This is a genomic window from Brevibacillus sp. NRRL NRS-603 (genome assembly GCF_003013445.1).
Taxonomy (GTDB): domain Bacteria; phylum Bacillota; class Bacilli; order Brevibacillales; family Brevibacillaceae; genus Brevibacillus; species Brevibacillus formosus.
On sequence record NZ_PXZN01000016.1, the window covers coordinates 1 to 439023 of the forward strand.

The following is a 439023-nucleotide window of genomic DNA, read 5'->3' on the forward strand; positions in this document are numbered from 1 at the left end:
CACACTCTTAGCAATCATGCGTATTCAGTTTTGAAGGAATAAATCCTTCAACGTTCCTCGGTAGCTCAGTTGGTAGAGCAATCGGCTGTTAACCGATCGGTCGGCGGTTCGAGTCCGTCCCGAGGAGCCATAATATGCTCCTGTAGCTCAGTCGGTAGAGCGTTTCCATGGTAAGGAAGAGGTCGCAGGTTCGATTCCTGTCGGGAGCACCAGAAGTAACCTATTGAAAATGGCCCGTTGGTGAAGCGGTTTAACACAGCAGCCTTTCACGCTGTCATACAGGGGTTCGAATCCCCTACGGGTCACCTAGAAAAATCCCTACATCTAGTAGGTGATTTGGAGGCTTAGCTCAGCTGGGAGAGCATCTGCCTTACAAGCAGAGGGTCGGCGGTTCGATCCCGTCAGCCTCCACCACTAATATCAAAGGGCAAGGAAGGTCAGCTAAAAGCGCCACGTCCTGTGGCAACACTGACACTCAGTCGTCCTGACTATCGCGGGATGGAGCAGCTCGGTAGCTCGTCGGGCTCATAACCCGAAGGTCGCAGGTTCAAATCCTGCTCCCGCAACCAAATTTTCTACTTGCTCTACATCGAGTAATCTTCTTGATCAAGTAGGATCGAGTACCCAGTGGGTGCAACCAAATATGGAGCTGTGGTGAAGTTGGAGTTCACGCCGGTCTGTCACACCGGAGGTCGCGGGTTCGAGTCCCGTCAGCTCCGCCATCTTTCTTAACGAGATGGCATAGTTCATAAAAATGAAAAAGGTTTAACGGAATAAAAAAACGTTGATTTTTCATTAAAGATATGCCATAATTAAAGATATGCCGGTATAGCTCAATTGGTAGAGCACCTGACTTGTAATCAGGGGGTTGTGGGTTCAAGTCCTATTGCCGGCACCATGAAATTGGGGAGATAGTGAAGTGGCTAAACACGGCAGACTGTAAATCTGCTCCCTCCGGGTTCGGCGGTTCGAATCCGTCTCTCCCCACCATTTTTCATGAGCCATTAGCTCAGTTGGTAGAGCATCTGACTTTTAATCAGAGGGTCGAAGGTTCGAGTCCTTCATGGCTCACCAGTTTATATAACCCCAAAAAGTGAAAGTCAGCTTGTTAACAGCTCTGGCTACTTGGATGGGAAAATGCGGTCGTGGCGGAATTGGCAGACGCGCTAGATTCAGGTTCTAGTGGTGGCAACACCGTGGAGGTTCAAGTCCTCTCGACCGCACCAATCAACTTCTTCTTACAATGCGGACGTAGCTCAATTGGTAGAGCGTCGCCTTGCCAAGGCGAAGGTCGAGGGTTCGAGACCCTTCGTCCGCTCCATAACATGTGCCCTTAGCTCAGCTGGATAGAGCGTTTGACTACGAATCAAAAGGTCGGGAGTTCGAATCTCTCAGGGCACGCATCTTCATCTTAAAAAATGAAGATGATAATTAATCGGGAAGTAGCTCAGCTTGGTAGAGTACTTGGCTTGGGACCAAGGGGTCGCAGGTTCGAATCCTGTCTTCCCGACCATGATTTGCCCACGTTTTACAGGTTTGCCGGGGTGGCGGAATGGGCAGACGCAACAGACTTAAAATCTGTCGGGAGTTTCTCCCGTACCGGTTCAAGTCCGGTCCTCGGCACCAGCATCTATTTTGATGCGGGTGTAGTTCAATGGTAGAACTCCAGCCTTCCAAGCTGGTCGCGTGGGTTCGATTCCCATCACCCGCTCCATACATAAAGCAGAGAGCCAATAGGTTCTCTGTTTTTTTTGTGTCTAGGAAAGCTGGCCTATTTTTACTTGAGGCAAAAGTATGAAGGCTTATCCAACAGTTGAATAGATAAGCCTTTGTTCAATACAGGTATAAAAGTTTGTCGAAAGCTGTCTGACGTTTTCTATGGTAGCAACATATGTTTTCGTGTACAGTAAAACTAAGATCGCTTACCGATGAAATTGGTAACGGATCTCTTGCCTTGCCTCCTGCATTGTCAGGGGGCTTTTTTACGTGATTCAAAAAAGAGAGACCTAGAGAGCCTCCATTCTCGGTCCGACTTCCTGGGCATTTGCAATCGGCAGAGAAACGATAAAGCGTGTGCGTTTTTCATTGGAATCACAATGGATCGTGCCTTGATGCTTTTCGATAATATTTTTGCAGATGGACAAGCCAATACCCGTCCCATTTTGTTTAGTCGTAAAGAATGGTTGAAAAAGATTTTCCACGATCTCGGGTGAAATCCTTTCGCCGTTGTTTTCCACACTCAAATAGAGCCATCCATCTGAAGAAGTGGAAATGACATGAATATACTTGTCTGTACGATTTTGCACGGCGTCGATGGCATTGTTTAATAGATTGACGACAACTTGCTTCAAGCCTTCTTCATAACATGCGAGTGAGCAGGGGTGGATTTGTTTTTCAAAACGTATGTTTTCTCCCACTAGGCGAGGCGTAATCAGCATCTCTACTTCTTCAAGCAGTTCTTCTACTTGAACGGTTTTAAAAATTTCATCGAGAATTGGTTTTTTTGAAAAGCTGAGGAATCCGGTCAGTTGCCGATGTAAATTCTCAAACTCATGCATGACGACTTGGATATACGTCTGAAGCTGGGCCTGTTCCTGCGTAGACTCGCCGATCAGCTTCAGGAAACCTTCAATGGCGCACAAAGGATTGCGTAGCTCATGAGCCATATTGGCGGCAATTTTTCCGAGCATGGTCAGTTTGTCGTTATGCAAATAGGAGATCGTTTCTTCCTTTTGGACCAGCTCTTTATTCATCATTTGTTCAAAGTGATAAACAGCCCAGAAGACACTTTCATCCATGGCCTTGCCCAGTTGGCTTTCCAAATAGTGCATTTCTTGCGAGGAGAGGGACCATCTCTGTAATTCTGGTTGGAGAACCCGCCAGAATACATTCCGGTACAATTGATATGTGCGCAAAATGGAGGAGAAAGGGAATTCCTGCGAACGAAGCCATTCTCCCATATCTAATGCCCAAGTCTGCATGTCATGATCTACATCCTCAACTAGATAGCGAGCCAAGAGCACTGTTCGTTTTTCCGCAAAATCGCGAGGAATGGTTACGGGAATTTCCATGCTGCGAACAATTTCTTGCAGCCATATTGTGGTGATACTTGGTGTTAAGTCTAAAATCTTTCTAGAAACGTCATAAAGGTTTAGCGTCACGGTCTCCACCATCTCTTATCCACCCCATTAAAATCGTAAGGGAAAATGCCTAATTTAGACAAGGTATAATTAGCCTGATTTCGCAATAAAATGTATTTTTTTCGGAAGTTTTTATCTACAAAATCCGCTGAAAACCGCCTTTTTTCGGAAGAATATTCAATCATGAGTCCGATTCCAGTCGCATAAAGTAGAATGGACGAACTTTATTGGACCAGGGAGGCAGGGATGGGCGAGTATTTTTGGCTAGGTCTTGTACACATCTTCATGATCGATCTGGTATTAAGCAGTGACAATGCTGTGGTCATAGGTATGGCCTGCCGCGGACTCCCTCAACAGGAGAGAAAACGGGCGATTTTATATGGGACGTTGGGTGCAATCGTCTTGCGAATTGTTTTAACGGGAATGACTACCTGGATGTTGGATATTCCTCTCGTGAAGGCGATCGGGGGATTATTATTGCTATGGATCGCGTGTAAGCTGATGCTGGGCGAGAATGAAGAGCTCGCAGACGTATCGCATAATCAGACAATTGGTCAGGCAGTCAGGACTATCATAGTAGCAGATTTTGTCATGAGTTTGGACAATGTTTTGGCAGTTGGTGGAGCAGCACATGGCGATTTATGGTTAGTTTTGCTGGGGTTAGCGATGAGCATTCCATTATTAATGTGGGGAAGTGTGTGGATTGCCCACATGATGAATCGTTTTCCCAGTATGGTGATCATTGGTGGCGGAATTCTTACTTTTACAGCAGTTGATATGTGTCTTCAGGATCCGTATGTCTGGAAGTGGGTGAATCCTTTGCTTCTCAACCATATGTGGTTGCCTGTATTTGCTGCTGTAGTAGTCATGTTTTGGGGGCGGATGAAAAGGACGTGAAAAGGTGATGAGGATTGTACATTCTTGGGCATACTATGCTCAATGAAAACATAGCGGGAAAGGAACTTTTTCGAAATGAATACAAGCCTCTTGATGCTATGGGGATACTGGGATGAAATCTACCAACGCTGCACCAGACTTACCTATATTGAAAAAGGAAAAAATATATTTCGGGTTGTTGTTTTACGCTATCGGGGAGAGCCACTCGTTACTACTGATAATTGTATTATTCATGAAGGGGATTTGATCTTAAAGCTACATATACACAATTATTACTTTGCTACCCTGTGCAAAGAAGTAAAGGATGAACTGCGCGTGGCACTTCTCTTGCGTAGACATATCCTCGAGTCACTGCCGCAGCTAGCCACGTTCCTGAATTCCATGGAAAATAAAGATCAAATAAAAGGGATAGTGGGAACTACTATGCTACATAAAGGGGTAAAACCTTTGGGCTTCTCGATTTCTGATGTACCCATGTCCTGGTTTTTTCGATACAAGCGATGGTACTTGCGTCTCATGCTCAGATTCGTGCATCCCAATGGAAAGCAACGATTGCAATCATGGAATCATGAAATGCCCTTAAAGCGCGTCTATATGTCCAAGGAATTATTACTCAATCGATATGCTGAGGGCAAGCAGCCTCTAGGAGAGTCCTACTAATGGCAAAGCGGTTTCTGTTAGTAACAGAGGAATGGGCAGGGAGTGGCCATCGGATGGCTGCCGAAGCTTTGCAAGAAGCTTTAATGGAAAAGGAGGGGGCACGATCGGCGCGAGTGGTGGGAGGGCTGAAAACCGCCAGTCCAAGCTTACGTGTGCTCTCTCATTTTTTTTATCGCAATATGCTGCGCTACGGTCAACCAGTATGGCAACGCATCTATGAACAGGAAGAATTGCTGGGCAGAGTATTGACCAAAGCACTGGGATGGTGGCTATCCCCAAGATTAACCAACCAACTGTTGCAAGAAGAGAAACCAGATGTCGTCATCGCTACGCATGCATACTGCTTGTCCGCATTGGCAGAAGCGAAAAGAAAGGTATCCAAGCCTTTCCAGCTCGTTTGTGTGCCCACAGACTTCCATATTAATCGGTTTTGGGTTCATCCAGCAATTGATGCGTACATGGTAGCACATGAGCAAATTGCGCAAACTCTAATCAAGCGCTATGGGATTGCACCGGAAAAAATCCATGTTTATGGCATTCCAGTTCGTCCTGCTTTTACTACAGCGCTGCATACCGACAAAGCGGCTTTGAAAAAACAGCTTGGACTCGTGCCAGATCAATTCACCGTGCTGATTGGTGGGGGAGAAGGCGGTTATGGTGGAGTGGAGCAGGTCGTACGAGAGTTGCTGTTGGAAGAGCAACCATTGCAGATCGTAGTCGTAACAGGGAAGAATGCAAGCCTGTACAGACGACTGGCGGACTTGCTAGGTACGGAGGCCACCTGTCATCGTTTTATATTGAAAGGGTTTGAACCGCAAATGTGGCAGTGGATTGGAGCAGCAGACGCCTATATAACAAAGCCAGGTGGTATTTCGTGCGCGGAGTCACTTGCCCTTAAGACACCGCTCATTTTATTCCACCCATTGCCCGGACAAGAAAAGCATAATTGTTCCTTTTTACTCGAGCAACAAGCGGCGATTTTGGCTGAAACGCCGGTAGAAATCAAAGAGATCATCAGGTCATGGCGTCAGCCTGAGAAAAGGGATGCTTTTGCAGGAGGTTTGGACAAGCTGGGGCGACCGGAAGCAGCTCATCGAATTGCTCAGACTCTTCTCCAATTAACAGACTAAAATTGGAAGGAAAAAAGGACGCATGAACAAGCAAAACTTCACACATATTAAACTTACCAACGACGAGGAGGTGATATAGATGGCTAACAACAACAGCGGATCTCGTAACAACTTGCTGGTTCCTCAAGCAAACCAAGCTCTGGATCAACTGAAATACGAAATCGCATCCGAATTCGGCGTTCAGCTCGGAGCAGACACCACTTCCCGTCAAAACGGTTCAGTTGGAGGAGAGATTACAAAACGTCTTGTCTCCTTTGCTGAGCAACAATTGGCTGGACGTGGCTAATCTAATAAGCTGGATGAAGGGGAGGCACCTATGGTGTCTCTCTTTTTACTTTTCCAGGAAAGGGAAATTATTGGCAGATGAAAATGGGGTAGATTACCGCATTAAATAATGGGTGGAGGCGGATTCTATATGTGTTAGGAGGTGAGTGGATATGACAGTAGGAGCACAAGTAAAACAAACGCTTGCCAGCTTGAAAGGCGCACAAGCAGATTTTGAAACGTTTGCTCTTAGCACGCAAAACAAGAAAGCAAAGCAATTGTATTCGCAAGCAGCAGAGCAAACGCAATCCATTGTAGATAACCTCCAGCAGCGTGTAACGGAGCTGGAAAAGGAAGAACCACAGTTTAAGGGATTCTAGGAAGTGTTGGGAAAGGGAGAGGGACTCCCTTTCTCTTGGTTTTACTATCTATAAAAATCACCTCAGGTGATGGAGGTGGCTTATGCCTGATTGGTTAAATATCACGTTGCGTGCTGTTGGTGCAGTTGCGTACTTATTTTTACTGACGAAGATCATTGGGAAAAGGCAAATCAAGCAACTTACATACATCGAATATATCGTCGGCATCAGCATCGGCTCGATTGCGGCCTTCATGGCAACCGAAATGGATGGACCGATCTATCATAGTTTGATCGCCATGGGTGTTTTTGCGCTCTTCCCTGTAGTAATGGAGTGGCTTTCACTCAAAAGCAAGTTTCTCCGTGACTTTTTTGAAAGCAAATCAACGGTTCTCATCAAGGAAGGCAAAATTTTGGAAGACAATCTGAAAAAGGAACGATTGACCGCGGAAGACTTAATGGAACAATTACGAGTCAAAAATGTGTTCCGAGTAGCCGATGTAGAGTTTGCGTTAATGGAAACAAGCGGGGAAATCAGTGTCCTATTAAAATCAGAGAGTCAGCCGGTAACACCCAAACACCTTGAATTGACAGTGGCTCCTTCGGAAGAAAATCAAGTGGTCATTATGGATGGGGTGATCATGGACGAGCCCCTGGCAACAGCAGGTCTGAATCGCAGATGGGTTCGCACGGAGCTGCAAAAAGCGGGAGTGGCTCTGGAAAATGTTTTCCTCGGGCAAGTAGACAAAGGTGGAGAGCTCTATCTCGACCTCTATGACGATAAACTGATGGTTCCTGGGGCCCAAGCCATGAAGCTGGCTTTTGCTACATTGAAAAAATGTCAGGCGGATCTGGAGCTGTACGCACTTAGTACAAAAAATGAACAAATGAAACATACCTACCAAACCGATTCGGAACAGCTACAACAGATTATTGATCAAGTGAAACCGTTCATGATGCGGTAAAAAGGAGTGGGTGACATGGCAAATCAAAAAAAGAAAAAGCTGACTCCCGTCCAGCAAGAGTATCAGCAATTGGCAAAGACGCACGAGCCTCCGCGACCGCTTTTGCGTAATTTTACCCGGGCATTTTTAGTGGGTGGCGGCATTTGTATGATCGGACAAGGGATACAAGAAATGTTCATTAACTACTTCGATTTTACGGAGAAAACCGCTGGGAATCCTACAGCAGCTGTCTTGATCATTCTTTCTGCTCTCTTGACCGGTCTAGGACTATATGACCGGATTGCCCAGTGGGCTGGAGCAGGTACGAGTGTACCGGTTACGGGTTTTGCCAACTCGATTGCATCTGCGGCCATCGAGCATCGCAGCGAAGGATTTGTGTTGGGGGTCGGCGGTAACATGTTCAAGCTCGCGGGGTCAGTGATTGTGTTTGGAGTAGCGGCGGCATTCGTCGTTGGCTTGATCAAAACATTGTTTACGATGGGAGGCTGACGGATGCGCCAAGGTCATCAGTCTTGGGTCTTTCCTTTAAAACCTGTCATTCTCGGGCATGCTGCCATTGGTGGGCCTTTTGAGGCTAAGGGACCGTTAGCCGAAGACTTTGATATCTTGCACGGAGACTTGAATCTCGGACAAGACAGTTGGGAAAAGGCGGAGAAAGTCCTGCTGGAAGAAGCGTGCTCGAAAGCGGTGGAGAAAGCGGGGCTCACGAAAGAGCAAATCAACTTTATGCTTGCCGGGGATTTAATGAATCAGATCATATCTGCCAGCTTTTCGGCCCGGACGCTTTCGATTCCATTTCTAGGGATTTTTGGAGCGTGCTCAACAGCGATGGAAGGCCTGGCCTTGGCTGCTCTCATGGTGAATAGTCAAGCTGCTGAATACGTTTTGGCTGGTACCTCCAGTCACAATGGGGCTGCGGAAAAGCAATATCGGTATCCAACCGAGTACGGCTCACAGAAGCCCCCAACGGCACAATGGACCGTAACAGGAGCAGGGGCTGCTGTTGTAGCTAGTCAGGGTAACGGATTGCGGATTACGGGTGCCACCATCGGGCATGTCGTCGATATGGGATTGACAGACCCATTCAATATGGGAGCAGCGATGGCGCCAGCCGCATTATCCACGATTGAGTCGCATTTCCGTGACTTTCAGCTCCCTCACGACCATTACGATTTGATCGTGACAGGCGATTTAGGACGAACGGGCCATGCCATTTTATCTGATCTGCTGCCCAAGCATCACATGCACATCCCATTGGAGCGTTACATCGATTGCGGGAAGCTCATTTATGGAGAAAATCCGAATGTGTGGTCGGGTGGTAGCGGATGTGGCTGTATCGCTACAGTGACATACGGGCATCTGCTTCGGCGGATGAAGCAAGGAGAATGGAAGCGAATCTTGCTGGTTGCCACGGGAGCCCTTTTATCTCCGTTGACCTTCCAGCAGGGAGAAAGCATTCCTTGCATCGCCCATGCCGTGGCTGTTGAGTCGGAGTAATTTGGAGAGTGATAAAATGATGTTTTTGTGGGCGTTTCTCGTAGGAGGAACGATTTGTTTAATTGGTCAATTTCTCATGGATGTAGTCAAGCTCACACCTGCCCATACGATGTCCTCTCTTGTTGTCACTGGAGCAGTGCTAGATGGACTCGGTCTATACGAGCCACTGGTTAATTTTGCCGGAGCAGGAGCGACAGTACCGATAACGAGCTTTGGAAATGCACTGGTGCACGGGGCAATGGCGGAGGCCGAGCAGCATGGAGTCATTGGCATAATAACCGGCATTTTTGAAGTGACAAGTGCAGGGATTTCGGCTGCCATCGTCTTCGGATTTATCACGGCAGTCTTGTTCCGGCCAAAAGGATAATGGCAGGTACATGTTGCCACTTGTGCCAAAATACTTGAATTGAACCTACTTTCGCCAACTTGTAGAATGGGTTGGGTAAAGGAGGGTACAATATATGTGGTGGAGCAAGAAAGCAGTAACAACCTTGCTTGCTGCCTTTATGGCTGTAGCGTTTATTTTCCCAGCCGACTCCCTGGCAGCTACACAGATTCAGCGTGGTAGTGTGAACGGGGATGTATGGGATTTGCAGTATCGTTTGCAGATGCTGGGTTACTACAACGGCAACATGGATGGCATTTACGGAGCAAATACAACAAAGGCCGTCAGACAGTTTCAAAAAGCATACGGACTTCGCATTGACGGTATCACTGGTCCAAATACATGGCGCGTTCTAAAGAAAGTGTCGGTAAATAAAGCGGAAATGCAGATGCTGGCGCAGCTAGTCTATTCTGAAGCGCGCGGAGAGCCTTATGAGGGCCAAGTAGCTGTGGCTGCGGTCGCGTTGAACCGTATCCAGTCCAAAAAATTTCCCAATACACTTGCGGGTGTCATCTTTGAGCCATTAGCGTTTACCGCTGTAGATGATGGACAATTCTGGATGACTCCTAACAAGACTGCTTATCAGGCAGCTTGGGATGCCGTACGAGGATGGGACCCGACAAACAATTCTCTATACTACTTTAACCCTGTTACGGCAACCTCCAAGTGGATTTGGTCTCGACCACAAGTGAAAAAGATCGGCAAACACATTTTTGCCAAGTAATCATTGTAGTACATGCAGCCCTTAAAACAGCCTTCGTTATGATGCTGTTCGAGGGCTTTCCTTTTGACTGGAAACTATTGTTCATTGTTTTTGCAAAATAGTTCGATAAAATGATACGAAAGGATTCGCGCATATTTCCCCATGGAGGTTGATGATGAAGAAACGGATGATCCTTGCCTCGCTGGCAGCCTTTTTACTCATAGGTACACCAGTTGTCGAGGCAGAAACAACTCATATGAACGAAACACCTTATGTAGATATTAGCGGCCATTGGGCAGAACAAGAAATCAATCAACTATACATAGCCGACGTAATTGGTCAAAACAAATATTTTCGACCTGATGACAACGTGACATTGGGTGAACTGGTCACGATGTTTGTGAATGCCAAAGGAATTGAACCCCTTCGCAACAAGCAATCATCCTTTGCGGACGTACCGGCAAACAGCTGGCTGTCGTCCTATGCCGAGACAGCCTATCGACTGGGAATTGTCCATGGGCAAAAGCAGGGGAATCACCTGTACTTACATCCGAATGCCCCAGTAAAAAGAGCAGAGCTCGCCTCTATTCTGGTAAGAACGATGGGGGACAGCGGAGCAGTCAATAATTTGAAGTGGTCTACGACGATCCAGACATTAAACCAATACTCGGATGGGAACAGCGTGAAAGAGAAAGAGCAACGCCCACTCGTTTACGCTGTGCAACACGGGTTAATGGGTGCCTATGAGGATGGTACATTAAAGCCGAACAAGTATATGACGAGAGCCGAAGCAGCTACATACGCGGCCCTTCACTTGCTTCAGAGCAAGCCTAGAACATCAAAAGCCCTCGCAAACGGTACACCTTTTCGCCAGGAAATAACGGTACAGACGACTGCTTACAGCTACACGAACGACAAGATTCTGTCGTATCTGGAGTATCCACTGCGCGAAGGGGTTGTAGCGGTTGATCCAAATGTCATTCCGCTTGGTACACACTTGTACATCGATGGCTACGGCTACGCAGTGGCAGCTGATATCGGTGGTGCGGTAAAGCAACGCCATGTGGATTTGTATCTTCCGACCGTGAATGAAGCTGAAAATCACGGTTTGCAAAAAGACGTCAAAGTATACGTACTTGATTAATAAAAATGATGAACATATTTCCTGCTCTTTCCACTCATACTAACGTGGAAGGGGTGGGATTTTTTTTATGGTTTGGGTGTTCGTTGGATTGCTTGTTCTATTTATTTTGGTAATCATAACACCAATACAGGTGACGTGCTTTTACAGTCGCGAGGGCAATAATGATCATTTGGAGATAACGATTACAGCTTGGGGCGTTATTCGAAGGAAATACGATATTCCCGTTCTCCTCTTGAAATTGTCAGAAGCAGGACCCGAGCTGGTAGCGAAAGAGGAAACGATACAGCAAGGAAGAAAGGTTCGGGAGAGGGTCAAAGATTTTACGCGGAGGCAAGTAAAGAAATGGTATCAAAATTATCGTGAGTTACTGGAAAAAGTGCGCGATTTGATGCCGTTGTTAAAGGAGCTGTTTAGACGAATTCGCTGTACGCATTTCGAATGGCATACATTGCTTGGCACAGGGCAGGCAGCAGAAACAGGTGCTTTGACAGGCTTAATTTGGGGAGTAAAAAGCATGATTGTCGGCGTAATATCAAACGCCATTTCATTGCGTGCTATGCCAGCGATGAGTGTACAGCCTGTTTGGAATCAGCCACTTTTACATACCAAAGTACATTTTGTGCTGCATTTTTATTTGGGTCATTTTCTTTTCTCTGGGCTAAAAGTATTTCTGCGGGTTCGAAAAAGCAAGCAGCGAAAATGGCAAGCAGCACCTACGCGTGCCTAAATACTTAAGTGACAGCATGAATATTTATTCCCTTATGCAAGGTACATGCTCCGGATTTGTTGGGGGAATGATAAAACATGACACAGACAGGAAGGAGGAGCGACAAATATGGCAGACCACCCGATTCAAGGCCTCATGAGAACAGCGATGGAAAATCTCAAACAAATGGTGGACGTGAATACAATCATTGGTGATCCTGTTGAGACACCTGACGGTAGTGTCATTCTTCCAATCTCCAAGGTAGGATTTGGTTTCGCGGCCGGGGGTAGTGAGTTCCAATACGATCACCATCATAATGGGCACCAACACCATCAGCAGCATGAACATACTGGTTACCCGTTTGGCGGGGGTAGTGGTGGCGGTGTCTCCATCACACCTGTAGCTTTTTTGGTCGTTGGCAAACAAGGAATTCGTTCGATTCCGCTTGAAAATACGACCCATCTCTATGACCGGATTTTGGATTCTGTTCCGCAAATCGTGGATAAAGTTCAGGGGATGTTTACCAAATCGGATGAACCTCCTGTTTATACCAATACGATTATTGCCAGAGCAGAAGAACAAGATTTGGAAGACCTTATGGATCAAAAATAAGGAAAGCACAAAACAGGTATGCCCCTTGTATGGAGGCATACCTGTTTTTTTGTAGAAGGTATATCGCATTACCAGAGTTCGTTTACATACAAACCTGTTTTCGCAACATGCTGATAATGAAGACTCGAGCTGGAGGAGGCGATATAAGGATGGAGAGCCATCGCTTCCTCATAGTAACGAGAAAAGGAGCCAAGGGGCTTGCTTTGCAATCCCAATGTGCCAGCTCTGAATGCTTGGGCTACACTCTCCATTGCATTTGTAAAGTCCACATAGTTGGTCTGCACGGCCTCCAACCATTTCTCATCGTCCATTTCCAGTTGTCCATCTGGTAACAGCTTGAGTCCAAACGTTTGGAGTTTTTCCTCTGCGTCTTTAGCTACCTGAGCGAATGCATCCAGCTTTTGCGTCGTCAAGGTATCTGCTTTTTTTGCAAGAAATACCTGTAGGCGATTGTATTTACTTACTAACGAGTATGTGCGTTCATATAATCGTTCCATGTCAGGTCCAGTCTCGTCATCTTTCCCTGCATCAATAAATTCCCGAGCACTCTTCTCCAAATCTGAGGAAAAGCGGTAGAGACGCGATAAGGAATCGGAAAGCTCCGTTGTCCATTGCTGCTGACGAGTGTAGAACGGCTGCAAATTATAACGAAAGATCGGATTGACTGGTGTGCTTAATTTTGCCTGAAGCATATGGGAATGATAGCGGCCTACCCGCTGCGTAAATGGAACGTGGCTGACTCGATTCGTTTTCATGTCGGTCACCTCCTCACAAGCAAATGGAATGAATCCCCAGGAACAATTTACTATCTCCTATTATAGACGATGCCTACTCCATTTCAATGAGCAGATCGCCAGTTTGAATGGCTTCGCCTGCTTTCACATAGACGGCTTTAATTTTTCCGTCGAGCGGGGCCTGAATCGTCGTCTCCATTTTCATCGCTTCACTCACCAAAAGATGCTCGCCTTTACGCACCTTGTCACCTTCTGCTACAAGCACCTTGAGCACTTTTCCTGGCATGGAGGCACCGAGGTGGGCAGGGTTTTGCGCCTCTGCTTTTCGGCGGATCAGTTCAGATACTTTCGCAGACTGGTCACGGATGAAAATTTCTCGTGGCTGTCCGTTCAGTTCAAAATAGATGATGCGACGGCCATCTGGATGAAGCTCACCAACTGCAACCAGCTTGATAATCAGCGTTTTACCGCGCTCGATCGTAATGGCAGTTTCCTCACCCGGACGCAATCCGTAGAAAAACGTTCCCGTATTCAATACCGACAGGTCTCCGTATTCCTTCAGGCGTTGTTCAAATTGCAAATAGACTTGCGGATACATGATATAGGACAGGACGTCTAAATGACTGGGCTCACGTCCGATTTTGGCTTCCAGCTCAGCAGCAACTTGCGTAAAGTCAATGGGTGCGAGCAATTCGCCAGGACGTGCGGTAAAGGCATCGCGACCTTTGAGTACGAGCTCCTGCAACTTCTTCGGGAATCCTCCCGGCGGTTGGCCAAGATACCCTTGGAAAAATTGAATAACGGAATCTGGAAAATCGAGGCGTGTGCCTTTCTCCCAAATGTTTTCCTCATTCAAATTGTTTTGGACCATGAACAGTGCCATATCACCGACGACCTTGGAAGACGGCGTCACTTTTACGATGTCGCCACACATTTGATTCACGACAGCATACATGTGCTTTACTTCGTCCCAACGACCTTCCAGACCAACCGCTTTGGCTTGCTGTTCCAGATTGGTGTATTGTCCGCCTGGCATTTCGTGAACGTACACCTCCGTGTTGCTCGCTTTCATGCCGCTTTCAAAGCCTTGGTAGTACGGACGTACATCCTCCCAGTAATCAGACAGCTTGTTGAACGATTCAAGCGATAAACCAGTCTCACGCTCCGTATGGGCAAGGCTCGCGATTAACCCGTTCAAGCTTGGCTGGGAAGTGAGTCCAGACATGGAGCTGACGCAAGCATCGACGATATCCACGCCGGCTTCGATCGCTTTCAGAAGCATGGCGCCAGCGTTTCCTGACGTATCGTGAGTGTGAAGATGGATCGGAATGCTGATTTCTTGTTTTAAAGCAGAGACGAGCGAATAAGCAGCATAAGGCTTCAGAAGACCTGCCATATCCTTGATCGCGAGAATATGGGCACCTGCTTTTTCCAATTCCTTAGCCAGATTGACATAGTAGTCCAAGCTGTATTTGGTCTTGGTTGGGTCCAGAATATCTCCGGTGTAGCAAATCGCTGCTTCAGCTACCTTGCCAGATTCACGTACAGCTTCAATGGCTGTTTGCATCCCAGGAAGCCAGTTCAAGCTGTCAAAGATCCGGAAGATATCAATACCATTTTCAGCAGATGCTTTGACGAAGGCGTGAATCACATTATCCGGGTAATTGGTGTAGCCTACGCCATTTGCTCCGCGCAAGAGCATTTGGAACAGGACATTCGGTATGCGCTGGCGGAGAATTTGCAGTCGCTCCCAAGGAGATTCCTGCAAAAAGCGCATCGTCGTGTCAAAAGTAGCGCCGCCCCACATCTCCAGCGAGAAGAGACCAGAACCGAGCTTGCCTGTCGCTTCTGCAATGGAGGCAAGATCGTAGGTGCGAACACGCGTAGCAAACAAAGACTGGTGTGCATCGCGGAATGTCGTGTCTGTGACAAGCACCTGCTTCTGCGCTTGAATCCAGCGTACCAGACCTTCGGCACCTTCTTTGTCCAGAATTTGCTTCGTACCGTCCGGATATGGCTGGGTAAATGGTGTCCGCGGGATACGAGGCGAGTCGAAGTGCGGCTTTTTCTCGGATTTAGGGAGACCGGGATATCCGTTGACAATCGTGTCTCCGATATAAGATAGTAATTTGGTACCCCGGTCTTGACGACCAGGGAAGATGAACAGCTCTGGTTTGGTGTCAATAAACGACGTATCGTAGTTGCCACTTAAAAAATCAGGATGTGTCACGACATTTTCCAAAAACGGCAGGTTCGTTTTCACGCCACGAATACGGAACTCACGCAAAGTTCGCAGCATTTTGCGAGCCGTTTGATCGAAGCTCGTGCCATACGTGGAGATTTTGACCAGTAGCGAGTCATAAAACGGTGTAATGATCGCACCTGGATAACCATTGCCTCCATCCAGCCTTACGCCGAAACCTCCACCGGAACGCCAGGCGGACAAGCGTCCGGCATCTGGCAGGAAGTTGTTTTCAGCGTCTTCTGTTGTGACACGGCACTGGATGGCAAAACCACTCATCTGGATATCGTTCTGCGCTCGGATGCCAATTTCCTCATCGGAGAGTGCATGACCTTCGGCAACGCGAATCTGCGACTGAACAATGTCGATTCCAGTGATGAGCTCCGTGATGGTATGCTCTACCTGAATGCGTGGGTTGACTTCTATAAAATAAAAACGCTTGTCCGGCGTTAACAAAAATTCGACAGTACCAGCGTTCGAATAACCGGCTTTTTTCATGAGTGTGAGAGCAGCCTGGCAAATATCTTCACGCAGTTTGTCATCCAGCGATAGGCTCGGTGCTACTTCGACCACTTTTTGATGGCGGCGTTGAACAGAGCAATCGCGCTCATACAGATGAACGATGTTTCCGTGGTTGTCACCGAGAATTTGGACCTCGATATGTTTGGGTTGTTCCAAGTATCGCTCCAAATACACCTTGGCATTGCCGAAGGAAGAGCGGGCTTCGGAACGGGCACGATCTAACGAATCCTGCAATTCCTCCTGACTGCGGACGATACGCATGCCACGGCCTCCACCGCCAGATACGCCTTTAATAATGATGGGGTAGCCGTATTCTTTGGCAAAGAGAAGCGCTTCTTGGAGTGTTTCGATTGGCTCGGGAGTGCCTGGAATCACCGGGATTCCCGCTTCAATCGCAAGACGGCGGGCTTCTACCTTGTCCCCGAATTTGTCGATCAGCTCAGGGGATGGTCCAATGAAAATGATGCCTTCCTCTTGGCAACGCTTTGCAAAATCTGCATTCTCAGCAAGAAATCCGTAGCCTGGGTGAATGGCATCGATATCGTTGCGCTTGGCAATTTCGATAATGCTTTCAATATCGAGGTAAGCCTCAATAGGCCCTTTTCCCGCTCCGACCAAGTATGACTCGTCAGCCTTGAAGCGATGGATAGAAACGTTGTCCTGCTCGGAGTATACAGCTACCGTACGTATGCCGAGTTCCGTTGCGGCACGGAAGATCCGAATGGCGATCTCACCGCGGTTTGCTACCAGTAGGCGATTGATTTTTCTCTTTTTCATGATTCTCTCCCCCTTACGTCTCGGAAAAAAGACGTATTAAAATTATATATAGAACAAATATACAAAATTTTCGCGACACAAGACACCACTTTTTTGGAGCACAGGAGGATAGATGAGCATGAATAATCAGAACGACAAGCTGCCTGTATTTGTGTACGGCACACTTTTGGCGGGCTTTGGAAATCATAGGAATTACGTGAAACCGTATAAGCATGTGTCAACACCTGCGACGATTCAAGGTGAGATCTATCATTTGCCGGCAGGCTATCCGGGATTGCTGAAGGGAGTGCAGGAGGTCGTGGGGGAGATCGTCACGTTTGCCCCTGATGTGTACGAGCAAGCACTAGCTGGACTGGACGAGCTGGAGACGTACTATGGTGAGGGTGATCCGCGCAATGAATATGAACGGATCATCGTGCCAGCGACCATGGAAGGAACGGGTCAGGTCGTGAACGTCTACGTTTATCGTTATTTGGATCGAGACCTGGTCAAGCAAACAGGGGTGCACATTCCACATGGGAATTGGCGAGGCTACATGCAGGAGCTGTCTGAATAGCGAGTGCTAGTTTTGCCAAAACTGGTAGGGAAGAGGAGGGAGCCCTGCCATGGAATTACTCCATTGTGAACCTGCACAAATCTGGCGTTACCTGATTCCGCAAAATCACTGGATGTTTCCCGACGAAGTTCCAGAAGATGAACTGATCTTTCATTATCGCGACCATATTTATTTTGTAAACAATGACGGCTCAGTTTTGTCCATGCCACAGCCTGCTTGCTTCGAAATGCTGGATATGGGGACCTTGCTGGAGTACTTGGCAACATCGGATGACACCATTGATTTTGACGATGAAGGAGAATTCGATTACGGCCATGTCTTAAAGCGCATGGGGTATATCGTGCCAGTCAGGGACAAGCGGGAAAAAGCCACGTATCAAATTGAGATTATCAACACGGCATTGCCGAAATCACATGGAACGCGGTACGAAATGAAGCAGGTTACCTTCGCTTTTGCCCTCTATCATGCGCTGATGCGCTGTCATGAGCTGAATGCGAAAACAGATTGGGAGTATGAGCATGAAGTGAAGCGAATCGCCGAGGTACAAGCCAAGCGGAGCGGAAAAGTGCAAGTGAATCTGTAATTTCTACTATTGGCATAGTGAAAAAAAGTGAATGATAGGGTATGATAATTGAGTACATATGAAAGATTTGGTGAGGAGGAAGAAATCATGACAACTGCTGTTGAGCGTCAAGGCGCATTTGTATTCAAAGGTGGTCCTGTAACACTGCTCGGTCCTGAAATCAAAGTAGGAGATACTGCTCCTAACTTTACTGTAGTAGGTGGCGATCTGTCCCCTGTAACTTTGGAAGATTCCAAAGGCACTGTTCGCATCATCTCCGTAATCCCTTCTATTGACACAGGCGTGTGCGATGCACAAACTCGCCGTTTCAACGAAGAGGCTGCGAAATTGGAAGGCGTTACTGTGCTGACAGTTTCCGTTGACCTGCCATTCGCGCAAAACCGCTGGTGCGGTGCTGCTGGCATCGACAAGGTGAAAACTGTATCTGACCACAAAGACCTGAGCTTCGGTACAGCTTACGGCGTAGCGATCAAAGAATTCCGTCTCTTGTCTCGCGCTGTATTCGTAATCGATGCAAACGACAAGGTTGTACACGCTGAGTATGTGGCTGCTGCTGGTGAGCATCCAAACTACGAGGCTGCGATTGCTGCTGCACAAGCTGCGAAGTAAGCATTTTTTCATAAGTAAGCTCCCTTTTTGTCCAAGTGACGAGAAGGGAGTTTTTTTATTTGCAGCAAGTGGAAAAATAGTCTTGACGGAGTTCATAACCAGTGGTTATATTATAACCAACGGTTATTAACCACTGGTTATAAAGTTTTTTCAATGAGTAAGGAGCTGAATATCACGCAATGGCAAGCAAACAAGAAATACGCTCAGAAGAAACGAAACGAGCCATTTTGACGGCGGCAGCAGACCTTTTCGCTACCCGAGGCTTTGAAACGGTATCCATCAGGGAAATCGCCAAAGCAGCTGGCTGTTCCCATACAACCCTCTATATTTATTTCAAGGACAAAGAAGCACTGCTTCATCATCTTTCCAAGGAACCTTTGCAAAGCTTGGCTCTACAAATGGAAGAAACACTGTCCAAACAAGGAAGAACGCCAGAAGAGCACCTGCGTGAAATCAGCAGTAAGTTCATCCACTTTTGCTTGCGCAATCGAACGATGTATACCTTATTCTTCATGATCAAAGCCTCTCGGATCGATGTAGAGGAACCGGAAAAAGAATTGCAAACGCTGCGCAATCAATTGTTTGGTTTGTTGAGGCAAGCGGTAAGACGTTGCTTGCCAAGTGACATGGAGGAAGAAAAAGCGCTGGCCCATGCACGGATTTACTTTTACACGCTGCATGGCATCGTCGGTACGTACACACATTCCGAAGAACCATTGGACAGCTTGATGGAAAGGCTAGCCCCTACATTTGCTTTAGCCGTAGACGTTTTTCTTGCAGGAAGTCAAAAAATAATGAACGGGGAGTGACGAGAGAGTGATAAGAGTGGAACAAATCTCGGCGAACATTTGGTGTATCAAAGCGTGGCTGTTGATACCTTTGCGGGTCTGGATTGTCAGGGAGGAGGATGGCGTCACGCTTGTCGATGCGGGGATGCCATTTATGACGAAACGGATTATGGCCTTTATCAAGCAACTGAATGCAGGGCCACTCAAGCGAATATTGCTGACGCATGGTCATTCGGATCACGTGGGAGCCGTTAAAAAAATAGCGGCGGCAGAATCCGTATCAGTCTTTGCCCATCGAATCGAGATTCCGTATATGGAAGGAAAAGAGCTGTATCCTCGTCGTAAAAAGCTGGAAGTAAACGTTCAGCCTGGCTTGGCTCAGCCTTTGCCAGAGGATGCCGAAGGGAATGTAGCTCCCATTGGTGGACTACAACCTTATCTGACACCCGGTCATTCTCCGGGGCATGTGGTGTATTATCACGAAAAGGATGGAGTGCTTTTGGCAGGAGACTTGTTTACTTCCAAACGCGGCAGATTGCATCGTCCCATGCCGATGTTTACGGCGGATATGGCTCAAGCACTCAAAAGCAGTTTGATCGTCCGCCAATTGCGACCACGCCATTTGGAAGTATGCCATGGTAAATCGATCCAAAATCCGGCAGAACAGCTCGATGATTATTTGAATGAGGTCTCTACTACTTTTTCGATTCCAACGAGTGTTTGGCAATCATAGGGCAATTCTTAACTGAGCCAAATTGTATGAAACGAATCTCCTTTTTCTCGCGTCATAGGTTTGAGGTGATTGGATGAAAAAGGTAGGATGGCTTGGTCAACTATTTCTGATAGCGACTCTGTTACTGACGGGGTGTGGGAACGGATCGTCCGCGCAAGGGACTGCGCAGCTTACGGAACCACCGCAGCCAGTCATTGAATGGAGTGGAAAAACAGCTGCGACAGTGCCTGCATCTTCCTGCTGGAGCTATAATAGCGAGTCCATCTGCAAGGATACGGCGGCACCACCGGAACTCGTTGCAGAGCATAAGCCTGCACCCCTGCAAGTAAAGCCAGGGGCAACGCTGACGGTTACTTTTGCCCAGCAGCCAACCGCAAATACGCTCAAGGTAACCCAATGGAACGGTACGAAAGAAGTTGAGCAAGCAGTGGAAAACGGCAATCAGTGGAAGGCACCCGAACAGCCGGGCTGGTATTTGTTCGATGTTCGCGGTCAGTGGACGCAAGGCGATGCAGGTCATGCATTTGTCATCGAAGTGAAAGACAACATCTGATAGACAGCCCAGACGGTTATGGCCAAATAGCCATGATCGTTTTTTGCTATACTGAGGAGGAGGGAAGACTTAAAGGAGAGACAATATGCTAGAAGAATTAATTAGCTTCACGGTTGATGAGGCAGACGCAGGGCAAACCGTGCGAGAAGTGCTGCAAAAGCGGTATGGTGTATCGCGTCGCTTGCTCATTCGTGCCAAGTTTAAAGGCTCCATTACACGGAATGGTGTCCTCGTATTTGTAAACGAAAAATTGCAAGCCGGCGATAAAATAGCAGTCATGGTTGAAGAAGAAGCGGAAGAGACCGTTGCCCCAGAGGACATGCCGCTCTCCATCCGTTACGAGGATGAAGATCTGATGGTCATCGCAAAGCCAGCGGGATTGGTCGTTCATCCGACAGGAAATCATCCCAGTGGAACGTTGGCAAACGGGATGATCGCTTATTGGAAAAAGCGTGGCGAGCACAGAAAGTTCCGAGCAGTGAACCGTTTGGATAAAGATACATCAGGCTTGATGATCGTGGCGAAAAATCAATGGGCGCATGAACAATTCAGCCGCATGCAGCAGATCAGGACGTTGCAGCGGACTTATCGAGCTATCGTTCAAGGAATCGTGGAGTCAGAAGAAGGTACGATTGATGCGCCGATAGGCCTTGCGGAAAATTCGTTTATTACCAGACAGGTAAGGCCGGATGGGCAGACAGCGGTTACCCATTATCGTGTGCTTGCCCGAGGGGAAGGCATGAGTTTTGTCGAGGTGAAGCTGGAGACGGGGCGCACGCATCAGATTCGCGTACATATGAGCAGTGAAGGACACCCGCTTGCCGGAGATGATCTGTACGGGGGAGAACGGGAGCATATCGGCAGACAAGCTTTGCATGCATGGGGGCTATCCTTTGTCCATCCGCGCAGTGGTCTTGCGATGAGCTGGGAGGAGCCGCTGCCAAATGATATGGAGCAGCTAGTCCAACAATTTTTTCCTGATTATCCGGGTAAGGAAATGACATAGGCGAAAAATTTCGTCATTTCCCTCTGGAAAGCTGTAAGCGTTTTCGATATGATAGAAGAAATACGTTACAAACATGAGAATCACAACAGAGAATAGCTGGCTGTCTGCGGGGGAAAATCCCGCAAAGATTTTTTTCAGTAGCAGACTAGACCCAGCTTGCGCCTGATGCCTGTTTCGGATCGTTTTGACAAAGAGGGCTTCCCTTTTTATTTGTCATGCACCGGAATTGCTTTGGGGGTGAGCTGGGTTTTCTTATCATATCGGAAAGCATACACCTCTTCGGGTTTCTTCCCGATATTACGGAAAAACATTCCGCTAATACGCGGTCGCTCATCCTTGAGCAAGCCTCGATATAGGTTTTCTTATTTGTCCAAGAGAAGGAGAGGGTTTCATGAAGCTGGTTTCCTATCGAGAAAGGGAAAGGGATACTTGGCGAGCAGGGCTCGTGCGCGAAGGAAAAGTCAAAGCTATTGCGCATGCTTGCCCGGGGGCGCCGAGTACAGTGCTAGGTTTGCTTGAGGAGTGGGCGAACTGGCTACCCGTTCTCCAAACCGCATATGAGGCAGAGGAAGGCTGGGATTTGGAGCAAGTTGAGCTAGGCTCGCCACTTCCGCGTCCCGCCAGCTTTCGTGACTTTTACGCCTTTGAGGCTCATGTGAAGACAGCGCGAGCCAAACGAGGGCTTCCTATGGTGCCCGAATGGTATCACTTCCCCGTCTTTTATTTTTCGAATGCAGCAGCTTTTACAGGGACGCAAGCGAATATTCGCAGACCAAAAGCAACCGAGTGGCTGGACTATGAGCTGGAAATTGCCTGCGTGATTGGAAAAGCCGGAGTAAACATTCCAGTGGAACGAGCGGAAGAACATATCGCTGGATTTTGTATTTTAAACGACTGGAGCGCCCGGGATATACAACGGGAGGAGGTCAAGGTCGGCTTAGGGCCAGCCAAGGGCAAAGACTTCGCAACATCCATGGGGCCCTGGATGGTTACGCCGGAGGAGCTGGCGGATGTACGCATCACAGGCGAGAAGGGCAGCCGCTACGATCTGAAGATGGTGGCACGCATTAATGGTACAGAGTATTCCAAAGGAAACTTCAAAGACATTCACTATACATTCGCTGAAATGATTGCCCGTGCCTCGGAGGATTGCTCCTTGTATCCCGGAGATGTTATCGGATCGGGAACAGTAGGGACTGGCTGCATTTTGGAGCTGGGGACAGAGCAATATGCTTGGCTTGCGCCAGGTGATGTAGTGGAGCTAGAGGTGGAACGCCTCGGTGTGCTTCGCAATACGATTTGTGAATAGGGATGAAAAAAGGAGGAAGGAACATATGGCTTTTTATCAACGAATGGGGGAAGTTCCAAAAAAGCGGCATACGACGTTTTACAAGCCGGATGGGGGACTGTACCGCGAGCAAGTGATGGGAACCAAAGGGTTTTCCGGGATTCAATCAATTTTGTATCACCACAATCCGCCTACACAAGTGAGGGAGACGCGTAAATACGCAGACGTCCGCTTGGAATATGTGGAGCAGGTTGATTTAAAGCATCAGCATTTTAAAACATTTGATGTTCAGCCGGGCGGAGACCCGATTTTCGGACGTCGCTACATGCTGGGGAATAACGATGTCGTCATGGCCGTATGCGCACCAACAGAGCCGATGGATTACTTTTATCGTAATGCAGACGGGGATGAAGTCGTCTTTGTCCATCAAGGTGAGGGAGAGCTGCAAACGATATTCGGTACACTCACTTACAAGCCGGGAGACTACCTCGTCATTCCGATCGGCACGACCTACCGGATTGTACCTTCTGTGCAGAGTCGTTTCCTCGTCATTGAGTCCCAGAATGAGATCGTGCCTCCAAAGCGTTATCGTAACGAGTACGGTCAATTATTGGAACATTCGCCGTTTTGCGAACGCGATATTCGTGTGCCGGAAAAATTGGTGACGCATGTGGAAAGCGGAGACTTCGAGGTGCGGGTAAAACGTCAGTCCGTGGTCTATAGCTACTTTTTTGATTTCCATCCGTTCGATGTCGTTGGCTGGGACGGTTATCTGTATCCGTATGCATTGAGTGTTCATGATTTTGAACCGATTACTGGACGCATTCATCAACCGCCACCTGTCCATCAAACCTTTGCCGGTCAAAACTTTGTCATCTGCTCATTCGTTCCGCGGATGTACGACTATCATCCGCAAGCGATCCCTGCCCCTTACTACCACAGTAATGTTGAAAGTGACGAGGTGTTATACTACGTAGATGGCAATTTTATGAGCAGAAAAGGCATTTACGAGGGGTCTATCACCCTGCATCCAATGGGGATTCCTCACGGGCCGCATCCAGGTAAGGTAGAGGCGAGTATTGGGAAAAAAGAAACGCAAGAGCTTGCTGTCATGCTGGACACATTCCACCCGCTTCACGTCACAAAGCAAGCGTTGGAAATTGAGGATGAGGCCTACATGTCAAGCTGGTTGCCACCGCAGGAATAGGAAGAGGTGTAAAAACACAATGGAAATCGCCATTCACGAGATTGAACGGCAGGAAAAATACAAGCTCTTGATCGGATGTATCGTCCCACGGCCGATCGCTTGGGTCACCTCGTTAGGGGAGGGAGGAATCGTCAATGCCGCTCCTTTCAGCTATTTTAATGTCGCCAGCATTGAACCGATGATGGTTTCGGTTGCCGTCATGCGCAAGCCGGGTAGTGTCCCAAAGGATACGGCACGAAACATCATGCAAACGGGAGAATTCGTGGTCAATATGGTCGACGTACACAATGTGGATGCGGTCAATCAGACTTCTGCTGATTATCCGCCACAGATCAGTGAAGTAGAGGCATTAGGGCTGGAAGTCGCCCCATCTGTTCGCGTCAAGGTGCCGAGACTGCGTGCATCTCGCATCCATTTTGAGTGCAAGCTGCATCAGATTGTGGAATTAGGTAGTCCGACGACTTCGGATTTAATTATCGGGGAAGTAGTGCATGTACATGTAGCGGATGAGCTATATCATGCAGGACGCATTGATGCTACAGCGTTTGCACCCGTTAGCAGATTAGCGGGTCATACGTATGCGACGCTGGGCGAACAGTTTGATCGTCCCCGCCCCGTTTATGAGCCGCCTGCCAAATGATTGATCTCCGTCCAGCGACGGAGGACAAATCCCTCTACGGACCATTTTACCGGAATCGCCTATCGGGTATCCTGTAGATACAAGGCAAGCGGATACTGTAGAGAGGGTGGAAAGCAATGATGGAAAGACGACTATACCGTTCTCATGATAAACGGCTATTTGGGGTTTGTGGTGGGATAGCGCAATTTTTGCGCATTGACTCTACGCTGGTACGAGTAGGAGTTGTCGTTCTTACTGTTTTTACAGGCGTACCGATTTTGCTTTATTTGCTGATGGCGATGATCATGCCAAAAGAACCGCATTGGTCATACGCTTCTGACGGTTTCCCGATGCATGATGTTCCATATAGTGGACATGCACGCATGAACGATTTGGATCAGGAAATTGACCGTCTGGAGAAGCGTGCTTTGGTACAGGAAGTGTATCGTCTGCGCGAAGAATTGGGCAAATACAAAGGACTCTAAAGTAAAGAAGAGACTTCCAGGGCTATACGCTCACGGAAGTCTCTTTTCACTTTTACCTATTTTGATCCCATAAAAAAATGGTCGGCAACTTCTGGAAATCGCTGCATAACATATAAGGTGGAAAACCTACATAGGGAGGGAAAAGCAGTGTATCTCGGCGTGTTCGATTTGAATCAGCGTTTGGAGCAAACCCGCAAAATCCTGCGGGAAAAGCAACATCTGAAAAAACTGATTGAAGAAGACATCCATGACTTGGAACAAGACGTCAAAGAATTAGAAGCGATGACGGCGAAACAAGAAAAATATGCGACCAGTGCCCAGCGCTAAAACAGCTCTATGAGCGACGAAAAGAGGAAGTGGCAACTGCCGGAAGAAGGCAGGGAGCCACTTTTTTAATTGTGAAGCGCTTGGTCCAAAACCTTTTCCACGATGGCAGGAACCATGCGGATCGCTGCACTATCGGTTCCGTACGTCTGGCTATCCGCATAAGTACCTTCCATCAACAAAATCAACGTATAGGCCAACTCGCATGGATGCGCAGCGCCAAGGGCAGTCGTACGGTCCAAAAAAGCGTCGCGGATTCGTTTCTGGTGGGAGCAAACCAACTCGCGAACAGGATGAACCGGATCAGGAAACTCGGCAGCTACATTGATAAAACAGCAGCCGCGAAATTGCTCGTTGGTCGCTCGCTCAGCCAGATCAGCAAAAAACTGAATGAGCTGCTCTCGTGGCCGATTGGGATGTTTGGCGATGCTCTCTTCCCACTCTTGCCAAAAAACGTCTTGCTTTCGGGTCATGTAGGCTAGAATCAGGTCCGTTTTCGAGGAAAACTGTCGATAGACGCTCATTTTATTCATTCCAGCACGCTCAACGATGGCGTCTACACTGACGGCATGAATCCCTTCTTGATAAAACAATTCTTCAGCAGCTTTCAATATGATCTCTTGTGCTTTTTCACGAGGCACGCGAGGCCGTTTTGCTTCCGTCATATACCATCCCCCATTTAGGACTTCCAAACGTCGGCGACAATTTCAAAAGAGCGCACACGATCGGCATGGTGGTACATTTGCGTCGTAATCATGAGCTCATCTGCTCCTGTAGCATCGAGCAGCTCTTGTAGTTTGCTTTTCACGGTAACAGGGCTGCCGATGATGGAAGAACGCAGCTGTGCTTGGACAGACAGTTTTTCGAATTCGCTCCATAGCTCATCCATATTGTCCACAGGTGGTTGGATTGGCTTGAGATCGCCGCGGACGAGATTTAAGAATGCCTGGTAATGGGAGGTGGCCAGTCGATTCGCGAGCTCATCCGTATCGGCTGCCATCACGTTGACGCCAACCATGGCATATGGCTGATCCAGAACTTCCGATGGACGGAAACAATGGCGATACGTCTGCAAGGCAGGCAAGGTGAAATTCGGTGAAAAATGTCCAGCAAAAGCAAACGGCAATCCGAGCATCCCCGCCAGGCGCGCTGAGAAATCGCTGGAACCGAGCAGCCAGATCGGGATGTTCAGACCTTCGCCAGGGATAGCGCGGATGGCTGATGCCGACTCGCTTGTTCGTGGACGAAGATATTCACGCAACTCCTCCAATAACTCCGGGAAATCCTCTCCACCAACCCGCAAATCGAGGCGTAGCGCACGTGCTGTTCGTTGGTCTGCTCCAGGTGCCCGTCCTAGCCCTAAGTCGATCCGGCCTGGATAGAGGGACTCCAATGTCCCGAATTGCTCGGCGATCACGAGTGGAGCATGGTTGGGCAGCATAATACCGCCTGAACCTACACGGATCTTGCTGGTGCCACCGGCAATGTAACCAATGAGAACAGAGGTGGCAGAGCTGGCTACGCTGGGCATTGCGTGGTGTTCGGCGAGCCAATAACGTGTAAAGCCCCATTTTTCCACCTGTTGCGCGAGGTTGAGACTGTTTTTATACGATTCAGCAGCGTTGCTACCCTCCGTAATGGGGGCTAAATCAAGAACGGACAGTGGAATGTCTCGCAATTGCTTGGATGAGATTGTATCGGACATGGGATGAAACCCTCCTTGTGCTTAGCGGTTGCTGGTCGGATCAGTTTGTTACTGAGTAGTAACAAAACGTACTTGCATCATACGGAGCGGCAGATGGGATGTCAACGCTTGGATGTGCGACCGAGCACATTGGGAGAAAAAGAAAAAGCCCTGACAATGCAAGGGCTCTTCGTTCATCCTTATTGTTTTGTTAAAATAACAGGTCCATTCGCGGTAATAGCGAGGGTGTGCTCGTATTGAGCGGACAGCTTCCCATCGCGTGTACGTGCTGTCCAACCATCTTCATCGACAGTCGCGTGATACGTTCCGATGTTCAGCATGGGCTCAATGGTAATGACCATGCCTTCTTTGAGGCGTTGTCCTCTGCCAGGAGGGCCAAAGTGAGGAACGAACGGCTCCTCATGCATTTCCTGACCGATACCATGTCCGGTAAAATCGCGCACGACGGAGTAGCCCTGTTCTTGCGCATACGTTTGGATGGCGTGGGAAATGTCGCCAATTCGATTGCCTACGACAGCTTGCTCAATACCGAGGTACAGCGATTTTTCAGTGACTTCCAGCAGTCTTTTCGCTTCCGGGGACACTGTTCCCACTTCATAAGACCAAGCGGAGTCAGCCAGCCAACCGTTTTTGCGAACAACCATGTCGATGGTAACGATATCGCCATCGCGCAGTGGCTCTTTTTTCGGGAAGCCGTGGCAGATGACATCATTTACTGAACCGCATGTGGCATAGGGATATCCATGAAACCCTTTTTGCTCAGGGGTCGCGCCATTTTCAGCCAAAAATTCTTCTACGAATTGATCAATCTCCCAGGTAGAAATGCCTGGACGAATCATCTTGGCAATCTCACGATGACAAGCAGCCAAAATCTTGCCTGCTGCATGCATGAGTTCAATTTCTTCAGGTGTCTTGAGGATAATCATCGACTCTCTCCTTCTCCTCGTTAGTCAAGAACTCTTTATAGTATATAGTGTAGTCCCGTTCTGCGCCAATTGCCACACCGAAAACGGCATGGTAGGATGAGGAAGAAATAATCAACCCTGGGGGTAGGTAGCGTGGACAAGTTTCAAGAACATCTGGCGAACTACCAGATTCATGTAAAAAAAGACGTGGAAAAACGTATTGCCTTTATTCGTGAGCAAATTGACGGAAATGGCCTCGGCGGTGCGGTCGTCGGTATTTCTGGCGGGATTGACAGTGCCGTTACGGCAGCGCTGTGTGTTCGTGCATTAGGCTCTGAACGCGTCATTGGCGTATGGTTGCCTGCTTACTCGCAAACTGTTCATGAAACAGATTCCAAGCGACTTGCTGAAGCCATTGGATTTCAATTGCACTCGGTAGATGTAGGGCCAGCCTACGATGCTTTGGTACCTGCTATCGAGGGTGTACTTGGGCTTGATGACAAAACAAAGGGAAATACAAAGGCTCGCTTGCGCATGACAGTGCTGTACGCCATCGCTAACCAAAAGGGATACTTGGTGGCGGATACGTGCAACCGCAGCGAGATTCATGTTGGCTATATGACAAAAGGCGGAGACGGTCTTGCCGATTTTAATCCAGTAGCTAGCTTGACGAAGCATGAGATGCGAATTCTTGCTGCTGAGCTCGGGGTGCCTAAAGAAATCATCACGAAGCCGCCTTCTGCCGATTTATGGGAAGGGCAGACAGACGAACAGGAGATGGGCTTCACCTATGAGGACTTGGATCGTTTGCTGATTACAGGGGAGACTCGACCGGAGGCAAAAGAACGCATTGATTATCTGCATCGAATCTCTGAGCATAAGCGCAACATCATGCCAGGCATATAGGCATGGCACAATCCTACAAGCTGTTTACCAGTTGTCTGTGGCAAACGACCAGTGCAGTCGTATCAACAGAAAAACGGCTCTACTTGTTTGATCCGGCCTATTTTCCCCATGAGGTAGAGTCGATAGCTGACTATGTGCAGAGTGAGAGGAATGGAAGAGAGCTCGTTCTCGTCCTGACTCACGGAGATTGGGATCATGTTGTCGGTGTCGGCAAATTTCCAAATGCCACAGTCATTGCACAAAAGGAAATCCTGACCGATGGACGGATCGAGGGTATGCTGAACAAGGCGAAAAAGTTTGATGGGTCGTATTATGTGGTCAGATCGTATGAAGTAGGAATGCCGAAGTTCACGAAGCTTGTGGAGGATGCACAAGATTGGCAGGAAGTCTTTTTCCTGCCTGTACCAGGACATACACCCGATCAGATGGCGACCTTGTTCCGGGAGCAGAAGCTGCTTGTTGTCGGTGATATGCTATCCAATTTGGAGTTCCCGTTTATCGATGACAGCGGTGCCTATTTGGAGAGTCTGGGAAAGATCGAACGGTTAGTTCTTCAAGGGGAAGTGGAAGAAGTCATCCCTGGACACGGGGTGCCTGCAAAAGGACGCGAGGAAATCCTGCATCGAATTGAACGGGATCGCCAGTACTTGTTGGATGCACGTGCAGTTGTTTTCGAGGGTATCGCCAATAACGTAGAGGAAGCTGTACTGGAAGAGAAGTTTTCCCAACTGACGTACGATGGTGTATCGATCGATGAACATCTTCGTTCTTCCCATGACCAAAACCGGGATCAACTATGCAAGGAAGCTATTTCGCAGAAAGGTTGATTATTCCACGGTTTTATAAGATAATAAGGGTTACGCAAATCTTTCTAGGAAAGAGGTGGAACAGATGTCTACGACTGAATTGATGCTGAGAACAAGTCTGGAAGGACGTGTGAAGCGTACGTTGCAAACGTACTTCCGTCGCCCTAACGACGTGTTGATCAAGGAAAGCCTCGGAGCGAACGGTTTGTCCCCAGAGCAAGTGGAAGTAACTGTGGAGCTCTTGAAAGAAGACAAAACTGTTGCCGAAATCATGGAGCACCTGCGCGATAAAGGCTACTTTGCATAACTTTGCGAGCAAAAAAGACCGGACTGACATTGATTGTCGGACCGGTCTTTTTCGTTCGAGATTAAGGGGTAGGGCTTTCCTCGGGTAATGAGCGCCGTAATTTCTTGCGGCGATACAATAGCAGGCCAGTTAAAACGAGAAAGTAGCTCGCGAGCGCGACAATCAGCCCCATGATGGCACTCCCGGTAAAATAGACAAGTCCTTTTTCTTTCATCCAGTGAAGCCATGGCATTCCAGGCTCCTGATGGATCAAATGCTCTTGTAACGGTTTGCCGATCAACACGTATCCAATATTGTAATTGATGAGAATGAAAAGCGGTAAGATGAGCTTTCCGATGACAAACGCAACCAAACCAGCAGGCAAACTGGCGCGAAACAGCTTGCAGAGTGGGAAAAGCAACAGAAACGCGATACCAAAAGTAGGCAGGGTAATGAACTCGATGAAGATTCCGAGCGAAAATCCGCGGGCGACAAAAGCTGGAGCCCCTTTCATTCTCAATACCTTGTAGTATTCGTATTTTAGCTTTCGATATGTTTTTTTCCACATCCGTGCTATCCCTCGTTTGTCCCAAGTCATTTGTCCGTAAAATCCCTTAAGGATATAGCGAATGGTGAAGCTGGATTCGTTTTTCGGTTGATGTTGTAGAGTATCTCCAAATTGGCAAAAATTAATAGTTGCCATACGAGCTCTGATTTGTGAATGCGCCTTTCTTTTGGCATAATGGAAGAGGGCAGCTTGCTGGAAAAGTGGTGACATTCGTGGAAGGTGTTATGGGAACCGTTGGTGACTATATTTCGCAATATGGGTATGGCGCCTTGTTTGGATTGTTCTTTCTAGGAATTTTGGGAATGCCCTTGCCTGAAGAAACGCTGCTCGTTTTTTCTGGATTTCTTGTCTCCACGGGAAAATTGGAGTTTTGGCCTACTTTTTTCGTCTGCTTTCTCGGTTCCGTTACAGCGATGACGGCAGCATACTGGATCGGCAGAACGCTAGGCTACGCTTTTCTCGAACGATATGGGAAACGATTAGGGATGGGCTACACTGTTTACAAAAAAACGGAAGAGTGGTTTAATCGTGTCGGAAAATGGGCGCTCCCCCTAGGCTATTTCATCCCTGGTGTCCGTCAGTTTACGGCCTATTTTGCCGGGATCACACGATTGCCATTTCCGACTTTCATGCTCTTTACCTATTTGGGTGGGCTGTTTTGGAGCTTGCTTTTCGTGACGCTTGGCTGGCAATTAGGAGAGCGCTGGGATGAGCTGTTTGACTTGATTGCCCGTAACCTTGCGATCTTCTTTATCGCTTTGCTGGCATTGATCGCAGCCTGGTCGTATTTCAGGCACAAGGCGAATGTAAAAAAGCAATTACGGAGGGATCAGAATGAGTGAAGAAAACCGCAACGAAAATCTACTGCCTGTCGTTCACAAGCCAACCGAACTGGTTCCTGTCGTATTACCGGAAAAACATCAGCGATTTTATGATAAATTGCGTGACAAAATCGAAACGTTCATTAAAGACAAGGGAATCAATGATTCTGTAGCCAGCTTTATATTGCTTGCGCCAGATTTATTTGTTCTCTTGGCCCGTCTTATGCTGGACAAACGCGTAGGTGTTCAATCAAAAGCGTTAGCGGGTGTAGCCGTTGCCTACTTCATTACCCCGGTTGATTTTATTCCTGAGGTATTAGTCGGCGGATTCGGGCTTGTGGACGACGTCATTTTGGCTGTTTATGCTTTGCGCAAGATTTTGGTGGATATCGACGAATCGATTGTACGTGAGCATTGGAATGGCGAAGAAGATCTCTTGGCTGTCATTACGAAGGTGATTCGATCAGCGGATGATTTAGTTGGCAAGAAAATAGTGAAAAAGCTGGAAGAAACCCTGTTCCGAAAAAAATAAGCTAGGATGGGACAAATAGATGAAATATTTATTGGATTATCAAGAGGGAGAGCGTGTTGTCGCTTTTTGCCTGATTAAAAACAAGGAAGCGGGCGTAGCGAGTAATCAGAGTGAATACTTGAATCTGGAGCTGGGAGACCGCTCCGGTACGATCATGGCAAAGCTGTGGGATGTCAATGCAGAAATGAAGGAATGGATTAACGTCAAGTCTGTCGTGAAGATCGACGCTGCCGTCCAGATGTACCGTGGGAAAAAGCAACTGGTGATTCAACGAATCAGACCCGCTGCCGCTTCAGACGAAGTTCAGATGGAGTCCCTCATTCCGATCTCGCCAGTTCCAGTAGATGAACTGTGGACAAAGCTTACCCATGCTGTCGACAGTCTGAAGAGTGCTACGCTCAAGGCCATTATTCAAGAGGCGCTGGCAACGGAGGAGATTCAGGATCGCCTTCGCCATTATCCAGCTGGCGTTCGCATGCACCACAACTATTATCACGGTTTGCTCGAGCATATTGTCTCTTTGTTGACGGCGGCACAGAGCCTCTTGCCACTGTATCCACAAGTAGACAGAGATGTACTGATTGCGACTTGTATCTTGCACGATATCGGAAAACTGTACGAGCTATCTGATCCCATCGCCCCGGATTACACCACGCCAGGTCAGTTAATTGGTCACCTGGTCATGGGAGTCGAGATGGTGAGCGGCATTTGCCGCAAGCTGGATATTGCTTTAGGGGACGCGGAGGTTCTGCACTTGAAGCATTGCATTTTGAGTCATCATGGAGAGGTAGAGAACGGCTGGGGCAGTGCTGTATCTGGAAAAACGCCTACGGCTGTCATGTTCCATTACCTGGACCAGATCGACAGCAAAATGAACGCTTTGAGCCAAACACTAGCGGACATGACGGAAGAAGAGGAATGGGCGTACGCTGGCGTGCTTAGACGAAAAGTCTGGCGCGGGTATTAATTTATGGAACAAAAGGCCAACTGCTAAGGAAAACGAAGCAGTTGGCCTTTTTTAGATAAATCAGAAACGTTTTTGCAGGATGCTCGTCTTAACAGTAATGTCTTAATGAGGAGGTATTCATGTGAAAAAGCGAAACAGAGCTGCCATGTTTGTGTTGGCAGTCAGCATGGTCACGACACCAGTGGCACTTCTGCATCCGTTGTCTTCCTATGCGTATGATGGCAAATCGAGTCTGGAACCTATCCAGTTGCCAGAAGACATCGTCCACCTGTTAACAGAATTGAAAGAGGACTATGTGCCTCTCATGAAAGACCTTCATGTGGACTCATACGGGGGGACAAGCAAGTCGGGGTATGTCATTAATCTTTCGGACCGAAAGAGTGTGATTACCACGAATACGACGCTCATGATCTCCACAAATGCAAAGGGAGATATGACCAGTTTTGTCCTGCATGATGTGAATCGGGACAAAAAAACCAAAATCAATCAAAAGGAAGCCTATCAAAAGGCTGTTGACTTTATTCGGAATTACATAGCAGTTGACCATGTTATTTCCCCGCAAGCGATGCTTTCTTTCGATCGCGCATCTGAGCTGGATCATCTGGCGGTTGTCAGTGTCTACCCACAGTTGAACAATACATGGGTGGATAAAGAGACAGCGCGGGTCATGGTTGACGCAAAGGGTCAGGTTGTCCATTTTCAGCAAGAAAAGCTCAAGCTTCCTGCCGCAGAAGAAGTAGCGGACCCAAGCAAGGCTGTACCGCTTGAAAAGGCAATGAAGGAGTGGCAAGACAAGGTATCCTTGGAATTGGTCTACGATGAGTCAGCGAGCAAGCTCGTTTACGTGCCGGACCAATGGCCAACGATAGATGCTCTGTCTGGTGAAATGGTTCCATCTGTGAATAAAACAGCGAATAAGACGATGAAAATCAAAGGAACAGCAGACTTGGGTGTCTGGCGAGATACGAAAAAAATGGAGCAGGTGCTCGAGAAGGATTTTGGCCTGAAGCTAAATCAACGCACGTACAAAAATGTAAAAGAAGACAAAAAGTATAGAAACAGTGATATCGATCGCCATGAATGGAATGCGAGCTCGTATCAAAGTGCGTGGATTACGCTCGACCGTAAAACAAAATCACCCATTGAATTCAAGCTGGACGGTCCTGTAGAAAAGGAGCTTGAGAAACCGCTCACGCATGATGAGGCAAAAGACATCGCCGTACAATTTGTGGAGAAATACTTATTGTCCAAAGAACAAGCTTTCTCCGTGAAGGAGACGAGTCTTGTGGAAAATCTGCCTGGTTGGGCGGATCAAAATCTGGTGCGGCCGATCAGTAGCTTTGCTTTTCATCCTGAGATCAATGGTATCCCTACTAAGAGGCCACTGTTCTACCTCGAAGTGGACGCAAAGAAAGGCAATGTAGTCCTTGCTCAAGTAAATGAACTGCCCTCCATGCCTGCTACCATCAATAAAGATGGTATTGTCAAGGATGAGAAAGCAAAGGATGCGTATGTCAAAGAAGCAAATCTGCGCTTGGCATACTGGTATCCAAAGGTAGGGACGCATTCTGCGAAACTGCCGCAGCTGGTCTATTTACCGACAGCAGGTGCCAAGTCTCTACAGATCGATGCTGCAACGGGGGCAGTGGAGGAAACCTGGCTGGAATGGAAAGCTACCCAATAACCCATACCCGATATGGTGAAGAAGCCATGTCGGGTTTTCCTTTTCATCATTATCGGAATTCATAAACACTTCAAGGCAGGTAGGATTTTTTTTCTTTTTGTAGAATAACTTCTTGATTCCCATTTGATTTGGCAAACAATGCTGATCACGAGAAGGAGAAAGTGCAATGAAACGGCCAACTTATACCCTACCAAGTATTGTAAAAAAGGTATTCCGGCCCGGTGAGCGCTCCCTTCCACGTACGGAGATCTGCTCCCGGATGGAAGCGAATGAGCTGAATGCTTTTTTGGATCTGGACTGTAAGACAATACTGGATAAAGTGTTGAACATGGAGCAGTCTCCAGTGCGAGTTGGAAGCTCAGAGGCGATCGTAGAGGTCACTCACCAGCCGCATCAAGTGTACGACTTGGCTCATCGCTATTTGCGCGATAGCCAAACACCAAAAAAGCTTGAGCAAATTGTCGCAGAGCTGCGTCGTCAAACGCAGTTTGGCTGGAATCAGATTCTTCGTATGCTGCAATTGGAACGCGATCCTCGCTTTGTGCAATATCAAGGCGACAGCAGATGGTTTTTGGCAGAGTGGACTTTGGGCAATGACCAAGTGTATGCGTTTTGCCGCGACAATGGCATTACACAGGTAGCTGCTCGCACATTAGTCCATTTTCTGGAGCAGGAAGTAGGAATTGCTGCAGATGCTGCTTTTCTCCCTGCGCAAGATGACCGCTTCCGCATTGACGGTGATACCATGTACATCATTGCTCGTAGCGAAGATTCCAAGGAAGAGCAGGCGGCCCTCGAGGTTGCTGTTGCTGCCCCTTCTGTATCAATAGGAAACAGCGAGTCCGTCTCAGAAGAAATTGCATCGGAAGAACCAGCGAATCCCTTACACCAGGTGGAAGAACAACAAGAGCCATTATTTAACAAGGAGGAAGCCACTATGTCTACCATTACCAACCAGCAAGTTCTCGAGGAAGTACAAAAACTGATGCAAGAAGCGATCAACCGCTTGGAGACAAGAAACCAAGAAATGTCCCAAGAAGTTGTTGCTCATTTTCAACAAAGCAATATGCAAGCTATAGAAGTGCTGATGAAAGAGAAACATAAGCATGAGCAGATCGTACTTGGCATTCAGCAGGTGCTTGCGACCAGTGAACAACAATGAGTAAACTTGAGGCTACGATCCGGTTAGAGCAGAGATTTGCCATCCTGCGCGAGGTTATCGCGGGCTATCGGATTCGCCTTCAAGAAATGGAGAAGGAAGTGGTGGAGCTTTTTGCCACGAACCAACTCTCTGCTATTTCAGCATGCATGGGCGAGAAGCAGCGCATCGTCAGGTTGATGAATCGACTGGAACAATTTATTGTTCAATGGGAAAGCAACAACACGGATGTGGGTATCGCACATGAACCAAAGCGAGAACACTTGAACACATGACGAATAATGCGGTAAAATAGGGGGATTGTGCATGATTCCCCGCGCATGCCGCGTGGGATGGAAAGGAGATCCAAACCCTCTATGTCGGTAGGAAGAAACGAACTGTGCCCTTGTGGGAGCGGAAAAAAATACAAAAAATGCTGTGGGGTTGTCACTCCTATTACGGAGCTGCGTAGCCGCCACGAGCAAAAGCTGCAAAAGGAATACGCTGGCTGGGTCGAAAGACTAAACCATTTTGTCGGCGCAAATGCAACCAGCGAGACGATTCAAGAAGCGCGGAATCGTTTTGCCGAAGAAGTAGGCTTGACCCAAGAGAGTGTTGCACGACCTGAATGGGCAGCCCATTTCTTCAACTGGTGTGTATTGGACGTCAAAACAGGCGGAAGCACGCTGCTTGAGAACTATATCAAACAGCATGGACGTCGGATGGAGCCTGATCTTCGTCGTGCGTTTGCTGGATTGCACCTGAATGTTTATGAAATCATGGAAGTGGATCGTGATGTCATCACGGTTCAACAACCGATTTCGGAGGAAAAACACTATCTTCTTCGTGCCAATACGTTGAATGTTTTCCCTGGACAATTGATCGTAGGGCGCCTGCTGAATCTAGGTCTCCGTGATATGCTCTTCTCTGGCAGCATCATCTTGCAGCCGCATGTTAAGGAAAGCATGCTCGAGTGGTTACGCCAGCATCCAGAAGTAGAAGCTGCGAAGGCAGATACGAGCAAGAGAAGCTATACGACAGAGCTGTATCACTTCATCGTTCAATTTGGTGAAGCGGCAAGCGAGTCGGAAGCGCCGAAGCCAGAATCGCTTCTGCGTCGTACCTATGCTATGCAAGATCGTAAACAGCTGCTGAAAGTAATTGAGTCGAATCCTGCATTTGAGCTGAAAAAACGGGATGGTGCTCGTGAGACATGGGTATATGCGTCACGCAAGGAAGAGCATTTGTTCCCGAATTTAAAGGATGCCTTGCTGGAGCTATACGAAGTACAGGCAGAAGTGATTTTGCAGGATGACAGCCTGGTTCTGGAAGGGTATGCACCGCAGTTGGACGAAGTCGCAGAGCTTTTGCTGCTGCTTGCATTTGAGAACGAAGAGGAGATTCGCGTTCTTACTTCAACTGGCTCTCGTTTGTCCAAAGGTACCCTGTTTATTACAAGTCAGCCTACTTTGCCACCAAAAGTGCTGCAGTGGGCAGTCCAAACCTATTTTGCTGAAAAATGGCTGGTTACCTCCCATGAACAGCTCGATGATTTGGCTCCGCTCCTGGTCGCGGCTACAGAAAACGAGGCGCTGCATGAAAAACTCCACAAGCTGATGGAGCAAATGGAACAGGATCATAAAGTGGGACAAGGTTTGGCTCGCTTTATCCGTATGGACATGCTTCGTCCGCGCCTCTCGTTGTCAAATGACAGCCTGGACGTGCATAACCTGCTGCGCCGTCCGTTGATCGAAGGGTTGCCGGAAAGTGTGTACACCGTACATCCTGACAGACTTGCGGACATCAATCGCTTTGTGCAAGAGATGACCGATGGCAAGTCGGAAGCCACCGTCAAAAAATACGATGAGGTCATGAATAACTTCCGTTCATTCGTCAGAGGAGCGTTTGGCCCATCTTTTACATGGGAGCAGTTGCGCAGAGAGGACCTGGTATACTTCCTCGTCCACGACATTTTCACGCGCACGGACGCAACGACCAAAACGTTGGCAACCAATCTGATGTCTGTATTGACGGCGTTCTTCAAGTGGCTGGATAAGCAAGGACCATACGCGCTTTATCCTGTCATGCAGCCATTGTTCGCCGAGTTTAAGGAAACATTGCCGGAATCTTATCGCTTGCGTGGTGTACTGGAAAAAGAAGCGACTCAAAATCTTTACAGCAGCCCGATGGCGATCAAGGATATCACGGAAGAATCCATGCTCGTGCAAGAGATCACTTCCTCTGGTTGTACGGCAAAACGGGCAAATGGTGAGACAATCAAGCTGACTATTGGTACTGAATTGGGTGCTATGCTGGCAGCAGATTGGATGATCCATGGCTTGTTCGGTCAAGGTGAGGACGGTACGTGGAGACTGTATGGTACGCCTGAGGTGTATCCGCCAGTCATTGCTCAGGTGCTGGGCGCACCAACAGGTGTATTGGTCTAGAACCCCTAACATGAAGAAAACCCGAGGATGCGTGTCCTCGGGTTTTTTGTTTTGACTTATCATTGGTATAGATTAGTGAGCCCATTCGCGGAGTGTTTTGTCTTTCGGGAGCAAAAAGCCCATAAATCCAATCAACGGGAGGAACGAACATAACAGAATGACAAAGCTCAGACTGTAGAGATCGGCGAGATAGCCGAATACGAGAGCGCCCATGCCTCCCATTCCGAAGGCAAGCCCGATAATCAGTCCGGATACGGTCCCGATTTTGCCAGGCAATAGCTCCTGCGCGTATACGACCGTGACGGAGAAGCTGGAGAGCATGATAAAGCCGCTGATCACCAGCAATGGAAAGGCCCAATAGCCTGAGACGTAAGGCGTCAGCAATGTAAGGGGAAGTGAACCGAGTGTGGAGATGATGAGCAAGTTCCTTTTTCCGAATCGGTCCGACAGCGGTCCGCCAAAAAACGTCCCAATCGCTCCTGCGAAAAGAAAGCCAAAAATGACCAGCTGTGCATTAGCGTAATCCATATCTTTCACATACATCAAATAAAACTGGTAAAAGCTTTGGTAGCCAGCATTCATCCACGAACGCACACTGACGATGACAATCAGGAGGCCGAGGGCAATCAGCCGTTTGTTCCGATTCGTATACGTGACAGCTGCGGCAGTAGTCTTTTTCAAGCGCTGTTGTCCACGATACCAGAGAGCAACATAGAGCAAGATGCCGCTAGCTAATAGTGCGGGCAGCAGAAACCAGGCAGCCCCTGTCTGTCCCAGATTCGCAAAGACCAGGATGGTCATTAAGGGAGCGAGTGCTTGCCCAGCATTTCCACCTACTTGAAAAATGGATTGCCCCAGCCCTCTGCGAGGACCAGATGCCAAGTGGGCGAAGCGTGAGGCTTCTGGGTGGAAGATGGCTGAGCCAATTCCAACACAGGCAACTGCTATAAGAACGAAATAGTAATTGCCAGAGAAAGCGAGTGCCAGCATTCCCAATCCCGAAACGATCAAAGCCAGTGGTGGCAATAAGGGGATTGATTTGCGATCGGAGAAGTAACCGACAAATGGTTGCAAAACAGATGAAGTAAGATTCATGACGAGCAAAATCATTCCGACTTGTGTAAACGTTAATGCCAGATTCTTCTCTACAATTGGAAGCAATGCAGGGATGACCGCTTGCAAGCTGTCGTTTAACAGATGCGCAATGCTAATGGCAAATAGCATGCGATAGACAGTTGGTGCCGAAGTCCCTGCGGTTGTAGAGTGAATGGGTGTCGATGAGGCACTCATGTCAGTTCATCCCCAACCTTTCTTTCGTAACTTACTTTTTCATTTTTTCAATGTAGCACGGATTCTACAGGACGTCATCCATGAATAATGGGAATATAATGGTCGAAGATAAAGGATTTGATCCGTCAGGAAGTTTTTAAAAAGGTAGGTAAATAGGGAGACGCTGTCGAAAAAAGAGAGAAGCACAATGGACTAGACCATGAGCAGAAGGCTAGGAGGAATGCTGGAATGCTGGAAGGTATAACAGAATACTGGCTATGCGTGGGAGGAGCCAATGTTGACGTACAGGGAGTCACTTCTGCTAGACTGTTGCCTGGAACAAGTAATCCAGGTGAAGTGCATCAAGCGGCAGGCGGTGTAGCTCGAAACGTGGCGGAAAATCTGGGATGGCTAGGAGAAGAAGTGCAGCTGTTTGCTCAGGTAGGAGAAGATGCAGATGGCGAGTGGCTAAGACAGGTTACAGCAAATAGTGGAGTAGCTACCCATGGCATGTTGCGAATCCCAGGGAAATCGACTGGTCGCTACTTGGCTATTCGTGATCGTGACGGTGAATTGTACACGGCTGTTGCAGATATGGAACTAAATGAAGAGTGGCCAGCGGAGATTGTCCAGCAAGGCCTCAAGCGTTTGCCGCAGGCCGCAGGCTTGTTTCTGGATGCCAATCTTCCTGTCGAGGTTATGCGGGCATTTTTGGCAGAAGCCAGAAGACTCGACAAAAAAATCATCATCGACCCTGTTTCTGTGAAAAAAGCAGAAAAATGGAAAGGGTTGCTTGAAGGTGTTCATATACTTGTCGCGAGCATTGATGAGCTGGAAGTGTTAGTTGGCCAAACCCTTCATTCCTATAATGATGTGGAAATATGCGCGAAAAAATTGGTGGCAGAAGGTATTCATCAGGTCATGGTCATTTGTGGGGAAGCAGGGCTGTGGCTGTGCACAGCACAGGAGGAAAAATGGCTTGCTGCCCCGATTATGCCGATTCGAGAGTCCGCGGGAGATGCGTTTGCTGCGGGAATCATTTATGCGCAAAACAAAGCGTTGTCCCTTGTTGAACAAGCAGCTTTCGGAGTTGCTCTGGCCGAGATGAGAACAAAGGGAAACGGAAAATACGATATCGATGTCCTTTTGGCACGAAAAGATTACTACGCCGCAAAAGAAAGACAGTTCCTCGACAGAGAATGAAAATACATAGCTTGACGTACACTACCCGTTAGTTACAGAGGAGGAGTGTATGTCATGGAAAAGAAATCAAATGATGTGAACGGTAAACAAGAGAGCCATGTTCGGCAGGGCGGAGATTCACACCGCTCCAAAAACAAGCGTCCTGAAGGTCCTGTACAAGGATTTAGTCAGGCGCCACGCGGCTTGCAATAAGCGCAAAATTATATGTGCAACTAAAGTCCCCTTATCGACAAAATGATGGGGGACTTTTCGTTTAAAGGAACATTTTTCTACAAATGCAGACAACGATATGGTACAATACCTGAATCAGAGTATTGCCAACTGAAGAAAATAGTGGTGTATATTGTCGAGTGGCACAATTCAAAATCGTGCCTCCCTTTACTTTGTCAAAAAGCGTGCGCGAACAAGGAGACTGATTCATATGCCAGATACTGTTGTGAAAACACGCGCTTCAGCTTCTCGAAAGAAACAGCCGAGCCGTAATCGAAAAATACGTAAATTCGTGGTATCCTTCACATTGATTACCTTGCTGCTGGTAGGCGGTGTGGCTGGAGCAATTTATTGGAAAATTGAAGACACTCTGACGGAAGTAACGAACCCTACAAACAGTGGATTTACTTCGCCAGTATCCCAAAATGTCGATCCGGTTTACTACTCGGATAAGCCAATGTCGTTCGTGTTGCTTGGTTCTGATACTCGTCCTGAAACAGGTTCCATGAATACAGACGTTATGATCGTGGCAGTTGCTAACCCGAAGACGAAGAAAGTTACCCTGGTATCGATTCCGCGGGACACACGCGTCAAGATCCCAGGCTATCGCGACTACCATAAAATCAATTCTGTCTATGCCAATGGCGAAGCAGAACGCAGACAAGCAGAGCGCAATAAGCAGACGGTTACCGAAGATGGTATTTCTTTAACCAAGAAAACGTTGAATGAAATACTGGGTATTCCGATTGAGCATTTTGTAGCCATTGATTTCGATGGTTTCAAAGCCGTCATTGACGAATTGGGTGGTGTAGAAGTCAATGTGGATCGCAGACTGGTATACGATGATCCAACTGACGATACACACATCAATCTCCAGCCAGGACTTCAAAAATTGAATGGCGAGCAAGCACTTGGTTATGTGCGACATCGTCATGACAACCGTGGAACGAAGTACTATTCCAGTGACTTCGACCGTAACCGTCGCCAACAAGAAGTCATTAAGGCAGTTGTGGACAAAGCGGCTTCTCTTGAAGGCTTAACGAAGATATTTAACGTCATGGATGTAGGCGCCAAGAACATACATACCGATCTTTCCAAGGATCAGATCAAAGGCTTGGCCTACGATTTCAAAGGATTTAATTCCTCTACGGTCACCGCATTGGATAATGGGGCATATTGGCAGGGAGGATATACGTATCTCGAAAAAGAAAAGCTCGAGTCAGTTCGCAATTCCTTGCAATCAGAGATGGGATTGACTGGGAGCGTCGTAGCGTCGCTCAACAATTCCCCGATACTCGGCACTGGTGAAGCGGTTGCGACTAGCAGCAAGAAGAGCGTCAAGAAGAAAACGACAGAATCAGCGGCTGCAACGTCAACGAAGCCAAAAACAGAGGCTCCGAAAGAACAAGAGCCGACGAATCCAACAGACAACCAAGACGGTACAGCAAATGAAGGCGCAATGCCGCCACCTGATGTCGTAAACACAGAAGGGCAAGGTCAGTCGACAGATCAAGGCCATGGAGCAGAGAAGCCTGCGACTGATGCAACACAAACTGTACCAGGTAATAGCGGCAACAACTCTACTCCACCGCCGGATATCATCCCGCCGACCAGTCAGGATGCTGGTCCTTCAACTACAGATGGTCAGAGCACGAACTCTTAACGAGTACGAAAAACACCCGTTCATCACGAGCGGGTGTTTTTTATTTGTCGATTCATCATAAATTTTTAAAAATTCGTTTATGGAAAAGGTTTAGAAAACACCAATTTCGTGGTACAATAATAATATGCTGATAAGACAGATTAATCAGATAATTATTACTGACTGGAGGGATTTCTATGACGATTTTCTTGGTGAACCTGTTCTTGGTGATTGCTTTTGTGTACCTGATCAGCCGCCAACAAAATGAAGAGTTTGTGTACGATGAAGATTTTTTCCTCCAGAACCCTTCAGCTTTGGAAGAATATCAGCAGATGCCGATTGATTTCCAGCACGCCTTTTTCCGCAAGCATAAAGAGTGGATTAAGGAAAAATATATGCGCGGAGAAAGCTACGTATTAGGCTATTGCCCAAACAAAGAAGTACGTCGTGCGTGGCTGTCAGAATTCATGAATCAAAAAAATATGAACAATACACCGACCCCTTCCTCGTGAAGGGGTTTTTCGCTTCTATAGAACTCGTGCTATACTGCTACGAGAGGATATCGTGAAACAGGAGGAAAGAAGTACGTGCTACAATTTATGGTGGAAAAACTAAATCAACAGTTACATGCGCATGGAATGATTTCGGATATCGTCTTGCGCTCCGATCATTCGTTGCTGGAAGAATCGGAAGGGCAAGAGGTTCTGATCACGTTTTCCGAGGCGGAGGACGAGAAGCAACCAACGGCAACCATCCATCTTTTTTCGATTGCGGAAGAGGACAGCTGTGAAATTGAGGTGGAAATTGACTATCCTTATAGCTTGCAGGATGAGGAGATTCAAGGATTGTGGACGCAAGCAAAAAGCTTGGTAGCTGAGTGCTCGTTGACAGAAAAGCGCCGCTTTGTGGAGCCTGGCAAGCAGGCAGAAGCGAAGGTTGTGCTGGATTATCACTTTGTCGTGCAGATGCCGCGAACAGAAGCGGAGGAAATGGCATTTACAGAAACCATTGCAAGATTTTCCGCGGATTTAGGGATGCTCGTCAAAATCGGCATATAAAACCATAGGCTATACATAAGGAAAGCTCTGGAGTCATGTCCAGAGCTTTTTTTGCATGAAAGGTGAGGAAGGAGGAATATGAAGAGGAGAGAGAGAATCGTATAGATAATAAAAATGAATGAGCATTCACTCGTTAGGGGGCATTTAACGTGGAACTTTCAAAAGTGTGGGAACCGATTCAAATTGGTTCGATGACGTTGCCAAATCGGATAATGATGGGGTCCATGCACGTTGGATTTGAGAAGCTTCAGAATGGTGTAGCGCGGCTTGCTACCTTTTACGCAGAGCGTGCTATTGGAGAGGCGGGTCTGATCGTGACAGGAGGGGCGGCCGTACATCCAGAAGGAGGCATGGGCGAAGAGTATTGCAATGTATACCAAGACGAGGATATCGAGAAATTACGCCTGATCACGAAGGAGGTTCATCAAGCCAACGGGAGAATTGCTTTGCAGCTGTTTCATGCCGGACGTTATGCGTACAAGGAAGCAACAGGATTAGACCCGGTAGCACCATCGCCATTGCAGGCGCCGATTAACCGTTGGAAGCCGAGGGAGTTAAGCGCAGAGGAGATCGAAGCGACGATCCAATGCTTTGCTGAGGGAGCCGTCCGCGCCAAAAAAGCTGGCTTTGATGCCGTAGAAATTATGGGTTCGGAAGGATACTTGATCAATCAATTTTTATCCCCTGTAACCAACAAGCGAGCAGACGAGTGGGGTGGAGACTTTTTACGCAGAGCCCGCTTTGGCATTGAGGTGGCTAAGCGTGTCCGCCAAGCAGTGGGACCGGATTATCCGATCATCTACCGTATGTCGGGATTGGACTTGATGCCAGATAGTACGACGATGGAAGAGACATTGCAATTTGCCAAAATGCTGGAGGAGGCAGGTGCTGATGCTCTCAATGTCGGAATTGGCTGGCATGAATCACAAGTACCGACGATTGGCATGATGGTGCCGCGTGGAGCATATGTATGGGTGGCGCAGCAGGTCAAGCAGGTCGTGAACATCCCAGTTATCGCCAGCAATCGAATCAACGACGTGCGCCAGGCTGAAAAGATTTTGTATGAGGAATGCAGTGATATGGTTTCGATGGCCCGACCATTTTTAGCAGACCCGTATATCGTTCAAAAAAGTAAAGAAGGGCGCTTTGATGAAGTAAACACATGTATTGCTTGCAACCAAGCCTGTCTCGACCATATTTTTGATGGGAAGGTAGCCTCCTGTCTGGTCAATCCCCTCGTAGGCAGAGAAGCAGAGTGGCAGTTGGTTCCGGCGGAAAACCGCAAGAAGGTAGCTGTAATTGGTGCGGGGCCAGCCGGATTGGAGGCAGCCCGTGTGCTAGCTGAACGAGGGCATCAGGTGGTTATCATGGAGGCCAAAAAACAGATCGGTGGACAATTAAACTACGCGAGACAGGTGCCAGGTAAAGAAGAATTTAATGAAACGCTTCGCTATTATCAGACAGAACTTGCGCGTCTTGGTGTCGAAATCAGGCTGGGAACACTGGCAGAGGCAGATGCCTTGATCGAAGAAGGCTTTGCAGAAGTTGTGGTAGCAACGGGAGTCATTCCTCGACGTCCAGAGATTCCAGGTGTGGAGCTTGGACATGTGAAGGGATATGATGCGGTATTTGAAAAACGCGCCAAGGTCGGTAGACAAGTGGTCATCGTCGGAGCGGGGGGAATCGCATGTGATTTGTCCCATTTGCTGATGCACGACGAAACGATCTCACCGAAGGCAGCGGAATACTTGTTGGAGTATCGGATTTTGGATGGAAGAGCAGTACAGCAACTGCAACAAAGAAAACGAAAAATCTTCATGCTGCGGCGTGGGAAGCATGTCGGAGCGGGCTTGGGCAAAACAACGCGCTGGGCAGTTCTCGCCAACCTGAAGCGACGTGGCGTAGAGATGCTGACGCAAATTGAATACAGCCGGATTGCAGAAGAAGGGGTGTATTTCATTCAGAACGGGGAGGAGCGCATGATACCTGCTGATACGGTCATTGTAGCGGCTGGAGCGACCTCCAACAATTCGCTATACCACGCATTGCGTGATCGGCTGCCTGTGCACCTTATAGGCGGGGCGAAAGAAGCGGGAGAGCTCGATGCCAAGCGAGCCATTTTGGAGGGAGCGACCGTCGGAAGAACGATTTAAGGTGCTGAAAAGATTTTCTATTTCGAAAACAAGGGGAATCGGATATGATTAAGAAAAGAATGTCGTCTTTTTAGAAGTTTTGTCGAATCGCTTTTCAACCTCCGCTAATTTTTGCAAAATGAAGTTATACTGTTCAAATTCATTTGATTGGGGGCTCTCGCCTTGATGAACCATAATGGCATTCTCTTAGGGAAACGTTACTTCCTGTACTCGTTAGCACCGCTCGTAGAGGTGGAGGGATGGACGTTTACGATAGCCCCGGGGTTTAAGATGATCGCAGGCGGGAGTGCCAATCCATTACAGACATTAATCAGCGTTTACCGAGAGAATGAAAAGGTAGCGCAACTCGTGCTTCATCATAGACGAAGTGATTCAGATGTCACTGTGCAGGCTGTATCGAGTGATCTCCTGTTAGAAATCGCCCCGGCGACTAGAACTGTAAGTGTAGCAGAAAAGCTGTAGGGCACCCTGAACGGGGTGCTTTTCGCTTTCGAACTTCAATCAATCATCATTCCAAGCAATCGAGGAGGCGGCAGGATCATGGTAGGGAACGAATGGCAGGTAGGTCAGTTTCAATTGTCTTGGCTGAGAGGTGGACTCACGAAGCTGGACGGGGGCGCAATGTTTGGAGTGGTGCCCAAGCCACTTTGGAGCAAAAGATACCCATCGAATGATCTAAATCAAATCCCTTTGCGTGCTGACCCAATCCTGGTACAGGCCCATGGCAAGCATATTTTGATTGAGTCGGGTATGGGAAATGATCGGCTAACGGAAAAACAGAAGCGCAATTTTGGCTTGGAGGAAGAGTCTCAAGTGGTGGAATCCCTCGCTGCGAAAGGATTGACTCCTGCCGATATTGATATCGTCATCATGACACATATGCACTACGATCATGCCAACGGACTTGTTTCTATACGCGATGGACAACTTGTCTCTACCTTTCCACAAGCTGTCATCTACGTGCAGGAGCAGGAATGGGCGGAGATGAGAGAGCCGAATGTTCGCTCGAAAAATACATATTGGGAAGAAAACTGGCGTCCAATTGAGAATCAGGTAAAGACGTACGGAGCTTCGCACGAAGTTGTGCCGGGAATCACGCTTCATCATACAGGCGGTCACAGCCAGGGACATGCCATCGTCCGGATGGAGACAGAGGGGCAGCTGCTTCTGCATCTGGCAGACATCATGCCTACACACGCTCATCAAAATCCATTGTGGGTGATGGCTTACGACGACTACCCGATGACATCCATCTATGCAAAAGAAGAATGGATCAACAACGGGATCAAGCAAGGCGCTTGGTTCACCTTTTACCACGATAGCGTTTACCGTGCGGTGAAATGGAACGAACAGGGAGAAATGATTGATCGTATAGAAGTTGTTTTGTAAAAAGGATAGGCAAAGACCGTCAGCGTTTTCTGGCGGTCTTTTGTGTTATCTAGGGTTACCGTGTCCAACCTTATCGAATTTTTGATTACTCTCATAGAAATGTTTCATAATCAAAAAATTTTGAATGCTCATTGACGAACGACCATTGCCTCTCTACAATGGGAACATCACAGAGCATCTGTTCTGGCAGAGTTGGGAAAGCATAACAGTAGTGGGGAGAGAGAGAAAATGAGCTGGATCAAGATGCGTTTACAGGAATTTCACCCGATTGTCTGGTCGTTGGTCGTCGGGACCGTGTTCGTCCGGGCCGCCAGCTCGATGAGCATGCCGTTTTTGTTCTTATACTTGTCCAATCAAACAGATATGAGCTTGGCAATGATCGGGTTGACGATTGGAGCAGGACCGCTCGCGGGTACAATTGGAGGCTTTATTGCGGGAGCATGGTCGGACAGAATCGGGCGCAGGCGAGTCATGCTAGGCGCGTTGTACGTGTGGACGCTCGTGTTCGTCGGGTTTGCGCTTAGTAAAGACCCGTGGATTCTGCTTTTCCTCAATATAGCAGGGGGACTCTGTCGATCCTTCTACGAACCGGTCTCACAGGCGTTGATGGCAGATGTAACGCCACAAGAGAAGCGGCTTCGTGTATTCGGTATTCGCTACATGGCGATTAATGTTGGGGTAGCGGTAGGGCCTATCGCAGGGGTAGTACTGGCGAAAAGCTCTGTAGCCCTGCCTTTCCTGGTCACTGCATTGATTTATCTCATTTATGTGATTAGCTTGCAAGGATTATTGAACAAGTTCGGCATTAAGCAAATCGAAGGTCAAAAGAAAGAAGTTGTTACTTTTAGCCGCGCATTTAGCGTAGTCGTGAACGACAAAGCGTTTCGCTTGTACATGCTCGCCGGAGTTTTAGGAGCAATTGGCTACTCGCAGATGTCTTCTACGCTAGCCAAATTCGCAGAAATGACGGTCGTGAATGGAACAGAGCTGTTTGCCATCCTGATGACAGTCAACGCGATTGTTGTCGTTGTGATGCAGCTTCCGTTGACGACTTGGGCAGAAAAAAAGACGCCTCTCACCGCCATTTTGGTGGGAAACGCCATGTATGCGGTTGGTGACGTGGGTTATGCCTTTGCCAATTCGTGGCTGATATTCATTGTGGCGATGGTATTTTTCACGATTGGTGAAATCCTTACGTTTACCGCAGGGGACGTCCTGATCGACCGAATGGCCCCAGAGAGCATGCGGGGCAGCTATTACGGTGCGAAAAGCTCCAGCAACCTCGGCCAGTTCATCGGTCCGTGGATGGGCGGATTGCTGTTGGCACATTACGGAGGTACGACCTTGTTCCTGGTGGTAGCAGCGACTTCGATGATGAGCAGTGCCTTCCAATGGGCGGGTGCTCGCGCCTTTGAGGCAACCCGAGGCAAATCCTTGAATAAAGCGAGGGTTGAATCACTCTAACGCTTGCAAGATACGATCCGCCATCCGTTTATAGCCTTCGGCATTCGGGTGGAAGTGATCTGTATATAGGTAGTTTTGTTCCTTGCCCAAGAATAAGTCGTAGGTCGGCACCACGAATACTTGCGGGTACCGTGAGGCGATTTGGGACGCCTGATTGTTCCAATCGAGCACGGGCCCGATGGTGTCGATGGATGCTTCGGTATTGCCAAAAGGATTGTACAGGGAAGTGTAAACGATCGTAGCCGTCTTGTTGACGCTGCGAATCTGTTTGAGAATCTCTTCATAGTTGACCGCAAGCTGCTTAACAGCTGTGGTCACTTTTTCTTTTTCAATGGTATACAGCCCGCCTGTCTGCCTGAACAAGTCATTGCCGCCTATAGTAAAAAGAATCAGATCGGCTTCGGCGAGCAGCTTCTTCACTTGCTCCTGGGACATTTGCTTGCGCAGATCAGATGATTCCTGTCCATTTATCGCGAGGTTTGTGAACGTAATCGATTGCCCCGATTTTTTCTCCAATGCTTGGCGAACGAGTCCGACATAGCCTTGGCCGTTTGCGTCTCCGGCACCGCGCGTGAGGGAATCCCCTAGCGCGACGACTTTGTGGACACCCTTTTCTGGTAAAGGTGAGGGTGGCTGCTCTTTTTGCGCAGGTGGGCTTGCTGTGGATGGTGCCAGCTGCTGCGGATTCATCGCGAGTACAAACCCTGTCGCAAATAAAAGAAAAGAGAGTAAAGACAAGAGACCTGCCGTGCGCCAAAGAAATTGGCCGGATGTGCGCATCGGGTATCCTCCTATTCGTTATAAAGTCTATGGTCATGGTATAATGTGGATGGACATCTTATGACAGTGTACCATAAACAGAACCCATCGTCAGTTGACGAGGGGAGACTCAGATAGGAGGGCGCACATTGGCCGAAACGGTCCTCTCAGTAAAGGGATTGCAAAAAGCGATTGGCAAAAAGCCGATCATTCATGATATTACGTTTGACGTTTTCGCCGGAGAGGTATTTGGATTTCTCGGGCCGAATGGCGCAGGCAAAACCACCACGATCCGCATGCTCGTTGGATTGGCAAAGGCGGATGGGGGAGACATTCGTATCGGAGGCATTTCCCTTCAGGAAAAGTTTCCGCAAGCGATTGCGCAGGTTGGTTGTATCGTCGAAAACCCGGAGCTGTACAAGTTTTTGACGGGCAGGGAAAATCTGGAGCAGTTTGCGAGAATGAGCGGCGGTATTACGCCTGAGCGTATTGAGGAAATCGTCCGCTTTGTTGATTTGGAGCGGGCGATTGATGATAAGGTAAAAACGTATTCGCTCGGAATGAGACAGCGTCTGGGGATTGCGCAGGCACTTTTGCACCGTCCAAAAATATTGATCCTGGATGAACCGACGAACGGGTTGGACCCGGCGGGGATTCGCGAGTTGCGTCAGTTTATTCGCAAGCTTGCCGAGGAGGAAGGGCTCGCTGTCTTCATTTCGAGTCATCTTCTCAGTGAAATTGAGATGATGTGTGACCGGGTGGCGATTATCAGCCAAGGGAAGGTCATTTCCGTTGGTTTAGTCAAAGAACTGATGGAGCAGTTTGCTGATCAGGTCGATTGGACAATCCCGTCTTCCCATATACAAAAGGCCGAGGAAATTCTGCGAACTTTACCAGCAGTTACAGATGTGTGGGTGGTCAGTGAAGAGCGCCTGAAATCACGCATGGATATAGAAAAAGTGAGCGAGGCTAATCAAGCGTTGGTCAATGGCGGCATACCGGTGATGGGAATTGCAACGAAGACGGTTACACTGGAAGACCTGTTCCTTACATTGACGGGAGGAGGGGGAAGTCATGGAGCAGAGCATAGTGGGGCTCGTACAAAATGAAACCATAAAATTGCTACGTCGGCGCCGGTTTCTCGTCGTTGTGCTGATCTTGGCGATTCTGATTCCGATTTTTACATACGCGCAGTACCGCTCGGTTGTCACTGCACAAGAACGAATGGGGACGACCGACTGGCGCCCGCTATTAACCCAACAAATCGTCGATATGCAAAACAGGCTGGCATCAAGCCGTCTTCCTGAAGAGTGGCGGGATTTTATCAAAGTCAGGATCGCACAGCAGCAATATTATTTGGATCACGACATAAACCCGATGGCGCCCGGTGGACCGACATTTGCCCGTGGCTTTATGGATCAGGCCATTTCGATGTTTTTGCCGATGATAATCGTCGTACTCGCGGTTGACCTCGTATCTTCCGAGTTTAGCGAGGGGACCGTCAAGCTGCTATTGACGCGTCCCGTGCGGCGCTGGAAGGTGCTGACCAGCAAATACATCACGCTGTTGCTGTTTACCTCTCTTACGGTTCTTACGACACTGATTCTTGCCTATTTGCTCTCTGGGGTTGTGTTTGGTTATTCGGGTTGGGACCTTCCTATTTTGACTGGATTTGAAGTATCGGGAGGAGAACTGGAGACTTCTGGGGCTTTCATGCTGCCGCAATGGCAATTTTTGCTGATGCAGTACGGACTCGGCTGGTTCGTCTGCGTCGTGGTTGCAACGGTAACACTGATGGTCTCTGTTTTGGTTCGGAGTGCGGCTGCGGGGATGGGAATAATGATGGCAGCGTTAATTAGCGGAACGATCCTGACGCAGATGGCATCCTCCTGGGAATCGTCTAAATACTTGTTCGTGGTCAATTTGCAGCTTACGGATTATCTCAATGGAACACTGCCTCCGATTAAAGGGATGACGTTGCCGTTCTCGTTGACCGTGTTGAGTGTATGGGCGATAGCAGCGCTGATCATTGCGTACGCGACCTTTATCCGTAGGGATGTCACATCCTAATTTGCCAAATTCCGTTACTTTATTGCAAGTCTGCTCGTCTTTACCATGACGAATGAAAAAGACAGCGAGAGGAGAAAGGCGAAACGGAATGGATGTATTATGGAAAGCAGGCTCGGTTACACTATCTGGCATGTTTGAGCTGTGGGCAGCGATCCCTGTAGGTTTTATGTTGCAGCTACCACCGGTTCTGATCGGTATCTTTAGTGCGGTGGGTGCGATCATCAGCGCAGGTGCTGTTATTTTTGTGGGAGGTTCCTTGCGCAATTGGCTTTTAAAGCGTGTAGAGAAACGGAGCAAGCGGCAGGGGCGTATGTGGCAGATATGGGATAAATACGGAGTGGTCGGCCTTGGTCTCGCTTCGCCGCTGTTAACGGGAGCGCCGCTGGGAGCTGCTATTGGTATCTCACTGGGAGCCCCTACGAAAAAGCTTATGTTGTGGATGTCTGTGGGCATTATTATCTGGAGTGCGCTATTGACGGCAGGAGTGGCTTTTGGCCTTTTGCAATTCATGGTACCAGAAACAAAATAGCTATATGCATGAAAACCGCCCATTTCTGGCGGTTTTTGTTCATGCTCTTCATAATGTGAGTTTGTAGACAATCTCTCCATCATATACGTCTCCCGTTTCTTCAAAACCGGTTTGACTGTATAAATGTCTTGCACCTGCATTATCCGGGCATACGGTCAGGTTGACAAAACGGCTTTGCGGAAAACGGTTCCGTACCATATCCACGATCGCTGCGAGAGCCGCTCTGCCATATCCTTTACCTTGGTACTGGTGATCGATCAAAAAACCGTTGAACCAGTAACACCAATCTGTTGAGGAGTCATAGGTAATCATGACAAACCCAACCATTTCATCAGCGTCATACAAACAGAATGGTTCGTATGCGCAGTTGTCACCATCAGGGCGGATATGAACCTTTGCCAATGAAACGGCGACAGATGGGACAAAGCGCTGCTGCTCATCTTGCACCTGCAAGCTTAATGCATCTTGCCAGTTATCTCTGGTTGTTGGAACCAATCGAATACGAATGTCTTTGATAAGTCTTCACCTCAACCAAGTTGATAGCTTAAGCGTAACCGATCCCGTCTGAAAAATCTTCCTTTTCCGCGTGGGTGTTTTTTCGTAAAATAAACAAGGATTCAAATAGAAAAGTTCCCGAAAGTGAGGTAACTGACATGGACGAGAAAAAAGAAGCGTTGGTCCCTGAACTGGAGGATCTAGTTCATAAATTTACAGAGCTGTTGACAGGAGAAGCGACTCCTGAGCGCGTAGAAATGGTGAAAATATGGTGCTTGTACACGACAATGGCAAAAGCGATGCCGCCGCTGATTCAGCATTGGGGAAGTGAGCCTGAGCATATGGAAGCACGGAATCAAATTCGGGAAATCATTGAGCAAATCAAGCAGTGGAATCAGGAGAAAAATCAAAAGCATTAAAGTAAAAAAAAGACACGATCCTGAAAAGCAGGTCGTGTCTTTTCCAATTGTAGGGAGTTTTTTACGGATTCCACGTGATATGTTTGGTAGCTTCCATTAATTCATTGAGGGTGATTCCGGTTGCTGTCACTACCACATACAACGATTGGTTGTCGGATTGAGCGTTAAAATGAACCGCGTGCTGGGCTGTTGATCCTTTTGAATCCGTTTGATCAAAAGAAACGGCGATAGCTTGCTCTCCGTTGACCGCGAACAACTGAGTAGCGGAGAACGTACCTGGGATCGAGAGACTGCGCTTGCCTTCTGTATTTCGCACAACATCAAGACGAATCCAGTCGTTGTTCCGCTTGTAATCTGCAGTTAAGCGAGTTACCTTTTGACTGGTTTCTGATTCGTATTGAACCGATACCGTACTCATCGCGAACCCATTCGGTGCTTGCGAGAGGGCAGGTACGGGCATATCTGATGCTTGTACAGCGGTGTTGAGATCCGAGAAGGAGGATAGTGTAATGGGTTGCTTCGCTGCCGCTGGCAACGCTGGACCCACTAATGCGTTCTCGGTCATACCGCCATCAGCAGTCTCTGGTTCCGCGTGGGAAGCGATCCCAAAGGTCGTAGGATTCTCAGCAGCAGTACCATTGGCTTCCTTAGCGGCTATATGGTTACCAGTATTTGCTGTCTCCGCTGGAACTTCTGATTTCGCTTTTGCCGCTTGATCAGCCGAGTTCCCCTGTAATCCCCGAGATGCCACGCTGTTCTGCCCGTCTTTATTTCCCGTACGTAGCTCTGGTGAGGCTGTTTTTTCCTCTGGTTTCACCATCGCAATCGCATTGTTCGATTGGGTAGGTGATGCAGGAGGTGCATCTTTTGCAGGTGCAGTCGGAGCGACCTGCGATTGTGAAGCAGCGGACTCTGGACTGCTCTCTGCTTTTTTCATCGTCGGACTATCGGCGGCTGCTGGTAGGGAAGCGATAGCAGGTGCTGGAGCTTGCGGTGCCGATTTTGATTCCGCTTCGTCGAATGCAAGAGTATTCCTGGTGTCTTTCATCCCGCTTTCTTGTATGGCAGCCATTTGAATATTACTCGGTGTCAGCTGTTGGTAGCCGACGAAACCAACTGCAAGCAAGACTGCCGCTGCGCTAACCCAGGCGTATGAAGGGAAGCCTTTGGTCCAACGCTTGTTTGGCTCTGAAATCACTGTGCTTGTTTGTTGCTCTGAAGATGCAGTAGCGGCGTGAGGGGGTACACCTTTTCCGGCGGTCTGGTAGATTGCTTGCATGATTCTGTCTTCCAGGTTCGCTTGAGGCAGTGGAACCTCCTTCAAGAACTGCACCTCCTCTTCTGTTGTCATTTGCGTTTCTATCCAAGCGATGCATTCGTCACAGGTTTCAATATGTGAGTGTGAATCGCTATCTGTTTCATCTAGCCATGCTTTTCTAAATGCCTGGCAGTTCATGTACGAGCCCCCCTTCCTTGCGGGATAACAATTTTGCGAGTTCCTGACGAGCACGCAAGTAACGGACACGAGCTGTAGATTCGGCGATGCCGAGGAGTGTAGCTATTTTTTCAAACGGATATTCGTGCGTACAGCGAAGGACGATCACTTCTCGATAAGAATCGGACAGTAAGGCAAAGGCCTCCTGAATTTCTCGACGTTGCTCTTTTGTCATGAGCGATTCCTGAGGGGATTCGTCCCGTGTATTGGATGGCACATAGGCCAATTGTTCATCCGAGTCATGATACTTTCGGCGACGCAAGAAGTCGATGCTCTTATTTCTGGCAAGCGTATGTAACCAAGAAGAAAATTGGCTGTCCCCGCGGAATGTGGACAATTTTTCATACGCTTTAACAAATACTTCCTGAGTGAGATCCTCTGCATCAGAGCGATTGTTTACCATTTTGTAAATGAAAACGTAGATCATATGCTGATATCGCTGGATGAGGTCGCGATACGCTTCGATGTCGCCTTGAAGAATCCGCTGAATGATTTCGGCGTCGGATTGCATTGAATCTTTGGCCTCCCTTCCCTCTATGAGACGCTGGTTATTCGTAAACGTTTCAGACCAGCGTTTCGCTTTCTATAATATCGTATGGATAGCCTTGTTCGACCAGAAAAAGCTGGCGATGGAGCGAAAACTCCTGCTCTCTCGTATCTCGTGTTACCAATGTATAGAAATGGGCGGTGTTGTCGTCTGTTTTGGGCCTTAAGATACGTCCCAGGCGCTGTGCCTCTTCTTGTCTGGAACCATACGTCCCGGAGATTTGGATCGCGACGTTGGCATCCGGCAAATCAACCGCAAAGTTGGCTACCTTGGATACGATCAGGCGTGTAATTTCCCCTTTTTTAAACTGCGTGTACAAAAGCTCACGTTCTTTGTCCGGTACTTTTCCTGTAATGAGTGGCAGTTGGAGGGCCGTTGCCATCTGCTCAAGCTGATCGATATATTGCCCGATGATCAAAACGCGATCGTGGGCGTGCCTCTCCAATAGCTCGCGGACGACCTCCAGTTTTTTTGGATTTTCCGCTGCAATGCGAAACTTTTGACGGGCGGTTGCATGTGCATAAGCCTCCCGCCACTTCGGCTCAAAGGGGAGTCGAATTTCTCGGCAATGCGCCTCTGCGATCCAGCCTTGCTCTTCCATGACTTTCCACGGAACCTCATACTTTTTGGGGCCAATCAGTGTGAAAACATCTTCCTCTCGCCCGTCTTCCCGAACAAGAGTAGCAGTCAGCCCAAGTCTGCGAGTGGCTTGAATCCCAGAAGTTACACGAAAGATGGGTGCGGGCAACAAATGCACCTCATCGTAAATAATAAGCCCCCAGTCGCGCTCTGAAAAGAGTTTCAGATGAGGAAAATCATCTTCGGCGGTGGGGCGGTATGTAAGAATTTGATAAGTCGCCACAGTTATTGGCTTGACTTCTTTGTTGTCACCAGTGTATTCCCCGACCATATTTGGATCAAGTCCTGTTTTATCCAAGAGCTCTGCGATCCACTGGCGAACCGATGTCGTATTCGTGGTCAAAATAAGCGTAGCTGTTTGCAATTGGCAAATGGCACCAAGCCCAATGACTGTCTTTCCAGCACCACAGGGTAGGACGAGAACGCCGCTTCCCCCGGTCACAGCGCCTCCGGAATAGAAGGCATCGACAGCTTCTTTTTGATAAGGACGCAAAGAAAAAGCTCTGCCACGGGATGTCGTTTCCCGCAAGCTGACTGCACAGGATTCGCCTTCTGTATAGCCCGCCAAATCTTGAACAGGAAATCCGAGCTTGATCAGCTCTTGCTTGATCAGTCCGCGCGCATAGCTCTTGATGACGAACTCATTCTCAAAAAGAGCAGCGATTGATTTATAACTGGTCACCTCTGCTAAAAGAAGCGGGTCTTCACTCATTAATACGAGTTGATCGCCAATGCGTTCCAAACGAAACAAGCCGTATTTTCGCATCGTATCTTCAATTTCTTTGACGATGGTGGGAGGGACACCGTATTTGCTGTAGCTGCCAAGCACGTCTGTTACCTCTTGTGATGTGAGACCGGATGCAGCCGCATTCCAAAGCGATAGAGGGGTAATCCGATACGTATGGATGTATTCTGGGTTCTTGATTAGCTCAGTAAAACCACTGATAGCTTGTCTGGCCTCGGGAAATAAAGGATGCTGTGTTTCCAACAATATCGTCCGATCGCTTTGAACGATCAAGGGCAGGTCTGGACGGTAGGACAATAGACTCACCTCGTAACAAAAGGCATAGGAATCAGCACTATGGTATCACAATCTCAAAAAGAAAGAAAAACGAACAGGTAACATTTTGGCTACGATGGGAAACAATATCCCAAAGCATGGACGGAAAGGATGGCGGGGAGCATGGCAATTTGGGGAAGCGTGTTTAATTTGATCTTGGTCATGATCCTCGTTCTCCTGAACGGGTTCTTTGTTGCGACCGAATTCGCGATCGTAAAAGTAAGAGAATCGCGCATTGCGCAGCTCGCAGCGGAAGGAAACAAGCGCGCTGTTGACGTCGAGAGGGTCCTGCGCAATTTGGATGCCTACCTCTCTGCATGCCAACTTGGGATTACGCTGGCTTCATTAGGGCTCGGTTGGCTGGGAGAGCCTGCCGTCGCGCATCTTCTGCATCCAGTTTTTCGTTACTTCCATTTAAATGAAACGGTTGTTACCAGTATTTCCTTTATTATCGCTTTTTCGGTGATTACGTTTTTGCATATCGTGCTGGGGGAGCTGGCTCCAAAGACATTGGCTATTCAATACTCCGAAAAGGTGGTACTGGCGGTAGCGAAGCCGATCCAACTGTTTTACAAAACCATGTATCCCTTCATTCAAATGTTGAACTGGGCCGCGAGTCGTTTTCTCGCGCTCTTTCATATATCGTTGGAGCCACATCAGGAAGCACATACAGAAGAAGAGATTCGCATTCTTGTCAATGAAAGTCATAAAAGCGGCTTGATTGATCAAACCGAACTGATGCTGGTCGATAATATTTTTGATTTCTCGGAGACGATGGCAAGAGAAATCATGGTTCCCCGTACGGATATGGTTGTCTTGAACCTGCGTGATCCCTTCGACGAAAACGTCAAGCATGTCCAAAACGGACGGTTTACCCGTTATCCAGTAGTGGATGGTGACAAGGACCATGTTGTCGGTAGTTTGCACATCAAGGATATGCTGACAGGGCTGTTAGAAGGAGAGAGCCATGACCTTCAGACCTTCATGCGCCCGATTTTGACGGTACCGGAGACGATCTCGATCAGCCGGTTGTTGACCATGCTGCAAAAACAACGAGGTCAGATGGCGATTATCATTGATGAGTATGGAGGGACTGCCGGGCTCGTGACCCTCGAAGATATAATGGAAGAAATTGTTGGTGACATTCAGGACGAGTTTGACGATGAACGCCCAGAGGTAGAACGCAGTGACGGCATGCTGTCATTGGACGGGCGTATGTTATTGGAAGAAGTGGGCGATTATCTGGACATCGAATTGGAGTCGAGCGATGTAGATACGCTAGCGGGCTGGATCTACATGCAGATCGACCATCCGCCGCGCGTGGGGGATCGGGTAAAAGAAGGAAAGTACGAATTTGTCGTGGGAGAGGTCGACCATTACAGAATCACCAGGGTATATGTGAAGAAAGTCGGCAAAGCAGAGGAAGAAATCAATTCCACGTAAGGGAGGAAAGGGGGCTTCTCAATGCGTAATATAATTGCTATAATGGGACACAAGTTGCATAGATGGCAATGAGCCTAATTGCTTAGGGTGATTAGAGCAGCTGAGAGTAGAGACTAGAGGAGGAAGTACAGATGAGACGAGCAGTCAGTATGGTACTGACCGCATTGCTGGCGTTTTCTTTGGCAGCATGTGGCAACGAAACAGGTGGAAAAACAGAGACAGCAGCAACGACAGGCCAAGGGCAAACAGTGAAGCTGGGGCTGACGCAATTCGTGGAGCACCCTGCGCTGGATGCTATTCATAAGGGAATTTTGGATGGTCTGAAGGATGCTGGCTATGAAGAGGGCAAGAACTTGGAGGTAGACTCCCAGAACGCCCATGGTGATATGAACAATACAGTCTCGATCGCACAGAAGTATGCCGGAGATAAAAAGGATATTGTCGTAGCGATTGCGACGCCATCCGCTCAGGCTGCAGCCAAGGCGATTGCTGACAAACCTGTTATTTTCAGTTCTGTAACAGACCCGATCTCGGCTCAACTGGTTGGCAGTCTGGAGAAGCCAGACAAAAATGTGACCGGGACGTCCGATAAAGTATCGATGGAACAACAATTGAAGCTGGTAAAAACCTTCCTGCCTGAGCTGAAAAAGCTGGGTGTGATCTATACGACCTCCGAAATCAACTCAGAGGTACAGGTCAAGGAATTGGAAGACGCAGCGCAAAAAGAAGGCGTAGAAATCATCAAGGCAGGCATTTCGCAGCTATCTGAAGTGCAGCTGGCAGCTCAAGGGCTTGCTAGTAAAGCAGATGCCATTATTATCCCAATTGACAACACCGTTGTATCTTCGTTTGAAGCGGTACTCGGAGCAGCAGAGGAAAACAAAATCCCTGTATTTGCTTCTGATACCGATACAGTGAAACGTGGAGCGGTTGCTACGTATGGGATTGATTACTACCAAATCGGTAAACAAACTGGCGATATGGCTGCCCGTATCTTAAAAGGGCAAAGTGTTGCTGATACTCCTGTAGAGATTTCGAAACAAGCTGATTTGTATATCAATGAAACAGCTGCTGCAAAGTTTGGGCTCACTATTACTGAGGCACTCAAACAACAGGCGAAAGAAATCATCAAGTAAAAAGAGAGCGTCATGCTCTCTTTTTATTCTTTTAAAACCGTTTTATCCATGTTAAACTGTAGAAAAAAATTCACGAGGGGGAATTCACTAAATGTTCAAACAAAAGAAGAGTATTAAAATTTTTCAGAGTTTTTTATTTCCTTTATTGCTTTTGTCTGTTACCGCTTGTGGACAGCAAAGTGCTACCCCTGCAAACAATTCTACACCAGCTCCTTCGACCATGACGGCACCTGCTCCGTCTGAGACTAAGCAGCTGACAATTGGAATCTCCCAATTCGTTGAACACCCTGCTTTGGATGCGGCTAGAGAGGGCTTTATCAGCCAACTGGCTAAAAACGGTTACGAAAAGGACAAGCAAGTAAAAATCGACGTGCAATCCGCGCAGGCTAGCATGGATACAGCCATTCAGATTGCCCAAAAATTCGAGGCTGACAAAGTAGATTTGGTATTGGCCATTGCGACTCCAACGGCACAGGCTGCCGCACAAACCAGTAAAGAAATTCCGATCCTGTTTACTGCGGTAACAGACCCGGTAGAAGCTGGTCTGGTAGCTGCGATGGACAAGCCGGGAGCGAACGTAACCGGTACATCGGATATGAACCCTGTCGAAGAGCAATTGAAGCTGATCAAAGAAATGAAAGCTGATGCGAAATCTGTTGGAATCATTTATAGTTCTGGTGAAGTCAACTCGAAAGTACAGGTGGATGCGGCAAAAGCTGTAGCCGGCAAGCTTGGTTTAGAAATTAAAGAAGCGGCGATTACGAGTGCGACAGAAGTGAAGCAAGCAGCTGAGTCCATGGTGGGCAAAGTCGATGCTTTCTACGTACCGACTGACAACATGGTCGTATCTTCGATTGCAGCTGTGATCGGTGTGGCTGAAGCACAAAAAATTCCGGTCATCGCTGGTGAAGAAAACTCTGTGAAGAGCGGAGCGATTGCCACTTACGGGATCGACTACACGAAGCTTGGCGAGCAAACAGCTGATATGGCAACGAAAATCCTGAAGGGTGAAGCGAAGCCAGCTGATATGGCTGTTGAAGTGCAAGCAGACATGAAGCTCGTATTGAATAAAAAAGCAGCGGAAAAAATGGGTGTGACGATTCCGCAGGCCATGCTCGACCGTGCTGGGCAAGTGATCGAGTAATAAATGCAGTAATTGGAGGATTTCTTCTATGAATCAACTGGCAATAATGGGAGCCATTGAGCAAGGTTTACTATTTGGTATCTTGGCTCTCGGTGTATATCTGACCTTCCGAGTCCTAAACGTTCCTGACTTGACCGTAGATGGTAGTTTTGCCTTGGGAGGCGCAATCGCAGCCAAATTCATTATCGATGGCACCAATCCGTTTCTGGCAACTCTGCTGGCTTTCATCGTAGGTGGTTTGGCAGGAGCTTTTACGGGCGTCTTGCATACCAAAGGAAAGATTAACGCACTCTTGGCGGGGATCTTGACCATGATCGCCTTGTACTCGATCAATTTGCGTGTCATGGGAAAAGCGAATTTGCCTCTTTTGCGGGAAGATACTTTGTTCACTTATGTGAAGGATATGGGCATTCCGAACCTGGCCGTAGGTGGAGTTACCTTGCTGTCTGGTGTAGCAATCATCTTTATCGTAGGTGTTCTGGTGTTGAAGCTCATCATCGACTGGTTCCTGCATACGGATATGGGTCTGGATTTGCGTGCGACAGGTGACAACTCGAAGATGATCCGCAGCTTTGGGGTAAATACGGATTCGACAACGATTATCGGGTTGGCTCTCTCCAATGGCTTGGTAGCTTTAGCGGGTGCGTGGGTAGCCCAATACCAAGGCTTTGCGGATGTAGGAATGGGGATCGGGATGATCGTCATCGGTCTCGCTTCCGTTATTGTCGGGGAAGTTTTGTTTGGCAGCTCTTCGATTTTCCGAGTGACGCTTGCTGTCATTCTCGGCTCGATCGTATACCGCTTGGTCATTGCACTCGCTCTGGATGCAGGACTCAATCCTTCTGACATGAAGCTGATTACTGCGCTGATTGTTATCATTGCCCTGACCGTCCCAACTGTGGCAAAAGGCATCTGGAAAAAGCAAGCGGTACGTTCGGCAAGGGGAGGAAGCAGCGATGCTTAAAATTACAAACGTCAATAAAGTATTCAACGCAGGAACAGTGAATGAAAAGATCGCGCTTCGAAACGTAAATCTGCATGTTAAGAAAGGGGAGTTCATCACCGTTATTGGTAGCAATGGTGCCGGTAAATCGACGATGATGAACATGATCTCCGGCGGACTTACGCCAGATAACGGGAGCATTACGATTGATGGCAAAGATGTCACGCGCTTGGCGGAGCACCAACGTGCAGGTCTGATCGGCCGAGTGTTTCAGGACCCAATGGCAGGTACAGCGCCGAACATGACGATTGAGGAAAATCTGGCAATCGCATTGGGGCGGGGAAGACGTCGTACACTTGGATTTGGGGTGAATAACCAGAAGCGAGAGCTGTTCCGTGAGCAGCTCAAGCAGCTGGATCAAGGGCTGGAGAACCGTTTGAAGACCAAAGTTGGTTTTCTCTCAGGGGGACAGCGTCAAGCGCTGAGCCTGTTGATGGCTACCTTCACGGAGCCCAAGATTTTGCTTCTCGATGAGCATACAGCAGCGCTTGACCCAAAACGGGCGCAGCTCATTGTAGAATTAACGGAAAAAATCGTGGAGCGCTATAAACTGACGACAATCATGGTCACGCATAATATGGAACAAGCGTTGAACATGGGGAATCGTCTGTTGATGCTCCACGACGGGGGAATCATCCTCGACATTCCGGATGAGAAAAAACGGACGATGAAACCGCAGGATCTGCTTCGAGCATTCGAAACAGCTCGCGGTGGAGAAAGCTTCAGTGAAGATCGCTTCTTGTTAACCTAATCGGATCGAATCAGCCTTCCTGTTCAAGCGGGGAGGCTTTTTCGTTGGTAGAAAGATACACGTACATGAACCCGGCACCGATTAGTAGGATGCCTGCGACAATGGTGAAAAGCATCATGCCGCCATAATTTAGCAAGACAAGGCTGCCCAAGTAAGGTCCGCACATGCGGGAAATATCCCAGTGGGTTCCTGTAATCGCGAAGTACCGCCCGCGCATTGTGACAGGCGATATCCGGGTGACGAAGGCCATCAATTGAGTCAGTCCAATACTTTCTCCGATGACGAGCAACACTTGCAAGGCGAGAAGGACAGGTACGTTGTCGATGAAGGCGTAGCCCAAGGATACGATGAGAAAACAGATGTACGAGCCGCTAATCAACAGGCGAGCCGACAAGTGCTGGGTCCATTTGACAAGCAAATACTCGAACAGAAGCAGCAGGCCCCCTTTTACTGCAATGAGCAAGGCGAGTGTTTGCAAATAGTCCGGCAGCGTATACTTCAGATGAAGCTGAAGATTCGTCTCGGTTTGCGAGTAAAACAAACTGATCGGCAAAGATAGCAGCATAATGGCAAAGGCTGGTCGATAAGCATGCCAGAAACCGCGTGAACGTACGCCTTCTGCTTCTTCGACAGGAGCTTCTGGCAGCGGAGTTTGCGGGATTTTCCACCAGACGGCAAGAGCGTAGATCAAAAGCGAGATCGCAGTAAACAAAAATGCCATAGCAGGATCGTACTTATAAATAATGACTCCGACTAAAGGTCCCAATGCGGCACCAATACTGCTAGAAGTACTGAGAAGGGCAAAGGCACCGGCCATTTGTGCAGAGGAAATCGTATCAGCGAGATGTGCGCGGCTGACAGGGATAAACAGGGAGCGGCCAGCTCCGTTGATGATGTACAGGATCGCAAAGCCCAGCATGGAGTCTGCCCAAGCCATTCCCAACATGGCGAAGCCTTGCAAGAAAAGGGCGAGTAGCATGATTGTTTTTCGGCGATAGCGGTCCGTGATTCCACCAGCAAATAGTGTCAGCAAAATCTCGGAGAAGGGCTGCAAACCAATGACGAGCATGGTCATGGTGACAGAGCCGCCAATATTCTCGCTCAGGTACAATACGAGAAACGGGGCGATCATGGCGCTGGATAGCGAGGTGAGCGTTTCGCCGAACAAACGGACCCAGAGCAGTGTCGGATACGCAGCAAAGAAACGACGGAGTGCATGAGGAATGTGTGACATAAGAAAATCCTTTCTTTCGGCTTTTTCCGGTTAGTTGGTGTTTTTAAAATTGTAAGGTGGCAAAGACCGGAGAAAAAGCGTACGATTAGGCGAATAGCTTTTTCATGTTTTATGGGCGAATTGGTGGTGGCAGGATGCAACTCGTTGAACAATACATGCGTTTATGTGCGGGACGGCCTAATGAAACGATAGGGCATCCGCTTGACATATCATTAGCTGAGGTTGCTTCGATTTTGTTTTGTACTTTGCGGAATGCGACCTTGACTTTGAAAAAAATGCAAAATCAGGGATGGGTAGTCTGGCAGCCGGGGAGAGGGCGAGGAAATCGATCTGTATTAACATGCTTGCTAGTGCCCGAAGATCTGATCATGAGCGTAGCCAAAGAACTCGTGCAAAAAGGGGAGATTCGTGCTGCACGGGATATGATCGACGAATATAGGGTGAATTTCCCGGTTTTGGGTGAAAAATTTTCACGATGGATGAATAGTCAGTTTGGACATCGTGTAAAGCGGGAAAAGGGAGGTAAGGGCAGAGTCGATACCTTGCGTTTGTTTTACAGTCGACCATTCGCAGGGCTTGATCCGATTCATATTCTCCTGCGCTCCGAGTCCCATATGGTCAAGCAGCTATTTGATTCTCTGGTCCATTTTGATCCACTCACGAGACGGATTGAACCCGCTATCGCTTTTTATTGGGAGGCTAGTGAGGAAGGAAAGCAGTGGACTTTTTTCTTGCGGAAAGGTGTTTTATTCCATCATGGCCGTCCACTTGTTGCCGATGATGTGCGCTTTTCCTTGCTTCGTTTGATGGAGCATTCCTATAAACATCGCTGGCTAGCCGCTTCAATCGAATCGATCACCGTCAAAGATGACTACGAATTGACGATCTCTTTGCATATGCCCGATGAATTGTTTTTACAGGCACTGAGCAAGGAATACATGGCGATAGTCCCTTGTGATTACGTGCTGGAGATGGGGGAGCAATTTGCGCAAATGCCAGTAGGAACGGGGCCGTTTCGAGTTGTCCGCAACGACGATTCCATGCTCGTGCTGGAAGCGTTCACGCCTTATTTTGGTGGAAGGCCCTTCTTGGACCGAATCGAAATCTGGTGCGTACCTGGAATGGCAGCAGAAGCACAGGCAGATGAGAGCTTGTTATCCGTAACGGCTCTGGAGGATCATCGGGATACGAGCTTTCTGACATGGAGTGACATTGGACGATTGGAAGATTGTTTTCAATACGTCAGCTTGAATGGAGCAAAAAATGGCCCGCTGTCACATCGCGAATTTCGGAGTCTCATGGTGGCTATCATTTGTGGACAAGCCTTGAGACAAGAGCTACAGGGAACGAGGGAGCATGCAGTCATCTGGGGTAAAACTGATTCGTTCCAAGAACAAAGAGAGGTGCCGGATTCACAGGAGTTCGTTCGTATTTTCAAAGAGAGCGGCTATCAGGGAGAGGCGCTGTCGCTCTATACGTATCCAGACTCCGATCATATAGAAGATGCCCAGTGGATTCAGAAAACGTGCAAGGAATACGGAATTGCCATAGAGATCAGGTATGCATCCCCGGAGGAGCTTGCCTCGCCTTTGTTATTACAAGAGGCCGATTTAGTTGTGGATAGTGCGAATGTAGATGAAAGGGAGGAGCTCTCTTTACGAGAATTTCTACACGCTGGTGCGTTGAGTATTTCTCATCATTTAGATCCGCATGGAAAGGAAGAGATTGCGTATTGGATGAACCGCATGTCGTGCGTCCAAACAGCACAAGACCGACAAGCTTGCGTGGACAGCATCATGCATACGCTTGTGGCTTGCAGTACGTTTATCCCACTGTATTCGAATCGGGTAGAAATGCTTGCACATCCACGGTTATCTGGTGTGAGCCTGGATGCCTATGGCTGGATTGATTTCAGGCGCATTTTTGTTAGGGAATAGCATAAATTTGTCACATAATCATGTGAAACCGCTTTCGTTTTTCATCGTATTATCGTATGTAGATATTTATTATGCTCATAAAGTTTTTTGAGGAGGAACTATGCCGGTGTATACCAAAATCGAAAAGGACAAACACATTTTGTTTGCGTCCATTCGCTTGATGATCTGCGTCGGGCACGCTGACGGTTATATAGGAAATAAAGAAATGGACCGTATTCATGAAATCGTGAATTCGGAGCATTTTACATTGAAAGAACGACAAATTTTAATGGATGATATGGACTATCCAAAGCGTCCGGAAGTGATCGTGGAAGACCTGGTAGCCATGACCCAGGCTGAAAAGCTCGTTATGATGCGCAAGCTCTACCACATGGCATTGATCGATCGGAAGCTATCCGCGTCGGAGACAAAAGAGATTGCCCGCATCGCTTGCCTGATCGGAATCTCGGAGGAAAAGCAGCGTCAAGTAGAAGAGTGGATTCGCGAAGGGATTGTTTGGCGCGAACGATGGAAAGATATTGTAGAAGAATAGCCGGGGCCCCAATATGATTGGGGTCCTTTCGTTTGAGGAGGAAGCTTGGCGCAGCCTCGTTTTCTACAGTACAATAAGAAAAATAACGTCTCAGCAAGTGGCAACGCTATGGATGAAGGAGGAGACCCTATTTTGCGGATCTTGGTTACGAATGATGATGGCATCGATGCTCTTGGTATCAAGCGGTTGGTAGAAGCTTTGCTCACTTTGGAGGGAGCGGAAGTCTATATCGTAGCACCGGTCGAAGAGAAAAGCGGGGTCGGACACGGAATCACTTATCGGAGTGCCCTCTCGCCCGAACAGCGTGATTTTTACGGAATGCCGGTGAAAGCGTGGGCGGTCAATGGCAACCCTGCAGACTGTGTAAAAGCTGCTTACCATCTCCTGTTTGAACATGGGAAAAAGCCGGATATTGTATTCTCGGGGATTAACGTCGGGACGAATCTCGGTCGTGATATTTATTACTCCGGTACGTGCAGTGGTGCCAGAGAAGCAGTAATCTTGGGGGTTCCTGGTGTTGCCCTTTCCTATGATAACTGGTTCGACCAAGACAACTATGGCGATGTAGTGGAGATGATTCGTCCGCTTGTAAAAGAGTTCAGCGATCGCGCGGTCAAAGGAGAACTGGCGTCAGAGGTATTCTGGAATATCAATATCCCGCATGTACCGCTGGCTGAGGTAAAAGGAATGGTTCCGGCCACCCTGTCCATGAACCACTATGAAGACAAATATAGCGAAGAAGCGGAAGGCTATTATTTGGCCCGTGAGTATCCTCAAGTCATGCCACTTGCGGAGCCGCTGGACTATGATTTGCTCAAGCATGGCTATATTGCGATTACCCCTGTCCACATTGACGCGACAGATCGGACTCTCTTGCAACAAATGGACAATTGGGCATTGCTAAAAGCTTGGGGAAAACAGGAGGAATAACGTATGAACGACGATTTTTTTCCTCCGCTAACCCCCGATGACACCCTGTGTTCTCCAGATGAGTCAACACAGGGAGAGGTGCTCGATCCAGTGGTTTATCACGATTTGTACAAGCTGGCAGAGGAAGAGGGGCTTCCTTACTTTGTCCGTCTTAGTGGCACTGGGGAAGTGGAGCTGTATTTGGTGTTCGAATCGGTGGATGCTTTCAGCGAGCAGACGAGAGATGCCGTTTCGCTCGAATTCAAGACGTATCAAAATAAACTGCTCGCGGTCATTTGGACACTGTCGGACCCGTTGAATCCACTTGGGTTTCCCTTGACGTTCGACATAGCGCGTGCGGATGAGCGAAGCATGGCATTGAGATTGATCGAGCAGCCGTATACTTCTTTACACTACTTGGCTTACGCGGATTGTGAGCTTACCCACATCTATTCCGAGTCGATTTCTTTTTCGCCAGCGGAAGTGGCCCGTACGCATGAGATGATTCAGGCGCTTTATGAGGGAACACCCGATACACTCCCAGAAGAGGTGCAGGTGCGTGAGGAAGAGATCGAAAGCATCTCAGCGATGAGCTTGCCTGCATCTGTTTTTACAGAATCCGGGATGGCCTTCGTATTGCGTTACAAGCACATGAGAGATGTCCATGGGGAAGAAGGAGCGCAGCATTTATTGATGAGCACTGTGCAGCAAGCAGTATGGGTCATGCGCAGGCACGCCCGCAGCGAGGTCCGGAATACGTCGTTTACTGTATGGGCTGCGGAAGCGGGCGATTACGCGATGCTCGTGCTGACACCAAGTCTCTCGCATTTATTCGAGGTCGTTCATATGTCAGAGGATGAAGCGAATCCGTTCTCGCGCTTTTTGATGACCTTGCCGGAGTACGTGCAGACGCAGGACGCTTCTCCCTTGCAGTTGGGAGCCTATCCACTATTGCGTTATGAGAACGGTCGCCTCTATCATTTGGAGCTGGATGAAGAGGTACAGAACCGACTCGCGCAGGTGTTTGCGAAAGCGTTTCCGGGAATGCCTGTCCCTTACCTGTAATTGTTGAGAGATTGTGAAAAAAGACTCTCCCCGGAATTTTTTCGTCTTCGATGAAATATGGGTAAATAAGTCATTTTTCAACAAAGGATATGACAAGCGGGAATTCGAATTAGGTAAGACAGACATTCCATTGGGGAGAGGTGACGACGATGTACGCTGTTGAACCCAATTTGTTCCAGGCTGTTTCTGAATGCGCCCACCGTTTTCAAGGGGAGGTTGAGCAACTGGCACAACGTCATGCACTTACAATCGAAGGAGGGCTTCCTGCCTTGGAGTTGCAAGTACATCCGCAGTTTCAGGCTTTGCTCGAGTACAATCTGTGGGGAGAAGCCGGTTTAGTTGTTATCCATGGGAAATTACATAAGCGCGATCACGTTTGGACAGATTCGTTTTCTGTTATGATGAAGTTTTCTTTGACGCATGATCCGAGTATCGATATCGAAGGAAAGAAGCAACGCATTGAAGAGTTTTTATACGGGGAAGGAGAGTACTTCTGGAATATCCCTCCCGCTGGCCATGTGGGTCACAGTGAGCTGACCCTGCGCTTTACCTATCAGCCTGGAACGAATCGTCTTGCGGAATATGTCAGGAGTGTTTTGGGAATCGTAACCGGAAAGATGATGGCTGCCTAACGCGGCATGAAAGAGAATGGCTCTCCGTCACAGGAGGGCTATTTTTTTCGAAGGAGGACAGAAATGCGCTTATTCATAGCACTGGATATTCCAGCTGAAGCTGCCGCTTATATTGCCGATGTTCAAAAACGGTTGAAGCAAGATGTGACGGTGGACAGGTGGCAGTCTCTCGCTAATTTGCATTTGACTCTGCATTTCCTTGGAGAAGTGGATGAATCGCTCGTACCCGCTATCTGTGAGGACATGGATATTGTCAGCGCGATCATCCAGCCAATTACCCTGTGTGTTGGCGGCTTTGGGGTTTTTCCGAATGCCCTGCATCCACGTGTGCTCTGGCTGGGATTGCGCGGTCAGCTTTCTTCTCTCAAGCAGCTGCATTTATTGTTGGGCAGAAGGTTCGAATTGCACGAAGGCTTGTCCTACGATCGGAAGCGGTATCGGCCGCATATTACGCTTGCACGTGGTCCGCATCGCAGTGAGGATGAGCTAGCCCTCTTGGATTGGAATGAACGTTATTTAGCTCAGGAGCCGCCACAATGGAAGGCACGGCATGTCCATTTGTATCGTTCCGAGCTCTTGCCGAAGGGCGCGGTACATACGATTATCCACACGAGCACGTTTGATAAAGATCACAGCAAAAAACAAGCGTTGCCTGAATAGACTAAGAAGAAAGGATCAGGGAAGCCTTCCAGAAAGCGGTGGAAAACGGATGGGTGAGTTCACGACCGGCATTCTTTATCCACGCAAATACGAACCGAAAGTACTGATTGCCTTATCCAAGACAGAGCAGCCATACTTCCACAGAAACGTCAACAGCGACTGGAATGCATTTTTCCTGCAGGATGAGTGGCTGGAAACCTCCATGACGATTGATTTTTTGCTGAGACTGTCCAAGCAATTCGTTCCCCTCCTCTGGTTTCATGACGCTGAGGACAACGGCTGGGGCTTTCGCTTGTTCGATGCAGGCTTCGAGGTTGCGTCAGCGACAATCAGCTACTCGCTCGATGTGGAAATGGCGGAAGCCGAGTTTGGCAGGCTTTACCCAGAGATTGACCTGCAGGAAGGAATTGTAGACAGCGAGGACGTTCGGCAAAAGTATGAAGACATACTGGAGAGGGTAGTGCGTTCGGAGTTGTATCGGCGCGAGGTAGGTAAGGGGATCACACGTATCAAGCCGCAGTCGTTTAGTCGGATCGTGGGTCCGAAGCAGATTCAGCAGTTACGTTCCCTTTTTGATTTGCAGTTGTTGACGAACGTCGATGACGACACAGGGGCTTCACTGCTGTACGACTCGGTTGACCTGTTCAAAGAAATTTTGGGAATCGAAGAGATGGTGTGGGTCAACTTTGCGTATTTAGCAAGCGGAGGAAGAGAGTAGCCCAGTGCATCTTCGCACTGGGCTTTACACTGCCGCTTACTTCTTTTTCCACTGTCCAAAAATTTCATCCACATCAAGCAGCATGATCAGCTTGTCGTTCAAACGGGCAATACCGTGCAAATACTTGCCCTCTACACCAGCGATAATGGGTGGTGCAGGCTCGATCAAGCTCTCCGGAATATTCATGACCTCAGAGACCGCATCCACGATAATCCCGATGTTCAACCCATCCATCTGCAAGTCGACAAAGCGAGTGTCATCCGTTTCTTCCATAGGTTCCAAATCAAACATTTTCCGCAAGTTGATTATCGGTAAAATCCGCCCACGCAGATCAATGACTCCTTCGACATAAGGTGGAGATTTAGGAAATCGTGTAATGGGCAGCGGCTTGATAATCTCACGTACGAGCGAAATCGACAGTCCGTAATATTCATTCCCCATTTTAAACAAAATCTGTTGGTCAACAGCTGCTTCTGCTTCCCAATCCGAACCGTTGCTTCTTTTTGTCATTTCCATATGCATGATTCCTCCCCGAACCGCTTTCCATGTCTTTACCCATATTGTACCATGGACAAACCTACTCAGGACGTTTTTTTGTCTTAGGCAAAGACTTATGAACGATTCAAGAGGATTGATTGAAAGACAAGCACTATTATGGTTCACGAAGGTCGTTCAATGAAATTCCTTGCTCGAGCGCGAAATCAAAATCATCCACATCGTAAAATTGAACAGGCACGATATATTCCAATATCCGATCCTGATAATCAGGCTGGTCTGTGAGAAGTGGGGCCTCAAATTTCATGGCCGTCAACAATAGCTGTGTCTCTACGGGATCAAATATCTCCCCCCACATGGCGTTGTCCTCTACTTTTACCACCGTCAGGGTAACGCCGTTCGGAAAAGAAAAGGGAACCTTGGACCATGGGGCTATCAGTCCTTTTTCCATTCGCTTGCGATTGAATGGATCGGCAAAAAACTGGCTCATTTCTTTCATAATCCGTCGGACATACTGATCATCAGCAGAGTAGGGCATGATAGGTTCAGGACTCTGGATAAATTCGTCCAATTCATAGATTGTCGACGCGGGTATCAGATATTCTACTGGTTGCGATGGGACCATCAACTCCCCGTAGATAGCCAACATGATCGCTTCTATAACGAATTGTTTCGACATTTCGACAACCCTCCTCGTTACCATCATACAAAAAATCAGGGGCACCGTACAAGGGTGGCGAGTAGGGCTCAAAAAGTTCAGGGAGGGTGCATCCTTTGTTTGAATCTGCTTTTTTTTCGTCGCTGCTACTCATCATAACCATCAACCTCGTATTAAGTGGAGATAATGCGGTGGTCATTGCCATCGCTTGTCGGAAGCTCCCTGTCGAACAACGAAAACAAGCCATTTTGTGGGGGACGTTTCTTGCTATCATCGTACGCGTGATCGCTACAATTCTTGCTGTTTATTTGCTGAAAATCCCGTATTTGTACCTGATTGGCGGAATCATTCTGCTATGGATCAGTTACAACCTGTTGCGCGAGGACGAGCGAGAGGAAGCAATCAACTCGAGTGAAGACTTGGTTCAAGCGGTCAAGACGATTGTCGTGGCAGATGTAATGATGGGACTGGATAATGTGCTCGCTATTGCGGGGGCAGCGCAAGGAGATATCGTCCTTATCGTGCTGGGCCTCTTAATCAGTGTGCCTCTCATGGTTTTTGGTAGCCAGCTTATTTTAAAGGCCATGGAGCGCTTTGTATGGCTTGTTTATGTTGGTTCAGGTGTGCTGGCAGTGACAGCGGCGAATATGATTCTCATGGAAAATACGGTGCGTGAGTGGATCGCAGGGAGGAGTTGGCTCGAATATGCGATCAAAATCGGGTTGGTCGCTCTCGTGTTAGTTGCGGGGTATTTGCAACGTACGAAAACAACACGTACCCACGCATGAAAAAACTGAGATGTATAATGAATCTCAGCTTTGTCTTTGGGCTATAAGGTTTTGACGATCGTCACGCTCATCCATTCTTTATCGTACAGATCGATTTCATAGGGGCTGGCTACGTCAGATCCATCTTCATTGGTTAAAATACGGATCGTGGGCCGATTCACTGCCAATGGATTCACTTTGGAAACGACCCCAGTATGTCCTGTACTCAGCAATACAGTAGAAGCAATTGGATAAATGGCGACGTGCTGCAAGAATAGCTTGAGCAGGTCGAGGTCGAAATAGGTGTTTCCTGTAGCGAACAGATACTCGGTAGCATCACTCGGCGAGTAGCTTTTCCGAAATGGACGCGGGGAAACTAAGGCATCGTAAACATCCGCGATTGCCACGATGCGTGCATACTCGTGAATGTTTTTCTCACAGAGCTGACGGGGGTATCCTGTTCCGTTGTATCTCTCGTGGTGCTGCAGCGCACAGTGTGCGGAGACGACCGAGATATTATGTTGATTCCGCAAAATATTGAAGCCTTCTTCGGTATGGTATTGGACACGTTGCCGTTCTTCTGCGCTTAATTCAGTACGCATGGTCCAGAGCTCCTTAGGAACCTGTGTCATACCGATGTCGAACAAAAGCGCACCAATGCCCAATTCCATCATCTGCTGCTGGTTGTAGCCTTTGGCCATCCCTACCACACCAGATAGAACGGCGACATTGACAGCGTGATGAAAAAGGTAACCGTCCAATACATGAAGACTGGACAGGTTGACCAAGATGTCTTTGCGACTACTCAAGTCTTGAAAGATTTCCCGAAAAACCTTTTGAAAACTGCTCCCGAAATCAGGTACGGACGTACGGCGCTTGATCTGCGGCTGATCCATGAGGGTGGTCATTGTTTTGTACACGGCATCCACGGCTTCTTTACGTGTCTCATCGCGGATTACATCTTCCGGCATGATATCTTCTGTGTGCTTGTCTTGGATGTAAAGGGTATCAATCCCCAATTGAACAAGTCGTTCAATGTAACGGGGAGTTAGTTGTACCCCGATCCCCAACAGAACGTTCCCATTTTCCTGAAATATGCTCTTTGCGATGATATCGCCTGGCTTTACCGAAGTAACATGCAATTTTCTCACAACGAAAGCCCCAGTCCTTTTTTGATAGAATGTAAATAGTCCTGATTTTCAGTCAGTTCATATAGTTCCATTTTATCACAATTGAACAGAGGGAGACTACCGCTGTTGAAGGACTTCTTTTAATTGTCATTTTCTTCCTTGCCCATATTCTTTACTGTTCTGCTGCGCGATCTGAACGGGTAAACCAGCGGAATGGATTGAGTGACCAGCGAGGCTCGTAGCGGGCATAGCGCTCCTTGCGACGAGTCAAGCGTTGTTGCATAAGATCCAGTTCAAAAGTAACACGGCGCATTTCTAAGCGGAGGGACTCTTGCATTTCTTCAATGTCCGCAATCTTTTCCAGAATGGTTGATTGCATATGATTCATAGAGGAGAGCTGAGTGAGCTCCTGCTGAAATTGGACGAGTGTCTCGTGGACTGTCATTTCCACTTCTCGCATGCCCGTTCCCAGCTTGTTTGTGGCGCTGAGTGTAACGGCGGTTTCTTCCGCACCTGCGAGTTCTTCTTCCATGAGCATTTCTTCGAACAGGCGACCTTCTTCTATCAGTTGGCGCTGAATATCTTTTAACGAGCTGTTGCCGTTGTCTTTTCTTTCCTTCACTTCCTTGAGTAGTTCAAAGCCTGCTTCGCTGATCAAATAGTGACCCTGCGGATTTTTTAGACGTTCCTGAGCAGGTACGAACAAGTCCAGCCAGTTACGCAGTGTACGAACATGCACATCAAGGCGATCAGCTACCTCTTTTGAAGCCATCCAAACCTGTACATCCATCCCGAATCACTCCTTTTTTTCCTCTCGGTATTCCCGGTGGACTCATTATAGCACCAAAATTTTCCGGGTAAGAGAGAATCGACAAAGGTTCTAAAAACTAGTGATCTTTCGTCCGATTCGGACAGCTCGTCGTATTTTGTCTAAATTGGCTGTCTGCTCATAATGACCGGGACAGGCGCGTACATATGGAAGGAGTAAGCATGTTTTTGCTCGTTGGGTGAGGAGAGGACCGGATGATGCAATCTGTTTTCTGGATTGTCCTTTTGACTGCTGCCTTGGCGAGCAGTATCGGGGGACTGCTGTTATGTTTGCGTGCCTGGTCATCCGAGGCATTGTTTGCGATGATCAGTGCAGGGGCTGGGCTGCTGCTGGCGATTACGCTGCTGGATTTGATGCCGCATGTGTTTTCTGACAAGAGCTTGTGGTTGATGCCTTTTGTGCTCGTTGGCTTTGTTACGCTTTTTGCTCTGGAGTTAATCAGCAAGTCGAGCGGAGAGTTTGGCTCCACGGGAATGATTGGGGTCATGACTGGTTTTTTATTGCATGCATTTGTCGAAGGCGTCTCATTAGTGGCGAGCTTGCGGATGGATTCAGAAGTTGGGGTTTCCGTGTTGGTGGCGATGCTGCTGCACAAAATTCCCGATGGTGTAACCATAGCCTCTCTTTTGCTGGCAGCGACCAACTCGAGAAAGAAAGCATTTTTGGGGGCGACATCCCTTGGGATCGCGACGATTGCAGGAGCTCTCAGCTTTGGTTTTGCAGAGCGAATGTTTCCGCCGAATTGGTCTGGCATTATGCTGGCCATGACGACTGGTATTTTTTTGTATGTATCCGCCAGCCATCTCGTCCCTTATATCGGACAAACGAAAAAGGCACAGTACGGGGTTTATTTTGTTGGCGCGATGGCCGTGTATCTGATTTTGTCTGCTTTTTTACACGCGAGCCACTTGCATGCATAAAAGGTCCCATTCCTAGCCAGTCTAGTCTGGAGGAAGGAGTGTGGACTGACAGTATGAACCATCAAGAGCAAATGAAAACAGACGATCTCTTGCAGTCATTGACTGAATTCCCGGTCATGGGGACATCGTTGAATCCATTGCAGGAATCGTGGGCTTCCTCTGAAGCTCTATCTACGCTAACTGATCAGCCTGGAAGTACCGATTAAAGGTTTTTACACTGCCCCTCCCGTTTACCCACTCGTATCCTTGGACAAGATCGGTTATAATGCAGGGGAATAAGTTGGGAAAGGGGCAGATACATAATGAATACATTGTTGCAAGGAAAGAACATTGTCATCATGGGCGTAGCAAACCACCGCAGCATTGCCTGGGGAATTGCGCAATCCTTACATAATGCTGGAGCGAATTTGATTTTTACGTACCAAGGGGAGCGTCTGCGTGAAAACGTGGCGGCACTCACGGAAAAATTGGGAGTAGAGTCGCTGTTGGTAAATTGTGATGTCACGAAGGATGAAGATGTCGAAGCGGCATTTGCTGTAATCAAAGAAAAAGTGGGCGTTATTCATGGTCTAGCGCACTGCATCGCGTTTGCGAAAACGGAAGAGCTCGAAGGCGAGTATGTTAACACTTCCCGCGAAGGATATGCATTGGCACAAGACATTAGCGCATTCTCTCTGGTCGCAGTTGCTCGTGCTGCTCGTCCGTTGATGACGGAGGGCGGAAGCATCGTGACTTTGACTTACCTTGGCGGTGAGCGCGTAATTCAAAACTACAACGTGATGGGTGTAGCCAAAGCTGCGCTTGATGCATCTGTTCGTTATTTGGCAAACGATCTGGGCAAAGAGAACATTCGTATCAATGCCATCTCCGCTGGTCCAATCCGTACGCTTGCTGCAAAAGGAATCCGCAATTTCAACGCCGTACTGAAAGAAATTGAGGAAAAAGCGCCATTGCGCCGCACGATTGATCAATCGGAAGTAGGCGACACCGCTCTCTTCTTGTTCAGTAATCTCTCCCGAGGAATCACGGGTGAAATTCTGCACGTCGATGCTGGCTACAGCATTATGGGCGGCTAACCAGAAGTCAATTTCCCGAAAAAGAATAACAGGCCCCGCTTTCTCGCATACTATACCCAAAAAATGATGCGTGAAAGGGGGCCTGTTTTTTATGTTTCCATTAATTACAAACATGGAAGAGTTTTTGATCTATATGGGCGGCGGCTTTCAGTACTTACCTGCCCATCTCGGCGATGAAGCGGGAGGTGCGGGTCTTTCGTCCGAATCGCTCCCGGGGGATACCGATACACAAGCTGTGACGGGCCCGGGTAATCGCGACGTATAAGAGACGACGTTCTTCTTCAAGCGCACCGGAGCCGCCTTTTCGCAGCTCATCCAATGTGTACTCATGAGGAAGGGCACCTTCTACCAGATCAGGCAAGAAGACGTGGTCGTATTCGAGACCTTTTGCCCGATGGATGCTTAAAACATGAACAGCTTCGTCAGGGAGTGGCCGCATCGTGCGCCACTCTTTTTCTTGGCGAGCCATTTGATCGATATAAGCCAAAAAATCGCTAATCGTCGCATGGCGCTTGGAAGCTGCCAGGATTTGCTGCAACTCATCGCTCCAACGTTCCCGGCCATCTTCCCGGTCTTTCGCGCGTTTTTTTAGATAGTCGCGCAGTTTGCCATCCTCATAGATGAGCTCCAGCGCCTGAGCAGGTGGAACATCCTTGCACGCGGTGAGAATCTCATTGATTTGCTGCATGTGCTTGCGCTGATACGGTTTTAGCTGTGTCAGATGCGGAAGAACATGCAGAATCGGCTTGTCCTCGATGATGGCTTGGCTGCGCAAGACATTCCACATTTCGGCTGAGATGTAGAGGGTCGACAGTATTTCTTTAAGCGCATCGGTGTCATCCGGGTTTAACGCAAGCCGCAAATAATTCAGCGTCCAGCGAACCGTCTGGCGTTGGTAAAAGGAATCTTCCTCTTGCGTGTAATGAAAAGGAATCCCTGCTTCGCTCAGGCGCTCCAAAATGGGGCGTGCAGATTCATTGGTGCGGTACAAGATCGCGCATTCACCCAAAATGGCGCCCTGCTCACGACGATGGATAATTTCATCGACGATCCGGGAAGCTTGTTCTTCTTCATCTTCCGGCTCGAATAAATACGTGTCGCCTTCCTCGCGATGAAAGGACTGACATTCCTTTGCCCAACGCTCCCGGTTGTGACCGATCAGCGAATAGCCAAGACTGACGATCGAGGAATGGGAACGGTAGTTGACCTCGAGTGTAAATGTCGACGCCTGCGGAAAGTCTTTGGTGAAGCCCAAGATGTACTGCGGATCACTGCCGCGAAAGCCGTAAATGGACTGGTCGTCATCCCCGATGACACACAAATTGTTTTGTGGAGCGGCTAATAGCTTGACCGTCTCATACTGAATGCGATTGATATCCTGAAACTCATCGACCATCACATAGGTGATGCGTTCCTGATAACGGCGCAGAAGCCCTGGGTCATCGCGCAGCATTTCGTAGCAGCCAATGAGCATGTCGTCAAAGTCAAACCATTGATGCTTTTTCTTTGTGGCCTCGTATAGAGGATAAAGCTGGATCGCCCGTTTTTCTGCATCGCTCGTTGCTTCCCGATACGCGACCTCATGGGGGAGGATGTATTCGTTTTTCCAACGGCTAACGATGCCGAGTGCTTCGGTGATCTCTGTTTCTTTTAGCGTGGCAAGGTCGTCATGACCGAGCAGTGCACCGGTCTCCCGCATCAATCGCCATTTTTGCCAATCCTTTTTCAAAAGGCGCTGTTGATCCCAGCGTTCTGGCTGGTGATGCAAGAGCATTCGGTAAAAGATGCTGTGGAACGTACCGGCAATCAGCTCCCGGGCTTGTCCAGCGGGTAGCTGCCGGGCAATACGCTGACGGATTTCATCGGCGGCTTTGGTCGTAAAGGTCACAACCATGATTTGATTCGGCTTTACACCCAACTCTGAGATCAAGTGAGTCGTGCGTGCAGTCATGACGCGCGTCTTGCCACTTCCCGCTCCCGCGAGGATGAGAAAAGGTCCCTCGGTAGCGTGCACCGCTTGCTGTTGTCCCGGGTGCAGGGATTGATCGCGCATTTGCTCAGCCATGTGAGAGATGGTCTTTTTTGGCATCAAGCGTTTGCGGAAAACCGGTGGCTTTGGAGCTGGCGGGGAAGGCGTCGTGCTTGTACCGATCGTTCGCTTTTTTGGAAGGCGAAAGGAGCCGATGGTCGCTGTATTTGTTTCGTCTGCGTCTATGGATGCCTCGCTCTGCTCCTTAGTTGAGAAAGCAAGTGGTTCTTTCGCGTTATCGTCGCTGTGCTCCTTTTCAGCCATAGCCAAGACAGCCTGAAAAGCAGTGGCAGCCGTCTCATTTATCGCTTGCAGCGAATCGAGCGGAGCAGGACCATTTTCCGTCAGAAGCGGGCATTCTGCTCCTTCCGGATGGAAGAAATGAGGCTCAAAGCTGATGCCAGCATGAAGACGAAGCGCCGATGCACAGGCTGGACAGCGTACCTTGTCCTGCCGGGCAGCCATGCGCCAAAACGATATGCGGTTGTAGTTCTGTGGTAGCAACAGGATGGGTTTGTTGTCTAGTAAAGCGTAGTTCATCATGACACCTCGGAAACAAGAAGTGCCCCCTGTCGGCAGGGGACACTTGCCATTATGGTCGTTCTTTTCGATTAGGAGTGCAGCGACACGATGTCCTCAGGAAGAGCAGACGAATCTTCTGCTCCCAAATACGTGATGCTCACCCGTGTAATGCGATGGTTTTCCAGTTCGCTGATCGCAAAAAGATAGCCTTGGAATGTGACGGTTTTGCCTTTCGCGACCTCTTCATTTAACTGGCTGTAGAGCCATCCGGCAATGGTGTCGACTTCGTCGGAAACGACTTCAATCGATATGTAATCATTCAGTTCTGTCAAGAGAGTTTTGCCGGAAACCGAGAGCGTATTGCTAGAGCTTTCTTCAATTTCAGGGCGCTCATTTTCATCGAACTCATCCTGAATATCACCGACGATTTCCTCCAAAATGTCTTCCATCGTTAACAACCCTGCTGTACCTCCGTATTCGTCAATCACGATGGCGAGCTGGGAACGGCGTTTTTGCATTAAGCGCAAGACGTGGCTAATTTCCATGGACTCCGGCACCGTTAATAATGGGCGGAGAAAATCAGTTAACTCTGCCTTCCCTGTCGTCAGCGCAGAAAGGTAAAAATCTGAGATGTGCACAAAGCCAATCAGCCTGTCCTTATCCTCATGGGCGACGGGAAAGCGCGAATGGCGAGATTCTCTCATGATTTCGAGGTTTTCGTCAAACGTGTTGTCGTCGTATAGGCAAATCATTTCAATCCGTGGGATCATAATTTCCCGGGCAAGACGTTCGGAAAACACGAAGACATTGTCGACGAGAGCCATCTCTGTCTGGTCAATGTGACCACTTTTATGACTCTGATTCATGAGAAGGCGGATTTCTTCTTCAGTATGAGCAGATTCGTTTTCGGTGGCAGGCTCGACTCCAAGGCGTCTGATCAGTAAATTGGCTGCTCCATTTAAAAACCAGATGAGCGGGTAGCTCAGCTTGTAGAAGAACATGAGCGGTGCGGCAGTCCATAGGGAAGTGGCCTCCGCTTTTTGAATCGCCAAAGACTTAGGCGCAAGCTCTCCGAATACGATATGTAAAAATGTGATGATTGCAAAAGCGATCGCAAGTGAGGTCGGACCGACCAAATAAGATGGGAAATGAAAAAATGCCATGACGGGCGCGACGTAATGGGCGACGGCAGGCTCACCGACCCAGCCTAACCCCAGCGAAGCTAGCGTAATTCCGAGCTGGCACGCGGACAGATAGGCATCGAGCTCTCGTGTGACTTTTTGCGCGTAGCGGGCACTTTTGTTATTGCCTTCGCTGACGAGCTGGGTCAGACGAGTTTGGCGAACTTTTACCAACGAGAATTCTGCTGCGACGAAGAAGCCGTTTAGAAGAACCAAAAATACCACAAGCAGCAGATTCAGCGTAATCTCCCCGATCGGACTCTCCAAGCACACCTCCGCCTCCCGCAGTGCGAAAGGTGGAGCATTCACCTCCGATACGATAATGGTATTTTACGTGTACGACCAAAAACAGATAAATATTCGATCTAAAACCTGCAATGGAAATGCTTTTCATGAGCCACGCTACAGGTTTTCTTGTTACTCGTAAGTATACCAATAGGTCAACCGAACAGTCAAAACGTTCCGATTTGAACGAGCGCATTCTGAGGCTGCTTGGACATACCTGCTTCTTTCCGATCATAAACATAAACGAGCACGATCCAAGGAGGGGAGCGACATGTACTGGCTGCAAAAAAGTGTAGCGATTCTCACAGGAAGCGTGCTTTTAGGCATTGGGGTTAATCTGTTTTTGGTTCCGCATCGCCTAATGGAAGGTGGCATGATCGGGATCGGTTTGTTGGCGACGTATTACATGCAGATGCCGACGGGGTTGGTAATGATTTTGATAAGCATCCCTGTGTATATCATCGTCTTTTTTTATGATCGCAGATTGTTTTTTCACAGCTTTCACGGCATGCTGATTTCTGCTTTCTTTATAGACATTCTCTCGGATATGCGTGGTTGGAATCTATGGTCAACTTCTTTTTCCGCAGTTACTGGCGGTGTATTAATCGGAATGGGTGTCGGCTTGATGCTTGCCTACGAGACGAATACGGGCGGGACAGACCTGCTCGCGCAATTTCTTGCCAGACGATACAAGCTGCGCGTTGCTTTGCTGATTTTTTTAATCGATGGGCTGATCGTACTTTGCTCTACGCAAACGATCGGGATGGAGAGAATGATTTTCTCGTTGCTGACAATCGTCGCAGTTGCGGCAACCACGCATATGTTCAGTGGACTCGGGAGACCTTTGCCACCGTATACGATAATAGGCCCGCTTATTTCGCGAAAAGTGGATGATAACTCCCCACGTTCTATGTAATCACGAGTACGACATTTAGGAACAGGGAAGGGGAAGGCGATATTTTGGAGAAAATAAATAGGAAAAGGATGAAATGAGGGACTGTTTTGTCTGGACAAGCATTTCAAATGATAACGGAGCGTGTCGGCTATTTTCCCGGTCATGTTAACATAGGACTTGTCATTGGTGAGCATGGAGCGATCCTGATTGATTCTGGTCTGGATACCCAAAACGCCAAAAAAATCAAGAAAGGACTGGACGCTATCGCCCAGCCCTTGTGTGCAATTATTCAGACACATTCTCATGCCGACCACTTCGGCGGCAATGCTTACTTGCTCGGATGCTGGCCCGAAGCAAGGGTCTATGCGCCACCGCTGGAAGAGGCGATCATTCGGAATCCCATACTTGAGCCCATTTACTTGAACATGGGTGCAGCTCCGCTTGAGGATCTCAAAAACAAGTTTTTGCTGGCGCAGCCTTCTCGGGTAGACCACCTCCTTCCACTGGATGAAGGGATCGAAATTGCTGGCGTACCTTTCTTTATCCTTTCTCTGCCGGGGCATAGCTGGCAACAGGTTGGCGTCGTCTGTGACGAGATTTGCTTCGCTGCCGACAGTTATTTAGGCGAAGAGGTTTTGGAAAAGCACAAGCTGCCGTTTCTTGTGGATGCCAATGAGACCCTGCTCAGTCTTCATAAACTGCTTGCAACCAACTACAGGGGATACTTGCCTGGGCACGGAGCATATACCACCACCTCTCAAGATGCCGTGAACAAAAATATTGCTTGGCATGAGCGGATTTTCTCGGTGATCTGCGACATTTTAGTAGAGGAGAGAACACCAGACGAAGCGTTAACTCTCCTGTGTGAGCGGTTACACATTTCCATAGAGAATGCTTCGAGTTATGTCCTGTTTCGGACAGCGTTTATGGGGTACTTGGTCGGGTTGCAGAAAACAAAGAGAGTGGCATATCGGTTTGAACAAAATCGGTGGCTGTGGAGAACTGTTCAGGATGGAGCCGAGGGAGCAGAAAGGTAATCGGCGATTTCTGCTAGCTTATGCTCTGCAGCTTCGCGGACTGCCTTGGGAATGAAAAAAACTTCTTCGGATGAGGTGTTCATATAGAACTTTGCTTCCAAATACGGATGACCCAGTTTGACATTCAGTTCCCCTTTTCCGGTTGTTGTGCTGGTGTAGTTCGTAGGAATGCGCAAAAAATACGCGCTGCTGCTGGCAGAATCGTACATGACGACATCGTACGTGGGCATACTGTCCCCGCCTGATCGATGAAAGCCTTGTTGCCGCAGCATTTTGTCAACATAAGAGAGTGGCTGAACGACACCGGTAAGGGTCTTGTTTTTTAACCGCATGGACATCCTCCTCGGTTCAACCATTGAGAAATCGAGCTTAGTCTCATACTATGTACGGCAATACCGATTCAGACTTGAAGAATAAAGAAAAGAAGGAGTGGACGAGGATGGAACTTATGGCAGATTTGCATACCCATACAAAAGCGTCGGACGGTACCTGCGAGCCTGCGGAAAACGTACGGTTGGCGAAGGAGGCAGGACTTGCTGCACTGGCGATCACGGATCACGACACGGTAGCAGGGATTCCAGAAGCAATCGAGGCTGCCAGCGCACTCGGCGTGGAAATCATTCCGGGAGTCGAGGTGAGCTCCGTAGGGAAGGGGCAGGATATTCACGTTCTCGGTTATTTTGTCCCTTATGAAGATCCGGCTTTTGAAGAGCGACTCTTCCGTTTGCGAGAGACAAGGCATGAGCGTAACCAACTGCTGATCGCACGGCTACAAGAGCTCGGTATCGACATCTCATTGGAAAAGGTATACCGCCGTAAGCAGGGCACGGACAAAAACATCGGGCGACCTCATATTGCAGAAGAACTGATGGAGCTGGGCGTCGTTTCAACGATCGCAGAGGCGTTCGATAAGTACTTGGGCAAAGGAGGAGCGGCTTATGTCAATCCTCCACGCATTACCCCGCAGGAAGCGATCACGCTGATCAAAGAGGCTGGCGGAGTGGCGGTGCTGGCTCATCCAGGTCTGTATGACGATGATGAGCTGGTCGAAGAGTTGATTGTATTCGGATTGGACGGGATTGAAGTCAACCACCCAGACAACGATGAGGTACAAAAAATGCGCTACAGCAAGTGGGCAGCGCAATACGGACTTGTTGTAACGGGCGGTTCTGATTTCCATGGCTGGCGTGGAGAGGAGCCGTTTCATGCGATGCTCGGCTCATATACCGCAGAGATGGATGCTGTAGAACAGCTACGTGCGATTGCAGCGAAGCGGAAGGTGTAAAAATAAAAAGCCGTAGACTATGACTTGAAAAATAAAGTTTTAGTCTGCGGCTTTATGGCGTTTTTTATTGAGCTCTCATCCCCTGAGTTGCGATGCAATAATATTGAAAACTAATTTTCGGGCAGTCGGATGCCACGCCAGCCGCTTACATTGCATTGGCCATATTCATTATTACCCACAGCAACCACCGTGCCGTCCGATTTGAGGCCTACGGTATGGGCAGAACCCACCGCTTTGGTATCTGTAGACCACCGTTTCACCTTTAACATCGCTTCTTTCGGTGAAATGTAATCCATGTTTTACCTCCTTGAAAACAAGACCTATTTTCAGTGGTCAACTACACTCGAGAGTTGTACGTTCTATCAAGAATTAATACCACGAACTATCGTTCTTGGGTTTTGTTAACCCGCCTGTTAGTTGAGCAAAGACTGCCGGTTTAACATCAGCAGCCCTATTTGTGTTTGTTCCACTATCGAACCCGTTAGCTTAACGGCCTAGTTGAACTGAATAACTGATTCTGTTGGTCTAAACCTCTTAAGGCATCATCTACTACTTCATTTGAGAAATTTCTTACTATTATTTCATTCTCAATCAAAAAAACATTACCAAACATGTTTCGCTCGATGTAGTCCCGCAGTCCATTTTTCGTACATATTGAACACCATCTCTTTTCGCCATTGCTAAATGTTACTGTAACCTCAATATGTTCTAATGATTCTTCACTGGGGTCGATTATTTCGTCATCAAATTTCCATGAAAGCATTATGGTTACATTACTTCCAGCAGGTAAGAAATGACTTTTTCTAAACCACCTTGCTCGATGATTATCGCCTACGATTTTTATCTGTTTTTTTTCTTCATCTTCAACTAATACTTCATAATTCTTGCCTCGTGTCAAAGCATTTACATATGTCCCTACAAAATCACAAATTACAATTTTGTTGTTTACATTTTGATTGTTCATTTCATTCCATCCTCATATATTGCTTTTGAAATAAGCATATCAAAAACCAACAAATTACACTAAACTGCCCGTTAGCTTAACAGCGTCGCCTGTCTAACACTTTATTTTTCAGTCCACAACTTTAATTACTCAGAACAATGGGAAGAGAGTTTTTGGTAAATTAAAACAATGCGAGCAGAAAGGATATCCCTAACCACAAGCATAGAGGGGTATACAATGCCGTATCTTGACGGGCAAACTTTGTATTTTTTACTTTTTTAAAAGCGCCAATGTAGTTGAAGTCTCCCACAGCGCGCAGGAGAAATACAGCGGCACAGGCAATGCATCCCCATTGAATCAAAGAAGGGGCTATTACGAGCGGGAGATAACCGCTCTGGGCAAGCAAAAGGTAAGCGGCGCAAGTCAGCAAGCAGGCCACTATGATCGTTCCGCCTTTCCCAGGGGAAAAAGTCCGGCGTGAATGATCGGCGGTTGTGGGAATGACGGAATCGGTCCCCCATTTTCCTCCGAAGGCCCAATAAAAATGTAGCAAGGACACGATGACTAAGAAGAAAGCAGATGAGATTGAGAAAACATGCGTCATAGGAATACCTCCTATCGATTCGTAAGGATTTTGTGAAAAATACGCATCCGTATGTTTTGGGTAAAAAGGTCCCTGCGCAATAGACAGTCTTTCAGGCAGGAAAAGGGTAATCAAATCCAAGTCATAAAATGATCCAAGGATGCGGATATATCAAAAGGCGCTTCCAGCTCTCTGCGCACGAGCCAACCAACATAGAGGAGGTACGCGAGCTGAGCGCGTGCCTTTGCATCAGCGGGAGGCAGCCCTTTTTTCTCATACAAGGAGGCAACGAAGCCGATCCTGCGCTGCTCGATTTCCACGAGACGTTTGGAAAGGGCAGGATGCTGTTTCGCCCAGTTGTAGATAGCGGCTTCGATTTTTCGCTCGCTGCTAAAAACGCTCGACAACAGCTGTTCCAACGACATGTTGTCCGAGTGTGGCGCTCGAATGATCCGCTCGGTCGCATGCTCCTCCCAATAGTCGATCATGGAGTCCAGTAGCGCTTGACGATCTGGAAAGTGATGATAAAAGCTCCCCTTGCTGATCTTTAGTTTTCTGGCGAGAGGCTCCACACGGACAGCGTCAATACCTGCTTCAGCTAACATATCGAGCCCCGCCCGAATCCAATCTTCACGTACGTATTGCATGGTTCACCCCAAAAGATACGGCATCGTATGTTTTTGTCTCCATGTTATTCCACCAAGTGTGAAGTGTCAAGAAGCATTGATTTTTGTATTGACATTCACACTAGTGTCAAGCTTTAGAATCGCAATCAAGAGCGATAGACATGGCATGAAGCGCCGGATCATTTCGCTCGCAAAAAAATAAAGCGAATGGAGTGTCGACTTGTGAAATCAACATCTGTTCCTGCGTCTGTAACTGTTATTGGCCTTGGCCATATGGGAGTAGCACTCGCAGATGCTTTTCTAAAAGGCGGTCATCCAACGACTGTCTGGAACCGCTCAGCAGATAAAGCGAAAGGGCTAGTCGAGAAGGGGGCAGTGCTGGCGGGCAGTGTGAGAGAGGCGATCGCGGCAAGCAGCTTGGTGGTTGTCTGCTTATCGACCTACAAAGTCATGCAAGAGCTGCTGGAGCCCTTGGGAAGTGAACTGTCAGGGCGTGTCGTCGTCAACCTCACTACCGGAACACCGGAGGATGCACGCAAGACTGCCAAATGGATGAGTGAGCGCGATGGGCAGTATCTGGATGGAGCGATCATGGCTATCCCTCAAATGATTGGACTGCCCGAAACACTCATTTTCTACGGTGGGTCGAAGGCTCTATTTGAAGCATATGAACCGACATTGAAACTGTTGGGAGGGAACGCTGCCTATCTCGGTGAAGACTATAGTGTTCCGTTGATCTATGATTTGTCGCTGCTCACCATGATGTATGGGGCTTGGTATGGGTCCATGCATGCTCACGCCTTGTTAAGTACGGCAAACATAACAGGAACAGAGTTTCTCCCATACGCAACCAACTGGGTAAATCACGTGATTGCTCCGCTCTTATCAGATCCGGTCGCCGCACGTGCCCGTGATGAAGGAAACTTCACAACGGATGTGTCCAATTTGAATACGAACAAGCTCGGACTTGAACACATCATCCAAGCAAGCGAGGAACAGGGAATCCCCGTTGATTGGTTGAAGCCACTGTTAGCATTGGCCACACAGAAAGTAGCAGAGGGCTACGGTGCTGACTCTTTGGATCGCGTGATTGAGGCAATCCGGAAACCGCTGGTGAAATAATTCTTTTTCTGGTGCCAATGAAAAACAACCTCGCTTCGCATGATGATTATAGCGAAAACGAGGTTGTTTTTCCGAATGAGGGTATGAAGCTGCGCGCAGCCTCTGTTATTCGCGAATGGATTTGACCATCGCAATATGCTCGATACCCGCATCGTCAAATAAGTCGCCAAAAGGTTCATAGCCGAGTTTTTCGTAAAACCGTTGGGCTTGTGTCTGTGCGTTTAGCTTCAGGCTGTCATACCCGTGTTTTTTGGCCAGCTCTTCCATCGCGAGCATGATTTGGCGGCCCAGCCCGGTACCGCGTTCTGTTTTGGCAACCGCCACCCGTTCAATTTTTCCCACGCCAGGTGCGTAGGTACGGATACGGCTTGCGCCCACAGGTTTTCCATCGCGGTAGGTCACAAAATGAATCGTCCCGCCATCCAGTGTGTCATGCTCATCGATTTCCAACTCTTCCGGTACTTCCTGTTCCTCGATGAAAACAACTCGGCGTACGGACAAGGCATCCGCCAATTCTTGTTCAGTGGTGACTCTTTGGATCTGGTAGGTTTGCAGGTTCATCGGTATTCGTCCTTTTTTAGAAAATATCCCTCCCTACGATTATTCGCGGGGAGGGTTGGTGTTTGAGGAAAGGGTGTTTATTTTTTGAGAAGGAAAGTCTGGTAAACGCTCCAGATGCCATCCTCAAGCTGATAAATCAAGTGGAAGCGATCAATCTCGCTGGTCAGGTCAATTTTTGCCATGCTCAGTTGGCCGGTTACATCACGCAGCTCATCGTCGGATAGGTCGCGCCCGATGGTCAGATGCGGTACGTATGCGTAGGTTTCTTTTTCATTCACACACTGATTGGCAATTTTTTGATGCAGCTCGTTAAATGGTTCTTTGTTTTGCACAGCCAAATAGATCACGTTGTTGGTAGGGTGGAAAGAAGATACCCGATGGAATTGAGCTGAAAAGCTGTCGGTAGAGGAGGCAACTTGCTCCAGATGGCTCACCAGCTCAGGCAGCTTGGCTTCGTCCAGCTCAAAGGCTTCCTTCAAACGGATATATGGAGGAACCAAAGCATAGCCTGGGTCATAACGTTTCCGGTAAGAGTTGGCTACTTCTTGCACCTTGCTAGATGGGAATATTACGATACTGTACATCATCAGAACCACTCCTCCTTACTATCTATCATGCTCTACAAGAACTTATTTTAACAGAAAATTCTTCATTTGTGTAATGTTAAGCGTGGGTCCGTATATTCCTTGCGCCAAAGGAAAGACTGTGTAGTGCAAGGAGGTGCCGCACTGCATGCATACGGCTATGATGATCACATTCATTTTTCTCGTTCTGCTTCTACTGTCTGTGCTGACCTTCACGATCTTGACCGCGATACGAAAAGGAGAATTCGAAGAGGCACTCGTATCGACTATCAAGGATGAAGGTCCACAAGAAGAACAGCCACGGTAAGTTTACCCGTAAAGCGTCTTTAGCATACGCGGTAAATTGCGCTGCCAATGGCCCCACGTATGGTCACCCTCAAACGTCTCATAAACGAGGGTGGCTTTTTTCGTGCCCAAAATCTCGCGCAGTTCCTCATTGGCTGCTAGAAGATTCAATGTGCCTCGGCCTGTGCTTACCGCAGTCTCCTCTGTCCCGATTTCTAAATAAATGGTTTGCGGTACGGAAAAGTCAGTGTCAGCTACCAGACGATTTAACTTTGCGTCCATGGCAATCGACTGGCAGGCAACTTGTCCAAACGTATGCGGATAGTTAAGAGCAGTGAACAGAGAGACAACCCCGCCCAAAGATTCGCCAAGCAGTGTTCGTGCGTTTCCCAAAGGATGTGTAGAGTAATGCGTATCGACATAGCTCACGACTTCTTCGGCGAGGAAGCGTCGGTAGGCCATGTGCTCCTTGCCATCCGGATGATAACGGTCGTTTCGTCTGCTTTTCTCGACAGGGAGAAAGACAGCGATGATATCAGGCAATTCTTTGTCCCGATTTAATTGATCCAGCAAAGAAGCCATCCTGCCCATTGCCAAGTAGTCTTCTCCATCCTGCACGTAGAGGACTGGATACGAATAGAGTGGCGAGTAGCGTTGGGGTGTGTAGACAATCAGCTTTTCCGGCGTCCCCAAATGCCGGCTTTCCAAGATGATTTCCTCAAGGGCCACTGCGTTGTCCTCCTTAATGGGATATTCTGTTCATTATTATACAGGAGCGAGCGGGCATGCCCAAGAGTTTGGGTGCAGAGTCAGGCTTTGGGCGAAAGATTGTCGCAATTTGGTCAGCGTGTGATACTATGGTAGGAAACGACTTCACTCGATTTGTGGAAGGGGTTGTCTCTTATATGAAGAAGCAAGTACACAGCATCGAAGTCAGAAATGCTGCTCTCGCACGTTTGGCAGAACGCGGAGTGACGGTGGAGGATATCGCAGAGATCGTCTATCTCATGCAGTCGCCTTACCATCCAGATCTCACGATGGCGCAGTGCATCGAGAGCGTAAAAGCAGTCTTGGAAAAAAGGGAAATGCAGCACGCCATCCTGGTTGGCGTTGAGTTGGATACGTTAGCAGAGAAGGGCCTCTTGTCTGAGCCGCTTCAATCCATTATCGCGTCAGATGAAGGACTGTTCGGATGCGACGAAACATTGGCGCTAGGCTCCGTATTTGGATATGGAAGTATCGCGGTTACCACCTTTGGACATTTGGATAAACACAAGGTTGGCGTGATTAAAAGGCTGGATACTAAATCGGCAGAGGGACGTGTTCACACGTTTTTGGACGACCTCGTGGCGAGTGTGGCAGCCAATGCCTCTAGCCGCATGGCGCATCGGATGAGAGATGAGCAGGAGGCGGAGTTGGCACGAAGTGAGGCGTTGAAGCTACAGGAAGCGGAGCTGCGTGTCGAGGAGAAAGGGAAAGGGACGGAGCAGGCGGGGTAGGTTCGGTTTGCGATGAGGGAGTTTGCTTCGATCGTTACCTAATTATCTTGTTTGTTGTTGTAACCTTTATTGGATCACCTTACGTCTGGCAGGAGCCAATTCTTCACCGGTGCAGCTCATATGCTTGATGCAGTCATGTATGAAGTGATGCCATCATGCAGGTAATCTCTTGCTTTGTAGGGCGATGTGGGCAGCAGCGGTGGGGAATGGCTTTTTACAAGGTGAAAACAAGCCCGATTTCACTGGGTTTCTTAGTGTTCTTTTGGTACGAGTGAAAATTTTTACAAGAAATTATTCATTTCCTCTTGAAATCCATTTTACGATGCTGTATAGTAATAAATGTGATCGACGTCCGATACGATTCGGGCCCTTAGCTCAGTTGGTCAGAGCGGTCGGCTCATAACCGATTGGTCGTAGGTTCGAGTCCTACAGGGCCCACCATTTAAACGATCACACACATATCCCATGATCCGGTAGCTCAGTTGGGAGAGCACCATCTTGACAGGGTGGGGGTCGCTGGTTCGAACCCAGTCCGGATCACCATACATAACAAGCTAGAAACCTTGGTATATCAAGGTTTTTTCTTTTTGTTGATGGATAGATGGATTGGGTAAAACAGCGAAAAAGCCCTCCTGGTCAAGATTTGGTCAAGAATCATTTTGTGGTCAATGGTGGTCAATCAACGTTGCTGAAGCTGTTTTTGAGCGTAAAAATAGACCGTTCTTCTATTGAAGAAGATACGGTCTATTTTGCGTTGTCCATCTTGTTTAAATTACTATCTGCTTCGCCGAATAGCATCTTCCCAAATTGCTTTGCTGTTTCCTCCTGCATGCTTGGGAGCAGGTGACTGTATGTGTCCAGCGTAATGCGAGTATCCGCATGCCCCAACCTCTCTGCAACGATTTTCGGGTTTGCTCCTTGTTTCAACAAAAGTGTTGCGTGGGTGTGACGGAGATCATGGAATCGGATTTTGGGCACATTTGCTTTCGAGATAGCTGAATTATATGCGCGGCGTATGTTACCTGCATTAGTAGGCGTACCTTGTTCACTACATACGACTAAATCCAGATCAGTATATATTACAGGGCCCATCGCCAGCTTTTCTTTAGATATCTTGACCTTGTGCTTTTTTAGTTCAGCAATTGTTTCGTAAGGCAGGTTAATGGTTCTTGTTCCGGCTTTTGTTTTGGTGTAGGGTAACATTTCTTTTCCATCGTGACTGAGTATTTGTGTTACCCGTAACAAGCCATTTTCAAAATCGACATCCTTCCATCGCAGTGCAAGAATTTCGCCTTGCCTCATTCCTGTTGTAATAGCGAGAAGAAAAGCAATGTAGTACCTGCTTCCTTTCGCATGTTCAAGGAAGGTTAGTACCTCTGGGACATCCCAAACCATTATTTCTTTCTTAGTTGCTTTTGGCCTGTCAACTAAAGATGCAGGATTTTTAGCGATTAACCCCCAGCGTTCCGCTTGCTTCAATGATGCTTTAATTAGCGTATAGACTTTTTGAATATTTTCATCAGATAAGCTTTTTTCTTTAGTTAACTGAGTCAACAGCTTTTGTATTACCATGGCATCTAGCTTTGACAATTCAATGCTACCTAAATATGGGGTAATGTGCTTGCTAACGATCCAAGTGTAAGTTTCAAGAGTTTGTCTTTTTACTCTGGTTTGGCTATCATCCAGCCAGCGTTCCATGTATTCTTTGAAGAGAATCTTTGATGGCTCAACATATGTCCCTTGATTGATAGAATGTTCTAATTCATTCATAGCTTTTTGTGCCTCTTGTTTCGTTTTAAATCCGCGCTTTTTGATCTGCTTAGGTTTTCCGTTGTCTTTTTTTCCGACGGTCAATACAAAGTACCAGCTAGATCCATCCTTTTTTACTGTTCTTCCTGCCATTTCCGGAAACCTCCTTAAAAATTCGATGTCATTCATGAAAAAATGGTGGGCTTCAAGAGCTCACCATTGGTCAATCACTCAAAAACGACCACCCCCTTTCAATGCCAAAACATTCATAAAGGCTAGCTTGTTGACCCTTTCAGCCAAGCCATGAATATACTCTTTGATACCATAATTCTTCGCCCTGCCCTGGCGACATGAAATTGGCCGGAATTAACAAGTTCATATGCTTGACGGCGTCCAATTCCCAATATCTCCTGAATGTCTGCTACGCTTAGTACTGAGGGAAAGTCTTTTATTTTCTTCTTCTGTGAAATCATTGTTTATTCTCCCTTCTGTTTTGTATTTGGCATTTTGGCGGGCTTTCTACGCTTTTTTGTTATAGGAATAGACTCTTGTATAGTCGATTCTTGTTGAGAGAATAAAGACTTAGTATTTTCCTCGTTCAAGCTCTCACTTGATAACAAACGGTCGGTGTATCTCTCAGCAAATTGATAAATCTTGCTCATCTGGCTATCGTAAACGGCTTTTGGAACCCAACCAATATAAAGAGGGTTGTTATGGCGAAGCTCAATTTGCGTCTTTACCTTTTCAAACGGAGACATAATTGTTGATGAAGGGATGAGCTCCGGCGACAAAAGCATTTCCAAGTTAGTAATACTGTTTTCGATATCGGTAGTTAATACCGTGTACTGCTCTGTTGTTAACTTAACACGGGTACGTCGTTCGTACATTGATCGCCTATCAGCGTTACTTGCTTGAATATCAACGCTGACGATACATGTAAAATCCGTTTCACGAAATGGGTTTGACCCTTCCGCATTAAAAGTGAAATCCTCCAACGGTTCAGGCTCCAAGTTAATTGTCGTTCCAACTAATATCGTTCTATAGCCATCCAAATAAAAGTCATCGAAAAAAATGTCCATACTCACAGAAAAGTCTAATGATAAAGCACGAAGTACTTTTGATGGACAATCTTTGGTTTCGCCTCGTTCTATTGCTGATAATGCTGGTGGAGAAATTATACCAATTCTAAGAGCGACATTTTTTGATGTAAAACGTTCTCCGAAATGTGAATACAGTAATTCTCTTATTATACGTATTCGTGGGCCTAGATCATTGCTAGCCAGTAATTGAAACTGTTGCTCGGTTAAGACAAAAGGCGTAAGCATTATTGTTTCCTCCTGTATGTTTTTGTACGCTTATTGTACCCTTTGATAAACTTGAATTCAATAATAAAAATAAAATTTTAAACTTGATATTAAGTTTTAAACAATGGTATTCTTTCACCAAAGAGAAATGAAAGGGGTGGGTGTATGTTAGTGCTTTAGTACTTCAAATGAGTTAATCGTTGATTTCACACTAATAGGTGTAAAAGTGTACGTTTAACAGGACAGGAGGATGTGAAAACCTTGATAGATACTGTAAAGTTCGATGTTCCGTTAAATTTTAAAAAGCTCAAAATCCAAAGTGTTTCTTGGACATCCAGAGAAATTCGAGCACAGAACAGCATCACTTACTACAAACTGTTCAACAAGAACGACGCTTCTATCCCACGTATTACATACGTTGAGAAAGGAGACACAGGTGAAGGATGGCTAAAGGTTGAGGTTTCAGTTCCGCGCTTTCTCTATGGCAGTAATGTATATGAGGTAACGCCCGCTGACATCAAGCTGTTTTTCAAGAAACTCCGCCGTTTCTTGGTCAACACATTAGGGCTGCCGTTATCTCAAATCCCTCTGATGGATCAATGTGAGGTGGAGAAACTACATCTTTGCAAGAACTTCAAGGTAGGCAGTAAGCTACATGACTATCTACGAGTACTGTCTAGCATTCAACTTACTGGATATAAACTGTCGCCTTATCACGCCGCCGGTTGTCGCCACAACGAAAGTGTTGTCTGGAAGAGAGGTAAAAGCGTGATCAAGTACTACGATAAGAAAGCCGAGATCATGCAAAATAAAAGCTATCATCATAAAGAACAGCTTCTCAAACAAGCAGATGGAGTTCTCAGATTTGAGGTTGAGCTGGCCCCACATGAAATGAAAAAGCAGAGTCCACAACGCATGGCAGGAGAACTGTTAAATTCAAAATTCATCACTAATGTCATAAAACAGAAACTATCCCTCATTGGTGTTGACAAGCCGGTTAAAGCGTCTGCATTTGATAGTATGATAAATCACATCAATCAACATGTCGGGGATACTCGTACGAAAAGCTCCTTAATTGCATTTCTTACACAGCTTCAATATGAAGGAGAAGGGTATTGCAAGGAAATGTATTCCCGAAGTGCTTACAATAGCAATTACAACAAACTAAAGTCGTTATTTAGTATCGACAAGGTCGTATTCAGCGACATTGATTTGCCTGCGTTGAAGCTCGTAATTAGGGAAAGAAAGAAAAAAGACTGTCACCAGCCTCGATTGAGAAGGATGGGACAGTCGACAAAATAATCTCCTGATTTAAGTATACCACTCGAAAAAGTATTGAAACAACGGAATATAATAGTGGTAAAGAATAAGGGAGCTAGAAACGGCTCCCTTATTACTCAATATACTTATAGCCAATCTCTTTCTTTAAAGCTTAGGTAGTCTGTACCTGTCATTACGATTACATCTAAAATAGAAATGCCCATAATATCACCCGCATCCGAAATCTGCCTCGCCAAGTTAATCTGCTCTTGAGATGGATTGTTATCACCCGGACTGTGGATGTGAACCAAAATACCTGATGCACACGTATGGATGATTAGATGACGGAAAACAGTACGCCGATAGGCGGTGAAACACTGCATCGTTTCTTTGGTTATTAGCTCGGTTGTCGTGATTATATTCTTTGTGTTAAGTCCGAACAAATAGGTTCCTTGGTCTTTGTTTAAGTCAATGTTGTCCATGCAATATTGAACGATATCTCTCGGGAGACGAACAGTATATTGCTGTCGTCTCTGCGGTACGGCAAGTAGGTCAGCTAGATTTAAGGTCGCCCGTAATTGTTTCATTGTAGAAGAGGAAATGCATGTGATACGCATAATGTCATCATCGGAAAGGGTAGTAAGCTGTTGAGGATGCGTAACCTGCATCATCAGTGCTTCCAAGGTATCAACAAGCTGGGCTTCTTTCAGGATGTGTTGATGTGGCGGTTTGATCGTTAAATTTTGCTTTCTCATGGTAAGTACCTCCAGTACCTTATAGATAGCCTTGTTCGTCCAAGGAGAAATATCTCTCAAAGCCAATCACTATGTGGTCAACGACCCGAATACCCAAAATCTCTCCAGACTGTTGTAGTCTTCTAGTTATTTCGATATCCTCTCTGGAAGGAGTGCAGTCTCCAGATGGATGGTTGTGAACAAAGATTACTGAATCTGCATTCTTCTTTAATACCGGACGAAATACCTCGCGTGGATGGATGATTGCCGCATCCAGAGATCCAATTGCAACCACTTCCGAGAAGAGAATATGCATCTTGTTACTCAAGCCGATTACGACAAAATGTTCCTTGGGAAGATACTGTAGCTCTATCTTGAGATGATGAAAAACATCAACTGCAGATCGGACAACAGATGGACGAGACATTCTTGTGAAGATGGTACGAGCCAACTCTAGGGCTAATATGATTTGTTGTGCTTTAACTGTGCCTATGCCTGATATAGACTTCAGTTCTTCTTCAGTGGCATCCAGGAGATCATGCAGTGTGGGGAAGCGGGAGATTAATTCACTGATGACTTTGCTCTTTGGCTTCGTGCGAATGATCTGGGCTAGAACTTCCGATAGAGTTGATTGGGCCAAGTATTTATCCGTCATACATTACCTCCAGAAAAATGAATAAGGAGGGCAGTAGACCCTCCTTGTGTTAGTGAAAAGAACGCGATAAACTACAATCAAAGGTTTGTATCTTGGGTGTGATCCTCTAGGGTCACGCCTCTTTTTTGTTGTTCCACCTGGTTAAGCTCCATTTCAACGAGAACGAGTCGGGCCAGAGTATGTGCGTATAGCCGTCCCCAATCAGGGCTCATCCGCTTGATTCCTCTCAAATGGCGTAAGGCCGCCAACAGCCAGGTTCGTTGCTGGTGCAATTCCACTTTCCTACACATTGATCTTCACCTCCTTTCATAGCTGAAAATAAAAATGACTCCTCTGCATGTAGTTGCAGAAGAGTCATTATCTGTGTTTTCGCCTTTTCATTTGCCGCTTAAACTGCTTGGGGTAGTACTTCTCGAAATACCTGATCACGTATTGGCGTGCGATATCACCATCTATCTTCCAGAAGCGGATGATATAGGAATGCAGGACATGTCCAGCCATACGAATATCATCGTTGCGTACCAAGCGATTCAACAACACCACGAGATCGTCTGTCAGCATCAATTTATTCTGTTGCATGTGGATCAACCCTTTCCTTGTTGAATGCTGTCTCCACTGATCGCAGAACATCGATCATATCGATCTGGATTTGCAGAGACTTGATTTGACTACGAACCTGTTCTAGATTGCGTGAGTTGATTGGGTGGCCGGTGTGGCTATTTCGAAGCATTTTTTCGCGAATGAGTAAATCGGCAAGCTTCAGGTTCAAAGTTATTACCAACTCTCTCATGGGTACATCACCTCCTTTCGTCGTCATGTACTCCCATAGCTGGCGTTGTTCAGTGACAATGGCCACACAAATAAACCCGCTTTAAAGAAAGCAGGCGACGATCATAACGATATTTTTGATTCATGGATGAGTAGGGAAGCACTTCCTCTTCCGAGATTCACGATTGAGGACGAACGGCAGCCCGTAGCTCATAATGCATGTACCATCCATCTTCAAATCTCTGGCAATCTTTTACTAATCGATATAACAACTGAGTGATGAGGGAATCGGGCCAAAGTAACCTTCAGTTACCATTTCCTCCGCGACTTCGGACAAATTATCCACGTCGAAATACACACTGTACTCACAACGCTCCAACAGCCGCACAACCTCCTCCGCGTTGTCCACGTATTCAGAGAGGGCAATAACACCCCTGCTATCAGAGCGGGCGAGGACAGTGGTTGCTTCGTTGATCGCATGTATATCGTCATACTCGCCAGTATGAAATGGTGCTTCGTATCGTGAATCGTGTATTTTTCATCCTACCCCATTATCACCTGTAACCGTTCCTCCAGTTCCTCACGACTCTTCGACAGTGTCAGCCACTCACCAACCAGTTTCCCTTCGTTGTACTTTGCCAAATTGGCTACATAGCGCTTTACATCCATGTTCCCTCCACCGTGCAAGATTTTTTAATGTGATAAGACATGACAATCAGGACTGTGTAATCAGGGCAATCTTTCTAAATAAAAATATCTCCATTATCTGAATCACCTCCTTTGAGTGATGGAATCCTCTCACCTCCATTTTCACTAGCGTAACGCGACAACCAAAAAAGGACTGCAACCTACTGAAGAGCAGTAGATCACAGTCCATATGAAACCGGGTAGGGCATGAAACGGCAGGCCCCCCTTTAGTAATTGAAAGGGGGATCTGAGAGAAAAAATATACACTTTTTTGGGCTGAATAAGGAATTTACGTTTAATTTTTTGCGGTATCGACAGTCCTGATAAACTCTTTGGTAACTTGGTGAATAAACTTTACTTCTTGAGTTTGTCTCTCCATCAGCAATGATCTAATGACTTCAATAATCATACGTTTGTCATCTATCCCTGGATTGATATCAAGATTCTGAAAGTTGAACAACTCACCTGGCATCACATCTAGTGCGATAATGATCTTCTCTAAGGAGGCCAAGGAAATATTTCTTTCCCCACGTTCTACATCACTGATATAACTAAAACTCAGATCCGAGCGTTCTGCTAAAGACTCTTGGGTTAAACCTCTTGCCTTTCGAATATACCTGATTTGTTCCCCAACCAACTTTAAGAAATCGGACATTCCCCTCACCTCTACCTACAAGAGTAGAGAAGGCAAGTAAGTATTCTTATACCATCATAGTAGATGTAATTGTTACATTTAACCTTATAAGGGTAGTATAATTGCTTTGAAGTACCAATCTAATCCATGTTAAACATTGGGAGGCTTATTTTATGGGCTTTGAAGCAATTAATGGTGTGAAATTACTCATTGCTACTAGTTTTCTGGTATGCATAGTGTTGTTTGTATTTATTACGATATTTGGAGTGATATCAAAGAAGCGTGCTCTTGAAAGAAAATTGTCAAAGGCTGTTTCGATAATAGGACTAGCGTTATTCGCTTTGTTCTTTCTTATAAAATACGTAGGTTTTTAGGTTGTAAACATTGAGAGGAGGGATTCGATGCAAAACATTATTAGAACAATAGATACGGCAGAAGCTTTCAAAATAAAAATAAAACTTCTGCAGGACGAACTGGCGAAAAGAAATCAGAATTACGAAAGCTAGAAGATGTTGGTGTCTTTACATCCGCTGGAGGCGGGCTGATAAAGTTTTTTGGTGTTATTGCAAGATCACATGCTGAATCAGCACGAATTACTGGACTTGGAGATAAAGGCAATAAGCTAGCTTTCTCTTCATCAAGGGACACAATTAGACTTTGACACTAAGGAATGTCCAATGTGCGCAGAGGCTGTGAAAGTGAAAGCAAAGATTTGTCGTTTTTGCAATTACTAGCTTGCGGACTAAGGATATGAAAATTATGAAATGAGGGAGTGGCATAATTGATTTCGAATCAGCAGCCAATATATTTAACGCTGCTAAAGTAGTTGGTGGAATAGCCGGGATTATTTTTATCGTATCAATCATCATGTTATTCAAGAAAACCCTAAGAAAGCGAGCACTCCTTATGCTGATAATTAGTTTCCTGGTCAGCGTGTTAGCTACATGGATTCAAGATGAGCTTAAACGATTGTGATTAGATTCGAAATCTTAATACAAATGGGGAAACGATATGGCCATAAAGAGAACTATTCTAATGCTTGTTATTATATTGATTATTCTTGGCATGGGAGTCTGGATTTTACCGAAGAATACGATACTTGCATCGGCGGCACAGGAAGGTAACCTAGGGACTGTAAATCTCATGCTCACTCTAGGTGCAAAACCAAACACCAATAGTGGGAATCTTACCCCTTTGAATTATGCAGTCAGACAGGGGCATGTTGATGTTGTAAAACGATTATTGCAAGCAGGAGCAAATCCCAATCTCAAGGGGAGCATTGGTGATGTTACGAGCCGAGCATTTTTTACTCCACTTGAGGATGTTATTAACTATCAACCCCAAAACATGGAAATGCTTGAGCTTCTCTTACAGGCGGGGGCAAATCCTAATGATTATTTTACCCTTGATCATGCGGTTGAAAATGAAAATGTAGAAGCGATTAAGCTTCTTTTGAATGCAGGTGCAGATAAAGCTCAAATCATTCAGTTTGCCGAATTCTATAGAAAACCGCAAATCGTAGCTTTATGTAATGGACACGTAAATCCCGTAGCTCCATCAAATCAAACACAAGTAGTAAACCAGTCTCAACCAGCAGAGAAGGAACTAAAATACTCGGCACAGTTGATCACGGCGGCAGAAACAGGGGATCTGAAAAAGGTAATGCAACTGATTAAAGAAGGATATGATCCCAACTCACAGGACAAAAATAGTGGGATTACACCTCTTACCCAAGCCGCGCTCTTTGGCCATGTTGATGTAGTGAAGTATCTATTACAGCATGGAGCAAATCCAAACCAGAAAGACGAGTATAATGGCACCGCTCTGGATGCGGCAATTCATAATGAACCAACTTTGAAAAAGAACGAAAAGCAAATTACAGAACTGGTAAATGACTTGATAAAAGCAGGTGCAGATGTAAATAACGTTTCAGGAGGCCCAGAAGCAACTTTGACCACTCCTTTATTGGATGCCACTGTCAACAGTAATTCAGGAGTTGTTGCAACGCTTTTAAATGCCGGGGCTAAGCCAGATGTACTAAACGAAAACAAACAGACACCACTCTGGTACGGAGCATACATAGGCAATGTGGAAATTGTTCAACTGTTGCTAGACGCTGGAGCAAATGGAAATCTTGCGGATGTAAACGGTAGAAAGCCGATTGATATTGCGCGGGAAAAACAGAACATTGAAGTGTTTAAATTGTTAAGTACAGGCGGGAAAGCATTGAATCCTGGAACAAACCAGGAGATTAAAAGTAAAGACGAACTGAATTCTGATCTACTTAGCGCAACTAAAAAGGGGGACGCAGAAGGGGTGAGGAGGGCCCTTGATATGGGTGCAGACCCAAATTATGTTTATGATAATAGCACCATTTTGTTTATTGCAGTAGAGAGTAATCAGCCAGACATCGTAAAGCTGTTACTTGATGCAGGTGCAGATTATACCTACGGAACACAGCAGGCAACACCACTTTTCGTTGCAGAACTGAATAACAACCAGCAGATTGTGAAGCTATTACGTGATGCGGGAGCAACTGATTGAGTTACGAGGTATGGTTCTAATAGGGCCATGCCTTTTAGTTTGAGAAGCCCAGTGTTACAAAATAAGTAAATTCTCGGTATATACAGAGTCATTAATGCGAAACAAAATAATTAACGTAAAATCAGTCTATAAAATGCATACCGAAGTGAATAAGACGCGGAGCCAGTTGAAAAAATTTAAATGCCATTCTAAATTAGCCCATAACAGTTGTTTAACATAAAAGGATCGATTTGACTTTGCAATACAGTTGGAATATTTCTGTTTTTGTATATTGCTTAGTTCTACGATATTTTGTGTTAATAACAATTAAATAATGTAGTGGTTTCAAGTATCACTTGCTACATATAGATGAGGTGTGTATTAAAAGGCCTTAGTGAGGTGAGATATATAATTTTACAAAAGTTATGCTTGTACATAGCGACATCAAACTTAGCAGGCTGATTGACTACATATTATGCCACTATAATGAAAAACGTTGATTACTATAGGATGTATTTTCATTGCTTTAATAAGAATATTTTTCGGCTCTCATTAAAGCTTTCAAAACTATTTTCACTAGTTGATATTAATTAATGAAATATTTGAATCTCAAGCATCTTCATTATTTTTGTAGTAATTAATACTTTTTAGCATTGTGACTTCATAACATATTTTAATCAGTGAGCTGCTCGGCTTTATGTAGTAAAATAAAACAACAGAACGAAGTGCTTAATGATTATATGAAAGCGGGATATTATGATTAACAATGTACTAGTGCAAAGCGAAAAAAAAGCATCTAAGAGAGATTCAGGGCTAGACTCTGAATTCATACCTTTCAATCCTTTTCTGGATATTTATTCTAAAAGTATTTTTATTTGTATAGCAAAAGAAACGATAGAAAAATTCGGAGATCAAAGGGTTAGTTTTATTGATGAAAAGATTAATCAATATAAATCTGTAACAAATTCAAATGATATTGAGGGCATTAAGCTATTGTCAGCATTGAGTATACTAAGAGACCTGATTTCTCAAGGGTGGAGAATGTCATATAAAAATGAAGAACTTCTACTTGCCCCGCCAAAGTCATTAAGGGGAGAAAGTAAAGAATATCTAAGACAGCAACTACGCCATGAAAGAAATTCTCAGTTCTCTGTAGCAAGTGTTAAACAATTTATATTGAGAATGGAGAAAGTTAAAAAATATCAGGGAAATGAGTTGAGTATTTTAAATCTAGTTGGAGATACCCAATTATTGGTAAGGAAGACTGAGGAAATTCAAGGTGCCACAAATGAAAGCCAGCGATTTGAGTTAGCTCGTGAAGCAGTCAAGCCTTATATTCAGCTTGTTGATAGCTCGGCTTGTCCCTATACAGGATATAAGTTGATGGATATATGGAGATATTTTCGATACACATGGTCTATACCTTATAAATCAACTCCGGGAAGAAACTTATTTTACTTAATAAGAGATGCAGCTCAACCATCCCATCCAGTTATGGGTATTGCAGCATTAGGTAACTGCGTATTGCAGTTGACCCATCGTGACAACTACATTGGTTGGACAACAGAATCAATAAAATTTTCCTTAAAAAAGAAGGTTAAAACTGAAAAATACGAAGAACAGCTAAAGGGGCATAAAGGATTAAAAAGGGCAGTTGAAAAAAGCACTGAATTGGAATCTGAAGAAGAATATATTGCTAGAATTCAAAATGACAGTAGTAAGATACTTCGCTTGTTAAGATTTTTTTTAGAAGAGGCAATAAATGATATTCGTCATGACGATCTTTTAACGACTGATGAAATTAATGCTCCAAGTATAGAAGTTATCCAAAGATTAATAAATATAGCTGAGGCTCTTAAGGATCAACAATTAAATAATAAAAGATCTTCTGGTAAAATAGATTGGAAGGAAGAATCTTCCTCGCCGCTGTTTAAAAAGAAGAGAGCAACTGAATTAGCAAAATTAATAGAAGCCAAGCTTACCTTTAACAAAGTTATTGAAGAAGAAATTGACGATTTAAGTTCACTAAAAAAGCTTCTAACTACTGATAAAGCGAAAGCAATTAACGTTGCGCTACAAGCAAATAGAAAAAGGAAAATCGGTTCGAATCTTATGGAGGTTATTGTTTGTGGAGCAGTACCCCCATACAATGAAATACTATCTGGTAAATTGGTTAGTTTACTAATTTGTAGTCCAACTGTTATCAAGGATTACAATGAGAGGTATACATCTCAGATCAGTGAAATTGCCTCTAGAATGAAAGGAGAAAAAGTAATTCGAGATTCAAGACTTGCATTTTTAGGTACAACTAGTTTGTACCATATGGGAAGTAGCCAATATAACCGAATTAAGGTTCCTGTCAAAGACGATTGCTTCTTGGAATATAAAAAGTTGGGAGAGACTGAAGGATTTGGTTCGGTTTTTTTCTCACAAGAATCAACCAGATATATTAGTCAAATGGTGCAGATTATTGATGGTGGTAGAAAAATTAATAATGTATTTGGAGAAGGTACAAGCCCGAGGTTACGACTAATTAGATCAGGACTATCTGCTTTAGGGATTTCCTCTGATACCTTCTTGAAGCATCACACTAAAAGAATTGTTTATGGCATAGAACTTGCCTCGAATGCACGTCAATTTCTCAATGGCGAAACTGATAAATTAAACTACTATTTTCCTATAGAAAATGATGTAGAAAAAAATACGGATGACCTTATTGATTATTGGAGAAGACGTTGGTTCTTGAATAGAATTGATAATGTAGATTTAATACAAAGATTTCAACATTTCGACAGAAACTCTATCTTATTAAGTAATTACCTTTAGGGCTGGTGCTAAACATGAAATTTGATTTGGACTTTATTGCGAAGCTATATAATAACAGAAATAGCTACGCTGATGTGTTTTCAAATGATGAGCTAGAAGCACTTCATGTTGAATCGGGTATTGAGCCTCTACTTAGGAAGTATATAGAACAAAAGAAGCAAATCTTCTTGACGGGTAATCCTGGTGATGGGAAGACACATTTAATTAAATCCTTAAGAGATATACTTGAACATCATGAGGCGTTTATTGAACCGGATGCAAACAGTATAAAGGATGAAGAAGAATTTTTAGGTAAACTAGAATCAGCTATCAAAGCTGGTAAGCCCTGCATCATTGCTATTAATGAGTTTCCATTGCTGTCCATACTAGAGTCCTTAGGTGAAAGATTGCCGGGCTTCCACCAAATATCCGCTCAGCGCGAAAAGGGTATCATTTATAACAAAAGTGCTGAGTATCCAATCAGAGAAGTTGTGGTTATTGATTTAAATAATCGAAACTTGTTATCAATAAATATGGCTCAAAGAACATTGGAGAAGTTATTAGAAATAAGCAGAGCGTGTGGAAACTGTTCTTGTCCTTCTAAACAGAACTTAGTTAAATTGAAACATCCTATCGTTCAGGAAAGGCTACTAGCCTTAATAGAAAAGATAGGGAGCATCGGTATGCACGTCGTTATGCGAGATCTCCTCGGATTTTTTGCTTATGTTATTACCGGGGGGAAAAAATGTATAGTTAAAGAGAAGGAGGAGTACAATGACAACCAATATTTTAATTTAGTATTTAGTGGTTTTAATCAATTATTTTCATCATTATCGGTATTCGATCCGTATCATTATACACATCCTGAGATCGATGAGAGCCTCTGGAATGGCACACTAAGAGAAGGATGGTTATTTGAAAATCAATATGAAGCCCCAGAAAATACAGATGATCCGATAGAGGCATTTAAGGCATTAAAAAGAAAGTTTTACTTTGAGAACGAAAGAGGGGGCGAACTTCTAGACTTATTACCTGTTGAATATAAAGCCTATTATGAGGTTCTAAAGGATGGATATGATAGGGATTATGAAATGATCAGACGAATAATATCAGGTATAAACAAATTTTTTAATCCTGATGACCATGAAGATGATAAACTTAAAATTTGGACTACACATAAATACGAACTGCGTACTTACCCTAAGGTTGCTGTGTCAAGCAAATATGCTTACTCTAATCAAATCGAGCTGCTTGTTCCAAAGCTACCTTCTTATTTAAAAGATATGGAATATGTCCCTGATCATTTTTTGCTCCGCATTTTTAAAAATAAGGATAATTCTAGATATGTTGAATTAAGAATTGACTTAAGCTTGTATCGTGTTCTTACTCTTGTTCAAAGTGGATACCCCTCTCAGCTTGTTCCTGAGCAACATCAATTCAAATTACTTCGCTTTATGAAAGAACTGTCATCCTTAGATGCTAACGTAAGATCCAATGATTTTATTATCAGAGACATGGATAATCGATCCTCTTATAAAGTAAAGGTTAATGATGCACAATTCATATCAAAACGGGGTTAGAATTCATGAAAAATAGACTTAAAGAGTATGGAAACCAGGTTTGTAATGAATATATAAAATACAAGCCAACCTCTTCATCAGTTAAACCAGTTCATGTTGCAAACGGCTTATTCAGATTAATTTCTGGAGAAAGCTATACTGTTGAAGCTTTAAATGATTGGGTTATAAGATGGAAGGAAGGGAAAGAAGTTTGCTCTGCAAGCGAGATTAGAGAGAAATACAGTGAAGCGTTCGATGAAAGCAGTTTCGATGATGATGAAATAAATAAGCTAAGACATTTTTTGAATATCATTTTTAATGCAGATAACGCGGCGTATCCAAGTGCAAATAATACTGTTCTTACTATTAGCTCTAAAACACAGGTGCGTGGTTCAGTTCCAGGGGAAGCTAGCATAAATAATTTTTTATTTACGATTCTTTTAGCGGAAGTAGATGGACAGTCTTCTCCGTGTATCAAGCTAATCAAAGATGCTTTGGATAATGAGAACGATGACTTAAGTAGAATTGCTTCACCGCTAACCAGCTTTGCAAAAAAGAAAAGCGTTGAGATACAGAAAACATTGAATGTCTATAAACTGGTAGGAGTAGAAGCTAGAATTAGAAGATCTTTTGATAAATTGGCTGAAAACTCTAAGATATCGGGTAACAAGTTATTGACACTAGAAAGATTTATTCTATTTGGTTGCTTTGCGATAATAAATCACCTCTCCTCAAGGATACTTGATTTATCAAACGAGTACACCTCAAATGACCGTGTCCCAATGGTTTTTGATGCAGATGGTTCTTTGGATGCTGTGAGGTTCGCGAGTGAAGAGACCTTGTTGATTGCCAAACTTATGATAGAAGAGTTTTTTGAGAAGGGGCTTGAAGAGGTTCTTAAGAAAGAGCACTATGATAGGTTCTCTCATGAGCAAATGATAACCAGAATTGATCAACTTCGTATGGAAGATAGTTCAAATAAAACTACCAGCAGGCTAGAAGAGGATGAAAAGCGAAAGAGCTATAAAGCATTGTATCTTGGTTATTACGAGCAATATAAGAACCCCTTTAAAGCGATTATAAAAGCAACTAGGTTTAAATTGTTTGCTGAAGAATATGCAACTGACCCAAGTGGTTTTATAACAAGTCTTGGTGGGAGGATAGCATTATTAGCCCCTAGAGCACAAGGACGTGGTAGAAAAAGATATTCTCCAGATCCATTAATGCTCGAGATTATTCTTCATACAATCCTAGATTCGGATAAAAAGCTAACTTTAAGTCAATTTGGCAATGAGCTTTGGGATAGATATGGGATAATAATTGGGGCAAACCCAGAGACGGATTTTGATATTCTTACGCAGTGGAAGGTAAGTCCTATTACGCCTGGAGATCTTGCGGGGGAACTCGCTAAAAATGCAGAAAAAATTGCAGATATTTTAATTTCAATGGGTTATGGAAAACGGTTTGCAGACGGTGTTACTGTAATTTCCTTACGGAGGTAATTCTATGTCTTCTCAAATTGTACTTTCAGATATACTCGCTTCAATAATTTCAAAAAAAGTATTAAATGATAGTTATGGTATCCTTCTCAAGGATTTACCCAGATATTCGTACACTCATTTCTTACATTTTCTTGAATTGAGGGTTCGTGAGTATGGTTTAACGCAGCCAAATGTTTTTTTTGTTGGCTTTTCGAATGAAGAGCTTAATAAACTTCGCCAAGAAATAGCTAATCAATTTTGCACAATTCCACTTCATTACTCTGTTGAGGAAGCTGAGGACTTTAGAAATAATGGTGACATTGCTGGAACGCGTATCGTTATTGTCAAAAGATCGGTACCGAAATTATCCTCCCTTCATTGGTACGAAATAATTACAGCAGAAGCAATTTATAAAGAACTATGTGTAACTGCTGAGAAGCATCTTGGTGGTATAAATGAATCATTAAAAAGCATGTGGAAGGCACTTAATTCTAAAAAGATAATGGAAATAATCTCATTAGAAAGGCTTATTGATTACTATCAGCAACTCACTTTAAATGATGAAAATATTCCAAAGGATTCTGTAGAACAACTGTATAGATTAGGAATACTAGTTGATGATAGTTTGTTTGTAAAAAGTCAAGTTGAAAATATAAGGAAGAGATTGATTGATAATTCGAGATTAGTTTCACGAATAAGTAATCTTAATAATAATAAAGAAGATATGAAGGCACTACAATCTAATCCCGATTCCGATAAATATCATTTAACTCGAGCTAGCATCTTGAGATTTTATAGCACAAGGGATATTTCTGTTCTTGGTCAAATGAAGTATCACGAGGTACTTGAGTTATTGTCAAAGGTGAAAAAGGATCAAGCAAAGAAAAAAATTCCCAAAGATAAGTCGATTATTGATGATATCGATTTTGATCCCAATACTAATAAGAGTAATGTCGGTTCTCCCGAAGCAAAAGCAGTTGATCTAATTCTTGAGCACGAGACTGAAAAAATTAAGGGGTTATTAAAGGAAATAGAACAGAAATATAGTGAGTGGGAAAAAGGAAAGCGGAGTAAGGTAAATGTAGAAAATGAAGAAGAGAGCACGAAGATTGAATTCATACCTGAAATATATAGTTTAGTTGAAACCTTTGTTGGTGAAAATGCTTATGGTGGGATTATAAAGGCCAATGTGAAAAATCCTACTGACGCCTTACGTTCCCTTGAGCAATTCAAGGTTCAAGTTTTTACTAATGACTATATAGATGAGATCAAAGAAATTTTACAGCACTTTGAATTAGAATTCAATGAGGCTAAAGGCTTATTAGATTACTTTAATACTTTTTTGAATATAAGAGCCTCGCTTTTATCAGCCGCTCATCGACTTGCCGATTGCCCAATGCTTAAGATAGTTGAAACTGAAGCTACATTAATTGACTGTATTTCATATATGGACAATTATGCAAGGATTCTTAAAAAAGTTAAAGAGCATTATGGGATATTTGCATCTTTTAGTCCAAGAGGCTCCAAGCAGTTAGTTGCCAGATTAAACTCCATTGATATGATCTACATTATTGGAGAAGATACTGTACACGCTACAATGACTCCCTTGTATCCACTCTATCTATGGAAGTATGTTGAGTTAACTGCTAGATTAAGAGAATCCTCTTCAAGCTTAAATGAGATTGATAAAGATTTTCTTGTACGTAAATCAGAGGAAATACCTAATCCGTTACCAACAATTTTTGTCAGTAATTTCATTTCAAATAAAGGAGACACTGTTATTCCGGAAGTCAGTTTGCTAGGGAAATTGCCTCTTTATTCTAGTGAGCAACAGGTTAATCAGGCAACGGATGGACTTCAAGTAATAGAAAACTCACTAACAAAGTTCATGAAGGTATATCCGCATAGTTCTTTTGGAGTTAGGGTTGCATTTGTAAATCCGCCAAGTGTAAAGCATGTATTAGATATGTACAAAAAAATGCTTCAAAATAAGGATATTAATCTTCAGGGTGCTCACATCCATATTTACAAAACTAAAGAGACGCCAGAAAATTGGGCTAGCTTTGATGAAGTCGATGATATAATACATAAAAAATTTGCCCTATCTAATGATCCCAATTTCTCTGTAAAAATTGATATCTCTGTCGTAAGCTTTAAGAACTTGGTGGATTCCATTAAAAGTACTCATTTTCATGCGGTGGTTATTTTTGATCCTTGCGGCAAATCAGTATCAAATATGAGAAGGAATCCTTTATTAAAAATTCATCCGTTATGCATTCCAAAAGTATTTGAGTATGATCCTATTGCTGATCGAGTTGAAATATTACCAGCTTCTGACGGCAATATTTTTTCAGATCACCATGACTTAATTGCAAGGTTAAATGATAAGCCTCAAGGATGGCACCATACAGTAGTTTTAGAATTAGAAACTAATAAACAGGAGTTTGATAAACTTCTGAATGCAACTCATTGGCTGATAATTGCAGATGAAAGTCTTAAGAACCTCGAGTTAAGTGTAATAGGCTCTGAAAAGTGCATATATTATCAATCGAAAGCCTTCCGTGATGTTGGGATATACTCAAATGATTGGACGAAACTAACAAAAGGAATGGAAAATTCAATTCGCTCGATAGGTAACTATGATCCTAAGGAAAAATGTGTTGCTAATGTATTGAGAACTATACAGGGCTTGAATGAAAAAGGTGTCTTACAACTTGCTTCTTCATCAATTGAGAAAACATTCAACTTAAATCATACAAAAGGAGCACTTGGAACAGCAATCTCGGCAATATGGGCAAAGCAAACCATAAAAAATCATATTCTTGTGAGTTTGGATACTGATTTATCCCAAAACTGGCTCGATGAACGTGAAAATGGAGCTTTCTCAGATTTGGTAGGTATCAGCTTTGACGAGCATCAAGTCACGATTGATATAATTGAAGTGAAAACCTATGATGGAGCATATCATATTAATCAAAATGAGATTAGTGGTAAGGCTGTCGAGCAATTAATTTCTGTAAGGCAAGTAATTCAGGAGATATTTTCTGAGAGGGATAAAATAACAAGTACATCACGCAGAGAATTGTTAAGATACCAGGTCTTTAGAGCCTTTTATCAGCTTCCACTCTCTAAAGCCGATAAAAAAGAATGGACATATCAGCTCAACCGACTGTTCGCCGGAGAAGTTCCAGTAGTATTAAACTCATATATTCATCATGTTAGATTTAGTGAGCAAGGCATGACTACAAATAGTCAATTTGACTCCGATTATAAGGTGAATCTCGTAGAAATTCGTGATGATTTTATTGATCGAGTTCTTGTAAATTGCTCGGAAATACAATTTGAAAGTACCTTTGAATCTATAAGCTTTAAGAGTACTGGTTCAGAGCAGCAAAGTGATTGTAAATCGTGCGGATTGAATGAAGATAATGAAGAAGAAAAAAGCCGATCAGTCGATGTAACGTTAACTGATGCTGTTGAAGAAATTGGAAATAATAATTTTAATAGAATTAAGGAACAAGCAAAGTCAACCAAAGGTATAAATATTGATGACAATTTATCCACTAGTAGCGATTTTGATCAAAATGTGACTGAGAAAAATGCAACAGCAAAAATAACGGAAGTTGTAGAAATGACAGCAGGGGCACTCTTTCGAGCTCTGAGAGACTATTCCATTGATGTTTCAGCAGTAGATCCCGAGTTAGCCCTTGTCGCATCAAGGTTTATAAGATTTAGGGTGAGATTGCGTCCAGGAGAGACTCTGCAGAAGCTCTTGAGATATCGTTCTGATATAAGTAGAGAAATTGAAGCTGATTCCGACATTTTGGTAGGGAATGAACGTGGTACACAGTTTGTCTTTGTAGATGTTCCTCGGAAGAGTAGTGATTCAATTAAGCTTCTAGAGTATATAGGTAAGATTTCAGATAATCACCCAGTAGGAAATCTAAACGTCGTTATTGGACAGGATCCAAGTGGGGAATTTAAGATGTTGAATATTGCCCAAGCTCCTCATCTTTTAACTGCTGGATCAACAGGTTCTGGGAAGACTATTTTCTTGTATAGCCTGATTGTTAGCTTAGTATCCCAATATTCTCATGAGCAATTAGAGTTTGTTATAATTGATCCTAAGCAGACCGATTTCATTTATTTCGAGGGTCTCCCTCACCTTCGTAATGGAGAAGTTATATTAGAGGCCGAAAAAGCTGTTGAGGTACTTACTGATTTAACCGAAAATGAATTGGAAAAAAGAACAGAATTGCTAAGACAATCAAGAAGTAGGGATCTATTTAGCTATAATCAAAAGAATCCTCATGCTCCACTAAAGCCAATTGTAGTTATAATTGATGAATATGCTGATCTTGTTCAGGTTGCGGATTTGGAGGGGAGAAAAAAGGATTTCGAGAGACAAATGATCCGATTGGCACAACGCTCACGAAATGTTGGAATACATCTAGTGGTTGCGACCCAAAGACCAAGTGCTGATATTGTTACCTCGAATTTAAAAACTAATATCCCATGTCGAATTTCATTTAGATTACCTGCTCATCAAGATTCCATGACAATTTTAGATTCGCCGGGAGCGGAAGATTTGTTAGGAAGAGGCGATATGCTCTTCTCATTAAACGGTGAAATGACAAGGCTGCAAGGGCTTTTTATCAGTGAAGAGGATCTTGAAGGCTTCCTGAAAAAATACATGTAGCTTGTAATGCCGTCAGGATGTAATTTATCCTTGACGGCGTTTTTAATAAAAATCAAGGAGAAACGCTTTGAATTACGATGAAGAATTAGTTGAAGGTATTTTTATTGAAGAAAGTAAAAACCGATTCTTATGTACGGTCAAAATAAATGGTGTGCCATGTGAATGCTACGTACCTAGCTCTTCGCGAATTGAAAACTACTTAAAATTAAAGAATAAAGTGGTACTCTTAACTATTAACAAGGCAGGAAAACGAACCAAGTATTCTCTTTTTGCAGTTCAATATTATAATGGCTACATTCTATTAAATCTAAACTTAGTGAATAGGATAGTAGAGTCTTTGATTAGTCATAATATGCTCAAACAATTGAATGGGTTCTCTATTCAAAGAGAGCAGGTTGTTGATAGTTATAAAACTGATTTACTCCTTACTAATCGGTACAATGAAAAAATCATTGTTGAGGTTAAAGGGATAATTTCTTCAAAAAAAGAAGCGAATTTTCCGAGCGTTTTTTCAGAAAGAGCAATATCTCAACTTATCCTGATCAAAGATATGCTTCTAAAAGGCTATAAAATATTTTATTTAATTGTGTCACTTAGTCCTGTCGTAAACAAAATTAAATTGGATGATAAATATTCGGAGTACACTTCTCTACTGAAAGAATGTATTAGCTTAGGCATGAACTTACTTGCCTTTTCTTTGAAATTTGAAGATAACACTATTAAATACAATGGAAGGATTAAAATTAATCAATAGTTTTAATATTATTCGGGAAAATTGGCTGTAAACTATTATTCTTATTTCTTGATTGATTCAACATCAACTTTTGTCACTAAAAGAACAATAGAACATAGGCTACAGATAAGAAGAGCATTGACTATAATCGAGCTAACTGAGAGGACATTGATAGTAAAAATAGAGGTTTAAATACACCGTAATCGTGACATGTGTATGATTGGTCTTACAATTATTAATTTATTTTGGAAAACGGATATCGAACTACCTAATGCCTGTTACTGGTCAATAATTTGGTCAAGAACTCAAAATAAGCACCGGAAATTACAGTTCACAAGGATAGAGAAAAATAGCCGATAACCCTTGATATGAGTGGGTTTTCGGCTATTCAAGGAAATTGACGGAAATTGCCCATTTGATCTTGACAGGGTGGGGGTCGCTGGTTCGAACCTAGTCCGGATCATATATGACGTTCAAAACCCTTGATACTGGTAATATCCCCTCATGGTTGACTGTGTTTAAAACCCCACTTTTACAATTTGGGTAAGACACAATTGACCAGAGGGGATTTTTTTATGGCTAAAAAAGGACAAACATTTAGAGTTTATACGAAAGAGGAAAAAATGGAAGCCGTACGTCTTTATGAGTCCGGAGTATCTTCTAGAGAAGTCGCCAGAAGATTAGGCATTCCAGAAAAAAGACAGGTGTTGGACTGGGTTAATAAGGCTCGTAGTGGGGAGGCACTAACAGCTTCTCGATCAAATCAGGCATGGCGAAAAGGGCGTCCAAAAACCAAATTCACAAGCGTTGAGGAAGAGTTAGCATACATAAAAGCGGAGAATGAATATCTAAAAAAGCGATATCCAAATCTAAACGGGGAGTGACTTCGAAGAAATCAAGGTTCTCAATTATTGAACAAATGCAACCAAATATCGATTATCATGGCTGCTCAGTTTTGCAAAAGTATCCCGTGCGGGATATTACAAATTGGGAAAGTCCAGAGAGGCATCTGTTCGACGTAGCGAAAAGGAAGTCAACCTAAAAGAACATATCCAAAGTATCCATCGCTTGCATCCTTATTATGGTTACTTACGAATGACAGTTGCTCTTCGCAAAGAAGGATTACAAATCAATCACAAATGTGTCTATCGATTGATGAAGGAATTAGGCATCCGCTCAGTAATTCGTAAAAAAAGGCGATTCTTCGGCAGACAGGCATCAGTTGTAAACCCGGATCGTCTGGAAAGACAGTTTAAAGCAGGAGCACCTCTAAAGAAGCTGGTAACCGACATCACCTATCTACGAGTCGGAGAACGATTTTTTTATCTATCTGCTGTGCAGGATCTGTTAAATAACGAAATCGTTGCTTGGCATGTCTCTTCCCAAAACGATTTGTCACTCGTGATGAGTACCGTAGATAGTCTTTGTAAGGGAAGAGAGGTGAACGGTTCCGTCCTACATTCGGACCAAGGTTTTCAATACACTTCCAGACACTATAATAAACGTTTGGATGAGTACGGAGTACTAGGAAGTCATTCGAGACGGGGAAATTGCCTGGATAATGCCTGTATCGAGTCATTCTTTTCTCATCTGAAGACAGAAATGATGTATCGATGCTCGGCAAAATCATTTGAGGAATTAAATCAATCTGTTGAAACATACATTGCATTTTATAATCAGAGTCGTTTTCAGAAAAAACTAGGCGACCGTTCCCCGATTGAGTATCGGAAAGCGATCGCCGCGTAACTATGGGTTTTTAGGCAGTCTACTTGACAGGGTTATGACCATACGCAAGGGTTTTTTGTTTTTCTAGTCTTTTGATTCTAATAATAACGGGAGTGAAAACTCGTGGTTACAAGGGTTTCACCCCGCCCTTTTATGTGGGGCCGAATAACATTTTTCCGAGGGTTTTTGCTGTTTCCTTTTGCATGCTGGGGATAGGTATCCAGCGTCATTCGTGTATCGGCATGGCCAAGGTGCTCCGTGAAAATCTTCGGATGAACGTTTGTTTCAAGTGCAGAGTTGCATGAGTATACCGCAAATCGTGGAAGCGGATATCATGATCAATGAAATTCCCAAGTGACGTGCAGTAAATTAGATCCAAATCATGATACACATCTTCTGCCAGTCGTTTTTGTTCCGCGATGAATGAGGGCATCAATGACTTCATCGGGAAGGTCGATGGAACGGAAGTCAGCTTTGGTTTTGGGGCATAGAACCAGCTTGGCCTTTTTATTAAGTGCTTGGGTAACGCTTAGATATCCTTCCTTGATGTTGAGGTAGCGCCAGGCAACTCCTAATAACTCATCTATCGCATGTCGTTCGTAAGCAAAGAAATCATGCAATATGGGCTGTTCTTGGTCACAACCAAAAATGTTCGCATCTGGGCTGCATCACAAGCCTTTACTTCCTTTTTGTAGACCTTTGGGGCATCCACGAGGCACGAGGTTTGCAACATTTTTGGAGATAAGCCCCCATCTCTCAATAGAATACTGATAAGGAAAGTGGCCCGAAATTAGTAATTCTTTTGAACGCCATGTTCTATGGTAGTCCAAACTATTAAATTGTTTTATTAAAATTGGTTTTCAATTATAGCGTAACAGGCATTTCAGAATGAATAGAGTAGCCAAATGGTTTCTTTTTGATAACGTTTTTCCCATACGGTTACAACGAAGTACAAATAAATCTAGTCTTATTTTGGTGAATTATGGAGGTAATCATTTTATTATGTAGAACTTTTAAACATCTATTATAAAATGGGACTGATTACCTATGCCGATGATTAAATGTGAGTTTTATTTAGCTAGTGCAATAAACAACAAGTGTTCCGAGAATACAGTAAATATTTCAACTGCTCAAATTGGATTATACGGAAATTTATTCTCGGAAAGCCTAATTTTACATACAGACGAACATTATAATATTTACACAAAGCCACAAAAGGGAAGGCTATGGAAACTTAAGAGCACAATGAATGTAACAATTGGAGATTATGGTTTTCTATTAAACAAAGTAAAATCACCTGCTGTTTCTGGAACAATAGGAGAAGCTGTTGTTATCCCGGCGCTTACAGCAAGCATGGGTATAAATTCAAATACGTTTGGATTTCAACGATTAAAATCTCGTTTTAAATGCCCAGATTTTCTTGTAGAAACAATGCCTGAATTTGATAAATTATGGAATATGACACCGGGTTCTAGTTCAAAATTCCCACCTGATATGCCGCTGGAGGTCAAGTCAAGATTAACACGGGATAACGGTTATCCGCATACAGCAGTTGATCAATTGAAAAGGTATTGGTCTGAGTGCAAAAGTATTGACCCCCAGAGGGACGGTTATGGAATAATTGCCCGTGTAAACATTGCTTCTTCAAATATTACAATAAGGTATTATTTATTTACTAAATAGAAAGTTAGGGAGAAAGCGATATGAAAGGAAATTTGGAAAATAACAATATTAAAGAGATAAATCGTGGTTGGATATTATTATGGGCTGGAAATCCATCGAAAAGTATGAGTAATTTGGTAAGTAGAAAAGTATATAATGATATAAATGTGGAACATAGTGGAAAAAACGATATTGAATATAAAGAAAATATACAAGCTGGAGCGAAAATCAATCAAGATGATTTACCCGATAAAAAGAGCATTGGGAAGAAAGATAAAAATAAAAGGAATCTTGTCGAATTACACGAAAAACAAGCAGACTATTTACTTAAACAAGCAGAGAATCTAGAGAAAAGATTAAAAAAAGAAGCTATTGATATCTATGACAATGGTCTTCTTGGAGATGCAGACTTTCATAATGCAGCAATTTTCCTTGGTCACTCCTCACAAATATCTTTTATGATAATCAGAAAAAACCCAGTCACATTGGAGCTAAGATTAGCAGTTTCCTCAACGTATTACGAATGGTCAATACCAAATAACGATGTCTTAACATTTGAGAACGTTAAAGTTAATATTTTTGAAAGCGACAATGAAGAGATTGAATGTTCGCAAGAGGTTGTCGTAAATTTTACATCTGATGCTTGGTTTGGAAAAATTTCATTCTTCAGCTTAGGTATTGCACATGGAGAGGTTTATTTAAGAGATGCCATTGAGGATATTTTCTTAATAAGAGAGATAGAAAACGTCATGAAAAATGTTGCTCAGAATATTTTTAAAAATATATCGCTTATATAATTAGTTTATTTTCTTGCCTGTGAAAGGCGGAGTCTATCTTTTTGAAAAAGAGTTTTTATATGGATTAGCTACCTTTGTTTTTCGGTCAAATAGCCAATGGTAATCGGAAAAACAACCAATTTGGAATAGTGAAAAATAAACGGAAAGCCACTTAATGCTCGTTTAGCTCGCGTTTTGTTTGAAAAGTGGTTACCTATTATATACGCATGGAAAAATCCTAGATACTCTCCAGTTCAGTTATCATTCAAAATAAATAATCGTAACGTTTGGTGTTGCTTGTGGTGAGTATAATCAATTCAATTAATTTTTAATAGATTATTACTCACAGATATTAGTTTTAACAGTGGAGGAGTAAGCAACTATACATCGATTGATACTATAAACTAGAAATTATAAAGTCGAATCAGGTATGTCTTTATACTAACTGGTGATAAAGCCTTCAGAATGACGATGGTTGGTACACAAAAATTCGTACTCGGGATATATTATTGGGAAGAAACGAGAGCTTAGTTAACTCCATCAAAATGTTGATGGAAGATAAATTTCGATTTGATGAGGTTAAAACAGAGATAACCAAATATCTATAAGCAATTTCATGCTGATAACAATCTGAGTGATAGTGTGTAGATTGTAAAAGTACAGAATTCAACACTTTCGACACTCTATAATATTCTCATAATAACATGATAGGAGAGACAAAATATATGAGGTTGCCTCATTTCCCTCCATATTCTCAGCTCCGAGCTTTTTTAAAGATTATCCATAAGATAAAAGTCGCTGACTTAAAAGGTTGGTTTAAAACTTATGAACAGTTGATTGGGACACCTCAAAATCCAGTAAAATGGGACAATCCTGATGAGTGGATAAAAGAACGACTTAATGGCATCGATGCAGAAATTACTGGTTTAATTTGGAATGGGACCGACAAATTAGTTAACCCTCGTTACGTTCGTAGCGTCTATTGGCCACTCAATAGTTACACTTTAGCTATCGAAAACTCACAAGGTTACTATGAACTAACGGAAAACGGTAAAGATTTTCTTAATAACGACGAAGGGGAGTCAGTCCAATTAATTGATCGAGAAGAAGGGCTCATTACAATACTCCGTCTTATCCAAGCCAGTAAAAAGGCTAGATCCAAAGATTTGGAAGAAGGATGGAGTTCTTTTTGCATGGAAAATTCGAATATTCGTGGTAACAATGTGATTAAGATATATCTGGCCCGCCGACTTAACAACCTTACTGATCGAAAATATCTTAACCGTGATAATGGTCGATACTATCTGAGCGAGAAGGGCTTGGAATACTTAGAAAAGATTCAAGAAGATAGTTCCACAAAAACAAGCGGTGAATATGAGAAGTTAAATTTCTTGCTTAAAGAGTTAGAAATTAAGAAAAGGGAAGAATTGCGGGCACATCTTGAAACTATGAATCCTTACAAATTTGAAGAATTAATCCGGGATCTACTTGAAGCAATGGGTTACGAAGATGTAGTAGTTACCTCGCCTTCAAATGACAAAGGTGTAGATGTTATTGGTAATGTACAGGTGGGAATAACTTCGATATCTGAGGTTGTCCAGGTTAAAAGGCATAAAGGAAATATAGGGAGGCCTGTAGTAGACCTATTAAGAGGATCTCTTCACAGATTTCAGGCTATACGAGGAACTATCATTACCACTGGAGATTTTGCAAAGGGTGCTAAGGATGCGTCTTTAGAATATGGAGCTGCCCCAATTACATTAATTAATGGAGAACGACTTATTGAACTGCTATTCGACAATGAGATTGGGGTAAAAAAACAAGAAATCACGTACTTTGCCATTGACTACGATAAATTCAAAGAACAATCAGATGCAGACGAACAATAAGGTGAAGAGACAGAATTGACATTATGTAAAACTTATTTATTTTAGCTTTTCTATTAGGATATTAAATTATTAGTAGCGTCTACTACCTTGTTACAATTTAAAAATTTTAGATACAGAGTGGTGATCTGTATCACAAGTGATAATTAAGCGAAGGTTTAATGGAACTAAATCTCCCAACTGATAAAATAATTGCAATCCTTTGGAAGAGATACACTGCCTGGGATATTTTACTTCAAAAAAGTGTAAAACAGGAGCTTCAGGAATTAAGAGATAGAAGAGATATTATCTTTAGAAGTAACTGGATTACATTTGTAGCCCTAAATATAGATTAAGCGAAGGAGAACGTTAATGTAATAAAATCAAGAACAATCTTTACCAGAGCCAATGAAATAAAGACCAGTTTTGATGGATTTTATTAATGCATTACTTTTAAAGCGGCACGGTAGCAGTAACATAATTAATGAGTCACATAATCATTGTTATCGGAATAAAGCCCCTTTCTTTCGGATCTTTGAGACCGGGCACTCACTCCAGGAAACAGATGGAAACGAATTCTATTCAAATTGACAAGGTTGGGGTCGCAGTTTGAACTAGTCCGGAACACCATAATACAAACGTTAGAACCCTTGAAAAATTAAGGGTTCTTCTTATGTTCTCGTCGATTCATCCTTATTACATAACCCCAGGAGGTTGTCGCTTGATACCATTTGGATAGCCCTGATTCAACCACAGCTATCCTGAGAGACTTTGTTTCATCTTACTCTCGAAGTTGTCAGCAGCTTCTTTATGCATTTTTGACACCGCATTACAATATTCGTCTATTGTAATCGATGTTGCAGGAATGTCGAGCGGGGCAGATCACGCACCGAATAAGGCGGACTTTCGAACTCAAAGTTGTATTTGCAACTTTATACCTATTGCTCGTGACCATTCTACATCCGATACGTCAAAAAATGGGCATTATTTCCTTTTTATATAGATTGGATATCTAGCATATCGATCACCATGAGTCTTCCATCTGTATTGAATCCTTTACAGAGAGGAGGAGACTGAATGCCCAATATTGAAGGTATCAACATCCAACAATCAAGTGCTGAACGCAAGAGCTACGTGGTTGTGGGAGCCATTTTATCATGCAGCAGCGGAAGTAAACAGAGTCGGCTGAAAATGCCGTTCAGCCATGGTGTTTTTGTAAAAGGAAAGCCGCAAATGAACATCATGGATTTTGTTCCTAACGTAAATATCATGCCCTTTGGAAAGTGCAGCAGCTTACAAAATCCCACAGTCGCTTCTGCCACAGCAGCCAACAATGGTGTACTTAAACCAATGCCGTGCACACCTCTGACAACAATGCCATGGGTAGATGGAAAAGCGGACAAAATGGTCGGTGGTCATCCGGCATTGCTTAATAAATCAACAAATATGTGTTTCTATTGTGGGCAGATAAAGATTGAAGATGACGGGCAGGATTTGGGTGGTGTGACGGTAGGAAATCAGTCGTCAATAAATAGCGGGCCGTCTGCTGCTGGTTTTGGACAAGGACCAGCTTGCGAAAAGCCGCAGGAAAAGCCTAGCATGTGGGATAGTTTCGTCAAAGGAATCTCGATGCTGGGAGATGTTCCTGCTGCGATGCAAAAAGCGGCAAGTGAGTTGCCAAGCGCTTTGGAGAAAGCTGCTAATGATTTGCCAAAAGGTTTGAAAAAGGCAGCGGAGGATTTACCAAAGGGTATTGAAGTGTTTGTAAAGGAAGGCTTTATCGAGCCAATGCAAGAAGACTTGGATACGTTGCGGGATGAGGATATCAATCTCGAAGATGCACTTGCTATCAGCGGGCTTGCCGTACATGCACTGACGTTGGGGAGAAGTAAAAATGTTAAGGATATAGTGAATGCGTTAAAGAAGGGAAAGAAGGGGACGGACAAAGCCCCTATTCCTACAAAACCCGGTGGGGGAAGCAATCCCAAAGATTTTGTCAATCCACATTCTGAAAAGCACCTGTATGACCCAAGTAGACCCTCTACCCCTAATAGGTCACAATATGGGAAAGATGTTGATGTAGAGAAATTAAGGCTAGAAACAATGACTAATTCGGATAAGGCATTTTCAAACTGGCCAAATCCCAATAATCCGAATCCAAACCGGATCACCAAGTATTATAAAGAATTTGACGGAAACATCAGTACACCTGATACTCCAACGGGAAGTCACAGAGTTTTTGAACATCTAGATGACCCTACCAGAAGTTCACATTTCCCTTATGTGCCAAGAAATAAAGAATGAGTGGGTGAGAGAAAGTGAGATTATTGTTGTATCATGCTTATTTACCTGAAAATCACGCACATTTTGTTTCGGAAGAACAAGTCATGCAAGAAGGAATACAATACTTTACAAAGTCTAATAATCGTTATAGTAACGGTGGTAGAGTACAAAATGAAAAGACTGAAAGTTTGAGACCTTTTAGTATCCCAGATTGGGTTAATTTTAAAGAAGCTATAGGTGTTGATATATCTAATCGCTTTTTTAAGTCGTTTTGTTTTCCTGTGTTTACGGATAAAATTCTCGTATTTGATAGTGAGATATCTATTTCTATCTATGACCAAGCGTTCTACGATGATTTCAAGGATTTTGATGAAGAAGCCTTGAACTTTGACACGGGAGAAAGCATTGAGCATTGGATTAAGTTGTATTGGGATAGCATGATGACACTTCAAGAATACTTGCTAAAAAGACCTTATCCAAAACCAGAGATATTAGTGTTTGAGTCAGTACCTAAAGAGATTATTCGAGTGTGTGAAGAAAAATCGTAAACTGTGCGTATTTGGCTTGGTAGGGCTACCCAGTGCCGAATGAGTCCTTCATCTTACAATCCCTAACATAACCTTTGTTCTTCATGAAGAGCACTTAATTATGATGATTTGAAGGTTGACGCTCTATAAGAAGGCTACACACGATGAATAAGCCGCTCGGGTAAATAACCGGGCGGTTTTTGTTTTGGGTTCATTAATGTTTGAAGGAGTTAGAGCTTTAGGAGCAGGTTTATACGTTCTGTTCAGATTTCGAGGAGACAATGCTGTCCCTAAGGTCGTAAAAACGCCAATGTTATCATCTTGATAATTTTTACCTCAAGCACTTCTTTACTTCAAAACTCATACTTCTAAGCTCAATGACACTCGGACGCTCCAAAATGTCAAATTTGGTAAAAACAAGAAGGAATCTGTCGTTTCTAGTAGAATATAACCCTCAATAAGTAATTGAGGTGAAAAAGTTCCATGCTGTTTGTCCTATTTTCAACATTGGAATACCTTGCAATATTTGCTCTTATGACTACGCTATTTAGGTTTGGTTTTATTGTTCATATCAACCGGATTCTCTTTGTGAGTCTGGTATTAATGCTTTTCTCGTTTGGGCTGCGGCAATTTACGCCATATGGAGACTATGCGACTATAGCTCAAGTCGTCATAATCTTTGGGGCATTAGTCCTGGTATGGAACGTGAATTGGGGGCATGCTGCCTTAATGACCATGATAACAGCAGGAATCTACTTGGGTATTCAGATGATGGAGGTGTTTTTCCTGACCGTCATAGGAACGCTAGAAACAATTGAATCGTTAGAGGATCGAAGCATCAGCACAGGGTTCATATTCCAAACAATCTCCGCAATACTTACCTTTGCATTATGCTATGGACTTAGGAAATTTGGACTGCAATTTACCTTTGTCAGAGACGGAGCGCCTTTCTCTCTTTATCATAGAATCAACATGGTGATTCTGTCACTGATCATTGTAACAGGTGTATTGATAACGGTCTTGTTTAAATTAGCAAGTACATATGGAATTGGTTCCTTGGTGTGGATTTTCTTCGGAATGGCAATCGGAATCACGATACTGGCATGGCTGGCTATAAAAAGGGATGGGGACTATGATTGAAACTCTTGCTGAAAGAATAGCCATACAACTAAAGTCGATCAATCCACATGAAACGAAGTCAGTCCCTACCATGAAGTTTGGGTTAATCCTTATCATCAACATGCTGCTCATTATTACGATTAGCCTCATCATTTCACTCATGATAGGGACTTTTCAAGGAACATTACTCACATTGGCCGGATTTTTAGTCCTACGCCAATTTTCAGGAGGATTTCACTATTCATCGTCTGTCTACTGCACCATGACAAGTATAGTGGGAGCTGTATTCATCCCTCTTATCACCCTTCCTAATGATTTTGTCACCCCGATTATTATCATCACATTAGTCTTGGTAGCACTTTTTGCACCGCAAGATATGGAAATGCAATCACGACTATTCAAACAGAATCAGACTTTACTCCTCAAGCTCATTTCGATTACCATCGTCAGTTCATTATTTTTCATAGAAAGCGAGACACTGGTTAAGACCTTCTTTGTGCAAGCACTGACGCTAATTCCACTGAAAGGAGGTGGAAAAGATGAAAAATAAAGCGATGATGTTCGTAGCGAAGCATGTTTCAGCAATTGCTTCATTCGTTGCAGTAATGGCAGTATCTACAGCATCCTTTGGTTTCGTGGGGAAACCTGAAATTCCAGAAGAATTAAAGAAGTAAGGAGCAATGAACGACACAGACCATCTCTCACTCGACTTCAGTTCGAACGGGGAAAACTGGTTGCCTCATTGCGCTTTTGTAAATCTTAACTTTATAACAGATCATTCGCGTATGATTGTATGGTACTTATAGACTGCTTCTTTCAGAGCATTGCAAATTATCTCACCCCCTTGTTAGACAAGGGGGTTTCTTATTTTACTGCGGCTGGTTCATTGGCGTCTTTGAATCGTTAATGAATCCAAGCAGGCTGTCTCTTAGTCGGAAAATCGATTTTTGAGACAGTCCCTTACTGTTTTTACATACCCTAACGCTTAGAAATAGAGAATTTGGCTGTGAAATTCATTTTTTTCATATAGGAGGAATTCGCTCCGGCTTGAAATTGGACAGAAATATTGCCGTCTTTTTCTGCTTGGAAGACGCGTCCGTATGGTGAATTAGCAGGGTATGTACCAATCACTTGATTATCCGCACCAAAGACTGTATAAGAAATCGGGAATCCTGAATTGTTTACAAAAATCGTAAGTTCTTCTCCCTTTTTAAGTGAAAAAGATTCTTTTTGCGTCACTTCGTATGAACCCAAAGAATAGTATTTCGTAACCTCTTGCGTGTCTAAAGTCGTTGTTGCTGCGCTAGCTTTTGAGACTTCTAATCCAGGCAAATATCCACCAGAAAGTACTGCAATTCCTAATGCCCCTGCTAAAATAGCTTTTTTCATAATCGTAATGCCTCCTTTTTGGCTCATTATGAGCGAAAGTAAATATTTGGAAATTATAACCATTATAGTATCGTTGAAAATGATTATCAATAAATATTTTTTTGCATCTCACCGCGTGATAAACAGGACATAAAAAAAGAGAGTGATTCAACGGAATCAACATCCCCCTAAAAACGGCACACACATCCCCGTATCAGGACAAAACCCCTCATTCTCCACACACAACCTTTCCGTAAACCCAGGCTCCTCCCGCGCGAGAAACTTAAAATAACAAACAATTTCATGATTCCGTACAGCTAAACTATTCAACTGAAAATCCAACAAATACTTCCGATCCACATGCTGGTAGTACAATCCTTTCTTCGTAAACGGAGGCGGATACACCTTGGACGGCAAAGTCGGAATAATATCATGAACATTCACGATCCGAACACTGTTTTTTACAGTCTCATTAAACCGCGAAGCAAAGACAGGATCTCCGACACGAGGGCTCCCATACGTATACACAAAAGGTCGCGTAAACTTCGTATTCACCGCAATATCCAAACCAGCAAGTGCGGCCAAGCCTCCCCCTAAACTGTGTCCAGCAACCAATAGTCTTTTCGATCTAGAGAGCTTGCTCAACTCCCGAATCAATTCATCTCTCGCGGATTGATAAATGCAAGTAAACCCGCGGTGGGTCTTTCCTGCCTTTTTGACAAAACGATAGGGGACTTGATACAAATCTTGATCAGACTCATTGTCGTTAAAGGTGCGTGTTCCCCGAAAAGCAACAACGATACTGTCTGATGACTCGGCTACAAAACCAAATACCTCCGGCTCCGGCGTCTCTACACCAGCCAATGCTCGAATCGTCGAGCGCTGACGATACCCTTTTGGCAAGATGAGTGAATCTGTTTCAAAAAGCTGATAGGCCTGATGGATCATGGCTGCAAGCAAAACCGCATCTTCGCTGTTATAACTACGATCGACCATTCATGTGTCTCCCTTTCTAAGTTTCAAGGCTGTAAAAGCTAGCAGTTACCTTGAAACGGAATACACGTATCCGTATCGGGACAAAGCCCCGGATTTTCTACACAGAGCGTTTGGGCGTAATCAGGGTCATACTGAGTGAGGTTGTGAAAATAGCAGGCGATATTATCGTTACGAGGCGTATTATTCAGTTGAAACGAGAGAGGAAACTTGTTTTTTACATGTTGATAATAGATACCTTCCTGGGTAAAAGGAGGCGGATATTTTTGATCGGGGAAGGTAGGAAAAGAGTCGTGAACATTGACAATGCGCAGACTATTTACAACGACTTTATTGAAGCGTGAAGCGAAGGTGGGGTCACCAATACGCGGACTGCCATAGGTGTAAACGATTGGGTGCCTAAACTGCGTGTTTACCGCAATATCTAAAGCTGCCAGCACAGCCAGAGCACCGCCGTAGTTGTGTCCAGTTATAAAGAGCTTTTTTGATCCGGAAAACTGATTGATTTTTCTGATGAAGCGATCCCGCGTTGACTGATACAGGCATGTAAATCCACGTGAGGTCTTTCCAGCCTCTTTCACAAAAGGATAGGGAACTTGCAGAATGTCGTAGGCTGCCAAAAGGTCTGCTGGATATGCCGCGTACCCTCTGAAGGCAATGATAACTTGATCTTTAGATTCTGCTACAAAACCATAAACATGTTCTGTTGGATTCTCTGCATCTGCAAAAGCCTGAATCGTGTATCGAAGCTGAAAACCTTTGGGTAAGATAAGCTTCCCTTGAAAAAATAGTAGATAAGTCTGATAGCTCATGGCTGCAAGGAAAATGGCAGCCTGACTAGTAAACATGTTGTCTTCGTCCGAGAAAACCATGCAGACAAATTCCTTTCCAAACAAGAATACGAATCTAACGCCTTTATTTGTCTTTCCCAAATGAAAGCAGGGCAAGGCTATTCGAATGACACTTACCATGAGCCTATGTTTTTACGATGAAATGCGTGCTTGTATGAAGAAAATATATGACTGCTTATCGGACAGGAGAGGGGATTGCGATGACGAATTATAAAGGATGTGGTAGAAAAAGGAAAAGGGGCGCGTCGCAACGCTCCCCATTTACAAAGGTTCTGAGAGGATTTCAATTCCCACATCAATTGTTTTCTCTACTCCCATAAAGGTTAGAAATATTTTTGCCCTGTTTTTGTGTTTATCCACTTTTTTAATAATGCCTTCCAGTCCTTTGAGGGGACCAGATTCTACGATCACCTTTGAATTTTCTAGGTAAACTTTTGAATAATCGACAACTTCACCGTTCCCCATGAGTTGGAGTATCGGGGTGATTTCTTTTTCGTCAATGCTCGAATAATAAGCGCCCTCATCTTGCGAATAGTAACTACCGCTATTGACCAAACGCAAACTTCTAGGAATTTTTTTGATTTTATGGAACATTTCGTTAGTCATTTCGGTCTTAATAAGTACATATCCAGGAAAAATATTCTTTAGGACATTATACACAATGCCTGACTTTTTCTCAGGAACCAATCTCTTCGGTACAACGGACTTTAAAGACTGCTCATTAAAATAGAGTCTGAGGTACTTTTGAACGACTTCTTCTTTACCGGATTCTACAAAGATGGCATACCATTTCAAGATGAGCAATCCTTTCATTATGAAGTAGATTCGTGAGTAACTGGAGTGCTTACTGCTTTCCAAAAAATAGGAATGATTGAGTAGATGAATTCTCAAAATTTGTGGTATTATACTAAATATATCCAATTCTTTCGTGTTATGCAATAAATGCGATTGTTGCAACATTCTGTATAAATAGAAAGATTCAGTTGCATAAGCTTCTTATCGAAAGTAAAATCTCTAAGGGAATTTAATCGCTGTTTCGGCACGTTAAAGGAACTGGGGAGGTCATACCGAGAAACGGTAGTGTGTATAACTATTTACCCACGAACCGGGGAAGCTCTGCCCTTTGGCATAGTCGTAAAACGAGAGAAGGCGGAGATTGGATGCATGTGTTCCCACAGATCTTTACGAAAGAATTCGTTATAAAAGCTACGAATAGAGAGTTTCGTGCCAGCTTGAGCATTGGCTACTTTTCTGTTCCCGCTGATTTTTTTAAAATGGTAAGATTCTTGCACCCAAAAGAATTTGAGTACTATTTTCATTTAGAGTTTGAGCGGAGAGTAAAAAGCTACCTGACTGGGAGATATGTCGCCAAAAAAGCCGTTTCGTTTCTGACTGGAGAAGACAGCTTAGACCGAATATGTATTGCACAGGGCATTCTTCATCACCCTGTCGTGAACTTGCCGAATACAACCAATGTCCAAGTCAGTATCACCCACTGTGACGATCTTGCAGCCGCCATTGCTTTTTCGGAAGAACTACCGATGGGGATTGATATAGAGAGAATTAGTGTTGATAGAAATAAAGTTCTGGAGACGCAAATGACCGCGAAAGAGAGTAGCTTGTTGTCAGGCTTGCCTTATTCCTATGAAGCGACTCTCACTCTTTTCTGGACAGTCAAGGAAGCGTTATCCAAAATCTTGAAGACAGGCTTAACAACGTCTTTTCATATCTATGAAATAAGCCAAGTGGAGCTAAGGGATGGGGTTGTGTTTAGTCTTTTTGAAAACTTTCCCCAATACCGTACTGCTTCCTATATTCTTGGTGATTATGTATGTTCGATCACCTACCCGAAAAAGACAGAGTGGAGTGTTGGTGTAGTAAAGGATGTGCTCCATGAGATAGAACAATGCATGACAAAGCGCTTATGAATTCCCCATTAGCGGTCAATTGACCAGGCTGTGGGGAGTTTTCTTTATAAAAACCTTTTATAAAAACAAGGGGTGCATCATACATGGAAAAGCCTGTTGTGTTTATGTTTTCTGGACAGGGGTCTCAGTACTATCAGATGGGGAAAGATCTTTTTGACCAGAATCCGGTATTTCGCAAATGGATGCTTAGGCTAGATGAAAAGGTACATTCCCTGATCGGGGAGTCTGTTCTTGCCCAGTTATATGATGACACGAAGCGTCGCGACGACCTATTTGATCGCACCCTTTATACGCATCCCGCCATTTTTATGGTGGAATACGCTCTGGCTCAGGATCTTATGGAAAGCGGAATAAAGCCAGACTATTGTCTGGGGAGCAGCTTGGGGGAGTTTGTGGCGGCGGCTGTGTCTGGGATCATGCCTGTGGAAGAATTGCTGCAACTCGTGGTGGAACAAGCCACCCTTTACGAAACGTATTGTCAGAAAGGGAGTATGCTTGCGATTCTCCACAATCCCGATTTGTATGACCAAGAGCCGCTCTTGCATCGAAATAGCGAGTTGGTAGCGGTGAATTTTCATTCGCATTTTGTCATTGCTGGGAGCAGTCATCAGTTACAACGCATGGAGGATTATGTCAAAAGCAAGGGGATTATTTGTCAACGCCTACCCGTGTCGTATGCTTTTCACTCCTCTTACATCGATCCGGCTGAACCACATTATCGGGAGGTATTGAAACAGAAATCGTTTGGAATTCCCCAGATTCCCTTTGTATCGTGTGTTCATGGTGAAATCTTGAGGGAACTGCCAGTTGACTACTTTTGGCAAGTCGTGCGAAAGCCAATGCAGCTTCCAAAAGCTGTCCAAGAGCTGGAGAAACAGCAGAGCTACATCTATTTGGATTTGGGACCAGCAGGGAATTTGAGTAATTTTACAAAGCGAAATCTGCGGCAAGATTCCCAGTCAGAATGTTACTCAATGATCACACCTTTTAAAAAGGACAGCGAAAATGTTGAGCGCATCAAGCAGCTATTCTCTAAGAAACAATTGAATACAAATAGAAAGGAAGGCAGAAAAATGACCACATATGTTTTCCCAGGGCAGGGCTCCCAAATAAAAGGAATGGGGGGCTCTCTTTTTGATGAGTTTCCAGAAATAACGGCCAAAGCTGATCAGATATTAGGTTATTCCATTAAAGAATTATGTCTGCATGATCCAGACAAGCAGTTAAGTAAAACGCAATTTACCCAGCCAGCTCTGTACGTGGTAAATGCGCTAAGCTACCTGAAAAAAGTAAAGGAAACCGGGAAAAAACCTGACTATGTGGCGGGACACAGCCTGGGTGAGTACAATGCGCTTTTTGCATCAGGGGTGTTTGATTTTGAGACAGGGCTGCATTTGGTGAAAAAACGGGGTGAGCTGATGAGTCAGGCCGTGGGTGGAGGCATGGCGGCTGTGATCGGGTTTACTTTGGAGCAAGTGGAACGGGTATTACATGAAAATCATTTGACCAGCATCGATATTGCCAATCACAATTCTCCCTCCCAATTTGTGATTGCAGGTCGGAAAGAAGATATCGAGCGTGCCAACCCTGTTTTTCAGGAAGCGGGCGTAAAAGTATACATACCGCTAAAGGTGAGCGGAGCATTCCATTCCCGTTACATGAATGATGCGAAGCAGAGCTTTGAGAACTATTTGAATCAGTTTGCGTTTTCCAGTATGACCATTCCTGTAATTTCAAATGTCCATGCAAGACCCTATAAACAGAGCGAAGTGAAACGGAATTTGGTTGAACAAATTACACACCCAGTGAAATGGAATGACAGTATTCGATATCTCCTGGCCGTGGGGGAAAACGAAATAGAAGAAGTCGGCCCTGGTACTGTGTTGACCAAATTAGTAACTACAATCCGAAATGAAGCAGAGCCGCTGATCATAGATGTGGAAGAAGAGAAAGAAAACATGGAGCAAGAGGCAAAGTCGGTTTCTATCAACGTACAGGCCGAAGAGATATCGAGCGCCGCGGAGCAGCCAAAAGGAGTTACCGCTTTTTCGCTGGGGAATCAGCAATTTAAACAGGACTACGGACTAAAATATCCCTATCTGGCAGGAGCGATGTACAAGGGAATTTCATCAGAAAAGCTGGTCATTAAAATGGGAAAAGCCGGGATGATGGGCTTTTTCGGAAGCGGTGGCTTACAGCTGGATAGAATCGAGCGAGCCATCCAACAGATTCAACGTGAACTACAGCATGGCGAGCCGTATGGGATGAATTTGTTGCATCATCCAAGTGATCCATCCATGGAAGAAAGAATCGTTGATCTGTATCTTGCCTATCAGGTGAGGGTGATTGAAGCATCTGCGTTTATGGCGATTACCCCTGCGTTGATCATCTATCGGGCCAAGGGATTAAAGCGGGGGACGAACGGGCAAGTGGAGGCGGCAAATAAAATTTTTGCCAAGGTATCACAGCCTGAGGTAGCGGAAGCCTTTTTAAGTCCCGCGCCTGAGTATCTGATAGAAAAATTGGTGCAAGAACAAAAGCTTACAAGGGAAGAAGCGAGTCTGTTACGAGAAGTTCCGATGGCGGATGAGTTAACGGTAGAGGCTGATTCTGGAGGAAATACCGATCACGGTGTAGCTTCTACTTTGATGCCTGCAATGATCCGGCTTCGAGATAACATGATGCACAAGTATGGTTACCGTAAGCCGATCAGAATTGGGGCTGCGGGCGGCATTGGAACTCCTGAGGCTGCTGCGGTCGCTTTCATGCTTGGGGCGGATTATATTGTCACAGGTTCGATCAACCAGTGCACAGTGGAGGCGGCGACCAGCGAGTCGGTGAAGGATTCGTTGCAGTTGGCCAATGTTCAAGACACAGAATATGCCCCAGCGGGTGAGATGTTTGAAATGGGAGCCAAAATTCAGGTGTTGAAAAAAGGTTTATTTTTTCCAGCGAGAGCGAACAAATTGCACGACCTTTATCGTCAATACAACTCGCTTGATGAAATCGATGAGAAAACCAAGCAGCAGCTCCAGGAAAAGTACTTTAAACGCAGCTTTGAAGAAGTGTATGAGCAGATGAAGACGACTTGCCCGCCTCAGGAACTGAAAAGAGCAGAACGTACGCCTAAATACAAGATGGCGTTACTTTTCAAATGGTATTTTAACCGCTGTTTTGACTGGGCTTTGGATGGAGCCGAAAGCTATAAAGTGGATTATCAGATTTACTGCGGTCCTGCGTTAGGTTCTTTTAATCAATGGGTGAAGGGAACGGCCGTTGAAAACTGGAGAGACCGTCATGTTGATCAAATTGGTGAAATGCTGCTCAAGGAGACAGCCGACCTTTTGAATCAGCGTATCCACGCTTTCATAGGTTCAAGCAAGTAAAGAAGGAATGACTCTCAAATAAGAAAGGAACGGCGAAAATGAATTTGGAACTAATAGAATACCATCCGCAAGGCGTTTCTAGCGAAGCGCCTCTTCTTTTTGTACATGGAGCATGTCATGGAGCATGGTGTTGGGAAAAAAACTTCCTTCCTTATTTTGCGGACAAAGGCTTTTCGTCTTACGCGCTGAGCCTTCGTGGACACGGTGAAAGTGACGGCTTTGAAAATCTTCATTCCTACACTCTTCAGGACTACATGGATGATGTTCTGGAAGTAATCGCGCGTCTAAGAAACAAACCAGTGCTGATCGGACACTCCATGGGCGGAGGAATTGTGCAAAAGATATTGCACCAGCATCCAGATTTAATCTCGGGTACCGTTCTCGTTGCCTCGATTCCTCCACATGGCGGGATGCGTGACTTATTCCGATTGATGTTCAGGAATTTTAAGGAAGCTATGCAACTGTTTACATATAACGAAAAACGAGATGCCTCACTGCTTGCCAATGTCTTTTTTTCCAAGGAGCTGCCGATGGAAAAAAAGGACGAGTGGGTGAAGCTCTTGCAGCCTGAATCACTGAAAGCAAGAACCGAGATGAATGGAAAAATTGTTCCCAAAACCATCAGTCCGAAAGCTCCGATGCTGGTTCTCGGCTCCCAAAAGGATCGGATGATTTCTGAGAAAACAACGCGCCGAATTGGCAAAACATACGGAATCGAGCCTGTTCTGTTCCCAAATGTCAGTCATGATATGATGCTTGACCCTGAATGGGAAGCTGTTGCTGGGCACATTTTGGCTTTTTTGAACGAATCTATATCTGAATGGCGGAGGTAGGGAATAACATGGAAGGTTCTTATCAAATCGCAAACATTGCAACGAATGTTGAGGTAGAAATAGAACGTTTGAAATCGCAGGTGGAGTTGTTTTGGGAGAAAGAGCTGAAGCATTATATCGAGTTTGGTCTGACAGATGGGATGTCGGTCATAGAGCTGGGCTCGGGGCCTGGATTCGTGATGGAAAAGGTCATGCAGGCGTTTCCAAATGGCAGAGTGACGGGATTAGAGATTGATCCTCTACTCGTTGATTATTCCAAAAACTATTTGACACAAAAGCAATCGGATCGATTTGAGATCGTCGAGGGATCGATTATGGAAACTGGCTTACCTAGCGATTCCTATGATTTTGCCATTACTCGACTCGTATTGGAGCATTTACCCGACCCAGTCGGTGCGGTTCGTGAAGTAGCGAGGTTGTTAAAACCAGGTGGCAAAGCGGTATTTATCGACAATGATTTCGAGATGCACATCATGACCACCCCGCATGTACCCGAATTGCGAGAGCTGTATGATGCCTACTGTGCGGCCCGCTATGCGGAAGGCGGCAACCCGAAAATCGGTCGTGAACTGCCAACGGTGCTAAAGCAAGGCGGACTTGGAAAAATAGATTTTGAAGTCATTTGCGCTCACAGTGAGCTTCTCGGGTATGAAATGTTTCTAAAGTCGGAGGGTGTAGGCATTCCTGTGCAGTTGGTACGTGACGGCTATTTATCCAGTAAGGCGCTGGGCAAGCTATCTGTGGCATGGCGAAACATGCTGAAGACGGAAGGTCATTCCATTCTCAGACAGCTGTACATGGCTGTTGGTGAGAAATCGGTGTAGATGAAAGGGGGGAGTCGAGTATGAAGGTACTTTTTCATTCAGTTCATGATATAGAAACCGTAGTGAAAGAAGTAATAACCGACTTATTACAAGATACGACGAATCCCTTGGATTTCGATAAAAGCTTTGTGGAATTAGGTATCAGCTCGGTATTGTCAGTCGAAATGGTAGAGATGTTGAATGGAAAGCTAGGCATTGACTTGGGGATTGAGGTCATTTTTGATCATGAGAATACCAAGCAACTAGCCACACACATTTTCGAGAAATATCAGCAAATCGCTCCAACAACAGATCATACTCAGGCCGATAACGGTTCAGCAACGATTGCAAGCAAGATGGGTACAATCATTGCTCAACTACTAGATACACCTGTGGATACTTTGAATTTCGATAAAAGTTTCATCGAGCTTGGCATCCATTCTGTATTAGCGGTCGAATTAGTAGAAGCAATCAATGCTGACTTGGGGATTAATCTGGGCGTAGAAGCTATTTTTGATTATTCAGATGTCGGTGAGCTGGCTGAATACATCTCTCTGCAATTTGCGGCAGAGATAGCAGCAGACAACAGCCAAATCCTGTCTACTGGTTTAGAAAATGAACGGAATCATTCGAATCATACAAGAAATGAAATTCGCCACTCCGATATCGCGATTATCGGCATAGCAGGCAGATTTGCTGGCTCGGATACAGTGGAAGAGTTTTGGGAGCATCTTGCGTCTGGCGACAGTTGTATCGGGGGAATAACGCGCAGTGGCTGGGAAGCGGATCAATATTACGGAGGTCTTCTCAAGGACATTGATCACTTTGATGCATCCTTTTTTAATATTACCCCTGATGAAGCAAAAAGTATGGACCCTCAACAACGGTTGTTCCTGCAAGAATCCTATAAAGCTTTTGAAGATAGCGGATACTCGGTTGAACAGTTATCAGGGAGAAAAGTTGGTGTGTTTGTCGGGGGACGCCATTCAGACTACAAGGAGAAATCCGTGTTGGCCGAAGGTGTCTCTTCACAAACCATGCTAGGCAATGAAATGTCGATGTTAGGGGCAAGACTCTCCTATTTTTTAAATCTCAAGGGACCCAGTCTTGCTGTAGATACAGCTTGTTCTTCTGCTTTGGTAGCTATTCATTTAGCTTGCGACAGTCTTCGCAGGGGAGAAACCGAAATGGCTCTTGCAGGCGGCGTGGCGATTCACAGCTCCCCTGAATTTTTTGTGATGTCCGCAAAAATGGGGGTAGTCTCACCCGATGGAACATGCAACACCTTTGACAATGATGCAAATGGCATGGTGTTTGGAGAAGGCGTTGGAGCGGTCGTACTGAAGCCAGTTGCGAAAGCGATGGAAGATGGCGACCATATTTATGCCGTCATCAAGGGCTCGACTGTGAATCAGACAGGAAAGTCAAACGGGATTACAGCACCGAGCATGCTTGCGCAAAAAGAATTGATTGTGGATGCCTATGAAAATGCAGGGGTCGATCCGGAGACGATCAGTTATATCGAAACGCATGGGACAGGAACGCAGCTGGGTGACCCTATTGAAGTGAAGGCATTAATTGAAGCATTTCGTTCGTTTACGGATAAAGCACAATTTTGCGCGATTGGATCACATAAGCCCAACATTGGTCATGTCACGATGACATCCGGCCTGGCGAGTCTGTTTAAAGTGGTCATGGCGATGAAATATAAGAAGATCGCTCCGACGATCAGCGTCAAGGAAGTCAATAAGCATATTAAATTGACAGGAAGTCCCTTTTTCATCAATACCGAGCTCATGGAATGGAATACGAGTGACACGACTCCGCGAAGAGCAGGTGTGAGCGCTTTGGGCTCGAACGGAACCAATTGTCATCTGATTCTGGAAGAAGCGCCGACGGTACAACCGCAAACAAGCAATCAGCAAGCAGGAGCTTATTACTTGTTCCCGTTTTCAGCCAAGAGCGAGTCAGCTCTCACGCAAAAAATGGATGAGATGTCCCAATGGTTAGCAAAAGAAGCGGGACGTTTTCACGAACAAGATATTTCTTATACCTTGTTCACCGGGAGAAGTCATTTTTCGCACCGTTGCATGTTTATTGCCAAGGACGCGGATGAATTACGGCAAAAAATCGCGGAAGTAAAAGAAACGGGTACAGCTGCAGATTATTTTACCCATGATGAGACAGAATCCGTGCGGCTGGAAAAGAGCTTGAAAGAGCTCGGAGAAAAATTAATGGCAGAAGTAGCAGAGAATCGTTCGCTATCCAACCACGCAAGGAAAGAAAAGCTGGCCACGCTTGCCGATTTATTTGTAAAAGGATACAAGCTGGATTGGCGTTCCTTATATATAAACGGCAGATACATCCGGGTACCTTTGCCAGCCTATCCATTTAGAGGGGAACGCTATTGGCTGCCCAAAACAGAGAGACAGGATCGCTTGCCCAAGACCCACCCCGAATTGTGGAAGGAGATGGACGAGCTTCTCTGCAAGCTGTTATGGGGACAAATGCAGTCCATCGGTTGGTTTACTGACAAGAGTGTGAATGTCGCCGACCTCAAGGCAAAAACAGGCTTCCCTCAGCGTTATGAAAAATGGATGGAAGAAAGTATGGCGATGTTAACTCGTCACGGCTACCTCGATGGCTATGATGGAGAGCAATGCCTCGTGGTCGATCCGACCTTAATCGAAGTAGAAGCGGTATGGGAAGAATGGGATCGACGTAAGGTGGCATGGCGAGAAGATGCCAATCTGGAAGTGCGGATAAGGTTGTTGGAAGCTACGATGAAATCCTTGCCGCAGATTGTTACAGGCAAGCGACTTGCTACGGATGTCATGTTTCCAGGTTCTTCTATGGAATTGGTGCAACATATTTACAAAAATAATCCGGTGGCAGATCACTACAATGAAGTGCTCGCGGAAACAGTCGCAGCCTATGTGGAAGAACGGGTGAAAAAAGACCCTTCTGCAAAAATTCGCATCATAGAGATTGGTGCGGGGACGGGCGGAACGAGCACTTTTGTTTTTGAAAAGCTGAAGCCCTATCATAAGTTTATGGAAGAATATTGCTATACCGACATCTCCAAAGCGTTTTTGATGTTCGCGCAAAAGGAATATGGACCGCATGTCCCGTATCTGACCTATCAAATTTTTAATGTGGAAGCGCCTTTTGCTGAGCAAGGAGTACGAGAGGGTTATTATGATCTGGTGATTGCGGCTAATGTGCTGCATGCCACAAAAGATATTCGCAGAACCTTGCGCCATACCAAAGCGGTTTTACGAGAAAACGGTTTGGTTCTTTTAAATGAGATTAGCAGTAATTCCTTGTTTCTTCATCTGACCTTTGGTCTTTTGGAGGGCTGGTGGCTGTCTGAAGATACGGATGTGCGTATTCCTGGTTCTCCTGCCTTAACTCCGGCATGTTGGCAAAAGGTATTGGAAAAGGAAGGATTTCACTCGATCTCTTTTCCAGCTCGGGAAGCTCATGATCTGGGACAACAGATTGTCATTGGAAAAAGCGATGGCGTTCTTCATCCTGATGTTCGTGTCGGTACGACTGTTTCGCCTATCGCGCGCGAGAATGTACAGCAGGCAAAAGCAGAAGGGAATGTCTCATCGCAGCCAGCACCGCAAAACCTTCCGAGCCAGTCTGTGGTGACCGAGCAGACGGTGACGGATTATGTGAAGGATATGATTATTGAAAAGCTGGTTACCGCTTTGGAAGTCCATGTAGATACGATCGATGTGGACGAGCCTTTCAGAGATTATGGATTGGATTCCATTCTTGGCGTTAGATTGGTGCAAGAGATCAATCAAGCGTTGATGATTGAAATTGAGACGACGATTCTTTTTGATTACAGTACAGTAAATCAACTTACAAGCTATATTTTGTCTGAGTACAAAGAGGTTATTGCTCAAGCGTTAGGGCAGAAGATCAGTCTATCCGAGCAGAGGGAAGATTCCGTCTCTGCTATTGTGGCCGAGCCATTTATTCAAGCAGCTCCAATGCTTTTAGAGGATAAAGGGAGCGTGTCAGAAAAAGCTTCGTTCCTCACTGAACCCATTGCGATTATTGGAATGAGTGGTACGTTTGCCTCCTCCGGCAACACGGAAGACTTATGGGATCACTTGATGAACGGTACGGATTTGCTCGCGAAAGTGACTCGTTGGGATTTATCAGCATACGGCTTGGACGAGGCAGAGGGATATCAATACGGCGGGCTTGTAGAAAATATTGACTTGTTTGATCCGCTTTTTTTCAACATCTCGGGTCTGGAAGCTGACTATATGGACCCGCAGCAACGCTTCTTTTTGGAGGAATCCTGGAAGGCGTTGGAGGATGCTGGCTATGCGGGTCAAGGCGTGCAAGGAATCCAATGCGGCGTCTACGCAGGATGCGCCAAAGGTGATTACGATCGTCTCGTGGGAGAGAATCCTCCCGCCCAAGCCTTCTGGGGAAATATGGAGTCCATTGTGCCTGCTCGGGTTGCTTATCATTTGGACTTGCAGGGACCTGCCGTCACGGTTGATACTGCTTGCTCCAGTTCCTTGGTGGCGATTCATATGGCGTGTCAAGCCTTGCGGACAGGTGAGGTCGACATGGCATTGGCAGGCGGTGTCTTCATTCAATCAACGCCGGGATTCTATTTGTCTGCCAAGCGAGCAGGCATGCTGTCACCTACAGGACGCTGCCATACATTTGATGAGCGGGCTGATGGCTTTGCGACGGGGGAAGGCGCTGGTGTCGTTGTACTGAAACGTCTCTCGGAAGCGATCGCTTGCGGTGATCATATTTACGGTGTCATTCGAGGCTCGGGAATCAATCAGGATGGGACGACGAATGGGATTACTGCGCCGAGTGCGAAATCTCAGGAGCGCTTGGAACGCAATGTCTACGATACATTCGACATCAATCCTGAGCAAATTACGATGGTCGAGGCTCATGGAACAGGGACAAAGCTGGGAGACCCGATTGAGTATCAAGCACTCACTCGCGCTTTTCGGGCTTATACGGATAAAAAAGAATTTTGTGCAATTGGATCGATCAAGACGAATATTGGTCATACTCAGATCGCAGCAGGCGTTGCAGGGGTCATCAAAATTCTTTTGTCATTAAAACACAAACAAATAGCGCCATCCCTGCATTTTGAAGTAGGGAACGCAAACATTAAGTTTGAAGGCAGCCCGTTTTATGTCAATACAAGCCTGAGGGAATGGTCAGTGGAGCCGCAAGCCAAACGTTGTGCGGCGATCAGTTCCTTTGGAGCCAGCGGTACAAATGCGCATATGGTAATCGAAGAGGCGCCCCAAGTAGAGCGGATTCATGCGAAAAGGCCAGGCTATTTGCTTGTACTGTCGGCGCGCACTTTTGAGCAGCTACGCCAGCAGGTTGCCCAATTACTTTCGTTTTGTGAAAAAGCACCGGAGACGGATTGTGGAAATATCAGCTATACGCTGTTAGTAGGCAGAAAGCATTTCCATCACCGCTTCTCCTGCATTGTTCAAAATACAGCCGAGCTTGTCCAGCTTTTGAAAAAGTGGCTGGAAACAGGAAAAGCATCCCAGGCTTTTGTAGCCGAGTTACATGAAAAAGATCATCGTGAACAAATCGCATTAAAACGTTACGGAAATCAAAGCATTGAGAATCTGCATGTGACGAGTCAGGCAAGCGAATATTTGGAGCAGCTGTCTGTGATCGCGGAATTGTTTGTGCAGGGATATGGATTAGACTATGACAAGCTGTTTGCGAACGATCAATATTCTCGTATTCCGCTTCCCACGTATCCTTTTGCCAAGGAACGCCATTGGGTACTGGAGGGTGAAACAAAAGCAAATACAAGGGGACCGGCAAATACCATCACAGCGTCCGTGATACATCCCATGCTGCATCAGAACACTTCTACTTTCTCTGAGCAACGGTTTAGCTCGATCTTCACGGGAGAAGAGTTTTTCTTGGCGGATCACGTAGTCAAAGGGCAGCGGGTGTTGCCGGGAGTTGCCTATCTTGAGATGGCAAGAACCGCGATGGAGCACGCAGTAGGAGAGGACGTTCACGAGGAAAGGTCGATTACATTACACAATGTCGTATGGGCACGTCCGATCGTTGTAGGCGATCAGCCTGTTCGGGTACATACGGGACTCATACTCGAAGAAGATGGTGAGGTATCCTACCAAATCTATAGCGAGGCAGAGGGCAGTGATGCCGAGATCGTGGTGCACAGTCAAGGAAACGCTATGCTTACTCCGCGCTCGGAGCTGCACATGCTTGATTTGCCCGTTTTGCGAGAGCAGTGCAGCGAGCAGGTGATCTCATCCGAGGAATTCTATGAGTTTTTCAGAGCGATTCAAATTGATTATGGACTCGGACATAAAGGAATTGACAAGGTATATGTCGGGCCTGGACAAGTCTTGGCAAAGCTGGTTTTACCGTTATCGGTCACTGGGTCAGAGGATCAGTTTGTTTTGCATCCAAGCTTGATGGATTCAGCTTTGCAGGCATCTGTGGAGTTGACACTCTCTTCCCGCCACGTGATGTCGTCGGACAGTATGGCAAATCGCAAGCCAGTGATGCCTTTTGCCCTGGAGGAAATCGAAATCATCCGCCCGTGCACCTCTGAGATGTGGGCATACGTGCGCTACAGCGACGGCAGCCAAGCAGGGGATAAGGTAGAAAAATACGATATCGACCTATGTGACGACACTGGAACGATTTGTGTACGGATGAAGGGATTCACATCTCGGGTACTGGAGAGAGAGATCCAAACTGATCTTACAGCAGTAAAAGCGCCAGTTGAAACCGCAAGCGAATCGCTGATTGGAACTATGCTGCTTAGCCCTGTATGGGAAGAGGTTATGATAGGCCGTGGTTCGGAAACACCGCTTGCAAGCGATCGTACTCTGATTGTTTGTGCAGATGACGAGAACCGAAGCCTTGTTCAAAAACGCTATCCTCGGGCAGCTGTTATGGAGATTACGCCCGCAGAAAGTATAGATGAAATAGCGGTGAAGCTGGAGCGGATTGGTTCGATTGATCATATCATCTGGATTGCGCCATGGATTGATTTGGAATACCTGGCAGAAGAGGCCCTGATCATCGAGCAGGAACGCGGTGTGTTTCATGTGTTTCGCTTGCTAAAAGCGCTGCTCAAGCTGGGCTACGATACCAAGGAGCTAGGATGGAGTCTCGTAACCTTCCAGACTCAACCGATTCATCCAAACGATGTGGTCAACCCAATTCATGCCAGTCTTTACGGATTAGTCGGTTCGATGGCAAAAGAATACACGAACTGGCGTATCCGACTTGTTGATCTGGAAGCGGGTCGTGCTTGGCCAATGGATGAGATTTTCACACTTCCGCCAGATGCTGAGGGGAATGCAACGGTTTATCGCGGAGGGAAATGGTATCGTCAGGAATTGATTCCATTACGTCAGCCGCAATGGGAGAAGGCTTCCTACAGGCAGGGCGGAGTCTATGTGGTGATTGGGGGCGCTGGCGGTATTGGCGAAGTCTGGAGCGAATACATGATCAGCACGTATCAAGCGCAAATCATCTGGATTGGACGTCGAGAAAAGAATGCAGAGATCCAAGCCAAAGTGGATCGACTTGCTAAGCTCGGACCTGCTCCTGTCTATATTGCGGCGGATGCCACGAATCGCAAGTCCTTGTATTTTGCCTATGAAGAGATCAAAAAGCGATACAAACAAGTAAACGGAGTCATTCATTCCGCGATTGTTCTGCTAGATAAAAGCCTCGCCAATATGGACGAAGAGCGCTTCCGTGCCGGACTTTCGGCAAAGGTAGATGTTAGCGTGCGGATTGCGCAAGTATTTGACCGGGAGCCGTTGGATTTTGTCATGTTCTTCTCATCGATCAATTCATTTACCAAGTCGCCTGGACAAAGCAATTATGCGTCAGGTTGTACGTTTAAAGATATATTCGCGCACCAGCTTTCGTTGCATAGCCTCAGTGCAGTGAAGGTGATGAATTGGGGATACTGGGCGAACGTAGGCATTGTTGCCACCAAAGATTATCAGGAGAGGATGGCACAGGCAGGACTAGGCTCCATTGAACCTCGTGAAGCGATGGCGGCCTTGGAAAACCTGCTAGCTGGACCGATGAATCAAGTCGCGTTGGTGAAAACAACGAAATCACAGGCCATGCTTACGATAAATCCGGATAAATCGATTCACATCTATCCAGAAAAATTGGTATCACACATCGAACGTGTAAAGAATGATATGCCCAAACTAGAGTTTTCGTCCCAACGCAGACAATCTGAAATGGAGGCTTATAAATGAATACAATGGATAAGCTTCTCAGTGAACTGCTCTATGGTCAATTACAGTCAATCGGGCTGTTCACAGCAAAAAACCAGACAATAGGAGAGCTCAAAGCCAAATTGCATGACAGATACGGCAAATGGCTGGAAGAAAGTATAGCCGTTCTCGTGCAAAACCAATATCTTGCGTACGATGGAGAGGCACTCATTGCAAACGATACCACCCCTATCGATCTCGATGCAGCATGGAAAAAATGGGAGGAAGAAAAAACAGCATGGCTCAACGATCCGAATAGTAAAGCCCAGGTGATTCTGGTAGACGCAACCATGCGGGTACTTCCAGCGATTTTACTAGGAAAGATTCCGGCTACAGAGATCATGTTCCCTAATTCCTCGATGGAATTGGTGGAAGGGATTTATAAACACAATGAGGTTGCGGACTACTTTAACGAAGTGCTCGCCAATACGATTGTTACCTATCTGAAGCAGCGTACGGAGCAAGATCCTTCTGCTCGGATTCGCATTTTGGAAATCGGGGCAGGTACAGGTGGAACAAGTGCGATCGTACTGCCAAGGCTAAAACCCTTTCAGAAGCATATCGAAGAATATTGTTATACCGATCTTTCGCAAGCCTTTTTACTTCACGCCGAAAAGGAATACGGAGCCGAAAATCCATTTCTCACGTATCGGATTTTCAACGTGGAAAAGCCTGTTGAGGATCAGGGGATCGCTGCGGACACCTATGATCTGGTGATTGCCACAAACGTTTTGCATGCGACAAAAAATATTAGCGAAACCTTGCTCCATGCCAAAACCACTTTACAGAAAAATGGCTTGCTGATTCTAAATGAATTAACGAGCAATACCTTGTTCGCTCACTTGACGTTTGGCTTGCTGGATGGCTGGTGGCGCTATGATGATCCAGAATGGCGTATTCCAGGCAGCCCCCTGTTAACGGTTGAAGCCTGGCAAACGGTGTTGAAAAAGGCAGGATATCGATCTGTTTTCTTGCCAGCGGAAGAGCATGTGGATTTATGCCAACAGATTATTGTGGCAGAAAGCGATGGGGTTATTCGTCGCAACAGCCAACCGAGGCAATCGGCGGTAACAGTTGCGTATTCACCTGCAAAAAAGCAGGCCTCAACGTTGAAGGCGAAGCCACTCAAAAAACAGGTGCCTGTACGCACAACACCAGCGAAAAAGTCGGGCAGAGTCACGGAGGAATTGCTTCGCGAAAAAAGTACGGCTTATATCAAAACGCTAATTGGTGAAACGCTCAGAATTCCGACCCATCAGATTAAATCATCTGCGCCATTAGAGCAATATGGGATTGATTCGATTCTGGTTGTGCAATTAACCAATTCGCTTCGCAAAGATTTTACGAATATGAGCAGTACGATATTTTTCGAGTATCAAACGATTGATGCCTTGGTCGAGTATCTCATAGAAACGCAAAAGGAAGCGTTGCTAAAGGCAACAGGAGTAGAAGCACAAGAAGCAATGGACGAAGCACACCCGAACGAGCTAGAGAATGAGATCATGACTGACGCTGCTTCAACGGCGTACACCGATCTTCCTGTGAGAAAAATGAGACGCTTTTTATCGGTTCGGGAACAAGAGAGCAAGGAATCCATTCCGCCTTCATCTGTGGTGCGGGATGTGGCGATCATCGGTCTTTCCGGGCGTTATCCGCAGGCGAAAAATGTGGATGAATTCTGGAATTGTTTAAAAGAGGGGAAAAACTGCATTTCTGAAATCCCTAAGGATCGCTGGGATTGGAAGAGCTATTTTGACGAAGAAAAAGGCAAAAAGAATTCAATGTATACAAAATGGGGCGGATTTATCGATGATATGGATAAATTCGATCCCTTATTTTTTCAAATCTCTCCCAAAGAAGCCGAGGAGATGGACCCGCAAGAACGGTTATTTTTACAGGAAGCCTATGCGAGTATAGAGGACGCTGGATATACGCCTGCAACTCTGTGCGAAAGCAGAAAAGTAGGCGTTTTTATCGGTGTGATGAATGGCAATTACCCGACGGGAGCCACTTATTGGTCGATCGCGAATCGTCTCTCCTATCTATTAAACTTCCAAGGTCCGAGTGTGGCGGTGGATACTGCTTGCTCCGCTTCTCTCACAGCGATTCATTTAGCCTTGGAGAGCTTGTACAGCGGTACAAGCGAGTGTGCAATCGCAGGGGGAGTCAATCTCATCGTCGATCCTGTCCACTATATGAAACTGTCAGCTTTGACGATGCTCTCTCCTTCCAATCAATGCAAGTCCTTCGGCGATCAAGCGGATGGCTTTGTGGATGGAGAGGGTGTGGGCGCAATCGTCTTGAAGCCTTTGGATAAGGCGATAGCCGATGGCGACCATATTTACGGAGTCATCAAAGGAAGTATGATGAATGCCGGTGGGAAAACGAATGGCTATACCGTCCCGAATCCGCAGGCGCAGGCGCAGTTAGTGGCAGATGCCTTGAAACGTGCCAACGTACATGCAAGAACGGTCAGTTATCTGGAAGCACACGGAACAGGAACGGAGCTGGGGGACCCGATCGAGGTTGCTGGACTTACTCGCGCCTTTGAAAAAGACACCCAGGACAAGCAGTTCTGCGCATTGGGATCGGCGAAGTCGAATATTGGACATTGTGAGAGTGCGGCAGGGATTGCTGGCGTAACAAAAATATTATTGCAGCTGAAGCACGCGCAATTAGTGCCATCCTTACATTCCAGCACGCTCAATCGCAATATTGATTTCAGCCAGACTCCGTTTATAGTTCAGCAAGAGCTGGCAGAGTGGAAACGACCGATTGTTGAGATTAATGGCACAACCAATGAATACCCACGAATTGCAGGGATTTCCTCGTTTGGTGCAGGGGGAAGCAATGCCCATGTGATTATTGAAGAATATATTCCGGAAGAGCAAAAGCCATATAGTTTGAAAATCACACCTCAGAACCCCGCTATTTTTGTTTTATCAGCAAAGAATGCGGAGAGGTTGTATGAGAAAGCACAGCAGCTGCTAGCTTTTATCCAGGAACACTCCTTGTCTGATGCACACTTAGCCGACATGGCGTACACGCTTCAGGTAGGACGTGTAGCTATGGAAGAGCGTCTTGCTGTCCTTGCTGGCTCTATGAAGGAGTTGCAGCAAAAACTAACAGCTTATGTAGAAGGGCAAGAGCATATTGCTGATTTATATCGTGGTCAGGTAAACCGAAATCAGGAAATGCTGGATATTTTGGCGGCCGATGATGAATTAGAAGAAACGATTGCGAGATGGATGGAACGCGGTAAATACAGCAAGCTTCTCGACCTGTGGGTGAAGGGGTTATCAATCGATTGGAACAAGCTTTATAAGGAAGAGCAACCAAATCGTATCAGTTTACCTACGTATCCATTTGCCAAGGAATCTTATTGGATCGAAGCCAAGTCTGTTAACAGCAGCGCAGGGGTAGGCTCGATTCATCCTTTCTTGCACCAAAACACATCCGATTTCATGGAGCAACGGTTTAGCTCCGTGTTTACGGGACAGGAGTTTTTCCTGAGTGACCATGTCATTAAGGGTCAACGGGTCTTGCCAAGTGCGGCTTATCTGGAGATGGCACGGGCAGCGATACAGCTGGCGACGGGAGGGCTTGGTTCGGAGCAAGAACAGGTAGGACTTCGTTTCAAAAATGTGGTCTGGACGCACCCCTTGGCTGTTGGGTCAGAACCTGTTCAGGCACATATCGAGCTCTATCCTGAGGCGAATGGTGAGATTGTTTTTGAAATTTACAGCGATAGCAAGGAAGATCAAAATCAAACGGCAGAGACTGTACACAGTCAGGGAAGTGCCGAGTTGTGTTCTATTCCAGATATTCTACCTATCGATCTCACCGCATTGCGGGAACAGTGCAACCTAAACACACTCAGCGCTGAACAATGCTATGAGGTTTTCAAAAAGATGGGAGTCGACTATGGGCCTGCACATCGTGGGATCGAGCAAATTTTGATCGGTCAGGGGCAGGTGCTGGCGAAGCTGTCTCTGCCTTCTTCCGTGGCGAAAACCCAAGGACAATTTGAGCTGCATCCGAGTTTGCTCGACGCAGCTCTACAGGCGTCGCTTGGCTTGATGATGGCAACTAGTGAGTTTTCGCTCATACTTCCCTTTGCTCTAGAGGAATTGGAGATTGTCGGTGCTTGCTCCGCTTCCATGTGGGCATTCATTCGCTACAGGGAGGGAAGTAAAGCTGGAGATAAAGTGGAGAAGTTTGATATCGACTTGTGCGACGAGAACGGGAATGTCCAGGTGCGGATGAAGGGCTTTTCTACGCGCAAGATCGCAAATGAATCTGTTAAATCAGAAGGAGAATCGCTAAAAGCTTCCGTTTCTTTCGAAGAGGGGAAGGCCGTAGATTCGACCTCACTGCTGGAACAGGCAACCCATTATTTTAAAAAGCTGCTTTCCTCCGTCATCAAATTGCCAGCAACTAAAATGGAAGCAGACGCCTCGTTGGAAAAATACGGTGTCGATTCCATTGTGGCTATGCAGATGACCAAGGAGTTGGAAAAGCAATTTGGTTCGTTACCCAAAACGCTATTTTTTGAATACCAAACGATAAAAGAATTAACAGGGTATTTCCTTGAAAACTATCGTGAAAACCTGATGCGCATCCTGGGGATGAGGGAAAATGCGGAAGCCCCTCTCGCACAAGAGCCAGAAGCAACAATTGCGGACGAAAGGACAGCACAGACAGAGCGCAGGAGCAAAAAACGCAAGTCTCAACGATTCGCCTCCCTGCGCATGGAAACCCAACGAGAAAAAGGAGCGCTGGACATTGCCATTATTGGTATGTCTGGACGTTATCCGCAAGCTTGGAATATACATGACTTTTGGAAAAATCTGCGCGACGGCAAGGATTGTATTACCGAAATCCCAAAAGACCGTTGGGATCACAGTCTGTACTTTGATGAAGGGAAGGACAAGGTCGGTAAGGCGTATTCCAAATGGGGCGGCTTCCTAGACGGCGTCGATCAATTTGATCCGCTGTTCTTCCACATTTCCCCACGGGAAGCAGAGCTGATGGACCCACAGGAGCGGTTATTTTTACAGTGTGTCTATGAAACGATAGAGGATGCAGGGTATACGCGCGATGCTCTTGGCAAGCAAGAAGGCTTGGGAGGCAATGTAGGTGTTTACGTAGGCGTTATGTACGAGGAATACCAGCTCTATGCGTCCGCTGAACAGGCGTTGGGCAGAGCGCTTACGATTGCGGGGAGTCCAGCTTCCATCGCTAATCGCGTCTCCTATTTTTGCAATTTCCACGGTCCGAGCATGGCGGTCGATACGATGTGTTCTTCTTCGTTGACGGGGATTCATTTGGCGTGTCACAGCTTGCGACGCGGAGAATGTGAGGTTGCGATCGCAGGTGGTGTGAATGTTTCTATTCATCCAAACAAATATTTGTATTTGTCGCAGGGCAAGTTCGCCTCCAGCAAAGGACGATGCGAAAGCTTTGGGGAAGGCGGCGACGGATATGTACCTGGCGAAGGGGTCGGAGCGGTATTACTCAAACCTCTGGCAAGAGCTATCGCTGATGGAGACCACATCTATGGTGTGATTAAAGGAAGCGCCATTAATCATGGTGGAAAAACAAACGGCTATACAGTTCCCAATCCTCATTCTCAATCAAGAGTGATTCGTCGAGCTTTTGAAGAAGCGGGAATTCATCCGAGAACGGTCAGCTATATAGAGGCACACGGTACAGGGACTTCCTTGGGGGACCCTATTGAAATTGCCGGATTGACGAGAACCTTTCAGGAGTACACAAAGGAGAATCAGTTCTGCGCGATTGGTTCGGCCAAGTCAAATATCGGGCATGGTGAGAGTGCGGCAGGGATAGCAGGGTTGACCAAAATATTGCTGCAAATGAAATACAAGAAGTTGGTCCCATCCCTTCACTCCAGCACACTTAACCCGAACATTGATTTTAGCAAGACTCCATTTGTGGTGCAGCAAGAGCTGGCGGAATGGAAGCGACCGGTGATTGAAATCAACGGGGTAACGAGAGAATATCCGAGGATTGCGGGGATATCCTCCTTTGGTGCGGGAGGGGCAAATGCTCATCTCGTTATTGAAGAATATATCGAAGAGGAACACCGCCCACAAATCAGCTTCTCGGCAAAAAATCCAGCTGTCATCGTGCTGTCAGCGAAGAATAAAGACCGTCTCCGAGAGCAGGTACAGCGGTTGTTGTCTACTATTCGGGAGCAAGAGCTGACGGACAACGATCTAGCAGAGATTGCCTACACGCTCCAAGTAGGACGTGAGGCGATGGAAGAGCGGTTCGCTGTAATCGTCAAGTCGATTTCCGAGCTTGAAACGAAGCTAACGTATTATTTGGAAGATGAGGATGATAGACAAGACCTGTTCACGGGTCAGGTAAAGCGGAATAAAGAAACGATGGATGTTTTCGCCGCAGATGAAGATTTGCAACAGGCGATCGATACATGGATCACTAAAGGGAAATACGCAAAGATTTTGCAGATGTGGGTACAGGGACTGATTTTTGACTGGAACAAGCTCTACGGGGATACGAAGCCTCGTCGAATCAGCTTACCTGCTTATCCTTTTGCAAGAGAGCGCTATTGGCTGCCAAAGGTGGAGTCACAAGCCATTGGTTTTACCGGAGGCGCGCTGGCTTACCTGCATCCCTTGCTGCATCAAAATACGTCTACACTTTCGGAACAACGGCACAGCTCGACGTTTACAGGGCAGGAGTTTTTCTTGAAAGATCATGTCGTGAAGGGGCAAAAGGTCTTGCCTGGGGTAGCTTATCTGGAGATGGCACGAGTGGCTGTGGATATGGCAGCAGGTGTCCGACCTGATAACCAGTCGGCGATTCAATTGAAAAATATCGTGTGGGCGAAACCAGTTATTGTCGAAGAGGCACCGATCCACGTACACACGGGACTATACCCGGAAGAGAATGATGAAATCGCTTTTGAAATCTACAGCCAGCCAAGGGAAGCCGAGGAGAATCTAGTAGTACATAGCCAGGGAAGAGCAGTACTACGATCAGCTATGGAAGTGCCAACGCTCGACCTTTTTGCCATTCAAGCACAGTGCACGAAGAGTAGTTATAGCTTTAGCCAATGCTACGAAACGTTTCAAGGGATAGGACTGGAATACGGCCCATCACACCAAGGGATTGAGAAGCTGTTTGTCGGGTCAGACCAAGTGCTGGCAAAGCTGATCTTGCCTTCTTCTGTTACGGATACAGCAGGAAAATTTGTCCTCCATCCAAGTATGATGGACGCCGCATTACAGGCATCGCTCGGTCTCATGATGGGCACAACCGATCTTCAGCCGTCCTTGCCTTTTGCCTTGGAAGAATTGAACATTTACAGTGCTTCTACAGCTGCTGCATGGGCTTGGGTTCGATATAGCAACGGCAATGCAGCTACGCAAAGAGTACAGAAGCTGGACATTGATTTGTGTGATGAGCAAGGCAAGGTTTGTGTAAGTATGAAGGGATTCACAACAAGGGTGCTCAAAGGTGAAAAAGCTGCCGGAGTTGCAAAAAACAAAGGTACAGGTGAAGCAGGCAAAGACACTAGTACGCTGATGCTGCAGCCTGTTTGGATCGAAAAAGCCATTCCTAGAGAAGCCAAAGCTCCTGAATATGAACAGCATGTGGTGATGCTCTGCGAACCAGGGAGGATTTCTTGGGAGAGCATGTCCTCTCAGATAAACGGTGCGAAATTCCTTGTGTTGCAATCCGATCAGCAAGGCATAGCGGAACGATTCCAAGCGTATGCCGTTCAGGCGTTTGAAGAAATAAAAGCCCTTCTTCAAGCAAAGCCAAAGGGAAAGGTGCTGATTCAGATTGTTGCTCCTTTCAAAACGGAACAACGACTGTTTGCTGGAATAGCTGGACTGTTGAAAACCGCACAGATCGAAAACCCGAAAGTAATCGGACAGCTGATCGAAATCGATTCAATCGAAGATTCAGCGGAATTGGCGGAGAAGTTGAGAGCAAACAGCCTTTGCCCAACCGACAGCCAGATTCGCTATCAAGTAGGGAAAAGATTTATTGCGGGATGGAGTGAAGTTACGGCTGCACAGCATGAAGCAAGCATGCCTTGGAAAGACAACGGGATTTATTTGATTACGGGCGGAGCAGGTGGCTTGGGACTTATTTTTGCCGAAGAAATGGCGGAGAAAGCCCGTGGCATCACCTTGATTCTGACGGGACGCTCTGTGCTGACTGAGGAGAAGCAAGCAAAGCTTCGCAAGCTTGCGGACAACGGGGCAAGAGTCGAATATCGCCAAGTGGATGTCACAGAGAAACAAGCAGTGAAGGATTTGATCCAAAGCATTCAAGCAGAGTTTGGTGAACTTCACGGGATCATTCACGGGGCGGGCGTGACTCGTGACAGTTTTATCCTGAAGAAAACCAAAGAAGAGGTACAAGCAGTTCTTGCGCCAAAGGTTGCGGGACTGATTTATTTAGACGAAGCGACTAAGGGGCTGAATCTGGATTTCTTTGTGCTCTTTTCTTCAGCGGCTGGAAGCTTGGGCAACATGGGCCAAGCAGATTATGCGACGGCCAACGCCTTTATGGATAACTACTCTGCTTACCGCAACGAGCAGATCACGCTAGGCGAACGGCAGGGTCAGACCATCTCCATCAATTGGCCTCTGTGGAAAGAGGGCGGAATGCAGGTAGATGAACAGACAGAAAAGAGCTTGTGGGACGACCTGGGCATGGTTGCTATGCAGACGGCTTCGGGTATCGACTGCTTGTATCGGGGGTTGGCCTCGGGACAAGATCAGTTGATGGTCATGGAAGGTGATCTTGAACGAATGAAGCAAAGGCTGATGGGAGCAACGGAATCCCCCGTGATCTCAACAGCTCATTCGAGCAGCTTGCAAAGTGAAGTTGAATCGTCATTGCTGAAAATGGTTGCTGATTTGCTCAAGGTTGAGAGAGAGAATATGGAAATCCACGCTGAGCTCCATGAGTACGGCTTTGACCAGATTAAGCTGACCGAATTTACAAACAAGCTGAATCAAGCCTATGAGCTTGAACTGACTCCCTCTGAATTGGTAGAGTACCCGACGCTTTTTGCTATCTCCCAACACTTGTTGGATGCATACCAAGATCGATTCATACAAAAGTTCCAACCAGCAGAGGGTGCAGGCGCCTCCGCAAAAATGGAGAAAGAACAGCCTGTTTCCATTGGGCAACAAGATGGGCTTCGGGCAAAAGTAAGGGAGTATCTGAAAAAGGAAATTTCCGCTGTTATCAAGCTCCCCGCTTATAAAATTGATGTGGAAGCTCCGTTGGAGAAATACGGAATCGACTCTGTTATGGCAATGCAATTGACCAATCAATTGGAAAAAGCATTCGGTTCGCTGTCAAAAACGTTGCTCTATGAATACCAAAACATAGAGGATTTGACAGGCTATCTTTTTGCTCATCATCGAGACAAAATCATCGAAATCATGGGGGCTGGGAAAACCGAAGAGACAAGTACAGTAGAGAATGTTGGCAATGTACTGCCTACTGCTGGCTCCATTACCGAGCATCGCCGTCGTTTCTCACGGTTTGTTACACGTGAGCAAGCAAATAAACAAACAACATCTGACCTCGACATTGCCATTATTGGTGTTTCTGGTCGCTATCCGCAGGCTTCCAATATACAAGAGTTCTGGAACAATTTGCGGGACGGCAAGGATTGCATTACAGAAATTCCGCAAGAGCGCTGGGATCATAGCTTGTATTTTGACGAGGATAAGAACAGACAAGGAAAAGCATACAGCAAATGGGGGGGCTTCATAGACGGTGTCGATCAATTTGATCCGCTGTTCTTCCATATTTCTCCTCGCGAAGCGGAAATGATGGACCCGCAAGAACGTCTTTTTCTGGAAACCGTGTGGAATCTGCTCGAAGAGGCGGGACACACGCGAGAGGTATTACAACGTCAATATGAAAATAGAGTCGGCGTCTATGTAGGGGCGATGTATCAGCCGTATCACGCATTCGATACGGATATGGAAAAGGGCTCAATTATTTCCCTGTCTTCCTATCATTCGATTGCCAACCGAGTCTCTTACTTCTTTAATCTGCAAGGTCCAAGCATGGCGATTGATACAGCGTGTTCTTCATCTGCCATTGCCATTTATCATGCCTGCGAAAGCTTGATGAAGGGAGAAAGCTCGCTTGCTATCGCGGGTGGCGTGAATGTTTCGATCCATCCTAAGAAATACCTAGGCTTAAGCCAGGCCCAAATGATCGGAAGCCACGCCGACAGCAGAAGCTTTGGAGATGGAGACGGATATTTACCAGCAGAAGGCGTAGGTGCTGTACTATTAAAGCCTTTAGCCAAAGCGATAGAAGATGGAGATTCTATCTTAGCCGTCATCAAATCAGCCGCGACCAATCATGGCGGACGTACCAATGGGTTTTCCGTGCCTAATCCCAACGCACAAGCGCAATTGATAGAAGAAAATTTTGCTAAAGCGGGCATAGATCCACGGACAATCAGTTATGTGGAAGCCGCCGCTAATGGCTCGCTGCTGGGAGATCCGATTGAGTTGAAGGCGTTAACGAATGCTTTTTCGAAGCAGACGGACGATGTCCAGTTTTGTGCGATTGGGTCGGTGAAATCGAATATCGGTCACGCCGAGGCAGCTTCTGGTATTTCCCAGCTGACGAAGGTGATTTTACAGCTACAGCATCAGGAGTTGGTTCCCTCTATAAAAGCGGAGCCGTTGAACCCGCATGTCAATTTTGCAGAAACGCCTTTTTATCTGCAAAAAGCTCGACAAAAGTGGGATCGACCTGTGGTGAGAATCAATGGAGAAGAACGAGAGGTTCCACGCAGGGCGACAATCAGTTCGTTTGGAGCAGGCGGGTCAAATGCTCATTTGATTCTTGAAGAATATATTCCGCCACAGTCAGAAACGAAATCCATTCCTTCTGCCACTTCACCTCAGATCGTCGTATTCTCGGCAAAAAATGCTGAGCGATTGCGTGCCGTCGCCGAGCGGATGCTAGCATTTGCTCAGACGCAAGCGTTTTCCTTGGCGGATTTTGCCTATACGCTCCAAGTGAAACGAGAAGCTATGGAATGCAGGCTGGCTATGGTGGTTCGAGATCGAGATGAACTGATTCATGGATTACAGGCGTATTTGGAAGCGGTCGAACAAGGCAATGAGCCAATTGCAGCGATTCCTATCTATACAGGAGATCTTGAAGAAGACCATGGAGGAGTGAGAGATCTTCTTTCAGGCAAGGTAGGAGATACGGTATTGCAGGTTCTTTTAGCAGAAAACAATCTGGAAAAGCTTGCCCTTCATTGGACGCAGGGAGGTAAAATTCCTTGGGAATCCTTGCATCCACAAGAGTGTCGCATGCTATCCCTGCCTACCTATCCTTTTGCCAGAGAACGCTATTGGCTCTCCACTTACGAGGGTAAGCAGCAGCAGCTTGGAACTGAAACGGTCATTCAACCTATGGAAAAACCGACGTTAGGGATTGATATCAACCCGGACAGCCCAACAGAAGAAAATATCGAGCGGGATATGGCACAATTTCTCTCACGGGAGCTGCACCTTTCGGAAGGGCAAATCAAGCCAAACAAATATTTCTTGGACTATGGCATGGATTCGATCATGGTTACTAAGCTGATTCGTCATTTAGAGCAGCGCTGGAACATCAAGATCAGAGGGCGGGAAGTGCTGGAGAACCCAACGATGAAATCCTTGGCTCATCTAGTTGCGATAAAGATAAAAGAGTGGATTCATAAAGAGATCGCATCCACTACAGATTTCGAAACAATGTCTCAGGATAGCGGTGAACCGACGGAGAATCTCGCAGTCGATATGCTGCTGCAAAAATTCAAAGATGGCCTGCTAAGCTTAGAAGAGATCGAACAGTTAATCGACAAAGGAGGGATGATATGATGCGACGGGAAATCCTCATGGCTTACAAAGAAGGTAAGCTGTCTGCTGCGGAAGTGCAAGAGAAGCTTCTGGAGCTGGAAACCCCATCGTTTACAAGTCCTCTGTCCGTCGGGCAGCAAGGATTGTGGATGTTGCAAAAAATGTCTCCTACAATGAGTGCTTATAATGTTCCGTTGTGCTTTTGCATTCGACAGAAATGGGACGTCGCCTTATTTAAACAGGCTTGCCACCTTATGCTTAAACAGCATCCGATTTTACAAAGTTCGATTATGGAAAAGCATGGTGTTCCGTATCTGCTTCAACGACCGGAGCACTCGCTTGCCATTGAGCAGGAGGACATCTCACACCTAACGTCCCAGGATGTTTTGCCGTATCTCAGGAAAAAAGTAAAAGAGCCCTTTTCATTGGAAAAGGGTTCTTTGCTTCGCATTCATCTGTTGTCGCGTTCCGAAGAAGAGCATTTTGTCCTGATTACGATTCATCATATGATCTTTGACGGACATTCCTCCTTGCTATTCCTACAAGATTTGGTCCAAGCCTATATCGAGCTGGTTGAAGGAAAACAGCCAAAAGTAACACCAAATACAACCGTTTACGCTGACTTCGTAAAGTGGGAACAGGACATGATGGCGAGCGCGGAAGGCGGGGAGCATCGTTCTTACTGGCAGGAGCAATTGTCAGGGACACTTCCGCAACTGGAGCTCCCTGCCGATCGCCCGCGTTCTTCTGCACCAAGCTTTGAGGGGCAGGTTTTTACGCATGTATTTTCAAGAGAATTGAGTCAGCAGGTGAAGCAGTTCTCCAAGCATTACCGCATGAACCCATCAGTTCTCTTGTTAGGGATATGTAAAGCCTTATTGTATCGTTATACAGGCCAAACAGATGTGATTGTCGGTATGCCGACGATGGGACGTCCAGAAGAGAGATTCGATTCTCTGATCGGCTATTTTGTCAATATGATCCCTATTCGCAGTCAGGTAGCGGGGGAAAAGCCTTTCTCCCAGTTCATTCGGGAATTGCAGCTTACGCTGATTGACGGGATGGATCACGCTGTTTATCCTTTCCCAGCGATGGTTCGCGAGTCGAATATTCCTCGACTTCATGGGAATTCACCCGTATTCGATATCATCTTTACGTACCAAAATTTCCTGCAATCCCAAAACTTGCAGGGATTTTATGATGAATGTCAGAACAAGCTTGCCATCGAATTGATTGAGGGTGTTCATCAAGAGGGTGAGTATGAATTTGAGTTAGAGGTGTTTGAGCAGGAAGCCGAGTTTGTATTGAATTTGAAATACAATCCGCATGTATTTGATCAAGCGACGATACAGCGGATGGCAGGGCATTATCAAAATATCGCAAACGAAGTGATCAAAAATCCTGACATCGCTTTGGATGAGATACCACTTATTTCAGCTGAAGAACGAAACATGCTGCTCGTTGAGTGGAATGCGACTGAAGCGGCATTCCCACAGGCTTTATGCATCCATGATTTGTTCGAGAAGCGAGTCCAACAAACACCAGATGCCGTGGCTGTTGTTTATGAAAACCAGTCACTGACCTACCGTGAACTGGATGAGCGGGTTACTAAGCTGGCGATCTATTTGCAGACAGAGGGAGCAGGTCCTGAAGCTACAGTAGGGATATGTGTCGAACGCTCCCTGGAAATGGTCATCGGTATTTTAGGCATTCTGAAAGCTGGCGCAGCTTATGTTCCATTGGACCCAACCTATTCCACAGAGCGTTTGGCATACATGGTGGAAGACAGCAAAAGTACTTTGGTGCTTACCCAAGCTCGCCTTTTGGACAAGTTATCTTCAGCCGCAGGAGAAAATACGAAATGCTTCGTGTTAGACAGGGATTGGGAAGAAGTTGAGCAGACGGCCCAGCGGCAAAAAACGCTCAACCGGATAGTAAACCCAAGTCATCTAGCTTATGTGATTTATACTTCCGGAAGCACAGGGAAACCCAAAGGGGTCATGGTGACTCATGAAAGTATCATCAACACCCTCTTTTTCCTTGAATCTCGTTATCCCGTTATGGAGAACGATGTTTATCTGCTAAAAACCAACTATGTGTTTGATGTTTCTTTGTCCGAGCTGTTTGGTTGGTTCATTGGTAGAGGACGTCTGGTCATTCTTCCGCCAAATGGGGAGAAGTCACCAGAAATGTTAGCTGAATCGATCGTGAAGCATCGCGTGACTCATGTCAATTTTGTTCCAGCGATGCTGAATGTCTTCGTCAACGGCGTTGGAGAGAATCAGCCATTCCTACAGCATTGTCCGTTAAAATATGTGATGGTTGCAGGTGAAGCCTTTCCGAAAGAGCTGGTGAAAAAGACGGTTGCCACTTTTCCAAAGGCGAAGATCGAAAATATTTACGGACCAACGGAAGCCTCTATTTATGCGGCATGGTTCTCCTGCTCTGAAAATGAACTGGTCAGCAGCAATACACCAATTGGTAGACCTGTCGCAAATACGCGACTTTACATCGTTGATCGGCATATGAATCCCGTGCCAGTTGGTGTGCCAGGAGAGCTTTGTATTGCAGGAAAAGGCTTGGCTCGTGGGTATTTGAATCGCCCAGAGCTGACCGCAGAGAAGTTTGTAGATAACCCGTTTACACCCGGAACCAAATTGTACAAAACAGGTGATGTAACACGCTGGCTCCCTGATGGAACGATTGAGTATTTAGGCCGAATCGATCATCAAGTGAAAATTCGAGGCTTTCGAATTGAATTGGGTGAGATCGAGAGCCAACTCATGGCTCATCCACAGATCCAAAGCGTTGTCGTGTTGGTAAAAGAAGAGGGAGATCATAAACGGTTGGTTGCTTATTTTGTTCCGAAAGCAGGTGCCAACCATGAACAGCTTGAGCCCTCAAAATTACGGGAATATTTGAGAGAGAATTTGCCAGAGTATATGCTCCCGGCATTTTTTGTTTCCATGGATAAAATTCCGTTAACTGCTAATGGAAAAGTGGATCGTACAGAGCTGCTGAGTCAAAAACTGGTGGTCACCCAGGCGAAGAAGCAGAGCCTCCCGCAATCCGATATTGAGCAAAGGACTTTGAAAATTTGGCAGGATATCCTGAATGTAGAGGGGATCAGTACAGAAGATGGCTTTTTCGATGTAGGCGGAGATTCGATTCTCGCTACCATGGTTGTAGCCAAAATGACGGAAGAGTTTCAGTGCGATCTAAACGTGACCACTCTGTTTAAGTACGTTAATATTCGAGAGATTAGCGAATATATCGCAGTAAGGAAAGAGAAGGAATCGGATGAGCAAGCTGATTTGGTCAATCCGAACCAAGCAATGCCGTCTAGCGAAGGACAAGCGGAGGAGGCATATCCTGAATACTATGAGGATAGCATCGCGATCATTGGAATCTCCTGCCACTTCCCGGGAGCGAAAAATCATAGAGAGTTTTGGGAGAATTTACGAAATGGCGTAGAAAGTGTACGTTTCTTCTCTGATGAGGAAATCAATCAATTACACCTGCCCGATGAATTCTTGCAGAATCCGAACTTTATTCCGGTGCAGTCCACGATAGAAGGAAAGGATCATTTCGATCCAGGATTCTTTCATCTTTCAGCAAGAGACGCAGAATTTATGGACCCGCAGTTTCGACTGTTATTGACCCATTCATGGAAAGCATTAGAGGATGCGGGGTATACACCGAAACAGGTTCCGCAGACAGGTGTATTTATGTCGGCGAGCAATAGTTATTATCAAGCGCTCTTGCCGCATTTCACCAAGGAATCACCGAATGTCATGAAAGACCCCAATGAATATGTCTCGTGGGTTTTGGCGCAGGGTGGGACGATTCCCACGATGATTTCTCATAAAATGGGGCTGAAGGGGCCGAGCTTTGCCGTCCATTCAAATTGTTCCTCCTCGCTGGTTGGCTTGCATCTGGCTTATCGCAGTCTGCAATCGGGTGAATCAAAAGTGGCTTTGGTAGGGGGCGCAACTATTTTCCCTACGACTTATACAGGGTATGTCTATCAAGCCGGATTGAACTTTTCCAGTGATGGTCACTGCAAGACGTTCGACGCGTCAGCAGACGGCATGATCGGTGGAGAGGGAGTCGGTGTGGTTGTCCTCAAAAAAGCTACCGATGCTATCAAGGACGGGGATCATATTTATGCCCTCATGAGAGGAATTCGCATCAATAATGATGGGGCAGATAAAGTCGGATTTTATGCGCCAAGTATAAAAGGGCAGGCTGAGGTGATTCAGCAAGTATTAGATGACACCAAGGTTCATCCTGAAACGATTAGCTATATTGAAGCGCATGGAACAGGCACTTATTTAGGAGATCCGATAGAATTTGCGGCGCTCAATGAAGTGTATACAAAATACACATCCAATAAACAGTACTGCGGACTTGGATCGGTGAAAACCAATATTGGCCATCTCGATACAGCCGCAGGGTTAGCGGGCTGCATTAAAGTAGCATTGAGCTTATACCATAATGAGATTCCTCCCTCACTAAACTATGAAAAACCGAATCCGAATATCAATTTGGAGCAGTCGCCGTTTTATGTCGTTGATACGCTCAAAAAATGGGAGGATGCACCTGTTCCCCACAGAGCGGCGTTAAGCTCATTTGGTCTTGGCGGGACGAATGCTCATGCAATTTTTGAACAATGCAAGGTTGGGACAGAAACTAAGCGTGTCAGTGTGAGTGATGCTAACAACCGTCGGGTTTATTTCGTGCCGTTATCAGCCAAAAACGATGATCGTGTTCTGGCGTATGCCCAACAACTCGTTGATTTCCTTAAAGATAATCATGAACGAGTCCATATTGCAGATTTGGCCTATACTCTCCAAATCGGAAGAGAAGCGATGGAGAGCAGGGCTATTTTTATTGTCAAAGGCACTGAGGAACTCATTCAAAAGCTGAGTGACTTTTTGAGTGGAGCCGAACAAACAGCGGGTAGCTTTCAAGGGAACGTAAGGCAAGCAAGCCAAGAAGTTTCTCTATTGAAAAAGAATGGGTCTAATCGTGAGTTATTTACCAAGCTGTTTGCAGAAGACGATGGAGAAAAAGCAGCCGAGCTGTGGAGCAAGGGTCTGGATATTGAGTGGGAAGTCCTGTACAACGATGCAAAGCCGCGTCGCATCAGCTTGCCTACCTATCCATTTGCCGAGGAGTCCTATGGGGTTCCTGGTAATGTGTACAAGGAATCGGGAGTGGCTTCTGTACAGATTTCGCAAATCAATTCAGCTACTCCAACGACAGAAACGCTTCTTCTCCAACCGTGCTGGAACGAACAGGAGATCAGCAAAAAAGCTGGTTCACCTGCTTTTGCAGAGCATCTGGTGATTCTTTGTGAATGGGCAGAGGAATTCAGTACACGTATCGAATCGGAAATGAACGGAGTGCGCTGCCTGGTCTTACAAACACAATCGCACGAGGAAAGTATCGCAGAACGGTTCCATGCCTACACCTTCCAGATATTCACGGAAATTCAGCGAATCCTTGCCAATAAACCAAAGGGAAAAGTTCTGCTTCAGCTTGTTGTGCCTGCCAAAGAGGAGCAGCAATGCTTCTCCGCCCTCGCTGGTTTGCTGAAAACGGCGCACTTGGAGAATCCCAAGCTGATTGGACAGTTGATTGAAGTGCAAGCAGAGGACAATCCAGCGGAATTGGTCCATAAGCTGCAACTAAACAGCACCGATGAGAACAGTAAGCATATTCGTTATCAGGATGGCAAGCGGTGGGTGAGCGGCTGGAAAGAAATGAAAGCTTCTGGGCAAGCCGAGCATGTTTGGAAAGATGACGGGGTCTATCTGATTACGGGCGGTGCAGGCGGATTAGGCATGATTTTTGCCGAGGAAATCGCTCAGCGAACGAAGGGAGCGACAGTAATTATTACGGGTCGTTCTCCCTTGGATGAAGAAAAGACAGCCAAATGCAATGAATGGATAGCACTAGGAGCCAATATTCAATATCGTCAGGCTGACATCACACAAAAGCAGGCGGCAGAAGACTTATTCCAAGCCATCAAGCATGAATTTGGCAACGTTACTGGCATTATTCATAGTGCGGGAGTCATTCGCGACAGTTTCATCATTAGAAAAACAGCGGATGAACTGGAACAAGTGCTGGCGCCAAAAGTTTCTGGACTGGCGCATCTCGATGAAGCAAGCAAGGATATGGCGCTCGATTTCTTTATTCTTTTCTCTTCTGGTGTGGGGTGCTTCGGTAATGCGGGGCAAGCCGATTATGCTGCTGCCAATGCCTTTATGGATCAATACGCCAAGTATCGCAGTCGTTTGGTGAAGACAGGCGAAAGACAAGGCCAAACACTCTCCATCAATTGGCCGCTGTGGAAAGATGGCGGTATGCGTGTTGATGAAGCGACAGAGAAGATCATGGAGGCCAGAGGCATGATCGCGATGCCGACTGCAAGCGGCATACAGGCGCTGTATCAAGGGGTGGCTTCCGGCGCTGTACAGATGCTGGTTATCGAAGGCAATCTGCCAACACTCAAGGAACAGTTGCTAGGTACTCCTGTCGTGTCACAGCTCGATTCTGCGCCGATGCAAGATACGAAGCTGTCAGTCGATGCTGGCGTGTTAAAAGAGAAAACACTGTATCAGCTAAAAGTGATGTTCGGTCAAGAGACGAGACTGGGAGCAGGAAAAATCGCTGTCGATGAACCGTTCGAAGTATACGGAATCGATTCAATTATGGTGATCCAGCTGAATAAAAAGCTAGGTGATGTCTTTAGCGAATTGTCCAAGACCGTCTTGTATGAATATCAGACTCTTGACACCCTTGCAGATTATCTCGTCGCGGATCATAGGCAGGAATGCATGAAGTGGACGGGGCTTGATCGTCAGGGTGCGGTCAATCGCGGAACATCAACATCACTCGTGCGTAACGACCGCGAAACATCCGGTTATGAACCGACTCGCAGTGCAGCCGTGCAATCAGGAAAGCAGATAGCGCGGGAGCCGATTGCCATAATCGGCATGAGCGGACGTTATCCAAAAGCGCGATCGCTGCACGAGTATTGGGAGAATCTAAAATCTGGAAAGGATTGCATCACAGAAATTCCGGAAGAGCGCTGGTCACTGGATGGCTTTTTCGAGCCTGATCCGGACAAAGCTGTGGCAGAAGGAAAAAGCTATGGCAAATGGGGCGGCTTTGTAGACGGGTTCGCTGACTTTGACCCTCTCTTTTTCAATATGTCCCCGTGGGAAGCGATGCATTTCGATCCACAGGAACGTTTGTTTATGGAGTCTTGCTGGGAAGTGCTGGAGGATGCTGGTTATACGAGACAACAGCTTGCGGAAAAGTACAATCGACGGGTCGGAGTTTTTGGAGGGATTACAAAAACGGGGTTCAGTTTGTATGGACCTGATTTATGGAAGCAGGGTGAATTGATTTACCCGCACACCTCGTTTAGCTCCCTGACGAATCGTGTTTCCTATTTCCTCAATCTCCAAGGTCCGAGTATGCCGATTGATACGATGTGCTCCGCTTCGCTCACAGCCATTCATGAGGCGTGCGAGCATTTGTATAACGGGGATTGTGAACTGGCGATTGCTGGCGGAGTAAATCTGTATCTGCATCCTTCCAGCTATGTCTTCTTGTCAGCGCTGCATATGCTTTCGGTAGATGGACAATGCAAAAGCTTTGGGCAAGGCGGAAACGGTTTTGTACCAGGTGAAGGCGTAGGTACAGTACTGCTCAAACCACTGTCGAAAGCCGTTGCGGATGGCGACCATATCTATGGATTGATTCGTGGTACCAGTGTGAATCACGGCGGAAAAACCAATGGCTATACGGTACCGAATCCAACTGCTCAAGGAGAGCTGATTCGCCAAGCATTGGATAAGGCAGGCGTTCATGCCAAAACGGTTAGCTATATCGAAGCGCATGGAACAGGCACGGAGCTTGGCGATCCGATTGAAATTACGGGTCTCATCCAAGCCTTCCGCAAGGATACGCAGGATACGGGATTTTGTGCGATTGGCTCCGTTAAATCCAATATTGGTCACTTGGAAGCGGCGGCTGGAATAGCAGGAGTGGCAAAAATATTGCTGCAAATGAAGCATCAGCAGCTAGTCCCAAGCCTGCATGCAAAAGAGCTCAATCCGAATATTCCGTTCGCGAAAACGCCTTTTGTCGTTCAGCAGGAATTGGCTGAATGGAAGCGACCGCTTATTGAAGTGAATGGCGAAAGAAGAGAATTCCCGCGAATTGCCGGAATTTCTTCTTTTGGTGCAGGAGGGTCCAATGCACACGTTGTGATTGAGGAATATATTCCTGAGGTCAAGGAGAGTCCGTCGTTTACGGTCAGTCCGCAAAATCCGGCGATCATCGTCCTGTCGGCGAAGAATAAGGAGCGTCTCGTCGAACAAGTGCAGAGACTGTTAGCGTCTATTGAGGAGCAATCATTTACAGATGTGGATCTGGCTGATATTGCGTATACGCTGCAAGTGGGACGCGAGGCAATGGAAGAACGCCTGGCACTGATGGCGAGCTCGCTTTCAGAGTTGGTAGAGAAGTTGCAAAGCTTTCTTGCAGGTGATGACAACATTGCCGACCTTTATCGTGGTCAGGTAAAGCGCAGCAGAGAAACAGCAGACATTTTCGCAGGCGATGAAGAATTGCAAGAAGCGATTGAAAAATGGATGCAACGCAAAAAATTCTCCAAGCTTCTCGATTTCTGGGTGAAGGGCTTGAATATTGACTGGAATAAGCTTTATGGCGAGAACAAGCCTCGTCGGATCAGCTTGCCTGCCTATCCTTTTGCCAGAGAGCATTACTGGCTGCCCAAACCGAAGACACAGCCGTCCACTCACACACAAGGCACGCTTGGAATGACTGCTTCCCTGCATCCTTTGCTGCATCAAAATACTTCGGATCTTTGTGAGCAAAGATTCAGCTCTACTTTTGATGGTCAGGAATTCTTTCTATCGGATCATGTTGTAAAAGGAAAGAGAATCCTGCCTGGGGTTGCTTATCTGGAGATGGCTCGAGCTGCTGCGGATCTAGCAGCGGGAGCGTTGGAAGACGAGCAATACGCGATGGAGCTGAAAAATGTCGTATGGGCGCAACCGATTGTGGTGGAAGAAAAGCCTGTTCAGGTACACATCGGTATTTATCCTGAGGATAACGGCGACCTTCACTACGAAATATACAGCGAACCGCAAGTAGACCAGGCTGAATCTGTGGTACACAGTCAAGGGAGTGTGGTGTTTGCAGGGATCACCGCTGCACCCACGCACAATCTCGATGCGCTCAAAGCCCAATGCAGCTATCGCACGCTTCATGCCAGTGAGTGTTATGAAGCCTTTCAAACAATGGGACTTGTCTATGGGCCAGCTCAGCAAGGAATCGAGCATGTGTACGTCGGAGAGGGACAAGTATTGGCCAAATTAGCCATGCCTTCCAAGGTTGCCGATACGCAAGGAGAATTCGTCTTGCATCCGAGCATGCTGGATTCGGCCTTACAATCCTCTATCGGATTATTGCTTGGCACAGGCGATACAGCGAGTCTGAAGCCAATTCTGCCATTTGCACTGGAGAAGCTGAGCATTTTTAGCCAAACCTCTTCCCAGATGTGGGTATGGATTCGGCAGGCTGGCGGCAATAGGACGGGAGAAAAGGTACAGAAAGTAGATATTGATTTGTGTGACGACCGAGGAACGGTTTGTGTGCGTATGCAGGGCTTCTCGGCAAGAGTGCTGGAAGGCGAAGTAGAGGCGATGGATTCTAAAGGGAAGCTCGGAACGCTGCTGGTTCATCCCGAGTGGAAGGAACGAGCGGTTGTGAGCAACACCGAAGTCCCTGACTATACACAGCGAGTCGTGATAATGGTAGAACCGGATCGTGTTTCTTGGAACAATCTCCAAGCCTACTTGAATGGAGTCCGTTGCATTCCTTTGCGCTCCCCGCAAGAAGGCATTGCCGAGCGTTTCATTGATTATACGACGCAGGTAGTTGAGGAAATTCAAGGGATTTTCAAGCAAAAAGTACGCGGCAAGGTATTGGTTCAGATTGTCGTTCCCGTGCAAGCAGAACAGCCGTCTTTCACCGCTTTTTCTGGACTCATGAAAACGGCGAAATTGGAGAACCCCAACCTGATTGGACAGGTAATAGAGGTAGAATCGGGCGACGACGATTTCGAGATTGCGAAAAAAATAAATGAAAATGCACGCTGCCCATTGGATGTTCAGATTCGATATCAATCTGGAAAGAGATATGTAGCAGAGTGGGTAGAGCTGGATGCTCCACAAGAGACGAGCATTCCGTGGAAAGACGGTGGGGTTTATCTCATCACTGGAGGGGCAGGCGGGCTGGGTTATATTTTTGCCAACGAAATTGTACAGAAGGTTCAACAGGCGAACCTGATTCTGACAGGACGTTCCCCATTGGATCAAGAGAAGCAAGGGAAGCTCCATGACTTGAAAAGATATGGAGCAAGAGTTGAATACCGCCAAGTTGATGTGACGCAGAAACAGGAAATGGCAGAGTTGATCCGCACGATTCAACAGGAATATGGACGACTTCATGGCGTTATTCATAGTGCTGGCGTGCTTCGTGACAGTTATATCCTCAAGAAAAACAGGGAGGAAGTCCAAGCGGTTCTCCATCCGAAGGTTACGGGTCTCATCAATCTGGATGAAGCCAGCAAAGATGTAGAACTGGATTTCCTGGTGCTGTTTTCCTCGGTGGCTGGCAGCTTGGGGAATATCGGACAGGCTGATTATGCGTGCGCCAATGCCTTTATGGACGGGTTTGCCCACTATCGCAATGGAATGGTTGCGTTACAGCAACGTCATGGACAGACATTGTCCATGAATTGGCCGTTGTGGAAAGAGGGCGGAATGCAGGCTGATGCAGAGGCAGGTGACATGTTGGAGCATAGCAGGGGAGTAGTCGCTATGCAGACTTCGACGGGTATAGTAGCTATGTATCAGGGCTTAGCCTCCGGCAAAGCTCAGGTCATGGTGATGGAAGGCGATCTGGCAAAGCTCAAGCAAACACTGCTTTTGCAAACACCAGTCAACAGTTCTCAAACGAAGCATTCGGTATCAGTGGATACTAGCAGTCTGTTACAAAAAGTGGAATTTGCTTTGATGCAAACCGTGTCGGAGCTGCTTCAGGTTCCTACCACGGATATTGATGTCAGAGTGGAGCTGTCTGAACTCGGATTTAATCAGGTTTTACTAACTGAATTCGCCAACAAGCTTAGTCAGCAATATCACATTGGGCTGAGTCCGACTGCATTCGTGGAGTATCCGACGCTTCAGCAGCTTGCATCTTATTTACTGGAAGAGTCTGAAGACATGCTGGTAAAACAGATACAGCCAGTTGAAACGATCACACCAACCAAGGTAGAGCAAAATGAAAAACAAGCGACTACCAGTGTAGAACAAAACGTTCTTCTCGAGAAAGCGACTCATTTTGTGAAAAAGGAATTTGCCGAGGTGCTGCAACTGCCTGTGAATCGAATCGAAGAAGATGCCTCGATGGAGACATACGGAATTGATTCGATTCTATCCATGAAATTAACCAACCAATTAGAGAAAAGCTTTGGCTCACTGCCGAAAACGTTATTTTTTGAGTATCAAACGATTCAAGAATTGATTGGATATTTCTTGGATTCCTATCGAGACAAATTCATTGAAATCTTGGGTCTGAAGGAACAGCAGGAAGCAGTTGTTACCCCAGAAACAGCATCCGTGACAAAAGAGGAAAACACGTCGAAAAGGCAAAGGAACAGCCATCGCGGAAGAAGTCGCAAAGGCTCACGGTTCATTTCGGCTCAGAAGGAAACTCAACCAGCCAAAGGTGCTTTGGACATTGCGATCATTGGGGTTTCTGGACGTTATCCGAAAGCGCGGAATACGCAAGAGTTCTGGAACAATCTGCGCGATGGAAAGGATTGCATAACGGAGATCCCCAAAGAGCGCTGGAACCACAATCTGTATTTTGATGAGGATAAGAACAAACGGGGGAAAACCTACAGCAAATGGGGCGGATTCATAGATGGTGTTGATCAATTCGATCCGCTGTTCTTCAATATTTCGCCTCTGGAAGCAGAAATCATGGACCCGCAGGAACGTTTATTCCTGGAGTGTGTATATGAAACCTTAGAGGATGCGGGCTATACCCGTGAATCTCTCAGATCGTCTCAAGGGTTCGGACATGGCGGTAATGTCGGTGTTTACGTAGGTATCATGTATGAAGAGTATCAGCTGTATGGTGCGCAGGAAACCATGATGGGCAGACCAATGGCCCTTGGCGGAAGCTTCTCATCTGTAGCGAACCGTGTTTCTTATTTCTTTAATTTCCATGGTCCTAGCGTAGCCGTTGATACCATGTGTTCCTCCTCGCTAACGGGCATCCATTTTGCCTGCCAAAGCTTGCTGCGCGGTGAATGCGAGGTTGCGATTGCGGGTGGTGTCAATGTTTCCATTCACCCAAATAAATATTTGATGCTCGGACAGGGAAAATTTGCTTCCAGCAAGGGACGATGCGAAAGCTTTGGACTTGGCGGTGACGGCTATGTGCCTGGAGAGGGTGTCGGAGCAGTACTGCTTAAGCCTCTGGCGAAAGCGATTGCCGATGGAGATCAAATTTACGGTGTGATAAAAGGAAGCGCCATTAACCATGGCGGCAAAACAAATGGCTACACCGTACCAAATCCGAATGCACAAGCGAGTGTAATTGGACGTGCCTTGAAGGAGGCAGGAATTGATCCACGGACGATTAGTTATGTGGAAGCTCACGGTACAGGTACTTCTTTAGGAGATCCCATAGAGATCGCAGGCTTGACCAAAGCCTTTCAGGCGTACACAACAGACAAGCAATTCTGCTCAATTGGATCAGCGAAGTCCAATATCGGGCATTGTGAGAGTGCAGCGGGAATTGCCGGGATAACGAAGATCCTGTTGCAGCTCAAACACGGACAACTAGCACCGTCCTTGCATGCCGAGGTGCTAAACCCGAATATTGATTTCAGCACGACTCCGTTTGTCGTACAGCAAGAGCTGGCGGAGTGGAAACGTCCTGTTATTGACGGTCAGGAAATTCCAAGACGCTCCGGTGTGAGCAGCTTTGGTGCGGGTGGCTCGAATGCCCATGTCGTTATTGAAGAATACATTCCAGAATATGAGAAACGTCCTGCGATCCAAGTAAGTCAGGCGAATCCAGCGATCATTCTATTGTCAGCGAGGAACGAAAGCCAGCTTCACGAACAGGCACAGCGTTTATTAGCTGCGATCAAGGATCAGTCCATTTCTGACCTGGATTTAGCAGATATTGCTTACACGCTTCAAATTGGGCGAGAAGCCATGGAAGAGCGCCTGGCTGTGATGACAAGCTCCATTCAAGAGCTTCAGGAAAAGCTGACGCAATTTGTAGATGGACAGGAAAGCATCACAGATGTTTTCCGAGGACAGGTGAAAGGCAATAAAAAGACAATCGCCGTGTTTGAAGCGGATGAAGATTTGCAAAAGGCAATCGATGCTTGGATAAGCAAACGAAAATACGCCAAGCTCCTTGATCTGTGGGTAAGTGGAGGGGTGGTTGATTGGCAAAAGCTTTATAGTGAGAAGAAACCTCGTCGCATTAGCTTGCCTACGTATCCTTTTGCAAGAGAACGTTATTGGATTCCTCAGATGGATACGCAATTTGCGCGCGAAGTGGCGGCAGCATCAGAAGGGACGCTTTTCCTTCACCCATTGCTTCAGAAAAACACTTCTGAATTGTTGGAACAGCGGTATAGCTCTACCTTCCGTGGACAGGAATTTTTCTTGGTCGATCATGTTGTGAATGGACAGCAGCTCTTACCGGGTGTCGCCTATCTCGAAATGGCACGCGAGGCAATCGATCAGTCAGCGGGAGCCTTGAAAGCGGGACAGAATGGCATGACGCTCAAAAATATTGTGTGGGCCAAGCCAATTGCTGTCGATGATCAACCAGTCGATGTCCATATTGGTCTTCAGCTGGAAGGCAGTGGAGAGATTGGCTATCGAATCTACAGCGAGCATGAAGGGAATGAAGCAGAGGAGATTGTGCATAGTCAAGGAAGTGTCGTATTGCATTCGCTTGTCGAGACGCCAACGCTTGATCTCGCTATGCTACAAGCCGCGTGCAGCCATAGCATTTTGAGTGGCAGCCAATGCTATGAGATCTATAAAGCAATGGGAATCCAGTATGGTCCATCGCTGCAAGGAATCGAGCAAGTTCATAAGGGCATGGAGCAGGTCTTGGCAAAGCTGTCTTTACCTTTCGCTGTTTTGGGGACAGAAGAACCGTTTGTGCTGCACCCAAGTATGATGGATTCGGCTTTGCAGGCAGCGATTGGTTTATTTATGGGGGCAGATGACTGGAGTCTCACTCACCAGCTTGATTCGTTAAAGCCAATCTTGCCTTTTGCGCTGGATGAGCTGGAAATCTTCAGTCCATGCACGCCGCAGATGTGGGCGTATATTCGCTACAGTGATGGCAGCAACGCTTCTGATCATGTACAAAAGCTCGATATTGACTTATGTGACGAGCACGGAAATATTTGCGTCAGAATGAAGCGATTTTCCTCTCGCAGGCTTGACGGTAAAGCGGTAGACTTCGAAGCTACAGACGGACAAGGAATGTTGATGGTTCATCCTTGCTGGAAGGAACAAGCAGGTGTACAAGCAACGGAGATTCCTGCCTATGCACAGCATATCGTGTTGATGGCGGAAGGTTTTGAAACGTCGCTTGCCAGCATATCTGCACAGATGAACGAAGTGCGCTTGATTCCTTTGCAAACCCAACAGGATAGCATTGCCGACAGGTTCGAGGCCTATGCTACCCAAGTATTTTTGGAAATCCAAAGCCTCTTCCAACAAAAGATACTTGGCAAAGTGTTAGTGCAGGTCGTCGTTCCTGACAAAGCGGAGCAATCATACGTAAGCGGACTTTCTGGCTTGTTGAAAACAGCCCAGCAGGAGAATCCAAATCTAATCGGCCAATTCATTGAAATAAACACAGGAGAACAAGCAGCAGAAATCGTAAACAAGCTGCAAGAGAATGCCTGCCATCCTATGGATGACCGAATTCGCTATCAAGCGGGCAAACGCTATGTACTGGGCTGGTGCGAAACCAAGCCATTGCATGATGAGGTCACCATTCCGTGGAAAGATCAAGGAACCTATCTGATTACGGGCGGAGCAGGCGGTTTAGGATTGATTTTCGCAAGGGAAATCGCGAGTCAAGCGAAACAAGCAACCGTAATTCTCACCGGACGTTCTCCCTTGCCAGAAGATAAACAAGCGATGCTTCATGAATGGCAAAGGTCAGGGGCAACGGTTGTCTACCGTCAAGTTGATGTGACGGACAAGCAGGAAGTAGTCCAGCTCATCCAAAGTATTCAACAGGATTTCGGAGGTCTTCACGGCATCATCCATAGCGCGGGCGTCGTTCGAGATAACTTCATCCTTAAGAAAACGACAGAAGAATGGAACCAAGTGGTTGCGTCAAAAGTGGCCGGTCTTACGAATTTGGATGAGGCAAGTAAAGATCAGCCTCTCGATTTCTTCGTCCTCTTTTCTTCGATCGCAGGAAGTATAGGAAATAGTGGTCAGGCAGACTATGCTTGCGCGAATGCCTTTATGGATGGCTATGCAAAATATCGGAATGAACGCGTGCAGGCAAAGCAACGTCAGGGTCAAACAATCTCTATCAACTGGCCGCTCTGGAAAGAGGGCGGGATGCAAGTAGATGAAGCAGTTGAGGAGATGGTGAAACAAAGGGTCGGAATGATCGCCTTGCAGACCGCGACGGGTATTCGCGCTTTTTATGAAGCCGTAGCTACTCGAAAAGATCAGGTGATGGTAATGGAAGGAGATTTACAACGCCTCCAAGCAGCAGTGGTGGGAAGACCGAAAACAACAGAACAGGAAGTCAAAGCTTCTGCCGTCATACAACCAACAAATCATCATTTGCCAAAGGAAAAAGCGATCTATTATTTCAAAAAGCTGGTCTCTTCCGTGATCAAGCTGCCAATCGACCGAATCGAAGCAGACGCCTTGTTGGAAAAGTACGGAATTGATTCGATTATGGTCATGCAATTGACAAATGAATTAGAAAAAACGTTTGGTTCGTTATCGAAAACATTATTTTTCGAATATCAAACCATCGAAGAAATTGCGAAATACTTCCTGGCATCGCATCGAGAGCAAATGATGAGTATCCTTGGCATGGATCAGACAGAAGCACCGACGGCATCCCCTGTTAAAAAGTCGAGCGTTGAACCGGCGATCCACAACCGCAGGAGCAGAGGCTACGTGTTGAAGGAAACGACGAGAGAAACCAAACCAGCAAATGACGCCTTAGACATTGCGATAATTGGGGTCTCCGGTCGTTACCCAAAAGCGAGAAATATGAGTGAGTTCTGGCGTAACCTGCGTGATGGCAAGGATTGTGTCACAGAAATTCCCGAAGAGCGCTGGGATCACAGCCAGTTCTTTGATGCAGATAAGAAAAAGCAAGGAAAAACCTACAGCAAGTGGGGAGGCTTCTTGGACGGTGTTGATCAATTTGACCCGTTATTTTTCAATATCACACCAAGAGAGGCTGAAATCATGGACCCGCAAGAGCGTTTGTTCTTGGAGTGCGTCTACGAGACTTTAGAGGATGCTGGGTACACTCGTGAATCTCTAAGCTCGACACCTGGCATGGGCCTAGGTGGTAATGTCGGGGTTTATGTCGGAGTCATGTACGAAGAATACCAGCTCTATGGAGCTCAGGAAACGATGCTCGGCAGACCGATGGCGCTGGCAGGAAGTCCAGCCTCCATTGCGAATCGGGTTTCTTATTTCTGCAACTTCCATGGACCTAGCATGGCGGTCGATACGATGTGTTCCTCTTCCCTGACAACCATTCATTTGGCTTGCCAAAGCTTACAGCAAGGGGAATGCGAGGCTGCTATCGCAGGTGGTGTCAATATTTCCATTCACCCCAATAAATACTTGATGCTTGGACAAGGCAAATTCGCATCCAGCAAAGGACGATGCGAAAGCTTTGGCATTGGCGGAGACGGGTATGTACCTGGCGAGGGTGTTGGGGCAGTCCTGCTCAAACCACTGGCGAAAGCGATTGCCGATGGAGATCAAATTTATGGTGTGATAAAAGGAACCGCGGTTAACCATGGAGGAAAAACGAATGGATACAATGTACCTAGCCCGAATGCTCAAGCTCGGGTTATTGGACGTGCTTTCCAAAAAGCCGGAATCGATCCACGGACGATCAGCTATCTGGAGGCACACGGTACGGGGACTTCTTTAGGCGATCCCATTGAAATTACGGGCTTAACGAAGGCTTTCCAAGCGTATACAAATGACACGCAGTTTTGTGCCATTGGATCGGCGAAGTCCAACATCGGGCATTGTGAAAGTGCAGCGGGCATTGCTGGGGTGACGAAGGTGCTGTTACAGCTCAAGCATGGACAATTAGCGCCATCCCTACATGCAGAAGTGCTCAACCCGAATATTGATTTCAGCATGACGCCGTTTGTTGTTCAGCAAGAGCTGGCGGAGTGGAAACGCCCTGTCATTGACGGACGGGAAGTTCCACGACGTGCCGGTGTGAGCAGTTTTGGTGCGGGCGGATCGAATGCCCATGTAGTAATTGAAGAATACATTCCAAAAACGCAAGAGCAGCCTATTGTAATGGCAAGTCCGCAAAATCCTGCGTTGATTCTCTTGTCGGCCAAGAATGAAGAGCAGCTTCAGCAACGGGTGCAACGACTGCTTGGAGCCATTGCGGAACAGGGATTGTCTGATACGGATTTAGCTGAAATGGCGTATACCCTGCAAGTGGGACGAGAAGCGATGGAAGAACGGTTGGCTGTGATTGCGGGCTCGATGATTGAACTTGAAGAGAAATTGAAGCAATTCATAGGAAAACAGAAGCACATTGAAGACCTGTACTACGGACAGGTAAAACGTCATAAAGACACCTTGGCAATCTTTGCAGCAGATGATGATATGCCGCAAATGATTGATTCCTGGATGAACAAAGGAAAATACGGCAAATTGCTGGACGTTTGGGTCAAAGGCCTGAACATTGACTGGAGCAGCTTGTATGGTGAGAGAAAGCCTCGCCGGATTAGTCTTCCAACCTATCCGTTTAGCAGAGAAGCTTATTGGGTGCCTGGTGGATATACATCATTTACAGGTGAAGCGTCCCTATCCACATATGAGCCAGACATGCGAATTATGAAAAAGCAATGGAAGGCTTGCCTAGCGATGCCAACTAAAGTAACTCATCGAACGATAGGTATTTTCACAACAGATGAAACGAAGCATTTGGCGCTTCAGCTGTCCAACCATTTCGCTAAGAGTGAAATCTTAGAGCTGAACGAGCTCGAATCACGATTCCTTCAAGATGAGACGGAGTGGAAAAACTATGATGGCATCGTAGATTTGGTCGGTTGTGGACATCAGCAGACTGATTTGCTGGCTTGGATTCCATGGCTGCAACAGCTCATTGAGAATGGTCATAAGGAAGGCTTGAAGCTATTGGGTGTGACAAAAGGCTTGGAATCCTTCCAGAATGACTCTGTCAATTTGGCGGGTGCCTCACGCGTTGGTTTGTACCGCATGCTGCAAAGTGAATACAAGCATCTGCAATCACGTCATGTGGATTTGGAGCCATTGGCTGATGGAGAAGAACTTGCGCAAAGGATTGCAGCAGAGTTTCTCATTGATGATCAGGAAACAGAGGTTTGCTATCGATCGGGTGAGCGTTATAGCGCTTATCTTCAGGAAGAGCTGGTGGCAAACAGTCAGGAGCCAGCGCTTGTTTTCCCTGAGAACCATGTTCTATTGATCACGGGCGGTACACGAGGACTTGGGTATTTATGCGCCAACCATTTTGTAGAGCATTATGGCGTCAAAAAACTGGTGCTCACAGGGCGAGAAAGTCTGCCGCCCCGCGAGCAATGGGGAGCCTATGAAACGCAAAGCACTTCCGCAGCAAAGAAAATTCGGGCAATACAAGCTTTGGAAGCGCAAGGCGTACAGGTTGAAGTCCTATCTGTATCCTTATCCGATGAAGAGGCTTGGCAACAGCATTTGCACGAGTTGAAACAAACGATGGGGCCTATTGGCGGGGTGATCCATTGCGCTGGTTTTAGCGATGATCAAAATCCTGCGTTTATTCGCAAATCGACGGATGGAATTCGGCAGGTATTACAACCGAAAATGGCTGGGCTGCATACGCTATACGAACTCTGCAAGGACGAGCCTTTACAGTTCTTCGTTCTCTTTTCATCTGCTTCGGCAGTCATTCCATCCTTGGCAGCGGGACAGAGTGATTACGCGTTAGCCAATGCCTATATGGATTATTTTGCAGAGGCACATGCTGATTCTTGCCCGATCGTCAGCATTCAGTGGCCGAGCTGGAAGGAAACAGGGATCGGTGCAGTTACGACCAAAGCCTATCAGCAAACAGGACTCGCACACATCACTGACGAGCAAGGACTGCGATTACTGGATCACATTCTTTTGCAAAAGATGGGCCCTGTCGTGTTCCCGGCAGCCATCAACCAAGAGCTGTGGGAACCCCATCAGTTAATGCAACACAAAAAGAAAGAAGCTTCTGGTGCGAACCTGTCGCCGCATCGTCCACCAGCAGCCAAGCCGACGCAAAGCTCAGTGGATCTTGTGAAGACAGCGCAAACAAGACTGATTGAGCTGTTTGCGAAAGAGCTGAAAATAGATCCTGCCAGACTGGAGATAGACAAAGAGTTTCCAGACTATGGGATCGATTCGGTGCTACTGGCCCAAGTCATCAATGAGATCAGTAAATGGTTGGGCAAGGACTTGGACCCGACGATTTTATATGAATATCCCACCATCGAAACACTTGCAGAATGGCTAACCAGCAATCACGGCGATTCCATCGCTGACGAACTGACGCTGGCTTCACCTGAAAGGAGCGACGATCCGAAGAGTCAGCCCATCCGTAAGGAGACTGTGAAAAGTCAGATGGTGAGTAGTCAGGCTACTGCATATAGTCAGGCAAATCCGTCTGACATCGCAGTAGTGGGGCTCTCTTGCCGTTTTCCGGGTGCTCGTAGCGTGGAAGAATACTGGAATTTGTTAGCAGAGGGTCGTTCAGCCATTGGAGCTGTACCCAAGGAACGCTGGGGTTATGAAAATTCCTATCATGCAGGACTTCTGGACAACATTACTGCTTTTGATCCTTCTTACTTCCTGATCGCAAAAGAAGATGCCAAGGCCATGGACCCGCAAGCCTTATTGGTATTGGAGGAAAGTCTTTACCTATGGCATCAGGCAGGATACACATCGAAGGACATCAAGGGAAAATCGGTAGGCGTCTACATCGGGGCAAGAAGTAATCATCGCCCAAGTGAAGAGCATCTTCATCAAACACAAAACCCGATTATGACCGTGGGACAAAACTATTTGGCCACAAATATTTCCCAGTACTTCGATCTTAGAGGTCCGAGTATGGTCATTGATACCGCATGCTCTTCGGCCTTGGTCGGGATGAATATGGCGATTCACTCCCTTCGTAGTGGAGAGATTGAGGCTGCTATCGTCGGCGGAGTTAACGTGTTAAACGGTGATGAAGCGCATCGGATGTTCCATCAAAGAGGAATTTTAAGCGAAGAGCCAGCCTTCCATATTTTTGACAGGCGTGCGGGCGGCCTCGTATTGGGAGAAGGCGTAGGAATGGTTCTATTGAAGACCGTGGAGCAAGCACTGGCTGATGGTGATGAAATACATGCCGTCATCAAGGGAGTAGCGGTCAACAATGATGGACGAACGGCAGGTCCTGCCACCCCGAATTTGCAAGCCCAAAAAGAGGTTATGCTGTCGGCACTGGCAAAAGCTGGCGTGAAGCCGGAACAAATCAGCTATATAGAAGCAAACGGCTCGGGTTCAGAGGTTACAGATTTACTTGAACTCAAAGCCATTCAGTCTGTCTATCGCTCATCTCATAAGGCGGCCTGCGGATTAGGGTCGATTAAGCCAAACATCGGTCATCCATTATGTGCAGAAGGGATTGCCAGTTTGATAAAAGTCGTGCTGATGCTCAAACACCAACAATTGGTTCCGTTCCTTTCAGGACAAGAGCCGATGACCCATTTCCATATGGAGTCAACGCCTTTTTATTTTCAGCGACAGCTTTCTGAATGGAACGATTCGCCCAGAATAGCTGCGATTAATTGTTTTGCAGATGGGGGAACCAACGCCAACGTCGTTTTACAATCCTGGGAGGAGCCAGTTTCACGTCCGAACAAACGACATTCGATTGCACCTCCGACGTTAAACCGAATGGACGTCTACCGTGAAGAGACAGGTCGTTCAACAAAAACACTGACATATCTGAGCCAGAAACCCAACCGTACGATCAGTATTTGGAAGCGGCAAATAGTGGAGGGATAAAAGTGCATGATCAGCTTCTCATAACGATCAACCATCCAATCCTCAAAAATCATAAAGCGCACGGTCAGGAACTGTTGCCCGGATTAGCCCATATTGATCTGTTGTATCAAATGTTTCGAGAAAATGGTCATGATTACCGCGAGCTTGAGCTTCGCAATCTAACGATCTATCATCCGATCATGGTGGGACAAGATTATGATGTCATGCTGAGCATTCAGTGCACGCAAGGCGAAGCAGGGCAGTGGCAAATTCGGATGGAGGGCCAGACACAGCGCAACGGCAGTTTAGACGCGGAGAAAAAGCTCTATGTCACTGCTGAAATGCGTCAAAGTGGCTCTGCGCAGTTCGATGAAACACTGGATCTTCTCATGCTAGAACAAGCGGTAAACAAAAAGGTCGATCTGCATGACGTGTATGAGCAATGCCGCCGTCAGGAATTGGTGCATACAGGTTTTATGAAGGCAGAAGGAACGATTTACGAAACAGATTCAGCGGCGGTAATAGATATTTCACTCGGTAAACATGCCCTTCCCAGTGCGGAAGGGTTCATGTTTCACCCGACCTTGATCGATGGGTCTGCGATCGGCTCGATGGTCTTGTTCACTTCGGTAGTCCAAGAAGAACAACGGCTATTTTTGCCGCTTTTTTATGAATCCTTTCGTGCTTCCGATCTATTGCAGCAGCATTGCTTTGCCAGAGTACAAGCTTCATCCATCCAACGAAAAAATGAACTGATGTATATGACGATGGAGTTCTTTGATCGTTCAGGCAAAAAAATTGCCCACTTGCAAAATTTTGCGGGCAAGTTAGTTCGTGATCCTGGTCTGATCAATCCGAATAAAAAAGAAGTACCTTTGCCTCGAGTGGATATTCAACCATCCAAGCAAACGGTATCACTGTCGGAAGGACCCATTCATGAATTGGATGAGCCACAGTCTGCTTTAGTGAGTAAAGCACAAACCTTTTTACAACAACTGCTGGCAGATCGATTACAAGTTCCAGCAGCGTTGATTGATACGCAGATTGGTTACTATGAAATGGGGCTGAATTCACCGGGCTTGTTGGAAGTGGTTAAGGCTGTCGAAGCGAAAGTAGGAACGCCGCTGGCTCCTACTTTATTGTTTGAATATACGAATATCGCTGAGTTGGCCGCCTATCTGGCCGAGAATCATGCTTCCGTATTCAGCGGGCTTGACTTGATGAAACAGGAAGGCAGACAAGAGTTGCCGCAACCTGCCAGGGTTGTGGATTCATCAGCAAACCCTAAGAGTCATGTATCGATTGCTGATGAAGAAATTGCGATCATCGGAATGGCAGGCCGTTATCCAGAGGCAACAAATCTCCAAGAATTTTGGATGAATTTAAAAGAGGGCAAAGACTGCATTAAAGAAGTCCCGAAATCTCGCTGGGATTGGCAGCAGTTTGGAGAACTCAAATCCCCTTCTGGAAAGCAAATATCCAAATGGGGAGGGTTTATTGAAGACCCTGATTGCTTTGATTCTCCCTTTTTCAGAATATCGCCGCGGGAAGCAGAAACGATGGACCCTCAGGAGCGTTTGTTTTTGGAAACATGCTGGGAAGCGATGGAAGATGCGGGGTATACGCCGAAGACGATTGTTCCGCCTCGGGGCAGCAGTAACAGGCGGCAGGTGGGTGTCTTTGTTGGCGTAATGCACAAGGATTATTCCCTAATCGGAGCGGAAGCGATGTCTCGGGGAGAAATGTTCCCGTTATCCTTGAACTATGCACCGATTGCCAATCGCGTTTCTTATTTCTGCAATTTTCATGGTCCGAGCATGGCGATTGACACCGTATGCTCATCCTCCCTGACGGCTGTTCATTTGGCGCTGGAGAGCATCAAGCGCGGAGAATGTGAGGTAGCATTGGCGGGGGGCGTCAATTTATCCTTGCATCCTGGCAAATACTTGTCATACGGCATGATGGATATGCACTCGAGTGATGGCTATTGTCATACCTTTGGCAAGGATGGCGATGGGTATGTTTCTGGAGAAGGCGTCGGTACGGTCGTGTTGAAGCCATTGCGCAAAGCGATTGAGGATGGGGATCACATTTATGCCGTGGTAAAAGGAAGCAGTGTGAACCACGTCGGATCGGTGAGCGGGCCTTCTGTGCCAAGCCCTGTTGCTCAGGCAGAAGTGATTACAGCATGCCTGGAAAAGAGCGGTGTGGACGCCAGAACGATCAGTTATGTGGAAGCGCATGGGACAGGAACCTCTTTAGGCGATCCGATTGAAATCCAAGGGTTGGTGAAAGCGTTTCGTCAATATACAGACGATCAACAGTTTTGTTCCATAGGCTCGGTGAAATCAAATATCGGGCATGCAGAATCTGCCGCAGGTATCAGCGGTCTGCAAAAAGCTGTTCTTCAGCTCTATCATAAAACGCTTGTTGCTTCCTTACATGCCAAGGAAGTAAATCCGTTTATTGATTTTGCGCAATCTCCCTTTTATGTACAGCAACGGACAGAAGAGTGGAAATCGGTGAGCATGGAAAACGGTCAAGAAGTCACCGTTCCGAGACGAGCAGGGGTAAGCTCGTTTGGAGCTTCGGGGTCCAATGCCCATATTATTTTGGAAGAATACATCCCAGTTGAAACAAAGGCGAAAACGCAAGCCATCGGCCATAAAAATCAACCAGTGATGATTCCGCTATCTGCCAAGAATAAAGAACGATTGCAAGCCTATGCGCAAAAAATGGCGGATTTTCTGAAAAGGGCATCATCTGACAATCAGCTTCAAGAAATGCTGGAGAAGAAGCTGCGCAAGATTTTATCCAGTATTATTCATGTGGGAGAAAGCAGCATTGAGATCGAACAAGAGTGGCATGAATACGGGGTAGACCTCGTTCAACTCACACAGCTCAAGCAAAAAATGCAAAAGGAGCTGAATATTCAGCTTGAAATCAAGGAGTTCGATCAAAGCAGTTCCATTGCTTCTGTCATCGCTTCTCTCATGGATAGCCATCGAGACGAAATAGAGATACAAGCTCAGTCTTTTGCTGATTTAGAAACGCAAATTGATCTGGAAAATGTGGCGTACACCTTGCAAGTTGGACGAGAAGCGATGAAAGAACGAGTAGCCTTTGTCGTCGAGGATATACCTGAGCTGATCGGAAAATTGGAAGCTTTTTCGAGAGGCGAGAATCCGATCGATCATTGTTGGAAAGGGAGCGTGAAGCCGAACAACGACCCAGACTCTCAACAGCTTATCCAAAGCTGGATTGCAGAAGGCGACATCAGAAAAATAGCTGAATGTTGGGTGACTGGCTATGAAATGGACTGGGAACAGCTTTACCTGAATAGCAAACCTAGACGCGTTCCCTTGCCCACGTACCCATTTGCGAAGAATCGTTACTGGATTCCAGAGAGCAATAGTAAATCTGTGAGCGGCAAGGCAGCAGCTCCATTCCCAAGCGAAACTGCGATTCATCCACTGTTGCAGCGGAATACTTCTGATTTTTCTGAACAGAGGTTTAGTTCCACCTTTACAGGTCAGGAGTTTTTCTTATCAGATCATGTAGTGAAGAAGCAGAGAATCTTGCCGGGAGTTGCCTATCTGGAAATGGTGAGAGCAGCAGCAGAGCAAGCAACGGCTGCCTTGACTGAAGAACCAGCCCTGATTCAACTCAAAAACGTGGTTTGGACACGGCCAATTGTAGTAGGTGATCAGCCTGCACAGATACATATCGGTCTTGTTCCCGAAGAGAATGGTGAGATTACCTTTGAAATCTATAGCGAGATAGAGGCTATGGATGCAGAACCCGCCGTACACAGTCAAGGCAGCGTCATGCTTCATTCTGTTGCAAAGAAACATACCCTGAACCTTCCATCCTTACAAGGGGAGTGCAGTCAACGAGCGTTTTCATCCGAACAATGCTACAGCATTTTTCAGTCAATAGGAATGGATTATGGTTCCGCACATCAAGGGATTGACACCTTGTATGTAGGGGAGGGCAAAGTATTAGCCAAGCTATCCTTGCCAGCCTCTGTCTCCGAAATGGAAAACCCTTTTGTCCTTCATCCAAGCTTAATGGATTCGGCTTTACAGGCATCTATCGGGCTGATGATGGTTGGGGAAGAGACCTCATCAGGGGATGGTCATTCCAGTCGCAAGCCCTCCTTGCCTTTTGCCATGGAGGAAGTGGAAATTCACGACAAGTGCACATCCTCGATGTGGGCGTACGTTCGCTACAGTGCCAACAGCAGCGGAGACGACAAGGTGCAGAAGCTGGATATTGATTTATGCGATGACCAAGGAACCGTTCGTGTGCGAATAAAAGGATATTCCATGCGAGTGCTGGAGGATGGGAAGCAAGCGAGCCTTGTTTCTTCGAGCAGCGCTTCTTCCGCAACCTCTCTGGAGCCTCCTGTGGGGAATCTCATGCTGTCTGCTGTTTGGGATGTGACTCCTGTTGAGAAGGGTCAGCTTTTCCCTACTGCTGATGAGCAGGTTGTGATTGTGGGCGGAAATGAAGAGAATAGGAGCGCTATTCAACAATACTACCCACGAGCAAAAGTGTTGTCCCTTCAGGCTGAGAATACGATTGAGGAAATCGTAGATCGACTGGAAGAGCTTGGTTCCATTGATCATCTGGTGTGGATCGCTCCTTTTGATGTGATAGATTCCTTGGCGGATCATCGATTAATCACGGGGCAAGATCAGGGAGTGATTCTATGCTTCCGAACGATTAAAGCCTTGCTTCGCTTGGGATATGGAAGGAAGGAGTTGGGGTGGAGTGTCATCACGGTTCAATCCCAGCCTATTTCCCATACAGATGTTGTGAATCCTTGCCACGCCAGTATTCACGGGTTAATTGGTTCGATGGCGAAGGAATATCCAAACTGGAAGATTCGACTCTTGGATGTGGAGGCCGAATCTGAATGGCCGTTGGACGATATGTTGAAGCTGCCAAGAGATCGTCAGGGGCGTCCGTGGGTTTATCGTCAGGGCGAATGGTATCGCCAGCAGTTGCTTACCGTCGACCATCCTCCGATTGATCAGACACGTATGAAGCAGGGTGGCATTTATGTGGTGATTGGCGGTGCTGGTGGTATCGGCGAAGCGTGGACCGAATATATGATTCGTACCTATCAAGCCCAGATCATATGGATTGGTCGCCGTCAAAAAAATGAAGAGATTCAAGCGAAGATGGATAGACTTGCCGCTTATGGACCAGCACCAGATTATATAGCAGCAGATGCAACCCAGCAGAACGCTTTGCAACAAGCTTATGAACAGATAAAGCAAACGCATCAACGGATTGACGGAGTTGTTCATTCTGCCATGGTCCTGGTGGAGGAAAGCTTGGAAAACATGCAAGAGGAAGGTTTCCGAGCAGTGCTCTCGTCTAAGGTTGATGTGAGTGTGAACATCGCTTCGGTGTTTGAGAACGAGCCGTTGGATTTTGTTTTATTCTTTTCTTCGCTCATGGCAGTTACGAAAGCCCCGAAGCAAAGCAACTACGCGGCAGGATGTACCTTTAAGGATGCCTATGCCCATCAATTGACCCAAGCATGGCCATGTGCAGTGAAACTGATCAATTGGGGATATTGGAGCAGTGGGCAAGTGGAAGAGTCTCACCAAGAGATGGTAGAAACCTATCTTCGTTTGGAGGAAATCGGCATTGGTCTTATTCAGCCTCCAGAAGCAATGCAAGCCATAGAGATACTTCTCGCAGGAGCCATGGATCAAATTGCTTTCATGAAGACCACAAAGCCTATTGTCATTGAAGGGATGAAGGTAGAGGAATGGGTGGATGTTCACTCTGCAATATACCCATCCATGCTACAGCTGTCTGTCCATGAAAATGAAGGGCTTGCTGATGTAGTGGCTGCCTTTATCAAGGAGAGATTGAAGCAGGACTCATCAACACGAATCCGGATTCTCGAAATCGGAGCAGATACAGAATCTACTAGTTCCTTACTTTCACAAAAATTACATGGCTATCAATCTTTTATCAGCTTCCAAGTTTTTGATCCAGAAGCGGCGTTAGGTGAACAAGGAATAAATGCTGGTGAATTCGACCTGATTATCACAGCTGATAAACTGCACACAGCTCAACAAATTCGCCAAACCCTGCGTAACTGCAAGAATCTCTTAAAAAGGAATGGCCTGCTTCTAGTAAGAGAGATGGCCGATCAAAATGAACGTCAAGACCTCGCAGAAGGTCTTTCACTACCTCTGGAAGCTTGGCAAAAAGCATTGAGAGATGAGGGCTACCGAGTTGTCTCCTATCCACAGATGATGATTGCTGAGAGTGACGGCGCTGTCCGTAAATCCAAACAACGGCAGAAATCAATGGGGACATCAGCCTCAACTCTACCCGTTGCTTCAAATGCAGACCGGGGAACAAGTACGGAGGATATGCTTCGGGAGAAAAGCACAGCCTATTTCAAGCAATTGGTCGGCGAAACACTGAAAATTCCATTTGACCAGATCGATTCTTCTGCCGCCTTGGAGGAGTATGGCATTGATTCGATTATGATTGTGCAAATGACAAATGTCTTACGGAAAAAATTGCATCAGATCAGTACGACCCTCTTTTTTGAATATCAAACGATTGATGCGCTAGTCGAGCATTTCATGACAACACAAGCGGATGAATTACTAGCCTTAGTAGGAATAGATGAACAGCAGCCTGTTCAAAAGCAAATAACCAACGCAGCAGCTTCTACAAAGACAACCAGAGAGCAAGCTGGCTCGGCAGTTCGCAAGGCAAAGTCTCGTCGTTTCCTGCAAGCTCTTGATACGGAAGCGGAAAAACCAGCAGCGCCGTCCAGACAGGATGTGGCGATCATTGGTCTTGCAGGTCGTTATCCGCAAGCGGAGGATGTCCGGGAGTTTTGGACTCGCCTGAAAGAAGGGAAGAATTGCATCACGGAAGTGCCAAAGGATCGTTGGAATTGGCAAGAATTTTTCAGCGAAGAAAAAGGAAAAAGAGGATACATGTACACCAAATGGGGCGGTTTCATCGAGGATATGGATAAATTCGACCCGCTGTTTTTTCAAATTTCGCCTAACGAAGCGGAGCAGATGGACCCTCAGGAGCGCTTATTTTTACAAACGGCATACGCCAGTATGGAAGACGCGGGCTACACCCCTGCCACTTTAGGAGAAAGCAGAAAAATTGGTGTGTTTGTGGGTGTCATGAATGGAAATTACCCAGCAGGAACGAGCTACTGGTCGATTGCGAATCGCCTTTCCTACTTGTTCAATTTCCAAGGACCAAGTCTAGCAGTGGATACGGCGTGCTCCTCTTCCTTGACGGCGATTCATTTAGCCTTGGAAAGCCTGTACAGCGGTACAAGTGAATGTGCCATCGCTGGCGGGGTCAATTTAATTGTTGATCCGTTCCACTATATTCGACTGTCTGGAGCGACGATGCTTTCTGCTGGTGACCGCTGCAAGTCGTTTGGCGATCAAGCGGACGGCTTTGTAGATGGAGAAGGTGTGGGAGCTATCGTATTGAAGCCTTTGCAAAAGGCCATTGCCGACGGAGACCACATATACGGCGTGATCAAGGGAAGTATGCTCAATGCAGGCGGCAAAACAAATGGATATACCGTTCCAAACCCCATCGCGCAGTCGCAGGTCATCCACGAGGCATTACAGAGGGCAGGAGTGGATGCGCGTGCCGTCAGCTACATCGAAGCGCATGGTACAGGTACCGCTTTGGGTGATCCAATCGAGATTGCGGGACTGACTCGAGCATTTGGACAATATACGAAAGACAAGCAATTCTGCGCCATCGGCTCGGCGAAGTCGAACATTGGACATACGGAGAGCGCGGCAGGAATTGCAGGATTGACCAAAATATTGCTTCAAATGAAGTATGGTCAAATAGCACCATCCCTGCACGCTGAGGTAATGAATCCAAACATTGATTTCAGTGATACACCATTTGCGGTTCAGCAAAAGCTGGCAGAATGGAAACGACCAATCATTGAGGTCAACGGAGTAACCAAGGAGTATCCGAGAATCGCAGGGCTATCGTCATTTGGGGCGGGAGGAGCCAATGTCCATATCGTCATCGAAGAGTATCTCAATAAAGATAAACTGCCCGAGAGAAGCATGCAGCCACAGCATCCAAAAGTGATCGTGCTCTCAGCGAAGAACGAAGAGAGACTGTTCGCTCAAGTGAATCGATTATTGAAGGCGATCAAAGAAGAAGCATTTACCGATGCCCATTTGGCTGATATCGCCTTTACGCTTCAGGTAGGGCGGGAAGCGCTGGAGGAACGCCTGGCTGTTATCGTCAGATCAGTGAATGAGCTTGCGGAAAAACTAACGCATTTTGCAGAAGGCGCAGAGAACATTGCCGAGCTGTATCGTGGGCGAGTGAAACGCAACCATGACACGGTAGCTCTTTTTGCTGATGAAGATATGAAGCAAACAGTTGAGACATGGATTGCCAAGGGGAAATACGCAAAACTGATGGATCTTTGGGTCAAGGGCGTCTCTATTGACTGGAACAAGCTTTATACCGACGAAAAGCCGCGCCGCGTCAGCTTGCCTACCTATCCTTTTGCCAAAGAGCGATACTGGATAGACGTTCAAAAGCCAATAGAAACAGGTATGACCGACACTCCATCTGCTAGAGGGGATATCCTCCATCCATTGCTTCACAAGAACACTTCTGACCTCTATGAGCTAAGATACAGCTCGAGTTTTACAGGACAGGAGCCGTTCTTGGCTGACCATCTTCGAAACGGGCAGTGCTTCTTTCCACTCACTGCTTATCTGGAAATGGCACGTGCGGCAGTGAAACAGGCAGCAGGAGATAGAGAGGGGATTTTATCTGGAATCCGAATGTCTCATATTGTCACACATCAACCGCTATTGGTGGGCGATGATCTGGTTCAGGTACACCTGGGGATCTATCCAGAGGATACTGGAGAGCTTGCCTATGAAATCTACAGCGGATCGAATGAAGATGATACCAGGTCTGTGGTACACAGCCAAGGTATGGTCGAATTCACTTCGCTCGCTGAAGTACCAGCTTTGGATCTACCTGCTTTGCAAGCCGAGAGCAGTGGGATGCTTACAGCCCGACAATGCTACCAGCTGTTAAAGGAACGTGGAATGGCTGATCATGCGAATTTTCAAGGGATTGACCAAGTATACAGTTCGCGGGAACAAGTTCTGGTAAAACTCTCCTTGCCTTCAATTGCCGTGGAGACAGCAGAACAATTTATTCTCCATCCTAGCCTGCTGGAGCCTCTGTTGCAGTCATCTCGATATCTCATCACGGAGGCTGCATCTTCTGACAGCATCAGCTCCATCCAGCCAGATGGTACTTTTACCCTTGAAGAGCTGGAGATCATCGAGAATCATCCTGTTGTGATGTATGCTCTCATTCGATTCAGTGAGGATGTCCAAGCGGAGAATATGAAAATAGATATCGATCTATGTGATGAGGCAGGCAGAATAGGCGTGAGGATGAGAGGTTTTTCAATTGGGATTGAAAAACGGCGTGCAACGGTGAGAGAAACGCAGGCTTCCGCTCCACCATTGATGGGAACCACGATGCTCACTCCAGTATGGAACGCCGTGTCTGTAGAAAAAGGTGAAGTCATTCCAGCAACCAGTGAAAAAGTAGTCATCGTTTGCGCCGAAGAAAAGGAGAGAAGCCTCCTTCAACCACATTACCCCCAAGCTTCTGTTATCCAGCTTCAGCCCATTGATTCGATAGAGGTAATCGCCAGTAAGCTGGAGGAGCAGGGTATGATCAATCATATTCTTTGGGTTGCTCCTGACAGCCCTGTGGATTCCGTAAAAGACGAGTCCTTGATGAACGAGCAGGAGCGGGGCGTTATTCACGTTTTCCGCTTGATCAAGGCTTTGCTTGCGTTGGGGTATCAGACGAGAGACTTGGGCTGGACGATCATTACTGTCCAGGCTCAGGCTATCTACAAAAAGGATAAGGTCCATCCAACGCATGCCAGCATCCACGGATTGATCGGATCGATGGCGAAGGAATATCCGAACTGGAAGGTAAGACTCGTCGATTTGGAGGCACATGCCGATTGGCCGCTACGTGATATTTTTGCTTTGCCTGCCGATGCTCATGGAAACGCTTGGGCATATCGTGGACACGCGTGGTATCGTCAGCAGCTGATGCCCGTGCAGAGTCCTTCCATTAACCAAACCGTCTACCGACAACATGGCGTCTATGTTGTGATTGGAGGCGCGGGTGGTATTGGACAAGCGTGGAGCGAATACATGATCCGCACCTATCAAGCACAAATCATTTGGATCGGTCGCCGTAAAAAAGATGAGTCGATTCAGAACAAAATAAATCAACTTGCTAGCCTAGGACCGGCACCGCACTACATCGAAGCCGATGCAACAGAGCGCGAATCGCTGCAATCTGCTTACGAGGAGATCATGGAGCAGTATGGCAAGATTAACGGCGTGGTTCATTCCGCCATTGTTCTCCTTGATAGAAGTCTGGCGAATATGGACGAGACGACCTTCCGAGCCGGACTAGTACCAAAAGTAGAGGTAAGTGTGCGGATGAGCCAAGTGTTTGGCGAGGAGCCATTGGATTTTGTCCTGTTTTTCTCTTCGATTAACTCGTTTACGAAATCGCCCGGGCAAAGCAATTATGCTTCGGGCTGCGCCTTCAAAGATGCTTTCGCCCATCAGCTTGCCAAGGAATGGACATGCGCGGTGAAAGTAATGAACTGGGGATACTGGGGCAGTGTTGGAATCGTTGCGTCTAAAGGCTATCAGGAACGAATGGAACAGATCGGCATAGGCTCGATTGAACCTTCAGAAGGGATGGAGGCATTGGAAGCCTTGCTATCAGGTCCGATGAATCAAGTGGCGCTGATGAAAACGACCAAGCCACTCGAGATGGAAGGAATCAATACACAGGAATCTGTTGCAGTCGTTTCAGCCAAAATTTCCTCCAGCATGGCAAGCATTCAAAACAAGTTAAAAGTAAAAGAGATGCCCAAAGCAGCCTATTTTGCATCAGAAGCAGATACGTGCGCGGACAGCTTGTTTGATGACGTACAAGCAACGATCATTCGACTCGCCTCTCAAATCCTGAAGGTAGAGAGCGAAGAAATCGATACGGATATTGAACTAAAGGAGTACGGATTCGACCCAGTCAAGCTCACCGAGTTTTCTGCGAAAATCAATCAGAAGTACAAGCTTGAACTGACACCTGCTGTGATGATGGACTATCCAACGCTGAAGCACATGACTGAATTTCTAGTCAATACCACCCTGAAATCTCAATCAGCAAGAGAACAGGACAAACCGGTTCTATACGTGTAAGCCGAAGGAGTGCCTAGAATGAACAAAATGGACGAGCTTCTCTTAAAGTTACTGTGGGTTCAAATGCAGTCGCTTGGCTGCTTTACGGAAAAGAATCAAGCGCTCAGCGATCTCAAAAGAAAAAGCGGTCTGCTGGACTTATATGACATGTGGCTCGAAGAAACGGCTTCTGTTTTGGCCCGGAATGATTATCTCGTTTACGATAGCGCAACATCTACCGTGATCGATACGGCTCCCATTTCCAGTGCGGCTGTCTGGCAGGAATGGGAGCAAGAAAAAGAAGTCTGGCTAAAAAATCCGGATACGAATGCGCAAGTCAAGCTAGTTGAGGCAACCATGCGTGCTTTACCGCAAATTCTCACTGGAAAAGTGCGGGCCACAGAGGTCATCTTTCCGAATTCATCGATGGAATTAGTCGAGAAGGTATACAAAAATAACACAGTTTCCGACTACTTCAATGAAGTGCTTGCTGATACAGTGGTTGCTTTTGTTGAGGAACGGCTCAACCAAGATTCTGCGGCTCGAATTCGCATTCTCGAGATAGGTGCAGGTACGGGAGGAACGAGTGCCGTCGTTTTCCAAAAACTAAAGGCGTATCAAGAGCATATCCAGGAATATTGCTACACAGACCTCTCCAAAGCCTTTTTCATGCATGCAGAAAAAGAGTATGGCCCAAGCAATCCTTATTTGACCTATCAGATTTTTAACGTAGAAGAGCCGGTTACGGGACAAGGAATTGATTTGGGCGGATATGATATTGTCATTGCAGCAAATGTCCTGCATGCCACGAAAAATATTCGCCAAACCGTGCGTAATGCGAAAGCCGTTCTAAAGAAGAACGGCTTGCTTTTCCTAAATGAAATGAGTAAAAACACCATCTTCCTCCATTTAACCTTTGGTTTGCTGGAGGGATGGTGGCTGTACGAAGACCCAGAGCTTCGCCTTTCAGGCTGCCCTGGGTTATCCTCGTCAACGTGGCAGAGAGTATTGGAGGAAGAAGGATTTCAGTCGGTCTTTTTCCCAACAGAAGAGGCGCACGCGATGGGGCAGCAGATTATTGTGACCGAAAGCGACGGCGTAATCCGCCAACAGCAAATAAAACAGCCGCCTAAACCTAAGACGGGTGTAAATGCTGAACAGCCAAAAGCAAAGAGAGTGGAAATACCTTCCGCTCCGGAAGGTAGGACAATCCAAGATGTACTGCGCGAAAAAAGTACGGAATACATCAAACAGCTGATTGCTGAAACGCTGAAAATGCCGAGTAACCGAATGGATGCTTCCGAGCCTTTAGAGGCATATGGTATGGATTCCATTTTATCTGTGCAACTGATCAATCAATTTCGGAAAATTTTCGGCGAAACCATCAGCGGGACTTTGTTTTTTGAATATCAGACAATAGATGACTTAGTCGAGCATTTACTAGAGACACAAAGAGAAGCGCTGATTTCGCTCACAGGATTGGATGAGCAGAAGCAGGAGCCAAATCGAACGGAAGATGATGCTGAGGTTACCCCATTGCTGAAAACCGAAGGGAAACGAAATCCACGAAAAACGAGAGCATTTGCGTCATCTGCTCCTACGCAAAGGACGGCGCCCAAGCCTGCGTCCTCCGGTAAAATAGCGATTATTGGCATGAGCGGGCGTTTTGCTCAAGCGGACACCTTGGATGAGTTTTGGGAGAATTTAGTACAGGGTAAAAAGTCTATCTCAGAAATTCCAGCTAAGCGTTGGGATTGGACAGAGTATTATCATCCAAATCGGGAGGAAGCTATTTCCCAAGGAAAAAGCTATAGCAAATGGGGCGCCTTTTTAGAGGAATTTGATCAGTTTGATCCGTTATTTTTTCATATGACTCCGCGAGAAGCAGAAAACATAGACCCGCAAGAGCGCCTGTATTTAGAAGAGTGTTGGAAGGCGTTAGAAGATGCAGGCTACGCCTCATCGAAGATGTCTGCGGAGCTGCGAAAGCGAACAGGGGTATTTGGTGGCATTACGAAACAAGGATTTCATTTGTATAGCACGGAAACCACCCAGCACTTTCCGACAACCTCGTATTCGTCGATGGTAAATCGGGTTTCGTACTATCTAAACTTACAGGGTCCGAGTATGCCGATCGATACGATGTGCTCCTCAGCTCTCGTAGCGATTCATGAAGCATGTGAGTACATCCGAAACGGGAAGGGAAGCATGGCGATTGCTGGTGGAGTGAATTTATATACCCATCCTCATACCTACTTTGGTCTGACTGTGGGGCAACTCATCTCCCATACTTCTGACAGTGCTGCCTTTGGGAACGGCGGAATAGGTTTTGTACCAGGAGAGGGAGTGGGTGCTGTTGTTCTCAAGGATTACGATCAGGCTGTGCGGGACCTGGACCATATTTATGCCGTGATACGCGGAACCGCTGTTAACCATAAGGGCAAAGCCAATAGCTACATGACACCAAGTCCCAACCCTATTGCAGATGTGATGGAAGAGGCGTTGGAAGAAAGTGGACTGGACCCTCGATCCATTAGTTATCTGGAAGCTTCCGCCTACGGATCAGACATAGTCGATGCCGTCGAAATGACAGCAGTGACGAAAGCTTTCCACAACCGTCAAGGAGCAGAAGGGGACTATCGACTCGGTTCGGTCAAACCGAATGTCGGGCATTGTGAATCGGCTTCCGGCATGTCGCAGCTGATGAAAGTGATTTTGTCCTTACAGCATCAGAAACTGGTTCCAACCCTGATTCCTGACGAATTGAATCCAAATATTCGTTTTGATCAGCTCCCCTTTCAATTGCAGCGAGAGGTATCGGAATGGAAGCAGGTCACAGTAGATGGGCAGACAGTCCCCCGACGAGCAGGCATTACCAGCTTTGGCGGCGGTGGAGTGAATGCCCATCTTATCGTTGAGGAATACAACCACAATCCATTATCACGGAGAGTAAACGAGTCAAAACCCGAGCTGTTTGTCTTTTCGGCCAAAAATAAAGAGAGATTGCAAGCGTACATTCATCGCTGGATTGGTTATTTGCATAAAAGCCGGAATATCGATGTAGCGAATACAGCCTACACCCTTCAAATCGGAAGAGAAGAAATGCCTTGCCGTTTGGCTGTTATCACCGATAGTCAAACAGAGCTTTTACAGCAGCTAGAGCGCTGGTTGGAGCATCAAGCAGAGACGGAGCATTGCTTTTTTGGCGATCTCAAAGAAAACAAAGAATTGATATCAGACCGGGTTACGCGGGCAATCGAATCAAAAGATGTAGGAGAACTGGCAAAATTATGGGTTCTAGGCAATCCTATCCCTTGGCAGAAGTTGCATGAAGGGAAGGAGTTATCCCGAGTAGCTAAGCTCCCAACCTATCCATTTAAGAGGAGAACTTGCTGGATAGAACGCAATCAAACGAATCGCTCTAGGAGGGAGACGAGCATGACATCCGCTCATCCAGAATTCGAAAACAAGGCCGTTGAGATTTACACTTACAGCGCCAACAGCAGCGAAGCGGAGTTTTCCGAGGATTACTTGACCGTATGTCCATTTGAAAGGAAGATCCCTGGCTTTTCAATGAGTCGTGTCATTTTGAACCCGGAAAAATACCCGTTGGAAAGAGAAATGGTTAGAGAGAAGCAAGTAGAGATGCGCCAGGTGCTGTTTTGCAAAGAAGATTTCTCTCGGGTACAAAAAGTGCTGGACTTCGGATGCGGTCACGGGACAGACGTGATTCAAATAGCAGAGCTCTTTCCGCATATTGAAACCCACGGATTTACGATTACCAAGGCGCAAGCAGAGCTTGGCAATCGACGAATCGCACAGAAAAATCTGGGAGCACGTGCGAAGATATTCAACAAAGACAGCTCCAAGGATGCCTTTCCCGATCTCTACGATATTATTGTCGGGATTGAAGTGAGCTTCCATATTCGAAATAAACATGGATTATTTCAAAATATCTCCTCTTCTCTGAACGAAGGGGGAACTGTTCTGTTGATCGATTACATAGCCAATACGCGGGGGCCGATCGTAGACCAGAACGTAGAAGTCAGCATTCCCACTGTTCAAGAATGGATTGAGCTTTTAGCGGAGCATCAGTTAGTGATCGATGAACTCATCGATGTATCGCCGCAGATTGCTAACGCCTTGCATGATCCTGATGTGGAACAGTACATCAAGCATCTTCCTAAAGCGGTTCAAGATTTGTATATCAATACGGTGAATCAATCTATCTCTCTCGAACGAGGGTGGATCAGCTATTGCTTGTTTAAGCTGAAAAAGGCTCCGCATCTTGCGTACACGAAGCGTTGTGAATGGAATGCCAGCAAAATATCGAAGAAAAGACCATATCCAGAAGCATTAGCGGAAATGGTAAACAGCGGTTATATTCCGTATCCGAAACAGCAATCGAGAACTCTCTCGAATTCAAATCAGCATGATCACAGCATTCATTGGAATAGGGAAACAATAAGAGAATCCTTGGTTGAGGCTTTTGCCGCTGTTTTAGGTCTTCAACCAGAAGAACTGGAAGAAGTAGCGACCTTGAAGGATATGGGAATTGGCTCTCTTAACGCTGTTGCCTTATCCGAAATGATTAACAGCAAATTCAATTTGAAACTGCCGACCAGCGTTGTGTTTGAACATCATACACTAGATGCTTTAGCAAGCTATATTGCTAGCCATTTGCAGCAAGACGAGCCTAGTCAGCTCCGTTCAAGTAAACTATTCGCGTCTGATGCTCAAAATCAACCAATTACATCTGAATATTCTGAACGAAAACGCAATTTGGCGGCAGATCGGTCCATTCCAGATCGGACAAAAATCAAAGTGAGCCTGATCGAGGTCTTTTCTACCGTTTTAGGCTTGAGACAAGAAGAGCTGGAAGAATTGGAAACCCTAAAGGATTTGGGAATCGGCTCTCTCAATGCCGTTCAATTGTCCGAAGCCATCAATAGCAAGTTCCATCTGAGACTGCCAACAAGTGTTGTATTTGAACATCATACGCTAGAAGCATTGGCGAGCTACATCGCTACTCGTCTACCAGAGAGCCAACCAGCGCAGACAATCAAATATTTTGAAGAGAAGCCTACCTATACAGAGAGAGTCCCAACTCGAAATATTGCCTGCGAACCGCCTAAAGTTGCTTCCGATGATATTGCGATCATTGGGATTTCCTGCCGCACAGCAGGTGCAAAGGGGCAAGATGAGTTCTGGGAGCTTGTCAGTGAGGGTAAAGATTGCATCAAAGAAGTGACCAACCCAGATTGGCGAGCCTTTTTCAAAGAAAATGCGCTGGTCGATATTCCGATTAAATACGGAGCGATGGAGGATATTGAATATTTTGATCCGGCGTTTTTCAAAATTTCTCCTACCGAAGCCCAATCAATGGATGTTACGCAGCGCATCCTTTTACAAGAGAGCTATCAAGCATTAGAGGACGCGGGCTACACCCCGTCCATGCTGAGAGGACAACCGGTTGGAACTATCATTGGCGCTATGGCGGGAATGACAGTAGAACAAGATTTCTCTCATTTTGGCATGCTCGGATCGGATACGAGTATACTTGCCTCGCGCATCGCTTATTTCCTTGACCTAAAAGGACCAGCTTTGGCTGTGAACACAGCTTGCTCATCCTCTTTGGTTGCGATCGATATTGCTTGCCAAAAGCTGAAGACGGAAGAGGTCAATCTTGCTATCGCAGGAGGAATTACGATCTATTCCCATCCCGCTCCGTTTATCTCGATGAGTAACGCAAGGATGCTTTCTCCTACCGGAGAGTGCCGCCCGTTTGACAACGGTGCTAATGGCATTGTCGTTGGGGATGGCGTTGGTGTTGTGATTTTAAAAAGATTGCAAGATGCATTACGGGATAACGACAGCATCTATGGTGTCATCCGTGGCAGTGGAACCAATCAGGATGGACGGACATTGGGCATTACCGTGCCTAGCTTCCAAGCGCAAAGCGACCTGCAAAAATCGATTTACGCGAAAAATCAGATTGATGTGGAAGACATTCAATATATTGAAGCACACGGAACCGCAACCAAATTAGGGGACCCAGTAGAGATTCATGCGCTGAGTGAATCGTTCCGCCAATTCACCCCGAAGAAACGATTCTGCGCAATCGGTTCTTTGAAAGCTAATATCGGGCATACCACAGCGGCGGCTGGGGTGTTGAGTGTCATTAAGGTTTTACTCAGCATGAAAAACAAGAAGATGGCTCCTTCGATCCATTTTGTCAAAGAGAATGAACACATTGATTTTGAAAACAGCCCTGTTTATGTGAATACCAAGCTGCAAGATTGGGAGACCAATTCCAAAGGCTCTAGATTGGCAGCGGTCAGCTCTTTTGGCTTCAGCGGCACCAATGCTCACCTGGTGATCGAAGAGTTTGATCGATCAAGGGTAAGATCCACTGCTCCTGTTGAAGGTCAAGAGATCGCGACGGGAGTCTTCGTGCTGTCTGCTGAATCCCGTGAGCAATTAGTAGCCTATGCAAAGAAAACAAAGGCATTTTTAGAGAAGCATCAAGATGTGAAACTGGCGGATTTCCTTTACACCTATCAGACAGCAAGGGAATCGATGTCTCATCGAGTAGCAGTCGTGGTCAACAGTAAAGAACAGCTGATTGCGCTGCTGGAGCAATTCATACAAGGAAATGGGGTAAAAACGGCTGATCTGTTTATGGGAGAAATAAACAAAGCGGGTGGAATCAAGATCGGTGATACAGAGGAGGGAAGGGATTTTATCCGCAATCTCGCTCTGAACAAGAAAATCAAAAAGCTGGCGGAGCTATGGGTTCATGGCAACGAAATAGAGTGGGAAGCTCTTTATTCAAAAGGAATGGTGAGCCGTCTATCAGGTCTGCCAAGCTATCCTTTTGCCAAAGAACGATACCGTTTACCCAAAGTTGTCGTAGGCAATCGAACCCATCAAGAAGCAGCCGCCACTTCCGAACTGACAGCAGCAAAGCCTGAACACAGAGCAGCAGACATAGCAATCTCACCACCTGAGGTAACTCATGTTCAGGCCAAAGAAGCTGATGTGAGGGAGACAGAAAACGAATACCCCAGTATTCATCAAGAGGTCATACAGGCTGACGAAGACGATTCACCACGTAACGAACTCGTGAGAAAAATTGCTGCTGCTTGGGAAGAGGTACTTGGAGTGAAAAAGGTTGACATCCACAAAAACTTCCAAGACCTGGGCGGCGATTCAATCATGGCCACTCAGATTATTTCCAGATTGAAGAACAGCTTCCCGGTTGACTTGAATCTAGACAATCTCTTTTCGGCCCCAACCGTTGCAGGAATGGCAGAGTTGATTGAAGAGGAATTGATTGCTGTTATTGATGAACTTCCAGAAGAGGCAATTTTGGAGCTATTAAGCTGATGAATTCATCTCGTAAGTAAGGCAGCAGAATTAACATGTGGGAAGGAGCAATCCGATGATCAATGATAAGGAATCAGCTAAATCAAGAGATGAGATACTTGCCGAGAGCAGATCGAAGCTTTCCGAGAAGAAACTGGCCTTGCTGGAGAAGCTGAAAGGCTCAAAGCTAGAGACGAAAAAGACTGGAATTCCGCGGCGTTCAAGAGAGGGCTTAGTGCCCCTCTCTTTTGCCCAGCAAAGACTATGGTTTTTAGACCAGCTGGTACCAAACAGTCCAGCTTATAATGTGGTTGCCGCCTTCCATCTGTCGGGTGAGCTTCACACAAACATCATGGAGCAGTGCGTTAATGAGATAGTGAAGCGCCATGAAGCCCTGCGAACCACCTTTCAAGTCGCAAATGGAGAGCCGTATCAACAAATTGCTCCTGCCTTGCAAATTCCTTTTCCCATCGTCGATCTTACAGGACATCCTGAGTCAGAGAGGGAGGAGGAGTTTCGCCGACTCGCGAAAGAGGAAAGCATGTATGTTTTCGATCTAACCAAAGGGCCCTTGCTGCGTGTTACTTTATTCAAACTCGGCGAGGATTTGAACATTCTGCTATTGAACGTACACCATATTATCATAGACGGATGGTCAGTCGGGGTTTTCTTTAGAGAGATGGTTCTGCTTTATCAGGCATATCTCGCGGGCAAGCCGTCCCCATTGCCTGAGCTTCCGATCCAGTATGCTGATTTTTCCATCTGGCAGCGGGAGTGGCTTCAAGGAGAAGTGCTTGAGAAACAGCTTTCTTACTGGAGAGAAACACTTGGAAAAGAAAGCAGCGCGTTAGAACTGCCAGTAGACCGTACAAGACCACCCATCCAAACGTTTCAAGGAGGGAGCCTAAAACTGCAAATTCCCTCTTCCCTTTCCCATGCCATAAAAGCGCTGAGCGAGCAAGAAAATGCCACGCTGTATATGGTCATGATCACCGCGTTAAAGATATTGTTGCACCGTTACAGCGGACAAAATGATATCCGGGTGGGAGTGCCCGTAGCGAACCGCAACCGAGTGGAAATGGAGAATTTGGTTGGCTTTTTTGTAAATACGCTGGTTCTCAAAACAGATGTTTCCGGCAATCAAAGCTTTAGAGAGCTGTTGTCACGTGTGAGAGAAACAGCGAACAGCGCATACAGGCATCAAGACGTACCATTTGAACGATTAGTGGATGAATTGCAGCCTGAGCGTAATATGAGTCAAAATCCACTATTCGAAGTCTGCTTTGTGTTGCAGAACTTTCCTATGCCGAAAAAATCGGACATGTCTGCATTAGGCTTTTCCTTAGTCAAATTTGAAGAGTTCCGTAACAACACATCCAAGTTTGACCTCTGGATTCAGGTTGTAGAAAAAGGAGATATCCTCGACCTAGACGTTGAGTTCAATTCCGATATTTTTTATGAATCGACAATCAGTCGTATGCTAGAAAGCTTTTCTATCGTGCTGGCAGGTATTGTCGCGAATCCGAACCAGCCGATTGCAGATCTGCCGATTTTAACGGCTGCTGAAGAGCACAAGCTGTTGGTTGAATGGAACGATACGAAGACGTACTACCCACAGCAAGATATGTGCCTACATGAAATTATTGAAGCGCAGGCTGCCAAAACACCAGATGCGCCAGCCGTTATATTTGAAGAGGAGCAACTCACTTACCGTGAACTGGATCAACGGGCGAATCAACTGGCGAACCATCTCCGGAAACAGGGTGTCCGAGCGGAAACGCTTGTGGGCATTTATATGGAGCGCTCCTTTGAAATGGTTATTGGGCTGTTAGGTATCCTCAAAGCAGGTGGAGCCTACGTTCCCCTAGACCCAAGCTATCCGCAAGATCGGGTTGCTTTTATGATCACGGATGCCAATCCTTCCTTCCTCTTGACTGCGGAGGGACTGAAGAACACACTCCCTGAATACGGCGGACAACTCATTTGCCTCGATTCAGATTGGGAGACAATCAGCATGGAGAGCGATATGGCGCCTGCAAGCGGAGTCAACAGCGATAATTTGGCGTACATGATTTACACCTCAGGCTCTACTGGCAAGCCAAAAGGTGCGATGAATGCTCATCGCGGTATCGTCAACCGACTTTTATGGATGCAGGAACAATATCAGCTGAATGAAACCGATCGGGTAATGCAAAAGACGCCTTTCAGCTTTGATGTGTCGGTATGGGAATTTTTCTGGCCGTTAATGACGGGCGCCTGCATGGTAGTAGCTCGTCCTGAAGGTCACAAAGATACGACTTATTTGGCACGACTGATCAAAAAAGAGATAATCACCACCATGCACTTTGTTCCTTCGATGCTGCAAGTGTTCCTGGAGGAGTCGGAAATTAGCGGCTGCGATACGCTACGGCGAGTCATTTGCAGTGGGGAAGCCTTATCTTATTCAACGCAGGAGCGCTTTTTCGAATGCCTCGATGCGGAGCTGCACAACCTGTATGGTCCTACAGAAGCGGCGATTGATGTCACGTACTGGGCGTGTCAAAAAGGAAGCAAGCTTAGATCGGTGCCGATTGGACGCCCTGTGGCAAACACCCAAATCTATCTGTTAGATGAGCATCTGAATCCTGTTCCCGTCGGTGTTGCCGGCGAGCTACACATCGGTGGTGTGCAACTGGCTCGCGGATACTATAACCGGCCTGAGCTGACAGAAGAGAAATTCATCCCTGATCCGTTTAGCAAAAAAGAGGGAGCGCGCCTTTATAAAACAGGGGACTTGGCACGTTACATGCCGGATGGAACAATCGAGTATCTGGGCCGAATTGATTTTATGGTCAAACTAAGAGGGTTCCGGATCGAGCTGGGTGAGATTGAAGCTGTATTAGATGAACATCCACATGTGCAAAAATCGGCTGTGATCGTTCATGAATCCGAGCTGCGACCAGGGCATAAGCAGTTGGTATCTTATATCGTGCCAGATTCACAATCCAAGGAAAAACTGAAAATGGCAACAGAAGAAGCGCTTCCTGCGGAACAGGTATCTGAATGGCAGGATGTCTTTGATAAAGCCTATGATGATGAAAATAAATATGAAGCCGATTTTAACATTACCAGCTGGAACAGCAGTTATACGGGCCAGCCTCTTTTAGCGGAAGAAATGCGTGAGTGGGTCAATTCGACGGTGGATCGTATCCTTGCCTTGCAACCGAAAAAGGTACTCGAAATCGGGTGCGGTACAGGGCTGTTACTATCTCGAATTGCGCCTCATTGTGAACAGTATTGGGGAACGGATTTTTCTTCGATGGCGTTGGATTATATTACTGCGAATCTGATCAACCAAAGAGAGGATTTATCCAATGTCACACTGCGTAAGAGCTATGCGGATGATTTTAGTGGACTAAAGAGCCAGAAGTTCGATGTGATCGTGCTCAACTCTGTGGTGCAGTATTTCCCGGATGCGAGCTACCTGTTGGATGTGCTGAAAAAAGCCATACACGCCATGAATGACAAAGGAGCAATCTTTGTCGGTGATGTTCGTAACCTTTCTTTGCTGCAAACCTTCCTCACTGAGGTTGAGCTGGAAAAGTCTCCGGCGACGTTGACCGCCGATCAATTGCAGCGCCGTGTGCAAAAGCGAATGAGACAAGAGCAGGAGCTAGTTATTGATCCTGCATTTTTCTATGCGCTTCAAGAGCAACTGCATCAAATCAGCTATGTAGAAATCAAGCTGAAGCGTGGTAGCCATCATAACGAATTAACTCGTTATCGCTATGATGTCGTTCTTCATCTCGGCAAAAAAGTGCAGCCGATTGAAGACTTTTCATGGCTGGATTGGCATGAGGAGGGGCTCCAAAATATTGATGGACTTCGTCAAATCATGACCAAGTATAAACCGCAAATCTTAGGGCTTACGAATATCCCTAATTTGCGGTTGGACAGGGCGAATCGATACCAGTCGTTGCTTGCTGACAGAGATGTTCTCAAAACCAAAACGGTGGAAGAGCTGAGAACGGATCAGAACCACCCTGGCACTGGAATAGACCCTGAGGAGCTTTGGAGGTTGGGTGCTGAGCTTCGATACAGCGTGGATATCGCTTGGATGGGTGATAGCGAGGATGGCAGCTATGAAGCTGTGCTCCGACCTGAGCATTTACTAGAAAAAAGACAGCGTAACACAGTGGTCACCGCGTGGCGCCGTCCAGAGAAAAACTACCAGTCGATCGAAACGTATGCGAACGATCCTTTGACAGACAGAATTGCTCGCCAGTTCATTCCAGAGCTGCGCAGTTATTTGCGGGATAAGCTGCCAGATTACATGGTTCCGTCTATCTTTGAGTTTATCAAGGAAATGCCAGTGAACATGAATGGAAAATTGGATCGCAAAGCGCTTCCTGCGCCGCTTATGGAAGTGCCGGAAATGGATGGAGATTTTGTACCACCAACGACGGAGACGGAAAACATTCTTGCCAATGTCTGGGCTGAAATATTGGGCTTGGATAAGGTTGGCATACATAATAACTTCTTCGGTTTGGGTGGCGACTCCATTCATACCATTCGAGTGGTTGCGAGAGCAAAACAACTCGGTTTGGAAATGACTCCACAGCAAATTTTCCAATTCCAGACCATAGCTGAACTGGCAGAGGTTGTAGGTGAAGCTTCCACTCAAAGTGCGAAGCGAACGGCAACAGCAGTAGAGTTACCAACTCTTGAGAAGCATCAGCTGGATCGGATAAAAGCAGACAACCCATACATGGAGGATGTTTATCCGCTGACGATCATGCAAGAGAATATGCTTTATCGATACAAACATCATCCAGAAGCTGGCTTGAATGTGGTTCATCATGCTTTTCGCATAGAGGGTGGTCCTTTCCATGTAGCTGCTTTTGAGCAAGCATGGCAGCATCTCATCCAACAATTCCCTGCCTTGCGAACATCCTTCATCTGGGAAGAGCTGGATGAACCGATGCAGATCGTGCATGAGAAAGTGGACATCCACATCAAGCAGGAAGATTGGCGTGGCATTCCGGAAGAAAATCAGCAAGAACTACTGCAATCCTATATTCAAAAGCTAAGAAAACAAGGGTTTGAGATGGTCCAAGCACCACATGCGCATCTTGCTCTTATTCAAGTAGGAGAGGATGTCTACTACTTTATTTATGTCTTCAACCTGATGTTGCAGGATGGCTGGAGCTATACGTTAATCGTTAAAAGACTATTCGAATATTATCAAGCGTTTTCCCAAGGGAAGGCAATTGATATTGTGCCTGTATATCCTTACCGGGATTATGTTGCACTGCAAAGACAGCAGAACTTAACGGATGCCGAGCTGTTTTGGAAGAAAAATCTGAAAGGAATGACCAGCTCCACTCTTAAGTGGGCGCAAGCGAGCAGCAAGAATATTTCTGTCGACGAGCCTCCTTATTCTCAAGAAAGGTTCATCGTATCGCCAGAAGTCTCCTCGGCGCTGTTATCCTTGTCCAAGAAGTATCATCTGACGCCATATACATTGGTACAAGGGGCTTGGGCATTGCTGCTCCATCATTACAGCGGCAAGGAAGACGTTGTATTTGGGACGATCTTCTCCGGCCGCAGCATAGCGATGATGGAGGTCGAACATTCTGTCGGGCTTTTCTTCAATATTCTGCCCATTCGCGTGAATATCGAGCAAAACATGAGGTTCTTGTCTTGGCTCCAAAACATGCAGTCCAAAGTAGTAGAGACGAGTCAGTACGAGTACACGCCGCTGAAAAAAATATACGAGTGGTGCGATATCCCACGAGATCAGCTTTTGTTTGACAGTTATCTGGTAAGCGAACAGCTCCCAGATTTCTCTTCCGTGTTTAGAGGATTTAATGATGTCCTTGGCGCTACCATCTATGATTCTATCGCTCAAACGGAGCATCCATTGCGAGTGGAAATCCTTTTCTATGAACAAGTGCTCGTCCTGCATATCAACTACTATCGACGCTTCTTCAACGATAAGGAGATTAGCAGTATGCTGCAACACTTGAATACTCTTTTAGAAGGATTGGTAGCGAACCCAGAGCAAAAGGTAAGCGAGTTAGTCAATGTGATAACGTATCATCCCCAACACTAAATTTGCGAACAAGAGGAGAGGTTACTATGTGTGGAATTGTGGGATGGCTTGATTGGGATGACGATTTGTCATCCCAGCATGCTATTTTGCAGAAAATGGCTCAAGCGATTCAGCATCGCGGGCCAGACGAAGAGGGATATTGGTTGTCTCCTCGAGCAGCGATTGCGCATCGGCGCCTGATCGTGATCGACCCAGAAGGCGGCAAGCAGCCAATGGTCTACCGAGAAGGAGATCAGACGTGTGTCTTATCGTTTAATGGCGAGATCTACAATTATTTGGAACTGCGCCGCCAGTTGGAGCTGCTCGGACACTCCTTTCAAACCAATTCCGACACGGAAGTATTACTGCACGCTTTTTTGGAATGGAGAGAGGAATGCGTCCGTCATCTCAATGGAATTTTTGCATTCGCCATTTGGGACGAAAAAAATCATCGCTTGTTTTTAGCGCGTGACCACTTGGGTGTAAAACCATTGTTTTATTGTCAACGAGGGAGCTCGTTCTTGTTCGGCTCAGAATTGAAAGCCTTGCTCGCCCATCCAAAAGTGAAGCCAGAAGTTGAGGCGGATGGGTTAGCAGATATTATCGGACTTGGTCCGGCGAGAACACCTGGATTTGGTATTTTCCGCAATGTAAATGAGGTTCGAGCTGGACATTGTGTAACAGTCACGAAGGATCATATCAGGACAAGACCGTACTGGAAATTGGAGAGCAAGGTACACACGGATGATATGGATACAACGACAGAAAGGATACGCTATCTGCTGAAAGACACGGTACAACGCCAGTTAATCTCTGATCTACCATTGGTTAGTATGCTGTCTGGCGGCTTGGACTCTAGTGGCTTAGTGGCTTTAGCCGCTGAAGAGCTTCGTAAGAAAGGGAAGACGTTGCAAACCTATTCGGTTGATTTTGTTGACAATGATCAGCATTTTGAAGAAGGCCTGCTCCACATTAGCTTGGATGCGCCATGGGCGAAATCAGTCTCAGAGCATGTACAAACGAAGCATCAAGAGATTACCTTCAACGCTCAAGATCTGATTACTCATTTTCATATGCCGCTGAGAGCGCGTGATCTTCCGGGATTAGGGGAGACGGATACCTCGCTCTATTTGTTCTGCCGGGAAATGAAGAAAAAGGCGACCGTCTCGCTATCAGGTGAATCGGCAGACGAAGTGTTTAACGGATATCCTTGGTTTCAGAAGGAGAAATTCTTGAATTCGGGCAAATTCCCTTGGATGGAGCATGACGGGTGGAGTTCATTTTTAAATGAAGATGCCATCGAAAAGATTCGCCCACAAGAATATCTTCGCAGGCGGTATGAAGAAGGGATTGCAGAGGCACATCCTTTAGAAGGGGAGACAGCTTTGGAAGCTCAACAGCGCAAAATGTCGTACCTCTTTATCACACGTTTTCTTCCACTGCTATTGGATCGCAAGGATCGAATGAGCATGTATACGGGGTTTGAAGTGCGTGTTCCTTATTGTGATTACCGTCTGGTTGAATATTTATGGAATGTTCCATGGAAAGTAAAAAATATTGATCAAATCGAAAAAGGCCTGCTTCGCAGAGCGTACAAAGGATATTTGCCGCATGAAGTATTGTACCGCAACAAAAGTGCATATCCGATGACCTATCATCCAGAGTATTACCATGCAATTTTGGACCATATGAAACAAATTTTAGCGAATCCTAATTCGCCTCTATTACCTTTGATTAAAAAGTCTGTGATCCAATTCGTACTGGATGGCAAAGCACCTATGAATCTCGCTCAATCAACAAAGCTGATCGAATACCTCGTTCAGATAAATATGTGGTTAGAGTACTACAAGATTTCCATTCGATAGAATCCCTGATGTTTTAAAAATTGTTGTTGAAGGGGTGTGTAAGAAATGAATGTCAGTGAGGTCAATCAGAACATGGCAATCCCACAACGATTGCCTGCTAATGGAAGTGACAGGTTTAATTACATGGTCAGTTATCTTTCCGATTGTCAGCTTCAAATGGTGCTGGAAATGGACGGACATGTGAATCAACAGCGTTTGCTTCAAGCGATGGAGGCCAGCACCGTTGCTGAACCTGTCATTGGTTGCCGCTTTATAAAAGATTCAGTCCGCCCCTATTGGGAGCGACGCAGCGATTTGGCGTCAAGCGGCTGGTGTTCCTTGCAACTTCTCAGTGAATCCGATTCCGAAGAGAAAGCCATACAGGAGTGGCTGTCGAGCCCGATGGACATCGATGCTGATGCGATGGTCAAAATTCGCATTCTGCGGACCTCGGGCAGAGATATCATTTGCATCAAACTAAATCATCTATGCAGTGATGGTGCAGGGCTGATCGAGTATGTTCACTTGCTAGCTTCGCTGTATAGTGAGCTCGCCAAAAACCCTCGCTACGTTCCCAAGTCAAACCCTGACGGGAGGGATCAAAGCCGTTTGTTCAAGGTGATGGGTATCCCAAATGGCGGGATGCCGCAAGCTCCAGAACCACAGGGACCAGCCCTTCCTTTTACGCCGGGAGAACCAGCTATAAGGAGACAAGCCATTCGCAGAATACCGCGCGAAGAGTGGCTGGAGCTGGCGCAAGGATTTAAACAAAAAGGCTTCACGGTAAATGATGTGTTATTGGCTGCCTACATGCGGGCTTTATATCAACAGATGGAGAATGTTCCAGCTGAGCAAGTCAAAGTCATGGTGACAGTTAATGTCAGAAAATTTTTACCCACGGGCAAGGCAGATGCCATTTACAATCTGTCTGGCGTAGTTCACGCCACTATGAATCAAGCAACAACAGGGACATTTGCAGATAAGGTGAAAGAAGTGGCTGAATTCATGAAGAATCAACGCGATAATAAAGAGATTCTTCATGATGCGGTAAATACGTTTGCCTTTGTGGAAAATTTCGAGTTCGATCAGACCTTGAAAATCATACAGGATGTAAGAAAACAAATCGTAGCAGATGGAAAAAGTACACCAATATTATCGAATTTTGGTATGATTAGCACGAGTCAGATAACATTCGATGAAGTGAAAGTCGCAGGGGCGTATATCGTCTCGCCTGCCTATTATGCACCAGGACTGATGCTTGGAGTCAGTACGTATCAAGATTGCATAACTCTCAATATTTCCTTCTTTGAATCGAATACAGTTAATGGGTTAATAGAAAAACTCCTGGATGCCATGATAGAGGAAATCAAGTCCTACCGAGAATAGAAGTTTGCAGTAGTCTATTTATTATTTAAATAAGGAGTGAATGAAATGAATAAAATAGTATTCCCTAATGAAATATCAGGTGCCGAGAATCTGCAACAACAGTTTGAGCCGTACGGCTGGTATGCAGAAATGAGAAAAAATAGCCCGGTCTATTATGATGAAAAGCAACAGGTTTGGAATGTATTTCTGTATTCGGATGTAGAGCGTGTGCTGACCGATTATCACCTCTTTTCAAGTGATACAGGCAAACGAATCGCCGGTTCCCTCGCATTGAAAGAAAAGGGCATCACAGAAATGGACCCGCCCGATCATGGAAAAAGAAGAGCACTCTATACAAAGGCCTTTTCAACCCGAACACTTCAGGAGTGGGAGCCGCGTATTCAAGAAATTTCACGTCATTTGTTAGAGGAAGTAAAAGAAAAGCAAAGCATCAGAATTTTAGGTGATCTCGCAACCCCGATGCCGGTGATTGTCATTGCCGATTTGCTTGGTGTACCGTCTAGTGATTGGATGCTGTTCAAGCAATGGTCCGATGTTCTCATTGCTTCCGGGACCCGCGAAACGTATGAGGATATTAACCTCAAAAAGGAAGAAGTTATGAAGGAAATGGCCGTTTATCTCTCTCCGATCATTCAAGAAAAAAGAGAGAACCCGGCAAAAGATTTCCTATCCGACTTAACGCAAACAGAATATAAAGGCCAAAAACTATCTGACCCCGAGATTATTGATATTGCAATCAGCTTGCTGCTCGCTGGAAATGTAACGACAAGTACGCTCTTGTTCAGTGTTTTCTACTGCTTTTTACTGGATCGACCAGGCGTATATCGTGAATTAAGAGAAAATCCGCAGCTGGTAGATCAAGCGATCGAGGAAGTGTTGCGCTTCCGACCGCCAGCACAGGTTTTGATGCGCAAGGTTCAAGAGGATACGGATATGTTCGGAAGTCTGATGAAAAAAGGCGAAATCGTCATGGCATGGCTCGGTTCTGCCAATCGTGATGAAAATACCTTTGCACAAGGAGATCAATTCGATATCCATCGACCTAATAGCAACAAGCATTTAACCTTTGGTAAAGGCTGCCACTTCTGCTTGGGCGCACCATTATCCAGGCTGGAAGCAAAGGTGATGCTAACAGAAATGATCAAGTGCTACTCTGATATCTCGATCGGTGGATTTGATAACGATCTGATCCTCAATGTGACGAGAGACTAAGTATTCTTTTCTTAGAAAGCAGTTGAGCAGGAAGCTTATCCTGTTCGACTGCTTTTTTTATGGAGTTTGGTTTTTCTAGAAAATAAAAAAGTAAGGAAAATAGAATTCCTTACTTTTCAATACTTATCTTTCCGTATCACCAAATAAACAATCAACCCAATAATCGGAAAAAACAATAAAGCAATAAGCACAATGATGGAGAACTCCTTGCTATTCCCTCGTCTCCTCGCATCACGGTATGCCCAAATACTGATGACAATATTAATCACGTTCAATAATAAGATGAGAAGGATCGGGAGGAGCACAAAAAAGGTTGGTGAAGCATCGCCTACTTGAACCAAAGGATCACCTGCTTTTAAATATTTACAAGACTTTCCCAATTATATATAAAGAAGAGGGAATTGTGTAATGCTTTTGGTATAATCGGAATGCTTTCATTCTACTTTTTACCATACTCGGAGGCGTGTAACCATTGAGGAAAGCTTCGAACAAAATAAAATGGCTGTCGATGCTCTGCATGTTCGCCTTGGTAGCCGGGTGTCAGCAGGAACCTCCTCAGTCGATAGCATCGGAGAATACCGACAAAACAACAGAGGCCGCAGCAAAACTAAGCCCTACTCCATCCGTCGCACCCAATCAAGAAACGGAGAAAGAACCAACATCTGAACCAATTCCACCCTCTAGCCCAAACACAACAGCACCTACCAAGCAACCAGTGGAAGAACAACAAAAAGAACCTCTGTCTCCTTATCAAGTACTCAATAAAATCCGTGAAATAGAAAAAGTGAAAGGGGGGACATATCAGGGGGAGTGGAAAGAGGATGAATACACGTTTCACCTACCGGACAAGGACGAGGATCGCCGAAACGCCCGCTACTATGAACGTTCGACTCACCATGTAAAAGTATTTGGAAAAGACGGCTTCAAGTATTACTATCATCTTTTTGATCCCGCTACTTATCCACAGGCAACCTTGGAGGCCGAAAGTATACAGGTGAATCCGGAAACATGGCAGCAAATGGACAAGATCGAGCAGAAGCTGTATACAAACGAGGATACATTTCACGCCAAATGGTCGCCGAACTTTCAAGCAGTTGCCTATTATAAGGGGAGTACCGAAGATGGTCAGGCATACATTTGGAAGGTTGGCAACGATTCACCCTCCCCAGTAAAAGAGGCTGCCATCGACCGCTATTTCTTTACATGGTCTCCCGATTCTGAGTATCTCTTATTGGATACGGGAACGAGCAGACATCGCGGCGGACAAATTTATCAGGTAGCAAACGATAAAATGAGTGAGCCTTTTTCGTATATTTCCCAATTCCATTTCTCACCAGATTCGAAATGGGCAGCATTTTCTTTATTAAGTGGGAGAGTTGCTAAAGGAAAATACGGGATGGAAGACGAAGAGACAGAAGACATATGGCTGTATGATTTGTCTACCATGAAGCAGGAAAAGCTGCTTCAAGCCGATGATCACACGGACTACTTCCCACTCGAATGGAAGAGTGAAACCGAGCTCCTCTACTGGAAGAAAGATTATCAGAAGGATACGGAAGAAGAGTTAACGGTGACGATTCCTCAGAAGTAGCAACCCAATACCCTCTATGTGATGTAGAGGGTATTGGCTATGTTTTGGAGGGAAACTTCCCCCGAACCTCCTCTAGAAAAGCCTGCACCGCTGGGGCCAAATAACGATTTTTCATATACGCCAAATAAACCGTCCGCTCTAACGCAGGCGAATCAATCGTTTTCCGAACAAGCGAAGCATCTGTTGATCCAGACAAATAGTTCTCTGGAATAATCGTAACCCCCAGATTCTCCCTCACTAGCGTTAACGCGGTTTCAAAGCGCTCAATCTCAAATTTGATTTGCGGGTTCACTAGTTCAAACGAAAAGGCCGTTAAAATATCCTCCCTCGTCTGAAATCCCTCTGTACTAATGATGAATGGCTCACTAGCCAAGTCTTTCAATCGAACGGATTCCTTTTCCGCCAGCGGATGATCCTTGTGCAGCACCAGCATTAAGCGCTCATCATACAGAGGAAAGGATTCGATATCTTCCTCATCGATAAATTGGTTAGTGATGAGCAAATGCGTATGATACTTCCGCAGTGATTCCTTTACAGCTTTCCCGCTCAGCACCTCGATTAGCTTAATGTTAATAGAGGGAAAACGTCCCTGATATCCGCGAATGACTTTTGGAATCCAATGCTTCACGGACTCAATGATGCCGATAATGAGATCGCCGCTGCCAGTCAGCTTTACTTCTTCCATTTCTTTTTTCAGTATGTTCATTTGGGAAAGAAGCACCAGCGATTTCTGATACAAAATTTTACCAGCATCCGTCAATTCCATTTTTCTCGTATTTCTCTCGAGCAGTGGAGAGCCGACTTCTTGCTCCAGATTTTTGATCGCGTTACTTAAGGAAGGCTGTGAAATATGCAGTTTTTGTGCGGCTTTGGAGTAGCTCAACTGATCGCAAACTGTCACAAAATAGTGCAAATGTTTGATGTCCAACTGGATCGCCTGCCCTCATTTATAGCTTTAAGCTATCAATTTATTTGAATTATATATTAGAAATAATAAGTTTGTCATTATATAATCAATAAACAAAAGGTTCAGAAAGGATGAATAGCTTGCCAAAGAATGTATCAGCAGATTTGTGGACCGGCCGGACTGACCATACGGAGAGAAGAAGCAGTTTTCGCTACCATCAGATTGTAGAAATAACGGACTTGGATACATTGCAAGCTGCCAAGGATCGCACAGTCGCTATCATTGGGTTTGAATGTGAAGAGGGAGTGAGGCGCAATCAAGGACGATTAGGTGCAGCCAAAGCTCCAAACGCAATTCGTCAAGCGCTTGCAAGCCTTCCTTGGAAAGTGGAGGAGGGAAAACGGCTTGTCGATGTGGGGAATGTTGCTTGTCCAAACGAAGAGCTAGAAGCTGCCCAGGAAGAATTGGGGAATGCCGTTTCTGCCATCTTTTCTAAATCCATGACGCCCATTATTTTAGGCGGAGGCCATGAGACATTGTATGGACATTACATCGGTGTCCGAAAGCATATTGGAAAAGAGGCTTCTCTGGGCATTATCAATATTGACGCTCATTTCGATTTGCGTTCCTATGAAGTTCAGCCTTCATCTGGGACGATGTTTCGGCAAATACTGGAGCATGACAAAAATAGCAGCTATTTTGTGTTGGGGATTCAGCGTTTCGGAAATACGCAAGAGCTATTTGATAAAGCAGATGAGCTCGGTGTGCGGTATGTGTATGAAGAAGAAATGACAGACGCACGAATGGATGAAATTGGTTTATCTGTAAGTGAATTCATCGAAAAACACGATCATGTTATGCTGACGCTTTGTACAGATGTTTTAAACGCAGCGTTTGCACCGGGAGTAAGTGCTCCATCTCCTTTTGGTTTAACACCAATGGTTGTCCGCACTTTGATCCGTACCGTTGCCGCTCATAAGAAAACGCTTTCTTTTGATATTTGTGAAGTGAATCCGGTTTTAGATGAAAACGGAAGAACAGTAAAGTTAGGTGCTTACTTGACGAATGAAGCCATCATGGGATTACTAGAGAACTAAGGGGAGACAACTATGACGTTAGCACTTAATCAAGTAACGACGATTTTTCTCGCAGTAGCACTTCTCGTATTAGGTACATTCCTCGTAAAAAAGGCTAGTTTCTTGCAAAAGTTTTGTATCCCGGCACCTGTGGTTGGGGGCTTGTTGTTCGCTATCATTGCAACGGCTTTGAAAGCGACCGGAATTTTACAAATTACATTGGATACTTCCTTGCAAAGCTTGTTCATGCTTACGTTTTTTACTACTGTTGGATTGGGAGCGAGCTTTAAGCTAATCAAGCTTGGTGGTAAGCTGCTCGTTATTTACTGGATCGCCTGTGGATTTCTTGCTTTGGCACAAAACGTAATTGGTGTGTCTTTAGCTTCCGTGTTCGGGATTCATCCATTGATCGGGATGATGGCAGGGGCTGTCTCGATGGAAGGTGGACATGGAGCGGCTGGCGCTTTTGGACAAACGCTTGAGGATATGGGCATTCAATCTGCGTTGGCGATTGGGATCGCAGCAGCTACCTTTGGTCTCGTAGCAGGGGGCTTGGTTGGCGGACCGACTGTGAAATATTTAATTGCCAAACACGATCTGAAGCCGACGGAAACGGAAGAAGTAGTAGAGACAGTAGAAGAAAAAGGACAACCGATTCACTCCAATACCTTCTTCATCCAAGTCCTGTTGATTACATTCTGTATGGCATTGGGAACGTATTTGGGAGAGCTGTTCTCGACCGCAACCGGATTTGTTTTGCCAGGTTATGTGGGAGCGATGTTTGTAGCGGTGATTGTGCGTAACATCGTAGATAAGCTCAATCCAAAGGCAATCGACATGAAGAGCATCAACCTTATCAGTGACGTGACGCTCGGAATCTTCCTGTCCATGGCACTGATGAGCATCAAGCTGTGGGAAGTTGCCGATCTTGCGCTTCCAATGCTCGTGATCGTATTTGTTCAAGTAGTATTCATCGTTTTGTTTGGGATTTTTGTCCTGTTCCGCTTGCTTGGCAAAAACTACGACGCCGCAGTCATGGTCGCAGGCTTTACAGGACATGGTCTGGGCGCTACACCAAACGCAATGGCGAATATGGCGGCCGTAACGGGAAGATTTGGTCCTTCACGAAAAGCATACTTGGTCGTTCCGATCGTTGGTGCCTTTCTGATTGACGTTTTCGCGATGCCGATCATTATTACCACGATTAATTTGTTTAAATAAAGACGATTTAAAAATCCCTTCATGCTGGCGAAAGTCGAGCTGGAGGGATTTTTTGTGCTTACATTCACTTTTGGTTTACTCTCTACCGTCTATGGTTTTACAAATAATAGAAAGAAAAGGAAATCTTTTCTTGACTGTTCGCATCTTGTTCGTATATATTTATATAGGAACGTGTGTTCTTGTTTTTGTTAACTTCACCCAAAAACACTAAGTTTCAGGGGGGGAATGTGGAATGCTGGCTTGGCAAGAGACAGCAGGAAGGGGATGAAAAGGGGCAGCAACTCCTAGGCAAATTTGAATCACTGATGCAGAGTCAAAGTTTGCAAAGTAGTAGCTAATGGAAAAATTATTTAGTTTTTTTGCGAAAATTGTAACCTATTGTCATTTTTTGCGTATTAATTGGAAGAAACAACCAAAAATTAGAGAATGTGGAGGTAAGTGATATGAGAGAACTTCACGCTGATGTGGTAATCATTGGGGGAGGTACTGGTGGCTGCGCAGCAGCACTGGCCGCAGCGAAATCAGGAAAATCAGTCATTATGACAGAAGAAACCGATTGGATTGGTGGTCAATTTACGAGTCAAGCGGTACCGCCAGATGAGCATCCATGGATCGAACAGTTTGGTTGCACGCGCAGCTATCGCACATTCCGTGACAGCGTGCGTGACTATTATCGCAACCACTATCCAATGACGGCAGAAGCACGCGTCATCCCGAATCTTGACCCTGGTAACGGTTCCGTAAGTCGTCTTTGCCACGAACCAAAAGTAGCACTGGCTGTTTTTTATCAGATGCTTGCTCCGTATATTAACAGCGGTAGACTTACTATTCTGACGAATCATAAGCTGCATGCCGTTCGCATGGATGGCGATAATGTCTTGTCGATTACGGTCGAAGATAGGAAGCATCATGATTTTCATGAATTGGTAGCACCTTATTTCTTGGACGCGACAGAATGTGGAGATGTTCTCCCGCAAGCCGGCGTCGAATATGTACTTGGCGCTGAATCAGTTGATCAAACGGGAGAGCCAAATGCTGTTGTCGGACCGCCGCAGCCAAATGATATTCAGGCGTTTACGTATGTTTTTGCCATGGACTATTTGGAGGGAGAAGATCATACAATTGCCAAACCGGAAACGTATGACTTCTGGAGAAACTACAAAGCAGATTTTTGGCCGGACAAGCTGCTCAGCTGGACAGGCTCCAACCCGCGAAATACTGCTGAATCTGTACGATATGAGCTGTTCCCGGGTACAAAATATTTTCCGCTCTTCACGTATCGTCAGGTTGCTGATCCGAAAAACTTCCAAACCGGTTTGTACAAGAGTGGTGTATCGCTCGTTAACTGGCCGCAAAATGATTACTGGTTGGGCTCGATCATTGATGTGTCAGAGGAAGAGCGTCAGCGTCACCTTTACGGTGGTAAACAGTTGAGTCTCTCCCTTCTGTATTGGATGCAAACAGAGGCTCCTCGCCCAGATGGTGGACAAGGGTATCCAGGACTGCGACTGCGCAAGGATGTAGTGGGAACAGAGGATGGACTGGCGATGTATCCGTATATTCGTGAATCCCGCCGGATCAAAGCGGAGTTCACCGTGTTGGAGCAGCATGTGAGTGCATTTGTCCGCAAAACAGGCAAAGCAGAAGCCTTCGAAGATTCCGTTGGAGTCGGTAGCTACCGAATCGACTTGCATCCGAGCACAGCAAACCGCAATTACGTCGATGTGTCTACCTATCCGTTCCAAATTCCGTTGGGCAGCCTAATTCCTGTGCGTGTAAATAACCTGCTGCCAGCGGGCAAAAATCTTGGGGTTACACATATTACAAATGGATGCTTCCGTCTCCACCCAGTAGAGTGGAACGTCGGTGAAGTAGCTGGATATTTGACAGCTTATTGCTTGCAATATGGCCTGACTCCTCGCGCTGTCCGAAACACGCCTGATGAGCTGAAAAAGTTCCAAGCGTTCTTGTACGCGGAAGGCGTAGAGTACTTCTGGCCAACGATGTACGCAGTGTAAGCTGTTAGACGATCTAATTGCCTGAGTTCGGGATTTAACCGAACTCAGGTTTTTTTATGGAGAGTAAGATTTCCTCGACAGTTTCCTGAGGTGTCTGCTCGGAAGAATCGATCCACATGCCGAGCTTTGGAGTTTCAGTCTGCAAAATTTTATTGAGGTGGGAAATCGTCCAAGCACCATACCCTGTTTTGGGACGGGAGGCTTCTCTCTCTTCAACCGCTTTTTCGCTTGGTGTGAGTACGACAATATACAACGGACGGTTCCGAATCATTTCAACAAATTCGCCCAATAAGGGGCCGATCACAACATCCTGTACAACGACATTAAATCCTTCCTCAAAAAAAGTGTCTGCCGTAGAGGCTGCTATTTTGTAGCGCAACCGCAACTGACGAATGGCTTCTTGTGACGGTTCAGGCATATATTCCTCTCTGCCATTTACAATCATTCGTCGGAACGAATCACCACGCAGATGGACGCCTCGATTCAGCTTTTCAGCAAGTAACTGAGCTACTGTTGATTTTCCAGAAGCCATAATCCCCGTAACGAGAAAAATACATCTGTCTGGAGCATGAACATTGGCATTCTCTTGCAACATCATCATCCCACCTTACCATACTATGTTATGTGAATTTTTATGTGGTAATCCTTGGATAATTCTCGTATTTTTATCATAACATGGCGGTCACTGTAACGCGATTAAGAAAATGAGGGGAATCATTATGATAGGTCCTATTTTTTTGCGCGGGGAATTAATAGAGAGATTTAAGCAGCATCTATTGAACGTGCCTTATTATCAGGTGATTCATCAAGGAATAAGCTGTGTTGATAACAACATGAAGAAGGTAAGCACGGATGCAGTAAATGAGATCATCCATCAATTTGTAGAGGCTCGTTTTCCTATTGTTTGTTCTGCTGGGAGTAAAAGCGCCGTACCATTTTGGGATTATCATCTCGCTTTACAATATGACGAGGATAAGAGAACAGCTGTCATATGCGAGTTACTCGTCCGTGAACCAAACCAGGATCATTGTAGAAAAGCCTTGCTCATGGCGTATTATGTATTGGTGAATTCGAAGATGGGCGTAGAAAGGATACAAGCCTCTATGAATCTGTCCGAATTGGCTGATTGCAAAGAATTTGAAGATATTTGTCTGGAGTTCATTCCGAACCAAAACATCACATATTTGTCTTAGAAGTAACAATCACTCATGGAGGTGCAAGCTATGGTGAACCTGATCAAAATCAGAGCGAGTGTATTTATCCCCTTGTCATGGACAGAGCCTAACATCGATCTACAAACAGGAAAAATCATTCAATTCGAAGGCGATTCACGTGAATTTACCCCGTATGCCGTTAACACGATGCGTTCCAGAGTGGAGCAAGAGGTTGTCGTAGACTTTATGAAAAAAGAAATTTTTACTTATCAGAACACGGGAATCACAACGGAGAAAATCACGAATCCGGATGGCTCGATTCAACTGCGAAAAGGAAAAGCGAGTACAGAGGGCATTTTGTGCAGGAATATGATATGGAAATCAGATCAAGAAGTGAGCTTTGAAATGAGCGCAAGTGCGAGTAATCCCCTGAATGAGCATGCGCCTCCGGTCGACTACTTATTATCGGTAACGGCGAAAAGGGATGGTCTAGTACAGATCGAAGGAGCACATGATGGGTTCCCTTGCTTTGAGTTTTATAAGCAAGCGGGTTTTGAGCCGTTTGAAACGATTTATACCCATGATTTCCGCGAAACAGGTGATACTCCGGCAGCCTTGGCTGGAGAGATGGAATATCACTTTCGTAAGATACTGTAGTAGGCACCAAAAATCTCTCAACATACGTTTTCGAGGAGGTTCTTATCGTGAGTAACTCAACTATCTTCGCCCAATTCCCTGTCATCGAAACAGACAGATTGATCCTTAGACAACCTGATCAACGAGACATAGAAGATATTTTTGAAGTGTTATCGCATGAAGAGGTGGCGAGATATGTAGGGATAGCGAGGTTTCAATCGAGAGCAGATGCAGAAAATGAACTTCGATGGTATCGAGACTTATTTGAACAGCAACAGGGACTCAGGTGGGCGGTTACGGACCGTTCCACTGGAAAATTTCTAGGCAGCTGCGGCTACAAACATTACCATGCTGTACATAACAAAGCGGAGATTGGGTATGATCTGAATTTTTCGTGGTGGAATAAAGGGATCATGTCGGAAGCACTGCGGCCCATCATCGCGCACGGATTTGCGCATATGCATTTAAACAGAATAGAAGCTGACGCAGATACGCGAAATACCGCATCCATCCATTTGCTCCAAAAATTTGGCTTTCAAGTGGAAGGAATCCATCGAGAAACGGAATTTGAAAATGGGATGTACATTGATCTTGTGAAGCTGGCGCTGCTTCGAAAAGAGTATGAGTTGAATTCGTAAAAAAACGTAGTCGATAAACGGCGGGGGAATGTACGGAATCTTTCATCGTACAGACCCCCGCTCATCTTCTACCTATTTCTACAGCTACGCGCACAGCAGACTCAATCGCTCCCTGAATCCAGCCATGATGTTCATTCGAGATATGCTCCCCTGCAAAATAAATTCTTCCTTCAGGCGTACCAACGTGGGAAGCAAATTCCGTCTCCTGCAACGGTTTGAACAAGGCAAAGGCACCAGCAGCATGAGGTTGTAGTGCCCAATTATGTGTGACCCCCGTAACGAAGGTATCGTACACCTGCTGCCCATGAATGTCAGCCAGATGCTTTACCGCTTGCATAACTTGTTCTTCCTTTGACATGCTGAGCCACGGAAGGTCGTCATCCTCCCATGTGTAACTGACCAATACGACACCGCCGGGCTGATCAAACCCGTGATTGGGAAAGTAGGAGAGACGAATAGGAGAATCCGTTACTGTTTGTCCGCTCCTTATTCCTTGTGCTTCCCAGAAGCGCTGAGAAAACTGGACGCCTATTTTGGATGAGGAAACATAGTGAAGTTGACGAATGGCTTTCCATTTTTTATAGGAGAACAGGTCATACGGTTCGACCTGAACAAACTGCAAGACGGTAAAAGGGATGGTAATAATCGCGATATCACCGGTCATCTGAAACAGTTCGTCTGTGTCGGTACGTACGCCAGAAATGGTCATTTGATTTCCCGTCTGGACGATTCGCGTCATTTTATGCCGGAAGTAAATATTGTCCTGTAATTGTGGGAGAAATGCCTGTGGGAGCTGGTCAAATCCCCCTGCTATTTCGTAAAAGCGTGTAGAAGGATCGAACAGGATGAAGTCTCGTAAAATTTCAGGAAAGGCGAGCTCAGGGAATCCTTCGAAGCCAGTCATGACCTTGATCATATCGATAGCGGGGGCGGATAAGGAAGGGCCAACAGGATTGAATCGCAAGAATTGCTCCATGGAAAAACGATCGTATTTTTTGACAACGATAGGCCAATTCTTCGCTGGATCGAGATTGATGAAGTCGATGACAGGCTTAACGGCTTGCCCGGCTAATTCATTGAAAGTACGGCCTCTTTCATGGGGAGCTACAGGGAAGCGGAGGATGTCGGGATTGCGTTGGTAGATCCAACGTCTTGTTTTAATGCCGTTTACTGAGATGATGTCGTTCGGAGAGGTGTTGATAAACGGATGAAGGGGAAGCGCGAATTTCGTCACGTATGCGAGGGTAAGTTCGTGCGTGTGGGGAATACGCATTGCCCCAGCTTCTAGATAATGACCATGGGTAAAAGGAGAGCGCAGTGTGAGAACTCTGCCGCCTATGCGGTTTGCTGCTTCCAAAATCGTTACGTTGTGTCCCGCTGCTTTTAGCAACGAGGCAGAAACAAGACCAGCCATTCCCGCCCCGACGATGATGATATGGAGGGGAGAGTGGGTTTGTGGGAGACCATTGCGAATAATGGACAACATGTCAGGTTGTGTGAAGGCGAAGGAGGGATTATCCATTGATTGTCCCCTTTCCATTCTTTTCCGGTACTATGATCCTATTCCATGGAGTACTTAAGTATGCGTTGGGTAAGTCGATCATACAGGGCTCTACCATTTTCATCCAAGAAGTGATAGGATGGAGAAAAGGGGAACAAATGATCGGGGGATTCACATGTTACCAACGAATGTTATCTGGAAACCAACGACAGGTGTCGGATATGAGCACTTGAGAATACGGGAGGGCTCGAATAGAATCCACGTAAATAGCATGGTGATCGGGAGGTTGAATGACGCCACCCTAACCAGAATTCAATATGAAATGGTTCTGGATTCAAATTGGGTCACGCGAGAGGTTTCACTGGCAATCATGGGAGAAGAGGGAGCTTTGCATCTTTCATCGGATGGCAAGGGAAATTGGACAAACGAGGTGGGTGAGCCCATTCCAGAGCTCGTTGGCTGTATCGATATTGATATTTCTTGTACACCTTTCACAAATACACTGCCAATCCGCCGGTTGTCGTATTCTCCATGGGAACCGCAGTCTATCCAAGTCGTCTATTTCTCAGCCCATGAGCTGACGTACAGACAAGTAAAACAGCAATATACGTTGCTAGAAAGCAAAGAGGACTCTTCTGTCTATCAATACCAGGCGGGAACATTCGTGGAGAACATCACCGTCGATACAAATGGGTTGGTTCTGAACTATCCAGACCTGTTTATACGTGAGCACGTGTAGAAAGCAAGGAGTGATTGTTCCACATGGCTGAGAGGTTTATCGCGGGTATACTGGCCAGTTTTTTATTTACGTTTGGGGCTGCACTTCTGTATTTCCAGGATCGATCCTCGGTTCTTTTCGTTGCGATGTTTACGTTCCCGACGGTATTTCTGTTAGGGATCCCGCAATCTATCGTCATTGATTGGGTCATGAAGCGATTACCATGGAACAAGGGAAGTCTCCTGTTCCTACTGGAAGCAATGCTGTACATCGTGGCTGGAATCATCGCAACCATGATGCTTTTCTTAATCGTTATGCATACCTTTACGCTGCTTCTCAAGTTTTACGTCCTGGGCGTAGCAGCATCTTTACTTTATTTTATTAGCTTGTATTTCCTCAGACGGAAAAAGAAAGCCCTGCATGTAGCGTAAGGAAAAGGAGTGAATGCTATGAATGAGTCGGTACAAGTCGTGTCAGGCAATATACTTGAAGCCACGGAAAATATCATCGTGCAGCAGGTGAACTGCATGGGGGTGATGGGAGCAGGTCTTGCCAAGCAAATAAGAGCCAAATATCCAAGCGTTTATACGGAGTACAAGCGGCTTTGCGAGCAGTATGCGGATGCACGTGGCGAGCTCCTTGGACAAGTGCTGCTATGCCAGGTCGGAGAAGGGAGGTACATTGCCAACCTTTTCGCACAGCTTGGTTATGGAAAAAAAGGAGTCTACACGAAATATGACATGCTGCGAAAAGGGTTGGAAGAAGTTCTCTCCCTAGCGAAAAAAGAAAATCTGACCATCGCCATTCCATACGGGATCGGCTGCGGATTAGCAGGCGGGGATTGGGATGTGGTGAGTAAGCAGCTTGACGATATTTTTGTGGGCTTTAGTGTGAAGGTGTACAAATGGGAAGCGGCTTGACGGTAGAGGATCACATGCGTTAAAGTGAATAGTAACCATATCTAGGGAGAGATGTTGATGTCGGCGGTCGTTTTTAACTAAAGCAATTCCATACAAAAGGTCTTGATTTATCATTCGAAATTTTGCCATGTAGCAAAGTTTATTTGTGTTGGGTGATAATCGGCCTTGGAATTAGTTAAGAACAACGGATATCATACAATGCCTTAGGTGAAAACCCTATCATTGCGCCCAAAATCCGTGCTGTGTTCAGCGCGGTTTTTTATTTGGTTGCGTTTTGTTTGGGTATCCCAAAAAAGGGCGGAGAATGACATTTGTTCATTCTTCGCCCTTTTTATTTTTCATAAAAAAGGAGAAATCAGTCATGAATGAAAAAGCATTACAGCGTCTCGAATACGACAAAATCAAAGAAAAGGTAATGGAATACGCCTTATCGTACGCAGGGAAAAAGCATGTAGAACAAATGATGCCGATGGACTCTGTCAAAGTAGTGCGTAGTAAGTTGGACGAAACAGCAGAAGCCAAGAATATCCTGCAAAATGGAGCCAGTGTACCGATTCCCGCGCTGGAAGGGATGGAGAAGATTCTTTCTCTTCTGGGGACAGGATATGTATTTGGCGTACATGATTTTACGAATCTGTACTTGTTCCTAACGAGTTGCTCACAGCTCATGAAGTACATGGCGACAAAAGAACAATGGGCGCCACGCGTAAGCACGTATGCAGCATCGATGTACGACGTCCAAAAATTGAAAAATGAAATCGAACAATGCATCCGTCATGGGCAAGTTGTCGATTCCGCCAGCAAAGACTTGTTGAAGGTGCGCAAACGCATTGTCGTATTTGAAGAACGGCTGAAAAGACAACTGGATTCGATCATGAACAAATATCGTTCGATCATGCAAGAAAATGTCATTAGCACACGCAATGGACGCTATGTTATCCCCATCAAAAAGGAACATCGCAAGCAAGTGGCTGGCAGTGTCTTAGATGAGTCGGCGAGCGGTCAAACCGTCTATATGGAACCGACGGAGATCAGCACCGTACAGTTTGAGCTCACAGCACTCAAGGCAGAGGAAGAACGCGAAGTAACAAAAGTACTGATGCAATTGTCCGCATTCGCTGAAGAATACACCCATGAACTCACCGTGAATGTCGAGACCGTTGGAATGTATGACTTCCTTTTCGCAAAAGCGAAGTACGCATTGGCAATCGGAGGCGCGAATGTAGAACTAAATGACAAAGGGATCATCGATGTCAAGGAAGCACGGCATCCGTTGCTCGGGCCGAAAATGGTGCCGCTGCATTTGAAAATTGGTCGAGAGTACAAATCGCTTATTATTACAGGACCCAATACAGGCGGGAAAACATTGACGTTAAAAACTATTGGGTTGTTAACCATGATGGTGCAGTCAGGCTTGCTCGTACCTGTACAGGAAGGCAGTCGCTTCTCCATTTTCCGTAACATCGCTGTAGATATTGGGGATGGGCAGAGCATCGAGCAAGCGTTAAGCACGTTTTCGGCGCATATCCATAATGTCCTAGAAATCTTGAAGATTACCGACGCCTCGACCCTCGTTCTAATTGATGAGATGGCTACGGGCACAGATCCAGGAGAAGGGGTCGCCTTATCGATTGCGATTTTGGAGGAGCTGCACCGAAGAGGCGCGACCGTGATTGTGAATACACATTTTAACGAAATCAAAAATTTTGCCTCCGCAACTGCCGGGTTCCAAAATGCACGAATGGAATTTGATGAGGAGACCTTGCAGCCACTGTATCGCTTGCGAATCGGAGAAGCAGGCCAGAGCTACGCATTCCTGATCGCACTGAAGCTGGGTATCCCGTCTGAGATGATTCAGCGTTCTCGGGAAATTACTCGGAATGGATTCGCGACTACGACTACCAGTACGGGAAGGCTGGAACAATACCAAGACGTCGAGCAGCAAGAGGAAGAGGAACAGGCTCCAAGTTATGTGGAGACAAGAGTAATAGAAAAGCCAGAAGAAGTGGACGCAGAGGCGGAAGAGGAAAGACGAGAGCAGCTTCCACAGGAGATTTCAGAAAAAGCCGCAGGCACACCAGCCACGCCAAAGCGTGACAAACCATTTGCTGTTGGTGATAGTGTATTCATCTCCTATCTGGGGAGAACCGGCATCGTATTTGCTGCGGAGGACTCCAAAGGTATCGTTGGCGTCATGATTCAAAATCAGAAATATAAAATCAACAAAAAGCGCCTCGTCTTGCATATTGAGGGCAAAGAACTGTATCCGGCCGATTATGACATGGACATCGTATTCGAGACGAAAGAGAACCGGAAGAAGCGTAAGATGATGAGTCGCAAGCATGTCGAAGGATTATCGATCGAGACGAAGCGGGAGGAGTGACGAGTATGGGCAAAAAGCCGATTTTCTCTAAGAGAGAATCGGCTTTTTGATGTTGATGTGAATAGACTATTTGTTTATATGGCTAGCCGTCATTTGTTTGCTAACAAGCACCATCATGATCGCCAATAGCAAGAAGTAGATCGGCATGGTGGTAAGCGAGCCGTTATGAACATAACTCATGCCACTCGTGATGAGACTGACCATGAGGTAGTAAATCAAACCAAAAATAGCGCCAGCAGTTCCGAGGACATCGCCGTAGTGGACGAGAGCTAAACTCAGGCAGTTTGGAATCGCGATCCCGATCCCCAGCAAAAGGATAAAGATAGAGATTACCATGATCGCCATCGAGACAACGGACGGACTCGCGCCATACAAAGTGAAGGTTGTGAGGCATACTGCCCCTAACGTGGTTACCAGCGAACCGATTAGAATTATGTTCTCAGCCGGGTATTTGGTTAGCAGCTTTTTCGAGAGCATTGCCCCGATCACAGAAGCCAAAGCTACGAAAATACCCAAGAACCCAAACACACCAGGTGTCATGCCGAAAAACGCAATGAAAATAAATGGCGCTTCGGCATAATAACTGAACAACATGCCATTTGTCGCCCCAATTAAGAAACCAAAAGCCCAAATTCTTTTGTCCGTAAAAAGTCGTTTGGCTACAGCAAGCGTGTTTAGCTTTGAAGCTGTAGGTGTTTTGGTCTCAGGTAACGATACAAACGCGTAAGCAAAAATCGCTACGCTCATCGCAATTAGCGTGAAGAAAACAGCCTGATAGCCGAACGATTGATCCACCCAACCACCGATTAAGGGGCCAATTGCAGGTGTAAAAGCCAGAGCAGCTGAAATCTGAGCAAAAACAGCATGACGCTTGGTGGCATCGGTACTCTCGCGTAAGATGGTTTGGGTTACCACCGATCCTGCACTCGCACCGAAAGCTTGAATGAACCGGCTCCATAACAACCAGTCAGCCGAATCGGAGAGGTAGCAACCCAAGCTGCCAAGGCCGTAAACGAAAATTCCCCAAAGCATGGCAGGGCGTCGACCGATAGCGTCAGAGAGTCTTCCCCAACATAATACGCCAAAGGCAAAACCGAGGAAGTAAATACTGAGTGTCAGTTGGATCGTATTGTTACTGGCATGGAGGTTATTGGCGATATCAGGTAACGAAGGTGTGTAGATCGTTTCACTAATTTGCGGAAAACCTACCAGGATGATCAACAGTAGCAAAGATGGTGTTGAGATTTTTCTATTCACTTATTCATTCCCCCTACATTCGAAAATCTCAAACAGTGCAGGAGGGAGATTACGGGATTGGGGGTTTACATTTGATTAGCCTAGAAAATGAAAGCATATTGTCACCTTACATAAGCAATAGGGGGAATTTTTTCAATAGAATAGCATTCCTAAGTAATCAGTGACAAGTCATTTTCGTCTGATGATTTACTCACACTTTTCTCTTTTCCCTCGATGTAAAGCTGTACGGAAGCTGCTTCCACACCCGCAGGTTGCGATTGCATTCGGGTTTTGAATCGTAAATCCGCCCATCATTCCACTCTCTTTGTAATCGATTTCGACGCCATCGACATACGGATAGCTTTCTGGATTGACGACCAGCTTCACGCCATCCTTTTCGATGGTGGTGTCGCCGTCTTGATAAGTATCATCAAAACCGAGTCCGTAGGTCATTCCGGAGCACCCTCCGTCCTTCACGCCAAAACGAATGAAGAAAGAAGAGCTTTCTTGTTCGAGCATATGTTGAATGCGAGTGACGGCAGCTTCGCTGATTTGAATCATCGTGAGACCTCCCTTTTTTATGCTTACTGTTCACCTACGATCACAACCTCAGGTACAAGGTGAATACCTGACTGGCTGTGAACTTTTTCCTGAATCTGCTTCATAAGTGTCCATACATCAAGTGCGGTGGCATTTCCGGTATTCATAATAAAATTGGCATGTTTGCTCGATACTTCCGCGCCACCGTACCTCATGCCCTTTAGGCCAGCATCTTCAATGAGCTTTGCAGCAAAATAGCCTGGAGGATTTCTGAATACACTGCCTGCACAGTCAAACGGCAAAGGCTGTGTTTTTAACCGTTTTTCTTTATATTGGTTCCACTGGAGCTTGATGCTTTCACTGTCGCGCAAAGTCAATTCAAAAATCGCTTCTGTGATAATGACATGAGTATCTTGCAAGGAAGAGTGGCGATAAGAAAAATCCATGTCTACAGCACGCAAGGAGCGAATGGCTCCTGTTTGTGAGATCACTTCAGCTGAATGGAAAATGTTTGATATCTCTGATCCGTTGGCGCCTGCATTCATATACACAGCGCCGCCGACAGACCCGGGTATTCCACCTGCGAACTCCAAGCCACTGAGTCTGTGCTTGTTTGCCAACGCTGCAAGCTTAATCAAGGAGTAGCCGGCCCCTGCGCAAATCTGATTGCCCACGATTCGGGCATAGTCCAAAGCCTTGTTTACTAAAATGACCGCCCCGCGATACCCTTTGTCACTGACTAAAAGGTTGGAGCCCTTTCCCATCACCATCCATGGGACATGATGTTCATTCAGTATTTGCAGAACCATTATCAGTTGGGATTTACTGCTTGGTGTAATCAGTAAATCCGCAGGTCCGCCAATTTTCCAGGTTGTATGTGCCGCCAAAGGCTCCTGATAAGCAACTTCGACCTGCCGTTCACGGAGAAGGGAGAATACAGGTTTCATTCGTTTCACCTATCCTTCTTGGAAAATAGCACCTTTGCACTACAATCACAGTATAGGCACGAATTTATATATATTCAACTAAAATGTTTAATAAATTGCAGTTGCGAAGGCTTCGCGATGAATAAAGAGCGTCACTTTATAAACATGTTTGTTGAATTAGTTATACAAAGGACATATACTGTGAGCGTATCGTTCTTTTCCAATAAAGGGGCGAAGAGAAAATGGAGAGATATAGACACCTATCAACACGTGAATACATTCTGTTGTTGCTGAAGAGAGAAGGGGAGCTCAGCACAAAGGATTTGCAAAACAGGCTGGAGCTCACCAAGGTAGCTGTCAGCAGGCAAATGATCTACTTGGAAAAAGACGGTTTTGTTGTGTGCAGAGTAGGTCGCCAAAAAGCCGGAAGACCGATGCACTACTACTCGTTGACACAGCTAGGTAACGAACAATTTCCGAATGATTACGAGCAATTGGCCGTGGATTTGATGGAGCATATCGTGCTGGCAGACGGGGAAGACCGAATAGATCAATTTTTCTCAAGACAGCAAGAGAAGATTATCCAGAAACACGAGGGACAAATGGAAGGAAAAGCACTATCTGAAAAGGTGGCAGAGATGGCACGCATTCAAGATGACAACGGATTTATGGCGAGCTGGGAACAGGTCAGTGATAAGGAATATGTGATCACACAGCACAATTGTCCCTATTTTAAAATAGCAGATCGGTATCAGATGATCTGTGCAAGAGAGCTTAATTGTTACCGAGCGTTACTGCAGACAAGCGTTGAGCAGACGGAATGCGTGGCAATCGGCGGTAAGAAATGTGTCTACCAGATCCGCTATGCGCAATCGTAGCTGCAAGCATCATCACGGAAGATGAAACGAAAAATGGGGGGGAACGAAAACCATGACTAACTCGAATCCTTGGGATGCTGACTGGGAAGTATCTGCACCATTGGCACGCTCACTCATCTTCCGTCAGTTTCCGCGGCTATTTTCTATGCCCATCAAGCTGATTGGCTGTGGTTGGGATAACGTGGTCTTTCGAGTGGGGGACGAATATGTTTTCCGTTTTCCCAGGCGAAATGTCGCTGTTGAATTGATCAAAAAGGAAGGGGTGCTGCTGCCAATGCTTGCGGCATTCCTGACGATCCCGTATCCTAAGCCAGTTTTTTATGGAGAACCAAACGACGACTATCCATTCCCTTTTCTAGGGTACACGTATGTACCCGGAACGCTTCCAAAAGGCTTGACCGACGAGCAGCGTGCTTCATCGGCAGTGGCACTTGCAACGTTTTTAAAAGGATTGCACGCGTTTCCGCTTCAGCGTGCACGCGAGCACGGGATCGAACATGATCACAGGAACCTCCTGGACATTGCACAGAGAAAAGAAAAGATGCAGACGTTCTTATCTACCTTAGCCGTACATATTTCCGAAGAGGATCGGGATGCGATCGCGAATTATTTAGGGCAAGTCGTGATCGACCGAATTAGACCACGTGAAGTGCTGCTGCACGGAGACCTCCATCTTAAAAATATGCTGGTAGATGAAGCTGGGCATATATCAGGCATCATTGACTGGGGAGATCTCAATGTGGGTCACCCAGGAGCGGATGTAAATGTGGCTTACAGTTTTTTACCGCCACAAGGCCGTCAGTCTTTTTTCCATGCGTATGGAGAAGTGGATGAAGAGACAAAAATATTGGCCAGAATGATGGCGGTGTACATTCCGATGCTGCTCTGGATGCAAGCCATTGATCACAAGGACGAAGAAGTGGCAGAGGAAGCAAGAATGACGATAAGACGAGCACTCGCTGACGAATAGGGCATCGGTAAAAAGTTTCGGGAGATAAGCTGCTTTAGCTCATCCCCCGATTTTTTTAACCAATTCCTAACTCTTCCATTTTCCGGTACAGCGTGCTTCGTGCAATTCCTAGCTTTTTTGCTGCGGCGCTGATGGACGGAGCTTGCGTGATGGCTTGCTGGATCGTCTGTCGCTCTAATTCGCGCAATAATGGCAAAGGTTCTCCGGATGCTTCTTGCAATCCATACTGCTGCTGCCATTCGCTCGGAAGATGGTGAGAGGTGACCCACGATTCACCGAACGCATGTAAAAATGCTCGCTCCACGATATTGCGCAGCTCACGAATATTTCCAGGCCATGAGTGCTGCTGCAAGATCGACATGGCAGATTCACAGATACCTGTCGGACCGCCAGCGTATTGGGTATGAAGCTGCTGGAGGAACTCGTCAGCCAAGGCTGCAATGTCTTCTTTGCGTTCGCGCAGAGGAGGGATACGTATTTGCAGGATATTTAGCCGGTAGTAAAGGTCTGCACGAAACAGGCCATTCCGTACATCATCTTCAATGGAACGATTGGTGGCAGCGATAACACGAATGTCTAATGGCTTTTCTTCGTGAGAGCCCAATCTCGTCACTTTGCGTTCTTCGAGTACCCGCAACAAAAGCACTTGAAGCTCCATGCTCATTTCCCCGATTTCATCGAGAAATAGCGTTCCTCCATTTGCTGCTTCAAATTTTCCTGGTTGTCCTCCTTTTTTTGCTCCAGTAAAAGCTCCTTCCGTGTATCCAAATAGCTCACTGGCGATCAGTTCGCGTGGAAGTGCTGCGATATTGACTGCAAGAAAAGGGCCGTCTTTTCGCGAACTGGAGGAGTGGATGGCACGCGCGAGGACTTCTTTGCCACATCCTGTTTCTCCGAGCAACAACGTATTCGATAGCGATTGTGCAGCAATACGTGCTGTATGTAGTTGAGCTTGATAGAGGGGGCTATTCGTATGAATCTCTGAAAACGAATAGCTGCTAGTAGCCTTTGACAAGGTTGACGTGCATGGGCGAATAAGAAAGAGGCGATACCACGTCTTTTCCCCTAGATCGAGTTCCTCTAAATACCAGTTGGTTAAGCGTTCTTGTTCCCAATCCGCCTCGAGAGCAAGGCCTTCAAATAAAGAAAATCGTTCTTGTGCCCGCTTGTTAGCAAAAAGTACGACGCGCTCGTCACTGAGTACGATTAGGTATTCTTGGCTGTTTTCAGCCCATGCGAAAAGAAGACTCTTCCAATTAGGAACAGAATGAGAGGGATGCCTGAGAGCTGGAATCACATGATCCGTTTGGAGTGCGGAAGAACGTCGCGTAGTAGAAAGGGACAGCGGGTAAAACGGAAAAGAGCCATTTTGTAACAAATGGATTAGCGCATCCCTGATCAGAGAAAATTCGTAGGGTGAAAGCTTCGCAGAGGCCTGTAATTGCTGATAGAGAGAATGAAAGACAGCATGAGAGATCGCGCGATGATGGGAACGCTCGATTACGGAGAAAGAATCGAAAGACGAGAGCAGCATGCCGGCTTCAAAAATCGTTCTCGCACCCTTTCCTGGTTATAGTTTGTTCGATTGTGGGACAGGTGTCCGACAAGGAAGCAGGGGAAACAAACGACACACAATGAAAAAAGCGCTACAAGAGAGGAAACGACATTTCCGGTCAAAGACAGATCAACGGCATGACCTATTTTGCGACAAGCTCTTTGTATTAAGTATACAGGAGAAAATAGACAAAAGAATCGGTATTATCAAATTTTTATTAGGACCAGCAAGTATTGGCATGTCATGTGCTTCTTTTTGTGAATGTACGGCATACGTCATTTTGAACAAGTGAGGGGGAAGCAGCATGCCAGAAGTTTTATTTCGAGTTGACTTGAACAAACCAATGGAGGAGCAGGATACACCTGGTCACAACAGATGGCATCCAGACATTCCGGCAACAGTTTCCGTGAATCCAGGAGCTGTTTTTCGCATGGAATGTAAGGACTGGACGGATGGGCAGATCGCTAACAACGATGATCCTTCCGACATTCGCGATGTCAACCTCAATCGCGTCCATGTGCTCAGTGGACCTGTCTGGGTGAATGGAGCAGAACCAGGAGACCTCTTGGTTGTCGATATTCTCGATATCGGGGCACTCCCCCAATCGGAATGGGGCTTTAACGGAATTTTCGCGAAAGAAAACGGCGGGAGCTTCCTCGTCGATCATTATTCACAAGCGGCCAAGTCAATCTGGGACTTCCACGGCATTTACACGACCTCTCGTCATTTGCCAGGAGTCAAATTTGCTGGCATTCTTCATCCAGGCTTGATTGGTACGGCACCTTCTCACCAGCTATTGGATCGCTGGAACCGAAGAGAGAGCGACCTCGTAGCGACAAATCCTGAACGAATGCCGCCACTCGCGAATTTGCCGACCCCGCACAGTGCTGTGTTGGGCAGTCTGAAAGGCGCTGAGTTCGATCGGATTGCCAGAGAAGCGGCTCGGACTGTCCCACCTCGCGAGCATGGCGGAAACTGTGATATTAAAAACTTGTCCAAAGGCACTCGCATTTACTTTCCGGTGTATGTAAATGGAGCGAAGCTGTCCATGGGCGATTTGCATTTTTCTCAAGGAGACGGGGAAGTGACCTTCTGCGGCGGAATTGAAATGGCTGGTTGGCTGGATCTTCATGTGGACGTCATCAAGGGCGGGATGGCGAAGTATAACATCGTGAACAACCCTGTATTCAAGCCGGGTCCGGTAGAGCCTCGCTATACGGAATACCTCGTTTTCGAAGGAATTTCAGTTCACGAGACGACAGGGCAGCAGCTGTATATGGATGCACATGTCGCTTACCGCAATGCATGCTTGAATGCCATCGAGTATTTGAAAACAGCGATGGGCTTTACGGGGGAGCAGGCGTACATGCTGCTGGGAACGGCACCGGTGGAGGGAAGAATTGCAGGAATCGTCGATATTCCGAACGCGTGCTGCACCTTGTCGATCCCGACAAGCATTTTTGATCGAGATATCTTGCCGAAGTAGCCAAGAAAAAGACCATGAAAGAGGGAGCCAAATACGATGCCGAGATACGATTACATGTGCGAGGAATGTGGTCCATTTGTACAATGGCTGAAGATGAGCGAGCTGACAGAGAACGTTGCTTGCCCCGATTGCCAGCTACCGTCAAAGCGCTTGTACGCTGCACCAGGATTGATCATGACACCGCAAGCGCTGCGACAACGTATTGAGCGTGGTGTGGAACCAAAAGTGGTACAGAAGCAACCGCATTCCCATGAAGGAGCAGGGTGCAGTCACAGTCATGGCAGTCAGGCACATCGGGGACATACCCACAGCCGTGGAGGCAAACGCCCGTGGATGGTAGGGCACTAAACGAAATGGATGAAAAGGGCGTTCATTCAGTCTCCAGCGGTCTGAATAAACGCCCCTTTGCTATTACCGCAGATACCCGCCGTTGTTGATGTCAAAAGTCGCTCCGGTGTAGTGTTTGGACTTCTCCGATAACAGGAAAACGACGGTATCTGCCACGTCCGCTGGCATTACAGGGCTGTCGATGAGGCCGTGAGCGAGATATTCTGCCCGACGCCACTCTGGAATGGTGTCCATCATCGGTGTAGCAACCATAGTGGGCGCTACCGCATTGACCCGGATGTAGGGAGCGAAGTTCATTGCACAGCTTTTCGTCAAGCCGAGAATTGCCGCCTTCGTGGTTCCATAGACTGCATCCGAGCTGCCCTCGATTCCGGATACAGAGGACAGGTTGACGATCGTTCCTCGTTTTTGGGCAGGAAAAAGGAGCTTTCCGAACATCTGTGAGAAATAAATGCAACCTTTTACGTTAATCGCGAGCACTTTTTCAATTGTGCCGAGGTCGTAGTCCAGAATGTTTTTCGCCAGGTAAATGCCTGCGTTATTGACGAGACTAGTACAATCCGCATGCTCTGCCTCGATATGCGCAAAAAAAGCCGCAACCTCCTCATATTTGCTAACATCCACACAATACGTATGTAGTCTTTCTGCTCGATCCATCTCTTCTTCCAGTGCAAGCAAAGCTTCCTGATTGAGGTCACATGCGATGACAGCGGCCCCTTCTTGCAAGCATTGCGTCACTACGGCTTTCCCGATCCCAGAAGCTGCTCCTGTTACGATTACTTTTTGATTGCTCAGCATACCTGTACCTCTTTCTGTCTGTGTTTTAGTAGAACCATAGGTAGAAAATATGAGATGCTTTGTTAAAATATAAGATCATTTAGAAATATTTGTCTACAAAGAGTGTCATGAGAATAGCTTAAGTGAAAAGAGAAAACGTCGAGTGGTCATCTTGATGATCGTTTGGCGTTTTTTTGCTTTTTCTCACCCGAGTGCAATTGCAGTTTTGCCAAGTCTCTCGTACAATTAGTGAGAATTATTATCAATTGCTGCATCATGATTCAAGAGGAGTTATTTATGAGAAAAACAGACACATATAGTGATCCGAATGTCATTACTGTAAATGAAGTGCAAGTTTTGTCCATTTCAAAAGAATGGAAGCTTGTAGAAGCGAGAGAGAGAAGCGAACAAATCATCATTTTGGTAATAGAGGGCAGGGCGTCGTTTCGGGTGGATAAGACAGGAGGGATGCTTAACCAGGGAGATTGCATGGTTATATCTCCAGAGGATATACAGGAAGGGCTCGCCCTCTTGCCCATTACGGAGAACCTCTATGTTTGTTACGTGGCGCTTTTTGCTGCTCATGCCAGAAAAGAAAGGGACGGGTGGCTCATAAACGAAGTGATGCTTCCGATCCAGGGGAAGCACCATATCGAAGCTATATCCTTAATTCACCATCACATCGAACAATTGCATCTGGCATGGCGAAAAGATCACTTCGATCAGGCAGCCATGCAGATTCTTTTTCTGAAGCTATGGCAAGCTATTATGGCTGGAATCACGCTTCAAGAGAAAAAAACAGATCGTCAACAACTTCTTCAAGGGATCGCTGAGCATATGGAGCAGCATTGTGAGGAGACTTTTCAGATCGAGGAGATTGCTCGTTACTCAGGAATGACGCCGACCCTTTTCTATCAGCAGTTTAAGGAGTACACCTCGCTCACTCCCTTGCAATTCATCAATCGGAAACGAATGGACAAGGCTTGTCAGCTTCTGGTGACGCAGGACGTGATGATTCCTGAGGTAGCTAGTGAAGTGGGCTATCGGGATGTGTACTATTTCAGTCGGATGTTTAAAAAGATCGTTGGCGTTCCCCCTTATCGCTTCAAGAAATCGTTACAAAAGAAAATCGCCGTACTCCATCCAGCAATCATCGGTGATCTGCTCGCATTGGGGATTTCGCCCCAACATCTGATCCCTGTTTGGGAAAAGCATCGGCAAAAAAGGCCGTACTCCCAGATGGAAGCAGCCACACTGGAATTTGACTTGTACCGTCTGCATCAGATGGAGCCAGATTTGATTGTCGGAACAGATCAGGTTGCACCCTGGCTTGAACAATTGGAAACCATTGCACCGACCTGGCTCATTCCCTTTAAAACAACGATTTGGCGAGATCATTTGCAGCAGGTAGCTACCATGCTGGGAATTACAGAGGTGGCGACCAGTTGGCTCTATTATTATGATCTGAAAGCAGCTGCGGCTCGCGAGCGTATTCGGAAAAAAATTGGGAATGAAAGCGTTATGGCAGTGAGGGCGTGGGATGGTGGAGCCCGTATATTTGGTGCGAAAAGGCGGAAAATTTCTGATATTTTATACGGTGACCTACAGGTAAGACCTCCAGTGGGAACAGGGCATTTTGCCTTTCTGGATATCGCGAGCCTGGATGAGCTTCAAGATTTTCAGGCTGATCATATTCTGCTTTTCGACGAAAGGAAAATTCGAACGGATGTACGCAAGCATTGTTTGAAAGGGAATGTACATCGAGCTGGGGTATATCCTTGGCTGCATTATTCCGCACTTGGCCATGAGCAGGCCATATCAGAGGCCCTCACGCATCTTGCAGAGTCACAGGAATGTACAAAAAAGGAATCAGGTTCTTCAATTTTCTTGCGTCCACAAGTTTGTGATAATGATTGAGAATGAGTATCACTATTGTTGGAGGGAACGAGATGGAGTCATCATTGTATCCGATTGCACAAGCGATCCGTGACCGCAGAACCATAAAGAAATTCAAGCCAGACCCGATTCCACTGGAATTGATTCGTGAGTTGCTGGATGTAGCTGTCTGGGCGCCTAACCACGGACTACGTGAGCCTTGGCGATTCGTGCTTTATATGGAAGAAGGGAAGCGGGTTGTCGTCGATGCCATTCTTCAAAACGCCATGAAAAAAAGAGATCCGGAATTGCTTCTACGCGTCCCGGCATATCTTTTGGTTATCGTAAATGAAGACTCGCGGCAAAGAGAACGGGAAGAGGACTATGCGGCAGCCTGCACGTTAATTCAAAACTTTCAGCTCGCGGCGTGGGAGCGCGGATTGGGCGTCGTTTGGAAAACAGAGCCGTTCACGTATCAAGCAGGATTTTTGCAAGCGGTAGGGGTACGTGTGGAGGAAAAACTCGTAGGAATGCTTCAGCTTGGCTTTCCAGAGGTCATCCCGGAAGCACGAGCGAGAACGGCTGCAAATGATAAGCTGACCGTGATTGATTCAAACGTTGCTCTGGAGGAAAAGAAGGGAAATGTCACTGTCACAGCCGATCACTAAAAATGCTTCGCTTCGAACCAGGCCGTGGATGGCGACGGTGCTGATTGTTGTAGGGATTTTCGCCATCCTTTTCGGGCTAGGTTCATCCATTATCACTGGAGTGGCGAATATCTCGTTTGCCACCGTTTGGAACTCGATTTTTCATTATGATTCCAGCAACGAGCACCACGTCATTATTCAAACGCTGCGAATGCCGCGTGCCTTGGCAGGAGCGCTGGTGGGAGCTGCTTTTGCCGTAGCGGGAGCCATCATGCAAGGGGTTACGAAAAATCCAATTGCGGATACGGGCTTGATGGGCATTAATGCAGGGGCTGGATTCGTACTTGTACTCGTTTTTGCTTTTGCGCCAGGACTCCCTTTTGAATCTATTATTCTCTTTTCTTTTATCGGAGCGGGTCTGGGGGTAGGGCTTGTTTATGGACTGGCCTATTTTTCCAAAAACGGTTTGACCCCCTTGCGGCTCGCGTTGGCGGGAGCAGTCGTTAGCTCGATCATCTCAGGTATCAGTCAGGCGATTTCCTTGTTGTTTCAGATCAACTACGATTTGGCTTTCTGGTCAGCAGGGGGGATCTCAACAGCGGAGTGGTTTCAAGTATCCGTCATGATGCCATGGATTGCGGGAGGAATCATTATGGCAATGATCCTTTCTCGCTCCATTACCATTTTGAGTCTGGGGGAAGAGATCGCAGCGGGACTCGGACAAAAGACCAGGCTGGTGAAGGGGTTGTCGGCTGTTGTCGTCATGGTGCTGGCGGGTGCTTCGGTCTCAACGGTTGGCGGTGTTGGGTTTGTCGGTCTCGTTGTCCCACACATCGTCCGTTTTCTGGTCGGGGTTGATTACCGCTGGATTATTCCTTGCTCGGCAGTCATGGGAGGAGTTCTGGTAGTTTTTGCAGACATCGGAGCCAAAATGATAGCGATGCCCTACGAGACACCGCTTGGCGCCATTATCGCCGTGATCGGTGTCCCTTTCTTCCTGTACCTTGCTCGTAAGGAAAGGAGGGAGTGGTAGTGGACATCGATCTATTTTCCCAAAAAAGAAAAAGCCGCAGTGTCCGACTGATTCTTCTTTTCGCAGTGCTTTTGCTTATCGGTTTTGTCCTGAGCTTGAACACGGGACCGTACAGTATTGGGCCCTTCGAGGTGTTGCAGACATTGCTGGGGGAGGGTTCGAAAAAGCAGAGTCTCGTGTTGTTTGAGCTGCGGCTTCCTCGGATGGTGATTGCGGTCATGATTGGAGCGGGGCTTGCTGTATCGGGAGCGATCCTGCAAGGAATCTCTCGCAATGGCCTGTCTGACCCTGGCATTCTTGGAATCAGTTCAGGTGCTGGACTGGCCGTATTGTTGTTCGTCTCCTTATATCCCGCGACGAACATGGCCCCGCCTTTTTTGATGCCGTTTCTCGCACTTATCGGTGCCACCGCCACAGCAGCCATAATCTATATGCTGGCATACAAGAAAGGGCACGGCATTTCTCCTACCCGTCTCTTGCTTACAGGGATTGCAGTAGGGGCGGGACTTAGCGCCATCAGCATTATTTTGACACTTCAGTTGAATCCGCGAAACCTCGAGTTTGTTGTCACTTGGCAAATGGGATCGTTGTGGGGTTCCAATTGGAAGTTCGTGCTGGCGCTGATGCCGTGGATGGTGATCCTGCTGCCGTACGTGTATCGGAAGGCAAATATATTGAACCTGCTCAGTATGAATGAACAAATTGCAGCAAGTCTGGGCGTATCTCTTCAACGGGAGCGACTGGCCTTGCTGGCAGGTGCGGTTGGATTGGCTGCGTCGAGTGTAGCGACAGGTGGAGGCATAGGGTTTATTGGTTTGCTCGGTCCGCATATCGCGCGCAGATTGGTCGGACCCCAGCATCAATACATGCTGCCGATTACGGCGCTCGTCGGTTCATTGCTCGTGTTGACCGGAGATACAATAGGGCGAAGCATTATGCCGGCTACAGAAGTACCGGCGGGTATTGTGATTTCCCTCATTGGGGGGCCTTATTTTCTGTATTTGTTGATCCGGATAAAAGGGTAAGACACGTTTGAAATCAGGAGATGAAGAAAAGGAGTTCAATCGATATGAAAAAGAAATTATCAGGCATTCTGTCCGTAATCTTAGCCACAGCGGTCGTGGCGGGGTGCGGAGCAGGACAGGCGACTACAGACACAAACGCTGCCAATAAAGCGCAAACGGTTGAGGCAGGAGCATCACAAACTGATACAAAAGGGTCTGGGGAGCCAGTATATCCTCGAACCATCAAGCATACGATGGGGGAAGTCACATTGGAGAAAAAGCCGGAGCGTGTCGCTTCTGTCGACATCATGGGAACAGATTACTTCCTCGTGCTAGATTTTGCTCCGATTGTATCGGAAGGCTTTGAGTCGACGAAAAGCAAGTCACCCATTTTTGCGAAGTATGCGGAAGGGAAAACGGTAAAGGATCTGGGTGGAAAAACGAATTTGGAGACTTTGCTGGAGATGGACCCAGAGGTTATTGTCATGACAAGCACCGGAAAAGGCTCCAGATTTGAGGAATTCAACAAAATGGCTCATTCCATTGTCATTGATTTCTCAGTGGATGCCCCCACTCGCCTCATGAGAATCGCTGAAGTAATTGGTAAAGAAGAAAAGGCGAAGCAAGTTTTGGCCGATTTTAATAAGCTGAAAAGCGAAGCAAAAGCAGCAGCAGACAAGCATAAAGGAGAAACGGTGCTATTCCTCGTTTCCAATGGTAAGGATTTTACGGTGATGCATCCCAAAAACTTCCCGATTTACTATGAGGAAGTAGGATTAACACCGATAGCAGGATTACCCGAGGATGGCAAGATTGGAGGACGTATCGGAATCGAGGCGTTGAGTGAGCTTGCTCCCGATCATATCTTTATTGCGGAGAACCGCCGTTCAGCAAAAGCAGAGGAGCCAGAAGGGTTGATTCATATCTGGAAGGATCATCCTGTCTGGAAAAACCTCAAAGCAGTGAAAAACAACCAGGTTTACACAATGGATACACTCGCAGGCGATACGTTTTTCCTGGGAGAAATCGCTGGATTGGAAGCCATTAAGAACAATCTCGGAAAATAGAAATTTACTACTGCTCATTCTGAGAACATTTCCATACAAGCGCCTTTTGCTCCAGTGCTTTTGCAAGTGGATCCTTTTTCACATGAATGGTTGGTTTATCGTGAACATATAAGAAGCACTCTACACGATTAGTAGAGTGCCTTTGTTCATTTCCGATTGCCTGATTCCGTATAGGCAGAGGAGATAGCTTGTGTTGCTTGTGCTGTCAATTGGATACGTGCCGGGTTTTTCACTTCCAAGGTCAAAACGGATATGATGACCGTTTGCATGGTGACGAGAAAATAGATTCAAAAAAAGATATTTTTCAAAAGTGGTGATTCCACGGAAAAATCGTTTCTCCTTCTCATTTACGAAAAATTAGAAAGTAGCTAGAAACGATATGTATTACACTGCCATTCACGCTCTCTTTCGTATGTCATCGAGTCGACTGTTGTCCCCTCGATTGCTTTTATTATACGGATAAAAGCGGAGGGCACGCAAAAGCGCGGATGATTCATTTGCGTCGATTTAAAGCCGGAATGGATCGTTTTTGCCAGTAGAAAACACTCGCTCTTTTTGTTAATCGCTGTGGCTCATCAGCAATCATGAATCTGTGAGAGGTCTCCTCTATTTTCTCATCAATTTCTAATCTTTCTCTTTCTATTCCTTCATCTGTCCTTTTTATGATAAAGGAGATCAAACAAAACCGGTCGAAAAAAGGAGCGAGATCATATGAAAAAAGTAGTCATGACCATGGTAGGTGCACTGATTGTAGGGAGCCTTGGCGTAACAGCCTTTGCACATAGCAACCAATCTTACAGCGTACAGCAAATGAATACTTCTACCGTGTACCTGCAAATCGACGATGATGTGAAACACAACTGGGCGAAGCTCGTACGCATCACGCCTGAAAAAGCACTGAAAAAAATTCGGGATGCACAGTCTGGTGCCATTACCGAATGGAAGCTGGATGAAGAGGGCGGTTTCCTTGTATACAAAGCAGAGATCAGAAACAAGCAGCAAGAGATTGACGTGTATGTCGACGCGATGACTGGCGATGTGTGGCAAACAGTTGACCACGATGACGACGATGATCATGACGACGACAACGGCGGTCAGTGGAAAAACCAACAAGTAAAAATCAGTGTAGAGCAAGCGAAAAAAATCGCGTTGGCTAAAGTGAACGGCAACATCAAATCCATTAAGCTGGATGAAGACGATAACCGCTATGTGTATGAGGTAGAAGTGAAAACGGCTAAAGGACAGGAAGTCGATTTGGAGATTTCCGCTACAACAGGTGCTGTACTGGATGTAGACTGGGACGATTAATCTAGGCAGCTCTCTTTCTCAACCGACCCTTTAATAAGCAGAGGGTCGGTTTTTTTGTGCCAGGGCTTCTAAAAATTCCATTGCTTCTTGAGCTGTAGGTATCTCTCGGACATTCTCTTCGGCAAACTTCTGAGCTTGCGGATAGTTCGTGGAAGCGATTTGTTTTGCAGCAGCCTTTACGTCATAGGGGGTAAAGCGATGCTCATAGCTGTCACCATCAAGAAGTAACCAATATGCCCCTGGTTTGTTGGCAAACGGCATGCCCACACTTCCAGCATTGAGGATACGCATATCGCCAAGGCGACGTTCAAATTGGATATGCGTATGACCGCAGATGACTATTCGTTGCAGCGTCCTCTCAAAGTAAGTGGCCATAACTGCATCAGGAGTGAGTGGGGTGAAAATAGCTTCATCATTGGTGGGAATGGCATGGCAGAAGAGTACGTCCTCATAATTCTCACGTGTTAACGTGTAGGTAAGAGGGAGCTGCGACAAAAAGTCACGATTAGAGCGGCTCAATTGCTCCGCAACCCATGACGTGATTTCCCGCACAGAATCGGACATTTCCAAGGCCTTGGCCTCACCGTCAAAAGTGAGGAGTACTTCACGATCGCCATTACCACGGATGAATTGCACAGGTGTATCCAATTGGAAGAGTATCTCAAGTGTTTGGACAGGCATTGGGCCTGATATGGTATCCCCTCCGATGATAATAAGATCAGGCTTCACAACTTCGAGTTCTGCCAATGTTGCATGTAGTGCAGGTGCATTCCCGTGAATGTCATACAAAGCTGCCACTCTCATTTTATTTCGCCTCCCATTCATTACGGATTGATCTTCAAAACCTTATTTCCAACGATCGAGTTTGAACCTATAATGTATCTTGGGCATATCCGCTAAGCTGTGGTATAATTTGGAAGCCAAATTACGATTAAGGAGTATGGATGATGGAAAAAAAACTAATCTTCGGTCATAAAAATCCAGACACAGATTCCATTTGTTCAGCACTTGTGTACGCTGACTTGAAAACAAAATTGGGCGCAAATGTAGAGCCTGTACGCCTCGGTGTAATCAGCAGCGAAACAGCATTTGTGTTGAATTACTTCCAAGTAAAAGAGCCGCGCCTCGTAGAAACAGTAGCGAATGAAGTAAATGAAGTCATCCTTGTAGACCACAATGAGCGCCAACAAAGCGCGAATGACATTGAACAAGTGCAAGTGGCAGAAGTGATCGACCATCACCGTATTGCAAACTTTGAGACGAGCAATCCTCTCTACTTCCGTGCCGAGCCGGTTGGTTGCACGACTACCATTTTGAAGAAAATGTACAAAGAAAACGGCGTAGACATTCCAAAAGAGATGGCGGGCTTGATGCTTTCTGCTATCATTTCGGATACGCTGCTGTTGAAATCTCCAACTTGCACGGAGCAAGATGTAGCAGCTGCTCATGAGCTGGCTAAAATCGCGGGTGTCGATCTGGAAGCATACGGTTTGGAAATGCTCAAAGCGGGGGCAGACCTGAGCGACAAAACAATCGCACAATTGCTCACATTGGATGCGAAAGAGTTCCAAATGGGCAATGCGAAAGTAGAAATTGCGCAAGTAAATGCAGTAGATGTAAATGATGTACTTGCACGCCAAGGCGAACTGGAAGCGGCTATCAATGCAAATATCGCTGAAAAAGGTTTGGACCTGTTCGTATTTGTCGTAACCGATATCTTGAACAACGACTCTGTTGCGATCGCACTCGGCAGCGCAACACAAGCAGTAGAAAAAGCGTACCAAGTAACATTGGTGGACAACAAAGCTGTTCTGAAGGGCGTTGTCTCCCGCAAGAAGCAAATCGTACCGGTATTGACCGATACATTCCAAGCTCTGTAAAAAAGAAAGGTGGCTGCCATGCACAGGATGCGGGCAGCCATTTTTTATGTTTACATTCCTTGGGTAGGGTCGGTATGCATATGGGACAAGGTTTGCTGGGCATAAGCATCTTCACTGTAATGCGTGATGGCATATTTATCTCTCGCTTTAAGACTGAGCAGCCCTGTTAATCCCCATCCAGCACCGACTATGGCTACAATGAAGCCGATGATATAGAGCATCGAAGTCCCCCCTTGTATGTCTTTCTCTATATTTTAGCAAATTATGGATAAAGAGTAACGCCAATTTTTTTATGAAAATGTGTTTGACATTGACGGTCCGTAAATGTGTACGATCAATTTGTCAGGAGGAATGAACATGGAATATACGGTGCAAAAGCTAGGACTCCTGGCGGGTGTCAGCACCCGGACGCTCCGATACTACGATGAAATTGATCTTCTCAAGCCGGCGAGAATCAATTCGTCAGGGTATCGCATTTACGGACAGCAAGAGGTTGATCGATTGCAGCAAATCCTTTTTTACCGCGAGCTGGGTGTGAGCTTGGAGGAAATCAAGGAGATCCTGAATTCACCAACCTTTGATGCTGACCGGGCACTGCGGGAGCACCGCGAGAAGCTCCTGGAAAGGCGAGCGCAATTGGATGCGTTAATCGCCAATGTCGATTTGACATTAGCACAAAGAGAGGGGACCAAAACGATGAGTGACAAACAAAAATTTGAAGGCTTCAAGCAAAAGTTGGTTGACGACAACGAGGCGCAATACGGAGAAGAAATTCGTGCAAAATATGGAAGTGACCTGGTTGACAAATCCAATCAAAAAATCAAAGGAATGACCGAGCAGGAGTACGCCGCACTTGAGCAGTTGAATGAAGAACTGCATGAGACGTTGGCACAGGCTTTTGCGACGGGAGATCCTGCTCATGAGCTTGCGCAAAAAGCAGCAGATCTTCACCGTCAATGGCTCAGCTTTTATTGGGACAGCTACAGCAAAGAAGCGCACGCAGGTGTTGCCCAGATGTACGTCGATGACCCGCGTTTTACCGCTTACTATGACAAGGAGCAGCCAGGTGTAGCCGCGTTTCTCCGCGATGCAGTGACCATTTATACCAGTAAGTAAAGAGGTTTCAAACAAAGAAGCTGCGAGCAAGGCAGCTTCTTTCTCGTTTTACGTTTCGTTATCCCCTTTTACTGCGGGAAAAGCTTTTGTCCCAATGGTGTTGGCAATCCATCCATGCTTCGTACGTTGTTTTCTTGTTGATAAGCAAGCAGTTCCTGCTCATCTTTAGCCAAGGTCCATTTTTGAAGGGTGTCACGGTCTTTTGAAAAGGTATAGAAGGGAATGGCCCAACCGCAAGAAGTCTTTACTTCTTGGATGTTCACGGTAATGATTTGACGAGCCCCGGGTAGAAGCGGGAAGTCTTTCACGAGCTCATCCCATCGAGGTGTATCTGGGAGAATAACCGTTCCTTTGCCGTAGAGGCGCATGATGAGAGGGGGGCCTTCAAATGCGCAGAACATGAGAGTAATCCTGCCATTTTCCTGTAGATGAGCACTGGTTTCGTTTCCGCTTCCAGTCAGGTCCAAATAGGCGACCTCTGTAGGCGATATAATGCGAAAGGAATCGTACCCTTTTGGTGAAAGATTCACGTGACCATCCGTGTCCATAGGAGCAGAGGCAACAAAGAACATCTGTTGCTTCTTGATAAACGCCTCATGCTCAGGTCGTAATTCAGAAAAAAGCTTACCCATTTTTGCACCCCTCCAGGTAATGGAATTATTTTTGCTGTCCTCATATTACGATAAAAATATGAAGATTTTGTGTGTTTATCCTCAATGCGTCCAAAATAGATGGTAAAGTGTAAATATTCATGCAATATATTGTTTTTGAAAAGGAGGAGCATTTACATGCAAGCATCACAGCCAATTTACTTAGGGGAACGCATCCATTTAATAGACGGTTTTGATATGGGCTGGGCAGAACGTACGGGGACATATGTGATCGCAGAAGAGGAGCTCACTTTGGTCGAAACAGGACCAAGCCCCTCTGTCCCGTATATCAAGGCCGGTCTTGCCAAGCTCGGTTATACGACAGAACAAGTAAAATACGTCATCGTCACACACATACACTTGGATCATGCAGGAGGAGCCGGACTTTTTCTAAAGGATTGCCCGAACGCAAAGGTCGTTGTCCACCCGAAAGGTGCACGTCATCTCGTTGATCCGAGCCGACTGATCGCAGGGGCGAGAGCAGTGTATCATGATGATTTTGATCGATTGTTCGATCCGATTGAGGCTGTTTCCGTGGAGCGGATTTTGATTCGCGGGGACGGGGATACACTAAAGATCGGAGAGAATTGCGTATTGGAGTTTATGGATTCGCCAGGGCATGCCAATCATCACTTCAGCATCTACGATCCCGTAAGCCGCGGGATGTTCACAGGTGATACGGCCGGTGTACTTTATCCACAGCTTAAAAAGGATGGCATACACCTCGTGCTGCCATCTACTTCCCCGAATCAGTTTGACCCGGATGCCATGTTAGCGTCTTTAGACCGTTTTGAAGCACGCAAGCTGAATCGCATTTACTTTGGTCATTTTGGGATGTCTGAGCAGGTAGACGATGTGTACCGCCAAATACGTGAGTGGCTCCCTGTGTTTGTGGCGGAAGGAGAGTCAGCGATTGATGCTGGACAAACCTATGAAGAACTGTCTCGTACGCTATTTGAACGAGTCTCGGATCATCTACAGTCACAAGGAATCAGTGGTGACCACGAAGTTTTGGAAATACTCAAGCTCGATTTACAGGTATGCTCCATGGGCATTCTAGATTATTTGCACAAACGAGGGTAATAGCCTGCCGCCAAAAGCATTCCAGTTGCCTGAACCTTTTGTTCAGGCGTTTTTCATTTTTAGCGGGCAAGAAAGTATTGGCTTGCGTGTTGGTCATTCTTTTTTCATCCAAGGAATGCTATGATGTAGGATGAATCATGGACTGTGACAATTTCAAACAGCAAATAGGTGCCTCGTCTTTTTAACAAAAAGATCGGGTGAAAAGGGAAGTCGGTGAAAATCCGACGCGGTCCCGCCACTGTAAATCGGCTCGTTCCTCAGCCGTAAGCCAGGAGACCTGCCTGTTTGTGTTTCGTGCCTGTTGCCTTCGCGGAAAGGATTGGCCTATTTCAGGAAGCAGATCATCCTGTCTGTTTGCACTGAGGTGCCGACCCTTTGATTTCCGATTGGAAGCAAGGGTCGCTTTTTTTATTGGAAGGTACAGTCAATCAGACATGCAGAAAGGAAGTTCTACATATGAAACGTTCATTGCGATTCATGATCCCATTACTAGTTGCGGCGAGTCTCGCAGGTTGTGCGGGTAACGATAACGGCCAGCCAGCACCAGGTGGACAAACAAGCGTACCGCAGACAGCACCGCAGGAGAGCGCGGCCGGGCAGCCTGCAAAACAAACAACGTATCCATTGACAGTTACGGATGCGACAGGAAAAGAAGTAACCTTTGCGAAAGCTCCTGAGCGAATCGTCTCAACATCACCTGCCGAGACAGAGATTTTGTTCGCATTAGGCTTGGAAGATCGGATCGTAGCTGTCTCAGACTATGACGATTATCCTGAAGCGGCGAAGGCAAAACCGAAAATTGGCGGTGTCGTCAAACCAAATGAAGAAGCCATTCTCGCTCAAACGCCGGATATGATCGTCGGTGGGATTTCGATGGAAAAGCCAGTTGCTGACAAGCTCAAATCTCTCGGAATGCCCGTCTATATTACTCATCCGACAAAGATGGATGACATCCTTAACAATGTTTTAACGATGGGAGTTATCACGAATACACAGGAACAAGCCGAAAAAGTCGTCGCGCAAATGAAGAAGGATATCGCGTACGTGCAAGAAGCCGTGAAAAATGTAAAACCGGAAGAGAAGAAAAAGGTATACCTGGAATTCTCCCCAGGCTGGACAGTCGGAAAAGGCGAATTCATGGACGAACTCATCACACTGGCTGGAGCGACAAACATTGCTTCCGACACCCAAGGCTGGAATCCGATCAGTGAAGAAAAGATTTTGCAAAACGACCCGGACGTCATTTTGTATGCGAGCGGAATTACCGATGAAAAGACTGGCGCCAAGCTGGAGGATTTGATCGCGAATCGCAATGGCTGGGATAAAATGAAGGCGATCCGTGAAAAACAAATCTTTGGCATGGACCAAAATACTTTGTCCCGTCCTGGTCCACGTATTACACAAGGCTTAATCGAAGTAGCCAAGGCGATTTACCCTGACTTGGTGAAATAAAATGAAGAGACGATTGTTCATATGGGGAGGAGTCAGCTGTCTCGTCCTTCTGGCATCAATAGTTATCAGTATCTCGATGGGGGCTGCACAACTCCCCATTTCGCAAGTATGGCTCATCCTGCTCCATCAGATCCCGGGCTTGTCTGAGTGGATCACCGTAACGTGGCCGGAATCATCTGAGCAAATTGTCATGAAGGTTCGTTTTCCACGGGTTGTATTGGCTGTCTTGATTGGCGCCTGCTTGTCGCTTGCGGGAGCGGGCTTTCAGGGAGTTTTGCGCAATCCGCTCGCAGATCCGTTTACGATGGGCGTGGCATCGGGTTCTGCAGTCGGAGCAGCCTTTTTGATCCTTTTTGGCTTGCAAATCAGCTTTTTAGGTGCATGGAGCACGCCTGTTGTCGCTTTTCTCACAGGACTGCTCAGTTTATGGATCGTACTCGGACTCGCGAACACGCAAGGAAAGCTGCAAACCGAGACCCTGATTTTGTCGGGTGTCGTGGTGCAGGCTTTTCTCGGCTCGCTCGTTTCCTTTATGGTGTCGTTATCCGACCAGACCGTGAATGAGATCGTGTTCTGGCTGATGGGCAGTCTGTCATTTCGGGGCTGGGCGTTTACATACGTCTTGATTCCGTACTTGGTTATAGGGGGAATGGTGCTGGTGAGCTACGCGCGTTCCTTGAACTTATTTGCGCTAGGCGAGCGGCAGGCTGCGCATCTCGGCGTCCATGTGGATCGAACGAAGCTAATGGTTCTGGTCGTCTCGACTCTCCTGACTGCTGCGGCGGTTTCTATCGCGGGAATTATCGGTTTCGTTGGCTTGGTGGTTCCGCATCTCGTCCGATTGCTGGTTGGTCCTGACCACCGTATTTTACTGCCGATGGCTGCGATCTGCGGTGGTATCTATGTGCTTTGGGCTGACACTCTCGCCAGAATGCTACTGAGTCCCACAGAAATCCCGCTCGGTGTCGTGACAGCATTTCTGGGAGCACCGTTTTTCGCTTATTTATTGAAGCAAAATAAACGCTTTAGGAAGAGGTAACGTAAGCAATGATCAATGTGCGCAGCTTGCAAAAATCGTATCAGGACACGCCTGTTTTGCACGGAATCGATTTTTGCGTGGACAAGGGAGAATTTTTTGGCATCATCGGACCAAATGGAAGCGGTAAATCCACCTTGCTGAAAATGATTTCAGGAGTCATCAAGGCAGATGCAGGAGACATTTTGCTTCAGGAGAAAAAGCTTTATTCGTATCCTCGCAAAGAGCTTGCCAAAATACTCGCTGTATTGGAGCAAGAGGGTCTCCCGCCAGTCGGCTTTCGTGTTCGAGAAGTGTTGGAGATGGGGCGCTTTCCTTACCAAAATTGGCTGGGCGAAGAAAAGCAGGATGTCGCATCGCTCATTGATGAAATCGTACAAATGCTTGGCCTTGAACATTTGGAAGAGCGCACACTGGATCAGTTGAGTGGTGGGGAAAAGCAGCGCGTAGCTTTGGGGAAGGCATTGATCCAACGACCTCAGGTGCTCTTGCTCGATGAACCCACGACTTACCTCGATATCGGGTACCAGATTCAACTTATGGACATCGTGCGAAAATGGCAAAAGACGACGCAGGTGACGGTCATTGCAGTGCTGCACGATCTGAATCTGGCCTCCTTATACTGCGATCGTATCTTGATGCTGCATAAAGGAAAGCAGATAAGCGTGGGTACACCAAAAGACATCTTGCAAAGTGACAGAATAGAGGCTGTATATGGAACCAGACCGATTGTCATGGAGCATCCTATTCATCATTTGCCGCAAATTATTTTGCAATCGCAGGTGTAAGGAGACGGAAGCATGATTGTACTGATTACAGGTGGAGCACGCAGCGGAAAAAGCACGTTTGCCGAAAAATACGCGGCTCATTTGGGCTCCTCGGGTGTTTACATCGCGACTGCACAAATCACTGATGAGGAAATGGAAGAGCGGATCTTGCACCATCGCGACCGCCGTTTGCAGTCCAACTTTTCTTGGCAAACGATTGAGGAGCCGTACGCATTGACAGAATGGCTTGCGAAGCTGGGAGCACAAAAGAACATACAAGAACAGCAGACCGTGATTTTGGTTGATTGCTTGATCCTTTGGCTGTCCAATTGGCTGTTGCATTTTGGAGAGGAGCAGCCGTTTGAGAAAGTGCTCCAGCAGGTGGATATGCTGGTAAACAAGCTAAAAGATTACCCGGGGACCGTTTTGCTGGTGACAAACGAAGTGGGCGACGGGCTTGTCCCGCAACATCCGTTAGGCCGTATGTTCCGAGACTTGGCGGGGTTAATGAATCAACGCGTGGCAGCTGTTGCCGATCAAGTTTTTCTTGTCACAGCAGGGATTCCGGTGGAGCTAAAAGGACAAGCTTTCCGATTTTAACTCGGTGAAAAGACGGTTTCGAGTCGTCTTTTCACCTTTTTTATGATATAATACAAGAAAAGCCATGGAAGGGATCAGGATACCATGCGTCCCCATAGGACGATCTGGAAACGTTTTGACCTCTCCTACATCTAGCTTCGTAGTAGTCGATCGTCACTGAAGACGACTAACCTACTACGAAAGCGAGGCCCTTTGTATGAGTAGCGACTTATGCTTGCGATGTTCCTCGGTAGTCGGTTGGTCGTCTGTGCCTAAACCGACAAAAATGCGAGGAAACCATGATGAGGAGAGCGCTGCAGTTATCTAAGCGTTACAGTATGATTTTGTTTGGAGCTTGTTTACTTGCTTTTGCGTATTATCACATTAACTTTCAGAACCATTTGTCTGAAGGCGGGTTTGTTGGCTTGGGGTTACTGGCGAAATACGCCTTTGACTTGTCGCCAGCGATGGTGATGCTTTTGCTGGATATTCCACTGTTTTTGGTTGCTTGGTTAGTAAGAGGCCGCCAATTCATTTGGGACACCATTTTTGCATCACTTGCTTTTACCGTATTTTACGATTTGTTTGAACGATTCTCACCCATTGTCATGGATATGAGCAGAATGATGCCGCTGGCGTCTGTCTTGGCCGGTGTATTGACCGGGCTGGGTACCGGATTGGTTCTGCGCTATGGAGCTGCGACAGGTGGAGACGATATTTTCTCCCTGTTGATCAGTAAGTACACGGGATTGTCCATTGGTACGGTCTTTCTTTTACTGGACGTCATTGTGCTTTGCATGTCGTTCTGGTTCGTACCGATGAAAGAGATGATGTATACCATTTTGGCCGTTGTCATTTCCAGCCAAGTCATCACCTGGACCGTCAATCATGGTGCAGGAATGGAGGTCATGGAAGAGGAGCACGGGCATGGAAGCGTCTCGATGACCCACCGGTAATGAGTAGATATTCAGTTGAAAAACATGCCTATACAAAAGCAAGCAAAAGGGCCAAGTCGGTTTTCATGTCGACTTGGCCTTTTGAACGTTATGACGGTTTTTGTACATAATATCCTGGTTTCCTAGTGGATACTAACCAACACAGATACTATCGATGGAAAGGACCTGCCATGAGCGATCCGTTTTTTAGCAACTACAAAGCATTCGTCGTCATACCAGCGGATGAGAAGCAAATGGGACCGGAGCCTTTTAACCCGAAGGATTACGCCAGCCATTTCATCCTGACGTTTTCGTTGTACGATGCGGTTATTTCCTCTTGGAGGGAAGCGACAAAGTATAAAGTGCAGGCAAGAAAAGGTCTGTCAAATGTGATCGACGGTTTCAATGCCAAACGCCGTGGTACAGCCCGTCTGCATTTGTTGGAAATGGAAGAAGACCAGGCATATTTCGTCCTGGCCTTGTCGTTGAAAGTCCAAAAAGACAATGAGAAAGCAGTCATGGAGACGATCAGCAATTTGCTGGACAAAGATTTCGCTACCGACTTGTTGATCGGAGAGACTTGGTATCAGATCATTGGTGCCAAAGGGAAATTCGAGCGGAAGCTGTTCTCCTACAGTGTCCAGCCGTACGATTATCGACCGAAGTAATCTGCCAGAGCTTCCGTAATCGCCTGCGCAGCTTTGTCCTGATAGGACGATGTACGGACGATGCCTTCATCCTTTGGATTCGATAAGAAGCCAAGCTCAATTAAGACGGACGGATCATTGTTTTCTCGCAGGACGTGATAATTGCCGAATGAAATGCCGTTGCTTCGTAAACCAATGCCACCTGCCAAGCGAGACTCAATCGCTCGAGCTAATGGCTCATCTTTGTCTTGCGAATAATAAAACGTGAGCGTACCGCTATTCGGCTTCACAGAAGAATTGTAATGGATGCTAATGAAGGCATCTGCTCCCCTTGATTCACTAAAAGCGACACGCTGCGCTAGCGAAGGCTTTTGTGTGTCACTTGTCCTCGTCATGAAGACTTGCGCTCCCCGTTGTCGCAGTTTGCTAGCCAGCAGCATGGATGTTTTGTAATTCAACGTTTTTTCCATGCTATTCCACTTCGTTCCCTGTGTCCCGACATCGGAACCACCATGTCCCGGGTCGATGACGATGACTTTCCCTTTTAAGCCTGGCGATTTGGTGCTTTTGGACACCGGAGCGTTGGCCTTGGCATCGCCAATATATGTCGCAGACACCCAGCCTGTCTGTCCATTGGAAGTTCTCGCTTGGAGCCAGTCTCCTTGCTTTTTCAAAATATCTACACGGGTTCCTCTGGGCAGCGAAAGGACAATCTCATGGCTCGTGCTTGGCCCTTTCCGCATTCGAAGCGAGTCAGCCAAAACCGTGCCCTGCTTGCCTTTGACAGTGGCTGTTGTGGCTGGTGAAGAAGCTGAACCCGCACTTGTAACCGCTCCTTTTTGCAAGTAATACCCCGCGACCCAGCCTACCTTTTGATTGTATTTAATTTTTGCCCAACCGTATGCTTCATCCGTAATTGTCACGACGGCTCCTTGCGGCAAGGTGGCGACAATGGAAGCATTGAGGGCAGGTTCACTGCGAACGTTCAGTGAGGTTGCGACCACCTTTGCCGGGATGACACTTGCTGCTTGCGTCGGCTCCATAATAAACGGCCATGACAGACTAAGCCATAGTCCACATATGAGAGACGCTTTTTTACATGTTGTTTTCATCATTTCTACCTCTGACTTGGATTAGCTACTATCTCACCTGAACTATGATAAGGGAAATGCAGGAAATCGAATAGGGTATGATTTCCTGATTTTTTGGGACAATCAAAGTGAAGGTTCGGTATATCTTGCCAAGGCGTTCATTGCCGACTCTGTCATTCGCTGTTTGAGGTGATCGTTTTCTACTACTTTTACCCGCAGGCCGAGAAAACGAATACGCGATAAAATAAACTCCTGCTCGTCGGATAGAAAGTGCAGGGTGATCGTATACACCTGTGATTCCGGGTCAAAAGCGACCTCTTTGTCAAAGCAGGAGAAGGCGTACAAAATGCGCTGGAGCTCAGCGTTGTAACGACGGATGATCACGATTTTTGCCATCTGCTTGCGCTGTTGGATCTGTTCCGAAATAGTCGGCAAAAAACTGTCGTACCATACATCTTCTATGTAAAGCTCATCGACGGAGCGAATGAGATGCAGGGGAGTCGTGATCAGGCGATTGGAAGACATGTTCAACCAGATCAAGTACCAGGCCTTCTTGGCAAGTGAATATTCCAGCTTGTAGGGAACTCCTCGTTGATTGCGAAAAACCGGGCCTTTGTTCGTGGCTGCGGTTATTTTTATGTGATTCTTGCCGAGAATGATTCGTCGCAGTCTTCGCACGAGTGGGCTCCAGAGCTGTTTGGCCTGAGTTTGCGCTTTTTCCACGAATCGTTCTTGTTCGGACGATTCACTTTCTGGCAAGTGTGTCAAACGACGAAGCTTATCGAGTGTAGTGGGCTCGAAAATTTCTGCTGCAGACGGATTCGCCAGCATCAAGGCGAGCCACGCTTTCTCATGTGAAGTTACCGGATAAACACCTGCTTCATCTAGCCGTGTCATTAGTTGGTAATTATGTATCTTATCAAACAGATTCATAGTAAGCGAGCAGCTCCTCCCATTCTTTTTGGAATTGCTTGCGAAGAAACAGCGGTTCAAGAACTTCGACGCTTGAACCGAAGCTGCGAATCCACGGTGTAATTTCCATCGTGCTGTTCACGTTTATCTCGTACACAAAGCTCTCCCGTGATTCTTCTGTCACAATCCCCCATTGTCCCTGTGCCTCCACTCGCTCTTGGATAAAGGAATGAGGCGTGTCGCGAGGCTGAAAAAAGCGAAGGCGTACCGTTACGAGTTTTCCGGTATCAATCAGCCAACTGTGGGCAATGCGCTCATCCGCACTTGCTTGCAAGGAAAAGAAGATTTCCGGCGTAACGGATTTGCCTGTTACGAGCTTGGTCATACCTTCCACTCGGTATTTGCGCAGCGGACCATTGCCGCATCCTTGTGCCAGCAAGTACCATCTGCCGTATTGATGATCATAAATAACCCGGAGTGGAATCACTTTTTGATGTCGCCCCGTTGTATCCCGTTGGAAAGTCGGATTCGTATTTTGGGAATCGTAAAACTTCCGGCGTTTGGGCGTGTAGTAGTGAAATTCCACAATCTTTCGCTGACGAATGGCTTCCGTGAGTAGCAAAGCTTGATATTCATCGAGAATGCGCGAGACGAAATGATATTTGTATAAAAACGCAGATGCATCGGTTAGCTTCAAGCGATGTTTGAGATAACGCTTCACTTTTTCTTGCAAAAGATAACCAGGGACGGCCGGTAGCTGGGTATTGGCCATGAAGTCGATGAAATCATACAGATCCAACAACTCGTCGTCCGTCAGCGAGTCCAGTAGCTCACCGTCGAATTGATAGATGTACGGCCTGACCTCACTCATATTTTTTATTACGCCAATTTCTTCGAGGTATTTCATGTCCTGACGAATCGTTTTTTCATCGGGCTCTGAATCCACAAACGTATCCAGCAAGTCTTTAATGGAAAAAGGCTGTTGTTTGAGTTGTTCCAAGATGTGAGACAGTCGCTCTACTTCCGAATCCTTCAATGATTTCGCATGGTACAAAAACATCAAGAAATTGTCCGTCACCTCAAAATAGTTGTAACGAAGCTGCGTGTAATACTCTTTTTTTTCCTCATCGCCGACATGCTGATAAAAGGTCGATTGGATGTCCTTCAGCTTTTTTATCGTTTTATCAAGCGTATGGACGGAGATCCCCAGCCGCTCGGCTAGCTGCTGCCGATTGTAGGCACCAGCGGTCAAAAACAGGAGACGGAGCAATTGCAGCTCTTTGTCAAAGCTTTCGCGTGCCATTACATTCATCCTTATTCATTCGTCATTTATTTCCAAATTAGTCCTCATATTACGAAGAGGCTGAAGAGAAGTCAATGAGAAAAAGAGGTTCGTAATACTTTTACCATGTTCAAATCAGATGCGCGGATGGAAAATAAGGGTATGAAAAACAGCACAGGCTGTGGGAGACAGGAGAAATGGATGATGAAAACAATTTTTCATGGAAACAACCATCGTGAAGTGAAGCTGGAGCATGGAGATGTGCACGTTTTTGCGAATGACGAAGTCTTTGCGAGCTTTGGTGAACGCGTATATCAAATGGCTGACAATAATTTGCGTATTCCGCGAAATGTGTATTTTTCGTATACCCCCGATGCGCATGTGGGCGTTGGGACTTGTATTGGGACGACAGCGGTTTGGAATCTTGCTGATGGATTTGTCTCACCTTCCATTGTTGGCTCAGACATCGGATGTGGAATGCGTGTGCATCTGACTCCGTTGCATCGAGACGACCTCAAAGACAAGAGCCTAAAACGTGCATTGATCGAAGCGATCGAAGCGTACGTTCCGACAAACGAACGAGGAAATACGCATTTTACGGATATTCGTTTGGAGGAAGTGGTGAAGCATGGCTTAAAAGGACTGCCGAACAACTACATTCCGGAAACAGAAGAAGCGCCTGACACCTTGCGTCGCTCTTTCTCGCATGTGGAAAAGTACACATTTGAATTCGACCATTCCTTCCTCGAGCAAATACCGCAAAAATCTTGGAGTCGTGCGTGGGGCCAGTTGGGAACATTGGGAGGCGGTAACCACTTTATTGAAATCCAGCATATCGACATCGCGGAGGAGAACAGGGAGATTGCGAAAGCGTGGGGACTGTTCGACGGTCAGGTTGTCATCATGATTCATTCCGGTTCTCGTGCGTGGGGCGCTATGCTAGGACGGGATTATACGAAAAGCTTCAAGGAAGCCATGTACAAATGGGGGATTCATAATCCCGAGCCGAGCTTGGTATATGCTCCGATACAAAGTGAGGAAGGGCAACAGTATTTGAATTTGATGTACTCCGCGCTGAACTTTGCGGTAACGAATCGGCATATGATTGGATTTTCAGTAGAGCAGGCGTTTCGGGATATTTTTGGTAGTGAGATGCGTACACCAGTCCTGTATGATCTGATGCATAATTACGCCTTGAAAGAATTCCATCGCAACACGCCGATGCTCGTCCACCGCAAAGGAGCGACGAAGGCGCTGCCAGCAGGCCATTTCCAAAATCAGAAAGCTTACCGTGAAACGGGACATCCAGCATTGATTCCAGGTTCTATGGGAACATCGTCCTATATCATGGTTGGATCGGAGGCCGGGGCCAAAAACTTTTATTCGATCTGTCATGGTGCTGGGCGTGTTCGTTCCCGCAAAGCAACCAAGGAGCTCGTGACTATTGATCAATTCGAGCAGGCAATGCGCGTGGGGCAGGAAGATGAGATCATGGTGAATCACCGTTCGCTCGCTTCCATCCTTGATGAATGCCCACAAGCCTATAAAGATGTGGATCAAATTATCGATTCAGTTGTAGGAGCAAATCTTGCCTCTGTCGTAGCAAAATGTAACCCTCTTATTGCCATAAAAGGAGTATAATGAAGAGTGGCTTCCTGAAAATTTTGGGGAGCCACCTTTTGCGATTTAACTTACACTAAATTACAGAAGTCAAATTGTGAACAAAATGCGTGAGAAGTTTCAAAAAATAGGTTCGAATGTAACATAAATTGCTTCGCTTCCTCAACCGATACCAAAAGAGAGACAAAATAGGGGAGATAGGGGAACAGATATGCCTACATACTATTACTTCACCTGCCTAAAATGCCGAACCCGGGGGGGAGTTTTCGGCGAACAGGCCTGGGGCTGGGGAAATTTTGACATGATCGAGTCCTTCAAATACCTGGCTCACCACATCCGTACATGCGGAGAAGATTCGATTCGCGTGATTTCTGAGGATGTAGATGATTATGTAGATCAGCTGCACGGAGAGTACAACACCTTCCTTGAGCAAACGAAGCATATATTTCCGCATTCCAAGGATTGGGAGTTCCTTGATCGATGGAAAACACTAAAAGTAGAAGAAATGAAGTTAAAATGGGTCGAGGAAAACCGGATCATGCATCCGGATGATCGGATGAAAATATGCGGAGTGCTTGATTCCGTGGACATCTTGAAAGAAGGGGCGGGAAGAGTCTCCTTCAGTGCTAGCGTGACGGATGATGATGGAAAAGTGTGGAAAATCGTAGCGGACATGGGTGAATTACCCATCTTAAAACACGCGTATATCATCATTGGCGTCATGCAGGAGCATTCTATATTAGGAGAAGTCATCGAGGTGTACAAGATGATTCCACGAGTTGCTGTTCAAGAGGAAAGGGGTAACGATCATGATTCTGGAGACAATCGGGCAATTACTAATTAAAGTGCGCGAGGAAAATCCACTCGTTCATAACATAACGAATGTAGTTGTCACGAATTTTACAGCGAACGGCTTGTTAGCTCTTGGTGCATCACCTGTCATGGCGTATGCCAAACAAGAGGTGGCAGACATGGCAAAGATCGCTGGAGCTCTTGTATTGAATATAGGGACATTGAATGAGCATGAGATCGAAGCGATGTTGATCGCAGGAAAATCCGCGAACCAGCATGGCGTGCCTGTTTTGTTTGATCCGGTGGGAGCGGGAGCAACATCGTATCGAACCGAGACAAGTCAACGTCTTGCGCAGGAACTCGACCTTGCCTTCATTAGAGGAAATGCTGCCGAGATCGCCAATGTCATCGGGGAGCGTTGGGAGATTAAAGGTGTAGATGCGAAGGAAGCAGGCGGAGATGTCGAGGACCTAGCGAGAGCAGCAGCGAAAAAGCTAAGGACAATCGTTGCGATTACGGGCAAGGTCGACGTGATTTCGGACGGAGAAACGACTTACTCGATTCATAATGGTCACCCAATCTTAACGAAGGTGACCGGAACAGGCTGTTTGTTAACGTCTGTTATGGGAGCGTTTGCAGCGATTGCAGATGACAAGCTGATCGCAGGAGCTGCGGCATTGGTATGCTACGGTGTTGCTGCTCAGCTGGCAGCAGAGAATGCAGCGGGAGTAGGTCCAGGCAGTTTCCAAATCGAATTTTTGAATGCCTTGCATAACGTAACCGCAGACGATGTTCGCCGTTTCGGATACATCGAAAAAAAGGAATAAAAATTCCCCTTTAAAAAAGGGGAGAAAATGGCCGTAGAACGATTAAGCTAGATATGTTAGACAGTAGCTGTAATTTCGTAATGAATAAGACAGCAGCTTCTTCTGGTGCTCTGAGAGTGATAGGAATATAAATTCTACATGATCATCATCGGATGGACGGACATAAAAACGGGAAATACCATGACAAATAATTTCTCTCTTTAACGTCAGCGCCACACTGGCGTCTGTTCGTATGTGCAATTCCACGCTCGTACCCTCCTTGGACATTCAATAGAGTACCAAAAAAATACAAGGAAAAACAAGGGAATTATGTCTGATTCATGTCCAAGTTGTTACCGTTTTTTGGATGAAAACTGACAAGGAGAACGATTCAGAAAAAGCTAGCGGGGATTGCTTGGAAAGCACCCTGTTCGAGAGAAAAAATTCGAGATAAGTCCGGCCATTCTCCCTTTTTCCGTTGAGTTGTTTACTTTATTTCGAAGGCAGCGTACGAGCTCCTGATCGCAGTGACAAGAAAAATAGCCGTGCTTTTGATAGCAATAATCATGCCTCTTGCAGCATCTGTCGACACCATCAATTGGCGCCCCCGGCCCGGAGCATCCAGGTCCACACCAGTTTCCGTACAAACAGGGGAAGCCAACTGCACGGCGTTTTCTTTTTGACACCTGACATCACTCCGTCTTGTAAGGGAATACTACTTGTATCATATTGAAGAGGAAGTGAGGTTGCTTTAGGCAATCTCCCTTTTTTCGGCCGAACGAGGGAAAAACTTTCAGAATATCACTTGAAATCATGCTATGAATATGATAGATTAATTCTTGCCGAAGCGAACGCTTGCAGGCTCGATGGATGGATGTCCGAGCGGCCGAAGGAGCACGATTGGAAATCGTGTAGGCGGTGTCGAACCGTCTCGTGGGTTCAAATCCCACTCCATCCGCCATCATACTTGGCCCGTTGGTGAAGCGGTTTAACACAGCAGCCTTTCACGCTGTCATACAGGGGTTCGAATCCCCTACGGGTCACCTACACCCCCGTATAGTAATCCGGGGCCCCCGCAAAGTATTCGAAAATATGCTTCATTGCATGGACGTCACTTTGTGGGGACAATCTGGAGGCTTAGCTCAGCTGGGAGAGCATCTGCCTTACAAGCAGAGGGTCGGCGGTTCGATCCCGTCAGCCTCCACCATTTTTATATGCGGTCGTGGCGGAATTGGCAGACGCGCTAGATTCAGGTTCTAGTGGTGGCAACACCGTGGAGGTTCAAGTCCTCTCGACCGCACCAAGCAAACCCTATATATGGCGGTCGTGGCGAAGGGGTTAACGCACCGGATTGTGGCTCCGGCACTCGTGGGTTCAAGTCCCATCGATCGCCCCATATATGTTTAAAATGAAATAGCCCAGCGGTGGCTCCTGTAAAGGAACTGTCGCTGGGCTTTCTTTGTATTTGTTTAGGAGTGATCGATGGGTTGATAAAAGTGAAGGCGATTGCCAAAAGGATCGGTCACGCTCACTTCACGCGTTTCCCACGGCGTCTCCTCTAAATCAGGACAAGCATACTTGTATCCTTGACGAAGCAGGGACTGATGAAAAAGCTCAATGTTCTCTACCTCTACGCGAATCGCTGAGCCAGGGCAAGCATCCCCGTGATGCTCAGACAGGTGAAGTGTGCACGATGGAGAGGATATTTGCATGTACAAAGGAAAATGATCCTCGTAACGATGCTCCCAATCAATCTGAAAACCTAGAAATTCCACATAAAATTCTTTTGCCTTCTCAACATCAAACATTCGAAAAATCGGCGTTATCATCTGATTCATTTGCCCAGAAACCTCCTGATTGTATTAAGGGAGGCGAGGTGCGCCCCTTCGTGATAAATCGTTCGGACAAGCACTTGTGCAATCGTATGCATGCCGGATTCCGTTGCGGGAAACTCTTCTTCTAAACGATCCTTGTAAGTGGCTTGTATCTTCTGAGGTTGTTCTTGTAGTAAGGTGATGAGCACTTCGAGATTCGGTGGCGGTGTATCCCAGTCAGCAGGCTTTGTCCCGAAGTTAAACCATTCGTTGAAGCCAGGGGGGATTGGGATCGTTTCTTTTGTAAGGTGAGCGATCCATAAATACTGATCGAGATAGATGTGCCCCAGATTCCACAAGATATTGTTGGAAAAACCTTCTGGAATGATGTTCGCATCTTCATCCGTCAAGCCATTGATTGCTTTTAACGTATCCTGTCGATAATCCTCTAGCTGCTGGAATAACACCTTATGCCGTTTTTCCATGCTTTTCCCCCTTTAGTGGAAGTCTTCGCAAATAAATTCGAGGGGGTTAATCTACCTTCCTTCTATTGGAAGGGGTGTAGCACCAAAAAAGCGTGCAGAACAACTCGTCTGCACGCTTCTTAGATACTGGGTATAGGAAACGGAGCTATATTCTTTCCTGCTCGAGGGTGTGAGAAGGAGAGAATAGTTTCCGCCAGTTTACTTGCGGTACACAAATGGCAGCGAGGATCATGAATACGCCACCCCATTGAGGGAAAGAGACAGTTTCATGAAGCACAAAGCTCGACAGGAGTACGACTGTGGGCAGCTCGACTGCACTTAAAATGGTAGCCAGTCCATTGCCGATCCGAGGCACACCGACAGCCAAACAAAAGATCGGGATGACCGAACCGAAGATCGCAACCAAAAGACCGAGCGGCAGCAAACCTTGCAGAAGCTGACCATTTACCAAGAAGGTCGGTGGATAAACAATCGAGAGCATCAGGGCTGCCATACTAATCGAGATCGCGCTTCGCAAGTATGGATCCATTCCAGGGAGAATTCGCCCACTGAAGAAAATGACCAGGGCAAAGGTCGCGCCAGACATCAAACCGAAGATCAATCCGACCATGTCTACGCTTTGAATGCCGGTTTCACCAAGTCCACTTGCAAGAACGGTCCCTGCTCCAAGCATAACCAGAGAAACCCATTTTTCAGCGCTCGGCCATTTGCGATCCACAATCGCCTCCAGCAAGACGCCGATCCAGGTAAACTGAAAGAGAAGAACAATTGCGAGCGAAGCAGAGACCCGACTAACAGCCTGGTGGTAAAAAAGACTGGTTGACGCCATCATGAGGCTGGCTGGTGCCAAAAGCAACAAATACTTGAACGAAAACCGTTGCTTGGAGAAAAAGATGGCCATGACCGTCATGATCAAGCCGCCAAAAATCAATTGGCTTCCGCTCATTTCAAATGGCGTAAAGCCGAGTTGAAAAGCATGCTTCATGAAGATCGAGAGAACACCGTAGCTGCACGCGCCGAGTAAAACTAAAAAGATAGATCGCCAGTATGTCATAAGTAAAAGTTCCTTTCGTATGACTAAACTCGGAAGAATAATGACTATTGTACTACAGGTCTAAAAGTGGTACAATAAAATTTTTGTCCATGCTTTAATATGCTGCTGAGGTGATTAGCTAGCTACATGCATTGGTAATATGGTAACGGATGAAAGTGTAGGGGACACCTTATTTTACGTGAGAATACATAGCTGTTTTTTCGTATTTCCGTTACACTATTTCATAGAGAAGAAGTTTAAAAGTCGTCTATAGAAAAAGAGAAGGCGAAACACATGGAGGAGCAGGATGAGACAGGGGATTATTTATGCAATTGTGGCGTATTTGGCTTGGGGGTTACTCCCGCTCTATTGGAAGCTGTTTCAGGCAATGGGAGCATGGGAGATACTCGCGCATCGAATCGTTTGGTCGATTATTTTTGTCGCAATCATTATCCAGGTAACGAAACGTTGGCGCAGTATGTGGAAAGCAGTTACTGGTTTTAAAATGTTCGGAGCATTAGCAATGTGTTCACTGCTAATCAGTGCAAACTGGCTCATTTTTATCTGGGCAGTGAATAACGATCAAGTCATGCAAACGAGTCTTGGTTACTACATGAATCCTCTCATCACCGTGCTGCTCGGAGTCCTTTTCTTAAAAGAAAAAATGCATGCTGGGCAATGGCTCGCGCTTATACTCGCGGCTTTTGGAGTCATGTTTATCACCTTTCAGTACGGTGAGATTCCATGGGTTTCTCTATCACTTGCCCTGACCTTTGCTTTTTATAGCCTGGCGAAAAAGATCGTCCGAATGGAAGCGATGATCGGACTGGCGTGGGAGACGCTGTTTGTGGCCCCTATTGCTTTCGGATATCTGTTGATGCTACAGGTCAATGGGACGGAGACGATGTCATCCTTAACGTGGTGGCAGCTTGTATTGCTGACGCTGGCGGGGGTGGCCACTGCCATGCCGCTCTACTGGTTTGCCCAAGCAACGACGAGACTCCCACTTTCCGTTGTGGGCTTCATTCAATACTTGGCGCCTACGATATCGCTCTTATCAGCTGTTTTCTTGTTTGGAGAGCCTTTCACCCAAACACATCTCATCAGCTTTGGATTCATCTGGTCTGCGCTCATCGTATTTACGGTGTCTTCTGTACGCATGAAACGAAGAGCTGCCCCAATCAATCCCGAGGTCGCTATCAAAAAACAAGCGTAAACATAAGAAAACTCCTGATCCTCCGAGAAAGACTCGGATATGGTCAGGAGTTTTTGCTTACAAGGACGTAATTAGCAAATCGCTTCGCCGTGCTTTTTCATGCGGTATGCGCCGTGATTAGTAGGGCCCACATATTTATTGAGGGCAAACGAGTGGCGAATCGCTTCGGTAATAAATTCTTTGGCAACAGCTACTGCGTTGTGTACAGAGCTTCCTTTTGCCAATTCAGCACAGATTGCAGCTGAGAATGTGCAGCCGGCACCGTGAGTAAAGCTGGTCTCAAAGCGTTCTGATTCCAATACCTCGATCGTTTTCCCGTCATAGAAGACATCTACGGCATTGCCGCTTTGAAGCTTGCTGCCACCTTTTACAACGACATAAGAGGTGCCGAAGTCATGGATGCGCTTCGCTGCTTCCTTCATGTCATCAACACTTTTCAGTGCGCCCATTTGGCTAAGAATACCAGCTTCGAACAGGTTAGGAGTCGCAACTGTCGCATGTGGGAGCAATACTTCGCGCAGGCTGACTGCAATTTCTGGATGGAGTGCTTCGTCTGCACCCTTACAGATCATGACTGGGTCAACGACAACATTTTTCAAATCGTATTGTTTTATTTTACGGGTAGCGAGGTCGACCAGTTCTGTGGTTCCAAGCATCCCTGTTTTTACAGCATCTACGCCAATTCCTGCGAGTACAGTTTCGATTTGTTTTTCCAGGATCGAAACATCGATCGGAAACACTTCGTGAAACCATTCGTTATGTGGATCTTGGGCTACGATAACGGTGAGGGCGGTCATCCCGAAAACACCAAGCTCCTGAAACGTTTTGAGGTCTGCTTGCTGACCAGCTCCGCCGCTGGTGTCGGAACCTGCAATGGTGAGTGCTTTCTTCATGGTCATTGTGATTATCTCCCTTTGTATACCGCTGCACAATCGAAGCGGATCTATACTGTCATGCGCTGTAATGCCTCTCTCTATATTAAAGAGGAAGAAATCGGTGCTGTCAATAATATCCCCAAAATATAAAAACCGCCTCCCTTAACGGGCAAGCGGTTTATGTATGTGTGCATTTATGCTTGAGAAGCAGCGTGGTGAAAAGAGAAGCTGATGGTAGTGGACATAGACTTGGAACGCTTGGTTGCAAGCTGCTTGGCTTGCTTTGCTGCCTCAAACATACTAGGTGCCTTGATGATTTCAACCCATCTGCGTGTTGCTGTTTCAAATAAAAAGCGATAGATAGTCATCTTCTTCGCCCCTCCATGGTTTGTTGACATCTACATTGTAATACGCAGCGGGCTGCAAAAGGTTACATAGCTGTTACATATTTTTGAAGATAATATGGTTACTTTGTAAAACGTAAATTGTTTCCGAAAGAAGCGTTACGTTTTGCGAAATGTTACGTCTATAGTATGTGATGTTTACGAAAGCTTCCATTTTGAAAGAACAAATGAGGTGCGACAAAAGATGGTCAATTCAACAGGAGAGCTGACGGTGACAGGGGTCAATCACAGCTACGGAACGGGAAAAATCAAAGTGCCCGTGCTGTATGATATCAACCTTCATATCAACAAGGGAGAATTCGTCGCTCTGTGCGGCTCGTCGGGTTCTGGCAAGTCTACGCTCTTGAATTTGCTTGCAGGTTTGACCAAGCCAGAGGAAGGGAGTGTCATGGTAAGCGGAGCAGAGATTTCCAGCTACAGCGAAAACGAACTATGCATGTTTCGCCGGAAAAACATGGGCTTTATCTTCCAGTCATACAATCTGCTCCCAAATCTGACAGCGTTGGAAAACGTAGAGCTTCCCTTGATTTTTGCAGGCGAAAGCAAGAAAAAACGTAGGGCTAAAGCAACAGAAATCCTACACCGCGTAGGGCTGGAAGGTCGTATCGACCACAGACCCAATGAGCTTAGTGGTGGACAGCAGCAGCGTGTCAGTATCGCGAGAGCGCTCGTCAATCAGCCTGGCATCATCTTAGCGGATGAGCCGACGGGGAACCTGGACTCGAAGACAGAACAAGAGATTCTCCTATTAATGAGAGAAATGAACAAGGAAAATGGGACTACGTTCATCATCGTTACCCATGAGCAGGAAGTAGCGGAACAGTCCGACCGCGTCATTTATCTCCAGGACGGACGGGTTGTACAAAAAAGGACAAGACCAGCGTAGGCGAGGGTATGAGGTGAACAAACAGTGAAGGTAATGGATTCTTTTCGCATCGTCTGGAGGAACCTGTGGCGAATGAAGCTGCGGACAGCCCTCACGTCGGTTGGTGTCATGATCGGGACGGCTGCAATCGTCGCGATGATGGCACTGAGTTTAGGACTTAAAGAAAGTGCAGTAAAAAGCTTGGAGAACTTCGGGAACTTGACAGAGATGGACGTCGAGCCATTGCGTTGGTACGAGGAAAATGGCGAATGGATTGATGTTCCAGAGGATAAAGTCAAGAAGCTGAATATGCAAGCGGTACAAGAATTAAAAAAGATTCCTGGCATTCAGGCAGTTATGCCGATAAAAGAATTACGAGAGCAAGCGAAGCTTAAGGTAGGTAGACGAGAAGGTTACGTACAGCTTATTGGGGTGGATGTGAATGAGTCGGCTGCCTATCGCAAAAATGACATTGAAAAAGGAAACTATCTGACAGGGGCGCCACAAGAGATAGTCGTTGCTTTCGATGTATCCAGAGAATTGCGCGATGTAGAAAAGGAAAAGCGCGAGGAACGGCGAAGAAAAGCCGGAGCTGGACGGCATGAAATGTCTCAGATGCCACCTCCTGATATAGGGGGCGGAGAAGCACTGGCCTTTAATCTCGTAGACAGAGCAGGGACTCTCATCTTGTCACGCGAATATCGCATCGACGATGAGCCTAAATACGAGAAAAAAGAACTGCGTGTGAAGGTTGTTGGTCAATTAAAGAAATCTGAAGAACGTAACTCGTCAGCCGCGGTTTATGTACCGATTAACGTTGTGAAAGAGCTGAACGAGTGGGTTACGCGCAGTCGAGGTGACGAAGTCGAAGAGGGTGCATCGCGCCGCTCACGCGATAAAGCCAAAAAGGAAACATTTGAATTTGACAGAATTACAGTCAAGGTAGAATCTCGTGAAAAAGTCGAGGGTGTAGTCCAAGCGTTGAAGGAAAAAGGCTTTGAAGTATGGTCGCCTGCACGTGAGCTGGAAACCATCAATAACTTCTTCTTCGTGATTCAAATGGTCCTCGGAGGAATTGCAGCAATCTCCTTGCTCGTCGCAACCATTGGAATCGTCAATACGATGATCATGTCGATTTTAGAGCGAACCAAAGAGATTGGCATCATGAAAGTAATCGGAGCGACTGTGCTGAATATTCGTTGGCTGTTCTTAATGGAGTCAGGCTTTATTGGCTTAATTGGTGGACTAGCTGGTCTCGGCATGGCGTGGGGAGCGGTTGAGCTCGTGAATTACTTCGGAGCGTCTGGCGGTCTCTTGGATAGTCTGAACATGGGCTATGGGGGTGGAGGAGATCCTGAGGCGGAGCCGACAAAGCTTGCGGTCATTCCGAGCTGGCTGGCACTGTTTGCGATTGGCTTCTCCTTTATCATTGGAGTATTGGCGGGAATCTTCCCGGCGATCCGCGCGTCTCGTTTAAGTGCGCTGCAAGCGATTCGATCTGAATAAGTGATGAAATGTGAGGAACGTAAGATGAACAAGAAAAAATGGATCATTATCGCCACGGTCGTGGCCGTACTTGGAGGGGGCAGCTATTACGGCTACTCGTACTTCAAGGGCGAAGAGGTTACAGAAGAAAAGCCAGAAGAAAAACCGACCTTCCCGACAGCGATCGTGGAACGAGGTGACGTTAAGAAGACGATCAACTCAGCAGGTACAGTGGAAGCAAAGGCGCGTGAGGAGGTCAAGCCAGAGCTCAGCGGCAAGGTGCAACGAGTGCTAGTTAAGGAAGGCCAGTCTGTAAAAAAAGGCGATGTCTTGTTCACGATAGACAGCTCGGATGCGCAACTGGAAATTCAAAAGCTGGAGTTGGACATTGTTAAGGCGAAAAAAGAGCTAAGTGAAATTAAACAAAAGAAAGACAAGATCACGTCTACAAAAGAAGGAAAAGTGGTTGAGGTCCTTGTGGAAGAAGGGCAAGATGTAAGACCGGACCAGGTAGTAGTCAAGCTGGCTAACACCGACTATTTGAAAATTGTCGGGCAGTTTACCGCCTACGAGTCTGAACGGTTCAGTGTAGGTCAAAAAGTGAAGGTATTCATTCCAACTTCCTTGTATTTTGTGGATGGTGTTGTCACAAAAGTGGATAGAATAGGTCAAAAAGTAGAAGGTATTGGCGGAATTCACGATGTTGAGGTTTTGGTCAAGAAGCCTGGGGCCATTTATGTTGGGGACATGGGTGAGGTTCAGTTCACGGATGATAAGGGCCTCTTATATGTAAGCCGAAATCAGCAGGAATTTCAGTTGCCGGATGAAATGGAAATCTTGGCCGGTACGTACGGGAAAATCGGCAAGGTCGACGTGAAAAAGGACGATGTAGTCAAAGTAGGGCAGCAATTGTTCAAAATGGATATGGAAGCGTCCGGTATGGAGCTGATGGAAAAAGAGCTGGCGCTAAAAAGTTCCTTATTGAACATGGAGCAGAAAAAGCGTGAAATTGCAAAGAACCAAGTAACAGCGCCCATTAGCGGTGTAATCACCAAGCTAGGCGTAAAAGAAGGCGAAGCTCCAGGATCAGAGCCTGCTGCCATTATTATGGACACGACTTCTGTTTACTTTGTGGCAGCCGTTGGAGAGCTTGATATTCCCGCGATTAAAATCGGACAAAATGTCGATGTTTACGTGTATGCATTCGGTACCGAGCCGTTTAAAGGCAAAGTCGTAGAGCTCCCGAAAGAAGGGAAAAAAGAAGACAAGGAAGTTCGTTTCGCGGTAAAAGTGGAACTGCTAGACAAGGCTGAGTTTAAGCATGGGATGACGGGAGACAGCGATATTATCGTCGCCCAAGCACAAAATGTCCTGCGCTTGCCAAGCAATGCGGTTGAAATCTTGGGGCCGGGTCAGGGAACGGTAATGGTGAAAGATCCGAGCACCGGAGATCCAATGCCGAAAGACGTAGAAATCGGGATTGAAGGATATGATTTTATTGAAATCAAAGGCGGCTTGAATGAGGGAGAAGAGGTTCTGGTGACCAACTCCGAAGGCATGTAACAGCCAATCGAATTCGTTTATAGCGACAGCCCCGTTGCCACTGGCCAAAGACCTGAGCAAACGGGGCTGTTTTTTACACGCATACGCTTTTCAATATTTTCAAAGGAATGGTAACGTTACGGATATTTGCGACGTCAAACTATGTAAAGGATGGGAAATTGTACAGCCGTTTTCCTTTGCAAACTGATCAGCAACAGGTGCCATAGAGAGCTGAGCTACTGCAATAGGCTGGTCTGGAAACGTTTGGTGGAGCTGATACAGGGCTTCTTTTATCGCTTCTCTGTAAGCTTCTTGCTTGTTTTCCATGAGCAGGGCAAAAGCGTTTTCGACGAGAGATACTTGTATCTCTGGATGAAGGTTGTGGGAATGGGCGTATTTCACGAGACGCTCCATCGTAGGTTGGACAGTAGCAGGATTGGAGAACAGCAGAACTTGTGGCTGAGTATGCCGTGCAAGCTCATGAAAAAAAGGTCCATCGATTGTAAAGAGTGGGACAGTGGCAGTCGCCTCATCCTCTGGTGTTACCAGTGCGGCATACTGCGTGCAAGTGATCACGATTGCATCGACCGCGCAGCTCTGCATCCAGCTTAGTTGCTCACGTAATTTGGCATGCGAATGTTCCTTGGTAAGGATAGAGGCTCCCGCGTTTTGCAGGAGTAAACCTGGGTCAACAAAATGAATGAGCTCTACGTCAAAGGCTGCGAACGCATCTGAAAAAAGGGGAATATTCGAATGATGTCCATGGAGACAGGCAATACGGGTCATCGTGCAGCTCCCTCATGTAGAGTATCTTTTTCTGATTTCTTATGGGCAAGGACGCGAATACGCTTGTAATCGAGCACCCAGTGCCCCTCTTGAAACAGAGCAGGACGCAGTATGTCAGCGACTTCCCTACATACTTGCTGAATTTCATCTGAGGACAGTCCCTCAAAAAATGGACTGCAAAAAGAATTCAGCCAATGCGAAAGCCCCAGATCCCCATCAGCCATGACGGTCGGACGATCAAAATGGGAGGCAAGGACAACGTGGAAGCCTTGCTTTTCCAAAAGAATCGTGTACTCTCCAATACTGGGAAAATACCAAGGCGAGCGTTCATCAGCAGATATTCCTTTTCGTGCCAATACAGTCCGTAATGCCTTGGTGATTTGTCCGCAATTGCCTTGTCCTCCAAATTCGGCGACAAAGCGTCCTCCAGGCGCAAGAGCCAGCCAAATGGTTTCAATGACTTTTGCAGGACGTTTCATCCAGTGGAGTGCGGCATTGGAAAAGACAGCGTCGTAGCTGACATCTGTACGGTACGTATGCGCATCGGCTACTTCAAAGGCAAACTGCGGATATTTTTGGCGAGCAGCCTCAATCATGGCGGCAGAAAAGTCGATTCCTGTCACATTTGCTCCTGTACGCGATAGTTGAGCACACAGGTCACCTGTTCCACAGCCTAAGTCAAGAATGCTTTCCCCAGGAGCCGGCTGTAGCCAGTCCACTAACCCTTTGCCGTATTCAGAAACGAAATTCATTTTGGCGTCGTATAGCCCGGCATTCCATTGATTGGTTTGAACCATTTGAATCGCCTCCCTTTGTCCATTTTTACCGACTGGGAAGGTATAAGTCAAATCTATATAAATTATAAACCGGATAGCTATTAACTATATCTAGGGCGTGAAAAAGCTTTACGATCGCAAAGGATATTTCGCTGTTTTTGTCGAATGATCACAGTTGAAAAATTGTAAGGAGAAATAGGAGGACAATTCGTGAAAAAATGGGTTGTAAAAGCACTTCTAGTGTGTTTGGCAACGGGCACCTTTTTATCAGGTGTTTCAGTACCGCCAGCCATGGGGGCCGGGGCAACAGCATCCATGAAAAAAAACAGCCAAGTATCTAAGCCACTCCGGCAGCAGCCTGTTCACGATATGGTTATCTTTAACGATTATCAGGTTGCCGGACTGGATTCAAATGGTTGGAACTGGGTGAAGAACGATGAGTTTATTCTTCCTCCCGAGACACCACTTGATATTGATATGATACAGACCACTTATGGAACCGGCACTAACCTCAATCGGAAGCAAGTTTTATTGGATGGCGTAGAGTTGTCGGAGTATCAAGCCGAAAATACCTCGTCACAGACTTCTTTCAAATGGCAGGTACCTCGGTTTACCATTCCAGCACAAAAGCTGTCTGCTGGCTCGCATACCTTGACCTTTATTGTGACGGATGCCATAGGGAAAAGCAGCACATTGCATGTCCGATTTATCGTAGAGGCCAAAAATTACCCGAGCATATTCAATGGGGAAAAGGCAGAGGGAGAACCAGTACCAAGTGGCGGGCAAACGGCGATTTTTGGTATGATGGGTTCACACGACTTTGCCAGTTCTGTACCGGGCACATGGAAATTAACAAATAAGTCCACGAGTGCAGAGATGAGGTCTGTTCCTGCGACCGTATTTTCGACGGGGACATTGTTGACGGGGCAGTATGAGCTCCTCTTTGTTCCAGATGATACAGCCATGTCATCTTGGATGACGACGATTCAAGTAGGCGTTGCAGAGCTGTATATGGGAACGGATGCAAGCGGTCAAAAGCTGACGCAAGATCAGAAAATAACAGCTCCAGCAGCACCAGGGAAGGTGCCATTGTTTTCGCCAATCCCAGGAAGATGGTCGGTGAACGGAACAGGACAAACCTTGACAGATGCGCAACATTTTGAGGTGGACATTCCTGAGAGACTGGCCGGAATCACAATCGCTGTTACCTTTGAGCCTGTTTCGGGGCAAAAAGAGACATCGTCTTTGTGGGGCGATACTTCGGCGACAACGGTTCAAATACAAATACCAGGTGCACCAAATGCCTGCGGCCCTGCTAATGGAAATGTCACGATGGATGTGTTGATGAAGCAGAACGAACAATCAACACCGATGGTAGAAAAGATGAACCTGTATTCCTCTGATAATACAATCAAGCTGTATCAGAATCCTGTTCATGTGATCTGGCTGGCAACTGCTGCCGATCACATCAAATATGGAAGTGAAGTGGATGATGATGAGGGGCCGGGTGTATGGGCGATCGATAACGTCATTGCCGACGAGAGCAAATTGAGTTGGGATCATACGGCATTGCTGTTGTCCGGCTACAAGCCAGGTCGATACAAAGTCAACTACTATAGCAAAAGAGACCCGGCGCAAGTATGGTGCGGCTACGTTCAGGTGATAGAAGATTCGTCTCCAATTAAGACGTATCCGACATGTGAGCCGGATGATACAGGTGTAGCTCCGCCAAGTTCGCCACTTATTCTTCGAAGCGAGAGCGGCAAGGAATACCGGGACGGACAAAAGATTACCGTGAACGCAGGCGATGATCTCGAAGAATGGGAAGACTTAAGGCTGATCGCTACTCATGCTGAGCTTGTCGGTTCCAAAAAGATCAGGGATAAGAGCGAAAAGAAGTCCTATTATATGCCGAAATTTGAATGGAAACATGGAGAAATTGGTATGGGTGCCAGTCGGAAGCACAGTAACGGTACCATTTCCTCAGAAAATCGGATCGAGATCTTTTTCGGGGAAGAAGAGATCGCCAGCATCAAGCCTAGCAAAGATGATGGCGACGATGGCGAGGGGCTTGAATCACTGAATCTGAAAAGGTACATCGATACGGATAAGCCTGGGGAATACAAGATCAAGGTAACGAATACGCTCAGCAATAAGACCTGCACGGTTATCAACTCCAAAAGAAAGTCCACGAAGAAAACCGATGAAAATGAGCGCAATGAAACATTGACGATTACAATTGAAGTGAAGTAGATAGGAAACCCCCCTTGCATTTTGGCATGGGGGGTTTCGACTACAAGGGGAGGAAGTCCTGTGACAAATGAGCAGAAGGCGATCTTGGAAAAGTTCGGCTTTCGGATCGAAGGAGAGCAAGTGAAACATTTGAAGCTGGGGATCGTAAGAAATAAAAAAGAATTCGTCTGTCACGCCACGTCAGAAGAGTTGCAGGACTATATCAAGTCCATCTTACGCAACCAATGTCAGTGGAAGCGAGGAGAATCTGAGTGAGAGCACCAGGGAGGTTGTTGGGTTTGAAGGAGTCTAGGGAGACATTGGTTACGGCATTACATGAAGTGGAGGCTTGGGAGAAGGACCAGAACGATTTGTGGTTCTGGGAAAAGCTTGGCAGACTCCCTTTTGTTTTGTTGGATCGGATTACGCCTGCATTCGTTCAGGAAAAGCTGGGAAAAGCCGTAGACGAAATGGCAGCCTTTCTTGAGACAGGTGGAACCTATTTGGTGCAGGATGAACCGATATACAAGCGGTTTGGCAAACGGTTAGAGGGACAGGGCACTTCTGATATTGGGAAAGAGGAGATTACTGCTGTACCGCTTACGATCATGAATGATGTCGCAATGGAGTTAAAGGATTCACGGGCGAATTTTGCCACGGTCCAAGGTGCGACGACTGGCTTCGGAGGGATTTTTACCCTCGCGATCGATATTCCGCTATTGATGGGGACATCCCTAAAAGTATTACAAGAGATGGCTCTTGCCTATGGCTATCGACCTGAAGAGAAGAGGGAGCGGCTGTTTGTCGTCAAATGCTTGCAGTTTGCTTCATCAGACATTGTAGGGAAAAAAGCGATACTCGCGGAACTCTCCCGCTTTGATGATCCAGGTGCGCAGAGAGAAGTCATGGCGCAATTGCAGGGATGGCGTGAAGTCGTGGTAACGTACACAGAAAACTATGGGTGGAAAAAATTATTTCAAATGGTGCCGATTGCAGGTATTTTGTTCGGGGCGTATTTGAACCGCTCAACCGTACAGGATGTCGCCGAAGCGGGAATGATGCTGTACCGCAAACGACGCATCCTTGAGCGGCTTCGCGAGAGCGAAAAGAGCGAGGAGATTACAAAGACCACTCCTCAGCCGTAAGAGCATAAATGAGATGGTCCTCCCATACACCGTTAATTTGCAAATAGCGTAACGAAAGCCCTTCCAGGCGAAAACGGTTTTTTTCCAAGACGCGAATAGATGCTTGGTTGCGAGGCATAACAGCAGCTTGCACCCTATGCAGTCCAGCCTCCGTTAAAGCAAAGCGAAGGGCAAGATTTACGGCTGATGTCGTATAGCCTTTGCCATTGCAGGCTTGATCCATGAAGTAGCCAATCGTTGCATTTTGCCATGCGCCGCGTGCGACATTCGACAACGCTACCCGCCCAACCATCTTTCCAGATTCTCGGGAGAATACGCCGAAAGCATAGGCGGTGCCACGTTCAAAATCATTCTGCGCTTGCAAAATCTGTTCTTGCTGTGCTGGGAGGGTCAGAAATGAAGCGGGGCGGATCGGTTCAAAGGGTTGGAGAAAGTCATGATTACGCAGCCGAAGCTCCAGGAGCTCGGCTGCGTCTTGTTGGTGGAGAGGCCGTAAGAAAATCTCGTCCGTATGCAGTGACATGAGATCAATCCCCCTTAAAAAGTTGGATTGATAGTATAGCATGTGCCAGAGTATTTGGGAAACATCAATTAGCCGAGCAATTCAGCAAACGATACCCCAAATGCTTTGCAAGTTTCCACTTCTTTTGCAGTAGGAGAAAGCTCGATTTTCAAGCCTTCCAGAGGAGTTTCCGCGCCGCGCTCGCTCGCCTTTTTCAGCAAAATATCAACAGCTGCACCGACATGCTCGTAAGCGGAGTCGCAAGAGCCAAAAGCAACGACCTTTTTCCCGCTGAGGTCAATATCGTCCATTTCCTCATAAAAATCCAGGCATTCGTCTGGCAGTTCGCCATCGCCCCATGTGTAGGCGCCAAGCAAGATTCCGTCGTAAGCTTCGAGTTCTTTTGCGTTTGCATCCATCACTTCTTTTATCTCCAGCTCAGCACCAGTGGAACGAATACCTTCTGCAATTGCTTCAGCAATTTCCTGTGTATTCCCTGTCATGCTCGCGTAAACCATCAAAATGCTCATAAAACGTAAACCCTCCAATTAGATAATGAGTATCATTCTCAATAAATAAAATAATGAAAATGAGAATCGTTGTCAATAACTTTTTTCTTATTGCCACGTTTCATTGATTTTGGTAGAGTTAAATAAAATTATAATAATGTACACTAAAATAGAGGTGCGCCGAAGAAGAGTAAGTCTTTTCGCAATCTGCCAGGGGGCAGGAGAAGGAAGAAAGGCTAAAGCGCCGAAGCTTATGCTATGCCCCTACGTAGCACAGGCTGGGGTGTCTCATGAAAAATGAACATCCTGTCACAATGGACCGTACGTCTTTTTGTGGAGCGCTATTTATGATTTGCTTATGTAGTATCAAGAGCAATGAGATAGCGAATGCACTCATTGCTTTTTTTGATTTACCATGCTGTTATTTTGAGGAGGATGTAACTGTGAACATGATGGATGCTAACGAAATTATCGCGTTTATTCAAAAAAGCGAAAAGAAAACACCGGTGAAGGTATATGTGAAAGGGAACCTGGAGGGAATCGACTTCGGTGCGAGCTCCAAAGCCTTCATTACGGGTCCTACTGGTGTTGTTTTTGGTGAGTGGAAAGAGATTGAGCCAGTGCTCGCTGCTAACGCAGACAAAATTGAAGATTATGTAGTAGAAAGCGACCGCCGCAACTCCGCTATTCCATTGCTGGATACAAAAGGGATTCAAGCCCGTATTGAGCCAGGCGCAATTATTCGTGACCAAGTGACAATTGGTAACAACGCGGTCATCATGATGGGTGCTTCCATTAACATTGGTGCAGTTATCGGTGAAGGTACGATGATCGACATGAATGTTGTAGTAGGTGGACGTGGAACCATCGGGAAAAACTGCCACATCGGCGCGGGATCAGTTATCGCGGGCGTTATCGAGCCGCCATCTGCACAGCCAGTTGTTGTCGAGGACGATGTTGTCATCGGAGCAAATGCTGTCATTCTGGAAGGTGTACGTGTAGGAAAAGGTGCTGTCGTTGCAGCAGGTGCTGTCGTCATTGAAGATGTGCCTCCTTACGTGGTAGTTGCGGGAACGCCTGCACGCGTGATCAAGCAAATTGATGAAAAAACTCGTTCCAAGACAGAGATCAAGCAGGAGCTACGTCAGCTGTAAGGGAGAGAGTGCAAATGGACTGGCGTTCGCTCGATGAACAATATATCGTCTCCTCTTACAAAAGACTTCCGATTGCCATAGATAAAGGCGAAGGAAATTACTTGTACGATACGAACGGGAAGAGTTATCTCGACTTGTTTACTGGACTCGCGGTAAACGTTCTGGGGCATTCTCATCCGCGCATTGTACAGGCTCTGCGTGAGCAGGGAGAGCGCTTCTTGCATATTTCCAATGTATTTTTAAACAAGCCGGCTATTCGTTTAGCCGAGCGTTTGGTTGCGAACAGTATTAGCGGTAAGGTGTTTTTCACTAACTCTGGTGCTGAGGCCACTGAGTCTGCGATCAAGCTGATTCACAAATGGACGAAAAACGAGGGAGCAGATCGTGAAGGCATCGTTGTATTACGCAACAGCTTTCATGGGCGAACACTCGGAGCAGTACGTCTGACGAGGCAGGCTCACGTCTATCAGGACTTTCCTCAGCCGGCTTTTCCTGTTTATGAACTGGATGTGGAGGATACGGAAGGATTGCGAGCGATTTGCCAGGAAGCAAGACCTGCTGCGGTCCTGATGGAGCCAGTCTTGGGTTCCGGCGGTGTCGTGCCGCTAACGGAAGCGTTCTTGCGAGAGGTAGCTGCGATCTGTGAACAAGAAGGCATGCTCTTTGTCATGGACGAGATCCAGACAGGAATGGGCAGAACAGGAAAGCTGTTTGCTTATGAGCATGCAGGCGTAACGCCAGACCTTATCCTTTTCGCAAAAGGCATAGGGGGAGGGCTTCCACTCGGCGGTGTCATCGCTGGTCCAAAGCTGATGAACCAGTTCAAGCCAGGGGATCACGGAACGACATTCGCACCATCGCCACTGTCTGCTGCCCTGGGGAATGTCGTGTTAGACGAATTGCTTGATCCAGCCTTCATCGCTCACGTAGAAGAAGTGATTGCGTATCTGTGGTCGGGCTTGGAAGAGTTGCGAACGCGTCTCCCAGATCAGCTGCAATCCCTTCGCGGAAAAGGCTTGATGGTTGGAATCCCGCTCTCTTCCACCCCGGAAGAGGTTAGCCGCTTGCAGCAAGCATTGCTTGACGAAGGAATTCTCGTTGACGTGACGCAGAAAACGATTGTTCGTCTGCTTCCGCCACTAACGTTGACAAAAGACGATGTGGACCGTTTCCTTGCTGTGTTTGAGGAGCAATTAACTGCAAGAACAAAGGAGGCGTAGACCATGACGACTTCCTTGTTTACACAAATTCGCCGAGACCTGCACCAAATACCGGAGCCAGGCTTCGCTGAAGTGAAAACGCAACAATACTTGCTTGATTATTTGAAAAAGCTGCCTCAGGAGCGAATTGAGATCAAAACGTGGCGGACAGGCATTTTGGTCAAGTTGGCAGGAACAAAGCCAAAACGATTAATTGCCTGGCGGACGGATATGGATGGCCTGCCGATCGTAGAGGAAACGTCCTATCCGTTTCGCTCGCTTCATGAAGGATACATGCATGCTTGCGGGCATGACATGCATATGGCAATCGCTCTTGGCCTCCTGACGCATTTTACCGAGCATCCAATTGCAGATGATTTGCTGTTCCTCTTCCAGCCGGCAGAAGAAGGTCCTGGCGGTGCTGAGCCGATGATGGAAAGTGAAGAGTTTGCAGGGTGGCGACCGGACTGCATTTTTGCCCTGCATATCGCGCCCGAATATCCAGTTGGTCATATTGCGACGAAGCCAGGAATTTTATTTGCCAACACTTCTGAGTTGTACATTGATTTGGTTGGCAAAGGGGGGCATGCAGCCTTCCCCCACAAGGCGAATGACATGGTGGTTGCAGGAAGCCACCTTGTGACACAGCTTCAATCGATTATTTCACGCAATATGGATCCATTGGATTCAGCCGTCGTAACGATTGGCAAGCTGGAGAGCGGGACGAAGCAGAACATCATTGCGGAGAAATCCAGGCTAGAAGGGACCATCCGAACTTTTTCGATGGAATCGATGGCACTCGTCAAAAGCCGCATTGAATCTCTCGTAAAGGGAGTGGAAATAGGCTTTGATTGCCAGGCAACAATTGACTACGGGGTTGGCTACTGCCAGGTTTACAACGAGGAGCAGCTAACGACAGATTTCATGCAATGGGTACAGGAGCAATGTGAAGAGGTAACACTCATCACCTGCAAGGAAGCCATGACTGGAGAAGACTTCGGTTACTTTTTGAAAGAAATTCCCGGCTTTTTGTTTTGGCTGGGTGTGCAAACGCCATACGGCTTGCACCATTCCAAAATTGAGCCGAACGAAGAGGCGATCGAGGTTGCCATTCGACTGGTCTCCCGGTATTTTACATGGCTTTCGCAACAGGAGTAGCAGGTGTCAGGAGCAAAAAGAGAGTGGCTGGATAGCCGCTCTTTTTTCTGTGTCATTCACAATATTCTCGTCAAGAGTAAGAAGTAGTTACTAACAACTCTGTGCATAAGTCTTTCTTCCTAAGGTATTTGTGCTTGTGGATAATGTGGATAGTGTTGAAAAAACTTATCAGGGCAGCACAACTATTTCCTTTTCCAAACGTATAAACTAGGGAGAAGAAATTCCGGAAAAACAAGCGCTGCCGCGCACACATACAGGAGGATTATTGACATGAAAAAAGCATGGTTATCGGCCTTGTTGGCGTTGACTGTAGCAGCAGGGGTGGGGAGCACTACTGCGCTGGGAGAGGGTGCGATGCGCGTATTTTTCGGTGCGGAAACCGTAGCGAGTGAAATGCCAGCATCCAAGGCTGAATCGGTAGAATCAATAGTGAACAAGCTCGGTGGTTTCGCCGATTACGATCAGCAATCTGGCAAATTGCAAGTGATTAAGCCAAATGTAAATATTATTGTGGTCGAAGGGATTCAGCAGACCCGCAATAAAAATGTCGTTTTCAGCAACCCTGTCAAAGGATACAGCGATAAAAATGTACCTCGTACGTTTAACGTATTCGTAGAGGTTGATGACGCGCCTGTAGCCAAAGACTTGCGCATGCAACTCGTGTTGATCGGACCGGACGGCAAAGAAGTGTCTAAAGGGAAAGAATGGAAATACTCTACACAAAATGCAAACAGCTTCTATTTTTCTGAGCCTTTTGTATCTACGAAACTCGAAGCATACGGCACTTATAAAGTACAAGTTCAAATGAAATCAGAGAAATTCACTTCTTATGTAACCGTCGGTGAAAATACATTTACAGTTGGGCGTTAAAAATAATAGCTTGGATGCGTTTCCACTTTGCATGTCCCCATGCTATAATATACGGAAAAGCCAATATACTTGGTAATAGCAAGTACATGAAAGAAAGGAACGATGGGAGCGAATGGAGACAAATCCCCCGCGATCGTCCACAGATGTAGAAGGCCCGAGTATACGCATTGCCTGGAAAGATGAGCAATCCATTCAGGCAGAGTGGAGCATGACGAAGGAGTTCGAGCAAGAAATAGAGCGAAAGTTTGCTATTCCATTTGCTGAACTGCCTTTTGTCCTACGCCTTTTTGATGTGACGTACCGCAAAGAGATCCGAAATGATGGCACTGACCTTTACACTGATTTTGATATCAACCACCGTTCTTCCGAATGGATTTTGTACGGAGTGACGCAAGGATTGGAATATTGCGTCGATCTGGGAATTCGGATGGTGGACGGAAGGTTTTATTCGCTGTCCAGGTCTCAAATGATTTGATCAACGTGCTCAAGCAACGTACGACTGAGGCAACTGCATTTTTATACGAAACAGCCCCATTACCCACGAGATTTGCTTGTGGCAATGGGGCTTTTGATTTTTATTGATGAACTCATGGCTTCTCTCGTTGTTTGTCCAACAGTCGCAGGGTCACCGCTAAAACAGCCCATACTGGCATTGGTTCCTCTAACTTATTTAGCCATTCAGGCGAGGTCAGCAAACCCTCCTGTAACGCACGATTGCCCAGCTCCAATTTCCAGGGAGGAATCGATTGTGGCTCTTCTGGGACGAATTGATCGTACTGGGTCAAGTTGTACGCCTGAATGAGGTGCGTTAGCTTTTCAGCGTACGCAGGATCGGTAGCGTACCCGGCTTCTTCTAAAGCCTGAGCGGCTTGTGCTGGAGTAGAGGCTGCCAGCACGCTTTTGTAAGCGGGCTTGCGTAAAAATTGGGCATGGTCTTCTATAGATTGCTGGTAATTTTCATAAGCGCGGAACTGGGAAGTACGCGTGACTGTCTTTCCGTTTTCCACCTCTTTGCTTTCGATGGTGACAGAGCCGGCAGGTCCCGTTCCCTTTATTCCAAAGAGGTTGTACGAGGATCTCCCAGTGGCAGGGTCAACAGGTACTTTATTACCCCAACCTGACTCAAGTATCGCCTGCGCTATGATGATGGAGGGGAATATACGATGGTTCGGATAAGACTTTCTGGCGTGGTCAGCAATCAACTGAATAAACGCTTGCGTCTCCATAAGCACACCCCTTTTTTCTCTTTGTTATTCGTATGAAAAAAAGAGGTCGGGGGAAATAGGCCTAAACATGAAAAAACAGTCGATATTTCTCGACTGTTTTCCTATTTTTTCTTTATGGCTTTCGAGGTTGGAAATATTGAATGCGCTTGTTGAAGAGGTGGAGCTCCGCTTTATAATCTCGTGCCAAGTATCGACAGTACTCATTTGCCTTGTTTTTATCGCCGTGTGTCGCTGATTCAGGAAGGGACACTTGTATGTAGTGCTTTTCGGAACCGTTTTCATTTTTGCTCCCGACTCCAACAACAATGGCTTTGTACATGTTTGGGTCTTTTCCTTTGAGAAGGAACCAAGAGTCCTTTCCTTCCGGGCGTTCTTCTAGGGTGTAAGGGAAAGCGGCGTCAGCATAGGTCCAGCCCAACTGCTTTCCTGTTTTTGAGGTCATGTCAACGTATCGCGTAAACTTGGCTTTCACGTCGTCAATACTTGCAGATGCTGCGGTAGAACCATCAACGAAATAGATGTAGGCCGATTGAAGTTTCACGACTGCACTCACTCCTAGTACCGGTATTCTGTGCGTTAAGTGTAGCATTGTCTTCCACTCTTTGGCAATGGAGCAGTTGGCGACCGAAAACAATTGCGCGTTTTTTCTGAAAAGTGTAAAATATATATCATATTTATATAGCCGTTAGATGAACGATAAAGGATCATGGAGGAATATACGCATGCAGGAGGCCTCAATTAGACACGTATTCGAAGCTTTAAACACCATGCGCGCCATCGATGTGGTGAACAAAGAAGACTGGGAGCGGGCAGCGAAGGAAGCCGAATTGGATTCCTCCGTACAGTTAAACATTCTCTGGATCATCTATTGTTATGAAGGTGTACGCGTCACGCAAATTGCAGATTGGACCTTCTGGCATCCCTCATCGATTGTCATTCATATCAAGAAATTAATGGAGAAAGGCATGGTGACGATCGAAAAGTCGGAGTTGGATGGGCGGGTGGTTCACGTATACCCGACTGAAAAAGGAAAAGAAGTATTGGAAGCCAGTCGAAGAAGTGTACCAGATATTTTTAGATTGACGTATGCATTGGAGAAAATGGAGGAACGATACAGTACAGCAGTAGTTGAACTGTTCTTTGAATGTCTCTCCTTTGTCGCGCAATCGCTGCATGGTGCAGAAAAAGTGAGATGGATTCAAGAAGGGGAAGACAGGGTCATTAACCCAACACGTTTGGTAAATGATGCTGTTTGGGTGGCAAAAACGTGATTTTTCGATTATACTAGTGAATAATCCGAATATTTCACGAAATTCGGAGGCCAAAATACTGTTGAGGAGGGATTGCTGATGGAGCACTACGACCACTTATACGACGTTTCGGAGAACGCTAATGTACGTTTCCTTGGCTTTATTTCAGAGGGAACACGCTACGACTTTGGCATGGTATTTACACACAAGTTTTATGGGAAGCCGTTGGTGATCTGTATGCAGACAGGGCAATCGACTCTTCTCAGTTCAGAAGATGCGGTGAATCCAGGATACCTGCAAAAAATTTTCAGGCTGGATTCGGAAAACGAGGCAGCCGCGCTTGCCGAGTTTTTCCAGGAGCATTTACCATCCATTCCATTTGAAGAAAATCAGTATTAAGTAACGAGCAGAAGTTTATCTTCTGCTCGTTTTGGTTTTGTTTTGTAAAATAAGTCCTGCCGTTTTTTAGTATAATCGAAAGAAATCAGGTAGTAGGAGGAACAAAGGAGAATGGGTGTACATAAATGGTCGGCCAAAGATTCACGGGGAGCGATTGTTCTCGTCCATGGAACGGGAGAGCATCATGGGCGTTATGAGCATGTAGCGGCTTATCTTAATCAGGCAGGCTGGGACGTATATGCGGAAGATTTGCCGGGATGGGGGCGCTCTCCTGGGAGACGGGGGCATATTCAATCATTCGAAGATTATTTGTCCCGCGTGCGTGAGTGGACGAGTACCGCTCTTGCCGATGCGTCCGGAGAGAAGCCTGTATTTTTAATGGGGCATAGCCTGGGGGGGCTCATTGCGACTCGCTATATTCAAACGGATGAGCGGAGTAAAGAGTTAGCAGGGGTCATTCTCACATCTCCATGCTTAAAATTGAAACTGACTGTACCGGCTTGGAAGGAGCAATTGGCACAGTTTCTCGATCGGGTCTGGCCAACACTTGTCATGCCGAATGGAATCACTCCCGACATGGTATCGCGTGACGAAGCTGTTCAGGCTGCCTATCAAAACGATCCGCTCAATTATTCCAAGGTAAGTGTCAGATGGTTCACGGAATTGAACCGCTCTATGGAAAAGGCGTGGGAAGAAAGAAATCGAATCAAGCATCCTTTCCTTGTTTTGCAGGCTGGTGCTGATTCTTTGGTTGATGCGGATGCTGTGGAGCAGTTTACAGCGGGCCTTTCAGGCAGACAAACCTTCGAACGATACGCAGGCTTGCGGCACGAAATTTTAAACGAGCCTGAAAAGGAAGAAGTCTTGCAAAAAATCGTGACCTGGTTAAATGACGATCCTTCGATTTAATGTGACATACTAATTATCAACAAATGCATCTTGACTCCGAATGGTGTAGCATATTAAGATGAATGTAACATAACATTTATAGGAATATGTGAATCAATTGAATGCGGAGGGGACATAGATGGGAACTATCGTATGTCAGACTTGCGGAACCATCATCGAGCATTTTGAAAGTAACTCAGTGAAAACGCTTTATGCGGTGTGCAACTGTGACTGCCGACCTGGTGAAAGACAGGAAAAAGAATAAAATAATAGTCGACAGGCCTATGTTGAGGCCTGTTTTTTTTGACAACCTTTTCCGTATGGAGGATAATGGAGAAGTGTGAAAATCGTTGTAAAAGGAGGAATTGTTTCATGAAGCGAAGACCGATACAGGGAATGCTGGCCGCTGCACTTTTGGTCACATCTCTGTGGAGCGGGACACCGGCGCTTGCTTACAGTATTGGTGATGAAGAAAAAATCGACGCAAGCAAGCCTGAAATTTCTGGAGCCGGTTATGACATTTCCAAAAAATATGCCGTGTGGATGGTGGAAGGGGAAGAAACCGTAACCCTTTACAATCTCGATAAAGGTACGCAAACGCAAATTGGCGACAAGGAATCTGAAAAGACGAATCCAAAAGTCGATGGTGAGTATGTCGTGTGGATCGACTCCCGTGACGGAGGTTCGGACGTCTACTTGTATGACATTGCGAAACAAAAAGAAACCCGCTTGTCAGACGGGGCGGCTTCTGTCGATGGTGTAGAGATCGGGGATAAAAACGTTGTCTGGACAGATAACGGGGATGTTTATCTGTACAAAATTTCTACAGGAGATACGGAGGTCGTATCTGCGAGCGGAAAAGCAAGCAACCCAGTGGTAAGCGATGCGTATGTCGCATGGGAAGATGAACGTGATGGCAACGGCGATATTTACTATTACGATATCAAAGCCAAGGAAGAAAAGGCGGCTGTCGTCCAAAAAGGCGATCAAGGGCGTCCTACTCTTTCCACAAATAAAATTTTGTATGAGAATCGCTCCTATAATCAAATCTACGTGCATACCATTAGCAACGGCAGAAACAAAGAATTGACGAACGGTTCAAACGACAAAGAATTTGTACATACGTACAAAGACGATTATGTGTATGCTGAGGGCAATGATCTGATCTATCGTACCGTCGATAAATCGTCTAAAAAGAAGATTGACTCCAACCTTTATGGAAATGTAGGACCGAGAATTTATGGTGACTACGTTTTGTATGCCAAAAAGGACAGTAATAAAAAGCTCCAGCTACACCTGTATGATCTGGACGAAAAAGAGCAAGTTCCGCTGGGCAATGTAGGCGGCGATCCTAGTGATCCAGCGGGTCACGATCGTTATGTCGCTTATGTATCCAAGTCTAAGAAAAACAATGCCATCGTCCTTTACGATATGGTAAACGGAACGAGCAAAGCCATCAGTGACCCAGATCACGATGCTACTCGCCCTGTCGTAAGTTCTCGCTATGTTGTTTGGTATGATCAGCGTGAAGACGCACTCTTCTCCTACGATATTCGTAAAGGCGTCCAAACGCAGATTACAAACGAAGATGATGATCAACAGCCAAGTGAGAAGTTCTATGAAATCGACGGAGAGCGTCTATTGTGGGTCAATGTCGATCGCAGAGCAGAAGTGTTCATCACGAATTTGTCTACTGGAAAGCATACTGAGGTAGCAAGGCTGAAAAGTGAACCGTTAAGCGTTGATATTTATCAGGACTATGCAGCCTGGGTAGTCGAAGAGGGCAAAAAGAATGCAACGATCGTTCTCTACGATATCGAGGGAGAGAGAGAAAGAGAAATTCGTAAAAACGTAAAAGTAGAGAAAGCCGAGATTGGCGATGATTTCGTGGTTTGGAGCGAAGATACTGGCAATTCCAAAACGGGTTGGGATTTGTATTATTACAACATCGACCGTCAAAAAGTCAATCCGCTGCTGCGCTATACGGAAGGTGACCAGAAAAATCCACAGGCTTCACGAAATATGATTTTATTCGAAGACAATCGTCTGTCCGGGAAAGCAAAGCAGTTCTACTTCGAGCTGTATGATTTCGAAGAGGGATCATTTAGCGATATCGAGTGGGATGACGATGCGGAGATAGAAAGCCCGCGTATGGGTGGAAATCGCATTGTATGGGTAGATGATCGCGACAAAGATCCTTACGTTTACACGTTGGCATTCGCTCCGGGTGATGACGACGAAGATGACGATGAAGATGATGAAAAAGACGAGGACTGATTCTGAATAAATCGAGTCAGGCTCCCTAACAGAAAAACAGACGAAAGGATTTCTTTCGTCTGTTTTCTTTTACGTCCGGCATAAATGCGGCTTCAAAAGTACGAGTGCTACGAGAAATAAAATGACGGCTACATAAGCAGGCAAGAGATGAATAAAATCAACATAGCCAACAGTAAAGTGTATGCCTATGCCAGAAACAAAGCCTGGAATGCCTGCTAAAAACAAGGTCCACCAAATCCACGCTTCTCCTCGCCTGATCCCCCAAAGGCTAATCAGCAAGACTGCCAGGCTATTCGAAACTAAAGCCCCGCCAAAGCCAGCGCGGTCATGAGCAATGACCGGAATTAATCGCTCATTGTAAGACTGCAAGGTATCGGCAGACACACAGAGAAAGACGAGGTCAGAAGGAACGAAGACACCAGTGACGCCAATGATCGAAATAATAAGACCTGCCCCTGTCAAACCAAATCCGATGATGACAAAGAGCAATTGTCCCCATAGAGCCATTTGCCAATCCCGATCGTTGTGAAGCTGAGGTGGTAAGCGAGTCAAATGAACCTTTGCAGGTGTTCGTATTGCAAGCAGAAACAAGGGAAACAACACGAGTGCTAAAATCGCGTGTAAGTAATCGAAGTACCCGTATCCAATAAATAAAAAGAAGCTGGAAAATCCAACAGCACCGGAGACGAGCAGGATGATCCGAGTCCAGTGAATGTCTTTGCGCAGGCCATGGTAAGCCAGTTGGCTATACAAAATTCCTATGGAGATCATCGTTCCCGCCAGGCTAATCCGATCGTGAGACATAAAAGAGAGGATTTGCGCATTGAAGAGCGCAAGCTGGTCGGCTGACATCCCGAGAAAGCGTTCGTCGTAGGGAAGGACGACGGTTGTTGCGGCGATCAGCCATGCAAGTGCCCCGCCGATCATCATGCCCACGCCCAACAAGATTCCCCATACCCATGAAGGAAATAAAAAAGCAGATCGCTTTTCTTGAGGAGGGTCAGTGGCTGGCTGTGTTTGCAAGATGGCTTCGTTAATTCGTTTTGGCAAGCCGGGGCCAGAATAGACCAAGCCACTGTGCAACTGCACAAAATTGGCACCCGCTGCAAGAAAGGTCAGAGCATCTTGTGGCTCCAGAATCCCGCCTGATCCAATGATAAGGGCATCTGGCCACTGTTCCCGTGCCCAGGAGACAAACTTGACCGCTTGCTCGTGTGAACTCCTCCCCGTGATATAAACAGTGTTGTTCACGCTTGGTGAATCTTCCTGAATGATGCCTCCAGCGACAACGAGACCGTTAAGTCCTGCTTCTTTTGCCGAGGCAAGAATCGGGAGTGCTTCTGCTTCTGCAAGGCCGGGAGGGATCGCCAGCAAGAGTGGTAGATCCGTTTGGTGACGCAAACAGGAAAAATGTTCTGCCCACGCTGTATGGCTCCATTCTGGCAGTCCAATATTCGCCCGTGTATCAATCGTGAAAAACGAACAAAAATGCTCCAATTTGCCGATCAGCTCCTGAAGCTCTTCTGTGGCTTCTCTCAGGCTGGCTTTTGGTTGGGGGGCCAATCTGACTCCGACAGGAATATTGATGCCAGAAGCCCCCTCCAGGCGCCTCTGAAGGGTATGTATACCATTATTTACCAGTGGACTGGAATAATGGATATTCATCGCGGCAATGTCACGTTGCACGGTGCCGTGCGAATCGATCGGTTTTATGGACACCGGTCCCAGTTCTAGGAACCCGAAGCCGAATTTGGACAGCGCCTGAATGGCGATGCATTCCGGGTCCAATCCGGCACCCAAACCGACTGGAGTAGGGAACGTGACTGGGCCAATAGTTTTGGAGAGCTGCGAGGGAGGCACCATATGTCCCATCCATTCGATGATCAACGGACCACCCGGAATTTTTGCCAAAGTGCCGATTGACCGCAAGGTAATCGACCGGGCCCGTTCGGGTGGCATGAGAAAGAGAAGGGGCCGAAACATCGTTTGATACGACCAGTCTGGCATGGAAGGATCGCCCACCTTTCCTGATTTTTCCCAATTGCATCTTATCTCAAAATGTTTGCATAAAAAATAAAAAAAGCTGCTCTCTCGTGAAAGAGGCAGCCGTTTTTCGGTTTGGATCGCTTAGCCAGAAATGGCGGTTTGTCTTTTTACGACTTTGATCGTTTTCAGTGTCTCATCTTCAGGACCTTGTACGGGTAACCCGACTCGAATGTTTTCCTGGATGTATGCGATATTTTCCTCGGTGATTACCTCACCAGGAAGGAAGATCGGGATGCCTGGAGGATACACCATGATGAACTCAGTGATGACTCGACCTGCTGCTTCCGCCAACGGAATCGTCTCTGTTTCTGCATAGAAAGCTTCTCGAGGGGTGGTGGACAGCACAGGGATATTCGGCAGTGAGATCGTCGGCTTGTCTTCTGCTTGTACATGCGAAAATTCAACGGACAAATCACGCAAGCCATTTACCAGCGCACGGATGGATTCTTCCGTATCTCCGGCAGTAACGAAGCAGAGGATGTTGTACAGATCGCTCATCTCTACCTCAATGTTGTACTTGTCACGCAGCCAGTTTTCGACTTCCCATCCAGTGATTCCAAGATCGCGTACATGGATGAGGAGCTTGGTTGGGTCCATCGCAAAAGTCGCAGGCTTTCCAAGAATCTCCTTGCCGACGCAGTAGATGCGCGGGATTTCGTTAATCATATCGCGTGCTTTTGCTGCCAGTTCCATCGCTTGATCTGCGAGCATTTTCCCGTTGAGGGCCAAATGCTGACGCGCCATGTCCAATGACGCGAGTAGGATGTAAGAAGTCGAGGTCGTCGTAAGCATACTCATGACTGTTTTCACTCGATCGACATCAACAAGTCCTTCCCGTACATTCAAAATCGACGTTTGAGTCAAAGAGCCACCCAGCTTGTGTACGCTGGTCGCTGCCATGTCGGCACCTGCTTGCATGGCCGAAATAGGCAGTTCCTCGTGAAAATGAATATGCACACCATGAGCTTCGTCGACCAATACAGGAATTTCATAGTTATGGGCAGCCCGAACGATCTCGCGCAGGTCACCTGCAATACCGAAGTACGTTGGGTTAATCACCAACAGGGCAGCAGCGTCAGGATGAGCATCCAGTGCTTTTTGTACGGCCTTCACTGTGATTCCGTGAGAAATACCCAGACGCTCGTCCATGGCAGGGTGAATAAAGATGGGGATTGCTCCAGCGAAAATAATCGCCGACATAATCGATTTGTGCACGTTACGCGGTACGATAATTTTGTCGCCAGGACTGCAGGTTGCCATAATCATTGCCATGATGGCACCGCTTGTACCTTGCACGGAAAAGAATGTATGGTCAGCGCCGAATGCCTCGGCTGCCAAATCTTGTGCTTCTTTAATCATTGCCTTCGGGTGATGCAAGTCATCCAATGGCGCAATGTTGATGAGGTCTATCGAAAGAGCGTTGTCCCCGATGAACTCGCGAAATGCCGGATGCATACCCATACCCTTCTTATGGCCCGGAATGTGAAATTGAATCGGGTTCCGGTTGGCGTGCTCCAACAACCCGCTGAACAAAGGAGTTTTCATTTGTCTCACTACGATCGCCTCACTTTACTAATCAAGAATAATAAGGGGAAAAACAAACAAATTGAGTATAGCAAAATAGGGGGGGAAAGCAAGCGAATTTTTATTCAGGTTTACTTGTGATGGCAGGAGTTTGGCCTGTAAGCCGAGAAGGTCATTTACACGGGGTGATAAAAGGATGAAAACGAGAGTAACGGAGCTACTTCAAATAGCATACCCAGTTGTTCAAGGTGGCTTGGCTTATTTGGCTTACGCAGACTTGGCTGCGGCTGTGTCAAATGCGGGGGGACTCGGTCAAATTACGGCTATGTCCTTGCCATCGGCGGATGCACTGCGGGAGGAGATTCGCAAGGTTCGTACATTGACGGATAAACCATTTGGTGTGAACTATGCGATTGGACAACATGGTCGGCCGTATGAAGAAATGCTGGATGTGGCGATTGAAGAAGGAGTGGCAGCTGTATCGGTAACAGGAGGCAATCCAGAGCCGCTGCTGCGTAGACTCGATGGTCATCCCATCAAAAAGCTCGTCTTGGTTGCGTCTGCCCGCCAAGCACAAAAAGCCGAATCGATTGGCGCGGATGCTGTAATGGCTGTTGGTCAAGAAGGCGGGGGGCACTTGGGACGAGATGATATCGGGACGTTTGTTTTAATTCCGCGTGTGGTGGATTCCGTGAAAATTCCGGTATTAGCTAGCGGTGGGATCGGTGATGGTCGGGGAATTTTGGCAGCCCTTGCACTTGGTGCAGAAGGTGTGGAGATGGGGACGCGATTTATTGCGACGCAAGAATGTGTCCATGCGCATTCTGCCTACAAAGAGGCGTTGGTTGCTGGAACGGAACACGATACCGCAGTTATCAAGCGCACACTGGGGGCACCTGCAAGGGTCGTTCGCACACCAGGCTCTGATCATATTCTCCAATTGGAAAAAGAAGGGGCAGGCTACGAGCAGTTAAAGAGCTTCATCAGTGGAGAGAACAATTGCACATTTATTTATGAGGGCGACAGCCAACGTGGATTTGGTTGGGCTGGTCAGGTTATTGGATTGATTGAAGATGTGCCAAGTGTCCAAAAATTGTTTGACCGCATGTTTGGCGATGTGAACAAGTCGTTGGATCGACTGCGGTCTTTTTCCTAAAACAAAAGAACAGGCCTGCGTTTTTCAAATGAAAGCGGACCTGTTCTTTTGCATATAACTTAACTAAAGAAAGCGGTAGGCGTTCTATCCACGGGAATTTCCTAATGTATAGAGCTTGCTCAACACGCCAAATGTTTCTTCGAGACGACTCATCAATGCTTCTCCGTCTGCCAGAATGGGATCATGGCGGTCAATGGTAATTCCACAGAGCAACTCCGCTTTTTTTACCTGTGCAAGCCTGTCCACCAGCTTTTTCACGCCAGCCTTGCCCAGCTCTTTTTGAGACGTACTTGCTGGTTGCATATGATCTGGGGACCAGTGAAAATGCTCCGGAACCATCGCGATAACCTCATCTAGACGCTTGTTGAACGCATGGCTGATGATCTCTTTGGAAGGAGACTCGTAGATTACCGCGTACCAAACGAACAGATGTGTTCCCCACAAGCCGATTTGAAAGTGCGGGTGTTTTTTGTAACCGCGTTTATCATTAGCCCAGGCAACCCACGTATCAGCTGGTGGGTTCACCGTACGGCGTGCATGTTTTGCTATGTGCGTAAACATTTCATCCCCGGTTGCTACGGAGAGAAAAGGCGCAAAGTGTTGGCTGAGTACTTCGAATTTGGGACGGATATGAGTTTTGATCGCGTCCATCCGAGCATCCAGTCCATCAATGGCAAAAACATCAAAATCTTCTTGACGAAAGCCTGGAAACGTTGGCATGTAACAAACACCTCTTTTAAGCATCATCGAACCCCACAGGAAAGAAAAGGGCGATCGTCCCTGTCAAGGGAGCTTGGAATCCTCCATATGATATCATACCATCCAGGAAAAAAATACATGCCGAGATTTATGAATAGCAAAACCAAAGCCTGAATAATATGATATACCACTCACTCCCTTGCGGCGAAAATGATATCTGAGTATTCTGTCAACGGGAGGGGCCTGTAGAAGATGAATCTCGGCATGGAGTTGGAGTATTTTCATTTGGCAGTTTGGTTTGACCGCAAAACATTGCACGCGATGGTGCAGGCCCTGGTGGAAGCAGGGGTGAGCGTCACGTGGAAAGAATCTCCCGAGCAGTTTCACCTCCTCGTGAACACCACAGATGGCCGATCCGACTGGAAAATGCGGCGTTTAAATGGGTCCTATAAGCTGCACATTGCAGGCATTCCTGTCAATGATTCTCGGGTGGCACTCGTCCTGTACCACTTCGTAGAGCGGGCTAAAGGGCATGCCATGATCAAGGTCACTTTTGAAGAGTGTGTCTTGCTGAAGCAAATCCAGTACGGGGAAGTTATCAGAATAGTGGAATTAAAAGGAGCTGAGAAAAAAGTGATCTATGAAAAATTTTGCAACGTAACGATGGATCAGGTAATTGCTGCGATGAAGCGACGTGACTCGGAAGAACGCATCCCGGTGCTGCGTCTGGAGCTGGATTATGAACTGGCGACGTTGTATGACGCGATGCAAGCCAAAGACCAAAGTCAAATGAAGCAGTCCACAGAGCGATTAAAACAGCTTCGTCGGGAAATGTTGCTTTTGGAAGCGTAGGCAGACTGGAGGATAGCCAAAGGACGATGAGTTTGACACAAACCAATACGGAATGAAAAAGCGACATCTCAAACAAATGAGGGTGTCGCTTTTTTTGGTGGGAAAGTCGTCTATTTCGTATTTGTTGTTTTTGTGAAAAGACTTGTTTGAATGGGAGGCCCGACGGTTGTACAATAAAGAAGGTTTTTGACAGCATATTTACGCACGCGCCGGAAAGGAAGAAAAGTTTTGGAAGCATTCCTATCACAAATCCCCAATGTAGCGATCCTGCTTTTAGCCGTCATCGCATTGACACTGATCCTGTTATGGATCGTGATTATGCAGTCTGTCCGGATTAGTCGATTGAGGAAATCGATCAACCGGATTATGACAGGGACGGGAGGAGCCAATCTCGAGGAAGGCTTGCACAGACTGCTGGATCAGGTAGAGGAAATGAAAAAGCAGCATAGCGATCAGCAGTTTGCCATCAATCGTCTGTCACAACGAATGGCAGCGCAATGCGGCAAAGTAGCGATTATCCGTTACAATGCCTTCGGGGATGTCGGCAGTGATCTTAGCTTTTCGTTGGCGGTAACAGATGACGCTGGGAACGGCGTCGTGATCACCAGCATTTTTGGACGAGAAGAATCTCGCGTGTACGCCAAGCCGCTTGAGCAAGGGACATCGAGCTACCATTTGTCTGAAGAAGAACAGGCTGCGATCAAAAAAGCGATGACCTCAACCACAGGGATATAAGTCCCTCTGAATTTCAATGAAACAGCAAGAATTTGAATGAATCAGGGAGTTCTTTTCATTTCCCTGCGGCTGATTGCGGATATTCCTGTTTTTTGCTAAAATTCATCGTTATTTTGCTCAAGACTTTTGAGGGCATCTGAGGTATAATAAAGATGTCAAAAATGGCTTTTTTGCGAAAAACAAAAAGTAGGTGATCCGCCTTCATTACCCAAATCGATTTTCGATTCGCGGGGCAAGGCCAGGTTCTACAGCGTTCTTTTGTTGACACTTAGCGTATCTCCTCTGATTTGGATAACTGTTCGGTCGTACTCGGCCCATGCAAACCAAAAGAATTGAGGAGATATTTATGGCACAGCGTTTAGCAACTAATTACGCCAAGGCCTATTTTACGGTGAATGAAGAAGAGCTGAACCAGTTCGTTTCGCTTTTCACCAATGAACACATTTCTGTCCAAGTCAAAGTGTGTGACAATGGCGATCGTGACGTAATTTTGAATGACAAGAATGGCGAAATTCAATTGAATTTCTGTCGGGTTGGCAGCCGCTACTCATGCGACAGCTCGTATCTGATCCAAGATCGGCAGCTGGCAAATGCTATGAGAAAAGCAATGAAAGCGTTCCGAGGCTATGGAATTGTCCACCGGATTTACGACGGCTTCACAATGGTGTATCACTACGATCAAGGATCGGTTGTGAGCATTCAGGAGCTAACCGGAGACGAAGAAGTGTCCATCTTTGAAAATAACTCTCTGCACATGGTCAACGAGCTGGAGGCTTTGTTCCAGCAGGATGGCAGCGAGCAGGAGATTGAGTCCTTACGTCAAGAAACGGACCGATGGCTGGATTTGCGTAATTGGGCAAAGAGAACTGCCCCAGAAAAACTTCCAGCAATTGATGTTCGATTAGTAACGTTATCGCGACGTCTATTTGAATTAGAAGTTTAGTGAACGAAGGGTGCCTGGGGCGCCCTTTTTTATTTATAAGAGCCGGCAGCGAAAAACAAAAAGCGGGTTTCCTCGAATCAAGAGGTGCCCGCTTTTACTATTTGCTCTTCACTTAGCGAAGCTTTAATGGCTTGCTCATATTGTACCAAATTGCCCCAGCATGATCCGAGCTGGAAACACCATTGTTCAGGTATCCATGGCTTTCATAGTAGCCAATCAAATTTTCCTTACACGTAAGCGTGATCGTCTCACGACCAGCCTCTTTCGCGGAGGCTTCCAAGTGTGCTAGGAGCATGGAGGCGATTCCGCGATTTTGAAAAGCGGGAGAAACCGCTAAGCCTAAAATGGTTTGATGTCCGCCAGATGCCGGGTTTTCTTTAATCGTTTGAAAAAGATCATCGGTAATGAAGGGGGATTCGATGACGGGGCCATTGATCAAACCCGCAATGACCCCATCCGCTTCCGCTACAAAAAAACTATCAGGAATCAAGCGGATACGCTTCTCAAATGCTTCCTGTGTTGCAGCCTCTTCTGGTGAGAAGCAAAGACGCTCGATGGCAATTAGTTCTGGCAAATCTTCTGCTTTGGCATTACGGATAGTAATCATGTGTGGCGATCCTCTCCCTCTCCATTCTGGTGCATTTCTAAAAGTTTAGCATATTTCATAATAGGTGAAAGCCACTTACAGCAACGTCTGCTCGCCATTTTTGTAGAGACAGCCGGCAGCCTATTTGTAATGTTATTATGGATTATTGAAAAAGGGTATTGTCAAACTAGGCCGATGCATGGTATTGTTGTTTTCGTTGGAAACAGGATTAGGAACCAGGATTCACTTTAAAGGGTGGATAACAACGGAAACCGCCCCCGTTAGTGAATGACGCAGGTCCTAGCGATGTTTAACATTACACTCGTTAGGAAGGGGGAACCGAAAGATGGAATATTCGACTTTCGGAAGACACGTTGCTGTTGACACATGGGGAGTTCAGTTTGATTTGTTGAACGACGCAGAATTTTTGAAAAAGGAAATGATTGAGGCTGCTGAGGCATGCGGTGCTACGGTACTGAGTGTGCAAGCGAAGCAGTTTTCTCCTCAGGGTGCTACCGTACTGGTTCTTCTCTCGGAAAGCCACCTGTCCATTCATACGTATCCTGAGCGCGGCTTTGCTGCTCTGGATTGCTACACGTGTGGGGAAACCGTTGATCCGCAAATCGCCATCGACTACTTGGTATCCGTGCTGAAGCCGGAAAAAACTTACGCGAAGAAATTAGTTCGTGGTTTGGGTGAACTGCAAGTTGTTGAGCCAGAAATGAAACTGGTTGAAGCGGCAAAGTAAGTAACAAATGGAAAAGTTTTCAAGAGGTGCGGACTGATTCCGCACCTCTTTTATATGGAGCTTCGATTCATATTTGTCATCATGGAGTGACAGTAGGAATTCTGCGGCCAATATCCTGGAGCAGAGAACGAAATTCCGTGGATGTATTGACCTGATTCGTCAGATGCGTCGCTTCTTCATAAATATCTGCATGGATGGCACGAATCCGGTCAAAGGTGGCTGCGTCGGAGGCTACTTGGATCGAGAAATTCGGAACACGTGAACGAACGGCTGAATGGACTTGCTGTTCGATTATGCTCGTTTGCTCTGGGCCAAAATTTTTCCGAACACGAATTCCGATGACTGCATCTGTACCACTCACGAGAACAGTAGCACGTTCCACACCTGGCACCTCATCTGCGGCCAAGGTGAGCTGTTCAGCCAAATCCTGATTGAAACCATTGACCGTATAGCCTTTTTGATAATTGCGGGCATTGATTCCGTCAGTGTTGGCATGATAATCATGAGCGAGGCTTGTCCTGGCACCTGGGGCCTGTTGATAGGTGGTACTTTGTGTGTGCGCTTGATTTTTTGGATGGCTGCTCGAGTTTGCGCATCCGGTCATCATGGTTGCAAGCATAAGCAAGCCAACCAAACACTTCGGGCCGTACCGTTTCATATGTCTGCCACCTCCATTTTCCTTAGTATGACGAAAATAAAGTCCCTTACTCAGGAAGTGGCTCCCGTAAAAAACTGCCCATTGTGCCGCGTTTCACTACCTGTTAATATGGAAGGTATGCATAATAGAGGAGGTTCACATGAAGCGTCTTGACATACGCAACATTGCAATTATTGCCCACGTTGACCACGGAAAAACCACGCTGGTTGACAAACTTTTGATCCAATCGGGCACATTCCGCTCGAACCAACAGGTAGAAGAGAGAATGATGGACTCTAACGACCTGGAGCGCGAGCGTGGAATTACCATCCTGGCGAAAACCACATCTGTCACATACAAAGATTTCACGATTAACATCTTGGATACACCAGGCCATGCTGACTTCGGTGGCGAGGTTGAGCGTATCATGAGCATGGTGGATGGCGTTCTGTTGATCGTCGACGCCTTCGAAGGCTGTATGCCACAAACGCGCTTTGTATTGAAAAAAGCGCTGGAAGCAAAAGTTACCCCTATCGTTGTCGTGAACAAAGTAGACCGCGACAATGCACGTCCTCAAGAAGTTATCAACGAAGTGTACGACCTGTTCATTGATCTGGATGCGACGGAAGACCAACTGGAATTCCCAATCGTATATGCTTCCGGTCTGCAAGGGATTGCAGGACTTGAGCCAGATAAGCTGGAAGGCGACCTTCGCCCACTGTTTGACACCATCATAGAGCATATGCCTGCTCCTGACGCAGACGAATCTGCTCCGCTCCAAATGCAAGTAACCATGCTGGACTACAACGACTTTTTGGGTCGTATCGGGATTGGCCGCATCTATCGCGGAACGATGAGTGTGAATGAAATGGTATCCGTTACTACTCGCGAAGGCGAAGTGAAAAAAGCGCGGATTCAAAAGCTGTTCGGTTTCTCCGGTCTGCAACGTGTTGAACAAAAAACAGCAAGAGCGGGAGATATCGTAGCGATTTCTGGTATTGACGATATCAACGTAGGGGAAACGGTTTGCCACGTTGATCATCCAGAGGCATTGCCACTCTTGAAAATTGACGAGCCTACTCTGCAAATGACGTTCCTCGTGAATAACAGCCCGTTTGCTGGTCGCGAAGGTAAGCACGTGACTTCCCGTAAGCTGCGTGATCGTCTGATGGCTGAGCTGGAGACAGATGTATCTCTGCGTGTAGATGAAACAGATTCGCCAGATGCGTATGTGGTTTCTGGACGCGGTGAATTGCACCTGTCCATCTTGGTAGAGAACATGCGTCGTGAAGGCTTTGAGCTGGGTGTGTCCAAGCCTGAGGTTATCATTCGTATGATCGATGGACAAAAAATGGAACCGGCGGAGCTGCTGATCATTGATGTGCCTGAGGAATACACAGGGGCAGTTATGGAGACATTGGGTCAACGTAAGGCCGAGATGGTTAACATGATCAACAACGGTTTCGGACAAGTTCGTCTGGAATTCATTATTCCATCCCGCGGTTTGATCGGATATCGTACAGAGTTCTTGACGATTACACGCGGTTACGGTATTCTCAACCACTCCTTCGACAGCTATCGTCCGCTTGTACAAGGAGCGGTAGGAGGACGTCACGCAGGGGTACTCATTTCCCACGAGACAGGAACAGCTACCACGTACGGCTTGATGTCCGTAGAAGATCGCGGAACGATGTTCATTCAACCAGGTACAGAAGTTTACGAAGGAATGATCGTGGGCGAGCATAACCGCGACAACGATCTGACTGTTAACGTATGTAAAGAAAAGCATGCGACTAACGTACGTTCTGCGACCAAGGATGAGACTGTCAAAATGAAGGCTCCTCGCATGTTGTCGTTGGAAGAGGCACTGGAATATCTGAACGACGATGAGCTGTGCGAAGTAACACCTCAATCCGTTCGTTTGCGCAAAAAATATCTGAACAAATCAGATCGTGAGCGCTATGAGAAGCAAAAACGCTGGGAAGCACAACCGCAAGCGTAAGATTAAAAGTAAAGAACGCCACTTGATCCTGTTTGGGGATGAAGTGGCGTTTTTGTTTGGACTTGTCCTTACAACAGACTCTCGATATCTGAGATGAGCTCTTCGGGTTGAGTACGAGCACTGATGCGTTTTACGACATGACCGTCTTTATCCACGAGGAATTTGGCGAAGTTCCATTCGATATCTGGATTTTCTTCGCTCGGAGCTTGTTCCTTCAAGTACTGGTACAACGGGTGAGTACCAGGACCATTGACATCGACCTTCGCAAATAGAGGGAACGTCACGCCGTAATTACGATCGCAGAACGTTGCGATTTCTTCTTCTGTTCCTGGCTCTTGCCCAGCGAACTGGTTGCAAGGAAAGCCGAGAACGACCAGACCCTTATCTTGATAGCGCTCATACAGCTCCTGTAGCCCTTTGTATTGAGGGGTAAGGCCGCATTGGCTGGCGACGTTCACGATTAGCAGGACATGCCCTTTGAAGGCGGCTAGTGTCTTTTCTTCACCGGAAATCGTTTTGACAGCAATATCATACAAGCTCATCTTATTCCCACCTTTTTCTACTGACATATCCTCATCATAGCATGTACGGCGAAAATCATGCCAGCAACATGGAAGGGCCTACCGTTTTTTGACACAGAATCCACCACCTGATAAAGTAAGAAAGATAGCGTTTTCCTAAGAAAAAAAGGAGTGACTATTCATTTCATTCCGCCTATTAGATGGCATGTGAGGCGCTAGGAGTTTCACCGCTTGAAGACAGGAGAGATAAGTAATGGACTGGATACAAATCGCATCAACCTATGTGGCAACGAATCCAGATCAGCTCACAGCATATGACAGCTTTCGCATATGGGCTGATAAATATCGGGCTTGGATTTTGTTTGTGGAATTAATTATTGTTTATTATCTTGGTTTTGCTACCCGTATCCGTATGCCTATTTTGAAAAACGTGCTCTTGTACATCCTTTTATTTATTGGAGCTCTCATTTTCGCTATTTTGGATGTGCAGCTACCTGTGAAAAGTGCAATGCTGGTGGCGATCGCGATTCTCGTGATTGTAAAGGTACGGATCAAACCGGAGCAAACTGGGCGAAAGTGAGGAGAACCGCGTGAAGCGTGAAGATGCACTTTTTAATTGGCTCCAAATTCAAGTGGTTGCCGATGCGAGACCAGAGGACCGCTCTGCTTTGGATACTGCTGCTTTTTTCTTGCAATTACTGCATGAGGATCATCAAATGAGCGATATCGGCTATCGTCAGGAAGGTAGCTGGTACGTGCTATTTGGGAGCGCTGATTCACAGTCCATGGAAGTGCGATATCCTGCTGAATCAGTCGAAGCTTTGTTGGTCGCGATTGAAAGTGAACCCAAGTACAACTGCAACTAACGGGACAAAAACTCCCCTCCACTTGCCGAAATGATTCGGAAGTTGGGTGGAGTTTTTTTGTTTCAAGTGCTTTTCGTAGGTAATAAGACGTGGTTTCTTGGATGATGCAACTTTTGAAAATGATTTCCCGTCAATATTCATGCCCCAAGCAAACAGGGGGATTTTGACAGACGAGAAGGGGGAACTACCATTGAAAAAGTACATGACCAAGCCCGTATTAGCAGTGGTGACAGCGGCAGGTATTCTTGGCTGTTTGACGCCGATTTTTGCCAATGCAAGCTCGATTGCTAGCCCAAGTGCCACGAAGGTAGTCATGAATGACGAGGGGAAGCAGGTCACACGCTACAATCTTAAGGAACTTGCCCAAAATGATCCAACCACACTGAACATGCTCTTGAAAAATCAAGCGGATCACTTGTACATCATTGTAGATGAAATCAACTTGAATACAAAGCTCCAAACGTATATGGAAGAAAACAAAACGGAGTGGGAGCGTATCTACAACGAGTACTACAGCGATATTTGGCTGGAAGTGCGCCTGACAGAGAACGCTGAAGAAATCGTGAGCGTAAATGCCAAGACGGAAAATGACAAAGTGTACATAAAGGGGATTGTGACTTCGGATGTCACCAAGGTGGTTGTGAAAAAGCCTAATTCCGACATTATTGAAGTCGTTCCAACCAATGAGCACTCTTTTACGGTCAGCTTTGAAGCGCCGGATGCATCCTATGAGCCATATATAACCGTGAGTGCCTACGAAGGCAGCAAGCTGGTCGATAGCGAAAAGGTAAAGATCGTTCCAAAAGCAGAAGAAGATAAGGAAATGATCATCCATACGATGTCTGTATTGGATGCGAAGAAGAAGGAATTAAAAGTAAAAGGAATTGTCAAGCAGGGGGCAGACAAAGTAACTGTCACCTATAATGGTGTGAAAAAAGACGCAAACGTGAAGAAGCTGTGGGATGGCGTAGGCAGCTTTACTGTTTCAGTAAAGGATGTACAAGCAGCAAAAGATCAAAAAGCCCTGATCGAGGTTTACGAGGATGGCAAGAAAGTTGATTCCGAATCCGTTCAGGTAGAAATCGTTAACGCTCCTGACAAGGATCAAGCGACCGAATATGCCATCAAGGCGACTGCTGTAAACAATCCTGCCGCCAAGTCCATTCAGGTAAAAGGGACAGTAAGCGGCTGGAATAAAAAGGACGATACTGAGCTGTTTGTGATCGCTCCTGACGGGAAGAAAAAAGAGATTGAACCGAATGACAAAGGTGAGTTTTCTTTGACGTTGTCTTACAAGGATCGTTCCTTTAGCGCCAAAACCATTCAATTCGCACTATATGAAGACGATAAGCTGGTTAAGAAAGCTGACGTTGCATTAAGCACTAAAGTCATTGTCGAGCCTGTGAAGCCAACAGACGACGATGAAGACGATGATGACAAAAAGAAAAAAGAAAAAGGGAAGCAGAAAGATAAGCATCCCAATGGCAACGCATATGGTTATTGGAAAAAGCACGGTAAGGAATCGAATGACGATCACGATCATGACAATGACGACGATGACGATCGTGACGAGGACAGAGACTAGTCTCTATCATTAAGGCTGCTGCTTGTAAGTCTCGACGTACTCCACCAATTGTCTGATGTAATCCCCCAAAATGGGGATCGATAGAAATTGCGTCAAAAGAGAGCCGAGGAAAGCCAAAACGATAGCAGTACCAATCGTCAATCCCAGACCCCGGGCGAGACCTGCTAGGAAATTGATCCAGAGGAGCTTGCGCGGGGCTGTGTAATTTTGGATGACATCTGCTAGTCGGATATCTTCTAAGAACATCGCAATTTTATGCATTCGCTCATTTACCTTTCGAACTTCCTGAAGCTCTTCAAGAACTTGATCAATTTGCTGTATGAGGCGGTCTGTAGGCGACAACCTGTCCAACCCCTTCCATCATTCGGTATGATTACCTTCCAGTCTAGGGAAAAAGACAACCAGAATCAAGGTGGAGAGGAAACGTTTGCCTATCAGCTAGGCGAAGGGTACAATGAACGTACAAAACGTTTGTTAGGAGGCTTTGAAATGGCTGAAACTGTTTCCCAATCTCTTTCCGAAGATTTATTTAAGCTCTTGCAAAAGGAGCGTTTTGTTACCTTGGGCACAGTAGACCATGAGTCAGGGGCACCATCGCTCAGCTCCTTGTCCTGGACGTATGCTGTCAGCGCCGATACGATTCGTTTTGCCGTGGATAATCGCTCACGTATTTTGGCAAATATTGAGAAGGAACCGCAGGTTGTCCTCCATTTGATTGGTGCCGGCTCGTCTTTCGCCATTAATGGTCGTGCTGTTGTCAAAACTGACCGCTTGGAAGGTGTTCCACTCAAGCTGGCCATGGCAGAGATTAAAATTGAGGCTGTTCGTGATATTATGTTTTACGGTTCCCGAATTTCCGTAGAACCTCAGTATGAAAAAACGTATGACAAAAACGCAGCAGCGAAGCTGGACAATCAAGTTATGACCGCCTTGAAAGATGCAAATTAATCGGGTGGAAATAAATTGTTGACAGGAATCCTGCCGATCCTTTAGTATTAGGGTCAATCGAATTGAATAGCAATCTTCTTATCCAGAGCGGCGGAGGGACTGGCCCGATGATGCCCGGCAACCAATCACCTGTATTTTTAACAGGGAGATAATGGTGCTAATTCCTGCAGAGTTATCAAACTCTGAAAGATGAGAAGGATTTGCTTACGGTGACGTAAACAAAGCCTTCTTTCAGAGGAAAGAGGGCTTTTTTGATGCCCTCGTACACTATTGGAGGGAGAGAAATAGACATGAAATTGGAAACGAAATTGATTCAGGCGGGAGTAGGTAGAGACGAAAAAACAGGGGCGGTGAGCTTTCCTGTTTACTATGCAACGGCTTATCGTCATCCTGCCTTGGGACAGAGCACTGGATATGATTATACGCGCACAGCTAATCCTACTCGCACCATTTTGGAGGAGACCATCGCTGAAGCGGAATCAGGAGATGCAGGATTCGCTTGCGCCTCTGGAATGGCTGCTGTTCATACCGTCATGGGCTTGTTTTCCCAAGGGGATCATTTAATCGTTTCACTCGATCTGTACGGGGGAACCTATCGATTGTTCGAGCAAGTACTCTCTCGCTATGGTCTGACGTTTTCGTACGTGGATTTGCGTGACATAGGTGCACTCCAAGATGCGATTCGCCCAGATACAAAGGCTATCTTCGTCGAGACACCAACCAATCCGCTTATGCAGATTACCGATATTCGAGCAGTAACGCAATTGGCAAAACAGCACGGGCTACTGACGATTGTAGACAACACATTCTTAACTCCATATTGTCAACGCCCGCTGGAGCTTGGTGCAGATATCGTCTTACATAGTGCAACCAAGTATTTGGCAGGACATAACGATGTGCTGGCTGGACTCATCGTAACAAAAGGGGAAGAGTTGTCGGAAAAAATCCGGTTTTTGCACAATTCAATCGGTGCTGTGCTCGGACCGCAGGATTGCTGGCTTCTCATTCGCGGGATGAAAACATTGGCATTGCGGATGGAGCGCCATCAATCCAATGCCTTGATTGTAGCGGAAAAGCTGCGTGAGCATCCGGCAGTAGCGGAGGTATTTTATCCAGGTCTGGCAGAGCATCCGGGGCATGAGATCCAAGTGAATCAAGCGACTGGTCATAGTGGGATGGTATCGTTCCGCGTACGCGATGTGGAGCAGGTGGGGTTGTTCCTGCAAAATCTGCAAATCGTGTCCTTTGCGGAAAGTCTGGGTGGTGTCGAGTCATTGTGTACGTATCCGGCGACGCAGACTCACGCCGATATCCCCCAAGAAGTGAGAGAGCATGTCGGTGTTTGTGATCGATTGTTGCGACTGTCGGTTGGCATCGAGCATCCAGATGATGTAATAGCCGATTTGTTTCAAGCCTTGAATGCTAGTTTGGCTGTAGGAGGGAGTGTACGATGAATTTCGCAACCAAGATCCTCCACGGTTCCACTTGCATTGACCCGTTCACAGGTGCGTCGTCGGTTCCGATTTATCAAGCTTCCACGTTTCATCAGGCTGATATCGATCAGCCAGGTGCTTTTGATTACGCCAGATCAGGCAATCCGACCAGGCAGGCTTTGGAGGAAGCCATTGCGTCTCTGGAAGGAGGCGCACGCGGTTTCGCGTTCTCATCGGGCATGGCTGCCATTTCCAGCGTGTTCATGCTGTTTTCAGCAGGAGACCATGTTGTAGTGGCAGAAGATGTCTACGGTGGCACGTTTCGTTTTTTGACCAAAGTATTGTCGAGAATGGGCATCTCCGTTACGTTCGTGGATGCAACAGATACAGAAGCTGTTCGTGCAGCCATTACACCGGTAACGAAAGGAGTTTACCTGGAGACCCCCTCCAATCCCACCTTAAAGGTGACAGATATTGCAACGGTTTCTCGTATCGCGAAGGAACACGGCTTGCTCGTCATTGTTGATAATACATTCCTTACCCCGTATTATCAGCGTCCATTGGAACTGGGCGCAGATGTGGTCATTCATAGTGCAACCAAGTTTATCGGAGGGCATAGTGATGTTGTGGCTGGTCTGGCCGTGACCAGAGAGGCTTCGTTAGGGGAGCAGCTCTACTTTATCCAGAATGGCATGGGAGCGATTTTGGGTGTGCAGGACTGCTGGCTCGTGATGCGTGGGCTCAAAACATTGAAAGCCCGGCTGGATGTGAGCACGAAGACAGCCGCGAGCCTGGCTGACTGGTTGTCTGCGCATCCACAAGTAAGCCGAGTTTACTATACGGGACTGACGGATCACCCCGGCCACCTGATTCAAACACAACAAGCGACTGGTCATGGGGCTGTTCTTTCCTTTGATGTAGGGAGCCGCGAGCGAGCAAAAGCGCTGTTTGATCGCGTGAAATTGCCGATTGTGGCTGTCAGCCTCGGGGCAGTGGAAACAATTCTCTCGTACCCGGCTACGATGTCACATGCAGCGATGCCTGCTGAGGAAAGAGCAGCAAGGGGAATCACAGATGGTTTGATCAGATTGTCAGCTGGCTTAGAGGATTTCGATGACTTGGTGGCAGATTTGAAGCAAGCACTGGATCAATTGCCGTCTGAAGCACCAGTCCATAAAGAAAAAGAGGTATTCTCCCGGGCTTAAATCCGGGGGATACCTCTTTTCTTTTAAGGTGTTCCTGTATGATTTGCGTTGATTTTGTTTTGTCCTTGCGGCTCTTTGTGCATGCGTTTTTCTTTTACTTGAGAAGGGGTTTCTTCACGAGGCTGGACACTGCGTGGCAGTTGGGGAATGATCCGACCTACGATATCCGCCAACTCTTCCGTAACACCGGCAACAGGATGGCCGCGACGAATATCATCTCTCATTTCCTGTAACCGCTGTACGATGGCAGGGTCTGCGGTTACGACAGCATTCGCTCCTTGGGGGTCTTCTTTCAGAGCTTCCGCAACCGTATACTTAATCACGCCAACTTCTGGGCGATCCAGATTCGGGTCCACAGTAATACCGACTACCGCATATTTGCCCAAGACCACAGCAGTGGCGCTGTGTACCCTTTTCACACGTGTTGCCAGTTGAGCAAGACGATCAGCAGTGGCTTGGGAAGATTGATTATAGGCAGGCTCAGGAGCTGTTTGCTCAACGCGCTGAGTATGAGTGGCATGTTTGGGCTGTTGTCCAGCCTGATTCGCCGGGGGGTTATTGCCCGACATACATGCTGTAAGCAACAAGCTAAAACCGAGGCAGTAGATCATGATCCGTTTCACAGGCATTCTCCCTTTCCCAGTATTGCCTTCCTTCAAGAGGAGGGCAGGGCTACAAGTATTTTGTTCTGGGCTGCCCATTTTCATTCTGTCAATGGGTCGTCTATCTCTGTCAACCTGAACATAGACTGTAGTACATCACGTCGCCGCACTTGAGCATCCCTCCAAAAATTGCATAGGGTATATAAGAAGGGTAATAGGAGGCGAGATTTTGAAGAAAATCTACGTACTGGACACCAACGTACTCCTGCAAGATCCTAGGGCGATGTTTTCTTTCGCTGACAACGAAATCGTCATACCAGCTGTCGTATTGGAAGAAATCGATTCCAAAAAGCGGTACATGGATGAAATTGGCCGCAATGCTCGGTACGTATCTCGGCTCTTTGACAGTTTTCGCGAGCTGGGGCAATTGCACACTGGCATTACCCTTGAAACGGGTGGGTTGTTTCGGGTGGAACTGAATCATTCCTCTTTCCACCGTCTTCAAAAACAATTCACGGAAATGAGTAATGACAATCGCATTTTGGCGGTTGCACTAAACTTACAAGAGGAGGAAAATGGAAAACCACAGCCGCGACCAGTCATTTTGGTAAGTAAGGATGCCCTCATGAGAGTCAAGGCTGATGCATTGAATATTTCCGCAGAGGATTTTCTTTCGGATCGAGTAGTGGGAGAGTTCTCCAGTATTTACCCGGGGTATCAGAAGATGATAGTAGCGTCCGACATCATCAAGAATTACTATGCGACAAGAAAGTTGCAGTTGGCCTCCTGTTTTCCACGCTATCGCTTTTACCCTCATCAATTTTTAGTGCTGAAGGACGAATGCAACCCATCTATTTCAGCGATTGGAAAAGTCGACCCGGACGGAAAAATGTTAGAAATGCTTGTGTCAGATGATGATCCGATTTGGGGCATCCGAGCCCGTAACGTGCAGCAACGGATGGCAACCGAATTGCTGCTGCGAGATGATATTCCTTTAGTAACCATGACCGGTAAGGCCGGTACAGGAAAAACCTTGCTGGCATTAGCAGCGGGCCTGCTGCAAATTGAGGACCAGCAAAAATATAAAAAACTGTTAGTGGCAAGACCTATCGTTCCGCTTGGAAAAGACATCGGTTATTTGCCCGGCGAAAAGGAAGAAAAGCTTCGGCCGTGGATGCAACCGATTTATGATAATTTAGAATATTTATTCAACACAAAGCGCCCAGGTGATCTGGATAAAATTTTGGCAGGCATGGGCAGTTTGCAGGTGGAAGCTTTGACGTATATTCGGGGGCGTTCCATCCCAGAACAATTTATTATCATTGATGAAGCCCAAAACTTGACAAAGCATGAAGTAAAGACGATCCTGACGAGGGTGGGGGACGGCTCGAAAATTGTGCTCATGGGTGATCCTGAGCAGATTGATCATCCGTATCTGGATGAGAGTAACAACGGTTTAACCTACGTGGTAGAAGTATTTAAAGACCAAAAGCTGGCTGGACATATCCGCTTGGAAAAAGGTGAACGGAGTGTGCTCGCACAGCTGGCCGCAGATTTATTGTAAAGAGGATGTATGAAAAACTGCGAGGAGGTCATACTATTTTTGTCGAGCCCGATGATTCATGTAAGTAAACGGCGAAATGCCTTGCAGGAGGCGAAGATCCGTGGATAATCATGATCAGGCAATCGACGAAAGTCGTATGGAGATACACCGATTCCTTTAGCTACTTTTCTCTACAATGGAGGTTGAAGAGCCAAAGAGAATAACCGGTAGAACCCCATAAGCAATTCGGGCTCGACAAGGACCGCTCCTCATTGGAGCGGTTTTCACTTTTTGAAGGATTTGGCAAGCAAAAAGAAAAACGCGGATAAACAATCCCGCGTTTTTGTCCAATTTTCCTTATTTAGCAGCCGCGATCGCTTTTCGCAATGACGAAATACATCCAATGTGCATTCCTTCATGGAAAAGAGTGAAGACCATCATTTCCCCATAAGTATGCATGGTACCTTTGTCTCCTAGCTCAAACGGTTTTGGCAATGGATCATTCAAGCGGGAATGCAATTCTTCTTTGATACGCACATGCTGTTCTTTTAGCTCGGCAGCTAAGGTTTCGAGGGAAGGTCCTTCTTTTTGCCAATCGGCAGGTTTGGTTCCTGGAGCAAACATGGCCGCGTAATGCGGAGGACATTTCATTCCTTCTGGTCCGAAGAGCAAGAAATCTTGTGTCAGAAGAATATGACCAATATTCCAGCGAATGTTGTTTTTAAAGCCAACCGGAACCACCTCTGCTTCTTCCTCGGTTATTTCCGTCAATCTCGCCAAAAACATTCCGCGAATCAAGTCGTACTGATTCCATACAAAAGAAAAGTCCTGCATAGCAATCCCTGCCCTTCCTCATATTTACATGCACTTCACATCTTACCGTATAAACAACAAAGGGGAAATATCCAAACTGCAAAAAAATCTGCAAGTTGTCCCTCCAACTCCATACATATGTACAAAGGAGGGAAGCATGATGGTTACGTTGGATTCATCTATTTCTTTTTTGATCTATATAACAGCGGTGTCCAGCGCGGCATCAGGTGTTACGGAAGCTTTTAAATCAGTCATTCCCTTTTTGGCGACAGACTATGAGGCAAAAGAGAATTGCTGGGAGGATCAGTATCGCGCTGCTCGATTGATGCACTACAAGCGCTTTTTCAATTTGCTAATTTCCGTACTGGCTGCTGGTGTCATTTTTGGCATGCTTGGTTTAGACCCGGCACTTATTTTAACGGGTGCTGAATCCGCTTATGTAAAAAATTCGTGGCAGCTAGGAACATGGATGTGGGGAATTGTTGCGGTGTTTGGCTCGCCTTTTTTTGCATCACTCCTCAAAATACTAGAGAGCTTCAAACAATCGGTGGACAGCAATCTGCCTCCTAATCGACCGCGCCGCAAAGTCAGCGGAACGCGAGAATAAGCTCGTCTCCCTAGAGTTGCCCGATGCTTGCCGAATACGCTAAGATAACCAAAAGAGCGGTAGCAAAGGTGGGCACAGGTGAATGATGTGGAAATGCTTGCGAATGACTGCGTTTTGGGTGTTGACAGTCGTTGTCTTGGTGGCGTGTTCGGCCCAGTCGGAACCAACGGCTACATTTGACCCAGAAAATCAAAAGGAATACGGAGTAAATGGCATTTATCTCGGGCAGAACATAAAAGAAGCAATGGATATTTTGAAGCCGACAAAAGCTGATTTTATGGATATGTTGACAAGACAAAGCTACACGGTGGAGCAGATGGCGCAAGGTGCGGGAGATGCAGTGATGGGGATGCTGCTGGTTGATCAGACCCAGATGATGATTAAAGTCCATAAAGGTGAATTGACATCGATTATGCTGGGAGGAGTTCCCCGTGAGGACGCGCAAAAATTCAAAACATATCGAGGCCTCGCCATGTTTGACAGTGCCAGGCAGCTAGAGAAGCTGTACGGCAAAGGAAAAGGCGAACAAGAAGTGGTGTATGAAGGCAGCAACTACACCGCCAATTTTGGTCTTGTGGACAATCAAGTGGCGTGGTTCCGATTTGATCGTAAATCATCGTAATAAGGAGAAGGGAGTTCGCTTATCAGGAACTCCCTTTTTTGTATAGAAAAACTTCAGTTCGTCGGGTGAAGCCAAATGAGCTTTATTTGATAAGCCTTCGCGATTCCTTCTGCGAGTGGAATCAAGCTCTGATCGATCAGGTAGGCTTCGGGTTGTTGCGTATTTTCGGGTATCACGCCTAGAACATGCTCACGGAGTTGCTCTATGGCAGCCCACTGATCTTCAGATTGGGATGGAGCTCCGAGCGTTACGATGGCAATTTGATCTGCATATACATACAAATGTTCATTTTGGGAGACAAAACCGATATCATCGAGTTGATCGATTATGGTTGCTGACGGGAGCAGCAATAGAGAAAAGGCATCGCCTAACATGTTGGACTTCTCCAAAATGGACTCCAGCTTCTCCTGTTCGGCTTGATTCTCTACAATAAAAAGCAGTTTGTCTCGATCAAAGACATTGACATGATCTCCGATTTTATGTATGACTTGAGCATAGAAGCCAGGGAGCTTCCCGGCTGGTACATTCAGTTCAATTCCGTACATATGGCGCATGTCATACCCCCATGTTTGCAATCGTGTTTTTTCTATCGTATCAAAAAATCAAGGAGGTTTCCTATGATGAATCAAAATCTTGCCATCGAATCCTATGCGTTGGGAGCATTTCAAACCAATGCATATGTGGTGACAAACAACGCTACCAACCAAACCATTGTGATTGACCCGGGAATGGAGCCAGATCAGTTGCTCCGCGCCCTCGCGAATAAAAACGTCGTTGCTATTCTTTTGACACATGCCCACTTGGATCATATTGGTGGCCTCAACCAAGTAAGAGAATTGACAAAAGCACCGGTTTACATTCATCCACTGGAGCAGGAATGGCTCACCAACCCTGATCTCAACGGATCTCGACGCTGGAACCTGCCTGAACTCATTGTATGTGAGCGGGCTGAACACGAACTGGAGGATGGTCAGACTCTGGAACTGGCAGGGTTTCACATTCAGGTGTTGCATACGCCAGGTCATTCACCAGGCAGTTGTTCATTCGTAATTGGTCAGCACTGCTTCGGTGGCGACGTTCTGTTTAACCAGAGCATCGGGCGTACGGATCTCTTCGGAGGAGATTATGAGACACTGATGATCAGCATCCAGGACAAACTGTTTGAGCTCGATGATGAAACGATTGTTTATCCAGGACATGGACCGAAGACGACGATCGACTACGAGAAAACGTACAATCCGTTTGTAACAGGCATGCTTCGTTAGTCACTTCATCATTCTTTATAAAGGTTGGGAGAGGATTTTGTCAGGTGATAGAGAATAGGAAGGGGTTACCATTTACCAAAGGAGCTATTTATTATGAAGCGAACATGGAAATGGGCACTCATTCTCGTTATCGCCTGCACGAGTCTGGTTGGGTGTGCGGCACCCATCGCCCAAGCAGATAAGACGAACCAAGCTCCCAACGTGAAAGTGCCTGATCCCGAAACACCACCGCAGACAGCGCCCAATCATCAGGAGACACAACCTCCGACTCTGCCATCAAGATTTCCGGAACAGCGTATCTCTCTTCTTGCCGTTGGGGATATCATGATGCATCAGGAGCAATTGGATGCCGTCTGGGACCCAGCGACAAAAAGCTATGATTTTAAACGTTTCTTCCCGAATGTCATCCCGATGTTCCGCGAGGCAGACTGGGTTATCGGCAATCTTGAGACAACGATGAGCGGCAGCAAGGCAAAATACTCAGGCTATCCGATGTTTAATTCTCCTGAATCGCTTGCGCACACGTTGAAGGAAATTGGATTTACTGCGGTATCGACAGCGAATAACCATTCGATGGACCGCAAAGAACAAGGGGTTCTGCAAACCATCAAATATCTCGATGAAGCCGGTCTCCCGCACACGGGAACCTTTGCAAGTCCCGAAGATCGAGATGAGCCCTTATTGTTGACTAAGGACGGATTCACACTAGCCTTGCTATCGTATACGTACGGAACGAATGGAATCGCCATTCCAGAGGGCAAGCCGTATTTGGTCAATCTGATCTCGCCTGCGCTGATGAAAAAAGACATCGCACGGGCGAGAGAAAAGGGAGCCGATCTGGTTGCAGTGGCGCTTCATTTCGGAAATGAGTATCAGCGTATGCCAAGTCCTGAACAAATCAAAACCGCCGAGCAAGCTCTAACATTTGGAGCGGATTTGATTTTGGGTGCACATCCACATGTGGTACAACCTTATGAATGGAAGACGGTTACCCTCGAAGATGGACGTCAACACAAAGGATTGATCACTTATTCATTAGGCAATTTCATCTCTGCGCAGCGATGGGACTACAAGGATGTTGGCGCAATCCTGAAGCTCGTGCTGTACAAGAATGAGTCAGGAGAGGCCAGCATCGAAAGTGCTGAAATGATTCCGACCTACGTTCATTTTTATCGGAAAAACAACAAGCGCAACTATGTCATTTACCCGGTGTCAGAAACATTGGAGAAGCTGAAGCAGGGGCATAAATACCCTACGCTGACGAAAGAAGCGATCCAGTACATGACACAATTGCAGCAGGAAATGCCGGCTCATATCAATAAGGTTGTCTCTAAGAAAAAAGCCAGCTAACAAATAGCTGGCTTTACTTCTTTCCGAATCCAAATGGAAGATTAAATTGTAGCTGGAGCTTTAACTCTTCGTCCATTAGCGTGATGCCCTGCACTTGAATATTGGGGGAGATCAGCTCCGGATAAAAACCGAGATCGTACGCTTCCTCCATTTCCTCCACGGTCGATTGAGGCAAGGCAAAGCCGTCAAAGTACAGCTCGGTAATGTGGAATTTAAGATGCGTAGGAGAGACGAGCTCATAGTTTCCAACGAGCTTGAGCTCCATCTGATCATACGTGCCTTCCACGGTCAGCTTGTTATCCTCAAAGGAGAAATGGGATTGTTTAAACAAGGCGTCTTTCTCTATCAAAAAATTGTTGAAGTCAGTCTGGTTGATGGTTAGCGTGTGCTTGAGGAGACCTTCCGACTGAATTCGATCCGGAGTCGCCAACTCGGGAACTTGAACCATGACCTGCGCGAGCATTCCGAAGAAGGTCTGGAAAGCGGGCAAACCACGTTTTTCCCAGTCTAAAATCAAGTGATTCATCATGGATTCCACAACGGTCGGGTCATCCAGTTTTTGTACATTCTTTTCTTTTTCAGCGGCAACAGCGAGCATCTCTGCCAATTGAAGCTCGTATTTTTTTCGCAGCGTTTGAAGTTGTTCCAATCGATTCTTTTTGTCGGTTTGCATCGCGGTGAGCTTGGTGCGCTCAGTATGATAGGACTCTAGTCGAGACATGTCACGCTCGTACAAAATCTCGTAGAAGTCGTACATCAATAAGAACTGATTGAAATTTTCCGCATTTAATAGTAACGTCAGAAGATTAGTACGCTCGCCCATGTAATAGGCTCGCGCTACTTCACCGGCACGACGTTGTGTCGCTTCCATCACTAGCTTTTGCCGTTGCAAATCGAGATCCATTTGAGCGATTTCCCCGTATGTCCGCGTCTCTTCTTCCTTGAGTAAGGTGAGGGTTCGCTCCAGCTCTTTTTGTGTAAAATGCTGTTGCAGGATGAGCTGCTCCAAAGGAGTAGCGGGCTCTTCCTGAGCGAATACCGTCAGTGGACATACAAGCAGGAACAAGACGAGAAGAAATTTGCGCATGATTTCACCTTTTGCTTTTGCCTTTCCATATTGTATGCTTCTTTTCGTATTATAGCCTTATCTAGTTGAATTTGGATAGCAGGAGAAGAGCTTATGACGATGATCGAACTGATTCGCGAGGAAATAGAAAGCCAACCTGGGAAAGCCATCACGTTCGCGCGCTTTATGGAGTTGGCCCTCTATCATGACACGTATGGATATTATATGGTCGAGCAACCCAAAGTAGGCAAAGCGGGAGATTTTTATACGAGTGCATCGGTGCATCCCGTCTTTGCGGAAACAATCGCAGATGCTGTTATGGCATTATGGGAGGAGGCGGATATCACTTCGCCTGTTCTCGTGGAGATTGGTGGTGGAACCGGGGCTGTCTGCCGTCACATGCTGGAGCGCATCCGTGAGTGCAACCCAGAGGTATACAAAGAGTTGCCGGTCATTTTGATAGAGGCGAGTCCGTATCACCGGAAAATGCAGCAGGAGGCGCTTCAGTGGCATGAGGGTCCGAAGCGCTGGTATTCTTCCGTGAATGAAGCTGCCAAGCACGAAAAAATAGAAGGAGTTATTTTCTCGAATGAATGGCTGGACGCATTTACGGTACATATTGTGGAAAAAACCAAATCCGGCTGGCAGGAAGTGTGGGTACGTGTTGGCGAAGATGGCTTGGAAGAGTGCTTGGGGGAGATGACACCAGCCCTAGGAGAATATGTGCGCGGGCTGAACCTGAAGCTGCCAATCGGCATGCGGATCGAGATAAATTTGGCGATGGAGCAAGCCGCACAAGAAGTTTCCTGCCTATTGAAAAAAGGATTTGTCATCACGATTGATTATGGAGACATGCAAGAGGAGCTCTACCATCCCAGTCGAAAAAATGGAACACTGATGTGCTATCATCGTCATCAGGCTCATACGAATCCATATATCCACATAGGCGAACAAGACTTGACGACCCATGTGAATTTTTCTGCGTGGAAGCAGTATGGAGAAAAAGCTGGTCTACGGGAAAGGGACTATATGAGGCAGGATCGGTTTTTGATGCGGAATGGCTTGCTTCATAAAGCGGTCGCGCATATGGATACAGACCCTTTCACAAGCGTTGCGATGAAACGGAATCGGGCTATTCAGCAGTTGATTGATCCGGCTGGCTTGGGTGGGCGTTTTTGGGTCATGATCCAAGAAAAAGGCATCCGTGAGTAAAAGAAGAAGTGAACACAAAAAAGATGCTCATGGCGAGCATCTTTTTTCTTACATAATCAATTGTAGCAAAGCGTGTTCTTGTGGGCCTACTGGCATCACGAAGAACGTGTAATACGTAAATCCAACAAAAGACAGGAACATGAAGCCGAAGAAAATGTTTAGGTATACTCGTTCAGTCAGGTTCATGTAGCTCAACGCTACGAAGAAAGCAGTCAAACTGAAGAAGATGAGCGCCATCGGGTACAATTCTCCCCAAAACGCCATCAACGCGATCACAATGGTCCAGAAACCAAGAACGCGATACATACGATCCATTTTTTGTCCCCCCTTTTTGCCTCGAACGGTAAGATTTACAAGATTCCTCCCCCATTATATAGGACAGGCGAACACGTGTAAACGATAAAGGTATGACGGATTATTGTCACCCTAAAAGGAGAGACTGGACTTCGGTGCTAATACTGAATCACCGTATAGTTGCAGGATTGGCAACCGCGAATTTTGGAATCATCCTCACGTAACTCAATGTTCCCCAAGTACGTTTCGAATATTCCCATCAACAGAGCGTTGTGCATCTGGCATACGGCATTCGGATATTTTTTTGCGCTGTCAGAGAAGGTGCAATTATTCACGCGAAAACGCAGCTTCCCTTCATCCATTGCTTCGATGTCTGGTTTCAATCCCTGAGCCACGACAATCCGATGGACCAGGTCCAATTTTTCTTCCATAGAGGCTGTTTCTAAATTGATTCCGCTTTGGACAACCGCCCGTTTTGCCATCTCTGTTCCAATGCGATGTCCCATTTTAATGAGAGCGGCTTCGCCAGCTTCGCCGAGCGAGAGCAGGCTTTCAATCGCGATATCGGCCAACAGCTGATAGTCACGAGGTGGGAATTGCAGACTCACAACCTGCTCAGATAGTGAGTACAACCGACTGGGACGTCCTCCCTTACCGCTTTTGTCTGTAACAGCAGTGAGTAAATTCACGTCCTCCAACTTCGTCAAGTGCAAGCGTGCCACATTAGGGTGGATAGAGAAGTGATCAGCTATATCCTGAACCGTGATGGGATCTTTACTGTAGGCGACAAATTGGTAAATGGAAAAACGGGTGGGGTCAGCTAAAGCACTGGTTAACTTTTGCGCATCGTGGTCCATGCCGATACCCCTTTCTCAAAACAATCTCCATAAGATCAAATTCAAAAAGTCGTCTTTTCAGCACCGAGAAAGTGGTGAGAACCTGAAGAAGGAGGAGCGGATTGTAGGGGACCTACATGAGCACCGGACTTTGAAGGTGAACGCCTCTTTCGATGTTGCCCAAGCCTTCAGGACTTCTTCGTGATCAAAAGACGACTTTTTGAACAATCCTCATAAGTGTATCCCATTTCGTGTTACTTGTTAAGGTAGCAGTGTGCTACAACAGCAGATCACACGAATTTTCATCTAGTTTTTAAATTAACTACTATTGACATAGTGTTAATGAAGCAGTAAAATCCAAAGTAAGGAAGGAAATTTTATCAGCTAACTTTTTGTAAGAGCTTGAACGAAACATCAAGAACTGCAAATGGCAAGACTTTTATAGATGAAATCATTCGTGATAGTTGAGATGGAGGGGTAACCAATGGCCGTTGCTGAACGTACACAAACACAAAAATTAACGTTTTTCACTTATCCGAGCTGCACATCCTGTCGCAAAGCGAAGGCATGGCTGGCAGAAAACGGAGTAAATTACGAAGAGCGTCACTTGTTCAAAAATCCACCGACAGCAGAAGAACTGCTGGATATTATCAAAATGACTTCAAATGGCTTGGATGAAATCTTGTCAACGAGAAGTCAGCGCTTTAAAAACCTGGATGTTGATATTAATGATATGTCGGTGAAGGAACTGCTCGAAATGCTTAGCGAAGAGCCTCAGCTTTTGAAGCGTCCGATCCTGACTGACGGTGAAAACCTGATCGTCGGGTTCAATTCTTCCGCCATGAAAAATTTGTTGTCCTAATGAAGAGGGGGGAGAGACCTCCTCTTTTTTGTTTGTCTATCGAAAGGTAAAATAAAGCCACAAGCTGATAAAAAGGTGTGAGTTCTTATGGAGACTTTGCTTTTACAAAAACAGGACGGTATTGCCACAATCACATTAAATCGGCCGCATGTACATAATGCCATCAGCGTGGAGCTGGTTGACGAACTGAATCAGGTCTTGCAAGACTGCCAAGCCGATCCAGAGGTGAAGGTTCTGATTGTGACGGGGACGGGCAGAAGCTTTGTTTCTGGCGGCGATTTGAATCAGTTTATTGCAGCGCGCGGCTTTGAACAGGCGCATCCTTTGCTCAGCAAGGTGACGGGGCTTTTGTCGGCCATTGATCAGTTTCCCAAACCGGTGATTGCCATGATAAACGGTGCCGCGGTCGGAGGTGGCTGTGAGGTTGCGGGTGCGTGTCATTTTCGTTTTGCCAGTGACAGGGCGACCTTCGGGTTTGTACAAATCAGCATGCATATTACGACAGGGTGGGGTGGAGGAAGTCGGCTGTTGGACTTGCTGCCAGAGTCAAAAGCACTCGCTCTCCTGCTGACTGGTGACAGATTGCGTGCAGAGGAAGCCAAGTCCTACGGTTTTGTTGACGAGGTATATACAGAAGGGAAGCTGCATGAGGAAGTATATCGTTTCGCGCGAAAAATCGCTGCTCAGCCGCTAGCTGGCATTGAGGCGTACATGAAGGTTTTGCAGTGGAAGCGTATGGGTCTTCCGCAAGAAGAACGAATCCGGCGCGAAGTGAGTCAATGTGCGCATCTATGGGGGAGCCCCGAACACGTCGCCGTGGTGGAAAGCTTCCTGACAAAGCGCCCAACATCCTGATCAATGGGGTTTCTTCCGTTTAAACATTTATTTGCTTGGACATACTTTTTCTAGTAGAAAGCGATTCTACAAGAGTAGGGAAAAGCATAGGATGAAATACATCATCCTTTTTAAAGGTAACGGGAGGGACTCATATGGTAGCTTCCAGACAAGACGCATGGACCGAAGATGACGATCTAGTGTTGGCGGAAGTCACCTTGCGCCACATACGCGAAGGCGGCACACAGCTTGCTGCATTTGAAGAAGTGGGTCAAAGGTTGGGAAGGACAGCAGCTGCGTGCGGCTTCCGCTGGAACAGTTGCGTACGCAAACGGTACGATGCGGCCATTTCGATTGCGAAAAGCCAAAGGCAGCAATTGAAAAAGCTCGGGAGGATTCAAGCACCGCCACCTGTGGTGGCTGAGGTCGAGGCCGTCACGTTGCATACAAAGCGTTCTGAGACACCAGTAGCAGAGGTGCAAAAGTACGCGGATGTAGAGGAACAGCAGATTGAAGCAGTCATTCGCATGCTCGTCAATCAAAAAGAAATGACTCGTCGCTTGCGACAATTGGAACAAGAGTTGGAAGGAAAAGAGTTGGAGTTAAAAGAATTGAAAGAAGCTCACGAACGCGCTAGAAAAGAGCTGGATCAGGTTCAGGGTGTCAATGATGACTACCGTGCGTTGGTACAGATCATGGAACGTGCACGCAAGCTTGCTTTTTTACAGGAAGAGGATTCCAACAAAGCGATCTTCAAAATGGATGAAAATGGAAATTTGGAGCGCGTGGAAAAATAAGCGCAAAGCATGAAAAAAGAAGCGGAGATTGATCCGCTTCTTTTGTTTGCGCATTAAGAGGGAGCTAGTCTTGCAGCTCTACGCTCTCTGGCAACCATACGTACGGGTTTTCGCCACGATCACGCATGAGGTTGTACTTCACAGGCGTGAAGCCCATTTTCAACCAAAAATCGTCTGCGCGACAGCGTGAGTTGGTTTTAATAGGAGCTCCAAAGCTCTTCGCATGGTTAACCAAAGCAGTTCCGTAATCTTTGCCGCGGTAGTCAGGCAGTACTTCGAGCTTCCACAGCTCGTAATAGTCTTGCGCAGGTTGGAAGTAACGGTCGTATTTCCCGTCAATTTTATAGAGGCTCATACGTGCTACCAGAAGATCGTTGTCATAAATACCGTAAAATGGAGATTCCGAATCGTTTTCCACGATGTTCGCCTCCAGGTCTTCCTTCATAGAAAGCTCCTCCAGGCCAAATTCGCGAAACTTCTGGAATTCCTCCAGTGTCTTATAGTTGATTTGCAAACGTCTTACTTCAAACATGGTTAGCCACTCCTCTCACAGCTCTTTGCCTTGGCCACCTTTTGGCCCCGCCCCTTTATTATACACGATGATTGGCTTTTCCGAAGTGTTTTTCTTTTTTATGTGGAGGGATTGTCAGGAAATGATTTCGCTTCCTTGGAAAAATTTAAAATTTCATCCTAGAACTATGATCATTCTCGTGGCAAAATAGAAAGTAGCATCACATGATACAAACCAGGCAAACAATTTGGAAGCGCTTACGGTTGTAGTCGGTTTGTCAAAGAGGGGAGCGTTGCCATGAACAAGGTATTAATCGCAAACCGTGGTGAAATTGCCAGACGAATTATCCGTACATGCAAGGCAAGAGGAGTGGCTACGGTTGCTGTCTATTCAGATGCAGACAAGGATCTGCCGTTTGTACGTGAAGCAGATGAGTCAGTCCATATTGGTCCACCGCCGGTTCCACACAGCTACCTGAACGTAGAGGCCATACTTGCAGCAGCGAAAAGCACCGGTGCTGACGCTATTCATCCAGGCTACGGTCTTTTGTCAGAAAACGAAGCTTTTGCCCGCCGCGTTCTGGAGGAAGGTCTGCTATTCATTGGGCCTACCCCCGAGGTCATCGGTCAAATGGGTGACAAGCTGACTGCCCGCCGTATGATGGAGGCTGCGGGAGTGCCGGTCGTTCCAGGATGCGAACAGGCTATCGATTCTCCAGATGAAGCAGCTGTCATGGCGATGTCCATCGGATATCCCGTGATGCTCAAGGCAAGTGCTGGCGGCGGAGGCATCGGGATGCATATTTGCCGAGACGAGGCCGAGCTGCGTCAAGCCTATCAATCGGCAAAAGGCCGTGCAAAAGCGTATTTTGGAAACGATGCGATGTACATGGAGAAATACGTAGAGCGTCCGCATCACATCGAAGTGCAGGTCGTCGCCGATCAGCATGGAAACGTCATCCACTTGTTAGAACGGGAATGCTCCATACAGCGCAGACATCAAAAGGTGCTCGAGGAAAGCCCTTCGCCCTTTTTGGACACAGCAACGAGAGAGCTTTTGTGCGATGCAGCGGTTACAGCAGCGAAAGCAGTGGGCTACTCGGGTGTAGGAACGGTTGAATTTATCGTAGATGAGCAGAAAAACTTTTACTTCCTGGAAATGAATACACGCTTGCAAGTAGAGCATCCCGTGACGGAAGAAATGACGGGCATTGACCTCGTGTCGCTCCAACTGGACATTGCCGATAATCACCCGCTTTCAATCAAGCAAGAGGACGTCAAGGCTCTGCGTCACGCGATTGAGCTGCGTGTCTATGCGGAAGACCCTGTCACCTTCCTGCCATCGCCAGGGACGATTACGTTGTACCAGCCACCCGCATTCGAAGATGTACGAATTGACGACGGGGTAGAGACAGGTACACAGGTGACTCCTTTTTACGACCCGATGATTGCAAAGGTCATTGTATCTGGAGCGACAAGAGAAGAAGCTGTGCAACAGGCACAGAAGGCTATGAATCATTTTCTGATTACTGGCATTAAAACGAACATTCCGTTTTTGCAAGAAGTATTACAGGATGAACAATTCCGAGCAGGTAACTATACGACATGGTTCGTTACTGAGCGTGGAGCAGCGTCAAGCACGGAAAAACACTAAGCAAACTAAAATGATATGTAAGGGAGAGAACCACCTATGAAACAAGTAGCAGCCAATATGGCAGGAACTGTTATTAATGTCCTGGTGCAGCCGGGTGACGAGATCAGTGAAGGACAAGACGTTCTCGTACTGGAATCGATGAAAATGGAAGTTCCTGTACAGGCTCAAGCCTCAGGCAAGGTTGTGGAAGTAAAAGCGAATATTGGCGATTTTGTCAACGATGGCGATATCATTGTCGTTTTGGAATAGGATTAGAATGCTTCTAAACTGAGCGACCGCTAGGTGAGGGGGTGACTTGTTGTGCGTGTGCAAATCGTGGAGGTCGGTCCTCGTGACGGGCTGCAAAATGAGAGCGCAATCGTTCCGGCAGCAGCAAAAATCGTGTTGATTCATAAGCTGATGGCAGCAGGCTTGAAGCGGATTGAAGCAAGTTCGTTTGTGAATCCGAAATGGATACCGCAATTGGCAGATGCAGATGAGGTTTTGCAGGGAATCAATCGCAGCCAAGAGGTAACGCTTAGCGCATTGGTTCCAAATGTTCGCGGTCTGGAGCGGGCGCGCCAATGCGGACTGACTGAAATTGCCCTGTTCATGTCTGCCTCTGAAACCCATAATCAAAAAAACATCAATAAACGGATAGAAGACACGTATCCGATCCTGCGGGAGGTTGCCCAGGAAGCGCTGGCTCTCGGAATGAAAGTTCGCGGATATATCTCAACGGTATTCGGTTGTCCGTACGAGGGAAACGTTCCGCTGGACAATAGCCGCAGGGTGACAGAGGCTCTGTTGGAAATGGGAGTGTACGAGATTTCTCTCGGGGATACGATAGGGGTTGCAACACCGAAGCAGGTACATGAGGTTTTTGGAGAACTTGTGAAAGATGTTACGAACGAGCGCTTAGCCGCCCATTTTCATGATACAAGAGGAACTGGTTTGGCGAACGTAGCAGCAGCGTTAGAGGAAGGAATCCGAATCTTTGACAGCTCAATCGGCGGACTTGGCGGATGCCCGTATGCCCCAGGAGCTGCCGGCAACATTTCGACTGAAGATTTGGTCTACATGCTGCATGGAATGGACTATGAAACGGGCATCGATCTCGAGAAGTTGATTGAGGCTGGTGCGTATATTGGGCAGCAGTTGGGTAAAGAGCTCCCCTCAAAAGTGCTGCGGGCATCGCTCGCAAGCAAACCAGCGGGATGATCAGTATTTTCCACACATTCGCAAAGAGGGGATAGAAGATGACGGTTAGCCTGCAAAGAGAGGGCGCAATCGGCGTACTAACGCTGCAACGGCCAGAAGTTTTTAACTGCCTCAACCTTGAAACGCTCGTGACACTGCGCGACTTGATTAGGGAAATCAGCCATGATCGTGACATCCGGACGGTCATTGTGACAGGGGCTGGCGACAAGGCGTTTTGTTCTGGGGCGGATTTAAGAGAGCGGCGCTCCATGTCACCACAACAGGTCGATGTCTATATCCAAACGATTCGAGATACGTTCACAGAGCTAGAAAAGCTACCGAAACCAGTCATCGCGGCGATTAACGGGCTGGCACTAGGGGGCGGTACAGAATTGGCGCTGGCGTGCGATTTGCGGATCATGAGTGAACAGGCCCAGATGGGTTTAACGGAGACATCGCTGGGGATCATCCCTGGTGCTGGCGGAACACAGCGTTTACCTCGACTGGTTGGAAAAGGCGTCGCCAAGGAACTGATTTTTACGGCAAGGCGTGTTTTTCCAGAGGAGGCACTGTCCATCGGGTTGGTCAATCGGATTGTTCCCGCTGATCAACTCATGGCGACAGCCATTTCTTTGGCCGAGCAAATTTCAGCAAATGCTCCACTTGCTCTAGCCCAAGCCAAGTTTGCCATCGATTGTGGAGTGGAGGTCGAGCTAGCTAGCGGACTTCAGATTGAAAGCAACGCGTACAAGCTGCTCGTCCCGACGAAAGACCGCCTAGAAGGACTCGCAGCCTTTCAAGAAAAACGAAAACCGATATACCGCGGAGAGTGACGAGGGGGATTACGCTGATGACCAAACATTTGGAAGACACATTGCACGAAAAAATCGCCCAAGTAGTGCAAGGGGGCGATGCCAAGTATCATGACAAGCTCAAGGAGCAAAACAAGCTGTTCGTGCGCGATCGCCTCAAGCTATTGTTCGATGACGAGTTCATGGTCGAGGATGGGCTGTTCGCGAATGTCATGGCAGGTGATCTGCCGGCGGATGGAGTTGTCACCGCAATCGGCAAGGTAAATGGTCAAACTGTCTGCGTGATGGCCAATGATTCGACAGTGAAAGCTGGGTCTTGGGGATCGCGGACCGTCGAAAAAATTATTCGCATTCAAGAGACAGCTGAAAAAATGCGTGTTCCTCTTCTCTATCTCGTCGATTCAGCAGGAGCACGTATCACGGACCAATTGGAGATGTTCCCAGGCCGACGGGGTGCTGGGCGAATCTTTTACAACCAAGTGAAGCTTTCCGGCAAAATTCCACAAGTGTGCATTTTGTTTGGCCCTTCTGCTGCTGGTGGCGCTTATATCCCAGCTTTTTGTGACATTGTCATCATGGTCGACAAAAACGCGAGCATGTACTTGGGCTCCCCGCGTATGGCAGAAATGGTGATTGGAGAAAAAGTGAGCTTGGAGGAGCTGGGCGGTGCACGCATGCATTGCTCCGTAAGCGGATGCGGCGACGTACTGGCTGCCAATGAAGAAGAAGCGATTCAAGCAGCGCGCAGCTATCTTCGCTTCTTCCCGGCGAACTATACGTTGACGCCACCGACTGCATTGGCAAAAGCTCCTGTGTCTACAGCGAAAGAAATCACCAGCATCGTGCCGGAGAATCAAAATGCAGCTTTCAATATGCATGATGTGATTACAGCATTGGTCGACGAGGATTCGTTCTTTGAAATCAAAAAGTTATTTGCCCAAGAGCTGATTACCGGTTTGGCACGTCTGGATGGCAAGCCTGTCGGAATCATTGCCAACCAGCCGCGCGTGAAGGGAGGAGTCTTGTTTGTCGATTCGGCTGACAAGGCGGCTCGATTCATCACACTGTGCGATGCGTTTTCCATTCCACTGTTGTTCTTGGCGGATGTTCCTGGCTTTATGATTGGGACAGCCGTAGAGAGGGCAGGCATTATCAGACACGGGGCAAAAATGATCTCCGCCATGGCGGAAGCCACGGTACCCAAAATATCCGTCATTGTACGCAAAGCGTATGGTGCTGGCTTGTATGCAATGGCCAGCTCGGCATTTGAGCCAGATGCTTGCCTCGCACTGCCCGGTGCCCAAATCGCCGTGATGGGACCAGAAGCAGCAGTTAATGCCGTCTACAGTAACAAAATACAGGCGATTGAGGACCCGGCAGAGCGCCAAGCGTTTATTCAGGAAAAACGCAGAGAATATCAGGAAGACATCGATCTGTACTTGCTGGCATCGAACTTGATTGTAGATGCTGTTGTGCCCCCAAGTGAACTGAGACGCGAATTAATCCAGCGCTACGAGGTTTACAAGGAAAAGCGTCACGTTTTTTCGGACAGAAAGCATGCGGTTTATCCTGTGTAAATCAAGGGTCAGGCTGTCGTCAAAGGGCGACAGCCAATTTTTTTACAAAAAACGTGAGAGGGTCTGGGAATATTTCGATAATTGCGATCTTTTTTTGTGGCAATCAATTGAACAATCCCGAAAACTCTGTTATTCTTGAAAAATAAGCATTGATTAATGTGGGTGAACAAATGCTGCTAAAGCCAATGACGAGTCAGGTGGTAGTCATAGGTGGCGGGTCTGTCGGGCTGCTGTATGCAGCAAGGCTCGCACTGGCTGGACAACCTGTCACGATTGTTACACGCAGTTCACTCCAGGCGAATCAGCTAAATGAACGCGGGCTCAGCTTTCAAAAGCTGAATGGCGAGTCAGTCACTGTTCCCGTCTCCGCCAGCCCCATTGAAGAAGGATTGCCTGAAGGGAATCTGTATCTGTTAACTGTTAAGCAGCCAGATTTGCATAGCGTGCTTCCAGCTTTACGAGGGTTAGACTTTAAGGCAAGAGTGATTGCTTTGCAAAATGGCATGGGTCATTACGAATTGCTTCGAACCGTTTTAACGGAGACACAGTGCTTCTTTGCGATTAATACGGAAGGAGCAAGGAGATTGTCGCCTACAGAGGTCGTGCATACCGGTACTGGTACTTTGCGCGTAGGCTCTTGGGAGACTTCTGATTGCAATGATCCACTGATTCGCACATTTGTAGAATGGGCAATATCAACAGGCATGGAGGCTGTCTATGAAAAGGCAATACAGCCCTTCGCTTGGCGAAAGCTCATCGCAAATGCGCTGATCAATCCGTTAACCGCGCTTTTTGAAATACCAAATGGTGCTCTCCTCGAAAACTCACATACGCAACAGCTCATGCGTGCTTTATTTGTGGAAGCAGCTGCAGTGGCTGCGTCTGCCGGACAAAAAATCGAGGATGCAGACTTGCAGGAAATTGTCTCCATTTGCCGAAATACTTCCCGTAATCTTTCCTCCATGCTGCAGGATATAAAGAAGCGCAGACCTACGGAAGTGCAGTCTATCAACGGCTATCTCGTCCAAGTAGGAAAAAGGGCTGGGATTCCGACTCCGCTTCACGAAACCTTGCTTCGAATTATCCTTCTTAAGTCAGACATGGGAATACGGAAGGAGGGAGGCGACAATAGATGACCATTTTGGCGAATGTCTGGGCCTATTTGTGGGGGACGCTGACGGTTGTGCCGTTTCTTGGGTTTCCGCTCGTTTATTTCATCTTGTATGGAATGACGCGGAATAAGAAATTGGCAGGCCGCTTCGCGATAAATATCACGAATCTTTTGGTGATTCGCTCTGCCGTTTCCGCTTACGAACTGATCTGGCCCGAGGCATTTTCCGCTTGGTGGTGGGTATTCTGTTTTTACCTGGTGGTAACCATACTCCTTGGGTGGGTACAGATGAAGTGGAAGGGGCGGCTCTCCCTTAAAAAGGTAGGATTTTCAGCCTGGCGATTGTCGTTTCTCTGGTTTGGATTCGTCTATATAGTGCTGTTTACGACCGGAATTATCAAAACGATGGGTGTCGTGTAAAGCACTGTTGATACATATCGTATTTATTCCGATAAGAAAGAAGGTTGGAACTATGCGACTTCCCATCGAGACCATCGGACACAAGATTCGAATGATTCGGAAAGAACGCGGCTTTACCTTGGAAATAATGGCAGGCAAGACAGGGTTAAGCAAGGGTTTGCTGAGCCAAGTAGAGCGTGGTATTTCGCAGCCGTCGCTGGATTCGCTGTGGAAAATCACCAAAGCTCTGGAGTCACCCATCATTCATTTTTTCGAAGATATTGATCAAAAGCAGGTGCATGTGACTCGCTTGCAAAAACGCAGACAACTGGTCTTTCCTGAATCGACGGGCACTTATTCGCTGCTCTCGATGGGAGGTAGCGCCAAGCTGGGGATGCTGGAAGTGCGACTGATGCCCGGAGAAATGGCTGTCGACAAGTTCGTGCAGTCGGAGGGAGAAGAGTGCTTCACGGTCATCACCGGCAGTGTGACAGCGCGTTTCAACGATGAAGAGCATGTGTTGGAAGCAGGAGACAGTATTTCATTTGACAGCAGCAAAACACACTCAATCGAAAATACAGGAGAAACGGAAGCTTTGTTAATCTGGTCCGTCACCCCTCCGCAATTTTAATGCGAGCGCGAACGAGCCTGTATTACACTTTGACAACCCATTAAAGTGGGTTGTCTTGTTTTTTGTGGCTGTGGAGCATGGTATAATTTTGGTTGACCATGGCCCTAAGAAAGGTGAGCTAGCATGAATGTTGAATGTCTCGCGCTTCCATTGGCGAATCCGCTGGCACAGGAGTACCAGCAGCAAAATACCTCTGCATTACAGTTTTTTGTGCATAATCCCTACCGTGAACAGTCCTACCGAGAACGCGTGGAATGGCTTCAAAGTCAATCCTATCCTCACCGGAACCAGCTCGTGGAAGGTTTATATCGTTTTAATAAAGAGATGGGTACTCACCCTGAAGCACTGAAAAATATCGAGTTGCTCAGACAGCCAGACACATATGTGGTCATCGGCGGTCAGCAAGCAGGAGTTCTGGGTGGCCCACTCTATACGGTCAACAAAGCGATTCATCTGATTCAGGCAGCGAAGAGGCTGTCTGCCGAGCTTCAGGCAAACGTCATTCCGGTGTTCTGGATTGCTGGCGAAGATCATGACATCGATGAGATCGATCATGTGTACTGGGGAGCGGACGAAGGGAAGCGCCTGCATAAGGAGCGACTGCCTCTGAATAAGAAGGGCCGCCAATCGGCAAGTACGCTACCCTTGGACCCTGAACTGTGTAGGCAGTTTCTGGAAAAGTTTTTCCAGGGGCAGACAGAGACTACCGAAACCAAACAAATTCGTGAGTTGCTGATGCAGACTGCGGCAGACTCGCCTACAGTCGCAGAGTGGTTTGCTCGCTTGATGGCAAAATTGTTTGGCAAGCACGGTCTTGTTCTGGTTGAATCCTCGTTGCCGTTTGTTCGTGAACTGCAGCAACCCATTTTTTCACAGATCATTGAAAACAATGAGCAACTAACGAAGGTGCTGCTGCGGGCAGCAGATCGGATTTCAACGGCTGGCTATCCACTTCAATTGCAAGTGGAAGAGTATCAAGCCAATCTTTTCGTCTATGAGGGCGATGATCGATTGCTGCTAGAACGTCACGGGGAGCGCTTTATCAATCGGAGACGTTCTTACAGTCGTGATGAATTGCTCAAGCACGTTGCAGATTCCCCAGAGCGTTTTAGCACAAATGTTGTTACCCGTGGGTTGATGCAGGAGCATCTGTTTCCTACACTGGCCTTCATTGGGGGTCCGGGCGAGATAGCTTACTGGGCGTTTTATCGGGAGGTATTCGAGCTATTCGGGATGCAGATGCCGATCGTATTGCCTCGGATGTCCATTACCCTTGTGGAAGGTGCTCAGCTGAGACTGCTGGATAGCTTGGGGCTGTCTGTTGAACAAGTCTTGACTGACTTTGCCGCGTGGAAAGACGAGTGGTCCAAAAATCAGGCACCACATCCGCTAGAGCAGCAATTCGCTTCGGCACGGGAGTCGATCATGTCGATCTATCGCCCGCTGGTAGAGGAGGTCGTTTCTCTGGATGGGGGATTGCGTGGTCTGGCTGAGAAAAATAGTAAGCTGCTGTTAGAGCAAGTATCCTTTTTGGAAGAGCGTCTGATTCGTTCGCTACAGCAAAAAGATGACGTGGAGCATGTGCGCGTCCAACGAATTGAGACCGCTTTGTTGCCTGAAGGTGGGCTGCAAGAAAGAAAGCATTCGTTTTTCCCGTTTGCAAATAAGTATGGTCTTGGTTTGATTGACCGATTAGTAGATGCGCCATTCTCGCATGATGGTACTCATCAACTTTATTACCTGTAAAAAGAAGTACAAAATAGTCGGATCGTCCTGGAAGTGGACCCGGCTATTTTTTTATTGTTTAAGCAGATGGAAAACTTTTCTACAAATTATGCCGAAACTTTTCCGACAAATTCTGCGTCATAGTAGTAATGGATTGTTTTTGGGGAAAGGTGGTACTCGGGATGCAGATTACATTACAACAAATCGGGAAAAAAGCCACTCTACTAGCTGTTAGCTTGTCGGTTTTATTGACGGGCATCGCAACCGTAGGATTGAAAAAGGCCGACGCACGCGAAGAATACGTGGCCAATTCACCTGCATTTATCGACACAAATGAACATTGGGCAGCAAAGGAAATAGGGATTGCTACCAAAAAAGGATTGATCAAAGGATTCCCCGACGGGACCTTTAAGCCAGAGCAAACGGTGACGCAAGAACAGTTTTTATCCCTGATTGAACGCGTCATACCTTCCTTCACAGGCCATGAGCCTGACAGCTTTATCAAAGAGACCTACTTGCAGGCTGCTGCGGGACGTTGGTCGGAAAAAACATATCACCATTTGGCTTCAGCGGGTATCATGCCATCTGGGAAACCGACGGATAGTATGACGCGGTTGGAAGCGGCAAGAACGTTGCTGGCAGCCATCGGGCATCAATCCGAAGGGGAAAAATATCGGGGAACGACGACGAAATTTTTCACGGATCTTTCGGTCGAAAATGAAGCACAGGTGATCACGGTCTACCCTGTCTACAAAATGGGGATTTTGGCTGGCTTTCCAGACGGAAGCTTTCAGCCTGATGACAAAATCAACAGAGCACAGGCAGTCGTCCTGTTAAATCGTTTGGAATCAAAAATCGACGAGCTGTACCCTGGCAATGTAACGGAGAGCGAGAAAAAGGCAATGACACAAGCTGTCTCGTCATTTGTAGGTGACGTGATGGATAAGCAAAAGATTCGTCGCTTTGATGACTTGGTCGCGTATGTAAAGAAAAACAACCTGCCTGTGAGCGAATCGTTTTTACGTGAGCATTTTTCGTTTATGCAGTATGAAGTGTATGATTATATCCGTTTTCCGCAGTTTAATGAGCTGATGTACTTTGCGAAAATCGGAATGAATAAATACAGAATGACGGTTCAATATTACGCTGGTGATTTGGGTGGAAGCGTTGATCGCACGTTTTACCTTTCCTCAAGCGATGGCAAAACGTTTCGACTGATTGGAAAAGATGAATAAGAAAAGAAGGCTGGGACATGACCCCAGCCTTTTTTCGTGTCAGGCATGACGTTTTTGCCAGATAAAAAGCACGAGTGCAATCACGAGCGGATAGAGGGCGGACCACCCCAAAAAAGGATAGAGTCCTAGTGTACATACGAGAGAAGTCCAGGAAGCGATTCGGCCTACGCGACTATTGTGCAAGAGCCGGACCCCAGCCAGACACCCACCGATGTAAGTTGCAAAAAAGGTAGCATTGGGCAGTTCGATGAGCCTCGACAAGTCGATCACGTCGAAATAGAGTACGCTAAGAACGACTACAAAACAAAGAGCGAGAAACAAAAGACCGCCGGTGGGTGTCCGGTACTTGGCGTGGAGGGTGCCAAACCAGCGGGGAGCGATCTTTTCTTGGGCTAACGAATAGGCGATGCGTGACGCAGCTCCAATGTAAGCGTTGGCTGTAGCGATACAAATGAACAAGGCGGTTACGGCTACAATCCATCCGCCGATCGGACCTAAGGAGAGTTGAACCATGACGCTGAGCGAGGCAGCAGAGATGCCGATCCCGTAGCTATGTGTGGCCACAGTCATAAAGGCTACGGCAAAATACAAAAGAGCGACGATTCCCGCACTCCACAAGACACCGCGAATCGCGTTTTTCGCAGGATCGACGAATTCCTCTGAGAGATGCGTCACGGCTTCCCACCCAATGAAGCACCAGAACATCAGACCTGCTGCTTGCACGACACTCAACCAACCATTTGGCGTAAAAGGGACAAAGTGAGTGACAGATGCATGCGGAATGCTGGCGACAACGGCTAAAATCAAAATCGTGATAATCAGCGAGACAACAATCGTTTGGACACGGGCAGCTACATGCAAGCCTACAACATTCATCATAAGGACAGCGAGAAGAAGCAGAGCCGCCGCCGCATATACTTGCGACTCACTCCAGTTCAGCAGGATGGAAATGTAGTTGGCCCCTGTAACACTCAGAATCGGTGCGCCAATCGGGACAGACAAGAGAAAGAACCAGCCTACCATGTTTCCGAAACGATCTCCGTACGCTGTCCGTACAAAGGTAGAGACTCCACCTGAGCTCGGATAACGAGCAGATAACAGCCCCATCGTAATGGCCATGGGCAGGACGAGAACAGACATGACGAGCCAAGCTAAAATGGAAGCAGGACCAGCCTTCTCCGCTGCGAGTCCGGGGATGAGCAGTACGCCGGAACCGATCACCGCCCCGATATATAAGGCGACGATGTGCGGAAGTCGCAGTGTTTTGGCTAGACCGGGGGCTTGCGTAGATAATTTCCCCATAGGTAGATCCCTCACTTTTTTACTTACCTTGTCGTTGGTAACTGAAGTGTAGCATAGACTTAATTATCGGAGTTATCTATAATATTAGATGATTCGAATCGATTTTTCCGATGAAATGAGGGGGGAATCTGGATACTCGTTATTTGCAAACCTTCCGTGAAGTAGCAAAATGCCAAAGCTTTACTCGTGCAGCAGAAATTTTGGGCTACGCGCAGTCGAGTGTGACGACCCAAATTCAAAATCTGGAATCGGAGTTCGGTGTCAGCCTATTTGAGCGTTGGGGCAAAAAAATCAGGCTTACCCATGCAGGCGAGGTGCTTCTCAGCTACAGCGAACAGCTGCTAACTGTATTAGATGAGGCAAGAGCGAATTTGTCAGAGCAAGCGCAACTGGCGGGAACGTTGAGTATTGGAACAGTGGAGTCATTGGCGGCCTTTTATTTACCCCCTTATTTGCAAAAATTTCGCTTGGAGCAGCCACGTATGCGGATCATGCTTGCGCCGGGCATTTGCCAAGACTTGAGGCAGGGGGTAAAGGAAGGGAAGTTCGATTTCGCCTTTGTGCTCGATTGGCTCCAAGATCAATCTGAGCTGACAAATATCGTTTTAGGTGAGGAAAAACTAGTTGTTGTTGCTGCACCTACCCATCCGCTGGTGAAAAAAGAGAAGGTAGAAACTCACGATTTTACCGGAGAAACCTGGATTTTCACAGAAAAGGGATGCAGCTACCGAGGGCTGATGGAATCGGTGTTGCGTGAAGCAGGAGCCGCCGTGGAAACTTCTTTTGAATTTGGTAGTCTGGAAGCGATCAAACAATGTGTTGCCTATGATTTAGGAATTGCGTTACTTCCGAAAATTGTCGTACAAGAAGAAGTGAAAAATGGTACACTAGTAATACTCTCGTTTTCCCATCCGGATATCCGTGTTTTCCGACAGTTGGTCTACCATAAAAAGAAATGGATGCCTCAGGCTTTGTTACGTTTTTTGGAGCTGCTTACGGTAGAGACCGCAGAGCGAAAATTGCCGATAATAGGAAAATAATTGGAAAAACTGATGATGGTTGAACTTGCGTATGATATGATAGACAAGGTTGCTTTATGAGATAAAAGGAGGTCCATCCGTACATGAACACAGTATCTGAAAGCATCGTAAAAGATATGTCGTTGGCGCACAACGGCCATCTGAAGATTGATTGGGTAAAAGAACACATGCCTGTATTAAACCGCATTCGTGAGCGCTTTGAAAAAGAGCAGCCGTTTGCAGGCCTGAAAGTTGCGATCTCCTTGCACTTGGAAGCAAAAACGGCTTATCTGGCAAAAGTAGTTCAAGCTGGTGGCGCTGAAGTAACCATTACTGGTTCCAACCCGCTTTCCACGCAAGATGACATTTGCGCAGCATTGGTGGAAGACGGTATCCGTGTATTTGCGAAATACAATCCAGATCCTGCTGAATACAAAGAGCATCTGATCAAAACACTAGAAACTCGTCCTGACCTGATCATTGACGACGGTGGCGACCTGATCACTATTTTGCACAGCGAGCGCCGTGATCTGTTGTCTCAAGTACGCGGTGGTGCAGAAGAAACGACAACAGGTATTCTGCGTCTGAAAGCGTTGGAGAAAGAAGGCAAGCTGGAGTTCCCGATGGTTGCCGTAAACGATGCATTCTGCAAATACTTGTTTGACAACCGCTATGGTACGGGTCAATCCGTATGGGATGGTATCAACCGTACAACAAACCTCGTTGTAGCGGGTAAAACCGTTGTGGTAGCTGGCTATGGCTGGTGCGGTAAAGGTGTAGCGATGCGTGCAAAAGGTTTGGGCGCAAAAGTAATCGTAACCGAAATCGACCCAATCAAAGCGGTAGAAGCTTACATGGATGGATTTGAAGTAATGCCAATGCTCGAAGCTGCGAAGCATGGTGACTACTTCGTAACGGTGACAGGTAACCGCGATATCATCAGCAAAGAGCATTTTGCTGTGATGAAAGATGGCGCAATCTTGTCCAACGCGGGTCACTTCGATGTCGAAGTAAACAAGGTCGATCTGAATGCCATGTCGACTTCCTCCCGTATTGTGCGTAAAGATATTGAAGAATTTGTCTTGGCTGATGGTCGAAAAGTGTATCTGCTCGCAGAAGGCCGTCTCGTGAACTTGGCTGCTGGCGACGGACATCCGGCTGAAATCATGGATATGACCTTTGCTCTGCAAGCGGTATCCTTGGCTTATGTCAATGAACAGTACAAAAACATTGGCAAGAAAGTGCTGAACGTACCATTCGAGTTGGATCAAATGGTAGCTCAGTACAAGCTGGAAGCTCTGAACATCGGAATCGACAAATTGACAGATGAGCAAAAATCCTACCTGGAAAGCTGGGTCGAATAGTCCCTCGAATCCCGTCTTTTCCCGGCAAAAAAATATGCGAAAAAATCCTGCTTACAAACGCAGGATTTTTTTTTATAATAACAAATAGGTACAAGGTGGGGAAAAGTGGGGGAAAGTGGAGCCAACCGACAGGAAAGTGGGGGACCAGGGCGTGTTCATGGGGGAATATCAGCACAGCATCGACGAAAAAGGCCGCCTGACGATCCCAGCCAAATTCCGTGAAGGGCTAGGCACTTCCTTTGTTATTACCCGCGGGCTTGACCAATGTTTGTTTGCTTATCCGCAAGATGAGTGGAAACAACTAGAGGAAAGACTCAAGTCTCTCCCATTTACAAAAGCAGATGCTCGCGCATTTACACGATTTTTCTTTTCAGGTGCCACCGAATGCGAGTGGGACAAGCAGGGAAGGGTAAACATACCACCCAATTTACGTGAGCATGCAGGCATGCAAAAAGAATGTGTGATCATCGGGGTGTCAAACCGTGTAGAGGTATGGAGCAAGGAACGCTGGGAAGATTATTTTGCCCAGTCTGAAGGCTCTTTCGGAGAAATTGCCGAAAAACTGGTTGATTTTAATTTGTAGCAGCGAGAAGAACAGGAGTGACGACATTGTCGTTTCATCACGTAACCGTTTTGATGGATGAGGCTGTCGAAGGGCTAAACATTCGTCCTGGAGGCATTTATGTAGACTGTACACTCGGCGGAGCTGGGCATAGCAGTTTGATTGCTTCCAAGCTGACGGAGGGCGGTCGACTTATCGCCATCGATCAGGACGATTGGGCACTGGATAATGCCCGCGAAAGACTCGCTTCCTATATGGACAGAGTCACGCTGGTAAAGAGCAACTTCCGTCATATCAAAGACATTGTGAGAGATTTAGGCTTGGATGGTGTAGACGGGGTGTTATTTGACCTCGGGGTATCCTCTCCACAATTGGACGAGGGAGAGCGTGGCTTCAGCTACAATGCGGATGCGCCCTTGGATATGAGAATGGATCAACAAGCGCCATTGTCCGCCTATGACATTATCAATGAGTGGGATGAAGAAGAGATTGCCAAGATCATTTGGCTGTACGGAGAAGAGAAATTTTCCCGGCGAATTGCCCGGCAAATCGTTCAACAGCGGAAGAAGCAGCCGATCCAAACAACAGGTGAACTCGTTGAGTTGATTAAGGAAGGAATTCCTGCCGCTGCGCGCCGTACCGGACCCCATCCGGCGAAGCGTACCTTTCAGGCAATTCGGATCGCAGTCAATGATGAACTGGATGCATTCAAAGAGGCCGTCGTCGATGCTATTGAGGTCTTGAATCCAGAAGGTCGCGTAAGTGTCATCACGTTTCATTCACTAGAGGACAGAATCTGCAAGCAAATTTATCAAGACTTTTCAAAAGGGTGCACGTGCCCGCCGGCCTTTCCGATTTGCACATGCGGAAATAAAGCGGTAGTAAAAGTCATTACAAGAAAGCCGATTTTGCCATCAGAAGAAGAATTGGAAGCTAACAATCGTGCACGATCAGCTAAACTACGGGTAGCGGAGAAGCTGTAGACCGGGATCGACGAGAAAGGGGAGGGAGAAGCGATGAGTTATTACTACCGAGGAAATTTAGCTATGGAGTTGGAACAAAAATCCCGCTCTGTAACGAAGACAACAAAGCGCACGGTTCGAATCAAGCCAACGATTCCGACCGGAGAAAAATTGCTGTATCTCTTATTTATCTCGTTAACCGTCGTCGGCTTGGGTCTAGTGGGTGTCCGCTACTCGCAAATTTCCCAGTTGAATTACGAAATCCAGACCACCAAACATGAAAACCGTGTAACGTCAGAAAAAAATGCAACGTTGAAATTGCAAATTGAACAAATGACTAACCGGGATCGCCTGCAAAAAGAAGCAGAGAAGCAGGGGATGGTATACAATCCAGCTGCTGTACATACGATCGGAAAACCAGAAGTACAGGCGAGTTCTCTGCCACAAACACAACCTAAAAAACCTTAAATGTTACTGCCCCTTATGTGCGGTAACATTTTTTCTTAGCTGGGCCAGAGTCTGCTCCTGACTCGGCTATTATGTGTTCGTCTCCCCAAAAATACATTTTCTTGGGTTAGGGAGCGGGCGATCTTTTGATGCGATGGAGTTGAATGGAGATGGAATGGAAGCGAAAAGTAAATTGGCGAATTCTCATGGTAGCCTTGTGTACGATTTTGATTTTTTCGACGTTGAGTTTTCGAATCTACTGGCTTCAGACCGTCAAAGCTACCGAAATCATGGAGACGGCTCAAGTACAGTGGGACAGGCAGCAAGTCTTGAAGCCGAAGCGCGGGGCGATCTATGATCGAAACGGCGAGATTTTGGCGTATAACGGGAAGGCATACACGGTAAACGCAAAACTGAAGCCGCGCAATGATAAAGACGAAGATTTTGTGAAAGATCCTTACTATACAGCGAATATGCTGGCTCCCATTTTGAACGCGCCTGTTCCGGAATTAGTGAAGAATTTGACCAAGCCGAACAAAGTCGTGGAACTGGGACGCTACGGGTTAAAGATCAGTGAAGAGCAAAGGAACCGAATTCAAAATTTGCAATATCCGACACTGCCAAGTGGTGAGAAGCTCAAAAAGAATCAGCTCCCAGGAATCTATTTGACTGAAACGACTCGCCGGGTTTATCCGAATAACGCCTTCGCTTCTCATGTGATCGGTTATCTTGATTTGTATGATGAACCGAAAATGGGGATTGAGCTGCAACTGAACGAACAATTGGCTGGCAAACAGGGGCATATTTCCTACCAAAGGGATCGCGCAGGCTACCAGCTGCCGGACGGAGAAGGGGAGTACATTCCGGCAATAGACGGCGTAGATGTATATCTCACCATTGATCGCCAGATACAGGATTATGTAGAACAAGCCCTTGATAAGGTGGAGCAGCAGTACAAGCCGCAGGGCATGACGGTCATTGTAACCGACCCGCAAACGGGCGAGGTATTGGCGATGGGCAACCGCTCGCAGTTTAACCCGAATATGTACTACAACGGGATTGAAAACTACAACAACCATGCGGTCACCACAATGTTTGAGCCGGGCTCTACGTTTAAGATTATTACGCTGGCAGCAGCGATTGAAGAAAAAATGTTTAATCAGAATGAAACCTATCAATCAGGTGCATACACCATCAAGGGGCAGATTCCGATCCGTGACCACAACAATGGTGCCGGTTGGGGAACCATCAGCTTTTTAGAAGGGGTTCAGCGATCCAGTAACGTATTGTTCGTTAAGTTGGGTTATGAACGCTTGAAGCTGGAGGGTCTGAAGAAATACTTCAAAAAATTCGGGATGGGTCAACCAACCGGAATTGAGCTTCCTTACGAAAAAGCAGGAAATTTGAACAACCTGGAGAAACCTCGGTCACCACGTGACTGGGCTGCAACAACGTATGGTCAAGCAGCGACGGTTACGGCGATCCAGCAGGTTGCTGCTGTAGGGGCAATCGCGAATGGAGGAGAGCTTCTAAAACCTCATATTGTAAAAGAAATGCGCGATCCTCACACGGGGGCAGTCGTCAATCGCACGCAACGTGAGGTTGTGGAGCGGGTAGTAAGTGAAGCAACTGCGAAACAGACACGCGACATTTTAGGTAAGGTTGTCTCCGAAAAGCCCGGGACTGGTCAACAATATCAAATTGAAGGGTACCAAGTAGCAGGGAAGACAGGAACGGCACAAAAATATGATCCCAACACAGGGAAAATTATGGATGGACGTTACGTTGGTTCTTTCATCGGTTTTGCGCCAAAAGACAATCCGAAGCTGTTGGTTTATGTCGTCATTGACGATCCGCAAACAGATGCATGGTATGCAATGTGGGGTCAAATGATGCTCGCGCCGATGTTTACATCCATCATGGAACGCAGCCTGCAATATTTGCAGCAGCAGCCTGATCTGTCGGTAGGCAAGAATAAACAGAGTGGAAAGGAAACATCGAAAAAAGCAACGCAGGCAGCGCTGGCATCCGCACCAGCTACACCGAAGACATTGCCAAAGTTTGAAGGGATGTCCACGACAGCTGCACAAATGCGGGCGAAGCAGGACAATTTGACGGTTACGGTAGCTGGAACAGGTACGAAAATCGTCAAACAATATCCGGAAGCTTATGATCAGGTGCTTCCAGGTGAACAGATCATCCTTGTAACGGACAGGGTAAAAGGAACGAAGATGCCTGATTTCAAAGGAAAATCATTGCGGGACGTCATGGAGTTCAGCTCTTTGATCAATCTCGAAATGAAATCGACTGGAACTGGCTTCGTCACCCAACAAAGTATTCCTCCGGGAACGGTGCTCCAAGGTACAGAGCTGCTTCAGGTGACGCTTCAATCCGTGTCGGAACCATCTGTACCGGCAACACCTCCTCCTGGTCAGGAGGGTAGCACAGTGCCTGCTACAACCACGCCAAACAATCCGGGGTCGAATAATACTACAACGACAAATCCAGCAGGAGGAAATAATCCGGCTCCACCATCTTCCGGTCAGCAAACTGGACAAGGTGGGGCAGCGCAGCCGCCAGCTTCTGGACAGGCCCCACCTCCTGACAAACCAGGAGACCAATCGACGCAAACAACACAAACAACGACAACTCCATAGTTCTAACTAGTCCCCCCTGCGAATAAGGTTAAGAAGAGACAACCTATTTGAGGGGGGACTCGCTTTGCGGGTATCCAATGCTACTGTACGCCGTCGTATTTTTATCATCTTGATTGTAGGAGTCGTTTTGTATTCGGCACTTGTCACCCGATTGGGTTATGTCCAATTGATAGAGGGACCGAAACTCTCGCAAATGTCAGATGAACTGCTCAAACGGGAAATTAAATTTCAACCCAATCGCGGTCGTATTCTAGACAGAAGCGGAAATGAGCTCGTGACGAATATGACGGTCCCCACACTTGTATCGGTAGGGGCGCAAATCAAAGACCCTAAAGAAACAGCAAGACAGCTCGCCGTCATTTTGGAGCAAAAAGAAGAAGATGTATTTCGTGCCATTACGAAAAAAGAAATGAGCAACAACCAGATTCCAGGTGGAAGGAAACTGTCTGTTGAAAAGGCGAGAAAAATACAAGAACTGAATTTGCCAGGTATTTACTTGGCAGGGGATACCAAGCGTTTTTACCCGAATGGAAATATGGCAGCCCATATTCTCGGTTTCACAGGTATTGACAATCAAGGGTTGACAGGGCTTGAAAAAATTTACGATCCCTTCTTGATGGGGACTGAGGGACATATCTCATTTCCGTCAGATGCCAAAGGGCGTGTACTCCCCGGTGGAACCGAAGACTACGTAGCACCCGTAAACGGCATGGACATGTACTTAACCCTCGACAGTACGATCCAATCCTTTATCGAACGCGAACTGGATCAGGCGGTGGTCGCTTATCAGCCGGATGATGTTCTGGCGATCGCCATGAATCCAAAGACAGGAGAAATATTGGGGATGGGAAGTCGCCCGACTTTTCAACCGGATGCGTACAGGGACTATCCTTCAGAGGTGTACAATAGAAATCTTCCTATTTGGAAAACATACGAGCCTGGTTCCACATTCAAGATTGTGACACTGGCTGCCGCTTTAAACGAAGGGGTCATCAATCTGAACGAGGGCTTTTACGATCCGGGATTCATAAACGTGGCAGGGAAGCGATTGCGTTGCTGGAAGCGCCAAGGGCATGGACAGGAAACCATGCTGGAAGTGGTAGAGAATTCTTGTAACCCTGGCTTTGTTACGATGGGCCAACGGCTGCAAAAAGAAAGACTTTTTGACTACATCAAAAAATTTGGTTTCGGACAAAAGACAGGGATTGATTTGATCGGCGAAGAAAACGGGTTGTTATTCAATTTGAATAAAGTGGGACCCGTAGAGCTTGGGACGACTTCTTTCGGTCAAGGGGTATCGGTAACGCCGATTCAACAAATGGCTGCGGTCTCGGCTGCCATCAATGGTGGCAAACTTATGAAGCCGTTTGTCGCCAAAGAATGGCGGGATAGTGTGACACACGATGTCGTAGCGAGGACCTTGCCGACAGAAGTTCGACAGGTCATTACCGAGGAGACCTCAGCCAAAGTTCGGCATGCGCTGGAAAGTGTGGTAGCGCAAGGAACGGGAAATAAGGCATATATTGAAGGGTATCGGGTAGGAGGAAAGACGGGAACTGCGCAAAAAGTAAAAAATGGTCGTTACGTCGATGGGGAATACATCGTGTCGTTTATCGGCTTTGCGCCGGCTGATGATCCACAGATCGTCGTATATTTCGCCGTAGACAATCCGAAAGCACTGGCGTTTGGTGGATTAATTGCCGCCCCGAGTGTAAAAAGTATCATGGAATCCTCCCTGCAACATTTGAATGTACCCAAACGAAAAGATGGCATCCCCAAGGAAATTAACAAAGCACTTGGAGAAAGGGCGCCAATCGAAGTGCCAAACATGGTCGGACAATCCATGAGAGACGTAGTGACAACATATGATACTCTACCGCTAGTCGTTTCAGGTAAAGGCCAGTACGTCATCCAGCAGTCCCCTGCACCCGGAGTAAAAATTGATGAAGGCGGAAAAATTCGCATATACCTTGGTGACAAATCGACCAATTAGCTATAAAATGAGATTTCGAAGGCGGAGGGGAGTAGGCTTGTCTACGTTCGCTCTGCCTTTGTTCGTCAAGACTGCGCCTATATGAACGGCGTAGCCTAGTACAAATGTTTAAATTTCTGTCTATACTAGTTGGAGAATGGGGTGCCTGTTTCATGTTTCTACGGGATCTGCTCATGCCTTTGTTGCCAGTAACGGTTTCGGGGGATGACAGCATGGAGATTACGGGTTTGACAGCAGACTCGCGCCAGGTAAAGCCCGGCTACTTGTTTGTCTGTCTGACTGGATATACCGTGGATGGACATACGTTCGCGGCCCAGGCGGTGAAGAATGGTGCCGTTGCCGTGTTATCCGAACAAGATCTGGACGTGCCAGCGACTATTGTCAAAGTACCGGATACCCGGCGGGCAATGGCTATGCTGGCTGATCGTATTTTCGGATCTCCTACGAAAGAAGTAAAAGTCATTGGCGTAACGGGGACAAATGGCAAGACGACCACTACGCATCTGATCGACAAAATTTTGCGTGATCAAAGCAAGCAAACAGGCTTAATCGGAACGATCCATATGAGAATTGGAGACGTAACGGAGGAAGTCAAAAATACGACTCCAGATGCCATAGATTTGCAAAGAAGCTTTCGTCGCATGTGCGATGTAAACACAGACTATGCGATTATTGAGGTTTCCTCTCATGCACTGGAGCTGGGAAGAGTCCGCGGTTGCGAAATCCATACAGCGGTTTTCACCAACCTGACGCAGGATCACCTCGACTACCATAAAACGATGGAAAACTATCGCTACGCCAAATCATTGTTGTTTTCCCAGCTGGGCAACAGCTATGACACAGACCGTCTAAAAACGGCTGTACTGAATGCGGATGATGAGGCGTCCGAATTATATGCCACCGTTACACCGGCGCGAGTCATTACATACGGCATCGATCAACCAGCGGATGTAAGGGCAAAACAAATTGAAATCACCAGTAAAGGGACTGCTTTTACAGTCGAGAGTTTCGCTGGCAGTGCCCGTCTGAACTTGAAGCTGATGGGAAAGTTCAATGTGTATAACGCTTTGGCAGCCATCGCGGTTACACTCGCAGAAGGTATTCCACTAGAAGCGATCAAAGCGAGCCTGGAAGAGGTAGCGGGTGTAAACGGGCGATTTGAAGCAGTAGATGCTGGTCAGCCGTTTGCGGTGCTCGTCGACTACTCTCACACGCCAGATAGCTTGGAAAATGCATTGATGACTGTCAAGGAATTTGCCCGTGGCAACGTATTTTGCATTGTTGGCTGCGGAGGCGACAGGGATCGAACCAAACGCCCAATCATGGCGCAGATTGCAACGAAATATGCTGATCTGACCGTCTTAACATCAGATAATCCGCGCTCGGAGGAGCCACAGGCGATTCTCGATGACATGCTGGCTGGCTTGTCGGAAGTGGCACCTGAACGTTATACGGCACTGACAGACCGACGCGAGGCAATTGCCCATGCAGTTTCCCTTGCAAAGCCGGACGATGTGATCTTGATCGCCGGAAAAGGACACGAAACGTATCAAATTATTAAAGACCAGGTGCTGCCCTTCGATGACCGTGAAGTTGCGCGCGAAGCGATTGCCCGGTACAACAAAGAATAGAACAGATGCCACACACTGCATCGAAAGAAAGGAGGCTCGGGCATGTTCGTTGACAACGTCCTAATCGTCACGATCGTCGCTGCGTTTCTCATCGCTGTACTCATTGGCCCATTGTTTATTCCCTTCCTTCGCCGCCTGAAATTTGGGCAGGCAATTCGTGAGGAAGGACCGCAATCCCATTATAAGAAGGCTGGAACTCCCACCATGGGAGGCACCATCATTCTTTTGGCACTCATATTTACCGTGTTGAAGTTTGCCAATGCGAAAATCGAAGTTTACTTCCTGTTATTGGTGACGCTCGGATACGGTTTAATCGGGTTTTTGGATGATTTCATCAAAATCAAGAAAAAACGCAATCTCGGGTTGACCGCCAAACAGAAGTTTGCTGGTCAGATTGTCTTGGCAATCGGCGCTTATATTTTGCTGCTCATGATGGGGCATGACACGTCCATTCATCTGCCAGGCACACCGTGGAAGCTGGAGCTCGGCTATTTCTACTTCCCATTCCTGCTGTTCCTCTTGGTAGGTACAACGAATGCCGTTAACATCACCGATGGAGTGGATGGACTACTGGCAGGGACGGGAGCAATTGCTTTCGGTGCTTATGCGATCATCGCATGGTTTGGTCAAGACTATGACACTGCTATTTTTAGTGCAGCTGTTGTAGGTGCGCTACTTGGCTTCCTCGTCTTCAACGCACATCCGGCACGTGTGTTCATGGGTGATACCGGTTCGCTCGGACTTGGTGGAGCGCTCGCGGGGATTGCAATCATGACCAAGACGGAATTGCTTTTGGCTATTATCGGTGGGGTATTTGTTGTTGAGACGCTCTCTGTTATTATGCAGGTAGTCTCCTTTAAGACACGTGGAAAGCGTATTTTCCGTATGAGTCCCCTGCATCATCATTTTGAATTAACAGGCTGGTCAGAGTGGCGCGTGGTTGTTACGTTCTGGCTCGTCGGTATGTTCTTTGCTGGATTGGGTGTATACCTTGAGGTGGTGACAATCAGATGATGCGTTTTCATAATAAGCATGTCGTCGTTATTGGTATGGCAAAGAGCGGTGTCGCAGTGGCAAAACTGCTACACCGCTTTGGTGCGCATGTCGTCGTAAATGATAAAAAGCCACGTGAAGAAGCAGTGGGGATAGAAGAGCTGGAATCGTTGGGGATTCCGGTCATTTGCGGTTATCACCCTGATGATCTCATTCATGAAGGCGTATCGCTTGTGGTCAAAAATCCGGGGATTCCGTATGAAGCAGCACCCGTCAAACAGGCGCAGGCACTAGGCATTCCTGTTGTGACGGAGGTGGAGCTGGCCTCCCAGATTGCCAAGGCACCGATTATCGGCATTACAGGCTCCAATGGCAAGACCACGACTACGACGCTCGTCGGACTGATTTTCAAAGAAGCGGGTCTGGATGCCAAGGTAGGAGGCAACATTGGTACCGTGTTGTGCGGCCTGGCGGAGGAAGCTGGTCCCGACGAATGGCTCGTTGCCGAATTGAGTAGCTTCCAACTGATGGGGACGAGGGAATTCCGCCCGCATATCGGTGTTTTGCTCAATCTGTACCCTGCTCATCTGGATTACCATCACACCATGGAAGAGTATTTGGCAGCCAAACTGAAAATGTTTGCCAACCAAACGGCAGATGACGCAGCTATTCTGCCATATGACCAGCCTGAGATCGTAGAAAAATGCAAAGACCTCCCTGCAGCCATCTACTACTTTAGCAAGAGTCAAGAGGTGCCAAAGGGAGCTTTTGTCAAGGATGGTTTGATCTTGTTTGCGGATGGGAATGGGAATAAAGAGCCAATCGTTGCGATAGAGGATATTACCGTTCCTCATCTGGACAACGCACTGGCAGCGATTCTTGTTGCGAAGCTCGTAGGCGCGGACAAGCAATCCATTATACAAGTTCTTACTACCTTTCCGGGGGTAGAGCACCGGATGGAGTTCGTAGATTCGATTCGCGGTGTCAAATACTTCAATGATTCAAAAGCGACCAATCCGGAAGCGGCATCGCGCGCCTTGCAAGCATGCAAGGAGCCGGTCGTATGGATTTGCGGCGGGCTGGATCGTGGTGTTGATTTTCGGGAACTGCTGCCTGTGATCCAAGGTCGGGTAAAAGCAGTCATCGCTCTCGGGCAAACGGCTCCGATTTTACTGGAACGTGCTCAGGAAGCAGGGATTAATGAGCGGATCCATGTCGATACTGTGGAAAAAGCCGTTCTTGCTGCTTCCCAGTTGGCCGAATCAGGCGATGTGGTCTTACTGAGCCCTGCTTGTGCGAGTTGGGACATGTTTCCTTCGTTTGAGACAAGGGGGAGCATGTTTAAGGACGGCGTGCATAGACTTAAAACAAGCCTAGCATAACGTCCCACTGGTACCATCACGAATTTGACAAAAGCGGGACGGCATGAGAAAGGATGACCTGGCACAATGAGCAAGGTGCGCTCTGCCCCCGACTTCGTAATTATTTTTGCAACACTTTTTTTATTGGGAATTGGCATCGTGATGGTGTATAGTGCCAGCGCGATCGTGGCGCAAAAGCCGCCGTTTTCCGATCCGTATTTTTTTGCCAAGCGGCAACTGATCTTCGCTTTGTTAGGGATTACATCGATGTACATTACGATGAATATCGATTACTGGGTGTGGAAGCAATGGGCCAAGCCGGGGTATTTGGTGAGCATCGGTCTGTTGATTCTGGTTCTGATCATCGGTATCGAGGTAAATGGCTCGAAAAGCTGGCTTGGTTTTGGAGCTTTCGGAATTCAACCAGGTGAGTTTGCAAAGCTTGGAGTCGTTGCTTTCTTGGCGAGGTGGCTTTCAGATAATCAGAAGCAAATTGTCTTGTTTCGAAAAGGTCTTATACCTGCCTTGGGAATCCCCGTTCTGTGTTTTGGCTTGATCATGCTTCAACCGGATTTGGGTACTGGGACGGTTTTGATGGGAACGGCAGTAGTCATGATTTTTGCGTCAGGTGCGCGGGTCAGTCATTTTGTCGGATTGGGAATGATCGGAGTTGTTGGCTTCATCGGCTTGGTTTTGTCAGCCCCTTATCGAATCAAAAGGATTACGTCCTTCCTCGATCCGTGGTCTGACCCGCTCAATACCGGCTATCAAATCATCCAATCCCTTTACGCGATAGGTCCCGGCGGTTTGTTGGGTCTTGGCCTTGGACAAAGCAGACAGAAGCATCTGTACTTGCCAGAGCCTTACAATGATTTTATTTTCTCAATTGTCGCCGAGGAGCTAGGCTTTATTGGAGGCACGCTCATTCTCCTGCTTTTCCTCCTCTTGTTATGGAGGGGAATGCGGACGGCGATTACGGCTCCAGATTTGTTCGGAAGCCTGCTTGCGCTAGGAATTATTGGGATGATTGCCATCCAGGTTGTCATCAATATTGGTGTTGTGACAGGGATGTTTCCGGTGACAGGAATCACGTTGCCGTTCTTAAGCTACGGCGGTTCATCCTTGACACTAATGCTCACTGGTGTAGGCGTCTTGTTGAACATCTCTCGTTTTTCACGATAATAGAAACCTCAACAGGAGTACGCAATAGGCATGTACATCAGCTTATTGCTACTCCTTCTCAAAAAAGGGTGTGAACGTATGCGTGTCGTCTTAACAGGCGGTGGCACAGGTGGTCATATTTATCCGGCGCTTGCGGTGGCGAGGGAAGTTTCCCGCCAAAATCCGCAGGCTGCCTTTTTGTATATTGGCAGTAAAAAAGGCTTGGAAGCAGGTTTAGTTCCGAGATCAAACATTCCTTTCCAATCGGTAGAAATTAGCGGATTGAAACGCAAGCTGTCGTTGGACAACCTGAAGACCTTGTGGAAATTCGTCCGGGCTGTTGGTGATGCCAAGAAAATGCTGCGCGATTTCAAACCGGATGTCGTAATTGGTACGGGTGGCTACGTATGTGGTCCAGTCGTATATGCAGCTTCGCGCTTGGGGATTCCAACTATGATCCATGAGCAAAACGTAGTGCCGGGCTTGACCAATAAGTTTCTTTCTCGTTCAGCTACACGTGTGGCTGTTTCGTTCAAAGAATCGCTTGCTCATTTTCCCCCGTCAAAAACGGTACTGACCGGAAATCCGCGTGCAACGGAAGTCATGCATGGTAATGCAGAGGCGGGCCGTAGCTTTTTGGGCGTGGACAACAACAAAAAAATCGTGCTGATCTTCGGTGGCAGCAGGGGAGCGCGCGCAATCAATGAGGCGGTGCTCTCTGTTGTTACGCAGTTGGGTAAATATGCCGATACTCATTTTGTATATGTGACGGGCGACGTTCATTTTGAAACGATTTCGGCACAGCTTCGTGAACTGGGAACACTTCCAAGTAACATTTCTGTGCTTCCGTTCGTCCATAATATGCCGGATGTTTTGGCTGCGACGCATGTATTGGTTGGCCGCGCAGGAGCATCTACCTTGGCAGAAATAACGGCACTAGGTGTGCCTTCGATTTTGATTCCGTCCCCGTATGTCACGAACAATCATCAAGAGAAAAATGCAAGGGGATTAGAGCGCGCAGGAGCAGCTCATGTTATCGTAGAGCGGGAGCTTACCGGAGAGAGCTTGCTGCTTTCCTTGGAAAATATCCTTGCCAATCCAGCGAAATGGGAAGAGATGAAAAATAGTTCACTTTCCTTGGGGATGCCGCAAGCAGCAACGGAGATTGTCCGTCAATTAGAGGCGATTACACGAAAAAAATGATCAGATAGGCGATTGTCACGCCGATCTGGGCGAACGCATAGTATGGAGCAAACACGTGAGAAGACTAGGTCCGACCTAGCAAACGTATCAGGAGGTTCACAAATGAAAAAGATCGCAGATGAACTCATGCAAGCAGGAATCGAAAAAGTGTGGACCGATGAACCCCTTGCTAATCATACAACGTGGCGGATCGGGGGTCCTGCTGATTTGTTAATCCAACCCAAGGATAAAGCATCCTTGCAAAAAGCCTTGCAGATCCTCCATCGTCATGAAATTCCTTGGAGTGTAATCGGGCGCGGTTCAAACCTTCTGGTGAGGGACAGAGGGATACGTGGAGCCGTGCTTAAAGTGGCCGAGGGTTTGAGCCACTGTGAGTTCAGGGGCGAAGAGGTGTGTGTGGGTGCCGGATATTCCATGATCCGCCTGGCGGTGGAGACAGGCAAAATGGGATTAACAGGTATGGAGTTTGCAGGAGGGATTCCTGGTACGGTAGGCGGCGCCGTCTATATGAATGCGGGGGCACACGGATCTGATCTTTCACGTATTCTTATTGATGCCGAAATCCTTTTCGAAAACGGCGAAAGTAAAGTGTTGAGTAACGAGGAACTGAGCTTTAGCTATCGGACTTCTCTTTTGCAAAAGCAAAAAGGGATCGTGCTAGAGGCCCGTTTTCAATTGAGGACGGGCGACCGCAAGGAGATTGCGGCGACACTCGCTGCCAATAAGGAACGACGGCGCAATACACAGCCACTTCAGATGCCGTGTGCTGGCAGTGTGTTCAGAAATCCGCCGAATGACCACGCAGGTCGCCTGATTGAAGCAGCAGGGCTGAAGGGCTATCAGATCGGAGGAGCTCAGGTTTCAGAAAAACACTCCAACTTCATCGTGAATTGCGGAGGGGCAACGGCTGCCGACGTCCTCACCTTGATTAATCACGTTCGGAGCACCATTCTCGAGAAAAATGGGATTGACCTGCATCCGGAAGTCCTGGTGGTGGGCGAGGGGTAACACGGAGGTGAAAGTTTGGAGACTTTTGCGATCGAAGGCGGAAGACCTCTGTCCGGTTCGCTTCGGATCCAAGGTGCTAAGAACGCTGCTCTTCCCATTCTTGCCGCTGCTGTGCTCGCGGAAGGGCAATTCTATATCTATGACGTCCCCCATCTAAAAGACATTAAGGTCATGCTCGAAATCTTGACATTGCTTGGGGCGAATACGAAGCATGAGGACGGATGTGTCGATCTGGATACAACGTCTGTCTGTGTCCCGCAGGTGCCGGATGATTTAATGAGCCAAATGCGATCTTCGATTTTTTTGGCGGGACCACTCCTGGCGCGTCTGGGTGAGGTCACGATTTCCAGGCCAGGTGGATGTGACATTGGAGAGCGCAGGATTGACTTGCATTTGGCTGGATTGACTGCGCTGGGAGCCAAAATCGAAGAATCGGAAGGCTACATTACATTTCGGGCCAAACAATTGCGTGGGTCCAATATCTTTCTTTCCTTTCCTAGTGTGGGCGCGACGGAAAATATCATGATGGCGGCTGTGCTGGCAAAAGGCACGACTCGAATATGTAATGCAGCACGAGAACCGGAAATCATCGACCTCCAGAATTTCCTGAATGCAATGGGAGCGCGGATCAGAGGGGCAGGCACGGATACGATTGAGATCAGTGGTGTACCTCGTTTGCGTTCCGTCAGTTACCGGATCATACCGGACAGGATTGTGACAGGAACCTATCTGCTGGCTGTTGGTATTTCACAGGGACATATCGAATTAACCAATACACTGCCTGAGCAATTGATGGCACTGATTGAGGTCGCCCGTAGCTGCGGTGTTGAAATCAAGACCCACCATGATATAATGGAAATCAAAAGCACCTCCCGTCCACGTGCCTACGACCGGATCATCACCTCGCCATATCCTGGGTTTCCAACCGATTTGCAGGCGCAGTTGATGGTGTTTCTGTCACAGGCTAGGGGAACGAGTGTCATCAAAGAGACTATTTTTGAAGGAAGATTCAAACATGTGAATGAATTGGCGCGAATGGGCGCCTCTATATACGTAGATCTTGGCTCCGCAATTATTCGGGGTGTCAACAAATTGACCGCTACGAATGTCGAAGCTACTGATCTTCGAGCAGGTGCTGCCTTAGTCCTCGCAGGGCTTGCTGCAGAAGGTATTACCACGGTGAATCAGATCCATCATATCGATCGTGGATACGATCGGCTGGAAGAGCAGCTGCGCCAATTAGGAGCCGATATATCACGAGTATCGATGTAACCGAGGGAGAGTGGGCGGCATAATGTTATGCCGCTTTCCCTGTTTTGTTCAATGACATTTATTCGAAGGACATCCAGCAATTTACATCTGTCTGGGCTATGAGCCTAAAAAACATGAGGAAGGGTACGGCCATGGCGGTAAATGAGGAACGCATTCCGCAAGTCAAGCAACAACGCCCCAGAAGAAGGGGCAACCGCAAGCTGGTCTTTCTGCTGGTATTGTTTTTTCTTACCATTCTCATCATCGTTTTTATCCGTTCCCCTTACAGTAAGGTGCAAGAGATTCGAGTCATTGGTAATGATATTTATACGACGGAGCAAATCATTGCACAATCTGGCTTAATAAAGGACATGCAGTTTCTAAACGTATGGGAGAACAGTGTACGAAATAACTTGAAACCATTAGAGGCCATTAAAGATGTGACGGTGAGCCGCTCTTTCCCCGGATTGATCACGCTACATATCACCGAACAAAAGCGCGTCGCTTTTTGGAGTGGGCAGGACAGGAGCCGCTATGCCTTACTGGACAATGGCTATGTGCTCAAACAGGTTAATTTCGCCAAGCGGGTAGTGGACAGGCCATTGATTAGCTCGTGGGCCTCACCTGAGCTACTTCCCCATCTCGCCAAGTCTCTATCGAAATTATCGCCAGACGTACTCGCGGAGATTTCGGATATTACATTGACGCCAACGGTTTACGACAAGCAACGTGTAACGCTGTACATGCGTGACGGGAATGAGGTAAGAAGCGTCATCTACAAGCTGGACAAGATGATGAACTGGTACCCGGCGATCGTGAAACAATTGCCGCCAGATACAAAAGGGGTGCTCTCTTTGTTTGAGCAGCCGTGGTTCATTCCGTACGGGGCTCAAGGGGCTATTCCAATACAGGAAGGGCAAGAGCAGCCACAGCAGTAAATGAAAAAGGGGAAAGTAGACAATGAGTCGTCGTCGCAAATTTCATTTATATTTAACCATCGTGACGTTTTCTACCGGCTTTCTAGTAGCCACTTCCTTCGAAACCAACAAGCTTACGCGCAAAGAACGGATGAATGATCAGCTGTTCCAACAGGAAACGCAATTGAATGACCGGATTTTGTCTGAGAAGGAGCAAAATCGGCATCTGGAAAATCAACTGCTCGATTTGCAGCGTCAGGTGGGAAAAGTGGAAGAGGCGATGGCGGAGCGCAAATCGGAGGCAGCTGATACACTCAGTCAACTGGAGGCAGCGCGTATGCTGGCAGGTGTAGTCGCTGTCGAAGGGCCAGGTATCGTCATAACGATGCAGGATAGCCAGAATGCAGCGAACAGCGCAGACATCGCAAACTACATCGTGCATGAGCAGGACGTGCGCCTAGTCGTCAATGAACTGCGTGCAGCAGGAGCAGAGGCCATCAGCATTAACGGACAGCGTGTGGTGAGCAATTCCGAGATTCGTTGCATTGGACCTACGATCATCGTAAACGGCATCAAGTCGGCCGCTCCATTCGTAGTAACTGCGATAGGGAATCCCGACACACTAGACAGTGCTTTGAATTTGCCGGGAGGTGTTTTGCACTCCTTGCAAGATTTTGTCCAAATAAGCGTAGCCAAAAAAGAGAAGGTCGAGCTGCCTGCCTTTGTTGGTGACGCGAAAACGAAACACTCCTAAATAAAGGATGCGTTTACCTATGTTACAAAAAAGCCGTAAAATCACATTTATTCTTGCCATTATTAGTGCTATCATAGGTGTGATGTTGACTGTGCAATTACGAAGCAGTCTTCATCCTATTCATAAAGAGTCTCGCAGCATCGCGGAACTTCGGACCACGTTGCAAAAAGAACTGGAGAAACACAAAAACCTGCTCGCAGACATTTCAAAGTATAATCAGCTGTACTACCAATACGAAACCTCACTCAGTGAAGATGAAAGTATCTCCGTTATGAAAGAGGAGTTGGCACGGACTCGCCGAATGGCTGGTATGGTAGGAGCGGAGGGAGAAGGCATCATCATTGATGTTGTCGATGCCCATACGCCTGAAGAACCGGTTACGGATGAACATATGCCTGTGCCTGTTGTAGGAGACTATACGATTGACGATGAAGATTTGCGCTGGTTGGTAAATATCCTGTTTGCAAACGGAGCACAAGCTGTTTCCATTAATGGCCATCGATTGATTGCTACCACTGCGATCCGCAATGTGGGAGACGTCATCCAAATCGATACCAGGACCATCAGGGCTCCGTATGAGATAAAAGCATTGGGGGAGCCTGAAGTATTATTGTCCGCATTGAAGCTGGAGGGCGTAGAGGAGAATTTCCAGCTGGCGAATAAAAAGGTGCTGGCAGAAAAACGGGACAAGCTGATGATTTCAGCGAATAACGAAACACGTGTGATTCAATTTATGAAACCTGTGAAACAAAAAGGAGATTCGTAACCATGTGGCTCCCGCTTATCGGACTGATTGTCGGTCTTGTTGTCGGCTTCCTGCTGGATTGGCGTGTGCCCCAGGAGTATAGCAGCTATCTATCAATAGCCCTCTTGGCTGGATTGGATACGATCTTTGGGGGGATTCGTTCGTTTCTAGAGCGTACTTTTAATGTTCGTATTTTCATGTCTGGCTTCTTTTTCAACACACTTTTTGCAGCAGGCTTGGCTTTCATCGGAGGGTTTTTGGGGATTGATCTGTATTTGGCTGCGATCGTGGCATTCGGGGTTCGCTTGTTTAACAATCTTGCAGTCATTAGGAGAATTGTTCTATCCAAATGGATCAATCAGCAAGAATAACGCAAAGAAAAATGGGAAGATGGTCATTTTTTTGCAAAAAATCAATAAGAAAAAAAGGGAATGGTTGTCCTGTGTGGAATAATTTATGCAGGTGTTCTCACTTTAGCAAGAAAAAAGACGTAGCAGGGGAGGTGTCACAGGTTTGGTAAGCAATGAATTCATAGTCAGCCTAGACATTGGAACATCCAAAGTACGCGTCATGATCGGCGAGATCAACAATGGTTCCATCAACATCATCGGCGTCGGACAATCACACTCAGAAGGCATCAAGAAGGGCGTGATTGTAGACATCGACCAAACCGTGCATGCCATCCGGGAAGCAGTTGATCATGCAGAACGCATGGTTGGCGTTTCAATCGAAGAAGTGTATGTAGGGATCACTGGAAACCATATCGATCTGCATGAAACCCAAGGGGTTGTCGCTGTATCCAGCGAAGACCGTGAGATACGAGAAGAAGATATTCAACGCGTAATTCAGGCAGCGAAGGTCGTGGCTATTCCTCCAGACCGTGAAATCATCGAGGTAGTCCCAAAGGAGTACATCGTTGATGGACAAGGGAGCATTAAGGACCCGCGTGGGATGATTGGTGTCCGACTGGAAATGGAAGGGACCATTGTGACCGGGTTGAAAACGGTCGTACATAACATCGTTCGCTGTGCTCAACGAACCAATCTGCGTGTAGCTGGAATATTCTTGCAACCGCTTGCGGCTAGTACTGTTGCTCTATCCAAAGATGACAAAAATATGGGTGTCGTTCTTGTCGACATCGGTGCGGGTTCTACCACGATCGGTGTATTCGAGCAGGGGAAACTGGCAGCGACCACCGTGATCGGCATCGGTGGCGACCACATTACGAGCGATATTTCACTCGGACTGCGGACGCATACAGATGTGGCAGATCGTGTGAAAACCAAACACGGCTGTGCCCTTATTGACGAAGCATCCGAAGATGTGAAGTTCAAGGTGAACCGGATTGGCAGTGAGGTCGAAAAGCAATTTACGCAAGTGGATTTGGCCAATATTATCGAGCCGCGCGCTGCGGAAATATTCCAATTAGTCGAGGATGCTGTATACAAATTAGGCTATCGCGACGAAATTGCAGGTGGCTATGTTCTAACGGGTGGTACCGTAGCTATGCCGGGCATGTTGGAATTGGCAAAAGAAGAATTGGACGCACCTGTTCGAATTGCGATTCCTGATTACATCGGAGTGCGAGATCCTGCCTACACCACCGGGGTAGGTTTGATTCAATATGCCTTGCAGTTGATGGAGCGCCGCAGCATTCGCGTCACCCCCTCATTCAAGGGCACTCAGAAGCAAACCGTCTCGTCTAAGCCAAAAGAAGGCGGCGGTTTGATGGAAAAAGTAAAAAACTGGTTCAGCGAATTTATTTAATGGATTTCGCTTTACCGAGCTTAACTACAATGACGAATGCGGGTATCGATTCGTTCCATTGTGTTTAGTTGACAGGCTTCTGTAGCCACGAAGTTTTCTTATGTTGAATTGGGGAGGACTAGCAATATGCTGGAATTTGATATGGATATGGAATCCTTTGCACGAATTAAAGTTATTGGTTGCGGCGGGGGCGGTAGCAACGCAGTAAACCGCATGATCGCGGGAGGGTTGAAAGGTGTAGAGTTCATCACCTTGAACACTGACGCGCAAGCACTCCAACTCTCTAACGCCGATATGAAGCTGCAAATCGGCGAAAAGCTCACACGTGGATTGGGAGCAGGTGCAAATCCCGAGATCGGTAAAAAAGCGGCGGAAGAAAGCCGTGATTTGATTGAGAACGCTCTGCGTGGAGCTGATATGGTATTCGTAACTGCTGGTATGGGCGGTGGTACGGGTACAGGGGCAGCGCCTGTTGTTGCAGAGATCGCTAAGGAAATGGGTGCTCTTACAGTTGGTGTAGTAACCCGTCCGTTCTCCTTTGAAGGTCGTAGACGTTCCCAGCACGGTGAAATTGGTATTTCTGCTTTGAAAGAAAAGGTAGACACACTGATCGTCATTCCTAACGATCGTCTCTTGGAAATCGTTGATAAAAATACGCCAATGCTCGAAGCATTCCGCGAAGTAGACAACGTTCTGCGACAAGGGGTTCAAGGTATTTCCGATTTGATCGCAACACCTGGCTTGATCAACCTTGACTTCGCTGACGTGAAGACGATTATGACTGAGCGCGGTTCCGCTCTCATGGGAATCGGTGTAAGCAGCGGGGAGAATCGGGCGGCTGAAGCTGCTCGCCGTGCTATTTCCAGCCCACTGCTTGAGACTTCCATTGATGGTGCACGTGGTGTACTCATGAACATCACAGGCGGTACCAACCTGAGTTTGTACGAAGTAAACGAAGCCGCAGACATCGTGGCTTCCGCATCGGACCCAGATGTGAATATGATTTTCGGTGCTGTTATTAACGAGGAATTAAAGAATGAATTGGTCGTGACAGTTATTGCCACAGGCTTCGAGCATGCTCAACGGGCTCCGGAAGCCCCTCGCCGTCAACAACAGGCTGTCAACACGCCTGGCAATCGTCCAACACCAGTTTCCAATACGAATAACAGCCGTGCGAAGGAAGAAGAGGAAGACAAGTCCTTCTTCTCCATGGGCAACCTGGATAACCTGGATATTCCAGCATTCCTGCGCAATCGCCGCCGCAACAAAAACTAAAACGAAAAACGACTGTCAAAAGCCTTGTTCCCGTCAGTGGGAACAAGGCTTTTTTCGTTGATTGGATGAAAAATGTTAGACAAAAAAACCAAAAAAACACCGTCAAGAATTGACAGACTTTACATACACATTGATATATACTGCTTTTACTGATAGAAGTCGTCCTACTATTTACCATTTTTGCTAGGACACATGCTTGCTGCCAAGTCGGTCAAAAGATGAGGGGGAAAGCAAGTGGTTGTGTATCTTGATATCATTCTACTCCTGAATGTGGCTATTGATACCTTGTTACTCTGGTTTACTGCTTATTTTCGCAAAGAGCGCATGGTGTGGTGGAGAATGATACTTGCCTCCCTGTTTGGCTCCATGTATCTGGTCTTTTTCTTTTTTCCTGTGTTTTCTTCTATGTATCAATGGTGGGTCAAATTGCTCTTTTCTGTCATCATGCTGTGGATTGCTTTTGGGAACAGGAGGTTGTTGTCCTTTGCACAAAACTTGATCATTTTTTACTTCGTCGCATTTTTGTTTGGAGGGGGAGTGCTTGGGCTACAGTATTTTTTGGCACCGCAGAGTGAAATTGTAAATGGACTGGTTGTCACACATAATGATGGATTTGGCGTTGGGTTCAAGCCTACTTTGGGGATTGTTCTGATCGGTTTTATCCTGATCTTTTTCCTTGGGAAAAAGAGCTACCGTGCGATCCAGGAACCGCGAAGAATGGAAACCTTTCTTGTCGATGTCGTCGTTACACTGGTTGGGGAAAAAGTCATTTGCCGTGGACTTGTGGACACAGGAAACCAGCTCCACGAGCCGATTACACGCATACCCGTCATGATTATGGAAAATCGCATGTTCGCTCATTTGCTTCCGCCGTCGCTTCTCCGACAAGCCGATGAAAACGGTGGAGTGTGGGAGAAGCTGGACGGATCTTGGGACCATCTGCCGCTGGAATGGCAGTCTCGGGTACGCTTGATCCCGTATCGCAGCGTGTCAAGAGGAATGGATTTTTTACTCGCAATCAAACCAGACTGTGTCATGGTCGTGCAAGACGGGATTCGTTTTGAAACAGAACGGGTGCTAATCGGGCTGAACCCGATCCCATTGGCCGCTGATGGCAAGTATCAGGCCATCGTGCACCCAGCCTTGTTGGAAACTTATACAGAAGAATCAACCTTTATTCTCAAACAGGAGGGCTAATCATGTATGTAAAACTTCGCCTACAACTCCAATTGACCTGGTACCGAATCTTGCTCTGGCTTGGTGTACGCGCCGAAGAAGTCTATTATATTGGCGGGAGTGAAGCATTGCCTCCACCGTTGACCAGGGAAGAAGAGGAGCTGCTGCTCGGACGATTGCCGTCCGGCGATCCGGCTGTCCGCGGTATGCTAATTGAGCGCAATCTTCGTCTGGTCGTTTACATCGCCCGCAAGTTTGAGAATACGGGAATTAACATTGAGGACTTGGTCAGCATTGGTACCATCGGCCTGATCAAGGCAGTGAATACCTTTGATCCAGACAAGAACATCAAGCTGGCAACGTATGCTTCCCGTTGTATCGAAAACGAAATTCTGATGTATCTTCGCCGCAATAATAAAATTCGTTCAGAGGTATCTTTTGATGAACCGCTTAACATTGACTGGGATGGCAATGAGCTGTTGCTGTCAGATGTCTTGGGAACGGAGAATGATACGATCTATAAAAACATCGAGGACCAAGTGGATCGAAAGCTTCTGAAAAAAGCACTGGATAAACTGTCTGACCGCGAGAGAATTATCATGGAGCTGCGCTTCGGCTTAGCGGGAGAAGAGGAAAAGACACAAAAGGATGTAGCGGATTTGTTGGGAATCTCACAGTCGTATATTTCGCGTTTGGAAAAGCGAATTATAAAACGGTTGCGAAAAGAATTCAACAAGATGGTCTAACGCATATTTTCCCAGCTTGGGGGGATACTGTTCCTAAACCGAAACAGATGGTGGTTTTTGCCACCTTCTTGGTCGGCTACGCGTCAGTTACGCGGCCTTTCAAGACAACCGGGTTAGGGACTTTTTTCTTGCTTCGAGGAGGGAAAGACGTGACGCGCAATAAGGTAGAGATATGCGGGGTAGATACCTCCAAGCTTCCGGTGTTGACAAACAAAGAGATGCGGGAATTGTTTGAGCGTCTGCAAAGTGGGGAGCTGGCAGCCCGCGAGAAGTTGGTCAACGGCAACTTGCGACTGGTGCTAAGCGTAATCCAACGGTTCAACAATCGTGGAGAGTTCGTGGATGACTTGTTTCAAGTGGGCTGCATCGGGTTGATGAAAGCGATCGACAACTTTGATCTCGGGCAAAATGTGAAGTTTTCCACGTATGCCGTACCGATGATCATCGGAGAAATCCGACGCTATTTACGGGACAACAATCCGATTCGCGTTTCCCGCTCTTTGCGAGACATCGCGTACAAGGCCTTGCAGGTGCGTGACAATCTGACCAACAAACATTCGCGAGAGCCTACCATTATCGAGATTTCTCAGGAATTGAACGTAGCAAAAGAAGACGTTGTGTTTGCTCTCGATGCGATCCAAGATCCGGTTTCATTGTTTGAACCGATTTATCAGGATGGTGGCGATCCGATTTACGTCATGGATCAGATTAGTGACGAGAAGAACAAAGATGTCACGTGGGTAGAGGAAATTGCCCTTCGTGAGGGAATGCAGCGGCTAGGTGACCGAGAAAAAATGATATTATCCATGCGCTTTTATGAAGGAAAAACGCAGATGGAAGTAGCAGAGGAAATCGGTATCTCACAGGCTCAGGTCTCCCGATTAGAAAAAGCGGCAATTGCCCATATGCAAAAGCACGTTCAATCGTAATGAGAAACCACATAGGTGACCCGGCGGTCTTGTACCGTTCGGGTTTTTTGTACGCGCGGAAAAGTTCGTTTTCAAACCGCCTGACTTTTTGCCAAAGAAGCGGACATATTCCTCTTTGGACTCATATACTGAAAGTAACGGAGAAAAGAAGGTGAGGAAGAATGGTAAAAATCTCTGACTTCCAGACCAAAGAAGTGGTAAATATTCTCGATGGGAAACGGCTTGGGCAAATTTCAGATTTGGAGATCGATCTGCGTCACGGGCGCGTAGAAGCTATCGTCGTTCCGGGACCAGGCAAGTTTCTCGGCTTCTTTTCTGCCGGGAACGATTATGTCATTCCTTGGCGCAATATTGTGAAGATCGGGAAAGATGTAGTGCTTGTTCGGATGGAAGAAGCACTTAAAGTTGAAGTAAAAACTTCAGGTGGAGATGAATACTAAGGAGTAAGGGGAGAAAGGCACGGATAGCCTTTCTTTTCTTTTCGGCTATGGTATGATTAGCCATATGAGGAAGGTGACAACATGAGAGAACCATTTGTCAGGGTAGAGGATAAGTCAATCTTATCGTTAACAGAGTGGGAGCAACAATTTCCAGGATTAGTGGCGGGGTTTACCATTCGCTCAGGCGGGGAAAGTGAACAACCGTACGGGTCTTTTAATATGGGGCTGCATGTGGGTGATGAATCTGCAAACGTAGTAGCCAATAGACGCAAGCTGGCAGAACAAGTCGGGATGTCTTTTACGGCGTGGACATGCGCCGATCAGGTGCACGGGAATCGGGTATGCCAGGTCACAGCAGGCGGTGCCGGAAAAGAAAGTTTGGAGGACGTCATATCTGCTACAGATGGTTTGTTTACCCTTGAAAAAGGAGTCTTGCTGACCTCGTTTTATGCGGATTGTGTTCCCCTCTATTTTCTAGACCGCCAATCAGGTGCAATCGGACTTGCCCACGCAGGCTGGAAGGGGACAGTCGGCCGTATTGCCGAGGAAATGGTGAAGGCAATGACGCAGCATTATCAGGCAAAGCCACAGGAAATTCTCGTCGCAATTGGCCCATCCATTGGCGGCTGTTGCTATGAAGTCGATGAGCGAATCATGACGCAGGTACGCACTTGTGCAGGCGATTGGGAAAAAGCAGTCATCTCCTCCACAGGGGAGCGGTATATGCTGGACCTTCGTCAGCTGAACACAGAGATATTGCTCGAAGCAGGAATTTCTTCAGGAAATATTTTAGCCACGGATTGGTGTACAAGCTGCAGAACAGACTTGTTTTTCTCTCATCGCAAGGAAGCTGGGATACAAGGGACGACTGGACGCATGGCTTCCTATATCGGCTGGAAGGAAAACCTGTAAAAGAAAGGGAAGGGTTCGTTATGACCAAGGAACAACAATTGTTAAAAGAACGACTGCAATCCATCGAAGCAAGAATTCAGGCTGCTTGCGATCGGGCGAACCGCAAACGTGAGGAAGTAAAAATTATTGCCGTGACCAAGTATGTCGACGCAGATGCCATTGGGGACTTGCTCGCTGTAGGCGTAGAGAATATCGGCGAAAATCGCGTGCAGGATGCCCTGCCCAAGCACCAGCTACACGGCGATAAAGGGATCTGGCATTTTATCGGGCATCTCCAGACGAACAAGGCAAAAGAAGTCGTAGGACGATTCCCGTACATCCATTCTCTTGACCGACTTTCTTTGGCACAAGAGCTGAATCGACGCGGTGAAGCGCTTGATCATGTCGTAAAATGCTTTTTACAGATCAATATATCCGGTGAAGAGACAAAATTTGGCCTTAGTCCCAATGACGTATTGGCTTTTTTGCGCGAAACCAGTAATATGAAACATATAAGTATCGTTGGATTAATGACAATGGCGCCTGTTGTCGAAAATCAAGAGGAAGCCAGACAGGTGTTCCGTGGACTCTATGAGTGGAAGCAACGGATTAACGAAATGGCATTCCCGCACGCACAGGTGGAAGAGCTGTCCATGGGCATGTCTAGTGATTTTGAAGTGGCCATTGAAGAGGGAGCTACATATATTCGTTTAGGATCGGTATTGGTCAAGCCGGAGTAAAGGAAAGCAGACCAAGCCACGGAGTAAGAGAGGAGGAAGAGTATGGGTGTTATGAATAAATTGATGGGGTTTCTGGGGTTAGAAAACGAGGAATACATCGAAGAGACGACAACAGTGGAAGAGGAAAGAGAAGAACAAGAGTCCTCGCACAAACGCCAGCCAGCGATTAGTCGAACTAACAACGTAGTACCGTTTCAAGCACGGGAAAAGGAGGGAATCCGTTTGATTCTCTGTGAACCCCGTCATTACAGCGACGCACAGGATATCGCTGATAACCTGCGTCATCGTAGACCTGTTGTGGTCAACCTCCATCGCGTGGAAAAAGACCAAGCCAAGAGAATTATCGACTTTTTGAGTGGGACGGTATACGCGTTAAACGGCGATATCCAAAAGGTCGGAGACACGATCTTCGTGTGCACTCCTGACCATGTAGATATCCAGGGTACGATCTCCAGTGTGTTGGAAGAGTAGCCTTTTAAGACGAATGTAAAAGGGTGAGCTAATGAAAGTTTTTGTGGATATTTTAGATTTTGCCTTTACGGTATATCAATATATGATTATTGCTTACATTTTGATGTCGTGGGTTCCTCAAATGAGAGGTACAGGCATTGGTCAGCTACTGGAAAGACTGGTTGAGCCTTATTTGGCGCCATTTCGCCGGTTTATCCCACCGCTCGGCTTCATCGACATCTCCCCGATTGTCGCTTTAATTGCCCTGCGTTTTGCCCAATCTGGCCTGTACGCTATTTTGGAACAAATCATGTTCTAGGCGAGTGAAACGATGAGCATATTTGACCATTTTTCAAAAGAAGAACGTCCCTTTGTTGAACGGGCGCTGGAAATGCTGACGCAAGCAGAGCGGAAGCAGGCCATGCGCCTTACTGATTTTGTAGACCCTAGACAGTTGATGATTTTTCAGAGTCTATCTTCACAAGTAAGAGATGTGAAGGTTTCTCCATATGGAGGCTACGAGGGTGCCGAGCGAGTCCGTATTATCATCCATCCGGAGTACCTTCCAGTCGAGCCTGATGATTATCGCCTTACCTTATTGGCAATCAAGGCTGATCAGCGCTTTCATGTGCTGGAGCATCGAGATGTGATGGGGGCGATGCTGGGCGTCGGGATGAAGCGGGAGAAATTCGGAGATATGCTGACAGATTCCGCTGGCAGCTATGCGATTGTAGCTGAGGAAGTCGCTGATTTTGTCTGTGCGCAGGTGACGCAAATTCATCGGGCATCTGTTCAGTTTGAGCGGGTAGCATGGGAGGCGTTCACACCCCCTGCCCCCAAGTTTGTAGAGAAAACGATCACCGTGCCATCACCGCGAATTGATGCGATCATCGGAGAAGTACACAATATGTCTCGCGCAAAGGCACTGGTACCAATTCGAGCGGGAAAAGTAAAAATCAACTGGAAAGTAATCGAAGACCCGTCTTATCAACTCCAGATGGGTGATATGGTTTCGCTTGCAGGCTATGGTCGGTTCAAAATTCTTGAGGTAGCAGGTCCGACACGAAGTGGAAGACTGCGCATGATTGTCGGACTGGTTACATAAGATGGACCCAAGGCGCAAAAAATTGTAAAATACGGCAGGAAACACTGCTAATCCTGTCGAAATGATTGAAGACGAATTATCGGGAAAAGTGGGGGGTTCATGTGCCTTTAACGCCGTTGGATATACACAATAAGGAATTCAGCACAGGCTTTCGTGGGTATAACATTGACGAAGTGAACGAATTTCTCGATCAGGTGATCAAGGATTTTGAGCTCTTGATAAAAGAGAAAAAAGAACAGGAAGAGCGCGTAGCCATTCTGAATGAGCGCGTAGATTACTATAAGAGCTTGGAAGAAAATTTGAGCAAGTCGATTCTGGTGGCGCAGGAGACAGCTGAGGATGTGAAGTCGAATGCCCGCAAGGAAGCGCAGCTCATCTTAAAAGAAGCTGAGAAAAATGCAGACCGAATCGTCAATGAAGCATTGGCGAAGTCGCGCAAAATCGCAATCGAAATCGAAGAATTAAAAAAGCGTGCTTCGGTTTACCGTATGCGTTTTCGGACGCTTTTGGAAGCACAGTTGGAAATGCTGGAGAATGGCGACTGGGACAGCATTGAACAACCACAAGTTGATTCGCCTGTAACAGTTGAATAAATCATTGACGTTCGAGCAATGATGGTATTATAATGAAAGACAACTTTTTCGAAATAAAGCACTTATAGAAGTTGAACAGCTTATACAAATCATAGACGATGAACGGGAAGAGTACGTGAGCCAGCACTGCCTAGAGAGTCGGGAAAAGGTGAAAACCCGGCCAGTTGCTTTCGCAGAAAATCACCCGGGAGTTCAATATCCGAAAACCGCAAAACCTTGATGGTTGTACAGGTGAGTAAGTGAGCGAGTCATTCCCGTTACGAATGAGTGAAGTGGAGCGAATCCGATGCAGGTTTTTTTGTCGTACGGGTTTGTTCAATCAGGGTGGTACCACGGGAGCTTTCTCTCGTCCCTTTTAGGGGATGAGTGAAGGCTTTTATTTATTTAAGGAGTGAATCAGGCCATGGATTACAGCAAAACCTTAGCGCTACCAAAAACAGATTTCCCCATGCGCGGAAATTTGCCAAGCCGCGAGCCACAGATGCAAGCAGTATGGGAAGAGCAAAATATTTACCAACAAGTGTTGGATCGTACAAAAGACCGCCCGTCTTTTGTCTTGCATGATGGACCTCCATATGCGAATGGAGACATCCATATCGGTCACGCACTGAACAAAATCCTCAAGGACTTCATCGTTCGCTACAAATCCATGGCAGGCTTCTATGCGCCGTACATCCCAGGTTGGGATACACATGGTTTGCCGATTGAGCAAGCGATTATCAATGCACAAGGTCTGGATCGTCGCAGCATCGAAGTGAACGATTTCCGCCAACGCTGTGAAGAATATGCTTGGTCCTATATCGACAAGCAACGCGACCAATTCAAGCGTCTGGGCGTTCGTGGAGATTGGGAAAACCCTTATGTAACACTTTTGCCTGAGTATGAAGCCAACCAAATTCGCGTATTCGGCGAAATGGCGAAAAAGGGCTATATTTACAAAGGTCTGCGCTGCGTGTACTGGTCTCCGTCTTCTGAGACGGCTCTGGCTGACGCAGAAATCGAATACAAAGACAAGCGTTCCCCTTCTATTTACGTCAGCTTCCAGGTAGCAGATGGAAAAGGCAAGCTGGACACAGAAACAGGCGTTGTTATTTGGACAACGACTCCATGGACATTACCAGCAAACCTCGCGATCAGCCTGCACCCTGAGCTCGAGTACAACGTCGTAAAGGTAGATGGTCGCAAATTCCTGGTAGCCAACGGTCTGATTGAAGCTGCAAGCAAAGAAATTGGCTGGGAAGGCGTCGAGATTCTTGCGACATTTAAAGGTCAAGAGCTGGAAGGTGTAGAAACTCAGCATCCGTTCTACGATCGCAAGTCTCCACTCATCCTGGGTGAGCACGTAACCTTGGATGCAGGTACTGGTTGCGTTCATACTGCTCCAGGCCACGGGGAAGATGACTTTAACGTTGGTCAAAAATACAATTTGGGTGTCCTTTGCCCAGTCGATCACGAAGGTAAAATGACCAATGAGGCACCGGGCTTTGAAGGTCTGTTCTATGAAGATGCCAACAAAGTGATTACGGAAAAGCTGAAAGAAAACGGAGCGCTCTTGAAGCTCAATTTCTTCACGCACTCTTACCCACATGACTGGCGTACGAAAAAACCGGTTATTTATCGCGCGACAGAGCAATGGTTCGCGTCTATCGACGGATTCCGTGAGCAAATGCTCGAAGCGATTAAAAATGTAAAATGGATTCCTCATTGGGGAGAAACTCGCTTGGCTAATATGATTGCGGATCGCGGCGACTGGTGCATTTCCCGTCAACGTGTATGGGGTGTGCCGATTCCAATCTTCTATTGCAAAGCGTGTAACGAACCGATTATTAACGACACGACGATCAACCATGTTGCTGATCTGTTCCGCAAAGAAGGATCGAAAGTATGGTTCTCCCGTGAAGCAAATGAGCTGGTTCCAGAAGGCCTTTCTTGCACCAAATGCGATTGCAAGGATTTCCGCAAAGAAACGGATATTATGGACGTTTGGTTCGACTCCGGCTCCAGTCATCAGGCTGTTTTGCGCGAAAGAGGCATTGCTTGGCCAGCTGACATGTATCTGGAAGGCTCTGACCAGTATCGTGGATGGTTCAATTCTTCTCTCTCGACGGGGGTTGCTGTGTATGGCACAGCTCCTTACAAATCTGTCCTGAGTCACGGTTTTGCATTGGATGGAGAAGGACGCAAAATGTCCAAATCCCTCGGTAACGTCATCGTGCCTCAACAAGTAATTGACAAGATGGGCGCAGATATCTTGCGTCTGTGGGTAGCTTCTGTTGATTATCAGGCTGATGTGCGCATTTCCGATGCGATTCTGAACCAGATTGCTGAGGTGTACCGCAAAATCCGCAATACGTTCCGCTTCCTGTTGGGTAACCTGGATGGATTTAATCCAGCAACAGACCGCGTAGCTTACGAAGAGCTGGGTGAGCTGGACCGTTATGTTCTGGCGAAAGCGGCAAAAGTCGCGAAGCGTGCACGCAAAGCGTACGATGAATACCAGTTCCATACCGTTTTCCATGCGGTTCACAACTTCTGCGTCATTGATTTGTCCGCTTTCTATCTGGACATTTGCAAGGATCGCCTGTATGTAGAAGCGCCGGACAGTCTGAAACGCCGCGCTGCACAGACAGTGATGTACGATTGCTTGCTCAGTCTGGTGAAGCTGGTTGCTCCACTGTTGCCGCATACAGCCGATGAGGTGTGGGCGTTCATCCCAGGTGTGGAAGAGAAAAGTGTACAGTTGACGGATATGCCAGAAGGCGACGAACAACATCTCAGCTTTGCAGCAGAAGCAGAGAGCAAATGGGATGCGTTCCTGGCGATCCGTGACGAGGTTCTCAAAGCCATGGAAGAAGCCCGCCGCAACAAGGTATTTGGCAACTCCGTTGATGCGAAGCTGGCTCTGTACCCACAAACGGAAGAAGTTGCGAAAACATTGGCAGCTATGGACGATCTGGCTGACCTGTTCATCGTGGCTCACGTGGATGTGCACAGCGGGTCTGCTCCAACAGAAGCAGTTCAGCTCGAAGGAATTGCTGCTGTGGTCTCTGCCGCAGACGGTGGAAAATGCGAGCGTTGCCGCGTAGTAAAACCTGATGTTGGCACTCGCGAGTCGCACGCATCACTCTGCGTACGTTGCGCTGATATCGTAGAACAACACTACGCACATGTAACAGAATAAAAATCGGTTGATCGACCTGTCGTTCCCTTTGGGGATGGCAGGTTTTTTTGTTGGTCATATTTCCTTCGGGACCAAGACATACTACCTGTTGAGGAAACCAAACAAAGGTGGTGTACAGCGTGGACCAAAAGATGGTGGCCAGCTTCCGGGAAAAGCTGCTGGAACAGAAAAAAGAACTGGAAGACCGCGTACAGGACCATTATGGCATGAGAGAACCGATGACAACCTCTTTGCAGGAGTTTGCCATGTACGATAATCATCCGGCAGATATCGGCAGCGAGATGTTTGAACGGGAAAAAGATTTGGCTCTAGACAGTCTAGATCGTGAGACATTAAAAGAGATTGATCAGGCGCTACAGCGCATGGAGGAAGGCACCTACGGCCTTTGTACAGTCTGTGGAGAGCAAATACCTGTAGAGCGACTGGAAGCATTGCCTCAGGCACAAACTTGTAAGGAGCATGCACCAGCGCCGATAGTCAATGAGTCGCGTCCGATTGAAGAGGAGTTTTTGCAGCCACCATTCGGTCGAACATCTTTAGATGAAAAAGAAGGACAAAACGGATTCGACGGTGAGGATGCTTGGCAAATTGTCGAGTCATGGGGGACATCCAGTACTCCTTTTTCATACCAAGAACCCGACAAAACAGATTACGAAGAAATGTATATCGAGAGCAATGAGCCGGATGGCTTTGTCGAAGCTGTAGAGGAGATCGGTTATACCGATATTGAGGGCTATCATGGACCGGACAGTGTGCATTTTATGAGAAGCGGGACGTATGAGGAGTACATGAGAAAAGGGGAAGGGAAAGGAAATTTCCTCTCCTATGACGATTATGAGGGAGAGCGAGCAGAGCGAGAGGGCATGGATGACTATTCATGAGCAGGTAGCAGTCGCAGACCTGCAAATTGAGCGCGTAGAAACGTATCCGCTTCTTCATCGTCTATCGCAAGCTTACGGCGATGCGAATGGGTATAAGCGTTATCGAACCAGCTATCTCATTCGGATTATCACACGGGCTGGAATAGATGGCTGGGGAGAAATTATCGATTGGCTGCCGACGCTCCACAAAGGCTTTTGTGAGCGCATCATTCCGTACTTGCTGGGTAAGCAGGTGGACAACAGAGTAGCCATTGTCGATGTCATAGGAAAGTGGCATCAGCGAGCGGCTTCAGGCGTCAGTATGGCACTTACGGAAATTTTGGCGAAAGCGGCGGGGCTATCTGTGTGCCAGCTGTGGGGAGGCCAGATTCATGCTCGTATCTCGGTATACGCCTCTCTCCAATCCTACCGTGAAACAGAAGACTGGATGCAACAGTCATGGAAGCAAGTCAGCCAGCAAGTTGACGATGGCTTCAAGATGGTAAAAGTAAAGATTGGCGGGCGCTCTGTTCAAGAGGATCAGACGCACATCGAAAAACTGATGAATTTGCTTCCCGAAAAAGTTCAAGTAGCAGTAGATGCCAATCAGAGCTACGACTGTGCGACTGCAAGGAAGTGGGAGGGGCTTTTTTCCCGTTATAGCAATTGGCTTTGGCTGGAAGAACCGATGCCTATGGATCGTACAAACGAATATGTCAAGCTTCGTTCGTCATTATCCATCCCGCTTGCTGGCGGAGAAAACTTGATCCGTTGCGCACAGTTTTTGCCTCTGTATGAAGGGGGAGCCATCGATATTGCACAGCCTGACCTGATGCATACGGGAGGCATGGATGATTATCGAACGCATTTGCAAATGGCTCGTCAGTTTGGTTATCGCGTGTCTCCGCATTCCTTTGATGGCTCGCTGGCACGATTGTATACGTTATTTGCACAAGCTTGCTTGTTGGCATGGACCAAGATGGATGGCCAACCAATTGAGCCTGTCGAATGGGACGTTATGGAGAACCCCTTTACACAATTGTTTCCGCTGCGACCCATAAATGGCGAAGTGACGCTTCCTACTGGCGTGGGAATAGGCGTTGAACCTGACTGGGAGATTATTAACGCGTTGCGCTGGGACGGTAGCGCTTATGCGTAAGACAAGGAGTTTCGTATGGCACAAAATGCGAAAAACCTAATTGGGCTTGTCGGGGTTCCATTAGTTATGGTGCTGGGCAACTCGATGTTGATCCCTGTACTGCCTACAATGAAAACGGAAATGAAGCTCACCTCCTTACAGTCGAGCTTGTTGATCACCGCTTTTTCGATTGCGGCAGGTATTGTTATCCCTTTTGCCGGCTATTTGTCGGATCGATTTGGGAGAAAAATTGTTATTATCATCTCCCTTGCCTTGTATGGTCTGGGTGGTTTGGTCGCAGGGCTTGCCGCGCTGTGGCTGGATCAACCTTATATGGCCATAATGGGAGGGCGTGTCTTGCAGGGGATCGGGGCCGCCGGAACAGCCCCCATCGCGATGGCTTTGGTAGGGGATCTGTTCGATGGCGCTTCGGAGAGTAGGGCATTGGGGCTCTTGGAGACATCAAATGGGATGGGGAAAGTATTAAGTCCGATTTTTGGCTCCCTGCTTGCTCTCATTTCGTGGTACATGGTCTTTTTAGCTTTTCCGATTATTTGCGGTGTCGTCCTCCTGATGTTTTTATTTCTGACCAAGGAAAAGAAACAGGAGAAGAAGCCGCTTCCCGTCAAGCAGTACATGCATTCGATTGCGCAAGTGTTTAAGCAGCATGGCAAATGGCTTGTCCCCGCGTTTTTTATTGGGAGTATCTGCTTGTTCACGTTGTTTGGTGTACTGTTTTACCTGTCTGATTTATTGGAGGAAAAATACAAGATCGATGGTGTCATCAAAGGCTTTTTCTTGGCGATTCCCTTGCTTGTGATGAGTATTGCGGCATATGTGACAGGAATCATCATCAAAAAGAAGCTGAAGCTGATGCGTCTGTTTGTGATTATCGGCATGTTTTTGCTGGCTACGTCCTACATTTTGGCTAGCTTTGTCCAGGGGGCTTATGTTCTGATAGGCATTTTGGTCATCGGCAGCGTGGGGACGGGGATGATTTTACCGTGCTTGAACTCCATGATTGTTGGGGCCGTACAAAAAACAGAGCGGGGCATGATTACCTCTTTGTATAGCGGTGTCCGTTTTATCGGTGTTGCGATCGGCCCGCCTATTTTTACCTGGTTGCTCGAGATTTCCCGAACGGTCATGTTTCTATCAATCGCAGGTTTATCGCTCGTGTTCGCTGTAGTTGCGATCTTTTTCTTGAAGCCTAAGCAGGTCGAGCAGCAAGGACAGGGGGCAAAAGACAGCGATACGAAAGCGTGGCGGCAAATATCAGAGGTACTGGGAATTGAACCGGAAACGGTCCATGAGGAACAACGTGAGAGAGCCATGGAAAGGTATGGTTTTGACCCAAATGAGCTCGTCAAGCGGGTGTTGTCGGGAAAGAAGGAAAAGGAGAAACAATAAACAGGCTGTCTCTGTCGGTCATTCTCACCGAATACAATGAGAGCGACAGGGACGAGCCTGTTTATCATGGCTAGGATTCAGCGAAGGGATGGCGTAAAGCTCGTTCAAGTGCGAGCGGATATACATCATCTTGCAGAATGCGACTAAACTCCTGATTGCCTTTTATATCTCGAGGGATATCTGCAAACACAATGGTGGCAAGCACGTCTGAGCCGCTTGGCTGGCTTGTATAATGCGCTACCTTCGCGATATAAATGTCTTTTCGCATCGAATCGTCAATGGTGTACTGTCCGATGCGCTCAATCCCTTCCAGAATGGCGCCGGTTTCTTCATAGACCTCACGAACTGCTGCCGACAGGCTGTTTTCCCCTGCTTCTACTTTTCCCCCTGGTAGCTCCACACCGCGTGAACGATGGCGTGTAAATAACAGCTTACCTTGATAAAAAGCGAAGATCAGGACGTGACCTGCTTGGTGGTTACGATACTCTTCTGGGGAAAAGGTTAGCTTGACAGGTAAGCCGAAATCGTCGTAAAAAGCGTGCATGCAAAGCTCTCCTTCTACAGGCTCATTGATCTGTTGTTTTGAATTTGCAAGGAAATATGTTTGACCGCCTTCATCGCTTGACCAACTGCCAGAGACAAACTCGCATAGGCAGCTCCGTTGCTCACGTCTCCGACTGCGTATATCCATGGAGAGTTGACTCGTTGATACGTATCTGTTTGCAAATACTCATCGCCAAACGTGTCCAAGCCTTCGAGACCAGCTGTGTTTCCATGAACACCAATTCGCGGCAGAATCCAATCAACTACGATCGCCGGCGGATTGCCTTCGCGCGTAGAGGTGAGTGACAGAACAGTCCTTGCCTCTTCTTCCTGATAGTCGCTTACTTGTGTTTCCCACAGGACTTGGATGTTGGGGAGGCCTGTGATTTTCTTTTGCCATTCGGGCCGAGCACGCCACCCACTGCTCCGAACCAACAGATAGACTTGTCGGGCATGCAAGCTCACATTTGCAGCACTCTCTAATGCACGATCTCCTCCGCCAATAACGGCGATATCTTGCCCAGCGATGGTGTGCGCTTGGGCAGTTGTAGAAAACCAAGGCGACAGGACGCTCGGACAATCAGCTAGAGCTGGTATTTCATTCCAGCCAACGCCTGTGGCGATAAGTAAAAAGTCGACACGATAAACGGATTTCGAAGTGGTCACTTGTTTCGTTTCCTGATCAATGGAAAGAATGGTTTCGTTCAATCGTATGTTTTGCTGCTGGATGAAAGGATGTGCGATCAGTACCTTTACAAGGGCAGCTCCCTGGTCATATACAAGGGGCGGAAAGTCGGTAATCTCGTTGTAAATGTGATGCAGCTGGCCGCCGAGTCTATCCGTTTTTTCGATAAGAAGACAAGAAAGACCTAATCGTTGGCACCATATTGCTGCGGACAACCCTGCGATGCCGCCACCTGCGATCAGCACCTGTATGTGTTCCACTCTCAAGTCCCTCCGATTCCCTTATTCATCTATCTGATTTTCCTCAGTTTTAGACTACCTGTTTCGATTCGCAAGTGCAAGAACTCAGAGGGAAAACCGATCGAGTTGGATCGGCATGATTCTACAATTTACCGGAAGATTGTGGTAAAATGAGACGAAAGTTTTCCAGAATATATTGAAAAATGAATAGCCCAAAGCACTATGGACCCCGTGATAGTAAAAAGGAGTGAACCGAACGTGCAAGCCAAGAATGACAAGCCTCAGGCTCCTGCAAAACAGCCGCGTAAACGGATCAAGCGTGGCCAGCGAAGCAAGCGGATGTATCTGCTCTTGGCGGGTTGCTTATTCCTCTGTTTGTTGGCCGTAGGAGCAGGCTTCGCCCTCAACCAGTTTAACAGGACGTTGGACATCGTAACAGCTGACCCTTACAAGCTGCCGAATCAACCTGTCGTAGAAAAGCCGTACGAACAAAAGAAATCAATCGCTTTTGTCATCGTCGGGGTGGATACGCGCAAAAACATTGGCATGTTGAACACGGATGTACTCGTCGTTGCAGTCGCCAATCCGGTTACGCAAAAGCTGAGCATGGTATCGTTGCCTCGTGATACCCGTGTTCAAATCCCAGGATATCCAGGCTATCACAAGGTCAATGAAGTATTTGCATTAGGGGAAAATATCAGGAAGGATGCGGAAATCAGAGGGAAGCCTGTCACAGAAAATGGCATGACGATGCTCAAAAAAACATTAAATCACATGCTGGGGATCTCAGTTGAGCATTACGTGCAGCTTGACTTTGAAGGCTTCACAGCGGTCATTGACAAGCTGGGCGGCATTACAGTTGACGTAGATCGTGATCTCGTATACGAATTGCCGAAGCAAGGGGTATACCGCAGCTTGAAAAAAGGGAAACAAGTATTGAACGGAGAGCAGGCACTCGGCTTCGTCCGTCATCGCATCGACAGACGTGGGGACGCTTACAACTCGAGCGACTTCGATCGCAACCGCAGACAGCAGCAGGTGATTCGTGCCGTGGCAGAAAAGAGCATGTCTATGGAGGGATTATCGAGTTTGACAGCTGTGCTGGATACCGTTGGTCAGCATATTAAAACCGATCTCTCGGCAGACCAAATAAAAGGATTGGCACTCGATTTTGCCAGCTTTTCGTCAAGCAATATGGTTACTTTGGATAATGGGGCGATCTGGAGTTCTCCTTATTCCTTGTGGCCGAGAGAGAACATGCAAGCTGTTCGAACTGCCCTGCAAACAGAAGTGGGTGTAGCTGGACCGAGTGAACAGCTCAGTGATGCAGCTGTAGCAGAAGTAGCAAAGGTCGAAATGAAAGCGGAGAAGAGAACGCCAGCAACGAAGCCTAAGTCTACAACAGGTGCAAAAGAACAGCCAAAAGCACAAAAACCAGCGACACCATCAAAACCTGCTCCAGAACCAACACAGGAGCCTGTAACACCGCCTACTGTACCAGATGGCAATGGCGAACCGAATCCTGGGCCGACGGATAGTAATATGCCGCCACCAGATATTTTGGCCCCGCCTGCACCGGCGACAGATAGTGCTGACATTGGGCAAACTGGATAATCTTGAGCACACCCCCCGGGCAAAAGCACATATTCTATCGTACATAGACAGTCTTGCCTCTGCTGGGAAGGGGAGTGCGTATGTTATGAAAAATTTGCAAGAGACCATGAAGCAGTTGCAAAAAGCATCCGAAAGTTTGTCCAAGCTCGGTTTTGACCCAGATCATCCGTGGAAAGCATTGACCCAGATGGGACAGGTGTTGGATACAAATTTTTGGGAGAATATCGCGACGCTTAATAAGCAAGCAGCACAAAAGACGGCCGCCGCCGCGCCACATGTACCACCCGTGAAAAAGGGGAAAAAAAAGTCGAAGGAAAAACCGATGGGTTTCGTGCAGGTAGACGATTCGCATTTTTCCCCTGCCTCGGATATCTTCCAGTCAGAGCAAATGGTCATTGTTTCCTGTGAACTTCCGGGCTTCGATCGCGATAGTCTGGAGATCACACTCTCCGACCAACGTTGGCTGGAGGTCAAGGGGCTCATCAAGGAAAGTGGGCACCAGGGGATTCGCACGCAAGGGGAAAGAAGCTACGGCCCCTTTTATCGAAAGCTGGCTCTACCGGTTTCCGTCAGTTCAAAAGGGATGAAGGCCCAGTATCAGGACGGGTTGTTAGAAATCTATTTGATGCGTGGCAGGGCTGCGAACGAACGAAAAACAACTTTTAAGGCGAGCTTGTAAAAGCAGGTGGTAGTGGAAAATCAAAAAGGAACCTGGACAGTTGTACCAGGTTCTTTTTATTGCACATAAACAGACACGATGATATAATCAGACCACGACTGTTTATGTTATGTATACAGTTATAAATATCGCATCTTACACTTTAATCGTACCATGCTGGTGAACTCTTGTCAAATGTTTTTTTCTCAATTGAATGGTTAGGGGAGATATTGAATGAGTTCTTTGGTTCTCGGGTTTCAGGAAATGGAAAAAACGCAGCTTTTGCTTGTTGGCGGAAAAGGGTTACATTTAGGGGAATTGTCAAAAATTCAAGGAATACAAGTACCAGAAGGATTTTGTGTAACAACAGTCGGATATCAAAAGGCCATCGAACAAAACGAAACGCACCATGCGTTGTTGGATCGACTAACCATGCTAAAAGTACAAGACCGAGAACAAATCAAAGAAATCAGCAGGAAGATTCGACAAAACATTATGGAAGCAGAAATTCCTTCCGATGTTGTGAAAGCCGTTACTCATTCTCTCTCCCAATTTGGAGAGGAGCATGCTTATGCAGTGCGTTCTAGTGCCACTGCTGAAGATTTACCACATGCCTCTTTTGCAGGTCAGCAAGACACTTATTTAAATATCATTGGCAAAGATGCAATCTTGCGGCACATTAGCAAATGCTGGGCTTCCCTCTTTACGGACCGCGCTGTCATCTACCGTATGCAAAATGGATTTGACCACAGGCATGTTTATTTATCCGTTATCGTACAAAAGATGGTTTTCCCACAGGCTTCCGGAATTTTATTTACCGCTGATCCTATTACATCCAACCGGAAAGTGCTATCCATCGATGCCAGTTTTGGACTTGGAGAGGCACTGGTCTCTGGTCTGGTATCTGCTGATTGTTATAAAGTGCGGGAAGCAGAAATCGTCGATAAGAGGATAGCAACCAAAAATTTGGCTATCTATGGACGAAAAGAAGGCGGAACAGAGACAAAGCAGATCGATCCTGATCAGCAAAAGACCCAAACACTTACGGAACAACAAATTTTACAACTAGCCCACATTGGAAGACAGATCGAAGCTTATTTTGGTTGCCCGCAAGATATCGAATGGTGTTTGGTTGATGATACCTTTTATATTGTGCAGAGCCGACCAATCACGACTTTATACCCGATTCCTGAAGCGAATGATCAAGAAAATCACGTCTATGTATCTGTTGGCCATCAACAAATGATGACCGACCCTTTAAAACCATTGGGACTGTCTTTTTTCCTGTTAATGACTCCCGCACCGATGAGCAAAGCGGGTGGAAGGTTATTTGTTGATGTTACAAAAATGTTGGCTTCACCTGACAGCAGACAAAATATATTAGATACCCTGGGACAATCCGATCCGCTTATCAAAGACGCACTTATGACCGTCCTAGAGCGAGGCGATTTTATACAATCGTCTCCAAATGATAAAAATGAACAGAATCCCGGGAAAAGCAATAAAGGCATGGCGTCTTTTGGTTTTCAAGAACAATTCGAAAACGATCCGGCAATTGTTTCTGTTTTGATAAAGCGCAGTCAAAGTTCGATCGCAGAGGTAAAGCATAACATCCAAACAAAATCAGGACCGGATTTATTTGATTTTATTCGGGAAGACATCCAGAAATTAAAGAAGATATTATTTGATCCACAAAACATAGGTGTGATTACGGCTGCTATGAATGCTTCAAAATGGATCAATGAAAAAATGAACATGTGGTTAGGGGAAAAAAACGTAGCAGACACGCTGTCTCAATCTGTGTCAAACAATATTACTTCGGAAATGGGTCTGGCGCTCATGGATGTTGCAGATGTCATTCGTCCTTATCCAGAAGTCATTGATTTTTTACAGCATGTAAAAGATGATAGCTTTTTAGATGAATTGGTTCAGTTTGAAGGCGGACAGGAGACGCAAGACGCAATCTATGCTTATCTCACCAAATACGGGATGCGATGTTCCGGAGAAATCGATATAACGAAAACGCGTTGGAGTGAAAAACCAATCATGCTTGTCCCCATGATTCTAGGTAACATCAAAAACTTTGAGCCGAATGCTGGCAAGCGGAAATTCGAACAAGGGCGACAGGAAGCTTTGGAAAAAGAGCAAGAGTTAATAGAGAGATTGAAGCAATTACCGGATGGTGAACAAAAAGCCAAAGAAACCAAACAAATGATCGACCTCATCCGGAATTTCATCGGCTACCGGGAATATCCGAAATACGGCATGATGAATCGCTACTTCGTTTATAAGCAGGCTTTACTGAAAGAAGCCGAACAGCTCGTACAAACAGGCGTCATTCATGAAACGGAAGATATATACTATCTCACCTTTGAAGAGCTTCACGAGGTCGTACGCACAAACAAATTGGATGATGAGATCATCAGCAAACGAAAAAACGAATACAAGTTTTTTGAAAAACTGACTCCCCCACGTGTAATCACATCTGATGGTGAAATTATTGCTGGTGAGTACAAGCGGGAAAATCTGCCAGCCAATGCGCTTGTAGGTCTACCTGTTTCTGCCGGCGTCATAGAGGGGCGAGCACGCGTCATCTTAAACATGGAAGATGCAGACCTAGAAGATGGAGATATATTAGTCACCTCCTTTACTGATCCTGGCTGGACACCGTTGTTTGTATCCATAAAAGGTCTTGTCACCGAAGTTGGTGGACTGATGACCCATGGAGCAGTTATCGCGCGTGAATATGGCTTACCAGCAGTTGTCGGCGTGGAAAATGCTACGACACTGATAAAAGACGGGCAACGAATTCGCGTGCATGGAACAGAAGGGTATATTGAAATATTGTAGTCAGGGGGCCTCGTGCCTCCTTTTTGTTTCGTTTTTCAGCCAAAATAAAAACAGTGTCAATGAAAAAACATTAACACTGCAGGGATTAGATGTTCCCAAACATCGGTTGATCGACGACATTGGGGTCCAAAGTATTGGTTGCGTTGACACCATTGAGTGTGTTGACGACGTTACCTGTGTTGCCGCCTCCTGAACCGGAGAATGTCTTGGAGGCTGTTTTTGGCGATATGTTGAGGGTGTCTCCGAAGTTAACAGTACCTGAATTGCTATTGATATTGACAGCTCCAATGACAGAAGGCACAGGCTATCTCCTCCCTCCAGCGTTTGGATCATTTTGGAAAATGTGACGAATATTAACGATACGCGTTTCGAGTGTAATGGATTCGTTAGAACCAAGATGGACGACGGACGCTCCTGCAACGAAAGGGACTTCCACTTTTCGAATGAAAATGTACGGACAGTCGTGGAACGTATCAATGCAAATCGGTTCTGAGAGACTTGGAGGAGTTAAAGGAACGGAAAAGACCGAGTAATCCTCGAACATAAATTCATTTTCATAGAAAATGGCCTGTTCGCGTTGGACGGCTAAAATGTTCGAGACAGCATCAATCTGCTGGGAATCACCTATTTGCAGAACAGATGAGGTATCGACCGAGATAACATCCAGCTTGTGGACATGACTGGTCCTTCGGTACATGGAGACAACCCTCCTTATGAAGCAGGCAGAGCAGTATCAATCGGGATCGAGGCCCCGACAATCATTTTTTCGGGTGGGGTTTCATAAATCGCTCTGAGGTCTACAGTCTGTGTGTCTCCAATAAACAAAGAAGCGGCAGAAGAGAGCGCACCGACGGAGATCTTCTTTACACAAATGGCTTCGTTTATCACTTGATACCTCATCATGATTCGTTCACCTCCCGAGGCAAATTTTTCACGAATGTTTCGCAGGTCTTGTTGATATCCCGTTTGACCTTTTGGACTGTGTTTTGCACAATAACATCGAGTTGCTCTGGTTCTAGTTCATCAGTAGGGAGCTCGCTCAGGTAATACTTAATCCGCTGATCGATCTGTTTTTTTATGTCATCCAAAATAAAGGCCCGATAATTGTTATCCAGTGGATAGTTGCACTCTGTTTCGATATTTTCAAGAACGCGGTAGGCATCTGTCTCCAGGTATTGATAAATTTCTTTCTGGACACGGTCAAAAAGCGGGGCATTGCTTTGGTGCGGATTAGGGACATCCATCGATTGATTGATGGAAAAATCACCGATTCCAGCATCATTTCCTTTTGGGTTTAAGCCGATATTGAGAGTCCCTTCCAGTCGCTCAACCTTTAGCAGATCGAATTTGTACTCGTTCTTGATGACGGAAGGGATCTGTTTTTCCTTAAGATCATTTACATCTTGCTGCAGCTGTTCAAGCATTTGCTTCATCTTCTCGATCTTTTGGTTTTGCAATTGTATATAGTCATGTAACTGTTGAAAATACTGCATCATTTCGGGATCCATGTACATGACGACCATCCTTCTTCATCTAGCATAAAGCGGGTTAGCGAAGCCGCGAGGGAGAAACCAACGGAATGAGGGGCACGAATTCTTCCGAACCGGTTGTGGGAAGAGGCCCCAACTGTGGAGCTGGCTCTGTGAATCCGCCGGTGTTGTACAGCTTGGAAACGGGCTTGATAATCCCTGCGCTTCCTATTTGGCACACCGAAGAGTTGCTTATGCCATCTATCTTAAGCGAATGGATTACGATATGCTGCGTAACAAAAAAATTCATGCGAAATCTCGTCCCTTTGCCCTGAAATCGTTTGTTTCTTCTACAAAAAGCGGGATATCATTTTCGGATTGTTCATTGACGTAGACGACGCTATGTGGAATTTTGAAGGACAAATTCGTACCAGAATTGAATGATCCTCCACCCGCGAAGGTTTTGGCGTAGCTGGTAGGTGCGATTTTACGGACGTCTCCGACATTGAAAACGCCGTCCACGTTGTTTACATTGATGACTCCAACGAATGCTGGCATGTTCGGCACATCCTTTTGGGAGAGATCCTCTCTGTATTGTATGTCGTAGGCCATTGGGTGTTCATACCTGTTTTTGCGACCGAACCAGTGCGAGCTGCATACGATGTAGGGATAGGCACGAGTTTTAGGAAAAGGAGAAAAAGTTCCATGAATATGAAGGTGACGAATAAAAAAATAGACGTCGGTGATTTCAGCTTTGGTGGAGTAACTAAATCGTCGATTGTACTGATTGGGGACACCGATGTCCTTTCCTGCTACTCTATTTTTGATACGCCGCTACATGCCGTGATTTATTCACCACAGGTTCCTATCCAGCCGTTAGACCTTGGTTTGCGAAGAGGGTAGCGGCGATTTTCACGTATTCGCGTATTTGGCCTGATAGTGGCTGAGAGCCAGCAACGGCCAAATCCAACGATAGCTGTGATAAGCAAAGTAAGTGCCGCCAGGGCGTCCCCCGCCAGTCGGGTAGCTAGTTGTCCAGTCAGTTGCTTGATTGTGAGTGAGCAAATAGTGAATCCCTCGTTGCAGCTCTGCCGTCGGCTTGGATGACACGGCTATCAGTGCATCGATTGCCCATGCTGTCTGCGAGGGAGTGCTTGCTCCGAGGGGGACGTACGTTTTTTTCTGGTCGCTTTGGCAAGATTCCCCCCAGCCGCCGTCGGGATTTTGGTTGGCAACCAGCCACGCAACCGCTTTTTGGATGGCGGGATCAGTAGGGGAGAAGCCAACGGCTATCAGCCCCGTAATCGCAGCCCAAGTGCCGTATAGGTAAGCAATTCCCCAACGTCCATACCAGGAGCCGTCTGACTCTTGATGTTTGAGAAGCCAGCGGACTCCTTTTTCTACATGCGGGTCAGTCAATGTTCGTCCGGCATCGTTTCCGAGAAATTCCAAGGTTCTCCCTGTCAAATCGGCAGAGGACGGATCTGTACTGACGGTATCGGCTCCTTCTATGGGCAGGTGGCGAATGAAATCAGCATCGGTGTTTCGTTCAAAAGCAGGCCAGCCTCCATCGGCGTTTTGCATGGATAATAGCCATTCGAGACCGCGTTTCCAAGCGGTTGCTGCTGTCATATCCGTACGGGCGAGCAGGCGTAGAGAGCGCAGAGCAGCTGTTGTATCATCAATATCCGGGTTCATGGTGTTGTAGTCAGAAAAGCCCCAACCGCCAGGCTTTCCTTTTGGATTGCGGATTTTCCAGTCACCGTACGTATGCTGCTGTTTCTGGAGAAGGTAGCGGTTTGCTTTTTGAATCGCGGGATGTGTGGTAGAGAGTCCGCTTTTTTGCAGAGAAGAAGTCAAGAGCGCCGTGTCCCAGACGGCTGAGGTAGCTAGCTGCAAGTGTGCTCCGCTTTCATAATCGAAAATACTATTCGTAAGTCCCTGCATCGCTTTTTGGATAAGTGGGTCTTTCGGAGAAAGCCCCCGAGCGAGCAGCGCAAATATCATAAAAAAGGTAGAGGTCGAATAATTGTACAGAGTACCGTCCGGCTCGATTCGTGCCAGGATGTATTGTTCCAGGCGCCGTAGGGCGAGCTTGTGTAATTGTCCGGGTAAAAAGGGGAGCCGCTGCAAGGAATCGTGGATGGTGGCGAGGAACGATTGCCCTTCTTTGAGGAAATTCTCTAGGAATCGATGCGGATATTGACCGCGAGAGATAGGTGTATCTGCGTATAGATCGGACAAGTCTGGCGCATTGTCAGGCTTTTTTACATACTTGCGATCAGCCACAATCATCATGGGGGCAAGATGGACACGAGCGTACCCGACAAAATCGTAAAAGCTGACAGGGAAGCTCGGGTGCAATAAAGCAATCTCGACGGGAACGAGAAAATGCGAGGGCCACTGGTATTGGCCTGTCAAGGCTGTGGCAAATTTGGTCAGCATGTTCGCTTGTGTAAGCCCACCCTTTTCCAAAATAAACGAGCGAGCCAGAGCCATTCTCGGTTCGTTCTTCGTATATTTGCCTGATAACAGCAGAGCGTAATACGAATCAATGGTCGTAGACAGATGACCTTCATGCTCGTCAGGATACAGCTTCCATGCCCCATTATCGTGTTGGAGAGACGTGATGTGAGCAGTGAGCTTCTCCATCAAACGCTCATCATGAATCCCCAGCGTACGCAATAGGATGATCATGTGAGAATCTGTCATCGGTGAGCTTTCCAGACAAAAGCGCCAAGTGCCATCCTCTTGCTGGCGCTGTAACAAAAAGGCTTGAATGCGGTTAATTTCTTGCTGGACTTCACGCAACTCATTCACCTCCCGATAAAATACGCCGCCTGAGGAGAGAGGGGGAAGAGCATCGATGGGTTTGTCGTGGTACCAATACGCATCACGTCTGCCGCTTGCCATGAATCTGGGGAAAGTCCGTACGGCGACAGCACCATTGCCAGCACATGAACAAAAGACCGTAGAGCGGATTAAACAGGAGACGTTTGCCCACAACCGTGACAACATAGACAGAACGCGCGCCTATTTGTCATTTTATCGAAAACATCCACAAATTCATTGGGCGTTATTGGCCCATCTCGTATCGCGCAATGCGGGATGGAGTATGACCGATTTGCGGGGAGAATTATTGCCTCGCTTGCTTCGAGCAAAAGAGCAGCAGGATTATTTTTCGTTTTTGGAGCGGGGAAACTGGCTGATTTTTCACGATGCGTACCCTCAATTGTTACTGTATGAAGAGAGTGTCAGGCGACAGACCAACCTTTTTTATTTACTGCCTCATCTAGGGGTCTCAACTTTCATGCAGGCAATCTGGAATCATTTTTGGAAGACGACGGATAAAGAGCTGCTCGCCATTGGTTTGATCATCAATGAACAAAACTACTTGGAAGAACAGGTGATGAAAGACACGGCCTATCAAAATTCAGTTGTCCGCACAATCCCCTTTGCCCTTCAGGAGCTTTTGCAACTGAATGTGATCTTGCTTCCACATCGGAAAGTGGCTGATGAGCAGGGAAGCTCCTTGCAGCTCGCGGGTGAGCAAGTGTTTCATTTTGCCTCTTTACCAGAGAGAATCAGCTTGGGAAAAAGGCTGTACAGTCAGCTGTTTGGGGCAACGAACAGGCAGGAGGCGGCGTACGCTTGGGCATTGGAACAGCCACACACAGGTTCGCGAAAAGATTATTGGCCCCATCTTTTTCACGATGTGAATGATACAGCTCCTGGCAAGTCTTATCAGGCAAAGCTAATGAACTGTCAGCTGCGCCAAGGGTCAAAGCGGTTGTTTTCCCCAACGCTGCGTCAAGTTTGGCGACCTATCCACCATGAGCCGCCAAAGGAGTTAGAGTGGTACAAAAAGAAGAGTGATGTATGGCGTATGCTGACTCGTACGGAGGAGACAGCAAATGCAGTGGAGATGAGTGAAGCGTATTGCCAGGCGTTGGCAAAAATCGAATGGGCTGTCGTAGCCAGAACGAGAATACTTGGCTAACTTGTAGTAAAATAGAGAGGAATCCAAAACGTTAGACTGAACCTCGACAGCCTTAGAGAGTTTTAGAAGGAGCGATAACCATTTGAAGATATTAATTATTGCGGAGAAACCTGACATGGGACGAAATATTGCTGCCGCAATAGATCCTAAAGCGAAAAATCACCGCACCTATTTAGAAGGTGAAAAATACATTATTACGTGGGCGATCGGACACTTAATTGAACTGGCGGAACCGGAGGCATACGACCCAAAATATAAAAAGTGGAACATAAATGATCTTCCTATCATTCCCGATTCATTTAAGCTAGTGCCGAATCGGAAAACAATCGATCAGCTAAAAATAATCGGGCAGTTGGCCAAACGAAGCAATCTGCTGATTAATGCATGCGATGCCGGGCGGGAAGGTCAACACATATTTTCACTCATTCAACGACATCTAAAATTGAGCCACCCCGTTAAAAGACTGTGGATCTCGGACTTGACCCCTGAAACAATCAGGAAAGGATTTGCGGAGATGAAGGATGCCGCAGCCTATGAAAACTTAACGAGGGCAGCAAAAGCTCGCAGTGAAGCCGATTGGCTAATCGGGATGAATGGCTCACGTGCATTTACAACCAAACATAACGTGCTCCTTTCTGTCGGACGAGTACAGACCCCTGTCCTTGCTCTCATTTATGATCGGCAGAAACAGATTGAGGCTTTCTCATCGGTTACATTTTTTCAAGTGGAAGGGCATTTTTCGCAGGGTGAGAGGGCTTACAAGGGTCTTTGGCAAGGTGATCGCTTAACCGATCCATCTAAAGCGGAAATGCTGGCTCGTAAAGTGAAAGGAAAACAAGGGCGGATCGCATCCTACGAAGTCAAGGATACCAAGGAGTATCCATTCAAGTTGTATGACCTGACATTGCTGCAACGTGAGGCCAATGGCAAATACGGTTTTTCCGCCAAGAAAACCTTGGATTTAGCGCAGGCACTCTATGAAAAACACAAAGTGATTTCTTATCCGAGGACGAATTCCAATTATGTGACAGAGCAAAATATTCCCGAAATGCACAACACCTTGTCGTCCTTGCAAGGCACTGGATATGACGATCTGGTAAAGGGTGCAAACCGCAGCTTGGTTCATAAAGGCAACAAATTTATATGCAATCCAGCAAAAGTAGACGACCACCACGCTATCCTGCCGACAAATCGCAAGGCTTCAGGGCTAACGCCAGATGAGCAGAAGATATACGATTTGATCGTTCGCCGCTTTCTTTCACAGTTCTATCCACCGGCTGAATATAAGATGCATACGGTCATAACCGATGTGGAGAGTGAAATGTTCAAAACGTCGGTGAAAGAACGGAAAAGTCTCGGTTGGAAGATTATTTACGCCGATCAGCAAAAGGAAAAGCCCAAGAATGTGAAAGGTGCGGCCAAAGAAGAAGAGGAAAAAGAAGAGATTGAGGTTAACGAGCCTTTTATCATTCTACCTGATGCCAGCGTAGTATGCTCGGATGCTGTGGTGAAGGAGAAAGAAACACAGCCGCCCAAGCATTATACGGAAGGAACGCTTCTAAAGGCCATGGAAAGCGCAGGCAAGCAAATCGAGGACGAGGAACTGCGTGATGCGATGAAAGAATCTGGTTTGGGAACTCCGGCCACTCGTGCCGCTACCATCGAACGACTGAAAAAGGTCGGGTACGTGGAGATGCAGGGAAAAAAGGTTCAACTTACGCTAAAAGGCCGAACGGTTATCGAATTGATTAGGGGAGCAGGAATCGAACTATTAACCTCTCCTGAAATGACGGGGCATTGGGAGCGCCGCTTAAATGAGATCTCCCGAGGGACTGCCTCCGACGGGCAATTTATGGAGAATGTGAAGAAATTCGCTACGATGATCGTAGAAAAGGTTCGTGTACAGTCTCGAGCGGAGAAGACCTTGTTTGAGAGTGAGAGTACCACTCAGAAAGGATCTTCGAAAACGAGAGGACGAGCTGGCGGGCGAAGTACAGGCAGATCAGGTGGCAGGACTGCCACTACAAAGGCTTCAACTCGAACAGTAGCAAAGACCGCTACTACAACTTCGAGTATTATCGCCAAATGTCCACGGCCGGGTTGCGGAGGCTCCATATTCATGGGACGCAAAGGTTACGGTTGTTCGAATTACAACGTGGGCTGTAAATTCGTCATATGGAAAGAGAATTACGGGCGTATGCTAACGGATACACAGATTAAAGCACTTATTGAAAAAGGCAAAACGGGTAAAATGAAGCTTGAACGTCAGGATGGAACACAATTTCAAGCAAAACTTATATTGAAAAGTGTAGAATCGGGCGAACTTACTTTCGAGTAGTAAAGTAAGCCAAAAAAATAAATTGTTGAAACTTACTTGCGTAACTTTCGTAAATACATGTATAACGGGGACGGCTAATTTAGGCCGAACTACCTAGCACGTACCTAAGGAGGAATAATCCATGTCCATTTTTAAAAGACTGCGTGATTTGACCATGTCCAATTTGTACGCTTTGATCGAGAAAGCGGAAGATCCAATCAAAATGACAGACCAGTATTTGCGTGATATGCAAGAAGACTTGAATGAAGCAGAAAAAGCGGTTGCTGCTCAGATTGCTTTAGAAAAGAAATTCAAGGTGCTGTATGAAGAACAGGAAGCCTTGGTGAAAAAGCGTGATGAGCAAGCTCACATCGCAGCACAAGCACAGAACATTGATCTGGCTCGACGGGCTCTTGAAGAAAAGAAAGCTGCCGAGCAAAAGATGAACGAATACAAGGACAGCTACGAGAAAAACAAGCTGGCAGCCGATGGATTGCGCGAGAAGCTGGCTGAAATGAAAAAACAGATTACCGAACTGAAAAACAAGCGCGAGACATTGGTTGCCCGCGTTAATGCAGCAAAAGCGCAAAAGACGATCAATCAGGCGATGGGTGGTTTCGACACGAACTCGGCTATGGCTGGCTTGAAGCGCATGGAAGAAAAAGCGCTGCAAATGGAAGCAGAAGCAGAAGCCAGCGGCGAGATTTACAAAAAACAGAGCTCTTTAGATGATGAAATTGCGAAGCTGAATAAGGATCAAGCCGTCGAGGACGAACTGGCTGCTCTGATGAAAAAATATGAGGGGTAAACCGCTTCGGGCGGTTTCCCTTTTTTTCAGACCTTAAACACCTTGACGAAAGTGGAGTGATTCGCTTTGACATGGACAGAAATAGTAGGGATGCTGGTTTGGACAGGAGCTGGCGGCATTTTGCTTTTTGTTTTGATGTGGATTGATTCGTTGTTTACGAAATACAAGGACATCACAGAAATTAAAAACGGAAACATCGCGGTTACGACACGTTTTGTCATGAAGCTGTTTGCGCAAGGGTATATCTTATCGCAATCCATTATTACCTCCAACTTATTGTGGACAGCACTGCTCGTTTCTGTGCTCTCATTTATCATTCTGTTCCTTTTGGAGAGAATCGTGGAATGGCTGTTAAAGCAAGTAGCCGGACTGGACTTGGAAAAAGGGACGCAGGAAGGAAAAGTGGCACATGCCATGATGGCTGGTTCATTCCATCTCGTTGGTGCCTTGATTTTGGCTGCATGTCTGTAAGACGTGAAAGGGAAGGGAGTACAGCATGAGTTTGATGAAGCGAATCCAAAACATTTTTGCCAAGCATGAGCCTCCTGCACCGGAGAAGAGCATCCTGACGGTGGGACCGGGTGATGTAGTCGATGTATCTCTTGTTACCTATCAAGTAATCGGGAAGGCAAGCAATGCGAGTCGCAAAGCCACGATGCTTACGTTGCAGGATGGAACGACCATTCGCTACCTGTATATCGAAGAACGGGAGAAGACCGTCTATCATCTGTATAGCGTCATTGATGGACGACTGGATTCAATAGACGAAGTACCGACCACCATCGAGATGGACGATACCACCTACCATTTGGAGGAGCAATATAATGGCTCCGTTCAGGTTGCGGGGAAAGCCCCTTTTCATACGTCAGGGGAGCAGTATATCTGGCAATTCCAATCGGATCAACGCCAGTTGCTGCGGATCGAGTGGCAGGATGGCCGTTTCATGCTCTATGAGGGAGAAAGTGTTCTGCCAGCGGACGTACAGGTATTGCGCGGCACATAGAGAGGAGGGACAAGTACATGCCAAATCCATGGATGAAATCAATCAAGCTCCTGCTGATTCCGGCGTTGTTCCTCCTTACGCTAGCGGGTTGTGGCAGTCCTGCGGTTGGCGAGACATATCCACTTGAATCTGTCTCTACCAAGGACAATGGACAGTCGTCACGCATCTATCGTGCAGAAAACAAGACCGTACCGGAAGTAGCCTTGGAGCTGGCGGAGCAGAATACGCCAGATGAAATCTCCAAAGAAGATCCGCAGCATATGTTCCTCATTTATTCGAACGAGATATACCATTTGCAGCAAGACGCTGCCAAGCCGACGGATACGTTGATCGAGGTCGACAGCAAAGAGTACGTCCGGCAAAACTACGATTCTTCATTTTTACAGGGATATATCGTAGCCAGCGTACTGGATGATTTGTTCGACGGGCTTAAGAAAAGCACAAAGGGCAGCTATCGTGGCTACTCTAGCAAGGACATATACAAGCCTTCCGGAACGTATCGTGTTCCTACAACCGAGGACAAAAAAGCAGCGCCGCCGATTACCAAAGAGGGTACGGGAAGTATTTTCAAACGGGGTAATGCGAAGAATGCGGATGGTACGGTAGGTTCTGACGGCAGCCTTTTCAAGAAGCAGGCGGAATCATCTTCTAGCGGCAGTTCAGGCAAAATTATTCGTTCGTCCAGCAGTCAATCGTCGAATTCGAGTGGATCTTTCTCATCCAAACGTTCGAGCTTTTCCCCGCCGAAAAGCAAATCGCCCCCACGAACGAAGGTAGGGGGATCTGGGCGGATTACAAAACGCCGATAAGTGTAACAAACAGGAAAGAAACGAACACCCCCAAACGATTTTTGTAGCTCGTTTGGGGGTGTTTTTGTTTTGCTGATTAACGCTGCTTGGTCTCTACCGTATACACAACGTCTTCATTTTGATATTTGTACACATGCAAGAAGTAACGGCCTGGCTGTACTTGATAATGGGCACTTTGCAGATTTCCCTCCCGCTCTTGCGGGTACGTTACAGGCTGATCCAGATTTGCCTCGTGGAATAGCATCCAAGTCACACCTTGTCCCTCTTGAGGGTTTAAAGAAATACGTATTTCTTCTGGTTTATCTACTTGGAAGGCAAAGATATCTTGCCAATCGTTTCCTTTCATGTCCCCTGAAACAGTCGTGCCTATCGGCAATGGACCATTTGCTTGCTCGGTAGAATCATTGTTCTCGCTTTCTTGATAGAGTTGCTCCCGCGGACTATCTTCACCCGTAACCAATAAAGTAAACGGTTGGTCCTCTTGTCCTGTACGATACGTATAAGCAGTTACATAGTAAGTCCCTGGTTTCGCATCGAACGATCCGATTAGCTTGTTGCCTTCACGCTTGGTGGGATAGGAGATATAGTTCTCTCTATCAGACTCGTGGAATACAAGCCACGCCACTCCATCTCCTTGCTTCGTTTCCATCTCTACTTGAAGCTGTTGGGCTGATTTCACATCGAGACGGAACTCCTGACTCGTTTTTTGAGGATGGATGATACCAGTTATTGGCTTACCTAATGAAATTGACGATTCCTCAGGATTGGGATTCGGATTTGGATTTGGATTTGGCTGTTCCGTTTCGGAGCCATCTTCTTGTGCCAGCTTCCCGTGGAACACGACATCATAGGCAAAGCGTCCATCTTTTGTCGTACGATAATTGGTGAAGTAGCTCGTAACCGTGTCATAGCCATTCCAGGAAAGAGTCGACAACTCCTTGAGGAATCCATCTGTAGAGCGGTTCATTTCTTGCCAATCCTGATATTCCCCTTGGGAAGCTCCACCCGTATAGACCCCACGCAACGTGAAGCTACGGAAATCTCCAGAGTCTTTTTCATCTGTTTTTACATCGGTCAGAGAGGCAACCTCTGCGATTTTACGATAAACCTCTTCTTTGCTCGTCACGTCCACTTTTTGTAGGTAATCATCTGAAACGAGAGGAACATCCAACTCTTCATACTGGTCGATCAAATCCTCTAACGTTTCTTGGTAGCCACGTTCAAGAGCGCGATCACGGCTGAATTCTTCGATCATGTCATCATAAGCAGCTACATCATTGGAACGGATTGTATCGTTGATTTTATCCAGACGAGCAAAATCATTCTTGAACAGATGGTACTGAAGCGCGAATGAGTAGTCGTAGAATGCCAGGGTTCCGTATTTGGCACGCATCATATCGGCTGCAGTGTAATCGAGATAAGGCGCTGCATTTCGAATATTGCCTACAACTGACTGGCGAGGCTTGATACCTTCTGTTCGGGTAGCGCCTGCGAAAAACTCAGCTCCGCCTTCTTCATACCAAGGCAAGCGACTGTTTTCATAAATCTTTCCCTGTCCCCACATGCCCGGCACTTCATATCTGCCTTGCAAATAGTGGACGAATTCATGACGGAACAGCTCTTCCAGACTGTAGATGCTTTGTTCTTTTGTCCGATCGTAGGTGAAGAAAGTGCCGGTACCCTCGATGTAGATACCGCCATTATCTGTGTCGTATCCGTACAAGAAGCGATTCATTTTATACTCATCAGGCGTATTGTAGATGACAATAGTCAGTACATCATCCGGATTGCCGCTCTCAAGCTCCTTGTCATTGCCGATGACACGATGAAATTGTGCCTTCACTTCCTTGGATGCCCAATACAAGCGCTCAACCTGTTCTTCAGTTAGTTTATCTCCCGTTTTGAACACAACCGCTCCGTCATCAAAAGTGAACTGCTGCGGGAGATAATGTTTTTTACCTTCTTTCACCATTTCATCGAGGTCGATTTTTTTGCCATTGGCATCCTCGCCATATGCTTCCTCGATTTGTTGCGCGGCGGTGAAGTATGGCTCGCTCCACTTTTTATACGTTTTCATCGCTTTCGTCAATATGTCATTGGCTTTGTCTGGATCACTGTAGTAGCTTCCCAATTTCCCAGTATAATACAGGGCATTGTTCGTCAACCATACGTGATCGGCGGAAGTTTCCCCATTTTCGGACATGTCAAAAATGGGGTCGAGAAATGCGTCGATGCTGCCTTTCAGCTCATCTTTTTCTGAATCATCTGCTCCCCAAATCAGAACATAGCCAACACCTTGGAGGACGCTGTAAAAAGCTTCGCTTGCTTCTCGATCATCTGACCATTTATCCCGATTGTCGTTAAAGTCCTCCATTACTTTTGACAGAAGACCGATTGTCTCTGAATCAACAGTCGTGTTGCTAATTAATTTTCCCGTAGAACTGATGATTTCGTTTTGGGTCTTTGTGCCTAAGGCAAAATTTTGATTGGTAGTAATGGCTTGAAGTGCTGGAATAATTTTTTGCTTATACTTTGGCTCCATCAAATACTTTAATTCATCATGGTAGTACCCCAAGTAATACCCCGAACGCAAAACCTCTACATATGTATGTATGCCCTGCTCGTCATCCTTGGTGAAGTTCTTGCCACTCTCTTGCAAGGCATCGATGATGGCCTGAACCCGCTCCTGATCCTCATAAAATTCCTGGGTGTCGTCGTTGTAAGTAAACAGCTCAGGGATTTGCGTCCAACTGATTTCCTTCAGCAATTCAACAAGCTCTGAATTGTCCAATGTTTTCAGATGCGAGATGCTGTACTTCTCCTGTTTGGCTGCTTGGCGTAACTGACTCTTCGACATGTTTTCCTGAACGGGTGTATGACCAATCTGCGAATCAATAGGCTCTTGGGATGGGCTTGGCGGTGTACTTTTGGCTTGAGCTGCTAGTGGCAAGCCTGCCGCTACCGTTGAAATTGCAATTGATCCTGCTGTTACCATGCTAATCCATGAACGATTCATAGCTTTCATTGACTCCTTTTTCATTCATTTTGGAAGTAGAAGTGAATATTTTATAGTATCGGTATCCAACAAGAAAATACTTACAAATAAAACAAAAGATGATGGAATATAGCTCTTTCTTCCTATTTGACGAAAAGAAAAGAATGTCTAGAGAAGTAGCTATGTAAGTATGGAAGGAGAGCGATTTTTGTTTGCCTATGACGAAAACATGATTGTTGATCGACAAAAGAAGAAGGGATGTGCATTCAGCATTCGACAGTCTTTGTTAGCAGCATTAGCTATGATTGACATTGGGAAATCACAGAAAGGCGAAGTTGGCGGAGGAGAGTGCTAGAAGATGCTGGAAAAAATTCTCGAACTGCGTTCACGATCCATGTCCATTGCACAAATTGCCAAAGAGTGCGGCTTAACGATCGGTCAAGTTAAGTATCGCCTGCAAAAAGACCGTGCGAAGCCAGAGGCACCACCTCCCGCAACAACGGAATTGGAATGGCAATTGCCTGCGTTTTATGGTCGGGACATTGTCAAAGTCATGGCACAAGGACCGACTGTGTTATTCGTCTATTGGGAAATCACTTGGCCGCGCATGAGGATGGTCGCATCGTACCTGCAAGCCGATTATCGTTACATCCAGAAGGGCTTGCGTCTGTATGATGTGACCGAACGCTTATTTGATGGAAAAAATGCGCATTCCGTCCGAGATGTGTTCGTACATGAAGAGGCTCATTCCTGGTACGTGAAAGATGTAGAGCCAGGACGTACATACATTGTTGATTTTGGTTTATATGAACACAATCGGTTTTGTCCGATATTACGCTCGGAAACGGTAGTGACTCCACGCAATTCAAAAGCTAGCTGGGGGGAACCGCTAGTTGAGCCCGTCCACGATCCAGCTACACCTTCCTGGTTTGAGAACTTTTCCTCCTACTCGTTGTATACCAAAACATCAAATAAGTGAGGTGTCATTTGTGCACAAAGGTTATCTCTCCCTCGTGTTGCATGCCCATCTGCCTTATGTCCGACACGGGGATCGGGACGATCGCCTGGAAGAGCGGTGGGTGTATGAAGCCATGCTGGAATGCTATCTTCCCTTGCTCATGGTATTCGACAAGCTCCTCTCAGACGGCATCGCTTTTCGCATGACCCTTGCTATTTCTCCGACATTACTTTCCATGCTCGATGATGATCTGATCGTGACTCGCTTTCGCACACATCTAGCGAAGACCGTTGAATTGGCTGGGAAGGAAGTCAAACGAACAGCAGGTCAGCCCCAAGAAAATCGTATCGCCAAAATGTATGTGGAGCGTTTTCGAACCATCATTGCCTATTGCCGCAAGTGGGATTTTCAACTGATCAAGGCCTTTAGGCATATCGCGGACAGTGGATGCCTCGAACTCATCACTTGCGCAGCCACGCACTCCTTTTTGCCCTATGTGGAAACAGAAGAGGCGATTCGGGCTCAGCTTCAGGTAGGCGTCCATACACACGAGCGGATTCTGGGAAGACGTCCGAAGGGAATTTGGCTGCCGGAGTGCGGGTATACACCTGGACTGGATCGTTTGCTGAAAGAGGCAGGGCTTCGGTATTTCTTTGTAGACAGTCACACGATAGCGCATGCGACGCCTTTACCACGCAGAGGGGGGCTGGCTCCTTTGTTTACGCCGCATGATGTGGCTGCTTTTGCCCGAGATGAAGTGGCTTCCCGACAGGTATGGAGCTCGATCGATGGTTATCCGGGGGACTATGACTATCGTGAATACTACCGGGATATTGGATTTGACAGGGAGATGAGCTACATCGAGCCGTACATCCATCCTGACGGCATTCGCGTGCATACCGGTTTGAAATACTTTCGGATCACCGGAAAAGAAGGGGATAAAGACTGGTATGAGCCAAGCTGGGCGCGCGAAAAAGCAGCGTCTCATGCGGGACACTTCTTGTATCACCGAGAGCGTCAAGTGGAGGAAGCCAGTCACTGGATGGATCGCAAGCCGTTGGTCGTCGCCACTTATGATGCGGAGCTGTTTGGTCATTGGTGGTTCGAGGGTCCGCAATTTTTGGATGACCTCATACGAAAAACGGTTTGTGATTCAAATGAAGTGAAATTAATGACACCATCAGAATATTTGGAGGAGTATCCAGAACAGGATCGCGGTCATTTGCCGATGTCAACGTGGGGAAGAAATGGCTACGGAGAAGTCTGGCTGAACGAAAACAATGGCTGGATATACAGGCATCTGCATCAAGCAGAGCGGGAACTGATCGGAGCAATTACTACGTTTTATGAAAAAAAAGGTGATCAGCTTGCCTTACGATGCCTCAAGCAGGCGGCACGTGAATTGATGCTCGCCCAAAGCAGTGATTGGGCGTTTATTTTAGACGGTCAAACGGTCACCCGGTATGCGGTGCAACGCGTTCATGACCATTTGGTTCGCATGCAGGCTCTCTTGGCGATGTATCGAGAGCATCAACTGGATGAAGAGGCAATTACACAAGCCGAAGCTGACTTTCCAATCTTCCCTGACTTGGATATCACGTTCTATTTGCCTAAACAAACGCATAGAGTGAACGTATCGCGTCAATTGGTAGCGGCAACGCAAGATCAGTCTTCGACAAAAACAGTTTTGATGCTTGCATGGGAATTTCCCCCTCATGTGGTAGGGGGGCTTGGTCGGGCTGTCTACGATCTCGCCAGACATCTTGTCCAGCAAGGAATCATGGTGCATGTGCTGACACGTTCGACAGATTCATGCTCCGTAGATGAGACGATGGAAGGGGTTCACGTACACCGTTTGCCTACGTACCTTCCTTCTGAACAAGCTGACTTTTTGGCATGGGTGTTTCAACTGAATTTGGCAATGGTCGATGCTGCCCTCCAGCTCTGGTCGCTTGGGGTGCGACCATATATCATCCACGCTCACGATTGGCTTGTCAGCTGGGCTGCGATCGAACTGAAACAGAGATACTCTCTTCCGCTCGTCAGCACGATTCATGCTTTGGAACATGGTCGGCATCAAGGCATTCACACACCATTGCAGCAAAGGATTCATGAGTGTGAACGTACACTAACACAAAGCTCTGACTCGATGATCGTTTGCAGCAAGTATATGGAGTCGGAAGTCATGCGCCTGTTCGGAACACCTTCATCCCAATTACGTGTCATACACAATGGAGTCGATCTCATTCCCCTACCGGATGTAAATCGCGAGCAGCTCCGGCAGGAGTTGGCGATAGGGGATGGTCCTGTTCTCTTTTTTGTAGGCCGCTTGGTCCAGGAAAAAGGTGTTCACCTATTGCTGGAAGCCATAGCAAGGCTGCGTGATGAGTTTCCGCATGCGAGGTTGCTTATTGCTGGCAGAGGACCGATGCAAGAAGAGTGGAAGCAGTTGGTTCATCAGATGGGACTTACTGAGCAAGTCCGTTTCTTGGGCTTCGTAGACGATGGAAGGCGAAATGAGCTGTTCGCCTTGGCTGACGTGGCGGTATTCCCGAGCTTGTATGAGCCTTTTGGAATTGTTGCGCTGGAAGCGATGGCTTTGGGTACCCCTGTTCTGGTTGCGGATACGGGAGGGCTGCGAGAGATCGTTCGCCACGGCGAAAACGGCGCCATGATGTACACAGGCGACCCCGAATCCTTGACGAATCAACTCCGTTGGTTACTGCGCGACCCTGATCAGCGGCATCAACTGGCCCAGACGGCAATGCAAGATGTTAAACAGTTTTATAACTGGACACTTCTGGCTAGTCAAACCATCGATTTATACCGTTCACTTGGCGATCCCGCGGAAATCGGCATGACAACATAGATTGCAACGATGAAGGAGGAAGAAGAGAAGATGAAGGCAGTAATCATGGCTGGGGGAAAAGGTACACGACTACGTCCATTAACTTGCCACACGCCAAAACCAATGGTGCCACTCTTAAACCGGCCTTGCATGGAGTACACGATTGATCTATTGAAAAAGCATGGGATTACTGAGATAGCAGTGACACTCCAGTATCTGCCTGATGTCATCCGTGATACGTTTGGCGATGGATCTCGCTACGGTGTTTCGCTTGTTTATTTTGAAGAAACAATTCCTTTGGGCACGGCGGGAAGCGTGAAAAACTGCGCGGATTTTCTCGATGAGCGCTTTGTCGTGATCAGTGGGGATACGTTGACAGACATCGATTTGTCGGCAGCCATACGCTTTCATGAGCAAAATCACGCACTGGCTACGTTGATTTTGACGCGCGTAGAAACACCGCTGGAATTCGGGGTTGTCATGACAGATGAAGCCGGACGCATTACCCGTTTTTTAGAAAAGCCGAGCTGGGCAGAGGTTTTTAGCGATACGGTGAATACCGGCATATATGTCTGCGAGCCAGAGGTCTTGTCTTATATAGAAGAAGAGCGGGAAGTGGATTTCAGCAAGGAAATTTTCCCGGCTTTTTTACAAGCAGCAAAGCCTCTGTACGGATATGAGGCAAGCGGTTATTGGTCTGATATTGGCTCTTTGGAGATTTATCAGCAAGCCCAGTTTGATTTGCTGGATGGACGCGTACATCTCGAAATAAAAGCACAAGAAATCGCGCCGCGCATTTTCTTGGAAAATGATGTTCGCATCGATTCATCGGTCCGCTTGGAAGGCCCCGTCTATATCGGTGAAAATGTACACTTGCAGGCTGGAGTTGCCGTTGGTGCTTATTCCATTCTGGGGAAAAATACCGTGATTTCTTCCGGTACGAAGCTGTCCAGGACGATCGTTTGGGAAAACAGTGTCATTGGGAAAAAAACAGAGATTACAGGAACGACTCTTTGCCGCAACACCCGAATTGCAGATTGCGTACAACTCGGGGAAGGGGCGGTCATTGGAGACCAGTGCCTCATTGGGGCGAAGTCAGTGATAAAGGCAGGGATCAAAATTTGGCCGGATAAGGAAGTCGGGGAAAATGCGACTGTTACTACCTCGCTCATCTATGGTGCTAAGCAAACTAAAAATTTGTTTGGGACGCATGGAATTAAGGGCATTGGCAATGTTGACGTCACGCCCGAATTTGTTACAAGGCTTGCTGCTGCCTATGCGTATTTACTCCAAGCGGGGGATAAAATTGCGCTCTCCGCATGCGCACACCCATTTGCTCAGCTATTGAAGCATAGCATCATGACGAGCTTGTGCTCTTCCGGAATTGATACGGTCGACCTCGGGATTGGCAATTCTCCCTTGATCCGATACGGCGTCCGCTCTCTGGCTTGCAAAGGCGGCATTCATATTTATATGGCAGAGCCAGTGGATGATAAAGAGATCGTCATCCAATTTATTGATCATGCCGGCTTGCCGATTTCCCGTGAGATGGAGCGCAAAATTGAGAATGCTTACTGGCAAGAGACTTATGTTCGCAACCTGAATCGGTTGGGAGCACTCCAAGTCGAGTATCAAGTACAAGAAGCTTATCTTCACGCTTTGGTCCAACAGGTGAATGTATCGTCCATCCAGCGTCAGCGCTTCCACCTGCTGATCGATTGTGAACAGCGTTTTTTCCCGACTTTTCTTGCGCCACTCTTGCATGCACTGGGGGTTACTGCCGATTACTGCCCCATACAAGAAGGTATTCGTAAAAAGGGTGCGGATTTAGGGGTTCGTCTCGATAAAAATGGCGAGCAATTTGTCTTGTTTACCGAGCATGGAGAGAAGCTCACAAACGAACAGATCACGGCTCTGCAACTGCTTGCTTGCAGTGGCCAACATCGGCGTATCGGCCTTCCTGTGAGTGCGCCGATTGAATTGGAACATATGGCTCAGCTGTTGCAAATGGAGGTTGTACGCACCAAGGTCTCTCCGCGGTCCATGATGGAGGTATCGAGCGAACAGCACTTTCATCCGATGTTTGATGCCGTGTACAGCCTCATGAGAATTCTTTCTTATCTCGCTTCTGAGGAAAAACCGCTAAGCGTTTTGCTGGAGCTGTTGCCAGCGTGTCACATGGAGAAAAAGACTGTCTTTTGCCCATGGGCAGCAAAAGGGAAGGTCATGCGCAGAGTGATGGAAGAAAACAAAGGCAAGCTGCTGGAGCTCGTCGATGGAATCAAGGTATACGATTCGAATGGCTGGGTTCTGATTTTACCCGATTCAGAGGATTCGCACGTAAAAGTGATTTCGCAAGGGGCGACGGCGGAGACCGCGGCTACGCTTGCTTCTTCCTACGCGAGGCGAATTGCCGAATATCAATTTCATGAAAAGAGAGAGATCGACAGCCTATAACGAAAAGGACGTGAAGGCATGCCGAGACCGCTCGTCGTCGGGAATGGAAAACTGCTGATTAATTTTGATGACAAGCTGCACATGCGAGATCTCTATTTTCCGTATGTCGGTCAGCTGAATCATGTCGGGGGACACTTTAGCAAGCTGGGGATATGGGTGCAAGGTCGCTTTTCCTGGCTGGATGAAGACGGCTGGACGCGGAAGCTCGGATACGGACAGGAGTCTTTGGTGACAGATGTTCATGCGCATCATGAACATCTGGGCCTCTCCTTGCAAATCGCAGATGGGGTGCATCAGCGTGACCCGATTTATTTGAAAAAGGTGTGCGTTCGGAATTTGACGAGCGAGGTGCGGGAGGTTAGGCTGTTTTTTAATCATGATTTCAGCTTGAATGAGACGGAGGTAGGAGATACCGCTGTTTATGATCCGATCCTGCGTACGATTTATCACTACAAACGCAATGTGTACATCATGGCGAATGGAAAGACGGATACGGGTGGGATCGATCAATATAGCGTAGGGATCAAGCGGTTCAACTATGCGGAGGGGACCTGGAGGGACGCGGAGGATGGTCTTTTGTCAGGCAATCCGATTGCGCAAGGCTCCGTAGATAGCACGATCTCTTTTTCCCTCATCCTGCAACCCCAAGAAGAGAAGGCGCTCTTTTACTGGATGTGCATTGGTGAATCGTATGAGGATGTCAAAGGATTGAACCAGTATGTACTCGAAAGTGATCCGGAACGTTTGCTCAGTCGGATCGCGGTGTACTGGCAGCGGTGGGTCAATAAGGAAGAGAGGGATTTTGCTGATCTTCCGGAAGAGGTTGTCAATCTGTACAAGACCAGCTTGCTTCTCGTGCGTACGCAAATCGATCAAAACGGAGCGATTCTCGCTGCGAATGACTCGGATATTCTTCAATTCAATCGCGACCATTACAGCTACATGTGGCCAAGAGACGGGGCTTTGATTGCGAGTGCGATGGCGAAAGCGGGCTACACGGGAGTGGTCGCACCATTTTTCCGGTTTTGCGCGGAGGCATTGAACAAGGACGGCTATTTGCTGCATAAGTACAATCCGGATGGGTCAGTCGGCTCCAGTTGGCATCCGTATATCGTTGACGGAGAAATTCAGCTTCCGATTCAGGAGGATGAGACGGCGCTCGTGCTGTATGCGCTCTGGGAGCAATACAAGAGCGGCAAGCAAATTGAAGATTGTCAGGCGCTCTATCCCACGCTGGTTCGTCCGGCGGCCCGTTTTTTGCTGGAGTATGTCCATCCAGAGCTGCAACTCCCAAAACCAAGCTACGACTTATGGGAAGAGCGGCGGGGAATTTTTACGTTTACCAGTGCTGCGGTTTTCGCAGGCTTGATGGCTGCGGCTCGTTTCGCCCAGCTGTTCGGAGATGATCGGCGGTACAAACGCTACGCAGAAGGGGCAGAGCGCATTCGTGGGGCAATGGAAAAACATCTGTACGATCCTGAAATCGGGCGTTTTCTGCGTGGGATTTATGTAAGAGCAGATGGGAGTGTCGAAAAAGATTTCACGGTGGAGAGCAGCTTGTTCGCATTGTTTGCGCTTGATGTGTTTTCCGTAGATGATCCGAGAGTTGCGCGGACAATGGAAGCTGTCAAAAAGAGTTTGCGGGTAGACACAGCAATCGGTGGAATTGCTCGCTATCAAGGGGATTACTATTTCAAAAAATCACATGACACGGTGAAGGTGCCGGGAAATCCATGGATCATTTGCACCTTGTGGGTGGCTGATTGGGAAATTGCCAAGGCAAAATCGCTCGATGAACTCCAAGAGCCAAAGAACAAACTGGCCTGGGTCGTACGGCATGCCCTGCAAAGCGGCGTGCTATCCGAACAGCTCGATCCGTATACAGGTGCTCCCGTATCCGTTGCACCCCTGACGTGGTCGCATTCTACTTATGTTGCCACTGTTTTACGTTATTTGGAGAAGGTGAATGAGTTGCGGTAACGAGGGGAGAGATGAGGAGATGACAACGATCCGTTTCGGTACGGACGGTTGGCGCGACATAATCGCAGATGGCTTTACTGTCGAGAATGTCCGCATTGTCGCACAAGCCATCGCCAGCTATACCAAAGAAATCGGACAACAGGAGCAGCCTGTTTTGGTTGGTCACGACACGCGGTTTCTAGGCAGACGCTTTGCGGAGGAGGTTGCAGCTGTCCTGACCGCGAATGACATTCGTACCTATTTGGTGAACGAAGCAGCGCCAACGCCTGCCGTAGCCTTTGGAGTGAAGCATTTTGCAGCAAGTGGCGCAATCATGATCACGGCCAGTCACAATCCACCCGAATACAATGGCATCAAATACATTCCGGAGTACGCTGGACCTGCAACGCCTGCGATCACGCAAAGACTGGAAGAGTGGATCACCGAAACCTGCCAGACTAAATCGGTACGCACGATTTCGCTCGCGGAAGCAAAGGCCCGCAAGCTGCTGCAAGTCATTGTTCTGCGTCCTCATTACGAGGCGCATCTGAGACGGATGATAAACATGGACGTTTTACAAAACTCTTCCTTGTCCGTTGTTGTCGATGCCATGCATGGCGCTGGTATGGGCTATGTGAGCGGTTTTTTATCAGAGGTGGGGGTCAAAAACGTCGGAATCCGAGAAGTCCCGGATGCGGCTTTTGGAGGAGATTTGCCTGAGCCAAACGATCAGCATTTGCATTTGTTAAAAAAAGAAGTCGTAGAACGCCAAGCATCTCTTGGTCTTGCCAATGACGGCGATGCGGATCGCTTCGGAGTCGTTGACCGCTTCGGGCAGTACATCACGCCAAACGAAGCACTCGTGCTCCTAACCTATCATTTGCGAAAAAACCGTGGTTTGACCGGAAGGATTGTCAGGACAGTAGCGACTACGCATTTATTGGATCGGATGGCTACGCATTATGGTCTTGAGCTGGTGGAGACGCCGGTCGGTTTCAAGTACGTCGGTGAGGAAATGCGCAAAGGCGATGTGCTTATTGGTGGAGAGGAAAGTGGCGGGGCGAGTATTCTCGGTCACATCCCGGAGAAGGACGGCGTACTCATCAATTTATTGCTTGCCGAGATGTGCGCGTATGAAAACAAAGGAATCGATCAAATACTGCGAGACGTTTACGAACAGTTTGGTGAGCTATTCCATACGCGGATTGATATGAAATTGCCGGAAAAAGATCAATGGGTACAGCAAATGATCGCTAGGCCACCTGCACTAATCGGTCCTTATCAGGTTTTGGAGATTCAACGAGTGGACGGGGTCAAGCTGTTGCTCGAGGAAGGACATTGGGTCTTGATCCGTTCGTCTGGCACGGAACCGTTGGTACGCATCTATTGTGAAGCAACAAGTGCGACTGCCTTGCAAAAGCTGCAAGATGCGATTCGCGAATGGTTTTTGGAGATAAATGTGTAAAATCAGAAGGGAGAGCCTGCATGGATGTGCAAGGTTCTTCTTTTTTTATGTAAGTTTCGGTTATGTGGCTGTGGCTGCGGTGAAGAGAAGAATATTTCCAGTCTAGGCTCCAGGCTCCGTCCTGCTGGGGGGTGAGACTGTCCGCTCCGAAGGGATTCGCGGGGAAACGCAAAAGTGGTAGCCGCTCCGTAGTATGGGCACGGTTGCGTTTCTTTTGCCCGCGAATCCCTTCTCCGCTGGGGAGGACTTCACAAGTCGCTACGTCTGGAAATATTCTTCTCTGGCGTAACGGATAACATTTCTTCATTCTTAAAACTTTAAAAAGCCGGGTAAACACGGAAAGCTCGTAGAGGAAACAGGAGAAAAAAGCGAAGATCTTAGGGACACCGACCGAGACGCAATGCAAAAAGCGAAACACGCCTTTAAGCGTCCACCTCTGAAAAACGTCTTGAATGGACTACTTTGGACGCGGTTTCGCTTTTTGCATGGAGTCGTGCAGTCAATCCCACAGGGGGTGGCCCTAGAATCTGAGCGTTTTCTCCTGTTTCCTCCCCACCACAACAGCAACGTACAAGAGACTTCATGAATCAGATACAATCATTCGTTATACACTACATAAAAACAGGTACGATTGGTGGACATTCGCTACCCATTTACCAAATCAAAAAAATGAGGTATTCTTGTCCATATGCAATCCTTTCATTGGAATCGGACAGGACTTCCTGGTCCGACCAGTGCAAAGGATTTTTTGCCCCTTAATAGGAAGTGTCTGAATGATCGTAGTAGATGAACCTTCATTAATTTTGTTTTAACGTAGTTCGAAGTCGGTAACTGATGAGAGATGATGAGAAACGATGCGGATCGATCAGCATATATTGCAAGCTTTTTTACAAGAAGTTCAAGTGGAGAGTCTGTCGCCAGATGATCCAGTCGTCGTACACCACACGCCGTACCCGTGGGAGCTGGTCGGTACCGGCAATTATGCTGCCGTATTTGCCCACCCGGACTATCCAAAGGTAGTGATCAAGCTGTACGCACCTGGAAGACCAGGAGCCGAACAGGAAATCGAAGTCTATCGCAAGCTTGGGGAGACTCGTTCCTTCCCCGTCTGTTATGATTATGGGGAAGGATACCTGGTCATTTCGCGAATGAATGGCATACCTCTGTTTGACTGTGTCCGCTTTGGTATTCCGATTCCTCCGCAGGTGATTGAGGACGTGGAGGAAGCGCTAGAAGAGGCCCGCAGGAAGGGCTTGTTTCCGCATGATGTCCATGGGAAAAACGTATTAATGGATCAGGGACGTGGTTATCTGATTGACGTATCGGATTACTATGTCAACGATACAGACACGAAATGGCGTGATTTACGCAAGGCGTATTACAAGGTGTATCTGCCATTTATCAAGGATCGTGGATGGAAAATTCCATTGTGGATGCTGGAAGTCGTACGCAAAGGCTATCGACTGTACAAAAAAGGAAGGCGCTTGTTCACGTAGGCTGTCTCTGGTAAAATGATCATTTGACATTGTGTTTGTACAGTTGCTGGTCGAAGCAGAATAAGGAGGACATTCCATTGTGGTACTATCTCATTGCGGCAGTAATTATTGCGCTTGATCAGTTTACAAAGTATTTGGTTGTGAAGTATATGGAACTGGGAGAATCCATTCCTTTGATCGCGGACGTATTTCATCTAACCTCCCATCGAAACATGGGAGCGGCGTTTGGCATCCTGCAAAATCAACGTTGGTTTTTTATTGTTATTACCACTGTCGTTGTAATTGGGATTGTCATTTCCTTGATTCGCTTGGGAAAAAAACAACCTCGCGCATCGTTGGCGCTGTCATTTGTCTTAGGTGGAGCTGTCGGGAATTTCATTGATCGTGCGATGTCCGGTCAAGTCGTAGATTTTCTCGATTTTACGCTGATTAACTTCCCGATCTTTAACGTGGCTGATATGGCCATCACAATTGGTGTGGGGATTTTGCTTCTCGATGTTTTTCTGGATGGGAAGAAAAACCGATAGTCATGACAATAATAGTGGGAAAGCTCGGATAGGTGGAGAACATACATGAATGACACGCAATTGTTTGAACGTTACGATTGGACGGTAGACCCAGCAGATACGAGTGAGCGTATCGACAAATTTATTACGCTGCAAAATGAAGATTGGTCCCGTTCACAGGTGCAGGCTTGGGTAAAGGAAGGCCGTGTCACTGTAAATGGTGAACCGATCAAAAACAACTACAAGCTACAGGCAGAGGATGAAGTGACCCTCCGCGTTCCGCCGCCAAAAGAAATGGCGATCCAGCCAGAAGAGATGTCGCTTGATATTGTATACGAGGATAGCGATGTGGTGGTCGTGAATAAACCACGTGGTCTCGTCGTGCATCCTGCTCCTGGTCATTACAGTGGGACACTCGTCAATGGGCTTTTGGCACATTGCAAGGATTTGTCCGGAATCAATGGCGTTTTGCGTCCGGGAATTGTCCATCGTATAGACAAGGATACATCCGGCCTGTTGATGGTAGCCAAAAACGACAAGGCACACATGGGTTTGGCTGAACAATTGAAAGCACACACGGTCAATCGGAAGTATGTCGCGATTGTTCATGGTGTCATCCCGCATGAAATGGGAACGATTGAAGCACCAATCGGGCGCGATCCAAAAAATCGCCAGCAAATGGCGGTCGTTTTTGAAAACAGCAAGCCAGCTGTTACGCATTTTATCGTTCTGGAACGCTTCAAAGAGTACACGTTGGTGGAATTGAAACTCGAAACAGGACGCACCCATCAAATTCGCGTACACATGAAGTACATTGGCTATCCACTGGCGGGCGACCCGAAATACGGTCCGAAAAATACATTGGAGCTCGATGGACAGGCTCTGCATGCGAAAACTTTGGGCTTCATCCATCCCCGTACAGGAGAGCAGCTCGAGTTCGAAGCGCCAATGCCGAAGGAAATGCTTGACGTCATCGATGTTCTCAGACAAGCGTAAAGAGAACAGGAGGAATAGCCGTGCTAAAAAGATTAGCGCATGTGACGCTGTACGTTCACGACTGTGAAGAGGCATTGCGGTTTTACACGGAAAAACTCGGGTTTGAAAAACGCATGGATTCTCGTATGGATGATGGCTCTCGTTGGCTCACTGTCGGTCTTCCTGGGCAGGAGCTAGAGATTGTATTGCATGATCCTACTCATTGGCATAGGGAAGACGTTGCACAGGAAATGCTTCGTCAGGTCGGCAAAAATCCAATGTGGGTTTGGGAGACGAATGATTTTTGGTCCACATACGAAACACTGCGTCAACGTGGCGTGAAGTTTGTGAGTGAACCAAATGAAGTGATGTATGGCATTGAGGTTGTTTTCGAGGATCTGTATGGCAATCGTTTTTTGTTGTTGCAGCCAGTCTTCCTATGACACTTACATAATGGCAGTTGGATTGGAAAACGCTAGTAGAGAGCTTATTACTTTCTTCTGGCGTTTTTCATCATTTAATAGAGCGTGTAAGGAGTGAATGCCTGTGATCGGAAAATGGGGGAAGCTGATCAGCCTTTTTGTCCTTTTGGCTGTACTTGTCACAGAAACCGGTGAAGCAAAGGTGGCAGCCCAAAGCCAAGGGCCAGAGCGAGTGAACAAGGAAATAAGCATTCCGGCAAAAATTGCATTTACGAGTAACCAGCATTTGTTTTTGGCAGATGGACGGGATGCGACAGGAAAGGTAATGCAAATCACCAAGGACGGCTATGCACAGATCGTGGGCTGGTCGCCAGATGGCAAGTGGCTCCTGTTCGTGAAATACAAAGGCAACGACAATTACTCGACACCAGGCTATGTGTGGATCGTCAGAGCTGACGGCAGCAAAGCTGTGCAGGTAGACGAGCGAGCGGTTTTTGAAACGCCAAAATGGTCCCCGAAAGTAAACAAGTTAGCGTACACCGTGAATGTCGGCAGTAATGAAGCGCCAAGATTATTGCTGACTGTAAAAGAAGTCCAAGAGCACGGAGAGTTAGCTTTGCAAAGTACAACAAAGGCTGATTTCGCAGATTTTGCCTGGATGCCGGATGGGGAAAATATGCTTGTCTCACTACCTGCCGAAAAAAATAAGCCGATGACGCTGGCCTTGCGCACGTTAGCAGGTAAAACGTTGGCTGCCTACCCGATTGCAGAACCGCCAAAAGTGGAAGAAGGCATCTACCCATGGGCAGCGACAGGCTTAAAAGTATCCCCGGATGGGAAGGCTGTGGCCTACTTTGTCCGGTATAACTCCGGCTCCTTGTCTGCTGATGGCGTACCGATTCAATGGTTTGATTTGACACAGCCTGCCAAAAAGCCAGTAGAGCTCGGTACAGGATTGGCTTATCCTGATTGGCTTGCCTGGACACCAAATAGCGAACAGCTCGCTTTTGTTGATGGAACTGACCGAATCGCCACGAGTAACAAGCAGTTGAAGCTGGCGGATCGAGCAGGAAAGGTCAAAACAGTCAGCCCTGGTCCTGTGGTGGTAGACACTTACCCGATATGGATTCCAAAAGCTCCGTACACGCTGCTTTTCACCAGAGGCTTGGCGACAGAGTATTCATACGACCCAAAGAAGGTCATGGTACCGGAACAAGGCATCTGGCGGCGCTCCGCAGATGGAGCTGAGCAGCAGGTGACAAAAGGGGAAGCGAATACAGCCGACTACTATCCTGCGCCGTCTCCAGATGGAAAACAGCTGCTTTTCTTGCGGTTGGATCGAGCGGAGCACGGCTCCCTGTTTATCCAAGGAATTGGTGAGGATGCGGACAAACAAGTCGAGCTGATCAAAGACATTACGGGGGACATTGGTTATTATGCGAACTACTTGCCACCGTGGGTCAGCGTCTATTGGGAATAGTTAGACTTTTTCGGGCTGCATTGACACCCGTCCAGAATCGTGACATAATTCTACATGACGAATGGAACCTTTAAATCCAGTCCAGTGAGGCTGGCAAGGGCACGGAATGACAAGCAGGCGGGACTCTTAATAGTCCGGTCAGTTTGTCCGAGGGCTTCTTGTCTCCTGACAAGGAGCCTTTTTTCGTAAGGTCCACTGTTCCCGTCGAAAAGGGGGATATTGAGATGATCAACAAAAGCGTTATTATGGATGAAGCGGCGATCCGCCGTGCGCTCACGCGAATCGCGCATGAAATTATCGAGCGAAACAAAGGCGTCGAGGATCTCATTATCGTAGGTATTAAGACCAGAGGGATCTACCTCGCGCAACGCCTTGTGGAAAGAATCGAAATGATTGAAAATGTAAAGGTCCCAGTCGGTGAGCTGGACATTACGTTCTATCGTGACGATCTTCAGCACAAGTCCGAAGATGCCATTTTGCAAGGCTCCAAGCTGCCGGATCAAATCACAGGCAAGACTGTGATTCTGGTGGATGATGTTCTCTACACGGGAAGAACGGTGCGTGCCGCATTGGATGCACTGATTGATAACGGCCGCCCACGAATGATTCAACTGGCTGTTCTGGTTGATCGCGGTCATCGCGAGCTGCCAATCCGCCCTGATTTCGTCGGAAAAAACCTCCCTACTGCTCGAACGGAAATTGTCGATGTACAATTGGCAGAAGTGGACGTTATGGACATTGTCTCCATCCGACAGCTACTGTAAAAAGAATAGGATTCCTCTTTAAAAACGATCCCGTGAGGTCGGCAAGAGGCAAGATACTTCCCATGATTATGGCGAAGCTAGCCTCTTTGTGCCCGCACAAAGAGGTTTTTTGTATAAAAAGAAGCTTTTTGTATATAAAGAAGTTTTGAATGAAAGAAACAAAACAGGGGGCATACAGGCATGAGCCAGAAAAATTACATCGATGTAGACGAAACACCACATATTTCGCGATTGCTGCCACTTAGTATTCAACACTTGTTCGCGATGTTCGGCTCAACTGTATTGGTACCGATCTTAACGGGGCTGGATGTTGCAACGGCGCTCATGGCAAGCGGGATTGGAACCCTGTTGTTCCTGTGGATCACCAAAGGTAAGCTGCCGAACTACCTCGGTTCTTCCTTCGCTTTCATCGGTCCGATTATCGTCGTCAGTCAATCACATGGAGTAGGGACCGCACTCTTAGGCTGCTTCCTCTCCGGGATAGTGTACATCATCGTCGCCGGGATCGTGAAGAAGGCAGGGGTCAAATGGCTCGATCGGGTACTGCCACCAGTTGTCATCGCATCCGTCATCGTTGTGATCGGTCTGAGTCTGGCTGGCGTAGCAGTAGATATGGCAACGAAAGTCACTGTAGACGGTCAATCGCAAATGTCACTGACATCGATTGAAATCTCGCTCGTAACCGTGGTTATAACAGTGCTTGCAGCGGTTATGCTGCGCGGATTCCTTGGTCTTATCCCCATCTTGATCGGTATGGTTACAGGTTATGTATACACACTGCTGCGTCACCCTGAACTGATTAACTTTCAAAAAGTAGTGGAAGCAGACTGGTTCATCACGCCACAAAAAATGTTTACGGAGCACTTCAAATTTACCGAAGTCATGAGTGCAATCGGTGACGGATCTGCATGGATCGCAGCACTGGTCATCGCGCCAGTCGCTTTCGTCACGCTGGCAGAGCATTTGGGTCACTTGCTGGTAACGAGCAAGGTCATGGATCGCGATTTGATGAAAAATCCGGGTCTGCACCGCAGCTTACTCGGAGACGGGGTAGCGACCTCACTGGCAGCCATCATCGGAGGTCCGCCAGCAACGACTTATGGAGAAAACATCGGTGTCCTTGCAATGACGAAGGTATACAGCCGAGTGGTCATCGGTTTGGCTGCTGTACTGGCAATCATGTTCGCCTTCGCTGGTAAGATCAGCGCGATTTTAATGACGATACCAACGCCGGTACTTGGCGGTGTCTCCATCATCCTGTTCGGTATCATCGCGGCACAAGGCTTACGGATGTACGTCGAGCACAAAGTGAATTTTGCAGACAAGCGCAACATGATTCTTGCAGCCGTCATTCTTGTCACGGGAATCGGCGGATACAAAATCAGTTTTGCAAGTACAGGTATCGCTTTCCTGAGCGATCTGACCATCGATAACATCGCGCTCTCTACCTTCCTGGGAATTATTCTGCACCTGATCCTTCCTGGAAAAGAGACCGCGATGGGAGAAGCGCACCTTGAAGAACAAAAATAAATAGCCTAACGTTCCCAATCCTTTAAATCCAGTCCAGAGAGGCTGGCAAGGCAAAGAACGCTGTTTTGGCTGCCCCAAAAAGGCACTCAACCAGCTTCTTGTCTCGCTTGCCTCCGGATGCAAAGCGATGCCAAGAAGCTTTTTCTTTGTGAAAAACGTCTCGACGTTTTTCATAAAACAGGATTTGACCGCTTGCGGTCTGCAAAAGAACGGGCTTGACCGTTCCTTTTGACCAAAAAGAACCGGAGGGATTCATGATGAAAAATGTAGCGCATTTGATTGGCCTCAAAGACTTAGCGAAAGAACAGATCATCCAGCTCCTCGAGAGAGCAGAGTATTGGGCTGCCAGACCAACTGAGCAAGCGGATATCCTGCGCGGACGGTTTGTCGCGAATCTGTTCTTCGAGGCCAGCACCAGAACCCGCTTCTCTTTTGAAGTAGCACAAAAGCGACTGGGCGCACATGTTTTGAACTTCATTCCGGAAACCTCCTCTACCGTAAAAGGCGAGACGGTCTATGACACGATCCGCACCTTGGAAGCAATGGGCGTGGAAGCAGCTGTGATCCGCACCAAGAAGGAAGGCCTGCTGCAAGAGCTGGCAGAAAGTGTAGACCTGAAGCTAATCAATGCGGGAGATGGAACGAATGAGCACCCGACCCAATGCCTGCTCGATCTGTTGACCATGAAAAGGAAGTTTGGCAAGCTCTCTGGTCTCACGGTAGCGATCATTGGAGACCTTCGCCACAGCCGCGTGCTCGGTTCTCACCTGCATGCGCTGCCGAAGCTCGGTGTGAATCTGCTGCTCTCAGGTCCAGCTACGATGATGCCGGCACATATCCCGCAAGGTGTCAAAATCGTGGAAATGGAAGAAGCGGTTCAAACCGCGGATGTGGTCATGATGCTGCGTGTTCAGCTCGAGCGCCATGCGGAATCCCTCTATCTATCGAAAGAAGAGTATCACAAGGCACATGGACTCACACTGGAAAGAGCTAAAATGATGAAGTCCGGCGCAGTTATCATGCATCCGGCACCCGTCAATCGCGGGGTTGAGATTCATACCGATTTGGTAGAATGCGAAACGTCCTTGATTCAAACCCAAGTGACTAACGGAGTCGCAGCAAGAATGGCAGTTCTAGAAACTCTTCTGAAAGGGAGCGAAATGACATGGGAATCATCCTTGGCAACGGCAACGTACTAAATCAGGCGGGGGAACTCACCCCGATGGAAATATTGGTAGAAAAGGGAAGAATCACAGCGATGGGGGAGACGCTCGATCGTGAGGGGCATGATTGGATCGATTGCCATGGCGGCATGATTAGCGCGGGTCTTATCGATGTCCACGTACATCTGCGCGAGCCAGGCTTTGAACATAAAGAAACGATCGAAACAGGGGCAAAAGCAGCGGTACAAGGCGGTTTTACAACAGTAGCATGCATGCCGAACACACGACCATCCATCGACAGTGTCGAGACCGTGACCTACATTTTGGACAAAGCGAGCGAGGCAGGAATGGCGCGCGTGATCCCATATGGTGCGATTACCGTTCGCCAATTGGGAAAAGAGCTGACGGATTTTGCTGGGTTAAAAGAAGCGGGGATCTTCGCTCTGACAGATGACGGTGTGGGTGTGCAATCCACAGCGATGATGAAAAAGGCCATGCAAAAAGCAGCAGAGCTCGGTATCGCAATCGTCGCTCACTGTGAGGACGAAGACCTGTTGATCCCGGGAGCAGCTTTGCATGACGGAGTGGTAGCAGCTAGACATGGGCTTCCTGGAATCCCTTCTGAATCAGAGTCCATCCATGTAGGACGCGATATTTTGCTGGCAGAACAGACAGGAGTGCACTACCACGTATGCCACATCAGCGCGAAAGAGTCGGTGCGTCTGGTACGCGACGGGAAACGCGCTGGCGTGAATGTAACGTGTGAAGTCAGCCCGCATCATCTCCTGCTGTGCGACGAGGATATCCCGGACAATCTGGATACGAATTGGAAAATGAACCCGCCGCTGCGCTCTCGTGAAGATCGCGCTGCACTGATTGCGGGATTGAAAGATGGCACCATTGATATGATCGCCACAGACCATGCACCACACACCCAAGAAGAAAAAGCAAACGGGATAAGCCGCGCTCCATTCGGAATCGTCGGACTGGAGACAGCATTCCCGCTGTTGTACACAAATCTCGTGCAAACCGGAGAGCTGACCTTGAAGAAGCTGGTTGAACTCTTGACCGTGAAGCCAGCAGAAGCATTCAAACTGCCATACGGACGTCTGGAAGTAGGCGCACCAGCAGACCTGACTGTGATTGATCTGGAAACGGAAAAAACAATTGACCCTAGCACATTCGCAAGTAAAGGAATCAACACACCATTTGCTGGTTGGGTATGCAAAGGCTGGCCGACCCTGACGCTGGTAGATGGGAAGATCGTATATCAAAACGTGTAAAAACGACTGACAGACAAGACAAAAGTTTTTACACGACAATGGAGGAGGAGCATAAATGCGTGCAAGATTGATCTTGGAAGACGGAACAGAATTTATCGGGACGGCATTTGGAGCGACAAAGGAGTCCTACGGGGAAGTGGTTTTCAATACAGGGCTGACTGGCTATCAGGAGGTTTTGTCTGACCCATCCTACTGCGGACAGATCGTCACCATGACATACCCGCTAATCGGAAATTACGGGATCAATCGAGACGACTTTGAAGCTGTTCGTCCATACATTCACGGCTTCGTTGTTCGCGAGCATTGCGAGGCACCGAGCAACTGGCGCAATACGAACACGCTCGATGAACTGCTGAAAACATACGAAATTCCGGGCATTGCTGGAATCGACACCCGGATGCTGACGAGAAAAATTCGTTACCATGGCACGATGAAAGGCATGATTACCACCAGTGAAGCTCCGTTGGCTGAATTGGTTGCTGCCCTGAACGGCACGACATTAATGACAGACCAAGTATCACGCGTTTCAACGAAAAGCGTCTTCAGCTGCCCAGGTACAGGTCATCGGGTAGTGCTGGTGGACTTCGGAGCTAAGCACGGGATTTTGCGCGAGCTGACCAAGCGCAACTGCGATGTAGTCGTTGTGCCTTACAACGTGACAGCAGAAGAGATTCGCCGCATTCAGCCGGACGGGATACTCTTGTCCAATGGCCCTGGGGACCCGAAGGACGTACCGCAAGCCGTAGAGATGATTCGCGAAATCTTGGGTGAATATCCTCTGTTCGGAATTTGCCTCGGCCACCAGCTGTTCGCACTGGCATCTGGCGCTGACACGACAAAAATGAAATTCGGACACCGTGGCGGCAACCATCCAGTAAAAGAGCTGCCAACCGGACGCACCTATATCACATCCCAGAACCACAGCTATGCAGTCAAAGAAGACTCACTGGCAGGCACGGAATTGGAAGTTACACATATCGCACTCAATGATGGAACCATCGAAGGCGTACGACATGCAGCGAAGAATGCATTCTCAGTACAGTACCATCCAGAAGCAGCTCCAGGACCGTATGATTCCGGCTACCTGTTCGACCAGTTTCTTGCCATGATGGAAACCGCTAAGGAGGAAAAAACTCATGCCAAAACAAGATAATCTGAAAAAAATCCTCGTAATCGGCTCTGGACCTATCGTCATCGGGCAGGCTGCTGAATTTGACTATGCAGGCACGCAAGCATGCGAAGCGTTAAAAGAAGAGGGGATGGAGGTAGTTCTGATCAACTCCAACCCTGCGACCATCATGACCGATACAAACATGGCCGACAAAGTATATATCGAGCCAATCACACCTGAATTCGTAGCACGCGTCATTCGCCAAGAGAAGCCGGATGGTCTACTGCCTACACTTGGGGGTCAGACAGGCTTGAACATGGCTGTTGCTCTCTCGGAAGCAGGCGTTCTCGAGCAAGAAAATGTAAAGCTGCTCGGAACCAAGCTGGAATCGATCAAGCAAGCAGAAGACCGTGACCTGTTCCGTTCCCTCATGAATGAACTGGGTGAGCCAGTACCTGAATCAGTCATCGTGAGCACGGTAGAAGAAGCTGTCGATTTTGCAAACGAAATCGGTTATCCCATCATCGTTCGTCCTGCCTACACCTTGGGTGGTACAGGCGGCGGAATTTGTGATGATGAAGAAACACTCCGCGAGATCGTCGCAAGCGGATTGAAATACTCCCCGATTACGCAATGCTTGATCGAGAAAAGCATTGCAGGCATGAAAGAAATCGAGTACGAAGTGATGCGCGATGCCAACGACAACTGCATCGTCGTCTGCAACATGGAAAACATCGACCCAGTCGGCGTGCATACAGGTGACTCCATCGTAGTGGCACCTAGCCAAACACTGGCTGACCGCGAGTATCAAATGCTGCGCACATCGGCACTGAACATCATCCGGGCTCTCGGTATCGAGGGTGGCTGCAACGTACAATACGCACTCGACCCGCACAGCTTCCAGTACTATGTGATCGAAGTGAACCCGCGTGTGAGCCGCTCTTCTGCACTGGCTTCCAAGGCAACAGGCTACCCAATCGCAAAGATGGCAGCCAAAATCGCAATCGGCTACACGTTGGATGAGCTGAAAAACCCGGTGACAGGCCAAACTTACGCATGCTTCGAGCCAACATTGGACTACATCGTCAGCAAAATTCCACGCTGGCCGTTCGACAAGTTCCAATCCGCCAACCGCAAGCTCGGTACGCAAATGAAAGCGACTGGAGAAGTGATGGCAATCGGTCGGACTTTTGAAGAATCGATCATGAAAGCCATCCGTTCCTTGGAAATCGGCAGCTATCACATCGAGATCAAAGGAGCAGACGAAATCAGCGAGGAAGATTTGAAAGCACGACTGGTGCACGCGGATGACGAACGTCTCTTCCTGCTGGCAGAAGCACTGCGCCGTGGCTGGACAATCGAGCAACTGCACAACCTGACCAAGATCGATCTGTTCTTCCTGCACAAGTTCCATAAAATGATTGCCTTTGAAGCGGAACTGGCAAAAGGCTTGACGAGCGAGAAGCTGTACGAAGCAAAACGCATGGGCTTCACGGACCGCAAAATTGCCGAGCTGTGCGGGGAGACAGAGGAAGCGGTATACGCAATGCGCAAAGAGAAAGGCTTTGTACCTGTATATAAAATGGTAGATACGTGCGCGGCAGAATTCGAAGCGCAAACACCGTACTACTACTCCGCTTATGAAGTGGAAGACGAGCGCATTGAAACTGGCAAGAAGCGCGTGGTCGTACTGGGCTCCGGACCAATCCGCATCGGTCAAGGAATCGAGTTTGACTATGCGACTGTCCACGCTGTCTGGGCACTGAGAGAAGCGGGCTATGAGGCAGTGATCATCAACAACAACCCGGAGACTGTTTCCACAGACTTCAACACATCTGATCGCCTATACTTCGAGCCGCTGTACATCGAAGACGTCATGAACATTCTCGATGTGGAAAAACCAGAAGGTGTCATCGTACAATTCGGCGGGCAAACCGCGATCAACCTGGCTGACAAGCTGGCTGCACGCGGAATCAAAATCTTGGGTACGAGTCTGGAAAACATCGACGCAGCGGAAAACCGCGAGAAGTTCGAAGCGCTGCTGCGCGAGCTGGAAATCGCCCAACCACCAGGCAAAACGGTTACGTCAGTCGAGCAGGCAGTAGTGGCAGCAGAAGGCCTTGGCTTCCCAGTCCTGGTTCGCCCATCCTACGTACTTGGCGGACGTGCGATGGAAATCGTCTACAACCAGTCCGAACTGTTGGAGTACATGGAAAAAGCGGTGAAGGTAAATCCTGATCACCCTGTACTGGTAGACCGTTACATGGTCGGGGTCGAAGCGGAAGTCGATGCGATCTGCGACGGCGAAAACGTTTTGATCCCAGGCATCATGGAGCATATCGAACGCGCAGGGGTACACTCCGGTGACTCCATCGCCGTATATCCTCCGCAATCCTTGTCCCAAGCGATCAAGGATGAACTGATCGACATGACGACAAAGCTGGCGCGTGCCCTGCAAATCAAAGGCTTGCTCAACATCCAGTTCGTCATCTATAAAGACCGCCCATACGTAATCGAGGTCAATCCGCGCTCGTCCCGTACGGTGCCATTCCTCTCCAAAGTAACGGGGATTCCAATGGCGAACATCGCGACGAAAGCGATCCTTGGTCATTCGATCATCGAACAAGGCTTTACACCGGGCTACCATCCAGAGGAGTCGATGGTTTCTGTCAAAGTACCAGTCTTCTCCTTCGCAAAGCTGCGCCGCGTCGATATTACGCTCGGCCCTGAAATGAAATCGACCGGAGAAGTCATGGGACGCGAGAGCACTCTGGCAAAAGCGTTGTACAAAGGCTTGGTCGCAGCAGGCATGAACATCCCGACACAAGGCACCTTGCTCGTGACTGTTGCTGATAAAGACAAGGAAGAAGCGCTCGATATCGTGAAACGCTTCCGCCACCTCGGCTTCAAGCTGATGGCGACCGCAGGCACAGCAGATTATTTGGAGCAAGCGGGACTGCAAGTCACACGCGTGAGCAAATTGTCCGAAGGCACGCCAAACCTGCTGGATGTGATCCATACAGGCGAAGCGAACATCGTACTCAATACATTGACAAAAGGCAAAACGCCACAACGCGACGGCTTCCGCATCCGTCGGGAAGCAGTAGAGAACGGAGCAGTATGTCTGACATCTCTGGATACAGCTTCCGCTCTCCTGCACGTCCTGGAGACGATCACATTCTCTACAGAAGCAATGCCAGCTCAGCGTGCTGGTGCAAAAGTGGCAGTAACCGTATAAAAAGGGGAGAGCAGCGTGCAACAACAACTAACCGATATTCGCGAACGCATGATTGTCGCGCTCGACTTTTCCACACTGGATGAAGTCAAAAAGTGCATCGATCCCCTACAAGGGCATATCCGCTATGTAAAAGTGGGGATGGAGCTCGCTTACGCAGAAGGGCCAGCGATCGTTTCCTTTCTGAAGGAAAAAGGACTTAATGTGTTCCTCGACTTGAAGGTTCATGATATTCCTAATACAGCGAAAGGCGCAATGAGAAACCTGGCCCGTCTGGGAGCAGACATGGTAAACGTTCATGCGGCAGGCGGCGTGACGATGATGGCGGCAGCGAGAGAAGGTTTGGAGCAAGGGACAGCGGCAGGTGCTGCTCGTCCCCTCCTGATCGGTGTGACGATGCTGACATCCACTGGTTTGCAAACGATGAATCAAGAATTGGCGATTCCAGGTGCAGTAGAGGATGTCGTTGTGCACTATGCGATGATGACCAAGCAAGCTGGTTTGGATGGGGTCGTTGCTTCTCCACTAGAAGTACCGATGATCAAAAAAGCTGCTGGAGACGCATTTATAACCGTAACGCCGGGAATTCGTCCACTGGGAGCAGATCAAGGCGATCAGACGCGTATCACGACGCCGGAACAGGCATTCCGCTTGGGCAGTGATTTCATCGTGATTGGACGCGCCATTACGGGTGCAAAAGATCCGGTAGGAGTTTGGGAAAGTATCGTCGCAGCAGTGGAAAAAGATCGTTCGTAAAGTAGCCAGCTGGAGGGACTAATAGAAATGACGACAATGACAACCGCTAAACAAATTGCAGCGAATCTTCTCGAAATCGGGGCAGTTCATCTTCGTCCGGAGCAACCTTTTACATGGACGTCCGGGATCAAATCCCCGATCTACTGCGACAACCGGATCACGATGTCTTATCCGCATGTGCGCCGTGCCATTGCGAAAGCATTTTCTGATTTGATCAAAGAGCAGTACCCAGATGCCCAAGTCGTGGCGGGAACAGCGACTGCTGGTATTCCACACGCTGCATGGGTTGCAGAGCTGCTCGATTTGCCGATGATTTATGTACGGGACAAGGCAAAAGGCCACGGTCGCCAAAATCAGATTGAGGGCGCATTGGAGGCTGGTCAAAAGGTCGTTGTGATTGAAGACCTGATTTCCACAGGAGGCAGCTCCTTGAAAGCAGCCCAAGCTGTGCAGGCAGAGGGTGGAGAGGTACTGGGGGTCGTAGCCATTTTCAGCTACCAATTCCCGGATGCCCAAGCCTTGTTTGAGGAAGCAGGCATTCCTTGCTCCACGATATCGAATTACACAGCACTTTTGGAAGTCGCTTCAGAGCAAGGGGTTATTACTAGCGAACAGGAAAAAGTATTGGGTGAATGGCGGAAATCCCCGCGTACTTTTTTTGAATAAGAACGGATACATGGTAAAGAGTAGGGCGGCGTTCAGACCGTCCTACTCTTTTTTGTTTCGTCATGGACCACAATTCGGACCCCTTTGGATCGATAGAACTCGAGTATATCGTCGGCAGTCATTTCGGAATGGCCGATATCCTCTGGAAATAGAATACGGGGTGCAACAGTTTCGTTTTCGCTTTGCCGAAGGATTGGTTGTGCAAAGATGGCAGCTCCCAAAGCGGTCAGGTGTGTCTGCCCTTTCGGATCAGTGATCTCGACTTGGCGTTTCACGTTCATGCCATGCTCATTGCGCCCATTTATTTGGATGATAACATGGTGAGGTGACCCTGCCCCCGGATTGTACAGTATTTTTTGACGTGTGCTTTTGCCAAGCATGTCCCATATCCGGAAAAGAGCTAACTTTAGTTAGTGTTAGAAGGCATTTGGCTAATGCTATCATTATCTATGATTGTGATTTAATCAGGCAGGATATCAGAAAAGTACAACGATTGCTGCAAGGAGGATTATGGTACATACTAGACCTTTTGAATATGAGCAAGACGAATCCTTTATTTGGGAATTGTACTGTTCTACGAGAACCGAAGAAATGGCTCTTTGGGGGTGGAGTGAGTCGGACAAGCTTGCTTTTTTACAGTCGCAGTTTATCATGCAGCAGAAATCTTACCAAATGCAGTTTCCCGCTCAAAATCATCAAATCATTCTCCGATCCGGGCAGCCTATCGGTCGCTTGATCACGGATGCGAGCGGAGATGCACTGCATCTTGTCGATATTTCTTTGCTGCCCGCTTATCGGGGACAGGGTGTTGGTTCTGGCATTATGGGTGCGCTGCAAAAAGAGGCTGATGCTCTCCAATTACCGATCCGTTTACGTGTTTTACAAGGGAATCCTGCCTTTCGATTATATGAACGACTTCATTTTATCGTGACAGATTCAACGGGGCTGTATATCCAAATGGAATGGCAGCCACTTCTGCAAAAATGACCAAACAGTTCGTTTGACAAAGGAAATAACCACTTTACATAAGGAGGAAGCAACATGGCAGAACCATTTCTTGGAGAAATCAGAATGTTTGGAGGAGATTATGAACCGGTAGGATGGGCTTTATGCGATGGACGGCTATTATCCATTGCTGAATACGACACGTTGTTTAGTTTGATTGGAACCACATATGGCGGGGATGGACAAACGACTTTTGCGTTGCCTGATTTACGGGGACGTCTCCCGCTCCATCAAGGCAAAAATCCGCGTACAGGAACTACCTACATGATAGGTGAAAAAAATGGTGTAGAATCAGTCACCTTAACCGTCCCGCAATTGCCTGCGCATACACATACGGTCCATGCATCATCGCAGCCAGGAACACAAAATAGCCCTGCCAATGCTGTATGGGCAAAGAATACGCAGCTATATTCAACGAATGCATCTGATGGATTGATGAACGCGTCCAGCTTGAGCCGTGTCGGTGGAAACCAACCACACACTAACCTGATGCCGTTTACGGTTATTAATTTCATCATTGCCCTGTATGGGATCTATCCTCAACAAAATTAATATTCCAATCGAACAGGAGGATTTTACATGGAACCATTTCTTGGAGAAATTCGAATTTTTCCCTTTCCATTTGCGCCAAAGGGTTGGGCTTTGTGTAATGGAGCGTTGTTGCCTATCAATACAAACCAGGCGCTGTATTCCTTGTTAGGAACTACTTATGGTGGGGATGGGAAAACCACGTTTGCTTTGCCAGATTTAAGAGGGCGTGTCCCCGTTCATGTAAACAATCAACAGGATCGCCCCATCGTTACGCGCGGTCTGTCAGCCGGCGAAGAAAGTCATGTACTTACGACTAGCGAGATACCCGCCCATACCCATGCGGCAACCGGCTCGAATGCAGCTGCCAGTGAAAAAATTAGCGCAGGGAACTACTGGGCACAAGCATCCACCACAACCTATGGGACAACCCCTGATACGACGATGAGTGAGAGTGCGTTGCAAACGGTAGGAAACAGTGCACCTCATACGAATATGCAGCCGTATTTGGTCGGGAATTTTTGCATCGCGATTCAAGGGATTTACCCGTCAAGAAACTAGAGGAGGCACTATCATATGGATCCGTATATTGGAGAAATTCGTATTTTCGCTGGCAGCTTCCCGCCGAGGGACTGGGCTTTTTGTGATGGACAATTGATTGCGATCTCTTCCAATCCTGCTTTGTATTCGATATTGGGAACAAAGTATGGCGGAGATGGCAAAACCACATTTGCGCTTCCTAATTTAAGAGGCACAGCCCCGATGAACCAGGGGGCAGGACCTGGCTTGACACCGCGTACGGCAGGTCAGACAGGTGGCACTGCCGCTATAACACTGCTTCAAAACGAAATTCCGGCGCATACTCATGTTCCAAATGCGTGCTCAACTCCTACAGGGGATACGCCAACAGGGGCGAAATGGTCATCCACTGGTGGCCGGGGAGGTATCATTCCTTACTCCAACACGGGTGATGGTACCCAGCTTAGCCCGCAAGCAATTGGAACCACAGGCGGGACTCAGCCTCATAATAATATGCAACCTTATCTCGGACTCTCGTTCATCATTTGTGTGGAAGGCGGAGCTTTTCCGTCGAGAGGATAGAGTATCTTGGACGCCCGATGCTGTACAGCAGGAGGCGTCTTTTTCGAGTGGTTGTCACAGCTCTTCTTCCATCTTTTCCTACTTTTCGTATTCTTCTTGCGAGACGTATGCATTATAATGGATATGTCCGTGATACTAAACGATCGCTTGAAGCAGAACGATCGCAGAGGATGAAGCAGATGACGAAGATAGAAATACTGAAAAGCATGTTGACGAGCGATCAACGCAATGCACCAGTATGGCTGTTGTTAGGCTTAGAGCATGCTGAGCAAGGGGATCGTACGGAGGCTTTACAGGCGTTTACGCAGGCCCTTGCCTACGGTAATGAAGCGATGAAGGAAAAAATTGTGATCGAGCTCAACAAGCTACAAAAAGAATCCCCCTATTCGCGGACGTTAAAAGGGATCAATCAGAAGGATTCCTCTACATACACTACGATGTTTTCACCTAAGATACGCGTCATAGAAGGGGGCAAAGGGAAGACCACCGCAAAATCGGTTCAACTCGTTGAGAAAACAGCGGGCTTTGGAATGGTTGGCGGGCTTGGACGAGTAAAAGAGGCAATCTTTCAAAGACTCCTACATCCTATTTCGCAACGGTTGCCTCAAAAGAAAAGTACGATTCTACTTTACGGTCCATCGGGGTGCGGAAAATCTTTGCTGGCAAAAGCAACCGCAGAAGAATGCCAGGCTCATTTTTTCTCCATGGCAATCACAGGCGGTCGAAGTTCGTATACGCCGTCGAACAGGCAGTTCAACATCCATGACTTACTGGCAACAGCCCCTGCCAATAAACCGTTTTTGTTCTTATTAGATGAACTGGACGTTTCCAGCCATTACGAAGAGCACGCGAACTCCTATTCTAGACAGGGGATCGATTCCAAATGGCTTCAGCAGATAGCGGAGGCAGGCGAGTACGACGAACGATTCGTCTTGATGGGGGCAACCAACGTTCCATGGGAATTGGAGCCTTCTATGCTCCGAGCGGCTGGCTTTGATCACTGGATTTTTGTCGGACCGCCAGACCGGCAAGCACGGGAGGATATTTTTCGCTTAAAACTGGAGGGGCGTCCTTGTGAGATGCTCGATTATGAGCAATTAGCAGGATGGACAGAGTTTTATTCGGGGGCGGACATTGAGTATGTAGTGGAGCTCGCGACGGAGCAGGTCTGGCATGATATCGTAACAAAAGGGGTCGATCGCCCAATTCATATGAGCGATTTACGGGAGGCCATTGCAGCTACGTATCCAACAACTATTGAGTGGTTGAGGACTTTGAAAGAACATTTGAAACAAGTGGATGACAACGGAATTTATGATGAAGTGTGGGACTACCTGTCTCTTCACAGCAGAATCTGAAATCAATGAAAAGACTGTCGGCACGCTGTCAAGCTGCGGTCTTTTTTTGTGCAAATGTTAGAATATTGACTCAATACAGTCTTTTTTGTACGCTGAGTATAGGTATGCACAGTTGCTAGAAGGTGGAGGATACATGATGAAAATAATAGATATATCCCGTCCGTTCATGGCAGGTATGCCGACCTGGCCAGGGGACACTCCCTTTCACTATGTCGTAAACTGGCCCAAGGCGGAGAGTGGCTCAGTCAATGTCGGTAAAGTAACCATGAGTGTTCACACAGGTACCCATGTGGATGCTCCGTTTCATTTCGATGACGATGGCCGAAAAATAGCCGAATTGCCTCTAGACTTGTATATTGGAGAGGCAAGAGTAGTAGAGCTTACTGGACGTCCCAGCATTGGCCCAGAAGATTTTGCCCAGGTTGATCTGGAAGGGGTGGAACGCTTGCTGCTCAAAACATTATCATGGAGCGACCCCAAGCAGTTTCCGACAACCATCTGTCATCTGCGAGCGGACTTGCCAGCGTTCCTCGCCCAAAAAGGCATTCGGCTGATCGGAGTGGATGTCCCATCTGTCGATCCGCTGGACAGCAAGGAACTGGCTGCTCATCATGGGCTTCACCAGCATGATATTCATATTTTGGAGGGGCTTCTGCTCGATCATGTGGAACCGGGTGATTATGAGCTGATCGCACTGCCCCTGCCTTTGGTAGAAGCAGATGGAAGTCCGGTACGTGCAATCTTGCGTCGTTCGTAACACTGCATATTGATAAAGCAGTGATTTTCTCGAATAATAACAGTGTAACGACAAAAAACCATCATCACGTCGGACGTATGAAGGGAATGAAAAAATAGATGGAAGCGATGACCTTTGTCCTTTTTGGCGCCACAGGAGATTTAGCCAAACGCAAAATTTTCCCTGCACTCTTTAATTTATATGTAGATCAAAAGCTGCCTGCTGCCTTTTCGATTATTGGCGTGGGGAGAAGGGCGTGGTCTGATGACGAATTTCAGGAATCTGTTCGCCAGTCTGTTCATGCATTTTCCCGTCGCGCTCAGATTGATTCCCACGAGCTAGACGCTTTCTTGTCTGCTTGTCGCTATGCGGAAGTAGATGTCATGGAACCGCGTGCTTATGTAGCGTTACATGATCTAGTCCTGCATAGAGAGCAAGAGCTGCAAATCCCGCAAAACCGGATGTTTTACTTGTCAGTGGCCCCGCAATATTTCGAGGGAATTGCAACCAATGTCAAGGCCAGCGGACTAGGTTCAACGACAGGCTGGAAGCGTCTGATCATTGAAAAGCCATTTGGACATGATTTGCAATCCGCCGAAGAATTGAATGAAAAGCTGGGGAAAGCATTTTCGGAAGAAGAAATATATCGCATTGACCATTACTTGGGAAAGCCGATGGTGCAAAACCTCGAGGCTCTCGAATTTGCGAACCCAGTCTTTCAGGCCCTCTGGAACAACCAGTACATCGCTAATGTGCAAATTACGGCGAATGAAACGGTCGGCGTCGAGGATCGGGCTGGATACTACGAGCCTGCCGGAGCATTGCGCGACATGCTCCAAAACCACATGCTGCAAATGCTCATGATTATCGCCATGCAGCTTCCGAAGCGAATCACATCCGATCATATCCGCGAAGAAAAGCGCAAGGTGATGGCTGCCGTGCGTCCGATGAAGAAAGAAGAAGTCGGGACCCACGTTATTCGCGGTCAGTATAGCGCAGGACATATTCAAGGAACGCCTGTAGCTGGCTACAGGGACGAGCCTGGTGTCGATCCAGTTTCCATGACAGAAACGTATATTGCCACTCGTGTCTGGATTGATGATCCGTTTTGGCAAGGAGTACCTTTTTATATTCGTACGGGAAAAAGACTGCAAGAGAAATCAACCAGGATCGTCATTGAGTTCAAAAATCCGCACGAAAAGCTGTATCAGGAGCAAAATGAAACGACATCGCCAAATTTATTGATCATCAGCGTGAATCCGACCGAAGGTATTGCCTTGCAAGTAAATAGTAAGAATCCGACAAATAGCGGTAAGATTGAGCCGGTGACGGTAGATTTTAGTGCAGGGACAAAAGACGTGCCAGAAGCGTACGAGCTGCTCCTGTTCGATGCACTCCGAGGGGATTCCACTTATTTTGCGCATTGGGATGAGGTCCGGCTGTCGTGGGAGTGGGTGACACCGATTTTGGAAGCCTTCGCTGAAAATTTGGTGCCGCTCTTTACGTACGAGGCTGGCTCATTCGGACCGAAGGCCGCAGAGCAATTGCTTGCTGTGGATGGATTCGTATGGTGGCTGGATAAGGTCGAGGAACGAGTGCCAGTCACTGCTACAAGGTAGAAAAAAGAAAAGGGAGCGGATGAGATGCGATTTGGCGTAATCGGAACGAACTGGATCACCGAGGAATTTATCCAGGCGGGTCAAGAAGTAGAAGGATTTTCGCTTCAGGCTGTTTATTCACGTACCATCGAACGCGCCAAGGAAATCGCAGAGAAGTATCATGCTCCATTCGCCTATAGTAGCCTAGAAGAAATGGCTGCAAGCAAAAACATTGACGCGGTCTATATTGCAAGCCCCAACTCCTGCCACGCGGAGCAAGCGATCCAGTGCATGGATGCGGGGCTGCACGTATTGTGTGAAAAGCCACTGGCTTCTAATGCGTTTGAGGTAGAGAAAATGATCGAAGCAGCGAAACGAAATGACGTGCTGCTCATGGAGGCTGTCAAATCTACGCTGTTGCCTAATTTTTTTGCGATACAAGACAACCTGCACAAGCTGGGAAAAGTACGACGTTTTATTGCTAGCAACTGCCAATATTCTTCGCGCTATGATGCGTATCGCGAAGGGAAGGTTTTACGTACTTTTGATCCTGCTTTTTCAAATGGAGCCTTGATGGACATCGGTATCTATTGTCTTTATCCGTTACTCATCCTTTTTGGCAGACCAGACGCCATCAAAGCAGAAGGAATAGTGCTTGATTCTGGAGTGGACGGAGAAGGCAGTATACTGTTGAAGTATCGAGAAATGGATGCCATCGTTAGCTTCTCGAAAATTACGACCTCCTATCAGCCAGCAGAAATTCAAGGGGAGGACGCTACGATGGTGATTGATCGAATCAACCATCTTAAAGAAGTGGACATTCGTTACAGGGATGGGCGAATCGAGCAAGTAACAAGGCCTCAGACCCCGAAGACCATGCATTATGAAATAAGAGAGTTCCTGCACTTGGCGAGGAGCGGTGCCAGACAATCTGCAACGAATTCGCATGAAGTCTCCAAAATGGCCATGCAGGTTATGGATGAAGCGAGAAGACAGATGGGGATTGTTTTTCCAGCGGATCGAAAAGAATAGTAGGAAAAGGGGAGGGCGTTTGGGATGAAAATGTATGATGTAACCGCCACCGTGTACGAAGGAATGACGGTGTATAAAAACAAGCCGGAAAAGCAACCGATAATACGTACGGCTACCAATGGCTATGTAACCGAATCGAGAATTGATATGGATCTTCACACGGGTACCCATGTAGATGCTCCCCTGCACATGGTGAATGCTGGCGATACATTTGAGAGTATCTCCTTGGAGAAGCTAGTTGGCAATTGCAAAGTTCTCGATCTCACATCGGTAGAAGACAGGATCACTCGCGCCGACTTGGAGAGCTTCGATCTTGCGCGAGGAGATTTTGTTCTGTTTAAAACGAAAAACTCCTTTGAAGAGGCGTTCTCTTTTGAATTCATCTTTCTGTCAGAGGAAGGTGCGGAATATTTAAGTGAGCTGGGGGTGCGGGGCATTGGCACCGATGCTCTTGGGATTGAACGCAGCCAGGAAGGACACCCCACACACAAAAAGCTGTTTGCAGCAGGAGTCATTGTTGTGGAAGGCTTGCGCCTAGCAGAGGTTCCGCCAGGCGAGTATTTTCTGGTAGCAGCACCACTCAAGCTGATCGGTACGGATGCAGCCCCGGCAAGGGTCCTGTTGTTTGAAGGCTTGCATAGCAATTTGTCTATTGAAACTGAATGCTGAGGAGTGGGAAACATATGCTCAGACGACCAGAGCGCGATGAACACGCTGCTTATTTTGACTATTATATTGGTCTTGTACCCGAGGGGGAGCTCCAAACGATCCTCACGGAGCAAGGAGAGAGGCAAGTCGCGTTATTTTCGTCACTTGCGCCCGAGCAAATGGATTATCGGTATGCACCAGGCAAATGGTCGGTTAAAGAGGTGTTGGGTCATCTCATCGATTCAGAACGCATCATGAGCTATCGCTTGCTGAGAATCGCGAGAGGAGATCAGACACCCCTCGTCGGTTTTGATGAGAATGCTTTTGTCGAACACGGGTATTTTCAGCTAAGAGACCTGTCTGATTTACTGGAAGAGTATAAGGCTGTTCGTGCTTCCACAATCGCGCAGGTGCGAGGAATCTCTTCAGAAGCGTGGTTGCGTACGGGAGTTGCCAACGGAAACAAGCTTTCTGCAAGGACGTTGGCCTATGTGATCGCTGGACACGAAGCTCACCACAGTACCATTTTGAAAGAGCGGTATTTGGGGGAAGGTAAAATCTGAGGGTAGTAGTGAGAAAGACAATTTCATAGGTGGAAACAGGTTCCTTAGGGCGTAACGAATTCGCATAAGGATAATAGGGAAGCTCGGTGCAAATCCGACACGGTCCCGCCACTGTAAGAGGGGAGTCAGCGTCCAATAAGCCACTGGTCTATCAAAATAGACGGGGAAGGCGACGCTAGACGATGAACCCATAGTCAGGAGACCTGCCTGTTTCGACAACACTGATAGACCTACGGGAGATAGGGAGGTGTTAGAAATGGCTTGTGAAAAATTGCGAGTGGAAAAGTACGTCCCTCCTTTTCGTGCATTTTCTAACGATCGTCACGGTCGAGCTGAAAATGCTCTTTTTATTTTGGGCAGGATAAAAGAAGAGGGGGTGTGCGATGATGCAACTTTTTATTTGCCAATGGTGCGGATATGTTGAGGAAGAAGAGCGGCCTGAGGAATGCCAGAAGGGCGTGTTTCATTGCACTTGCTGTAGCGTGGAAGAGGTAGAAAGCCTGTTCACTCACAACTGAAAGCCTAGCCCAATCAGCTTGCAATCAGAAAAGAAAGAATTTTGTTGACGCTTGCCTTGGAATTTCTTAGAATAAAGCTCAACAGCATAAAAGGTTCTTATCCAGAGAGGTGGAGGGTCTGGCCCGATGAAGCCCGGCAACCGTTGCATATTGCGACAAGGTGCCAATTCCTGCGAGACGTTTCGTCTCGAAAGATAAGAAGCGGGTTACTCCATTAGTAGATGAACCTTCTTCTTATTGAAGAAGGTTTTTTTAATTTCATATTTTCTTTATCCAGAGAGGTGGAGGGACTGGCCCGATGAAGCCCGGCAACCGTCACGCATATTTTGTGACAAGGTGCCAATTCCTGCAGGACATATACGTCCTGGGAGATAAGGAGGGGGAGCATTAGCTGCTAACAAGCCTTCTTCTTATCGAAGATGGCTTTTCTTTTTATCTAAAATTCGGGGTATGGGGTGGTCAGGATGAGTGCAGAAGTGGTACGCGTGGGATTATTGGGATTGGGGACAGTGGGTGGAGGTGTAATCAAGACAATTCGTTCACAACAGGAGAAGCTGGCTTCTCGTCTGGGAAAACGAATAGAGATCGTCAAGGCATTGGTGCGTGACTCGGAAAAAGAGCGGGCGGTTCATGTCGACCCAGCTTTACTGACAACAGACTTTGAGGATGTATTGAGAAGCGATGTGGATATCGTGGTGGAGGTTATGGGCGGTGTAGAACCTACCTATGACTACGTTCGTGCTTTGATTGAAAAGGGCTGCCATGTGGTAACTGCTAACAAAGAACTCCTGGCGAAAAAAGGAACAGAGCTAGTTGATTTGGCAAATCAGCATCAAGTGCATCTTGCCTATGAAGCCAGTGTGGCAGGGGGCATCCCGATCTTGAGCGTGCTGAGGCAGTTCCTACGAACGAACGATATCCAAGGCGTTCGCGGTATTCTAAACGGAACAACGAACTTCATTTTGACGAAAATGGAAGCAGAGCAGCTCTCTTACCAGGAAGTGCTCAAGCAAGCGCAGGAGCTGGGCTATGCGGAAGCAGACCCTCGTTCGGATGTAGAAGGCTTTGATGCTATGTACAAATTGTATATCTTGGCACAGCTTGTTTACGGAGAATCGCTGCCTTTAGCAGATGTTGTTCGCAAAGGAATTGCAGATTTGTCAGCAGGTCACATTCGGATTGCGAGCGAGCTGGGGTACCGGATCAAGCTGATCGCGCAGGCGAATCAAGCTGAAAAAGGAATTCGCCTATCTGTTGAACCAACCATGCTTCCGCTGAGCCATCCGTTGGCGCAAATCCACGACGCGTTTAATGCTGTCCAGCTATCCGGCAACATCGTGGGAGACTTGTTGTTTACAGGAAGAGGGGCAGGAGAGCTGCCAACAGCAAGTGCAGTCGTGGAGGATTTGGCCTATTTATTGACACAGCCATTCACGCCGCATCCTACCTGGAAAGAGAAGACGGCTGACAAAGCTGGTGTCTCGGTGGACTCGGAAGAACAAGTCCTATGTTATCTTGAGGGCTCATGTCATACTGCGACGCCAGATCGTGTCTTGCAATTCCTTCAGCTGGCAGGAGTGAACGTGCATAAATTAAAGGTCCAATTCGACTTGGGTGGCGTCTTGCGCGCAGGCTTGATCGTGACAGGAATCAGTGAAGAGCACGTGTCCTTATTGAAAAAGGATTTTGGCTTAGAAGTGCGCTGCTTCCCGATTCTTGAATCTGCGTAAGTATGGCTTCTTTTGTCAGGGGGCAGTCTCCGCCGCTTTTGCACGTGGCTGCACACGCCCGTCACTTTGTATGTCGACACTCTCAGAAATGGATTCAATTCGTTCTAGCAGGGCGGCACCGTTGGTTTCATTCATGGGTACGGCTTGTCCCAATTCTGCATGAAACGGAAGCATCGTCAGCTCACAATCACCGCTTTTGGTACAGTTTGCTTGCAGGACCATCGTTTCCCAAGTCTTGGGTTCGCTTGATCGTGTGAAAATGAAATTGCCAAGACTGTACGCGATCCATTTGTCGTTGTATCGTTCAAAACCTTGAAGTACGTGGGGATGACCCCCGACAATCAAATCTGCACCAGCATCGATGTAGGCACGGGACAGCTCTTTTTGATGATCGACAGGATAATCGGAGCGTTCCTTGCCCCAGTGTGCAATCACCACCACGAGATCCGCTTGGCTGTTCGCATCTTGGATCGCTTTCACTGCCAGTGTAGGATCATAGGAAGCGGCCATACCTGGCTGGGAATTTCCTGCAAACCAGCTGGTTTCGGGAATGACCCTGCTGAAGCCGAGAATCGCGATTTTGATGCCGTTTTTTTCTATGAATACAGGTGAATAGGCACGGCTGGCATCTTTACCGGCGCCGACGTATTCAATTCTGTTTTCGTCCAAAGCGTCAAAGGTATCCAGCAATCCCGGAACTCCTTGGTCCATGGAGTGATTATTAGCGAGATTCACCACATCAATCCCGGCGGTTTTCATGGCAGGAACAGCAAGTGGCGATGATTTGTAGACATACTCCTTATTTTGAGCGGCAACACCTGTGGCCGTGATCGGCGTTTCCAAATTGGCAATGGTGATATCATCTTGCAAAAATAGCGAGCTTACATGTTTGTATGGGTAGTCGTAGCTGTTTGCGAGTAAGGTTTTCTCAACATTTCCTGACATCATGATGTCACCGACAAAAGTCAGCTGCACAGAAGTCTTTTGGTTCGCGGTATTGTCAGGAGCAGGCTGCGTGTTCGGGTTTGCATGTTCTCCATCCATGGCAGTTTGGAATAGGTAGTAGGTTCCGACGATGAAGATGGCCAACACGCTAAATAGGAGCGTGCTCTTTCCCACACGTGCCCATTTTCTGCGTGAGCGCTTGCGCCGAGCATGTATCCGGCTTGATCTGTTCTCGTTCATTTTTCCCCCTTGTCTTTCTATCCTTACATAAATGAAGTTTGATATCCTATAAGTAATACGAAAAAGGGGCGAAAAAAGGTGCGATTAACTTTTGATCATTTGGTTCATTTTGTACATCGGACTCCCCAGGAAGCAGCGGAACAATTTTGCCAAGCGGGTTTTCATGCGGTAGCTGGAGGGCGTCATGCGTCTTGGGGGACATGGAATAGCCTTAGTTATTTTGGGCTTTCATATGTTGAATTTTTAGCGGTTGAACACCATGAGCTTGCTCGACAATCAGAGAATCCGCTCGTACGTCAATGCATCGAGGATGGAGCAAAGGGAGAAGGCTTTGGTCAGATTGCTCTTCGAACCAACGAGATGGATGCGTGGGCAGAGCGTCTGCGAAGCCAGGGCTTGAAGGTTACTGGACCTGTTCCAGGAAGTCGTACGCGTGATGATGGCACGACGCTTCGGTGGCGGATGTTGTTCCTCGAAGATGCAGATAGTGCTCTTCTCCCGCCATTTCTCATTGAATGGTCGCAAACGGATGAAGAGAGAAGAGAAGATTTGACGAATCGTGGCATCATTTCCGCACACCCGAACGGTGCAGCCCATCTCAAGTCTATAGGGTACGCCGTGACGGATCTGGAAGAAGCAACAGCACGTTGGCAAAGCTGGTTTGGGTGGGAGAAGGGCGAAAAATTTCACGATAAAGAACTGGGGGCCATCTGCCAAGCATTTGAACTTCCGGGAGGAAATGTAGTGCTTTGCCAGCCGACTGAGGAAGGATTGGCGCAGACTGCATGGAAAAATCGAGGGCAAAGACCGTTTTTTGCGAGGCTGGCAGGAGCAAGCAAGAATAGCGAGTATAAGATTGGTGGAGGATCTTACTTTCTAAGAGCGCTGGAATAGTGTTTAGAGAAGGAGAAAGCGCTAGAGATGGTCATCTGGAAAAACTTCCGGAAACGGATTGAGTTGTGTTTGCGAGAAGAGGAGCATCCGTTTTATGTTGATTTTAAAAAATGAAAAGTGGTGGCGAAGCATTCAAACGAAAACCATCTCGCAATCGGAGAGGGTTTTTGTTTTTTATGTCCTACGTTCTCCGATCGCTAGATACCAATTCCTGAGATGGTGAAATTTGGGTGAAAAAACGTTAAAGTGAAGATAAAATACAAGACAGAAGAGAAAGTAGAGGTGATAGAGGATGCTCATAATGAGTATCTTATTAACCATAAGCCTAATTGGTCTGTTAGTCTTTATTTACCAAAAACGTGAAGAAACCGAGTCAAACCTGGGATGGAAAGTTGTCGGATATTTTTGGTTAGGGGCATTTACTTTTAAGGTAAACGAGACTCCGTTACCTTTAGGCTTTTTGCTATTTCTTTTGATATTCCGTCCAATGACGAATGTGAAAACAAAAAAACGTTCCGCTTATCTCGGTTTAGCATGTTTCCTCATCCTGAATTTGATTTTGCCAGCAGTGGAGAGGGATCTGTTTGAACGTCCAAGAGATGTAGTTGCGGCCAGTGACAATATGTTTCAAATTAATTTCACGAACGATTGGATGACGATACGGGATCAACTCAAAATCGACGAGCATGCACGGCTGGTATATTTTAAGGCGAATTATCAAAAAAATGGTCAAATAGATCGCTTGTACTATAATGTAGTCAGCGTTTCAGAAAAGGACTCTATTTATTATGATATCCATTTTTTTGCTGACACAAATCGATATACAATCGGAGCTGAGAAAGTCGGTGTGGAAGGGTTAGAATATGTGGAATTTGTTGAGGCTTCGAGATTTTTTGAAGTTTTGGATGAGGTTCAGGTCCGAAACCTGTCTCTGGAACAGCCATATGTAGGATATACCCTTCGATTCGATGGAGAACGGATAAAGGATGCTGACGAGTATCGGCAAAAATATGTGATCCTGGGGAAAGAAATCAAAACCATTACCAGGGATCAACTTCCGATAGAAGGGTATTCCATCCATCTTTGCGGGAAAGAGAAGCCTTACGAATTACCGAGTGGCTCTGGAGTATCAAACAGATGTGAAGAGAATGCAGATTTCTTTTTTGATGATTGAATAATGAAAGAAACCACCTCGCATTGGAGGTGGTTTTCTATTAGGTGCCAAACGTCTTTTTGGTTAAATTCCGGTACATCACCAGCATCGCGATACGCCAAGGCACGAGCATACCGAATGCGAGCAAGAAGAACAGTCCACCTGTTTGAATCGGTGTAAAGCTATCATTGATCACCAGTTTAATAATCAGCCGGATGACTAACAGACCGGACAAAATGAAGAAAAACGCACGGGACCGTTTCAAATACACATCTTGCCCAATGATTTCGAAACGTGACGTCATAATCAACGGAATCGAAAAGATAAGCCCAACCACGAAGGCTGCAATATCAAACTTGGGCGGTAATTGCGCCTCCGGGAACAAGAACATAGCAAACCCTGTCGCCATAAAGAATGGTGGCAAAATAATGCTTTTTGCAGAAGCCGGCTTGTTTTGCCGACGCATTCTCACGAAGATCACTGCAATAGCCATCACGAGAGGCAGCAAGATTCCCAAAACGGGAGAGGACAGTATCTGCATGGAAAAACGCCTCCATAAGTGTTCAACATACTTTCACTAGTGTACACCAAAGCATGGTCTATAGGAAAGCGTTTGTCATGGTACAGTCCATACCGATTCTAGGCAGCTGCTTCATCATGGGAGCGAACATCCAGCTTATGCTTTTTACTGTAAATGAAAGTCAACAAGCCAAAGAGCAATGTCACCGAGCCGATGAAAAGGAGGTAACCGCTAATACCGAGAAGGTCCAGCCCAACTCCTGTAATCGCGAGAGCCAACAAGAAAAATCCACGATCTAGCATGCTTTTAAAAGAAAAGAATCGTCCTTGCTGGTGTGGAGGTAGGCGCTTCTGAAAAATTGTTGCAATGACCGGGAAGAAGAAAGCAACGACAAAGCCGAACACGGAGAAGGAAGCAAGCACCATGAATTTGTTATCGGCGAATGACATGCCAAACTGGGAAAGCGCGAAGAAAAAGAGCATGATGGTGGATGCTGCCACGAGGTTTCTGCGGCCTATCCAACGTTTTGCCAAGAGTCCTCCAATCAAAATGCTGATTCCTTCTGCTGCATAGATCCATCCCATGAGCTGAGGTTCCTGCTGCAGCTCGCTAAAGTTCAGGATCATCAGGTTCACACCGCCAAGGAACAAGGTGATCAATCCATTATTAATCAATCCGACAAACAGAGCCGGGTCCTGTCGCGAGATCGTTAGTACTTCGCGAAACTCTACTTTTTCCTGAATCTTCCGAGAAGTGACTGGCGGAATACGGAGAAAGAGCGTGACCACAGCGAGTACTGCATACGCGATGATGGAGCACACATACAGCATGGACAGGTCCATGGATGCAACGAGTATACCACCGATGGCTGTTCCTCCAATGCGCGAGAGGGTAGAGATATTCAAATATGCGCTGTTCGCCTTGAGTAACTCGTCCTGGGAAAGAATGGCTGGCAAGGAAGCCTGCACGGTCGGAAAATAAAAAGCAGCGGAGCATTGCATCACGATCAAAGATACGATCATCCACAGAAGAGAATCGCTTGCAAGAGCTGGGAACATGAAGACTGGGCTGAGTGTTCGGACCACACTGGCAAACAGCATGATTTTGCCTTTGTCGTACATGTCAATCACCACACCCGCTTTTGGGGCGAGGAGAATGCTGACCACCAATCCACACATCAGAATCAAGCCCTTCACCGTATCAGAAGGAACGAGTTTCTGCATGAACGCAAGATTGGCAATAATCGAAATCCACATGCCCGCTCCCGCGACGATCTCTCCGCTCATTAAAAGCAGAAAGGTACGATTACGCCATAACATGAGAGCCACTCCAAACATTCGTTAGATAGGTAAAAATTCGAACCGATCGATTCATTTGATAAAAAGCGATTTCTCTAGTATAGCATTCATGCAAACGCTTGTATATTTATTGTCTTTGTGGGTATTCTTCGTGTTCATAACGGACAAACTAACCCAATACTGCGGCCATTACGCACAAAAGGAGCTATTCGTAAATGGCGCGAAAACGAGCGTTACTACTGTTGATCGTGTATGGATTTGCTGCCACACTCACGATCTTTTACGGACTGGTGGAAAAGCATAGCGTCATTATCACGTTCTTTTCTTTTCATGTTCTCGTTTGCATCTGTATCCCCGTCATTCACGGATGGTGGGAGGGAGATTTGCGAAGGCACTGGCGTCTCGCGTGGGGAAGTTTTGAATGGCAGGGTGCTTTATACGGACTGGCACTTGGCATTCTGATGTTGACGGGAGTGCTGGCTGGACTTTGGTTGCTCTTGCAGGAACCGGGAAGACCTGAAGCCGTTCGAGCAGGCATAGAAGCATGGGGGATTGAGCGCCGCTGGATTTTGGGTTTTTCCGTCTATCTTATTTTCATTAACTCGCTGCTGGAAGAGTTGTTCTGGCGAGGCTTCGTATTGCAGCGATTGCGTGCATCCTTATCCCGATTGATGTCCATTTTTCTTTCCAGCTTTTTTTATTCCTTGTATCACCTGATTATCTCTACGATCCTATTTGGTTTTCGAAACGGCTTGCTCATTACATCGATGGTTTTTGGCGCAGGACTGATTTGGGGATGGATGAAAGGAATGTTTCCTTCGATATATCCAAACTGGTTTAGTCATCTGTTCGCGGATTTGGGTCTCGCACTTGCTGTGGTTCTCTGGATTTATTGACCGGATAGGAGGGCGAAAATGATGCTGGCGATTCATGAAGAAACGAGACTTCGCAAGCGATTGCTTAGTATACTTCGGCAAAACAGTGAAGCATTTCAACTCTACTATGACACGTATGGGTATACCCCGGTTGAGCCGTTGCTGGAATATCTTCATACGCTGAAAGGGTGCGCATACATAACCAGGCAAGATCTGCATCAAGTCGTGGAATACGATCCGGAGCGGAGTATCGAATGGGACGGAGGAGCACTCATTCGTGTTACCTACGGCTTTTTGCCCTCGATTGCAAAAAGCAGGCTCATGGAGATCGTTCCACCTGACGTTCTCTATTACGGGACACATCGAAAGTTATTAAAACAAGTACTCACTGGCGGCCTGTTGCCGATTGCCAGTGAGTATGTGCAGCTTGCGGATAGGCCGGAGCATATTGGAGAGCCGACAGACACATTGCGCCTCGTCACTGTGAATGCAAAGGAAGCCCATGAAGCCGGCATTTGCTTTTACCGAGTGGGTGAGCACTATTGCTTGAGCGATGCTGTCCCAGCCAGTTATTTGCAGTTGTACGCAGATTAGTTTGACTCGTTGTTTCGACGTGCTTCGCGCATCTTTAGCTGGTGCTGGCGTTCTGCCAAAACGTCGCTTCGGTCCCTTAAGGTATGCTTATTCAGCAAATAGGCGTCTTGCATATCGCTATCCCGATGTTCAGGGTGGTTTTGCATCGTACAAGCCTCTTGATACGCCTGTTTCAAAGCATCGGACATGGGCAAGGAAAGGCTTCGATAGGGCTGACCATTTTGCATTTCCGTCAGGCGCTCTTCAAGCAGGCTTGCCAAACTGTCACTATCCAACCCAAGCTTTTGGATGTCTAGATGATGCTTTTTGACAAGGGAAATGGCGCTCGTAAGCATTTTGATGGCACCTGACTGATTCCCGCGTCTCTGGTGATAAAGAGCGACGGAGATTTGAATCAAACCGACCCACACTGGCTGACGTTCATATGGAGGAGCGCTTTTCCAATACTCTTCAAGAATCTCATGACACTCAAAATAATCGCGTTCTACATGAAACTGGATCAAATAATCCAGATACGGTTGCGGATACATGGTGATCTTCACCTCACTACTTAGTTTTCAATGGTTCGTTTATGTACTATTATAAAGCATAGAGAGTAGAAAATGAGGTGTAAAACCATTTATGACAAGAGATGAACTCGTAGCCGTATTGGAAAAAAAGCGAATGACCGAAATCATAGAACTGATCGAGGATGCTGAACAGGGCGAACTGGAAGAGCTCGAGCTCGTGGAAAGCTTGGGGTTGCTCATGGATCAGGAGTTGAACAAAGAAGTCCTTTCGTTATTGGAGAGCTTGGGTGTCACCATTATTTACTTGAGCGGCGATGAAGAAGACGAAGAGGAAGAAAACGACGACGAAGACGACGATAATTAGGAAAAAAGAGAACCAACCTTGTGCATGGTGCCAGGTTGGTTTTTGTATTCTTTACTTTTGCGTCCATACGCGATTTTTATTTCGTGTAGCGGGGAACTTTTCCCCTCTGGAAAGCTCGATGATCATCGGGTTTTGCACGCTTGCACCAGACTCACCAATCTCCATGTATACGGCATTTTTCGGAGACTTTTCTCCTTCACGAAAACGGCTGTGTTCTCCCACGAAGGCACCTTCTTCCTAAGGAATTGTCATCTGAATTAGTATGACCCGGTATACAGGCTTCATGCCCTCCCTTCTATTGACGATAGGTTTTGAATACTTGCGCATCGTGTTCGAAAGTCGGAAAAAGCGCGATCCAATCAGCGATTGAACACTCTTACTACTTAAATAGCCTACGAGACATCCGCTGATTTTGACTCGTGTATAGACTTATGACCATGCCGATATGTCTTCACCTACATACCTTGTAGATGTAACGAACAGGAGGGGGTGAGGTTAATGAGTTGCGGATGCAGAAGATCTCGTCGCAGATGCTATAAATGCTGCGAAAAGAAAGTGTACAAAAAGCATTGCTACTACAAGCCACACTACAAAACGTATTGTAAACCATACGGTCGTAGCTATGGACACGGACATTGTGGCCACTATGGAGGCTATGATGGTTACGGTTCCTCTAGTGGCGGGTACGGTGGAAGTCACGATGGCAAATATTAATAGAGAAAGGCGCCGTGACGGCGCTTTTTTCGTTTTTTCGCAAGTTTTGCGCAATTTGTCGTACAATAAAGGAAAAGGATTAATGGAGGTATGGATATGCAATTCCTGAATGGGAAAGAGGAACGAATGTGGGCGATGATTGTACATCTATCTGCCTTCCTTGGTTTTGTCGTTCCGTTCGGCAATGTACTAGGACCTTTAATCGTTTGGTTGATCAAGCGTGAAGAGGGAGCCTTTTTTTATCAGCATGGAAAAGAGGCCCTGAATTTTAGCATCTCGGTGACGATTTATGCTGCAATTTCAAGTTTGTTGATTATAATTTTTATCGGCGCACTATTATTGGGAGCCCTTTTTATTTTTTGGGCGATCTTCGTTATCATGGCTGCGGTGAAAGCGAATGAGGGAAAAGAATTCCGTTACCCGCTCACTCTCCGGTTTATCAAATAACTGTTCTTGAAAAAGTCGTTCCGCCTGGGGCGGCTTTTTGTATTTGTTTGAATTTTCTATTAAAAAAGAGGGTGAACACTCGTTCATCTCGAATTACAAGAGAGTGTAGTCGGTGAAGGGGGAGTCAAATCATGTTGACGGGAGTGACGATCGTTGATTTTTCTCGCCATCTTCCAGGTCCGATTTGTACGATGCGCCTTGCTGATTTAGGGGCAGAGGTCATCGAGGTGGAACCGTTTCACGACAAAGCTCACGCAACGTTAACCAGAACTACTCAACCTGAAGCTAGAGAGACGGGAGCGTTTTACCTGCGTTCACATCGCAATCATAAAAGCATTTCCTTGAATTTGCGGACAAATGAGGGAAAAGCGCTCGCGTTTGCTCTGGCCAGACAAGCTGATGTCGTGGTGGAAAGCTACCGACCAGGTGTGATGCGACATTTGGGACTTGATTATGATCACCTGTGGGAGATGCACCCTGCGGTCATTTATTGCTCTGTGACGGGCTATGGTCAAAGTGGAGAGCTATACCAAATAGGGGGGCATGACTTGAATGTCCAGGCAGTAAGCGGATTTCTCTCGCTGGTTCGCGATCAGGAAGGAAAGCCTGTCGTTGCTGATATTCCGCTTTCTGATTACGCGCTCGGGCTGTATGCCAGTGAACAAATATGCGCGGCGCTTGTTCAACGTGCGCGGACAGGACGAGGAGCATATTTGGATGTATCGTCGGCTGACTTGTTTAGTTCTTGGACAGGGCTGCATGGACTGTTTATGTCATACAGCTCTTCGATTGGACGGGAGACCAGAAGAGGGAATTTGTTGGCGTACCAGGTTTTTGAGACAGCAGACGGTCAGTATGTCGCACTTGCTGCACTGGAAGAGAAGTTCTGGCTCAATTTTTGCCGCGCGGTAGGAAGAGCGGACTGGGAGCTATGCCACCTGGCGAGCGTTACAAAGCATCCAGATGTGTTTGATGACATGAAAGCACTGTTTCTGACCAGAACCCAAGCTGAGTGGAGTGAGCTGGGAAGTGAAGTGGATTGCTGTCTGACCGCTGTTGAGGATTGGGAAAAGTGGGCAGACAATCCGTATGTTGCGAACAGGGAGATAGCGTATACGCTTCCTTATTTGGAAAAGAAGTCGCTCGATCAAGAGGAGGGCTTCGCGCATCGTTACAAGACAGAGAGGTTGTCACCCCCATGGCACACTGATTACACGCATGAGCTGCTCAAACGCAAGCTGAACCTCACAGAGGAAGATTTGAGCAGGCTGCATAGGCAGGGGATTATTCCTGCCGCTTTTTCATAGGAAAGGAGAGAAAAATGATGGAACAGGATTATCATACGCAGGTGTTCGTAACAAAAGCCGGTGGAATCTGCACGATTACGCTAAACAGACCACATGTCCTCAATGCGATGACGGTAGAAATGTTTTCACTTTTGCAGGAGGCGATTGCAAAAGCATCCACAGATGAGGAAGTCGATGTGCTAATTTTGCGAGGAGCAGGAGGGAACTTTTGCTCCGGTGCTGATTTGGGTGTGTTAACTGCGCTGACGGATAAGAGTGACGCTGATCAATCATTGACGATCATTAATGATTTCATCACCAATTTGCATCAAATGCCAAAGCCTGTGATTGCCGTTATCCAGGGAGTAGCCGTCGGAGCGGGACTCAATCTCGCGTTGCATGCTGATTTTGTCATTGCGACGGAAGATGCGCTTTTGCAGGAGCCTTTTGTACAGATCGGTCTGACAACGGATTTTGGCGGGACATACCTTTTGCCGAGACTTGTTGGTACAGCGTGGGCGAAGCGGCTCGCACTGCTGGGAGAAAGAATTACAGGGAAAAAGGCGGAGGAAATCGGCTTAATTTATCGAGCGGTAGAAGCCAGTCAAGTCGAAAGTGAGGTTGAAAAATTGGTTGCTGCGGTACGTCGCCTGCCGAAACAAGCGTATGCTGTAACCAAAGAAGGATTGGGACGCTGCCTGGCAAACGGCCTAGAATACGCTCTCACCTGGGAAAAGCAACAGCAGCCGTCCCTGATCGCACGTCCTGAATTTCAGACGCTTGTGCAAGCGAAGGTAAAGCGAACGTAGCGGTTATTTTTTTGAGCTCAGAAAAGTCCAAAGGGAACTTTATCCGTTGAGCAATGGACCATTTTGTGATAAAGTAGGGATATCAAGATCCTGCGATGTACGATAGGCCGTAAATGTTTCTAACCTTATACGTGTTTTTTGGGAGACGGAAACTGTGATGGATGTCAGGCCCACCTCCTTTTTGGATGCATGGGAAGGCTGAAGTGCAGAAGGGTCGCCCACCTGTGTGAGCGCAGGTTATAGAAACATGAGGTCAACGGCAGAGCGGGGACTTGGCCGTTTATGAATGCAATGAATTGCCGATAGCACAAAAACAAAAACCACTTGGAATTTGCTTCCAGGTGGTTTTTGTTTTTGTGTCTCAATTAATGAGTGGTTTTGTTTTGCTTGCCCGAGCTGTGACCCTGCCCTTGTTTTTGGGAGCCTTGGTCTTGATCTCCGTGATCGACAATGGTCAGGTCTTTTTCAAGTGTTTGGGAGTCTTGGGCGTCTTGAAGAATTTGATACATTTGCAGGAAGTTTGCTTTTTGTCCCTCGGGAATTCCTTTAATGCGAACGGTCAGCTCTTGCGGACCGCCGCCGCCATTTTGCTGTTGCCCACCTTGGCTGTTCCCTTGCCCGCTGTGCTCATTTGAACTCGGTTGCTCATCAAGAAAGCTGAGAAACATCGAATCACTGTCTTGGTCTTGTTGGTTGTTTTGTCCGCTGTCTTGTGATTGCTGTCCTTGTCCCTTACCGCCTTGTCCGCCTTGCTGTTCAAACAGCACGTTGAATTCGTTAAGATCGGTCTGGATGATACCAATGACGTTCATCCTGATCCTCCTTCCAAAATAGAAATGATGCTTCAGCCCGGATGTTTAGAATGATGGACACCGCGCCGTTGCAGGTAACCATGGAAAAAGTATTCGACCACCGTAATGGCAAATGCCGTCAACAACAAACCAGATAAGGATATGGTCTGACCAAACAAATAACAGCCAAGCCACAAGGAGGCATACACGAACAAGAAATCAGCGGAGCTCGCAAACGTATTGTTCGTACGTGGGAGGATTGTCAAATCCAGTACATAACCCAGTAAACTGACAATCACGCTTGCGAGCACTGCAAACATAAGGGACGTACCCGACCACCAAAGCCCTGGGATGGCAATGATTCCGTTAAACAAGAGCTTGAGAACGATGTTCAAAGTGCGAACACCACCTTTCATGCTCTTAGTATGAACTTAGGTAGTCGCACTATTCGTAGAAGAGGTGTTTGATTTTAAACGGCGGATCAATGCTTCATCCGGTGTCACATACAGCGTTCGTTGCTGCTCGTAGATCACATAGCCAGGCTTGGCACCGCTCGGTTTTTTTACATGCTTGACGAGTGTGTAATCTACGGGAATTTGACTTCCTTCTTTGGCACGACTGAAATAAGCCGCCAGATTCGCTGCTTCAAGCAACGTCTCATCCGAAAATTCCCGAGCGCGAATGACGACATGGGACCCAGGGATATCCTTGGTGTGCAGCCATGTTTCTTGTGACGATGCGAGCTTGTTGGTCAAGTATTCATTTTGTTTATTGTTTTTGCCGACCAAAATTTCAATGCCGTCCGAAGAAAGGTATGAATCCAGCTCTGGTCTGGTATCTTTTTTCTTGCGCGGACCGCGTTTTTTACGATCTCGCATGTAGCCTTGCTCCACGAGCTCCTCGCGAATTTCTTCGGCATCTTTTAAGGTTGCATGTTCCAGTTGAACCAATACTCCATCCAAATACAAGAGTTCAGCCTTCGCTTGCTCAATCTGCTCACTTACGATAGAAAGGCTGTTTTTGGCCTTGTTATACCGCTTGTAATACGACTGCAAATTTTCCGACGGGGTCTTCAACGGGTCGAGCGGAATGGTGATGGTATCTCCCGCTTCGTCATACCAGTTGACTGTGACGAGCTCGCGATCCCCTCGCTTCATTTGGTGCATATTGGCGGTGATCAATTCACCGTACAGACGGAATTGATCTGCTTCATGCGCATCTTGCAGTGTTTGCTCGAGCTTCTCGATTTTCTTTTCATTTTTATTGCGCTCACTGGTGACAAAACGAATCAAATCGTGCGCACGCTGCTTGACAGTGTCACGGAGCGCCTTTCCTTCGTAAAATGCCTGCAAGCAATCTTGGACGGAAGGATAGGGGGTGGTGACTCCGCTAGAGAGATGTGTCAGCTCAACGACGTGAAAATACGCTTTTCCGTTTGCCTCAACAATAGAAGGGATATACTCATGATTGTTGATTGCCTTCATCACCTGTGAAAAGGCAGCCCACAGTGTTTCGCGATTCGCGAGGCCGGCTCTGTGCAAAATTTCTTTTGCCAATAACGGACTAATCCCGGTATAGCCTTCTACGATTTGCTTGTCCAAACGACCGCCGTTCCAGTCGAGGGAAGAAATAAACGCTTGCTCGGTTACAGTGAGAGGGTCGCGTTTATCTTGGCTTGGAGGAGAGACGTAAGGTCTGCCAGGCGTAACTTGTCTGTACTGGCTAATGGCAAGCGTCACATGCATGGCGCTATCCAAAATCATACCGGTTGCAGGATCGATGAGGATGATGTTACTGTGCTTGCCCATGATCTCTACAATAATTCGGCGGACAGCCGTGTCACCCAGCTCATCCCGGGTACGCACGTCGATGTGAATGATTCGCTCCATCCCGATTTGCTGCACAGATTCAATTACGCCGCCCTCACAATGCTTGCGCAATAGCATGCAAAACATCGGAGCTTCCAGTGGATTCGTGAATTCTTCTGTCGTGATATGAAGTCTCGGATAGGTCGGGTTTGCAGACAGGAGGAACTTTACCGTTTCTCCTTGTGTCCGTACTTGCATAACAATATCGCTATGGTGCGGCTGGTGGATTTTCGAGATGCGTCCTCCTACCAGTTTATGTAATTCCCGCGCTACGGAGCGGGTTACAACGCCATCAAATGCCACAAAGGTCACCTCAGATCAAAAAATGGCTAGAATAATAGATAGAGAGCTGCCAGTCACAGTGTAGCATAAGTCAGAGCAAGGAGGAATCTCATCGTGGTGGGGTTGCTTCGGTTGACACTGCCAAGAGTTGTCTCCTATAATAAATTAACGATTTTGCGTCTATGGAAGTGAAAACTTGTGATTCGAAGCATGACTGGTTACGGTAGAAAAGAAGATAGCAAAGGCTCCATTCGAGCAACAGTCGAGATTCGTGCGGTGAATCATCGCTTTTCTGAGATTGTCGTGCGCCTGCCCAAAGCGTGGAATATGCTTGAGGATTCGATTCGTAAACTGGTCGCACAGTATGTCAGAAGAGGGCGTGTCGATGTCACTGTTTCAGTGGAAGGGAAAAATTCTTCTGCTGCGGTCATGGACATTGACTGGGATGTAGCTGAACAGCTAGTCTCCATTTCCCGCGAGATGACTCAGCGGTTTTCGCTAGAGACGCCTTTAACCGTCAAGGATCTGTTACACTTTCCTGGCGTGATACATACCAAAGAGTCAGAGGACAATGTGGAGGAGCTGGCAGAGTGGCTCCAAGACCTGGTCAGGGGCGCGGCAATGGATCTCGTTTCGATGAAAGAGACCGAGGGTAAACTGCTGCACGCTGATCTAGCCAGTCGCCTGACTGCCGTCAACACATGGACGCGGGAGATCTCCCAGTTGGCCCCACTTTGTAGGGAAGATTACAAGGGCCGACTTGAGCAACGCGTAAGTGAGTGGGCCGGTTTGACACCTTTTGAATTGGACCCTGCTCGTGTAGCGCAAGAGGTTGCCTTTTTCGCTGATAAAAGTGATATTAGTGAAGAGTTGACCCGTTTAGATAGTCATTGCCAACAGTTTGCCAATCAATTAGGCAAAGAAGAAGCAATTGGTCGAAAACTGGATTTTCTGCTCCAGGAAATGAATCGGGAAGCGAATACGATTGCTTCCAAAGCGAATCATTTGCGCATTCAGCATTTGGCTGTCGAGATCAAGACAGAACTGGAGAAGATGCGGGAGCAAATACAGAATGTTGAGTAGCATGAAAGGATGGGCTGGGCCGTCATGGCAATCAAGCTAATCAATATCGGTTTTGGCAACATCGTCAATGCCAACCGCATTATTTCAATTGTAAGTCCGGAGTCCGCTCCTATCAAACGGATCATCCAGGAAGCCCGCGATCGCAACATGCTAGTGGACGCGACTTATGGGAGACGTACACGTGCGGTCATTATTACAGACAGCGATCACGTGATTTTGTCGGCGGTACAGCCAGAAACAGTGGCGCAGCGTTTGACAACGAAGGATGACGAATCGGACGAATAAAGTAGGAGTGTAAACAATGAGTATGGTTGATCGTGGTCTCCTTTTGGTTCTTTCCGGACCAGCTGGTGTGGGAAAAGGAACAGTATGCAAGGCGCTTCGTGAAGTGATGCCTGATCTGGTGTATTCTGTTTCTGCTACCACACGCCAGCCGCGTCCTGGAGAGGTGGAAGGAGTTAATTACTTTTTTAAAAGCCAGGAAGAGTTCAAGCAGATGATTGAAGAAGATGCTCTTCTGGAATGGGCAGAATACGTAGGGAATTACTACGGAACACCTCGTCAGTTCGTGGACGATATGCTCAATGAGGGGCGCGATGTCATTCTTGAGATTGAAGTTCAGGGTGCTCTTCAAGTGAAAGAGCGTTTCCCGCAAGGTACTTTCCTGTTCCTGGCTCCGCCTGATTTAAACGAACTGGAAAACCGGATCGTGGGACGCGGGACAGAATCACAAGAGATCATTCGCAAACGCATGGAAGTGGCGCGTGCTGAAATCGAGCTCATGGATCACTACGATTATGTAGTCGTCAATGACGTCATCGAATCGGCTTGCGATCGTATCCAAGCGATTATTACAGCGGAGCATCTGAAAAAAGATCGTCAGGTTCACAAATATCGCAAATGGTTACAGGAGGTTGAATAGAATTATGTTGTATCCATCTATTGACGAATTGACCGAAAAGGCAGAGAGCAAGTACATCCTAGTAACAGTCGCATCCAAGCGCGCGCGTCAGCTTCGCGAAAACAGCGAAATTCAAGTGGTGAGACCAAAATCCAAAAAATTTGTAGGTTTGGCACTGGAAGAGTTCATCTCCGACGAGCTCGTTCACGAGTTTTTGGACGGTCGCAAATAAGCAGTCACCTTTAAAAACAACCTCACGAGGTTGTTTTTTTCGGATTTCGGATAGGGGAGAAAGGAGAGAGTGCAGATGCATTCGCTTGCAGGAAAACGAATTGTTCTTGGGGTATCTGGCGGCATCGCTGCTTATAAGGCTGCTGCACTGACCAGCAAGCTGACACAGGCAGGTGCATTGGTGCATGTTATTTTGACAGAGGGCGCCTTACAGTTTATTCAGCCTTTGACGTTTCAAGCCTTGTCTCACCTGCCTGTTTATACAGATACGTTTACGGAGCCAGACCCGCATGTGATTAGCCATATTGAACTGGCTGATCGAGCTGATCTCATATTGATCGCGCCAGCAACGGCTAACGTGATTGGCAAAATGGCGAATGGCATTGCGGATGATATGCTGACGACGACTGTACTGGCTACGAAAGCGCCTGTCATGGTCGCGCCTGCCATGAACGTCAATATGTACAATCACCCTGCGGTTATCGCCAATATGGATAAGCTTACCGCGTATGGTTATCGGTTTGTTGAACCCGGTGTCGGGCTTTTGGCATGTGGCTGGATTGGCAAAGGGCGTTTGGCGGAGCCCGAGGAAATCGTCGAAGCTGTGCGTCAATGGTTTGCTTCCGATGAGACAAGACAGACGATTCGAGAAAAAGATTTGCAGGAAAAGCACGTACTAATCACGGCGGGACCGACTCGTGAAAAAATTGATCCCGTTCGTTACATAACCAATCATGCTTCCGGAAAAATGGGCTACGCTATCGCGGAAGCGGCACGAGACAGAGGGGCGAAGGTCACACTCATCAGTGGGCCGACTAACCTGGCACGTCCTGATGGAGTAGAATTCATCGCGGTAGAATCGGTACAAGAAATGTTTGATGCCGTCATGGAGCAGTTGCCGCACTGTGACATCGTCGTCAAATCAGCAGCCGTTTCCGATTATCGACCAAAGCATGTAGCTGAACATAAGATGAAAAAGGGTGATGGTCCACTCGAACTTGCGCTGGAGAAAGCACCCGATATTTTAAAGACGATTGGTGAGCGGAAAACGAAGCAATTTGTCGTAGGCTTTGCAGCAGAGACCCAAAATGTGTTACAGCATGCCCAGTCCAAGCTGGAGCGAAAAAATCTCGATATGATCGTAGCCAATAATGTATTGCTTGAGGGAGCAGGTATGGGGAGCGATACAAATATCGTGACCTTGCTAACCCGTGGCGGAGAGCAATTGGCATTGGATAAATTGAGCAAGCGGGCTGTGGCAGACAAGCTGTTTGATGCTGTTCTTGCCGTGCAAGAGCATAGACCGCTCCGAGACCTGTCATGATTGCCCAAATTATCGTGGACGTTCCGGTCAATCGAACGAATCGACCTTTTGATTACCATGTTCCGCCTTGGTTGCGTCCACTGATTCGCATTGGCAGCCGCGTCGTTGTTCCGTTTGGTCCCCGTCAACTGCAAGGCTATGTCATCGGGATCGTAGAGGATGACGAAGCCATACCAGATCGTTCGCGACTAAAGGATGTCGTTCAGGTACAAGACGATACTCCTCCTCTTACGCCAGAGCTGCTAAAGATGAGCGAATGGATGTCCAAGCAATATTTGTGTCCGTGGGTAACGGCTGTACAGGCGATGCTTCCGGCTGTGCTGAAAGGGAAGTCGGAGAAGTGGCTGACGGCGACAGATGCATTAGACGAAGAGGCATGCGGGAGATCGGGGCTTCTATGGGAATTGTTTCGCAAACGGCAAATTCCGCTCTCAGAAGTGGAGAAACAATTTGCGGAGGAGTATTTGCTCGTTCCAGGCTGGATACAGAGCGGTCTGCTCGCTACGGAGTATCAAGTAAGGGACAGAATTACCCGCAAGCAGCAATCATTTGTCCGAAGCTTATTGGATGAGGGTAAGCTGGAAGAAGCGATTGGCTCGTTGCCGGCACGGGCAGAGCAAATGCGCCGTGTCCTTCAACTGATGCTCATGCACAAGGAGCAATCCTTATCTGTACAAATGCTGCGGGATGAATACGGAATTACCCGCTCTCCGCTAAAAAGCCTGGAATCAAAAGGCTGGATCGCGATTGAACAAGTGGAAGTGTACCGGGACCCGTACGCCAATCGACGATTCCAGGATAAGCAAAAACCCGTCTTTACTCCCGTACAGGAAGCGGCACTGACCCCTATCTTGCAATCGATTGAGTCAGGAACGTATGCTTCTTACTTGCTGCACGGCGTTACCGGAAGCGGTAAGACAGAAGTGTATCTCGAAGCGATCGAACGCACGTTGGAAAAAGGGCGCGAGGCGATCTTTCTCGTTCCGGAAATATCACTGACTCCCCAAATGGTGGAGCGCTTCAAAGCCCGCTTTGGTGCAGACGTAGCTGTTTTGCACAGTGCGTTGTCACAAGGAGAGCGTTATGACGAGTGGCGCAAGATCATTCGAAATCAAGTCAAAGTGGTGGTAGGTGCCCGATCTGCCATCTTTGCTCCGTTTCGGAATGTTGGGTTGATTGTCATTGATGAAGAGCATGAGAGCTCGTATAAGCAAGAAGAGACGCCACGCTATCATGCACGGGAAGTCGCCCTGTGGCGAGCGAAAGAGAATCAGGGTGTACTTGTCATGGGAAGCGCGACTCCTGCTCTGGAGACGTATGCACTGGCTACGCGAGGTCGCTACGAGCTGTTGCGCATGCCGGAGCGTGTCGGGAATCGCCCGATGCCAGAGGTACATGTTGTGGATATGCGCGAGGAGCTTCAGGCACAGAATCGTTCGATGTTCAGCCGGAAGCTGCATGAGATGATTGCGGATCGATTGGCAAAAGAAGAACAGATGGTCATTTTCCTTAATCGAAGAGGCTTCTCTACCTTTGTCATGTGCCGCTCCTGCGGTTATACGATGCGTTGTATTCATTGCGATATCTCGCTTACTTATCATAAAACGAATCATACGGCGCGCTGCCATTACTGTGGATACACCATCGCACAGCCCAAGCATTGTCCGGAATGTCAAAGTGAGCATATCCGCTTTTTTGGTACGGGAACACAAAAGGTGGAAGCCGAGCTGGCAAAACTTTTCCCTGGAATCCGGGTCATCCGAATGGACGTGGACACGACCTCGCGAAAAGGCTCTCACGAAGAGCTGCTAAACAAATTCCGCTCGGGTCAAGGCGACGTTTTACTCGGTACCCAGATGATTGCCAAGGGGCTTGATTTTCAACGAGTGACGCTGGCGGGAATCATTGCCGCGGATACTTCCTTGCATCTGCCGGACTTCCGTGCAGCCGAGAAGACATTTCAGCTTTTGACGCAGGTAGGTGGACGGGCAGGACGGCATGAGCTGGACGGAGATGTCGTGATTCAGACGTATACGCCGGAGCATTACAGCATTGTTCATGCGACCAAGCATGACTATCCCGCATTTTATCAGGATGAAATGATGCAGCGCAGACGAACAGGCTACCCGCCGTACTTCCGTCTCGTATTAATTACGTTCAGCCACGAGGAGGTACCTGTTGTGATCCGTGGTGCGCATACGATGGCTGACTATTTGCGGCAACGTTTGGCGCAGACGACGATCCTCTTGGGCCCTGTGGCTTCGCCCATTGCCAGGGTGAAGGATAGATTTCGTTTTCAGATCATGCTAAAATATCGTGATGAACCGCAACTGTCAGAACTGCTCGCTCAGGCGACAGCTGCGTTTGAAGAATGGAACAAACAGCAGAAAGTATTGATGACGATTGACGTCGACCCTTACGTACTGCTTTAGGGAGGATATGAAACACATGGCGATTCGCACAATTGTAAAACATCCAGATCCGATTTTGCGTGAAAAGGCAATGGTCGTAACCAAATTTAATTCCAACTTGCACAAGCTGCTTGATGATATGGCAGACACGATGTACGATGCAGACGGTGTAGGCTTGGCTGCTCCACAAGTGGGCATCTCCAAGCGTGTCATCGTGATGGATTGCGGTGATGGACTGATTGAAATGATCAATCCGGAAATCATCGAGCATGAAGGGGAGCAATACGATTATCCAGAAGGCTGCCTAAGCATTCCTGGCCTGCAAGGAGACGTTCGTCGCCACAAGTGGATCAAGCTGCGCGGTCATGATCGTAACGGGAATGTGGTTGAGCTCGAGGCAGACGACCTGTTGTCACGTTGCGCTCAACACGAGATCGATCATTTAAACGGCGTCCTCTTTATCGATGTAGCTGACAAGGTGTACAAAGTAAACCCGAACCAGGAAGGGGAATAACCATTTGAAAGATGCTCGCATCCTGTTTATGGGTACGCCTGACTTTGCTGTATCGAGTCTTACGGCTGTGCTCAAAGCAGGTTACAACGTGATTGGAGTCGTAACACAACCCGATCGTCCCGTTGGACGCAAGCAAGTACTGACGCCGCCCCCCGTGAAGGAGGCGGCTTTGCGTCATGGGCTTTTGGTATTGCAACCGGAGAAAATCAAGGCAGAGGAAGCGCTTGAAGAAGTGTTGGCGCTCGAGCCTGATCTCATCATTACCGCGGCGTATGGGCAAATTTTGCCTAAGAAACTGCTCGATGCCCCGAAATATGGCTGCATCAATGTGCACGCCTCTCTTTTGCCAAAATATCGCGGGGGTGCCCCGATTCATAAATCGATTGTCGAGGGAGAAGCGGAAACAGGCGTGACCATCATGTACATGGTGGAAGCGCTCGATGCAGGAGATATGCTGTCCAAGGTAGTCGTGCCAATTGAGGAGCGCGATACCGTGGGGACTTTGCATGACAAATTGGCTGCGGCAGGCTCTGAGCTGTTGATTGCCACCGTTCCGCCCCTGTTGGCTGGTGAGCTTGTGGCAGAGCAACAGGATCATTCGGCAGCGACTTTTGCCCCGAATATCAAGCGTACAGACGAAAAAATTGACTGGAGCCGTTCTGCGGAACAGATTTACAACCAAGTCCGCGGCTTGAATCCGTGGCCGGTCGCATTTACTACATGTGAAGGAAAGATTTGGAAGTTGTGGTGGGTAGAAAAGATGCCTATGTCCGGTGAAGGAAAAGAGCCGGGAACAATCATCGCCCGCGAGGAAGACGGTATCGTTGTCGCTTGCGGTAGCGGCGCAGTGAAAATAACCGAATTGCAGCCAGAAGGCAAAAAACGTATGAGCGCACTCGACTTTTTGCGTGGAGCGGGCAGCAGCATTGAAATCGGCACAAAGGTAGGAGAATAGTCCGTGGCAAAAAAGGGAGCTCGCGATATCGCCCTCGATGTTTTGAACAGGGTAGAAGAACATAAGTCCTACAGCAATCTTGAGCTGCGCAATGTCCTGGATCGGGAAAATCTCAGTGCAGCAGATGCAGGGCTGGTGACAGAGCTTGTGTACGGTACCATTCAGCGCAAATTGACGCTGGATCATGTTCTGTCCCATTTTGTCGGGAATAAAAAGGTCCAGACCTGGGTCCGCAATTTGTTGCGTCTCAGCTTGTATCAAATTCGTTTTTTGGACCGTATTCCTGAGCGTGCTGCTGTACACCAAGCAGTTGAAATTGCCAAGAGACGCGGTCATCAAGGGATTGCTTCGATGGTCAACGGTGTTTTGCGCAATGTGTTGCGCCAGCCGGATGTGTGGGAGCGTCAGCCAAAAGGCGACCGTGCCATGCAAATCGCCGTAGCCCATTCTCATCCAGAATGGCTTGTGCGTCAGTGGCTTGAGGTATATGGCGAAGAGACGACGATTGCGATTTGCGAAGCCAACAACAGAACGCCGCATAGCTCTGTCCGAGTCAATGCATGGAAAACGACGAAGGATCAAGTGCTGGACAAGCTGGCGGAAGAAGGACTGGAGGGACAAGCGTCGACGGTCAGTCCTCATGCGATTCTGATGGAGGGCGGACATGCAGCAGGCTCACGCTTGTTCAAGGAAGGCTACTTCACGATTCAGGATGAAAGCTCTATGCTCGTAGCGCCAGCTCTTGCTGCCCAACCAGGCATGCGTGTACTGGATGCTTGCGCGGCACCAGGTGGAAAAACAACGCACATAGCGGAAATGATGGAAAACCGCGGGGAAATTATCGCGAGTGACGTGCATCCGCACAAACGCGATCTGATTGCGAGTGCAGCGAAAAGACTCGGGATTACGATCATCGAGCCAATCGTTAGCGATGCACTGGACCTACCTGAAAGAGCGCTGGGAGCTTTCGATCGAATCCTGCTGGATGCTCCATGTACCGGATTTGGCGTGATTCGTCGCAAGCCTGATCTAAAATGGAACAAATCGCCGGAAGATGTCCGTGCGATTGCTCAGTTACAGTATGAATTGCTCAAGACATTGGCGCCGATGCTTGCTCAAGGTGGTGTCATGGTTTACAGCACATGTACGATTGAGCCAGCAGAAAACCAGGAGATTGTTCGCCGCTTTGTCGAAGAACACCCTGATTTCGTATTCGATGATACACTGGCACAAGACCTGCCTGAGGCTGTCAGAAAGCATGTCGATGAAACCGGAGCCTGCGTACAAATTTTGCCTCATCATTTCGAGAGTGATGGATTCTTTATCGCGCGATTGAAACGAAGAGGATAAGGACACGGACGTACAAACAAGGGGTGGCGCACCAACTGGTGGAAAATGCCACTCCTTTGCCTTTGTTTGCGGGCGCTCGGATTGGTTTACACTAGGAAAAGTGACGCATTTATGAATCTGGATGTCAAAACCGTTTGAAGCGAGACGCCCCACGAGGTACAATGATAGAATGGATTTAGGCAAGCAATGATTTTGAGGATGTGGAGATAGAATGCCGTTAACGACATTTACTGGCGCAAAGCCGCTTATTTACAGTTTGACGCAAGATGAAATGAAGGAATGGCTGGTTAGTGCCGGCGACAAAGCATTTCGTGCGCAACAAATTTTTGACTGGCTATATGTAAAACGCGTCACTTCTTTTGACGAAATGAGCAATTTGTCCAAGGAGCTGCGCCAAAAGCTGGCGGATACATTCCGCATGGAGCCACTCAAGGAAATCACGCATCAGGAGTCGCAGGATGGGACGATCAAGTTTTTGTTCCAGCTTGTCGATGGACATGCGATTGAGACAGTAATTATGCGTCATAACTACGGAAACAGCATTTGTGTTACGACACAGGTGGGCTGCCGTATCGGATGTACGTTTTGTGCATCTACACTAGGTGGACTAAAGCGTAACCTGGATGCAGGTGAAATCGTCTCTCAAGTATTGACGGCACAACGCAGATTGGATGCGGAAGGTGAGCGTGTCAGTCACGTTGTCGTCATGGGAATCGGGGAGCCTTTCGAGAACTTCGAGAGCTTGATGGCGTTCTTGTCCGTCATCAATGATAACCGTGGCTTGAATATCGGTGCCCGTCACATTACGGTATCCACCAGTGGAATTGTGCCGAAGATTTACGAGTTTGCTGAACGAGGCGGACAAGTGAACCTGGCGATTTCCCTGCACGCTCCGAACACAGAGCTGAGAAGCCAGCTTATGCCGATCAACCGCGGCTTCCCGCTCGCTAAGCTGATGGAAGCATGCCATCATTACATTAACAAGACAGGGCGCCGCATCAGTTTTGAGTACGGTCTATTCGGCGGGAAAAACGATCAGCCCGAGCATGCAGAGGAGCTGGCCGAACTCATTGGCGATATGCTCTGCCACGTGAATCTGATCCCGGTGAACTACGTACCAGAGCGTGATTATGTTCGCACGCCACGCAATGAGATTTTTCAGTTCAAACGCATTTTAGAAGAAAAAGGAATCAATGTGACCATCAGACGCGAGCAAGGCAGTGACATTGCTGCTGCTTGCGGACAATTGAGGGCACAACACGCTAAAGAAACCGTGGGGTGATGCCATGGAAATCGCGATGAAATCCCATGTTGGCCGCGTTCGTCAGGTTAACGAGGACTATTATGCCTGTGTGACCGATTTAAACGGACGCGTGCTCGCCATTGTAGCAGATGGTATGGGTGGCCATCAGGCTGGTGATATCGCCAGTCGCCTAGCTGTTGAGCGAATAGTAAAAGAACTGCGTCACCTAGATGGGGACCTTGAAGCAGAGGACGTGCGCGAGCAATTGATGAACGCCGTCCTGCTTGCGAATAAAGAAGTCTATGAATATGCGACTGAACATCCGGAGTGCAGTGGTATGGGCACAACCGTGGTTGCTGCCTTGTTCGACCAATCCTCCGTAATTACCGCGCATATTGGCGACAGCCGTCTGTATTTTTACAACCAAGACGGCCTGGTGATGAAAACAGAAAACCATTCCCTTGTCAATGAGCTGGTGAAAAGTGGACAGATTACAGCCGAGGAGGCGTCTGTCCACCCTCACCGCAACGTTATTATGCGCTCGCTCGGGACAGAACCGGATGTGCTCATTGATCTTGGGCAGTTTGAATGGTCAGAGGGTGATGTCGTCTTGATTTGCTCGGATGGGTTGAGCAATAAAGTCAGTCATCCTTCCATAGAAGAAACTTTACAGAAGCAGATATCGTTACAAGCGAAGGTGGACGGTTTGGTGCAGGAAGCACTGGATGCCGGTGGGGAAGATAACATAACGCTGGTTGCCGTACGAAATACGCTTGATGCCGGTCAGAAAGAGGGGTGAGAGAGATGGAAGGTCAACGACTGGGAGGACGATACCAAATAGAATCCCGCGTCGGTGGGGGCGGTATGGCCATTGTATACAAGGCCAAAGATTTAATTTTGAATCGTCCAGTGGCAGTCAAAGTGTTGCGTTCACAGTTTGGTACGGACGAAGATTTCGTCAATCGTTTCCGGCGTGAAGCGCAGGCGGTGGCGAGCTTATCTCACCCCAATGTGGTTGGGGTGTATGATGTCGGTCAGGATGGCGATACCCATTACATGGTGATGGAGTACATAGAAGGCTATACGTTGAAAGAGGTCATCATTCAACGTGGTGCGCTGCCGGTAGAAGAGGCAGTGCGGATCGCCGAGCAAATTTGCGATGCACTCGATCATGCGCATCAAAACCAGATCATTCATCGAGATATTAAGCCGCATAACATTATGATTGGAAAAAATGGTCGGGTGAAGGTTACGGATTTCGGGATTGCGCGAGCCGTTACTTCCGCAACGATTACGCATACGAATGCGATGCTTGGCTCTGTCCATTATTTTTCGCCAGAGCAGGCACGCGGTGGGATTACCGGGGAAAAATCCGATATTTACTCGCTGGGGATCGTCTTGTACGAAATGGTAACGGGTGAACTGCCGTTTTCCGGTGATTCGCCTATATCAGTGGCGCTCAAGCATTTGCAGGAGCCGCTACCAGAGCCGCGCCAGGTCAATCCGGCTATTCCACAGAGTGTGGAAAATGTCATTTTGAAGGCGCTGGTAAAGGATCCATTTCTCAGATACGCATCCGCGAGTGAAATGCTAGAAGATTTGGAGACCTGCCTGTTCCCAGAACGATTAAACGAAGAAAAGCTGACGTTCCCGGTGGATGAAGAGATGACGCGAGTGGTGCCGATCATCACACCTGAAATGCTCGAAGGCCACACCAATGGCAAAACAGGAGGAGCGGGGCGTAGCCGCTATGAGCAGCGCACAGAAGAAGAGGATGTCAAACCAGCCAAGAAACAATGGTGGGTCAAAGCTCTGCTGTGGGTAGGCGGTATCGGACTGTTTTTCGTACTGGCATTCTTCGGATTTAACTTACTGTTGAATCTGTTCCCGTCCGTTCCGGAGGCACAGGTACCTCATGTGGAAGGGATCGAAGTGACGCTCGCTGAGAAAAAGATTCAGGATGCCAAACTTGTTGCCCGTATCGTCGAAGAAGCCAATGATACGATAGAAAAGGGAATGGTGATACGCCAGGACCCTGCGCCTCCCATGCGGTTAAAGGAAAATTCCGTTGTGACCTTGTTTGTAAGCAAAGGACAACAAGAGATCAACATGCCAAATCTGGTTACGCTGCCGCGAGCAACAGCAGAGGAAGCATTGAAAAGCAATGGTTTCAAACTGGAGAATGTCACTTTCGTAGAGGAAGAGGACGACAAGGCTGAGGTAGGGACGGTTATCAAGCAGTCTCCAGCCGCAAATGAAAAGGTGTTCCCGACTAAAACAAATGTGACGGTCACGATTAGTAAAGGAAAAGCCTTCGTAAAAATGCCGGATGTCCGGAATATATCGGTAGAAGCTGCACAAGTAGAATTGTACAAGAGAGGATTGTCTGTCGGAAAAATCACCCAAGTGCCTACTTATACGACCGACAAACCAGGCATTGTTCTCAGCACTCACCCATACGATCCTGGAATGGATGTGCAAAAGGGTGTAGCGGTTCCGCTTGAGGTCAGCAATGGACAATTCCCGCAGGATGCTAAGCCTGGAACTTCGCCTGTCTATCTCGATGTGATGCCGGGCGATACATTGGAAGTGCAAATTGAAGTAACGGATGCCACCGGTACGAAGGTTGTGCTGACTGAGACTGTTTCTGAAAGCAAAGAATACAACGTGCAATACGTAGTGTCGCCTCAAAAAGATGCGTTGATCAGGCTGTTGGTGAAAGGGCCGAACATGAACAACTTTATGGAGGCACAAAAGTATTCGATTTCCTATAGCAGCTTGCCATAGTGTAGTGGAGGGACATGAATGCCAGAAGGACGGATTGTGAAAGCGCTCAGCGGTTTCTATTATGTAGCCGACGAAGGGCGAATCTACAGTTGCCGTGCACGAGGGCTCTTCAAGAAAAAAGATGCAAAAGTAAACCCACTGGTTGGGGATTGGGTCGTCTACGATGCGATCAATGAGGAAGAAGGCTATATCATGGAGGTGGGCGAACGGACGAATGAGTTGGTTCGTCCGCCCATTTCCAATGTGGATCAGGCGGTACTTGTCTTTTCGATGTACAAGCCGATGTTCAGTCCGTTGCTGTTGGACAAGTTCCTGACGCACACGGAACATGCAGGCATTGATTCCGTGATTGTTTTATCCAAAGCCGATCAAGTGTCGGAAGAAGAGGTAACCGAAATCGTGGAGAAGTATGAGGCGATCGGGTACCGCGTGATTCCGACCTCAACGGCGGATGAACGCGGTGTGGAGGACGTGCGTGAAATTTTGCGGGACCGTATTTCGGTTTTTGCCGGTCAGTCAGGTGTAGGCAAATCCTCCCTGATCAACATGCTGTTTCCGGGTGTCAGCCTGCAGACAGGAGATGTCAGCCAAAAGCTCGGACGCGGAAAGCATACAACGCGGCATGTCGAGCTGATTCCGCTTGCGGGCGGCGGCTATGTGGCAGACACACCGGGCTTCAGTTCACTGGAATTTATCGATTTCTCCGAGCTTGACCTGGCGGAATCCTTCCGGGACTTTGCCGATCGCAGCTCGGAATGCAAGTTCCGTGGCTGTCTTCACGTAAGCGAGCCAGCTTGTGCTGTTCAGGCCGCGCTGGAGGCTGGAGAGATCAGTGAACAGCGCTACGAGCACTACAAACAATTCCGCGAAGAGCTAAAAGAATACCAACGGAGGAACAAACCATGGTGAAAATCGCACCTTCTATCCTATCTGCTGATTTTGCCCGTCTGGGTGAAGAAATTCTCGATGTCGAGAAAGGAGGAGCAGACTGGATTCACGTGGATGTAATGGATGGACACTTCGTTCCAAACATTACGATCGGCCCGCTGATTGTGGAGGCGATTCGCCCAGTGACCAAGCTGCCTCTCGATGTACACTTGATGATCGAAGAACCAGATCGCTACATTCCGCAATTCGCGAAAAGTGGGGCAGATTGGATTACGGTTCATCAGGAAGCATGCCGTCATCTGCATCGCACGCTGTACTTGATCAAGGAGCAAGGTGTGAAAGCGGGAGTGGTATTGAACCCGGCAACACCGATTTCCACGATCGAGCCAGTCCTTGCTGATTTGGATATGGTTCTCCTCATGACAGTGAACCCTGGTTTTGGTGGACAAAAATTCATTCACAGCGTTGTGCCAAAGGTTGCCCAGTTGCGTCAAATGCTGAACGAGCGTGGCTTGGGGCATGTGGAAATCGAAATCGATGGTGGGGTCAATGCACAAACAGCACGTTTGTGCGAGGAAGCAGGAGCCACTGTTCTCGTTGCGGGAAGCGCGGTATTCAATCAGGAAAATCGCGGTCAAGCGATCGCTGCGATTCGTGGACAGTAAGAATAACGCTTAGCTGTTGTAAGCTGACGACGATGTGCAATCGGCGTCAGCTTTTTTGTGCTTTCCTCTGGTTATATTCTGTTTGGAATCATTCGAATATTACAACTAGTTATGTGATAAATCAATTAATAATAAAAATAAAAATATAATTATAGTTCATAATACAAATAAAATAAAATCGAATTATTCCTATTCTAACAAGGATTATAAGAGGTATGCGGTAAATGTTAATTAACAAAAATAAAACATTTTGGAAAATATTGCTTTTTAATAAATGTAATGATTAAATCAAATTATCCGGATAGTGGTAAATATTTCCT

At 47.0% G+C, this 439023-nt stretch carries 377 protein-coding genes, 22 tRNA genes, 1 other RNA gene, 3 pseudogenes, 6 riboswitches and 1 other annotated feature; of the genes and pseudogenes, 300 read left to right on the forward strand and 103 right to left on the reverse strand.

Annotated elements, in window-relative coordinates:
* Window positions 1–54: 54 nt before the first annotated feature.
* The 15 genes from C7R94_RS15315 (at window position 55) to C7R94_RS15385 (ending at window position 1714) form a co-directional block, all read left to right on the forward strand.
* A tRNA-Asn gene (locus C7R94_RS15315) sits at window positions 55–130 on the forward strand.
* A 6-nt stretch (window positions 131–136) separates the two neighbouring features.
* Window positions 137–212, forward strand: a tRNA-Thr gene (locus C7R94_RS15320).
* A gap of 19 nt (window positions 213–231) precedes the next feature.
* Window positions 232–305 (forward strand) — tRNA-Glu (locus C7R94_RS15325).
* A 33-nt stretch (window positions 306–338) separates the two neighbouring features.
* Window positions 339–414 (forward strand) — tRNA-Val (locus C7R94_RS15330).
* Window positions 415–492: 78 nt separating this feature from the next.
* Window positions 493–569, forward strand: a tRNA-Met gene (locus tag C7R94_RS15335).
* A gap of 76 nt (window positions 570–645) precedes the next feature.
* Window positions 646–722 (forward strand) — tRNA-Asp (locus tag C7R94_RS15340).
* Between the two features lie 100 nt (window positions 723–822).
* Window positions 823–898, forward strand: a tRNA-Thr gene (locus tag C7R94_RS15345).
* Window positions 899–905: 7 nt separating this feature from the next.
* Window positions 906–990: transfer RNA gene (locus tag C7R94_RS15350), tRNA-Tyr, on the forward strand.
* A gap of 8 nt (window positions 991–998) precedes the next feature.
* Window positions 999–1074, forward strand: a tRNA-Lys gene (locus C7R94_RS15355).
* 65 nt (window positions 1075–1139) lie between these two features.
* Window positions 1140–1226, forward strand: a tRNA-Leu gene (locus C7R94_RS15360).
* Between the two features lie 19 nt (window positions 1227–1245).
* Window positions 1246–1321 (forward strand) — tRNA-Gly (locus C7R94_RS15365).
* Window positions 1322–1327: 6 nt separating this feature from the next.
* Window positions 1328–1401: transfer RNA gene (locus C7R94_RS15370), tRNA-Arg, on the forward strand.
* 35 nt (window positions 1402–1436) lie between these two features.
* Window positions 1437–1513: transfer RNA gene (locus tag C7R94_RS15375), tRNA-Pro, on the forward strand.
* A 25-nt stretch (window positions 1514–1538) separates the two neighbouring features.
* Window positions 1539–1626, forward strand: a tRNA-Leu gene (locus C7R94_RS15380).
* Window positions 1627–1640: 14 nt separating this feature from the next.
* Window positions 1641–1714, forward strand: a tRNA-Gly gene (locus tag C7R94_RS15385).
* Window positions 1715–2006: 292 nt separating this feature from the next.
* Here C7R94_RS15385 and C7R94_RS15390 read toward each other — a convergent pair.
* The gene (locus C7R94_RS15390) at window positions 2007–3173 is read right to left on the reverse strand and encodes a sensor histidine kinase (protein ID WP_047068582.1); all 1167 of its coding nucleotides are present in this window, start codon (window positions 3171–3173) and stop codon (window positions 2007–2009) included.
* 213 nt (window positions 3174–3386) lie between these two features.
* Here C7R94_RS15390 and C7R94_RS15395 point away from each other — a divergent pair, with 213 nt between their 5' ends.
* The 13 genes from C7R94_RS15395 to ytfJ all read left to right on the forward strand — a co-directional run bounded on the left by C7R94_RS15395 (window position 3387) and on the right by ytfJ (window position 12461).
* Window positions 3387–4037, forward strand: coding sequence for a TerC family protein (locus C7R94_RS15395; protein WP_106782508.1), 651 nt, complete (start codon window positions 3387–3389; stop codon window positions 4035–4037).
* Between the two features lie 75 nt (window positions 4038–4112).
* Window positions 4113–4697, forward strand: coding sequence for a YkoP family protein (locus C7R94_RS15400; protein WP_106782510.1), 585 nt, complete (start codon window positions 4113–4115; stop codon window positions 4695–4697).
* Window positions 4697–5827: an MGDG synthase family glycosyltransferase gene (locus tag C7R94_RS15405; RefSeq protein ID WP_106782513.1), complete on the forward strand. Its 1131-nt coding sequence runs from the start codon at window positions 4697–4699 to the stop codon at window positions 5825–5827. The genes C7R94_RS15400 and C7R94_RS15405 overlap by 1 nt, the downstream gene beginning before the upstream one ends.
* A gap of 79 nt (window positions 5828–5906) precedes the next feature.
* Window positions 5907–6113: an alpha/beta-type small acid-soluble spore protein gene (locus tag C7R94_RS15410; RefSeq protein WP_047068578.1), complete on the forward strand. Its 207-nt coding sequence runs from the start codon at window positions 5907–5909 to the stop codon at window positions 6111–6113.
* A gap of 151 nt (window positions 6114–6264) precedes the next feature.
* Complete coding sequence (locus tag C7R94_RS15415; RefSeq protein ID WP_007717150.1) at window positions 6265–6471, forward strand: DUF1657 domain-containing protein; 207 nt, start codon at window positions 6265–6267, stop codon at window positions 6469–6471.
* Between the two features lie 82 nt (window positions 6472–6553).
* Window positions 6554–7414, forward strand: a complete 861-nt coding sequence (locus C7R94_RS15420) for a DUF421 domain-containing protein (protein ID WP_106782515.1) — start codon at window positions 6554–6556, stop codon at window positions 7412–7414.
* A 15-nt stretch (window positions 7415–7429) separates the two neighbouring features.
* Window positions 7430–7903, forward strand: coding sequence for a stage V sporulation protein AC (gene spoVAC / locus C7R94_RS15425; RefSeq protein ID WP_106782518.1), 474 nt, complete (start codon window positions 7430–7432; stop codon window positions 7901–7903).
* Window positions 7904–7906: 3 nt separating this feature from the next.
* On the forward strand, window positions 7907–8911 hold the full coding sequence (gene spoVAD / locus C7R94_RS15430; protein WP_106782520.1) for a stage V sporulation protein AD: 1005 nt from the start codon (window positions 7907–7909) through the stop codon (window positions 8909–8911).
* A gap of 16 nt (window positions 8912–8927) precedes the next feature.
* Window positions 8928–9278, forward strand: coding sequence for a stage V sporulation protein AE (gene spoVAE / locus C7R94_RS15435; protein WP_047068574.1), 351 nt, complete (start codon window positions 8928–8930; stop codon window positions 9276–9278).
* Window positions 9279–9372: 94 nt separating this feature from the next.
* Entirely contained in the window at window positions 9373–10020 is a 648-nt protein-coding gene (sleB, locus tag C7R94_RS15440) for a spore cortex-lytic enzyme (protein ID WP_047068573.1), read from the forward strand.
* A gap of 154 nt (window positions 10021–10174) precedes the next feature.
* Entirely contained in the window at window positions 10175–11143 is a 969-nt protein-coding gene (locus C7R94_RS15445) for an S-layer homology domain-containing protein (protein WP_106782522.1), read from the forward strand.
* Between the two features lie 67 nt (window positions 11144–11210).
* Window positions 11211–11870: a DUF2953 domain-containing protein gene (locus C7R94_RS15450; protein ID WP_106782525.1), complete on the forward strand. Its 660-nt coding sequence runs from the start codon at window positions 11211–11213 to the stop codon at window positions 11868–11870.
* A 108-nt stretch (window positions 11871–11978) separates the two neighbouring features.
* Window positions 11979–12461: a GerW family sporulation protein gene (gene ytfJ / locus C7R94_RS15455; protein WP_106782527.1), complete on the forward strand. Its 483-nt coding sequence runs from the start codon at window positions 11979–11981 to the stop codon at window positions 12459–12461.
* A gap of 68 nt (window positions 12462–12529) precedes the next feature.
* On the opposite strand, the gene C7R94_RS15460 is transcribed toward ytfJ, so the two are convergent.
* Entirely contained in the window at window positions 12530–13216 is a 687-nt protein-coding gene (locus tag C7R94_RS15460; RefSeq protein ID WP_106782530.1) for a hypothetical protein, read from the reverse strand.
* A gap of 73 nt (window positions 13217–13289) precedes the next feature.
* Window positions 13290–16736, reverse strand: coding sequence for a pyruvate carboxylase (pyc, locus tag C7R94_RS15465; protein WP_106782533.1), 3447 nt, complete (start codon window positions 16734–16736; stop codon window positions 13290–13292).
* A 118-nt stretch (window positions 16737–16854) separates the two neighbouring features.
* Between pyc and C7R94_RS15470 the strand changes: the two genes are divergently transcribed.
* From C7R94_RS15470 to C7R94_RS15525, 12 genes are all read left to right on the forward strand, one after another.
* The gene (locus C7R94_RS15470; protein WP_369835001.1) at window positions 16855–17292 is read left to right on the forward strand and encodes a gamma-glutamylcyclotransferase family protein; all 438 of its coding nucleotides are present in this window, start codon (window positions 16855–16857) and stop codon (window positions 17290–17292) included.
* A gap of 49 nt (window positions 17293–17341) precedes the next feature.
* A complete protein-coding gene (locus C7R94_RS15475) occupies window positions 17342–17875 on the forward strand; it encodes a hypothetical protein (protein ID WP_106782538.1) in 534 nt (177 codons plus the stop codon).
* Between the two features lie 87 nt (window positions 17876–17962).
* On the forward strand, window positions 17963–18484 hold the full coding sequence (tpx, locus tag C7R94_RS15480) for a thiol peroxidase (protein ID WP_015892342.1): 522 nt from the start codon (window positions 17963–17965) through the stop codon (window positions 18482–18484).
* A 179-nt stretch (window positions 18485–18663) separates the two neighbouring features.
* A complete protein-coding gene (locus tag C7R94_RS15485) occupies window positions 18664–19293 on the forward strand; it encodes a TetR/AcrR family transcriptional regulator (RefSeq protein ID WP_106782540.1) in 630 nt (209 codons plus the stop codon).
* Window positions 19294–19300: 7 nt separating this feature from the next.
* A complete protein-coding gene (locus C7R94_RS15490; protein WP_106782542.1) occupies window positions 19301–20005 on the forward strand; it encodes an MBL fold metallo-hydrolase in 705 nt (234 codons plus the stop codon).
* A 73-nt stretch (window positions 20006–20078) separates the two neighbouring features.
* Window positions 20079–20558 (forward strand): hypothetical protein, encoded by a 480-nt coding sequence (locus tag C7R94_RS15495; protein WP_106782544.1) that lies wholly within the window; start codon window positions 20079–20081, stop codon window positions 20556–20558.
* Between the two features lie 85 nt (window positions 20559–20643).
* Window positions 20644–21564, forward strand: coding sequence for an RluA family pseudouridine synthase (locus tag C7R94_RS15500; RefSeq protein WP_106782546.1), 921 nt, complete (start codon window positions 20644–20646; stop codon window positions 21562–21564).
* Between the two features lie 391 nt (window positions 21565–21955).
* Window positions 21956–22873, forward strand: a complete 918-nt coding sequence (locus C7R94_RS15505) for a fumarylacetoacetate hydrolase family protein (RefSeq protein WP_106782549.1) — start codon at window positions 21956–21958, stop codon at window positions 22871–22873.
* 25 nt (window positions 22874–22898) lie between these two features.
* Entirely contained in the window at window positions 22899–24059 is a 1161-nt protein-coding gene (locus C7R94_RS15510; RefSeq protein ID WP_106782551.1) for a homogentisate 1,2-dioxygenase, read from the forward strand.
* A gap of 19 nt (window positions 24060–24078) precedes the next feature.
* Window positions 24079–24699, forward strand: coding sequence for a flavin reductase family protein (locus C7R94_RS15515; RefSeq protein WP_106782554.1), 621 nt, complete (start codon window positions 24079–24081; stop codon window positions 24697–24699).
* A 116-nt stretch (window positions 24700–24815) separates the two neighbouring features.
* The gene (locus C7R94_RS15520; protein ID WP_083995015.1) at window positions 24816–25163 is read left to right on the forward strand and encodes a PspC domain-containing protein; all 348 of its coding nucleotides are present in this window, start codon (window positions 24816–24818) and stop codon (window positions 25161–25163) included.
* Window positions 25164–25310: 147 nt separating this feature from the next.
* Window positions 25311–25490: a hypothetical protein gene (locus tag C7R94_RS15525; RefSeq protein ID WP_047068559.1), complete on the forward strand. Its 180-nt coding sequence runs from the start codon at window positions 25311–25313 to the stop codon at window positions 25488–25490.
* A gap of 65 nt (window positions 25491–25555) precedes the next feature.
* Here C7R94_RS15525 and C7R94_RS15530 read toward each other — a convergent pair whose 3' ends face one another.
* From C7R94_RS15530 to map, 3 genes are all read right to left on the reverse strand, one after another.
* Window positions 25556–26152, reverse strand: a complete 597-nt coding sequence (locus C7R94_RS15530; RefSeq protein ID WP_106782556.1) for a TetR/AcrR family transcriptional regulator — start codon at window positions 26150–26152, stop codon at window positions 25556–25558.
* Between the two features lie 14 nt (window positions 26153–26166).
* Window positions 26167–27192 carry an LLM class flavin-dependent oxidoreductase gene (locus tag C7R94_RS15535; RefSeq protein ID WP_106782558.1) on the reverse strand — a complete coding sequence of 342 codons (1026 nt, stop codon included), beginning with the start codon at window positions 27190–27192 and terminating at the stop codon, window positions 26167–26169.
* A 179-nt stretch (window positions 27193–27371) separates the two neighbouring features.
* Window positions 27372–28118, reverse strand: a complete 747-nt coding sequence (map, locus tag C7R94_RS15540) for a type I methionyl aminopeptidase (RefSeq protein ID WP_106782561.1) — start codon at window positions 28116–28118, stop codon at window positions 27372–27374.
* A 132-nt stretch (window positions 28119–28250) separates the two neighbouring features.
* Here map and nadE point away from each other — a divergent pair, with 132 nt between their 5' ends.
* The 3 genes from nadE to C7R94_RS15555 all read left to right on the forward strand — a co-directional run bounded on the left by nadE (window position 28251) and on the right by C7R94_RS15555 (window position 30116).
* On the forward strand, window positions 28251–29003 hold the full coding sequence (gene nadE / locus C7R94_RS15545) for an NAD(+) synthase (RefSeq protein WP_106782564.1): 753 nt from the start codon (window positions 28251–28253) through the stop codon (window positions 29001–29003).
* 2 nt (window positions 29004–29005) lie between these two features.
* The gene (locus C7R94_RS15550; RefSeq protein WP_106782566.1) at window positions 29006–29830 is read left to right on the forward strand and encodes an MBL fold metallo-hydrolase; all 825 of its coding nucleotides are present in this window, start codon (window positions 29006–29008) and stop codon (window positions 29828–29830) included.
* Window positions 29831–29894: 64 nt separating this feature from the next.
* Window positions 29895–30116, forward strand: coding sequence for a hypothetical protein (locus C7R94_RS15555; protein ID WP_047068553.1), 222 nt, complete (start codon window positions 29895–29897; stop codon window positions 30114–30116).
* A gap of 61 nt (window positions 30117–30177) precedes the next feature.
* On the opposite strand, the gene C7R94_RS15560 is transcribed toward C7R94_RS15555, so the two are convergent.
* On the reverse strand, window positions 30178–30663 hold the full coding sequence (locus C7R94_RS15560) for a DUF2062 domain-containing protein (protein WP_106782569.1): 486 nt from the start codon (window positions 30661–30663) through the stop codon (window positions 30178–30180).
* Between the two features lie 224 nt (window positions 30664–30887).
* On the opposite strand from C7R94_RS15560, the gene C7R94_RS15565 reads away from it, so the two are divergent.
* The 7 genes from C7R94_RS15565 (at window position 30888) to C7R94_RS15595 (ending at window position 38252) form a co-directional block, all read left to right on the forward strand.
* Window positions 30888–31505 carry a DedA family protein gene (locus C7R94_RS15565; protein WP_206768044.1) on the forward strand — a complete coding sequence of 206 codons (618 nt, stop codon included), beginning with the start codon at window positions 30888–30890 and terminating at the stop codon, window positions 31503–31505.
* The gene (locus tag C7R94_RS15570; protein ID WP_106782576.1) at window positions 31498–32016 is read left to right on the forward strand and encodes a YkvA family protein; all 519 of its coding nucleotides are present in this window, start codon (window positions 31498–31500) and stop codon (window positions 32014–32016) included. Before C7R94_RS15565 ends, C7R94_RS15570 begins: the two co-directional genes overlap by 8 nt.
* A gap of 19 nt (window positions 32017–32035) precedes the next feature.
* Window positions 32036–32983, forward strand: a complete 948-nt coding sequence (locus C7R94_RS15575; RefSeq protein ID WP_106782579.1) for a 3'-5' exoribonuclease YhaM family protein — start codon at window positions 32036–32038, stop codon at window positions 32981–32983.
* 121 nt (window positions 32984–33104) lie between these two features.
* Window positions 33105–34667: a YcdB/YcdC domain-containing protein gene (locus tag C7R94_RS15580; RefSeq protein WP_106782582.1), complete on the forward strand. Its 1563-nt coding sequence runs from the start codon at window positions 33105–33107 to the stop codon at window positions 34665–34667.
* A gap of 166 nt (window positions 34668–34833) precedes the next feature.
* Window positions 34834–35829 (forward strand): hypothetical protein, encoded by a 996-nt coding sequence (locus C7R94_RS15585; RefSeq protein ID WP_106782586.1) that lies wholly within the window; start codon window positions 34834–34836, stop codon window positions 35827–35829.
* The gene (locus C7R94_RS15590) at window positions 35826–36101 is read left to right on the forward strand and encodes a hypothetical protein (RefSeq protein WP_007717030.1); all 276 of its coding nucleotides are present in this window, start codon (window positions 35826–35828) and stop codon (window positions 36099–36101) included. The genes C7R94_RS15585 and C7R94_RS15590 overlap by 4 nt, the downstream gene beginning before the upstream one ends.
* Window positions 36102–36182: 81 nt before the next feature.
* Entirely contained in the window at window positions 36183–38252 is a 2070-nt protein-coding gene (locus C7R94_RS15595; protein WP_106782589.1) for a YecA family protein, read from the forward strand.
* Between the two features lie 72 nt (window positions 38253–38324).
* Here the strand turns inward: C7R94_RS15595 and C7R94_RS15600 are convergent, their stop codons facing one another.
* A complete protein-coding gene (locus C7R94_RS15600; RefSeq protein ID WP_047068546.1) occupies window positions 38325–39542 on the reverse strand; it encodes an MFS transporter in 1218 nt (405 codons plus the stop codon).
* Between the two features lie 228 nt (window positions 39543–39770).
* Here C7R94_RS15600 and C7R94_RS15605 point away from each other — a divergent pair, with 228 nt between their 5' ends.
* The 9 genes from C7R94_RS15605 (at window position 39771) to C7R94_RS15640 (ending at window position 48640) form a co-directional block, all read left to right on the forward strand.
* Window positions 39771–40724 carry a carbohydrate kinase family protein gene (locus C7R94_RS15605; protein WP_106782593.1) on the forward strand — a complete coding sequence of 318 codons (954 nt, stop codon included), beginning with the start codon at window positions 39771–39773 and terminating at the stop codon, window positions 40722–40724.
* Between the two features lie 54 nt (window positions 40725–40778).
* The gene (locus C7R94_RS30310) at window positions 40779–40916 is read left to right on the forward strand and encodes a hypothetical protein (RefSeq protein WP_007717021.1); all 138 of its coding nucleotides are present in this window, start codon (window positions 40779–40781) and stop codon (window positions 40914–40916) included.
* Window positions 40917–41145: 229 nt separating this feature from the next.
* A complete protein-coding gene (locus C7R94_RS15610; RefSeq protein WP_106782597.1) occupies window positions 41146–42597 on the forward strand; it encodes an LCP family protein in 1452 nt (483 codons plus the stop codon).
* 176 nt (window positions 42598–42773) lie between these two features.
* Entirely contained in the window at window positions 42774–43088 is a 315-nt protein-coding gene (locus tag C7R94_RS15615) for a hypothetical protein (protein ID WP_047068543.1), read from the forward strand.
* A gap of 75 nt (window positions 43089–43163) precedes the next feature.
* On the forward strand, window positions 43164–43634 hold the full coding sequence (locus C7R94_RS15620; RefSeq protein WP_106782600.1) for a hypothetical protein: 471 nt from the start codon (window positions 43164–43166) through the stop codon (window positions 43632–43634).
* A 149-nt stretch (window positions 43635–43783) separates the two neighbouring features.
* The gene (locus tag C7R94_RS15625) at window positions 43784–45787 is read left to right on the forward strand and encodes an NADPH-dependent 2,4-dienoyl-CoA reductase (RefSeq protein ID WP_106782603.1); all 2004 of its coding nucleotides are present in this window, start codon (window positions 43784–43786) and stop codon (window positions 45785–45787) included.
* Window positions 45788–45952: 165 nt separating this feature from the next.
* Window positions 45953–46249 (forward strand): hypothetical protein, encoded by a 297-nt coding sequence (locus C7R94_RS15630; protein WP_106782606.1) that lies wholly within the window; start codon window positions 45953–45955, stop codon window positions 46247–46249.
* A gap of 78 nt (window positions 46250–46327) precedes the next feature.
* Window positions 46328–47176, forward strand: coding sequence for a YtnP family quorum-quenching lactonase (locus C7R94_RS15635; protein WP_106782609.1), 849 nt, complete (start codon window positions 46328–46330; stop codon window positions 47174–47176).
* A gap of 228 nt (window positions 47177–47404) precedes the next feature.
* Window positions 47405–48640 (forward strand): MDR family MFS transporter, encoded by a 1236-nt coding sequence (locus tag C7R94_RS15640; RefSeq protein ID WP_106782612.1) that lies wholly within the window; start codon window positions 47405–47407, stop codon window positions 48638–48640.
* On the opposite strand, the gene C7R94_RS15645 is transcribed toward C7R94_RS15640, so the two are convergent.
* Window positions 48632–49420, reverse strand: coding sequence for a GDSL-type esterase/lipase family protein (locus tag C7R94_RS15645; RefSeq protein WP_106782616.1), 789 nt, complete (start codon window positions 49418–49420; stop codon window positions 48632–48634). The two genes, C7R94_RS15640 and C7R94_RS15645, sit on opposite strands and share 9 nt — an antisense overlap.
* A 128-nt stretch (window positions 49421–49548) precedes the next feature.
* Between C7R94_RS15645 and C7R94_RS15650 the strand changes: the two genes are divergently transcribed.
* The 3 genes from C7R94_RS15650 (at window position 49549) to C7R94_RS15660 (ending at window position 51998) form a co-directional block, all read left to right on the forward strand.
* Complete coding sequence (locus tag C7R94_RS15650; protein WP_106782618.1) at window positions 49549–50508, forward strand: ABC transporter ATP-binding protein; 960 nt, start codon at window positions 49549–49551, stop codon at window positions 50506–50508.
* On the forward strand, window positions 50474–51469 hold the full coding sequence (locus tag C7R94_RS15655; protein WP_106782622.1) for an ABC transporter permease: 996 nt from the start codon (window positions 50474–50476) through the stop codon (window positions 51467–51469). The genes C7R94_RS15650 and C7R94_RS15655 overlap by 35 nt, the downstream gene beginning before the upstream one ends.
* 88 nt (window positions 51470–51557) lie before the next feature.
* Window positions 51558–51998: a small multi-drug export protein gene (locus C7R94_RS15660; RefSeq protein WP_047068535.1), complete on the forward strand. Its 441-nt coding sequence runs from the start codon at window positions 51558–51560 to the stop codon at window positions 51996–51998.
* A 48-nt stretch (window positions 51999–52046) separates the two neighbouring features.
* On the opposite strand, the gene C7R94_RS15665 is transcribed toward C7R94_RS15660, so the two are convergent.
* Complete coding sequence (locus tag C7R94_RS15665; RefSeq protein WP_106782625.1) at window positions 52047–52505, reverse strand: GNAT family N-acetyltransferase; 459 nt, start codon at window positions 52503–52505, stop codon at window positions 52047–52049.
* Between the two features lie 146 nt (window positions 52506–52651).
* On the opposite strand from C7R94_RS15665, the gene C7R94_RS15670 reads away from it, so the two are divergent.
* Window positions 52652–52912 carry a DUF2573 family protein gene (locus C7R94_RS15670; RefSeq protein WP_047068533.1) on the forward strand — a complete coding sequence of 87 codons (261 nt, stop codon included), beginning with the start codon at window positions 52652–52654 and terminating at the stop codon, window positions 52910–52912.
* Between the two features lie 61 nt (window positions 52913–52973).
* Here C7R94_RS15670 and C7R94_RS15675 read toward each other — a convergent pair whose 3' ends face one another.
* The 3 genes from C7R94_RS15675 to C7R94_RS15685 are packed head-to-tail and all read right to left on the reverse strand — an operon-like array spanning window position 52974 to window position 56635.
* Window positions 52974–54368 carry a hypothetical protein gene (locus C7R94_RS15675; RefSeq protein ID WP_106782628.1) on the reverse strand — a complete coding sequence of 465 codons (1395 nt, stop codon included), beginning with the start codon at window positions 54366–54368 and terminating at the stop codon, window positions 52974–52976.
* Window positions 54349–54918: an RNA polymerase sigma factor gene (locus C7R94_RS15680; RefSeq protein WP_007716978.1), complete on the reverse strand. Its 570-nt coding sequence runs from the start codon at window positions 54916–54918 to the stop codon at window positions 54349–54351. Before C7R94_RS15680 ends, C7R94_RS15675 begins: the two co-directional genes overlap by 20 nt.
* A gap of 52 nt (window positions 54919–54970) precedes the next feature.
* Window positions 54971–56635, reverse strand: a complete 1665-nt coding sequence (locus C7R94_RS15685) for a DNA repair helicase XPB (protein WP_206768020.1) — start codon at window positions 56633–56635, stop codon at window positions 54971–54973.
* Window positions 56636–56776: 141 nt separating this feature from the next.
* On the opposite strand from C7R94_RS15685, the gene C7R94_RS15690 reads away from it, so the two are divergent.
* From C7R94_RS15690 to C7R94_RS15710, 5 genes are all read left to right on the forward strand, one after another.
* Window positions 56777–58096: a hemolysin family protein gene (locus C7R94_RS15690; RefSeq protein WP_106782635.1), complete on the forward strand. Its 1320-nt coding sequence runs from the start codon at window positions 56777–56779 to the stop codon at window positions 58094–58096.
* Between the two features lie 131 nt (window positions 58097–58227).
* Window positions 58228–59232, forward strand: coding sequence for an ABC transporter substrate-binding protein (locus tag C7R94_RS15695; protein WP_106782639.1), 1005 nt, complete (start codon window positions 58228–58230; stop codon window positions 59230–59232).
* A gap of 91 nt (window positions 59233–59323) precedes the next feature.
* Entirely contained in the window at window positions 59324–60376 is a 1053-nt protein-coding gene (locus C7R94_RS15700; protein ID WP_106782643.1) for an ABC transporter substrate-binding protein, read from the forward strand.
* Window positions 60377–60404: 28 nt separating this feature from the next.
* Window positions 60405–61340, forward strand: coding sequence for an ABC transporter permease (locus C7R94_RS15705; RefSeq protein ID WP_047068527.1), 936 nt, complete (start codon window positions 60405–60407; stop codon window positions 61338–61340).
* Window positions 61333–62130, forward strand: a complete 798-nt coding sequence (locus C7R94_RS15710; RefSeq protein ID WP_047068526.1) for an ABC transporter ATP-binding protein — start codon at window positions 61333–61335, stop codon at window positions 62128–62130. Before C7R94_RS15705 ends, C7R94_RS15710 begins: the two co-directional genes overlap by 8 nt.
* 10 nt (window positions 62131–62140) lie before the next feature.
* On the opposite strand, the gene C7R94_RS15715 is transcribed toward C7R94_RS15710, so the two are convergent.
* Window positions 62141–63364 (reverse strand): MDR family MFS transporter, encoded by a 1224-nt coding sequence (locus tag C7R94_RS15715; protein ID WP_106782645.1) that lies wholly within the window; start codon window positions 63362–63364, stop codon window positions 62141–62143.
* A 134-nt stretch (window positions 63365–63498) separates the two neighbouring features.
* On the opposite strand from C7R94_RS15715, the gene C7R94_RS15720 reads away from it, so the two are divergent.
* The 7 genes from C7R94_RS15720 (at window position 63499) to C7R94_RS15750 (ending at window position 69817) form a co-directional block, all read left to right on the forward strand.
* A complete protein-coding gene (locus C7R94_RS15720; protein WP_106782647.1) occupies window positions 63499–65301 on the forward strand; it encodes an SgrR family transcriptional regulator in 1803 nt (600 codons plus the stop codon).
* Between the two features lie 100 nt (window positions 65302–65401).
* Entirely contained in the window at window positions 65402–65833 is a 432-nt protein-coding gene (locus C7R94_RS15725; RefSeq protein ID WP_047068523.1) for a tellurite resistance TerB family protein, read from the forward strand.
* Window positions 65834–65941: 108 nt separating this feature from the next.
* Window positions 65942–66763, forward strand: a complete 822-nt coding sequence (surE, locus tag C7R94_RS15730; RefSeq protein WP_174769382.1) for a 5'/3'-nucleotidase SurE — start codon at window positions 65942–65944, stop codon at window positions 66761–66763.
* Window positions 66764–66766: 3 nt separating this feature from the next.
* Window positions 66767–67807: a hypothetical protein gene (locus C7R94_RS15735; RefSeq protein ID WP_106782651.1), complete on the forward strand. Its 1041-nt coding sequence runs from the start codon at window positions 66767–66769 to the stop codon at window positions 67805–67807.
* Between the two features lie 149 nt (window positions 67808–67956).
* Window positions 67957–68439: a hypothetical protein gene (locus C7R94_RS15740; RefSeq protein ID WP_106782655.1), complete on the forward strand. Its 483-nt coding sequence runs from the start codon at window positions 67957–67959 to the stop codon at window positions 68437–68439.
* 63 nt (window positions 68440–68502) lie between these two features.
* Entirely contained in the window at window positions 68503–69099 is a 597-nt protein-coding gene (gene thpR, locus C7R94_RS15745) for an RNA 2',3'-cyclic phosphodiesterase (RefSeq protein WP_106782659.1), read from the forward strand.
* 49 nt (window positions 69100–69148) lie between these two features.
* Window positions 69149–69817: a hypothetical protein gene (locus C7R94_RS15750; RefSeq protein WP_047068519.1), complete on the forward strand. Its 669-nt coding sequence runs from the start codon at window positions 69149–69151 to the stop codon at window positions 69815–69817.
* A 36-nt stretch (window positions 69818–69853) separates the two neighbouring features.
* Here C7R94_RS15750 and C7R94_RS15755 read toward each other — a convergent pair whose 3' ends face one another.
* Both C7R94_RS15755 and C7R94_RS15760 read right to left on the reverse strand, forming a co-directional pair.
* On the reverse strand, window positions 69854–70333 hold the full coding sequence (locus C7R94_RS15755) for a chemotaxis protein CheW (protein WP_106782662.1): 480 nt from the start codon (window positions 70331–70333) through the stop codon (window positions 69854–69856).
* A gap of 136 nt (window positions 70334–70469) precedes the next feature.
* Window positions 70470–70991 (reverse strand): hypothetical protein, encoded by a 522-nt coding sequence (locus C7R94_RS15760; RefSeq protein WP_015892281.1) that lies wholly within the window; start codon window positions 70989–70991, stop codon window positions 70470–70472.
* 86 nt (window positions 70992–71077) lie between these two features.
* Between C7R94_RS15760 and C7R94_RS15765 the strand changes: the two genes are divergently transcribed.
* Window positions 71078–71758: a TerC family protein gene (locus C7R94_RS15765; protein ID WP_106782665.1), complete on the forward strand. Its 681-nt coding sequence runs from the start codon at window positions 71078–71080 to the stop codon at window positions 71756–71758.
* A gap of 41 nt (window positions 71759–71799) precedes the next feature.
* Here the strand turns inward: C7R94_RS15765 and C7R94_RS15770 are convergent, their stop codons facing one another.
* Complete coding sequence (locus tag C7R94_RS15770; RefSeq protein ID WP_047068516.1) at window positions 71800–72888, reverse strand: HD-GYP domain-containing protein; 1089 nt, start codon at window positions 72886–72888, stop codon at window positions 71800–71802.
* A gap of 151 nt (window positions 72889–73039) precedes the next feature.
* Window positions 73040–73657, reverse strand: coding sequence for a MerR family transcriptional regulator (locus C7R94_RS15775; protein ID WP_106782669.1), 618 nt, complete (start codon window positions 73655–73657; stop codon window positions 73040–73042).
* A gap of 233 nt (window positions 73658–73890) precedes the next feature.
* Here C7R94_RS15775 and C7R94_RS15780 point away from each other — a divergent pair, with 233 nt between their 5' ends.
* The 3 genes from C7R94_RS15780 to fabI all read left to right on the forward strand — a co-directional run bounded on the left by C7R94_RS15780 (window position 73891) and on the right by fabI (window position 75692).
* On the forward strand, window positions 73891–74616 hold the full coding sequence (locus C7R94_RS15780) for a ZIP family metal transporter (protein ID WP_106782673.1): 726 nt from the start codon (window positions 73891–73893) through the stop codon (window positions 74614–74616).
* Window positions 74617–74654: 38 nt separating this feature from the next.
* Window positions 74655–74822: a hypothetical protein gene (locus tag C7R94_RS30060; RefSeq protein ID WP_158264684.1), complete on the forward strand. Its 168-nt coding sequence runs from the start codon at window positions 74655–74657 to the stop codon at window positions 74820–74822.
* A gap of 96 nt (window positions 74823–74918) precedes the next feature.
* Window positions 74919–75692, forward strand: a complete 774-nt coding sequence (gene fabI / locus C7R94_RS15785) for an enoyl-ACP reductase FabI (protein ID WP_106782677.1) — start codon at window positions 74919–74921, stop codon at window positions 75690–75692.
* 154 nt (window positions 75693–75846) lie between these two features.
* On the opposite strand, the gene C7R94_RS15790 is transcribed toward fabI, so the two are convergent.
* Together C7R94_RS15790 and C7R94_RS15795 are read right to left on the reverse strand one after the other, a co-directional pair.
* Window positions 75847–78261 carry a UvrD-helicase domain-containing protein gene (locus tag C7R94_RS15790; protein WP_106783216.1) on the reverse strand — a complete coding sequence of 805 codons (2415 nt, stop codon included), beginning with the start codon at window positions 78259–78261 and terminating at the stop codon, window positions 75847–75849.
* Window positions 78262–78332: 71 nt separating this feature from the next.
* Window positions 78333–79697 carry a hemolysin family protein gene (locus C7R94_RS15795; RefSeq protein WP_047068513.1) on the reverse strand — a complete coding sequence of 455 codons (1365 nt, stop codon included), beginning with the start codon at window positions 79695–79697 and terminating at the stop codon, window positions 78333–78335.
* Window positions 79698–79980: 283 nt separating this feature from the next.
* Here C7R94_RS15795 and C7R94_RS15800 point away from each other — a divergent pair, with 283 nt between their 5' ends.
* Both C7R94_RS15800 and C7R94_RS15805 read left to right on the forward strand, forming a co-directional pair.
* Window positions 79981–80625: a YitT family protein gene (locus C7R94_RS15800; RefSeq protein WP_233220575.1), complete on the forward strand. Its 645-nt coding sequence runs from the start codon at window positions 79981–79983 to the stop codon at window positions 80623–80625.
* 86 nt (window positions 80626–80711) lie between these two features.
* Window positions 80712–81641, forward strand: a complete 930-nt coding sequence (locus C7R94_RS15805; RefSeq protein WP_106782680.1) for an MBL fold metallo-hydrolase — start codon at window positions 80712–80714, stop codon at window positions 81639–81641.
* On the opposite strand, the gene C7R94_RS15810 is transcribed toward C7R94_RS15805, so the two are convergent.
* Window positions 81611–81973, reverse strand: a complete 363-nt coding sequence (locus tag C7R94_RS15810) for a hypothetical protein (RefSeq protein WP_047068510.1) — start codon at window positions 81971–81973, stop codon at window positions 81611–81613. The genes C7R94_RS15805 and C7R94_RS15810 overlap by 31 nt on opposite strands.
* A 107-nt stretch (window positions 81974–82080) precedes the next feature.
* Here C7R94_RS15810 and C7R94_RS15815 point away from each other — a divergent pair, with 107 nt between their 5' ends.
* Complete coding sequence (locus C7R94_RS15815) at window positions 82081–82926, forward strand: PHP domain-containing protein (protein ID WP_106782682.1); 846 nt, start codon at window positions 82081–82083, stop codon at window positions 82924–82926.
* 128 nt (window positions 82927–83054) lie between these two features.
* Here the strand turns inward: C7R94_RS15815 and C7R94_RS15820 are convergent.
* From C7R94_RS15820 to C7R94_RS15835, 4 genes and pseudogenes are all read right to left on the reverse strand, one after another.
* Window positions 83055–83222 (reverse strand): annotated as a pseudogene (locus tag C7R94_RS15820) (RCC1-like domain-containing protein); the annotation flags it as partial.
* Between the two features lie 185 nt (window positions 83223–83407).
* Window positions 83408–83890, reverse strand: coding sequence for a hypothetical protein (locus C7R94_RS15825; protein ID WP_106782686.1), 483 nt, complete (start codon window positions 83888–83890; stop codon window positions 83408–83410).
* A gap of 160 nt (window positions 83891–84050) precedes the next feature.
* Window positions 84051–84473 (reverse strand): DUF3995 domain-containing protein, encoded by a 423-nt coding sequence (locus C7R94_RS15830; protein WP_106782688.1) that lies wholly within the window; start codon window positions 84471–84473, stop codon window positions 84051–84053.
* A gap of 110 nt (window positions 84474–84583) precedes the next feature.
* A complete protein-coding gene (locus C7R94_RS15835) occupies window positions 84584–85099 on the reverse strand; it encodes a TetR/AcrR family transcriptional regulator (protein ID WP_106782691.1) in 516 nt (171 codons plus the stop codon).
* A gap of 201 nt (window positions 85100–85300) precedes the next feature.
* Here C7R94_RS15835 and C7R94_RS15840 point away from each other — a divergent pair, with 201 nt between their 5' ends.
* Window positions 85301–86200 (forward strand): NAD(P)-dependent oxidoreductase, encoded by a 900-nt coding sequence (locus C7R94_RS15840; RefSeq protein WP_106782694.1) that lies wholly within the window; start codon window positions 85301–85303, stop codon window positions 86198–86200.
* A gap of 105 nt (window positions 86201–86305) precedes the next feature.
* Here C7R94_RS15840 and C7R94_RS15845 read toward each other — a convergent pair whose 3' ends face one another.
* Window positions 86306–86761, reverse strand: a complete 456-nt coding sequence (locus C7R94_RS15845) for a GNAT family N-acetyltransferase (RefSeq protein WP_106782696.1) — start codon at window positions 86759–86761, stop codon at window positions 86306–86308.
* Between the two features lie 77 nt (window positions 86762–86838).
* On the reverse strand, window positions 86839–87348 hold the full coding sequence (locus C7R94_RS15850; protein WP_047068503.1) for a YjcG family protein: 510 nt from the start codon (window positions 87346–87348) through the stop codon (window positions 86839–86841).
* Between the two features lie 145 nt (window positions 87349–87493).
* On the opposite strand from C7R94_RS15850, the gene C7R94_RS30315 reads away from it, so the two are divergent.
* Window positions 87494–87652, forward strand: coding sequence for a hypothetical protein (locus C7R94_RS30315; protein ID WP_015892263.1), 159 nt, complete (start codon window positions 87494–87496; stop codon window positions 87650–87652).
* A gap of 2 nt (window positions 87653–87654) precedes the next feature.
* Here the strand turns inward: C7R94_RS30315 and C7R94_RS15855 are convergent, their stop codons facing one another.
* Window positions 87655–88359: an alpha/beta hydrolase gene (locus tag C7R94_RS15855; protein ID WP_047068502.1), complete on the reverse strand. Its 705-nt coding sequence runs from the start codon at window positions 88357–88359 to the stop codon at window positions 87655–87657.
* 176 nt (window positions 88360–88535) lie between these two features.
* On the opposite strand from C7R94_RS15855, the gene C7R94_RS15860 reads away from it, so the two are divergent.
* The 3 genes from C7R94_RS15860 (at window position 88536) to C7R94_RS15870 (ending at window position 89672) form a co-directional block, all read left to right on the forward strand.
* Complete coding sequence (locus tag C7R94_RS15860; RefSeq protein ID WP_106783218.1) at window positions 88536–89129, forward strand: phosphatidylglycerophosphatase A family protein; 594 nt, start codon at window positions 88536–88538, stop codon at window positions 89127–89129.
* A gap of 364 nt (window positions 89130–89493) precedes the next feature.
* Window positions 89494–89570: transfer RNA gene (locus tag C7R94_RS15865), tRNA-Ile, on the forward strand.
* A gap of 26 nt (window positions 89571–89596) precedes the next feature.
* A tRNA-Val gene (locus C7R94_RS15870) sits at window positions 89597–89672 on the forward strand.
* Between the two features lie 201 nt (window positions 89673–89873).
* On the opposite strand, the gene C7R94_RS15875 is transcribed toward C7R94_RS15870, so the two are convergent.
* The 3 genes from C7R94_RS15875 to C7R94_RS15885 all read right to left on the reverse strand — a co-directional run bounded on the left by C7R94_RS15875 (window position 89874) and on the right by C7R94_RS15885 (window position 92203).
* The gene (locus C7R94_RS15875) at window positions 89874–91031 is read right to left on the reverse strand and encodes a site-specific integrase (protein ID WP_106782699.1); all 1158 of its coding nucleotides are present in this window, start codon (window positions 91029–91031) and stop codon (window positions 89874–89876) included.
* Between the two features lie 122 nt (window positions 91032–91153).
* On the reverse strand, window positions 91154–91351 hold the full coding sequence (locus tag C7R94_RS15880; RefSeq protein ID WP_106782701.1) for a helix-turn-helix domain-containing protein: 198 nt from the start codon (window positions 91349–91351) through the stop codon (window positions 91154–91156).
* Between the two features lie 3 nt (window positions 91352–91354).
* Window positions 91355–92203 (reverse strand): helix-turn-helix domain-containing protein, encoded by an 849-nt coding sequence (locus C7R94_RS15885; RefSeq protein WP_106782704.1) that lies wholly within the window; start codon window positions 92201–92203, stop codon window positions 91355–91357.
* A 240-nt stretch (window positions 92204–92443) separates the two neighbouring features.
* Between C7R94_RS15885 and C7R94_RS15890 the strand changes: the two genes are divergently transcribed.
* Window positions 92444–93484, forward strand: coding sequence for a phage/plasmid replication domain-containing protein (locus C7R94_RS15890; protein WP_106782707.1), 1041 nt, complete (start codon window positions 92444–92446; stop codon window positions 93482–93484).
* Window positions 93485–93588: 104 nt separating this feature from the next.
* On the opposite strand, the gene C7R94_RS15895 is transcribed toward C7R94_RS15890, so the two are convergent.
* From C7R94_RS15895 to C7R94_RS15925, 7 genes are all read right to left on the reverse strand, one after another.
* A complete protein-coding gene (locus C7R94_RS15895; protein WP_106782709.1) occupies window positions 93589–94197 on the reverse strand; it encodes a JAB domain-containing protein in 609 nt (202 codons plus the stop codon).
* Window positions 94198–94216: 19 nt separating this feature from the next.
* Complete coding sequence (radC, locus tag C7R94_RS15900) at window positions 94217–94831, reverse strand: RadC family protein (protein ID WP_106782713.1); 615 nt, start codon at window positions 94829–94831, stop codon at window positions 94217–94219.
* 77 nt (window positions 94832–94908) lie between these two features.
* The gene (locus C7R94_RS15905) at window positions 94909–95121 is read right to left on the reverse strand and encodes a hypothetical protein (RefSeq protein ID WP_106782715.1); all 213 of its coding nucleotides are present in this window, start codon (window positions 95119–95121) and stop codon (window positions 94909–94911) included.
* Window positions 95122–95188: 67 nt separating this feature from the next.
* Window positions 95189–95410 (reverse strand): hypothetical protein, encoded by a 222-nt coding sequence (locus C7R94_RS15910; protein ID WP_106782717.1) that lies wholly within the window; start codon window positions 95408–95410, stop codon window positions 95189–95191.
* Entirely contained in the window at window positions 95397–95621 is a 225-nt protein-coding gene (locus tag C7R94_RS15915) for a hypothetical protein (RefSeq protein WP_106782719.1), read from the reverse strand. The genes C7R94_RS15910 and C7R94_RS15915 overlap by 14 nt, the downstream gene beginning before the upstream one ends.
* 521 nt (window positions 95622–96142) lie before the next feature.
* Complete coding sequence (locus C7R94_RS15920; RefSeq protein WP_106782721.1) at window positions 96143–96268, reverse strand: antirestriction protein ArdA; 126 nt, start codon at window positions 96266–96268, stop codon at window positions 96143–96145.
* Between the two features lie 313 nt (window positions 96269–96581).
* Window positions 96582–96941 (reverse strand): helix-turn-helix domain-containing protein, encoded by a 360-nt coding sequence (locus C7R94_RS15925; RefSeq protein ID WP_106782723.1) that lies wholly within the window; start codon window positions 96939–96941, stop codon window positions 96582–96584.
* A 152-nt stretch (window positions 96942–97093) separates the two neighbouring features.
* Here C7R94_RS15925 and C7R94_RS15930 point away from each other — a divergent pair, with 152 nt between their 5' ends.
* The 16 genes and pseudogenes from C7R94_RS15930 (at window position 97094) to C7R94_RS16015 (ending at window position 121351) form a co-directional block, all read left to right on the forward strand.
* Complete coding sequence (locus C7R94_RS15930) at window positions 97094–97294, forward strand: hypothetical protein (protein WP_106782725.1); 201 nt, start codon at window positions 97094–97096, stop codon at window positions 97292–97294.
* A gap of 661 nt (window positions 97295–97955) precedes the next feature.
* On the forward strand, window positions 97956–99464 hold the full coding sequence (locus tag C7R94_RS15935) for an ankyrin repeat domain-containing protein (protein WP_158264685.1): 1509 nt from the start codon (window positions 97956–97958) through the stop codon (window positions 99462–99464).
* Window positions 99465–100199: 735 nt separating this feature from the next.
* Window positions 100200–102269, forward strand: a complete 2070-nt coding sequence (locus C7R94_RS15940; protein WP_106782730.1) for a Druantia anti-phage system protein DruA — start codon at window positions 100200–100202, stop codon at window positions 102267–102269.
* 14 nt (window positions 102270–102283) lie between these two features.
* Complete coding sequence (locus tag C7R94_RS15945) at window positions 102284–103828, forward strand: P-loop NTPase family protein (protein ID WP_106782732.1); 1545 nt, start codon at window positions 102284–102286, stop codon at window positions 103826–103828.
* 5 nt (window positions 103829–103833) lie between these two features.
* Window positions 103834–105309 carry a hypothetical protein gene (locus C7R94_RS15950; RefSeq protein WP_106782735.1) on the forward strand — a complete coding sequence of 492 codons (1476 nt, stop codon included), beginning with the start codon at window positions 103834–103836 and terminating at the stop codon, window positions 105307–105309.
* Window positions 105310–105313: 4 nt separating this feature from the next.
* Window positions 105314–109987: an FtsK/SpoIIIE domain-containing protein gene (locus C7R94_RS15955; protein WP_106782737.1), complete on the forward strand. Its 4674-nt coding sequence runs from the start codon at window positions 105314–105316 to the stop codon at window positions 109985–109987.
* Between the two features lie 67 nt (window positions 109988–110054).
* Window positions 110055–110741, forward strand: a complete 687-nt coding sequence (locus C7R94_RS15960; RefSeq protein ID WP_106782740.1) for a DNA/RNA nuclease SfsA — start codon at window positions 110055–110057, stop codon at window positions 110739–110741.
* Between the two features lie 554 nt (window positions 110742–111295).
* A pseudogene (locus C7R94_RS15965) lies at window positions 111296–112466 on the forward strand (IS3 family transposase).
* 1026 nt (window positions 112467–113492) lie between these two features.
* Window positions 113493–114128: a hypothetical protein gene (locus C7R94_RS15975; RefSeq protein WP_106782742.1), complete on the forward strand. Its 636-nt coding sequence runs from the start codon at window positions 113493–113495 to the stop codon at window positions 114126–114128.
* Window positions 114129–114148: 20 nt separating this feature from the next.
* Window positions 114149–114904: a hypothetical protein gene (locus C7R94_RS15980; RefSeq protein WP_106782744.1), complete on the forward strand. Its 756-nt coding sequence runs from the start codon at window positions 114149–114151 to the stop codon at window positions 114902–114904.
* 704 nt (window positions 114905–115608) lie between these two features.
* Window positions 115609–116772 (forward strand): restriction endonuclease, encoded by a 1164-nt coding sequence (locus tag C7R94_RS15985; protein WP_158264686.1) that lies wholly within the window; start codon window positions 115609–115611, stop codon window positions 116770–116772.
* Window positions 116773–117825: 1053 nt separating this feature from the next.
* Window positions 117826–118242: pseudogene (locus tag C7R94_RS15990) on the forward strand (DUF4280 domain-containing protein); the annotation flags it as partial.
* Between the two features lie 824 nt (window positions 118243–119066).
* The gene (locus C7R94_RS16000) at window positions 119067–119579 is read left to right on the forward strand and encodes a DNA polymerase III (RefSeq protein ID WP_106782750.1); all 513 of its coding nucleotides are present in this window, start codon (window positions 119067–119069) and stop codon (window positions 119577–119579) included.
* Window positions 119580–120146: 567 nt separating this feature from the next.
* Window positions 120147–120698 (forward strand): hypothetical protein, encoded by a 552-nt coding sequence (locus C7R94_RS16005; RefSeq protein ID WP_233220576.1) that lies wholly within the window; start codon window positions 120147–120149, stop codon window positions 120696–120698.
* Window positions 120691–121227, forward strand: coding sequence for an accessory gene regulator ArgB-like protein (locus C7R94_RS16010; protein ID WP_106782754.1), 537 nt, complete (start codon window positions 120691–120693; stop codon window positions 121225–121227). Before C7R94_RS16005 ends, C7R94_RS16010 begins: the two co-directional genes overlap by 8 nt.
* Window positions 121217–121351, forward strand: coding sequence for a cyclic lactone autoinducer peptide (locus tag C7R94_RS16015; RefSeq protein WP_106782756.1), 135 nt, complete (start codon window positions 121217–121219; stop codon window positions 121349–121351). Before C7R94_RS16010 ends, C7R94_RS16015 begins: the two co-directional genes overlap by 11 nt.
* A 304-nt stretch (window positions 121352–121655) precedes the next feature.
* Here C7R94_RS16015 and C7R94_RS16020 read toward each other — a convergent pair whose 3' ends face one another.
* The 4 genes from C7R94_RS16020 to loaP all read right to left on the reverse strand — a co-directional run bounded on the left by C7R94_RS16020 (window position 121656) and on the right by loaP (window position 124684).
* Complete coding sequence (locus tag C7R94_RS16020; RefSeq protein WP_106782758.1) at window positions 121656–122066, reverse strand: hypothetical protein; 411 nt, start codon at window positions 122064–122066, stop codon at window positions 121656–121658.
* Between the two features lie 156 nt (window positions 122067–122222).
* On the reverse strand, window positions 122223–123041 hold the full coding sequence (locus C7R94_RS16025; RefSeq protein ID WP_106782760.1) for a lipase family protein: 819 nt from the start codon (window positions 123039–123041) through the stop codon (window positions 122223–122225).
* 38 nt (window positions 123042–123079) lie between these two features.
* Entirely contained in the window at window positions 123080–123910 is an 831-nt protein-coding gene (locus C7R94_RS16030; protein WP_106782762.1) for a lipase family protein, read from the reverse strand.
* Between the two features lie 240 nt (window positions 123911–124150).
* Window positions 124151–124684 carry an antiterminator LoaP gene (gene loaP, locus C7R94_RS16035; protein WP_106782764.1) on the reverse strand — a complete coding sequence of 178 codons (534 nt, stop codon included), beginning with the start codon at window positions 124682–124684 and terminating at the stop codon, window positions 124151–124153.
* A 365-nt stretch (window positions 124685–125049) separates the two neighbouring features.
* Between loaP and C7R94_RS16040 the strand changes: the two genes are divergently transcribed.
* The 13 genes from C7R94_RS16040 to C7R94_RS16100 all read left to right on the forward strand — a co-directional run bounded on the left by C7R94_RS16040 (window position 125050) and on the right by C7R94_RS16100 (window position 201677).
* A complete protein-coding gene (locus tag C7R94_RS16040) occupies window positions 125050–125817 on the forward strand; it encodes a 4'-phosphopantetheinyl transferase family protein (protein WP_233220577.1) in 768 nt (255 codons plus the stop codon).
* Between the two features lie 83 nt (window positions 125818–125900).
* Window positions 125901–129203: an ACP S-malonyltransferase gene (gene fabD / locus C7R94_RS16045; protein WP_106782766.1), complete on the forward strand. Its 3303-nt coding sequence runs from the start codon at window positions 125901–125903 to the stop codon at window positions 129201–129203.
* A 38-nt stretch (window positions 129204–129241) separates the two neighbouring features.
* Window positions 129242–130036 carry an alpha/beta hydrolase gene (locus tag C7R94_RS16050; protein ID WP_106782768.1) on the forward strand — a complete coding sequence of 265 codons (795 nt, stop codon included), beginning with the start codon at window positions 129242–129244 and terminating at the stop codon, window positions 130034–130036.
* 8 nt (window positions 130037–130044) lie between these two features.
* Window positions 130045–130860: a methyltransferase domain-containing protein gene (locus tag C7R94_RS16055; protein WP_106782770.1), complete on the forward strand. Its 816-nt coding sequence runs from the start codon at window positions 130045–130047 to the stop codon at window positions 130858–130860.
* 20 nt (window positions 130861–130880) lie between these two features.
* Complete coding sequence (locus C7R94_RS16060; RefSeq protein WP_106782772.1) at window positions 130881–139136, forward strand: SDR family NAD(P)-dependent oxidoreductase; 8256 nt, start codon at window positions 130881–130883, stop codon at window positions 139134–139136.
* Window positions 139133–151075, forward strand: coding sequence for an SDR family NAD(P)-dependent oxidoreductase (locus C7R94_RS16065; RefSeq protein WP_106782775.1), 11943 nt, complete (start codon window positions 139133–139135; stop codon window positions 151073–151075). The genes C7R94_RS16060 and C7R94_RS16065 overlap by 4 nt, the downstream gene beginning before the upstream one ends.
* Complete coding sequence (locus tag C7R94_RS16070) at window positions 151072–172509, forward strand: non-ribosomal peptide synthetase (protein ID WP_106782778.1); 21438 nt, start codon at window positions 151072–151074, stop codon at window positions 172507–172509. Before C7R94_RS16065 ends, C7R94_RS16070 begins: the two co-directional genes overlap by 4 nt.
* A 2-nt stretch (window positions 172510–172511) precedes the next feature.
* On the forward strand, window positions 172512–183815 hold the full coding sequence (locus C7R94_RS16075; RefSeq protein ID WP_106782780.1) for an SDR family NAD(P)-dependent oxidoreductase: 11304 nt from the start codon (window positions 172512–172514) through the stop codon (window positions 183813–183815).
* Window positions 183816–183833: 18 nt separating this feature from the next.
* A complete protein-coding gene (locus C7R94_RS16080) occupies window positions 183834–191183 on the forward strand; it encodes a beta-ketoacyl synthase N-terminal-like domain-containing protein (protein ID WP_106782783.1) in 7350 nt (2449 codons plus the stop codon).
* 55 nt (window positions 191184–191238) lie between these two features.
* Window positions 191239–197256 carry a non-ribosomal peptide synthetase gene (locus C7R94_RS16085; RefSeq protein ID WP_106782785.1) on the forward strand — a complete coding sequence of 2006 codons (6018 nt, stop codon included), beginning with the start codon at window positions 191239–191241 and terminating at the stop codon, window positions 197254–197256.
* 26 nt (window positions 197257–197282) lie between these two features.
* Window positions 197283–199100 (forward strand): asparagine synthase (glutamine-hydrolyzing), encoded by a 1818-nt coding sequence (gene asnB / locus C7R94_RS16090; RefSeq protein ID WP_106782787.1) that lies wholly within the window; start codon window positions 197283–197285, stop codon window positions 199098–199100.
* 45 nt (window positions 199101–199145) lie between these two features.
* Window positions 199146–200465, forward strand: coding sequence for a condensation domain-containing protein (locus tag C7R94_RS16095; RefSeq protein WP_106782789.1), 1320 nt, complete (start codon window positions 199146–199148; stop codon window positions 200463–200465).
* A gap of 45 nt (window positions 200466–200510) precedes the next feature.
* Complete coding sequence (locus tag C7R94_RS16100; protein WP_106782792.1) at window positions 200511–201677, forward strand: cytochrome P450; 1167 nt, start codon at window positions 200511–200513, stop codon at window positions 201675–201677.
* 116 nt (window positions 201678–201793) lie between these two features.
* On the opposite strand, the gene C7R94_RS16105 is transcribed toward C7R94_RS16100, so the two are convergent.
* Window positions 201794–202018 carry a PLDc N-terminal domain-containing protein gene (locus C7R94_RS16105; protein ID WP_106782795.1) on the reverse strand — a complete coding sequence of 75 codons (225 nt, stop codon included), beginning with the start codon at window positions 202016–202018 and terminating at the stop codon, window positions 201794–201796.
* A 131-nt stretch (window positions 202019–202149) separates the two neighbouring features.
* Here C7R94_RS16105 and C7R94_RS16110 point away from each other — a divergent pair, with 131 nt between their 5' ends.
* Entirely contained in the window at window positions 202150–203268 is a 1119-nt protein-coding gene (locus C7R94_RS16110; RefSeq protein WP_106782797.1) for a hypothetical protein, read from the forward strand.
* A gap of 37 nt (window positions 203269–203305) precedes the next feature.
* Here the strand turns inward: C7R94_RS16110 and C7R94_RS16115 are convergent, their stop codons facing one another.
* On the reverse strand, window positions 203306–204196 hold the full coding sequence (locus C7R94_RS16115) for a LysR family transcriptional regulator (protein WP_047068480.1): 891 nt from the start codon (window positions 204194–204196) through the stop codon (window positions 203306–203308).
* 110 nt (window positions 204197–204306) lie between these two features.
* Between C7R94_RS16115 and hutG the strand changes: the two genes are divergently transcribed.
* The 3 genes from hutG (at window position 204307) to C7R94_RS16130 (ending at window position 208490) form a co-directional block, all read left to right on the forward strand.
* On the forward strand, window positions 204307–205272 hold the full coding sequence (gene hutG, locus C7R94_RS16120) for a formimidoylglutamase (protein WP_106782800.1): 966 nt from the start codon (window positions 204307–204309) through the stop codon (window positions 205270–205272).
* A 12-nt stretch (window positions 205273–205284) separates the two neighbouring features.
* Window positions 205285–206472, forward strand: coding sequence for a sodium/glutamate symporter (gene gltS, locus C7R94_RS16125; protein WP_087348204.1), 1188 nt, complete (start codon window positions 205285–205287; stop codon window positions 206470–206472).
* 443 nt (window positions 206473–206915) lie between these two features.
* Entirely contained in the window at window positions 206916–208490 is a 1575-nt protein-coding gene (locus C7R94_RS16130; RefSeq protein WP_106782802.1) for an FAD-dependent oxidoreductase, read from the forward strand.
* Window positions 208491–208524: 34 nt separating this feature from the next.
* On the opposite strand, the gene C7R94_RS16135 is transcribed toward C7R94_RS16130, so the two are convergent.
* Window positions 208525–209088 (reverse strand): AAA family ATPase, encoded by a 564-nt coding sequence (locus C7R94_RS16135; protein ID WP_106782805.1) that lies wholly within the window; start codon window positions 209086–209088, stop codon window positions 208525–208527.
* 121 nt (window positions 209089–209209) lie between these two features.
* On the opposite strand from C7R94_RS16135, the gene C7R94_RS16140 reads away from it, so the two are divergent.
* From C7R94_RS16140 to C7R94_RS16150, 3 genes are read left to right on the forward strand one after another with little or no spacing between them, the layout of a single operon-like run.
* Window positions 209210–209683 (forward strand): hypothetical protein, encoded by a 474-nt coding sequence (locus tag C7R94_RS16140; RefSeq protein ID WP_106782808.1) that lies wholly within the window; start codon window positions 209210–209212, stop codon window positions 209681–209683.
* Window positions 209684–209713: 30 nt separating this feature from the next.
* Complete coding sequence (locus C7R94_RS16145; RefSeq protein WP_106782811.1) at window positions 209714–210301, forward strand: DUF3238 domain-containing protein; 588 nt, start codon at window positions 209714–209716, stop codon at window positions 210299–210301.
* Between the two features lie 47 nt (window positions 210302–210348).
* The gene (locus C7R94_RS16150) at window positions 210349–210918 is read left to right on the forward strand and encodes a GNAT family N-acetyltransferase (RefSeq protein ID WP_106782814.1); all 570 of its coding nucleotides are present in this window, start codon (window positions 210349–210351) and stop codon (window positions 210916–210918) included.
* A 61-nt stretch (window positions 210919–210979) separates the two neighbouring features.
* On the opposite strand, the gene C7R94_RS16155 is transcribed toward C7R94_RS16150, so the two are convergent.
* Window positions 210980–212440 (reverse strand): flavin monoamine oxidase family protein, encoded by a 1461-nt coding sequence (locus C7R94_RS16155; RefSeq protein WP_106782817.1) that lies wholly within the window; start codon window positions 212438–212440, stop codon window positions 210980–210982.
* Between the two features lie 154 nt (window positions 212441–212594).
* Between C7R94_RS16155 and C7R94_RS16160 the strand changes: the two genes are divergently transcribed.
* From C7R94_RS16160 to C7R94_RS16175, 4 genes are all read left to right on the forward strand, one after another.
* A complete protein-coding gene (locus C7R94_RS16160; protein WP_106783221.1) occupies window positions 212595–213158 on the forward strand; it encodes a putative glycolipid-binding domain-containing protein in 564 nt (187 codons plus the stop codon).
* Between the two features lie 23 nt (window positions 213159–213181).
* Window positions 213182–213568: a hypothetical protein gene (locus C7R94_RS16165; RefSeq protein WP_106782819.1), complete on the forward strand. Its 387-nt coding sequence runs from the start codon at window positions 213182–213184 to the stop codon at window positions 213566–213568.
* A gap of 18 nt (window positions 213569–213586) precedes the next feature.
* Window positions 213587–214057, forward strand: coding sequence for a macro domain-containing protein (locus tag C7R94_RS16170; RefSeq protein WP_106782822.1), 471 nt, complete (start codon window positions 213587–213589; stop codon window positions 214055–214057).
* Window positions 214058–214418: 361 nt separating this feature from the next.
* Window positions 214419–216440, forward strand: coding sequence for an endonuclease MutS2 (locus C7R94_RS16175; protein ID WP_106782824.1), 2022 nt, complete (start codon window positions 214419–214421; stop codon window positions 216438–216440).
* A gap of 66 nt (window positions 216441–216506) precedes the next feature.
* Here the strand turns inward: C7R94_RS16175 and C7R94_RS16180 are convergent, their stop codons facing one another.
* From C7R94_RS16180 to murB (C7R94_RS16190), 3 genes are all read right to left on the reverse strand, one after another.
* Window positions 216507–217697: a multidrug effflux MFS transporter gene (locus tag C7R94_RS16180; protein WP_106782827.1), complete on the reverse strand. Its 1191-nt coding sequence runs from the start codon at window positions 217695–217697 to the stop codon at window positions 216507–216509.
* Between the two features lie 186 nt (window positions 217698–217883).
* On the reverse strand, window positions 217884–218237 hold the full coding sequence (locus C7R94_RS16185; protein ID WP_106782830.1) for a HesB/IscA family protein: 354 nt from the start codon (window positions 218235–218237) through the stop codon (window positions 217884–217886).
* Between the two features lie 23 nt (window positions 218238–218260).
* Window positions 218261–219163, reverse strand: coding sequence for a UDP-N-acetylmuramate dehydrogenase (gene murB / locus C7R94_RS16190; protein WP_106782833.1), 903 nt, complete (start codon window positions 219161–219163; stop codon window positions 218261–218263).
* Between the two features lie 221 nt (window positions 219164–219384).
* Between murB (C7R94_RS16190) and C7R94_RS16195 the strand changes: the two genes are divergently transcribed.
* Together C7R94_RS16195 and C7R94_RS16200 are read left to right on the forward strand one after the other, a co-directional pair.
* Entirely contained in the window at window positions 219385–220020 is a 636-nt protein-coding gene (locus C7R94_RS16195) for a helix-turn-helix transcriptional regulator (protein ID WP_106782836.1), read from the forward strand.
* Window positions 220021–220072: 52 nt separating this feature from the next.
* Window positions 220073–220990 (forward strand): phosphotransferase, encoded by a 918-nt coding sequence (locus C7R94_RS16200; protein WP_106782838.1) that lies wholly within the window; start codon window positions 220073–220075, stop codon window positions 220988–220990.
* Window positions 220991–221045: 55 nt separating this feature from the next.
* Here C7R94_RS16200 and C7R94_RS16205 read toward each other — a convergent pair whose 3' ends face one another.
* Window positions 221046–222524 (reverse strand): sigma-54 interaction domain-containing protein, encoded by a 1479-nt coding sequence (locus C7R94_RS16205; protein WP_233220578.1) that lies wholly within the window; start codon window positions 222522–222524, stop codon window positions 221046–221048.
* 325 nt (window positions 222525–222849) lie between these two features.
* Here C7R94_RS16205 and fmdA point away from each other — a divergent pair, with 325 nt between their 5' ends.
* Together fmdA and C7R94_RS16220 are read left to right on the forward strand one after the other, a co-directional pair.
* Window positions 222850–224031 (forward strand): formamidase, encoded by a 1182-nt coding sequence (gene fmdA / locus C7R94_RS16215; protein WP_106782843.1) that lies wholly within the window; start codon window positions 222850–222852, stop codon window positions 224029–224031.
* Window positions 224032–224067: 36 nt separating this feature from the next.
* Window positions 224068–224379: an FmdB family zinc ribbon protein gene (locus C7R94_RS16220; RefSeq protein WP_106782846.1), complete on the forward strand. Its 312-nt coding sequence runs from the start codon at window positions 224068–224070 to the stop codon at window positions 224377–224379.
* Window positions 224380–224442: 63 nt separating this feature from the next.
* Here C7R94_RS16220 and C7R94_RS16225 read toward each other — a convergent pair whose 3' ends face one another.
* Window positions 224443–225177, reverse strand: a complete 735-nt coding sequence (locus C7R94_RS16225; protein WP_106782849.1) for an SDR family NAD(P)-dependent oxidoreductase — start codon at window positions 225175–225177, stop codon at window positions 224443–224445.
* Window positions 225178–225453: 276 nt separating this feature from the next.
* Between C7R94_RS16225 and C7R94_RS16230 the strand changes: the two genes are divergently transcribed.
* The 6 genes from C7R94_RS16230 to C7R94_RS16255 all read left to right on the forward strand — a co-directional run bounded on the left by C7R94_RS16230 (window position 225454) and on the right by C7R94_RS16255 (window position 232090).
* Window positions 225454–227073 carry an AraC family transcriptional regulator gene (locus tag C7R94_RS16230; RefSeq protein WP_106782852.1) on the forward strand — a complete coding sequence of 540 codons (1620 nt, stop codon included), beginning with the start codon at window positions 225454–225456 and terminating at the stop codon, window positions 227071–227073.
* A 32-nt stretch (window positions 227074–227105) separates the two neighbouring features.
* Complete coding sequence (locus C7R94_RS16235; protein WP_106782855.1) at window positions 227106–227699, forward strand: nitroreductase family protein; 594 nt, start codon at window positions 227106–227108, stop codon at window positions 227697–227699.
* Entirely contained in the window at window positions 227674–228711 is a 1038-nt protein-coding gene (locus C7R94_RS16240; RefSeq protein WP_106782857.1) for a FecCD family ABC transporter permease, read from the forward strand. Before C7R94_RS16235 ends, C7R94_RS16240 begins: the two co-directional genes overlap by 26 nt.
* The gene (locus tag C7R94_RS16245) at window positions 228711–229736 is read left to right on the forward strand and encodes a FecCD family ABC transporter permease (protein ID WP_106782860.1); all 1026 of its coding nucleotides are present in this window, start codon (window positions 228711–228713) and stop codon (window positions 229734–229736) included. The genes C7R94_RS16240 and C7R94_RS16245 overlap by 1 nt, the downstream gene beginning before the upstream one ends.
* 44 nt (window positions 229737–229780) lie before the next feature.
* Complete coding sequence (locus tag C7R94_RS16250) at window positions 229781–230782, forward strand: ABC transporter substrate-binding protein (protein ID WP_106782863.1); 1002 nt, start codon at window positions 229781–229783, stop codon at window positions 230780–230782.
* A 711-nt stretch (window positions 230783–231493) separates the two neighbouring features.
* Window positions 231494–232090, forward strand: a complete 597-nt coding sequence (locus tag C7R94_RS16255) for a PepSY domain-containing protein (protein ID WP_106782865.1) — start codon at window positions 231494–231496, stop codon at window positions 232088–232090.
* Window positions 232091–232120: 30 nt separating this feature from the next.
* Here C7R94_RS16255 and C7R94_RS16260 read toward each other — a convergent pair whose 3' ends face one another.
* Window positions 232121–232894, reverse strand: coding sequence for a metallophosphoesterase family protein (locus C7R94_RS16260; protein WP_106782867.1), 774 nt, complete (start codon window positions 232892–232894; stop codon window positions 232121–232123).
* Between the two features lie 143 nt (window positions 232895–233037).
* On the opposite strand from C7R94_RS16260, the gene C7R94_RS16265 reads away from it, so the two are divergent.
* Entirely contained in the window at window positions 233038–233970 is a 933-nt protein-coding gene (locus C7R94_RS16265; RefSeq protein ID WP_106782869.1) for a manganese-dependent inorganic pyrophosphatase, read from the forward strand.
* A 50-nt stretch (window positions 233971–234020) separates the two neighbouring features.
* On the opposite strand, the gene C7R94_RS30320 is transcribed toward C7R94_RS16265, so the two are convergent.
* Entirely contained in the window at window positions 234021–234191 is a 171-nt protein-coding gene (locus C7R94_RS30320; RefSeq protein ID WP_197243994.1) for a hypothetical protein, read from the reverse strand.
* A gap of 136 nt (window positions 234192–234327) precedes the next feature.
* On the opposite strand from C7R94_RS30320, the gene C7R94_RS16270 reads away from it, so the two are divergent.
* Window positions 234328–235086 (forward strand): MerR family transcriptional regulator, encoded by a 759-nt coding sequence (locus C7R94_RS16270; protein ID WP_106782872.1) that lies wholly within the window; start codon window positions 234328–234330, stop codon window positions 235084–235086.
* A gap of 68 nt (window positions 235087–235154) precedes the next feature.
* On the opposite strand, the gene C7R94_RS16275 is transcribed toward C7R94_RS16270, so the two are convergent.
* Window positions 235155–235718: a pyridoxamine 5'-phosphate oxidase family protein gene (locus C7R94_RS16275; protein WP_106782874.1), complete on the reverse strand. Its 564-nt coding sequence runs from the start codon at window positions 235716–235718 to the stop codon at window positions 235155–235157.
* Between the two features lie 156 nt (window positions 235719–235874).
* Between C7R94_RS16275 and C7R94_RS16280 the strand changes: the two genes are divergently transcribed.
* From C7R94_RS16280 to C7R94_RS16310, 7 genes are all read left to right on the forward strand, one after another.
* A complete protein-coding gene (locus C7R94_RS16280; RefSeq protein WP_106782875.1) occupies window positions 235875–236819 on the forward strand; it encodes an MBL fold metallo-hydrolase in 945 nt (314 codons plus the stop codon).
* 149 nt (window positions 236820–236968) lie between these two features.
* Window positions 236969–237118, forward strand: a riboswitch (cobalamin riboswitch).
* A 157-nt stretch (window positions 237119–237275) separates the two neighbouring features.
* A complete protein-coding gene (locus C7R94_RS16285) occupies window positions 237276–238271 on the forward strand; it encodes an ABC transporter substrate-binding protein (RefSeq protein WP_106782877.1) in 996 nt (331 codons plus the stop codon).
* Window position 238272: 1 nt separating this feature from the next.
* Window positions 238273–239310, forward strand: a complete 1038-nt coding sequence (locus tag C7R94_RS16290; RefSeq protein ID WP_106782879.1) for a FecCD family ABC transporter permease — start codon at window positions 238273–238275, stop codon at window positions 239308–239310.
* A gap of 8 nt (window positions 239311–239318) precedes the next feature.
* The gene (locus tag C7R94_RS16295; RefSeq protein WP_106782881.1) at window positions 239319–240095 is read left to right on the forward strand and encodes an ABC transporter ATP-binding protein; all 777 of its coding nucleotides are present in this window, start codon (window positions 239319–239321) and stop codon (window positions 240093–240095) included.
* A 12-nt stretch (window positions 240096–240107) separates the two neighbouring features.
* Window positions 240108–240674: a bifunctional adenosylcobinamide kinase/adenosylcobinamide-phosphate guanylyltransferase gene (gene cobU / locus C7R94_RS16300; RefSeq protein ID WP_106782884.1), complete on the forward strand. Its 567-nt coding sequence runs from the start codon at window positions 240108–240110 to the stop codon at window positions 240672–240674.
* A 278-nt stretch (window positions 240675–240952) separates the two neighbouring features.
* On the forward strand, window positions 240953–241609 hold the full coding sequence (locus tag C7R94_RS16305; RefSeq protein ID WP_017250233.1) for a YitT family protein: 657 nt from the start codon (window positions 240953–240955) through the stop codon (window positions 241607–241609).
* 170 nt (window positions 241610–241779) lie between these two features.
* Window positions 241780–242256, forward strand: coding sequence for a hypothetical protein (locus C7R94_RS16310; RefSeq protein WP_106782886.1), 477 nt, complete (start codon window positions 241780–241782; stop codon window positions 242254–242256).
* Here the strand turns inward: C7R94_RS16310 and C7R94_RS16315 are convergent.
* The 3 genes from C7R94_RS16315 to C7R94_RS16325 form a co-directional block, all read right to left on the reverse strand.
* Entirely contained in the window at window positions 242241–243347 is a 1107-nt protein-coding gene (locus C7R94_RS16315; RefSeq protein ID WP_106782889.1) for an N-acetylmuramoyl-L-alanine amidase family protein, read from the reverse strand. The two genes, C7R94_RS16310 and C7R94_RS16315, sit on opposite strands and share 16 nt — an antisense overlap.
* Before the next feature lie 102 nt (window positions 243348–243449).
* Entirely contained in the window at window positions 243450–244259 is an 810-nt protein-coding gene (locus C7R94_RS16320; protein WP_106782892.1) for a WYL domain-containing protein, read from the reverse strand.
* Complete coding sequence (locus tag C7R94_RS16325; protein WP_199197940.1) at window positions 244246–245541, reverse strand: helix-turn-helix transcriptional regulator; 1296 nt, start codon at window positions 245539–245541, stop codon at window positions 244246–244248. Before C7R94_RS16325 ends, C7R94_RS16320 begins: the two co-directional genes overlap by 14 nt.
* Window positions 245542–245724: 183 nt before the next feature.
* On the opposite strand from C7R94_RS16325, the gene C7R94_RS16330 reads away from it, so the two are divergent.
* From C7R94_RS16330 to C7R94_RS16375, 8 genes are all read left to right on the forward strand, one after another.
* Window positions 245725–247161 (forward strand): RtcB family protein, encoded by a 1437-nt coding sequence (locus C7R94_RS16330; protein ID WP_106782897.1) that lies wholly within the window; start codon window positions 245725–245727, stop codon window positions 247159–247161.
* A 280-nt stretch (window positions 247162–247441) separates the two neighbouring features.
* Complete coding sequence (locus C7R94_RS16335) at window positions 247442–247984, forward strand: hypothetical protein (RefSeq protein WP_233220579.1); 543 nt, start codon at window positions 247442–247444, stop codon at window positions 247982–247984.
* Window positions 247950–248759: a hydroxyethylthiazole kinase gene (thiM, locus tag C7R94_RS16340; RefSeq protein WP_106782901.1), complete on the forward strand. Its 810-nt coding sequence runs from the start codon at window positions 247950–247952 to the stop codon at window positions 248757–248759. The genes C7R94_RS16335 and thiM overlap by 35 nt, the downstream gene beginning before the upstream one ends.
* Window positions 248760–249606: 847 nt before the next feature.
* Window positions 249607–249699, forward strand: a tRNA-Ser gene (locus C7R94_RS16355).
* Window positions 249700–249707: 8 nt separating this feature from the next.
* Window positions 249708–249781: transfer RNA gene (locus C7R94_RS16360), tRNA-Glu, on the forward strand.
* Between the two features lie 88 nt (window positions 249782–249869).
* A tRNA-Val gene (locus C7R94_RS16365) sits at window positions 249870–249945 on the forward strand.
* 9 nt (window positions 249946–249954) lie between these two features.
* Window positions 249955–250041, forward strand: a tRNA-Leu gene (locus C7R94_RS16370).
* 17 nt (window positions 250042–250058) lie between these two features.
* Window positions 250059–250134 (forward strand) — tRNA-His (locus C7R94_RS16375).
* A gap of 73 nt (window positions 250135–250207) precedes the next feature.
* On the opposite strand, the gene C7R94_RS16380 is transcribed toward C7R94_RS16375, so the two are convergent.
* From C7R94_RS16380 to C7R94_RS16390, 3 genes are all read right to left on the reverse strand, one after another.
* Window positions 250208–250567, reverse strand: coding sequence for a glyoxalase superfamily protein (locus C7R94_RS16380; RefSeq protein ID WP_197244800.1), 360 nt, complete (start codon window positions 250565–250567; stop codon window positions 250208–250210).
* A 5-nt stretch (window positions 250568–250572) separates the two neighbouring features.
* Entirely contained in the window at window positions 250573–251037 is a 465-nt protein-coding gene (locus C7R94_RS16385) for a DinB family protein (RefSeq protein WP_106782907.1), read from the reverse strand.
* Window positions 251038–251182: 145 nt separating this feature from the next.
* On the reverse strand, window positions 251183–252091 hold the full coding sequence (locus C7R94_RS16390) for an EamA family transporter (protein ID WP_106782909.1): 909 nt from the start codon (window positions 252089–252091) through the stop codon (window positions 251183–251185).
* Window positions 252092–252377: 286 nt separating this feature from the next.
* Between C7R94_RS16390 and rarD the strand changes: the two genes are divergently transcribed.
* Entirely contained in the window at window positions 252378–253286 is a 909-nt protein-coding gene (rarD, locus tag C7R94_RS16395) for an EamA family transporter RarD (protein ID WP_106782911.1), read from the forward strand.
* Window positions 253287–253357: 71 nt separating this feature from the next.
* Here rarD and pdxK read toward each other — a convergent pair whose 3' ends face one another.
* Window positions 253358–254185 (reverse strand): pyridoxine/pyridoxal/pyridoxamine kinase, encoded by an 828-nt coding sequence (gene pdxK / locus C7R94_RS16400; RefSeq protein ID WP_106782913.1) that lies wholly within the window; start codon window positions 254183–254185, stop codon window positions 253358–253360.
* A gap of 170 nt (window positions 254186–254355) precedes the next feature.
* Window positions 254356–254529, reverse strand: a complete 174-nt coding sequence (locus C7R94_RS30325; protein ID WP_007723176.1) for a hypothetical protein — start codon at window positions 254527–254529, stop codon at window positions 254356–254358.
* Between the two features lie 220 nt (window positions 254530–254749).
* On the opposite strand from C7R94_RS30325, the gene C7R94_RS16405 reads away from it, so the two are divergent.
* Genes C7R94_RS16405 through C7R94_RS16415 form a run of 3 tightly spaced genes read left to right on the forward strand, consistent with a single transcriptional unit; the run spans window position 254750 to window position 258478 of the window.
* Complete coding sequence (locus C7R94_RS16405) at window positions 254750–255451, forward strand: ABC transporter ATP-binding protein (protein ID WP_106653167.1); 702 nt, start codon at window positions 254750–254752, stop codon at window positions 255449–255451.
* A gap of 24 nt (window positions 255452–255475) precedes the next feature.
* On the forward strand, window positions 255476–256936 hold the full coding sequence (locus tag C7R94_RS16410; protein ID WP_047068431.1) for an ABC transporter permease: 1461 nt from the start codon (window positions 255476–255478) through the stop codon (window positions 256934–256936).
* Window positions 256937–256960: 24 nt separating this feature from the next.
* Window positions 256961–258478 carry an efflux RND transporter periplasmic adaptor subunit gene (locus tag C7R94_RS16415; RefSeq protein WP_106782916.1) on the forward strand — a complete coding sequence of 506 codons (1518 nt, stop codon included), beginning with the start codon at window positions 256961–256963 and terminating at the stop codon, window positions 258476–258478.
* Between the two features lie 99 nt (window positions 258479–258577).
* Here the strand turns inward: C7R94_RS16415 and C7R94_RS16420 are convergent, their stop codons facing one another.
* Both C7R94_RS16420 and C7R94_RS16425 read right to left on the reverse strand, forming a co-directional pair.
* Complete coding sequence (locus tag C7R94_RS16420) at window positions 258578–259243, reverse strand: hypothetical protein (protein ID WP_106782919.1); 666 nt, start codon at window positions 259241–259243, stop codon at window positions 258578–258580.
* Window positions 259240–260040, reverse strand: coding sequence for a class I SAM-dependent methyltransferase (locus C7R94_RS16425; protein ID WP_106782922.1), 801 nt, complete (start codon window positions 260038–260040; stop codon window positions 259240–259242). Before C7R94_RS16425 ends, C7R94_RS16420 begins: the two co-directional genes overlap by 4 nt.
* 189 nt (window positions 260041–260229) lie before the next feature.
* Between C7R94_RS16425 and C7R94_RS16430 the strand changes: the two genes are divergently transcribed.
* Genes C7R94_RS16430 through C7R94_RS16440 form a run of 3 tightly spaced genes read left to right on the forward strand, consistent with a single transcriptional unit; the run spans window position 260230 to window position 263396 of the window.
* Window positions 260230–262272 carry a hypothetical protein gene (locus tag C7R94_RS16430; RefSeq protein ID WP_106782925.1) on the forward strand — a complete coding sequence of 681 codons (2043 nt, stop codon included), beginning with the start codon at window positions 260230–260232 and terminating at the stop codon, window positions 262270–262272.
* A 60-nt stretch (window positions 262273–262332) separates the two neighbouring features.
* Window positions 262333–262527 carry a hypothetical protein gene (locus tag C7R94_RS16435; protein WP_233220580.1) on the forward strand — a complete coding sequence of 65 codons (195 nt, stop codon included), beginning with the start codon at window positions 262333–262335 and terminating at the stop codon, window positions 262525–262527.
* A 14-nt stretch (window positions 262528–262541) separates the two neighbouring features.
* A complete protein-coding gene (locus tag C7R94_RS16440) occupies window positions 262542–263396 on the forward strand; it encodes an EcsC family protein (protein WP_106783227.1) in 855 nt (284 codons plus the stop codon).
* Here C7R94_RS16440 and C7R94_RS16445 read toward each other — a convergent pair.
* Together C7R94_RS16445 and C7R94_RS16450 are read right to left on the reverse strand one after the other, a co-directional pair.
* Window positions 263371–263919, reverse strand: coding sequence for a GNAT family N-acetyltransferase (locus tag C7R94_RS16445; protein WP_106782929.1), 549 nt, complete (start codon window positions 263917–263919; stop codon window positions 263371–263373). The genes C7R94_RS16440 and C7R94_RS16445 overlap by 26 nt on opposite strands.
* A gap of 68 nt (window positions 263920–263987) precedes the next feature.
* The gene (locus C7R94_RS16450; protein ID WP_007723194.1) at window positions 263988–264428 is read right to left on the reverse strand and encodes a flavodoxin; all 441 of its coding nucleotides are present in this window, start codon (window positions 264426–264428) and stop codon (window positions 263988–263990) included.
* A gap of 141 nt (window positions 264429–264569) precedes the next feature.
* Window positions 264570–264759: riboswitch (Lysine riboswitch) on the forward strand.
* A gap of 91 nt (window positions 264760–264850) precedes the next feature.
* Between C7R94_RS16450 and dapD the strand changes: the two genes are divergently transcribed.
* The 5 genes from dapD (at window position 264851) to C7R94_RS16475 (ending at window position 269263) form a co-directional block, all read left to right on the forward strand.
* Window positions 264851–265561, forward strand: a complete 711-nt coding sequence (gene dapD / locus C7R94_RS16455; protein ID WP_007723196.1) for a 2,3,4,5-tetrahydropyridine-2,6-dicarboxylate N-acetyltransferase — start codon at window positions 264851–264853, stop codon at window positions 265559–265561.
* Between the two features lie 14 nt (window positions 265562–265575).
* Window positions 265576–266781 carry an aspartate aminotransferase family protein gene (locus C7R94_RS16460; RefSeq protein WP_106782931.1) on the forward strand — a complete coding sequence of 402 codons (1206 nt, stop codon included), beginning with the start codon at window positions 265576–265578 and terminating at the stop codon, window positions 266779–266781.
* Window positions 266782–266784: 3 nt separating this feature from the next.
* Complete coding sequence (locus tag C7R94_RS16465) at window positions 266785–267918, forward strand: N-acetyldiaminopimelate deacetylase (RefSeq protein ID WP_106782933.1); 1134 nt, start codon at window positions 266785–266787, stop codon at window positions 267916–267918.
* 270 nt (window positions 267919–268188) lie between these two features.
* Window positions 268189–268788 carry a hypothetical protein gene (locus tag C7R94_RS16470; RefSeq protein ID WP_047068421.1) on the forward strand — a complete coding sequence of 200 codons (600 nt, stop codon included), beginning with the start codon at window positions 268189–268191 and terminating at the stop codon, window positions 268786–268788.
* Window positions 268789–268900: 112 nt separating this feature from the next.
* On the forward strand, window positions 268901–269263 hold the full coding sequence (locus C7R94_RS16475; protein ID WP_007723202.1) for a DUF4912 domain-containing protein: 363 nt from the start codon (window positions 268901–268903) through the stop codon (window positions 269261–269263).
* A gap of 112 nt (window positions 269264–269375) precedes the next feature.
* On the opposite strand, the gene C7R94_RS16480 is transcribed toward C7R94_RS16475, so the two are convergent.
* Together C7R94_RS16480 and C7R94_RS16485 are read right to left on the reverse strand one after the other, a co-directional pair.
* Complete coding sequence (locus C7R94_RS16480) at window positions 269376–270014, reverse strand: glycoside hydrolase family 73 protein (protein ID WP_106782935.1); 639 nt, start codon at window positions 270012–270014, stop codon at window positions 269376–269378.
* A 112-nt stretch (window positions 270015–270126) separates the two neighbouring features.
* On the reverse strand, window positions 270127–270555 hold the full coding sequence (locus C7R94_RS16485) for a DUF1885 family protein (RefSeq protein WP_047068419.1): 429 nt from the start codon (window positions 270553–270555) through the stop codon (window positions 270127–270129).
* 181 nt (window positions 270556–270736) lie between these two features.
* On the opposite strand from C7R94_RS16485, the gene C7R94_RS16490 reads away from it, so the two are divergent.
* The 5 genes from C7R94_RS16490 to C7R94_RS16510 all read left to right on the forward strand — a co-directional run bounded on the left by C7R94_RS16490 (window position 270737) and on the right by C7R94_RS16510 (window position 274828).
* Window positions 270737–271285: a MarR family winged helix-turn-helix transcriptional regulator gene (locus C7R94_RS16490; RefSeq protein WP_007723208.1), complete on the forward strand. Its 549-nt coding sequence runs from the start codon at window positions 270737–270739 to the stop codon at window positions 271283–271285.
* Between the two features lie 78 nt (window positions 271286–271363).
* Complete coding sequence (locus tag C7R94_RS16495) at window positions 271364–271663, forward strand: DUF3055 domain-containing protein (RefSeq protein ID WP_106782938.1); 300 nt, start codon at window positions 271364–271366, stop codon at window positions 271661–271663.
* Window positions 271664–271774: 111 nt separating this feature from the next.
* Complete coding sequence (locus C7R94_RS16500) at window positions 271775–272572, forward strand: alpha/beta hydrolase (protein ID WP_106782941.1); 798 nt, start codon at window positions 271775–271777, stop codon at window positions 272570–272572.
* Window positions 272573–272690: 118 nt separating this feature from the next.
* Window positions 272691–272816 (forward strand): GapA-binding peptide SR1P, encoded by a 126-nt coding sequence (locus C7R94_RS16505; protein ID WP_015892158.1) that lies wholly within the window; start codon window positions 272691–272693, stop codon window positions 272814–272816.
* 107 nt (window positions 272817–272923) lie between these two features.
* Complete coding sequence (locus C7R94_RS16510; RefSeq protein ID WP_106782943.1) at window positions 272924–274828, forward strand: hypothetical protein; 1905 nt, start codon at window positions 272924–272926, stop codon at window positions 274826–274828.
* Between the two features lie 69 nt (window positions 274829–274897).
* Here C7R94_RS16510 and C7R94_RS16515 read toward each other — a convergent pair whose 3' ends face one another.
* Window positions 274898–276835, reverse strand: coding sequence for a beta/alpha barrel domain-containing protein (locus tag C7R94_RS16515; protein ID WP_106782946.1), 1938 nt, complete (start codon window positions 276833–276835; stop codon window positions 274898–274900).
* 120 nt (window positions 276836–276955) lie between these two features.
* A complete protein-coding gene (locus C7R94_RS16520; protein WP_047068415.1) occupies window positions 276956–278428 on the reverse strand; it encodes an aminotransferase class I/II-fold pyridoxal phosphate-dependent enzyme in 1473 nt (490 codons plus the stop codon).
* Between the two features lie 121 nt (window positions 278429–278549).
* On the opposite strand from C7R94_RS16520, the gene C7R94_RS16525 reads away from it, so the two are divergent.
* On the forward strand, window positions 278550–279554 hold the full coding sequence (locus C7R94_RS16525; protein WP_255576961.1) for an NAD(P)H-dependent flavin oxidoreductase: 1005 nt from the start codon (window positions 278550–278552) through the stop codon (window positions 279552–279554).
* 84 nt (window positions 279555–279638) lie between these two features.
* Here the strand turns inward: C7R94_RS16525 and C7R94_RS16530 are convergent, their stop codons facing one another.
* Entirely contained in the window at window positions 279639–280274 is a 636-nt protein-coding gene (locus C7R94_RS16530) for a YktB family protein (RefSeq protein ID WP_106782951.1), read from the reverse strand.
* 231 nt (window positions 280275–280505) lie between these two features.
* On the opposite strand from C7R94_RS16530, the gene C7R94_RS16535 reads away from it, so the two are divergent.
* From C7R94_RS16535 to C7R94_RS16550, 3 genes are all read left to right on the forward strand, one after another.
* On the forward strand, window positions 280506–281105 hold the full coding sequence (locus C7R94_RS16535; RefSeq protein WP_106782954.1) for a hypothetical protein: 600 nt from the start codon (window positions 280506–280508) through the stop codon (window positions 281103–281105).
* A 228-nt stretch (window positions 281106–281333) separates the two neighbouring features.
* Window positions 281334–281840: a DUF4446 family protein gene (locus tag C7R94_RS16540; RefSeq protein WP_047068411.1), complete on the forward strand. Its 507-nt coding sequence runs from the start codon at window positions 281334–281336 to the stop codon at window positions 281838–281840.
* A gap of 346 nt (window positions 281841–282186) precedes the next feature.
* Window positions 282187–282783 carry a hypothetical protein gene (locus C7R94_RS16550; protein ID WP_106782956.1) on the forward strand — a complete coding sequence of 199 codons (597 nt, stop codon included), beginning with the start codon at window positions 282187–282189 and terminating at the stop codon, window positions 282781–282783.
* A 112-nt stretch (window positions 282784–282895) separates the two neighbouring features.
* On the opposite strand, the gene C7R94_RS16555 is transcribed toward C7R94_RS16550, so the two are convergent.
* The gene (locus C7R94_RS16555; protein ID WP_106782958.1) at window positions 282896–283390 is read right to left on the reverse strand and encodes a GNAT family N-acetyltransferase; all 495 of its coding nucleotides are present in this window, start codon (window positions 283388–283390) and stop codon (window positions 282896–282898) included.
* 325 nt (window positions 283391–283715) lie between these two features.
* Between C7R94_RS16555 and speD the strand changes: the two genes are divergently transcribed.
* A complete protein-coding gene (speD, locus tag C7R94_RS16560; protein WP_007723244.1) occupies window positions 283716–284117 on the forward strand; it encodes an adenosylmethionine decarboxylase in 402 nt (133 codons plus the stop codon).
* A gap of 79 nt (window positions 284118–284196) precedes the next feature.
* Here the strand turns inward: speD and C7R94_RS16565 are convergent, their stop codons facing one another.
* Window positions 284197–284775: a YhcN/YlaJ family sporulation lipoprotein gene (locus tag C7R94_RS16565; protein WP_106782961.1), complete on the reverse strand. Its 579-nt coding sequence runs from the start codon at window positions 284773–284775 to the stop codon at window positions 284197–284199.
* A 139-nt stretch (window positions 284776–284914) separates the two neighbouring features.
* On the opposite strand from C7R94_RS16565, the gene typA reads away from it, so the two are divergent.
* A complete protein-coding gene (gene typA, locus C7R94_RS16570) occupies window positions 284915–286756 on the forward strand; it encodes a translational GTPase TypA (RefSeq protein WP_047068406.1) in 1842 nt (613 codons plus the stop codon).
* Window positions 286757–286824: 68 nt separating this feature from the next.
* Here typA and C7R94_RS16575 read toward each other — a convergent pair whose 3' ends face one another.
* A complete protein-coding gene (locus C7R94_RS16575) occupies window positions 286825–287298 on the reverse strand; it encodes a glutathione peroxidase (RefSeq protein WP_106782963.1) in 474 nt (157 codons plus the stop codon).
* Window positions 287299–287530: 232 nt separating this feature from the next.
* On the opposite strand from C7R94_RS16575, the gene C7R94_RS16580 reads away from it, so the two are divergent.
* The 3 genes from C7R94_RS16580 to C7R94_RS16590 all read left to right on the forward strand — a co-directional run bounded on the left by C7R94_RS16580 (window position 287531) and on the right by C7R94_RS16590 (window position 289728).
* Entirely contained in the window at window positions 287531–287857 is a 327-nt protein-coding gene (locus tag C7R94_RS16580) for a YlaH-like family protein (protein WP_106782965.1), read from the forward strand.
* Between the two features lie 10 nt (window positions 287858–287867).
* Window positions 287868–288143, forward strand: a complete 276-nt coding sequence (locus tag C7R94_RS16585) for a hypothetical protein (RefSeq protein WP_106782967.1) — start codon at window positions 287868–287870, stop codon at window positions 288141–288143.
* A gap of 190 nt (window positions 288144–288333) precedes the next feature.
* Window positions 288334–289728: a hypothetical protein gene (locus tag C7R94_RS16590; protein WP_106782969.1), complete on the forward strand. Its 1395-nt coding sequence runs from the start codon at window positions 288334–288336 to the stop codon at window positions 289726–289728.
* Window positions 289729–289737: 9 nt separating this feature from the next.
* Here C7R94_RS16590 and C7R94_RS16595 read toward each other — a convergent pair whose 3' ends face one another.
* Window positions 289738–290070, reverse strand: a complete 333-nt coding sequence (locus C7R94_RS16595; protein ID WP_106782971.1) for a DUF5665 domain-containing protein — start codon at window positions 290068–290070, stop codon at window positions 289738–289740.
* 147 nt (window positions 290071–290217) lie between these two features.
* Here C7R94_RS16595 and C7R94_RS16600 point away from each other — a divergent pair, with 147 nt between their 5' ends.
* The 3 genes from C7R94_RS16600 (at window position 290218) to C7R94_RS16610 (ending at window position 293314) form a co-directional block, all read left to right on the forward strand.
* Window positions 290218–290676 carry a pyridoxamine 5'-phosphate oxidase family protein gene (locus C7R94_RS16600; RefSeq protein ID WP_047068401.1) on the forward strand — a complete coding sequence of 153 codons (459 nt, stop codon included), beginning with the start codon at window positions 290218–290220 and terminating at the stop codon, window positions 290674–290676.
* A 75-nt stretch (window positions 290677–290751) separates the two neighbouring features.
* A riboswitch (SAM riboswitch) is annotated at window positions 290752–290872 on the forward strand.
* Between the two features lie 94 nt (window positions 290873–290966).
* Window positions 290967–292130 carry an aminotransferase class I/II-fold pyridoxal phosphate-dependent enzyme gene (locus C7R94_RS16605; RefSeq protein ID WP_106782974.1) on the forward strand — a complete coding sequence of 388 codons (1164 nt, stop codon included), beginning with the start codon at window positions 290967–290969 and terminating at the stop codon, window positions 292128–292130.
* Window positions 292127–293314 (forward strand): trans-sulfuration enzyme family protein, encoded by a 1188-nt coding sequence (locus C7R94_RS16610; RefSeq protein ID WP_106782976.1) that lies wholly within the window; start codon window positions 292127–292129, stop codon window positions 293312–293314. The genes C7R94_RS16605 and C7R94_RS16610 overlap by 4 nt, the downstream gene beginning before the upstream one ends.
* Window positions 293315–293337: 23 nt before the next feature.
* On the opposite strand, the gene C7R94_RS16615 is transcribed toward C7R94_RS16610, so the two are convergent.
* The gene (locus tag C7R94_RS16615; RefSeq protein WP_106782979.1) at window positions 293338–293943 is read right to left on the reverse strand and encodes a YhcN/YlaJ family sporulation lipoprotein; all 606 of its coding nucleotides are present in this window, start codon (window positions 293941–293943) and stop codon (window positions 293338–293340) included.
* A 202-nt stretch (window positions 293944–294145) separates the two neighbouring features.
* Here C7R94_RS16615 and C7R94_RS16620 point away from each other — a divergent pair, with 202 nt between their 5' ends.
* The gene (locus tag C7R94_RS16620) at window positions 294146–295480 is read left to right on the forward strand and encodes a PhoH family protein (RefSeq protein WP_106782982.1); all 1335 of its coding nucleotides are present in this window, start codon (window positions 294146–294148) and stop codon (window positions 295478–295480) included.
* Window positions 295481–295816: 336 nt separating this feature from the next.
* Here C7R94_RS16620 and C7R94_RS16625 read toward each other — a convergent pair whose 3' ends face one another.
* Entirely contained in the window at window positions 295817–296293 is a 477-nt protein-coding gene (locus C7R94_RS16625; protein ID WP_047068396.1) for a DinB family protein, read from the reverse strand.
* A 139-nt stretch (window positions 296294–296432) separates the two neighbouring features.
* On the opposite strand from C7R94_RS16625, the gene C7R94_RS16630 reads away from it, so the two are divergent.
* Complete coding sequence (locus C7R94_RS16630) at window positions 296433–296879, forward strand: hypothetical protein (RefSeq protein WP_047068395.1); 447 nt, start codon at window positions 296433–296435, stop codon at window positions 296877–296879.
* 82 nt (window positions 296880–296961) lie between these two features.
* Window positions 296962–297501 carry a hypothetical protein gene (locus C7R94_RS16635; protein WP_106782985.1) on the forward strand — a complete coding sequence of 180 codons (540 nt, stop codon included), beginning with the start codon at window positions 296962–296964 and terminating at the stop codon, window positions 297499–297501.
* Between the two features lie 53 nt (window positions 297502–297554).
* Here the strand turns inward: C7R94_RS16635 and C7R94_RS16640 are convergent, their stop codons facing one another.
* Window positions 297555–298055 carry a hypothetical protein gene (locus C7R94_RS16640; protein ID WP_106782987.1) on the reverse strand — a complete coding sequence of 167 codons (501 nt, stop codon included), beginning with the start codon at window positions 298053–298055 and terminating at the stop codon, window positions 297555–297557.
* Window positions 298056–298118: 63 nt separating this feature from the next.
* On the opposite strand from C7R94_RS16640, the gene C7R94_RS16645 reads away from it, so the two are divergent.
* Complete coding sequence (locus C7R94_RS16645; RefSeq protein WP_106782989.1) at window positions 298119–298766, forward strand: MBL fold metallo-hydrolase; 648 nt, start codon at window positions 298119–298121, stop codon at window positions 298764–298766.
* A 93-nt stretch (window positions 298767–298859) separates the two neighbouring features.
* Window positions 298860–300116 carry a CapA family protein gene (locus tag C7R94_RS16650; protein WP_106782992.1) on the forward strand — a complete coding sequence of 419 codons (1257 nt, stop codon included), beginning with the start codon at window positions 298860–298862 and terminating at the stop codon, window positions 300114–300116.
* A gap of 13 nt (window positions 300117–300129) precedes the next feature.
* Here the strand turns inward: C7R94_RS16650 and C7R94_RS16655 are convergent, their stop codons facing one another.
* Window positions 300130–301203, reverse strand: a complete 1074-nt coding sequence (locus C7R94_RS16655; RefSeq protein WP_047068390.1) for a hypothetical protein — start codon at window positions 301201–301203, stop codon at window positions 300130–300132.
* A gap of 93 nt (window positions 301204–301296) precedes the next feature.
* On the opposite strand from C7R94_RS16655, the gene C7R94_RS16660 reads away from it, so the two are divergent.
* Window positions 301297–302394: a class I SAM-dependent methyltransferase gene (locus C7R94_RS16660; RefSeq protein ID WP_106782994.1), complete on the forward strand. Its 1098-nt coding sequence runs from the start codon at window positions 301297–301299 to the stop codon at window positions 302392–302394.
* Window positions 302395–302442: 48 nt separating this feature from the next.
* On the opposite strand, the gene C7R94_RS16665 is transcribed toward C7R94_RS16660, so the two are convergent.
* Together C7R94_RS16665 and C7R94_RS16670 are read right to left on the reverse strand one after the other, a co-directional pair.
* Window positions 302443–302709: a DUF2626 domain-containing protein gene (locus C7R94_RS16665; RefSeq protein ID WP_015892123.1), complete on the reverse strand. Its 267-nt coding sequence runs from the start codon at window positions 302707–302709 to the stop codon at window positions 302443–302445.
* A gap of 137 nt (window positions 302710–302846) precedes the next feature.
* Entirely contained in the window at window positions 302847–303545 is a 699-nt protein-coding gene (locus C7R94_RS16670) for a helix-turn-helix transcriptional regulator (RefSeq protein ID WP_047068388.1), read from the reverse strand.
* A gap of 463 nt (window positions 303546–304008) precedes the next feature.
* Here C7R94_RS16670 and C7R94_RS16680 point away from each other — a divergent pair, with 463 nt between their 5' ends.
* The 3 genes from C7R94_RS16680 (at window position 304009) to C7R94_RS16690 (ending at window position 306017) form a co-directional block, all read left to right on the forward strand.
* Window positions 304009–304386 carry a Spx/MgsR family RNA polymerase-binding regulatory protein gene (locus C7R94_RS16680; RefSeq protein WP_016740704.1) on the forward strand — a complete coding sequence of 126 codons (378 nt, stop codon included), beginning with the start codon at window positions 304009–304011 and terminating at the stop codon, window positions 304384–304386.
* 87 nt (window positions 304387–304473) lie between these two features.
* On the forward strand, window positions 304474–305241 hold the full coding sequence (locus C7R94_RS16685; protein WP_106782996.1) for an enoyl-CoA hydratase/isomerase family protein: 768 nt from the start codon (window positions 304474–304476) through the stop codon (window positions 305239–305241).
* Between the two features lie 134 nt (window positions 305242–305375).
* Window positions 305376–306017: an RsfA family transcriptional regulator gene (locus C7R94_RS16690; protein ID WP_106782999.1), complete on the forward strand. Its 642-nt coding sequence runs from the start codon at window positions 305376–305378 to the stop codon at window positions 306015–306017.
* Between the two features lie 64 nt (window positions 306018–306081).
* On the opposite strand, the gene C7R94_RS16695 is transcribed toward C7R94_RS16690, so the two are convergent.
* Window positions 306082–306549 carry an N-acetyltransferase gene (locus tag C7R94_RS16695; RefSeq protein WP_047068385.1) on the reverse strand — a complete coding sequence of 156 codons (468 nt, stop codon included), beginning with the start codon at window positions 306547–306549 and terminating at the stop codon, window positions 306082–306084.
* A gap of 276 nt (window positions 306550–306825) precedes the next feature.
* On the opposite strand from C7R94_RS16695, the gene C7R94_RS16700 reads away from it, so the two are divergent.
* The 10 genes from C7R94_RS16700 to C7R94_RS16745 all read left to right on the forward strand — a co-directional run bounded on the left by C7R94_RS16700 (window position 306826) and on the right by C7R94_RS16745 (window position 316850).
* Entirely contained in the window at window positions 306826–308181 is a 1356-nt protein-coding gene (locus C7R94_RS16700) for an acetyl-CoA carboxylase biotin carboxylase subunit (RefSeq protein ID WP_106783002.1), read from the forward strand.
* 36 nt (window positions 308182–308217) lie between these two features.
* Window positions 308218–308430, forward strand: a complete 213-nt coding sequence (locus tag C7R94_RS16705) for a biotin/lipoyl-containing protein (protein WP_106783004.1) — start codon at window positions 308218–308220, stop codon at window positions 308428–308430.
* A gap of 51 nt (window positions 308431–308481) precedes the next feature.
* Entirely contained in the window at window positions 308482–309381 is a 900-nt protein-coding gene (locus C7R94_RS16710; RefSeq protein WP_106783007.1) for a hydroxymethylglutaryl-CoA lyase, read from the forward strand.
* A gap of 38 nt (window positions 309382–309419) precedes the next feature.
* Window positions 309420–310193, forward strand: coding sequence for an enoyl-CoA hydratase-related protein (locus tag C7R94_RS16715; RefSeq protein WP_106783010.1), 774 nt, complete (start codon window positions 309420–309422; stop codon window positions 310191–310193).
* 17 nt (window positions 310194–310210) lie between these two features.
* A complete protein-coding gene (locus C7R94_RS16720; protein WP_106783012.1) occupies window positions 310211–311749 on the forward strand; it encodes an acyl-CoA carboxylase subunit beta in 1539 nt (512 codons plus the stop codon).
* Window positions 311750–311919: 170 nt separating this feature from the next.
* Window positions 311920–312885, forward strand: coding sequence for a ketopantoate reductase family protein (locus C7R94_RS16725; RefSeq protein WP_106783015.1), 966 nt, complete (start codon window positions 311920–311922; stop codon window positions 312883–312885).
* Entirely contained in the window at window positions 312882–313280 is a 399-nt protein-coding gene (locus C7R94_RS16730; RefSeq protein WP_106783018.1) for a DUF3397 domain-containing protein, read from the forward strand. Before C7R94_RS16725 ends, C7R94_RS16730 begins: the two co-directional genes overlap by 4 nt.
* A 52-nt stretch (window positions 313281–313332) precedes the next feature.
* Window positions 313333–313890 (forward strand): helix-turn-helix domain-containing protein, encoded by a 558-nt coding sequence (locus tag C7R94_RS16735; protein WP_007717657.1) that lies wholly within the window; start codon window positions 313333–313335, stop codon window positions 313888–313890.
* A gap of 123 nt (window positions 313891–314013) precedes the next feature.
* On the forward strand, window positions 314014–315636 hold the full coding sequence (gene bshC, locus C7R94_RS16740) for a bacillithiol biosynthesis cysteine-adding enzyme BshC (RefSeq protein WP_106783020.1): 1623 nt from the start codon (window positions 314014–314016) through the stop codon (window positions 315634–315636).
* Between the two features lie 161 nt (window positions 315637–315797).
* Window positions 315798–316850: an S-layer homology domain-containing protein gene (locus C7R94_RS16745; protein ID WP_106783022.1), complete on the forward strand. Its 1053-nt coding sequence runs from the start codon at window positions 315798–315800 to the stop codon at window positions 316848–316850.
* Between the two features lie 39 nt (window positions 316851–316889).
* Here the strand turns inward: C7R94_RS16745 and C7R94_RS16750 are convergent, their stop codons facing one another.
* Entirely contained in the window at window positions 316890–318152 is a 1263-nt protein-coding gene (locus C7R94_RS16750; RefSeq protein ID WP_106783025.1) for an APC family permease, read from the reverse strand.
* 143 nt (window positions 318153–318295) lie between these two features.
* Between C7R94_RS16750 and C7R94_RS16755 the strand changes: the two genes are divergently transcribed.
* The 34 genes from C7R94_RS16755 to C7R94_RS16920 all read left to right on the forward strand — a co-directional run bounded on the left by C7R94_RS16755 (window position 318296) and on the right by C7R94_RS16920 (window position 354881).
* On the forward strand, window positions 318296–319192 hold the full coding sequence (locus C7R94_RS16755) for a LysR family transcriptional regulator (protein ID WP_233220581.1): 897 nt from the start codon (window positions 318296–318298) through the stop codon (window positions 319190–319192).
* A gap of 83 nt (window positions 319193–319275) precedes the next feature.
* On the forward strand, window positions 319276–320535 hold the full coding sequence (locus C7R94_RS16760; RefSeq protein ID WP_047068374.1) for an adenosylhomocysteinase: 1260 nt from the start codon (window positions 319276–319278) through the stop codon (window positions 320533–320535).
* A gap of 151 nt (window positions 320536–320686) precedes the next feature.
* A complete protein-coding gene (gene mraZ / locus C7R94_RS16765) occupies window positions 320687–321118 on the forward strand; it encodes a division/cell wall cluster transcriptional repressor MraZ (protein WP_007717680.1) in 432 nt (143 codons plus the stop codon).
* A gap of 17 nt (window positions 321119–321135) precedes the next feature.
* Window positions 321136–322080 carry a 16S rRNA (cytosine(1402)-N(4))-methyltransferase RsmH gene (rsmH, locus tag C7R94_RS16770; RefSeq protein WP_047068373.1) on the forward strand — a complete coding sequence of 315 codons (945 nt, stop codon included), beginning with the start codon at window positions 321136–321138 and terminating at the stop codon, window positions 322078–322080.
* A gap of 33 nt (window positions 322081–322113) precedes the next feature.
* Complete coding sequence (ftsL, locus tag C7R94_RS16775; protein WP_106783030.1) at window positions 322114–322527, forward strand: cell division protein FtsL; 414 nt, start codon at window positions 322114–322116, stop codon at window positions 322525–322527.
* A gap of 149 nt (window positions 322528–322676) precedes the next feature.
* Window positions 322677–325163 (forward strand): penicillin-binding protein, encoded by a 2487-nt coding sequence (locus C7R94_RS16780; RefSeq protein WP_106783032.1) that lies wholly within the window; start codon window positions 322677–322679, stop codon window positions 325161–325163.
* 64 nt (window positions 325164–325227) lie between these two features.
* On the forward strand, window positions 325228–327156 hold the full coding sequence (locus C7R94_RS16785; RefSeq protein WP_106783034.1) for a stage V sporulation protein D: 1929 nt from the start codon (window positions 325228–325230) through the stop codon (window positions 327154–327156).
* Window positions 327157–327308: 152 nt separating this feature from the next.
* Window positions 327309–328787 carry a UDP-N-acetylmuramoyl-L-alanyl-D-glutamate--2,6-diaminopimelate ligase gene (locus C7R94_RS16790; protein WP_106783036.1) on the forward strand — a complete coding sequence of 493 codons (1479 nt, stop codon included), beginning with the start codon at window positions 327309–327311 and terminating at the stop codon, window positions 328785–328787.
* A 42-nt stretch (window positions 328788–328829) separates the two neighbouring features.
* The gene (gene mraY / locus C7R94_RS16795) at window positions 328830–329801 is read left to right on the forward strand and encodes a phospho-N-acetylmuramoyl-pentapeptide-transferase (protein ID WP_106783039.1); all 972 of its coding nucleotides are present in this window, start codon (window positions 328830–328832) and stop codon (window positions 329799–329801) included.
* Entirely contained in the window at window positions 329798–331162 is a 1365-nt protein-coding gene (murD, locus tag C7R94_RS16800) for a UDP-N-acetylmuramoyl-L-alanine--D-glutamate ligase (RefSeq protein ID WP_106783041.1), read from the forward strand. The genes mraY and murD overlap by 4 nt, the downstream gene beginning before the upstream one ends.
* Window positions 331163–331228: 66 nt before the next feature.
* The gene (gene spoVE, locus C7R94_RS16805) at window positions 331229–332323 is read left to right on the forward strand and encodes a stage V sporulation protein E (protein ID WP_106783045.1); all 1095 of its coding nucleotides are present in this window, start codon (window positions 331229–331231) and stop codon (window positions 332321–332323) included.
* A 78-nt stretch (window positions 332324–332401) separates the two neighbouring features.
* Window positions 332402–333505: an undecaprenyldiphospho-muramoylpentapeptide beta-N-acetylglucosaminyltransferase gene (murG, locus tag C7R94_RS16810; RefSeq protein WP_106783230.1), complete on the forward strand. Its 1104-nt coding sequence runs from the start codon at window positions 332402–332404 to the stop codon at window positions 333503–333505.
* Window positions 333506–333607: 102 nt separating this feature from the next.
* Window positions 333608–334513 (forward strand): UDP-N-acetylmuramate dehydrogenase, encoded by a 906-nt coding sequence (gene murB, locus C7R94_RS16815; protein ID WP_047068365.1) that lies wholly within the window; start codon window positions 333608–333610, stop codon window positions 334511–334513.
* 15 nt (window positions 334514–334528) lie between these two features.
* Window positions 334529–335785 (forward strand): UDP-N-acetylglucosamine 1-carboxyvinyltransferase, encoded by a 1257-nt coding sequence (gene murA / locus C7R94_RS16820; RefSeq protein ID WP_106783047.1) that lies wholly within the window; start codon window positions 334529–334531, stop codon window positions 335783–335785.
* Window positions 335786–335916: 131 nt separating this feature from the next.
* Window positions 335917–336702 carry a cell division protein FtsQ/DivIB gene (locus tag C7R94_RS16825; RefSeq protein WP_047068363.1) on the forward strand — a complete coding sequence of 262 codons (786 nt, stop codon included), beginning with the start codon at window positions 335917–335919 and terminating at the stop codon, window positions 336700–336702.
* 22 nt (window positions 336703–336724) lie between these two features.
* Window positions 336725–337435: a DUF881 domain-containing protein gene (locus C7R94_RS16830; RefSeq protein WP_106783049.1), complete on the forward strand. Its 711-nt coding sequence runs from the start codon at window positions 336725–336727 to the stop codon at window positions 337433–337435.
* Window positions 337436–337454: 19 nt separating this feature from the next.
* Complete coding sequence (locus tag C7R94_RS16835) at window positions 337455–338201, forward strand: DUF881 domain-containing protein (RefSeq protein WP_047068359.1); 747 nt, start codon at window positions 337455–337457, stop codon at window positions 338199–338201.
* 2 nt (window positions 338202–338203) lie between these two features.
* Window positions 338204–338551: a small basic family protein gene (locus C7R94_RS16840; RefSeq protein WP_007717721.1), complete on the forward strand. Its 348-nt coding sequence runs from the start codon at window positions 338204–338206 to the stop codon at window positions 338549–338551.
* Window positions 338552–338693: 142 nt separating this feature from the next.
* Window positions 338694–339947, forward strand: a complete 1254-nt coding sequence (ftsA, locus tag C7R94_RS16845) for a cell division protein FtsA (protein WP_047068357.1) — start codon at window positions 338694–338696, stop codon at window positions 339945–339947.
* A gap of 126 nt (window positions 339948–340073) precedes the next feature.
* Entirely contained in the window at window positions 340074–341222 is a 1149-nt protein-coding gene (ftsZ, locus tag C7R94_RS16850) for a cell division protein FtsZ (protein ID WP_106783052.1), read from the forward strand.
* Window positions 341223–341456: 234 nt separating this feature from the next.
* Window positions 341457–342419 (forward strand): sigma-E processing peptidase SpoIIGA, encoded by a 963-nt coding sequence (gene spoIIGA, locus C7R94_RS16855; protein ID WP_106783055.1) that lies wholly within the window; start codon window positions 341457–341459, stop codon window positions 342417–342419.
* 2 nt (window positions 342420–342421) lie between these two features.
* Window positions 342422–343144 carry an RNA polymerase sporulation sigma factor SigE gene (gene sigE, locus C7R94_RS16860; protein WP_007717727.1) on the forward strand — a complete coding sequence of 241 codons (723 nt, stop codon included), beginning with the start codon at window positions 342422–342424 and terminating at the stop codon, window positions 343142–343144.
* A gap of 149 nt (window positions 343145–343293) precedes the next feature.
* Window positions 343294–344073 (forward strand): RNA polymerase sporulation sigma factor SigG, encoded by a 780-nt coding sequence (sigG, locus tag C7R94_RS16865; RefSeq protein WP_007717728.1) that lies wholly within the window; start codon window positions 343294–343296, stop codon window positions 344071–344073.
* Window positions 344074–344234: 161 nt separating this feature from the next.
* Window positions 344235–344513, forward strand: a complete 279-nt coding sequence (locus C7R94_RS16870) for a YlmC/YmxH family sporulation protein (protein ID WP_015892085.1) — start codon at window positions 344235–344237, stop codon at window positions 344511–344513.
* Between the two features lie 81 nt (window positions 344514–344594).
* The gene (pgeF, locus tag C7R94_RS16875) at window positions 344595–345425 is read left to right on the forward strand and encodes a peptidoglycan editing factor PgeF (protein WP_106783057.1); all 831 of its coding nucleotides are present in this window, start codon (window positions 344595–344597) and stop codon (window positions 345423–345425) included.
* A 20-nt stretch (window positions 345426–345445) separates the two neighbouring features.
* A complete protein-coding gene (locus C7R94_RS16880; protein ID WP_047068348.1) occupies window positions 345446–346144 on the forward strand; it encodes a YggS family pyridoxal phosphate-dependent enzyme in 699 nt (232 codons plus the stop codon).
* Window positions 346145–346186: 42 nt separating this feature from the next.
* On the forward strand, window positions 346187–346615 hold the full coding sequence (locus tag C7R94_RS16885) for a cell division protein SepF (RefSeq protein WP_015892082.1): 429 nt from the start codon (window positions 346187–346189) through the stop codon (window positions 346613–346615).
* 31 nt (window positions 346616–346646) lie between these two features.
* Window positions 346647–346913 carry a YggT family protein gene (locus tag C7R94_RS16890; protein ID WP_106783060.1) on the forward strand — a complete coding sequence of 89 codons (267 nt, stop codon included), beginning with the start codon at window positions 346647–346649 and terminating at the stop codon, window positions 346911–346913.
* 12 nt (window positions 346914–346925) lie between these two features.
* The gene (locus C7R94_RS16895; protein WP_106783062.1) at window positions 346926–347699 is read left to right on the forward strand and encodes a YlmH family RNA-binding protein; all 774 of its coding nucleotides are present in this window, start codon (window positions 346926–346928) and stop codon (window positions 347697–347699) included.
* A gap of 101 nt (window positions 347700–347800) precedes the next feature.
* Window positions 347801–348292, forward strand: coding sequence for a DivIVA domain-containing protein (locus tag C7R94_RS16900; protein ID WP_007717747.1), 492 nt, complete (start codon window positions 347801–347803; stop codon window positions 348290–348292).
* 89 nt (window positions 348293–348381) lie between these two features.
* Window positions 348382–348649, forward strand: a binding site (T-box leader).
* Window positions 348650–348695: 46 nt separating this feature from the next.
* Window positions 348696–351473 (forward strand): isoleucine--tRNA ligase, encoded by a 2778-nt coding sequence (gene ileS, locus C7R94_RS16905; RefSeq protein ID WP_106783064.1) that lies wholly within the window; start codon window positions 348696–348698, stop codon window positions 351471–351473.
* A gap of 107 nt (window positions 351474–351580) precedes the next feature.
* Window positions 351581–352354 (forward strand): TraR/DksA C4-type zinc finger protein, encoded by a 774-nt coding sequence (locus tag C7R94_RS16910; RefSeq protein WP_106783066.1) that lies wholly within the window; start codon window positions 351581–351583, stop codon window positions 352352–352354.
* The gene (locus C7R94_RS16915; RefSeq protein ID WP_106783068.1) at window positions 352341–353492 is read left to right on the forward strand and encodes a mandelate racemase/muconate lactonizing enzyme family protein; all 1152 of its coding nucleotides are present in this window, start codon (window positions 352341–352343) and stop codon (window positions 353490–353492) included. The genes C7R94_RS16910 and C7R94_RS16915 overlap by 14 nt, the downstream gene beginning before the upstream one ends.
* A 15-nt stretch (window positions 353493–353507) precedes the next feature.
* Complete coding sequence (locus C7R94_RS16920) at window positions 353508–354881, forward strand: MFS transporter (RefSeq protein WP_106783070.1); 1374 nt, start codon at window positions 353508–353510, stop codon at window positions 354879–354881.
* Window positions 354882–354951: 70 nt separating this feature from the next.
* On the opposite strand, the gene C7R94_RS16925 is transcribed toward C7R94_RS16920, so the two are convergent.
* Both C7R94_RS16925 and C7R94_RS16930 read right to left on the reverse strand, forming a co-directional pair.
* Window positions 354952–355425 (reverse strand): NUDIX domain-containing protein, encoded by a 474-nt coding sequence (locus C7R94_RS16925; RefSeq protein WP_106783073.1) that lies wholly within the window; start codon window positions 355423–355425, stop codon window positions 354952–354954.
* 14 nt (window positions 355426–355439) lie between these two features.
* Window positions 355440–356369: an NAD(P)/FAD-dependent oxidoreductase gene (locus C7R94_RS16930; protein WP_106783075.1), complete on the reverse strand. Its 930-nt coding sequence runs from the start codon at window positions 356367–356369 to the stop codon at window positions 355440–355442.
* A 237-nt stretch (window positions 356370–356606) separates the two neighbouring features.
* Here C7R94_RS16930 and C7R94_RS16935 point away from each other — a divergent pair, with 237 nt between their 5' ends.
* The 3 genes from C7R94_RS16935 to ppsA all read left to right on the forward strand — a co-directional run bounded on the left by C7R94_RS16935 (window position 356607) and on the right by ppsA (window position 361470).
* Window positions 356607–357962, forward strand: coding sequence for an LCP family glycopolymer transferase (locus tag C7R94_RS16935; protein ID WP_106783077.1), 1356 nt, complete (start codon window positions 356607–356609; stop codon window positions 357960–357962).
* A gap of 85 nt (window positions 357963–358047) precedes the next feature.
* A complete protein-coding gene (locus C7R94_RS16940; RefSeq protein WP_106783080.1) occupies window positions 358048–358641 on the forward strand; it encodes an Hsp20/alpha crystallin family protein in 594 nt (197 codons plus the stop codon).
* Between the two features lie 213 nt (window positions 358642–358854).
* The gene (gene ppsA / locus C7R94_RS16945) at window positions 358855–361470 is read left to right on the forward strand and encodes a phosphoenolpyruvate synthase (RefSeq protein WP_106783082.1); all 2616 of its coding nucleotides are present in this window, start codon (window positions 358855–358857) and stop codon (window positions 361468–361470) included.
* An 85-nt stretch (window positions 361471–361555) separates the two neighbouring features.
* On the opposite strand, the gene C7R94_RS16950 is transcribed toward ppsA, so the two are convergent.
* Genes C7R94_RS16950 through C7R94_RS16975 form a run of 6 tightly spaced genes read right to left on the reverse strand, consistent with a single transcriptional unit; the run spans window position 361556 to window position 363497 of the window.
* On the reverse strand, window positions 361556–361771 hold the full coding sequence (locus C7R94_RS16950; RefSeq protein ID WP_047068320.1) for a spore germination protein: 216 nt from the start codon (window positions 361769–361771) through the stop codon (window positions 361556–361558).
* Between the two features lie 3 nt (window positions 361772–361774).
* Window positions 361775–362167 (reverse strand): spore germination protein GerPE, encoded by a 393-nt coding sequence (locus C7R94_RS16955; protein WP_106783085.1) that lies wholly within the window; start codon window positions 362165–362167, stop codon window positions 361775–361777.
* Window positions 362168–362181: 14 nt separating this feature from the next.
* Window positions 362182–362373 carry a hypothetical protein gene (locus C7R94_RS16960; RefSeq protein ID WP_052773366.1) on the reverse strand — a complete coding sequence of 64 codons (192 nt, stop codon included), beginning with the start codon at window positions 362371–362373 and terminating at the stop codon, window positions 362182–362184.
* Window positions 362370–362984 carry a spore germination protein GerPC gene (gene gerPC / locus C7R94_RS16965; protein WP_106783089.1) on the reverse strand — a complete coding sequence of 205 codons (615 nt, stop codon included), beginning with the start codon at window positions 362982–362984 and terminating at the stop codon, window positions 362370–362372. Before gerPC ends, C7R94_RS16960 begins: the two co-directional genes overlap by 4 nt.
* Before the next feature lie 34 nt (window positions 362985–363018).
* The gene (locus C7R94_RS16970) at window positions 363019–363249 is read right to left on the reverse strand and encodes a spore germination protein GerPB (RefSeq protein ID WP_083995009.1); all 231 of its coding nucleotides are present in this window, start codon (window positions 363247–363249) and stop codon (window positions 363019–363021) included.
* A complete protein-coding gene (locus C7R94_RS16975) occupies window positions 363246–363497 on the reverse strand; it encodes a spore germination protein (protein ID WP_047068316.1) in 252 nt (83 codons plus the stop codon). The genes C7R94_RS16970 and C7R94_RS16975 overlap by 4 nt, the downstream gene beginning before the upstream one ends.
* Before the next feature lie 147 nt (window positions 363498–363644).
* On the opposite strand from C7R94_RS16975, the gene C7R94_RS16980 reads away from it, so the two are divergent.
* Window positions 363645–363842, forward strand: coding sequence for a hypothetical protein (locus C7R94_RS16980; RefSeq protein WP_106783091.1), 198 nt, complete (start codon window positions 363645–363647; stop codon window positions 363840–363842).
* Window positions 363843–363851: 9 nt separating this feature from the next.
* On the opposite strand, the gene shc is transcribed toward C7R94_RS16980, so the two are convergent.
* Entirely contained in the window at window positions 363852–365750 is a 1899-nt protein-coding gene (gene shc, locus C7R94_RS16985) for a squalene--hopene cyclase (protein WP_106783094.1), read from the reverse strand.
* 55 nt (window positions 365751–365805) lie between these two features.
* On the opposite strand from shc, the gene C7R94_RS16990 reads away from it, so the two are divergent.
* The 6 genes from C7R94_RS16990 to C7R94_RS17015 all read left to right on the forward strand — a co-directional run bounded on the left by C7R94_RS16990 (window position 365806) and on the right by C7R94_RS17015 (window position 371876).
* Window positions 365806–366939: a DUF2515 domain-containing protein gene (locus C7R94_RS16990; RefSeq protein ID WP_106783096.1), complete on the forward strand. Its 1134-nt coding sequence runs from the start codon at window positions 365806–365808 to the stop codon at window positions 366937–366939.
* Window positions 366940–367021: 82 nt separating this feature from the next.
* Window positions 367022–369277, forward strand: coding sequence for a type IA DNA topoisomerase (locus C7R94_RS16995; protein ID WP_106783099.1), 2256 nt, complete (start codon window positions 367022–367024; stop codon window positions 369275–369277).
* 121 nt (window positions 369278–369398) lie between these two features.
* Window positions 369399–370064: a PspA/IM30 family protein gene (locus C7R94_RS17000; RefSeq protein WP_047068302.1), complete on the forward strand. Its 666-nt coding sequence runs from the start codon at window positions 369399–369401 to the stop codon at window positions 370062–370064.
* A gap of 66 nt (window positions 370065–370130) precedes the next feature.
* Complete coding sequence (locus C7R94_RS17005; protein WP_106783102.1) at window positions 370131–370535, forward strand: DUF350 domain-containing protein; 405 nt, start codon at window positions 370131–370133, stop codon at window positions 370533–370535.
* Between the two features lie 25 nt (window positions 370536–370560).
* A complete protein-coding gene (locus tag C7R94_RS17010; RefSeq protein ID WP_106783104.1) occupies window positions 370561–371067 on the forward strand; it encodes a DUF4178 domain-containing protein in 507 nt (168 codons plus the stop codon).
* Window positions 371068–371084: 17 nt separating this feature from the next.
* Window positions 371085–371876, forward strand: a complete 792-nt coding sequence (locus C7R94_RS17015) for a DUF4247 domain-containing protein (protein WP_106783107.1) — start codon at window positions 371085–371087, stop codon at window positions 371874–371876.
* A gap of 76 nt (window positions 371877–371952) precedes the next feature.
* Here the strand turns inward: C7R94_RS17015 and C7R94_RS17020 are convergent, their stop codons facing one another.
* On the reverse strand, window positions 371953–374892 hold the full coding sequence (locus tag C7R94_RS17020) for a collagenase (protein WP_233220583.1): 2940 nt from the start codon (window positions 374890–374892) through the stop codon (window positions 371953–371955).
* A gap of 337 nt (window positions 374893–375229) precedes the next feature.
* Between C7R94_RS17020 and C7R94_RS17025 the strand changes: the two genes are divergently transcribed.
* The 12 genes from C7R94_RS17025 to C7R94_RS17085 all read left to right on the forward strand — a co-directional run bounded on the left by C7R94_RS17025 (window position 375230) and on the right by C7R94_RS17085 (window position 391731).
* Window positions 375230–375850 carry a DUF4912 domain-containing protein gene (locus C7R94_RS17025; protein WP_106783111.1) on the forward strand — a complete coding sequence of 207 codons (621 nt, stop codon included), beginning with the start codon at window positions 375230–375232 and terminating at the stop codon, window positions 375848–375850.
* A gap of 10 nt (window positions 375851–375860) precedes the next feature.
* Window positions 375861–378698 (forward strand): 1,4-alpha-glucan branching protein domain-containing protein, encoded by a 2838-nt coding sequence (locus tag C7R94_RS17030; protein ID WP_106783113.1) that lies wholly within the window; start codon window positions 375861–375863, stop codon window positions 378696–378698.
* A gap of 30 nt (window positions 378699–378728) precedes the next feature.
* Window positions 378729–381134 carry a sugar phosphate nucleotidyltransferase gene (locus C7R94_RS17035; RefSeq protein ID WP_106783116.1) on the forward strand — a complete coding sequence of 802 codons (2406 nt, stop codon included), beginning with the start codon at window positions 378729–378731 and terminating at the stop codon, window positions 381132–381134.
* Window positions 381135–381152: 18 nt separating this feature from the next.
* On the forward strand, window positions 381153–383114 hold the full coding sequence (locus C7R94_RS17040; RefSeq protein WP_106783118.1) for a glycoside hydrolase family 15 protein: 1962 nt from the start codon (window positions 381153–381155) through the stop codon (window positions 383112–383114).
* A 19-nt stretch (window positions 383115–383133) separates the two neighbouring features.
* Window positions 383134–384558: a phosphoglucomutase/phosphomannomutase family protein gene (locus C7R94_RS17045; protein WP_106783121.1), complete on the forward strand. Its 1425-nt coding sequence runs from the start codon at window positions 383134–383136 to the stop codon at window positions 384556–384558.
* 854 nt (window positions 384559–385412) lie between these two features.
* A complete protein-coding gene (locus C7R94_RS17055; RefSeq protein WP_047068278.1) occupies window positions 385413–386054 on the forward strand; it encodes a serine/threonine-protein kinase in 642 nt (213 codons plus the stop codon).
* Window positions 386055–386131: 77 nt separating this feature from the next.
* Window positions 386132–386581 carry a signal peptidase II gene (gene lspA / locus C7R94_RS17060; RefSeq protein ID WP_106783125.1) on the forward strand — a complete coding sequence of 150 codons (450 nt, stop codon included), beginning with the start codon at window positions 386132–386134 and terminating at the stop codon, window positions 386579–386581.
* A 45-nt stretch (window positions 386582–386626) separates the two neighbouring features.
* Window positions 386627–387556, forward strand: a complete 930-nt coding sequence (locus C7R94_RS17065) for an RluA family pseudouridine synthase (protein ID WP_106783128.1) — start codon at window positions 386627–386629, stop codon at window positions 387554–387556.
* A 20-nt stretch (window positions 387557–387576) separates the two neighbouring features.
* Window positions 387577–387978: a VOC family protein gene (locus tag C7R94_RS17070; protein ID WP_106783130.1), complete on the forward strand. Its 402-nt coding sequence runs from the start codon at window positions 387577–387579 to the stop codon at window positions 387976–387978.
* A 97-nt stretch (window positions 387979–388075) separates the two neighbouring features.
* Window positions 388076–389437, forward strand: a complete 1362-nt coding sequence (locus C7R94_RS17075) for a TolB-like translocation protein (protein WP_106783132.1) — start codon at window positions 388076–388078, stop codon at window positions 389435–389437.
* 224 nt (window positions 389438–389661) lie between these two features.
* Complete coding sequence (gene pyrR / locus C7R94_RS17080; RefSeq protein WP_007728461.1) at window positions 389662–390201, forward strand: bifunctional pyr operon transcriptional regulator/uracil phosphoribosyltransferase PyrR; 540 nt, start codon at window positions 389662–389664, stop codon at window positions 390199–390201.
* Between the two features lie 180 nt (window positions 390202–390381).
* The gene (locus tag C7R94_RS17085; RefSeq protein ID WP_106783134.1) at window positions 390382–391731 is read left to right on the forward strand and encodes a solute carrier family 23 protein; all 1350 of its coding nucleotides are present in this window, start codon (window positions 390382–390384) and stop codon (window positions 391729–391731) included.
* Window positions 391732–391753: 22 nt separating this feature from the next.
* Here C7R94_RS17085 and C7R94_RS30065 read toward each other — a convergent pair whose 3' ends face one another.
* Window positions 391754–391987, reverse strand: a complete 234-nt coding sequence (locus C7R94_RS30065) for a hypothetical protein (protein ID WP_158264687.1) — start codon at window positions 391985–391987, stop codon at window positions 391754–391756.
* A gap of 1 nt (window position 391988) precedes the next feature.
* Here C7R94_RS30065 and C7R94_RS17090 point away from each other — a divergent pair, with 1 nt between their 5' ends.
* The 6 genes from C7R94_RS17090 to pyrE are packed head-to-tail and all read left to right on the forward strand — an operon-like array spanning window position 391989 to window position 399945.
* Window positions 391989–392930: an aspartate carbamoyltransferase catalytic subunit gene (locus C7R94_RS17090; RefSeq protein ID WP_106783137.1), complete on the forward strand. Its 942-nt coding sequence runs from the start codon at window positions 391989–391991 to the stop codon at window positions 392928–392930.
* On the forward strand, window positions 392897–394177 hold the full coding sequence (locus C7R94_RS17095; protein ID WP_106783139.1) for a dihydroorotase: 1281 nt from the start codon (window positions 392897–392899) through the stop codon (window positions 394175–394177). Before C7R94_RS17090 ends, C7R94_RS17095 begins: the two co-directional genes overlap by 34 nt.
* Window positions 394178–394232: 55 nt before the next feature.
* Window positions 394233–395330, forward strand: coding sequence for a carbamoyl phosphate synthase small subunit (locus C7R94_RS17100; RefSeq protein WP_106783141.1), 1098 nt, complete (start codon window positions 394233–394235; stop codon window positions 395328–395330).
* On the forward strand, window positions 395314–398526 hold the full coding sequence (gene carB, locus C7R94_RS17105) for a carbamoyl-phosphate synthase large subunit (protein ID WP_106783143.1): 3213 nt from the start codon (window positions 395314–395316) through the stop codon (window positions 398524–398526). The genes C7R94_RS17100 and carB overlap by 17 nt, the downstream gene beginning before the upstream one ends.
* A 15-nt stretch (window positions 398527–398541) precedes the next feature.
* Window positions 398542–399279, forward strand: a complete 738-nt coding sequence (gene pyrF, locus C7R94_RS17110; protein ID WP_106783145.1) for an orotidine-5'-phosphate decarboxylase — start codon at window positions 398542–398544, stop codon at window positions 399277–399279.
* A 27-nt stretch (window positions 399280–399306) separates the two neighbouring features.
* Entirely contained in the window at window positions 399307–399945 is a 639-nt protein-coding gene (gene pyrE, locus C7R94_RS17115; protein WP_106783148.1) for an orotate phosphoribosyltransferase, read from the forward strand.
* Window positions 399946–399977: 32 nt separating this feature from the next.
* Here pyrE and C7R94_RS17120 read toward each other — a convergent pair whose 3' ends face one another.
* A complete protein-coding gene (locus C7R94_RS17120) occupies window positions 399978–400325 on the reverse strand; it encodes a hypothetical protein (RefSeq protein ID WP_233220584.1) in 348 nt (115 codons plus the stop codon).
* 130 nt (window positions 400326–400455) lie between these two features.
* Here C7R94_RS17120 and C7R94_RS17125 point away from each other — a divergent pair, with 130 nt between their 5' ends.
* The 12 genes from C7R94_RS17125 (at window position 400456) to C7R94_RS17175 (ending at window position 410762) form a co-directional block, all read left to right on the forward strand.
* Window positions 400456–400932, forward strand: coding sequence for a GNAT family N-acetyltransferase (locus C7R94_RS17125; RefSeq protein WP_106783150.1), 477 nt, complete (start codon window positions 400456–400458; stop codon window positions 400930–400932).
* A gap of 54 nt (window positions 400933–400986) precedes the next feature.
* A complete protein-coding gene (locus C7R94_RS17130; RefSeq protein ID WP_106783152.1) occupies window positions 400987–401502 on the forward strand; it encodes a phage tail protein in 516 nt (171 codons plus the stop codon).
* Between the two features lie 27 nt (window positions 401503–401529).
* Window positions 401530–402039: a phage tail protein gene (locus C7R94_RS17135; protein WP_106783154.1), complete on the forward strand. Its 510-nt coding sequence runs from the start codon at window positions 401530–401532 to the stop codon at window positions 402037–402039.
* A gap of 15 nt (window positions 402040–402054) precedes the next feature.
* Window positions 402055–402579 carry a phage tail protein gene (locus C7R94_RS17140; RefSeq protein ID WP_106783157.1) on the forward strand — a complete coding sequence of 175 codons (525 nt, stop codon included), beginning with the start codon at window positions 402055–402057 and terminating at the stop codon, window positions 402577–402579.
* A 179-nt stretch (window positions 402580–402758) separates the two neighbouring features.
* On the forward strand, window positions 402759–403937 hold the full coding sequence (locus tag C7R94_RS17145) for an ATP-binding protein (protein ID WP_106783231.1): 1179 nt from the start codon (window positions 402759–402761) through the stop codon (window positions 403935–403937).
* A gap of 136 nt (window positions 403938–404073) precedes the next feature.
* Window positions 404074–404694: an arylformamidase gene (gene kynB, locus C7R94_RS17150; protein WP_106783234.1), complete on the forward strand. Its 621-nt coding sequence runs from the start codon at window positions 404074–404076 to the stop codon at window positions 404692–404694.
* Between the two features lie 98 nt (window positions 404695–404792).
* Complete coding sequence (gene zwf, locus C7R94_RS17155; protein ID WP_106783160.1) at window positions 404793–406292, forward strand: glucose-6-phosphate dehydrogenase; 1500 nt, start codon at window positions 404793–404795, stop codon at window positions 406290–406292.
* Between the two features lie 24 nt (window positions 406293–406316).
* Complete coding sequence (locus C7R94_RS17160) at window positions 406317–407303, forward strand: Gfo/Idh/MocA family protein (RefSeq protein WP_106783162.1); 987 nt, start codon at window positions 406317–406319, stop codon at window positions 407301–407303.
* A 24-nt stretch (window positions 407304–407327) separates the two neighbouring features.
* A complete protein-coding gene (locus C7R94_RS17165) occupies window positions 407328–407972 on the forward strand; it encodes a cyclase family protein (protein WP_106783164.1) in 645 nt (214 codons plus the stop codon).
* A gap of 14 nt (window positions 407973–407986) precedes the next feature.
* Entirely contained in the window at window positions 407987–408514 is a 528-nt protein-coding gene (locus C7R94_RS17170; protein ID WP_106783167.1) for a DinB family protein, read from the forward strand.
* A gap of 20 nt (window positions 408515–408534) precedes the next feature.
* Window positions 408535–408739: riboswitch (cobalamin riboswitch) on the forward strand.
* A gap of 22 nt (window positions 408740–408761) precedes the next feature.
* Window positions 408762–408938 (forward strand): hypothetical protein, encoded by a 177-nt coding sequence (locus tag C7R94_RS30070; protein ID WP_158264688.1) that lies wholly within the window; start codon window positions 408762–408764, stop codon window positions 408936–408938.
* 188 nt (window positions 408939–409126) lie between these two features.
* Window positions 409127–409233: riboswitch (SAM riboswitch) on the forward strand.
* Window positions 409234–409298: 65 nt separating this feature from the next.
* Window positions 409299–409410: riboswitch (SAM riboswitch) on the forward strand.
* A gap of 86 nt (window positions 409411–409496) precedes the next feature.
* The gene (locus tag C7R94_RS17175; protein ID WP_106783169.1) at window positions 409497–410762 is read left to right on the forward strand and encodes a homoserine dehydrogenase; all 1266 of its coding nucleotides are present in this window, start codon (window positions 409497–409499) and stop codon (window positions 410760–410762) included.
* Between the two features lie 15 nt (window positions 410763–410777).
* On the opposite strand, the gene C7R94_RS17180 is transcribed toward C7R94_RS17175, so the two are convergent.
* Window positions 410778–411947, reverse strand: coding sequence for a CapA family protein (locus tag C7R94_RS17180; RefSeq protein WP_106783172.1), 1170 nt, complete (start codon window positions 411945–411947; stop codon window positions 410778–410780).
* Between the two features lie 78 nt (window positions 411948–412025).
* Here C7R94_RS17180 and C7R94_RS17185 point away from each other — a divergent pair, with 78 nt between their 5' ends.
* Together C7R94_RS17185 and C7R94_RS17195 are read left to right on the forward strand one after the other, a co-directional pair.
* A complete protein-coding gene (locus C7R94_RS17185; RefSeq protein ID WP_106783175.1) occupies window positions 412026–412841 on the forward strand; it encodes a VOC family protein in 816 nt (271 codons plus the stop codon).
* 301 nt (window positions 412842–413142) lie between these two features.
* Window positions 413143–414015: a hypothetical protein gene (locus C7R94_RS17195; protein ID WP_233220585.1), complete on the forward strand. Its 873-nt coding sequence runs from the start codon at window positions 413143–413145 to the stop codon at window positions 414013–414015.
* A gap of 40 nt (window positions 414016–414055) precedes the next feature.
* Here C7R94_RS17195 and C7R94_RS17200 read toward each other — a convergent pair whose 3' ends face one another.
* Window positions 414056–414535, reverse strand: coding sequence for a CcdC family protein (locus C7R94_RS17200; RefSeq protein ID WP_106783180.1), 480 nt, complete (start codon window positions 414533–414535; stop codon window positions 414056–414058).
* A 98-nt stretch (window positions 414536–414633) separates the two neighbouring features.
* A complete protein-coding gene (locus C7R94_RS17205; RefSeq protein WP_047068223.1) occupies window positions 414634–415833 on the reverse strand; it encodes an MFS transporter in 1200 nt (399 codons plus the stop codon).
* A 194-nt stretch (window positions 415834–416027) separates the two neighbouring features.
* Between C7R94_RS17205 and C7R94_RS17210 the strand changes: the two genes are divergently transcribed.
* Window positions 416028–416708, forward strand: a complete 681-nt coding sequence (locus C7R94_RS17210) for a CPBP family intramembrane glutamic endopeptidase (protein ID WP_106783182.1) — start codon at window positions 416028–416030, stop codon at window positions 416706–416708.
* 18 nt (window positions 416709–416726) lie between these two features.
* Window positions 416727–417281, forward strand: a complete 555-nt coding sequence (locus tag C7R94_RS17215; protein ID WP_233220586.1) for an RNA 2'-phosphotransferase — start codon at window positions 416727–416729, stop codon at window positions 417279–417281.
* Here the strand turns inward: C7R94_RS17215 and C7R94_RS17220 are convergent.
* The gene (locus C7R94_RS17220) at window positions 417278–417811 is read right to left on the reverse strand and encodes a DUF309 domain-containing protein (protein ID WP_106783185.1); all 534 of its coding nucleotides are present in this window, start codon (window positions 417809–417811) and stop codon (window positions 417278–417280) included. The genes C7R94_RS17215 and C7R94_RS17220 overlap by 4 nt on opposite strands.
* Window positions 417812–417902: 91 nt before the next feature.
* Between C7R94_RS17220 and C7R94_RS17225 the strand changes: the two genes are divergently transcribed.
* Window positions 417903–418154: a hypothetical protein gene (locus tag C7R94_RS17225; protein WP_047068215.1), complete on the forward strand. Its 252-nt coding sequence runs from the start codon at window positions 417903–417905 to the stop codon at window positions 418152–418154.
* Window positions 418155–418205: 51 nt separating this feature from the next.
* On the opposite strand, the gene C7R94_RS17230 is transcribed toward C7R94_RS17225, so the two are convergent.
* Window positions 418206–418376 carry a YjzC family protein gene (locus C7R94_RS17230; protein ID WP_017249478.1) on the reverse strand — a complete coding sequence of 57 codons (171 nt, stop codon included), beginning with the start codon at window positions 418374–418376 and terminating at the stop codon, window positions 418206–418208.
* 588 nt (window positions 418377–418964) lie between these two features.
* Here C7R94_RS17230 and C7R94_RS17235 point away from each other — a divergent pair.
* The 4 genes from C7R94_RS17235 (at window position 418965) to ssrS (ending at window position 421685) form a co-directional block, all read left to right on the forward strand.
* Window positions 418965–419315, forward strand: coding sequence for a DUF4870 domain-containing protein (locus C7R94_RS17235; protein WP_047068213.1), 351 nt, complete (start codon window positions 418965–418967; stop codon window positions 419313–419315).
* 131 nt (window positions 419316–419446) lie between these two features.
* Complete coding sequence (locus C7R94_RS17240) at window positions 419447–420622, forward strand: CaiB/BaiF CoA transferase family protein (protein WP_106783187.1); 1176 nt, start codon at window positions 419447–419449, stop codon at window positions 420620–420622.
* Between the two features lie 17 nt (window positions 420623–420639).
* Window positions 420640–421410 (forward strand): enoyl-CoA hydratase/isomerase family protein, encoded by a 771-nt coding sequence (locus C7R94_RS17245; RefSeq protein WP_106783189.1) that lies wholly within the window; start codon window positions 420640–420642, stop codon window positions 421408–421410.
* An 84-nt stretch (window positions 421411–421494) separates the two neighbouring features.
* Window positions 421495–421685, forward strand: a non-coding RNA gene (ssrS, locus tag C7R94_RS17250) — 6S RNA.
* Window positions 421686–421775: 90 nt separating this feature from the next.
* Here ssrS and C7R94_RS17255 read toward each other — a convergent pair.
* Genes C7R94_RS17255 through C7R94_RS17265 form a run of 3 tightly spaced genes read right to left on the reverse strand, consistent with a single transcriptional unit; the run spans window position 421776 to window position 424372 of the window.
* Entirely contained in the window at window positions 421776–422222 is a 447-nt protein-coding gene (locus C7R94_RS17255; protein WP_106783192.1) for a hypothetical protein, read from the reverse strand.
* Between the two features lie 32 nt (window positions 422223–422254).
* Complete coding sequence (locus C7R94_RS17260; RefSeq protein ID WP_106783194.1) at window positions 422255–422596, reverse strand: DUF2512 family protein; 342 nt, start codon at window positions 422594–422596, stop codon at window positions 422255–422257.
* Window positions 422597–422632: 36 nt separating this feature from the next.
* Complete coding sequence (locus tag C7R94_RS17265; RefSeq protein WP_106783196.1) at window positions 422633–424372, reverse strand: Rqc2 family fibronectin-binding protein; 1740 nt, start codon at window positions 424370–424372, stop codon at window positions 422633–422635.
* A gap of 177 nt (window positions 424373–424549) precedes the next feature.
* Here C7R94_RS17265 and C7R94_RS17270 point away from each other — a divergent pair, with 177 nt between their 5' ends.
* The 14 genes from C7R94_RS17270 to rpe all read left to right on the forward strand — a co-directional run bounded on the left by C7R94_RS17270 (window position 424550) and on the right by rpe (window position 438703).
* Entirely contained in the window at window positions 424550–425434 is an 885-nt protein-coding gene (locus tag C7R94_RS17270; RefSeq protein ID WP_106783198.1) for a YicC/YloC family endoribonuclease, read from the forward strand.
* 24 nt (window positions 425435–425458) lie between these two features.
* The gene (gene remA, locus C7R94_RS17275; protein ID WP_015891999.1) at window positions 425459–425719 is read left to right on the forward strand and encodes an extracellular matrix/biofilm regulator RemA; all 261 of its coding nucleotides are present in this window, start codon (window positions 425459–425461) and stop codon (window positions 425717–425719) included.
* Window positions 425720–425735: 16 nt separating this feature from the next.
* Window positions 425736–426356 carry a guanylate kinase gene (gene gmk, locus C7R94_RS17280; RefSeq protein ID WP_047068199.1) on the forward strand — a complete coding sequence of 207 codons (621 nt, stop codon included), beginning with the start codon at window positions 425736–425738 and terminating at the stop codon, window positions 426354–426356.
* Window positions 426357–426360: 4 nt separating this feature from the next.
* Window positions 426361–426567 carry a DNA-directed RNA polymerase subunit omega gene (rpoZ, locus tag C7R94_RS17285; RefSeq protein ID WP_016742004.1) on the forward strand — a complete coding sequence of 69 codons (207 nt, stop codon included), beginning with the start codon at window positions 426361–426363 and terminating at the stop codon, window positions 426565–426567.
* 75 nt (window positions 426568–426642) lie between these two features.
* The gene (coaBC, locus tag C7R94_RS17290) at window positions 426643–427890 is read left to right on the forward strand and encodes a bifunctional phosphopantothenoylcysteine decarboxylase/phosphopantothenate--cysteine ligase CoaBC (RefSeq protein ID WP_106783201.1); all 1248 of its coding nucleotides are present in this window, start codon (window positions 426643–426645) and stop codon (window positions 427888–427890) included.
* Window positions 427887–430322, forward strand: coding sequence for a primosomal protein N' (gene priA, locus C7R94_RS17295; protein WP_106783203.1), 2436 nt, complete (start codon window positions 427887–427889; stop codon window positions 430320–430322). Before coaBC ends, priA begins: the two co-directional genes overlap by 4 nt.
* Window positions 430323–430338: 16 nt before the next feature.
* Complete coding sequence (gene def / locus C7R94_RS17300) at window positions 430339–430815, forward strand: peptide deformylase (protein WP_015891995.1); 477 nt, start codon at window positions 430339–430341, stop codon at window positions 430813–430815.
* A gap of 4 nt (window positions 430816–430819) precedes the next feature.
* On the forward strand, window positions 430820–431770 hold the full coding sequence (gene fmt, locus C7R94_RS17305; protein ID WP_106783205.1) for a methionyl-tRNA formyltransferase: 951 nt from the start codon (window positions 430820–430822) through the stop codon (window positions 431768–431770).
* 3 nt (window positions 431771–431773) lie between these two features.
* Window positions 431774–433120 (forward strand): 16S rRNA (cytosine(967)-C(5))-methyltransferase RsmB, encoded by a 1347-nt coding sequence (gene rsmB / locus C7R94_RS17310; RefSeq protein WP_106783208.1) that lies wholly within the window; start codon window positions 431774–431776, stop codon window positions 433118–433120.
* 211 nt (window positions 433121–433331) lie between these two features.
* Window positions 433332–434402 carry a dual-specificity RNA methyltransferase RlmN gene (rlmN, locus tag C7R94_RS17315; protein WP_047068187.1) on the forward strand — a complete coding sequence of 357 codons (1071 nt, stop codon included), beginning with the start codon at window positions 433332–433334 and terminating at the stop codon, window positions 434400–434402.
* 4 nt (window positions 434403–434406) lie between these two features.
* Entirely contained in the window at window positions 434407–435162 is a 756-nt protein-coding gene (locus C7R94_RS17320) for a Stp1/IreP family PP2C-type Ser/Thr phosphatase (RefSeq protein ID WP_106783209.1), read from the forward strand.
* A 5-nt stretch (window positions 435163–435167) separates the two neighbouring features.
* Window positions 435168–437150 (forward strand): Stk1 family PASTA domain-containing Ser/Thr kinase, encoded by a 1983-nt coding sequence (pknB, locus tag C7R94_RS17325; RefSeq protein WP_106783212.1) that lies wholly within the window; start codon window positions 435168–435170, stop codon window positions 437148–437150.
* A gap of 18 nt (window positions 437151–437168) precedes the next feature.
* Window positions 437169–438059, forward strand: a complete 891-nt coding sequence (rsgA, locus tag C7R94_RS17330) for a ribosome small subunit-dependent GTPase A (RefSeq protein WP_106783214.1) — start codon at window positions 437169–437171, stop codon at window positions 438057–438059.
* A complete protein-coding gene (rpe, locus tag C7R94_RS17335; RefSeq protein WP_015891988.1) occupies window positions 438053–438703 on the forward strand; it encodes a ribulose-phosphate 3-epimerase in 651 nt (216 codons plus the stop codon). Before rsgA ends, rpe begins: the two co-directional genes overlap by 7 nt.
* The last annotated feature ends 320 nt before the right edge of the window (window positions 438704–439023 follow it).

Bases quoted from the DNA above. Each gene is read 5' to 3' on its own strand.
- ppsA (WP_106783082.1), top strand. From the start codon at position 358,855: ATGAGTTCTTTGGTTCTCGGGTTTCAGGAAATGGAAAAAACGCAGCTT.
- thpR (WP_106782659.1), top strand. From the start codon at position 68,503: ATGCGCTTATTCATAGCACTGGATATTCCAGCTGAAGCTGCCGCTTAT.
- C7R94_RS17240 (WP_106783187.1), top strand. From the start codon at position 419,447: ATGTTGACGGGAGTGACGATCGTTGATTTTTCTCGCCATCTTCCAGGT.
- C7R94_RS17130 (WP_106783152.1), top strand. From the start codon at position 400,987: ATGGCAGAACCATTTCTTGGAGAAATCAGAATGTTTGGAGGAGATTAT.
- C7R94_RS16195 (WP_106782836.1), top strand. From the start codon at position 219,385: ATGGAGAGATATAGACACCTATCAACACGTGAATACATTCTGTTGTTG.
- C7R94_RS15670 (WP_047068533.1), top strand. From the start codon at position 52,652: ATGGACGAGAAAAAAGAAGCGTTGGTCCCTGAACTGGAGGATCTAGTT.
- C7R94_RS15575 (WP_106782579.1), top strand. From the start codon at position 32,036: ATGAAATATTTATTGGATTATCAAGAGGGAGAGCGTGTTGTCGCTTTT.
- C7R94_RS16575 (WP_106782963.1), bottom strand. From the start codon at position 287,298: ATGAGCTTGTATGATATTGCTGTCAAAACGATTTCCGGTGAAGAAAAG.
- C7R94_RS16240 (WP_106782857.1), top strand. From the start codon at position 227,674: ATGTCACTGTCACAGCCGATCACTAAAAATGCTTCGCTTCGAACCAGG.
- C7R94_RS17255 (WP_106783192.1), bottom strand. From the start codon at position 422,222: ATGAACGTCATTGGTATCATCCAGACCGATCTTAACGAATTCAACGTG.
- C7R94_RS15560 (WP_106782569.1), bottom strand. From the start codon at position 30,663: ATGTGGAAAAAAACATATCGAAAGCTAAAATACGAATACTACAAGGTA.
- C7R94_RS17065 (WP_106783128.1), top strand. From the start codon at position 386,627: ATGAATGACACGCAATTGTTTGAACGTTACGATTGGACGGTAGACCCA.
- C7R94_RS15835 (WP_106782691.1), bottom strand. From the start codon at position 85,099: ATGCAATACGTACGTGAAGATTGGATTCGGGCGGGGCTCGATATGTTA.
- C7R94_RS15695 (WP_106782639.1), top strand. From the start codon at position 58,228: ATGAGACGAGCAGTCAGTATGGTACTGACCGCATTGCTGGCGTTTTCT.
- C7R94_RS15880 (WP_106782701.1), bottom strand. From the start codon at position 91,351: ATGATTTCACAGAAGAAGAAAATAAAAGACTTTCCCTCAGTACTAAGC.
- C7R94_RS16305 (WP_017250233.1), top strand. From the start codon at position 240,953: ATGATGAGGAGAGCGCTGCAGTTATCTAAGCGTTACAGTATGATTTTG.
- C7R94_RS16635 (WP_106782985.1), top strand. From the start codon at position 296,962: ATGATGTGGAAATGCTTGCGAATGACTGCGTTTTGGGTGTTGACAGTC.
- C7R94_RS16980 (WP_106783091.1), top strand. From the start codon at position 363,645: ATGAATATGAAGGTGACGAATAAAAAAATAGACGTCGGTGATTTCAGC.
- C7R94_RS17210 (WP_106783182.1), top strand. From the start codon at position 416,028: ATGGCGCGAAAACGAGCGTTACTACTGTTGATCGTGTATGGATTTGCT.
- C7R94_RS15495 (WP_106782544.1), top strand. From the start codon at position 20,079: ATGAAAAAGGTAGGATGGCTTGGTCAACTATTTCTGATAGCGACTCTG.
- C7R94_RS16330 (WP_106782897.1), top strand. From the start codon at position 245,725: ATGAAAACAATTTTTCATGGAAACAACCATCGTGAAGTGAAGCTGGAG.
- C7R94_RS16260 (WP_106782867.1), bottom strand. From the start codon at position 232,894: ATGAGAGTGGCAGCTTTGTATGACATTCACGGGAATGCACCTGCACTA.
- C7R94_RS16920 (WP_106783070.1), top strand. From the start codon at position 353,508: ATGGCACAAAATGCGAAAAACCTAATTGGGCTTGTCGGGGTTCCATTA.
- C7R94_RS16380 (WP_197244800.1), bottom strand. From the start codon at position 250,567: ATGATAACGCCGATTTTTCGAATGTTTGATGTTGAGAAGGCAAAAGAA.
- rpoZ (WP_016742004.1), top strand. From the start codon at position 426,361: ATGTTGTATCCATCTATTGACGAATTGACCGAAAAGGCAGAGAGCAAG.
- C7R94_RS15700 (WP_106782643.1), top strand. From the start codon at position 59,324: ATGTTCAAACAAAAGAAGAGTATTAAAATTTTTCAGAGTTTTTTATTT.
- C7R94_RS16505 (WP_015892158.1), top strand. From the start codon at position 272,691: ATGGGAACTATCGTATGTCAGACTTGCGGAACCATCATCGAGCATTTT.
- C7R94_RS15810 (WP_047068510.1), bottom strand. From the start codon at position 81,973: ATGCGGTTAAAAAACAAGACCCTTACCGGTGTCGTTCAGCCACTCTCT.
- C7R94_RS15690 (WP_106782635.1), top strand. From the start codon at position 56,777: ATGGCAATTTGGGGAAGCGTGTTTAATTTGATCTTGGTCATGATCCTC.
- C7R94_RS16915 (WP_106783068.1), top strand. From the start codon at position 352,341: ATGACTATTCATGAGCAGGTAGCAGTCGCAGACCTGCAAATTGAGCGC.
- C7R94_RS16510 (WP_106782943.1), top strand. From the start codon at position 272,924: ATGAAGCGAAGACCGATACAGGGAATGCTGGCCGCTGCACTTTTGGTC.
- C7R94_RS16170 (WP_106782822.1), top strand. From the start codon at position 213,587: ATGAATGAGTCGGTACAAGTCGTGTCAGGCAATATACTTGAAGCCACG.
- carB (WP_106783143.1), top strand. From the start codon at position 395,314: ATGCCAAAACAAGATAATCTGAAAAAAATCCTCGTAATCGGCTCTGGA.
- C7R94_RS15640 (WP_106782612.1), top strand. From the start codon at position 47,405: ATGAGCTGGATCAAGATGCGTTTACAGGAATTTCACCCGATTGTCTGG.
- C7R94_RS15725 (WP_047068523.1), top strand. From the start codon at position 65,402: ATGCCGGTGTATACCAAAATCGAAAAGGACAAACACATTTTGTTTGCG.
- C7R94_RS15450 (WP_106782525.1), top strand. From the start codon at position 11,211: ATGGTTTGGGTGTTCGTTGGATTGCTTGTTCTATTTATTTTGGTAATC.
- C7R94_RS17165 (WP_106783164.1), top strand. From the start codon at position 407,328: ATGAAAATGTATGATGTAACCGCCACCGTGTACGAAGGAATGACGGTG.
- C7R94_RS15500 (WP_106782546.1), top strand. From the start codon at position 20,644: ATGCTAGAAGAATTAATTAGCTTCACGGTTGATGAGGCAGACGCAGGG.
- map (WP_106782561.1), bottom strand. From the start codon at position 28,118: ATGATTATCCTCAAGACACCTGAAGAAATTGAACTCATGCATGCAGCA.
- C7R94_RS16325 (WP_199197940.1), bottom strand. From the start codon at position 245,541: ATGGCACGCGAAAGCTTTGACAAAGAGCTGCAATTGCTCCGTCTCCTG.
- C7R94_RS16465 (WP_106782933.1), top strand. From the start codon at position 266,785: ATGACGACTTCCTTGTTTACACAAATTCGCCGAGACCTGCACCAAATA.
- C7R94_RS16480 (WP_106782935.1), bottom strand. From the start codon at position 270,014: ATGGAGACGCAAGCGTTTATTCAGTTGATTGCTGACCACGCCAGAAAG.
- murB (WP_047068365.1), top strand. From the start codon at position 333,608: ATGAAAAAGATCGCAGATGAACTCATGCAAGCAGGAATCGAAAAAGTG.
- C7R94_RS16265 (WP_106782869.1), top strand. From the start codon at position 233,038: ATGGAAAAAAAACTAATCTTCGGTCATAAAAATCCAGACACAGATTCC.
- radC (WP_106782713.1), bottom strand. From the start codon at position 94,831: ATGACGGATAAATACTTGGCCCAATCAACTCTATCGGAAGTTCTAGCC.
- C7R94_RS16515 (WP_106782946.1), bottom strand. From the start codon at position 276,835: ATGCCAGACTGGTCGTATCAAACGATGTTTCGGCCCCTTCTCTTTCTC.
- C7R94_RS16205 (WP_233220578.1), bottom strand. From the start codon at position 222,524: ATGCTGCTCTCGTCTTTCGATTCTTTCTCCGTAATCGAGCGTTCCCAT.
- C7R94_RS17220 (WP_106783185.1), bottom strand. From the start codon at position 417,811: ATGTATCCGCAACCGTATCTGGATTATTTGATCCAGTTTCATGTAGAA.
- C7R94_RS16415 (WP_106782916.1), top strand. From the start codon at position 256,961: ATGAACAAGAAAAAATGGATCATTATCGCCACGGTCGTGGCCGTACTT.
- C7R94_RS15530 (WP_106782556.1), bottom strand. From the start codon at position 26,152: ATGACGGAAGCAAAACGGCCTCGCGTGCCTCGTGAAAAAGCACAAGAG.
- C7R94_RS15905 (WP_106782715.1), bottom strand. From the start codon at position 95,121: ATGTGTAGGAAAGTGGAATTGCACCAGCAACGAACCTGGCTGTTGGCG.
- pyc (WP_106782533.1), bottom strand. From the start codon at position 16,736: ATGAAAAAGAGAAAAATCAATCGCCTACTGGTAGCAAACCGCGGTGAG.
- C7R94_RS16015 (WP_106782756.1), top strand. From the start codon at position 121,217: ATGAAAAATAAAGCGATGATGTTCGTAGCGAAGCATGTTTCAGCAATT.
- pknB (WP_106783212.1), top strand. From the start codon at position 435,168: ATGGAAGGTCAACGACTGGGAGGACGATACCAAATAGAATCCCGCGTC.
- C7R94_RS16580 (WP_106782965.1), top strand. From the start codon at position 287,531: ATGGACTGGATACAAATCGCATCAACCTATGTGGCAACGAATCCAGAT.
- C7R94_RS17120 (WP_233220584.1), bottom strand. From the start codon at position 400,325: ATGCTTGGCAAAAGCACACGTCAAAAAATACTGTACAATCCGGGGGCA.
- C7R94_RS16720 (WP_106783012.1), top strand. From the start codon at position 310,211: ATGACCAAACATTTGGAAGACACATTGCACGAAAAAATCGCCCAAGTA.
- sleB (WP_047068573.1), top strand. From the start codon at position 9,373: ATGTGGTGGAGCAAGAAAGCAGTAACAACCTTGCTTGCTGCCTTTATG.
- C7R94_RS16100 (WP_106782792.1), top strand. From the start codon at position 200,511: ATGAATAAAATAGTATTCCCTAATGAAATATCAGGTGCCGAGAATCTG.
- C7R94_RS15935 (WP_158264685.1), top strand. From the start codon at position 97,956: ATGCTTGTTATTATATTGATTATTCTTGGCATGGGAGTCTGGATTTTA.
- C7R94_RS15790 (WP_106783216.1), bottom strand. From the start codon at position 78,261: ATGAACTACGCTTTACTAGACAACAAACCCATCCTGTTGCTACCACAG.
- C7R94_RS16270 (WP_106782872.1), top strand. From the start codon at position 234,328: ATGGAATATACGGTGCAAAAGCTAGGACTCCTGGCGGGTGTCAGCACC.
- C7R94_RS15600 (WP_047068546.1), bottom strand. From the start codon at position 39,542: ATGAGTGCCTCATCGACACCCATTCACTCTACAACCGCAGGGACTTCG.
- C7R94_RS17040 (WP_106783118.1), top strand. From the start codon at position 381,153: ATGCCGAGACCGCTCGTCGTCGGGAATGGAAAACTGCTGATTAATTTT.
- C7R94_RS16160 (WP_106783221.1), top strand. From the start codon at position 212,595: ATGTTACCAACGAATGTTATCTGGAAACCAACGACAGGTGTCGGATAT.
- spoVE (WP_106783045.1), top strand. From the start codon at position 331,229: ATGAGCAAGGTGCGCTCTGCCCCCGACTTCGTAATTATTTTTGCAACA.
- C7R94_RS16025 (WP_106782760.1), bottom strand. From the start codon at position 123,041: ATGGTCGATCGTAGTTATAACAGCGAAGATGCGGTTTTGCTTGCAGCC.
- C7R94_RS30065 (WP_158264687.1), bottom strand. From the start codon at position 391,987: ATGAATCCCTCCGGTTCTTTTTGGTCAAAAGGAACGGTCAAGCCCGTT.
- C7R94_RS15940 (WP_106782730.1), top strand. From the start codon at position 100,200: ATGATTAACAATGTACTAGTGCAAAGCGAAAAAAAAGCATCTAAGAGA.
- C7R94_RS16670 (WP_047068388.1), bottom strand. From the start codon at position 303,545: ATGGACCACGATGCGCAAAAGTTAACCAGTGCTTTAGCTGACCCCACC.
- C7R94_RS16010 (WP_106782754.1), top strand. From the start codon at position 120,691: ATGATTGAAACTCTTGCTGAAAGAATAGCCATACAACTAAAGTCGATC.
- C7R94_RS16700 (WP_106783002.1), top strand. From the start codon at position 306,826: ATGAACAAGGTATTAATCGCAAACCGTGGTGAAATTGCCAGACGAATT.
- C7R94_RS16960 (WP_052773366.1), bottom strand. From the start codon at position 362,373: ATGATGAGGTATCAAGTGATAAACGAAGCCATTTGTGTAAAGAAGATC.
- pgeF (WP_106783057.1), top strand. From the start codon at position 344,595: ATGAGAGAACCATTTGTCAGGGTAGAGGATAAGTCAATCTTATCGTTA.
- gltS (WP_087348204.1), top strand. From the start codon at position 205,285: ATGACGTTAGCACTTAATCAAGTAACGACGATTTTTCTCGCAGTAGCA.
- C7R94_RS16550 (WP_106782956.1), top strand. From the start codon at position 282,187: ATGGCACAGCGTTTAGCAACTAATTACGCCAAGGCCTATTTTACGGTG.
- C7R94_RS15475 (WP_106782538.1), top strand. From the start codon at position 17,342: ATGGAATTACTCCATTGTGAACCTGCACAAATCTGGCGTTACCTGATT.
- C7R94_RS16835 (WP_047068359.1), top strand. From the start codon at position 337,455: ATGTTACAAAAAAGCCGTAAAATCACATTTATTCTTGCCATTATTAGT.
- C7R94_RS15955 (WP_106782737.1), top strand. From the start codon at position 105,314: ATGTCTTCTCAAATTGTACTTTCAGATATACTCGCTTCAATAATTTCA.
- C7R94_RS15660 (WP_047068535.1), top strand. From the start codon at position 51,558: ATGGATGTATTATGGAAAGCAGGCTCGGTTACACTATCTGGCATGTTT.
- spoVAD (WP_106782520.1), top strand. From the start codon at position 7,907: ATGCGCCAAGGTCATCAGTCTTGGGTCTTTCCTTTAAAACCTGTCATT.
- ftsZ (WP_106783052.1), top strand. From the start codon at position 340,074: ATGCTGGAATTTGATATGGATATGGAATCCTTTGCACGAATTAAAGTT.
- typA (WP_047068406.1), top strand. From the start codon at position 284,915: ATGAAGCGTCTTGACATACGCAACATTGCAATTATTGCCCACGTTGAC.
- C7R94_RS15735 (WP_106782651.1), top strand. From the start codon at position 66,767: ATGAACGACGATTTTTTTCCTCCGCTAACCCCCGATGACACCCTGTGT.
- C7R94_RS15945 (WP_106782732.1), top strand. From the start codon at position 102,284: ATGAAATTTGATTTGGACTTTATTGCGAAGCTATATAATAACAGAAAT.
- fmdA (WP_106782843.1), top strand. From the start codon at position 222,850: ATGCCAGAAGTTTTATTTCGAGTTGACTTGAACAAACCAATGGAGGAG.
- pyrE (WP_106783148.1), top strand. From the start codon at position 399,307: ATGACGACAATGACAACCGCTAAACAAATTGCAGCGAATCTTCTCGAA.
- C7R94_RS16200 (WP_106782838.1), top strand. From the start codon at position 220,073: ATGACTAACTCGAATCCTTGGGATGCTGACTGGGAAGTATCTGCACCA.
- C7R94_RS16890 (WP_106783060.1), top strand. From the start codon at position 346,647: ATGAAAGTTTTTGTGGATATTTTAGATTTTGCCTTTACGGTATATCAA.
- C7R94_RS16940 (WP_106783080.1), top strand. From the start codon at position 358,048: ATGAAAAATTTGCAAGAGACCATGAAGCAGTTGCAAAAAGCATCCGAA.
- C7R94_RS15830 (WP_106782688.1), bottom strand. From the start codon at position 84,473: ATGACGCATGTTTTCTCAATCTCATCTGCTTTCTTCTTAGTCATCGTG.
- C7R94_RS17195 (WP_233220585.1), top strand. From the start codon at position 413,143: ATGAGTATCTTATTAACCATAAGCCTAATTGGTCTGTTAGTCTTTATT.
- C7R94_RS15930 (WP_106782725.1), top strand. From the start codon at position 97,094: ATGGGCTTTGAAGCAATTAATGGTGTGAAATTACTCATTGCTACTAGT.
- C7R94_RS16625 (WP_047068396.1), bottom strand. From the start codon at position 296,293: ATGCAGGACTTTTCTTTTGTATGGAATCAGTACGACTTGATTCGCGGA.
- asnB (WP_106782787.1), top strand. From the start codon at position 197,283: ATGTGTGGAATTGTGGGATGGCTTGATTGGGATGACGATTTGTCATCC.
- ytfJ (WP_106782527.1), top strand. From the start codon at position 11,979: ATGGCAGACCACCCGATTCAAGGCCTCATGAGAACAGCGATGGAAAAT.
- C7R94_RS17015 (WP_106783107.1), top strand. From the start codon at position 371,085: ATGCCAAATCCATGGATGAAATCAATCAAGCTCCTGCTGATTCCGGCG.
- C7R94_RS16725 (WP_106783015.1), top strand. From the start codon at position 311,920: ATGCTGCTAAAGCCAATGACGAGTCAGGTGGTAGTCATAGGTGGCGGG.
- sigE (WP_007717727.1), top strand. From the start codon at position 342,422: ATGTATGTAAAACTTCGCCTACAACTCCAATTGACCTGGTACCGAATC.
- C7R94_RS16610 (WP_106782976.1), top strand. From the start codon at position 292,127: ATGAATTTCGCAACCAAGATCCTCCACGGTTCCACTTGCATTGACCCG.
- C7R94_RS16615 (WP_106782979.1), bottom strand. From the start codon at position 293,943: ATGCCTGTGAAACGGATCATGATCTACTGCCTCGGTTTTAGCTTGTTG.
- rpe (WP_015891988.1), top strand. From the start codon at position 438,053: ATGGTGAAAATCGCACCTTCTATCCTATCTGCTGATTTTGCCCGTCTG.
- C7R94_RS15800 (WP_233220575.1), top strand. From the start codon at position 79,981: ATGTACTGGCTGCAAAAAAGTGTAGCGATTCTCACAGGAAGCGTGCTT.
- C7R94_RS15635 (WP_106782609.1), top strand. From the start codon at position 46,328: ATGGTAGGGAACGAATGGCAGGTAGGTCAGTTTCAATTGTCTTGGCTG.
- thiM (WP_106782901.1), top strand. From the start codon at position 247,950: ATGATTCTGGAGACAATCGGGCAATTACTAATTAAAGTGCGCGAGGAA.
- C7R94_RS15875 (WP_106782699.1), bottom strand. From the start codon at position 91,031: ATGGCAGGAAGAACAGTAAAAAAGGATGGATCTAGCTGGTACTTTGTA.
- C7R94_RS16155 (WP_106782817.1), bottom strand. From the start codon at position 212,440: ATGGATAATCCCTCCTTCGCCTTCACACAACCTGACATGTTGTCCATT.
- C7R94_RS15570 (WP_106782576.1), top strand. From the start codon at position 31,498: ATGAGTGAAGAAAACCGCAACGAAAATCTACTGCCTGTCGTTCACAAG.
- C7R94_RS15645 (WP_106782616.1), bottom strand. From the start codon at position 49,420: ATGCGCACATCCGGCCAATTTCTTTGGCGCACGGCAGGTCTCTTGTCT.
- C7R94_RS15390 (WP_047068582.1), bottom strand. From the start codon at position 3,173: ATGGTGGAGACCGTGACGCTAAACCTTTATGACGTTTCTAGAAAGATT.
- hutG (WP_106782800.1), top strand. From the start codon at position 204,307: ATGAATAGCTTGCCAAAGAATGTATCAGCAGATTTGTGGACCGGCCGG.
- C7R94_RS30325 (WP_007723176.1), bottom strand. From the start codon at position 254,529: ATGACTATCTATCGCTTTTTATTTGAAACAGCAACACGCAGATGGGTT.
- C7R94_RS16605 (WP_106782974.1), top strand. From the start codon at position 290,967: ATGAAATTGGAAACGAAATTGATTCAGGCGGGAGTAGGTAGAGACGAA.
- tpx (WP_015892342.1), top strand. From the start codon at position 17,963: ATGACAACTGCTGTTGAGCGTCAAGGCGCATTTGTATTCAAAGGTGGT.
- C7R94_RS15775 (WP_106782669.1), bottom strand. From the start codon at position 73,657: ATGGATGTACAGGTTTGGATGGCTTCAAAAGAGGTAGCTGATCGCCTT.
- C7R94_RS15405 (WP_106782513.1), top strand. From the start codon at position 4,697: ATGGCAAAGCGGTTTCTGTTAGTAACAGAGGAATGGGCAGGGAGTGGC.
- C7R94_RS15415 (WP_007717150.1), top strand. From the start codon at position 6,265: ATGACAGTAGGAGCACAAGTAAAACAAACGCTTGCCAGCTTGAAAGGC.
- C7R94_RS15630 (WP_106782606.1), top strand. From the start codon at position 45,953: ATGAACCATAATGGCATTCTCTTAGGGAAACGTTACTTCCTGTACTCG.
- C7R94_RS17055 (WP_047068278.1), top strand. From the start codon at position 385,413: ATGCGGATCGATCAGCATATATTGCAAGCTTTTTTACAAGAAGTTCAA.
- C7R94_RS15605 (WP_106782593.1), top strand. From the start codon at position 39,771: ATGCTGGAAGGTATAACAGAATACTGGCTATGCGTGGGAGGAGCCAAT.
- cobU (WP_106782884.1), top strand. From the start codon at position 240,108: ATGATTGTACTGATTACAGGTGGAGCACGCAGCGGAAAAAGCACGTTT.
- C7R94_RS15565 (WP_206768044.1), top strand. From the start codon at position 30,888: ATGGGAACCGTTGGTGACTATATTTCGCAATATGGGTATGGCGCCTTG.
- C7R94_RS15715 (WP_106782645.1), bottom strand. From the start codon at position 63,364: ATGTCACACATTCCTCATGCACTCCGTCGTTTCTTTGCTGCGTATCCG.
- C7R94_RS15470 (WP_369835001.1), top strand. From the start codon at position 16,855: ATGAATAATCAGAACGACAAGCTGCCTGTATTTGTGTACGGCACACTT.
- pdxK (WP_106782913.1), bottom strand. From the start codon at position 254,185: ATGACCATGAAGAAAGCACTCACCATTGCAGGTTCCGACACCAGCGGC.
- C7R94_RS16055 (WP_106782770.1), top strand. From the start codon at position 130,045: ATGGAAGGTTCTTATCAAATCGCAAACATTGCAACGAATGTTGAGGTA.
- C7R94_RS16235 (WP_106782855.1), top strand. From the start codon at position 227,106: ATGGAGTCATCATTGTATCCGATTGCACAAGCGATCCGTGACCGCAGA.
- C7R94_RS15550 (WP_106782566.1), top strand. From the start codon at position 29,006: ATGGCACAATCCTACAAGCTGTTTACCAGTTGTCTGTGGCAAACGACC.
- C7R94_RS16060 (WP_106782772.1), top strand. From the start codon at position 130,881: ATGAAGGTACTTTTTCATTCAGTTCATGATATAGAAACCGTAGTGAAA.
- C7R94_RS16470 (WP_047068421.1), top strand. From the start codon at position 268,189: ATGAAAAAAGCATGGTTATCGGCCTTGTTGGCGTTGACTGTAGCAGCA.
- C7R94_RS16065 (WP_106782775.1), top strand. From the start codon at position 139,133: ATGAATACAATGGATAAGCTTCTCAGTGAACTGCTCTATGGTCAATTA.
- C7R94_RS16695 (WP_047068385.1), bottom strand. From the start codon at position 306,549: ATGTTTGAAGTAAGACGTTTGCAAATCAACTATAAGACACTGGAGGAA.
- C7R94_RS16275 (WP_106782874.1), bottom strand. From the start codon at position 235,718: ATGGGTAAGCTTTTTTCTGAATTACGACCTGAGCATGAGGCGTTTATC.
- C7R94_RS15710 (WP_047068526.1), top strand. From the start codon at position 61,333: ATGCTTAAAATTACAAACGTCAATAAAGTATTCAACGCAGGAACAGTG.
- rlmN (WP_047068187.1), top strand. From the start codon at position 433,332: ATGCCGTTAACGACATTTACTGGCGCAAAGCCGCTTATTTACAGTTTG.
- C7R94_RS15925 (WP_106782723.1), bottom strand. From the start codon at position 96,941: ATGTCCGATTTCTTAAAGTTGGTTGGGGAACAAATCAGGTATATTCGA.
- C7R94_RS17125 (WP_106783150.1), top strand. From the start codon at position 400,456: ATGGTACATACTAGACCTTTTGAATATGAGCAAGACGAATCCTTTATT.
- C7R94_RS17175 (WP_106783169.1), top strand. From the start codon at position 409,497: ATGAGTGCAGAAGTGGTACGCGTGGGATTATTGGGATTGGGGACAGTG.
- C7R94_RS16420 (WP_106782919.1), bottom strand. From the start codon at position 259,243: ATGACCCGTATTGCCTGTCTCCATGGACATCATTCGAATATTCCCCTT.
- C7R94_RS17135 (WP_106783154.1), top strand. From the start codon at position 401,530: ATGGAACCATTTCTTGGAGAAATTCGAATTTTTCCCTTTCCATTTGCG.
- C7R94_RS16450 (WP_007723194.1), bottom strand. From the start codon at position 264,428: ATGAGCATTTTGATGGTTTACGCGAGCATGACAGGGAATACACAGGAA.
- C7R94_RS15705 (WP_047068527.1), top strand. From the start codon at position 60,405: ATGAATCAACTGGCAATAATGGGAGCCATTGAGCAAGGTTTACTATTT.
- C7R94_RS15680 (WP_007716978.1), bottom strand. From the start codon at position 54,918: ATGCAATCCGACGCCGAAATCATTCAGCGGATTCTTCAAGGCGACATC.
- C7R94_RS15395 (WP_106782508.1), top strand. From the start codon at position 3,387: ATGGGCGAGTATTTTTGGCTAGGTCTTGTACACATCTTCATGATCGAT.
- C7R94_RS15590 (WP_007717030.1), top strand. From the start codon at position 35,826: ATGAGTAAACTTGAGGCTACGATCCGGTTAGAGCAGAGATTTGCCATC.
- C7R94_RS15740 (WP_106782655.1), top strand. From the start codon at position 67,957: ATGTACGCTGTTGAACCCAATTTGTTCCAGGCTGTTTCTGAATGCGCC.
- C7R94_RS16745 (WP_106783022.1), top strand. From the start codon at position 315,798: ATGCAGATTACATTACAACAAATCGGGAAAAAAGCCACTCTACTAGCT.
- rarD (WP_106782911.1), top strand. From the start codon at position 252,378: ATGAGACAGGGGATTATTTATGCAATTGTGGCGTATTTGGCTTGGGGG.
- C7R94_RS30315 (WP_015892263.1), top strand. From the start codon at position 87,494: ATGCATACGGCTATGATGATCACATTCATTTTTCTCGTTCTGCTTCTA.
- C7R94_RS16460 (WP_106782931.1), top strand. From the start codon at position 265,576: ATGGACTGGCGTTCGCTCGATGAACAATATATCGTCTCCTCTTACAAA.
- C7R94_RS15845 (WP_106782696.1), bottom strand. From the start codon at position 86,761: ATGAACCTGCAAACCTACCAGATCCAAAGAGTCACCACTGAACAAGAA.
- C7R94_RS15850 (WP_047068503.1), bottom strand. From the start codon at position 87,348: ATGATGTACAGTATCGTAATATTCCCATCTAGCAAGGTGCAAGAAGTA.
- C7R94_RS16230 (WP_106782852.1), top strand. From the start codon at position 225,454: ATGAGAAAAACAGACACATATAGTGATCCGAATGTCATTACTGTAAAT.
- bshC (WP_106783020.1), top strand. From the start codon at position 314,014: ATGAATGTTGAATGTCTCGCGCTTCCATTGGCGAATCCGCTGGCACAG.
- C7R94_RS16760 (WP_047068374.1), top strand. From the start codon at position 319,276: ATGAACACAGTATCTGAAAGCATCGTAAAAGATATGTCGTTGGCGCAC.
- C7R94_RS15950 (WP_106782735.1), top strand. From the start codon at position 103,834: ATGAAAAATAGACTTAAAGAGTATGGAAACCAGGTTTGTAATGAATAT.
- C7R94_RS15910 (WP_106782717.1), bottom strand. From the start codon at position 95,410: ATGCAACAGAATAAATTGATGCTGACAGACGATCTCGTGGTGTTGTTG.
- C7R94_RS16290 (WP_106782879.1), top strand. From the start codon at position 238,273: ATGAAGAGACGATTGTTCATATGGGGAGGAGTCAGCTGTCTCGTCCTT.
- C7R94_RS16135 (WP_106782805.1), bottom strand. From the start codon at position 209,088: ATGATGTTGCAAGAGAATGCCAATGTTCATGCTCCAGACAGATGTATT.
- C7R94_RS15615 (WP_047068543.1), top strand. From the start codon at position 42,774: ATGACGATTTTCTTGGTGAACCTGTTCTTGGTGATTGCTTTTGTGTAC.
- C7R94_RS15755 (WP_106782662.1), bottom strand. From the start codon at position 70,333: ATGGAAATGACAAAAAGAAGCAACGGTTCGGATTGGGAAGCAGAAGCA.
- C7R94_RS16225 (WP_106782849.1), bottom strand. From the start codon at position 225,177: ATGCTGAGCAATCAAAAAGTAATCGTAACAGGAGCAGCTTCTGGGATC.
- C7R94_RS17085 (WP_106783134.1), top strand. From the start codon at position 390,382: ATGAGCCAGAAAAATTACATCGATGTAGACGAAACACCACATATTTCG.
- C7R94_RS17100 (WP_106783141.1), top strand. From the start codon at position 394,233: ATGCGTGCAAGATTGATCTTGGAAGACGGAACAGAATTTATCGGGACG.
- C7R94_RS16490 (WP_007723208.1), top strand. From the start codon at position 270,737: ATGCAGGAGGCCTCAATTAGACACGTATTCGAAGCTTTAAACACCATG.
- C7R94_RS17245 (WP_106783189.1), top strand. From the start codon at position 420,640: ATGGAACAGGATTATCATACGCAGGTGTTCGTAACAAAAGCCGGTGGA.
- C7R94_RS16085 (WP_106782785.1), top strand. From the start codon at position 191,239: ATGATCAATGATAAGGAATCAGCTAAATCAAGAGATGAGATACTTGCC.
- C7R94_RS16140 (WP_106782808.1), top strand. From the start codon at position 209,210: ATGATAGGTCCTATTTTTTTGCGCGGGGAATTAATAGAGAGATTTAAG.
- C7R94_RS15750 (WP_047068519.1), top strand. From the start codon at position 69,149: ATGGGTGAGTTCACGACCGGCATTCTTTATCCACGCAAATACGAACCG.
- C7R94_RS15980 (WP_106782744.1), top strand. From the start codon at position 114,149: ATGAAAGGAAATTTGGAAAATAACAATATTAAAGAGATAAATCGTGGT.
- C7R94_RS17035 (WP_106783116.1), top strand. From the start codon at position 378,729: ATGAAGGCAGTAATCATGGCTGGGGGAAAAGGTACACGACTACGTCCA.
- C7R94_RS16405 (WP_106653167.1), top strand. From the start codon at position 254,750: ATGGTCAATTCAACAGGAGAGCTGACGGTGACAGGGGTCAATCACAGC.
- C7R94_RS15975 (WP_106782742.1), top strand. From the start codon at position 113,493: ATGCCGATGATTAAATGTGAGTTTTATTTAGCTAGTGCAATAAACAAC.
- C7R94_RS16040 (WP_233220577.1), top strand. From the start codon at position 125,050: ATGCATGTGTTCCCACAGATCTTTACGAAAGAATTCGTTATAAAAGCT.
- C7R94_RS16925 (WP_106783073.1), bottom strand. From the start codon at position 355,425: ATGCACGCTTTTTACGACGATTTCGGCTTACCTGTCAAGCTAACCTTT.
- C7R94_RS15780 (WP_106782673.1), top strand. From the start codon at position 73,891: ATGATGCAATCTGTTTTCTGGATTGTCCTTTTGACTGCTGCCTTGGCG.
- C7R94_RS17140 (WP_106783157.1), top strand. From the start codon at position 402,055: ATGGATCCGTATATTGGAGAAATTCGTATTTTCGCTGGCAGCTTCCCG.
- C7R94_RS17225 (WP_047068215.1), top strand. From the start codon at position 417,903: ATGACAAGAGATGAACTCGTAGCCGTATTGGAAAAAAAGCGAATGACC.
- C7R94_RS15585 (WP_106782586.1), top strand. From the start codon at position 34,834: ATGAAACGGCCAACTTATACCCTACCAAGTATTGTAAAAAAGGTATTC.
- C7R94_RS30310 (WP_007717021.1), top strand. From the start codon at position 40,779: ATGGAAAAGAAATCAAATGATGTGAACGGTAAACAAGAGAGCCATGTT.
- C7R94_RS16735 (WP_007717657.1), top strand. From the start codon at position 313,333: ATGCGACTTCCCATCGAGACCATCGGACACAAGATTCGAATGATTCGG.
- spoVAE (WP_047068574.1), top strand. From the start codon at position 8,928: ATGATGTTTTTGTGGGCGTTTCTCGTAGGAGGAACGATTTGTTTAATT.
- C7R94_RS16650 (WP_106782992.1), top strand. From the start codon at position 298,860: ATGAAGCGAACATGGAAATGGGCACTCATTCTCGTTATCGCCTGCACG.
- C7R94_RS17000 (WP_047068302.1), top strand. From the start codon at position 369,399: ATGTCCATTTTTAAAAGACTGCGTGATTTGACCATGTCCAATTTGTAC.
- C7R94_RS16445 (WP_106782929.1), bottom strand. From the start codon at position 263,919: ATGTCACTGCATACGGACGAGATTTTCTTACGGCCTCTCCACCAACAA.
- C7R94_RS15505 (WP_106782549.1), top strand. From the start codon at position 21,956: ATGAAGCTGGTTTCCTATCGAGAAAGGGAAAGGGATACTTGGCGAGCA.
- remA (WP_015891999.1), top strand. From the start codon at position 425,459: ATGGCAATCAAGCTAATCAATATCGGTTTTGGCAACATCGTCAATGCC.
- murB (WP_106782833.1), bottom strand. From the start codon at position 219,163: ATGAAACCTGTATTCTCCCTTCTCCGTGAACGGCAGGTCGAAGTTGCT.
- C7R94_RS15445 (WP_106782522.1), top strand. From the start codon at position 10,175: ATGAAGAAACGGATGATCCTTGCCTCGCTGGCAGCCTTTTTACTCATA.
- C7R94_RS17020 (WP_233220583.1), bottom strand. From the start codon at position 374,892: ATGAATCGTTCATGGATTAGCATGGTAACAGCAGGATCAATTGCAATT.
- C7R94_RS16645 (WP_106782989.1), top strand. From the start codon at position 298,119: ATGATGAATCAAAATCTTGCCATCGAATCCTATGCGTTGGGAGCATTT.
- C7R94_RS16070 (WP_106782778.1), top strand. From the start codon at position 151,072: ATGATGCGACGGGAAATCCTCATGGCTTACAAAGAAGGTAAGCTGTCT.
- mraY (WP_106783039.1), top strand. From the start codon at position 328,830: ATGTTCGTTGACAACGTCCTAATCGTCACGATCGTCGCTGCGTTTCTC.
- C7R94_RS15720 (WP_106782647.1), top strand. From the start codon at position 63,499: ATGCAACTCGTTGAACAATACATGCGTTTATGTGCGGGACGGCCTAAT.
- C7R94_RS17010 (WP_106783104.1), top strand. From the start codon at position 370,561: ATGAGTTTGATGAAGCGAATCCAAAACATTTTTGCCAAGCATGAGCCT.
- speD (WP_007723244.1), top strand. From the start codon at position 283,716: ATGGAATATTCGACTTTCGGAAGACACGTTGCTGTTGACACATGGGGA.
- C7R94_RS17090 (WP_106783137.1), top strand. From the start codon at position 391,989: ATGAAAAATGTAGCGCATTTGATTGGCCTCAAAGACTTAGCGAAAGAA.
- C7R94_RS16825 (WP_047068363.1), top strand. From the start codon at position 335,917: ATGGCGGTAAATGAGGAACGCATTCCGCAAGTCAAGCAACAACGCCCC.
- C7R94_RS15885 (WP_106782704.1), bottom strand. From the start codon at position 92,203: ATGCTTACGCCTTTTGTCTTAACCGAGCAACAGTTTCAATTACTGGCT.
- ileS (WP_106783064.1), top strand. From the start codon at position 348,696: ATGGATTACAGCAAAACCTTAGCGCTACCAAAAACAGATTTCCCCATG.
- C7R94_RS16280 (WP_106782875.1), top strand. From the start codon at position 235,875: ATGCAAGCATCACAGCCAATTTACTTAGGGGAACGCATCCATTTAATA.
- spoVAC (WP_106782518.1), top strand. From the start codon at position 7,430: ATGGCAAATCAAAAAAAGAAAAAGCTGACTCCCGTCCAGCAAGAGTAT.
- C7R94_RS15920 (WP_106782721.1), bottom strand. From the start codon at position 96,268: ATGGATGTAAAGCGCTATGTAGCCAATTTGGCAAAGTACAACGAAGGG.
- C7R94_RS16530 (WP_106782951.1), bottom strand. From the start codon at position 280,274: ATGCCAACGTTTCCAGGCTTTCGTCAAGAAGATTTTGATGTTTTTGCC.
- C7R94_RS16285 (WP_106782877.1), top strand. From the start codon at position 237,276: ATGAAACGTTCATTGCGATTCATGATCCCATTACTAGTTGCGGCGAGT.
- C7R94_RS15515 (WP_106782554.1), top strand. From the start codon at position 24,079: ATGGAAATCGCCATTCACGAGATTGAACGGCAGGAAAAATACAAGCTC.
- C7R94_RS16475 (WP_007723202.1), top strand. From the start codon at position 268,901: ATGGAGACAAATCCCCCGCGATCGTCCACAGATGTAGAAGGCCCGAGT.
- C7R94_RS16780 (WP_106783032.1), top strand. From the start codon at position 322,677: ATGGAATGGAAGCGAAAAGTAAATTGGCGAATTCTCATGGTAGCCTTG.
- priA (WP_106783203.1), top strand. From the start codon at position 427,887: ATGATTGCCCAAATTATCGTGGACGTTCCGGTCAATCGAACGAATCGA.
- surE (WP_174769382.1), top strand. From the start codon at position 65,942: ATGGATGAAGGAGGAGACCCTATTTTGCGGATCTTGGTTACGAATGAT.
- C7R94_RS16565 (WP_106782961.1), bottom strand. From the start codon at position 284,775: ATGAAACGGTACGGCCCGAAGTGTTTGGTTGGCTTGCTTATGCTTGCA.
- C7R94_RS16555 (WP_106782958.1), bottom strand. From the start codon at position 283,390: ATGATTACTATCCGTAATGCCAAAGCAGAAGATTTGCCAGAACTAATT.
- murD (WP_106783041.1), top strand. From the start codon at position 329,798: ATGATGCGTTTTCATAATAAGCATGTCGTCGTTATTGGTATGGCAAAG.
- C7R94_RS16750 (WP_106783025.1), bottom strand. From the start codon at position 318,152: ATGGGGAAATTATCTACGCAAGCCCCCGGTCTAGCCAAAACACTGCGA.
- C7R94_RS17095 (WP_106783139.1), top strand. From the start codon at position 392,897: ATGGGAATCATCCTTGGCAACGGCAACGTACTAAATCAGGCGGGGGAA.
- C7R94_RS16665 (WP_015892123.1), bottom strand. From the start codon at position 302,709: ATGGATCGTATGTATCGCGTTCTTGGTTTCTGGACCATTGTGATCGCG.
- C7R94_RS30320 (WP_197243994.1), bottom strand. From the start codon at position 234,191: ATGCTCTATATCATCGGCTTCATTGTAGCCATAGTCGGTGCTGGATGG.
- C7R94_RS15675 (WP_106782628.1), bottom strand. From the start codon at position 54,368: ATGAACTGCCAGGCATTTAGAAAAGCATGGCTAGATGAAACAGATAGC.
- C7R94_RS16705 (WP_106783004.1), top strand. From the start codon at position 308,218: ATGAAACAAGTAGCAGCCAATATGGCAGGAACTGTTATTAATGTCCTG.
- C7R94_RS15825 (WP_106782686.1), bottom strand. From the start codon at position 83,890: ATGAACAATCAAAATGTAAACAACAAAATTGTAATTTGTGATTTTGTA.
- C7R94_RS16165 (WP_106782819.1), top strand. From the start codon at position 213,182: ATGGCTGAGAGGTTTATCGCGGGTATACTGGCCAGTTTTTTATTTACG.
- C7R94_RS16685 (WP_106782996.1), top strand. From the start codon at position 304,474: ATGGAGACTTTGCTTTTACAAAAACAGGACGGTATTGCCACAATCACA.
- C7R94_RS15985 (WP_158264686.1), top strand. From the start codon at position 115,609: ATGAGGTTGCCTCATTTCCCTCCATATTCTCAGCTCCGAGCTTTTTTA.
- C7R94_RS16310 (WP_106782886.1), top strand. From the start codon at position 241,780: ATGAGCGATCCGTTTTTTAGCAACTACAAAGCATTCGTCGTCATACCA.
- gmk (WP_047068199.1), top strand. From the start codon at position 425,736: ATGAGTATGGTTGATCGTGGTCTCCTTTTGGTTCTTTCCGGACCAGCT.
- C7R94_RS17205 (WP_047068223.1), bottom strand. From the start codon at position 415,833: ATGTTATGGCGTAATCGTACCTTTCTGCTTTTAATGAGCGGAGAGATC.
- C7R94_RS16840 (WP_007717721.1), top strand. From the start codon at position 338,204: ATGTGGCTCCCGCTTATCGGACTGATTGTCGGTCTTGTTGTCGGCTTC.
- C7R94_RS16730 (WP_106783018.1), top strand. From the start codon at position 312,882: ATGACCATTTTGGCGAATGTCTGGGCCTATTTGTGGGGGACGCTGACG.
- C7R94_RS16870 (WP_015892085.1), top strand. From the start codon at position 344,235: ATGGTAAAAATCTCTGACTTCCAGACCAAAGAAGTGGTAAATATTCTC.
- C7R94_RS16185 (WP_106782830.1), bottom strand. From the start codon at position 218,237: ATGATTCAAATCAGCGAAGCTGCCGTCACTCGCATTCAACATATGCTC.
- C7R94_RS16315 (WP_106782889.1), bottom strand. From the start codon at position 243,347: ATGAAAACAACATGTAAAAAAGCGTCTCTCATATGTGGACTATGGCTT.
- C7R94_RS15555 (WP_047068553.1), top strand. From the start codon at position 29,895: ATGTCTACGACTGAATTGATGCTGAGAACAAGTCTGGAAGGACGTGTG.
- fabD (WP_106782766.1), top strand. From the start codon at position 125,901: ATGGAAAAGCCTGTTGTGTTTATGTTTTCTGGACAGGGGTCTCAGTAC.
- C7R94_RS15510 (WP_106782551.1), top strand. From the start codon at position 22,899: ATGGCTTTTTATCAACGAATGGGGGAAGTTCCAAAAAAGCGGCATACG.
- C7R94_RS15460 (WP_106782530.1), bottom strand. From the start codon at position 13,216: ATGAAAACGAATCGAGTCAGCCACGTTCCATTTACGCAGCGGGTAGGC.
- C7R94_RS16660 (WP_106782994.1), top strand. From the start codon at position 301,297: ATGACGATGATCGAACTGATTCGCGAGGAAATAGAAAGCCAACCTGGG.
- C7R94_RS16080 (WP_106782783.1), top strand. From the start codon at position 183,834: ATGAACAAAATGGACGAGCTTCTCTTAAAGTTACTGTGGGTTCAAATG.
- C7R94_RS16680 (WP_016740704.1), top strand. From the start codon at position 304,009: ATGGCCGTTGCTGAACGTACACAAACACAAAAATTAACGTTTTTCACT.
- C7R94_RS15535 (WP_106782558.1), bottom strand. From the start codon at position 27,192: ATGTCCGATACAATCTCATCCAAGCAATTGCGAGACATTCCACTGTCC.
- C7R94_RS15860 (WP_106783218.1), top strand. From the start codon at position 88,536: ATGAAGAAGCAAGTACACAGCATCGAAGTCAGAAATGCTGCTCTCGCA.
- C7R94_RS16955 (WP_106783085.1), bottom strand. From the start codon at position 362,167: ATGTACCGAAGGACCAGTCATGTCCACAAGCTGGATGTTATCTCGGTC.
- C7R94_RS17160 (WP_106783162.1), top strand. From the start codon at position 406,317: ATGCGATTTGGCGTAATCGGAACGAACTGGATCACCGAGGAATTTATC.
- C7R94_RS16175 (WP_106782824.1), top strand. From the start codon at position 214,419: ATGAATGAAAAAGCATTACAGCGTCTCGAATACGACAAAATCAAAGAA.
- C7R94_RS16220 (WP_106782846.1), top strand. From the start codon at position 224,068: ATGCCGAGATACGATTACATGTGCGAGGAATGTGGTCCATTTGTACAA.
- C7R94_RS16975 (WP_047068316.1), bottom strand. From the start codon at position 363,497: ATGCCAGCATTCGTTGGAGTCATCAATGTAAACAACGTGGACGGCGTT.
- C7R94_RS16390 (WP_106782909.1), bottom strand. From the start codon at position 252,091: ATGACATACTGGCGATCTATCTTTTTAGTTTTACTCGGCGCGTGCAGC.
- coaBC (WP_106783201.1), top strand. From the start codon at position 426,643: ATGCATTCGCTTGCAGGAAAACGAATTGTTCTTGGGGTATCTGGCGGC.
- C7R94_RS17200 (WP_106783180.1), bottom strand. From the start codon at position 414,535: ATGCAGATACTGTCCTCTCCCGTTTTGGGAATCTTGCTGCCTCTCGTG.
- C7R94_RS16880 (WP_047068348.1), top strand. From the start codon at position 345,446: ATGACCAAGGAACAACAATTGTTAAAAGAACGACTGCAATCCATCGAA.
- C7R94_RS15760 (WP_015892281.1), bottom strand. From the start codon at position 70,991: ATGTCGAAACAATTCGTTATAGAAGCGATCATGTTGGCTATCTACGGG.
- C7R94_RS16385 (WP_106782907.1), bottom strand. From the start codon at position 251,037: ATGGAAAAACGGCATAAGGTGTTATTCCAGCAGCTAGAGGATTATCGA.
- C7R94_RS16335 (WP_233220579.1), top strand. From the start codon at position 247,442: ATGATCGAGTCCTTCAAATACCTGGCTCACCACATCCGTACATGCGGA.
- C7R94_RS15520 (WP_083995015.1), top strand. From the start codon at position 24,816: ATGATGGAAAGACGACTATACCGTTCTCATGATAAACGGCTATTTGGG.
- C7R94_RS15610 (WP_106782597.1), top strand. From the start codon at position 41,146: ATGCCAGATACTGTTGTGAAAACACGCGCTTCAGCTTCTCGAAAGAAA.
- C7R94_RS16990 (WP_106783096.1), top strand. From the start codon at position 365,806: ATGGGTTTGTCGTGGTACCAATACGCATCACGTCTGCCGCTTGCCATG.
- C7R94_RS16790 (WP_106783036.1), top strand. From the start codon at position 327,309: ATGTTTCTACGGGATCTGCTCATGCCTTTGTTGCCAGTAACGGTTTCG.
- C7R94_RS17145 (WP_106783231.1), top strand. From the start codon at position 402,759: ATGACGAAGATAGAAATACTGAAAAGCATGTTGACGAGCGATCAACGC.
- C7R94_RS16885 (WP_015892082.1), top strand. From the start codon at position 346,187: ATGGGTGTTATGAATAAATTGATGGGGTTTCTGGGGTTAGAAAACGAG.
- C7R94_RS16630 (WP_047068395.1), top strand. From the start codon at position 296,433: ATGGTTACGTTGGATTCATCTATTTCTTTTTTGATCTATATAACAGCG.
- C7R94_RS15420 (WP_106782515.1), top strand. From the start codon at position 6,554: ATGCCTGATTGGTTAAATATCACGTTGCGTGCTGTTGGTGCAGTTGCG.
- C7R94_RS15400 (WP_106782510.1), top strand. From the start codon at position 4,113: ATGAATACAAGCCTCTTGATGCTATGGGGATACTGGGATGAAATCTAC.
- ftsL (WP_106783030.1), top strand. From the start codon at position 322,114: ATGAGTTATTACTACCGAGGAAATTTAGCTATGGAGTTGGAACAAAAA.
- C7R94_RS16250 (WP_106782863.1), top strand. From the start codon at position 229,781: ATGAAAAAGAAATTATCAGGCATTCTGTCCGTAATCTTAGCCACAGCG.
- C7R94_RS17180 (WP_106783172.1), bottom strand. From the start codon at position 411,947: ATGAACGAGAACAGATCAAGCCGGATACATGCTCGGCGCAAGCGCTCA.
- C7R94_RS16255 (WP_106782865.1), top strand. From the start codon at position 231,494: ATGAAAAAAGTAGTCATGACCATGGTAGGTGCACTGATTGTAGGGAGC.
- C7R94_RS16640 (WP_106782987.1), bottom strand. From the start codon at position 298,055: ATGCGCCATATGTACGGAATTGAACTGAATGTACCAGCCGGGAAGCTC.
- C7R94_RS16895 (WP_106783062.1), top strand. From the start codon at position 346,926: ATGAGCATATTTGACCATTTTTCAAAAGAAGAACGTCCCTTTGTTGAA.
- C7R94_RS16655 (WP_047068390.1), bottom strand. From the start codon at position 301,203: ATGCGCAAATTTCTTCTCGTCTTGTTCCTGCTTGTATGTCCACTGACG.
- C7R94_RS15895 (WP_106782709.1), bottom strand. From the start codon at position 94,197: ATGAGAAAGCAAAATTTAACGATCAAACCGCCACATCAACACATCCTG.
- C7R94_RS16130 (WP_106782802.1), top strand. From the start codon at position 206,916: ATGAGAGAACTTCACGCTGATGTGGTAATCATTGGGGGAGGTACTGGT.
- C7R94_RS15485 (WP_106782540.1), top strand. From the start codon at position 18,664: ATGGCAAGCAAACAAGAAATACGCTCAGAAGAAACGAAACGAGCCATT.
- C7R94_RS16425 (WP_106782922.1), bottom strand. From the start codon at position 260,040: ATGGTTCAAACCAATCAATGGAATGCCGGGCTATACGACGCCAAAATG.
- murG (WP_106783230.1), top strand. From the start codon at position 332,402: ATGCGTGTCGTCTTAACAGGCGGTGGCACAGGTGGTCATATTTATCCG.
- C7R94_RS16500 (WP_106782941.1), top strand. From the start codon at position 271,775: ATGGGTGTACATAAATGGTCGGCCAAAGATTCACGGGGAGCGATTGTT.
- C7R94_RS15655 (WP_106782622.1), top strand. From the start codon at position 50,474: ATGGAGCAGAGCATAGTGGGGCTCGTACAAAATGAAACCATAAAATTG.
- C7R94_RS16495 (WP_106782938.1), top strand. From the start codon at position 271,364: ATGGAGCACTACGACCACTTATACGACGTTTCGGAGAACGCTAATGTA.
- C7R94_RS17045 (WP_106783121.1), top strand. From the start codon at position 383,134: ATGACAACGATCCGTTTCGGTACGGACGGTTGGCGCGACATAATCGCA.
- C7R94_RS17025 (WP_106783111.1), top strand. From the start codon at position 375,230: ATGCTGGAAAAAATTCTCGAACTGCGTTCACGATCCATGTCCATTGCA.
- C7R94_RS15915 (WP_106782719.1), bottom strand. From the start codon at position 95,621: ATGAGAGAGTTGGTAATAACTTTGAACCTGAAGCTTGCCGATTTACTC.
- C7R94_RS16970 (WP_083995009.1), bottom strand. From the start codon at position 363,249: ATGAATTTTTTTGTTACGCAGCATATCGTAATCCATTCGCTTAAGATA.
- C7R94_RS16535 (WP_106782954.1), top strand. From the start codon at position 280,506: ATGAATCTCGGCATGGAGTTGGAGTATTTTCATTTGGCAGTTTGGTTT.
- C7R94_RS16830 (WP_106783049.1), top strand. From the start codon at position 336,725: ATGAGTCGTCGTCGCAAATTTCATTTATATTTAACCATCGTGACGTTT.
- def (WP_015891995.1), top strand. From the start codon at position 430,339: ATGGCGATTCGCACAATTGTAAAACATCCAGATCCGATTTTGCGTGAA.
- rsgA (WP_106783214.1), top strand. From the start codon at position 437,169: ATGCCAGAAGGACGGATTGTGAAAGCGCTCAGCGGTTTCTATTATGTA.
- C7R94_RS16030 (WP_106782762.1), bottom strand. From the start codon at position 123,910: ATGGTTTTCTCGGACGAAGACAACATGTTTACTAGTCAGGCTGCCATT.
- C7R94_RS16600 (WP_047068401.1), top strand. From the start codon at position 290,218: ATGGCTGAAACTGTTTCCCAATCTCTTTCCGAAGATTTATTTAAGCTC.
- C7R94_RS17170 (WP_106783167.1), top strand. From the start codon at position 407,987: ATGCTCAGACGACCAGAGCGCGATGAACACGCTGCTTATTTTGACTAT.
- gerPC (WP_106783089.1), bottom strand. From the start codon at position 362,984: ATGTACATGGATCCCGAAATGATGCAGTATTTTCAACAGTTACATGAC.
- C7R94_RS16095 (WP_106782789.1), top strand. From the start codon at position 199,146: ATGAATGTCAGTGAGGTCAATCAGAACATGGCAATCCCACAACGATTG.
- fabI (WP_106782677.1), top strand. From the start codon at position 74,919: ATGAATACATTGTTGCAAGGAAAGAACATTGTCATCATGGGCGTAGCA.
- C7R94_RS17215 (WP_233220586.1), top strand. From the start codon at position 416,727: ATGATGCTGGCGATTCATGAAGAAACGAGACTTCGCAAGCGATTGCTT.
- kynB (WP_106783234.1), top strand. From the start codon at position 404,074: ATGAAAATAATAGATATATCCCGTCCGTTCATGGCAGGTATGCCGACC.
- C7R94_RS16020 (WP_106782758.1), bottom strand. From the start codon at position 122,066: ATGAAAAAAGCTATTTTAGCAGGGGCATTAGGAATTGCAGTACTTTCT.
- C7R94_RS15410 (WP_047068578.1), top strand. From the start codon at position 5,907: ATGGCTAACAACAACAGCGGATCTCGTAACAACTTGCTGGTTCCTCAA.
- pyrR (WP_007728461.1), top strand. From the start codon at position 389,662: ATGATCAACAAAAGCGTTATTATGGATGAAGCGGCGATCCGCCGTGCG.
- zwf (WP_106783160.1), top strand. From the start codon at position 404,793: ATGGAAGCGATGACCTTTGTCCTTTTTGGCGCCACAGGAGATTTAGCC.
- C7R94_RS17320 (WP_106783209.1), top strand. From the start codon at position 434,407: ATGGAAATCGCGATGAAATCCCATGTTGGCCGCGTTCGTCAGGTTAAC.
- C7R94_RS16320 (WP_106782892.1), bottom strand. From the start codon at position 244,259: ATGAATCTGTTTGATAAGATACATAATTACCAACTAATGACACGGCTA.
- C7R94_RS16295 (WP_106782881.1), top strand. From the start codon at position 239,319: ATGATCAATGTGCGCAGCTTGCAAAAATCGTATCAGGACACGCCTGTT.
- C7R94_RS16145 (WP_106782811.1), top strand. From the start codon at position 209,714: ATGGTGAACCTGATCAAAATCAGAGCGAGTGTATTTATCCCCTTGTCA.
- C7R94_RS17235 (WP_047068213.1), top strand. From the start codon at position 418,965: ATGCAATTCCTGAATGGGAAAGAGGAACGAATGTGGGCGATGATTGTA.
- C7R94_RS16690 (WP_106782999.1), top strand. From the start codon at position 305,376: ATGGTAGCTTCCAGACAAGACGCATGGACCGAAGATGACGATCTAGTG.
- C7R94_RS16715 (WP_106783010.1), top strand. From the start codon at position 309,420: ATGACGGTTAGCCTGCAAAGAGAGGGCGCAATCGGCGTACTAACGCTG.
- C7R94_RS16050 (WP_106782768.1), top strand. From the start codon at position 129,242: ATGAATTTGGAACTAATAGAATACCATCCGCAAGGCGTTTCTAGCGAA.
- C7R94_RS17075 (WP_106783132.1), top strand. From the start codon at position 388,076: ATGCCTGTGATCGGAAAATGGGGGAAGCTGATCAGCCTTTTTGTCCTT.
- C7R94_RS15595 (WP_106782589.1), top strand. From the start codon at position 36,183: ATGTCGGTAGGAAGAAACGAACTGTGCCCTTGTGGGAGCGGAAAAAAA.
- C7R94_RS15815 (WP_106782682.1), top strand. From the start codon at position 82,081: ATGGAACTTATGGCAGATTTGCATACCCATACAAAAGCGTCGGACGGT.